Annotated in this window: 401 protein-coding genes, 4 tRNA genes, 6 pseudogenes and 1 riboswitch (2 of these 412 cut by a window edge); of the genes and pseudogenes, 226 read left to right on the forward strand and 185 right to left on the reverse strand. The window is 61.3% G+C overall.

Going from position 1 to position 457,823, the window contains the following annotated elements; all coding sequences use genetic code 11:
• The 3 genes from gabD to IF189_RS00980 form a co-directional block, all read left to right on the forward strand.
• A protein-coding gene (gene gabD, locus IF189_RS00970) for an NADP-dependent succinate-semialdehyde dehydrogenase (RefSeq protein ID WP_085712649.1) crosses the window boundary here: on the forward strand, window positions 1-513 show its 3' portion. It extends 930 nt beyond the left edge of the window; 513 of the gene's 1,443 nt are visible here — the last part of the coding sequence; its start codon lies beyond the left edge, outside the window; the stop codon is at window positions 511-513.
• Between the two features lie 186 nt (window positions 514-699).
• Window positions 700-1,977: a 4-aminobutyrate--2-oxoglutarate transaminase gene (gene gabT / locus IF189_RS00975; RefSeq protein WP_085684283.1), complete on the forward strand. Its 1,278-nt coding sequence runs from the start codon at window positions 700-702 to the stop codon at window positions 1,975-1,977.
• 141 nt (window positions 1,978-2,118) lie between these two features.
• Entirely contained in the window at window positions 2,119-3,330 is a 1,212-nt protein-coding gene (locus tag IF189_RS00980) for a response regulator (protein WP_114880967.1), read from the forward strand.
• A gap of 25 nt (window positions 3,331-3,355) precedes the next feature.
• On the opposite strand, the gene IF189_RS00985 is transcribed toward IF189_RS00980, so the two are convergent.
• On the reverse strand, window positions 3,356-4,345 hold the full coding sequence (locus IF189_RS00985; RefSeq protein WP_114880968.1) for a GGDEF domain-containing protein: 990 nt from the start codon (window positions 4,343-4,345) through the stop codon (window positions 3,356-3,358).
• Window positions 4,346-4,489: 144 nt separating this feature from the next.
• Window positions 4,490-5,674, reverse strand: a complete 1,185-nt coding sequence (gene desA, locus IF189_RS00990) for a delta-9 fatty acid desaturase DesA (protein ID WP_134825094.1) — start codon at window positions 5,672-5,674, stop codon at window positions 4,490-4,492.
• A 146-nt stretch (window positions 5,675-5,820) separates the two neighbouring features.
• On the opposite strand from desA, the gene dibA reads away from it, so the two are divergent.
• The 6 genes from dibA to IF189_RS01020 all read left to right on the forward strand — a co-directional run bounded on the left by dibA (window position 5,821) and on the right by IF189_RS01020 (window position 12,027).
• Window positions 5,821-7,740, forward strand: a complete 1,920-nt coding sequence (dibA, locus tag IF189_RS00995) for a phosphodiesterase DibA (protein ID WP_134825095.1) — start codon at window positions 5,821-5,823, stop codon at window positions 7,738-7,740.
• Between the two features lie 190 nt (window positions 7,741-7,930).
• On the forward strand, window positions 7,931-8,113 hold the full coding sequence (oscA, locus tag IF189_RS01000; protein ID WP_085712654.1) for a sulfur starvation response protein OscA: 183 nt from the start codon (window positions 7,931-7,933) through the stop codon (window positions 8,111-8,113).
• A gap of 132 nt (window positions 8,114-8,245) precedes the next feature.
• Window positions 8,246-9,259 carry a sulfate ABC transporter substrate-binding protein gene (locus IF189_RS01005; RefSeq protein WP_065257482.1) on the forward strand — a complete coding sequence of 338 codons (1,014 nt, stop codon included), beginning with the start codon at window positions 8,246-8,248 and terminating at the stop codon, window positions 9,257-9,259.
• A 70-nt stretch (window positions 9,260-9,329) separates the two neighbouring features.
• Entirely contained in the window at window positions 9,330-10,148 is an 819-nt protein-coding gene (gene cysT / locus IF189_RS01010) for a sulfate ABC transporter permease subunit CysT (RefSeq protein WP_085712655.1), read from the forward strand.
• 13 nt (window positions 10,149-10,161) lie between these two features.
• Complete coding sequence (gene cysW / locus IF189_RS01015; protein WP_007952817.1) at window positions 10,162-11,034, forward strand: sulfate ABC transporter permease subunit CysW; 873 nt, start codon at window positions 10,162-10,164, stop codon at window positions 11,032-11,034.
• 3 nt (window positions 11,035-11,037) lie between these two features.
• Window positions 11,038-12,027: a sulfate/molybdate ABC transporter ATP-binding protein gene (locus tag IF189_RS01020; protein ID WP_085733384.1), complete on the forward strand. Its 990-nt coding sequence runs from the start codon at window positions 11,038-11,040 to the stop codon at window positions 12,025-12,027.
• 95 nt (window positions 12,028-12,122) lie between these two features.
• Here the strand turns inward: IF189_RS01020 and IF189_RS01025 are convergent, their stop codons facing one another.
• Window positions 12,123-12,647 (reverse strand): DUF962 domain-containing protein, encoded by a 525-nt coding sequence (locus IF189_RS01025; RefSeq protein ID WP_134825096.1) that lies wholly within the window; start codon window positions 12,645-12,647, stop codon window positions 12,123-12,125.
• Window positions 12,648-12,732: 85 nt separating this feature from the next.
• Between IF189_RS01025 and IF189_RS01030 the strand changes: the two genes are divergently transcribed.
• A complete protein-coding gene (locus IF189_RS01030) occupies window positions 12,733-13,416 on the forward strand; it encodes a Crp/Fnr family transcriptional regulator (protein WP_192552686.1) in 684 nt (227 codons plus the stop codon).
• A 123-nt stretch (window positions 13,417-13,539) separates the two neighbouring features.
• Here IF189_RS01030 and uraH read toward each other — a convergent pair whose 3' ends face one another.
• The gene (gene uraH, locus IF189_RS01035; RefSeq protein ID WP_192552687.1) at window positions 13,540-13,950 is read right to left on the reverse strand and encodes a hydroxyisourate hydrolase; all 411 of its coding nucleotides are present in this window, start codon (window positions 13,948-13,950) and stop codon (window positions 13,540-13,542) included.
• A gap of 16 nt (window positions 13,951-13,966) precedes the next feature.
• The gene (locus tag IF189_RS01040) at window positions 13,967-14,449 is read right to left on the reverse strand and encodes a GlcG/HbpS family heme-binding protein (RefSeq protein ID WP_192552688.1); all 483 of its coding nucleotides are present in this window, start codon (window positions 14,447-14,449) and stop codon (window positions 13,967-13,969) included.
• 136 nt (window positions 14,450-14,585) lie between these two features.
• Between IF189_RS01040 and IF189_RS01045 the strand changes: the two genes are divergently transcribed.
• Genes IF189_RS01045 through IF189_RS01055 form a run of 3 tightly spaced genes read left to right on the forward strand, consistent with a single transcriptional unit; the run spans window position 14,586 to window position 17,884 of the window.
• Complete coding sequence (locus tag IF189_RS01045; RefSeq protein ID WP_192552689.1) at window positions 14,586-15,266, forward strand: heavy metal response regulator transcription factor; 681 nt, start codon at window positions 14,586-14,588, stop codon at window positions 15,264-15,266.
• Complete coding sequence (locus IF189_RS01050) at window positions 15,256-16,668, forward strand: heavy metal sensor histidine kinase (protein ID WP_192552690.1); 1,413 nt, start codon at window positions 15,256-15,258, stop codon at window positions 16,666-16,668. Before IF189_RS01045 ends, IF189_RS01050 begins: the two co-directional genes overlap by 11 nt.
• Complete coding sequence (locus tag IF189_RS01055; protein ID WP_192552691.1) at window positions 16,661-17,884, forward strand: type II toxin-antitoxin system HipA family toxin; 1,224 nt, start codon at window positions 16,661-16,663, stop codon at window positions 17,882-17,884. Before IF189_RS01050 ends, IF189_RS01055 begins: the two co-directional genes overlap by 8 nt.
• Window positions 17,885-17,899: 15 nt before the next feature.
• On the opposite strand, the gene IF189_RS01060 is transcribed toward IF189_RS01055, so the two are convergent.
• The gene (locus IF189_RS01060) at window positions 17,900-18,904 is read right to left on the reverse strand and encodes an AraC family transcriptional regulator (protein ID WP_134825103.1); all 1,005 of its coding nucleotides are present in this window, start codon (window positions 18,902-18,904) and stop codon (window positions 17,900-17,902) included.
• A gap of 100 nt (window positions 18,905-19,004) precedes the next feature.
• On the opposite strand from IF189_RS01060, the gene IF189_RS01065 reads away from it, so the two are divergent.
• Entirely contained in the window at window positions 19,005-20,078 is a 1,074-nt protein-coding gene (locus IF189_RS01065; RefSeq protein ID WP_192552692.1) for a fatty acid desaturase, read from the forward strand.
• Window positions 20,079-20,131: 53 nt separating this feature from the next.
• Here IF189_RS01065 and IF189_RS01070 read toward each other — a convergent pair whose 3' ends face one another.
• The 3 genes from IF189_RS01070 to IF189_RS01080 are packed head-to-tail and all read right to left on the reverse strand — an operon-like array spanning window position 20,132 to window position 24,167.
• On the reverse strand, window positions 20,132-21,742 hold the full coding sequence (locus IF189_RS01070; protein WP_192552693.1) for an arylsulfatase: 1,611 nt from the start codon (window positions 21,740-21,742) through the stop codon (window positions 20,132-20,134).
• A 14-nt stretch (window positions 21,743-21,756) separates the two neighbouring features.
• Window positions 21,757-22,572: an ABC transporter ATP-binding protein gene (locus tag IF189_RS01075; protein ID WP_192552694.1), complete on the reverse strand. Its 816-nt coding sequence runs from the start codon at window positions 22,570-22,572 to the stop codon at window positions 21,757-21,759.
• Window positions 22,569-24,167, reverse strand: a complete 1,599-nt coding sequence (locus IF189_RS01080) for an ABC transporter permease (protein WP_192552695.1) — start codon at window positions 24,165-24,167, stop codon at window positions 22,569-22,571. Before IF189_RS01080 ends, IF189_RS01075 begins: the two co-directional genes overlap by 4 nt.
• A gap of 304 nt (window positions 24,168-24,471) precedes the next feature.
• On the opposite strand from IF189_RS01080, the gene IF189_RS01085 reads away from it, so the two are divergent.
• Window positions 24,472-25,485 (forward strand): ABC transporter substrate-binding protein, encoded by a 1,014-nt coding sequence (locus IF189_RS01085; RefSeq protein ID WP_011331920.1) that lies wholly within the window; start codon window positions 24,472-24,474, stop codon window positions 25,483-25,485.
• A 39-nt stretch (window positions 25,486-25,524) separates the two neighbouring features.
• On the opposite strand, the gene IF189_RS01090 is transcribed toward IF189_RS01085, so the two are convergent.
• Window positions 25,525-26,445, reverse strand: coding sequence for a LysR family transcriptional regulator (locus IF189_RS01090; RefSeq protein ID WP_039764497.1), 921 nt, complete (start codon window positions 26,443-26,445; stop codon window positions 25,525-25,527).
• Between the two features lie 180 nt (window positions 26,446-26,625).
• Between IF189_RS01090 and IF189_RS01095 the strand changes: the two genes are divergently transcribed.
• A complete protein-coding gene (locus IF189_RS01095) occupies window positions 26,626-27,546 on the forward strand; it encodes a TauD/TfdA dioxygenase family protein (protein ID WP_192552696.1) in 921 nt (306 codons plus the stop codon).
• Between the two features lie 87 nt (window positions 27,547-27,633).
• Here IF189_RS01095 and IF189_RS01100 read toward each other — a convergent pair whose 3' ends face one another.
• Window positions 27,634-29,244 carry an alkaline phosphatase family protein gene (locus IF189_RS01100; protein ID WP_192552697.1) on the reverse strand — a complete coding sequence of 537 codons (1,611 nt, stop codon included), beginning with the start codon at window positions 29,242-29,244 and terminating at the stop codon, window positions 27,634-27,636.
• A gap of 101 nt (window positions 29,245-29,345) precedes the next feature.
• Window positions 29,346-30,290 carry a LysR family transcriptional regulator gene (locus IF189_RS01105; RefSeq protein WP_134825111.1) on the reverse strand — a complete coding sequence of 315 codons (945 nt, stop codon included), beginning with the start codon at window positions 30,288-30,290 and terminating at the stop codon, window positions 29,346-29,348.
• 165 nt (window positions 30,291-30,455) lie between these two features.
• Between IF189_RS01105 and IF189_RS01110 the strand changes: the two genes are divergently transcribed.
• The 13 genes from IF189_RS01110 (at window position 30,456) to IF189_RS01170 (ending at window position 43,208) form a co-directional block, all read left to right on the forward strand.
• Window positions 30,456-32,816 carry a TonB-dependent receptor gene (locus tag IF189_RS01110; protein ID WP_134825112.1) on the forward strand — a complete coding sequence of 787 codons (2,361 nt, stop codon included), beginning with the start codon at window positions 30,456-30,458 and terminating at the stop codon, window positions 32,814-32,816.
• Window positions 32,817-32,839: 23 nt separating this feature from the next.
• A complete protein-coding gene (locus IF189_RS01115; protein ID WP_192552698.1) occupies window positions 32,840-34,183 on the forward strand; it encodes an aryl-sulfate sulfotransferase in 1,344 nt (447 codons plus the stop codon).
• A 181-nt stretch (window positions 34,184-34,364) separates the two neighbouring features.
• Entirely contained in the window at window positions 34,365-34,691 is a 327-nt protein-coding gene (locus tag IF189_RS01120) for a hypothetical protein (RefSeq protein ID WP_007952780.1), read from the forward strand.
• A gap of 380 nt (window positions 34,692-35,071) precedes the next feature.
• Window positions 35,072-35,884, forward strand: a complete 813-nt coding sequence (locus tag IF189_RS01125; RefSeq protein ID WP_134825114.1) for an energy transducer TonB — start codon at window positions 35,072-35,074, stop codon at window positions 35,882-35,884.
• Between the two features lie 45 nt (window positions 35,885-35,929).
• Window positions 35,930-36,655 carry a MotA/TolQ/ExbB proton channel family protein gene (locus IF189_RS01130; RefSeq protein WP_007952775.1) on the forward strand — a complete coding sequence of 242 codons (726 nt, stop codon included), beginning with the start codon at window positions 35,930-35,932 and terminating at the stop codon, window positions 36,653-36,655.
• A 1-nt stretch (window position 36,656) separates the two neighbouring features.
• Complete coding sequence (locus tag IF189_RS01135; protein WP_003220570.1) at window positions 36,657-37,058, forward strand: ExbD/TolR family protein; 402 nt, start codon at window positions 36,657-36,659, stop codon at window positions 37,056-37,058.
• Window positions 37,059-37,226: 168 nt separating this feature from the next.
• The gene (locus IF189_RS01140; RefSeq protein ID WP_134825115.1) at window positions 37,227-37,808 is read left to right on the forward strand and encodes an alpha/beta hydrolase; all 582 of its coding nucleotides are present in this window, start codon (window positions 37,227-37,229) and stop codon (window positions 37,806-37,808) included.
• A gap of 56 nt (window positions 37,809-37,864) precedes the next feature.
• The gene (locus IF189_RS01145; RefSeq protein WP_134825116.1) at window positions 37,865-38,797 is read left to right on the forward strand and encodes a sigma 54-interacting transcriptional regulator; all 933 of its coding nucleotides are present in this window, start codon (window positions 37,865-37,867) and stop codon (window positions 38,795-38,797) included.
• Window positions 38,798-38,964: 167 nt separating this feature from the next.
• Window positions 38,965-39,762, forward strand: coding sequence for a MetQ/NlpA family ABC transporter substrate-binding protein (locus IF189_RS01150; RefSeq protein ID WP_007952772.1), 798 nt, complete (start codon window positions 38,965-38,967; stop codon window positions 39,760-39,762).
• A gap of 471 nt (window positions 39,763-40,233) precedes the next feature.
• A complete protein-coding gene (locus tag IF189_RS01155) occupies window positions 40,234-40,899 on the forward strand; it encodes an amino acid ABC transporter permease (RefSeq protein WP_007918712.1) in 666 nt (221 codons plus the stop codon).
• Entirely contained in the window at window positions 40,880-41,539 is a 660-nt protein-coding gene (locus tag IF189_RS01160) for an amino acid ABC transporter permease (RefSeq protein WP_065261360.1), read from the forward strand. Before IF189_RS01155 ends, IF189_RS01160 begins: the two co-directional genes overlap by 20 nt.
• Complete coding sequence (locus IF189_RS01165; RefSeq protein ID WP_192552699.1) at window positions 41,536-42,333, forward strand: amino acid ABC transporter ATP-binding protein; 798 nt, start codon at window positions 41,536-41,538, stop codon at window positions 42,331-42,333. Before IF189_RS01160 ends, IF189_RS01165 begins: the two co-directional genes overlap by 4 nt.
• Complete coding sequence (locus tag IF189_RS01170; RefSeq protein ID WP_192552700.1) at window positions 42,330-43,208, forward strand: transporter substrate-binding domain-containing protein; 879 nt, start codon at window positions 42,330-42,332, stop codon at window positions 43,206-43,208. Before IF189_RS01165 ends, IF189_RS01170 begins: the two co-directional genes overlap by 4 nt.
• On the opposite strand, the gene IF189_RS01175 is transcribed toward IF189_RS01170, so the two are convergent.
• Entirely contained in the window at window positions 43,205-44,365 is a 1,161-nt protein-coding gene (locus tag IF189_RS01175) for an AAA family ATPase (protein WP_134825119.1), read from the reverse strand. The two genes, IF189_RS01170 and IF189_RS01175, sit on opposite strands and share 4 nt — an antisense overlap.
• 144 nt (window positions 44,366-44,509) lie before the next feature.
• Between IF189_RS01175 and IF189_RS01180 the strand changes: the two genes are divergently transcribed.
• Genes IF189_RS01180 through IF189_RS01190 form a run of 3 tightly spaced genes read left to right on the forward strand, consistent with a single transcriptional unit; the run spans window position 44,510 to window position 49,718 of the window.
• Window positions 44,510-45,613: an efflux RND transporter periplasmic adaptor subunit gene (locus tag IF189_RS01180; protein ID WP_192552701.1), complete on the forward strand. Its 1,104-nt coding sequence runs from the start codon at window positions 44,510-44,512 to the stop codon at window positions 45,611-45,613.
• Window positions 45,610-46,674, forward strand: coding sequence for an efflux RND transporter periplasmic adaptor subunit (locus IF189_RS01185; protein WP_134825121.1), 1,065 nt, complete (start codon window positions 45,610-45,612; stop codon window positions 46,672-46,674). Before IF189_RS01180 ends, IF189_RS01185 begins: the two co-directional genes overlap by 4 nt.
• Window positions 46,671-49,718: an efflux RND transporter permease subunit gene (locus IF189_RS01190; protein ID WP_134825122.1), complete on the forward strand. Its 3,048-nt coding sequence runs from the start codon at window positions 46,671-46,673 to the stop codon at window positions 49,716-49,718. Before IF189_RS01185 ends, IF189_RS01190 begins: the two co-directional genes overlap by 4 nt.
• A 34-nt stretch (window positions 49,719-49,752) precedes the next feature.
• Here IF189_RS01190 and IF189_RS01195 read toward each other — a convergent pair whose 3' ends face one another.
• From IF189_RS01195 to IF189_RS01250, 12 genes are all read right to left on the reverse strand, one after another.
• Window positions 49,753-50,379, reverse strand: a complete 627-nt coding sequence (locus IF189_RS01195) for a class I SAM-dependent methyltransferase (protein ID WP_134825123.1) — start codon at window positions 50,377-50,379, stop codon at window positions 49,753-49,755.
• Window positions 50,380-50,427: 48 nt separating this feature from the next.
• Window positions 50,428-51,072 (reverse strand): methionine ABC transporter permease, encoded by a 645-nt coding sequence (locus IF189_RS01200; RefSeq protein ID WP_065261159.1) that lies wholly within the window; start codon window positions 51,070-51,072, stop codon window positions 50,428-50,430.
• Window positions 51,062-52,186 (reverse strand): methionine ABC transporter ATP-binding protein, encoded by a 1,125-nt coding sequence (locus tag IF189_RS01205; protein WP_134825124.1) that lies wholly within the window; start codon window positions 52,184-52,186, stop codon window positions 51,062-51,064. The genes IF189_RS01200 and IF189_RS01205 overlap by 11 nt, the downstream gene beginning before the upstream one ends.
• A gap of 2 nt (window positions 52,187-52,188) precedes the next feature.
• Window positions 52,189-52,998 (reverse strand): MetQ/NlpA family ABC transporter substrate-binding protein, encoded by an 810-nt coding sequence (locus IF189_RS01210; protein ID WP_134825125.1) that lies wholly within the window; start codon window positions 52,996-52,998, stop codon window positions 52,189-52,191.
• Between the two features lie 13 nt (window positions 52,999-53,011).
• Window positions 53,012-54,376, reverse strand: coding sequence for an LLM class flavin-dependent oxidoreductase (locus tag IF189_RS01215; protein ID WP_134825126.1), 1,365 nt, complete (start codon window positions 54,374-54,376; stop codon window positions 53,012-53,014).
• Window positions 54,376-55,569 carry an SfnB family sulfur acquisition oxidoreductase gene (locus tag IF189_RS01220; protein WP_192552702.1) on the reverse strand — a complete coding sequence of 398 codons (1,194 nt, stop codon included), beginning with the start codon at window positions 55,567-55,569 and terminating at the stop codon, window positions 54,376-54,378. The genes IF189_RS01215 and IF189_RS01220 overlap by 1 nt, the downstream gene beginning before the upstream one ends.
• Window positions 55,570-55,594: 25 nt before the next feature.
• A complete protein-coding gene (locus tag IF189_RS01225) occupies window positions 55,595-56,836 on the reverse strand; it encodes an SfnB family sulfur acquisition oxidoreductase (RefSeq protein WP_192552703.1) in 1,242 nt (413 codons plus the stop codon).
• Between the two features lie 209 nt (window positions 56,837-57,045).
• On the reverse strand, window positions 57,046-57,810 hold the full coding sequence (locus IF189_RS01230) for a hypothetical protein (RefSeq protein WP_192552704.1): 765 nt from the start codon (window positions 57,808-57,810) through the stop codon (window positions 57,046-57,048).
• 474 nt (window positions 57,811-58,284) lie between these two features.
• Window positions 58,285-59,034, reverse strand: coding sequence for an L-cystine ABC transporter ATP-binding protein TcyN (gene tcyN, locus IF189_RS01235; RefSeq protein WP_085712691.1), 750 nt, complete (start codon window positions 59,032-59,034; stop codon window positions 58,285-58,287).
• A gap of 4 nt (window positions 59,035-59,038) precedes the next feature.
• A complete protein-coding gene (tcyL, locus tag IF189_RS01240) occupies window positions 59,039-59,704 on the reverse strand; it encodes a cystine ABC transporter permease (protein ID WP_114881003.1) in 666 nt (221 codons plus the stop codon).
• Window positions 59,704-60,504 (reverse strand): cystine ABC transporter substrate-binding protein, encoded by an 801-nt coding sequence (gene tcyJ / locus IF189_RS01245; protein WP_085712693.1) that lies wholly within the window; start codon window positions 60,502-60,504, stop codon window positions 59,704-59,706. The genes tcyL and tcyJ overlap by 1 nt, the downstream gene beginning before the upstream one ends.
• Window positions 60,505-60,810: 306 nt before the next feature.
• Window positions 60,811-61,803 (reverse strand): D-cysteine desulfhydrase, encoded by a 993-nt coding sequence (locus IF189_RS01250; protein WP_134825130.1) that lies wholly within the window; start codon window positions 61,801-61,803, stop codon window positions 60,811-60,813.
• A gap of 190 nt (window positions 61,804-61,993) precedes the next feature.
• Here IF189_RS01250 and epsC point away from each other — a divergent pair, with 190 nt between their 5' ends.
• Window positions 61,994-62,920, forward strand: coding sequence for a serine O-acetyltransferase EpsC (epsC, locus tag IF189_RS01255; RefSeq protein ID WP_192552705.1), 927 nt, complete (start codon window positions 61,994-61,996; stop codon window positions 62,918-62,920).
• Between the two features lie 288 nt (window positions 62,921-63,208).
• The gene (gene betT, locus IF189_RS01260; protein WP_167443790.1) at window positions 63,209-65,170 is read left to right on the forward strand and encodes a choline transporter BetT; all 1,962 of its coding nucleotides are present in this window, start codon (window positions 63,209-63,211) and stop codon (window positions 65,168-65,170) included.
• A gap of 24 nt (window positions 65,171-65,194) precedes the next feature.
• Here betT and IF189_RS01265 read toward each other — a convergent pair whose 3' ends face one another.
• Together IF189_RS01265 and IF189_RS01270 are read right to left on the reverse strand one after the other, a co-directional pair.
• On the reverse strand, window positions 65,195-65,455 hold the full coding sequence (locus IF189_RS01265; protein WP_114881008.1) for a hypothetical protein: 261 nt from the start codon (window positions 65,453-65,455) through the stop codon (window positions 65,195-65,197).
• Between the two features lie 64 nt (window positions 65,456-65,519).
• The gene (locus IF189_RS01270) at window positions 65,520-66,557 is read right to left on the reverse strand and encodes a LacI family DNA-binding transcriptional regulator (RefSeq protein ID WP_134825131.1); all 1,038 of its coding nucleotides are present in this window, start codon (window positions 66,555-66,557) and stop codon (window positions 65,520-65,522) included.
• A 206-nt stretch (window positions 66,558-66,763) separates the two neighbouring features.
• Between IF189_RS01270 and IF189_RS01275 the strand changes: the two genes are divergently transcribed.
• From IF189_RS01275 to mgrA, 3 genes are read left to right on the forward strand one after another with little or no spacing between them, the layout of a single operon-like run.
• Complete coding sequence (locus tag IF189_RS01275) at window positions 66,764-68,989, forward strand: TonB-dependent receptor (protein ID WP_192552706.1); 2,226 nt, start codon at window positions 66,764-66,766, stop codon at window positions 68,987-68,989.
• A 1-nt stretch (window position 68,990) separates the two neighbouring features.
• The gene (locus IF189_RS01280; RefSeq protein WP_192552707.1) at window positions 68,991-70,310 is read left to right on the forward strand and encodes an LLM class flavin-dependent oxidoreductase; all 1,320 of its coding nucleotides are present in this window, start codon (window positions 68,991-68,993) and stop codon (window positions 70,308-70,310) included.
• 39 nt (window positions 70,311-70,349) lie between these two features.
• Window positions 70,350-71,387 (forward strand): L-glyceraldehyde 3-phosphate reductase, encoded by a 1,038-nt coding sequence (gene mgrA, locus IF189_RS01285; RefSeq protein WP_192552708.1) that lies wholly within the window; start codon window positions 70,350-70,352, stop codon window positions 71,385-71,387.
• A gap of 46 nt (window positions 71,388-71,433) precedes the next feature.
• On the opposite strand, the gene tauD is transcribed toward mgrA, so the two are convergent.
• The 7 genes from tauD to IF189_RS01320 all read right to left on the reverse strand — a co-directional run bounded on the left by tauD (window position 71,434) and on the right by IF189_RS01320 (window position 79,918).
• The gene (tauD, locus tag IF189_RS01290; protein ID WP_134825135.1) at window positions 71,434-72,276 is read right to left on the reverse strand and encodes a taurine dioxygenase; all 843 of its coding nucleotides are present in this window, start codon (window positions 72,274-72,276) and stop codon (window positions 71,434-71,436) included.
• Between the two features lie 57 nt (window positions 72,277-72,333).
• Complete coding sequence (gene tauC, locus IF189_RS01295; RefSeq protein WP_064382739.1) at window positions 72,334-73,173, reverse strand: taurine ABC transporter permease TauC; 840 nt, start codon at window positions 73,171-73,173, stop codon at window positions 72,334-72,336.
• A complete protein-coding gene (gene tauB, locus IF189_RS01300) occupies window positions 73,170-73,964 on the reverse strand; it encodes a taurine ABC transporter ATP-binding subunit (RefSeq protein WP_134825136.1) in 795 nt (264 codons plus the stop codon). The genes tauC and tauB overlap by 4 nt, the downstream gene beginning before the upstream one ends.
• 16 nt (window positions 73,965-73,980) lie before the next feature.
• On the reverse strand, window positions 73,981-74,958 hold the full coding sequence (gene tauA, locus IF189_RS01305) for a taurine ABC transporter substrate-binding protein (RefSeq protein ID WP_114881015.1): 978 nt from the start codon (window positions 74,956-74,958) through the stop codon (window positions 73,981-73,983).
• 351 nt (window positions 74,959-75,309) lie between these two features.
• Window positions 75,310-76,893, reverse strand: a complete 1,584-nt coding sequence (gshA, locus tag IF189_RS01310; protein ID WP_085712708.1) for a glutamate--cysteine ligase — start codon at window positions 76,891-76,893, stop codon at window positions 75,310-75,312.
• 317 nt (window positions 76,894-77,210) lie between these two features.
• Entirely contained in the window at window positions 77,211-77,594 is a 384-nt protein-coding gene (locus IF189_RS01315; protein WP_085712709.1) for a PaaI family thioesterase, read from the reverse strand.
• Complete coding sequence (locus IF189_RS01320; RefSeq protein WP_134825138.1) at window positions 77,594-79,918, reverse strand: Tex family protein; 2,325 nt, start codon at window positions 79,916-79,918, stop codon at window positions 77,594-77,596. The genes IF189_RS01315 and IF189_RS01320 overlap by 1 nt, the downstream gene beginning before the upstream one ends.
• Window positions 79,919-80,278: 360 nt before the next feature.
• Between IF189_RS01320 and ompR the strand changes: the two genes are divergently transcribed.
• Window positions 80,279-81,019: a two-component system response regulator OmpR gene (ompR, locus tag IF189_RS01325; RefSeq protein WP_007952694.1), complete on the forward strand. Its 741-nt coding sequence runs from the start codon at window positions 80,279-80,281 to the stop codon at window positions 81,017-81,019.
• A gap of 114 nt (window positions 81,020-81,133) precedes the next feature.
• A complete protein-coding gene (locus IF189_RS01330; RefSeq protein ID WP_085712711.1) occupies window positions 81,134-82,447 on the forward strand; it encodes an ATP-binding protein in 1,314 nt (437 codons plus the stop codon).
• 35 nt (window positions 82,448-82,482) lie between these two features.
• Here IF189_RS01330 and rimK read toward each other — a convergent pair whose 3' ends face one another.
• Both rimK and IF189_RS01340 read right to left on the reverse strand, forming a co-directional pair.
• Window positions 82,483-83,388: a 30S ribosomal protein S6--L-glutamate ligase gene (gene rimK / locus IF189_RS01335; RefSeq protein WP_007949201.1), complete on the reverse strand. Its 906-nt coding sequence runs from the start codon at window positions 83,386-83,388 to the stop codon at window positions 82,483-82,485.
• Window positions 83,385-83,804 carry an ATP-dependent zinc protease gene (locus IF189_RS01340; RefSeq protein ID WP_240789107.1) on the reverse strand — a complete coding sequence of 140 codons (420 nt, stop codon included), beginning with the start codon at window positions 83,802-83,804 and terminating at the stop codon, window positions 83,385-83,387. Before IF189_RS01340 ends, rimK begins: the two co-directional genes overlap by 4 nt.
• A gap of 278 nt (window positions 83,805-84,082) precedes the next feature.
• Here IF189_RS01340 and IF189_RS01345 point away from each other — a divergent pair, with 278 nt between their 5' ends.
• Entirely contained in the window at window positions 84,083-84,490 is a 408-nt protein-coding gene (locus IF189_RS01345) for an RNA-binding S4 domain-containing protein (RefSeq protein ID WP_085712712.1), read from the forward strand.
• Between the two features lie 68 nt (window positions 84,491-84,558).
• Here the strand turns inward: IF189_RS01345 and IF189_RS01350 are convergent, their stop codons facing one another.
• Window positions 84,559-85,359, reverse strand: coding sequence for a phosphatase PAP2 family protein (locus tag IF189_RS01350; RefSeq protein ID WP_134825139.1), 801 nt, complete (start codon window positions 85,357-85,359; stop codon window positions 84,559-84,561).
• Window positions 85,360-85,463: 104 nt separating this feature from the next.
• Between IF189_RS01350 and hslO the strand changes: the two genes are divergently transcribed.
• Window positions 85,464-86,366, forward strand: a complete 903-nt coding sequence (hslO, locus tag IF189_RS01355) for an Hsp33 family molecular chaperone HslO (protein WP_134825140.1) — start codon at window positions 85,464-85,466, stop codon at window positions 86,364-86,366.
• A gap of 181 nt (window positions 86,367-86,547) precedes the next feature.
• Window positions 86,548-88,089, forward strand: a complete 1,542-nt coding sequence (locus IF189_RS01360) for a phosphoenolpyruvate carboxykinase (protein ID WP_085733328.1) — start codon at window positions 86,548-86,550, stop codon at window positions 88,087-88,089.
• Window positions 88,090-88,261: 172 nt separating this feature from the next.
• On the opposite strand, the gene IF189_RS01365 is transcribed toward IF189_RS01360, so the two are convergent.
• The 5 genes from IF189_RS01365 to IF189_RS01385 all read right to left on the reverse strand — a co-directional run bounded on the left by IF189_RS01365 (window position 88,262) and on the right by IF189_RS01385 (window position 91,291).
• Window positions 88,262-88,534, reverse strand: coding sequence for a type II toxin-antitoxin system RelE/ParE family toxin (locus IF189_RS01365; protein WP_192552709.1), 273 nt, complete (start codon window positions 88,532-88,534; stop codon window positions 88,262-88,264).
• A complete protein-coding gene (locus IF189_RS01370) occupies window positions 88,534-88,977 on the reverse strand; it encodes a hypothetical protein (protein WP_134825142.1) in 444 nt (147 codons plus the stop codon). The genes IF189_RS01365 and IF189_RS01370 overlap by 1 nt, the downstream gene beginning before the upstream one ends.
• Window positions 88,978-89,136: 159 nt before the next feature.
• The gene (locus IF189_RS01375) at window positions 89,137-89,436 is read right to left on the reverse strand and encodes a hypothetical protein (protein WP_085712718.1); all 300 of its coding nucleotides are present in this window, start codon (window positions 89,434-89,436) and stop codon (window positions 89,137-89,139) included.
• A 343-nt stretch (window positions 89,437-89,779) separates the two neighbouring features.
• Complete coding sequence (locus IF189_RS01380) at window positions 89,780-90,907, reverse strand: hypothetical protein (RefSeq protein ID WP_134825143.1); 1,128 nt, start codon at window positions 90,905-90,907, stop codon at window positions 89,780-89,782.
• Window positions 90,908-91,009: 102 nt separating this feature from the next.
• Complete coding sequence (locus IF189_RS01385; RefSeq protein WP_134825144.1) at window positions 91,010-91,291, reverse strand: hypothetical protein; 282 nt, start codon at window positions 91,289-91,291, stop codon at window positions 91,010-91,012.
• Between the two features lie 303 nt (window positions 91,292-91,594).
• On the opposite strand from IF189_RS01385, the gene IF189_RS01390 reads away from it, so the two are divergent.
• From IF189_RS01390 to IF189_RS01405, 4 genes are all read left to right on the forward strand, one after another.
• A complete protein-coding gene (locus tag IF189_RS01390; RefSeq protein WP_192552710.1) occupies window positions 91,595-92,098 on the forward strand; it encodes a polysaccharide deacetylase in 504 nt (167 codons plus the stop codon).
• Between the two features lie 386 nt (window positions 92,099-92,484).
• Window positions 92,485-94,413 carry an ATP-dependent DNA helicase RecQ gene (locus IF189_RS01395; protein ID WP_192552711.1) on the forward strand — a complete coding sequence of 643 codons (1,929 nt, stop codon included), beginning with the start codon at window positions 92,485-92,487 and terminating at the stop codon, window positions 94,411-94,413.
• A gap of 108 nt (window positions 94,414-94,521) precedes the next feature.
• The gene (locus IF189_RS01400) at window positions 94,522-95,745 is read left to right on the forward strand and encodes a 3-hydroxyacyl-CoA dehydrogenase (protein ID WP_134825147.1); all 1,224 of its coding nucleotides are present in this window, start codon (window positions 94,522-94,524) and stop codon (window positions 95,743-95,745) included.
• A gap of 31 nt (window positions 95,746-95,776) precedes the next feature.
• Entirely contained in the window at window positions 95,777-96,208 is a 432-nt protein-coding gene (locus IF189_RS01405; protein WP_167748720.1) for an acyl-CoA thioesterase, read from the forward strand.
• Between the two features lie 64 nt (window positions 96,209-96,272).
• On the opposite strand, the gene IF189_RS01410 is transcribed toward IF189_RS01405, so the two are convergent.
• The 4 genes from IF189_RS01410 to IF189_RS01425 all read right to left on the reverse strand — a co-directional run bounded on the left by IF189_RS01410 (window position 96,273) and on the right by IF189_RS01425 (window position 101,127).
• The gene (locus tag IF189_RS01410; protein WP_085712724.1) at window positions 96,273-96,752 is read right to left on the reverse strand and encodes a glycine zipper domain-containing protein; all 480 of its coding nucleotides are present in this window, start codon (window positions 96,750-96,752) and stop codon (window positions 96,273-96,275) included.
• 210 nt (window positions 96,753-96,962) lie between these two features.
• Window positions 96,963-99,311 (reverse strand): FdhF/YdeP family oxidoreductase, encoded by a 2,349-nt coding sequence (locus IF189_RS01415; protein ID WP_192552712.1) that lies wholly within the window; start codon window positions 99,309-99,311, stop codon window positions 96,963-96,965.
• Complete coding sequence (fdhD, locus tag IF189_RS01420; RefSeq protein WP_192552713.1) at window positions 99,308-100,147, reverse strand: formate dehydrogenase accessory sulfurtransferase FdhD; 840 nt, start codon at window positions 100,145-100,147, stop codon at window positions 99,308-99,310. Before fdhD ends, IF189_RS01415 begins: the two co-directional genes overlap by 4 nt.
• 92 nt (window positions 100,148-100,239) lie before the next feature.
• Window positions 100,240-101,127, reverse strand: coding sequence for a LysR family transcriptional regulator (locus IF189_RS01425; protein WP_102620609.1), 888 nt, complete (start codon window positions 101,125-101,127; stop codon window positions 100,240-100,242).
• Between the two features lie 137 nt (window positions 101,128-101,264).
• Between IF189_RS01425 and lysM the strand changes: the two genes are divergently transcribed.
• Window positions 101,265-101,705, forward strand: a complete 441-nt coding sequence (gene lysM, locus IF189_RS01430; RefSeq protein WP_134825149.1) for a peptidoglycan-binding protein LysM — start codon at window positions 101,265-101,267, stop codon at window positions 101,703-101,705.
• Window positions 101,706-101,746: 41 nt separating this feature from the next.
• Here the strand turns inward: lysM and yrfG are convergent, their stop codons facing one another.
• Complete coding sequence (gene yrfG / locus IF189_RS01435; protein ID WP_085712728.1) at window positions 101,747-102,409, reverse strand: GMP/IMP nucleotidase; 663 nt, start codon at window positions 102,407-102,409, stop codon at window positions 101,747-101,749.
• Between the two features lie 88 nt (window positions 102,410-102,497).
• On the opposite strand from yrfG, the gene nudE reads away from it, so the two are divergent.
• Entirely contained in the window at window positions 102,498-103,064 is a 567-nt protein-coding gene (gene nudE / locus IF189_RS01440; protein ID WP_085712729.1) for an ADP compounds hydrolase NudE, read from the forward strand.
• Between the two features lie 5 nt (window positions 103,065-103,069).
• Window positions 103,070-103,903: a 3'(2'),5'-bisphosphate nucleotidase CysQ gene (gene cysQ / locus IF189_RS01445; RefSeq protein ID WP_192553550.1), complete on the forward strand. Its 834-nt coding sequence runs from the start codon at window positions 103,070-103,072 to the stop codon at window positions 103,901-103,903.
• 15 nt (window positions 103,904-103,918) lie between these two features.
• Here cysQ and IF189_RS01450 read toward each other — a convergent pair whose 3' ends face one another.
• From IF189_RS01450 to rfbC, 4 genes are read right to left on the reverse strand one after another with little or no spacing between them, the layout of a single operon-like run.
• Window positions 103,919-104,374 (reverse strand): thioesterase domain-containing protein, encoded by a 456-nt coding sequence (locus IF189_RS01450; RefSeq protein WP_192552714.1) that lies wholly within the window; start codon window positions 104,372-104,374, stop codon window positions 103,919-103,921.
• Entirely contained in the window at window positions 104,371-105,756 is a 1,386-nt protein-coding gene (locus tag IF189_RS01455) for a sigma-54-dependent transcriptional regulator (RefSeq protein WP_192552715.1), read from the reverse strand. The genes IF189_RS01450 and IF189_RS01455 overlap by 4 nt, the downstream gene beginning before the upstream one ends.
• Window positions 105,753-107,561, reverse strand: a complete 1,809-nt coding sequence (locus IF189_RS01460) for a sensor histidine kinase (RefSeq protein WP_134825153.1) — start codon at window positions 107,559-107,561, stop codon at window positions 105,753-105,755. The genes IF189_RS01455 and IF189_RS01460 overlap by 4 nt, the downstream gene beginning before the upstream one ends.
• A gap of 52 nt (window positions 107,562-107,613) precedes the next feature.
• Entirely contained in the window at window positions 107,614-108,159 is a 546-nt protein-coding gene (gene rfbC, locus IF189_RS01465) for a dTDP-4-dehydrorhamnose 3,5-epimerase (RefSeq protein WP_134825154.1), read from the reverse strand.
• A gap of 179 nt (window positions 108,160-108,338) precedes the next feature.
• Here rfbC and IF189_RS01470 point away from each other — a divergent pair, with 179 nt between their 5' ends.
• The 3 genes from IF189_RS01470 to IF189_RS01480 all read left to right on the forward strand — a co-directional run bounded on the left by IF189_RS01470 (window position 108,339) and on the right by IF189_RS01480 (window position 112,995).
• On the forward strand, window positions 108,339-111,251 hold the full coding sequence (locus IF189_RS01470; protein ID WP_134825155.1) for an aminotransferase: 2,913 nt from the start codon (window positions 108,339-108,341) through the stop codon (window positions 111,249-111,251).
• A gap of 179 nt (window positions 111,252-111,430) precedes the next feature.
• Window positions 111,431-112,537 (forward strand): agmatine deiminase, encoded by a 1,107-nt coding sequence (gene aguA / locus IF189_RS01475; protein ID WP_114881031.1) that lies wholly within the window; start codon window positions 111,431-111,433, stop codon window positions 112,535-112,537.
• Between the two features lie 245 nt (window positions 112,538-112,782).
• Window positions 112,783-112,995: a hypothetical protein gene (locus IF189_RS01480; protein WP_065257771.1), complete on the forward strand. Its 213-nt coding sequence runs from the start codon at window positions 112,783-112,785 to the stop codon at window positions 112,993-112,995.
• Between the two features lie 64 nt (window positions 112,996-113,059).
• Here the strand turns inward: IF189_RS01480 and IF189_RS01485 are convergent, their stop codons facing one another.
• Complete coding sequence (locus IF189_RS01485) at window positions 113,060-115,147, reverse strand: TonB-dependent receptor (protein ID WP_192552716.1); 2,088 nt, start codon at window positions 115,145-115,147, stop codon at window positions 113,060-113,062.
• Between the two features lie 244 nt (window positions 115,148-115,391).
• Here IF189_RS01485 and IF189_RS01490 point away from each other — a divergent pair.
• From IF189_RS01490 to IF189_RS01515, 6 genes and pseudogenes are all read left to right on the forward strand, one after another.
• Window positions 115,392-116,059, forward strand: a pseudogene (locus tag IF189_RS01490) (DsbA family protein).
• Between the two features lie 298 nt (window positions 116,060-116,357).
• A complete protein-coding gene (locus tag IF189_RS01495) occupies window positions 116,358-117,644 on the forward strand; it encodes an OprD family porin (protein ID WP_192552717.1) in 1,287 nt (428 codons plus the stop codon).
• A gap of 232 nt (window positions 117,645-117,876) precedes the next feature.
• Window positions 117,877-118,623, forward strand: coding sequence for a 2OG-Fe dioxygenase family protein (locus IF189_RS01500; RefSeq protein ID WP_114881035.1), 747 nt, complete (start codon window positions 117,877-117,879; stop codon window positions 118,621-118,623).
• A 79-nt stretch (window positions 118,624-118,702) separates the two neighbouring features.
• Window positions 118,703-119,080, forward strand: a complete 378-nt coding sequence (locus IF189_RS01505; RefSeq protein ID WP_007952618.1) for a GNAT family N-acetyltransferase — start codon at window positions 118,703-118,705, stop codon at window positions 119,078-119,080.
• Window positions 119,077-119,793 (forward strand): AzlC family ABC transporter permease, encoded by a 717-nt coding sequence (locus IF189_RS01510; RefSeq protein ID WP_085608636.1) that lies wholly within the window; start codon window positions 119,077-119,079, stop codon window positions 119,791-119,793. The genes IF189_RS01505 and IF189_RS01510 overlap by 4 nt, the downstream gene beginning before the upstream one ends.
• Window positions 119,772-120,089, forward strand: a complete 318-nt coding sequence (locus IF189_RS01515) for an AzlD domain-containing protein (protein WP_007952614.1) — start codon at window positions 119,772-119,774, stop codon at window positions 120,087-120,089. The genes IF189_RS01510 and IF189_RS01515 overlap by 22 nt, the downstream gene beginning before the upstream one ends.
• Here IF189_RS01515 and IF189_RS01520 read toward each other — a convergent pair.
• Window positions 120,006-120,932 carry a LysR family transcriptional regulator gene (locus IF189_RS01520; protein ID WP_085712740.1) on the reverse strand — a complete coding sequence of 309 codons (927 nt, stop codon included), beginning with the start codon at window positions 120,930-120,932 and terminating at the stop codon, window positions 120,006-120,008. The genes IF189_RS01515 and IF189_RS01520 overlap by 84 nt on opposite strands.
• A gap of 379 nt (window positions 120,933-121,311) precedes the next feature.
• Here IF189_RS01520 and IF189_RS01525 point away from each other — a divergent pair, with 379 nt between their 5' ends.
• Both IF189_RS01525 and IF189_RS01530 read left to right on the forward strand, forming a co-directional pair.
• Window positions 121,312-121,530 (forward strand): tautomerase family protein, encoded by a 219-nt coding sequence (locus IF189_RS01525; protein WP_065257763.1) that lies wholly within the window; start codon window positions 121,312-121,314, stop codon window positions 121,528-121,530.
• A gap of 49 nt (window positions 121,531-121,579) precedes the next feature.
• Window positions 121,580-122,290 carry an SDR family NAD(P)-dependent oxidoreductase gene (locus IF189_RS01530; protein WP_192552718.1) on the forward strand — a complete coding sequence of 237 codons (711 nt, stop codon included), beginning with the start codon at window positions 121,580-121,582 and terminating at the stop codon, window positions 122,288-122,290.
• 57 nt (window positions 122,291-122,347) lie between these two features.
• Here the strand turns inward: IF189_RS01530 and IF189_RS01535 are convergent, their stop codons facing one another.
• A complete protein-coding gene (locus tag IF189_RS01535; RefSeq protein ID WP_192552719.1) occupies window positions 122,348-122,614 on the reverse strand; it encodes a DUF3077 domain-containing protein in 267 nt (88 codons plus the stop codon).
• A gap of 456 nt (window positions 122,615-123,070) precedes the next feature.
• Between IF189_RS01535 and IF189_RS01540 the strand changes: the two genes are divergently transcribed.
• The 4 genes from IF189_RS01540 to IF189_RS01555 all read left to right on the forward strand — a co-directional run bounded on the left by IF189_RS01540 (window position 123,071) and on the right by IF189_RS01555 (window position 125,848).
• Complete coding sequence (locus IF189_RS01540) at window positions 123,071-123,253, forward strand: type II toxin-antitoxin system HicA family toxin (protein WP_064384144.1); 183 nt, start codon at window positions 123,071-123,073, stop codon at window positions 123,251-123,253.
• A 31-nt stretch (window positions 123,254-123,284) separates the two neighbouring features.
• The gene (locus IF189_RS01545) at window positions 123,285-123,710 is read left to right on the forward strand and encodes a type II toxin-antitoxin system HicB family antitoxin (RefSeq protein WP_041475113.1); all 426 of its coding nucleotides are present in this window, start codon (window positions 123,285-123,287) and stop codon (window positions 123,708-123,710) included.
• Window positions 123,711-123,775: 65 nt separating this feature from the next.
• On the forward strand, window positions 123,776-124,291 hold the full coding sequence (locus IF189_RS01550; RefSeq protein WP_192552720.1) for a hypothetical protein: 516 nt from the start codon (window positions 123,776-123,778) through the stop codon (window positions 124,289-124,291).
• Between the two features lie 477 nt (window positions 124,292-124,768).
• Complete coding sequence (locus tag IF189_RS01555) at window positions 124,769-125,848, forward strand: hypothetical protein (RefSeq protein WP_192552721.1); 1,080 nt, start codon at window positions 124,769-124,771, stop codon at window positions 125,846-125,848.
• Window positions 125,849-125,878: 30 nt separating this feature from the next.
• On the opposite strand, the pseudogene IF189_RS28800 reads toward IF189_RS01555, so the two are convergent.
• A pseudogene (locus tag IF189_RS28800) lies at window positions 125,879-126,082 on the reverse strand (hypothetical protein); the annotation flags it as partial.
• Between the two features lie 204 nt (window positions 126,083-126,286).
• Between IF189_RS28800 and IF189_RS01560 the strand changes: the two are divergent.
• Window positions 126,287-126,604: a transcriptional regulator gene (locus IF189_RS01560; RefSeq protein WP_192553551.1), complete on the forward strand. Its 318-nt coding sequence runs from the start codon at window positions 126,287-126,289 to the stop codon at window positions 126,602-126,604.
• Window positions 126,594-126,878: a helix-turn-helix domain-containing protein gene (locus IF189_RS01565; protein WP_007952602.1), complete on the forward strand. Its 285-nt coding sequence runs from the start codon at window positions 126,594-126,596 to the stop codon at window positions 126,876-126,878. The genes IF189_RS01560 and IF189_RS01565 overlap by 11 nt, the downstream gene beginning before the upstream one ends.
• 130 nt (window positions 126,879-127,008) lie before the next feature.
• On the opposite strand, the gene IF189_RS01570 is transcribed toward IF189_RS01565, so the two are convergent.
• Together IF189_RS01570 and IF189_RS01575 are read right to left on the reverse strand one after the other, a co-directional pair.
• A tRNA-Thr gene (locus tag IF189_RS01570) sits at window positions 127,009-127,084 on the reverse strand.
• A gap of 75 nt (window positions 127,085-127,159) precedes the next feature.
• The gene (locus IF189_RS01575; protein WP_192552722.1) at window positions 127,160-127,996 is read right to left on the reverse strand and encodes an FkbM family methyltransferase; all 837 of its coding nucleotides are present in this window, start codon (window positions 127,994-127,996) and stop codon (window positions 127,160-127,162) included.
• 78 nt (window positions 127,997-128,074) lie between these two features.
• Here IF189_RS01575 and IF189_RS01580 point away from each other — a divergent pair, with 78 nt between their 5' ends.
• Window positions 128,075-128,344 (forward strand): hypothetical protein, encoded by a 270-nt coding sequence (locus IF189_RS01580; RefSeq protein WP_192552723.1) that lies wholly within the window; start codon window positions 128,075-128,077, stop codon window positions 128,342-128,344.
• Here the strand turns inward: IF189_RS01580 and IF189_RS01585 are convergent.
• The 5 genes from IF189_RS01585 to IF189_RS01605 all read right to left on the reverse strand — a co-directional run bounded on the left by IF189_RS01585 (window position 128,341) and on the right by IF189_RS01605 (window position 132,553).
• On the reverse strand, window positions 128,341-129,576 hold the full coding sequence (locus IF189_RS01585) for a methyltransferase (protein WP_192552724.1): 1,236 nt from the start codon (window positions 129,574-129,576) through the stop codon (window positions 128,341-128,343). The two genes, IF189_RS01580 and IF189_RS01585, sit on opposite strands and share 4 nt — an antisense overlap.
• Window positions 129,557-130,246, reverse strand: a complete 690-nt coding sequence (locus tag IF189_RS01590; protein ID WP_134825167.1) for an ABC transporter permease — start codon at window positions 130,244-130,246, stop codon at window positions 129,557-129,559. The genes IF189_RS01585 and IF189_RS01590 overlap by 20 nt, the downstream gene beginning before the upstream one ends.
• Window positions 130,246-130,938 carry an ABC transporter permease gene (locus IF189_RS01595; protein ID WP_134825168.1) on the reverse strand — a complete coding sequence of 231 codons (693 nt, stop codon included), beginning with the start codon at window positions 130,936-130,938 and terminating at the stop codon, window positions 130,246-130,248. The genes IF189_RS01590 and IF189_RS01595 overlap by 1 nt, the downstream gene beginning before the upstream one ends.
• A 78-nt stretch (window positions 130,939-131,016) precedes the next feature.
• On the reverse strand, window positions 131,017-131,766 hold the full coding sequence (locus IF189_RS01600; RefSeq protein WP_085712750.1) for an ABC transporter substrate-binding protein: 750 nt from the start codon (window positions 131,764-131,766) through the stop codon (window positions 131,017-131,019).
• 13 nt (window positions 131,767-131,779) lie between these two features.
• Complete coding sequence (locus IF189_RS01605; protein WP_007897462.1) at window positions 131,780-132,553, reverse strand: ABC transporter ATP-binding protein; 774 nt, start codon at window positions 132,551-132,553, stop codon at window positions 131,780-131,782.
• A 552-nt stretch (window positions 132,554-133,105) separates the two neighbouring features.
• On the opposite strand from IF189_RS01605, the gene gabP reads away from it, so the two are divergent.
• Window positions 133,106-134,497, forward strand: a complete 1,392-nt coding sequence (gene gabP / locus IF189_RS01610) for a GABA permease (protein ID WP_134825169.1) — start codon at window positions 133,106-133,108, stop codon at window positions 134,495-134,497.
• A 69-nt stretch (window positions 134,498-134,566) separates the two neighbouring features.
• Here the strand turns inward: gabP and IF189_RS01615 are convergent, their stop codons facing one another.
• The 4 genes from IF189_RS01615 to IF189_RS01630 all read right to left on the reverse strand — a co-directional run bounded on the left by IF189_RS01615 (window position 134,567) and on the right by IF189_RS01630 (window position 137,573).
• On the reverse strand, window positions 134,567-135,019 hold the full coding sequence (locus IF189_RS01615; protein WP_134825170.1) for a hypothetical protein: 453 nt from the start codon (window positions 135,017-135,019) through the stop codon (window positions 134,567-134,569).
• A gap of 6 nt (window positions 135,020-135,025) precedes the next feature.
• Window positions 135,026-135,439: a hypothetical protein gene (locus tag IF189_RS01620; protein WP_085712753.1), complete on the reverse strand. Its 414-nt coding sequence runs from the start codon at window positions 135,437-135,439 to the stop codon at window positions 135,026-135,028.
• Between the two features lie 31 nt (window positions 135,440-135,470).
• Window positions 135,471-136,445, reverse strand: a complete 975-nt coding sequence (locus IF189_RS01625) for an alpha/beta fold hydrolase (RefSeq protein ID WP_192552725.1) — start codon at window positions 136,443-136,445, stop codon at window positions 135,471-135,473.
• Between the two features lie 69 nt (window positions 136,446-136,514).
• On the reverse strand, window positions 136,515-137,573 hold the full coding sequence (locus tag IF189_RS01630; RefSeq protein WP_192552726.1) for a PDDEXK nuclease domain-containing protein: 1,059 nt from the start codon (window positions 137,571-137,573) through the stop codon (window positions 136,515-136,517).
• Between the two features lie 260 nt (window positions 137,574-137,833).
• Between IF189_RS01630 and IF189_RS01635 the strand changes: the two genes are divergently transcribed.
• Complete coding sequence (locus tag IF189_RS01635; RefSeq protein WP_114881085.1) at window positions 137,834-138,283, forward strand: carboxypeptidase regulatory-like domain-containing protein; 450 nt, start codon at window positions 137,834-137,836, stop codon at window positions 138,281-138,283.
• Between the two features lie 42 nt (window positions 138,284-138,325).
• Here IF189_RS01635 and IF189_RS01640 read toward each other — a convergent pair whose 3' ends face one another.
• Window positions 138,326-138,637: a hypothetical protein gene (locus IF189_RS01640; protein ID WP_192552727.1), complete on the reverse strand. Its 312-nt coding sequence runs from the start codon at window positions 138,635-138,637 to the stop codon at window positions 138,326-138,328.
• Window positions 138,638-138,805: 168 nt separating this feature from the next.
• Here IF189_RS01640 and IF189_RS01645 point away from each other — a divergent pair.
• The 3 genes and pseudogenes from IF189_RS01645 to IF189_RS01655 form a co-directional block, all read left to right on the forward strand.
• Window positions 138,806-139,300, forward strand: a pseudogene (locus tag IF189_RS01645) (RNA polymerase sigma factor); the annotation flags it as partial.
• Window positions 139,301-139,343: 43 nt separating this feature from the next.
• On the forward strand, window positions 139,344-140,267 hold the full coding sequence (locus tag IF189_RS01650; RefSeq protein WP_225739937.1) for a FecR family protein: 924 nt from the start codon (window positions 139,344-139,346) through the stop codon (window positions 140,265-140,267).
• A gap of 122 nt (window positions 140,268-140,389) precedes the next feature.
• Window positions 140,390-142,840 (forward strand): TonB-dependent siderophore receptor, encoded by a 2,451-nt coding sequence (locus IF189_RS01655; RefSeq protein WP_192552730.1) that lies wholly within the window; start codon window positions 140,390-140,392, stop codon window positions 142,838-142,840.
• 141 nt (window positions 142,841-142,981) lie between these two features.
• On the opposite strand, the gene IF189_RS01660 is transcribed toward IF189_RS01655, so the two are convergent.
• From IF189_RS01660 to IF189_RS01675, 4 genes are all read right to left on the reverse strand, one after another.
• Window positions 142,982-143,057, reverse strand: a tRNA-Phe gene (locus IF189_RS01660).
• Window positions 143,058-143,160: 103 nt separating this feature from the next.
• Window positions 143,161-143,433, reverse strand: coding sequence for an oxidative damage protection protein (locus IF189_RS01665; protein ID WP_085712761.1), 273 nt, complete (start codon window positions 143,431-143,433; stop codon window positions 143,161-143,163).
• Window positions 143,430-144,497 carry an A/G-specific adenine glycosylase gene (gene mutY, locus IF189_RS01670; RefSeq protein ID WP_192552731.1) on the reverse strand — a complete coding sequence of 356 codons (1,068 nt, stop codon included), beginning with the start codon at window positions 144,495-144,497 and terminating at the stop codon, window positions 143,430-143,432. The genes IF189_RS01665 and mutY overlap by 4 nt, the downstream gene beginning before the upstream one ends.
• On the reverse strand, window positions 144,494-146,725 hold the full coding sequence (locus IF189_RS01675) for an AsmA family protein (protein ID WP_192552732.1): 2,232 nt from the start codon (window positions 146,723-146,725) through the stop codon (window positions 144,494-144,496). Before IF189_RS01675 ends, mutY begins: the two co-directional genes overlap by 4 nt.
• A 354-nt stretch (window positions 146,726-147,079) precedes the next feature.
• Here IF189_RS01675 and IF189_RS01680 point away from each other — a divergent pair, with 354 nt between their 5' ends.
• The 7 genes from IF189_RS01680 to IF189_RS01710 all read left to right on the forward strand — a co-directional run bounded on the left by IF189_RS01680 (window position 147,080) and on the right by IF189_RS01710 (window position 152,917).
• Entirely contained in the window at window positions 147,080-148,744 is a 1,665-nt protein-coding gene (locus IF189_RS01680) for an OFA family MFS transporter (protein WP_134825177.1), read from the forward strand.
• Between the two features lie 291 nt (window positions 148,745-149,035).
• Window positions 149,036-149,629 carry an imidazoleglycerol-phosphate dehydratase HisB gene (hisB, locus tag IF189_RS01685; RefSeq protein WP_039764670.1) on the forward strand — a complete coding sequence of 198 codons (594 nt, stop codon included), beginning with the start codon at window positions 149,036-149,038 and terminating at the stop codon, window positions 149,627-149,629.
• The gene (gene hisH / locus IF189_RS01690; RefSeq protein WP_085712765.1) at window positions 149,629-150,267 is read left to right on the forward strand and encodes an imidazole glycerol phosphate synthase subunit HisH; all 639 of its coding nucleotides are present in this window, start codon (window positions 149,629-149,631) and stop codon (window positions 150,265-150,267) included. Before hisB ends, hisH begins: the two co-directional genes overlap by 1 nt.
• A complete protein-coding gene (locus tag IF189_RS01695) occupies window positions 150,268-150,525 on the forward strand; it encodes a DUF2164 domain-containing protein (RefSeq protein ID WP_134825178.1) in 258 nt (85 codons plus the stop codon).
• Between the two features lie 42 nt (window positions 150,526-150,567).
• The gene (gene hisA, locus IF189_RS01700; RefSeq protein ID WP_085712767.1) at window positions 150,568-151,305 is read left to right on the forward strand and encodes a 1-(5-phosphoribosyl)-5-[(5-phosphoribosylamino)methylideneamino]imidazole-4-carboxamide isomerase; all 738 of its coding nucleotides are present in this window, start codon (window positions 150,568-150,570) and stop codon (window positions 151,303-151,305) included.
• Window positions 151,306-151,314: 9 nt separating this feature from the next.
• A complete protein-coding gene (gene hisF / locus IF189_RS01705; protein WP_007897430.1) occupies window positions 151,315-152,085 on the forward strand; it encodes an imidazole glycerol phosphate synthase subunit HisF in 771 nt (256 codons plus the stop codon).
• 76 nt (window positions 152,086-152,161) lie between these two features.
• Window positions 152,162-152,917 carry a substrate-binding periplasmic protein gene (locus IF189_RS01710; RefSeq protein ID WP_134825179.1) on the forward strand — a complete coding sequence of 252 codons (756 nt, stop codon included), beginning with the start codon at window positions 152,162-152,164 and terminating at the stop codon, window positions 152,915-152,917.
• Here the strand turns inward: IF189_RS01710 and IF189_RS01715 are convergent.
• From IF189_RS01715 to gpmI, 5 genes are all read right to left on the reverse strand, one after another.
• Complete coding sequence (locus IF189_RS01715) at window positions 152,898-154,277, reverse strand: Vps62-related protein (RefSeq protein ID WP_192552733.1); 1,380 nt, start codon at window positions 154,275-154,277, stop codon at window positions 152,898-152,900. The genes IF189_RS01710 and IF189_RS01715 overlap by 20 nt on opposite strands.
• 107 nt (window positions 154,278-154,384) lie before the next feature.
• Window positions 154,385-155,161, reverse strand: a complete 777-nt coding sequence (locus tag IF189_RS01720; RefSeq protein WP_134825181.1) for a divergent polysaccharide deacetylase family protein — start codon at window positions 155,159-155,161, stop codon at window positions 154,385-154,387.
• Window positions 155,162-155,163: 2 nt separating this feature from the next.
• Complete coding sequence (locus IF189_RS01725) at window positions 155,164-156,483, reverse strand: S41 family peptidase (protein ID WP_085712771.1); 1,320 nt, start codon at window positions 156,481-156,483, stop codon at window positions 155,164-155,166.
• A 31-nt stretch (window positions 156,484-156,514) separates the two neighbouring features.
• Complete coding sequence (locus IF189_RS01730) at window positions 156,515-157,819, reverse strand: murein hydrolase activator EnvC family protein (protein ID WP_085712772.1); 1,305 nt, start codon at window positions 157,817-157,819, stop codon at window positions 156,515-156,517.
• 137 nt (window positions 157,820-157,956) lie between these two features.
• Window positions 157,957-159,483 carry a 2,3-bisphosphoglycerate-independent phosphoglycerate mutase gene (gene gpmI, locus IF189_RS01735; protein ID WP_134825182.1) on the reverse strand — a complete coding sequence of 509 codons (1,527 nt, stop codon included), beginning with the start codon at window positions 159,481-159,483 and terminating at the stop codon, window positions 157,957-157,959.
• Window positions 159,484-159,636: 153 nt separating this feature from the next.
• Here gpmI and IF189_RS01740 point away from each other — a divergent pair, with 153 nt between their 5' ends.
• The 3 genes from IF189_RS01740 to secB are packed head-to-tail and all read left to right on the forward strand — an operon-like array spanning window position 159,637 to window position 160,845.
• Entirely contained in the window at window positions 159,637-160,050 is a 414-nt protein-coding gene (locus IF189_RS01740) for a rhodanese-like domain-containing protein (RefSeq protein WP_085712774.1), read from the forward strand.
• Window position 160,051: 1 nt separating this feature from the next.
• Complete coding sequence (gene grxC / locus IF189_RS01745) at window positions 160,052-160,306, forward strand: glutaredoxin 3 (protein ID WP_085712775.1); 255 nt, start codon at window positions 160,052-160,054, stop codon at window positions 160,304-160,306.
• A 53-nt stretch (window positions 160,307-160,359) separates the two neighbouring features.
• Window positions 160,360-160,845: a protein-export chaperone SecB gene (gene secB, locus IF189_RS01750; protein ID WP_085712776.1), complete on the forward strand. Its 486-nt coding sequence runs from the start codon at window positions 160,360-160,362 to the stop codon at window positions 160,843-160,845.
• A gap of 61 nt (window positions 160,846-160,906) precedes the next feature.
• Here secB and IF189_RS01755 read toward each other — a convergent pair whose 3' ends face one another.
• On the reverse strand, window positions 160,907-161,362 hold the full coding sequence (locus IF189_RS01755; RefSeq protein WP_083367278.1) for a tRNA (cytidine(34)-2'-O)-methyltransferase: 456 nt from the start codon (window positions 161,360-161,362) through the stop codon (window positions 160,907-160,909).
• Between IF189_RS01755 and IF189_RS01760 the strand changes: the two genes are divergently transcribed.
• Window positions 161,361-161,801 carry a hypothetical protein gene (locus IF189_RS01760; protein ID WP_134825183.1) on the forward strand — a complete coding sequence of 147 codons (441 nt, stop codon included), beginning with the start codon at window positions 161,361-161,363 and terminating at the stop codon, window positions 161,799-161,801. The genes IF189_RS01755 and IF189_RS01760 overlap by 2 nt on opposite strands.
• A 410-nt stretch (window positions 161,802-162,211) precedes the next feature.
• On the opposite strand, the gene ntrC is transcribed toward IF189_RS01760, so the two are convergent.
• From ntrC to glnA, 5 genes are all read right to left on the reverse strand, one after another.
• Window positions 162,212-163,648, reverse strand: coding sequence for a nitrogen regulation protein NR(I) (ntrC, locus tag IF189_RS01765; RefSeq protein ID WP_085712778.1), 1,437 nt, complete (start codon window positions 163,646-163,648; stop codon window positions 162,212-162,214).
• Window positions 163,645-164,730 (reverse strand): nitrogen regulation protein NR(II), encoded by a 1,086-nt coding sequence (gene glnL, locus IF189_RS01770; protein WP_085712779.1) that lies wholly within the window; start codon window positions 164,728-164,730, stop codon window positions 163,645-163,647. Before glnL ends, ntrC begins: the two co-directional genes overlap by 4 nt.
• Before the next feature lie 231 nt (window positions 164,731-164,961).
• The gene (locus IF189_RS01775) at window positions 164,962-165,585 is read right to left on the reverse strand and encodes a DUF4124 domain-containing protein (protein ID WP_085712780.1); all 624 of its coding nucleotides are present in this window, start codon (window positions 165,583-165,585) and stop codon (window positions 164,962-164,964) included.
• Window positions 165,582-166,091 carry a DUF4124 domain-containing protein gene (locus IF189_RS01780; RefSeq protein ID WP_192552734.1) on the reverse strand — a complete coding sequence of 170 codons (510 nt, stop codon included), beginning with the start codon at window positions 166,089-166,091 and terminating at the stop codon, window positions 165,582-165,584. The genes IF189_RS01775 and IF189_RS01780 overlap by 4 nt, the downstream gene beginning before the upstream one ends.
• 144 nt (window positions 166,092-166,235) lie before the next feature.
• A complete protein-coding gene (glnA, locus tag IF189_RS01785; RefSeq protein WP_085712782.1) occupies window positions 166,236-167,642 on the reverse strand; it encodes a glutamate--ammonia ligase in 1,407 nt (468 codons plus the stop codon).
• A gap of 328 nt (window positions 167,643-167,970) precedes the next feature.
• On the opposite strand from glnA, the gene thiI reads away from it, so the two are divergent.
• Both thiI and typA read left to right on the forward strand, forming a co-directional pair.
• Window positions 167,971-169,425: a tRNA uracil 4-sulfurtransferase ThiI gene (gene thiI, locus IF189_RS01790; RefSeq protein WP_085712783.1), complete on the forward strand. Its 1,455-nt coding sequence runs from the start codon at window positions 167,971-167,973 to the stop codon at window positions 169,423-169,425.
• 139 nt (window positions 169,426-169,564) lie between these two features.
• On the forward strand, window positions 169,565-171,385 hold the full coding sequence (gene typA / locus IF189_RS01795) for a translational GTPase TypA (protein ID WP_085712784.1): 1,821 nt from the start codon (window positions 169,565-169,567) through the stop codon (window positions 171,383-171,385).
• Between the two features lie 116 nt (window positions 171,386-171,501).
• On the opposite strand, the gene IF189_RS01800 is transcribed toward typA, so the two are convergent.
• Window positions 171,502-171,939, reverse strand: a complete 438-nt coding sequence (locus IF189_RS01800) for a YkgJ family cysteine cluster protein (protein WP_007961740.1) — start codon at window positions 171,937-171,939, stop codon at window positions 171,502-171,504.
• Between the two features lie 258 nt (window positions 171,940-172,197).
• Here IF189_RS01800 and IF189_RS01805 point away from each other — a divergent pair, with 258 nt between their 5' ends.
• The 5 genes from IF189_RS01805 to IF189_RS01825 all read left to right on the forward strand — a co-directional run bounded on the left by IF189_RS01805 (window position 172,198) and on the right by IF189_RS01825 (window position 181,512).
• Entirely contained in the window at window positions 172,198-174,648 is a 2,451-nt protein-coding gene (locus IF189_RS01805) for a glycogen/starch/alpha-glucan phosphorylase (protein WP_134825186.1), read from the forward strand.
• 102 nt (window positions 174,649-174,750) lie between these two features.
• Window positions 174,751-178,338 (forward strand): DUF2339 domain-containing protein, encoded by a 3,588-nt coding sequence (locus tag IF189_RS01810; protein ID WP_192552735.1) that lies wholly within the window; start codon window positions 174,751-174,753, stop codon window positions 178,336-178,338.
• Window positions 178,335-179,699: a DUF3999 domain-containing protein gene (locus IF189_RS01815; RefSeq protein WP_192552736.1), complete on the forward strand. Its 1,365-nt coding sequence runs from the start codon at window positions 178,335-178,337 to the stop codon at window positions 179,697-179,699. Before IF189_RS01810 ends, IF189_RS01815 begins: the two co-directional genes overlap by 4 nt.
• Window positions 179,700-179,895: 196 nt before the next feature.
• Window positions 179,896-180,906, forward strand: a complete 1,011-nt coding sequence (locus tag IF189_RS01820) for a class 1 fructose-bisphosphatase (RefSeq protein WP_065261556.1) — start codon at window positions 179,896-179,898, stop codon at window positions 180,904-180,906.
• Window positions 180,907-180,909: 3 nt separating this feature from the next.
• The gene (locus tag IF189_RS01825) at window positions 180,910-181,512 is read left to right on the forward strand and encodes a DUF924 family protein (protein ID WP_134825189.1); all 603 of its coding nucleotides are present in this window, start codon (window positions 180,910-180,912) and stop codon (window positions 181,510-181,512) included.
• A 62-nt stretch (window positions 181,513-181,574) separates the two neighbouring features.
• On the opposite strand, the gene IF189_RS29045 is transcribed toward IF189_RS01825, so the two are convergent.
• Together IF189_RS29045 and IF189_RS29050 are read right to left on the reverse strand one after the other, a co-directional pair.
• Complete coding sequence (locus IF189_RS29045; protein ID WP_371320915.1) at window positions 181,575-182,339, reverse strand: methyl-accepting chemotaxis protein; 765 nt, start codon at window positions 182,337-182,339, stop codon at window positions 181,575-181,577.
• 141 nt (window positions 182,340-182,480) lie between these two features.
• Window positions 182,481-183,467, reverse strand: a pseudogene (locus IF189_RS29050) (cache domain-containing protein); the annotation flags it as partial.
• A gap of 282 nt (window positions 183,468-183,749) precedes the next feature.
• Here IF189_RS29050 and IF189_RS01835 point away from each other — a divergent pair.
• Both IF189_RS01835 and IF189_RS01840 read left to right on the forward strand, forming a co-directional pair.
• On the forward strand, window positions 183,750-184,004 hold the full coding sequence (locus tag IF189_RS01835) for a hypothetical protein (protein WP_007952486.1): 255 nt from the start codon (window positions 183,750-183,752) through the stop codon (window positions 184,002-184,004).
• A gap of 31 nt (window positions 184,005-184,035) precedes the next feature.
• Window positions 184,036-184,605, forward strand: coding sequence for a lipocalin family protein (locus IF189_RS01840; RefSeq protein ID WP_134825190.1), 570 nt, complete (start codon window positions 184,036-184,038; stop codon window positions 184,603-184,605).
• Window positions 184,606-184,653: 48 nt separating this feature from the next.
• On the opposite strand, the gene IF189_RS01845 is transcribed toward IF189_RS01840, so the two are convergent.
• The gene (locus tag IF189_RS01845; RefSeq protein WP_192552737.1) at window positions 184,654-186,018 is read right to left on the reverse strand and encodes a formimidoylglutamate deiminase; all 1,365 of its coding nucleotides are present in this window, start codon (window positions 186,016-186,018) and stop codon (window positions 184,654-184,656) included.
• A 145-nt stretch (window positions 186,019-186,163) separates the two neighbouring features.
• On the opposite strand from IF189_RS01845, the gene hutC reads away from it, so the two are divergent.
• The 20 genes from hutC to IF189_RS01945 all read left to right on the forward strand — a co-directional run bounded on the left by hutC (window position 186,164) and on the right by IF189_RS01945 (window position 210,369).
• Window positions 186,164-186,874 carry a histidine utilization repressor gene (gene hutC, locus IF189_RS01850; RefSeq protein ID WP_162803449.1) on the forward strand — a complete coding sequence of 237 codons (711 nt, stop codon included), beginning with the start codon at window positions 186,164-186,166 and terminating at the stop codon, window positions 186,872-186,874.
• Window positions 186,871-187,443, forward strand: coding sequence for a HutD family protein (locus IF189_RS01855; RefSeq protein ID WP_134825192.1), 573 nt, complete (start codon window positions 186,871-186,873; stop codon window positions 187,441-187,443). The genes hutC and IF189_RS01855 overlap by 4 nt, the downstream gene beginning before the upstream one ends.
• Window positions 187,444-187,863: 420 nt before the next feature.
• A complete protein-coding gene (hutU, locus tag IF189_RS01860; RefSeq protein ID WP_192552738.1) occupies window positions 187,864-189,546 on the forward strand; it encodes a urocanate hydratase in 1,683 nt (560 codons plus the stop codon).
• An 82-nt stretch (window positions 189,547-189,628) separates the two neighbouring features.
• The gene (locus tag IF189_RS01865) at window positions 189,629-191,101 is read left to right on the forward strand and encodes a purine-cytosine permease family protein (RefSeq protein ID WP_134825194.1); all 1,473 of its coding nucleotides are present in this window, start codon (window positions 189,629-189,631) and stop codon (window positions 191,099-191,101) included.
• 71 nt (window positions 191,102-191,172) lie between these two features.
• Window positions 191,173-192,141, forward strand: coding sequence for an ABC transporter substrate-binding protein (locus tag IF189_RS01870; protein WP_096819949.1), 969 nt, complete (start codon window positions 191,173-191,175; stop codon window positions 192,139-192,141).
• Window positions 192,142-192,211: 70 nt separating this feature from the next.
• Window positions 192,212-193,063, forward strand: a complete 852-nt coding sequence (locus IF189_RS01875) for an ABC transporter permease (RefSeq protein ID WP_085711027.1) — start codon at window positions 192,212-192,214, stop codon at window positions 193,061-193,063.
• The gene (locus IF189_RS01880; protein ID WP_085711028.1) at window positions 193,060-193,890 is read left to right on the forward strand and encodes a quaternary amine ABC transporter ATP-binding protein; all 831 of its coding nucleotides are present in this window, start codon (window positions 193,060-193,062) and stop codon (window positions 193,888-193,890) included. The genes IF189_RS01875 and IF189_RS01880 overlap by 4 nt, the downstream gene beginning before the upstream one ends.
• Window positions 193,891-194,035: 145 nt before the next feature.
• A complete protein-coding gene (hutH, locus tag IF189_RS01885) occupies window positions 194,036-195,559 on the forward strand; it encodes a histidine ammonia-lyase (protein ID WP_134825195.1) in 1,524 nt (507 codons plus the stop codon).
• A gap of 117 nt (window positions 195,560-195,676) precedes the next feature.
• The gene (gene hutH, locus IF189_RS01890) at window positions 195,677-197,209 is read left to right on the forward strand and encodes a histidine ammonia-lyase (RefSeq protein WP_192552739.1); all 1,533 of its coding nucleotides are present in this window, start codon (window positions 195,677-195,679) and stop codon (window positions 197,207-197,209) included.
• Between the two features lie 100 nt (window positions 197,210-197,309).
• Window positions 197,310-198,515: an imidazolonepropionase gene (gene hutI / locus IF189_RS01895; protein WP_192552740.1), complete on the forward strand. Its 1,206-nt coding sequence runs from the start codon at window positions 197,310-197,312 to the stop codon at window positions 198,513-198,515.
• 10 nt (window positions 198,516-198,525) lie between these two features.
• Window positions 198,526-199,326, forward strand: coding sequence for an N-formylglutamate deformylase (gene hutG, locus IF189_RS01900; RefSeq protein ID WP_192552741.1), 801 nt, complete (start codon window positions 198,526-198,528; stop codon window positions 199,324-199,326).
• Between the two features lie 148 nt (window positions 199,327-199,474).
• Window positions 199,475-200,422, forward strand: coding sequence for a choline ABC transporter substrate-binding protein (locus IF189_RS01905; RefSeq protein ID WP_192552742.1), 948 nt, complete (start codon window positions 199,475-199,477; stop codon window positions 200,420-200,422).
• Window positions 200,422-201,327, forward strand: coding sequence for an alpha/beta hydrolase (locus IF189_RS01910; protein ID WP_192552743.1), 906 nt, complete (start codon window positions 200,422-200,424; stop codon window positions 201,325-201,327). Before IF189_RS01905 ends, IF189_RS01910 begins: the two co-directional genes overlap by 1 nt.
• Before the next feature lie 104 nt (window positions 201,328-201,431).
• Window positions 201,432-202,403, forward strand: a complete 972-nt coding sequence (pip, locus tag IF189_RS01915) for a prolyl aminopeptidase (protein WP_007952436.1) — start codon at window positions 201,432-201,434, stop codon at window positions 202,401-202,403.
• The gene (dtd, locus tag IF189_RS01920; protein WP_065260939.1) at window positions 202,400-202,837 is read left to right on the forward strand and encodes a D-aminoacyl-tRNA deacylase; all 438 of its coding nucleotides are present in this window, start codon (window positions 202,400-202,402) and stop codon (window positions 202,835-202,837) included. Before pip ends, dtd begins: the two co-directional genes overlap by 4 nt.
• 321 nt (window positions 202,838-203,158) lie before the next feature.
• Window positions 203,159-204,973: a glucan biosynthesis protein G gene (locus IF189_RS01925; protein WP_134825201.1), complete on the forward strand. Its 1,815-nt coding sequence runs from the start codon at window positions 203,159-203,161 to the stop codon at window positions 204,971-204,973.
• Window positions 204,966-207,536 (forward strand): glucans biosynthesis glucosyltransferase MdoH, encoded by a 2,571-nt coding sequence (mdoH, locus tag IF189_RS01930; protein ID WP_134825202.1) that lies wholly within the window; start codon window positions 204,966-204,968, stop codon window positions 207,534-207,536. The genes IF189_RS01925 and mdoH overlap by 8 nt, the downstream gene beginning before the upstream one ends.
• Window positions 207,537-207,724: 188 nt before the next feature.
• On the forward strand, window positions 207,725-208,522 hold the full coding sequence (locus tag IF189_RS01935) for a transporter substrate-binding domain-containing protein (protein WP_085711037.1): 798 nt from the start codon (window positions 207,725-207,727) through the stop codon (window positions 208,520-208,522).
• 160 nt (window positions 208,523-208,682) lie between these two features.
• Window positions 208,683-209,642, forward strand: a complete 960-nt coding sequence (locus IF189_RS01940; RefSeq protein WP_007952431.1) for an amino acid ABC transporter permease — start codon at window positions 208,683-208,685, stop codon at window positions 209,640-209,642.
• Complete coding sequence (locus IF189_RS01945; protein WP_114881121.1) at window positions 209,635-210,369, forward strand: amino acid ABC transporter ATP-binding protein; 735 nt, start codon at window positions 209,635-209,637, stop codon at window positions 210,367-210,369. Before IF189_RS01940 ends, IF189_RS01945 begins: the two co-directional genes overlap by 8 nt.
• 98 nt (window positions 210,370-210,467) lie before the next feature.
• Here the strand turns inward: IF189_RS01945 and IF189_RS29055 are convergent, their stop codons facing one another.
• The 11 genes and pseudogenes from IF189_RS29055 to ubiE form a co-directional block, all read right to left on the reverse strand.
• Window positions 210,468-211,340, reverse strand: a complete 873-nt coding sequence (locus IF189_RS29055; RefSeq protein ID WP_371856501.1) for a methyl-accepting chemotaxis protein — start codon at window positions 211,338-211,340, stop codon at window positions 210,468-210,470.
• Window positions 211,341-211,370: 30 nt separating this feature from the next.
• A pseudogene (locus IF189_RS29060) lies at window positions 211,371-212,384 on the reverse strand (methyl-accepting chemotaxis protein); the annotation flags it as partial.
• 105 nt (window positions 212,385-212,489) lie between these two features.
• Window positions 212,490-213,197: a 16S rRNA (uracil(1498)-N(3))-methyltransferase gene (locus IF189_RS01955; RefSeq protein ID WP_192552744.1), complete on the reverse strand. Its 708-nt coding sequence runs from the start codon at window positions 213,195-213,197 to the stop codon at window positions 212,490-212,492.
• On the reverse strand, window positions 213,194-213,982 hold the full coding sequence (gene tatC / locus IF189_RS01960; protein WP_065261773.1) for a twin-arginine translocase subunit TatC: 789 nt from the start codon (window positions 213,980-213,982) through the stop codon (window positions 213,194-213,196). Before tatC ends, IF189_RS01955 begins: the two co-directional genes overlap by 4 nt.
• A complete protein-coding gene (gene tatB / locus IF189_RS01965; RefSeq protein ID WP_134825205.1) occupies window positions 213,979-214,431 on the reverse strand; it encodes a Sec-independent protein translocase protein TatB in 453 nt (150 codons plus the stop codon). The genes tatC and tatB overlap by 4 nt, the downstream gene beginning before the upstream one ends.
• A 10-nt stretch (window positions 214,432-214,441) precedes the next feature.
• Window positions 214,442-214,720, reverse strand: a complete 279-nt coding sequence (locus IF189_RS01970) for a twin-arginine translocase TatA/TatE family subunit (protein WP_007952423.1) — start codon at window positions 214,718-214,720, stop codon at window positions 214,442-214,444.
• Between the two features lie 25 nt (window positions 214,721-214,745).
• Window positions 214,746-215,078, reverse strand: coding sequence for a phosphoribosyl-ATP diphosphatase (locus tag IF189_RS01975; protein WP_007952422.1), 333 nt, complete (start codon window positions 215,076-215,078; stop codon window positions 214,746-214,748).
• Entirely contained in the window at window positions 215,071-215,472 is a 402-nt protein-coding gene (gene hisI, locus IF189_RS01980; protein ID WP_025110285.1) for a phosphoribosyl-AMP cyclohydrolase, read from the reverse strand. Before hisI ends, IF189_RS01975 begins: the two co-directional genes overlap by 8 nt.
• 80 nt (window positions 215,473-215,552) lie before the next feature.
• Complete coding sequence (gene ubiB, locus IF189_RS01985; protein WP_085683997.1) at window positions 215,553-217,157, reverse strand: ubiquinone biosynthesis regulatory protein kinase UbiB; 1,605 nt, start codon at window positions 217,155-217,157, stop codon at window positions 215,553-215,555.
• Window positions 217,154-217,777 carry an SCP2 domain-containing protein gene (locus IF189_RS01990; RefSeq protein ID WP_039772453.1) on the reverse strand — a complete coding sequence of 208 codons (624 nt, stop codon included), beginning with the start codon at window positions 217,775-217,777 and terminating at the stop codon, window positions 217,154-217,156. Before IF189_RS01990 ends, ubiB begins: the two co-directional genes overlap by 4 nt.
• Window positions 217,777-218,547, reverse strand: a complete 771-nt coding sequence (gene ubiE, locus IF189_RS01995; protein WP_007952418.1) for a bifunctional demethylmenaquinone methyltransferase/2-methoxy-6-polyprenyl-1,4-benzoquinol methylase UbiE — start codon at window positions 218,545-218,547, stop codon at window positions 217,777-217,779. Before ubiE ends, IF189_RS01990 begins: the two co-directional genes overlap by 1 nt.
• Before the next feature lie 165 nt (window positions 218,548-218,712).
• Between ubiE and IF189_RS02000 the strand changes: the two genes are divergently transcribed.
• From IF189_RS02000 to IF189_RS02010, 3 genes are all read left to right on the forward strand, one after another.
• Window positions 218,713-218,988 (forward strand): polyhydroxyalkanoic acid system family protein, encoded by a 276-nt coding sequence (locus IF189_RS02000; RefSeq protein WP_085711042.1) that lies wholly within the window; start codon window positions 218,713-218,715, stop codon window positions 218,986-218,988.
• A 160-nt stretch (window positions 218,989-219,148) separates the two neighbouring features.
• Window positions 219,149-219,571: a phasin family protein gene (locus IF189_RS02005; RefSeq protein WP_085711043.1), complete on the forward strand. Its 423-nt coding sequence runs from the start codon at window positions 219,149-219,151 to the stop codon at window positions 219,569-219,571.
• Window positions 219,572-219,581: 10 nt separating this feature from the next.
• Window positions 219,582-220,424 carry a phasin family protein gene (locus IF189_RS02010; RefSeq protein WP_134825206.1) on the forward strand — a complete coding sequence of 281 codons (843 nt, stop codon included), beginning with the start codon at window positions 219,582-219,584 and terminating at the stop codon, window positions 220,422-220,424.
• A 58-nt stretch (window positions 220,425-220,482) separates the two neighbouring features.
• Here the strand turns inward: IF189_RS02010 and IF189_RS02015 are convergent, their stop codons facing one another.
• From IF189_RS02015 to IF189_RS02060, 10 genes are all read right to left on the reverse strand, one after another.
• Window positions 220,483-221,103, reverse strand: coding sequence for a TetR/AcrR family transcriptional regulator (locus IF189_RS02015; RefSeq protein ID WP_134825207.1), 621 nt, complete (start codon window positions 221,101-221,103; stop codon window positions 220,483-220,485).
• Window positions 221,104-221,133: 30 nt separating this feature from the next.
• Window positions 221,134-222,816, reverse strand: a complete 1,683-nt coding sequence (gene phaC, locus IF189_RS02020; RefSeq protein WP_134825208.1) for a class II poly(R)-hydroxyalkanoic acid synthase — start codon at window positions 222,814-222,816, stop codon at window positions 221,134-221,136.
• 150 nt (window positions 222,817-222,966) lie between these two features.
• Entirely contained in the window at window positions 222,967-223,821 is an 855-nt protein-coding gene (gene phaZ / locus IF189_RS02025) for a poly(3-hydroxyalkanoate) depolymerase (RefSeq protein WP_065259455.1), read from the reverse strand.
• A gap of 68 nt (window positions 223,822-223,889) precedes the next feature.
• Window positions 223,890-225,569, reverse strand: coding sequence for a class II poly(R)-hydroxyalkanoic acid synthase (phaC, locus tag IF189_RS02030; protein WP_085711047.1), 1,680 nt, complete (start codon window positions 225,567-225,569; stop codon window positions 223,890-223,892).
• Between the two features lie 257 nt (window positions 225,570-225,826).
• On the reverse strand, window positions 225,827-226,204 hold the full coding sequence (locus IF189_RS02035) for a gamma-butyrobetaine hydroxylase-like domain-containing protein (RefSeq protein ID WP_085711048.1): 378 nt from the start codon (window positions 226,202-226,204) through the stop codon (window positions 225,827-225,829).
• A 76-nt stretch (window positions 226,205-226,280) separates the two neighbouring features.
• Window positions 226,281-227,618: an ATP-dependent protease ATPase subunit HslU gene (gene hslU / locus IF189_RS02040; protein WP_085711049.1), complete on the reverse strand. Its 1,338-nt coding sequence runs from the start codon at window positions 227,616-227,618 to the stop codon at window positions 226,281-226,283.
• Window positions 227,619-227,672: 54 nt separating this feature from the next.
• Window positions 227,673-228,203 (reverse strand): ATP-dependent protease subunit HslV, encoded by a 531-nt coding sequence (hslV, locus tag IF189_RS02045; protein WP_007968352.1) that lies wholly within the window; start codon window positions 228,201-228,203, stop codon window positions 227,673-227,675.
• 155 nt (window positions 228,204-228,358) lie between these two features.
• Window positions 228,359-229,075, reverse strand: a complete 717-nt coding sequence (locus IF189_RS02050) for an SPOR domain-containing protein (protein ID WP_085711050.1) — start codon at window positions 229,073-229,075, stop codon at window positions 228,359-228,361.
• A gap of 1 nt (window position 229,076) precedes the next feature.
• Window positions 229,077-230,813: an arginine--tRNA ligase gene (argS, locus tag IF189_RS02055; RefSeq protein ID WP_134825209.1), complete on the reverse strand. Its 1,737-nt coding sequence runs from the start codon at window positions 230,811-230,813 to the stop codon at window positions 229,077-229,079.
• A 142-nt stretch (window positions 230,814-230,955) separates the two neighbouring features.
• On the reverse strand, window positions 230,956-233,175 hold the full coding sequence (locus IF189_RS02060; protein ID WP_134825210.1) for a primosomal protein N': 2,220 nt from the start codon (window positions 233,173-233,175) through the stop codon (window positions 230,956-230,958).
• 169 nt (window positions 233,176-233,344) lie between these two features.
• Here IF189_RS02060 and rpmE point away from each other — a divergent pair, with 169 nt between their 5' ends.
• The 3 genes from rpmE to IF189_RS02075 all read left to right on the forward strand — a co-directional run bounded on the left by rpmE (window position 233,345) and on the right by IF189_RS02075 (window position 235,840).
• Window positions 233,345-233,563 carry a 50S ribosomal protein L31 gene (gene rpmE, locus IF189_RS02065; RefSeq protein WP_007952398.1) on the forward strand — a complete coding sequence of 73 codons (219 nt, stop codon included), beginning with the start codon at window positions 233,345-233,347 and terminating at the stop codon, window positions 233,561-233,563.
• Between the two features lie 41 nt (window positions 233,564-233,604).
• Window positions 233,605-234,387 carry a thermonuclease family protein gene (locus IF189_RS02070; RefSeq protein ID WP_192552745.1) on the forward strand — a complete coding sequence of 261 codons (783 nt, stop codon included), beginning with the start codon at window positions 233,605-233,607 and terminating at the stop codon, window positions 234,385-234,387.
• Between the two features lie 184 nt (window positions 234,388-234,571).
• The gene (locus IF189_RS02075; protein ID WP_134825212.1) at window positions 234,572-235,840 is read left to right on the forward strand and encodes a malic enzyme-like NAD(P)-binding protein; all 1,269 of its coding nucleotides are present in this window, start codon (window positions 234,572-234,574) and stop codon (window positions 235,838-235,840) included.
• 162 nt (window positions 235,841-236,002) lie between these two features.
• Here IF189_RS02075 and IF189_RS02080 read toward each other — a convergent pair whose 3' ends face one another.
• Window positions 236,003-238,450, reverse strand: a complete 2,448-nt coding sequence (locus tag IF189_RS02080) for a penicillin-binding protein 1A (RefSeq protein WP_192552746.1) — start codon at window positions 238,448-238,450, stop codon at window positions 236,003-236,005.
• A gap of 216 nt (window positions 238,451-238,666) precedes the next feature.
• On the opposite strand from IF189_RS02080, the gene IF189_RS02085 reads away from it, so the two are divergent.
• The 11 genes from IF189_RS02085 (at window position 238,667) to hemE (ending at window position 254,410) form a co-directional block, all read left to right on the forward strand.
• Window positions 238,667-239,731: a pilus assembly protein PilM gene (locus IF189_RS02085; protein WP_134825214.1), complete on the forward strand. Its 1,065-nt coding sequence runs from the start codon at window positions 238,667-238,669 to the stop codon at window positions 239,729-239,731.
• A complete protein-coding gene (locus IF189_RS02090; RefSeq protein WP_192552747.1) occupies window positions 239,731-240,297 on the forward strand; it encodes a PilN domain-containing protein in 567 nt (188 codons plus the stop codon). The genes IF189_RS02085 and IF189_RS02090 overlap by 1 nt, the downstream gene beginning before the upstream one ends.
• Window positions 240,294-240,917 (forward strand): type 4a pilus biogenesis protein PilO, encoded by a 624-nt coding sequence (gene pilO / locus IF189_RS02095; RefSeq protein ID WP_085711057.1) that lies wholly within the window; start codon window positions 240,294-240,296, stop codon window positions 240,915-240,917. The genes IF189_RS02090 and pilO overlap by 4 nt, the downstream gene beginning before the upstream one ends.
• The gene (locus tag IF189_RS02100; RefSeq protein WP_134825217.1) at window positions 240,914-241,438 is read left to right on the forward strand and encodes a pilus assembly protein PilP; all 525 of its coding nucleotides are present in this window, start codon (window positions 240,914-240,916) and stop codon (window positions 241,436-241,438) included. The genes pilO and IF189_RS02100 overlap by 4 nt, the downstream gene beginning before the upstream one ends.
• Window positions 241,439-241,451: 13 nt before the next feature.
• The gene (gene pilQ, locus IF189_RS02105) at window positions 241,452-243,530 is read left to right on the forward strand and encodes a type IV pilus secretin PilQ (RefSeq protein ID WP_134825218.1); all 2,079 of its coding nucleotides are present in this window, start codon (window positions 241,452-241,454) and stop codon (window positions 243,528-243,530) included.
• 4 nt (window positions 243,531-243,534) lie between these two features.
• Window positions 243,535-244,053 (forward strand): shikimate kinase AroK, encoded by a 519-nt coding sequence (gene aroK / locus IF189_RS02110; RefSeq protein WP_011332081.1) that lies wholly within the window; start codon window positions 243,535-243,537, stop codon window positions 244,051-244,053.
• A 142-nt stretch (window positions 244,054-244,195) separates the two neighbouring features.
• Window positions 244,196-245,296 (forward strand): 3-dehydroquinate synthase, encoded by a 1,101-nt coding sequence (gene aroB / locus IF189_RS02115; RefSeq protein ID WP_119429530.1) that lies wholly within the window; start codon window positions 244,196-244,198, stop codon window positions 245,294-245,296.
• Between the two features lie 10 nt (window positions 245,297-245,306).
• Window positions 245,307-246,905 (forward strand): AAA family ATPase, encoded by a 1,599-nt coding sequence (locus tag IF189_RS02120; RefSeq protein WP_114881134.1) that lies wholly within the window; start codon window positions 245,307-245,309, stop codon window positions 246,903-246,905.
• Between the two features lie 350 nt (window positions 246,906-247,255).
• On the forward strand, window positions 247,256-251,701 hold the full coding sequence (gene gltB / locus IF189_RS02125) for a glutamate synthase large subunit (RefSeq protein ID WP_192552748.1): 4,446 nt from the start codon (window positions 247,256-247,258) through the stop codon (window positions 251,699-251,701).
• Between the two features lie 33 nt (window positions 251,702-251,734).
• Entirely contained in the window at window positions 251,735-253,153 is a 1,419-nt protein-coding gene (locus IF189_RS02130; protein ID WP_134825220.1) for an FAD-dependent oxidoreductase, read from the forward strand.
• 189 nt (window positions 253,154-253,342) lie between these two features.
• Window positions 253,343-254,410, forward strand: a complete 1,068-nt coding sequence (gene hemE, locus IF189_RS02135; RefSeq protein WP_007952372.1) for a uroporphyrinogen decarboxylase — start codon at window positions 253,343-253,345, stop codon at window positions 254,408-254,410.
• Between the two features lie 56 nt (window positions 254,411-254,466).
• Here hemE and IF189_RS02140 read toward each other — a convergent pair whose 3' ends face one another.
• Entirely contained in the window at window positions 254,467-255,741 is a 1,275-nt protein-coding gene (locus IF189_RS02140; protein ID WP_134825221.1) for an MFS transporter, read from the reverse strand.
• A 118-nt stretch (window positions 255,742-255,859) separates the two neighbouring features.
• Here IF189_RS02140 and IF189_RS02145 point away from each other — a divergent pair, with 118 nt between their 5' ends.
• On the forward strand, window positions 255,860-256,756 hold the full coding sequence (locus tag IF189_RS02145; protein WP_039766450.1) for a LysR family transcriptional regulator: 897 nt from the start codon (window positions 255,860-255,862) through the stop codon (window positions 256,754-256,756).
• Here IF189_RS02145 and IF189_RS02150 read toward each other — a convergent pair whose 3' ends face one another.
• Complete coding sequence (locus tag IF189_RS02150; protein WP_085711066.1) at window positions 256,757-257,194, reverse strand: excinuclease; 438 nt, start codon at window positions 257,192-257,194, stop codon at window positions 256,757-256,759.
• A gap of 118 nt (window positions 257,195-257,312) precedes the next feature.
• On the opposite strand from IF189_RS02150, the gene IF189_RS02155 reads away from it, so the two are divergent.
• Both IF189_RS02155 and IF189_RS02160 read left to right on the forward strand, forming a co-directional pair.
• Window positions 257,313-257,618: a type II toxin-antitoxin system RelE/ParE family toxin gene (locus IF189_RS02155; RefSeq protein ID WP_102620197.1), complete on the forward strand. Its 306-nt coding sequence runs from the start codon at window positions 257,313-257,315 to the stop codon at window positions 257,616-257,618.
• Window positions 257,615-257,902: an addiction module antidote protein gene (locus IF189_RS02160; protein ID WP_011332089.1), complete on the forward strand. Its 288-nt coding sequence runs from the start codon at window positions 257,615-257,617 to the stop codon at window positions 257,900-257,902. Before IF189_RS02155 ends, IF189_RS02160 begins: the two co-directional genes overlap by 4 nt.
• 47 nt (window positions 257,903-257,949) lie before the next feature.
• On the opposite strand, the gene IF189_RS02165 is transcribed toward IF189_RS02160, so the two are convergent.
• Genes IF189_RS02165 through IF189_RS02265 form a run of 21 tightly spaced genes read right to left on the reverse strand, consistent with a single transcriptional unit; the run spans window position 257,950 to window position 276,385 of the window.
• The gene (locus IF189_RS02165; RefSeq protein WP_119429522.1) at window positions 257,950-258,390 is read right to left on the reverse strand and encodes an excinuclease; all 441 of its coding nucleotides are present in this window, start codon (window positions 258,388-258,390) and stop codon (window positions 257,950-257,952) included.
• A 20-nt stretch (window positions 258,391-258,410) separates the two neighbouring features.
• Window positions 258,411-259,646, reverse strand: coding sequence for a beta-ketoacyl-ACP synthase (locus tag IF189_RS02170; RefSeq protein ID WP_134825223.1), 1,236 nt, complete (start codon window positions 259,644-259,646; stop codon window positions 258,411-258,413).
• On the reverse strand, window positions 259,646-260,374 hold the full coding sequence (gene fabG, locus IF189_RS02175; protein ID WP_085711069.1) for a 3-oxoacyl-ACP reductase FabG: 729 nt from the start codon (window positions 260,372-260,374) through the stop codon (window positions 259,646-259,648). Before fabG ends, IF189_RS02170 begins: the two co-directional genes overlap by 1 nt.
• Entirely contained in the window at window positions 260,367-260,831 is a 465-nt protein-coding gene (locus IF189_RS02180; protein ID WP_085711070.1) for a hotdog family protein, read from the reverse strand. The genes fabG and IF189_RS02180 overlap by 8 nt, the downstream gene beginning before the upstream one ends.
• Window positions 260,828-262,024: a beta-ketoacyl-[acyl-carrier-protein] synthase family protein gene (locus IF189_RS02185; protein WP_192552749.1), complete on the reverse strand. Its 1,197-nt coding sequence runs from the start codon at window positions 262,022-262,024 to the stop codon at window positions 260,828-260,830. Before IF189_RS02185 ends, IF189_RS02180 begins: the two co-directional genes overlap by 4 nt.
• Complete coding sequence (locus IF189_RS02190; protein WP_192552750.1) at window positions 262,021-262,503, reverse strand: hypothetical protein; 483 nt, start codon at window positions 262,501-262,503, stop codon at window positions 262,021-262,023. Before IF189_RS02190 ends, IF189_RS02185 begins: the two co-directional genes overlap by 4 nt.
• Window positions 262,503-263,228: a class I SAM-dependent methyltransferase gene (locus IF189_RS02195; RefSeq protein ID WP_192552751.1), complete on the reverse strand. Its 726-nt coding sequence runs from the start codon at window positions 263,226-263,228 to the stop codon at window positions 262,503-262,505. Before IF189_RS02195 ends, IF189_RS02190 begins: the two co-directional genes overlap by 1 nt.
• Window positions 263,225-264,472: an NAD(P)/FAD-dependent oxidoreductase gene (locus IF189_RS02200; protein ID WP_192552752.1), complete on the reverse strand. Its 1,248-nt coding sequence runs from the start codon at window positions 264,470-264,472 to the stop codon at window positions 263,225-263,227. Before IF189_RS02200 ends, IF189_RS02195 begins: the two co-directional genes overlap by 4 nt.
• A complete protein-coding gene (locus IF189_RS02205) occupies window positions 264,459-265,619 on the reverse strand; it encodes a sodium:proton antiporter (protein WP_134825228.1) in 1,161 nt (386 codons plus the stop codon). Before IF189_RS02205 ends, IF189_RS02200 begins: the two co-directional genes overlap by 14 nt.
• On the reverse strand, window positions 265,616-267,955 hold the full coding sequence (locus tag IF189_RS02210; protein WP_192552753.1) for an MMPL family transporter: 2,340 nt from the start codon (window positions 267,953-267,955) through the stop codon (window positions 265,616-265,618). The genes IF189_RS02205 and IF189_RS02210 overlap by 4 nt, the downstream gene beginning before the upstream one ends.
• Entirely contained in the window at window positions 267,939-268,541 is a 603-nt protein-coding gene (locus IF189_RS02215) for an outer membrane lipoprotein carrier protein LolA (RefSeq protein WP_134825230.1), read from the reverse strand. Before IF189_RS02215 ends, IF189_RS02210 begins: the two co-directional genes overlap by 17 nt.
• Entirely contained in the window at window positions 268,538-268,963 is a 426-nt protein-coding gene (locus IF189_RS02220) for an acyl-CoA thioesterase (RefSeq protein WP_085685400.1), read from the reverse strand. Before IF189_RS02220 ends, IF189_RS02215 begins: the two co-directional genes overlap by 4 nt.
• A complete protein-coding gene (locus tag IF189_RS02225) occupies window positions 268,956-270,500 on the reverse strand; it encodes an HAL/PAL/TAL family ammonia-lyase (protein ID WP_119429512.1) in 1,545 nt (514 codons plus the stop codon). The genes IF189_RS02220 and IF189_RS02225 overlap by 8 nt, the downstream gene beginning before the upstream one ends.
• Window positions 270,481-271,428, reverse strand: a complete 948-nt coding sequence (locus IF189_RS02230; RefSeq protein ID WP_085711078.1) for a glycosyl transferase — start codon at window positions 271,426-271,428, stop codon at window positions 270,481-270,483. The genes IF189_RS02225 and IF189_RS02230 overlap by 20 nt, the downstream gene beginning before the upstream one ends.
• Window positions 271,425-272,159, reverse strand: coding sequence for a glycosyltransferase family 2 protein (locus IF189_RS02235; RefSeq protein ID WP_119429511.1), 735 nt, complete (start codon window positions 272,157-272,159; stop codon window positions 271,425-271,427). The genes IF189_RS02230 and IF189_RS02235 overlap by 4 nt, the downstream gene beginning before the upstream one ends.
• Window positions 272,152-273,831, reverse strand: coding sequence for an acyl-CoA synthetase family protein (locus IF189_RS02240; RefSeq protein ID WP_192552754.1), 1,680 nt, complete (start codon window positions 273,829-273,831; stop codon window positions 272,152-272,154). The genes IF189_RS02235 and IF189_RS02240 overlap by 8 nt, the downstream gene beginning before the upstream one ends.
• A complete protein-coding gene (locus tag IF189_RS02245) occupies window positions 273,828-274,373 on the reverse strand; it encodes a hypothetical protein (RefSeq protein WP_085711081.1) in 546 nt (181 codons plus the stop codon). The genes IF189_RS02240 and IF189_RS02245 overlap by 4 nt, the downstream gene beginning before the upstream one ends.
• Window positions 274,370-274,624, reverse strand: a complete 255-nt coding sequence (locus tag IF189_RS02250; protein WP_007909503.1) for an acyl carrier protein — start codon at window positions 274,622-274,624, stop codon at window positions 274,370-274,372. The genes IF189_RS02245 and IF189_RS02250 overlap by 4 nt, the downstream gene beginning before the upstream one ends.
• Before the next feature lie 9 nt (window positions 274,625-274,633).
• Window positions 274,634-274,894, reverse strand: coding sequence for a phosphopantetheine-binding protein (locus IF189_RS02255; protein ID WP_085711082.1), 261 nt, complete (start codon window positions 274,892-274,894; stop codon window positions 274,634-274,636).
• Window positions 274,875-275,684, reverse strand: coding sequence for a lysophospholipid acyltransferase family protein (locus IF189_RS02260; RefSeq protein ID WP_192552755.1), 810 nt, complete (start codon window positions 275,682-275,684; stop codon window positions 274,875-274,877). The genes IF189_RS02255 and IF189_RS02260 overlap by 20 nt, the downstream gene beginning before the upstream one ends.
• Window positions 275,660-276,385, reverse strand: a complete 726-nt coding sequence (locus tag IF189_RS02265) for a beta-ketoacyl synthase chain length factor (RefSeq protein WP_192552756.1) — start codon at window positions 276,383-276,385, stop codon at window positions 275,660-275,662. The genes IF189_RS02260 and IF189_RS02265 overlap by 25 nt, the downstream gene beginning before the upstream one ends.
• 370 nt (window positions 276,386-276,755) lie before the next feature.
• Here IF189_RS02265 and IF189_RS02270 point away from each other — a divergent pair, with 370 nt between their 5' ends.
• Window positions 276,756-277,526, forward strand: coding sequence for a ParA family protein (locus tag IF189_RS02270; protein ID WP_085711085.1), 771 nt, complete (start codon window positions 276,756-276,758; stop codon window positions 277,524-277,526).
• Window positions 277,527-277,571: 45 nt separating this feature from the next.
• Here the strand turns inward: IF189_RS02270 and trxC are convergent, their stop codons facing one another.
• Window positions 277,572-278,006: a thioredoxin TrxC gene (gene trxC / locus IF189_RS02275; RefSeq protein WP_192552757.1), complete on the reverse strand. Its 435-nt coding sequence runs from the start codon at window positions 278,004-278,006 to the stop codon at window positions 277,572-277,574.
• A 194-nt stretch (window positions 278,007-278,200) separates the two neighbouring features.
• Between trxC and IF189_RS02280 the strand changes: the two genes are divergently transcribed.
• Complete coding sequence (locus IF189_RS02280; protein ID WP_134825235.1) at window positions 278,201-278,497, forward strand: type II toxin-antitoxin system HigB family toxin; 297 nt, start codon at window positions 278,201-278,203, stop codon at window positions 278,495-278,497.
• Complete coding sequence (locus IF189_RS02285; protein WP_134825236.1) at window positions 278,494-278,895, forward strand: helix-turn-helix domain-containing protein; 402 nt, start codon at window positions 278,494-278,496, stop codon at window positions 278,893-278,895. Before IF189_RS02280 ends, IF189_RS02285 begins: the two co-directional genes overlap by 4 nt.
• A 6-nt stretch (window positions 278,896-278,901) precedes the next feature.
• On the opposite strand, the gene selO is transcribed toward IF189_RS02285, so the two are convergent.
• From selO to IF189_RS29070, 5 genes and pseudogenes are all read right to left on the reverse strand, one after another.
• Window positions 278,902-280,365: a protein adenylyltransferase SelO gene (gene selO / locus IF189_RS02290; protein WP_134825237.1), complete on the reverse strand. Its 1,464-nt coding sequence runs from the start codon at window positions 280,363-280,365 to the stop codon at window positions 278,902-278,904.
• A gap of 48 nt (window positions 280,366-280,413) precedes the next feature.
• Window positions 280,414-283,767 carry a mechanosensitive channel MscK gene (mscK, locus tag IF189_RS02295; RefSeq protein ID WP_192552758.1) on the reverse strand — a complete coding sequence of 1,118 codons (3,354 nt, stop codon included), beginning with the start codon at window positions 283,765-283,767 and terminating at the stop codon, window positions 280,414-280,416.
• 34 nt (window positions 283,768-283,801) lie between these two features.
• On the reverse strand, window positions 283,802-285,544 hold the full coding sequence (locus tag IF189_RS02300; protein ID WP_085711091.1) for a potassium/proton antiporter: 1,743 nt from the start codon (window positions 285,542-285,544) through the stop codon (window positions 283,802-283,804).
• 157 nt (window positions 285,545-285,701) lie between these two features.
• Window positions 285,702-286,574: a methyl-accepting chemotaxis protein gene (locus IF189_RS29065; RefSeq protein ID WP_371850982.1), complete on the reverse strand. Its 873-nt coding sequence runs from the start codon at window positions 286,572-286,574 to the stop codon at window positions 285,702-285,704.
• Between the two features lie 30 nt (window positions 286,575-286,604).
• Window positions 286,605-287,354, reverse strand: a pseudogene (locus IF189_RS29070) (MCP four helix bundle domain-containing protein); the annotation flags it as partial.
• Window positions 287,355-287,605: 251 nt separating this feature from the next.
• Here IF189_RS29070 and IF189_RS02310 point away from each other — a divergent pair.
• The 3 genes from IF189_RS02310 to IF189_RS02320 all read left to right on the forward strand — a co-directional run bounded on the left by IF189_RS02310 (window position 287,606) and on the right by IF189_RS02320 (window position 290,173).
• Window positions 287,606-287,836 carry a hypothetical protein gene (locus IF189_RS02310; RefSeq protein ID WP_007952320.1) on the forward strand — a complete coding sequence of 77 codons (231 nt, stop codon included), beginning with the start codon at window positions 287,606-287,608 and terminating at the stop codon, window positions 287,834-287,836.
• Window positions 287,833-288,135, forward strand: a complete 303-nt coding sequence (locus tag IF189_RS02315) for a cell division protein ZapA (RefSeq protein WP_007952314.1) — start codon at window positions 287,833-287,835, stop codon at window positions 288,133-288,135. The genes IF189_RS02310 and IF189_RS02315 overlap by 4 nt, the downstream gene beginning before the upstream one ends.
• A gap of 100 nt (window positions 288,136-288,235) precedes the next feature.
• The gene (locus tag IF189_RS02320; protein WP_192552759.1) at window positions 288,236-290,173 is read left to right on the forward strand and encodes a methyl-accepting chemotaxis protein; all 1,938 of its coding nucleotides are present in this window, start codon (window positions 288,236-288,238) and stop codon (window positions 290,171-290,173) included.
• 218 nt (window positions 290,174-290,391) lie between these two features.
• Here the strand turns inward: IF189_RS02320 and IF189_RS02325 are convergent, their stop codons facing one another.
• Both IF189_RS02325 and putA read right to left on the reverse strand, forming a co-directional pair.
• A complete protein-coding gene (locus IF189_RS02325; RefSeq protein ID WP_134825241.1) occupies window positions 290,392-292,194 on the reverse strand; it encodes an acyl-CoA dehydrogenase in 1,803 nt (600 codons plus the stop codon).
• 143 nt (window positions 292,195-292,337) lie between these two features.
• The gene (putA, locus tag IF189_RS02330) at window positions 292,338-296,291 is read right to left on the reverse strand and encodes a trifunctional transcriptional regulator/proline dehydrogenase/L-glutamate gamma-semialdehyde dehydrogenase (protein ID WP_192552760.1); all 3,954 of its coding nucleotides are present in this window, start codon (window positions 296,289-296,291) and stop codon (window positions 292,338-292,340) included.
• 459 nt (window positions 296,292-296,750) lie between these two features.
• On the opposite strand from putA, the gene putP reads away from it, so the two are divergent.
• The 4 genes from putP (at window position 296,751) to IF189_RS02350 (ending at window position 301,947) form a co-directional block, all read left to right on the forward strand.
• Window positions 296,751-298,235, forward strand: coding sequence for a sodium/proline symporter PutP (putP, locus tag IF189_RS02335; RefSeq protein WP_085711096.1), 1,485 nt, complete (start codon window positions 296,751-296,753; stop codon window positions 298,233-298,235).
• Between the two features lie 348 nt (window positions 298,236-298,583).
• Entirely contained in the window at window positions 298,584-300,599 is a 2,016-nt protein-coding gene (locus tag IF189_RS02340; RefSeq protein ID WP_192552761.1) for a type VI secretion system tip protein VgrG, read from the forward strand.
• Window positions 300,544-301,296, forward strand: a complete 753-nt coding sequence (locus tag IF189_RS02345) for a DUF4123 domain-containing protein (RefSeq protein ID WP_134825244.1) — start codon at window positions 300,544-300,546, stop codon at window positions 301,294-301,296. Before IF189_RS02340 ends, IF189_RS02345 begins: the two co-directional genes overlap by 56 nt.
• 333 nt (window positions 301,297-301,629) lie before the next feature.
• Entirely contained in the window at window positions 301,630-301,947 is a 318-nt protein-coding gene (locus IF189_RS02350) for a hypothetical protein (protein ID WP_134825245.1), read from the forward strand.
• A gap of 301 nt (window positions 301,948-302,248) precedes the next feature.
• Here the strand turns inward: IF189_RS02350 and IF189_RS02355 are convergent, their stop codons facing one another.
• From IF189_RS02355 to IF189_RS02365, 3 genes are read right to left on the reverse strand one after another with little or no spacing between them, the layout of a single operon-like run.
• The gene (locus IF189_RS02355; RefSeq protein ID WP_134825246.1) at window positions 302,249-302,665 is read right to left on the reverse strand and encodes a T6SS amidase immunity protein Tai4 family protein; all 417 of its coding nucleotides are present in this window, start codon (window positions 302,663-302,665) and stop codon (window positions 302,249-302,251) included.
• Window positions 302,662-303,234, reverse strand: coding sequence for a type VI secretion system amidase effector protein Tae4 (locus tag IF189_RS02360; protein WP_127796710.1), 573 nt, complete (start codon window positions 303,232-303,234; stop codon window positions 302,662-302,664). The genes IF189_RS02355 and IF189_RS02360 overlap by 4 nt, the downstream gene beginning before the upstream one ends.
• Window positions 303,234-303,818 (reverse strand): PAAR domain-containing protein, encoded by a 585-nt coding sequence (locus IF189_RS02365; RefSeq protein WP_127796711.1) that lies wholly within the window; start codon window positions 303,816-303,818, stop codon window positions 303,234-303,236. Before IF189_RS02365 ends, IF189_RS02360 begins: the two co-directional genes overlap by 1 nt.
• A 231-nt stretch (window positions 303,819-304,049) precedes the next feature.
• Between IF189_RS02365 and IF189_RS02370 the strand changes: the two genes are divergently transcribed.
• Window positions 304,050-304,889 carry a 23S rRNA (adenine(2030)-N(6))-methyltransferase RlmJ gene (locus IF189_RS02370; protein WP_085711101.1) on the forward strand — a complete coding sequence of 280 codons (840 nt, stop codon included), beginning with the start codon at window positions 304,050-304,052 and terminating at the stop codon, window positions 304,887-304,889.
• Window positions 304,890-305,014: 125 nt separating this feature from the next.
• Here IF189_RS02370 and msrA read toward each other — a convergent pair whose 3' ends face one another.
• From msrA to aceE, 5 genes are all read right to left on the reverse strand, one after another.
• Window positions 305,015-305,680, reverse strand: a complete 666-nt coding sequence (msrA, locus tag IF189_RS02375) for a peptide-methionine (S)-S-oxide reductase MsrA (protein ID WP_085711102.1) — start codon at window positions 305,678-305,680, stop codon at window positions 305,015-305,017.
• 105 nt (window positions 305,681-305,785) lie between these two features.
• On the reverse strand, window positions 305,786-308,482 hold the full coding sequence (locus IF189_RS02380; protein WP_085711103.1) for a putative bifunctional diguanylate cyclase/phosphodiesterase: 2,697 nt from the start codon (window positions 308,480-308,482) through the stop codon (window positions 305,786-305,788).
• Window positions 308,483-308,719: 237 nt separating this feature from the next.
• Window positions 308,720-310,114: an alkaline phosphatase D family protein gene (locus IF189_RS02385; RefSeq protein WP_192552762.1), complete on the reverse strand. Its 1,395-nt coding sequence runs from the start codon at window positions 310,112-310,114 to the stop codon at window positions 308,720-308,722.
• Between the two features lie 280 nt (window positions 310,115-310,394).
• The gene (gene aceF / locus IF189_RS02390) at window positions 310,395-312,356 is read right to left on the reverse strand and encodes a dihydrolipoyllysine-residue acetyltransferase (RefSeq protein ID WP_134825248.1); all 1,962 of its coding nucleotides are present in this window, start codon (window positions 312,354-312,356) and stop codon (window positions 310,395-310,397) included.
• 11 nt (window positions 312,357-312,367) lie between these two features.
• Window positions 312,368-315,013 (reverse strand): pyruvate dehydrogenase (acetyl-transferring), homodimeric type, encoded by a 2,646-nt coding sequence (aceE, locus tag IF189_RS02395; protein ID WP_119429493.1) that lies wholly within the window; start codon window positions 315,011-315,013, stop codon window positions 312,368-312,370.
• Window positions 315,014-315,397: 384 nt separating this feature from the next.
• Between aceE and glnE the strand changes: the two genes are divergently transcribed.
• The 17 genes from glnE (at window position 315,398) to IF189_RS02480 (ending at window position 334,767) form a co-directional block, all read left to right on the forward strand.
• Window positions 315,398-318,340 carry a bifunctional [glutamate--ammonia ligase]-adenylyl-L-tyrosine phosphorylase/[glutamate--ammonia-ligase] adenylyltransferase gene (gene glnE / locus IF189_RS02400; RefSeq protein ID WP_192552763.1) on the forward strand — a complete coding sequence of 981 codons (2,943 nt, stop codon included), beginning with the start codon at window positions 315,398-315,400 and terminating at the stop codon, window positions 318,338-318,340.
• A gap of 51 nt (window positions 318,341-318,391) precedes the next feature.
• On the forward strand, window positions 318,392-319,426 hold the full coding sequence (gene waaF / locus IF189_RS02405; RefSeq protein WP_192552764.1) for a lipopolysaccharide heptosyltransferase II: 1,035 nt from the start codon (window positions 318,392-318,394) through the stop codon (window positions 319,424-319,426).
• Between the two features lies 1 nt (window position 319,427).
• Window positions 319,428-320,489 carry a lipopolysaccharide heptosyltransferase I gene (waaC, locus tag IF189_RS02410; RefSeq protein ID WP_085711109.1) on the forward strand — a complete coding sequence of 354 codons (1,062 nt, stop codon included), beginning with the start codon at window positions 319,428-319,430 and terminating at the stop codon, window positions 320,487-320,489.
• Window positions 320,489-321,610: a glycosyltransferase family 4 protein gene (locus IF189_RS02415; protein WP_134825251.1), complete on the forward strand. Its 1,122-nt coding sequence runs from the start codon at window positions 320,489-320,491 to the stop codon at window positions 321,608-321,610. The genes waaC and IF189_RS02415 overlap by 1 nt, the downstream gene beginning before the upstream one ends.
• A complete protein-coding gene (rfaP, locus tag IF189_RS02420) occupies window positions 321,611-322,417 on the forward strand; it encodes a lipopolysaccharide core heptose(I) kinase RfaP (RefSeq protein ID WP_119429490.1) in 807 nt (268 codons plus the stop codon).
• A complete protein-coding gene (locus IF189_RS02425) occupies window positions 322,417-323,151 on the forward strand; it encodes a lipopolysaccharide kinase InaA family protein (RefSeq protein WP_134825252.1) in 735 nt (244 codons plus the stop codon). Before rfaP ends, IF189_RS02425 begins: the two co-directional genes overlap by 1 nt.
• The gene (locus IF189_RS02430; protein WP_134825253.1) at window positions 323,148-323,900 is read left to right on the forward strand and encodes a lipopolysaccharide kinase InaA family protein; all 753 of its coding nucleotides are present in this window, start codon (window positions 323,148-323,150) and stop codon (window positions 323,898-323,900) included. The genes IF189_RS02425 and IF189_RS02430 overlap by 4 nt, the downstream gene beginning before the upstream one ends.
• Window positions 323,900-325,351, forward strand: coding sequence for a lipopolysaccharide kinase InaA family protein (locus IF189_RS02435; RefSeq protein ID WP_134825254.1), 1,452 nt, complete (start codon window positions 323,900-323,902; stop codon window positions 325,349-325,351). The genes IF189_RS02430 and IF189_RS02435 overlap by 1 nt, the downstream gene beginning before the upstream one ends.
• A gap of 159 nt (window positions 325,352-325,510) precedes the next feature.
• Window positions 325,511-325,846, forward strand: a complete 336-nt coding sequence (locus IF189_RS02440; protein WP_134825255.1) for a YceK/YidQ family lipoprotein — start codon at window positions 325,511-325,513, stop codon at window positions 325,844-325,846.
• Complete coding sequence (locus IF189_RS02445) at window positions 325,825-326,643, forward strand: DUF3800 domain-containing protein (protein ID WP_192552765.1); 819 nt, start codon at window positions 325,825-325,827, stop codon at window positions 326,641-326,643. The genes IF189_RS02440 and IF189_RS02445 overlap by 22 nt, the downstream gene beginning before the upstream one ends.
• Before the next feature lie 225 nt (window positions 326,644-326,868).
• The gene (locus IF189_RS02450; RefSeq protein ID WP_007952261.1) at window positions 326,869-328,626 is read left to right on the forward strand and encodes a carbamoyltransferase; all 1,758 of its coding nucleotides are present in this window, start codon (window positions 326,869-326,871) and stop codon (window positions 328,624-328,626) included.
• The gene (locus IF189_RS02455) at window positions 328,610-329,740 is read left to right on the forward strand and encodes a glycosyltransferase (protein WP_134825256.1); all 1,131 of its coding nucleotides are present in this window, start codon (window positions 328,610-328,612) and stop codon (window positions 329,738-329,740) included. Before IF189_RS02450 ends, IF189_RS02455 begins: the two co-directional genes overlap by 17 nt.
• Window positions 329,740-330,636, forward strand: a complete 897-nt coding sequence (locus IF189_RS02460; RefSeq protein WP_134825257.1) for an antimicrobial resistance protein Mig-14 — start codon at window positions 329,740-329,742, stop codon at window positions 330,634-330,636. The genes IF189_RS02455 and IF189_RS02460 overlap by 1 nt, the downstream gene beginning before the upstream one ends.
• A gap of 8 nt (window positions 330,637-330,644) precedes the next feature.
• Window positions 330,645-332,090, forward strand: coding sequence for a PIG-L deacetylase family protein (locus IF189_RS02465; RefSeq protein ID WP_134825258.1), 1,446 nt, complete (start codon window positions 330,645-330,647; stop codon window positions 332,088-332,090).
• On the forward strand, window positions 332,087-333,241 hold the full coding sequence (locus IF189_RS02470; protein ID WP_085711119.1) for a glycosyltransferase family 4 protein: 1,155 nt from the start codon (window positions 332,087-332,089) through the stop codon (window positions 333,239-333,241). Before IF189_RS02465 ends, IF189_RS02470 begins: the two co-directional genes overlap by 4 nt.
• Window positions 333,242-333,255: 14 nt before the next feature.
• Complete coding sequence (locus tag IF189_RS02475; protein ID WP_192553553.1) at window positions 333,256-334,140, forward strand: glycosyltransferase; 885 nt, start codon at window positions 333,256-333,258, stop codon at window positions 334,138-334,140.
• 3 nt (window positions 334,141-334,143) lie between these two features.
• On the forward strand, window positions 334,144-334,767 hold the full coding sequence (locus IF189_RS02480) for a CatB-related O-acetyltransferase (protein ID WP_134825259.1): 624 nt from the start codon (window positions 334,144-334,146) through the stop codon (window positions 334,765-334,767).
• A gap of 4 nt (window positions 334,768-334,771) precedes the next feature.
• Here IF189_RS02480 and IF189_RS02485 read toward each other — a convergent pair whose 3' ends face one another.
• Both IF189_RS02485 and IF189_RS02490 read right to left on the reverse strand, forming a co-directional pair.
• On the reverse strand, window positions 334,772-335,992 hold the full coding sequence (locus IF189_RS02485) for an acyltransferase family protein (RefSeq protein ID WP_134825260.1): 1,221 nt from the start codon (window positions 335,990-335,992) through the stop codon (window positions 334,772-334,774).
• Window positions 335,993-335,994: 2 nt separating this feature from the next.
• Window positions 335,995-337,860 carry a bifunctional O-antigen ligase/aminoglycoside phosphotransferase family protein gene (locus tag IF189_RS02490; protein ID WP_134825261.1) on the reverse strand — a complete coding sequence of 622 codons (1,866 nt, stop codon included), beginning with the start codon at window positions 337,858-337,860 and terminating at the stop codon, window positions 335,995-335,997.
• A gap of 154 nt (window positions 337,861-338,014) precedes the next feature.
• On the opposite strand from IF189_RS02490, the gene msbA reads away from it, so the two are divergent.
• The 4 genes from msbA (at window position 338,015) to hldE (ending at window position 342,814) form a co-directional block, all read left to right on the forward strand.
• A complete protein-coding gene (msbA, locus tag IF189_RS02495; RefSeq protein ID WP_134825262.1) occupies window positions 338,015-339,817 on the forward strand; it encodes a lipid A export permease/ATP-binding protein MsbA in 1,803 nt (600 codons plus the stop codon).
• Window positions 339,818-339,981: 164 nt separating this feature from the next.
• Window positions 339,982-340,686, forward strand: coding sequence for a sulfotransferase family 2 domain-containing protein (locus IF189_RS02500; RefSeq protein WP_134825263.1), 705 nt, complete (start codon window positions 339,982-339,984; stop codon window positions 340,684-340,686).
• Window positions 340,679-341,287: an adenylyl-sulfate kinase gene (gene cysC / locus IF189_RS02505; RefSeq protein WP_134825264.1), complete on the forward strand. Its 609-nt coding sequence runs from the start codon at window positions 340,679-340,681 to the stop codon at window positions 341,285-341,287. The genes IF189_RS02500 and cysC overlap by 8 nt, the downstream gene beginning before the upstream one ends.
• 102 nt (window positions 341,288-341,389) lie before the next feature.
• Complete coding sequence (gene hldE, locus IF189_RS02510) at window positions 341,390-342,814, forward strand: bifunctional D-glycero-beta-D-manno-heptose-7-phosphate kinase/D-glycero-beta-D-manno-heptose 1-phosphate adenylyltransferase HldE (protein ID WP_134825265.1); 1,425 nt, start codon at window positions 341,390-341,392, stop codon at window positions 342,812-342,814.
• 66 nt (window positions 342,815-342,880) lie between these two features.
• On the opposite strand, the gene IF189_RS02515 is transcribed toward hldE, so the two are convergent.
• The 4 genes from IF189_RS02515 to IF189_RS02530 form a co-directional block, all read right to left on the reverse strand.
• On the reverse strand, window positions 342,881-343,849 hold the full coding sequence (locus IF189_RS02515) for a metal ABC transporter ATPase (protein ID WP_134825266.1): 969 nt from the start codon (window positions 343,847-343,849) through the stop codon (window positions 342,881-342,883).
• Window positions 343,850-343,880: 31 nt separating this feature from the next.
• The gene (locus IF189_RS02520; RefSeq protein WP_192552766.1) at window positions 343,881-344,693 is read right to left on the reverse strand and encodes an aldo/keto reductase; all 813 of its coding nucleotides are present in this window, start codon (window positions 344,691-344,693) and stop codon (window positions 343,881-343,883) included.
• A complete protein-coding gene (locus IF189_RS02525) occupies window positions 344,690-345,865 on the reverse strand; it encodes an NAD(P)/FAD-dependent oxidoreductase (protein WP_192552767.1) in 1,176 nt (391 codons plus the stop codon). The genes IF189_RS02520 and IF189_RS02525 overlap by 4 nt, the downstream gene beginning before the upstream one ends.
• Window positions 345,866-345,993: 128 nt before the next feature.
• Window positions 345,994-346,326 (reverse strand): DMT family transporter, encoded by a 333-nt coding sequence (locus IF189_RS02530; protein WP_134825269.1) that lies wholly within the window; start codon window positions 346,324-346,326, stop codon window positions 345,994-345,996.
• Between the two features lie 102 nt (window positions 346,327-346,428).
• Between IF189_RS02530 and IF189_RS02535 the strand changes: the two genes are divergently transcribed.
• Window positions 346,429-347,331, forward strand: coding sequence for a LysR family transcriptional regulator (locus tag IF189_RS02535; protein WP_085711129.1), 903 nt, complete (start codon window positions 346,429-346,431; stop codon window positions 347,329-347,331).
• Between the two features lie 11 nt (window positions 347,332-347,342).
• Window positions 347,343-348,623, forward strand: a complete 1,281-nt coding sequence (gene waaA / locus IF189_RS02540; protein ID WP_134825270.1) for a lipid IV(A) 3-deoxy-D-manno-octulosonic acid transferase — start codon at window positions 347,343-347,345, stop codon at window positions 348,621-348,623.
• 31 nt (window positions 348,624-348,654) lie between these two features.
• On the opposite strand, the gene IF189_RS02545 is transcribed toward waaA, so the two are convergent.
• Entirely contained in the window at window positions 348,655-350,088 is a 1,434-nt protein-coding gene (locus IF189_RS02545; RefSeq protein WP_085711131.1) for a TolC family outer membrane protein, read from the reverse strand.
• A gap of 206 nt (window positions 350,089-350,294) precedes the next feature.
• Window positions 350,295-350,400, forward strand: a riboswitch (TPP riboswitch).
• A gap of 146 nt (window positions 350,401-350,546) precedes the next feature.
• On the opposite strand from IF189_RS02545, the gene thiC reads away from it, so the two are divergent.
• Complete coding sequence (thiC, locus tag IF189_RS02550) at window positions 350,547-352,436, forward strand: phosphomethylpyrimidine synthase ThiC (protein WP_085711132.1); 1,890 nt, start codon at window positions 350,547-350,549, stop codon at window positions 352,434-352,436.
• A 94-nt stretch (window positions 352,437-352,530) separates the two neighbouring features.
• Entirely contained in the window at window positions 352,531-353,823 is a 1,293-nt protein-coding gene (gene cytX, locus IF189_RS02555) for a putative hydroxymethylpyrimidine transporter CytX (protein ID WP_085711133.1), read from the forward strand.
• On the opposite strand, the gene IF189_RS02560 is transcribed toward cytX, so the two are convergent.
• Window positions 353,792-354,538, reverse strand: coding sequence for an RsiV family protein (locus IF189_RS02560; RefSeq protein ID WP_192552768.1), 747 nt, complete (start codon window positions 354,536-354,538; stop codon window positions 353,792-353,794). The two genes, cytX and IF189_RS02560, sit on opposite strands and share 32 nt — an antisense overlap.
• Before the next feature lie 230 nt (window positions 354,539-354,768).
• Between IF189_RS02560 and IF189_RS02565 the strand changes: the two genes are divergently transcribed.
• The 9 genes from IF189_RS02565 (at window position 354,769) to IF189_RS02605 (ending at window position 364,148) form a co-directional block, all read left to right on the forward strand.
• Window positions 354,769-355,386, forward strand: coding sequence for an NUDIX domain-containing protein (locus IF189_RS02565; RefSeq protein WP_134825273.1), 618 nt, complete (start codon window positions 354,769-354,771; stop codon window positions 355,384-355,386).
• A complete protein-coding gene (locus IF189_RS02570; protein ID WP_085711136.1) occupies window positions 355,377-355,829 on the forward strand; it encodes a DUF1249 domain-containing protein in 453 nt (150 codons plus the stop codon). The genes IF189_RS02565 and IF189_RS02570 overlap by 10 nt, the downstream gene beginning before the upstream one ends.
• A 116-nt stretch (window positions 355,830-355,945) precedes the next feature.
• Window positions 355,946-356,761 carry a 3',5'-cyclic-AMP phosphodiesterase gene (gene cpdA, locus IF189_RS02575; RefSeq protein WP_192552769.1) on the forward strand — a complete coding sequence of 272 codons (816 nt, stop codon included), beginning with the start codon at window positions 355,946-355,948 and terminating at the stop codon, window positions 356,759-356,761.
• Window positions 356,762-356,857: 96 nt separating this feature from the next.
• Window positions 356,858-357,466 carry a YqiA/YcfP family alpha/beta fold hydrolase gene (locus IF189_RS02580; protein WP_085711138.1) on the forward strand — a complete coding sequence of 203 codons (609 nt, stop codon included), beginning with the start codon at window positions 356,858-356,860 and terminating at the stop codon, window positions 357,464-357,466.
• A 50-nt stretch (window positions 357,467-357,516) separates the two neighbouring features.
• Entirely contained in the window at window positions 357,517-359,424 is a 1,908-nt protein-coding gene (gene parE / locus IF189_RS02585) for a DNA topoisomerase IV subunit B (protein WP_114881197.1), read from the forward strand.
• Window positions 359,424-360,413 (forward strand): esterase-like activity of phytase family protein, encoded by a 990-nt coding sequence (locus IF189_RS02590; protein WP_134825276.1) that lies wholly within the window; start codon window positions 359,424-359,426, stop codon window positions 360,411-360,413. The genes parE and IF189_RS02590 overlap by 1 nt, the downstream gene beginning before the upstream one ends.
• The gene (locus IF189_RS02595) at window positions 360,410-360,934 is read left to right on the forward strand and encodes a TIGR02281 family clan AA aspartic protease (protein ID WP_134825277.1); all 525 of its coding nucleotides are present in this window, start codon (window positions 360,410-360,412) and stop codon (window positions 360,932-360,934) included. Before IF189_RS02590 ends, IF189_RS02595 begins: the two co-directional genes overlap by 4 nt.
• 7 nt (window positions 360,935-360,941) lie before the next feature.
• The gene (gene parC, locus IF189_RS02600) at window positions 360,942-363,206 is read left to right on the forward strand and encodes a DNA topoisomerase IV subunit A (RefSeq protein WP_134825278.1); all 2,265 of its coding nucleotides are present in this window, start codon (window positions 360,942-360,944) and stop codon (window positions 363,204-363,206) included.
• 231 nt (window positions 363,207-363,437) lie between these two features.
• The gene (locus tag IF189_RS02605; protein ID WP_085711143.1) at window positions 363,438-364,148 is read left to right on the forward strand and encodes a membrane integrity-associated transporter subunit PqiC; all 711 of its coding nucleotides are present in this window, start codon (window positions 363,438-363,440) and stop codon (window positions 364,146-364,148) included.
• A 348-nt stretch (window positions 364,149-364,496) separates the two neighbouring features.
• Here IF189_RS02605 and IF189_RS02610 read toward each other — a convergent pair whose 3' ends face one another.
• Window positions 364,497-366,008 carry an AhpA/YtjB family protein gene (locus IF189_RS02610; protein ID WP_134825279.1) on the reverse strand — a complete coding sequence of 504 codons (1,512 nt, stop codon included), beginning with the start codon at window positions 366,006-366,008 and terminating at the stop codon, window positions 364,497-364,499.
• 134 nt (window positions 366,009-366,142) lie between these two features.
• On the opposite strand from IF189_RS02610, the gene serB reads away from it, so the two are divergent.
• Window positions 366,143-367,357: a phosphoserine phosphatase SerB gene (serB, locus tag IF189_RS02615; RefSeq protein ID WP_007952163.1), complete on the forward strand. Its 1,215-nt coding sequence runs from the start codon at window positions 366,143-366,145 to the stop codon at window positions 367,355-367,357.
• Window positions 367,358-367,397: 40 nt separating this feature from the next.
• Here the strand turns inward: serB and IF189_RS02620 are convergent, their stop codons facing one another.
• Window positions 367,398-369,152 carry a molecular chaperone gene (locus IF189_RS02620; protein WP_192552770.1) on the reverse strand — a complete coding sequence of 585 codons (1,755 nt, stop codon included), beginning with the start codon at window positions 369,150-369,152 and terminating at the stop codon, window positions 367,398-367,400.
• A gap of 221 nt (window positions 369,153-369,373) precedes the next feature.
• Here IF189_RS02620 and IF189_RS02625 point away from each other — a divergent pair, with 221 nt between their 5' ends.
• Window positions 369,374-369,775: a lectin OAA gene (locus IF189_RS02625; RefSeq protein ID WP_065258757.1), complete on the forward strand. Its 402-nt coding sequence runs from the start codon at window positions 369,374-369,376 to the stop codon at window positions 369,773-369,775.
• Between the two features lie 60 nt (window positions 369,776-369,835).
• Here IF189_RS02625 and asd read toward each other — a convergent pair whose 3' ends face one another.
• From asd to IF189_RS02640, 3 genes are read right to left on the reverse strand one after another with little or no spacing between them, the layout of a single operon-like run.
• Window positions 369,836-370,696, reverse strand: coding sequence for an archaetidylserine decarboxylase (gene asd, locus IF189_RS02630; RefSeq protein WP_134825281.1), 861 nt, complete (start codon window positions 370,694-370,696; stop codon window positions 369,836-369,838).
• A gap of 18 nt (window positions 370,697-370,714) precedes the next feature.
• Complete coding sequence (rhdA, locus tag IF189_RS02635) at window positions 370,715-371,530, reverse strand: thiosulfate sulfurtransferase (RefSeq protein WP_134825282.1); 816 nt, start codon at window positions 371,528-371,530, stop codon at window positions 370,715-370,717.
• Between the two features lie 39 nt (window positions 371,531-371,569).
• Window positions 371,570-373,108, reverse strand: coding sequence for an HDOD domain-containing protein (locus IF189_RS02640; RefSeq protein WP_134825283.1), 1,539 nt, complete (start codon window positions 373,106-373,108; stop codon window positions 371,570-371,572).
• 166 nt (window positions 373,109-373,274) lie between these two features.
• Between IF189_RS02640 and motA the strand changes: the two genes are divergently transcribed.
• Both motA and motB read left to right on the forward strand, forming a co-directional pair.
• Window positions 373,275-374,126: a flagellar motor stator protein MotA gene (gene motA, locus IF189_RS02645; RefSeq protein ID WP_114881205.1), complete on the forward strand. Its 852-nt coding sequence runs from the start codon at window positions 373,275-373,277 to the stop codon at window positions 374,124-374,126.
• Window positions 374,127-374,129: 3 nt separating this feature from the next.
• Window positions 374,130-375,206, forward strand: a complete 1,077-nt coding sequence (gene motB / locus IF189_RS02650) for a flagellar motor protein MotB (RefSeq protein ID WP_134825284.1) — start codon at window positions 374,130-374,132, stop codon at window positions 375,204-375,206.
• Window positions 375,207-375,253: 47 nt separating this feature from the next.
• On the opposite strand, the gene rsgA is transcribed toward motB, so the two are convergent.
• Window positions 375,254-376,285, reverse strand: coding sequence for a small ribosomal subunit biogenesis GTPase RsgA (gene rsgA, locus IF189_RS02655; protein ID WP_085711151.1), 1,032 nt, complete (start codon window positions 376,283-376,285; stop codon window positions 375,254-375,256).
• A 107-nt stretch (window positions 376,286-376,392) separates the two neighbouring features.
• Between rsgA and orn the strand changes: the two genes are divergently transcribed.
• Both orn and IF189_RS02665 read left to right on the forward strand, forming a co-directional pair.
• Window positions 376,393-376,935, forward strand: coding sequence for an oligoribonuclease (gene orn / locus IF189_RS02660; protein ID WP_065258764.1), 543 nt, complete (start codon window positions 376,393-376,395; stop codon window positions 376,933-376,935).
• A gap of 145 nt (window positions 376,936-377,080) precedes the next feature.
• Complete coding sequence (locus IF189_RS02665) at window positions 377,081-377,692, forward strand: trimeric intracellular cation channel family protein (RefSeq protein ID WP_064593093.1); 612 nt, start codon at window positions 377,081-377,083, stop codon at window positions 377,690-377,692.
• On the opposite strand, the gene queG is transcribed toward IF189_RS02665, so the two are convergent.
• On the reverse strand, window positions 377,674-378,753 hold the full coding sequence (queG, locus tag IF189_RS02670) for a tRNA epoxyqueuosine(34) reductase QueG (protein WP_134825285.1): 1,080 nt from the start codon (window positions 378,751-378,753) through the stop codon (window positions 377,674-377,676). The genes IF189_RS02665 and queG overlap by 19 nt on opposite strands.
• Before the next feature lie 63 nt (window positions 378,754-378,816).
• On the opposite strand from queG, the gene IF189_RS02675 reads away from it, so the two are divergent.
• The 12 genes from IF189_RS02675 (at window position 378,817) to IF189_RS02730 (ending at window position 393,812) form a co-directional block, all read left to right on the forward strand.
• On the forward strand, window positions 378,817-380,316 hold the full coding sequence (locus IF189_RS02675) for an NAD(P)H-hydrate dehydratase (RefSeq protein WP_192552771.1): 1,500 nt from the start codon (window positions 378,817-378,819) through the stop codon (window positions 380,314-380,316).
• Window positions 380,304-380,774 (forward strand): tRNA (adenosine(37)-N6)-threonylcarbamoyltransferase complex ATPase subunit type 1 TsaE, encoded by a 471-nt coding sequence (gene tsaE, locus IF189_RS02680; protein WP_065258770.1) that lies wholly within the window; start codon window positions 380,304-380,306, stop codon window positions 380,772-380,774. The genes IF189_RS02675 and tsaE overlap by 13 nt, the downstream gene beginning before the upstream one ends.
• 51 nt (window positions 380,775-380,825) lie before the next feature.
• On the forward strand, window positions 380,826-382,211 hold the full coding sequence (locus tag IF189_RS02685) for an N-acetylmuramoyl-L-alanine amidase (RefSeq protein ID WP_371320912.1): 1,386 nt from the start codon (window positions 380,826-380,828) through the stop codon (window positions 382,209-382,211).
• Window positions 382,208-384,115: a DNA mismatch repair endonuclease MutL gene (gene mutL, locus IF189_RS02690; RefSeq protein WP_192552772.1), complete on the forward strand. Its 1,908-nt coding sequence runs from the start codon at window positions 382,208-382,210 to the stop codon at window positions 384,113-384,115. The genes IF189_RS02685 and mutL overlap by 4 nt, the downstream gene beginning before the upstream one ends.
• On the forward strand, window positions 384,115-385,086 hold the full coding sequence (gene miaA / locus IF189_RS02695; RefSeq protein WP_085711156.1) for a tRNA (adenosine(37)-N6)-dimethylallyltransferase MiaA: 972 nt from the start codon (window positions 384,115-384,117) through the stop codon (window positions 385,084-385,086). The genes mutL and miaA overlap by 1 nt, the downstream gene beginning before the upstream one ends.
• Before the next feature lie 93 nt (window positions 385,087-385,179).
• Entirely contained in the window at window positions 385,180-385,440 is a 261-nt protein-coding gene (gene hfq, locus IF189_RS02700) for an RNA chaperone Hfq (protein WP_007902656.1), read from the forward strand.
• A 12-nt stretch (window positions 385,441-385,452) separates the two neighbouring features.
• On the forward strand, window positions 385,453-386,754 hold the full coding sequence (gene hflX, locus IF189_RS02705; protein ID WP_064379099.1) for a ribosome rescue GTPase HflX: 1,302 nt from the start codon (window positions 385,453-385,455) through the stop codon (window positions 386,752-386,754).
• 96 nt (window positions 386,755-386,850) lie between these two features.
• Window positions 386,851-388,023 (forward strand): FtsH protease activity modulator HflK, encoded by a 1,173-nt coding sequence (hflK, locus tag IF189_RS02710; RefSeq protein WP_085711157.1) that lies wholly within the window; start codon window positions 386,851-386,853, stop codon window positions 388,021-388,023.
• Entirely contained in the window at window positions 388,023-388,892 is an 870-nt protein-coding gene (gene hflC, locus IF189_RS02715) for a protease modulator HflC (RefSeq protein WP_027611416.1), read from the forward strand. The genes hflK and hflC overlap by 1 nt, the downstream gene beginning before the upstream one ends.
• Window positions 388,893-389,205: 313 nt before the next feature.
• Complete coding sequence (locus IF189_RS02720) at window positions 389,206-390,393, forward strand: ATP phosphoribosyltransferase regulatory subunit (RefSeq protein WP_192552773.1); 1,188 nt, start codon at window positions 389,206-389,208, stop codon at window positions 390,391-390,393.
• Window positions 390,394-390,447: 54 nt separating this feature from the next.
• On the forward strand, window positions 390,448-391,737 hold the full coding sequence (locus IF189_RS02725) for an adenylosuccinate synthase (protein ID WP_085711159.1): 1,290 nt from the start codon (window positions 390,448-390,450) through the stop codon (window positions 391,735-391,737).
• Window positions 391,738-391,877: 140 nt separating this feature from the next.
• Entirely contained in the window at window positions 391,878-393,812 is a 1,935-nt protein-coding gene (locus IF189_RS02730) for a methyl-accepting chemotaxis protein (RefSeq protein ID WP_134825289.1), read from the forward strand.
• A gap of 41 nt (window positions 393,813-393,853) precedes the next feature.
• Here the strand turns inward: IF189_RS02730 and IF189_RS02735 are convergent, their stop codons facing one another.
• The 4 genes from IF189_RS02735 to IF189_RS02750 form a co-directional block, all read right to left on the reverse strand.
• On the reverse strand, window positions 393,854-395,419 hold the full coding sequence (locus tag IF189_RS02735) for an ABC transporter permease (protein WP_192552774.1): 1,566 nt from the start codon (window positions 395,417-395,419) through the stop codon (window positions 393,854-393,856).
• Complete coding sequence (locus tag IF189_RS02740) at window positions 395,419-396,429, reverse strand: extracellular solute-binding protein (protein ID WP_134825291.1); 1,011 nt, start codon at window positions 396,427-396,429, stop codon at window positions 395,419-395,421. The genes IF189_RS02735 and IF189_RS02740 overlap by 1 nt, the downstream gene beginning before the upstream one ends.
• Window positions 396,430-396,616: 187 nt before the next feature.
• Window positions 396,617-396,703 (reverse strand) — tRNA-Leu (locus tag IF189_RS02745).
• A gap of 182 nt (window positions 396,704-396,885) precedes the next feature.
• A tRNA-Leu gene (locus IF189_RS02750) sits at window positions 396,886-396,972 on the reverse strand.
• Between the two features lie 225 nt (window positions 396,973-397,197).
• Here IF189_RS02750 and rnr point away from each other — a divergent pair.
• From rnr to IF189_RS02805, 11 genes are all read left to right on the forward strand, one after another.
• Complete coding sequence (rnr, locus tag IF189_RS02755) at window positions 397,198-399,828, forward strand: ribonuclease R (protein WP_192552775.1); 2,631 nt, start codon at window positions 397,198-397,200, stop codon at window positions 399,826-399,828.
• On the forward strand, window positions 399,825-400,592 hold the full coding sequence (gene rlmB / locus IF189_RS02760) for a 23S rRNA (guanosine(2251)-2'-O)-methyltransferase RlmB (RefSeq protein ID WP_007967448.1): 768 nt from the start codon (window positions 399,825-399,827) through the stop codon (window positions 400,590-400,592). The genes rnr and rlmB overlap by 4 nt, the downstream gene beginning before the upstream one ends.
• 308 nt (window positions 400,593-400,900) lie before the next feature.
• Window positions 400,901-401,329 (forward strand): 30S ribosomal protein S6, encoded by a 429-nt coding sequence (gene rpsF, locus IF189_RS02765; protein WP_007950702.1) that lies wholly within the window; start codon window positions 400,901-400,903, stop codon window positions 401,327-401,329.
• A 28-nt stretch (window positions 401,330-401,357) separates the two neighbouring features.
• Window positions 401,358-401,588 (forward strand): 30S ribosomal protein S18, encoded by a 231-nt coding sequence (gene rpsR, locus IF189_RS02770; protein WP_002551829.1) that lies wholly within the window; start codon window positions 401,358-401,360, stop codon window positions 401,586-401,588.
• A gap of 37 nt (window positions 401,589-401,625) precedes the next feature.
• Entirely contained in the window at window positions 401,626-402,516 is an 891-nt protein-coding gene (locus IF189_RS02775; RefSeq protein ID WP_192552776.1) for a hypothetical protein, read from the forward strand.
• A 19-nt stretch (window positions 402,517-402,535) separates the two neighbouring features.
• Window positions 402,536-402,982, forward strand: a complete 447-nt coding sequence (gene rplI / locus IF189_RS02780; RefSeq protein ID WP_003186385.1) for a 50S ribosomal protein L9 — start codon at window positions 402,536-402,538, stop codon at window positions 402,980-402,982.
• A gap of 120 nt (window positions 402,983-403,102) precedes the next feature.
• Window positions 403,103-404,500, forward strand: a complete 1,398-nt coding sequence (dnaB, locus tag IF189_RS02785) for a replicative DNA helicase (protein WP_085711165.1) — start codon at window positions 403,103-403,105, stop codon at window positions 404,498-404,500.
• A gap of 112 nt (window positions 404,501-404,612) precedes the next feature.
• On the forward strand, window positions 404,613-406,925 hold the full coding sequence (locus IF189_RS02790; RefSeq protein ID WP_192552777.1) for a YgiQ family radical SAM protein: 2,313 nt from the start codon (window positions 404,613-404,615) through the stop codon (window positions 406,923-406,925).
• 210 nt (window positions 406,926-407,135) lie between these two features.
• Entirely contained in the window at window positions 407,136-410,411 is a 3,276-nt protein-coding gene (locus IF189_RS02795; protein ID WP_192552778.1) for a DUF2126 domain-containing protein, read from the forward strand.
• A gap of 88 nt (window positions 410,412-410,499) precedes the next feature.
• Window positions 410,500-412,986, forward strand: coding sequence for a circularly permuted type 2 ATP-grasp protein (locus tag IF189_RS02800; RefSeq protein ID WP_192552779.1), 2,487 nt, complete (start codon window positions 410,500-410,502; stop codon window positions 412,984-412,986).
• A complete protein-coding gene (locus IF189_RS02805) occupies window positions 412,986-413,882 on the forward strand; it encodes a transglutaminase family protein (protein WP_192552780.1) in 897 nt (298 codons plus the stop codon). The genes IF189_RS02800 and IF189_RS02805 overlap by 1 nt, the downstream gene beginning before the upstream one ends.
• A gap of 66 nt (window positions 413,883-413,948) precedes the next feature.
• Here the strand turns inward: IF189_RS02805 and IF189_RS02810 are convergent, their stop codons facing one another.
• On the reverse strand, window positions 413,949-414,128 hold the full coding sequence (locus IF189_RS02810; RefSeq protein WP_085732676.1) for a hypothetical protein: 180 nt from the start codon (window positions 414,126-414,128) through the stop codon (window positions 413,949-413,951).
• 68 nt (window positions 414,129-414,196) lie between these two features.
• A complete protein-coding gene (locus IF189_RS02815) occupies window positions 414,197-414,784 on the reverse strand; it encodes a TIGR00730 family Rossman fold protein (RefSeq protein WP_192552781.1) in 588 nt (195 codons plus the stop codon).
• A gap of 339 nt (window positions 414,785-415,123) precedes the next feature.
• Between IF189_RS02815 and azu the strand changes: the two genes are divergently transcribed.
• The gene (azu, locus tag IF189_RS02820) at window positions 415,124-415,570 is read left to right on the forward strand and encodes an azurin (RefSeq protein WP_065258792.1); all 447 of its coding nucleotides are present in this window, start codon (window positions 415,124-415,126) and stop codon (window positions 415,568-415,570) included.
• Window positions 415,571-415,626: 56 nt separating this feature from the next.
• On the opposite strand, the gene nadE is transcribed toward azu, so the two are convergent.
• The 3 genes from nadE to IF189_RS02835 form a co-directional block, all read right to left on the reverse strand.
• Window positions 415,627-416,454 (reverse strand): ammonia-dependent NAD(+) synthetase, encoded by an 828-nt coding sequence (gene nadE / locus IF189_RS02825; protein WP_192552782.1) that lies wholly within the window; start codon window positions 416,452-416,454, stop codon window positions 415,627-415,629.
• 4 nt (window positions 416,455-416,458) lie between these two features.
• Window positions 416,459-417,682 carry a nicotinate phosphoribosyltransferase gene (gene pncB, locus IF189_RS02830; protein WP_085685119.1) on the reverse strand — a complete coding sequence of 408 codons (1,224 nt, stop codon included), beginning with the start codon at window positions 417,680-417,682 and terminating at the stop codon, window positions 416,459-416,461.
• A 107-nt stretch (window positions 417,683-417,789) separates the two neighbouring features.
• A complete protein-coding gene (locus tag IF189_RS02835; RefSeq protein WP_011332203.1) occupies window positions 417,790-418,695 on the reverse strand; it encodes a LysR family transcriptional regulator in 906 nt (301 codons plus the stop codon).
• Window positions 418,696-418,856: 161 nt separating this feature from the next.
• Here IF189_RS02835 and IF189_RS02840 point away from each other — a divergent pair, with 161 nt between their 5' ends.
• The 9 genes from IF189_RS02840 to IF189_RS02880 all read left to right on the forward strand — a co-directional run bounded on the left by IF189_RS02840 (window position 418,857) and on the right by IF189_RS02880 (window position 429,810).
• A complete protein-coding gene (locus IF189_RS02840; RefSeq protein WP_114881228.1) occupies window positions 418,857-420,347 on the forward strand; it encodes an aldehyde dehydrogenase family protein in 1,491 nt (496 codons plus the stop codon).
• A 93-nt stretch (window positions 420,348-420,440) separates the two neighbouring features.
• A complete protein-coding gene (locus IF189_RS02845) occupies window positions 420,441-421,724 on the forward strand; it encodes an NAD(P)/FAD-dependent oxidoreductase (RefSeq protein WP_192552783.1) in 1,284 nt (427 codons plus the stop codon).
• A 364-nt stretch (window positions 421,725-422,088) separates the two neighbouring features.
• On the forward strand, window positions 422,089-423,222 hold the full coding sequence (locus tag IF189_RS02850; protein ID WP_085711176.1) for an ABC transporter substrate-binding protein: 1,134 nt from the start codon (window positions 422,089-422,091) through the stop codon (window positions 423,220-423,222).
• A gap of 228 nt (window positions 423,223-423,450) precedes the next feature.
• Window positions 423,451-424,365 (forward strand): ABC transporter permease subunit, encoded by a 915-nt coding sequence (locus IF189_RS02855; protein ID WP_007950661.1) that lies wholly within the window; start codon window positions 423,451-423,453, stop codon window positions 424,363-424,365.
• A gap of 3 nt (window positions 424,366-424,368) precedes the next feature.
• Window positions 424,369-425,670 (forward strand): high-affinity branched-chain amino acid ABC transporter permease LivM, encoded by a 1,302-nt coding sequence (gene livM, locus IF189_RS02860; RefSeq protein ID WP_134825300.1) that lies wholly within the window; start codon window positions 424,369-424,371, stop codon window positions 425,668-425,670.
• Window positions 425,667-426,539, forward strand: a complete 873-nt coding sequence (locus tag IF189_RS02865) for an ATP-binding cassette domain-containing protein (protein ID WP_114881231.1) — start codon at window positions 425,667-425,669, stop codon at window positions 426,537-426,539. The genes livM and IF189_RS02865 overlap by 4 nt, the downstream gene beginning before the upstream one ends.
• Window positions 426,536-427,252, forward strand: a complete 717-nt coding sequence (locus tag IF189_RS02870) for an ABC transporter ATP-binding protein (protein ID WP_007950655.1) — start codon at window positions 426,536-426,538, stop codon at window positions 427,250-427,252. The genes IF189_RS02865 and IF189_RS02870 overlap by 4 nt, the downstream gene beginning before the upstream one ends.
• A 757-nt stretch (window positions 427,253-428,009) precedes the next feature.
• Window positions 428,010-428,774 (forward strand): SDR family oxidoreductase, encoded by a 765-nt coding sequence (locus tag IF189_RS02875; RefSeq protein WP_085701286.1) that lies wholly within the window; start codon window positions 428,010-428,012, stop codon window positions 428,772-428,774.
• 130 nt (window positions 428,775-428,904) lie between these two features.
• A complete protein-coding gene (locus IF189_RS02880) occupies window positions 428,905-429,810 on the forward strand; it encodes a cation diffusion facilitator family transporter (RefSeq protein ID WP_134825301.1) in 906 nt (301 codons plus the stop codon).
• A 38-nt stretch (window positions 429,811-429,848) separates the two neighbouring features.
• Here IF189_RS02880 and IF189_RS02885 read toward each other — a convergent pair whose 3' ends face one another.
• The 7 genes from IF189_RS02885 to IF189_RS02915 all read right to left on the reverse strand — a co-directional run bounded on the left by IF189_RS02885 (window position 429,849) and on the right by IF189_RS02915 (window position 434,965).
• Window positions 429,849-430,982, reverse strand: a complete 1,134-nt coding sequence (locus tag IF189_RS02885; protein WP_134825302.1) for an AGE family epimerase/isomerase — start codon at window positions 430,980-430,982, stop codon at window positions 429,849-429,851.
• 100 nt (window positions 430,983-431,082) lie between these two features.
• Window positions 431,083-431,655, reverse strand: a complete 573-nt coding sequence (locus IF189_RS02890) for a HupE/UreJ family protein (RefSeq protein WP_192552784.1) — start codon at window positions 431,653-431,655, stop codon at window positions 431,083-431,085.
• A gap of 27 nt (window positions 431,656-431,682) precedes the next feature.
• Window positions 431,683-432,297 carry an urease accessory protein UreG gene (gene ureG / locus IF189_RS02895; protein WP_007950645.1) on the reverse strand — a complete coding sequence of 205 codons (615 nt, stop codon included), beginning with the start codon at window positions 432,295-432,297 and terminating at the stop codon, window positions 431,683-431,685.
• A gap of 23 nt (window positions 432,298-432,320) precedes the next feature.
• Window positions 432,321-432,995 (reverse strand): urease accessory protein UreF, encoded by a 675-nt coding sequence (locus IF189_RS02900; RefSeq protein ID WP_192552785.1) that lies wholly within the window; start codon window positions 432,993-432,995, stop codon window positions 432,321-432,323.
• Window positions 432,992-433,492 (reverse strand): urease accessory protein UreE, encoded by a 501-nt coding sequence (ureE, locus tag IF189_RS02905; RefSeq protein ID WP_085711182.1) that lies wholly within the window; start codon window positions 433,490-433,492, stop codon window positions 432,992-432,994. Before ureE ends, IF189_RS02900 begins: the two co-directional genes overlap by 4 nt.
• 203 nt (window positions 433,493-433,695) lie before the next feature.
• Window positions 433,696-434,328 (reverse strand): TetR family transcriptional regulator, encoded by a 633-nt coding sequence (locus IF189_RS02910; protein WP_007950628.1) that lies wholly within the window; start codon window positions 434,326-434,328, stop codon window positions 433,696-433,698.
• 172 nt (window positions 434,329-434,500) lie between these two features.
• The gene (locus IF189_RS02915) at window positions 434,501-434,965 is read right to left on the reverse strand and encodes a hypothetical protein (protein ID WP_134825305.1); all 465 of its coding nucleotides are present in this window, start codon (window positions 434,963-434,965) and stop codon (window positions 434,501-434,503) included.
• Window positions 434,966-435,340: 375 nt separating this feature from the next.
• Between IF189_RS02915 and IF189_RS02920 the strand changes: the two genes are divergently transcribed.
• On the forward strand, window positions 435,341-437,416 hold the full coding sequence (locus tag IF189_RS02920) for an AsmA family protein (protein ID WP_134825306.1): 2,076 nt from the start codon (window positions 435,341-435,343) through the stop codon (window positions 437,414-437,416).
• Window positions 437,417-437,518: 102 nt separating this feature from the next.
• On the opposite strand, the gene IF189_RS02925 is transcribed toward IF189_RS02920, so the two are convergent.
• The gene (locus IF189_RS02925) at window positions 437,519-438,049 is read right to left on the reverse strand and encodes a ferritin-like domain-containing protein (RefSeq protein WP_085711185.1); all 531 of its coding nucleotides are present in this window, start codon (window positions 438,047-438,049) and stop codon (window positions 437,519-437,521) included.
• Between the two features lie 90 nt (window positions 438,050-438,139).
• Window positions 438,140-439,057: a LysR substrate-binding domain-containing protein gene (locus tag IF189_RS02930; protein WP_192552786.1), complete on the reverse strand. Its 918-nt coding sequence runs from the start codon at window positions 439,055-439,057 to the stop codon at window positions 438,140-438,142.
• 119 nt (window positions 439,058-439,176) lie between these two features.
• Here IF189_RS02930 and IF189_RS02935 point away from each other — a divergent pair, with 119 nt between their 5' ends.
• The 3 genes from IF189_RS02935 (at window position 439,177) to IF189_RS02945 (ending at window position 441,103) form a co-directional block, all read left to right on the forward strand.
• Window positions 439,177-439,815, forward strand: coding sequence for an FMN-dependent NADH-azoreductase (locus tag IF189_RS02935; protein WP_114881240.1), 639 nt, complete (start codon window positions 439,177-439,179; stop codon window positions 439,813-439,815).
• Window positions 439,816-440,121 carry a DMT family transporter gene (locus IF189_RS02940; protein WP_064379132.1) on the forward strand — a complete coding sequence of 102 codons (306 nt, stop codon included), beginning with the start codon at window positions 439,816-439,818 and terminating at the stop codon, window positions 440,119-440,121.
• Window positions 440,122-440,212: 91 nt separating this feature from the next.
• The gene (locus tag IF189_RS02945; RefSeq protein ID WP_134825308.1) at window positions 440,213-441,103 is read left to right on the forward strand and encodes an esterase/lipase family protein; all 891 of its coding nucleotides are present in this window, start codon (window positions 440,213-440,215) and stop codon (window positions 441,101-441,103) included.
• Window positions 441,104-441,223: 120 nt separating this feature from the next.
• On the opposite strand, the gene IF189_RS02950 is transcribed toward IF189_RS02945, so the two are convergent.
• The gene (locus IF189_RS02950) at window positions 441,224-442,111 is read right to left on the reverse strand and encodes a DMT family transporter (RefSeq protein WP_134825309.1); all 888 of its coding nucleotides are present in this window, start codon (window positions 442,109-442,111) and stop codon (window positions 441,224-441,226) included.
• Between the two features lie 98 nt (window positions 442,112-442,209).
• Here IF189_RS02950 and IF189_RS02955 point away from each other — a divergent pair, with 98 nt between their 5' ends.
• The 3 genes from IF189_RS02955 (at window position 442,210) to IF189_RS02965 (ending at window position 444,485) form a co-directional block, all read left to right on the forward strand.
• On the forward strand, window positions 442,210-443,004 hold the full coding sequence (locus IF189_RS02955) for an AraC family transcriptional regulator (RefSeq protein WP_134825310.1): 795 nt from the start codon (window positions 442,210-442,212) through the stop codon (window positions 443,002-443,004).
• A gap of 63 nt (window positions 443,005-443,067) precedes the next feature.
• Window positions 443,068-443,373 carry a PsiF family protein gene (locus tag IF189_RS02960; protein ID WP_065258819.1) on the forward strand — a complete coding sequence of 102 codons (306 nt, stop codon included), beginning with the start codon at window positions 443,068-443,070 and terminating at the stop codon, window positions 443,371-443,373.
• A 98-nt stretch (window positions 443,374-443,471) separates the two neighbouring features.
• A complete protein-coding gene (locus tag IF189_RS02965; RefSeq protein WP_085711192.1) occupies window positions 443,472-444,485 on the forward strand; it encodes an AI-2E family transporter in 1,014 nt (337 codons plus the stop codon).
• 61 nt (window positions 444,486-444,546) lie between these two features.
• Here the strand turns inward: IF189_RS02965 and IF189_RS02970 are convergent, their stop codons facing one another.
• The gene (locus tag IF189_RS02970) at window positions 444,547-445,821 is read right to left on the reverse strand and encodes an Hsp70 family protein (protein WP_134825311.1); all 1,275 of its coding nucleotides are present in this window, start codon (window positions 445,819-445,821) and stop codon (window positions 444,547-444,549) included.
• Window positions 445,822-446,113: 292 nt separating this feature from the next.
• Between IF189_RS02970 and IF189_RS02975 the strand changes: the two genes are divergently transcribed.
• Window positions 446,114-447,064, forward strand: coding sequence for a DnaJ C-terminal domain-containing protein (locus tag IF189_RS02975; protein WP_134825312.1), 951 nt, complete (start codon window positions 446,114-446,116; stop codon window positions 447,062-447,064).
• Between the two features lie 23 nt (window positions 447,065-447,087).
• Window positions 447,088-447,393, forward strand: a complete 306-nt coding sequence (locus tag IF189_RS02980) for a chaperone modulator CbpM (protein ID WP_119429418.1) — start codon at window positions 447,088-447,090, stop codon at window positions 447,391-447,393.
• Window positions 447,394-447,398: 5 nt separating this feature from the next.
• Here the strand turns inward: IF189_RS02980 and IF189_RS02985 are convergent, their stop codons facing one another.
• Complete coding sequence (locus tag IF189_RS02985) at window positions 447,399-448,526, reverse strand: sensor histidine kinase (RefSeq protein WP_192552787.1); 1,128 nt, start codon at window positions 448,524-448,526, stop codon at window positions 447,399-447,401.
• A gap of 178 nt (window positions 448,527-448,704) precedes the next feature.
• Here IF189_RS02985 and IF189_RS02990 point away from each other — a divergent pair, with 178 nt between their 5' ends.
• Window positions 448,705-455,745: an NEL-type E3 ubiquitin ligase domain-containing protein gene (locus IF189_RS02990; protein ID WP_192552788.1), complete on the forward strand. Its 7,041-nt coding sequence runs from the start codon at window positions 448,705-448,707 to the stop codon at window positions 455,743-455,745.
• 49 nt (window positions 455,746-455,794) lie between these two features.
• On the opposite strand, the gene ureC is transcribed toward IF189_RS02990, so the two are convergent.
• The gene (gene ureC, locus IF189_RS02995; RefSeq protein WP_192552789.1) at window positions 455,795-457,495 is read right to left on the reverse strand and encodes an urease subunit alpha; all 1,701 of its coding nucleotides are present in this window, start codon (window positions 457,493-457,495) and stop codon (window positions 455,795-455,797) included.
• A 36-nt stretch (window positions 457,496-457,531) separates the two neighbouring features.
• A protein-coding gene (locus tag IF189_RS03000) for an urease subunit beta (RefSeq protein WP_096819774.1) crosses the window boundary here: on the reverse strand, window positions 457,532-457,823 show its 3' portion. It continues 14 nt past the right edge of the window; 292 of the gene's 306 nt are visible here — the last part of the coding sequence; its start codon lies off the right edge, out of view — the gene reads right to left on this strand; its stop codon occupies window positions 457,532-457,534.

The following is a 457,823-nucleotide window of genomic DNA, read 5'->3' on the forward strand; positions in this document are numbered from 1 at the left end:
GCGGCCGTCGCCAAACTGAAGATCGGCAACGGTCTGGAAGACGGCACCACCACCGGCCCGCTGATCGACGAGAAAGCCGTGGCCAAGGTGCAAGAACACATCGCTGACGCCGTGGCCAAAGGCGCCACCGTGCTGGCTGGCGGCAAGCAGATGGAAGGCAACTTCTTCGAGCCGACCATCCTGACCAACGTGCCGAAAAACGCTGCGGTGGCCAAGGAGGAAACCTTCGGTCCGCTGGCGCCGCTGTTCCGCTTCAAAGACGAAGCTGAAGTGATCGCGATGTCGAACGACACCGAGTTCGGTCTGGCTTCGTACTTCTACGCTCGTGACCTGGGCCGTGTGTTCCGTGTGGCCGAAGCCCTGGAATACGGCATGGTCGGCGTCAACACCGGGCTGATCTCCAACGAAGTCGCGCCGTTCGGCGGCATCAAGGCCTCGGGCCTGGGCCGTGAAGGCTCCAAGTACGGCATCGAAGACTACCTGGAAATCAAATACCTCTGCCTGGGCATCTAAGCCTCGGTAGTAGATCGCTGTAAACGCAAAGGGCACGAGAGTGCTGTCCCTTTGCGTCGTTTCAAACCGGAATTTTCTCTGCGGCCGGGAACGCCGTGGCAGTCGATCATCGCATGCTGCCACCGCCGATTCCTCCCGCTTAATCCTTGAACCACGCCGCCCGATGAGCGGTGAATGAGGACTGTAATGAGCAAGACTAACGCTGACTTGATGGCCCGCCGTACCGCCGCTGTTCCACGTGGTGTTGGCCAGATTCACCCGATTTTCGCCGAGTCCGCGAAGAACGCGACCGTGACCGACGTTGAAGGTCGCGAGTTCATCGACTTCGCCGGCGGTATCGCCGTACTGAACACCGGCCACGTGCACCCGAAAATCATCGCCGCCGTGACCGAACAGCTGAACAAGCTGACTCACACCTGCTTCCAGGTACTGGCCTACGAGCCATACGTTGAGCTGTGCGAAAAAATCAACGCTCGTGTACCGGGCGACTTCGCCAAGAAAACCCTGCTGGTGACCACCGGTTCCGAAGCCGTTGAAAACGCCGTGAAGATCGCCCGTGCTGCCACTGGCCGTGCCGGCGTGATCGCTTTCACCGGCGCTTACCACGGTCGCACCATGATGACCCTGGGCCTGACCGGTAAAGTCGTGCCTTACTCGGCCGGCATGGGCCTGATGCCAGGCGGTATCTTCCGCGCGCTGTACCCGAACGAACTGCACGGCGTGAGCATCGACGACTCGATCGCTTCGATCGAGCGCATCTTCAAAAACGACGCCGAGCCGAAAGACATCGCCGCGATCATCATCGAGCCTGTACAGGGTGAAGGTGGTTTCTACGTCGCGCCGAAAGAATTCATGAAGCGTCTGCGTGCCCTGTGCGATCAGCACGGCATCCTGCTGATCGCTGACGAAGTGCAGACCGGCGCTGGCCGTACCGGCACTTTCTTCGCCATGGAACAGATGGGCGTTGCCGCCGACCTGACCACCTTCGCCAAATCCATCGCTGGCGGCTTCCCGCTGGCCGGTGTGTGCGGCAAGGCCGAGTACATGGACGCCATCGCGCCAGGTGGCCTGGGCGGCACTTACGCCGGTAGCCCGATCGCTTGCGCTGCGGCCCTGGCCGTGATGGAAGTGTTCGAAGAAGAAAAACTGCTGGATCGCTGCAAGGCTGTCGGCGAGCGTCTGGTCACCGGTCTGAAGGCCATCCAGGCCAAGTACCCGGTGATCGGCGAAGTCCGTGCCCTGGGCGCCATGATCGCGGTCGAGCTGTTCGAAAACGGCGACAGCCACAAGCCAAACCCGACTGCCGTGGCAGCGGTGGTGGCCAAGGCACGCGACAAGGGCCTGATCCTGCTGTCCTGCGGCACCTACGGCAACGTTCTGCGCGTACTGGTTCCGCTGACCTCGCCGGACGAGCAACTGGACAAAGGTCTGGCGATCATCGAAGAGTGCTTCTCGGAGCTGTAATGCCGGGCACTGTGTGATCGGATCGACAAAAAACCCGCTTCGGCGGGTTTTTTTACGCTTGCTGAAACACATACCCCGCATTCGAGCTGTATCGAAGCGCCAGCATTGGCTAAGGTTCAAGCATTGCTAGGGAGGGCGAGCATGACTGCCGTCGAATTACCCGCTGTACCCCGAGTCCTGATTGCCGAGGCCGACCCCTGGTCTCGTGACCTGCTCAAACAGGTTTTGCTCAACGTGCGCTGCGATGCGCGGCTGGATCTGTGCGCCGATGGCCAAGAGGCGATGTCTCTGCTCGGCGAAGTCCCCTATGACCTGGCGATCGTCGACTGGGAATTGCCTGGCGTCGACGGTTTGAACGTGTTGCGCAGTGTGCGCCAGCGCAAACGCAATCCGCCGCTGCCGTTCATTTTGATGAGTAGCCGCAACGACAGCGCCAGCGTGCGTGAAGCCCTGCCGCTGGCACCCACGGCCTATCTGGCCAAACCTCTGAACATGGAAAGCCTGACCGAGCGTTTGCAGGGGCTGCTGCTCAATGCCGGTCAGGAAGTCTTCTGCGAAGTGCCCGCACTGGCGCCGGGCATGACCCTGTCGGTGTTCCTCGAGCGTCGTCGCGAGCAGGCCGACGGCGCGCCGTTGATGACCGACGTGCAAGTGGCGGTCAAACGCAGCCTCCACCCCAACGGGCTGGATCTGAAGCTGCTGGAAGAGGAAATCCGCACCGACCCGCAGATCACTGCAGTGTTGATCGCAGCGGCCAACAGCGCCGCTCAGCACCACGGCGCGGCGGTGCAGACTCTAGCGCAGGCGCTGCATCGCCTGGGCACCGGGCAAAGCATGAACCTGATTCTTGGCCTGGCGCTCAAGCGCAGTGCACGACTCAGCGATCCGTGTCTGGCCGACTACGCCGAGCGCTATTGGGGCCTGTCGCTGCACACCGCCGAGTACGCGCGCACCCTGGCGCGTCTGCTCGATCTGGATCAGGAGCGCTGCTATTGCGCCGGGATGCTCCATCGTCTCGGCGATCTGGCGCTGCTGCGTTGTTTGCAGGAGTGGAAGCAGGCCGGCGGCGAGCTGGATGAACTGGAAGAAGTCGGCGATGCGCTGGCGGAATTCGGTGCGGCGTACGGTTCGGCGTTGCGTACCCGCTGGCGCCTGCCACTGGAGCTGCGCGAGCTGATTGCCTCGGTCTACCAGCTCGGTGGCGGGGTTTATTCCCGTGAGGCACTGGTGATGAACATGGCGGCGCAGATGGCGCGGCTGACCGAGCACGAGGGCGTCGAGGAGTTGGCGAAGAGCCGCACGGCGCGCCTGCTCAAGATCGGCTTGCCGGAGCTGATGCGGATGCGCAAATAGTGTTTGTCCTGCATCAGCGCGGTGTTCAGGCCGAGATGATCCGGTTCTTGCCCTGACGCTTGGCCTCGTACATCGCCGCATCGGCCCGGGCGAACAGGCTGTCGAGGCTTTCGTCTTCCGGGGTGAGGCTGGTCAGGCCCTGGCTGACGGTGATGCCGAACGTCTGTTCGCCGTGGCTGAAGCTCAAACGCTGGATTTCCTGTTGCAGCCGCTCGGCTACCTGCATCGCCATGTCCGGCGCGCAGCCCGGAAAAACCGCAGCGAACTCTTCACCGCCAATCCGTCCGAACAGGTCTCCCCGGCGCAGCGAGGCACGCCCGCATTCGGCGATCCGTTGCAGCACATTGTCGCCCTCCGGGTGACCGTAAGTGTCGTTGATCACCTTGAAGTCATCGATGTCCAGCAGCAGAAACGCCAGTGGCGCACCCTGCAGGCGGGCCTCTTCAAACTCGCGGTTGGCGCATTCGAAGAAGTGTCGACGGTTGCTGCTCTGGGTCAGCACATCGGTGGTGGCCAGGCGTTGCAGCTCGGTTTCCATCTGTTTCTTTTCGGTGATGTCCTCGGCGATGCCGACGATGATCACCGGTTGCCCCGGTTCTTCCTGGCGGTTGATGAAGCATTTGTCGCTGATCCAGCGCACCTGGCCATCGGCGTCGATGATCCGGTATTCGCGGTCTTCCACGGCGCCCTTGTGCAGCACTTCGGCGAGGCTGCGCTCGGCGTACTCGAGGTCGTCGGGGTAGATGCTGTCACGCCACTGGTTGTAGTCGGCCAGCAGCAGGGCGGCCGAGCGGCCAAAAATCCGCTCATAGGCGGGGCTGACGTACAGCACCTGACGGGTTTCCCAGTTGAAGGCCCAAAGCACGGCATTGACGCTGACCAGCAGCGAGCTGAACAACTGTTCGCGTTCGCTCAGGCGCGCGACTTCGCCCTGGGCGTGCATCAGTGCCATCAGGGTTTGTGCGGCCTCGGGCCACTGGGGAAGGGATGAGTCTTTTTGATTGTTGTTGACCATCGACACGGATCTCAAAGGGCGTGCCGGGAAGTCGACAACAGCCACGGGACAGCCCGCCGGGGTGGCGAAGTGTCTTTGAGATAAGGGATCGGGGGTGAAGTTCCGAAGGGTGCGCCCGGGAGCCGGGCGCACCGATCAACGGCATCAGACGGCGGCAGGGCGCAACGAGTAGGTCTTCAGCTGGTCGGCGAATTCGCGCAGGGACTGGATGCCACTGGCCTCGGCTTCGTGGACCCATTCCTTGATGGCGGCGAGCATGTCGTGGCCATTTGCGCTGGTCTTGACCCAGATCTGCTGCAGGGCCAGGCGTTTCTCGTAGATTACCTTCAGCGCCTGGCTGTGCTCGAGCATGCTCTGGATGCGCGCGTGGTGGCGGTCCTCCAGCAGGCTGGTTTCACGGGAAAGCAGACGCTTGGCGCGGTGGAACTGGTGGCGTACCGAATGATCGACCTTGTCCAGCTCCTGCTTCACCAGCGGCCCGATCACCAGCTTGCGGTACTGGGCCATGATCTGGAAGCGGTTGTTGAGGATCGCCATGGCGGTGTCCATGTCCAGGCTGCCCTTGCCTTCGACGCGGTGGGCGATCGGCGCAACGCGCTGCACCTTGGCCAGGCGCAGGAAGCTGAAGACCTGGATCCAGGCCCAGCCGAGGTCGAACTCCCACTTCTTGACCGACAGCTTGGCCGAGTTGGGGTAGGTGTGATGGTTGTTGTGCAGCTCTTCGCCGCCGATCAGGATGCCCCACGGCACCAGATTGGTCGCGGCATCGCGGCATTCGAAGTTGCGGTAGCCGATGGCATGGCCGAGGCCATTGACCACGCCGGCCGCCCAGACCGGGATCCACATCATCTGGATCGCCCAGATGGTGATGCCGATGGTGCCGAACAGCATCAGGTCGATGACCGCCATGATTGCGATGCCCAGCAGGCGATAGCGGCTGTAGAGGTTGCGCTCGATCCAGTCTTCCGGGCAGTTCTTGCCGTAGATGCGCAGGGTCTCGGGGTTCTGCGCTTCTTCGCGGTACAGTTCGGCACCCTTGCGCAGGACGGTGGACAGACCTTTGACGACCGGGCTGTGCGGGTCATCCTCGGTTTCGCATTTGGCGTGGTGCTTGCGGTGGATGGCGGTCCACTCGCGGGTATTCTGCGCCGTGGTCAGCCACAGCCAGAAGCGGAAGAAATGCTTAAGCCCGGCATTCAGCTCCAGGGAGCGATGGGCCGAGTAGCGGTGCAAGTAGACCGTGACGGCAACAATCGTCACGTGGGTCATCAGCAGGGTCACGGCGACCAGTGACCAGGCCGACAAGCCAAGAAAACCTTCGTACCACATAGGCTATAGGGCCCTCGATAGAGAAAAAACAGCCGTTGCATTATCACCAAGCACACAGATAAAACCAGTCGCCCTTTCAGATAAGAGATGGCTGGATGTTTCTTGACCTATAATCCCGACATTTTTGTAGGGACATGGACGGCCGAATGTCTGCCACATACCGCGATGCCTTGCGTGCAGCGCTGCTTTACCTGGTTCTTGCCGTTGTCTGGCTACAAGGCATTGGCTATTTATTGAACAGTTTCTTCGATAGCTCTGATGAGTTGTTGCGTTGGCAACTGATCAACGGCTATGCCTTTGTGGTGTTCAGCGCCGGTTTGATCTTTCTCGCCCGGGCCCGCCTGTTCGAATGCCTGGGCATCGGTGCCCGGTTGCGTGAGCGCCAGGCCGATCGCGAACGCCTGCGCCAGGCCGCTGCGGTGTTCGATTGCACCCGCGAAGGCGTGCTGGTCACGGACCGTCAGGGGCTGATCGTGCACGTCAATCGCGCGTTCATGGAAATCACCGGCTACCAGCGTGAGGAAGTCATTGGCCAGCAGCCGAGCCTGTTCAAGTCCGGGCACCATCCTCCGGGTTTCTATCAGGCGATGTTCGCCACGCTGCAGACGAAGGATGAATGGAGCGGCGAGATCTGGAACCGGCGCAAGAGCGGTGAAATTTATCCACAGTGGCAAACCATCCGGGTGATTCGCGACGAGGACGGTCGGCTCAGTCATTACGTCGCGGTGTTTTCCGACATCAGCGCGATCAAGGACTCCGAGCACGAGCTCAAGCACCTGGCCCACCACGACCCGCTGACCGACCTGCCGAATCGCCTGCTGTTCAGCGATCGCGCCGAGCAGGCGCTGGCATCGGCGCAGACCCACAAGCGCGGCTGCGCGCTGCTGATGATCGATCTGGACCACTTCAAACTGATCAACGACAGCCTCGGCCACAACATCGGTGACCGCTTGCTCAAGGCGGTCGCCGTGCGTTTGCAGGCGCTGTTCGGATCGGGCATCACTCTGGCGCGGCTGGGGGGCGATGAATTCGCGGTACTGATGGAAAGTTGTCCACAGCCAGCGCAGGCCGCAGCGCTGGCCCAACGCATTCTCGATGCACTCAAGGAGCCGTTCTGCCTCGACGGCCATGAACTGTTCATCAACGCCAGCCTCGGCATCAGTCTGTTTCCCAGCGATGCTCTGAGCGCCGAACAACTGCTGCGCAACGCCGACGCCGCGTTGTTCAAGGCCAAGAGCAGCGGCCGCAACGGCTACGCGCTGTACACCGAAGAACTCACGGCGCACGCCCAGCAACGGGTCGAGATTGCCTTCGAATTGCGTCGCGCACTGGAGCAACAAGAGCTGCGGGTCTACTACCAGCCCGTCCACGACCTGCAGACCAGCCGCCTGATCGGCGTCGAGGCCTTGGTGCGATGGGAGCACCCGCAACGGGGTCTGGTGTCGCCGGCGGAATTTATCCCGATTGCCGAGCGCACCGGGATGATCTCGGAAATCGACGCCTGGGTCATGCAGCAAGCCTGCCGCCAGATGTGCCAATGGCAGCAGGCCGGCGTGGTGCTGTCGTTTGTCGCGGTGAACGTTTCGTCGCGACTGTTCGCCCGCCGCGAGTTGTATCAACAGGTGGCGCAGGTGCTGCACGACACCGGCCTCGATCCGGCGTATCTGGAACTGGAAGTCACCGAAAGCGCGGTGATGGACGATCCAGAAGTGGCGCTGGAGCAGATGCATCGTCTGCGCGAGCTGGGGATTCGTCTGGCCATCGATGACTTTGGCACCGGCTATTCGTCGCTGCTGCGGCTCAAGCGCCTGCCGGTGCAGAAGCTGAAGATCGATCAGGGATTCGTCGCCGGCCTGCCGTGGGACGAGGACGATGCAGCCATTGTCCGGGTGATCATCGCCCTGGCCCGCAGCATGGGCATGCAGGTGCACGCCGAAGGTATCGAGCAGGCCGAGCAGGCGGCGTTCCTGCTGGAGCAGGCGTGTGATCTGGGGCAGGGCTACTGGTTCGGGCGGCCGGTGCCTGAAGCACAGATCGACTGGGCCAGAGCGCCGGCAATCGGCTGAAGGATATGCGCAGCGGGTTTGCGAACGGGCAAATCCGCCGCAAACCCTTGCTGCATCACATAATGTTTTCCAGTTATATAAACATTCTTAAATAGTCTTTTTAAGAATATCTGCGCCTCTCTTATATTGCTCCCACGCCGAACGCAGTGCCGCCCACTGCCAGGCATATCCCATACAAAGGAGCAGCACCATGAGCGCATCCCTGCGTAGCGTTGACGGTCAGGACGAAACCACCATCTTGCGTGAAATCCAGAGCGCCCTGCGCGACCTGCGTTTCGGCGCGGTGGAGATCACTGTGCACAACGCCCAAGTCGTCCAGATCGAACGCAAAGAGAAATTCCGTCTGCAGCAACCGGGCAACAAGCAGGCCTGAAGATCGCATCTGCGACAGCTCCTGCAGGGGGCAATGCGCAGGAGTTGCCGCAGGCGCGATCACTGAATGAGCAACCCGATTCCCGCAATACATAAGAAAAAGCCACCACCAAGAATTCCAGGAGCTTTCACCATGTCGTCGATTCGCCGTTACGCTCTGGCCGCCCTGGCCAGCGCTGTGTTTGCCGGTTCTGCGGTTGCCAAGGATTACGAACTGCTCAACGTTTCGTATGACCCGACCCGCGAGCTGTATCAGGATTACAACGCCGAATTCGTGAAGTACTGGCAGGCAGAGCATGCCGGCGACACCGTGAAAATCCAGCAATCCCACGGCGGCTCGGGCAAGCAGGGCCGTGCGGTGATCGATGGTCTGCGCGCCGACGTCGTGACCCTGGCGCTGGCCGGCGACATCGACGAAATCGCAAAACTCGGCAAGACCCTGCCGGCCGACTGGCAGAAGCGTCTGCCGGATGCGAGCACCCCGTACACCTCGACCATCGTGTTCCTGGTGCGCAAGGGCAACCCGAAAGGCATCAAGGACTGGGGCGATCTGATCAAGAACGACGTCTCGGTGATCACGCCGAACCCGAAAACCTCCGGCGGTGCACGCTGGAACTTCCTCGCGGCGTGGGCCTACGGCCTGAAAGCCAACGGCGGCAACGAGGCGAAAGCCAAGGAATACGTACAGACCCTGTTCAAGCACGTTCCGGTCCTGGACACCGGCGCCCGTGGCTCGACCATCACCTTCGTCAACAACGGTCAGGGCGACGTGTTGCTGGCCTGGGAAAACGAAGCCTTCCTGGCGCTGAAAGAAGACGGCGGCAAGGACAAGTTCGACATCGTCGTGCCTTCGCTGTCGATCCTCGCCGAACCTCCGGTGGCCGTGGTCGACAAGAACGCCGAGAAGAAGGGCAACGAGCAGATCGCCGAAGCCTACCTCAAGCACCTGTACAGCCCGGCCGGCCAGGAAATCGCGGCGAAGAACTTCTACCGCCCGCGTGACAAGGACGTGGCCGCCAAGTACGCCCAGCAGTTCCCGAAACTGGAGCTGGTGACCATCGACAAGGACTTCGGCGGCTGGAAAACCGCACAGCCGAAATTCTTTAACGACGGTGGCGTGTTCGACCAGATCTATCAGGCGCAGTAAGTTTTTATAGCCATAAACGAGCCCCGGATTTACCTTCGGGGCTTTGTGCGTTTCTTGACCAAGGACTTTTATGTCGCGTCGTATCTCCCCCGTCATACCCGGCTTCGGGCTGACGCTGGGCTACACCTTGGTGTACCTCAGCCTGATTGTGCTTATCCCGCTGGCGGCGATGTTCATCCACGCCTCACAGCTCACCTGGGATCAGTTCTGGACGATCATTTCCGCGCCCCGCGTTCTTGCCGCATTGAAGCTGAGCTTCGGCACCGCGCTGTGCGCCGCGATCATCAACGGCATCATCGGCACGTTGCTGGCCTGGGTGCTGGTGCGCTACACGTTCCCGGGGCGCAAGGTGATCGATGCGATGATCGATCTGCCGTTCGCCCTGCCGACCGCGGTGGCCGGTATTGCGCTGACGGCGCTTTACACGCCGACCGGGCTGGTCGGGCAATTCGCCGCCGACCTCGGTTTCAAGATCGCCTACACCCCGCTCGGGATTACCCTGGCGCTGACCTTCGTGACCCTGCCGTTCGTGGTGCGCACGGTGCAGCCGGTGCTGGCGGACATTCCCCGTGAAGTCGAAGAAGCGGCGGCGTGCCTCGGTGCCAAGCCGTTGCAGGTGTTCCGCCACATCCTGCTGCCGGCGCTGTTGCCGGCGTGGCTGACCGGTTTTGCCCTGGCATTTGCCCGGGGTGTCGGCGAGTACGGCTCGGTGATTTTCATCGCCGGCAACATGCCGATGAAAACCGAAATCCTGCCGCTGCTGATCATGGTCAAGCTCGACCAGTACGACTACACCGGCGCCACTTCCATCGGCGTGCTGATGCTGGTGGTTTCCTTCGTCCTGTTGCTGCTGATCAACTTGTTGCAGCGGCGCATCGAAACCCCATAAGGAGGCGCGAACCATGTCCCAATCGTCTATTGCGGCCGCTTCCTCGGCCAACGCCGCCCGCCGTGGCAGCGCCACTTCGCGGCGGATCCTGATCGGTCTCGGCTGGCTGATTTTCTTCCTGTTTCTGGTGCTGCCGCTGTTCATCGTGGTGTCGCAGGGATTGAAGAACGGCCTCGGCGCATTCTTCACCGCGATCTTTGAGCCAGATGCCTTGTCAGCGCTGAAACTGACCGTGATCGCCGTGCTGATTTCGGTGCCGCTGAACCTGGTGTTCGGTGTCAGCGCCGCGTGGTGCGTGAGCAAATACTCGTTCCGTGGCAAGAGCATGCTGGTGACGCTGATCGACCTGCCATTCTCGGTGTCGCCGGTGATCGCCGGCCTGGTCTACGTGTTGATGTTCGGCGCCCAGGGCCTGTTCGGGCCGTGGCTGCAGGATCACGATATCCAGATCGTCTTTGCCCTGCCGGGCATCGTGCTGGCGACGATCTTTGTCACCGTGCCGTTCGTGGCCCGTGAGCTGATCCCGCTGATGCAGGAACAAGGCACTCAGGAAGAGGAAGCCGCGCGCCTGCTCGGCGCCAATGGCTGGCAGATGTTCTGGCACGTGACCGTCCCCAACATCAAGTGGGGCCTGATCTATGGCGTGGTGCTGTGTACCGCGCGGGCCATGGGTGAGTTCGGTGCGGTGTCGGTGGTTTCCGGGCACATTCGCGGGGTGACCAACACCTTGCCGCTGCACGTCGAGATCCTCTACAACGAATACAACCACGTGGCCGCGTTCGCCGTGGCGAGCCTGTTGCTGATCCTGGCGCTCTTCATCCTGCTGCTCAAGCAGTGGAGCGAAAACCGTATCAACCGCCTGCGCGCCAGCGCCGCGGAGGAATAATTCATGTCGATCGAAGTGCGTAACGTCAGCAAGAATTTCAATGCGTTCAAGGCGCTGGACAACATCAGCCTGGACATCCACAGCGGTGAGCTGGTGGCATTGCTCGGCCCGTCCGGCTGCGGCAAGACCACTTTGCTGCGCATTATTGCCGGTCTGGAAACCCCGGATAACGGCAACATCGTGTTCCATGGCGAAGACGTGTCCGGCCATGACGTGCGGGATCGCAACGTCGGTTTCGTGTTCCAGCACTATGCCCTGTTCCGCCACATGACGGTGTTCGACAACGTCGCATTCGGCCTGCGCATGAAGCCGAAAAACCAGCGTCCGAGCGAAAGCCAGATCGCGACCAAGGTCCACGAGCTGTTGAACATGGTGCAACTGGACTGGCTGTCGGATCGTTACCCGGAGCAACTGTCCGGCGGCCAGCGTCAGCGTATCGCTTTGGCCCGCGCCCTGGCGGTAGAGCCGAAAGTGCTGCTGCTCGACGAGCCTTTCGGCGCCCTCGACGCCAAGGTGCGTAAAGAGCTGCGCCGCTGGCTGGCGCGTCTGCACGAAGACATCAACCTGACCTCAGTGTTCGTGACCCACGATCAGGAAGAAGCGATGGAAGTGGCCGACCGCATCGTGGTGATGAACAAGGGTGTGATCGAGCAGATCGGCTCACCGGGCGACGTCTACGAAAACCCGGCCAGCGATTTCGTCTATCACTTCCTCGGCGACTCGAACCGTCTGCATTTGGGGGATGACAACCACGTGCTGTTCCGCCCGCACGAAGTGTCGCTGTCGCGGCATGAGCTGGAGGATCACCACGCTGCCGAAGTCCGCGATATCCGGCCGCTGGGCGCGACCACGCGGGTGACGTTGAAGGTTGAAGGCCAGACTGACCTGATCGAGGCAGAAGTGGTGAAAGATCACGACAGCCTGACCGGGTTGGCGAAGGGTGAGACGTTGTTCTTCAAGCCGAAGGTCTGGCAGAAAGTCGCCAGCCTTTAAAATCAAAAGCTTCGTCGGATCGCCGCCCGGAGCAAGCCCGCTCCCACAATGGAATGCATTCCAAATGTGGGAGCGAGCTTGCTCGCGAAAGCGGCTTACACAGCAGCCCTGTTCGGATTGACCCGCACCACACCCGCCCGCGCCTCGATCTGCTCTTTCAGCTCATGGCGCATCCCCAGCATGAACGCCAGTTCCGCTACCACAAACAGCGGCCCGATGATCAACCCGCTCAGGTCATCGACGAACGCCGGTTTGCGCCCTTCATAGTGGTGCCCGACAAACTGGATCGCCCAGCCGATCACAAACATCGCCAGACCTGCGCTCAGCCAGACCATGGTGCTCTGCTGTGCCAGGACATGCCCAGCCCAGACCGATAGCCCCATCAACACGGTCATCAACACTCCGAGCTTCAGTTCCAGACGCAGGTAAAACCACGCCGAAGCAAGGGCGGCAATCACCGCCGGGGAAATCCACAATCCGCCCACCGACCATTCCGGCCGCGACAACAGCACGGCCACTGCCACCACAATCAGCGGAATCCCGATAAAGTGGCTGGCGATGTTGCGCGGATCACGGTGGTAAGCGGCGTATTGACTCAAATGATCGACGAGGCTTTTCATTGTTGTTCCTCCTGTAGGGTGATCGAATCATGCCCCGGGTTCACGGCTCGCTCTGTCAGGCAGGCGACAATCTTTAGGAGAACGCATGGATAAGGTCTGGCGCGAGCGCCTGCTGACCGGGCAATGGTTCAGTCATCTGCCTTCGTCCTTTCAGGATAGTCTGCTGGCGGCGGCAAAGGAGCGGCGGCTGGCGGCGGGGCAGCGGCTGTTCCAGCGCGGCGATGCGCCGTGCGGGCTGTACGCGGTGCTGGACGGCGCAGTGCGCATCGGCGCGGTCAGCGAGCAGGGCAAGGAGGCATTGCTGAGTCTGGTGGAGGCGCCGCACTGGTTCGGTGAAATCTGCCTGTTCGATGGTCAGCCACGTACCCACGATGCCTACGCGGTCGGGCCTTGTACCCTGCTGAACATTCCCCAGGCCACCCTGCTGAAACTGCTCGACGAACACCCCGTCTACTGGCGACATCTGGCTCTGTTGATGAGCCAAAAACTGCGCCTGACCTTCATCAATCTGGAACAGCTGAGCCTGCTGCCGGCCCCGGCGCGTCTGGCTCATCGTTTGCTGATGATCGCCGAAGGCTACGGTGAGCTCGATCCACCGCGCCGGGTGCTGCAACTGCCCCAGGAACAGTTGGCGTCGATGCTGTCGTTGTCGCGGCAGACCACCAACCAGATCCTCAAGGAGTTGCAGGGGCAAGGGATTATCGGGTTGGCTTACGGGGAGATCGAGATCCTTGATGCCGTACGATTGCGAGCACTCGCCTCCCTTTAATTTCCACCACTATCCCTGTGGGAGCGGGCTTGCCCGCGATTGAGGTCTGTCAGTTTTCCTCTATGTCGATTGACCCGACGCCATCGCGGGCAAGCCTGCTCCCACAAAGGAATTGTATGTGGCCTACGAACCGCGATAGGTCGAGAAGCCATACGGGCTGAGCAGCAGCGGAATGTGATAGTGCTGATCCGTCTGTTTCACTTTGAAAATCACCGGAATTTCCGGAAAAAACGTCTCGTGCTTCGCCTTCTCGAAGTACTCGCCGGTCTTGAACACCACCCGATATTCACCCGCCTCGAACGGTTTGTTCACCGGAAACAGTTCGGCGATCCGCCCCTGTTCATTAGTGGTGCCCTGCGCCAGCGGCTGCCAGTCCTGGCCAACGTGTTTCTCCAATGTCACGTTGATGCCTGGCGAAGGCAGGCCGTTTTCCAGATTGAGTACGTGTACGCTCAGCGGGTTGCCGGCGGCCAGCGCCAGGCCCGAAAAAGCGCTCAAGCCAAGCGCGGCGAACGTCATGCGCAGTGGGGTCATGGTGATGCTCCTGGGGTCAAGTACGGTTGATGGACAGGCCGACGATTTCGGCAGCCTTGATCGCGCAGTTTTCGTCCTGCTCACCGCCGCCGGAACCGGCTACGCCCATAGCGCCGACCAGTTCCTTGCCGGCGAACAGCGGGATGCCGCCGCCGAGCAACAGCAATTCATCGAGGGTGTTGAGGTTGGCGGTTTCCGGGTTGCTGCGGGCGCGCTCGGCGAACAACCGGGTCGGGGTTTTCGTCGATAGCGCGGTGTAGGCTTTGCGTTGGCTGGCGACGGTGTTGTGCGGGCCGATACCGTCGCCGCGCAAGGTCACCCACAGGTTGCCGCCACGGTCGAGCACCGACACCGTGGCGGTGCAGTGTTCCAGCGCCGTGTCGGCCAGCAGCCGTGCAGTTTTCAGATCTAGATCAGCGTGGCGTGGCAGTTCAGGCGCAGCGAATGCGGCGGTGCCGAGGCCGATTGTCAGGCTGGCAATCAAGTATTTGACGGACATGGGCAGGCTCCAAAAGCGAAGGCCGCCACCTTATCCGCCGGTCCCCGTCGAAACCTCGTCAGTCAGATTACAAGTTTGTAATGGGCAACGCCGCCGAAGGCGCCTAGCCTGTGCCTCTGATCAATCGAGGTATGCCATGCGTTTGCTGGTTGTAGAAGATGAAGCCAAAACCGCGAATTTCCTCGCCAAAGGACTGGGCGAGTCGGGTTTCGCCGTGGACGTGGCGCTCAATGGCCTCGACGGGCGCTACTTCATCGAGCAGCAGGCATATGACCTGATCATCCTCGACGTGATGCTGCCGGGCCTCAACGGCTGGCAATTGCTCCAGCTGATCCGCCAGCGCGGCGCCACGCCGGTGCTGTTCCTGACGGCGAAGGACGCCATCGAAGACCGTGTGCGCGGGCTCGAACTGGGTGCCGACGACTATTTGCTCAAGCCGTTCGCCTTCGCTGAATTGCTGGCGCGGGTACGGACGTTGTTGCGGCGCGGGCCTATACGCGAAGCCGAGTCGTACAGCATCGCCGATCTGGAAGTCGACGTGCTGCGCCGCCGGGTCAGCCGTGGCGGCCAGCGCATCGCCCTGACCAACAAGGAATTCGCCCTGCTTCATTTGCTCGCCAGCCGACAGGGTGAAGTGCTGTCGCGCACGCTGATTGCCTCGCAGGTGTGGAACCTGAATTTCGACAGCGACACCAACATGGTCGAAGTCGCGGTGCGCCGCCTGCGTTCGAAGGTCGATGATCCGTATATGCCCAAACTGATCCACACCGTGCGCGGGGTTGGTTATCAACTGGAAGCGCCTGACGATGCGCTCTAGATCCATTGCCTGGCGCCTTGCCCTGGCATTCGCTGCAGTCTGTTCCTTGGTGCTCAGCGCAATTGGCGTGTTCCTGTATCGCTCGCTGGCCTCGGAAATCGCCTGGCGCGACGACATGGCTTTACTCGGTCGTCTGGAACAGGTGCGCGCGCTGCTCGCCGACAGCGACAGCCTCGACGCCTTGCAGGCGCGGCCACGGCTGTACCAGAACATGCTTGGCAACCTCGACAGTTTGCTGCTGGTGCGCCGCGTGGACGGTTCGACTGTGATTGCGATCAACCCTCGGCAACGCGCACTGCCAGCCGTGCAGGCCATTCCCCGGGATCAACCTCCGCAACTCAGCGATGTGCTGACCTGGCAGGCGCCGGACGGTGTCGAGCTCGCCCTGTTGTCAGGTCAGGCCCAAGGCCCGAACGGCGAATCGCTGACCGTGATTGCCGGCAAGGTATTGAGCGAGCGCGAGCAGATGCTCGGCAGCTATCGCCTGCGCTTGTATCTGGCCGTCGGCGTGGGTGCCTTACTCGCTTTCACACTGGGCCTGGTGCTGCTGCGCCGAGGTTTGCGACCTCTGCGCAAGCTCAGTGAAGCGCTGCGCGGCATCGACCTGCGCAGCCTCGACCAACGGGTTCCCACCGCCGGCACGCCAGCGGAATTGCTGGAGCCGGTGCACGCGCTGAACGGCATGCTCGTGCGGCTGGACGACGGCTTCCAGCGTCTCTCACAGTTTTCCGCCGACCTCGCCCACGAAATCCGCACGCCCCTGCACACCTTGCTCGCGAGCAATGGCCAGGCACTGAATCACCCACGTAGCAGCACCGAGTATCAGGAAGTGCTGGCGTCGAACATGGAAGAGTTCGAGCGGCTCAAGCGCATGGCCGAAAACCTGATGTTTCTCGCCCGCGCAGAGCAGGCCGAGCGGGCGCTCGATCTACGCATGCTGAAGCTGCACGAAATTGGCGACGAGTTGTGCGACTACTTCGAAGCCTTGGCCGACGACCGTGGAATCCGCCTCGAAAACGCGTTCAGCGGAGAGTTGCTGGCAGATCAGCAACTGCTGCAACGCGCCTTGGGCAACCTGTTGGCCAACGCCGTACGCCATGCTGACGCCGGCTCGGTCATCAGCCTGTGCCGGCGCGAAGAGCCAGGCATGTGCTGGCTGCAAGTCCACAACCTCGGACCGGTCATCGCGGATGAGCATCTCGGCAAACTGTTCGACCGCTTCTACCGCGTCGACCCGTCCCGCGCGGAGCCGGGAGATTCCGGCGGCTTGGGACTGGCGATCGTGCAGTCGATCATGCAGTTGCATGATGGGCGGGTGCGGGTGAGTAGTGAAGTTAAGGGAACAGTTTTTGAGCTTGGTTTCCCTCTTGAGCCACCGAGGAGGGTGAATTCTCATGATTGATTTGATTCGGGGTTTGGAAATCACCGTCGCTGATAGCTCCGTAGGGACACTCGTTCGTGGGCAGTCCGGCATGGAGAGCGTGTTCAGATACTGTGAGGGCGTGAACGCTGAGAATGCTGTTTCGCTAACGATGTCAGCTCGGATGGAAAACTACGGCTGGGAGCGAGGTGTTCATCCGATTTTCGAGATGAATTTGCCAGAAGGGGCATTGCGCGATGAATTGATTCGACGCTTCGGCGAAGCAGTTCGTGACTTCGATGCTTTTGCGTTGCTGGCAATAGTGGGTTCAAGTCAGCTAGGACGGCTGGCAGTAGCCTGCGAATCGGTCACAGATCATCAGCCCGAAACGTTATTGTCCGATCTTTTGATACATGACGGCGTTCATGGCTTGTTTGACGATCTGTTGCATAAACATGGCCAGTATTCCGGTGTTTCAGGCGTGCAGCCTAAGGTGCTGGTACGCGATGGTGTGACAGCCGCTCTTTACCCGATTCACCGAGGCTCCACACATCTGGTCAAAGCTTTCCGTCCCGAAGAATTTCCTGAGCTGGCGACCAACGAGTACTTCTGTATGCGCGCCGCAGCGCTTAGCGGACTTGAAGTGCCAAAGTTTGAATTGAGTGAGCAGGGCAAGTTTCTGGTGGTCGAGCGTTTTGACCTGATTGAGCATGGCTATCTGGGTTTCGAGGACTTTTGCGTACTCAACGGCTGGCCTTCCAGAGCCAAATACGATGGTTCTTACGAAGGCGCTGCCCGACAGATCAAAGCCTTTGTTTCGCCTGCGCTGTTGAGTCAGGCGCTGGAAGCCTTTTTCAAGATCGTGGCGCTGTCAGCGGGACTGAAAAACGGCGATGCGCATCTGAAGAACTTCGGTGTGCTGTATGACCATTGCGGCGCGCAGGCCTCGATCCGGCTGGCCCCGGCCTACGACATCATCACCACATCGGTTTACATCAGGAACGACAGCCTGGCCTTGCTGTTGGGCGGGTCGAAGGCATGGCCCAAGCACAAGGCGCTCATCCGCTTCGGTCGTACGGCGTGCAATCTCACTGAAGGCCGGTGCAATGAACTACTGCAGCAGGTTGTTCATGGCATGCAGACGGCGATGGCGGAAATGCTCGATCATTGCCGAACCCATCAGTCGTTCGCCGAGGTGGGTACGGCAATGATCGAGCAGTGGAAATCCGGGATCGAGCGCAGTCTGACCAAGGGTTGAATGCCCCATGTGCGCTCAGCGCAACTGATCCCGAAACTGCCCCGGTGTCATCCCGGTCCAGCGCTTGAACGCCCGGCTGAAGCTGCTCGTATCGGCAAAACCCAGCAGATAACTGACCTCGCTCAGCGAGCATTGCGGATCACGCAGGTGCAGCAGCGCGAGGTTCTCGCGGCTTTCATTCAATAGCGTATCGAAACGACAACCCTCGTCCGCCAAATGCCGTTGCAGGCTGCGCAGGCTCAGGTGCAGGGCCTGGGCGATGCGTTCGGCGCTGGGTTCGCCTTCCGGCAGTTGTTCTTCGATCGCGTCTCGTACCTTGCGCTCCCAGGTCAGTGGCTTGAGCTGGGCGAGGGTGCGTTTGAGCACCGCTTCGTTGTGCTCGGCCAGTTCCGGGTTGGCGTCGTCGAGGTGGCTGTCGAAGTCGGTGAGGGCGAATTCGAGGCGGTCTTCTTCGGCGGAAAAATGCACCGGCGAGCGGAACACCTTGTGCCATTGATGCGCATCGGCCGGTTCCGGGCGACGCAGGTACACCGCCAGCGGCGCGTAGTCGCGGCCCAGGCGATTGCGGCAGGTGCGCACGTAGATCGCGGCGAAGGCGTCAATGGCTTCGAAGGCCGGGGCGGGATTGTCGGCCGGGATTTTCAGGCGAAACCGGTAGCGGTCTTCGCTGCGGGTCAGCTCCAGCTCCAGCGCGTCGCTGACCACCTGGTGATAACGCACGATCCGTTCGAACACTTCTCGCAGGCTGCCGCTGGCCACCAACGCATAGCCCAACGCGTGAAACGTCGTGGGGCTGACGAACCGCGACACGCGCAAACCGATTGCCGGATCGCCGCTGACCTGTACCGCGATTTCCCACAGGCGCGTGGTGGCGGACAACGGGTAGCGGGCGTTCGGGTCGTCCATCAGTTGCGGGTCGAGCCCGGCCTGCTGGCACAGGGCAGTGCTGTCCAGCCCCAGCGCGTCGAGTTGCTTGCGCAGGGCACGGGTCCAGCTGGCGAGAGAAGTCGGTTCCTTCATGCTGATTGGCGCTTCCGGTCAACAGGTTGGCGTTCTCGGCTACCGCGTCCGGACCCTGCGCGGGGCAGGATGCGAACATCAATAACCAGAGGATGGAAGCATGGACCGTACTTCTGCAAGTCCCCAGCGACACAATGCTGCCCAGCGATCAGCGCATATTCGCGAAGTGGTGCTGGCCAAAGGCGTCGAGCTGCGCGAGCGCTACCCGATCCTCAAGCATCAGGACGCCCTCGGCGCGGGGATTCTGGCGTTTGCCCTGGCCGGGATGATCGGCTCGGCGACGCTCTACGTCAGCGGGCACATGGCGTGGTGGGCGTGCCTGTTGCTGAACGCTTTTTTTGCCTCGCTGACCCATGAGCTGGAGCACGACCTGATTCACAGCATGTATTTCCGCAAACAGCGCGTGCCGCACAACCTGATGATGGGCCTGGTGTGGCTGGCGCGGCCGAGCACGATCAACCCGTGGATCCGCCGCCATCTGCACCTCAATCACCACAAGGTGTCCGGCACTGAAACGGACATGGAAGAACGGGCGATCACCAATGGCGAACCCTGGGGTTTTGCACGGTTGCTGATGGTCGGCGACAACGTGATGTCGGCGTTTATCCGCATGCTTCGGGCCAAGACCTGGGCGCACAAGTTCAGCATCATCAAGCGTTCGCTGAAGGTCTACGCGCCGCTGGCGCTGGTGCATTGGGGCGCGTGGTATGTGTTTCTCGGGTTCCATGCGGCCAACGGCATCGCTTATCTGATGGGCTCGCCGATTGAATGGTCAGCGACCACGTTGTCGGTGATGCAAGTGATCGACATCGCCGCTGTGGTCATCATCGGGCCGAACGTGTTGCGCACCTTCTGCCTGCATTTCATCAGTTCGAACATGCATTACTACGGTGATGTGGAGCCGGGGAATGTATTGCAGCAGTGCCAGGTGCTGAATCCGTGGTGGCTTTGGCCGTTGCAGGCGTTCTGCTTCAACTTCGGCAGCAGCCACGGGATTCATCATTTTGTGGTGAAGGAGCCGTTCTACATTCGCCAGCTGACCGTGCCGGTGGCGCATAAGGTGATGCGGGAGATGGGCGTTCGGTTCAATGATTTCGGGACGTTTGGGCGGGCGAACCGGTTTGTTCGCAAGGAAGAAGTCCTGCAGAAAGAAGTGCAGCCTGCTCAGGCTTGAAAGTACCCGAAGCTATCGCCGGCTAACCGGCGATAGCCCCGCATCAGCCACCCTCAATCCGGTTGAAACGGCGACTCGCTCAGAATCACCCCGGTCTCCTCCACATACCGCTGCCAATGCTCGATCAGCGCTTCAAGCCTCTGCGGCTGACTCGACGCCAGGTCATGAATCTCCCCCGGATCACTCCCCAGATCATAAAGCTGCCACGTCGCCGGCCCCACCGGCCCAGGGATCCACACCGCCTTCCACTGACCCTGACGAATCGCCCGGCGTCCGAACAATTCCCAACCGGTGACGGTGTATTCGTCATGCACCTGTGCCGTCTCGCCGGAAAGGAAGCCCAGCCACGATTTCCCGCGCAATGGCGCCACCGGTTTGCCGTGCCACTGTTTGCCCGGATGGCGCACGCCGGCCAGATCGAGGATGGTCGGCGTGATGTCCATCACCGTGCCGAAACCATGGCTGATCTGCCCCTTCAGCGGCAGTTGCGGATAGTGCAGCAGCGCCGGAACGCGAATCCCGCCCTCGGTGGTGAACGCCTTGAACAGGCGTGACGGCGCGGTCGCCACCTGCGCCCAGTTCGGCCCGTACCAGACGTAGGAATTGGCGCGGCCGATGTTGTCCAGGCTGTTGTCGTAATGCTGACTCAGGTAGGTCACCAGCTCCGGGCCGAATTTTGGGAAGGCCTCCAACAGCGCGCCTTCGGCACCGTTGTCGGACATGAACAGGATGAAGGTGTTGTCGAGCTGGCCCTGCTGGCGCAGATAGTCGACGACGCGGCCGATGTTCCAGTCCATACGCTCGACCATCGCGGCGTAGACCTCCATCGCACGGGCGGAAATCTGCTTCTGCTCATCGCTTAGCGCAGCCCATTGTGCGGTCAGCTGGATCAGTGGATGCGGCTCGACATCCGGCTCGATCAGGCCCAATTCCTTGAGTTTTTCCAGACGCTCAAGGCGCAGCACTTCCGGCCCCGCGTCGTAGCGGCCACGGTATTTTTCGACGATGTCGGCGGGCGCCTGCAACGGCCAGTGCGGTGCGGAAAACGGCAGGTAGGCGAAGAATGGCCGGCTCTGGTCGCGCTCCTTGAGGTACTGCAGCAGCTTGTCGCCGAAAGCGTCGGAGGAATAGAAATCCTTCGGCAGTTCATCGATGAACGTGTCGTCCTCGATGTACAGCGCCGGGGTGGATTTCAGCAGGCCGGGCGTGTGTTCATCGTAGGTCGGTTCGAATCCGTAGTGGTTGGCCGCGCCGGGCAATAGCGAGAACGAACGCTCGAAGCCACGGGCGTGGGGCGCCAGTTCGGCGGTCAGGCCCAGGTGCCATTTGCCGCTCATCAAGGTCTGGTAACCCGCCTCGCGCAGCAACTCCGGCAACGCGACGACACGGTCGTTGAGGTAACCCTCGTAACCCGGTTTGCCGATCAGCTCGGGGGTCAGGGTTTCGGCCATGGTGCCGATGCCGGCGATGTGGTGATCGGTGCCGGTGAGCAGCATCGAGCGGGTCGGCGAGCAGGTCGGTGCAGTGTGAAAATCGGTCAGTCGCAGGCCGTTGTTGGCCAGGGCATCGAGGTTCGGCGTGGCGATTTCGCCGCCGAAGGCACCGATGTCGGAGAAGCCGAGGTCATCGGCCAGAATCACCAGAAAGTTGGGACGTTGCGGCATCAACAGGCTCCTGTTCAGCAGGCAATGAACGACAGCGGCAGATCACGGATCTGTACCGGCACGCTCGGTTGATAATGGTCATCACTGGTCAGTTCGTGCAGCAGTTCTTCGCGCAACTGATGGAAGTCGAAACTGCTGCGCTGGCGCGGATGGGGCAGGGCGATGTCCACCACCTGTTTGATCCGGCCGGGGCGCGGTTCCATCACCACCACGCGGTCGGCGAGGAAAATCGCTTCCTCGACATCGTGAGTGACCAGAATCGTGGTGATCTTTGCCCGCTCACGGATCGCCAGCAGTTCGTCCTGCATCTGCTGGCGGGTCAGCGCGTCTAGGGCGCCGAAGGGTTCGTCGAGCAACAGGATGCGTGGGCTCGCCACCAGCCCGCGAGCAATCGCCACGCGCTGGGCCATCCCACCGGAGAGTTGATGCGGGTAGGCGCGGGTGAAGTCGCGCAGGCCCACCAGCTCAATGAAATCGTTGACGCGATTCTGCTTTTCAGCGGCGCTCAGCGGCTCGTTGACCAGGCCCAAGCCGATGTTGTCGGCCACCGTCAGCCACGGGAACAAGCGGTGTTCCTGAAACACGATGCCGCGCTCGCCGCCAATGCCGCTGACGGCTTTGCCATCGACTGTGATCTGCCCGCGAAACTGCGTGTCGAGCCCCACCAGCAAGCGCAGCAAGGTGGATTTGCCGCAGCCGCTGGAGCCGACGATGGCGACGAATTCGCCCTCGGCGATGTCGAGGTTGAATTCGCGGATTGCCTCCAGTTCGAAACCGTCGACGTCGAAGGATTTGCCTACGTGGTTGAAGCTGACAATCGGTGCGTTCATGCGTGTCTCCAGCGGGTGGCGCGGATTTCCAGGCGTTGGCCAATGAGGTTGAGCAGGGTGCCGGTGAGGCCGACCAGCAGCATCCCGGCCATGATCAGGTCCATGCGCAGCAGTTGTTGGGCGCCGATCATCTGGCTGCCGATGCCGCCGTTGGACGGCATGAAATATTCGGCGCCGATGGTGCCGAGCCAGGCGTAGATCAGGCTCAATCTGAGGCCGGCGAAAATCCCCGGCGCAGCGCCCGGCAACACCAGTCGACGCAGGCGTTGGGCGAGGCTCAGGCGCAATACCTGCGCGGCTTCGTTGAGTTGCGGCGAAAGGTTGGCAACGCTGCGTTGAGTCGCGACAAACAATGGAAAGAAAGCGGCGAGAGCGACGAACACCCACTTCGCCAGTTCGCCCAGACCGAACCACGCGGTGAGCAGCGGCACCCAGGCGAAAATCGCGATCTGCCGCAGCGCGGCGAGGGTCGGGCCGAGCACCCGTTCGCTGGTACGCGACAGCCCCAGCAGCAAGCCCAGCACGAGGCCGAGGCCGCCGCCAATCAACAGGCCGCCGAGTGTGCGGCCGAGGCTCAGGGCCATCCCCGAAATCAACGTGCCGTCGAGCAATCCGTTTTTCGTCGCCTCAAGCACCGCCAAAGGGCTGACCAGAATGTTGGCGTCGACCCACTGCTGATCGACCGCCAGTTGCCACAGCGCAAACAACCCCAACGGCAACAGCCACGGCTGCACGCGCTGCCAGCCTTCGTAGCGCGGGCCGCGACGAATTTCTGCCGTGGCCGGATGCGGCCAGTGCACCAGTTTCCTGTCCAAAAGACCGATACCGCGATCCATCGCCACACCGATCAGGCCGATCACCACGATGCACACGAACACGATATCGAGCATGAACAGCTGCCGCGCCCAGACCATCAGGTAACCGATGCCTTCGCTGGAGGCCAGCAGCTCGACGGCGAGCAATGAAGTCCAGCCCGCGGCCAGCGCCAGACGTACGCCGGCCATGAATGCCGGGAGGGCGGCGGGCAGCACCAGTCGGCGGATCAGCAGGCGTGGCGGCAGACGTAAAACAGCGGCGGCTTCGCGCAGTTTCGGTTGCGCATCGCGCACGCCGACCAGGGTGTGCAAGGTCACCGGCACTACGATGGCCTTGACCAGCACCACCAGTTTCAGCGTTTCGCCGATGCCGAAAAACACCATGAACAGCGGAATCCACGCCAGCGTCGGCACCTGGGCCAGGCCGGCGAAAGTCGGGAAGATCAGGCGTTCGAGACGACGACTGAAGCCCAGCGCCGCACCGAGTACCGCGCCAGCGGCAACGCCCGCCAACAAGCCCCAGAACAACCGTTGCAGGCTGATCCACAAGTGACTCCACAACTCGCCCTGGGACAACTCGATCGCGCTGTTCCACACCAGCGATGGCGCCGGCAGGATCTGTTCGCTCATCCATTGATTGCGCGCCGCCAGCCACCACAGGGCGAACAGTCCGAGCGGCAATATCCAGGGTAAAACGCGTTGGCTCAGACTTGGCCAGGTGCGCCGGCTTTTCAACGGCGGTGCGGCCAGTGGCAGGCTGAGCGGGGATTCACGGGCCATGGGTGACCTCCGTTGTCGGGTTGGATCGTGTCAGCGGAATTAGCGGTGAACTAATCGTTATAAGTGAATTAAAAAATAATCATTTTGGAGATAAGCAGCGCCATTTAAGGCCTCCAGCCCCGCACGCATCCAATGCATTCGAAGAATATTTTCGATGCTCTCCATGCATACAGCTCTGCATGTCGCGACTTTGCTGGCTTAGCGTGAAAAGCTATAAAAATGTGCTTTTTAAGTATTTAAGCGCTGATACGGATTGTGCCTACTTTCGGCCTCTCAATGCCCGCCGTGATCAGGAGCCGCACCCATGAACCTTCCCTTCAAACGTGTCATCAGTCTGTTTGCCGCGCCGGCGCTGGCGGGCCTGCTGGCGTTCTCTGCCCAGGCCGACGAGCTCAAGGAAATCAGGATTGCCGTGCCTGATCTGAGCGCAGGCACCCAGCACAGCGGCGGGGGCATCGTGGACGTGCTGCGCGATCAGCAGATCTTCGAAAAGGCCTTCGCCGATCAGGGCATCAAGATTCAGTGGAGCTTCTTCAAGGGCGCCGGCCCGGTGATCAACGAGGCGTTCGCCAACGGCCAGGTGGATCTGGCTTATCTGGGGGATCTGGCGGCCATTATCGGCAAGTCCAACGGGCTGGATACACGGCTGCTGAGTGCCAGCGCCCGGGGTGTGAAGCAATACCTCGGCGTGGTGCCGGGCTCCGGGATCAAGACGTTGCAGGATCTCAAAGGCAAGCGCGTGGCGATCTTCCGGGGCACCGCGACCCAGTTGTCGTTCGATGCCGCATTGGCCAGCGTGGGCCTGAGCGAGAAGGACGTGAAGGTGATCAACCTCGATTTCAACGCAGCGGTAGCGGCTCTGGCGGCGAAGCAGATCGATGCGTCGTGGGGCAGCTCCGGGCTGACAGCATTGCAGGCCAAGGGTCTGGCCGAGTTGCCACTGAACACCAAGGATCTCGGTGGTGCCGGCAGTGTGCAGTCGGTGCTGGTGGGTACCGGCAAGTTTGTCGACGGGCATCCGGAAGCGGTGGCGAAGCTTCTGAAGGCGCAACAGCAAGCGGTGGAGTGGTTGACGCAGGACAGCAACAAGGACGCCTACGTGCAGCTTGTGTCGGGGCTGGCGAGTTATCCGCCGGTGATCCTGACCCAGGATCTTAAGGATCAGAATCTGAGTGAAGTATTCCCGTCGACACTCGATCCGCTGTTCCTCGAAAACCTGCAGGGCAAGGTCGATCTGGCGGCGCAGCAGAAGCTGATTCGCAAGCCGTTCAAGGTGAACGAGTGGGTGGCGCCCGAGCTGGCGGCGGCGAAGCTCTGAGTCATGCGGTCATTCCCGCGCAGAGCGTGGGAATGACCCTCAAACCGCGACGCTGATTTCCTGTTTATCCACTGCCACCAACGTCTCGATCATCGCCCGCGCCGCCGGTGACAGCCGGAATCCCGTACGGCTCACAATCCCGCACCGCGCATTCATGCTCTCCAGGTTCTGCGGCAGATTGCGCCAGTGCAGCAGCGCCAGCGAGCCCTGGGCGATGTCCTCGACAAACGCCTCTTCAGTGCCGACGCCAATTGCATTGGATTGCAGCACCACTTTCACCAGCGCTGGGAAATGCTCGGTCTCGATGGTCGGCGAAAAATCGATCCGCCCGCTGAGGTTCGCCAGCAGTTTGCGAATGCCCGGCGGGATCAGCGTGGTCGCCAGCGGGTAGTCGAACATGTCGTTGGTCGACAGGCTTTCCTTGGCCAGCAGCGGATGCCCCGGCCGGCAGAAAAATACCCCGCGCTTGGGTGTCAGCGGCTGGGTCTGGAAGTTTGGGTCGGATTCGAAATGGCGGATGTCGGCGATAAAGAATTCGATCTCCTCGCGGCTCAGGGCGCGGCTGAGCTTTTCCCAGTTATCCACCTGAAAACAGGTGCGCACTTTCGGGTGCGCATTGATGAATTGCGCCACCGCATCCGGCACCAGTTTCACCGCCGGCGCCGGGCCGCAACCGAAGTGCAGTTCGCCGGCGTCGAGCTTGGTCATCTGCGTCACTTCGGCGCTGAGCAATGCGGCGCCCTGCACCAGCGTCAGGGCGTGTTGCAACACCACCTGGCCTTCGGGCGTCGGGCGCAGGTCCTTGTTGCCGCGATCCACCAGCACACAGCCGAACTCCTGCTCCAGCCCTTGAATGCTGCGGCTGAACGCCGGTTGAGTGATGCCCATGGCATCGGCCGCGCGGACAAAACTGCGGTGTTCGTTGAGGGCGATGAAGTAGCGCAACTGGCGAAGATCCATATGCTTTTCCGGCATCCTAAAAATAGCTCGAAGGCATTTGCGACGAGGTTGCTTGAGGTTTTAAATGCAAGCTCTTATTCCGTCAACGAAGCATGTTAATATCTATTAGATGTAAATGGAATATAGATAGAGCGTTGTTTCGCTGCCGTCCAACCGCAAGCAGTCGATGAGGGTCTACCCATGAGCAATGCCGCACTCGCTGTAAAACCCGCTGTCCACGCGCTGGACATTCATCCGGTGGCCGGTCGTATCGGCGCCGAAATCCGTGGCGTGCACCTGTCCGGTGAACTGGATGCCGCAACGGTTGAAGCCATTCAACAGGCACTGGTGCAGTACAAGGTCGTGTTTTTCCGCGAGCAGACCCAGCTCGACGATCAACGTCAGGAAGCCTTCGCCCATCTGCTCGGCGAGCCGGTGGCGCACCCGACCGTGCCGTCCCGCGAGGGCACCCGGTACCTGCTGGAACTGGACGGCGCCGAAGGGCAGCGCGCCAACTCCTGGCACACCGACGTGACCTTCGTCGATGCCTACCCGAAAGCGTCGATCTTGCGCTCGGTGGTGGCTCCGGCGTTCGGAGGCGACACGCTTTGGGCGAACACCGCGACCGCGTACAACGAACTGCCGACTGAGTTGCGTGAGCTGGCAGACAAACTGGTGGCCGTGCACAGCAACGAGTACGACTACGCCGCCGTGAAGCCGGACGTGTCGGCGGAGAAGCTCGAGCGTTATCGCAAGATCTTCACTTCGACCGTTTACGAGACCGAGCACCCGGTGGTGCGTGTGCACCCGATCAGCGGCGAAAAGAGCTTGCTGCTGGGGCATTTCGTCAAGCGCATCAAGGGTTATTCACAGGCGGATTCTGCGCACTTGTTCGGGCTGTTGCAGAGCCATGTGATCCGTCAGGAAAACACCGTGCGCTGGCGCTGGAAGGCCGGTGATGTGGCGATCTGGGATAACCGTTCGACGCAGCATTATGCGATTGATGATTACGGCACTCAGGATCGCGTGGTGCGTCGGGTGACGCTGAAAGGGGAAGTGCCGGTCGGGGCGAATGGGCAGCGTAGTCAGACCATCAAGGGCGCTGAAATCGTCGGTGTCTGATCGGGCCTCATCGCGAGCAAGCTCGCTCCCACAGGTTTGCGGTGTACACAAATCCTGTGGGAGCTGGCTTGCCAGCGATGCTTTCAATCACCAAACGCCAATCTGCACCACTTTCTCTGTCTCCGGCTCCCCATAACGAAACCGTTGCCCCCGCAAATCAATCTCCTGATGACTGATGGTCGTGCGCCGCTTCAACCCGCGCACCCACTCGAACAGATACGCCACATGCTCCTCGCGCACCGCCGCATACGCCGGGTCCGCGCCCAGATCCTGCAGCTCCTGCGGATCATTCAACAGATCGAAAAGCTGCGGCCGGAAGCCGTCGTACGCCAGGTATTTCCAGCGTTCGCTGCGCACCATGGTCATGCGGCAACGGTCGATCGGCTGGCCCAGTCGCTCCCTTGCAGGGGCCTGGAAGGCGTAGTCGTATTCGCTGATCGCATAGCGGCGCCAGTCAGGGTTTTCACCGTGCAGCAGCGGAATCAACGAGCGGCCTTCCAGTCGATGATCAGCCCCCGTCACGCCCAGCGCTTCGAGAAAGGTTGGCACGCCGTCGATGGTTTCTGCCAGTCGATCCTCCACAGTGCCCCGCGTGACATCCGCCTCCGCACGCGGGTCGCGCACGATCAACGGGACGCCCACCGCTTGCTCCAGCAAAAACTCCTTCTCGCCCAGCCAGTGATCGCCCAGAAAGTCGCCGTGATCGCTGGTGAACACGATCAGCGTGTCTTCCCAGCGTCCGTTGCTCTGCAGGAAATCGAACAGCCGCCCCAACTGATCATCGACCTGTTTGACCAGGCCCATGTACGTCGGGATCACGTTCATTCGTACCGGGTCTTTGGAGAAATTCAGGCTTTCCTCATGCTGGCAAAAGGCCTGATAGACGGGATGGTCGCTTGGAGAGGCATTACGTACCGGTTCGAGAATCGATTTCGTACTGTACAAAGTGTGGTACGGCGACGGTACGATATAGGGCCAGTGGGGTTTGATATAGGACAGGTGTAAAAACCATGGTTTTTCACCTTGCTCACCGATGAAGTCGATGGCTCGATTTGTAGTGTAGACAGTCTCTGAATGTTGCTCGGGAATTCGCGCCGGCAGATGGGCATGGCGCATTTTCCAGCCGCTGAGGATTTCGCCGTTGTCGCCTTCGGCCGCGTTGGCCCAGTCGTGCCAGGGGTTACGCCCTTCGAAACCTTGCTCGCGCAGGTAATGGATGTACGGCGCGGATTCACGTTTGTCATCGAACAGCGGATCGTCGGGGAAGATGCCGTCGTGGCGAAAGTACGGCTCGAAGCCCACTTCGTTCAGCACTTCGGCCTGGGCGCTTTCAGGGTTGATCGCCAGCCGCTGCAAGGCATCCACGTTGGCCGTGGCGTGGGTCTTGCCGACCAGCGCAGTACGAATGCCGTGGGGGCGCAGGTAATCGCCGATGGTCAGTTCTTCCAGCGGCAGCGGCACGGCGTTCCACGCCACCTGATGGCTGCTGACATAACGCCCGGTGTAGGCCGACATCCGCGACGGTCCACAGATCGTGCCCTGGGTGTAGGCGCGACTGAAGCGCACGCCGGCGGCGGCCAGGCGATCGATGTTCGGGGTGTGCAGGTGCGGGTGGCCGTAGCAGGACAGGTAATCGCGGCGCAGTTGATCGCACATGATGTACAGCACGTTGCGCACGGGGTTTTGCGGGTTGGACATGGGGTTCACCAGTCAGGAAGACAGGCGAGGTTTTTCGCTTTCGGCGAGGGTGTTCGGCAAGTGCATTCGGGGAATGCTTGTGATGCATGAAACGCATGGGCTCAGACGGCCAGGTTTGCCAGCGAGCACACCTCCTCATCCACCGCATCAATCGCCTTGATCTGCTCGATCATCGCTTCGGCCAACGGCGACAGCCGATACCCGGTGCGGCTGACAATTCCGTAACGGGTGTAAAGCTCCTCCAGATCATCCGCCAACCCTTCGATCTTCAAGCACACCAGCTCTCCGCGGGCCTGATGCAGCGCATCCGAATAGGCACCGACGATGCCGATCGCATCCGAACGTAGCACCACGCCGAGCAGGCTGGCGCTGTTCTCGCACTCCACATTCGGGACAAAATCCGGCCGGCCACTGAGGTCGACGATGACCTTGCGCAGGTTTGGCGGACGAATGCTCACGGCCAGTGGATAACTCATCAATTGCTCGGCCGTGACCCGATCCGATGCGGCCAGCGGATGCCCGGCGCGACAGCAGAAATGCCATTTGCGTGGCCGCAACCGATGGGTCAGATAATCCGGATCCGCCTCGAAATGCCGGGTGTCGGCAACGAAAAATTCAAACTCTTCGCTCAGCAGCCGCTTGCTCAGGCTCTGCCAGTCATCGACCTGGTAATACACCCGCGCTTTCGGGTATCGGCCGATGAAACTGCCAATCGCCCGCGGGATCAATCCTGCCGCCGGTGCCGGGCCGCAACCGAAGCGCAACTCCCCCGCCTCCAGCCCGTTGAACTGACTGATCTCGTTGGCCATTTGCTGTGCACCACTGACCAGCCGTCGCGCATGTTCAAGCAGCACCTGGCCCTGTTTGGTCGGCGGCAATTCCTTGCGTCCGCGATCCACCAGCTGGCAACCGACGCTGTGCTCCAGCGCCTGAATGCTGCGGCTGAATGCCGACTGCGACAGGTTCACCGCCTGTGCGCCCGCGACGAAGCTGCGCTGTTCGGCGAGGGCGATGAAGTGTCTGAGCTGGCGCAAGTCGATATGCATTTTTCACATAAAAAATATCCGGGAAATGCATTGGATATGCATTAGGTCGACTCCTTATAAAGGCAATCTCTTATGCAGTAAATCTTTGTAAAAATATAAATAAATAACTTTAAAGAATATGCAGCATGGAAGAGGTCTGCATGTTTTTTGACCAGGAGCCGCCCCATGAGTCCGTTGAACCTCGCTTCACCGCCGCCGCCACGACGGCTCAAACGTCTGCCCCTGGCCCTGTTGCTGGCGGGGAGTGCCAGCTGGAACCAGGGTTACGCCGACGAAGCCCAGACCCCTGTCTCGGCACCGGCAGGCAAGACCGCGACCGCCACGTCGCAACTGGAAACCGTGACCGTTACCACTCGCCGTCGCGAAGAAAGTTCGCAGGATGTACCGACGCCGATGAGTGTGGTCAGCGGTCAGACCCTGGAGACGCAACGGGTCTATCGCATCCAGGATCTGCAGCAACTGGTGCCCAGCGTCAACGTCGCCTACATGCATGCGCGCCAGTCCAGCGTTTCGATTCGCGGTCTGGGCAACAACCCGGCCAGCGATGGCCTGGAAGGCAGCGTCGGCCTGTACATCGACAACGTGTATCTGGGCCGTCCGGGGATGGCGGTGTTCGACCTGATGGACATCGAACAGCTGGAAGTCCTGCGCGGGCCGCAGGGGACGCTGTTCGGCAAGAACACCACCGCCGGGGTGATCAACATCAGCACCCGCGCGCCGAGTTTCACTCCGGAGCGCAGCATCGAAACCTCGGTCGGCGAGGACGGTTATTTCCAGACCAAGGGCACGCTTTCCGGGCCGCTCAACGATCAACTGGCCGGGCGCATTTCCGCCTATCGCACCCGCAGTGACGGCGACATCAAAAACGAATTCAACGGTCATGACTTGAACGGCGGCTCCCGCGACGGCTTCCGTGCGCAGCTGTTGTTCAAGCCCAACGAAAACTTCAATTTGCGCTGGATCGGTGATTACAACGAAGAGGATTCCAGTGCCGGAACCCGCGTGCTGTACAACACCGGGCCGACCATCAACGGCGTCAACCTCTATCAGTCCCGGGCCAATGCGGCCGGCGCGACACTGGTCAACGGCTCGCACCGCAAGGTCAATCTGGACAACGACCAGCACGTCACGGTGCATCAGGGCGGCACGTCGGTGGAGGCCAACTGGACGCTGCCGAGCGACTTCACCCTGACCTCGATCAGCTCCTATCGCTACTGGAACTTCACCCCGGCCAACGACGATGGCCTCAACGTTGCGGCAACCTACAACGCCGGCGTGTCGGTGGAGGACAAGCAGTACTCGCAGGAATTTCGCCTGGCGTCGCCCAAGGGCGAGTTCTTCGATTACGTGCTCGGCGCGTATTACTTCGGCTCGGATCTGGACAACAAATCGTTCGCCTATTACGGCCCCCAGGCAGACATCTGGAACGGCACGCCACGGGGTGCGTTGGCCAACGTCGGCAGCGTCGGTCGCGGCCACATCCAGACCGACAGTTTTGCGCTGTTCGCCCAAGGCACCTGGCACCTGACACCGCGTCTGGATTTCACCGCCGGGGTGCGCGGCACCTATGAAGAGAAGAACGCCTGGGTCAATCGCGATGCGCCGGTCGGTGGCGCCGCTGTCACGGGGGCCGCAGCCACTGCACGACGCGGCCGGACCGGCGCCTACGATTCCGGCGATCTGAATCAGTACAGCTCCAGTCCATCCGGATTGCTCAACCTCAGCTATCGCATCACCGATGATCTGCTCGGCTACGCCACGCTGTCCCACGGCGAGAAATCCGGAGGGGTCAACCTCGTGGTCGGCTCGGCTCCGACCGCTGGCGCCGATTCGTTGCTGATCGGCACCGAGCGCGCCAACAACGCCGAACTCGGCTTCAAGAGCACCCTGTGGGATCGCCGCCTGCAACTCAACGCCAACCTGTTCTGGACTCAGGTAAACGCCTACCAGACCAATGCCTACGACGACGTCAATCGTGTGCAATACCTGACCAACGCCGGCTCGGTGCGTTCGCGAGGTGTGGAATTCGAAAGCACCGTGATTCCGCTTCGTGGTCTGACGTTGAACTTCAACGGCTCGTTCAACGACGTCAGTTATCTCTCGTACAAGGACGCGCCGTGCCCGCCGGAAGTCAGTCTGGCGCCAGGCGCTCCGGCCTCTTGCGACCTCAGCGGTCATCAGGTCGTCGGTGCCTCGAAATGGATCGGTAACGCCAACGGCAAATACGAATGGAATCTGGCCAACGGGCTGCAACCTTACGTCACCGGCAGTTATGCATTCCGCTCCAAAGCGGTGGGTACGGTCGAGGATTCCGACTACGGCCAGATCCCGAGCTACGCGGTGGTCAATCTCTCCACCGGCCTGCGCGGCGATTTCAATCAGGGTCAGTGGGACGTTTCGCTGTGGCTGAAAAACGCCTTCGACAAAACCTACTACACGACCCTGTGGACCGGCGGCAACGGCGGCTATGAAGGCCTGCTCGGTACGCCGCGCACCCTCGGCGTCACCGGTCGCTACGACTTCTGATCGATCCCTCAAGGAGCTGCATCATGTTGCGCATCAAAACCGCTTTACCGGTGTTGTTGTCCGGCGCAGTGCTCAGTGCCGGGGCGCTCGCCGCGCCCAGCGTCTACCCCACCGGGGTCACTCGTTACGACCCGGACAAGGCCTTCAATCAATATGTAATCTTCAGCGGTGCCGACAAGCAGACGCACCTGATCGACATGAACGGCAACGAGGTCAAGAACTGGCCCCAGGCCGGATTCCCGTCGGCAATCATCGATCCGAAACTGGTCGGTGGCGAGCGCGGTCACGTCCTTCTGCAACTGAGTGAAAAGGATCCGGGCAAGCTCGGTTCCGCCGGCAACGGCCTTGGCAATCAGAGCATCGGTGAGCTGGACTGGGATGGCAAAGTCGTCTGGCAGTGGGGCGAGAAAGCGCCCGGTGGCGCGGCGCAACAGCATCACGACCAGCGTCGTCTGAGCAACGGCAACACCGTGGTGCTGGCGAACAAGGTGCACAAGGTCAAAGGCTTCAAAGTGCCCGAGGTGATCGACGATGCGATCTACGAAGTCAGCCCCACGGGCGAGGTGAAATGGCAGTGGCTGGCGTCGGATCACTTGAACGAATTCGGCTTCACCGCCGAGCAATTGAAGCTGGTTCGCGCCAGTGAAAATCCGGATTACCTGCACATCAACAACCTCAGCCTGGTCGGGCCGAACAAGTGGTTCGATGCCGGCGACAAACGCTTCCATCCGGACAACCTGCTGCTCGATTCGCGCAACGCCAATTTCATCGCGATCATCGACAAGCACAGCGGCAAAGTGGTCTGGCGCCTGGGGCCGAACCTGCCGCTGGCCAACCCGAAAACCGCGCAGCAGATTCCGCGTCCGGTGGACCAGTTCGTCGGTCAACATGACGCGCACATCATCCCGGCCGGACTGCCCGGCGCCGGCAACCTGCTGGTGTTCGACAACCAGGGTTCGGCGGGTTACCCGAACGTCACGCTGGGGCTGATTTCCGGCTCGCGGGTGCTGGAAATCGACCCGGTGAAAAACGAAATCGTCTGGCAGTACAGCGCCGCCAATTCGAAGCAGCCGGGGTGGGCGTTCTACAGCTCGTTCATCAGCAGCGCGCGGCGTTTGCCCAACGGCAACACACTGATCGACGAGGGCATGAACGGGCGGTTTTTCCAGGTGACGGCCAGCGGCGAGAACGTCTGGGAATACGTCAGCCCCTATTTGGGCAAGGCACCGGGCAGCGACGCGATCAGCAACTGGGTCTATCGGGCTCTTCCTGTGAGTTATGACTGGGTGCCGGCCGGAACGCCGCGCTCGGAGACAGCAGTGATTGCGCCGGCCATTGGTGTGCAACAGACCCATGCCAGTCGTTAGTTATCAGGACTCTTCCGAATCGAAATAAGTTATGACCGACATGAATAGTGCATATAGCAATATCGTTGAAAAGTCGCGTGGACAATAAGTAAATGTCCAACCATTCTGAGTGTCGTGAGTTTCCAGGAGGAAACTTGCTCTCATCGGAAGACACTTATCCAACGATAAAGGAAATCTCGTTATGTCGAGCATTAATGGCAACTATGTAAACGCTAACGCTGGCGCCAAACTGACGATTACCGATGGCAACGACTCCAACGGCACCTTCAGCGGCAAATTCAGCCAGAACGGCGTGAACTACGACATCGCGTACGGTCACTACCACTTCCAGAACAGTACCGGGCAGCCTACGATCATTACTTTCGCGGCTCTGAATGACGGCACTGGCTATCAGTCCTGGACCCTGTTCTCGCCGGATCACAACTACTCGAAAGTTCGTGCGGTGGGTTCGCGCACCAACTTTGACGGTGATGTAGTCGGTCTGGCCGGGGAGTTTGTGAAGCAATAAGAAATTCTGTAAGTCGAAGGCCGATGCATTAAATATGCATCGGCCTTTTTATTTGCCTCTTGAAAAGTTCGTCAACTATCACCTTGGTATTAGTTGTCACTGAATGCCGGGGCGTCGAAAACCCGATGCCTTGGATGAATACTTTTTATGCCGGGAAAGCATGTCGATTCCGGCGAATCGCTGGAAGCCTTGCGGGCCGTGGCTTTGGTGGAAATGATCGTTTCTTATATTCCATAAGCGTCTATTCATAACATGAAAGATTACTTTCGGAGATAAGCTTCCAGCCCCAATGATTGACCCATCGATCACGCCGTGGGGGATTCAACAAGCGGCGAATCGGCTACGCGAAAAAACGCAAAGAGACCGCAGGGAGTAAATCAATGGGCAATGTCCAGACCGCCGCCAGTGCACAGGAGGTGCTGTGGCGCCAGGCGCCGAGCGGCGAGTTGGTCGATCTCGGCCGCCCCCATCGCGTGCCGTTGGGGCAGCTGCGTTTGCAGCGCGCGCCCAAGGGCATTCTGAGCCGCCGCGAAACGATTCTGCTCGGCGTTCTGGCGCTGGTGGTGCATGGCGCGGTGATCTACTGGATCAACCAGCATCCGACACCGGCGCTGCCGATCGTGCCGCCGGAAATTCCACCAATGACCATCGAATTTTCGCGCCCGGCACCACCGGCACCCCCCGTGGTTGTACCGCCGCCACCGGCACCTGTGGTCGAGCCACCGCCACCGGTGGAAGACGAACTGGCAACCAAGCCGCCGCCAAAACCGAAGCCGACTCCCAAACCGAAACCGGTCGCCAAACCGGTACCGAAGCCGGCGCCCAAAGCGGTCGAGCAACCACCGGCTCCGCCACAACCGGCCGCTCCGGTCGCCGCGCCAGCGCCACCTGCACCACCGGCGCCTGCTCCGGTTACCCCGGCCTCGGCCAATGCCGCGTACCTGAAGAACCCGGCGCCGGAATACCCGTCGCTGGCCCAGCGGCGCGGTTGGGAAGGCACGGTGTTGCTGCGAGTGCACGTTTTGGCCAGCGGCAAACCGGGCGAGATCCAGATTCAGAAAAGCAGTGGCCGGCAACAGCTCGACGACGCGGCGCTGGACGCCGTGAAGCGCTGGAGCTTCGTGCCGGCCAAGCAGGGTGATGTCGCCCAGGACGGCTGGGTCAGCGTGCCCATCGATTTCAAGATTCACTAAACCGAAACCAAATTCGCGCGAAATGTTTACACGAGGGAACACATCATGACGTTACTGGCATCTCCACTGGAATCCATCGAAAGCGCGGTGATCTGGCTGCTGGTGGTTTTTTCTGTCGCCACTTGGGGTCTGGCATTGCTCAAGGCACTGCAGTTCGGTCGGTTGAAGGCGCAGGACCGCAAATTTCACAAGCGCTTCTGGGCGGCGTCGAGTCTGGACTCCGCCGCCGAGTTGAGCGAAACCCAGCCCGGCGCGGCAGCGCGGGTGGCACAGGCCGGTTATGCGGCGATTCAAGTGGGCGAGGCGCCGCAGGCCAATGACCTGAGCCAGGCGATCAACCATCAGGATCGCCTCGAACGTGCCTTGCGCCAGCAGATCGTCCGCGAGCGTCGTTCGCTGGAAACCGGTCTGGCGGTGGTCGCGAGTATTGGCAGCACCTCGCCGTTCATTGGTCTGTTCGGCACGGTGTGGGGAATCATGGAAGCGTTGAAAGGCATCAGCGCGGCGGGCTCGGCGAGCCTGGAAACGGTCGCAGGGCCCATCGGTGCAGCGCTGGTCGCCACCGGGGTGGGGATCGCGGTCGCGGTGCCGGCGGTGCTGGTTTACAACTACTTTTTGCGTCGTCTGAAACTGACGGCGGCGGACCTGGACGACTTTGCCCACGACTTCTACAGCCTGGCGCAAAAGAGTTCGTTCCGCGTGCTGATTCACCCGACCGCGCACAAGGCTGCGGCCCAGGGCAACGCAACAAAAGTGAAGGAGGCGTCCTGATATGGCCTTTTCCACGCAAGACAGCGACGAGGTGCTGAGCGAGATCAACGTGACGCCGCTGGTGGACGTGATGCTGGTGCTGCTGGTGGTGTTCATCGTCACCGCGCCGCTGTTGACCAACGCGATACCGATCAACCTGCCGAAGACCGAAGCGGTGGCGCCGGTCGAGCAGAAAGACCCGTTGGTGGTAAGCATCGACGGTGCAGGAAAACTGTTTATCAACAAGGACGAAATCCAGCCGGATCTGCTGGAGTTCAACCTCAAGTCGGCCAAGGCCAAGGACCCGGAAGTGCGCGTGCAATTGCAGGCGGACGACGGGGTGAATTACGGCGAAGTGGCGCGAGCCATGGCTTCGATTGAGCGGGCGGGCATCACCAAACTGTCGGTGATCACTGCACGATAAGGGTTTCACGTTTTTCCGGGGCCGTCTCCTTGGCAGGGTGCGGCCCCTTTTTTGTCTGAAACTTAATATTCTTTTCAGGTCTTAATAAATAGCTTCTTATTCCTTAACGAATATAAATCCCGTCCCTATACTCGTTCAGGAACAGACACGACGCAGGAGAGCTCCCCCATGCGCAACGAATCAATCCGCTATCTGATTGTGCCGGGCTGGCAAGGATCGCCAGAAGATCATTGGCAAAGCCACTGGCAGAACAGCCTGCCGAACAGCGCGCGGGTGGAGCAGGCCGACTGGCTGACGCCGCGTCGTGAAGATTGGGTCGCCGCGCTGGCCGAGGCGATTGCCGCCGACAGCACGCCGGTGATTCTCATCGCTCACAGCCTGGGTTGCATCACTGTGGCGCACTGGGCGGCTACCGCGCCGCTGCAGCATTTGCGTCAGGTACGCGGTGCGCTACTGGTCGCGCCGGCGGATGTGGAGCGTCCGGCCTGCGTGCCGGCACTGCGCAACTTTGCACCGATTCCGAGCGACCTGCTGCCGTTCCCGAGCCAGGTCGTCAGCTCCGACAACGACGCCGCCGTCAGCGCCCCGCGTGCGCTGGAACTGGCGCGCAACTGGGGCGCCGAGGCGGGAATTCTCGCGGGCGCCGGCCATATCAATGTGAAGTCCGGGCATCAACGCTGGGAGCAGGGATTCGCTTATCTGTATCGCCTGCAAAACCGCATGGAACACCACGCCCGGCGTCGCGCCTGACCATTTTTATTTTTTCAACGCCCCCGTCTCCCGGCGATTTGGGGCGGGAGTCTGCCATGAGTTTCGAAACCTTCGGTCAGCCGTTGCTGACCTTTCCCGATGCGGAAAAAAGTCCCCTGAGCATTCGCGCCAAGGCGCTGGTGTTCGTCGATCCACGCTCGCGCCAGTTGCGCGAGGAAATGGCCCGACTCGCACCGCGCTCGATCTCGGTGCTGATTCGCGGCGAGACAGGCACCGGCAAGGAATTGCTCGCCCGCCACATCCACCGCGCCAGTGATCGCAGCGGCTTGTTCGTCTCGGTCAACTGCGGGGCGATCAGCCCGACCTACGCCGATGCCGAACTGTTCGGCTACGCCGCCGGCAGTTACAGCGGTTCGGCCAGCAGTCGCGCCGGCTGGTTCGGTTCGGCCAACGGCGGCACCTTGTACCTGGACGAGATCGGCGACCTGCCGCTGCCGATCCAGATCAAGTTGCTCGCCGCGCTGGAAAACCACGAAGTCACCCGAGTCGGTGCCCATCAACCGAGCCCGGTGGATGTGCGACTGGTTGCTGCGACCAGCATCGATCTGGCGCAAGCGGTGGCGGCGGGGAAATTCCACGAGCGCCTCTATCACTATCTCAGCGAAGGGCATCTGGAACTGCCGGCGTTGCGGGCGCGGGTCGGTGACATTCTGTCGCTGGCCGAGTACTTCCTCGGTATTTACAGCCAGCGCCTGGATCTGCCGGTGCCGCTGATCAGCGAAGCGGCGCAGGAGGTGCTGGAGCAACACAGTTGGCCGGGCAACACCCGGGAGCTGGAAAACGTCATTCACTTTGCGCTGCTGGTGAGCACTGGCGATGAAATCCTGCCGGAGCACCTGAACTTGCCCGAGGTGTCTGGGTCGCTGGTTCAGATCGAACGTCAGGTGGCGAACATCAGCGCCAAAGGGACTGCCGGGGAACGTAAGGCATTGAAAGAATTACTGTTGAGCCTGAGCGAGGCTTTGTAACCATTTTGTTCAACATGAACAAAATGGAATATGAAGCTGAATAAACGTTATTGTCCGGGAATAAAAAATCCCGGTATTGTCCGACTCACGCCAGCAGTAGCACATCGCTGGCACACGTATTAATGCCGTCGTCGATGACGACCGTGATTTTCGACTAAGGACACTGCATGAAAAAGGTTCTGTTGTTTACCGCATTGGCGGCTGCTCTGACTGCTTCTCTGGCCCAGGCCGGCGAAAAACTGGTGGTCGCCGCGACCCCGGTTCCACACGCCGAGATCCTCGAGCTGATCAAGCCGACCCTCGCCAAAGAAGGCGTGGATCTGGAAATCAAGGTCTTCACCGACTACGTACAGCCGAACGTGCAGGTGGGCGAGAAGCGTCTGGACGCCAACTACTTCCAGACCCTGCCGTACCTGAACAGCTTCAACCAGGGCAAATACAAGGACGACAAGGCCAAGTACCTGGTGACCGTGCAAGGCGTTCACGTTGAACCGTTCGGTGGTTACTCGAGCAAGTACAAGACCCTGGCTGAACTGCCGGACGGCGCCACCATCGCCATTCCGAACGAAGGCAGCAACAGCGGTCGTGCCCTGATCCTGCTGCAGAAGGCTGGCCTGATCGAGTTGAAAGACCCGAAAAACGCTCTGGCTACGCCGAAAGACATCGCCAAGAACCCGCACAACTTCAAGTTCAAGGAACTGGAGTCGGCCCTGCTGCCGCGTGTTCTGAAAGAAGTCGACCTGGACATGATCAACACCAACTACGCGCTGGAAGCCAAGTTGAACCCGACCAAGGACGCTCTGGTGATCGAAGGTGCCGATTCGCCTTACGTGAACTTCCTGGTCGCCCGTGAAGACAACAAGAACAGCGACGCCATCAAGAAACTGGCCGCTGCCCTGACCAGCCCTGAAGTCAAAGCGTTCATCGAGAAGAAGTACAACGGCGCGGTATTGCCGGCGTTCTGATCTGACGCAGCAACACAACCCCTTCAGGTATGAAAACGCCGATGGCCAGTGATGGTCATCGGCGTTTTTGTGTGTGCAGGTGAGGGTGTCTTTAAGCTCAGGCTATCCCGGTCTTCAACGCCCGGCGCAACGCCACCAACAATTTCACGATTTCCTGCGGATCCAGTCGCTGCGGCACTTTTACGTCCATGTTCTCTTCCTTGTTATGGGTTCGGCCGGGGGAGTCTGGCCAAAAGCTGTTCGTCCTTGGAGGGCTTTTATGCAAAAAAGATCCGTCCTACAGCGCTGGGGACAATAGCCTTCCTCCTTCTTCCCGGCAAACCCGTCGATTAGTTTTTTGCGTGATATCAATATGCTTTAACGGTATTTAAATTCTTCTTTTTATACCTTTAAAGTCGGTGCCTGCAGGACAGCTACCCGCTGTCCATGGACTGCACCACCGTCGCTTACCGAGCGGCGTCAGGATGTTTCATGACCTTTGATTACGCATTTATCCTCAGCACGTTGCCGGCGTTTCTCAAAGCCGTGGGCGTGACGCTGCAGGTCGGTTTGATCGCCATTGGCACCTCGTTGCTGGTAGCGCTGCTGAACGCGACGATTCTGGTGTTCCGCACGCCTTACCTGCAAAAACTGGTCGGGCTGTATGTGGAGCTGGCGCGCAACACGCCGCTGCTGATCCAGCTGTTCTTCGTCTACTTCGCCTTGCCGGCCTTGGGAATCAAGGTCTCCGGTTTCACCGCTGCGATTATCACCATGACGTTTCTCGGCGGCGCCTACCTCACCGAAGTGCTGCGCGCCGGCGTCGATGCGGTGCCCCAGGCGCAGCTTGAATCGGGCCGCTCCATCGGCCTGTCTCACGGCCAGTTGCTTCGCTACGTGATCCTGCCGCAAGCGGGGATCCTCAGCCTGCCGTCGCTGTTCGCCAATTTCATTTTCCTGCTCAAGGAGACCACCGTGGTCTCGGCCGTGGCGGTGCCGGAGATTCTCTACACCACCAAGAGCTACATCGCGCTCTACTACAAAACCTACGAAATGCTCGCCGTGCTGACGCTGATCTGCGTGCTGTTGTTCCTGCCGCTGTCGCTGCTGTTGAGCCGTCTGGAAAGGAGGCTCCAGCATGGCCAGTTCGGGTCTTGAACTGCTCTGGGTGTCGTTGCCGCAATTGGCCAAAGGCGCGGGGCAAACCCTGTCGATCTCGTTCCTCAGTATTGCCATCAGCACCGTCGGCGGCGTGCTCTACGGTGTGCTGCGCACGCTCAACGTGACGTGGCTGAACGCGGTGCTGCGGATCTATCTGGAACTGTTCCGGGCGATTCCGGTGCTGGTCTGGTTGTACCTGCTGTTTTTCGGCCTGCCGATTTTCTTCGGCCTGAGCCTGCCGAGCTTCTGGTGCGCGGTGCTGGTGCTGTCGTTGTGGGGCGCCAGCGAGGTCGGCGAAGTGGCGCGTGGTGCGTTGCATTCGTTGCCGCGCGGGCAGCGTGAAGCGGGGTTGTCCATCGGCCTGAACGCGGCCCAGCTCTACGGCTACGTGCTGATTCCCCAGGCGCTGAAACGTATGACGCCACCGACCATCAACGTCTACACGCGGATCATCAAGACCAGTTCGCTGGCGGTGCTGATCGGCGTGGTGGATGTGATCAAGGTCGGCCAGCAGATCATCGAGCGCACATACGAATCGGTGCTGATCTACGGCGCGCTGTTCCTGTTTTTCTTTTTCATCTGCTACCCGCTGTCGGCCGCCTCGCGTGTGCTGGAGCGGCGCTGGACGCAAGCATGAGCGCATTGATCGAGTTTCAGGGTTTCAACAAATTCTTCGGCGAACAGCAGGTGCTCAAGGGCATCGACCTGCAAGTGAAGTCCGGCGAAGTCATCGTCATCCTCGGCCCCAGTGGCTGTGGAAAAAGCACGTTGTTGCGGTGCCTGAACGGTCTGGAAGTTGCCCACGGTGGCAGTCTGAAATTCGCCGGCCGCGAGCTGCTGGACAAGGCCACCGACTGGCGCGAAGTGCGTCAGCAGATCGGCATGGTGTTCCAGAGTTATCACCTGTTCCCGCACATGAGCGTGCTCGATAACTTGCTGCTCGGCCCGCTCAAAGTGCAGAAGCGCGAACGCCGCGAAGCACAGCAACAAGCCGAGGCGTTGCTCGAGCGCGTCGGCCTGTCGGACAAACGCGACGCCTTCCCGCGCCAGCTCTCCGGCGGCCAGCAGCAACGCATCGCCATCGTTCGCTCGTTGTGCATGAACCCGCGAGTGATGCTCTTCGACGAAGTCACCGCCGCCCTCGACCCGGAGATGGTCAAGGAAGTGCTGCAAGTGATTCAGGGCCTGGCCCGCGAAGGCATGACCCTGTTGATCGTCACCCACGAAATGGCCTTCGCCCGCGCGGTGGCCGATCGCATCGTGTTCATGGATGCCGGGCGCATCCTCGAACAGAACCCGCCCGAGCTTTTCTTTACGAACCCGCAAACCGCACGCGCGCAGCAGTTCCTGGAGAAGTTCTCCTACGTCGAAGCCTTGCCTTCAACGACTTCGCCCACAACGACTCAAACCAAGGAACCGGAACTGCCATGAAAACTGCCAAAGCCTTATTCGCATTACCGCTGATCAGCCTCGCGTTGCTGGCCGGCTGCAACAAGACCGAAGAACCGGCCAAGCCGAAAGTCGCCAGCGAAAGCACTGCGCCGGCGGGTTACCTGGACAAGATCAAGGCCCGCGACAAACTGATTGTCGGCGTGTTCACCGATAAACCGCCGTTCGGTTTCGTTAATGAAGCAGGGCGCTATGTCGGCTTCGATACCGACATCGGCCGTCAATTCGCCAAGGATCTGTTGGGCGACGAAAACAAGGTCGAGTTCGTGGCCGTGGAGCCGGCGAGCCGCATTCCGTTCCTGCAAAGCGACAAGGTCGACCTGATCCTCGCCAACATGACCGTGACCCCGGAGCGCAAGGAAGCGGTGGAGTTCACCAACCCTAACCTCAAGGTCGCGGTGCAGGCGCTGGTTCCGCAGGGCAGCGACGTGAAGAAGCTGGATGACCTGGCGACCCGCACCACCATCGTCACCACCGGCACCACCGCCGATATCTGGCTGACCAAGAACCACCCGGACTGGAAACTGCTGAAGTTCGAGAAGAACTCCGAGTCCTTGCAAGCCCTGGCCAACGGCCGTGGCGATGCCTACGCCCAGGACAATCTGGTGTTGTTCAGCTGGGCCAAGCAGAACCCGGGCTACCGCGTGCTGGAGGAAAAACTCGGCGCCGAAGCGCCGATTGCACCGGCGGTGAAGAAGGGCAACATCGAATTGCGCGATTGGGTGAATACCGAACTGGCCAAGCTTGGGGAAGAGAAATATCTGCTCAAGCTGTATGACCAATATGTGCGTAAAGAACTGAGCGATGACACCAGGCCTGAGAGTGTGATTGTCGAAGGCGGGAAGTGGCAGGGCTAATCAGGCCAGTTCCACGCCGGCTCATCCAGCACCCTCTGCCCGACAACGCCTGTCTGGCCGAGGGTCTTCTCCAGCACGATGCAATTGCATTCCTCATCTTCCTGCAACGCCGAAATCAATCGCCGTGCATGTGAAACCACCCACACCTGACACTCCTGCGAAGCACGGATGATCAAGCGCGCCAGCGCCGGCAACAGGTCCGGATGCAGACTGGTTTCCGGTTCGTTCAGCACCATCAGCGAAGGCGGGCGCGGCGTCAGCAGCGCGGCGACCAGCAGCAGATAACGTAACGTGCCATCCGACAATTCCGCTGCCGACAGCGGTCGCAACAACCCTTCCTGAAAGAACTCGATGGCAAAGCGTCCGCCGGCCAGCGGTGCGATGTTCAACCGTGCGCCGGGAAACGCGTCGCTGATCGCTACCTGCAAGGCCTCGGGGTCACCGATTTCGATGATGGTGCGCAACGCCGCCGCCAGATCGCGGCCGTCGTGATGCAGCACCGGCGTGCGCGTGCCCAGTTGCGGCTGGCGCACCGGGGCGTCGGCGTCGCTGCGAAAGTGATCGTAGAAGCGCCAGCGGCGGATGAACTCGCGCATCTGGAACACTTCCGGCGAAGTGCGCAGGCTGCCGACCTGATCGAACAGGCTGTCGAAGTTCGGCGTGTGCTGCGCCAGCACATCCCAACTGCGGCCGTCACGGCTGCGGATCATCGGCCCGTTGCGGTCCACCAGCAGGCTGGCCGGTCGATACAGCGGCCCGGCCCAGACGCATTCCTTTTTGATTTCCGGGTCGAGGGAAAAGAACGAAAGGCTCGGTTCGGGCAAGCCCAGCGCAATCGAATAACTGAAATCTTCCCCGGCAAAACCCAGCCTCAGACGTTTCACGCTCTGGCGCACGGTGGACTGGATTGGCACTTCTCCGTTGCGCATGCGCCGGCTGATGGATTCCGGCCCGGCCCAGAACGTCGATTCCAGCCCGCCTTCGCGAGCCAATGCATTGACCACGCCGCCCTGAGCGGTTTCCGCCAGCAGCCGCAGTGCCCGGTAGAGGTTGGATTTACCGCTGCCGTTGGGGCCGGTGATCAGGTTCAGCCGACCCAGTGGAATCACCAATTTATTGATCGAGCGGTAATTGGCCACCGCGAGGGTCTTGAGCATGAAAATCCTTCCTGGGTGCTCCGGAATCCGGGTCAGGATACCTGCTGCACATAAATGCATATATCGCCCGGACGAAGGTTGAACCCTGTTCTAAGCTCACAGTCGTATCGTCACTTGCACGTTCGTACACAGGAAGGAGTCTGCATGGCGAGTCCCGGATTGAAAACAGCCGCCCTGTTGGGCCTGCTCGCTTTGCTCGCCGCCTGCGGCGAAAAAAAGGCGCCCCAGGAGTATTTGCCGCGGGTCTTCGTGCAAGAGGTCAAGCCTGCGGACTTCGCGGCATCCGTGACCCTCACCGGCGACGTTCAGGCCAGAGTGCAGACCGAATTGTCGTTCCGGGTCGGCGGCAAGATCATCCAGCGCATGGTCGATGTCGGTGACCGGGTCTCGGCCAAACAAGTGCTGGCAAAACTTGATCCCAAGGATTTGCAGACCAACGTCGATTCCGCCCAGGCCCAGGTGCTGGCTGAACAGGCGCGGGTCAAACAGAGCGCCGCCGCGTTCGTCCGTCAGCAAAAACTGTTGCCCAAGGGCTACACCAGCCAGAGCGAATACGATTCCGCGCAAGCGGCATTGCGCAGCAGCCAGAGTGCGCTGAGCGCGGCTCAGGCGCAGTTGGCCAACGCCAAGGATCAGCTGAGTTACACCGCACTGATCGCCGATGCGCCGGGCATCATCACCCAGCGTCAGGCCGAGGTCGGTCAGGTGGTGCAGGCCACGGCACCGATCTTCAGCCTGGCCCGGGACGGCGACCGCGACGCGGTGTTCAACGTGTACGAATCCCTGCTGGCCGAGCGTCCGGCCGAGCGTTCGATTGTCGTCAGCCTGCTCGACAACCCCGCCATCAAGACCACCGGCACCGTGCGCGAAATCACCCCGGCGGTGTCGGCGCAGTCCGGCACGGTGCAGGTCAAGGTCACCCTCGACAGACTGCCCCAGGGCATGCAGCTCGGTTCGGTGGTCAGTGCCACCGCCAAGGGCAGCGGCAAATCGGCGGTGGAGTTGCCCTGGTCGGCGTTGACCAAAAACATCAGCGAACCTGCGGTATGGATGGTCGACGACAAGGGTGAGGCGCAACTGCACAACGTCACCGTCGGCCGCTACCTGACCGGGCACGTGATCATCAGCGAAGGCCTCAAGGGCGGCGAAAAAGTGATCGTTGCCGGTGGGCAACTGCTGCATCCGGGAATGAAAGTCGAGATCGCCGAGAACACCTACAAGGAACTGCAACCGGGAGCACAGCCATGAAGCCTTTATGGGTGATGTCTGTCGGGCTGCTGCTGGTTGCCTGTTCCAAGAGCGAGCCACCGCCTGAACCGGTGCGGCCGGTGTTGTCGATCAAGGTCCAAGCGCTGAACGAGGAAACCCTCGGTCGTTTCGCCGGCAGCATTCAGGCGCGCTACGAGAGCAACACCGGTTTCCGTGTCGGTGGTCGGATTGCCAGTCGTAACGTCGACGTGGGGGCCGAGGTGGAGAAGGGGACGTTGCTCGCCACCCTCGACCCGTCCGACCAGCAGAACCAGTTGCGTTCGGCCCAGGGTGATCTGGCGAAAGTCGAAGCACAACTGATCAACGCCCAGGCCAATGCCCGGCGTCAGCAGGCGCTGTTTGATCGCGGGGTCGGCGCCCAGGCGCAACTGGACATCGCCACCACCGATCTGAAGACCACTCAGGCGTCCCTCGATCAGGCGCGGGCGGCGGTCAATCAGAGCAAGGATCAGCTCGGCTATACCGAACTGCGCTCCGACCACAAAGCCGTAGTCACCGCGTGGAACGCCGAGGCCGGGCAAGTGGTGACGGCCGGCCAGCAAGTGGTGACGCTGGCGCAACCGGACATCAAGGAAGCGGTGATCGATCTGCCGGACACGCTGGTCGATCAGATCCCCAGCGACGTGGTGTTTCTGGTCGCCGCGCAACTCGATCCGAGTATCAACACCACCGCCGTCATCCGGGAAATCGAACCTCAGGCACAAAGCGCCACCCGAACCCGCCGCGCACGCCTGACCCTGGCCAGCACGCCACCGGGATTCCGCCTCGGCACGGCAATCAGCGTGACTCTCAGTTCGGCAATCAAGCCGCGAATCGAATTGCCTGCGACAGCCTTGCAGGAGGCCGACGGCAAAACCCGGATCTGGGTGATCGACCCGCAAAGCAAAACCGTTGCCCCGCGCGACGTCAGCGTGACCAGCCGTACCGACAGCACCGTGGTGCTGGCCGGCGGGGTCAAGTCCGGCGAGCGTGTGGTCAGCGCCGGCGTCAACAGCCTCAAACCCGGACAAGCCGTGAAACTCGACGAGGACAGTCAATGAAAGGGTCTTTCAATCTCTCCGAATGGGCCCTCAAGCATCAGTCGTTCGTCTGGTACCTGATGTTCGTCGGGCTGCTGATGGGGGTGTTCTCGTACTTCAATCTGGGGCGCGAGGAAGACCCTTCATTCACCATCAAGACCATGGTGATCCAGACCAAATGGCCGGGCGCGACCCAGGAGGAAACGCTCAAACAGGTCACCGACCGCATCGAGAAAAAACTCGAGGAACTCGACTCCCTCGACTATGTGAAAAGCTACACGCGACCCGGCGAATCCACGGTCTACGTGTACCTGCGCGACACCACCAGCGCCAAGGACATCCCGGAAATCTGGTATCAGGTGCGCAAGAAGATCGACGACATTCGCGGCCAGTTCCCCCAGGGGATTCAGGGGCCGGGATTCAACGATGAGTTTGGTGATGTGTTTGGCTCGGTCTACGCGTTTACCGCCGACGGCCTGACGATGCGACAACTGCGCGATTATGTGGAACAGGCGCGTGCCGAGATTCGCAACGTGCCGGGGCTGGGCAAGATCGAGATGGTCGGCCAGCAGGACGAAGTGATCTATCTGAACTTCTCCACCCGCAAACTGGCGGCGCTGGGCATCGATCAACGACAAGTGGTGCAAAGCCTGCAATCGCAGAACGCCGTGACCCCGGCGGGTGTGATTGAGGCCGGGCCCGAGCGGATTTCGGTGAGGACGTCCGGGCAATTTGCCTCGGAAAAGGATCTGGCCGAGGTCAATCTCAAGCTCAATGACCGCTTCTATCGACTGGCCGATATCGCTGAAATCAGCCGGGGTTACGTCGACCCAGCGACCCCGGAATTCCGCTTCGACGGCAAACCGGCCATCGGCCTGGCAATCGCCATGCAGAAGGGCGGCAACGTCCAGGCCTTCGGTAAAGCACTGCATGCGCGCATCGATCAACTCACTGCGGACTTGCCGGTAGGCGTTGGCGTACACACCGTTTCCGATCAGGCAGTGGTGGTGGAAGAAGCCGTCGGCGGCTTCACCAGCGCGCTGTTCGAAGCGGTGGTCATCGTGCTGGTGGTCAGCTTTATCAGCCTCGGTGTGAGGGCCGGGCTGGTGGTGGCGTGCTCGATCCCGTTGGTGCTGGCGATGGTGTTCGTGTACATGGAGTACAGCGGCATCACCATGCAGCGGATTTCCCTCGGAGCACTGATCATCGCCCTCGGGCTGCTGGTGGACGACGCGATGATCACCGTGGAGATGATGGTCACGCGCCTGGAAATGGGCGAGACCAAAGAGCAGGCGGCGACGTTCGCCTACACCTCCACGGCGTTCCCGATGCTCACCGGTACGCTGGTGACCGTGGCCGGTTTCGTGCCCATCGGACTCAACGCCAGCTCCGCCGGTGAGTACACCTACACACTGTTTGCGGTGATCGCGGTGGCGATGATCGTGTCGTGGATCGTGGCGGTGTTCTTCGCGCCGGTGATCGGCGTGCACATCCTCAGCACCAACGTGAAACCCCACGAAGCCGAGCCGGGGCGTATCGGGCGAGCGTTCAATCACGGGTTGTTGTGGTCAATGCGCAACCGCTGGTGGTGCATCGGCATCACCGTGCTGTGCTTCGTGCTCTCGGTGTTTTGCATGCGTTTTGTGCAGAACCAGTTCTTCCCGTCTTCCGACCGGCCGGAAATCCTGGTCGACCTGAACCTGCCGCAAAACGCCTCGATCGATGAAACCCGCAAGGCCGTCGACAAACTCGAAGCCACGCTCAAGGGCGACCCGGACATCGTGCGCTGGAGCACTTACATCGGTCAGGGTGCGATCCGTTTCTACCTGCCGCTGGATCAGCAACTGCAAAACCCGTACTACGCGCAACTGGTGATCGTCAGCAAAGACTTCAAGGCCCGGGAAGCCTTGAGTCAGCGCCTGCGAGATCGCCTGCGCCAGGACTTCGTCGGCATCGGCAGCTACGTGCAGGCCCTGGAGATGGGTCCGCCGGTGGGCCGTCCGATCCAGTACCGGGTCAGCGGCAAGGACATCGATCAGGTGCGCAAGCACGCCATCGACCTGGCCACCGAACTGGACAAGAGCCCGCACATCGGCGAGATCATTTACGACTGGAACGAGCCCGGCAAAGTCCTGCGCATCGACATCGCCCAGGACAAGGCGCGGCAGCTCGGGCTGTCCTCGGAGGATGTGGCCAACCTGATGAACAGCATCGTCAGTGGCTCGCCGCTGACCCAGGTCGATGACGATATCTACCTGGTAAATGTGGTCGGGCGGGCGGTGGATTCCGAACGCGGTACACCGGAAACCCTGCAGAACCTGCAGATCGTCACGCCCAACGGCACGTCGATTCCGCTGCTGGCCTTCGCCACCGTGCGTTATGAACTGGAGCAGCCGCTGGTGTGGCGTCGCGACCGTTTGCCGACCATCACCATCAAGGCTTCGGTGCGGGATGAAATCCAGCCGACCGATCTGGTGAAAGTCCTCAAGCCGACCATCGATGACTTCGCCGCCAAACTGCCGGTGGGTTACAAGGTCGCCACCGGCGGTACGGTCGAGGAAAGCGGCAAGGCCCAGGGGCCGATTGCCAAGGTCTTGCCGCTGATGCTGTTCCTGATGGCGACCTTCCTGATGATCCAGCTGCACAGTGTGCAGAAGCTGTTCCTGGTGGCCAGTGTCGCGCCGCTGGGGCTGATCGGCGTGGTGCTGGCGCTGGTGCCGACCGGTACGCCGATGGGCTTTGTGGCGATCCTCGGGATTCTGGCGCTGATCGGCATCATCATCCGCAACTCGGTGATCCTCGTGACGCAAATCGAGGAGTTCGAGCACAAGGGCTACTCGCCCTGGGATGCGGTGGTGGAAGCGACCGAGCACCGGCGCCGGCCGATTCTGCTGACCGCTGCGGCGGCGAGCATGGGCATGATCCCGATCGCCCGGGAAGTGTTCTGGGGGCCGATGGCCTACGCAATGATCGGCGGGATTGTGGTGGCGACACTGCTGACGCTGCTGTTCCTGCCGGCGCTGTATGTGGCCTGGTACAAGATTCGCGAGCCGAAGAAAAACTAGATCAAAAGCTTCCCTCACCCTTGGGTGAGGGGAGTCAGATCTTGCGCCAGACACTCGCCAGCCACGGCTGCTGCTCCCGCGGCAGCCCCGCCGGCCGGTAGTAATGCTCCAGCTCGACGAACCCGGCAGCGGTCAACAACCCGCGCCAGGCTTCCAGATCGTGATACGAGCCATAACGCGGCCCGTTCCAGCCTTCACGGTTGTCCCCGCGTGGATTGGAGCTGAACAGCACACCACCCGGTTTCAGTGTCCCGTGCAACTGCTTCAACACCCTTGGCAATTCCTGCAACGGCACATGGAACAGCACCGCGTTGGCGAAGATCCCGTCGAAGCGTTCTGCGGGCAGATCCAGCTTCAGAAAATCCTGGCACCACACTTCACAGCCACTGTCTTGCCGAGCCATCTGCGCGAATTTTTCCGCACCGTCGAGGCCGACGGCGATGTGACCCATCCGTGTGAAGGTCTGCAAATCCCGCCCCGGTCCACAGCCGAAGTCGAGAATGGAAAACGGCGCTTCAGCCTGAATATGCCGCAGCAGGGCGTCGATGTTCTGGCTGACATCGTGGTCGCGGGTGCCTTCACGAAAATCCTCGGCCACCGAGTTGTAGTGGCCGAGGGTGGTGGAGGTGATCTGTTCCAGATCGATAGGCGTCTGTTTCATGGTCGGACTGCGCTGGCAAAGGATGTTGCCGACTATACGCCATGCAATTCAGCGCTTGTTCAACCCTCGCGCCAGACGGTCGCCGCCCAGTTGAATCACTGCCACCAGCGCCACCAGCAGCACGATCACGGTAAGCATGATCTGGCTGTCGAAGCGTTGATAGCCGTAGCGATAGGCGATGTCGCCCAGACCGCCGGCGCCAATCGCTCCGGCCATCGCCGATGAGTTGATCATCGTCACCAGGGTGATGGTGAAACCGCCAACGATGCCCGGCAGCGCTTCGGGCAACAACACGTGCCAGACAATATGCCAGCGCCGGCAGCCCATGGCTTGCGCGGCTTCGATCAAACCGTGGTCGACTTCGCGCAGGCTCACTTCGGCAATCCGCGCAAAAAACGGCGTGGCCGCGATGGTCAACGGCACGACCGCCGCCCACACACCGTATGTGGTGCCGACGATCAGTCGGGTGAACGGAATCAGCGCAACCATCAGGATTAGAAACGGAATCGAGCGAAACAGATTCACGAACGCACCCAGAGCACGATTCAGCACCGGTGCTTCGTAGATGCCGCCCTTGTCGCTGGTGACCAGAATCACCGCCATGGGAATCCCGGCGAGCAATGCAATCAGCGACGACACGCCGACCATCAGGAACGTGTCGATGAAACCCTGCAGCAAGCGATCAAACCACATAGCCCAGCACCTCCGTGCGTTGTGCCCATTGGCTGGCACGCTGGCGCAATTCCTCGGCGTTCAGCTTCGATCCCGCCACCGCCAGCAGCAATTGCCCGAGCGCGTGGCCCTGAATCCGTTCCACGCCACCCTGGAGCAATTTCACCCGGCCACCGAGGGCGGCGAACAGTGCGGCCAGATCCGGTTCGTCCTGCTGGCTGCCGGTGAACTGCAAACGCAGCACCACGGACGTATCGGACGACGACGGTTGCGCCTGCAAACGGCTTTGCAACTCTTCGGGCAATGCGTGCTGCAACGGTGCGAGCAAGGTCTGGCTGACCTCGTGTTGCGGATTGCCGAACACTTCCCAGACCGGCCCCTGTTCGACGATGCGGCCATGTTCCAGCACGACGACGCGATCGCAGATTTCCCGGATCACCGCCATCTCGTGAGTGATCAGCACGATGGTCAGGCCCAGGCGTTTGTTGATCTCGCGCAGCAGGCCGAGGATCGACTGGGTGGTTTCCGGATCCAGCGCCGAAGTGGCTTCGTCACACAGCAGAATGTCCGGGTCGTGCACCAGCGCGCGGGCGATGCCGACGCGCTGTTTCTGCCCTCCGGACAGCTGCGCCGGATACGCCTTGTGCTTGGTTTGCAGGCCCACCAGCTCCAGCAGTTCGCGAACCTTCTTCTCCCGCTGTTCCTTCGGAACGCCGGCGACTTTCAAAGGCAGTTCGACGTTCTGCCACACCGTTTTTGCCGACATCAGGTTGAAGTGCTGGAAGATCATGCCGATCCGCCGGCGCAGGGCGACGAGGCGATCCTCGTCGTACTCGCCGATGTCCACCTGATCGATCAGCACCCGGCCCGAGGTCGGTTGTTCGAGGCGGTTGATGGTGCGGATCAGCGACGACTTGCCCGCGCCGCTGCGACCGATGATGCCGAACACTTCACCGCGCTGGATCGCCAGGTCGATGCCTTGCAGGGCGGCGACCGGGCCTTGTTTGCCGTCGTAGGTTTTGCCGAGCCCGACGAAACGCACATGGGCGCGGTTCAGTTCGGGATGCAGCTCGGTGCGCTGTGCAAACGCGGGTGGCTCCGGAAGATCCAGTCGCCGTTGAATGGCTGCCGTCATCCTCAGCTTTCCCAACCGGCCTGGTACAGCTTGCCGTGGGCCTTATCCAGCGCGGCGCGAACGGCCGGCGAATGCTGGTAGATGTCGACGAACTTGATCAGGCGCGGATCGGTTTTGCTCTTCGGCTGGATCACGAACTGGATCACGTATTCCTTGTGGTCGAGGCCGTCGAACAGCAGGGCGGAGCCGGCATCGAAAGTCTTCGCCAGACGGATGTAGGCCGGATAGCCCTGGACCAGATCGGCGTCATCGTAGGCGCGCACCAGTTGCACGGCTTCGACCTGGAGGATTTTGATCTTCTTCGGATTGGCGATGATGTCGTCTTCGGTGGCCTTGTAGCCGACGCCCGGTTTCAGGGTGATCAGACCGGCCTTGGCCAGCAGTTGCAGACCGCGTCCGCTGTTGATCGGGTCGTTGGCGATGGCGACGCTGGCGCCTTCCGGCAACTCGTCGAAGCTTTTGTATTTCTTCGAATACAGGCCGACGTTGTTGATGATGCCCGGGGCGAACGGCACCAGGTCGAAACCTGAGGCGGCCTTGGCGTTTTCCAGGAACGGGATGTGCTGGAAGTAGTTCACGTCGATGTCGCCGGCGGCAAGGCTCACGTTCGGCGCGATCCAGTCGGTGAATTCCACCAGCTCGACTTTCAGGCCTTGTTTGGAAGCCTCTTCGACGGCCGCTTCCAGCGGGATCGCGAAGGCGGCGGTGGTGCCGATTTTCAACGGCGCGTCGGCGGCGAACACCGCCGAGCTGAACAGGCCGAAGGCCAGGGCCAGTGCTTTGACTGGGTGGGACAGGAGCTTCTTGGTCATGGTGGTTTTCCAGTCAGTGCGAGGAGGAGTGTCGGTAGTGGGCGCCGGTGTGTTGCTGCGGCAGATGCGCTTCGCCGTGAAACAGTTTTTCCCGCAGGCTGCCGGTGTCGTACGCGGTCTTGTACGAGCCGCGCCGTTGCAGTTCCGGAATCACCAGATCGATGAAATCCACATAGCTTTCCGGGGTGACGATGCGGGTCAGGTTGAAGCCGTCGAGGCCGGTTTCGGCGATCCACGATTCCAGTTCATCCGCCACTTGCTGCGGCGAGCCGACCACGGTGATGTAGCGCCCGCCCAAGGCGTGCTGGTCGAGCAATTTGCGCCGGGTCCAGTCGTTGTTCTGCAGGTTTTTGGTGGCGGACTGGATCGCGTTGCTCTTCACGTACTGGATCGGTTCGTCGATTTCATACTGGGAAAAATCGATCCCGGTGGACGCCGAGAAATGCGCCACGCCCGCTTCGGCGCTGGCGTAGCTCAGGTACTCGGCGTGCTTGGCCCAGGCCGCTTCCTCGGTCTCACCGACGATCACGTTGAGGCCCATGAACACCTTGATGTCTTCGGGCTTGCGACCCGCTTCGACGGCGCTGGCGCGGACCTTGTCTACCTGAACCTTGGTCGACGGCTTGTTCTGACCGCTGATGAACACGCACTCGGCATGACGCCCGGCGAACAGCAGACCGCGCTCCGAACTGCCGGCCTGGAACAGTACCGGCGTGCGCTGCGGCGACGGCTCGCACAGGTGATAACCCTCGACCTGATAGAACTCACCCTTGTGTTCGACCTTGTGCACCTTGTCCGGCTGCGCGTAGATCCGCTGCTGCGGATCGTTGAGCACCGCGCCGTTTTCCCAGCTGCCTTCCCAGAGTTTGTAGAGCACTTCGAGGTACTCGTCGGCCTGGTCGTAACGCCGGTCATGCTCGACCTGTTCGCTCAGGCCCATGGCCTTGGCGGCGCTGTCCAGATAACCGGTGACGATGTTCCAGCCCACCCGCCCGCGGCTCAGGTGATCGAGGGTCGACATGCGCCGGGCGAACAGGTACGGCGGCTCGTAGGTGAGGTTGGCGGTCAGGCCGAAACCCAGATTTTTGGTCACGGCAGACATGGCCGACACCAGCAATAGCGGATCGTTGACCGGCAGCTGGATCGACTCTTTCAGGGTGACGTCCACCGAGTTCTGATAGACGTCGTACACGCCGACGATGTCGGCGATGAACAGCCCGTCGAACAGCCCGCGCTCCAGCAGTTGCGCCAGTTCGGTCCAGTACTCGATGGTCTTGTATCGGGTCGAGGTGTCGCGTGGATGGGTCCACAACCCGTGGTTGATGTGGCCGATGCAGTTCATGTTGAACGCATTGAGCAGGATCTTTTTCTTGCTCATCAGATGGTCCCTCGCAGCGGAGGGTTTTCATCGTTGAGGTAGTAATTGCCGACCGCGTGATATTTCCAGCGCACCGGGTCGTGCAGGGTGTGCACCCGGGCGTTGCGCCAGTGGCGGTCGAGGCCGTGCTCGATCAGGGTGGCCTGGCTGCCGGCCAGTTCAAACAGCGTACTGCCGGCGGCCAGAGAGATTTCGGTGCTGATCGCCCGCGCTTCGGCAACGGCAATCGAGGCCGCCGCAACGGTCTCGGCGTTGGTCTCGGCCTGGGCCGCATCGAGGAATTCGCCGGCGCGTTCGAGCAGGGCTTCGGTGGCGTGCAGGCGGATGCTCAAATGGCCGAAACTCTTGAGGGTCAGCGGGTCTTCAGTGGCCTTGTCATTGCCCGAATCGATCCACGGCCGGGTCTTGCTGCGCACGAAGTGCAGCGCATCTTCGTAGGCGGCGCGGGCGATGCCGGTGTCGATGGCGGCGTGAAGAATCTGCGCCAGCGGGCCGACGGTGGTCGGACGCTCGAAAGCGCTCTGGAACGGGATGACATCTTCGGCGGTGACATACACGTCTTCGAACACCACCGAGCCGCTGCCGGTGGTGCGCTGGCCGAAGCCGCTCCAGTCGTCGATCACGGTCAGGCCTTTGCTGTCACGCGGGACGAAGGCCAGTTGCTGCACGCCATCTTCATCGACCACCGAAGTCGGGATGCGCTGCGCGTAAATCGCACCGGTTGCATAGAACTTGCGGCCGTTGATGCGATAGCTGCTGCCGTCACGTTTGAGGCTGGTGACGCGGTCGTGGGCAGTCTTGGTGCCCAGTTCTGCCAAGGCGTTGCCGAAGCGCTGACCGGCGAGGACTTCGGCGTACAGACGTTGTTTTTGCTCGTGGCTGCCGTTCACCCGCAGCACTTCGAGGGCATAGAAATGGTTCTGCGGAATCTGCCCCAGCGAGCCATCGGCCCGGGCGATCAGGGCGATGACTTTGGCCAGGGTCACGTTGGACACGCCGGCGCCGCCGTACTCCTTGGGCACGCTGATGCCCCACAGGCCAGAGCGGGAAAACACGTCGAGTTCCGGCAGCGGCAGGCGGCGTTCGCGGTCGCGCAGGTTGCTGTCGCGCTGGAAATCTTCGGCCAGGTCGCTGGCGACGATCAGGGCTTGCTCGTCGCTGGTGATGACCGCGACGGGATGGGAAAAGGTCATAGGTTTTTCTCCAGATGTCTGGTCGTCAGATCCAGGAATGGCGAGCCGGCAATTTGCCGTTGAGGCGATAAGCGCCGACTGCGTGGTACTTCCAGCGCACCGGGTCGTGCAGCGTGTGCACCCGGGCATTGCGCCAGTGGCGGTCGAGATTGAATTCGGCGAGGGTGGCGCGGCTGCCGGCCAGTTCGAAGAGCTTTTCGCTGGCCAGCAGCGAGATCTCGGTGGTCAACACCTTGGCTTCGGCCACGGCAATCGAGGCACGGGCGGCGGACTCGGCGGTCAGTGGTGCGGCGTGCACCTGATCCAGCACTTGCCCGGCCTTGCGCAGCAGCGCTTCGGCGGCGTGCAGTTCGATTTTCAGTTTGCCGATGTCGGCGATCACGTAGAGGTCATCGCTGGCGCGTTCGACCTTGGCATCGATCCACGGCCGGGCGCGGGTCTTGACGAATTCGATGGCGTCATCGATGGCGCCACGGGCAATGCCGGCGTCGATCGCCGCTTGAATCAGTTGCGACACGGCGCCCTGGGTGTTGGGTTTTTCGTTGATCTTCCAGTTGTCCACCACAAGACCAGCGTCGACCCGCACGTTGTTCAGCAAGATCGTGCCGCTGGCGGTGGTGCGCTGGCCGAAACCCGACCAGTCATCGACGATGCGCAGGCCCGGAGTGCCACGACGGACAAAGGCCAGCACTTGCTTGCCGTCGTCGTTGAGTGCCTTGACCGCCACCCAGTGGGCGAAGAGGGCTCCAGTGGAATAGAACTTCTGGCCGTTGATCACGTAGTCATCGCCATCGGCGGTGATACGCGCTTTCAGTTCCAGGGTGTCCTTGGTGCCGCGCTCAGGCCCGGCGTTACCGATGCGCCAGCCTTCGAGCACACTCTGCAGCAGCTGCTGTTTCTGCTCTTCGGTGGCGCTGCCGAGGATCAGGTTGATGATGCCGAACTGGTTCTGCGGGATTTGTCCCAGCGCCGGGTCGGCCGCGGAAATGATCGCGAACACCTCGGCCAGGGTGACAAAGGAAACCTGCGGACCGCCGTACTCGCGCGGGATGGCGATGCTGCCCAGGCCGCTGCGGGTGAACTGCTCGATTTCCGCCCACGGCAGCTTGCGCTGACGGTCGCGTTTGGCGGCCTGCACGCGGGCGACTTGCGCCAGTTCATGTGCAGCCTTGATGGCTTGAGCGTCGTTGCGCAGCACTTGCGCGGGCAACAACAACGGGGCGATGTCCAGGTCACTCTGGACGTTTGCGTCTGCCAGACTGGACATCAGTGCCGCTCCTTGGCTGCACGCAATGCCCTGGCGATCTGCACTGGGGTGATTGGGTTCCGGACCATGTTACCTACCTCACATCTCATGAAAAACGCCGCAAAAGTGCGGCGAACGAAAGAATGTCCGGTGGTCCGGTTCATATACCCTAAGCGCGTATAAAATTTAAATAAACTAACTTTTAGGAATATGTATAGACGATCGAAAGCTCACTTGGCTTTGCGCTCCACAGCCATGGGAGTCCGCCTCGGCTGTGCTTTCAGATAAGGATTCACGCAGCCAATCTTCAGGGTGCGGGGCGGCGCCCAGCGCGAGTTGTTGCCGACCCGGTCGATGATGCAATAGGTCACGTCAAGCCGCAGGTCTTCACCCGCTTCGACAATGACTGCCGGTGGCACCCAGACTTGGATTCTCTGGCCGACATCGGCTTGCGTGACAGGGGGCAGATCCATTCGTGCATCACCCCAGCGCAGGGTGATTTCGTCACCCTCGGCCATGTTCAGATAAGGCTCGATGGTCAGAGGGACGCCGCGCTTGATCTGGCTCGGGTTGACCCCACGCCGGCGGATGACGTCTGGAAGGCTGACTGGCAGCAAATACTGGTTTTCCTCTGCGCTGCCTGTTGCGAACTGCCCGCCCGGGCAGTCGAGCTTCACCTGGAGCCGGGCGCCGGTCGACAGCGCCGGGTTTCTCCCGACCTGCATGACCCGATAGTGCACGCAGGGTGAACCGTTGACGATGAAGCTCTCCGGCACCCTGAGGCTGACCGTGCTTCCGATATCGCCGGCAGTCAGCACGCGGGAAGCGACATAGCAGTCATCCCAGAACAGCTCGATCAGATCGCCGCTGTCCATAGCGTCATAAGGTCCGATTTCGACCGACAGGTTGGCGGCCGCCATGAGGTTGATTCCAGTCCCGTGGGTTTGCTCCAGGGTCGGTGGTGGCAGTAGCGGGATGTTTGAAATGCAGGTCATCGTTTTCTCTCCTTGAAGCCTTGCAGCGAAGTCCGTATCTGAAAGAACGAATGGCGTGAATTAATCGGCAATAAAACTTAGGAGTTGCGTACAAGTTTGAAAGTGTCTTGTTGAACTGGCGTGCGCCGGTTGATGACTAGATAAGAGTTCGCCGGAAGAGGTGTCAAGCGAGTGGTTTAGTTAATCCGTGAATTACGGATTAATCAGAAGGTTCCTACGTTGTTGTAGCAGTCGGACTAGGCAGGGAAAGGAAAGAGGCTACAGGTTTTCGCGGTTTTCAGCGTGTTTGACTGTTCGTTCTGCTGAAGCAAGGAATCAGAGTGCGGCGAATTTTATGCGCAGGAAGTTGTTGCGGGACATATATATGTACTGCCTTTGCAAGGGGCGGGTAGTTTATGTTTTGAGAGTAATTTTTTATGTCTTGGAAAACACTACTTCCATCCATGGAAGTGAGTGAGGGTGCAGGCGAAGTTCTCAGCCGTTGTTGCGAAACTTGCTGAGAAACTGTCGTGTGCGTTCTTCTTTCGGATTGGCAAACAGCGCCTTGGCTTCGCCTTGCTCGACGATCACCCCCTTGTCGAAAAACACCACGCGGTTGGCCACGTCACGGGCGAACGCCATTTCGTGAGTCACGATAACCATGGTGCGTTTTTCTTCGGCCAGGCCGCGAATGGTCGCCAGTACTTCGCCCACCAGTTCCGGGTCGAGGGCCGACGTCGGCTCGTCGAACAGGATCACTTCCGGCTCCATCGCCAGCGCCCGGGCAATCGCCACGCGCTGTTGCTGGCCGCCGGACAGGCGCCGTGGATAGGCGTCTTCCTTGCCCGCGAGGCCGACCTTGGCCAGCAGCTTCTTGCCCAGGGCAATGGCTTCGTCGCGAGGCGTCTTCTTGACCACGATCGGGCCTTCGATGACGTTCTCCAGGGCGGTGCGGTGGGGGAACAGGTTGAAGTTCTGGAACACGAAGCCCACATGCTGGCGCAGGGTGCGCACCAGATTCTGCTGCTGGTTCAAGGGACGACCGGTATCGATTTCGATATCGCCGACCTTGATCCGGCCGCTGGTGGGTTGTTCGAGGAAGTTCAGGCAGCGCAGAAACGTGGTCTTGCCCGAGCCGCTGGGGCCGATGATTGCCACGACCTCGCCTTCTTTCACTTCAAGATCGATGCCGTTGAGCACGACTTGACCCTTGAACTGCTTTGTCAGTTTTTCCACGACAATCATGGGGTCAGGACTCCTGGTCGTGCCGATTGACCCGCTCTTCCAGCTTGTTCTGGAAGTGCGACAGCACTGTGGCCAGAATCCAGTAGATCAGCGCGGCGGCAAGATACATGGTGAAGACTTCGAAAGTCCGGGCGGTAATCAGCTGTGCCTGACGGAACAGCTCCGGCACCTGAATGGTGGCGGCCAGCGCGGTGTCCTTGACCAGTGAAATGAAGCTGTTGCCCAGCGGCGGCAACGCCGTGCGCATGGCTTGCGGCAGGATGGCCCGGCGCAGGGTCTGCGCGCGGGTCATGCCGATGCTTGCAGCCGCTTCCCACTGACCACGTTCGATGGAGCCGATCGCGGCACGCAGGATTTCACAGGCATAGGCGGCCATGTTCAGCGAGAAACCGATCAGGGCTGCCGGCAGCGGGTCGAGTTCCAGCCCCAGTTGCGGCAGGCCGTAATAGATCACGAACAGCTGCACCAGCAACGGCGTGCCGCGAAAGAACGACACGTAGATGCGGGCCAGCCAGCTGACCGATTTGAAACGCGACAGGCGCATCAGCGCCAGGCCAAAGCCCAGCAGCAGGCCGAAAAACATGCCGCCGAGGCTGAGGACTACCGTGTAGTACGCGCCCTTGAGCAGAAAGGGCGCGGAGTCCAGTGCGAGTTGGAAAGCTGCTTCCATTATTTGGTGACGTCAGCTTGGAAGTACTTTTCCGAGATCTTGGCCAGGGTCCCGTCGGCACGCAGCTCGTCGAGGGCCTTGTTCACGGCCGCCAGCAGTTCTGGCTCGCCTTTGCGCAGGGCGATACCGGATTCCTGACGGGAGAACGCCTGACCGGCCGCTACGGTTTTCGGTGCTTTCTTGGCGTACTCGAGGGCGGCCAGACGGTCGATCAGAATCGCGTCGGTACGGCCGTTGTTCAGGTCGGCGAACTTGGTCGGATCATCGTCGTAGGTACGCACGTCGGCACCCGGCACGTTGGCGCGAACCCATTGCTCGTAGTTGGTGCCCAGGCCTACGCCGACTTTCTTGCCAGACAGGTCGGCGGCGGTCTTGATGTTCAGCGCAGCTTCCTTGTCCTTCAGCACCAGCGCCTGAATCCCGGAGATGGTGTACGGCTCGGAGAAGTCATACTTCTTCTTGCGCTCGTCGGAGATGGTCACCTGGTTGACTACAACGTCCAGACGCTTGGATTCCAGCGCGGCGAGGATGCCGTCCCACTTGGTTGGCTGGATCTTGGCCTTGACGCCCAGCTTCTTGGCCAGGGCTTCGGACAGTTCGACTTCGAAGCCCGACAGCTTGCCGTCGGCATCAACGAAGCTGAACGGTGGGTAAGTGCCTTCCAGGCCGACGTTGATAACGCCTTTGTCCTTGATCTGTTGCAGTTGCTCACCGGCAACGGCGCTGCTGATCAGACCGGCGCTCAGTGCCAGGCCCAGCGAACCTACCAGCAGATTTCGACGTAGTGCGGAAAGAATCATGACAAGCCCCTGTGTTTTCTTATGGAAGACGCTTAAGGAAAGTTGGCGAATCCGGGAATTGGACGACAGCGCTATCCTGCCTTAAAGCAGCTTATGCGTCTCTCGCGATATTCGCCTGCGGCGAGACTATAAGACTGTTTTTTTAGAATGGAAAATAATGAATTTTCAATTTGTTATTCGTATGTGGAATATGAGTTTCCCGTATTCCGGTTGATCCCACCCGCTGCGCGGGAGGGCTTCAACGGACGGAAAGGGACGCGGAGCGTCCCGGCCGGCCTTCCCACGCCGAGCGTGGGAACGAGCGCATCAGAGAAAATCCTTGTAGGCAAACAACGCCGGGGCGCCGCCGGTGTGCAGGAAAATGATCGGGCCGTCGTCGAAACGCCCGCGCCCGATGCCGTCGAGCAACCCGGCCATGGCCTTGCCGGTGTAGACCGGATCGAGCAGCACCGCGTCCTGGCTGGCCAGCAGTTTCACCGCCGCCAGGGTTCCGGCATTCGGCTCGCCGTAGCGCGGGCCGAAGTATTCGTCCCACAACTCGACCTTGAAATTCTCCGGCAACGCGACACCCAACAGATCGGCGGTGCGTTCGGCCAGGCCCTGCACTTTAGGGCGTTGATCTTCTTCGCTGCGCGAAACCGTCACGCCGATCACCGGCAGTTGCGGCAGCACTTCGCTCAAGGCCAAAGCCAGGCCACTGTGTGTGCCGGCGCTGCCCGAGGCCAGGACCACGGCGGAAAATTGCAGGCCGGTGTCCTCGATCTGCTGTGCCAGTTCCAGACCGGCCCGTACATAACCCAGTGCGCCGATGGCGTTGGAGCCACCGATCGGCACCAGATACGGCTTCTTGCCGTTGCTGCGCAGGCGCACGGCGAGGGCGGCCAGTTGTTCGTCGGCGTTGTCGAGGTTGTCGACCAGCTCGACCTTGGTGTCGAACAGGTCCAGCAGCAGGCGGTTGCCGTTGCCGGTGTAGTTGGCGTCGTCGGTGCCCAGTGGATTTTCCAGCAGGGCCACGCAGCCCAGGCCCAGTTTCGCGGCCAGCGCAGCGGTCTGGCGGACGTGGTTCGATTGCAGTGCGCCAGCCGTGATCAGGGTGTCCGCGCCTTGGGCGAGGGCATCGGCGGCGAGGTATTCGAGCTTGCGTAATTTGTTGCCGCCCATGGCCAGCGGCGTCAGGTCATCGCGCTTGATGTAGACATCGCGGCCGAGCCAGGTGGACAGGCGTTCGAGTTTTTCCAGTGGGGTCGGTTGGCCGAGCAGGTCGAGGCGGTTGAAGCGGTCCAGCTGTTGTTTGATCATGAGTCCGTACTGATGCAAGGGGATGTCAGGACTATAGGCACGCCGATTTACCGGGGCAACCGCCAATCGCTTATAGCCAAATGTGCTTAGCCCAGCACTATCGGTTCTTAATTCGCCTCCGGGACGTTGCCGTAAAGTAGTGGCCGTTGACGCGGCCAGACAGTCCGGCCGCCCGTGAGGAGTCTTTACCGTGAGCGAGCGTTCCAGCCATTGGCAATTGCAGACCATCGTCAGCCAGCTGCGTACCGCGCGGGATCAGTGGCGTGCGCAAAATGGCCGCGCCAGCGGCGAGCAGGGCGGGCGCGAGTTGCCGTCCCGTGATGCGATGGCGCAGATTCTCGAAGCCCTGTGCGGCGCGTTGTTCCCGATGCGTCTGGGGCCGGTGGATCTGCGTGAAGAGAGCGAAGATTTTTACGTCGGTCACACCCTTGATGTTGCGCTGAATGCATTGCTGACCCAGGCACGACTCGAACTGCGTTACGTCGCCCGCCACAGCGCCCGGGATGACAGCGAAGTCGAGGCGCAGGCCATCCGGATCATTCAGGATTTCGCTCTGGCGCTGCCAGGCCTGCGCAGTCTGCTCGACACCGACGTGCTGGCCGCCTACCACGGCGACCCGGCGGCGCGCAGCGTCGATGAAGTGCTGCTGTGCTATCCGGGGATTCTGGCGGTGATCCACCATCGTCTCGCGCACCATTTGTATCGCGCAGGCTTGCCGCTGCTGGCGCGGATCAGTTCGGAAATCGCCCACTCGGCGACCGGCATCGATATTCACCCGGGCGCACAGATCGGCCGCAGTTTCTTCATCGACCACGGGACTGGCGTGGTGATCGGCGAGACCGCGATCATCGGCGAGCGCGTCAGGATCTACCAGGCAGTGACCTTGGGCGCCAAACGTTTCCCGGCGGACGAGGACGGCCAGTTGCAGAAGGGCCATCCGCGGCATCCGATTGTCGAGGACGATGTGGTGATTTACGCCGGGGCGACGATTCTCGGGCGGATCACCATCGGCAAGGGCTCGACCATCGGCGGCAACGTGTGGCTGACCCGCAGCGTGCCGGCCGGGTGCAACCTGACCCAGGCCAACCTGCAGCATGATGACGGGACGCAGAAGTAATTTTCCTGTCCGATCGTTCCCGCGCAAGGCGGGAACGATCACCCTCGCCACAGCGTCATATCCCTCCCTGAGCCAGCGTACGAAAGCGACCGCTGAGCCCTGCGATTAGTCCTGAGCGTGCTATCCATGTTTAACTTGAACGTTCATTCAAGTTAAACCGGTAGCTCGCTGCCCGCTCACAACAGGAGGCTTGCCTTTGCTGAGTCCGATCATTTCAGCCATTTTCCAACCCCTTGAGGTGCACCGTTCATGAGTGCATCGTCCACCCCCGCCAGCGGTCTGGTACGCATGAATCCGCCGGTGTTCTGGTTCGCCGCAACGGTGATCCTGCTGTTCGGCCTGACCGTTATCGCCATGCCGGAACAGGCCGGTGCCTGGCTGCTTGAAGCGCAAAACTGGGCGGCCAATACGGTCGGCTGGTACTACATGCTCGCGATGACCCTGTATCTGGTCTTCGTGGTGGTCACCGCGTTATCGGGCTACGGCAAGATCAAACTCGGTGCCGACCACGACGAACCCGAATTCAGTTACCTGTCCTGGGCCGGCATGCTCTTCGCCGCCGGGATCAGCATCACGCTGTTTTTCTTCTGTGTGTCCGAACCACTGACCCACATGCTCCAGCCGCCACAAGGCGAGGCCGGTACGGCGGAGGCGGCGCGTCAGGCGATGCAGATCCTGTTTTTGCACTGGGGCCTGCACGGCTGGGGCGTGTTCGCCTTTGTCGGCATGGCGCTGGCGTATTTCGCCTATCGGCACAACCTGCCGTTGGCCCTGCGTTCGGCGCTGTACCCGCTGATCGGCAAACGCATCAACGGGCCCATCGGCTACGCGGTGGATGGCTTCGGCATCATCGCCACGGTGTTCGGCCTCGGTGCGGACATGGGCTTCGGCGTGCTCCATCTCAACTCCGGTCTGGACTACCTGTTCGGCATCGCCCACACCCAGTGGATTCAGGTCGGCCTGATCACGCTGATGATGGGCGCGGCGATCATCGTCGCCGTCTCCGGTGTGGATAAGGGCGTGAGGGTCATGTCCGACATCAACATGCTGCTGGCCTGTGCGCTGCTGCTGTTCGTGTTGTTCGCCGGCCCCACCCAGCACTTGCTCAACACCCTGATCCAGAACCTCGGCGACTACCTCGGCGCCTTGCCGACGAAGAGTTTCGACCTCTACGCCTACGACAAACCGAGCGACTGGCTCGGCGGCTGGACGGTGTTCTACTGGGCCTGGTGGATTGCATGGTCGCCGTTCGTGGGCCTGTTCATCGCACGGATTTCCCGTGGCCGGACCATCCGCGAATTCGTCTTCGGCGTATTGTTGATCCCGCTTGGTTTCACCCTGGCGTGGATGTCGATTTTCGGCAACAGCGCCATCGATCAGGTACTCAACCACGGCATGTCGGCACTGGGCATGTCGGCCCTCGACAACCCGTCGATGACCCTTTACCTGCTGCTGGAAACCTACCCGTGGAGCAAGACTGTCATCGCGGTGACGGTGTTTATCAGCTTCGTGTTCTTCGTCACCTCCGCCGACTCGGGCACCGTGGTGCTCTCGACCCTGTCGGCCAAGGGCGGCAACCCGGATGAAGACGGGCCGAAATGGCTGCGGGTGTTCTGGGGCGCGATGACTGCGCTGATCACCAGTGCGCTGCTGTTCTCCGGCAGTATCGATGCGCTGAAGTCAGCGGTGGTGCTGACCTCGCTGCCGTTCTCGCTGATTCTGCTGCTGATGATGTGGGGGCTGCACAAGGCGTTCTATCTGGAATCGCAGAAGCAGATCGCGCAACTGCATTCGCTGGCGCCGGTGTCCGGCTCACGGCGTGGCAAGGGCGGCTGGCGCCAGCGCCTGAGCCAGGCTGTGCACTTCCCGTCGCGGGACGAGGTGTACCGCTTCATGGACACCACGGTGAAACCGGCCATCGAAGAAGTGACGGCGGTGTTCGTCGAAAAAGGTTTGAACGTGGTCACCCAACCGGATCCGGCCCATGACAGCGTCAGCCTGGAAATCGGTCACGGCGAGCTGCACCCGTTCATCTACCAGGTGCAGATGCGCGGTTACTTCACGCCGTCGTTCGCCCGTGGCGGCATGGGCTCGAAGCAGCTCAACAACCGCCGCTACTATCGCGCCGAAGTGCATCTGAGCGAGGGCAGTCAGGACTACGATCTGGTCGGTTACACCAAAGAGCAGATCATCAACGACATCCTCGACCAGTACGAACGGCACATGCAGTTCCTGCATCTGGTGCGTTGATCGGAGCAGGGCGCCGGGACGGTTTCAGGTCTCGGCGCTCAGCACCATGAACAACACCATCGCTGCGATCGGCACGCCAAATACGGCGCTGCCAATCGCAATCTCCGACCCCAGCGGCTGCCCGGCGTGCACCACGCCGACCGCACCATTGATCACCGTCAACGCCAGCCACAACGCCGCGAAACCGTAGGCCATGGTCTGGCGACTGAAGCCGATGCGCTCGCCGATGTAGAGCATCAGCGCCAGGAGGATCAGGCCGAAGAAGATGATGATTGCGGTGTGCATGGTCGCCCCTGCAGGATGTGCGGTATCACCTAGAGCATAGCCAACTCAGCTATTGCCGTGCTCGTCAGGTACTTTCCCGTTCAATCACCATGCACTGCAGCAGATTAAGTCGCTGCACTTCATCGCTCGGCAGCACGCCCAAACTTTCCAGCACCCGCGTCGCCGCCAGTACGCCGATCTCTAGCGCCGGCGGTTTGATGGTGCTCAGGCTCGGCAGCAGCATCTCGGCGAACGGGTAGTCGCCGAAGCCGAGGACGGCGCAGTCGTCGGGGATCTTGAGGCCGGCGCGTTGCCCGGCGAGCAGGCCGCCGGCGGCGAGGTTGTCGTTGGCGAAGAGGATGGCGTCCGGACGCGGTGAGGCGTTCATCAGTGCTTCCATTGCTTGCTTGCCGGCCTCGAACGGGGCGCGATCGGCGTCTGGTGCGAACACCCACGGTTCCAGACCCAACTCACGAACGGTCGCGGTGTAACCGTCGCGGCGCTCCAGCGCACTGAAGTCGCCGGACGCGCTGTTCTGCACAAACGCAATCCGCCGATAGCCCTTGCCGTGCAGATAACGGGCGGCGCTGACCCCCACTTCAAAGTGCGAAAAGCCGATCTGCATCGGCTCGCGATCCGGCTGGTAATCCCAGGTTTCGATCACCGGAATATCCGCTTCGGCGAGCATCTTTTCCGTGCCCGCGCTATGGAAGTGACTGGTCACCACCAGCGCTGCCGGCGACCAGCCGAGGAATGCCCGCACCGCGTTTTCTTCCTGTTCAGTGCTGAAGTAACTCGAGGCCAGAAGTAGTTGGTAGCCGTGACGGCTGAGGGTGTCGCTGAAGCCCTGAATGGTGTTGGCGAAGATCGGCCCGGAGATGTTCGGGATCACCATGCCGACGATTTTCCCCCGCGCCGAGGCGAGTCCCCCGGCCACCAGATTCGGTACATAACCCAACTCCGCGACCACCGCCGCAATCCGCTCGCGGCGTTCGGGCGAGACCTGTTCCGGCTGGTTGAAGTAGCGCGACACGGTGATCGCCGAAACACTGGCCTGGCGCGCCACTGCGTTGAGGGTCACGCGACCGGCGCCACGGCGTTTGCGGGGCTTTTCTTCGCTCAAGGCTCGATCCTTCTTAAAAACCAAAACGCATATAAAAGTAATTTTTCAGTATTGGACGCTCTATGCCGGGCTTGCCAATACTAGCGATGTTAGCGCTAACAAAGCGCATTGTCTGCTACTCGCTCGAGCGAATGCCCAAGACACGGAGACAGGCGCTGTCGTCGCAGAACGGCAGCGGTTCAGGGCAACTTTTCGAGCGGGCAAACATGCACAACATTCCTGGGGCGATACACAAACTGGCGCAATCGATCCGCGCTGCGGGCTGGCTGCTCACCGGGCTGGCCGCGCTGCCGCTGCCCGCCGCGTTCGCCGCCGACAGCAGCGAGCAGGAGCCGACACTCAAGTCCGTCACGGTCACCGCCACCCGCCGCGAAGAGTCGCTGCAAAAGGTCCCGGTGGCGGTGTCGGTGATCGACGGCGAGCAACTGGAGCGCGATAACCGCAACAGCGTGGCGAGCATCGTCCAGCAAGTGCCGTCGCTGAATTTCCGCACCGGCGCATCGAACAAGGACACCTCGTTGTTCGTGCGTGGCGTGGGGACGATTTCCACTTCGCCGGGCGTCGAGCCGACCGTTGCCACGGTGATCGATGGCGTGGTCTACGCCCGTCCCGGTCAGTCGACTCTGGATCTGCTGGATCTGGAACGCGTCGAAGTTCTGCGCGGCCCGCAAGGCACGCTGTTCGGCAAGAACGCCTCGGCCGGCGTGTTGAACATCACCAGCAAGGCACCGACCGCCGAGACCCACGGTTACATCGATCAGTCGTACTACAGCGGCAACGAAAGCCGCACCCGTTTCGGCATCGGCGGCAGCCTGATTCCGGACACACTCAAGGGCTCGATCAGCACTCTTTTCGGTCCTTACGACGGCAACGTCGACAACAAGCACAACGGCCAGGAGGTCAACGGCTACAACCATCGCGGCGTACGCGGCAAACTGGAATTCACCCCGAACGACGACGTCACTTTCACCCTGATCGCCGACTACATGCAGTCCCACGATGACGGCCCCAATGGCGTCGTCACCAAGTCGCTGACCCCGGCGTTCACCAATGCACTGAGCCCGGTCAGCGCCACCAGTCACAACCGCGATATCAACACCGACACCCGCACCCACGTCGAAGACACCAACAAGGGCCTGTCCGGCCAGCTCGACTGGCAACTCGGCGATTACACCTTGACGTCGATCACCGCGTGGCGCGGCTGGGACAACACCCAGTATCAGGACGGCGACCGTCTCGGCACGGTAACGGCGGCGTTCCCCAGCACGGCGGACAAGGGTGACCTGGCCTTCGACCAATACTCACAGGAGCTGCGTCTGGCCTCGCCGAAAGGCGGGTTCCTCGAATACGTCGGCGGCCTGTTCTACATGCACGGCAAGGATGACGAGACCTATCAGCGCACGCTGACCACCACCACGCGGACTGACCGTGGGGTCGCCGACTACAGCACCACCAGCGACAGCTACGCGGTGTTCGGCGAAAGCACGCTGAACTTCACTTCGGACTTCCGTGGCATCGCCGGCCTGCGCTACACCCACGACGATCTGGAATACGATCACCGTCGCGTTTCCACTTCCGCCACCACTGTCAGCGGCATTCAACCAGCCACCCGCAGTTCCGGTTCGGTGGACGAGGACGGCTGGTCCGGCCGGCTCGGCTTGCAGTACGACCTGAGCGATACCGTCACCACTTATCTCACCTATTCGCGCGGCTACAAAGGTCCGGCCTACAACGTGTTCTTCAACATGCAGCCGCGCGATACCGAAGCGCTGAAACCGGAAACCTCCAACACCTGGGAGGCGGGGATCAAAGCCTCGGCCTGGAACAATCGCCTGACCACCAACCTCGCGGTTTTCCACAGCGACTACGACAACTATCAGGCGAACTTTTTCGACACCGTCGCCGGCCAAGTGGTGACGCGCCTGATCAATGCCGGCAGCGTCAGCACCGAGGGCGTGGAACTTGATTACGCCCTGCAGGCGACCCAGCAACTGAAGTTCTCCGGCGCATTGGCCTACACCCGCGCCCGCATCGATCAGTTCGCCTGCCCGGCGGGCGCGGCGGCGTCGTGCAACGTCAACGGCAAGCCGCTGCCGTTCAGCCCGGACTGGAAAAGCTACGTGCGCGCCGACTACACCATCCCGCTGGAAAACGGTCTGGATATCGAACTCGGCACCGACTACAGCTGGCAGGGCGAAGTGCAGTACGACATCAGCCAGAACGCTGACACCAAACAGGGCGCCTACGGTCTCTGGAACGCCAGTGTGGCCCTGGCCGATTACACCAACGGCTGGCGCGTGGCGTTGCTGGGCAAGAACCTCACCGACAAGTCGTATTCGCCATTGCTCGCCAGCGGTGGCAACTACATCTACCGCGCCGTGCCTCGCGACGACGAGCGCTACTTCGGCGTGCAACTGCGCAAGGACTTCTGAGATGAGCAGACAGCTGAAACTCGGTGCATTCCTCATGGCCACCGGGCACCACGTCGCCGCGTGGCGTCATCCGGACGTGCCGGCCAACGCCGGGCTGGATTTCGCCCACTACAAACGTCTGGCGCAGGTTGCCGAGGCGGCGAAGTTCGATACGTTGTTTGTCGCCGACAGTGTCGCCGCACCGACTCACGACATCGCCAGCCGCATGGCCCGTTCGGATCACTTCGAACCGCTGACCTTGCTCTCGGCCTTGAGTGCCGTAACCGAACACATCGGCCTGATCGCCACCGCCACCACCAGCTACAACGAGCCGTACCACGTGGCGCGTAAATTCGCGTCCCTCGATCACCTGTCGGGCGGACGCGCGGGGTGGAATCTGGTGACCTCGGACAACGCCGCCGAAGCGCAGAATTTCGGCCGCGATGAACACATCGGCCACGCCGAACGCTACAGCCGCGCCCGGGAATTTCACCAAGTGGTGACCGGGCTCTGGGACAGTTGGCAGGACGACGCCTTCCTCCGCGACAAGGCCAGCGGCGCGTATTACGACCCGGAAAAACTGCACGTGCTGAATCACGTCGGCGAGCACTTCAAGGTCAAAGGCCCGCTGAATGTCGCGCGTTCGCCACAGGGTCAGCCGGTGATCGTGCAGGCCGGCTCGTCGGAAGCCGGGCGTGAACTGGCGGCGCAAACGGCCGAAGTAGTGTTCACCGCGCAGACCTCGCTGGCGAGCGCCCAGGCGTTCTACGCCGACCTCAAGGGCCGCTTGCCGAAGTACGGGCGCAGCGCCGATTCGCTGAAAATCATGCCCGGCGTGTTTGTCGTGGTCGGGCAGACAGAAGCCGAAGCGCAGGAAAAATATGAAACGTTTCAGCAATTGGTCGAACCCGAGGTTGGCGTCGCCCTGCTTGGGCGTATGCTGGGCAACTTCGATCTGTCGAAGTACCCGCTGGACGGGCCGCTGCCGGAATTGCCGCTGACTGAAAGCGGCCAGCAGAGCCGGCAGAAGCTGCTGACCGAACTGGCTGGCCGCGAGCATCTGACCCTGGCCGAACTGGGCCGGCGAATCGCTGGCGGTCGCGGGCATTACAGCGTTGTCGGTACGCCGGCGCAGATAGCCGATCGTTTGCAGGAATGGTTCGAGCAAGGCGCGGCGGACGGCTTCAACGTGCTGGTGCCGCACCTGCCCGGCGGGCTCGAAGACTTCGCCAATGGCGTGGTCCCGGAACTGCAGCGGCGTGGGCTGTTCAGAACCGGATACGAGGGCCGGACCTTGCGCCAGAACCTTGGCCTTGCCCGGCCCGGCAATCGCTTTGCGTAGCAATCGACACCCATTTCAAGACCGACAAGAGAGGATTCGATGACTTACACCGCTGCCGAAAACCGCTATGACTCCATTCCTTACCGCCGCGTCGGACGCAGCGGTCTGGTGTTGCCGGCGCTGTCTCTGGGCCTGTGGCACAACTTCGGCGACAGCACGCCGATCGACACTCAGCGCTCGTTGCTGCGCACCGCGTTCGACCTGGGCATCAACCACTTCGACCTGGCCAACAACTACGGCCCGCCCTACGGCAGCGCCGAGACCAATTTCGGCCGACTGCTGCGCGAAGACTTCAAGCAGTACCGTGATGAACTGATCATCTCCAGTAAGGCCGGCTGGGACATGTGGCCCGGCCCTTACGGCCAGGGCGGCGGCTCGCGCAAATACGTGCTGGCCAGCCTCGACCAGAGCCTGCAACGCCTGGGCCTGGACTATGTGGATATCTTCTATTCACACCGATTCGACCCTGACACCCCACTGGAAGAAACCGCCAGCGCCCTCGCCACTGCGGTGCAGCAGGGCAAGGCGCTGTACATCGGCATCTCGTCGTACTCCGGGGTAAAAACCCGCGAAATCGCCGCGCTGCTCAAAGAGTGGAAAGTGCCGCTGTTGATTCACCAACCGGCCTACAACCTGCTCAACCGTTGGGTGGAAAAGGACCTGCTCGACACCACCGACGAACTCGGCACCGGCGTGATTGCGTTCACCCCGCTGGCGCAGGGTCTGCTGACCGACAAATACCTCAACGGCGTGCCGGCGGATGCGCGGGTCAATCGTCCGGGCGGTGGATCGTTGCAGGCTTCGCATTTGTCCGAGGCGAACATTGCTCATGTACGAGCGCTGAACGAGATCGCCAAGCGTCGCGGGCAGAGTCTGGCGCAACTGGCATTGGCGTGGACGCTGCGGGATCCGCGAGTGACTTCGGCGCTGATCGGCGCGAGCCGGCCGGAGCAGATTGTCGAGAACGTTGGGGCGTTGGAGAATTTGAGTTTCAGTGCGGAAGAGTTGGCGGAGATTGACCGGTTTGCCCAGGAGGGCGGGATCAATCTTTGGGAGAAGCCTTCGACGGCGGAGTAGCTACACGCTGATCGTTCCCACGCAGAGCGTGGGAACGATCAGTTGTTCAACGAAAAAACGGCACATCCCCCAACACCGTAGCCCGTTGCATCACCCTCCGCGCCGGTCGGTAATCATCCACCGCGTAATGCTGCGTCACGCGGTTGTCCCAGAACGCGATGTCATCCTTCTGCCAACGCCAGCGAATGGTGAATTCCGGCCGTGTTGCGTGGGCGAACAAGAATTTCAGCACCGCTTCACTCTCGGTCTCCGACAGCTCATTGATCTTCGACGTGAAGCCTTCGTTGACGAACAGCGAACGCCGCCCGCTCACCGGGTGCGTGCGGATCACCGGGTGCGACAGCGGTGGATTCTTGCGCCGCGCCTCTTCCCACTGTGCCAGTGCCTCCGGCGTGTTGCCGTAACGCTCCAGCGGAAACGAGCGGGTGAAGTCGTGAGTCGCGGTCAGCCCTTCGAGCATCGCCTTCATCGGCGCCGACAACGCTTCATAGGCGGCAATCCCGCTGGCCCACAACGTGTCGCCACCGAACTCCGGCAACAGCTTGGCGCTGAGCACCGCCCCCATGGCCGGGGTCGGCAGGAAGGTCACGTCGGTGTGCCAGATCGCGTTGTCGCGCACGTCGGTGACGGCGGTGTCGAGGATCAGAACCTCCGGTTGCTCAGGCACATTCGGGTAGATCGGGTGAATGTGCAGGTCGCCGAAATAGTGGGCGAAGCGCGCCTGTTGCGACGGCTCGATCGGCTGATTGCGGAAGAACAGCACCTGGTATTTGAGCAGCGCCTGCTCGATGGCGTCGCGTTGTTCCAGGTTCAGCGGCTGGCTGATGTCGACGCCGCTGATCTGTGCGCCGAGGGCCGAGCTTAACGGGGTGATGTTCAGGCTGCTCATGGTGGTTCTCTTCAATTCCGGGGCCCCGAAACTGTCGGGGTAGTCAGTGCTGAAAAATCAGTGGGCCTGGCCGTGCCACGGCACCAGTTTGCGTTGCAGGGCACGCAGGCCCATTTCCATGGCGAAGGCGATCAGGGCGATGACCAGAATCCCCAGCACCACCACATCGGTGACCAGGAATTGCGCGGCCGACTGCACCATGAAGCCCAGGCCGCTGGTGGCCGCGATCAATTCGGCGGCGACCAGCGTCGACCAGCCGACACCCAGACCAATGCGCACACCGGTCAGAATGTCCGGCAGGGCGCTGGGCAAAATCACGTGGCGAATCAGTTGTGCGCGAGTCGCCCCCAGCGATTGCGCAGCGCGCAATTTGGCCGGGTCGACAGTGCGCACGCCGGTGGCGGTGGCAATCGCGATCGGGGCGAAAATCGCCAGGTAGATCAGCAGCACTTTCGACAGTTCGCCGATACCGCACCAGATCACGATCAGCGGCAGATAGGCGAGCGGCGGAATCGGCCGGTAGAACTCGATCAGCGGATCCAGCACGCCACGGGCGATGCGGTTGGCACCGATGGCGATGCCCACCGGAACGGCGGTCAGAATTGCAAAACCGAGTCCCAAGCCGATGCGGCTCAGACTCGCACCCAGGTGCTGCCACAACGTCGAATCCATGTAGCCCGTGGTCGCCAGCAACCAGCCTTTTTGCAGCACGGCGGATGGTGGCGGCAGGAACAGCGGTTCGATCAGACCGGTGGCGGTCACTGCCCACCAGATCACCAGCAACGCGAACAGAGTCAGCAGGCTGATCCAGCGGGTGCTGAGGCTGCGGCGCACGGGAATCACCACCGAGGTGGCGGCGGGTTTCACTGCGGTGGCGGAAACGTCGTAACTGCTCATGCGCGCTCCTGCCGTTGAACGGCGCTGCGTTGCGAGAACACTTTGGCGAGCACGTGTTCGCGGGTTTCGATGAAGCGCGGATCGGACTTGATCGCCCGCGCCGATTCACCGGCGGCGTAACGTTTGCCGAAATCCAGGTGTAGGCGCTCGACGATCTGCCCCGGATTCGGTGCCAGCAGAATCAGGTCGGTGGCGAGGAACACCGCTTCTTCAATGTCGTGGGTAATCAGGAACACCGGTTTGGCGGTGCGTTGCCAGACTTGCAGCAACAGCTCCTGCATCTGTTCGCGGGTGAAGGCGTCAAGGGCGCCGAAGGGCTCGTCCATCAGCAGCACGCGGGGGTCGGCTGCGAGGGCGCGGGCCAGGCCGACACGTTGCTTCTGGCCACCGGAGAGCTGCCAGATGCGACGCTTTTCAAAACCGGAGAGATCGACCAGCGCGAGCATTTCCCGGGCGATCTGTTCGCGTTTGTCCTTGGCCACACCGGCCAGTTCAAGGCCGAAGGCGACGTTGGCCAGCACATCCTGCCAGGGCAGCAGGGCGTCGTCCTGGAACACCACGCCGCGCTCGGCGCTCGGGCCTTTGACCGGCACACCGTCTAGGGTAATGCGCCCGGCGCTCGGTTCGACGAAACCGGCAATCAGGTTCAACAGCGAAGTCTTGCCACTGCCGGACGGGCCGAGGGCCACCAGCAATTGCTGAGGGCCGAGGGTCAGGGAAATGTCCGACAGTACCGGTTCCGGGCTGCCGGGATACTGTGCGCTGATGCGCTCCAGCTGTAGCAAGGCCATCGCAGTTAACTCCCGATCAGTTGGTGATGTACTTGGGGGTGACGTACGGCGCGTAGTCCGGTAGTACCGCTTCTACCTTGCCTTGCTCCTTGAGGAACGCGGCGGTGTCGGTGATGGCTTTGGTGGTCGGCGCGCCGAGGTCACTGACCTGATCCGCCGCCAGCGGGTAGACGTTGCCTTGCAGCAGCAATGGAATGTCACTGGCCTTGGCGCCGGACAGTTTCACCAGTTTGTCGACGTTGCTCTGGTTGGCGATCCAGGCTTTCGGATCCTTGCGGTAGTCGGCGTAGGCGTCGAGGGTGACCTTGGCGAACGCGGTGACGATTTCCGGGTGCTTCTCGGCGAAGTCTTTACGCACGATCCACGCATCGAAAGTCGGTGCACCGAACTTGGCCAGTTCACCGGAAGTGATCAGCACTTTGCCGTTTTCCTTGGCCACACCCAGCGCCGGATCCCAGACGTAAGTAGCATCGATGTCACCGCGTTTCCACGCAGCAATGATCGCTGGCGGGGCGAGGTTGAGAACGGTGACTTTCGAAGGATCGATGTTCCAGTGCTTCAGCGCGGCCAGCAGGCTGTAGTGACCGGTGGACACGAACGGCACGGCGATTTTCTTGCCGACCAGATCCTGCGGCGTCTTGATGCCGGAGCCGTCGCGGGCGACCAGCGCTTCGGCGGCGCCGATCTGGGTGGCGATGAGGAAGGTTTCCACCGGGACTTTGCGGGTGACGGCTGCGGTCAGCGGGCTGGAACCGAGGTAGCCGATCTGCACGTCGCCGGAAGCGATGGCCGAGATGACGTCCGCGCCGTTGTCGAACTTGCGCCAGCTGATGTCGGCCTTGGTGGCTTTTTCATAGGCGCCGTCGGCCTGGGCAACTTTTGCCGGGTCGACGGTGGTCTGGTAGGCGACGGTGAGGTCGGCGGCCTGGGCCAGGAAACTCGCAGCAGCCAGAGAGGCCACGGCCAGCAGGCGAAGCGGGACATTCAGTTTCATTGAAGAGCTCCATATCAGGCGACCGAGGATCGGCGTGAAAGGAGACTAAATGATCTAAGAAACTAAAAATAAATAACTTTTTAGACTTAGCTTATGAGCGGAAAAATTTAAGGCTCGGAGGAATTGGGGGGCGTTTGAGTTTTGGGTATGGCTTGAGATTTTTTCCCCTCACCCCAACCCTCTCACCCAGGGGGGGGGGGGCGAGGGGGAAAGGGAGCCGATTGGGGGCTTTTCAAAATCGGAGTTCGACTTGGTATTTCAGGTCGATGCAGTTCGAGAGTACAACTCGGTCAGTCCCCTCTCCCTCGGGGAGAGGGTTAGGGTGAGGGGAAAAGATCCAAAGCCGAACGATCAGTTGCTGATCGCCAGAATGCTCGCCTGATACGACCCGACAAACACATCGAAATCGCCAACTTCGTTCTGCTCCAGCTCAGCCTGTTGCGCCAGCGACGACCGCGCCAGTTCTTCAAACTTCGCTTGCTCGTCAGCCGCCAACGGTTCGCTGCGGAAGAACTCGGCGTGGGCCTGGCTCTGGCGCAGGGAGAATTGCGCGAAGCTTTCCTTGTGCTCGGCCATGGCTGCCAGCACCTGGGCCGATGGCGTCAGGGACGAATCCTTGACCTTGGCCAGTTGCGCATCGAGGGCCTTGCTGTGAGCGTCGCCGCCGTGGCTCTGATCCAGCAGCGCGGCCAGCGGAGCAATTTTTTCCAGCAGCTCCGCCGCCCATTCCTTCATGTCGACCGGTTGACCGTCGCGCTGCAATTGCAGGCCCGGGCGGCGACCTTCCTTGACCACGCTGAGGAAGTTCGACGTGGCGTTGCCGCAGCTGATGTTGGTCAGCAGCGGGCTGTCGTTCAGCGCGCAGTACAGCAGGAACGCGTCGAGGAAGCGCGATTCGGTCAGATCGATGCCCATCGGCAGGAACGGATTGATGTCCAGGCAGCGCACTTCGACATACTGGATGCCACGGGCCATCAAGGCCTGGATCGGCCGCTCGCCGGTGTAGGTCACGCGTTTCGGGCGGATGTTGGAGTAGTACTCGTTTTCGATCTGCAGGATGTTGGTGTTCAGTTGCACCCACTCGCCATCCTGGTGCGTGCCGACTTCAACGTACGGCGCGTATGGCGTGGCCACAGCCTTGCGCAGGCTGTCGGTGTAGCTCGCCAGGTCGTTGTAGCACGGCGTCAGGCCGGCCTGGGCGTTGCTCTGGTAACCGAGGTCGCTCATGCGCAGGCTGGTGGCGTAAGGCAGGTACAGCGTGTCCGGATCCAGTTGTTCCAGCTGATGCGAACGACCGCGCAGGAACCCCGCGTCCAGCGCCGGCGAAGCACCGAACAGGTACATCAGCAGCCAGCTGTAGCGACGGAAGTTGCGGATCAGCGCGATATAGGACGACGACTGGAAATCCCGGTCGGTGCCGACGAAGCCTTCGGCTTCTTTCAGCAGCGGCCAGAGTTTTTCCGGCAGGGAGAAGTTGTAGTGAATCCCGGCGATGCACTGCATGGTCTTGCCGTAACGCAGGGCCAGGCCCTTGCGGTAGACGTACTTCAGCTGACCGATGTTGGAGGTGCCGTAATAGGCGATCGGGATGTCTTCCTCGGCCGGCAACGGGCACGGCATCGATGGACTCCACAGGTACTCGTTGCCGAGCTTGCTGTAGGCGAAGCGATGAATCTTGTCCAGGCTCGCCAGCGTGTCGGCCGGATCGGGCAGGGCAGGCGTGATGAATTCCAGCAGCGACTCGGAATAGTCGGTGGTGATCTGTTCGTTGGTCAGCGCGGAACCCAGGCTTTCGGGGTGCGGCGTTTGCGCCAGTCGACCCTCGCCGGTCACACGCAGGCATTCACGTTCGATGCCGTGCAGGCACTGTTCGAGCAGAGAGAGGTTGGCGCGCTCACCGAGCAGAGCCAGGCGGCGGTTGAGAAGTTCGCTCAATTTGGATTCCTTCACGCGTCAGTCGCCCCAATATGGGGGTGGGCAGGACGGTCTACAAGGGTGAAGTTGAAACTGGCGTTTTCGCCTGGTTTTTCGGGCTCTGAAGCCCCCGTTGAAACGCCAACTTCACTCCCTGAATCTGGCCGATGCACGCGAAGATTACGCAGTCCCTGTGGGAGCGGGCTTGCCCGCGAAGGCGTCGTGTCAGGCGACCTGATGCTGCCTGACACTCCCTCTTCGCGGGCAAGCCCGCTCCCACAGAAAAGCTCGACGCTGCGATCACAGCGCCGAAATTAACTCAAATCGATGACGAGTAGCTACAGGACAGCGAACGTGCCTTGCGCTTTTGCGACCAGTTTGTCGCCCTGCATCACGTCGGCTTCGACCACCAGCGTGCGCCGGCCCGGGTGGATCACCCGCGCCGTGCACATCACCTCGCCTTCGGAGACGGCGCGGATGTAGTTGATCTTGCACTCGATGGTCGCGCTCTGCTGGTCAAAGCCGTGGGTGCTGGAGCAGGCCAGCCCCATGGCGATATCGACCAGACTGAACAGCGCGCCGCCGTGCAGCTTGCCGCCGCGGTTGCGCAGTTCCGGTTCCAGCACCAGGGCGACTTGCGCCACCCCGGTTTCCAGGCTGTGCAGGCGGCAGCCCAACAGCTTGAAAAACGCGCTCTCGACGAGCCCGGCCGGAATCTCCATCAGCGTTTCTTCAACTGCTTGGCGTTGGCGAACAGCGACGCCATCGCGTTATTGGCTGGAGCCGCCGGAGTGCTTTCCTTGCGCGGAGCCGAACCCTGCGACTGGCGTGGCGCCGAGCCCGGACGCGAGCCACGGGCGCCGTCGATTTTCTCGCCCGGAGTGTCGCTCATGCGCATCGACAGGCCGACGCGTTTGCGCGGGATGTCGACTTCCATGACCTTCACTTTCACCACATCACCGGCCTTCACCGCTTCGCGCGGATCCTTGATGAACTTCTCCGACAGCGCCGAGATGTGTACCAGACCGTCCTGGTGCACGCCGATGTCAACGAATGCGCCGAACGCGGTCACGTTGGTCACCACGCCTTCGAGGATCATCCCCAGTTGCAGGTCCTTCAGGTCTTCGACGCCTTCCTGGAACTCGGCGGTCTTGAACTCCGGACGCGGATCGCGGCCCGGCTTTTCCAGTTCCTGGAGGATGTCGGTGACGGTTGGCAGGCCGAAGGTCTCGTCGGTGAACTTCTTCGGATCCAGACGCTTGAGGAACGAGGCGTCGCCGATCAGCGAGCGGATGTCGCGGTCGGTTTCAGCGGCGATGCGCTGCACCAGCGGATAGGCTTCCGGGTGAACGGCCGAAGAGTCCAGCGGGTTGTCGCCGTTCATCACGCGCAGGAAGCCGGCGGCCTGTTCGAAGGTTTTCTCGCCCAGACGTGCGACTTTCTTCAGCGCGGCACGGGTTTTGAACGCGCCGTGCTCGTCACGGTGAGTCACGATGTTCTGCGCCAGGGTCGCGTTGAGGCCGGAGATCCGCGCCAGCAGCGCCACGGACGCGGTGTTCACGTCCACGCCCACGGCGTTCACGCAGTCCTCGACCACAGCGTCCAGACCGCGCGCCAGTTTCAGCTGCGACACGTCGTGCTGGTACTGGCCGACACCGATGGATTTCGGATCGATCTTCACCAGCTCGGCCAGTGGATCCTGCAGACGGCGGGCAATCGAGACCGCGCCACGGATCGACACGTCGAGATCCGGGAATTCCTTGGCTGCCAGTTCCGATGCCGAATACACCGATGCGCCGGCTTCGGAGACCATGACCTTGGTCATTTTCATCGCTGGATATTTTTTGATCAGTTCAATGGCCAGCTTGTCGGTTTCACGGCTGGCGGTGCCGTTGCCGATGGCGATCAGATCGACCGAGTGCTTGGCGCACAGGGCGGCCAGGATGGCGATGGTCTGATCCCACTTGTTATGCGGCACGTGCGGGTAAACCGTGGCGTGATCCAGCAGCTTGCCGGTGGAGTCGACCACCGCGACCTTGCAGCCGGTGCGCAGGCCCGGGTCGAGGCCCAGAGTGGCGCGCGGGCCGGCCGGGGCGGCCAGCAGCAGGTCGTGCAGGTTGTGGGCGAAGACGTTGATCGCTTCGGTTTCGGCGCCGTCGCGCAGCTCGCCGAGCAGGTCGGTTTCCAGGTGGGTGTAGAGCTTGACCTTCCAGGTCCAGCGCACCACTTCACCCAGCCATTTGTCGGCCGGACGGTTCTGGTTCTGGATGCCGACGTGCTGGCCGATCATGCCTTCGCACGGGTGCAGGGTGCCCGGCAGTTCTTCGCCGACTTTCAGTGCAGAGCTGAGAATGCCTTCGTTGCGGCCACGGAAAATCGCCAGCGCGCGGTGCGACGGCATGCTTTTCAGTGGTTCGTCGTGTTCGAAGTAATCGCGGAACTTGGCGCCTTCCTCTTCCTTGCCGGCGATCACGCGGGCGCTGAGGGTGGCTTCCTGCTTCAAATAGTTGCGCAGTTTGTCCAGCAGGTTGGCGTCTTCGGCGAAGCGCTCCATGAGGATGTACTTGGCGCCTTCCAGGGCAGCCTTGGCGTCGGCCACGCCTTTTTCGGCGTCGATGAAGCGTGCGGCTTCGGTTTCCGGCGCCAGCGATGGGTTGTTGAACAGACCGTCGGCCAGCTCGCCGAGGCCGGCTTCCAGGGCGATCTGGCCCTTGGTGCGGCGCTTCTGCTTGTACGGCAGGTACAAGTCTTCGAGGCGGGTCTTGGTGTCGGCGAGTTTGATTTCGCGCTCCAGCTCAGGGGTGAGTTTGCCCTGCTCCTGGATGCTGGAAAGGATGCTGATGCGCCGTTCGTCGAGTTCTCGCAGGTAGCGCAGACGCTCTTCCAGATGACGCAGCTGAGTGTCATCGAGGCTGCCGGTCACTTCTTTCCGGTAACGGGCGATGAAGGGAACGGTAGAGCCTTCATCGAGTAGCGCGACGGCCGCTTCGACCTGTTGCGGGCGTACGCCGAGTTCCTCGGCGATGCGGCTGTTGATGCTGTCCATAAAACCACCTGACAAATTGTGAAAGCAGGCTCGCAGGCGCATAAATAAGGGCCCGGAGTCTGGTGGGGCGGCCTGACGCTTGCCGCTGCCTGGGTCAAAAGGCATCCCATTGACCCGTGAAATCGAACAATTACTGCGGCGCCCATGAAAATAAAGGACGGCCACCTGCGGTAACGATTCAGACGTTGCCTGGCACAAAAGGCCGCGCATTATAACCGGCGTTCTGTCATTCGGGGGCGACACGGTCTGTAGGCTCAAGCCCCGGTTTTCTGGCAGTGAAGGAAAAATCTGCTAACAATGCACACGGTGCGTATAACGGCAGCTACGCCATAATGCGCGCCGAGCTAAAAGGAGCATCCAATGAGCAGCACTGCACAAACTGCTGAAGGCGAAAAAATTCTTATTGTTGACGACGATCCGGGGCTGAGCAGCCTGCTGGAACGCTTCTTCGTCAGCAAGGGCTACCGTGCCCGCGCCGTACCGAACACCGAGCAGATGGATCGTCTGCTGTCCCGTGAAGTGTTCAACCTGGTCGTTCTCGACCTGATGCTGCCGGGCGAAGACGGCCTGACCGCTTGCCGTCGCCTGCGTGGCGCGAACAATCAGATCCCGATCATCATGCTCACTGCCAAGGGCGACGAGCTGAGCCGGATCAAGGGCCTGGAACTGGGCGCCGACGATTACCTGGCCAAGCCGTTCAACCCGGACGAGCTGATGGCCCGCGTCAAAGCCGTGCTGCGCCGTCAGGCCGCACCGGTGCCGGGCGCGCCGGGCAGCGAAGAAGAGAACGTCACGTTCGGCGACTACGTACTGTCCCTGGCCACCCGCGAACTCAAGCGCGGCGACGAAGTGCACATGCTCACCACCGGTGAGTTTGCGGTACTCAAGGCCCTGGTGATGAACGCCCGTCAGCCGCTGACCCGCGACAAGCTGATGAACCTGGCCCGTGGCCGGGAGTGGGATGCCCTGGAGCGTTCCATCGACGTGCAGATTTCCCGTCTGCGCCGGATGATCGAACCCGATCCGTCCAAGCCGCGCTACATCCAGACTGTCTGGGGCGTGGGTTATGTGTTCGTGCCGGATGGCAACTCCACCAAGTGACGGGTGATTTGTAGGAGCGGGTCTGCGGGAAACGGTCGAAAGTGCCGGCTCCGCAGACTCGTTATCCGCAATATGCGAGCATTGCTCGCTCCTGCAAGTGCGTAGCGGTTATCCATGAAAACCCCTGTCTGGTTCCCCCAAAGCTTCTTCTCCCGCACCCTGTGGCTGGTGCTCATCGTCGTATTGTTCTCCAAGGCACTGACTCTGGTTTATCTGTTGATGAACGAGGACGTGCTGGTGGATCGTCAATACAGCCATGGCGTCGCCCTGACGCTGCGTGCCTATTGGGCCGCCGATGAAGAAAACCGCGCGAAGATCGCCGATGCCGCGACCCTGATCCGGGTCGTGGGCGCCGGTGTGCCGGAAGGCGAACAGCACTGGCCGTACAGCGAAATCTACCAGCGGCAGATGCAGGCGGAACTGGGGGCGGACACCGAGGTTCGACTGCGCATGCATTCGCCACCGGCGTTGTGGGTGCGCGCGCCGAGCCTGGGTGACGGGTGGCTGAAAGTGCCGTTGTACCCGCATCCGTTGCGCGGCCAGAAAATCTGGAACGTGCTCGGCTGGTTCCTCGCCATTGGACTGCTCTCGACCGCGTCAGCATGGATCTTTGTCAGCCAGCTCAACCAGCCGTTGAAGCGTCTGGTGTATGCCGCGCGTCAACTCGGTCAGGGTCGCAGCGTGCGCCTGCCGATCAGCGATACACCCAGCGAAATGACCGAGGTTTATCGCGCCTTCAACCAGATGGCCGAGGACGTCGAGCAGGCTGGACGTGAACGAGAACTGATGCTCGCCGGGGTTTCCCACGACCTGCGTACACCGCTGACCCGATTGCGACTGTCGCTTGAACTGATGGGCGACCGCACCGACCTGACCGACGACATGGTGCGCGACATCGAAGACATGGACGCGATTCTCGACCAGTTCCTCGCGTTCATTCGCGATGGTCGGGACGAGTCCGTGGAAGAAGTGGACCTGAGCGATCTGGTGCGAGAAGTCGCGGCACCGTACAACCAGAGTGAAGAGAAAGTGCGTTTGCGTCTGGAGCCGATCCAGCCGTTCCCGCTGCGTCGGGTGTCGATGAAACGTCTGCTGAACAACCTGATCGGCAACGCGTTGAATCATGCCGGCGGTAGCGTGGACGTGGCGGCCTATGTGTCCGGCGACACCAGCGCACCGTACGTGGTGCTGAGCGTGATGGACCGTGGGGCGGGGATTGATCCTTCCGAGCTTGAAGCGATCTTCAACCCGTTCACCCGAGGCGACCGTGCGCGGGGCGGGAAGGGTACCGGACTGGGCCTGGCGATCGTGAAACGGATTGCTTCGATGCACGGTGGCAATGTCGAACTGCGCAACCGCTCCGGTGGCGGGCTGGAGGCGCGGGTGCGCTTGCCGCTGGGATTGATGTTGCCGCGAGACGCGGTTTAAGTTTCAGGCGGCCTGGCGGCCGCCTGATTCAAGGTTCAACCCTTGCCTTTTGTGCGAGTCATGTTCGGCCCGCCATTCTTCTCAAGGTGTTCGATGATGATCCCCGCCACATTCTTGCCGGTGGTGGTCTCGATCCCTTCCAGGCCCGGTGACGAGTTCACTTCCATCACCAGCGGCCCGTGATTCGAACGCAGGATATCCACGCCCGCCACCGCCAGGCCCATGACCTTGGCGGCGCGCAATGCGGTCATGCGTTCTTCCGGGGTGATCTTGATCAGGCTGGCGCTGCCACCCCGGTGCAGGTTGGAGCGGAATTCCCCCGGCTTGGCCTGACGCTTCATCGCCGCGATCACCTTGTCGCCGACCACGAAGCAGCGAATATCCGCGCCGCCGGCCTCCTTGATGTATTCCTGCACCATGATGTTCTGCTTGAGGCCCATGAAGGCCTCGATCACCGACTCCGCCGCCGTCGCGGTTTCGCACAGCACCACGCCGATGCCCTGAGTGCCTTCCAGTACCTTGATCACCAGCGGCGCGCCGTTGACCATATCGATCAGGTCGGGAATGTCGTCCGGCGAGTGGGCGAACCCGGTCACCGGCAGGCCGATGCCCCGGCGTGACAGCAGTTGCAGCGACCGCAGCTTGTCCCGGGAGCGGGCGATGGCAACCGATTCGTTGAGCGGGAACACCCCCATCATTTCGAATTGACGCAGCACCGCGCAGCCATAGAACGTCACCGATGCGCCGATCCGCGGGATCACCGCATCGAAACCTTCCAGCGGTTTGCCGCGATAGTGGATCTGCGGCTTGTGGCTGGCGATGTTCATGTAGGCGCGCAAGGTATCGATCACTACCATTTCATGCCCGCGCTCGGTTCCGGCTTCGACCAGACGGCGGGTGGAATACAGACGCGGATTCCGCGACAGCACAGCGATCTTCATGCAACACCTGTGGAGGAGGTAGATACCGGGAACACCGGCTTGTCTTGTACATACTTGATGCCCGGATTGACCACCAGCTGGCCGTCGATCAGGGCTTTGGAACCGAGCAACAGGCGATAGCGCATGGACTTGCGGCAGGCGAGGGTGAACTCGACCGGCCAGACCCGATCACCGAGGGCCAGGGTGGTACTGATCACATAGCGCACCTGGGCCTGGCCGTTGGAACTCTTGATGGTCTTGCGGGTGACCAGCGGCGCTTCGCAACGCCGGTGGCGCAACTGCACCACCGTGCCCAGGTGCGCGGTGAAGCGCACCCACTTCTCGCCGTCCCGTTCGAACGGCTCGATGTCGGTGGCGTGCAGGCTGGAGGTGCTGGCGCCGGTGTCGATTTTCGCCCGAAGGCCCGCGACTCCCAGATCCGGGAGCGCCACCCACTCGCGCAGACCGACAACGGTCAAATGGTCAAATGTCTTCAAAAAAATGCTCAACCGGTGAAAACCGATCAGCCCGCAGGGGGCCGGATTTGCGGTATTCACGCAGAATAGTGGTTAAAAGGCGACAGATATCTACGGCCCGGATTGGCGCCATCTCAAGCACGCCCCGGAATGTGCGCATTGTAATCCGGGACGGTGCAATTCATGGCACGACAGAAACGGTAGTACAGTTCATCAATATTTCAGAATGAGGAAATTCCATGGCACAAAAAAGCGAAGAGGACGACAAGGTCCGTCTCGATAAATGGTTGTGGGCTGCGCGTTTTTTCAAAACCCGTGCCTTGGCCAAAGCCGCCATTGAAAGCGGCAAGGTGCATTGTCGGGGAGAGCGCTGCAAGCCTGGCAAAGAGCCACGCATCGGCGACGAATTCGAGATTCGCACTGGCTTCGATGAAAAGACCGTTGTGGTGCAAGCCCTGTCGATCGTGCGTCGTGGCGCGCCGGAAGCGCAGACGCTCTATGCCGAGACCGAGGCCAGTATCGCCAAACGTGAAGCGGCTGCGGCGATGCGCAAGGCTGGCGCGCTGGGCGTGACCACCGATGGCAAACCGAGCAAGAAACAGCGCCGGGATCTGTTTAAATTTCGTGGGAACAGTGGCGGAGAATAAAAAATCGCAGCCTGCCGGTCCTGACTCAAGACTCGTCAATGGCTGCGATTTTTTTCAGCGGTCGTCGATTATCGTGCGGACACGACAGTCATCCGCGAAACCACCGGCAACTTGCTCAGCAGCCCGAAGATCGGCGCGGTGACCTTCAGCCAGAAGTTCGCCGCGTGATAGGCAAACGGTGTGTAGTAACCCCAACCCAACGCCCACACCGCCAGCAGCAGGCCACCGATGTAGTCGTCCTGGCCCCAGTGCGCGCCGGCCACCAGTCGCGGCAACATGAACAGCAGCGCCAGGCCCCAGACCGTCAGGAACTGGCCGGCTGAGCGACTGAACACACCCATGAACAACGCCCAGATCAGCAGCACCGAAGCGTGGTCACCGGGAAAGCTCTGGCTGGAGCGATCCTTCAGCTCAAAGGTTTTCTCCAGATGCGGAAAATAGTCGCTCATATGGACGGCGCCTTCGAGCACCATGGAAGGGCTGTTGTGCTGCCAGCCCATGTGGTCGGCGAATTTGGAAAACAGCGCGCGGATCACCACCATCAGCAGCAGGATCGAGAAAAATCCGAAGAAGGCGCGACGTACGTCAATCGCCTTGAAGACCCAGTCGCCCTTGATCAGCAGCGTCAGCAGAATCAGTCCGACGACAACGTCGAACGGGCGCAGACTTGCAATTGCCCAGATGTGGAGCCATATGGGGTTGCTGGCCAGCGGAGTATTGAGTGAGCGGAACAGCCACTCGTCGAAAACCACACACAGCATCTGGCCTGTAGGCCATAACCAGAAAGCCAGTAGTGCCAATGGCACCGCATTGCACAGAACCAGCCGGCCGAGGTTCCACCTTGATTGGAACAAACCCGGATTGTTCATAAAATGCCTCCCGTGGCTGAACATAGGCATCAAAATGGATGCCAGAAGCGCGGGATTTTCATTCTTTGTAACCTTTTTGTCATTAAAATCAGATACCTAGACCTATGACCGATTTCCTCGATACCGATTACACCCAACGCTTCATCTTCGATGACAGCGACACGCGCGGCGAACTGGTGTCGCTGGAACGCAGCTACGCCGAAGTGCTCGCCAAGCACCCGTACCCGGAGCCGGTTGCGCAATTGCTGGGCGAATTCATGGCTGCCGCGTCGTTGCTGGTGGGCACCCTGAAATTCGATGGTTTGCTGATTCTTCAGGCACGCTCCGAAGGCCCGATTCCGCTGCTGATGATCGAGTGCTCCAGCGAGCGTGAAATCCGAGGCCTGGCCCGTTACGAGGCAGACCTGATCGCTCCTGACGCGACCCTCGCCGACCTGATGCCCAACGGCGTTCTGGCCCTGACGATCGACCCGACCGTCGGCCAGCGTTATCAGGGCATCGTCGATCTCGACGGCGAAACCCTGTCCGACTGCTTCACCAACTACTTCGTCATGTCCCAGCAGGTCGGCACCCGCTTCAAGCTGTGCGCCGATGGCCGTCGCGCCCGTGGCCTGCTGCTGCAGCAACTGCCGGCAGATCGCCTGAAAGATGAAGACGAACGGGCCGCCAGCTGGCAGCACATCACCGCGCTGGGCAATACCCTGACCGCTGATGAACTGTTGAGCCTGGACAACGAAACCGTTCTGCATCGCCTCTACCATGAAGAGCAGGTCCGACTGTTCGATGTGCAGAAATTGCGTTTCCACTGCAGCTGCTCCCGCGAGCGTTCGGGCAATGCGCTGGTCAGCCTGGGTCTGGAAGATGCGCAGCAATTGGTGGCCGAACAGGGTGGCAGCGTCGAGATCGATTGCCAGTTCTGCAACCAGCGCTACCTGTTCGATGCGGCAGATATCGCTCAATTGTTCGCTGGCGCGGGCGTCGAGACGCCGTCAGATACCCGGCACTAAAACGGTTCAGCGCAGGTAAATTCACTGCTCAACGACGGAATAACGCCGTTACGACGGGAGGGCCCTACTCTTTTTGGGCTTTTCTGGCATAATCCGGCCCACTTTTTTCGCGGTAGTAGTGCACGACTTTCTACTACAAAACGTTTGGAGCACACTCGGCCACTGGCCGACGGGGAACCTCATGACGCAAGCCAATAACGCCGTGTACACCGATCTGAGTGTTGATGATCTGGTAAAAGAAGCCCTGAAACGCGGTGAAGGCGAGCTTGCCGATACCGGCGCTCTGGTAGTTCGCACCGGTCACCGCACCGGCCGTTCGCCAGTCGACCGTTTCATCGTTGAAGAGCCTTCCACCCAGGACGCGATTGCCTGGGGCCCGATCAACCGCAAGTTCCCGGCCGACAAGTTCGACGCGCTGTGGGCTCGTGTCGAGGCGTTCAACAACGCGCAAGAGCATTTCGTTTCCCACGTGCATGTAGGCGCGGCCGAAGATCACTACCTGGCCGTGAAGATGACCACTCAGACTGCCTGGCAGAACCTGTTCGGTCGTTGCCTGTTCATCAACCCGGCCCAGTACAACCCGGCCGGTCGTGAAGAGTGGCAAGTGCTGAACGTCGCCAACTTCGAGTGCGTGCCTGAGCGTGACGGCACCAACTCCGACGGTTGCGTGATCCTCAACTTCGCCCAGAAGAAAGTGCTGATCGCCGGCATGCGTTACGCCGGTGAAATGAAGAAAGCCATGTTCTCGGTGCAGAACTTCCTGCTGCCGGCTTCCGACGTGCTGCCAATGCACTGCGCTGCCAACATCGGCGAAGCAGGCGACGTGACCCTGTTCTTCGGTCTGTCTGGCACCGGCAAGACCACCCTGTCCGCCGACGAAAGCCGTTACCTGATCGGTGACGACGAACACGGCTGGGGCGAAGGCGTTGTCTTCAACATCGAAGGCGGCTGCTACGCCAAGTGCATCGACTTGTCCGAGAAGAACGAGCCGGTCATCTGGAAAGCTATCAAGCACGGCGCCGTGCTGGAAAACGTCGTGATCGACGATGCCAAGCACGCCGACTACGCCGATGTCAGCCTGACCCAGAACAGCCGCGCAGCCTACCCGCTGGAGCACGTTGCCAAGCGTTCCGAGAAGAACCTGGGCGGCGAGCCGAACGCTGTGATCTTCCTGACCTGCGACCTGACCGGCGTACTGCCGCCAGTGTCGATCCTGAACAACGAGCAGGCGGCCTACCACTTCCTGTCCGGCTACACCGCACTGGTGGGCTCGACTGAAATGGGTTCGGGCAGCGGCATCAAGTCGACCTTCTCCACCTGCTTCGGCGCGCCGTTCTTCCCGCGTCCGGCTGGCGAATACGCTGAGCTGCTGATCAAGCGCATCAAGGGCTTCGGCTCCAAGGTCTACCTGGTCAACACCGGCTGGACCGGCGGTGGCTACGGCGTCGGCAAACGCTTCAACATCCCGACCACCCGCGCCGTGATCGCAGCGATCCAGAGCGGCGCGCTGATCGGTGCCGAAACCGAACACCTGGACACCATCAACCTGGACGTGCCACTGGCCGTACCGGGCGTCGAAACCAACCTGCTCAACCCGCGCAACACCTGGGCTGACAAGGCTGCGTACGACGAAGCTGCCAAAGCACTGGCCGGTCTGTTCATCGAGAACTTCAAGAAGTTCGATGTGAGCGACGCGATCAAGGCTGCCGGGCCTAAGTTGTAAGACTTAGTTCTGGTGAATGAAAAAGCCGCCTCTTAGGGGCGGCTTTTTTGTGGGTGATTGGTTGGGCTTCGTTGTCAGATCAACTGCCATTATTCCCGCAGAGTCCGCGCTAAACAGCCAGAATAATGCTACTTAAGGAGCCGCGAACTCCTAAGCATTTTTTCTCCAGCCATCATGGCCATTGCCGTCTGGTATGCAGCACTCGCAGCACCTCCACAACATCAACTTTGATTGCGTAGATGATGACGTAGTTTGGGGTGACGACGATTTCGCGGGTGCCTTCCGCGATACCTTTTCGGTATATGGTTGGGTGCTGGCGAGCGCTTTCTCCTTTCAGTTCGAAAACCTTATCGAGCTCAATCGCTGCAACGGGATTTTCCTGTCCGATACGCTCCATGATGTTGTCTCGGTCATCCAGCGCCTCTTGGCGCCAGACCAACCTCATCAACGTACTCGCTGACGCAGGGCGTCCCGCTTGGCGGCAAATATCCTGCGAGCGTCTTCATCGCTGACGCTCGGTCTTGGGTCATCAATGCTGATTTGTACCTGTTGTTTGACCCACTCTTCATATGCAGCGGCTTCATGAGCTTGCTTCATCGCTTCGGCGCGATCAGGGCGAGCATAGGTTTTTATTTGAAGAGGATCATAACTGGAGGCGTCCACATCGAAGTGATTGATACCCACTCCTTGCAGGTAGGTCACCAGTGTTTCGAACCGCTTGAACAGCCGCACCTGACCACTGCGTTGCGCTGCCAGTGAATACTCTTTGCTTCCTTGCTGAACTTGAATCGACCAGCCACCGGGCTTGGCGACGATATGTGCGCTACTGATCGAACCGTTCTCAAACAGTCGCGTGAGAGTGCTGTGATCAATGGTTTCAGTGGTCATGAAAGCAAGCCCTTGGTTGAACAATGGCTCCCATCGTACGCAATCAATAATAGTTTGCAAAATTCAGGTCCTTAAAGTTTTGCGCTAGAAATGTCAGCGTCAGTGTTCGAGATAGAGGCAGGCAGTTCTAGCCATGAACACGCCCGCCCGAGAAATTCGTTAGGCCGGGGCTTTCCAGCTGAGCATTTTCTGCTGGGCGACTTGCAGCAGGTCACAGCCGTCTTTGGTCAGCAGGTAGAGGGCGTGGGTGATGTGCGGGATGTCTTCGACGTCGGCGTGTTTGAAGCAGAGGCAGTAGAGGGTTTGCAGCAGGTCGCTGGAAGCACGCAGGCGCTGGACGGCGCATTCGAGGATGTCTTGCGGGTTGGCATCGGTGTCGATGACCAGGGGCTTGGTGTCGGTGAGGTTGGAGTCGAGTGGACGGTAGCGATCGGAGTGGAGCTCGTTCCATGATTTCATTTTTTCTATCTCTGTAGGCATCGATGAACCGCTGCTACCGTGACCAAGCGGTGGAGGCGGACTGTGTTCAAGTTGGTCAAACCGGCAGAGATAACCCGGTACGCCGAAGCGTCCCAAACACAGCCCGCCATATAGCGTGCCGACAGAAAGAGGTCGGCAGCATACAAGGGCATGCATCAGTTATCTCTGTTTTTCAGGTGACCAAACCTGAATCGCTGATTGGGCAGCGACAGTCACAACTATAGGTTTCGACCTAACGGCGCCGATAGAAGACAAGGCGCCGCTGCGTGTAGGAACGGGATGCAGATTCGAGCAGGCCGTTCCTACATATCAGTCACGGTTTTCAACGAATCGCCCGATACGCCTCAACATCCAGCACACTCGTCGTCAGCCCGGTCGCCGGGGTGTAGATCGTGCCTTTCACCGTCGAGAACGGGACGCCTTTGCTGCCCAGTGAAACGTAGCGTTCACCCTGATCCAGTTCGGTGAACCAGGTGTAGGAGCACTTCTCCATGGCCTTGTATTTCGCTGCCGCGTTGACGATGACAGCGGTGTGGTTTCGAAGGTCGGCGTCAGTAAGGTTGAGGTTCTTGTCGAGCACGGTGCCCCAGCGTTTCAGGCACACCTCGGCAAAGTGACGGACGATCAGGCCAGGTTCGGCCACAACCTTCGGACCACTGACGCCATCGGCCGAAGCATTGCCGACCAGGGTGGCGTGACGGCCAGGCATTGGAAAAATGCTGGTTTTGGTGCCGGTCGCGGTTTGCGGGATGACGCAACTGAAACCCTTGGAGCGTTCGTCTCGTGCATAAAAGCCCACGTACTCTTTCACGTTGTAGTTGAGCTTTACCCGGTGTTCCTGAAAGTTACCGATACCGGGCACAGGATCAATGGCAAAGATATTCACCGGAATGTTTTTCAGCGCACTGTCGTTGAACATGGCATTGGCCAGCATATGGCAACTAATGCCGCCACGGCTCCAGCCCACGAGATTGACCTTTGTTGGAATGACACCGTCCTTGCGGAAGGTTTTAATGATTTGCTCTTGTAACTTCTGTTGCGTGACGCTGCGCTCGCCATAGTTATATTTGCGCCATAGCCAGGAACCCTCGACCTTTACATCTTCAATCGGAATGCCTGCAGCTTTCAGGCGATTGTATTCCGCTTCGGTCAGTTGCTCGCGCTGCCAGTCGCATTTGCCTTTGATGATGTTCATCGCGTGCTGGACGTTTTCCTCCCAGCCCTTGCCGAACAGGGTTCCGCTGAGGCCATAGTCCTTGGATTTGGTGAACAGATCATCGGCCTGCAGGTTGCTGGTGCCGGGGCCATCGACCACGATCCATTCGGCAAACTCGCGACCGGCGTGATGGGAGGCGAGTGTGGAAACCAGCTCACCATCCCAATAGTTTTCATGGGCAATATCAAACTTTGTGGAACCTGTACCGCAAAAGAAAATAGTCAGCGTAGTCATGTTGTTGCTCTTGGTTGATGAAAGAGCAAACAGGCTAGTTCTGAGCTTTGCAGTAATGGAAGCGAAGGGTTGTTGCGAACTTTGTAAGTTTGGCGGGCGGCGTCAATTGTTTATTCGTTGTCTGGCAACTTCCAGCAAGTCACAGCCGTCCTGCGTCAATAAATAAAGCGCATTGACGATGTTGGGGATGTCTTTCACATCGGCCTGTTTGAAACACAGGCAGTAAAGAGTTTCCAGCAGGTTGTTGGCTGCACGCAGCCGTTGATCGGCGGCATCGAGGAGATCGAGGTGGCCCGCCTCCGTATCAATGACCAGCACGGGCGTTTCGCTATAGCAGGTTGTGAGTGAGCGATATCGGGTGTTGAGCGGTTTGAACATGTTCATGATCGGGTGTGTCCTTTACGAAGTTGCTGTGGCGGGCCGATACAGTGCTTTCAGTTGCGCCGGCCACTATAGAAGGACGCCCTCGAGCGGAACAAGACAGCCACGATGGACAGAATTCGTAGGGGTTTTTCCGGGGTTCGGGCATTTGCCCTACGTGTTTTTCAAGCTTTTTCACAGCCAAACCCTGATCAGCGAAATTTCCCAAGTGTTTGTCGGGCGATTCCCGTTAAACCTCTGTATGGTGCGCGCCAGAATCCGTAGGGCGTTTCCAGACGTCCGACACACGCTTAAAGGGAATTAGGTATGCAGTGGCTACGAATGGCCTCGATCATTTTGCTGTGGGCCAGTGGTTGTCGCATGGCAGTGGCCTCCGATACGGCCAACGGGCTGGCGCTTGTCAATCTGGAACGCAGTGGGTGGCCGGAAGCGCTCACCACTCAGGACAACATCGATACGGCTTCCCGCGCGCAAGTGCTGATCTTCGGCAAGGCCCTGTTGGCCAGTGAAGCGCTGGACGAAGCGGGACTCAAGCAACGACTGGGCGTGCAGCAAATGCAGCTCAAGTCGATCCGGCAAGTGCGCGACGGTCTGTGGGATCGCCTGCTCAACACCTACCGCAACGCCAGCCAGCATTGCGACGAACAAGCGTTTTGCCCACGGGTGCGCAGCGTCGCCGATCTGCGCCAGCTGGCGGCGGCATTCACCGGTGATATCAGCCCGGCCCATGCACAATGGGCAAGCAAGAGCCTGGACGTGCATGAGCGGGTACTGGATGAGCAACTGCGGGTGGCTGTCTTGCGGCCATAAAGCTGCTTTTGCGGGTGTCAGGCCGAAGAGGTTTCACCCGTTGTCACGGCGGACGCCCAGGGCGGGGGGAAGTTGTCGGGAGAGGGCGTACATCCACTCAGTAACAGGGATGCAAAGATCAGGGCGAAGGGCAGTTTCAAACGGTTCGACATGTTCACTCCTTGATAAAAATCCATGGGCATCGGCCGTCCTGGCTCGACGCGTGACGGACATTACCCTCAGGTCGATTCACACGGCGATGAACAAAGTGTTTCATTTGTTTGATCCCGTGGCGTGGCCGCCGACGCTGTATCATCCCGTATCGATTTGCCCCCCGACCTTTTCTCGATTCGCTGCGATCGCCCGCTAGGCTGTTGGCATCACAGCGGTCAACGGAGTGACAGCGAATGCACAACACCCTGGAACAGGTTTTCGGTTATCCACAGTTTCGACCCGGTCAGGAAGCGGCAATCAGCGCTGTGCTCGCTGGGCGCTCGGCGGCGGCGATCTTTCCCACCGGGTCGGGAAAATCCCTTTGCTACCAGGTGCCGGCTCTCCTGCTGCCACACCTGACGCTGGTGGTCTCGCCGTTGCTGGCGCTGATGCAGGACCAGCTCGAATTCTTGCGGCGCCACGGCATTTCGGCGGGGAGCATCGACTCGGCACAAAGTCGCGAAGACGCCAACGATGTGATGTCCCGCGCCCGTTCAGGTGAGCTGAAGATCCTGATGATTTCCGTCGAGCGCCTGAAGAACGAGCGCTTTCGCAATTTTTTACAGCAGGTGCCGATCTCGCTGCTGGTGGTGGATGAGGCGCACTGCATCTCCGAGTGGGGCCACAACTTCCGCCCCGACTACCTCAAGCTGCCGGACTACCAGCGCCAGTTCAACATCCCGCAGACCCTGCTGCTGACCGCCACGGCAACGCCGAAAGTCATCGCCGACATGCAGGCGAAATTCGCCATCGCCGCCGAAGACGTCGTGACCACCGGTTTCTATCGACCCAACCTCAATCTGCTGGTGGAGCCGGTGCGCGGTGAGGACAAGCGGCGACGGCTGGTGCAATGGATGGCCGAGCGGGCGGGCCAGCCGAGCATCGTCTACGTCACTCTGCAGAAAACCGCCGAACACATCGCCGAACATCTGGGGCGCAATGGCATTCAGGCCGAGGCTTACCATGCCGGGCTGCCCCACGAACAACGGGACGCGATCCAGAAGCGCTTCATGGGCGGGCAGTCCAATTGCATCGTCGCCACCATCGCGTTCGGCATGGGCATCGACAAGAGCGACATCCGCAACGTGGTGCATTTCGACCTGCCCAAATCCATCGAAAACTACAGCCAGGAAATCGGCCGCGCCGGGCGTGACGGGCAACCGTCCGACTGCCTGGTGCTGGCCAACCGCGACAGCCTCAATGTGCTGGAAAACTTCGTCTACGGCGACACGCCGGAGCGCGATGGCATTCGCCATGTGCTGGATGAGTTGCAGGCCGCTGCACCTGAAGGTCAGTGGGAGTTTTTGCTCGGGCCGTTGGCGGATCAGAGCAACATCCGTGCGCTGCCATTGAAGACATTGCTGGTGCAACTGGAGCTGCGAGGACTGATTGCCCCGCGCTACGCGTATTACGCCGAATACCGTTTCAAGTACCTGCTGGAACCCGAGGCGTTGCTTGAGCGTTTCGAGGGTGAGCGCAGGGATTTCGTCGCAGCGATCATCCAGACTTCGAGCCGCGCACGGACCTGGGCCACGGTGAATTTCGAGGCGATGTATTCGCAGTATTCGGCCGAGCGCAACCGCGTGGTGAAGGCGCTGGATTACTTCCAGGAAAAGGGCTGGGTCGAGCTGGAAAGCAAACAGATGACCGAGGTGTACAACGTGCTGTACAGCAACTTCGACAGCCAGGTCTTGAGTGGCGAGCTGCATGATTACTTCTCCCGCCACGAACAGACCGAAGTGGCGCGGATTCACGCGATGCTCGAATTGTTCGCCACCGAGCGCTGCCTGGGCTATCGACTGGCGGAGTATTTCGGCGATCACAATGCCCCCGAGCAGTGCGGGCATTGCTCGGTGTGTCACGGGCAGATTGCCCGGTTGCCGGCGCCTCCGGAATTGCCGGCGCTTGTGGATAAAAGCTTCCCGGCGTTGTGCGGCGACTTTATCCACAGGCACGAGCAACAGACCGGCAATGCGCCTTCAGCGGAACGGCTGACGCGTTTTCTGTGCGGGATCAGTGTGCCGCTGTTCACCAGGCTCAAGGCGCGGACCATTTCCGGGTATGCATCGCTGGAGACGTATCCCTACGCTGACGTGCGAGCGTGGGCTCAAGCGCATCTCTGAGCATCGAATCCATTTGCTGAATGTCGATCATCACGGCAATAAACTTCAAAAATGCCCGGTGGCTGACTATGGTGAAGGCTGTCTTTGGATCTCCAACAAGAGAACAACATGAGCCAGACATCCTTCGAAATCCGCCAGGCCGCCGTGATCGGCGCCGGCACCATGGGCCGCGGCATTGTCATGTGCCTGGCCAACGCCGGCGTGTCAGTGCAATGGGTCGACAACAATCCACAGATGCTCGAGCAGGCGCTGAAGGCGGTGGCCGATACCTATGCGCACAACGTGCGTCAGGGACGGATCGATCAGGCCGAGGCCGATGCGCGAATCGCCCGGGTCAGCACGGCGGCGGATTATGTGGCGATCCGCAATGTCGATCTGGTGATCGAAGCGGTGTACGAGAATCTCGAGCTCAAGCAGAAGATCTTCCGTGAGCTCGATGGCTTGCTGAAGCCGGAGGCGCTGCTGGCAAGCAATACCTCGGCGCTGGACATCGATGCAATTGCCGCCGCGACACGACGGCCGACCCAGGTGCTGGGCCTGCATTTCTTCAGTCCGGCGCACATCATGAAATTGCTGGAAATCGTCCGTGGCGCGCGAACCTCGCCGGCCGTGCTGGAAGCGGCTCTCGAACTGGGCAAGCGCATGGGCAAGGTCAGTGTGGTGTCGGGCAACTGTCACGGATTTATCGGCAACCGCATGCTTCATCCTTACGTGCTCGAGGCGCGCAAGATGCTGCTCGAAGGGGCCTGGCCACAGCAGATCGACGCGACGTTGCAGGGCTTCGGTTTTGCCATGGGGCCGTTTCGCATGTACGACGTGGTCGGCATCGATCTGGAGTGGCGAGCCCGTGAGCTCGCCGGCAAGGGCCAGGACGCGCCAGAGGTCCAGGTGGATAACCGCTTGTGCGAGCTGGGGCGGTTCGGACAGAAGTCCGGTAACGGCTACTACCACTATGAGCCCGGCAGTCGTCAGGCCGAGCATGACCCCGAGGTGGATGCGCTGGTGTTGAGCGTCAGCGAAGGTCTGGGGTTTCATCGCCGTGACATCGGGTCCGAGGAGATCCTTGAGCGTTGCCTTCTGGCGTTGGTCAACGAGGGCGCGAAAATCCTGCAGGAAGGGATTGCCGAGTCGGCCCATGACATCGATCAGGTTTATCTGAATGGCTACGGCTTCCCGGCGGAGAGAGGCGGGCCTATGGCCTGGGCGGACGATCAGGGGCTGGCAGACATTCACAAGCGGTTGCTGGCGCTGGAGACCCGGCAGGGTGATCAATGGCGGCCAGCGCAATTGATTGGCGAGCTGGCAGCGCGAGGAAAGGGTTTTTACCTTTAGACTGGGCCGATCACTCAAGGAATCGACATTGATGTCCAACCCGATGCCGCAACGCACCGATTACCCGCATTTCCAGCCGATCACCACTCGCTGGCACGACAACGATGCCTATGGCCACGTCAACAACGTCACCTACTACAGCTTTTTCGATACGGCCGTGAACACCTACCTGATTCAGGTCGGTGGCCTGGATATCCACGATGGTGAGGTGGTAGGGTTTGTGGTGAGTTCGTCCTGCGATTACTTTGCCTCGATTGCATTTCCGGACTTGATTGAAGTCGGCTTGCGGGTCGGAAAACTGGGTAACAGTTCAGTGCAGTACGAGCTGGCCGTGTTCAAGGCTGGCGAGCATGAAGCCTGCGCGGCGGGGCGCTTCGTTCATGTATTCGTTGATCGGGCGTCGAACCAGCCTGTGGCGATCCCGGCGGGTTTGCGCGGGGCGCTGGAGCGGCTGGCGATCTGACAGGCAAAAAAAATCGCAGCTCGGGCGAGCTGCGATCTGGCTGTACCGGCAACGAGGTCAGGCCTCAGTCGCGGTAGTAGCGGTGGTGCTTGCGATGGCCGTAGGCATGGCCGCGACCATGGTGGTAGTCACGGTAGTAGCGACGATCATCACGGCCGCGATCATAACGACGGTCTTCGCGATTGCTCTCGTTGCCCATGTAGTTACCCAGCGCGCCACCGGCGCCGCCACCTGCTGCGGCGCCGATCAGGCTGCCGGTGGTGCCGCCCATGCTGCGGCCGACCACGTTACCGCCGGCTGCGCCCAGCGCACCGCCAATGGCGGCTTCGCCACGGCTGTGTTTGTTGGCGCCAACCGCGCTACCACCCGCGCCGCCCAGGGCTGCGCCAATGGTTGAACCTGTGCTGCCGCCCAAAGACTGACCGACGACCGAGCCAAGAACCCCGCCCAATGCGCCGCCCACACCTGCTTCGGTGGTGCCTCCGGCAGAAGCGAAGCCACTGACCAGGCCAAGGGACAACAAGAGAATCTGGGAGAACTTCATAGAGGAGCCTCAAAGGGATGACGGCGCGATCCTGAGGCTGTGTAACAAGGCTGACAATCGAAATCCGACGAATAACACGACTTGTATACAATTATGCAAGTTACTGATTTTTGGGTGGAACTTAACCGATTTTGGCCGGTCTTTAGCTACTTCACAAAGGCCGCTTTTATGCAAAAGCGGCCTTTTTTGTGGGCGCAGAAAAGTTTTGTATCAGGCCGACCTGGCCATGATCAACCCTGACTCACTCGCCGCTTCCAACCGGATCGCGATGAACTTCGACGTCGGCGTATGGCTGCCGTCCCCGGTGCTTTCCAGCGGTACCAGCGGATTCACCTCTGGATAGTAGGCAGCTGCCTGACCTGCCGGAATATCGAACGCCAGCAGCGTGAAGCCCTTCACCCGACGCTCGCGGCCATCGTCCCACAGCGACACGATGTCGGCCTTCTGCCCCGGTTTGAAACCCAGACGAATGATGTCCGCCTCGTTGGCGAATAGCACATCACGCTGTCCTTTCACCCCGCGATAACGGTCGTCGAGACCATAAATCGTGGTGTTGTACTGATCGTGAGAACGCATCGATTGCAGGATCAGGTCCGGCAGTTTACCGGTGGCGCGGGTGCGCTCGTGAATCAGGTCCTTGGGCAGCATGTTCGGTTTGAAGTTGGCCCGGCCCGACGTGGTGTTCCACTTGCGCGCGCCGGCGCTGTTGCCGAGGTAGAAGCCGCCCGGGTTCTTGACCTTCTCGTTGAAGTCCTTGAAGCCCGGAATGGTGTCGGCGATCAGTTCGCGGATGCGCCGGTAGTCGGCCACCAGCCAGTTCCAGTCCACCGGTTTGCTTCCCAGGGTCGCAGCGGCGATGCCGGCGATGATCGACGGCTCCGAGCGCATCTGGTTCGACAGCGGCTGCAACTGACCGTTGGAGGCGTGCACCATGCTGAACGAGTCTTCCACGGTGACGGCTTGCGGGCCTTCGGTCTGGATGTCGATGTCGGTACGGCCCAGGCACGGCAGGATCAATGCGTCCTTGCCGTGGGCCAGGTGGCTGCGGTTGAGCTTGGTGCTGATCTGCACGGTCAGGTCGCAGTTGCGCAGGGCCTGGAAGGTACGTGGGCTGTCCGGCGTGGCCTGAGCGAAGTTGCCGCCCAGACCGATGAACACCTTGGCGCGACCTTCGGCCATCGCGTGAATCGCTTCGACCACGTTGTGCCCGTTGTGGCGCGGCACCTTGAACTGGAAGCGACGCTCCAGGGAATCGAGGAACGCCACCGGCGGACGCTCGTTGATGCCCATGGTGCGGTCGCCCTGCACGTTGCTGTGGCCGCGCACCGGGCACAGACCGGCGCCGGGTTTGCCGATGTTGCCGCGCAGCAGCATCAGGTTGGCGATTTCCTGGATGGTCGGCACCGAGTGGCGGTGCTGGGTGATGCCCATCGCCCAGCACATGATCACGTTCTTGCCTTTGGCGTACATGCGCGCCGCTTGCTCGATTTCCACCAGGGTCAGGCCGGACTGCTCAACGATCTGCTCCCACGGCGTGTCATCGACGACGCCGAGGTACTCCAGCACGTTGACGCTGTGTTCATTGAGGAAGTCGTGATCGAACACTGCCGGCGCACCGGCCTTCTGCGCATCCCGCTCCCATTGCAGCAGGAACTTGGCCATGCCGCGCAGTACCGCCATGTCGCCGCCGAGTGCCGGGCGGAAATAGGCGGTGTTGGTCGGTTTGTCGCCGTTGGTGAGCATTTCGATCGGGTGCTGCGGATGCTGGAAACGTTCCAGGCCGCGCTCTTTCAGCGGGTTGATGCAGACCACCTGAGCGCCGCGCTTCACCGCTTCACGCAGCGGTTCGAGCATGCGCGGATGGTTGGTGCCCGGGTTCTGGCCCCAGACGAAAATCGCATCGGCGTGTTCGAAATCGTCGAAAGTCACGGTGCCTTTGCCGACGCCGACGCTTTGCGCGAGCGCTACGCCGCTGGCCTCGTGGCACATGTTCGAGCAGTCGGGGAAGTTGTTGGTGCCGAAAGCGCGGACGAACAGCTGATACAGATACGCCGCTTCGTTGCTCGCGCGACCGGAGGTGTAGAACTCGGCCTGGTCCGGGCTCGACAACGCTTGCAGGTGTTTGCCGATCAGCGCGTAGGCATCGTCCCAGCTGATCGGTTTGTAGCGATCGGTTTCGGCGTCATACACCACCGGCTCGGTCAGGCGACCTTGATACTCGAGCCAGTAGTCGCTCTGCTCCAGCAACGCGGTGACGCTGTGCTTGGCGAAGAACTTTGCATCCACTCGACGCTTGGTCGCTTCCCAGTTCACCGCTTTGGCGCCGTTTTCGCAGAACTTGACCATGCCGCTTTCCGGCGAATCGCCCCAGGCGCAGCCCGGGCAGTCGAAGCCGCCGTTCTGGTTGGTCTTGAGCATCATGCGCAGGTTTTTCAGCGCGTTGTCGCTGGTCAACCAGGCCTGGGCCACGCTGATCAGCGCGCCCCAGCCGCCGGCTGCGCCCTTGTAGGGCTTGTAGCGCGGGACGGGTTTCTGGTCGGCTTGATGGTGTTGGCTCACGGGTGTTTCTCCATTTCTGGGCTATACACCCGCGGCGCGTTTTTCTGCGGCAGGTGGATGAGATTGAGGTTGTGGCGACGGGCCCATTGCACGGCGAGGCCGGTGGGTGCGGACAGACTGACGAGGGTCTGGATCCCGGCGCGCAGGACTTTCTGGATCAATTCAAGGCTGCAACGGCTGGTGACAATCGCCAGGCCGCCGGTTGTGGATATCTTTTGCCGGACCAGGCCCCCGATCAGTTTGTCGAGGGCGTTGTGCCGGCCGATGTCTTCACGGCCCAGCAGCAATTCACCGCTGGCATTCATGAACACCGCCGCGTGTACCGCGCCGCAATGCTGGCCCAGCGGCTGGAACGCGCCGATGCGCTGGCGCAGACCGTCGAGCCATTCGACCGGCGGCAAAGGCGCGCCGGGCAAGACCTTGAGATCGGGCAACGCCTGTTCCACCGCTTCTACGCCGCACAACCCGCAACCGCTGGTGCCGGCCAGTTGCCGACGTTGCTGCTTGAGGTTCCAGAACGCGCGATTGGCGATGGTCACCTGAGCGTACTGCGCCGAGCCTGAACCGGTCAGTTGCAGGTCATAAATGTCGGTGGCGTCTTCGATGATGCCGCTGCCCAGGCTGAAGCCGACGATGAAGTCTTCGAGGTCGGTTGGCGTCACCAGCATCACGGCCTGGCTGATGCCGTTGTAGGCAATCGCCAAGGCGACTTCCTCGGCCAGCGCGGTGCTGGCCGACTCCGCCAGGGGCAGGTCGCTGTAGCTGTAGGTCTGACTGGCGGCGGGCGCGGGCGTTTCGAGTGCAGGCGCCGCGCAGGCCGGGCGCTTGGCGTTCATGGCATCACCGACGGATTGATCAACGTTAAGACTAGGCGCGGCAACTTGTCGCGTCTAATCGCTAGTGTCGATCTATCGATAGATGCCGTCGATCAAGCGGCCGCGGGCGATTTCTGATACAGCGCGAAACAGGCCTCGGCCAGCGCCGAGCGCGGGGCACCACGGCGCATGATCAGCCCCAGTCGGGCGAGGGTCTGAGCGTTTTCGATAGGCTGCAGCCGCAAGTGATCGGTGAGGCGTTCGAGGCCGCCGTCCAGCGGCATGATCGCGCAGCAGAATCCGCCGTGCACGGCTTGTAACAATTGATGCACGGCGTCGGTCTGCAACAGCGGCTGCGGTGTCAGGCCCCGGCTGTGGAAGTTGTGGTCGATGGACTGGCGAAAGTGCATGCCGCTGGTGAGCATGCCCAGCGGCAGTTCGATCAGCGCCTGCCAGCTCAGTGGTGCTTCGCCGAAACTGAAGGAGCGCTGATCGTAGAGCAGGCCCATGCGGGTTTCGTCGAACGCCAGGGATTCGAAACGTTCGTTGTCGAGACGATCCAGATAGGACACGCCAATGTCGATCCGGTTGTCCGCCAGTTGTTCGAGGATCTGCTCGGAGCTGAGCGCCGACAGTTCGAAGCGCAGCTCCGGGTGTGCAGCGTGCAGGCGTTGCATCAGCGGCAGCGGATCGAAACTCGACAGCGGCACTACCCCCAGGCGCAGGGTGCCGATCAGGTTGCCGCGACAGGCAGCCGCTTCCGCCTGCAAGCCGTCATAGGCCGCCAGCACGGTACGGGCCCAGGCCAGCACTCGCTCGCCTGGCGCGGTAAAGCCTTCGAAGCGCTGGCCGCGATTGACCAGCGGCAGATCGAGTTCTTCTTCGAGGCTGCGCAGGCGCATCGACAGGGTCGGCTGGGTGATGTGGCAGCGGGCGGCGGCCTGGCCGAAGTGGCGGGTTTCGTCGAGGGCGATGAGGAATTTCAGCTGCTTGATGTCCATCTTCGCTCCGGGGCGCTGGCAAGGGTGGGCGATTCTACCGCTTGCACGGGGGCAGGGTCATTGGTCGGGCCGGAACCGGCGGGGTTCGGGGTGGTCTAGGCTTGGGCGTCTGGAACTTAAATCAAGGAGTGTGCGCAATGAGTCTTTTGAGCTTTGTAAAAGAGGCCGGTGAGAAGCTGATCGACCTGCTGACCCCCGGCAACGCCAATGCCAGCGAGCAGTTGAAGGAACACATCAACAAAGTCGGGTTGGGTAACCCGAATGTCCAGGCCACCGTGGACGGCGACAAGGTGACGGTCACCGGCGAAGTGGCGAGCCAGGAAGAGAAAGAGAAGATTCTGCTGGCCGTCGGCAATATCGAAGGCGTGGGCAGTGTCGATGACCAGATCACGGTCACCGGGCCGGTGGTGGCCGCCGCACGTTTTGTGGTGGTGAAAAAGGGCGACACCCTCAGCGCGATTTCCCTGGCGGTGTATGGCAACGCCAACCAGTACAACAAGATCTTCGAAGCCAACAAGCCAATGCTCAAGGATGTGAACAAGATCTATCCGGGGCAGACGCTGCGTATTCCTGATTGACAACACACCTGCAGGAGCTGCTTCGGCAGCTCCTGCAACGTTCAGAGTCCGCTGATCAAATCACGATAATCCTCGACCGCCGCAAACTCCGCCGTGTCCTTCGGCCCCTTGCGACTGTCCGGTTCCTTTACCGCCAACAGATGCGCCACCCCGAAATCCCGCGCACTGCGCAGGATCGGCAAGGTGTCGTCGATGAACAGACTGCGCGCCGGGTCAAAACCGATATCGGCCTGCAAGGCATCCCAGAACTGCGGGTTCTCCTTGGGAAATCCGTAATCGTGAGAGCTGATCAGTCGCTCGAAGTAGGGCGCCAGTTCAACCCGTTCCAGTTTCAGCGACAGTGAATCGCGGTGCGCATTGGTGATCATCACCACACGTTTGCCGGCCCGTTTGATCGCGGCCAGAAAGGTGTCGGCGTCGGGGCGCAACGCGATCAGGTGGGCGGTTTCCAGTTTCAGTTCACGCACCGACAGCTTCAGTTCCGCGCTCCAGAAATCCAGGCAATACCACTGCAATTGACCGGCATGGCGCTCGAACAACGGCTGCAATTCCATTTCCGCCATGGCCCGGCTCACGCCATGCAGTTCGGCATAGCGCTGTGGCAAGTGTTCCAGCCAGAAGTGGTTGTCGAAGTGCAGATCCAGCAACGTGCCGTCCATGTCCAGCAGAACGGTATCGATGTCGGACCACGGTAATGAAGGCATGGCAACGTCTCGAACGGTAGAAAGATATCCGACACAAACAATCGGAAAAGCCGCGTTATAGTAGCGCGTTCACGCCAAGGAGCTTTGCATGCGCCAGAAACCAACCGTACTCGCCCGGGAAATCGTCGCCACCAGCCGTCTGTTCTGCGTCGAAGAGCTGAAGCTGCGCTTTTCCAACGGCGTGGAGCGTACCTACGAGCGGCTGGTGGGCAAGGGCGCCGGTTATGGCGCGGTGATGATCGTGGCCATGCTCGATGCCGAGCACGCGGTGCTGGTCGAGGAGTACTGCGGCGGTACCGATGAATACGAACTGTCCCTGCCCAAAGGGTTGATCGAACCGGGCGAGGATGTGCTGGCGGCGGCCGAGCGTGAGCTCAAGGAAGAGGCCGGCTTTGGCGCGCGGCAGCTGGAGCACCTGACCGAGTTGTCGTTGTCCCCCGGTTACATGAGCCAGAAAATCCAGGTGGTGCTCGCCAGCGATCTGTACGAAGAACGACTGGAAGGCGATGAGCCGGAGCCGATGCGGGTGGACAAGGTCAACCTGCGGGATCTCTCTTCGTTGGCGCAAAATCCGCAATTTTCCGAAGGTCGAGCCCTGGCGGCGTTGTACCTGGCCCGCGATCTGCTGACCCAGCGCGGCGTTTTCCAGTCATGAGTGAGATGTCGATGAGTTTTCCCCATCCGATGATGGCACCGGTGGTTGAGCTGGCGCTGCAGGCCGGCGAGGCGATCCTGCCGTTCTGGCGCGCCGATGTGGCGGTCACCGCCAAGTCCGATGATTCGCCGGTGACCGCTGCGGACCTCGCCGCGCACCATGTGATCGTCGCTGGCCTGACGGCGCTGGATCCGAGCATCCCGGTGTTGTCCGAGGAGGACGCCAACATCCCGCAAAGCGTGCGCGCCGGCTGGCAGCGCTGGTGGCTGGTAGATCCGCTGGATGGCACCAAGGAATTCATCAGCGGCAGTGAAGAGTTCACCGTCAACATCGCCCTGATCGAAAATGGCCGCGTGGTGTTCGGGGTGGTTTCGATGCCCACCAACGGGCGTTTCTACGTCGGCGGTGCCGGGCTCGGTGCATGGCGTGGCGAAACGGGCGGCACGCCGATGGCGATCAAGGTGCGTGACGTGCCGGGGCCAGGCGAAGCATTCACCGTGGTCGCCAGCCGTCGTCATTCGAGCCCGGAGCAGGAGCGCTTGCTGGCCGGATTGAGCGCAAGCCTCGGAGAGTTGCAACTGGCCAACATCGGCAGTTCGTTGAAGTTCTGTCTGTTGGCCGAAGGTGCGGCGGACTGCTATCCGCGACTGGCGCCGACATCCCAATGGGACACGGCGGCGGCGCAAGGCGTGCTGGAAGGCGCGGGTGGCGAGGTGCTGGGGTTGAACGGTGAAGCCTTCTGCTACCCGGCGCGGGAATCACTGCTGAACGAGTTCTTCCTGGCGCTGCCGGCAAAAGCCGCATGGCGCGCGAAGCTGCTGGAACTGTCCCGCTCCTGAGTACCTTTCCACACCTCAGCGGTGCAGCACGTACTGCCCGCTGAAGGTCACCGCCTCCTCATCACTGCCCGCATTGACGATCCGCGTCTGCAGGGTCAATCGAGCCCGCCCGTAACGCTGATACATCGCCAGGAATTTCTTCCACACGGCCGCACTCGGCGCCGGGCAGATCGCGATGGCATCGCCGGTCACCGGCAGCGGATAACTGATCTGTCCTTCCTGAATGACGATGTGTCCGTCGTCGATGCCTTCTTCCTTCAAGCGCAGATGCAGCCAGCCCCAGCCGGCCAGCACCGCGCCGCAATACAGACTGCCGCCGAACATGGTGCTCTTGTGATTGACGTTGGCCTCCAGCGGCAAATGCAGGCGCAGTTGCTGTTCCTGCCAGTCGAGCACTTTGAGGCCCATGTCCCGGGTCAGCGGGATGTCGTGATGGAGGACGGATTCCAGATATTGGCTGTCGTGCTTCATTCGGATTCGTCTCCATGGTTGCTGCTGTCGGCGAAGTTCAGTCCGTGCTTGCGCAGTTTGTCGTGCAGGGTCTTGCGCGGAATGCCCAGGGCTTCGGCGAGGCTGCGCACCGAGCTGTGCGAGCGGGCCAGCTCGGCGGCGATCAAGGACTTCTCGAAATGTTCCACCTGTTCACTGAGGCCTCCGCTGGTGACTTCGATGGTCGCGCCGCTGCCGTCGGGCTGAGAGTTGTCCAGCGCCAGTTCCAGGCCGAGGGCGAAACGCTCCGCCGCGTTCTGCAATTCCCGCACATTGCCCGGCCATGCATGACGCAGCAGCAACGCCCGTTGCGCCGGTTGCAGCTCGTGGGGTGGCAGGCCGTGGCGAGCGCTGGCTTCATCGGCATAGTGCTGGAACAGCACCAGCGCGTCTTCGCCCCGTTCACGCAGCGGCGGGATGCGCAGCGGTGCGACGTTGAGGCGGTAATACAGGTCCGCCCGGAACCGCCCTTGATCGGCGGCCTGGCGCAGGTCTTCCTTGGTTGCGGCGATGACGCGGATGTCCAGCGGGATCAATTGATTGCCGCCGAGGCGTTCGACGACTCGCTCCTGCAGCATGCGCAGCAGTTTGACCTGCACATCCATGCTCATGCTTTCGATTTCATCGAGGAACAACGTGCCGCCATTGGCGAATTCGAACTTGCCGATCCGGCGCTTCTGCGCGCCAGTGAAGGCGCCGGGCTCATGACCGAACAACTCGCTTTCCACCACCGATTCGGCCAGCGCTCCGGCGTTGATCGCCACGAACGGACCGTTGCGCCGGCTCGACAGATCGTGCAGGGCGCGGGCGACAACTTCTTTACCAGCACCGGTTTCGCCGAGGATCAGGACGTCGGCCTTGGTCGCCGCCAGTGCGCCGATCTGCTCGCGCAGGCGTGCCATAGGGGCCGAGTGGCCGACCAGTCGGGCGCTCAGTTCGTTGCGGTCGCTCAGGGCCATGCGCAGGCTGCGGTTGTCCAGTACCAGACGGCGCAGGGCCAGTGCGCGGCGTACGCTGTCGAGGAGTGCGTCGCTGGCGAACGGTTTTTCGAGGAAGTCGTAGGCGCCGGCGCGCATGGCCTGCACGGCCAGCGGCACGTCGCCATGGCCGGTGATCAGCAGCACGGGCAGCTCGGGATCCTGAGCGTGAAGTTCATGGAGCAACTCAAGACCATCCATGCCAGGCATGCGGATGTCGCTGACCACCACCCCCGGCCAGTCACGCTCCAGTTGGGCGGCCAGGCCCTTGGCTTCGGACAGCGGAAGGATTTTCAGGCCGGCCAGATCCAGCGTCTGGCCGAGGGCCTGACGCAGGTGCGGATCGTCGTCGATCAGCACCACCTGAATGCGGTTGTCGATGGTCATGCACTTCGATCCTCGGACGGTTGCAGGCTGACCCCGGGCGCGCCGGCGCGCAGCCGCAGGGTGATCAAGGCGCCACCTTGCTTGTGGTTGGCGAACGACAGTTCACCGCCGAAGGCGCGCATCAGGGTTTCGCAAATGGCCAACCCCAGACCAAGCCCCTGGGTGCGGGTCTTGGTGGTGTAAAACGGTTCGCTGGCGCGGCCCAGGGCTTCCATGCAGAAACCCGGGCCGTTGTCACGAATGTACAGATTGACGCCCTCGCCGGTGGATTCGGCACTCAGCCACAATTTGCGCGGCGGGCCTTTCTCGGTCAGGGCATCGAGGGCGTTGGCCAGCAGGTTGCCGAGGACCTGGCGCAGACGGGTTTCCCCGGCCTCGACCCACAAGGTCGCGGCGGGCAAGTCGCGGATCAGTTCGACATCCATGCTCCTACGACGTTTGGCCAGCAGCGCCAGCGCATCGTCCAGCGCCGGTTGCAGGGCCACGCTTTCCGGGGCGTGGCGGTCGCGACGGGCGAAGGCGCGCAGGTGGGCGATGATCGAGGCCATGCGCCCGGTCAGTTCGCTGATCAACTTGAGGTTGCCGCGAGCATCTTCAGTGCGCTGATGATCAAGCAACACTTCGGCGTTTTCCGCGTAACTGCGGATCGCTGCCAGCGGTTGATTGAGTTCGTGGCTGATGCTCGCCGACATGGTGCCCAGCGCCGACAGCTTGCCGGCCTGCACCAGATCGTCCTGGGCGCGTACCAGTTCCTGCTGGGCCTGTTCGCGTTCCAGCACTTCCTGTTTCAGACGCCGGTTGAGTCCTTCCAGATCGCTGGTGCGTTCGGCGACCCGGCCTTCGAGTTCCCGTCGCGCCTTGGCTTCGAAAGCGATCCGTTCCAGGTAATGGCGGCGGCGCTGCATCATCAGACCGAGCAACAGCATCACCACCAGCAACGTCGCACCGCCGACGGCCACCACAGTGCGCACCGGACGGTCGATCAGCGTGCGCGGCGCAAGAATGCTGACGCTCCAGCCGGTTTCTTCGATGTCCCGGGTCTGGGTCAGCCAGGCGGTCGGGCTGAGGTTCAATGGACGCGGCTCGCGGGTCGGGTATGGCTGGATCGCGGTGATTGCCGAGCGTTCGTCGCCACTCAATGGGCGGGTCGAGCGAAAGCGCCATTCCGGACGCGAGGTAAGGATGACCACGCCGTTGTGATCGGTCACCAGCAGTTGCTCCGGGGTTTTGCCCCACAGACTTTCGGTGTGATCGAGGTCGACCTTGATCACCAGCACGCCGAGGATTTTTTCGCCATTGCGCACGGCCGCGGCGAAAAAGTAGCCGCGCTTGGCAGAGGTGGTGCCAAGGCCGAAGAAGCGGCCCAGGCGCCCGGCCATGGCTTCACTGAAATAAGGCCGGAACGAGAAATTGCGCCCGACGAAACTGTCGTGCTTGTCCCAGTTCGAGGCCGCCAGCGTTCGGCCGGTGGTGTCCATCAGGTACATGACTTCGGCGCCGGTCTGGGCAGCAATGTTCTTTAGCAGGCGGTTGGCATTGCCCTGGGTGACGCCGTCGTCCGGCGCACCGATGATCGCCCGCAGGGCCGGCAGATCCCCGAGGATCTGTGGCAGCACTTCGTAGCGATGCAGGGTGCCCAGCAGGTTGGCGACGTAGAGGTCGAGGGTCTGGCGGTTCTGCCCGATCAGTTCGCTGCGGTAGTAGCGCTCGGCCAGATGTTCCAGCGGCCACAGCAGCGGGGCCAGGCACAGGGCCAGCAGGGCGAGGCTGCGCCAGCGGGGGCGGCGGGGAAGGGTCGGAGTCATGAGCATCGGGCGCCTGTGGATACAGGCGCATTATGCCTAGGCTTGGGGCACTTCAGGAAAAGACGTCGGCATCCTTGAGCAAGGCCGCTGCCTGATCCTTGGCGGACAGTTTCGGTGCTTCGTCCAGTTGCCAGTCGATGCCCAGATCCGGGTCGTCCCAGCGAATGCTGCGCTCGGCCGATGGGGTGTAGTAGTCCGTGGTTTTGTAGAGGAATTCGGCGAATTCGCTCAGTACCACGAAACCATGGGCGAAACCTTCCGGTACCCACAGCTGACGGTGATTGTCGGCGGACAGACGTACGGCAACCCATTTGCCGAAGTGCGGCGAGCTGCGACGGATATCGACGGCCACGTCGAGCACTTCACCGGCCGTGACGCGGACCAGTTTGCCCTGGGTGTTTTGCAGCTGGTAATGCAAACCGCGCAGGACGCCTTTTTGCGAGCGGGAATGGTTGTCCTGAACAAATTGTGTATCCAGGCCGGTTGCGTCCTGAAAAGCCTTGGCATTGAAGCTTTCGTAAAAGAAACCGCGCTCGTCACCAAATACCTTGGGTTCGATGATCAGAACACCGGGCAGGTCGGTGGTGATTACATTCATGAAAATTTTCCAGTGACTGGTTTGGATGGCCGACATTCTTGCGCAAAGTGCCGGTGGGCGCGAGTGCAGACTTGCAAATATGCCCGCCACACAGCGCACGGGGGACGGATGGTCGGGGGTTGCTTATCGCCCGAAGCAGTGGCGATATAGGCGCCTAATAAAATTTCAGGGGTCGTTCCATGTCGTTCGCCACGTTGATTCACCGCGCCAGTCTTCCAGGCCCACAGGTCACTGCTGAGCAGGCCTTGCAGGTACTGTCGCAGCATTACGGGCTGAGCGGCACGCTGCAGGCGCTGGGCAGTCAGCAGGACCTCAACTATCGCGTGGACAGTGAGCGCGGGCGGTTCGTGCTGAAGATCTGCCGGGGCGACTATTCGCTGGTGGAGTTGCAGGCCCAGCACGCCGGCCTGAAGTATCTGGCGGAACATTGCGATGTCCATGTTCCCCGGGTCATCCCGGCCAATGACGGCCAGGACCTGTTGTCGCTGGAGATCGGCGGTGAAGCGGTGCACGTGCGGCTGCTCGATTACATCGAAGGTCAGCCGCTGACCGCGCTCGATCATCTTGGCCACGAAGTTGTCGCCGGATTCGGTCGGCTCTGCGGCGAAATGGACCTGGCCCTGGCCGGGTTCGACCATCCGGGACTTGAGCGCACCTTGCAGTGGGACGCACGCCACGCCAGCGCACTGATCGAGCATCTGCTGCCAGTGATCGAGGATCAGCAGCAGCGCGCGCTGATCGCCGAGACCGCCGAACAGGCCCGTCGCCGACTGCAACCGTTGCTGGAAAAGCTCCCGGTGCAGGCGATCCACATGGACATCACCGACGACAACGTGGTCTGGCAGCGCAATGCCCGGCGGCACTGGCAGTTGCAGGGTGTCATCGATTTCGGCGATCTGGTTCGTACCTGGCGCATCACCGATCTGTCGGTTACCTGTGCCGCGTTGCTGCATCACGCCGGGGGCGATCCGTTCGTGATCCTGCCGGCGGTGCAGGCCTATCACGCGGTCAATCCGCTGCAACCCGAAGAGTTGCAGGCGCTGTGGCCGCTGATCGTGGCGCGGGCGGCGGTGCTGGTGCTCAGTGGTGAGCAACAGGTCAGCATCGACCCGGGCAATACCTACAGCCGCGACAACCTCACCCATGAGTGGGAAATCTTCCGGGTCGCGACGTCGGTACCGCTGGCGTTGATGGAGGCGGCGATTCTCTCGGCGGTCGGGCAGGCATTGCCGGCCATCGACAGTGAAGGCTCCGTGCCGTTGTTGCCGGGGCTGGTCGGGCGCGAGTTCGCGCTGATCGATCTGGGTGTGTTGAGCGCGCATTTCGAGGCGGGTAACTGGGAACAGCCAGGCATCGATCAACGCCTGTTGAATGAAGCCGCCGAGATTCATGGTCTGGCTGCCAGTCGATACGGGCAATACCGTTTGTCACGTACCCGGCCTGACAGCGCCGATGAGCCCGAGACGTTCCCGCTGCACGTTGAATTGCGTGTGCCTCAAGGGACAGCGGTCGAAGCGCCGTTCGCCGGCGTACTGCATTTGTCGGCCGACGGTGCGCTGCGACTTGACGGCCCGCAACTGAGCCTGCGCCTATGGGGCGTGACGCCGTCGTTGCATGGCGGTGCGGCGCTGGTCAAAGGCCAGGTGCTGGGTTCGGTGGACGGTCCGTTGATTGTGCAACTGGTCCGCGATGCGCATCTGGAGGCGCCGCTGTTCTGTACGCCGACCCGCGCGCCGGCGTGGCAGGCGCTGTCCCCATCGCCGGCAGCACTGCTGGGCCTGGCCTGTGACGCCGAGCCGGAGCTGGACGCGAAAACCCTGCTGGCCCGCCGTGACGCCAGCTTCGCCCGCACTCAAAAACACTATTACGTCGACCCGCCGCGTATCGAACGCGGCTGGCGCAATCACCTGATCGACATGCAGGGCCGCTCCTACCTCGACATGCTCAACAACGTCGCGGTGCTCGGGCACGGCCATCCGCGCATGGCGGCAGTCGCGAGCCGGCAGTGGTCGTTGCTCAACACCAACTCGCGCTTCAACTATGCGGCGGTCGCGGAGTTTTCCGAACGCTTGCTGAAGCTGGCGCCGGAAGGCATGGATCGGGTGTTCCTGGTCAACAGCGGCAGCGAGGCCAACGATCTGGCAATCCGTCTGGCCTGGGCCTACAGCGGCGGGCGCGACATGCTCAGCGTGCTGGAGGCCTATCACGGCTGGACGGTCGGTGCGGACGCGGTATCGACGTCGATTGCCGATAACCCGCAAGCCCTGAGCAGCCGTCCGGACTGGGTGCACCCGGTGACTGCGCCGAACATCTATCGCGGCGAATTCCGTGGCCTCGATTCGGCACCGGACTATGTGCGCAGCGTCGAACACAACCTTGCGAAAATCGACGAGCAGAAACGGCAACTGGCCGGATTCATCTGCGAGCCGGTCTACGGCAATGCGGGCGGGATTTCGCTGCCGCCGGGCTACCTGAAAAAAGTCTATGAACTGGTGCGCGCCCGGGGAGGTGTGTGCATCGCCGACGAGGTGCAGGTCGGCTACGGTCGCATGGGTCACTTCTTCTGGGGCTTCGAAGAGCAGGGCGTGGTGCCGGACATCATCACCATGGCCAAAGGCATGGGCAACGGCCAGCCGCTGGGCGCCGTGATCACCCGTCGGGAAATCGCCGAAGCGCTGGAAGCCGAGGGCTACTTCTTCTCGTCCGCCGGCGGCAGTCCGGTGAGTTGCCAGATCGGCATGGCGGTGCTCGATGTCATGGAAGAAGAAAAGCTCTGGGAGAACGCCCAGGTCGTCGGCGGGCACTTCAAGCAGCGGCTGGAGGCGTTGATCGATAAACATCCGCTGGTCGGCGCGGTGCATGGCTCGGGGTTCTATCTGGGGGTCGAACTGATCCGCAATCGACAGACCCTTGAGCCGGCGACCGAAGAAACCACGTTGCTGTGCGATCGCCTGCGGGAGCTGGGGATTTTCATGCAGCCGACCGGCGATGACCTGAACATCCTCAAGATCAAACCGCCGATGGTCACTTCGCGTCAGAGCGTGGATTTCTTTGTCGACATGCTGTCGAAGGTGCTGGAAGAAGGCCTCTGAGCCTGTTGCAGTCCGATTAATACCGATTTCTATCGGTATTAATCGACAAAAACAAATCCCGATATTTGTTTTTAGCTTTTAAAGTCGATATTTATCGTTTATAAAGTCGCCATCGTCCGTCGTCCAAACCTGTTCGGCGCGTTGAACAACCTCGACCGTTCCCTGGAGTCCTGATCGACATGACCACCTTGAAAAGTACCCCACGCGCCGATGGCTTCTACATGCCGGCCGAATGGGCGCCGCAAACCCAGACCTGGATGATCTGGCCCGAGCGTCCGGACAACTGGCGTCTGGGCGGCAAGCCGGCGCAGGCTGCCCACGCTGCGGTGGCCAAGGCCATCGCGCGTTTCGAACCGGTGACCGTGGCGGTCTCCGCCGGCCAGTACGAAAACGCTCGCGCTCGCCTCGATGTACCGAATATCCGCGTGGTCGAGATGTCCAGCGATGACGCCTGGGTCCGCGACAGCGGTCCGACCTTCGTGATCAACAACAGCGGCGAAGTGCGCGGTGTGAACTGGGACTTCAACGCCTGGGGTGGCTTTGACGGCGGCCTGTATTCGCCGTGGAACCGTGATTCTCAGGTCGGCGGCAAGATCCTCGAAATCGAGCGCAGCCCGCGCTACCGCACCGAAGGCTTCGTGCTTGAGGGCGGTTCGATTCACGTCGACGGTGAAGGCACCTTGATCACCACCGAGGAATGCCTGCTCAACCGCAATCGCAACCCGCACCTGAACCGCGAAGAAATCGAAGCGGTGCTGCGCGACAACCTGTCGGTGGACAAGATCATCTGGCTGCCGGATGGCCTGTTCAACGACGAAACCGACGGCCATGTGGATAACTTCTGCTGCTACGTGCGTCCGGGCGAAGTGCTGCTGGCGTGGACCGACGATCCGCAGGACCCGAACTACCCGCGCTGCCAGGCTGCGATGAAAGTGCTGGAAAGCAGCACCGACGCCAAGGGCCGCCCGTTCACGGTGCACAAGATGCCGATCCCGGGGCCGCTGTTTGCCACCGAAGAGGAGTGCGCGGGCGTGGATCCGGTGGACGGCACTCAGGAGCGCAACCCGAGCGTGCGTCTGGCCGGTTCCTACGTGAACTTCCTGATCGTCAACGGCGGCATCATCGCGCCGAGCTTCGACGATCCGATGGACGCTCCGGCCCGGGAAATCCTGCAGAAACTGTTCCCGCAACACGAAGTGGTGATGGTGCCAGGCCGCGAACTGTTACTGGGGGGCGGCAACATTCACTGCCTTACCCAACAGCAACCCGCGCCGCACAAAGAGTGAGTGCGGATGTAACAGCTTGAGTTGATTGGAAAATCGACCGGGCAGTCATTTGTTGCCCGCGCTTGAAGAGAAACCCGCAGCCCGTCAGGACTGCGGGTTTCTTTATGTCCGCCGGTCGACAATTTCATTACGTTGGCATAGCTCTTGTATCGCTCATGACGCACTAGGGAGGGGGGAGAACTTCAACAGTTCTGTCATAAACCTTGGATAACGTAGCCGCTCACGAACGGGGAGAGAGCGCTGAAATGAACGCCGAAGTGAACGTAATCAGCGAGCGGACGTTGCATCCCATGGCGGTAAATAGTGAGTCGCTCCAGATTGTCGCGCACTGGTTGAAGTCCAATGGAACGCGTCAGATCAGGGAACCTGATCCGCGCCGGATGATGATCGAGCGTTACCCCGCTGGCCTGTTCAGCGAGGCCGAACTGGATGCACTTTGGGATGTGATGGAAGGATAAGAAGAACAAACAAGGATTGTAAAAAGCGCTGCCGGGATGGCAGCGCTTTTTTTATGGGCGCGAATCAGAAGCTGTAGGTGCCGGTCATGACCAGGCTGCGCGGTGCGCCCGGCTGGATCTGGAAGGCGCTGGTGGCCGAGGCGTAATACTCGCGGTCGGTGATGTTGTTCAACGCTGCGCGCAAGTCCCAGTCCTTGTGGCGGTAGCCGACCAGGGCGTCCCAGCGACCGTAGCCCGGTAACACGGTGGTGTTGGCGTTGTCGGCGTAACGCTGACCGACCATGGTCAGGCCGGTTTCGCCGTACCAGCCCATCTCCGGCTTCCAGGTCAGGAACAGGCTGCCGTTGTGCTTGGCGACGTTGTTGACGCGTTTGCCTTCCAGGCCGTTGTTGTCCTTCTCGATGGTCGCGTCCTGTACACCAACGCCGCCGCGCACGTACCAGTTGCCGACGATCTTGCCGGTGCCGGTCAGTTCGATCCCGCGTGAACGTTGCAGGCCGCTGAGTACGGTCAGAGTCGGGTCGTTTGGATCAGTGGTGCGGCGGTTGTAGAGCTCCAGCTCGTAGATCGCCAGGGTGGTGCTCAGGCGATCGTCGAGCCAGTCGCTCTTGACGCCGATTTCCTTCTGCTTGGTCAGCTCCGGGCTCAGGTCGTTGGTGTTGCCGGCCGCACCCGGGGTGATGCCGATCAGACCGCCGCCGACCGGCGAGAAGGTCTTGGTCCACGAGGCGTAGAACGAGTGATTCTGCAGCGGTGTCCAGACCACGCCGAAACGCGGGCTGGTGCTGTGGCTGTCACGGTCTTCGGAAATGTTGCGCAGCTTGTTGGTCGACTCGATGTCGAAGGTGTCGTAGCGCAGACCGGCCAGCAGTTGCCATTGATCGTTCAGGCGCAGTTGATCCTGAACGTAGATCGCACGGCTTTCGACTTCGGTGTGGCTGCTGCTCGACACCTGCATGCGCCCGATGTGGCGCTGGCTGCGATCCGGGTTGTACAGGTCCAGCGACGGCACCGGTTGGGTGCCACGGCCGGTTGCCGCGTTGTAAAGCGTCGGGTCCCGGCGCTGGCTGCCGGTTTCGATCCCGGTCAGCAGACGATGTTCGAGGCCAAAGGTATCGAATCCGCCTTCCAGCTCAACGTTGTTGTAGACGTTGCGGGTGGTCAGGTCCTGTTGCCAGTGCTGGCGGGTGACCTTGTTGGTTTTCGCGTCGAAGCCGGTGAGGTAGGTGTTGTCGAAATCGCTGTCGAGCTTGAACACACCGAGGGTGTGGCGCAGTTGCCAGTTGTCGTTGAGTTCATAGCTGAGTCGCGAGCGCAAGGATTGCGTCTTGTCGTCGATGAAGTCGTGATCGTTGCCGTAGGTCGTGTCCCGGCCGACATCCGCCGGACGTCCACCGACCCCGGGAATGCCGCGATCCGGCGTGCGGTTGTAGCGGCTGTATTCGTATTGCACCAGCCAGTTCAGGTCAGGGGTGAGCTGCCAGCTCATCGACGGCGCGAACAGTTTGCGGTTGCCGCTGACGCCGTCGCGGAAGCTGTTCTCGTCCATGTTGCCCATGTTCAGGCTCAGGCTGATGTTTTCGCTCGGGTCGGCGCTGAGATCGGCGTACAGGCTGCGCAGATCTTCGCTGCCACCCTGGGCCTCGATGGTCGAGCGGCGGCCGGCCTCGGGTGCCTTGCTGACGCGATTGACGATCCCGCCCTGGCTGCCACGGCCGTACAGTACGGCGGCCGGGCCCTTGAGCACCTCAACGCGTTCGATGTTATGCAGATCGCGTTTGTACTGGCTGTCGTCGCGAATGCCGTCCAGATAGAAGTCGTTGCTGGCATCGAAACCGCGGATGCGCAGGCTGTCGAAGCGTGTGTCGCCTCCACCGCTGACGTTGGGAATCCCGCTCAGGGCGTCTTCGATGTCATTGATGCCGTAATCCGCGACGTTGGCGGTCTTGATCGAGTCGATCGCCTGCGGCACGTAGCGCACCGGGGTGGAGGTGCGGGTCGCGGTGTTGCTGACTTTTACGCGTGGGTCGTCGGCCTGCGCTTCGGCGTTGATCGACGTGGCAGGAAGCTCGGTCGCGGAGTAAGCGAAACCGGAGGACAAAAAGGCGGAAAGCCCAAGCGTGACGGGCGTGAGACGGAACGGGGCAGGCATTGAAAAGCGCATCCGAAAGGGTGGAAGAATTCGAGCGCGCGAATGGTAATGCTTTGCATTTGCTTCCGTTAATTATTCCGGAAAAGTTCCGTGGTTTGATTGTGTCAATTTGTTTCTGGTTTGTATCTGCGCGGATAACGACTGCATTCGACCGATTGCCGAAACAGACTGAAAGCCATTCCGGCGTTTTTCTGCAACGGCCGAGGGATTAACGTGGCTGCCATCGATTTCCCGGAGTTTTCACATGACCCTTCACTACATTTACGACCCTCTGTGCGGCTGGTGCTACGGCGCCAAACCGCTGGTCCAGGCCGCACAGCAAGTGCTGCCGGTAATCGCCCACGCGGGCGGCATGATGACGGGGGCCAACCGCCAGAGCGTTTCACCGCAACTGCGCAATTATGTAATGCCTCACGACCGGCGCATTGCCGAGTACACCGGGCAGCCGTTCGGCGAGGCCTATTTCGAAGGCCTGTTGCGTGATCACACGGCGGTATTTGATTCCGCTCCGCCGATTGCCGCAGTCATGGCAGCAGAAAACATCGATGGGCGTGGACTGGAACTGCTGGGTCGTTTGCAAACCGCACACTATGTAGAAGGCCGCGAATTGCCGATGAGTCCGTCCTCGTGGAATGCGCGGTAGAGATGGGCTACGAGGCGGACACGTTCCTCAAAACCCTGAAAGCGACTGACACCGATCAACACATAAAGAACAGCCGCGCACTGTTGGCGAAACTTGGTGGCCAAGGCTTCCCGACCTTCGCGCTGGAACAGGACGGCCAGTTCACCCTGATCGATATCGGCCCGTGGCTCGGCAAACCGCAGGCGTTTGCACAATGGTTGAGCGAGTCGATTCCGTCGGCACCCGACGCGCAAGCCTTGCCGGTCTGTGGCCTCGACGGTTGTGCGTGACCGGGCATCAAATCCCTGACTACAGGCATTTCCCCGCACGAAGCTTTCGAAAAATTTACTTTTATTAGACGATTTTTGCCTATTTAAAGACGATTCTTGAAATTGACACATTGTTCAGGGCGCGGCTACGATTCGGCCCAACGCCTGTGGCTAACCGCCATGACTCAAAATCAGGAGCAGGCCCGCCATGACATTGTCTTGAGCGGGCCTTTTTGTTTCGGGGTGAATAAAAGAGTGCATCAAGCGCCGTTTCAGCCGTTCGACACAGCGCGTTTCAACCCGTAATAAGGAAAACAAAATGTTGAACAAGCGGATCAGTCTGATCGCATTGGGGATGTTGAGCGCCACTCAGGCCATGGCTAACGACCAGGCCGAGTCCAAGGGTTTTGTTGAAGACAGCAGCCTGAAAGTGCTGCTGCGCAATGCCTACATCAATCGTGACTACAAAGACGGCAACAAGGACAAATCCGAGTGGGGCCAGGCGGCCATCGGTACGTTCTCGTCCGGCTTCACCCAGGGTACTGTCGGTGTCGGCGTTGACGCCTTCGGCCTGTACGCCCTGAACCTGGAGCGCAGCGAAGATCGCAGCGGTGCCGGCGGCATCGACTTCTTCAAGAAGGGCGACAGCGGCAAACCGGCCAACGATCTGTCCAAGGGCGGCGCAGCGGTGAAATTCCGCCTGTCCAACACCACCCTGACTTACGGTGACCAGATGCCGGCCCTGCCGGTGCTGAACTACGACAACTCGCGTCTGCTGCCGGAAAGCTACACCGGTACCATGATCACTTCCAAAGAGATCAAAGGTCTGCAACTGGATGCGGGTCGTTTCACCGCCGAGTCGCGCAAGAGCGCTGAAGGCCGTGACAGCGGTGGTCTGAAGTCGATCAACGTATTGGGCGGTAGCTACCAGTTCACCGAACAATTCAAGGCTGCGCTGTACGCTTCCGACGTCGAAGACGTGCTGAAGAAGCAATACGTGAACGCCAACTACGTGTTCCCGATCGACAAGGATCAGTCCCTGACCCTGGACTTCAACGGTTACCGCACCAAGCTGGACAACTCCTATGTCCGCGAAAACGGTGTGACCGGCGACGACAACAAGATCTGGAGCCTGGCAGCGACCTTCGCCACCGGCCCGCACTCGTTCACCGTGGCGCACCAGCGCTCCACTGGCGACAGCAACCTGGGTTACGCCTACGGCGGCTACCAGAAAGGTCAGGGTCGCGTGGGTGACGGTGGCAACACCATCTACCTGGCCAACTCCTACTGGTCGGACTTCAACGCTGAAGACGAGCGCAGCTGGCAACTGGGCTACGGCCTGGACTTCGGCGCATTCGGCGTACCGGGTCTGAGCTACAACTTCGCGTACGTACGTGGCGACAACATCACCACGTCCACCAGCGAAGGCGGCACCGAGCGCGAAATCTTCAACCAGTTCAAGTACGTCGTGCAAAGTGGCCCTGCCAAAGACCTGAGCGTGAAAGTACGTAGCTCGATCCTGCGTGTTTCGCAGAAATCCAGCGAATACAACGTCAGCGGCAACGAGCTGCGTGTGTTCGTGGATTACCCGATCAACATCTTCTGATGATCGGTTGAACCCGCGAAAAGCGATAAAAAACCCCGACTGGTTCGGGGTTTTTTTTTGACGGTTTTTCTGAAAAAAACATAAAAACCCGTGTTTTTGTCATTTGAAATGCACTTTCAAGCCGTTTCAAATCGCGTTTCAAACAGGGCTTTAAATGCCTGAAATTCTTTCTCATGGACGCAAATTCTCCACCTAATAGATTAGGCCGCTCAATGCAGCGGAGAATTTGGTAATGATCGTTTTAACCAGAGAAGTGGGCGAATCGCTACGGCGCGACAAGTACGCCAATGTGCAGGGTGCTGACTTCAATCTCTACGGTCATTTCGCCGACTTCGTCAGACTGACCAAAAGTTGGGAAAACATGGAGCCTGACAGTTACTACGGTCAGGCCGAAGCCGGCATGCGTTACCGTCGTTACAGCGACTTCGAATACAACCCCAAGACGCGCGAACTGAAGCAGCTGGAACATCGCGCCTACGTGCAGTCCAAGGAGAACAACGCCTATGTGGGGGGCGTTGTGCGGCACTTCCAGGACTTCTCGGATGAAGTCATCGAATCGCCCGTGATGCGCAGTCTGATCGACACCGATTTCGAAGTGTACAAAAGCGTGTTGCCGGAAGAGCTGCACGATGAAATCTGGCAATGCCAGATCCATCAGATCCGCATCGAGATCAAACCCGGCAAACAACTGGAAATCACGCCGGAAGGCATTCACTGCGACGGTTATCCGTTCAGCGGTGTGCACTTCTGGGGTCGCAACAATGTCGAGGGCGCCGAAAGCCGCCTGTACGACATTCACGAGCAGCAACTGGCGTCGACCACCTACCAGGAAATCCTCGACACCACTTACTTCCTCGACCGCGACATGCGCCACTACGTGACACCGGCGCGCAACACCCATTCCCATGCCATGGCGTACCGGCAGATTCTGGCGATTTCCTTCTCGCGGCCCGGGACCGCTTTCGACATTGTTCGCTAATCAGATCACCCAAATAGACGGCGTCGAATGCTCGACGCCGGTGGTGCTGCGGCGCGCGACGGCCAAGGACGCGCAGCGCATGGAGCGCTTCTTCCGCCAGTTCGACGAAGTGTCGTTCTGTGAATGGCAGGACGCCAAGTGCCTGCGCGGCGTGCTGATCCAGAAAACCACCACGGCGTATCTGGCCTTCGATGTTGAAGGCGAGATCGTCGGGGCGGTGCTGGGCGGCATGCTAGGCAGTCGCGGCACCATCAACCATCTGGCGGTCAGCCTGCGCTATCGCAGCCAGGGCGTCGGCCAGCGGTTGGTAGAAGCGGCGTCGGCCGACATGAAACGGGTCGGTGTGCTGCGGATGTTCCTGTTCGTCGATGATGCTAACCTCGCGGGCAAGCGTTTCTGGACTGCCCAGGGTTTCTGCGAACCTCACGGCGAACGGACATTTGAGAGGGATCTATGAATGAAACATCCGGCAGTGCGCCGCTGATGGTCGACCGTCAGCCGTCGCGCACGTTTGCCGAAGCCAGCCCGGTGGTGGCCGGTTATTTCACCGTGTCGTTCGTGTTCGGGCTGATGGCGGTCAATGCCGGGCTGCCACTGTGGCTGCCGGTGGCCATGTGTCTGTTTGTGTATGCCGGGGCTTCGCAATTCGCGGCGCTGGCGCTGATCAGCAGCGGTGCGTCGCTGACCACCATCGTGCTGACCACGTTTCTGATCAACGCGCGGCACATGCTGATGTCGGTCTACATGGCGAAGGCCCTGCGGGCGCTGGGCCTGAGCCGCATGGAGCGCTGGTGCTACGCCGGCGGCCTGACCGATGAATCGTTCGCCTTCCACAGCGTCAAGCTGGGCACCGGGGCGCCGGTGAACATCCGTTATCTGATCGGCTTCAACCTGTTCTGCCACACCTCCTGGGTGATTGGCGGATTGCTCGGCGCCCTGTGCGCGCAGTACGCCTCGCACCTGATCAAATACCAGCTCGACTATGCGCTGACCGCGATGATGCTTTATGTGCTGGTCTCGCTGTGCAACACCCGCAACAAACTCATCGCCGCCCTGGCCGCTGTGGTCTGCATGGGCGCGCTGAGCCTGGTTGGCAGCTCGCCGTTCAACGTTTTCATCGCCACGTTTGTGGGCTGCGGAGTGGGTGTATGCCTGACCAAACGTTCCTGATTCTGGTGGTCGCGCTGATGATGGCCGTGACCTTCCTGCCACGGGCCTTGCCGTTGCAGGTCAACACCGAGCACTGGCCGCCCTTCGTCGCCCGGGCGCTGGAATACCTGCCGGTGGCGATCGTCGCTGCGATCAGCCTGACACCCTTGTTGATCAAGGATCAGCACATACAGCTCGATCGCCCGGAATTCTATGCAGCGATTCCGACGCTGTTATGTGCGTATTTCAGCAAAAACCTCTTTCTCAGTGTGGCGGTTGGGACGGCTGCGTACATTGCGCTCGGCTCGTTCATGTAGCGGCAGATCGACCACGTCGTTCAACGCCTGGCCGGACAGATCCGGGTTGTTCACCGCCAGGCGCACTTCGAGGAAATCCTCGAACCCGGGGAAAATCGTCAGGCCGTTCTTCTGCGCGGCCTCGCGAGAGACCATGCCGACGGCGTCCATCTGCGTGATGAGCGACAGGGTCAGCGTTTCGCTGCAGGAATAAATCGTCCGCTGACTGTTCTCGTGATTGCCCAGCCCGGCGTCGAGAAAACGCAAAAAGCTGTGGGAATACGGGCAATCTTCTGCAGGACGCACCTGAAACTTGTTGCCGAGCAACGTCAGCGGATCGTTCTCCTGACCGCAATGCGCGCCGACCACCTGGACCTGCACTTCCGGCAGGACAATGCTCGGCAGACCCGGACGCTGCGGGCCGATCAGCACCGCGAGGTCGAAGTCTTCGTTCTTCAGCTTGCTGAGGTTTTCCATCGACTCGGCGTAACTGAATTCCATCTGGTAGTCGGGGAACACATCGATCAGGCGTCCGATCAATCGCCGGTTGAAGTCCGGGTCCAGCGTGGTATTCAACGCCACTTTCAACGTGCGCTGTCCCGGCACCTTCAACGCCTCGACTTTCTCTTCCATCTGCCGCGTGGCTATCAGCACTCTGTCCATATAGGGCGTCAGCTCGGTGCCTTGCGGCGTCAGCGTCAAACCTTTGTTGGAACGGCGAAACAAGCGGAAACCGAACTGTTCTTCGACCTTGTTCAACTGCGCGGCCAGGGCCTGCACAGTCAGGCACGAATGCTCGGCTGCGGCCGACAAGGAGCCGGTCTGCACGATGCGCATCAGGTTGCGTAAGGTTCTGCTATCCATGGGTAATGCCCTCTGAAGTGGGCTGGGTATTGTTGTGTACGTGACGGCCTGAACGGCTCCATTTGCCGGCTATATTCCTGTACCTGAGCATAGTTGTCGCGCAATTAGTAGCGAATTGATGTCCCTGCCGATGGCTGGAGGCTGACACAGGATCGGGGTTTTTGGTGACGCGGGGGTGATTGGGGTCAAAAAAAGTGCACGGTTTGAGTGCGTTTGGGGGGCTTTTCCAAGGAATTTTGGCGAGACTTTTACAGACTATTCATTACACCACCTCACAAATGAAGTACCCCACCCCTACTTTTTCCCCTTCCGGCTCACGCCTAAATTGAGCTCCAACACCTGACCATCATCCCGAGGGCAGGTCACTGGAGTCGTCGTCATGCCATTTGTCAGCGTACGCATCACCCGCGACGGTGTTACCCGTGAGCAGAAAGCTCAGGTGATCGCCGAAATCACTGAAACCCTGGAACGCGTCCTCAACAAACGCCCGGACCTGACCCACATCGTGATCGAAGAAGTCGACACCGATAACTGGGGCTACGCCGGCATCACTACAACCGAATACCGCCGGCAACTGGCGGAGCGGAATCAGTCCTGACCGCGCTCGCTGTCTTGTCGATCACCATCAATCTGTTGAGGAATTCATCATGAGCTACTCGAAAAAAACCGTCGTCATCACTGGCGCCTCCCAAGGTCTGGGCGAAGGTATGGTCAAAGCCTTCCGTGAACTGGGCTACAACATCGTCGCCACTTCGCGCTCGATCAAACCGTCGAATGACCCGCAGATCCTGACCATCGCCGGCGACATCGGCGACTCGGCCACCGCAAAGCGCGTCATCAGCGAAGGCGTGGCACGCTTCGGCCGCATCGACACCCTGGCCAACAACGCCGGCATCTTCGTCGCCAAGCCGTTCACCGCGTACACCCCGGAAGACTACGCTGCGGTGCTGTCGGTCAACCTCAACGGCTTCTTCTACATCACCCAACTGGCCATCGCCGAAATGGAAAAACAGGGCAAGGGCCACGTGGTCAACATCACCACCAGCCTGACCGACCATGCGGTAGACGGCGTGCCCTCGGTCCTTGCGTCACTGACCAAGGGAGGCCTCAACGCCGCCACCAAGTCCTTGGCCATCGAATACGCCAAACGCGGAATCCGGGTGAACGCGGTATCACCGGGCATCATCAAGACGCCGATGCATGGCGAAGAAACCCACGCGGCACTGGGTGCGCTACATCCGGTTGGGCACATGGGTGAGATCGACGACATTGCGCAGGCGGTGGTGTATCTCGATAACGCGAATTTTGTAACAGGCGAGATTCTGCACGTGGACGGTGGGCAGAGCGCTGGGCACTGATTGATCCGGTAACACAAAGCCCTCGCGCAGATACGAGGGCTTTTTATGGGCGACGGTTTATGGATCTGGGCTCAGCACTTTGACCGCGTCATCGACCAGCGCCTTGCTCAACTCCTGCAAGTATTGCGAGGCGCAGGCATGGAGTTCCGGGTCGTTGGCGGCAGAGGTATCTGAGATAAGCAGTTTGGAAATGTGCAGCAGATGCGAAGCGTGGGATAGGGCCGTGACGACCGGGACGCCGGAGTTGGTGCGGAAGAGTGCGTGGTTGGACTGGAAGGAAAAATGGGTGAGGCCGAGGGTTTTAAGATCGTGGGGATTGGTCATGGCTTCACCTACCGTTTGCTGGTTGGTGGAAAGGGCAGACTCTGGACGGATCGATGCTAATCATTTGTGAAACTCCCTGTATCAAATGAGCGCTGCCACTTCGTTCTCAGGCGAAAGGGTGGCAGCTATGCGCAGGCTGAGAAACCGGAGATACAGGAACCCGGCAGGTCCGAGGACCTCCCACGCACAGCCGCCATTGCACGGAAATGCAAGCACAAAAAAACGCCGGCAAACGTGGGTTGGGGCGCTGGTGCGCCTGCATCTTACGCGGGTTCTCAGGCCCGGTCGCTGAATTGGCAGCGACGGGTTTGACGGTAGCGTGGGAGAGGGATGTGCGCAATCGTGGCCAGGTGGTGGCGGAGGCTGGCGATGTTCCAGATGTGCGGTGCAACAGTTATGTTGCATGCGTAACAGATATGTTGCACATTCGCTCTACCGAAACAGCGAGTGATGCACATGAAGTACAGCGAGTTTCGGCGATGGTTGAAAGCCCAAGGCGTTGAGTTCCAAACCGGCAAGGGCAGCCATTTCAAGGTTTCCTTGAATGGCAGATCAACTGTCTTTCCCGACCACGGAGCCAAGGAAATGGGCGAAGGGTTGAGAAAATCGATAATCAAACAGCTGGGACTCAAGGATTGAGGCCCAGCTGTACCCCATGAGAGGAAACGTGATGTTCGAATATGCGTTGGAAGTCCACGAAGAGCCGGGCAGTGTCTGGTTGTCCTGCGCAGAAATTCCAGAGATGCACGCCGCTGGCGACACTCTTGAGGAAGCACTCGACGGCGCCATTGATGCAATGGAGACGGCTCTGTCGATTTACGTAGATGATCGCCGGTTGATTCCGACAGGTGATGCGGGAGAGCAGGAAAGTGACGCTGTTTTGCGTCTGCCTGCACTGACTGCGGCAAAGGTTGGGCTCTGGAATACGCTTCTGGAGTCTGGGGTCAGCAAAGCTGAACTGGCGCGCCGTTTGGGGGTGCAGCGGCCCCAGGTAGATCGGTTAGTCGATTTCCTTCATCACTCCAAGATCGAGAATGTCGAGCGAGCGTTGCAGCAGCTCGGGCGGCGGATTTTGCTTTCGGTTGAGGCTGCGTAGGTTAAGCAACCGGTGGTGGTGAAGCTGAATCCGATTGCAAGTGAACAGTAGGGTGGGAGGCAACAATGGCTACGGGCATCGACTGGACAACTGTTCTTGTAGCCCTTATTACGGGCGGAGCTGCTGCGGGTGCCCCAGTTTGGATTTGGTACAAACAGGGGAGCAAAGAAAGTGAGAGCGTCCGAGCAGCTCTGTTTGCTGAGGTTGATGCGCTGATCGAAATTATTGACCTACGAGGATTTCTACCAAGTCTTCGAGAGAAGGAGTACACACTTCGAAACCGGATGTCACCTCTGCCGGAGTTTCGAGGTGAAGAAAGTATTCTTAGCTTTGAGGTCAAAATCGACAGTCAATTCAACAGGGTTTATCAAGGCAATGTTTCGAGATTAGGTGTGCTGAGCACATTGGAGGCGAAGCAAATTGTTCGATTCCATCAATTAGCTGATAGCGTCAGATTGGATGTCATTCCCGGTGGTCTGCTTGCAGAAGGAACATCGGACCCAGATAAATTCAAAGAAACCGCAGATCTGCTGGAGACTGCTTTGAGGATCGGTCGCGAGTTGACTGCTCCTAAGTCATAGTGCTAGAGAGGCTGATACGGAGGATGGGGGAAGTCGAAGTGCGGACATTTTCACGATTTGACTGTGGTAGTTAGCTTCAAACCCCGGAAACAACAAAGCCTCTGCATTTCTGCAGGGGCTTCGTTTTGTATGGTGCTGGCACCAGGAATCGAACCCGGGACCTACTGATTACAAGTAAGAGTCTTTCTGCATAAAATTCAATGAGTTGGATCAAAAAAATTTACGCGTCGAGCCCGTGGAGGGCCTGATTCGTCGAGGGCTGATGATTTGATTTACGTGCATTTCGCGCGCACTGAAAAATGCTCGCACGCGCTTCCTTAGACCTATTCTTTACTAACTGTTAAACGAGTCATTTGTCATCATCTATCGAATTCGATGGCATCACTTTGATAACATTCGCTTCTGTGATTGGAACTGTAGATTTTGCTTGGATATTTGCTAGGTGTTGTACCCCCGACACCGCTTTAGGAGAGTTCAATGGAAGCGTTTCTGGCGATTTTGAGAATCATTGGTTTGTTCATACTAACTCATATTTTAAATAGGATTCTCTCAATATTTAGATCGAGACAGCTTTACTTGTCATATCAGCACGTGATCGATTGTCACGAGGTTATTAATGATGGTTACACGACGTTAATTACTATCTATAACAAGGGAAAAGACAAGGAGAAAGGGATTGAGGTGATTTTTCCGAGCAGCTCTTTGGTTCAAATCTTGGCCAGCGATTATTCTTCGGTAAATTCAAGTGGTAACAAAATATGCATTGACCGAATTTTGCCAAAAGGAAAAATTTGTATGCATGTTTACTTGGATGGCAGTAATAAGCTATCGAAGAAAAATAAACCCTTTATCAAGTCCGAGGATGCAGATGGCAAAGCTTTTTTTGGATCACGTGTACCTGATAGCACTGGCCCTGTCCTATTGAGTTTTTCCTTCTCAATGGTAGTCTTTGCAGCATTCGCATTTTCATTGGTTACTGGTAATCCCCCTCAATACATGTACTATCAGTTACGCTACCCATCCTTAGTAAGTCAAGGAATTACGCCGGATAGTATTTCTCAAAATCGCCTGATCTCATCAATTCCTTTTACGAAAGATGATTATCCAATTGCGATGATGGATCCAAGCAAATCTAAAGATAAGATAATCACTCGTATGCAGGTGAAAAATACTTTGCAAGTTGAGATTTATGCGAGGTTTAGCAGGGGAACAAATCGTAATTATATCAATGAATCGTTAAGGACTTATCGAATAGAGGATGATGTTGCCCGAAGAACAGCTTTCGATAGTCTTCGTGAAAAATACGGTCTTGAGGAAGATGATCCGTCTTACGTAGAAGTAAGGATTGCTCCAGGCCAAACTAAAACTTTGGAACTTGAAACAACCGTTAAGAAAAATACGACACTGGAAACATTGGTCTTCAGGTTGGGAGTATCAGGAGATGACATAGATGGCGAAGAAATACGCGATGGTTATGATGTGTTTATCGCCAAACTCCCTAACTCTGGCATCTATAGAGAAAAATTAATAGAGATTAAGAGTGGGAACTACATGTAGGCAGCATATCATTGTTAATTCTCCAGTCAATTAAAGCCCCGGAAGGGGCTTTAATTTTTCCGCCGTTTTAGTCGATGATGAATTAACGATTGGTACGCTGTGGTCGTATATGTCCATCATAGCTTGGTCACGGTGACCAGATGCTTCCTGTTTATCAGCTCGCGTCCCGACGGTATCAGTGATCCCTCGGCGCTTGAAGTCGTGCATGCCGAAGCGCTGCTCAGCAATGACTGAAAGGGTGACCGACTGAAAGGGTGACAGATCTATTTTCGAATACTCATTCGACACTGGGGAAGCCTCCCGTGTGTTGAACGTGGTTTGTGCAACGTATATCGGTGCGGACAGTCGCTCAAACACCAATCCTCCCAAAACCACCAGATTCTGTATCAGACAGACGTACATTGCTCACCTATACGGCAAAGCCGTATAGTGCCGTCCATCTATACCATTATCGAAACCGAAATTTTCAAGCGCTATGCTGACGGTATCTGGGCCGATGGTGAGCGGCATGAGTTCATAACGTGGCTTGCCGCAAACCCGCTGGCCGGTGACGTCGTTCCGGGTAGCGGAGACCTGCGCAAGGTTCGCTGGTCTCGTAGCGGCATGGGCAAGCGAGGTGGTACACGTGTCATCTATTACAACACGCTTTCCGAAGGCTCAATCTGGTTGCTGATTGCCTACACCAAGGCCAAATTCGACAACCTGCCCGCAGCCTTCCTTAAGCAACTGAAGGAGGAAATCAGCGATGGTCAATGAACTGGAGCAATTCCAGCAGGACTTGCTGGACTCTGTCCGCCAAATGAAGGCGGGAAAAGCCGCTCGTGTCACAGAGGTGCCACTCTCGGCAGCCGCTGAAGCGCGGGCCAAGGTGGGCGTTTCGCAGAGCGCGTTTGCCAAGTTGATCGGTGTGAGTTTGCGGACGTTGCAGGATTGGGAGCAGGGTCGCAGGCAGCCGACAGGTGCGGCACAGACACTGTTACGTGTTGCGAGCCAGCATCCGGAAGCATTGCGGGATTTGCAGCCAGCCTGAGGTGAAATCGTCTACCGATTGTTCCGATTAAAACTGGCAACACGGTTGCTGATGATTGGAGATGTGGACGTTTTGTGGACACTCCAGAAACAACAAAGCCCCTGCATTTCTGCAGGGGCTTCGTTTTGTATGGTGCCGGCACCAGGAATCGAACCCGGGACCTACTGATTACAAGTCAGTTGCTCTACCATCTGAGCTATACCGGCGTGTGGGCGACGATTATAGCGACTGGGTTGGTTCTGTAAACCCCTGAATTCTGACTATTTTTGCGCGGGCGTCGATCAGGCTCGGCGCAGGACGTTGCGCAGTTTCTGGATGGCTCGCCAGGCGCGGTTGTTCTGAAGGGCGCGCAGTTGGGCTTCGGCGTGTTCGGCGCGTTGCGTGGCGGCGCTGATTTGCGCCAGGGCCTCGGCTTCGCCGGGGCTGACGGGGTGGGCGAAGGGGTGGCCGAGGCATAGCTGGAAGTTGTCGAGCTGGCAGGGCGGCATGTCGAAGGCGGGTTTGAGGTTCAGGTGTTCGTCGGCCAGGAAGTAGCTGTTGAGGCCGTCGAAGCAGACGTTGGTGTAGCCCGCGTCGGTGATCAGGTGTTCCCAGGTGTGGTCGCGCTCGAACGGGGTTTCGATGAGGATGATCCACGGGCGGAAGCGGTTGAAGTCCATGCCGCGCAGCACGGTTTCCTCGTGGCCTTCGACGTCGATTTTCAGGAAGTGGATTTCGCGGCCGGCGGCGTGTTCTTCGCAGATCGAGGTCAGAGTGCGGGCTTTAACAGTGAGGCTGCGCACATCGAGGCCAAGGTCGCGACGCTCCTGGGCGGTGACCGGGTCGGCGGTGGACAGGCCGGTGCCGGGAATGCCGTAGAAGGTCATTTCGCCGGGTTCATCGCTGGCGATGCATTGCAGCGTGGTGTCGCGGGGACGTTGCTGGCGCAGGGCGTCGTGGAAGTTCTGCATCGGCTCGACGTTGATGCCGCTCCAGCCGCGATCATAGAACGCCTTGGTCACCGAATCGTGGATCGGGTCGTTGGCGCCGACATCTATATAGAAGCCGTTCTCGAAGAATTTAAGGGCGCGCCACAGGCGGATGTCTTCGAAATTCTGTGCGTAAGAGATGAACGTCACGGTCGCTCCCTGTCGGTCAGGTTCTTCTTGTTCGTGCGTGCGCTGCCGGCACGGTGTGAGCCTGTATAGCAAGGGTGGTTGACCGGTGCAATTTTCCGTTCCCTGCGTCCGCGATTCGGCGGTTATGTCCTTTTGCTTGGGGGCTTATGCACAACGGGCTTTGAAGAGGGCGGGCTTAGAGGGGATTTTGTGGACGGGTTCTCATTTGATGCGCAAATCCCTGTTTTACCGGTTTTTTATTTGTGTGAACAAAAAATGACCAAGGCTGTTAATGGCTTGAAACAGGCGTGGATATTGGATCCACGAGAATTCCATCAACAGAGTTATCCACAGGCTGTAAAGATTTAAGCACGTTCCGCCAGCAGCAGGAAATTGCGCGGTGTGAGCGGTGCTTCGCAGAAGGTGCCGAGACGTACGACGTATCCCTGCTCGGTGAGGAAAAGTGCCCGATCAAGGTTCAGCCAAAGCTCCAGCGGGCGTCGGAACAGTCCGCGCAGCAATTCCAGGTTGCGAACTTCGGCCAACCGCTGCCAACCGGCGGCTTTCAGTGCTACCCAATCTGGCGAGCCGATTGTGGATAACTCTTTAAGCGCCGCCAGATCACGACAGTAATCGGCGAACGGTTTTTCCAGCCATGCGCTCGGCAGGGAAGGTGTCGGCAGGTATTCATCGATGCCGCGCACTTGCCGTTGCAACAGATCGAAAGCCAGTCGGCGGGCCATGGAAGTGTCGCGTTGACGTCGAACGCGGGCACCGGCGGTGACGGTTTCGCTCATCGGCAGGGACAGATCTTCCAGTGAGAGCTGTAGGGCTGATCGCGAACCAGCGGAGGACAATGCCTGATATTCAGTGCGACTGATCCGGTTATAGCAACACGGTGCGATGGCCAATTGTTTGCAGCCGGCGGCGCTGGCCAGTTGCATCAGCCGCACATGCAAGTCGCCGCAAGCGTGCAGTGCGACAGGCGTGTGCTCGGCATTCAGCAATAAAGCCGTGTCCGCCGCGAGCACATCCTGCTCGACATGCAGCGCATGCAGGTGATGACGCTCACTCAGCGCCTGACCGCTGGCGACCAGCGCCGGGTCATATTCCAGACAGGTGAGTTGCTGGCCAGCACCGAGCAGGCGACGCCCCAAATGGCCTTTGCCCGAGCACCAATCCAGCCAGTGCTTCGGTTGTGAGGCAAACGACAAGCGGCTGGCGAAGGCCTCGATCTGCTGCCATTTGCGACCCGGCACATCGACATTCAGGCGATGGTCGGCGGCTTCCAGCGAATGTGCAGGCAGTTCACCTACTGAACTCAACTCAAGCGACAGCGCCGCAAGTGAAGCAAACGGCTCCGGCGCATCCAGGAGTTCGGCAGGTTGGTTGTGGGTGTTTTCCGCATCTTCCAGTGAGCGCTCGCGTAGCCACGCGGACAGTTCCGGGTAGGACGCTTCCCAGGGAAGTTGCAGATGAGTAAACGGGCGGGGCTTCCACAGCGCCTGATGCGCTGTAAGAAATGTATCCAGTGCCGTGAAACGGGCGAGCAAGTCCTCGCCCGTCAGCACGCAGGAAACATCAGCGCCCTTGGCAGGCATCGACGCGCAACCATCGCTCCAGCTGCTTGAACGCCTGAACGAGCACAAACGACATCAGCAGGTAAATGACGCCTGCGGTGAAGAACATATCCACTGTCAGGTAGTTGCGGGCAATGATGGTGCGGGTGATGCCAGTGAGTTCGAGTAAGGTCACTGTGCTCGCCAGAGAACTGGCCTTCAGCATCAGAATGACTTCGTTGCTGTAGGCCGGCAGAGCGATGCGCGCGGCGCGGGGCAGGACGATATAGAACAATGCCTTGGCCTTGGACATGCCCAGTGCACGTGCGGCTTCGATCTCACCCGGCGGGATGGCTTGAATGGCGCCACGCAGGATCTCGGCGATGTAAGCGGCTGTATGCAAAGTCATCGTGGCGGTGGCACACCAGAATGGATCTCGCAGGTACTGCCACATGAAGCTGCCGCGTACGGCGTCGAACTGAGCCAGGCCGTAGTAGACCAGGAACAGTTGCACGAGCAACGGAGTGCCTCGGAAGAAAAAGATGTAAGCGTAAGGAAAAGCGCGGACAAACCAGAGTTTGGAGGAGCGAGCGATGCCCAGAGGAATCGCCAGCAGCAGCCCGAGAATAACGGCAATGCCCACCAGTTCGAGTGTCAGCAGGGCGCCCTGAAAGAACTTCGGCAGCCACTTGTAGATGACTTCCCATTCCATTACGTCGTCCTCACGAAGCCACGAGCGGCGCGTTTTTCCAGGAAGTGCATAGAGATCATCGCCAGTATGGTCAGGACCAGATACATGAAGGCTGCAACCAGATAGAAGGTGAATGGATGCTTGGCGAAGGTCACGGCGTTCTGCGCATTGCGCATGATTTCTTCCAGACCGATGACCGACACCAGCGCGGTGTCTTTCATCAGAATCATGAACAGGTTGCCAAGGCCTGGCAGGGCGATACGCCACATCTGCGGCATGATCAGCCGGGTGAAGATCCGCCATTTCGACAGGCCCAGGGCCTGGCCGGCCTCACGGTGGCCTTTGGGAATGGCCAGGATCGCACCACGAAAGACTTCCGTGGCATAGGCACCAAAGCACAGTCCGAGGGCGGTTACGCCTGCCACGAAAGGGCTCAGTGCCAGGTCGGGATTACCAAAGTATTCGCCAATGGCATTCATCGTCTTGATGGTGCCGAGGTAGATCAGCAGAACCCATAGCAGTTCCGGCACACCACGTACGAGGGTCGAGTAGGTTTCGCCAAGCCACTGCAGCGGCTTGTACGGGGAGGTTTTGGCCAGGGCGCCGAGCAGACCGAGCACCAGCCCGACGCACAGAGCGGAGAGTGCCAGTTTGACGGTCATCAGCGCGCCGGCGGCGAGCGCCGGGCCGAATCCGTAGAGGTCGATAATCATGGATTTCTTTTCAAATCGCGGCAGGCAAGGCCGGGAGCCTGCACCGTCGGATCACGGTGCAGGTCCCGCACGTCAGGATCAGTAGATGCTGAACGGGAAGTACTTGTCGTTGATCTTCTTGTAGGTACCGTCGGCGACGATTTCCTTCAATGCGGCGTTCAGCTTCTCACGCAGCGGGTCACCTTTGCGCACAGCGATGCCGATCTTGTCGCTTTCCACGACCGGGTCGCCCTTGAACTCGTAGTTCTTGCCGGCGTCGGTTTTCAGCCAGTCATAGTTGGCGTACTTGTCGGCGAGGATCGCGTCGACACGACCGGAAGTCAGGTCGAGGTAGGCGTTTTCCTGAGTGTCATAGAGTTTGACCTGGATATCGCTACCGTAAGTGTCTTCAAGCCAGGTGCCGGCCAGGGTCGCGCGCTGCGTGCCGATGATCTTGCCTTTGAGCGCGTCCTTGTCGGTTTTGAAGTCGACGTTTTTCGGCGCGATGAACTGCAGCTTGTTCGAGTAGTACGGGTCGGTGAAGTCCACCGCGCCCTTGCGCTCGTCGGTGATCGACAGCGAGGAAATCAGGAAGTCGAACTTCTTGGCGTTCAGGGCCGGGATGATGCCGTCCCAGTCGGAAGTCACGACGCTGCACTCGACTTTCATCTTGGCGCACAGGGCGTCGCCGATGTCTTTGTCGAAACCGACGACCTGGCCGCTGGCGTCTTTATTGTTGAACGGCGGGTAAGCGGCTTCGATGCCCATCTTCAGGGTCTCGGCCATGGCGCCGGCGCTGAACGCCAGGGAGACGGCGGCGGCCAGGAAGACCTTTTTGTAGTTCTGCATGCGGGTAGCTCCGTTAGCGGTTGCTGGACATGAATTGTTTGCAGCGCGCCGAAAGCGGGTTTTCGAACACCTGCTGTGGCGATCCTTGCTCTTCGACCAGGCCCTGGTGGAGGAACACCACTTCACTGGACACCTGACGGGCGAACCCCATTTCGTGGGTCACGAGCAGCATGGTGCGGCCTTCTTCCGCCAATGCACGGATGACATTAAGTACTTCCTGGACCATTTCCGGGTCAAGGGCGGAGGTGGGCTCGTCGAACAGGATCACCTTGGGTTGCATCGCCAGCGTGCGGGCAATCGCCGCGCGCTGCTGCTGACCACCGGACAGTTGCGCCGGGTAGGCGTGGCGCTTGTCGGCGATGCCGACCTTGGCCAGCAGGGCTTCGGCGACTTCGATGGCTTCGGCCTTGCTCTGGCCGAGCACGCGGCGCGGGGCTTCGATGATGTTGTCGAGCACGCTCATGTGCGGCCACAGATTAAAGTTTTGAAACACAAAACCAATCTCGGAGCGCAGGCGATTGATCTGCTTGCCATCGGCGGCAACCAGCTCGCCATTCTTGGCGGCCTTGAGCTTGAGTTCTTCACCGGCAACCAGGATCTGGCCCTGGTGCGGGTTTTCCAACAGGTTGATGCAACGCAGGAACGTGGACTTGCCGGAACCGGAGGAACCGAGGATCGAGATCACATCGCCGTCGCGGGCGGTCAGCGAGATGCCTTTGAGCACCTCAAGCTGTCCGTAGCGTTTGTGCAGGTTGCGGATTTCAAGCGCGGGCGTGGCCTCAGCCATGTGCGTTCCTCATATATGTTGCGCTCCAGCTGTTGGTTGGCCTTCCTGGCGAGGCGGCCAAGCTAGCATAGCGTTTCAATGGCAGCCAACAGCGCTACGAGCGGTAAACGGATGGCGTGTGGCAGGTTGTCGCATCAGCGCAGCAGACTGTCGCCCCGTCAACAACCGAACGGGTGTTTGAACGTTGATTCCCGTGGGTGTCGCGTAAAAAAAGGCGCGATGTTGCCACCTTTGGCGGGGTGTTGGAAGCGCTATCCGGCCGAACGTTCCTCATTCGCCCTTTTATTGTGCGTCCCGCACTTTTTCAGTGTGTTTCTGGTGCGCCCGTTCGTTTGAAAAGTGAGTCGCAGGGTAACGCTTTGGCGAAAGGCCAGTATTCTCAAGGACTTGCGATGACTGTCCGGTCGCGCTAAAAACCGCGGGCCAGAAGACTTTGAAACATTTTGGCGCAATTATTGCGTGCAGAATCTGGAACGCCCCGTTGGATTCTTTTTACGAGAAGGAACGCCAGACGGGCCGGACGCAATCGCTTTCCTCGCAAAGGTAGTTTCAATGAGCAGTACCCCAAGCTCCAATGGCCTCGAACAGGGGCTCAAACCGCGTCATGTGACCATGCTGTCGATCGCCGGTGTGATCGGTGCAGGTCTGTTCGTCGGCTCCGGCCACGCGATCGCCGCCGCCGGCCCGGCCGTGCTGCTGGCTTACGCCGCTGCCGGCATGTTGGTTGTGCTGGTCATGCGCATGCTCGGCGAAATGGCCGTTGCCTCGCCGGACACCGGCTCCTTCTCGACTTACGCCGACCGCGCCATCGGCCATTGGGCCGGTTTCACCATCGGCTGGCTCTACTGGTGGTTCTGGGTATTGGTGATCCCGCTGGAGGCCAACGCCGCCGCGACCATCCTGCACGCCTGGTTCCCGAGCGTGGAGATCTGGGCCTTTGCGCTGATCATCACCATGCTGCTGACCGTGACCAACCTGTTCAGCGTAAAAAACTACGGTGAGTTCGAATTCTGGTTCGCCCTGCTCAAAGTTGTGGCGATCATCGGTTTCATCATTCTGGGGGTGGCGGCGATTTTCGGTTTCCTGCCGAACAGTCAGGTGAGCGGCGTTTCGCACATTTTCGACACCCAAGGCTTCCTGCCAAACGGCCTGGGCGCTGTATTGGGCGCGATCCTGACCACCATGTTCTCCTTCATGGGTACCGAGATCGTGACCATCGCGGCCGCGGAATCGAAGAACCCGGGCAAGCAGATTTCCAAGGCCACCAACTCGGTGATCTGGCGGATCGGTCTGTTCTACCTCGTATCGATCTTCATCGTCGTGGCTCTGGTGCCATGGAATGATCCAGCGCTGGCCAGCCTTGGTTCCTACCAGACTGTGCTGGAGCGCATGGGTATCCCTAACGCCAAGATGATCGTCGATATCGTGGTTCTGGTTGCTGTGACCAGCTGCCTGAACTCGGCGCTGTACACCTCTTCGCGCATGCTGTTCTCCCTCGGCAAGCGTGGTGATGCTCCTGCCATGGCGACTCGCACCAACAAGAGCGGCACCCCTTACTGGGCGGTGATGCTGTCCACTGGCGCGGCGTTCCTGTGCACTTTCGCCAACTACGTGGCCCCGGCTGCGGTGTTCGAGTTCCTGCTGGCCAGCTCCGGCGCCATCGCGCTGCTGGTGTACCTGGTGATCGCGGTTTCGCAGCTGCGCATGCGTAAACAACGCATGGCTCGCGGCGAGAAAATCGTCTTCAGCATGTGGTTGTTCCCGGGCCTGACCTACGCGGTGATCGTGTTCATCGTGGCCGCCCTGACCATCATGCTGTTCCAGGAAGCCCACCGCGTGGAAATCCTCGCGACCGGCCTGCTGAGCCTGGTGGTTGTCGCGACCGGCATGCTCGTGGCGCGTCGTCGCAAGGCAGAAAACCGTGGTGCGGTGGTGTTGAACTGATCCGTATCGCGTAATGCAAAACGGCCGCTGTCAGCGATGACAAGCGGCGTTTTTGTTTGCGGGCGAGGTTTATTCGCTCTTTTCTTCCTGCACTTCGAGCGACTGGCCGTAGGTGTCCAGTGCCTTCCCGAAGTCGGTGATGAACTGCGGCTCGCTCAGCCAGGCCTGGGCCGTCTCGCGATCCATGCCATCGGCCCACATGCGATAGTCGATCAGCATGTCGGCGGCCAGGTGAGTGGCGGCCATGCCTTCGTCGTCGGCGTTTTCCATATCGAGCAGTTCGGGATGGTCGACGATGATGAACGCCAGTTCCCGCAGCAGGGTCAGCAGCATGTCGTCGCGGCTGACGGCTTCGGCGTCGCGCATTTTGCTGAACATCGCCAGGGTGTATTCCGGGATCGGTTCGGCCAGGTGACCGTGGTCATCGTCCAGGGCCAGAGGTTTGCGGCCGACCATGCGGATCTGCTTGGCTTTTGCCTTGGCGCGTTTGGCGCGTTTCTGTTGCTTGTTCAGGGATGCCATGGGAACTCAGTCTTTCTGTTGGGTTTGTGCGGCGATCGCGTCGGACGCGGCCACATAGTCTTTCTGGAAGTCCGGCGATTCGATCCACGCCAAGGCACCGGCTTCGTCGGTCTCGGTGGACCACTGGCGGTACTCGATCAGGGCGGCGAGGATGAAATCCATCGCGCCTTCTTCACCTTCCTGCTCGTACACCAGCTCCAGCAGCGGGTCCTCGAGAAACGCGGTGCACATGGCCTGCTGGCTGATCTTCTCGGCGTCGATCATTTTCTTGAACAGTTCGGTCAGGTCCACCGACTCGAAATCGATGCGGTCATCGTTCGGGTCCAGCTCGACCGGTGCCTCGGCGCGTTTGGTGCGGTTCTGCTTGGCCTTGGTCTTGGCCCGGGCGGCGCGTTTTTGCTGCTTGTTGGCGGAAGCCATGGTGTGTGTTCCGTGATGCGTTGGAGGGGACTCAACTGCGCGGCACTTGCCGCCCCGGTGTATCGGGGGCCAGTGCGCCGGTTTGCAGCCAGGTCAGCGCGATGGGCCATAGTGTGGCTTGGTATGCGCTGCGAAAAAAGGCGAAATGTCCGACTTCTTGTTCGCCGATGTCCTGCGGCTGGATTCGCAGGTGGGTCTTTTGCGCGTTGCGGAAGTAATCGAGCAGGCGTTCGGTTGCCGGAATGGTTCCGTAAGGATCGTCGCTGATGCTGATCGCCAGGGTGTTTGCACGGACGTTGCTAAAGGGTAGGTGACCAGTTTTTGCCAGCATCGCGCGACCACTCGGACGCCGTTCATACCGCGCGGCAGGCGTGCTCCAGTCGCTGACCACGCCGGCGGGCGTGTCTTCCAGCCAACCGAGACGCTTGCCGGGGAAGTAACCGCAGAACAGCGTCATCAGCGGCATCAGCAGATGCCATTTGCCGAACATGCGCCAGCGATGTTCCGGGGAGTAATCGCGCCAGTAGGCGAACTGTGCGCCGACAGTTACCAATCGTCGGATCGCTGATCCGGAAGCACCAAGTCCCGCCGCACAGCCGCCGAAGCTGTGCCCGACCACATCGATAGGCTGGCCGGGAAACTCCCGCTGAGCGCGATTGAGCATCGCCTCGAAGTCCAGTGCTCCCCAATCCGTCCACGAGGCCTGCAAATGCCTCATCGACTTCGGCCGCGACTCACCGATGCCCCGGTAGTCGAAGATGATTACATCGAAATGGTTGGCGAACAGATAAGCGGCAAAACGCGAATAGTGACGGCAACGCACCGAGGTGGCGGCGTTGATGATCACAACCGGGCGCTGTGGGTCAGGTGAAGCGTGGCGCCAGGTGAACCCGCCAAGAACATAACCGTCGGCGGCGGGCTCCCGGAAGGGTTCGTCCTGAACGTCGCTTGTGAGGGCGACTCTGTCCCGAGCATTTTCCAGTGCGTGCGTCTCTTGAAAACCCATGGCTCTCGACCTTCGCGAAGTAGCTGCCAACGATAGTCTCGGCAGCTCTCGTGAACAATCCGTCAGTGTTTACTCACTCGACTGATTGCGCAGGCGCTCTTCGAGTTGAAGCTGCTCACGATTCAATTCCGCTCGCAATTCATCTTCGCTCGGCAGCACCAGTTTGTAGCTGCTGGCGAACAGTTGCTCATTGCCCTTGAGCATCGAGTAGTGCGCAACCGATTCATTCTGTTGCGCACAGAGAATGATCCCGACTGTGGGCCCGTCGCCTTCGCTGCGTTTGAGGTCGTCGTACATGCGGATGTACATGTCCATCTGCCCGACGTCCCGAGCGCTGAGTTTGCCGCGCTTGAGGTCAATGATGACGAAACATTTGAGCAGATAGTTGTAGAACACCAGGTCGATGTAAAAATCATCGTCGCCGGCGCTGATGCGTTGCTGACGGCCGACAAAGGCGAAACCTTTACCCAGTTCGAGGAGAAAACCCTGGAGCTGATCGATCAAGGCTTGTTCCAGTTCCGACTCCTGAAGCTTGCCCGGTGAGGGCAGGCCTAGAAATTCCAGAAGGACGGGGTCGCGGATGAATTCCCGGGGATTGCTTTTCATCGCGGCGATGTTGGTCGCTGCCTCTGCATAGAGGTCGGTCCTGTCTCGGCTCATCAACAGACGTTCGTAGTAGAGCGTGTTGATCTGCCGATCCAGAGCGCGGCTTGACCAGTTTTGCGAGGCGGATTCGTTCATGTACCACTGCCGGGCTGATTCGCTTTCGACCTGCAAAATCCTGCGGTAATGGGTCCAGCTCAATTCGAGACGCAGTGCGTCTCGAATTGGAAAGAGCTGATAAAACTGCCGCATTTTTCGAAGGTTGGTTACGTCAAAGCCTTTTCCAAAGTCTGTAGTCAGCCCTTTCGCCAATGTGGCCAGCAAAAACTTTCCATACCCGGCCCGCCGGGCCCCTTGCTGTTCAAACTCGACAATATGCCGCCCGATCTGCCAGCAGGTCTGGACCTGAATCGTATCGACCGTTCGTAATACTTTCTTTCGCGCTTCACGTATCAAGTCACCGAGGTTGCCCAGCAACGAATCGAGTTTTGGATCTTGCGCTTCAGCAGGTTCAAGTTGGCTCATCAGGTCTTCCGGCTCAGGAGAAGCAGAGCCGAGAGCATGCCCATAACCACGGCTTGGCGATGCCGGCCATGTCTGGTTCAACTGAAGGAAGGGGGAGCGGGTTTTGCGGGAACTGACCGAAGACGGCATTGATTGGGGAATACAACGCGTAGTCCTTTTCGCACCCAGGGCAACTCCCAATCAATCTAAAACCAGCCCCGCATCGCAAAATCTAAACAGGAGTAACGATTGGGTTCTGCGAGAACCCGGGAGTACTCATCATGAAACGCGTCACTTCACTCATGTTGCCCGTCGCCGCTGTGGCGATTCTGATGTTCCCGCTCATGGCGCAGGCCACGAGTGCCGAGCCTATCGAAAGCGCCGGCGTGCAAGTCCAGCAGCAACAGCAGAACGGGATCAATTATCTGTCCGGCGGGATTGGGCTGGACGAGTCGCGGGCCATTCAACAGTCCGCTGGTTACAACCTGCACATGACCTTCGCGGTCGGTGCGCAAAATCTGTACACCTCGGACGTCGACCTCGTTGTGCAGAAAGCGACGGGGCAACCGGTGCTGAATCTGAACCAGATCGGGCCGCTGGTTTATGCACAGTTGCCTCCGGGCAAATACACCGTGGTTGCCACGCGCAATGGCGAGGTGCGCCGGGACGTTGCCAATGTCGGCAGTGGTGCAGCCAGCAATCTGGTGTTCCATTGGGACTGGCATCAATAGCGTCGGCAGGACGGGATTCGCCCTGAATCCCGTCCTTCGCGATCACTTGCGCACTTTCCGGTAGATCCGTAAGCCGAACAGCGCAACGCTCACCAGTATTAAGGGAATGAGGCTTTGCCACACGACTTCGAACCAGTACCTGCGCGGTTGCAGATCCCGGAGGAAAGTTGTGCGCGGGCCGCGGTTCGTCGTCGTAATCGAGCCACTGATCAGGCTGTCGATGATCAGGTAGATCGACGCGCCAATGGCGAACGTGATCAACAGTCCGACAAGCAGGGTCAGCCAGAATGAAGTCCGGCTCTGCCGATAAGGTGGCGGATGGGGCAGGGGGGCGCGGGTTCGTTTCTGGTTCATCGACGTGATGACCCTCTTCCGTAAGGGGCGGCCAAAGTAGCGCGGATCCGCGATGACCGAAACCCGTCAGCGTTGAAAACTCATCGCTCAATGATTGATACTGTTTCTCATTAACGCCCGTGAAAGGATCACATTGGCTCAGTCAAACGAACCCGGACTCGCCCCTCGATGCCGCCAGCTCCCCGCCTGCTGCTGAGTTTTCAGGAACACTATGACGACTTGCTGAATTACCTGACCCGACGCATGAGCGACCGGCAGCGGGCGGCCGACGTGGCGCAGGAAACCTATCTGAAGCTGCTGAACATCGACGAGTCGGTGGCGGTGCTCAACGACCGTGGTTTCATCTTCCGGGTGGCGGGCAATCTGGCAATCGATACCTTGCGTCGCGAGCAGCGCTTGAGCGGCAGTCTCGGTGACGATCTGGAATATTCACAAGTCATCGATCCGGCACCCGCACCGGAGGCGGCGTTTCTGGCCAAGGAGCGCCTGGGGATTCTCGACGACGCCCTGCAGCAGTTGTCGCCCAATGCGCGGCAGGCATTGCTGCTCAATCGCCTCGAAGGCTTGACCCAGGCGCAAATCGCCGTTGAACTGGGCGTCTCCGAAAGCATGGTGGCCAAGTACATCGGCCAGGCCCTGCGCCACTGTCGCGACTGGTTGAAGACCAACCATGCGTGACCTTTCTCCTTCCAGCCACGATGCCGCCATGACCGACCCTTCTCAAAGCCTTGAAGACACCGCACTCGACTGGGTGGTGCTGCTTAACTCGGGCAAGGCCACTGCGGCGGATCGGCTTGCCTATCAGCAGTGGTGTGGCGAAAGTCCGGTTCATCAAACCCTGGCCGATGAGGCGCAGATGCTGTGGTCAATGATCGGCCAGACTTCGACCGCCAGGCAGCACCCGAAAACGCACCCGGCTGCACGTCGGCGCAGGCACTGGTGGCCGGCGCTGGCTGCATCGGTGGTGCTGGCGATTGCCGGAGTGACAGGCTGGCAGCAATGGCCGGCGCTCAGCTCCGACTATCACACCAGCGTCGGCCAGCAGCAGCGCGTGACGCTGCCCGATGGCAGCCAGGTCATCCTCAACAGCGCCAGTGCGTTTTCGCTGGCCTATTCCAATGATGAGCGCACCGTGATCCTTCGCGAAGGTGAAGCGCTGTTCGAGCCCGCGTCGGATCCCCGGCCGTTTGTCGTGCGCATAGGCGATGAGCGTGTGCAGGCCAGTGGCGGAGCCTTCAGCGTGCGCCGCGACGGTGACACCGTGACACTGGTGGTCAGCACCGGTCAGGTTCAGCTCAGCGGCCAGCACCAGCCGATGCTGGTGCAAGCCAATCAGCGACTGGAGCATCAACCCGGCCAGCCACTGCTCGCCGGGCAAAAAGTCGACGCCGCAAGCCTGACGGCCTGGCAGCGCGGCAAGCTGATCTTCAACGGTCGCCCGCTGGGCGAAGTGATCGGCGAGCTGGAGCGTTATCAGCACGGCAGGATCCTGATTTCCGACCGCGAATTGGCGGCGTTGCCGGTCAGCGGTGTGTTCGAGCTCAACGACCCGCAAGGCTCGCTGCGAACGCTGGAGCAACGCTATCCGCTGAAGATCACTTACTTGCCGTGGCTAGCGGTGCTGCACTGATCTGAAACTTTTTTCATAAAGCGACTGCAAGTTCCTTCCTGCCGAATCGTCGTAGTGGGACTGAGAAGAAACTCATTCTCATTGACGCATTCATTTTGGCTGGGAAGGAAGACGTGAAAGGTATGTTCAAGCAGTCGGCACAGACGCGCAGCAACCACGGCAGAAACATCGTGCACCGGACCCTGTTGGCTCAGGCGATCATCGCCGGCCTGTTCGGTTCAACTTTGGTGCAGGCGCAAACCAAGGATGCTGTCGCGCAGGAAACTGGCGCACAACAGCGCCAGGTGACGCTCTCGTTGCCTTCCCAGTCCCTCGATCAATCCCTGACCGCGTTTGCCGATCAGGCCGGATTGCGCCTGCTCTACACCACCGCCGACGTCGAAGGCGTGCAGGCCGATGCACTGAACGGTTCGATGAGCGTCGCCCAGGCGTTGCAGACGCTGCTGGCCGGCAGCGGCATGAGCTGGGAGTTCAGCGACGCGCGAACGGTGATCCTGCGCCGTGCAAAGGCACCGGCGGACGCCATGATGCTCAAGCCGATCGAAGTCAGCGTGGCTTCGCGCACCAGCACCGCCATCAGTGAGATTCCCGGCACGGTGTGGGTGGTCGATCAGACCCAGTTGCGCGAACAGCTGCAGACCGGTGTCAGCCTCAAGGAGGCCATTGGCAAACTGGTGCCGGGCCTCGACCTGGCGCCGGAAGGGCGCACCAACTACGGCCAGAACATGCGTGGGCGCAACGTGCTGGTGATGATCGATGGTGTCAGCCAGAACAGTTCTCGCGGGTTGTCGCGCCAATTCGACAGCATCTCGCCGTTCAACGTCGAGCGGGTTGAGGTGTTGTCCGGCGCCAGTGCGATCTATGGCGGCGGCGCCACCGGCGGCATCATCAACATCGTCACCAAGAAGGCCACTCCAGGCCCGGCGCAATTCGAAACCCAGATCGGTGCCAGCAGCGGCTTCAACAACAGCGACGATCTCTCCACGCGCATCGCGCAATCGGTCAGCGGCGGCAACGACAATATCAGCGGTCGCCTCGGGATTGCCGGCGAGCAGAACAAGGCGTTCTACGACGGTGCCGGCAAGCAGATCTTCATCGACAACACCCAGACCGACCTGCAATACAACCGCACCATCGACGTCATGGGTAGCCTGGCGATGCGCTTCAACGACGAACAGACCCTCGATCTGCTGGCGCAGTATTACGACTCGGGCAACAACGGCGACACCGGCATCTACTTTCCCAACCTGAAATACCAGAAGCCGTCGAATCTGGAAGACGCCGAACTGCGCAGCGGTTACTCCACCGACCTCGATCCGCGCACCAAGCGCGTGCTGCTCAATGCCAACTACCACCACAGCGATGTGCTGGGGCAGGACTTCTATCTGCAAGCGTCGTATCGCAAGGAAGACAACAACTTTTACCCGTTTCCTTACTACAACACCGGCAAACCGGTGGGTTCCAAGGGCGTGTACTTCGCCGCTTCGCAACAGAACTTCGAGGTCAGCAGCCTCAAGGCGCTGTTCGCCAAGGAGTGGCAGTCCTTCAAGTTCACCTATGGCGTGGACCTGGACCGCGAGCGCTTCAACGCCGAGCAGAGCACCTTCGATCAGCGCGTATCTTCGGAAAGCGGCGGGCTGGATCTGGATACGTTGAGCAAGGCCCCGCGTTACCCGAGCTATCGTGTCGACGGTCTCTCCGGTTACGGCCAGCTCGACTGGTACGCCACGGACAACCTGACCGTCTCCGGCGGCATGCGTCGTCAGCAGATGGACGTGGATGTCGGCAACTTCAAAGGCATCGCCGGCGGCAGCAACGATTACGCGGTCAACCTGTACAACCTCGGCACCATCTACGACTTCAAGAACGGTCATCAGCTGTGGGTCAACTACGGCGAAGGCTTCGATCTGCCGGACCCCGCCAAGTTCTACGGCAAGCCGGGCCTGAGCGTCGCTGACAACCCGTTGGCGGGCATCAAGAGCCGTCAGGTGGAAACCGGCTGGCGTTACTCCGACAGCGACTGGGACGCTCAGGCGGCGCTGTACTACATCTGGTCGGACAAAGTCATCACCACCGACAGCGCCACCCTGACCATCGACGTGATCGACCAGAAGAGCCGCGACTACGGTTTCGAAGGTGCACTGACCCGACACTTCCAGAGTGGCTGGGAAGCGGGCAGCACCCTGCATCTGGTGCGTTCGGAAGAGGAGGGCACCAACGGCGACTGGATCAAGCGCGACGCCCGCTACGCTTCGCTGTCGAAATCCACCGCGTTCATCGGCTGGAAAGGCGACCGTACCAGCGCCCGCCTGCAAGGCAATCACGCCTTCACCCTCAAGGACGACGCCGACCACAAGATCAGCGGCTACACCACCTTCGACCTGCTTGGCAGTCGCGACACCGAATTCGGTACCTTCAGCGGCGGCATCCAGAACCTGCTGGACAAGCAATACAGCACGGTCTGGGGTCAGCGGGCGACGCTGTTCTACTCGCCGACCTACGGCCCGGCGTACCTGTATGACTATCAGGGGCGTGGGCGGACGTATACGTTGAGCTGGTCGATGGCTTATTGATCGGCTGAAAAGACCAAACCCGCGATCTCTGGAAAGGGATCGCGGGTTTTTTTTCGCGCTGCGAGATGGGCCGGATCCAGCCGCCATCAAATCGTAGGCATAAAAAAACCCTGAATCTTGCGATTCAGGGTTTTCGGTATTTGGTGCCCAGAGACGGAATCGAACCGCCGACACGGGGATTTTCAATCCCCTGCTCTACCGACTGAGCTATCTGGGCAACGGGGCGCATTAAAAGGGTTTTTCGGATTTACGTCAACGACTTTTTTAAAATTTCTTAAATTAATTCCGTCGCTTACGATCAGACCCCCGATTTCCGCTGATTATTCCGCTGGCGGAACGTAGCCTTCGGCCTGGGCGTATTCCTCGCCGGAGAAGTACTTGTCCATTTCGCCCTGCAGATATTTGCGGTCTTCGGCGTTCATCATGTTCAGGCGTTTTTCGTTGATCAACAGGGTCTGGTGTTTCTGCCAGTCGGCCCAGGCCTTGGCCGAGACGTGTTCGAAGATGTCCTGGCCCTTGGCGCCCGGGTACGGTGGGCGCTCCAGACCTTCGAGTTGTTCTTTGTACTTGCGGCACATTACGGTGCGGGTCATGTCGACTCTCCTGCATTCAAGACGGCGGCCGCGCGTTCGAGCAAGGTCTTGACCGGGGCGGCGAGGCCCAGGCGCGGCGGGGTGGCGAGGTTATACCAGAGCCAGTCGGCCTCGGCCACGTGACCGCCGGCTTCCTGTACCTGAACCAGCCAGGGTTCGATGGACAGCTGGAAGTGACTGAAGGTGTGGACAAGACTCGGCAGCGCCTGCTGCTCGCCCAGTTCCAGCGAGTGCTGCGCGGCGAGGTGTGGCAGGTCGTCGAGGTCGTCGAGTTCCGGCAGGCTCCACAAGCCGCCCCACAATCCGCTGGACGGGCGTCGATAAAGCAGAATCGCGCCGTCCTCGTTGGCCAGCAGCGGCATCAGCGTGCGTTTCTGCGGAATGGCTTTACGAGGCTTGGGAATCGGGTAACGGGTCTCCAGGCCGAGCATGTGCGCTTCGCAGCCCTTTTCCAGCGGACACAGCAGACAACTCGGTTTGCTGCGGGTGCACAGCGTGGCGCCCAGATCCATCATCGCCTGGGTGTAGGCGTTGACCCGATCCTGCGGCGTGAAGCGCTCTGCGTTGGCCCACAGTTGCTTGGCGACCTTCGGTTCGCCCGGATAGCCTTCTTGCGCAGTAAACCGCGCCAGCACCCGTTTGACGTTGCCGTCGAGGATCGGCGCCCGCAGGCCCATGCTGATGCTGGCGATGGCGCCAGCGGTGGACAGGCCGATGCCCGGCAAGTCCGTGAGCTTCTCGACATCTCGGGGAAACTCGCCGCCGTACTGGCTGACGACGATCTTCGCGGTCTTTTGCAGATTGCGCGCGCGGGTGTAGTAACCCAGACCCGTCCACAGGTGCAGCACTTCGTCCTCCGGCGCTTCGGCCAGGGCTTCGACCGTCGGCAACGCGGCCATGAAACGGTCGAAGTAATTGAGCACGGTGCTGACCTGAGTCTGCTGCAACATGATCTCGGACACCCACACCCGATACGGGGTGATGTTCTGTTGCCAGGGCAAATCATGGCGGCCGTGGCGGTCGAACCATTCCAGCACCGCCGTGGAAAACTGCTCCGCTCTCATCGCTTGAACAGCCCCTTCAATGCGTTTTTCAGTTCCGGGCTGACTTTGTCGCCCAGTTTCTCGTCGATTTTTTCGCTGAGTTTGTCGCCGGCCATTTTGGTCGCGACCTGGCCCAGGCGCTCGTTGTCCACGCGGCAGGCCTTGGCGCCCAGTTCCAGTGGGCCACGGCAACGCAGCGGCCATTCGATGCCGACGAATTTCTCGCCGACCTGACAGGCCGGATCCGGCATGGCGCTGGTGTCGCCTTCGACGATGATGCCGACGCGATAGTCCATGCCCAGCACTTTCAGGTCGATGTCGCCGTCACCGTTGACGGTCATGCCCGGGATGCGCACTTTCAGGTCCGGGTTGTTGGCTACGCCGTTGCGGAAGGTCAGGTTGCCCTTGAGTTCCTGGAACGGTGTGTCCTTACCCCGTGGCTCGCCGCTCAGGGATTTGCGGTTGAGGGTGGCGATGCCTTTGCACAGTTGCTGTTCAAGGTTGGCGTTGAGCAACACGCCGTTGTTGATCACGAAACTGGCGTTGCCGTTGAGGGTGTCGATCAGCGCCTGCTGGCTGTTGCCGCTACCGGTGACGGTGCTGGTGAGGTTCACCAGGCCTTTGACCGGCGGATTCTTGCCCTGGCTTTCGAGGATTTTTTCCACCGGCACGCGGTTGATCCGGGTTTGCAGGTTCAGCAGCGGTGCATTCGGGCGCACGTCGAGGGTGCCCTTGGCTTCGAAGTCGCCGTTGTACAACTCGCCGCGCAGGTTTTCCAGGGTCAGCAGGCCGCCCTGGCCGGTAGCTTTCAGCGCGGCGTTCTGGATCGGCAATTTATCGAGGGTCAACTGGCCGAAGGTCAGGTCGGCGTTCACGTCCAGCTTGCTCAAGCGCTCCACCGGGAACAGGCGTTCGGTGCTCCAGGCGCTCTTGCTCGGTTTGTCCGGCAGCGGAGTGCTGCCGGCGCCGGCCATGGCATCGGCTTCGGTGCTGGCGACTTCAGTCTGGCGCGCCTGGGTGGCGCTGGCGGCTTTTTCCGATTTCGGCGGCAGGTAGCGGTCAACGTTGAAGGTGTCGGCCTTGAGGATCGCCCGCAGCGATTGCTTGGCGAAGTCTTCGATGGCGATGCGGCCGCTGAAGCTGCTGTCTTCGAGTTTCAGGTTGATGTTGTCCAGCGCCAGGCTGGTCGGTGTGGCAGCAACACGGCTGACCAGCTCGACCTTGCTCAGGCTGCCTTCGGCCATGGCCGGCAGGGTCTGGCCGATGCTGTCGACGAACTTCGCCAGGTCGAACTGGGCGATGGAGATCGCGCCGGTGATTTGCGGGGTCTTGTCCAGATCGTTGGCCTTCAGTTCACCCAGTGCGCGTAACTGGTTGGCGGAGATCTTGATCCCGGTCCATTCGGCGACGTTGGCGGCCTTGTCGAGCAACATCTGCCCCTGGGCGGAGAACGTCATGGCTTTGCCTTGCAGCGGATCGCCGGTCAGTTCGCCGGACAGCTTCAGGTCCTCGAACTTGTAGCGTTGCAGGGCGCGCTCGATGCGCAGCTCGCCGTTCAGCTCGGTGCGCACTCGCAGCACGGGCTGATTGGTGCTGAGGAACGCCGTGGCTTTCAGCGGAATGTTGGTCGAATCGTGTACCGCACCGGTGCTCAGCTGGATGCTTTCGGCGCTGAACTGCTTGCCGGTCTGCTCGTCGTTGTATTCAACGCGAGCGTTGTTGACGGTCAGGCTGTCGATGTCGAGGCGGATCGGTTGTGGCGGCTTTTCCGGCTGGGCAGGCGTTTCGGCGACCGGTTCGCCGGCGGCAGCTGGCGGGGTGCTGCCCGGCGCAGGGATGGCAGTCGGCAGCTTGCCGATGTCTTCCCAGTTGCCGTGGCCGTTCTTGTCGCGGTTCAGGCGCAGGTTCAGGCCTTCTACACGCACATCGCTCATCTGCACTTCGCGGCGCAGCAGCGGCAGCACGCGTACCGACAGACCGAGCATCTGCAGATCGGCATACGGTTCGTCAGGCTTGATCAGGGTGGCGACGCTGGCCTCGTGCAGTTCCAGGCCGAGCCACGGGAACAGGCTCCAGCCGATATCGCCATTGAGCGTCAGCTCGATGTGGGCCTTGTCGCGGGCTATCTGGCGGATCTCGTTTTTGTAGTCGTTGGGATCGAAGAAGTGGGTCAGGGCGAAGCCCGCCGCCACAATGATCAGCAACAGCCCGAGAAGTACCAGACCCAGGATTTTGCCGAACGCTTTCATGGGCGAGTCCTTGTAGTTAGTCGAATTCGTAATTTAGCCGGGGAGTATAGCGCTGCCTGACCCCGTGCTGGTGCGGTGTCCTGAGGAGCCTCTTGAACCGCGGCGTGCAGCGCTTCGACAACGGTCGGCGGGAGGGTTCCCCGGTCATATGAGATCAGATGACTCGAAAAAGGTGATATCAGTTTGGTTTTTCTGTCACGTGCAGATGGTAACCTTCGCCCGTTCGTCCGTCCCTCTGCGACTTTTGGTCGCGCTTCAAGGAGCTCCACCCACCAACACGGTCATGCCTGCGTGCATAAAGGCCGGGGGTGAGCAGTGGCTGACGAACACATACTAATAATTGGGGGATACACAATGAGCACGAGCATCACGGCGGACGGCCTCAGCGCCGCCCAGCCTGCGTTCCTGTCCAAGGAACGCATCATCGCCAAGCCCGGTTTCAACCGCTGGCTGGTCCCACCGGCCGCTCTGGCCATTCACCTGTGCATCGGCATGGCCTACGGTTTTTCCGTGTTCTGGCTGCCGCTGTCCAAGGCACTGGGCATCACCGCGCCGGTGGCTTGCGCGCCGGACATGGGCTTCATCGCACAAGTCTTCTCGTCGCAATGCGACTGGCCGATCTCCATGCTCGGCTGGATCTACACCCTGTTCTTCATCTTCCTCGGCTGCTCGGCAGCGATCTGGGGCGGCTGGCTCGAACACGCCGGGCCACGCAAGGCCGGCGTTGTATCGGCTCTGTGCTGGTGCGGCGGTCTGCTGATTTCCGCGCTGGGTATTTATACCCACCAGATCTGGCTGATGTGGATCGGCTCCGGCGTGATCGGCGGTATCGGTCTGGGCCTGGGCTATATCTCGCCGGTCTCGACCCTGATCAAGTGGTTCCCGGACAAGCGCGGCATGGCGACCGGCATGGCGATCATGGGTTTCGGTGGCGGCGCGATGGTCGGCGCTCCACTGGCAACCGCACTGATGAGCCATTTCGCGTCGCCAACCGGCGTGGGCGTATGGCAGAGCTTCGTGGCCATGGCCGCGATCTACTTCGTGTTCATGATTGGTGGTGCGCTGGCTTACCGCGTGCCGCCAACCGGCTGGAAGCCTGAGGGCTGGACCGCACCGGCGAAGAAAGCCTCGAATGCGATGATCACCCACCGTCACGTTCACGTGAATGTGGCGTGGAAAACTCCGCAATTCCGTCTGGTGTGGCTGGTGCTGTGCCTGAACGTGTCGGCCGGTATCGGCATCCTCGGCATGGCTTCGCCACTGTTGCAGGAAGTGTTCGGCGGCAAGCTGCTGGGCAATGATCTGCCGTTCGGTCAACTGGATGCCGGGCAACTGGCCTCGATCGCTGCGATTGCAGCCGGTTTCACCGGTCTGCTGAGCCTGTTCAACATCGGCGGTCGGTTCTTCTGGGCGTCGTTCTCGGACTACCTGGGCCGCAAGAACACTTACTTCGTGTTCTTTGCGCTGGGTTTTGCGCTGTACGCACTGATCCCGAACCTCGGTCACCTGGGCAACGTTGCGCTGTTCGTGGCGGCGTTCTGCATCATCCTGTCGATGTACGGCGGTGGTTTTGCGACCGTTCCGGCCTATCTGGCCGACCTGTTCGGCACGCAAATGGTCGGCGCGATCCACGGTCGTCTGCTGACCGCCTGGGCCGCCGCTGGCGTGCTGGGTCCGGTGCTGGTGAACTATCTGCGTGAATATCAGTTGAGCATCGGCGTTGAACGCGCCGCGGCTTACGACATCACGCTGTACATCCTCGCCGGCCTGCTGGTGCTGGGTTTCCTGTGCAACCTGCTGGTGCGCCCGGTGGCGGACAAGTACTTCATGACCGACGCCGAACTGGCCGCCGAACAGGCGCTGGGCCACGACAAGGGTGCCGACAGCAGCACCGTGCTGGAGTGGAAAGCCGCGCCGGGCAGCAAGCCGCTGGCAATCGCTGCGTGGCTGGCGGTAGGGATTCCGTTGGCGTGGGGTGTGTGGGTGACCCTGCAGAAGACGGCGGTTCTGTTTCACTAAGTAGCCAGGCGCTGGCCTGAAAATCTTCAGGTCAGCGCCAAATCCTGTGGGAGCGAGCTTGCTCGCGATTGCGGTCTGACAGTCGACAGTGATGTTGAATGTGCGGCCCTCATCGCGAGCAAGCCCGCTCCCACAGTTGTTTCGGGCTGTCCGAAATGGCTTGTATGGACATGTCTATCCCCGACAGCACGGGCTTCTATCCGTCTGCCATATCACGTCTCGTGTTTCTGTTTCGGCCCCGCGTGCCTATAATGGCTGCCTTTTTCGCCCAATGATTTTGCGGAGCTGGTGATGGCCGAACGTAAGGCGTCTGTCGAGCGCGACACTCTGGAAACCCAGATCAAAGCCTCGATCAACCTTGATGGCACCGGAAAGGCCCGATTCGATATCGGTGTTCCTTTTCTTGAGCACATGCTGGATCAGATCGCCCGTCACGGGTTGATCGACCTGGATATCCAATGCAAGGGCGATCTGCATATCGACGACCACCATACCGTGGAAGACGTCGGTATCACCCTCGGCCAGGCCTTCGCACAAGCCATCGGCGACAAGAAAGGCATCCGTCGCTACGGCCACGCCTACGTGCCGCTCGATGAAGCGCTGTCGCGTGTGGTCATCGACTTCTCCGGCCGTCCGGGCCTGCAGATGCACGTGCCGTACACCCGTGCCACCGTTGGCGGTTTCGATGTCGACCTGTTCCAGGAATTCTTCCAGGGCTTCGTCAACCACGCGCTGGTCAGCCTGCACATCGACAACCTGCGCGGCACCAACACTCACCACCAGATCGAAACCGTGTTCAAGGCTTTCGGCCGCGCGCTGCGCATGGCCGTTGAACTGGACGAGCGCATGGCCGGCCAGATGCCTTCGACCAAGGGCGTGCTGTAATGCAGACGGTTGCAGTCATCGATTACGGCATGGGTAACCTGCACTCGGTGGCCAAGGCCCTCGAGCACGTTGGCGCCGGCAAGGTGCTGATCACCAGCGATGCGGACGTGATCCGCGAAGCCGACCGCGTGGTTTTCCCCGGCGTCGGTGCGATTCGCGATTGCATGGCGGAGATCCGTCGCCTCGGTTTCGACTCGCTGGTACGTGAAGTCAGCCAGGATCGTCCGTTCCTCGGGATCTGCGTCGGCATGCAAGCCTTGCTCGACACCAGCGAAGAAAACGACGGCGTGGACTGCATCGGTCTGTTCCCGGGCGCGGTGAAGTTCTTCGGCAAAGACCTGCATGAAGACGGCGAGCACCTGAAAGTCCCGCACATGGGCTGGAACGAAGTGAAGCAGTCGGTGGATCACCCGCTGTGGCACAACATTCCGGACCTGGCGCGTTTCTACTTCGTGCACAGCTACTACATCGCCGCCGGTAACCCGCGCCAAGTGGTCGGCAGCGGTCATTACGGTGTCGATTTCGCCGCGGCGCTGGCCGAAGGCTCGCGTTTTGCCGTGCAGTTCCACCCGGAGAAGAGCCATACCCATGGCCTGCAATTGCTGCAGAACTTCGCGGCGTGGGACGGTCGCTGGTAAATGGCCGCCAAGAAGAAACCGCGGATCCTGACCCTCACGCCCGAGCAGGAAAGCGACGCCAATCGCAAGATCCAGCGGTTCATGGAGGATCGTTTCGAACTGGACCTGGGTTCGTTCGAAGCGGCGGAAATTCTTGAGCTGTTTACCCGCGAAATTGCTCCGCACTATTACAACAGGGCGATTTTCGATGTGCAGACCCACCTCAAGGAGCGGTTTGAAAGCATCGAAAGCGACCTGTGGGCGCTCGAGAAAAACTGATTTCCGAGCCAAGCTGAACATTCAAATTTGAAGGTTTGCCAGATGCTGATTATTCCCGCTATCGATCTCAAAGACGGTGCCTGCGTACGTCTGCGCCAGGGCCGCATGGAAGATTCCACAGTGTTCTCCGATGACCCGGTGAGCATGGCTGCCAAGTGGGTGGAGGGCGGTTGCCGTCGTCTGCATCTGGTCGATCTGAACGGTGCTTTCGAAGGCCAGCCAGTGAATGGCGAAGTGGTGACCGCAATCGCCAAGCGCTACCCGACCCTGCCGATCCAGATCGGCGGCGGCATCCGTTCGCTGGAAACCATCGAGCACTACGTCAAGGCTGGCGTGAGCTACGTGATCATCGGCACCAAGGCTGTTAAAGAGCCGGCGTTCGTTGCAGAAGCCTGCCGCGCATTCCCAGGCAAAATCATCGTCGGCCTCGACGCCAAAGACGGTTTTGTCGCCACCGACGGCTGGGCTGAAATCAGCCAGGTGCAGGTCATCGACCTGGCCAAGCAGTTCGAAGCCGACGGCGTGTCCTCGATCGTTTATACCGATATCGCCAAAGACGGCATGATGCAGGGCTGCAACGTACCGTTCACCGCTGCGCTGGCTGCGGCCACCAAGATCCCGGTGATCGCATCCGGTGGCATTCACAACCTGGGTGACATCAAGTCGCTGCTCGACGCCAAGGCACCGGGCATCATCGGCGCCATCACTGGCCGGGCGATCTACGAAGGCACCCTCGACGTCGCCGAAGCGCAAGCTTTCTGCGACTCGTACCAAGGCTGAGGACTGACCATGGCGCTGGCCAAACGCATCATCCCTTGCCTGGACGTGGACAACGGCCGGGTCGTCAAAGGTGTGAAGTTCGAGAACATCCGTGACGCCGGTGACCCGGTGGAAATCGCCCGTCGCTACGACGAGCAGGGTGCCGACGAGATTACCTTTCTCGACATCACCGCCAGCGTCGATGGCCGCGATACCACGCTGCATACCGTCGAGCGCATGGCCAGCCAGGTGTTCATCCCGCTGACCGTCGGCGGTGGCGTACGTACCGTGCAGGACATCCGCAACCTGCTCAATGCCGGTGCGGACAAGGTGTCGATCAACACCGCTGCCGTGTTCAATCCGGAATTCGTCGGCGAAGCGGCGCAGCATTTCGGCTCGCAATGCATCGTCGTCGCCATCGACGCGAAGAAGGTGTCCGGCCCGGGCGAAACCCCGCGCTGGGAAATCTTCACCCACGGCGGCCGCAAGCCGACCGGCCTTGATGCGGTCGAGTGGGCAAAGAAAATGGAAGGCCTGGGTGCCGGTGAAATCCTCCTGACCAGCATGGATCAGGACGGCATGAAAAACGGCTTCGACCTCGGCGTGACCCGCGCCATCAGCGATGCGCTGGGCATTCCGGTGATCGCGTCCGGCGGTGTCGGCAACCTGCAGCATCTGGCCGATGGCATCCTCGAAGGTCACGCCAGCGCCGTACTGGCGGCGAGTATTTTCCACTTCGGCGAATACACCGTTCAGGAAGCCAAGGCTTATATGGCGCACCGCGGCATCGTAATGCGTTAAACATCCATACAGGCCAGTGGACAGCATGGCGTACCCGAGGCACTCTTGGGCACGCCATGGATTTCGGTAGCCCGACATGATCAAACGCCTGCTTCTCGCCCTCGCCAGTGCCTCCGTGTTGTTGATCAACACTGGCCACGCCGCAGAAAATCCCGACACCGATCTGGTGCTCCTCACCGAAAATTTCCCGCCGTACAACATGGCGAAGAACGGCAAGAATTTCGCCCAGGACGAAAACATCAACGGCATCGCCACGGACATCGTGCGCGAGATGTTCAAGCGTGCCGGCATCACTTACAGCCTGACCCTGCGCTTCCCTTGGGAGCGGGTCTACAAGCTGGCGCTGGAGAACCCCGGTTACGGTGCTTTCGTCATGGCGCGCCTGCCGGATCGTGAGACGCTGTTCAAGTGGGTCGGCCCCATCGGCCCGGATGACTGGGTCATGCTGGCCAAGGCTGACAGCAAGATCACCCTCGAAACCCTCAATGACGCGCGCAAATACAAGATCGGCGCCTACAAAGGCGATGCGATTGCCGAGACCCTGACCAAGCAGGGTCTGAAGCCGGTGGTGGTATTGCGCGATCAGGACAACGCGAAAAAGCTTGTCAGCGGCCAGATCGACCTGTGGGCTACCGGCGATCCTGCCGGCCGTTATCTGGCGCGGCAGGATGGCGTGACCGGGTTGAAAACCGTGCTGCGCTTCAACAGCGCCGAGCTGTATCTGGCGCTGAACAAGGAAGTGCCGGACGAAGCCGTCGCCAAACTACAGGCAGCGCTCGACCAGATGCGCAAGGACGGCGTGGTCGACGAGATCATGGGGCGGTATCTGTAGTCACCATCACTTGTTCCGTCGGCAGGACGGGGATTTCATCCTGCCCGAAAGAGGCTTCGCCCTGTTCATGACCGGATGCCATCGGCGAGGGGCAGGTGATTACGGCGTCTTTTTCGGACGGGTACTGGCTTAAGTAAAGACTTTCGTCGTCGCTATACTCGATGCCGAATGTCACTGGCGTGTTGTCCGCACGCAGCAGCCGGTACTCGCTTTGCAATTGATATACCGCAACCATCGTGTTTTTCGCTGCCAGGGCGACAACTTCCAGAGGGTAAAACTTGCTCCATCCGCCGGATGACGTTTCGGTGTGAGTGAAGGTTTTGCTCAGGTTGGCCGAAAATCGTATCGCCCAGTTATCGCCGGGTGTCCTGATCGGCCAGGCTTTGTCCAGCTCGATGGCTGTCAGACGATTGAACACCTGCAGCAAGGACGCATTTTGAGCCCGCTCTGCCGTCCATTTGACAGATCGATATTGGTCCCCCGCGTTGTGCTCGTGACCGACCAACACGTACCGATCCGCTCTTTCCAGGCGGTAGTATGGCGATGACCGCAGCTGCTCGAGCGGGTGCATATCGTCTCTGACTGCGAACCACGGAAGCCGGGTGACCTGAGTAACCGTAGCCGGCTCGATGGGGGAGGGCGATCCGAACCCCGACAACATCGGGGCTGCTGGCGCAGTGCTCGACTGCACGGTGAGCGGTACTCGCAACGCGTAGGAAGCCAGGTATGACGAAGGTCTGGAGTGGCTCTGCACGCCCGTGAATGTTCCGGGCAAAAAGCAGATTTCTCCTGCTTCCGCGATCGGTGGTTCGATACTCCAGGCGCTGAAGTTCTGCTTTGCGCCGCTGCCTTTGTCGCTCCAGATCAACGGACCGGCAGTGGCAGGCGTTACCAGATCCATGCGTACGCAACGTACCGAATTGACCGATGGTTTTTCATGGTCACTGGCGCAGACCAGACCAAGAGCGACATAGCCTTCAGGAGGAATCGGGCGCCAGATCGAAACGTAGGTTATTGCGCCCGAGCCTGAATCCTTCCAGACCAGTTCGAAGTTGTCGGGTCGACTGAGCGCTTTGCCCTTGGTGCTATCGATGCTCGGGGAGTCCGCCTCCCGTACAACAGCCGCAACGTTCGTACCGTTGATGTTGGCAAATCCGGGAATCGCAATATCGCCCAACGAGAAATAACCCGGCAGCACATCGGGGGGCGGAGCGGGGCGCCAGAAGCCGGCCGGGCTCGAGCGAAGGTTCTTGGTGTCCCACACCCGCTGAAACTCTGTGGTGAAGCTGATCAGCAGGTTGTCGAGTTTGATGGGTTCCATTGGCCGCGAGGGGGCGGCGGTGTTGTCAGTGATCGTCATGGTCAGTCCTGATAGTGAAAGGCGACTCGGGTGAGTCGCTACCGGTTGCAGGTTTCACTATCCGGAAGTGGGCGCGGGGGCTGGCGGTAATTATGTATGGGCCGGCATTACCGATAGACACCGTCTTTGCCATGAGCGGCGGTGGCGCGATTGCTGCGCACACTGATCATCTGCTTGATGTCGATCCACTCGATGCCTTGAGCTTTCAGCTTCGGCAGCTCCCGCTCCAAAACAGCAAGTGTCTGTGGATAAGGGTGACCGATCATCACCGCCGAACCCTGTTTGCGCGCCAGACTGATTGCTGTCTGCAACTGGGTGTAGATCGCCGCTTCGGTGCGCTCGTCATCGAGAAACACGTCCCGCGAAACGCTCGCCAGATCGATCTTCTGTGCCTGTTGCGCAGCGACAGTCTGGGCGCTGGTGCGGCTGTCGACGAAGAATTTGTGACGGCGCTGCAACTCACCCATCAACCACGCCATTGCCACCGGTTGTGCCGTCATGCGACTGCCCATGTGGTTGTTGATGCCGGCGGTGTAGGGGACCATTTTGAATGCGGCGTCGAGGCGTTTTTCAAGTTCTTCAATGGGCAGTTCGGGGTGCCAGGCGAACGGGCCGGTGGCCGGGTCCATCGGCATGTGCAGGATCACGATCTTGCCGGCGCGATGGGCTTCGCGGGCAAATTCGGTGGCGTGCGGGGTGTCGGGCATGATTGCCGTGGTCACCGGCCCGGGCAGCGCCAGCACGCGACGATCCCGGGGCAGGTTCTGCCCCAGGTCGTCGATGATCAGTGTCAGGTAGGCTTTTTGTGGTGTCGGTCTGGCAGGTTCTGCGTGAACAGCACCCGCCAGGCAGCACAACAGGACAAAGACGAAACGCAAAGACATCCTCAACGGCCGGACGTGATGCTCAGGCCTTTGAGCAGGCTCAGGGCCTGGGCCAACTGGTAATCGTCATCCTGTGGCATGGCCTTGGGCTTGCCGCCGGAGCCGGTCGGTTTGTCCGCGCCGCCGTTGCCGTTGCCCAGGTGACCCTGCAGGTCGGCTTCCTTGAAGTAGTCGCCGTCCGCCTCGTTGGTGATCTTGGCCTTGCGCACTTCGATATCCGGGACGATGCCCTGGGCCTGGATCGAGCGGCCGTTCGGCGTGAAGTACAACGCGGTGGTGATCTTCAGCGCACGGTCGTTGTTCAGCGGCAGCACGGTCTGCACCGAGCCCTTGCCGAAACTGGTGGTGCCCATGACCACGGCGCGTTTCTGGTCTTGCAGGGCGCCGGCGACGATTTCCGAAGCCGAGGCACTGCCACCGTTGATCAGTACAACCATTGGCACCGCTTCGCTTTCGTCCTTGCCGGTGGCGGAGAAGCGCAACTCGGAGTTGGCGATCCGGCCCTTGGTGTAAACGATCAGGCCTTTGGTGATGAAGTGGTCGACCACTTCCACCGCTGCCTGCAGCACACCGCCCGGGTTGTTGCGCAGGTCGAGGATGATGCCGTTGAGCTTCTTGCCATTGTCCTTGCGCAGCTTGGCCAGGGCCTTGGAGACTTCTTCGCCGGTCTTGACCTGGAACTGGGTGATGCGGATCAGGCCGTAACCGGATTCCAGCAGTTGCGCCTTGACGCTCTTCACCTGGATCACCGCACGGGCCAGGGTCACGTCGAACGGCGTGCCGCCGTCACGGACCAGGGTCAGGGTGATTTTCTGGCCGATCTTGCCGCGCATCTTGTCCACGGCTTCGGTCATCGTCTGGCCACGGGTCGGCGCGCCGTTGATCTTGACGATGAAGTCACCGGCCTGGATGCCGGCCTTGGAGGCTGGCGTATCGTCGATCGGCGACACGACCTTGATGAAACCGTCTTCCGAGCCGACTTCGATGCCCAGGCCGCCGAACTCACCGCTGGTGCTTTCCTGCAGCTCGGTGAAATCTTCCGGGCCGAGGTAGGCCGAGTGCGGGTCGAGGTTGCTCAGCATGCCCTTGATGGCGTTTTCCAGCAGGGTCTTGTCGTCCACTGGTTCGACATAGGCGGCCTTGATCCGGTCCATGACCTCGGCAAAGGTGCGCAGCTCTTCCAGCGGCAACGGGGCCTTGGAAGTCGCGGCAGTGCCTGCCGGAGCGACAGCCGGGGCCGGTTGAGCGGCGAACGCCAGAGGCGCGCCGATCACCAGGGCGATCGTCAGGGCCAGCGAGGTAAGGCGGGACAAATGCAGCATGTCGAACGAACTCCTGAATTAGGCGACGCGCTTATCCTTGCGCGTGACACCATTGCGCCGGATCACTCGGGTGACCCTGCTGACGAATTGCGAAATACAGCGCTGGTGTGTCCTGCCCGCCACTGTTACCGACAGTGGAGATGGACTCACCGGCTTTTACCACGTCACCAGCCGACTTCAGCAGCGTCTGGTTATGACCGTAAAGACTCAGAAAACCGTTGCCGTGATCGAGGATCACCAGCAGCCCGGCACCGCGCAACCAGTCGGCAAACACCACGCGCCCGCCGTGTACGGCATGCACCTGGCTGCCGGCGGCGGCGCTGATCATCACACCGTCCCACTTGGTGCGGGCATCGTCGCCACGGGTTTCACCGAAGCGTGCCAGCAGTCGACCATCAACCGGCCATGGAAGTTTTCCCCGAGTGGCAGCAAATGGGCCGCCGAACGTCTCGCCGCTGCTGGAAACCAGCGCGCCAGGGGTTGGTCTGGCTTTTGGGCGTGGGGCGTCGCTGGTGTCCGAGTCCGCATCGGCGCGGGCCTGGGCCTCACGTAAACGCTTTTTTTCGGCTTCCTGCTGGGCGATCAGCGCTTTCTGCCGCGCTTCTTCTGCCTCACGGGCCTGGCGGGCCAGGGTTTCTTCAATGGTTTTAAGGACTTTAGACAGGTCTGCCTGATCCTGCTCGCGGGCGGCCAGTTTCTGGTCGCGGGCTTTCACGTCGTCATTGAGCTTGGCCAGCACTTGCTGGCGCTCCTTGCGAACCTTGTCGAGGGCATCACGCTGGGTGTCGAGGTCGCTTTTCTGCACCAGCAACTGGGCTTGCTGCGAGGAAATGTCCTTTTCGACATTGGCCAGTTGGCGCAGGGTTTCGTTGAAGTTCTTCAGCTGCTCCAGGCGGGCCTGGCTCAGGTAGTCGTAATAGGTGAGGGTGCGGGCGAATTTCTCGGGATTCTGCTGGTTGAGCAGCAGCTTGAGGTATTCCTGCCGGCCGTTCTGATAGGCCGCGCGGGCCTGGATGGCGATCAGTCGCTGCTGTTCAGTGCGCGCGCTCTGGAGTTTTTTTTTCTCCGCATCGAGCCGCTGCAGCTCGGATTCGCTCTTTTTCAGCTCTTTTTGCAGGGCATCGACCTGCTTTTCGAGCTTGCCCATCTCGGTTTCGGTGCCCTTGAGCTCCTTTTGCACCCCGGATTTTTCTTCCTGGAGCTTGCCCAGCAGCTTTTTCAGCTCGGCGATGTCCTGACGCGTGGCGTCCAACTGCTGTTGGGTTTGCGCACGCTCGTCAGCGAAGGCCGGTTGGAGCAGGCATGTCAGAGCGAGGGCGATCAGGACGCGAAGCATAGGGGCGGGCGGCACCAGGGTAAGGGACGGCCTAGTATGCCCGCCCCACGCGGCAAAAAAAAACGCCTCAAAGCCAACTGCTTTGAGGCGTTCGTCATAAAAAGCCGTTTCAGGCTGATTACAGGGCGTTTTTGATATCAGACCAGAATCGAAGTGCCAGTCATTTCCGCCGGTTTTTCCAGGCCCAGCAGTTTGAGCATGGTCGGCGCCACGTCCGCCAGTACGCCGCCTTCACGGACCTTGAGGTCACGCTTGCCGACATAGATGAACGGCACCGGTTCGGTGGTGTGCGCGGTATGCGCCTGGCCGGTGGCTTCGTCGGCCATTTGCTCGACGTTGCCGTGGTCGGCGGTGATCAGGGCTTCGCCGCCAACCTTTTCCAGGGCTTCGACGATGCGGCCGACGCAGGTGTCCAGGCATTCCACGGCTTTCACCGCTGCTTCGAACACGCCGCTGTGGCCGACCATGTCGCCGTTGGCGTAGTTGACCACGATCACGTCGTAGCGCTGATTCTCGATGGCCTCGACGATGCGGTCGGTGACTTCCGGCGCGCTCATTTCCGGTTGCAGGTCGTAGGTGGCGACTTTCGGCGACGGGATCAGGATGCGCTCTTCGCCCGGGAACGGTTCTTCGCGGCCACCGGAGAAGAAGAAGGTCACGTGGGCGTATTTCTCGGTTTCGGCGATACGCAGCTGGGTCTTGCCGTTTTTCGCCAGGTAGTCGCCGAGCACGTTTTCCAGGCTGCCCGGTGCAAAGGCTGCGGGGGCCGGGATGCTGGCGGCGTACTGGGTCAGGCCGACGTACTGCACTTTTGGCTGGCGTGCACGCTCGAACTCCTTGAAACCGTCTTCGACAAACACACGGCTCAGCTCGCGGGCACGGTCGGCGCGGAAGTTCATGAACACCACGGCGTCGCCGTCTTCGACCGTCACCGGCTCACCGATGCTGGTGGCCTTGACGAACTCGTCGCTCTCGCCGCGGGCGTAGGCCGCTTCCAGGCCTTCCTGGGCGGTGGCGGCGTTGAATTCGCCTTTGCCATCAACGATCAGGTTGTAGGCCTGGGACACGCGGTCCCAACGGTTGTCGCGGTCCATGGCGTAGTAGCGGCCGATGAGGCTGGCGATACGGCCCTTGCCGAGAGCCTGGAAGGTCGCGTCGAGCAGCTCAATCGACGAAGCAGCGCTTTTCGGCGGCGTGTCGCGGCCGTCGAGGAAGGCGTGCAGGTAGATTTTTTCGGCGCCACGCTTGAAGGCCAGTTCGGCCATGGCGATCAGGTGATCCTGGTGGCTGTGAACGCCGCCGTCCGACAGCAGACCCATGAAATGCACGGCCTTGCCGGCGGCCACGGCTTTGTCCACAGCGGCGCAGATGGTCGGGTTCTCGAAGAACTCACCGTCGCGGATCGCCTTGGTCACGCGCGTGAAGTCCTGATACACCACGCGGCCGGCGCCCAGGTTCATGTGGCCGACTTCGGAGTTGCCCATCTGGCCGTCCGGCAGACCGACGTCCATGCCGCTGCCCGAGATCAGGCCGTTCGGCACGGTGGCCCACAGGCGATCCAGCACAGGCTTTTTGGCCGCGAAGACGGCGTTGGATTCGGGGCTGTCGCTGTGACCGAAGCCGTCGAGAATCATCAGGACCAAAGGTTTAGGCGTGGTAGTCATGGAATCCACTCGTGGCTAATAAAGAAGAGGGCGATGGAAAAGGGAGTTGGAGTTTAAAGCGAAGTTCCTGCGGCGTCACCGCCGGACGGGGTTTGGCCGACCATAGTGGCTGTGTATACTGGCCGACATTTTAACGCCCTGGAACCTCCTTCGATGGTTGCTCACCTGATTGAATTTGCCACTAACCACTACATTCTTGTCGGTATCTTCGTCGTACTGCTGGCTTTGCTGCTGGCGCATACGGTGCAGGGCGGCGGTAAAAGCCTGAGCACGGGCGAGCTGACCGCACTGGTCAACAAGGAAGCCGGCGTGGTGGTGGACATCCGTCCGAGCAAGGAATACGCCGCCGGTCACATCGTTGGCGCGGTGAACATTCCTCAGGACAAACTGGCTGCCCGCATCGGCGAGCTGGAAAAGCACAAGGCCAAGACCATCATTCTGGTCGACGCCCTGGGCCAGACCGCCGGCACCCACGCCCGCGAGCTGATGAAATCCGGCTTCACCGCCGCCAAGCTGTCCGGCGGGATCTCCAGCTGGAAAGGCGACAACCTGCCGCTGGTGAAGTGATATGAGCGAAGTCATCGTCTACTCCAGCGATTACTGCCCTTACTGCTCGCGCGCCAAGTACCTGCTCGCGAACAAAGGCGTGGCCTTCGAAGAGATCAAGGTCGATGGCAAGCCGCAAGTGCGCGCCGCCATGGCCCAGAAAGCCGGACGCACGTCCGTGCCGCAGATCTGGATCGGCGACACCCACGTCGGCGGATGTGACGATTTGTACGCCCTGGAGCGCGCCGGCAAGCTCGACGCGCTGCTCAAGGCCTGAACTGCTGCACCTCACCAAGAACCCAAAAGACCCAAGATCAGAAAGGATCTGAGATGACTGACCAACAGAACACTGCAGCCAGCGAAGAAGAAACCGCACCGCAATTCTCCTTGCAGCGCATCTACGTTCGCGACCTGTCCTTCGAAGCGCCGAAAAGCCCGGCGATCTTTCGCCAGCAGTGGGACCCGACCGTCGGTCTGGATCTGAACACCCGTCAGAAAGCGCTGGAAGGCGATTTCTACGAAGTCGTGCTGACCCTGTCCGTCACCGTGAAAAACGGTGAAGAAGTCGCCTTCATCGCTGAAGTGCAACAGGCCGGTATCTTCCTGATCAAGAACCTGGACGCGGCTTCGATGAGCCACACTCTGGGTGCGTTCTGCCCGAACATCCTGTTCCCGTACGCTCGCGAAACCCTGGACAGCCTGGTGACCCGTGGTTCGTTCCCGGCCCTGATGCTGGCCCCGGTGAACTTCGACGCCCTGTACGCGCAAGAGCTGCAGCGCATGCAGGAAGCCGGCGAGACTCCGACCGTTCAGTAAGCGGTCGATGCAACAACGAAAAAAGCGCCGTTACAGGCGCTTTTTTCATGGGCGGTGATCGTTACTTGAAGCCGTTCTGCCGCCACGCTTCGTACACGGCCACTGCCACGGTGTTGGACAGGTTCAGGCTGCGGCACCCTTCACGCATCGGCAGACGCAGGCGCTGTTCGGCAGGCAGGGCATCCAGCACTTCCGGCGGCAGGCCACGGCTTTCCGGGCCGAAGATGAAGGCATCGCCCGGGACGAACGCGGCATCGTGAAACGGTCGCGAACCCTTGGTGGTGAAGGCGAACAGCCGTGGGTTGCCGAGACTTTCCAGACAACTGGCCAGGTCGGCGTGGCGCTGCAGCGTGGCGTACTCGTGGTAGTCGAGACCGGCACGACGCAGGCGCTTGTCGTCCATCTCGAAGCCCAGCGGTTCGATCAAATGCAGGTGGCAGCCGCTGTTGGCGCACAGCCTGATAACGTTACCGGTGTTCGGTGGAATTTCCGGTTGAAAAAGGATGACGTGAAACATGCACGGCTCCGAAGGTAAAGATGACGCGCATTCTACGCCGCCAGCCGACCCGCGTTCGAAACTATTCCCGCGAGTCATGGGTTCGCTGGCGATTTTCGGTCTGATGGTCGGGATGATGATCGGCCGCTTGACCACCCCCGACCCCAGCGTATTGCAACAGGTCGAGGTGATCGATGGCGGTCTGGCGGTCTGGTTCAACAATGAGCCGAAGCTGCATGGCGAAATCGTCGATGGCACGCTCGCCTTGTTGTTTCAGGCCGAGGGCAAGGCACAAAAGGGCCAGTTGAAGCTCAACGGCAAGGACGTAAACTGGCGGACTCGGTTGAGTGACGGTGGTTTGCTGCTGACGGTGCTGGCGGCACGGCCGCTGCAAGGGGAGTGGGCCGGCCAGGCGGTCGATGACCGCTGGCGGCTGGAGATCCGTCTCCGGGAGCAATAAAAGAGGGAATCCCCGGCCTGCCTGTACCAAGGTTCCCGAAACGGGCGGGCTCATCGCATGGCGTGCTGAGCCGGTGTAAAGAAGGAACCCCTGACCTGCCTGTATCAAGGGCCCCAAAAGGGTGGGCTTGATGAGCCCGGTGTAAAGAGGGGAATCCCCGGCCTGCCTGTACCAAGGCCCCCGAAAGGGTGGGTGAATCGAATCACCTGAAAGGGTTATTGCAGGGGGCGTGCCAGTTTTTATCGTTTTGAAACAAAAAAGCCCGACACAATGACGAAGGCCCCGTAATACGGGGCCTTCGTCTTTTCATCGGCTGGTTTTTTCAGCGTGTTGCGACATAAGCTCAAGCCCGCGACCGTGCCCGATTACGGGTCACGGTGCCTTGCGGCGGTGCAGGCCGGCACTGAATCTCAGCCTTCATCACCCTCGTCGTCATCCCCGCCATCGACCTTCATGCCGAGCTCCTTGATCTTGCGGGTCAAGGTGTTGCGGCCCCAGCCCAGCAGCACCGCAGCGTCACGGCGACGCCCGGCAGTGTGCTTCAACGCTGTCTCGATCATGATCCGCTCGAACGCCGGCACCGCGCTGTCGAGCAGGCTCGACTGGCCACGTGCCAAGGCCTGGTCGGCCCACTGGCGCAGTGCCTGTTCCCAGTTGGTCACCGGCGCCGAATCCTGCGGCAGGCTCAGCAGCTCCGGCGGCAGGTCGCCGATGTGCACTTCACGCCCGGACGCCATCACCGTGATCCAGCGACAGGTGTTTTCCAGCTGCCGCACGTTGCCCGGCCATGGCAGGTTCTTCAGGTATTCCTCGGTCTCGCTTTTCAGCAGCTTCGGCTCCACCGCCAATTCTTGCGCGGCGCGGCTGAGGAAGTGCTTGGCCAGGGTCGGGATGTCTTCGCGGCGGTCCGAAAGGCGCGGGATGTGGATGCGGATCACGTTGAGGCGGTGGAACAAGTCCTCACGGAATTTCCCGGCGTGAACCAGGGTTTCCAGATTCTGGTGAGTCGCCGCGATGATCCGTACATCAACCTTGACCGGCACATGCCCGCCGACACGATAGAACTCGCCGTCGGCCAGCACCCGAAGCAGTCGGGTCTGGGTATCTGCCGGCATGTCACCGATTTCATCGAGGAACAGCGTGCCGCCATCGGCCTGTTCGAAACGCCCGCGACGCAGGTTGGCTGCGCCGGTGAACGCGCCTTTCTCGTGGCCGAACAGCTCGGACTCCATCAGATCCTTCGGGATCGCTGCCATGTTCAGCGCGATGAACGGTGAAGCCGCCCGCGGGCTGTGACGATGCAGGGCGTGGGCCACCAGTTCTTTACCAGTGCCGGATTCGCCGTTGATCAGCACGGTGATGTTGGAGTGGCTCAGGCGCCCGATGGCGCGAAACACTTCCTGCATCGCCGGCGCTTCGCCGATGATTTCCGGGGTGCGGGTCAGGGCCGGCACCACTTCCAGGCCTTGCTGCTCCTGGGCGTGCTGGTTGGCGCGTTTGACCAGCGACACCGCTTCGTCGACGTCGAACGGCTTGGGCAGGTATTCGAAGGCGCCGCCCTGATAGGAGGCGACAGCGCTGTCCAGATCGGAGTGAGCGGTCATGATGATGACCGGCAGTCGTGGGTGCTGCTCGCGAATCCGCGCCAGAAGATCCAGACCGCTGGCACCCGGCATGCGGATGTCGGAGATGATCACGTCCGGCTGCTGGCGGGCCAGGCGGCTCATCACGCCATCGGCACTGTCGAAGCTCTGGGTGGTCATGCCTTCCTGTTGCAGGGCTTTTTCCAGGACCCAGCGGATAGAACGGTCGTCATCGACGATCCACACGGTTTCACTACGGCTCATGTCGATGTGGCTCCTTGTTCCAGTGGCAGAAAGATCGAGAAGGTGGTGTGGCCTGGATGGCTGTCACACTCGATCAGGCCCTGGTGCTGGCTGATGATGTTCTGGGTGATGGCCAGGCCGAGTCCGGTACCGTCCGGACGTCCGCTGACCATGGGAAAGAAAATGGTTTCCTGGAGTTCCGCGGGAATCCCCGGGCCGTTGTCGATGATCTCGATCTTGGTCACCAGACGATGGCGGATATGGCCGATGGTGAACTGGCGCATGGCGCGGGTGCGCAGGCTGATGCGGCCCAGGCGCAACTCGTTCTGGCTGCTGATCGCCTGCATCGCGTTGCGCACGATGTTCAGCACGGCCTGAATCATTTGCTCGCGGTCGATCAATACGTCCGGAATGCTCGGGTCGTAATCGCGCACCAGCGTGATGCAGCCCTGGCTTTCGGCCTCGACCAGCTGGCAGACGCGCTCCAGCACTTCGTGGACGTTGCACAGGGCCAGCGACGGCAGTTTGTTCGAGCCGAGCATGCGGTCGACCAGATTGCGCAGGCGGTCGGCTTCTTCAATGATCACGTTGGTGTAGTCGCGCAGGCTGTCTTCCGGCAGCTCCCGGGCCAGCAATTGCGCGGCGCCACGGATACCGCCCAGCGGGTTCTTGATCTCGTGGGCGAGGCCGCGCACCAGCATCTTGCTGGTTTCCTGCTTCGACAACTGCGCCTCTTCCTTGGTGATCCGCAGCAAGCGATCGCGAGGGTGAACCTCCAGCAACAGCAGGGTCGCGCCGCTGCTCAGGATCGGTGTCACCGCGTAGTCGACGGTCAGGGTCTGGCCGGTGAGGGCGGTGAGCATCGCTTCGCGCTTGGTGAACGGGTGCGCCTGTTCCACCGCCTGGCGCAACGAATTGAGCGCCTCGGTGGATTCGGTGAACAGCTCGCTGATGAACTGGCCATGGCTGCGCTGACCGCTGATGGCCAGCAGCATCTCCGCCGCCGGGTTCATGTACTCGAGGCGCAATTCGGCGTCGAGCAGGATGGTGGCGGTGGTCAGGTTGTCGAGCAGCAATCGGTGGAGTGCGTCGCTTATGGTCATCAGGACCTCTTTTGGAGCAAGGCGTGCGCGAGAAACGAAGCGCCGGTGCGAGGAAAATGCAAAAACCAAACCAAGGCTCCGAAAAGAAGCGTTCATCCCCTGAAACGGGCGTTTGACGCTCGTTTGCGTGGCGATCAGCCGGCCCTGGCGGGTACTTTCGAACCAAAATGGGTTGGATTGTGAGTACGGTGCAGACTGTTGCACCAATATAGTGCGCAAAGCTGAACGGCGTTAGAAGAAACGCAGGAAGGGGTTTTTCGGTTCGACGGGTTTGTCTTTCAGCGGGCATTCCGGGCGAACGCCGTAGTCGTCGGTGGTGCAGGGTTTGACCTGGCGTTTCTGTGCCAGCGAAATGCGCTGCATATGGAATGGCTGATTGGCGGTGCGCTCGACGATGCGGTCCTGCGCATCAAGGATTTCCACCGACAGGTTATGGCTGCCGCGATCGATATTGCTCAGCGGGAATACCGGGCTCAGTCCGGGTTCGCCGGTGGGCTGGCCGTCCAGCAGCAGGCGATAGCGATGACCTTTTTGCAGGCCGGGTTCGCTGGTGATGCTGACGATCAATTCGCCGGCGCTGCTGCGAATGGTCGCGTCCGGCTCGGGAACCAGCACCCGCAGCATGTCGTAGCGGAACAGCGGTTGCTCCGGTGATTTTTTCGCCGTGGTGATGGGCGCCGCCCCGGTCGGGTTGGAAGCCATTCGATTGCTGGTGGCCAGCGGTACACGCTTGGCGTTGCCGCGTGGCTGGTCGGTGTAGACCCGATTGCCCTGGGAATCGACATAAGTGAAGACCTCGGCGGATGCGCCAAGCGCAAACAGGGCCAGACACACGGCAATCAATCCGCGAGTCATGGCTTGTGCACCCGCTGCACGGTAAAGACCACAGCCGGACTCTGCTGAATGATCGCCTCGCCATCGATCACCTGAACCGCCAGCCGATGCTCGCCACGGTCGACGTTCACCAGTTGCATGATCGGAACATTGCTCGGCTGGCCGTAAGGCGCGTCGTCCAGCAACAGACGCAATTGATGCGGCGGTTGCAGGCGCGGCTTGATCAGCACGCTGACGGTGAACGTGCCGTTGTTGGCGCGCAGGGCTTCTTCGGTGGGCAGGCCGGTCAGTTCCAGCACCTCATAGGCATTGCGCGCAGGAGCACGGCTGGCCGTGTCCGGTGACGGCGCACTCGGTGCCTGAGGCTGGACGCTGTTGAGCGGCGGCAACTCCACCGCCTGTGCCTTCACGCCGTCCGGCGAGTGATCGCTGTACACCGTATTGCCGTTGGCGTCGGTGTACTTGTAGATCTGTGCAGCGACGGGCAGGGCGATCAGCAGCAGGATGTAGAGAAAGGTGCGACCCATGAAATCGACCGGAAACGAAAACGATGGGTTGCAGCATAGGCCAGTCGGGCGGGGATGGCTCGGGCGGTAAACATCCGGGCAATAAAAAAGGCCTCCCGAAGGAGGCCTCTCTTTTGTCACGCCGCGTAGCGCAGCGCTACCGGATCAGCAGCTGTAGTACAGCTCATATTCCAGTGGGTGTACGAAGGTGCGGACCTTGATTTCTTCTTCGGATTTCAGCGCGATGTAGGCATCGATGAAGTCGTCGGAGAACACGCCGCCCTTGGTCAGGAACGCGCGGCCCTTGTCCAGCTCTTCCAGGGCTTCTTTCAGGCTGCCGCAAACTTGCGGGATCTCTTTCGCCTCTTCAGGCGGCAGGTCGTACAGGTTTTTGTCAGCAGCATCGCCTGGGTGAATCTTGTTCTGGATACCGTCCAGACCGGCCATCAGCAGTGCTGCGAAAGCCAGGTACGGGTTGGCAGCCGGATCCGGGAAACGTGCTTCGATACGACGGCCGCGTGGGCTGTTGACGTAAGGAATACGGATCGAGGCGGAACGGTTGCGAGCCGAGTAGGCCAGCATTACCGGCGCTTCGAAACCTGGCACCAGACGCTTGTAGGAGTTGGTGGCCGGGTTGGTGAAGCCGTTCAGGGCCTTACCGTGCTTGATGATACCGCCGATGAAGTACAGGGCGGTTTCGGACAGGCCGGCATAACCTTCACCAGCGAAGGTGTTCTTGCCATCTTTGGCGATGGACATGTGAACGTGCATACCCGAACCGTTATCGCCGTACAGAGGCTTCGGCATGAAGGTCGCGGTGCGGCCATAGGCATCGGCCACGTTGTGGACAACGTATTTCAGAGTCTGAACTTCGTCAGCTTTCTTCACCAGGGTGTTGAACTTGACACCAATTTCGTTTTGACCGGCAGTTGCCACTTCGTGGTGGTGAACTTCAACGGTCTGACCCATTTCTTCCAGTGCGTTGCACATGGCGGTACGGATTTCGTGGTCGTGGTCGAACGGCGGAACCGGGAAGTAGCCGCCTTTCACGCCTGGACGGTGGCCCTTGTTGCCGCCTTCCACGTCCTGGTCGGACATCCACGAGCCTTGCTCGGAGTAGATCTTGAACATCGAGCCGGAGATGTCGGACTTGAACTTCACTTCGTCGAAGATGAAGAACTCAGGCTCTGGACCTGCGAATACGGTGTCACCGATACCGGTGGTCTTCAGGTATTCCTCGGCGCGGTGGGCGATGGCGCGCGGGTCGCGATCGTAACCCTGCATGGTCGAAGGTTCGATGATGTCGCAGACCAGGATCAGGGTCGGCTCTTCGGTGAACGGGTCCAGAACGGCGGTTTCGTCGTCCGGCAGCAGGATCATGTCGGAGGCTTCGATGCCTTTCCAGCCAGCGATGGAGGAACCGTCGAACATCTTGCCAACTTCGAAGAAGTCGTCTTCCAGCGCATCGCGAGCCGGCATGGTCACGTGGTGCTGAGTGCCTTTGGTGTCCGTGAAGCGCAGATCAATCCACTTGACGTCATGATCTTTGATGAGTTGAACCGACTTCGACATAGTGTCCTCCGGGTGGCTTAGGGCTGGTAGTGGATGCCCTTAAATGTTGGTGATGCCGGCGCGAATACTCTGCCAAGGCAACCTGCCTCACAAGGGAGCAAATTGCATGCCAGTGCCCCAGCATGGGTTTTTTGCCCCAAATTCACGCTTATTAAGGTGCGAAACGCATAAAGGCTGAAAATCTCGCCCTTTAATGTAGCGCCATAAGTCGAAAATGACCCGTTTTGGTGCATGCAAAACCTTCTGCATATTAACTGGTTAAACCTTGAGCAATTTCCGCTATAATCCGCGCCCCCCTTTTTCGGCTGGCCCAGCGCGCGCTGTTTTCATGAAACTAATCGTAAAAGTCTTCCCCGAGATCACCATCAAAAGCCGACCTGTCCGGACGAAATTCATCCGCCAGCTGGCCAAGAACATCCGCACCGTGCTCCGCGACCTGGACCCGGCCGTGGTGGTGAACGGCGTGTGGGACAATCTCGAGCTGGAAACCCGCGTGACCGATCCCAAGGCCCTGAAAGAGATGGGCGAGCGCCTGACCTGCATGCCGGGCATCGCGCACTTTCTGCAGATCGACGAGTACCCGCTAGGCGACTTCGACGACATCACCGAGAAGTGCAAGCAGCACTACGGCGATGCGCTGGCCGGGAAGATTTTCTCGGTGCGCTGCAAACGTGCGGGCAAGCATGCATTCAGCTCGATGGACGTCGAAAAATACGTCGGCAGCAAGCTGCGCCGTGAGTGCGGTGCCGCCGGAATCGACCTGAAAGCGCCGGAAATCGAAGTCCGCATCGAAGTTCGCGACAAACGGTTGTTTGTCATCCACAGCCAGCACAATGGCATCGGCGGCTACCCGCTCGGTGCGCTGGAGCAGACGCTGGTATTGATGTCCGGAGGCTTTGACTCGACGGTTGCGGCCTACCAGATCATGCGTCGCGGCCTGATGGCGCACTTCTGCTTCTTCAATCTGGGCGGTCGTGCCCACGAACTGGGCGTGATGGAAGTCGCGCATTTCATCTGGAAGAAGTACGGCAGCTCGCAACGCGTGCTATTTGTCAGTGTTCCATTTGAAGAAGTCCTGGGCGAAATTCTCGGCAAGGTCGATAACAGTCATATGGGCGTCGTATTGAAGCGTATGATGTTGCGCGCGTCCTCGGCCATCGCCGAGCGCCTGCACATTGATGCGCTGGTCACCGGCGAGGCGATCTCCCAGGTGTCGAGCCAGACGCTGCCGAACCTGTCGGTGATCGACTGCGTGACCGACAAACTGGTCCTGCGTCCGCTGATCGTCGCCCACAAGCAGGACATCATCGACACGGCCAACGAAATCGGCACCGCCGATTTCGCCCGGCACATGCCGGAGTACTGCGGGGTCATTTCGGTCAATCCGAAAACCGCCGCCAAGCGTGGCCGGGTCGAACACGAAGAGCAGGAATTCGACATGGCGGTGCTCGAGCGTGCGCTCGCAAACGCCAGACTGGTGCCGATCGATCGGGTGATCGACGAATTGGGCCAGGATTTGCAAATCGAAGAAGTCAGCGAGGCACTGGCCGGCCAGATCGTCATCGACATCCGTCACCCGGATGCCGCCGAGGATGAGCCGCTGGAACTCGAGGGCATAGAAGTACAGACGATGCCGTTCTATGCAGTGAACGCACGTTTCAAGGAACTGGACCCTACTCGCCAGTACCTGCTGTATTGCGACAAAGGCGTGATGAGTCGCCTGCATGCTCACCATTTGCTCAGTGAGGGGCATGCCAATGTGCGCGTTTATCGACCGAGCTAAGTGCCCGGGGCTGTTTGCCTGTGGCCTGCGTCACCGGCCCCCCGACACCGCCGTCAAGCTGTAACGGCCATGCCGGACACTACTGCTAATCGCTGCCAAGACTTGTCAGCAAACCGAATCCTCTGATCGAGATACACAAGTGATCGAAAATCTACGCAACATCGCCATCATTGCCCACGTTGACCATGGTAAGACCACCCTGGTAGACAAACTCCTGCGTCAATCCGGCACCCTGGAGCGCAACGAGCTCAACGACGAGCGCGTGATGGACTCCAACGACCAGGAAAAAGAGCGCGGCATTACCATTCTGGCGAAAAACACCGCCATCAACTGGAACGGCTACCACATCAACATCGTGGACACCCCGGGCCACGCCGACTTCGGCGGCGAAGTTGAACGCGTTATGTCCATGGTTGACTCCGTGCTGCTGCTGGTCGACGCTCAAGACGGCCCTATGCCGCAAACCCGTTTCGTGACCAAGAAGGCTTTCGAAGCCGGCCTGCGTCCGATCGTGGTGATCAACAAGGTTGACCGTCCGGGCGCGCGTCCTGACTGGGTTCTGGACCAGATCTTCGATCTGTTCGACAACCTGGGCGCCACCGAAGAACAACTGGACTTCCAGGTTGTTTACGCTTCGGCCCTGAACGGCATCGCCGGTCTGGACCACACCGCCATGGGCGAAGACATGACCGCGCTGTACCAGGCGGTTGTCGACCACGTTCCAGCGCCTGCTGTTGACCGTGACGGTCCGTTCCAGATGCAGATCTCCGCTCTGGACTACAACAGCTTCCTGGGTGTTATCGGTGTTGGCCGTATCGCTCGTGGTCGCGTCAAGCCGAACACTCCGGTTGTCGCTATCGACGCCAACGGCAAGCGCCGCAACGGCCGTATCCTGAAGCTGATGGGTCACCACGGTCTGCACCGCGTTGACGTTGAAGAAGCAGCAGCCGGCGACATCGTCTGCATCAGCGGTTTCGACGAGCTGTTCATCTCCGACACCCTGTGCGACATCAACACCGTCGAGGCGATGAAGCCTCTGACCGTTGACGAGCCAACCGTTTCCATGACCTTCCAGGTAAACGACTCGCCATTCTGCGGTAAAGAAGGCAAGTTCGTGACTTCCCGTAACATCAAGGATCGTCTGGACAAAGAGCTGCTGTACAACGTTGCACTGCGCGTTGAAGAAGGCGACTCGGCTGACAAGTTCAAGGTATCCGGCCGTGGTGAGCTGCACCTGTCGGTACTGATCGAAACCATGCGTCGCGAAGGCTTCGAGCTGGCCCTGGGCCGTCCTGAAGTGATCATCCGTGAAGTTGACGGCGTGAAGCAGGAACCGTTCGAAAACGTGACCATCGACATCCCTGAAGAATCCCAGGGCAAGGTCATGGAAGAAATGGGTCTGCGTAAAGGCGACCTGAGCAACATGGTGCCGGATGGCAAGGGCCGTGTTCGTCTGGAGTACAACATCCCTGCTCGCGGTCTGATCGGTTTCCGTAACCAGTTCCTGACCCTGACCAACGGTGCTGGCATCCTGACCTCGATCTTCGATCGTTACGCTCCAGTGAAGTCGGGCCACATGTCCGGCCGTCAGAACGGCGTTCTGGTTTCGGTTGAAACCGGCAAGGCACTGACCTACTCCCTGGAAACCCTGCAGGCTCGTGGCAAGCTGTTCGTAGAACACGGCCAGGAGATCTACAACGGTCAGATCGTTGGTCAGAACTCCCGCGACAACGACCTGGGTGTGAACCCGACCAAAGGCAAGAAGCTCGACAACATGCGTGCTTCGGGCAAAGACGAAACCATCGCTCTGGTACCACCTGTTCGCTTCACCCTGGAACAGGCTCTGGAATACATCCAGGAAGACGAGCTGTGCGAAGTTACTCCTAAGTCCATCCGTCTTCGCAAGAAGATCCTGGACGAAAGCGAGCGTACCCGCGCTGCCAAGAAAGCCAAGGCATAAGATTTAGCCAAGGCTGAAAAAAACGCCCCCGGTCGAGAGACCGGGGGCGTTTTTGTTTGTCTGGGCTTTTTTGATATATCGTTCCCACGCAAAGCGTGGGGACGATCAAGAGCCGATCAGAACTTCTCGATCGACCGCGAATTCTGCACCCGCTCCACTTCCTTCGGCTTGTACGCACAATATCCCGGGCGCGGGCCGATCTTCGGGTGGTTGCGGCAGGTGTCCGGGCGCTTGTCATAAATGGTGCACAGCCGGCTCTTGCGATCCAGGTAGTAGCAATCGTTGTTGCTCATGCGCTGCAGGGTGAAGATCCCCGACTTCTGGTTGAAGCGCTCCACCAGACCTTCCTTTTGCAGGCGCTTGGCGATGTTCTTCGGCGGGTCGCCCAGTTCGAACTCGTCGACCACACCGATGCGCACCAGGTCCTTGATCTTGACCTCGACCGGCAGCGTGCAGCAGCTGGAAACGCACGAGCCGCACATCGGGGCCGAATATTTGGCCCAGGTATCGAGACGGTCGATCTCGGCTGCGGCGATCAGGTTGGGCTTCATCATCGGGGTTTACCAGGCGTGTGCATCAGGGCGCGCGATCATACCGGGACTGGTGGATTTTTGAACAACCTTTCGCCAGATTTTTTCTTTCTGTCATCACCGGGGCCGACAATTCGGCACGGCCCCTGCATTCATTCAGGCATTCGCCAAGGTATTGCCGAACGATCCCGCACTCTCAGGAAAAACTGCCGAACCAGAGCCCCCACCGTCGGTCAGACCGTCTAGGCTCTGACAATTCCCCGCTCGCTCGAGGTCCTATCGATGACTCAAGAACCACTAGTTCGCGAAGCAGAGGTGGCCGCATTCCGCGACGCCGTCCTGACCAAACTCACCTACGCGGTGGGCAAAGACCCGGATCACGCCTTTGACCATGACTGGTTCGAAGCCATCGCCCTGGCGGCCCGGGACCACATGGTCGAGCACTGGATGGACCACACCCGGCAGATCTACCGCAAAGGTCAGAAGCGGGTGTATTACCTCTCGCTGGAATTTCTCATCGGCCGTTTGCTGTACGACAGCCTGAGCAACCTCGGTCTGCTCGATGTCGCCCGTGAAGCATTGACCGAGCTGGGCGTGGATCTGGAGCGCATCCGCCTGCTGGAACCCGACGCCGCGCTGGGCAACGGTGGCCTCGGACGGCTGGCGGCGTGCTTCATGGAGAGCATGTCGACCCTCGGCATCGCCGGTCATGGTTATGGCATTCGCTATGAGCACGGGCTGTTCCGCCAGGCCATCGTCGACGGCTGGCAGCAGGAGCAGACCGAGCACTGGCTGGATTTCGGCAACCCGTGGGAGTTCGAGCGGCCGGAGGTCGTCTACAGCATCGGCTTCGGTGGTAGCGTCGAGACCGTCACCGATGTCAGCGGCAAGAGCAAACAGGTCTGGCACCCGGCAGAAACCGTGCGGGCGATTGCCTACGACACCCCGGTGGTCGGCTGGCGCGGGGCAAGCGTCAATACCTTGCGTCTGTGGCGCGCCCGGGCGATGGAGGACTTGCACCTGGAACGCTTCAACGCCGGTGACCACCTGGGCGCTGTGGCCGAAGTGGCCCGGGCCGAAAGTATCTCCCGCGTACTCTATCCGGCAGACAGCACCGAGGCCGGTCAGGAACTGCGCCTGCGTCAGGAATACTTCTTCGTTGCCGCCTCGCTTCAGGACTTGCTGCGCCGTCACCGCAACATGCACACCTCGGTGCTGACCCTCGGCGATCACGCGTCAATCCAGCTCAACGACACGCACCCCTCGATCGCCGTCGCCGAACTGATGCGTCTACTGGTGGACGTCTACGACGTGGCCTGGGACGCGGCGTGGCAAGTCACCGTCGATACTCTCTCGTACACCAACCACACGCTGCTGCCCGAAGCCCTGGAAACCTGGCCGGTGGGCCTGATGGAACGCATGCTGCCGCGGCACATGCAGATCATCTACCTGATCAACGCCCAGCACATCGATTCGCTGCGGGCCAAGGGCATTCACGATTTCGACGTGCTGCGCGCGGTGTCGCTGATCGAGGAAGACAACGGGCGTCGCGTGCGCATGGGCAATCTTGCGTTCCTCGGCTCCCACAGCGTCAACGGCGTATCGGGCCTGCACACGCAGTTGATGCGCAAGACCGTGTTCGCCGAACTGCACAAGCTCTATCCGGAGCGGATCAACAACAAGACCAACGGCATCACCTTCCGCCGCTGGTTGTACCAGGCCAACTCCGAACTGACCTCGATGCTGGTCGATGCCCTCGGCCCGGATGTGCTGGACAACCCCGAAGAGCGCCTGCTGGACCTTGAACCGTTCGCCGAAAAAGCGGCCTTCCGCAAGGCCTTCGCCGAACAACGCCTGCACAGCAAAAAAGCGCTGGCCTATCTGATTCATGAACGGCTGGGGATCGCGGTCAACCCGGCGGCGATGTTCGACGTGCAGGTCAAAAGGATCCACGAGTACAAACGTCAGTTGCTCAACCTGATGCACACCGTGGCCTTGTATCAGGCGATTCGTGCCCAGCCGGAAACCGACTGGGTGCCGCGAGTGAAGATCTTCGCCGGCAAAGCGGCGGCCAGTTATCACCAGGCCAAACTCATCATCAAACTGACCAACGACATCGCCCGGGTGGTGAACAACGATCCGACCGTACGCGGGTTGCTGAAGGTGGTGTTCCTGCCCAACTACAACGTCAGTCTGGCGGAGAGCATCATCCCGGCGGCGGATTTGTCGGAGCAGATCTCCACCGCCGGTTTCGAAGCGTCAGGCACCAGCAACATGAAGTTCGGCCTCAACGGCGCGCTGACCATCGGCACCCTCGACGGCGCCAACGTGGAAATGTGCGAACGCATCGGTGCCGAGCACATGTTCATTTTCGGCCTGAGCGCCCAGCAGGTCGAAGCGCGCAAGCAGAACCACGAGTTCAGCGCGGTGCCGGACATTGCGGCGTCCCATCGTCTTAACGACGTGTTGCAGGCGATCCGCAGCGGCGTGTTCTCACCGGATGACACGTCGCGCTATACCGGGCTGATCGATTCGCTGGTGGACTACGACCGCTTCCTGGTCTGCGCCGACTTCGATTCTTACTGGGAAGCGCAGATGCGCGTCGATGCGCTCTGGCACGATTCCAACAACTGGTGGCGTTCGGCGGTGCTGAACACCGCGCGGATGGGCTGGTTCTCGTCGGACCGGACGATTCGCGAGTACGCCACGGACATCTGGAAGGCGCTGGAGTAACTTTTAGCGACAAATGTGCGCCCGGCCCCACGCTTGTTGGGCCGGGCCGATATACTGAGCCCTGGTTTCGCCCCGTTCCGGGGCTGCTCAGGGATATCGACCATGCAATGGATGTTCATGTTGATCGGGCTGCTGCTCGGTTGGCTGCTCGACGAGTCGTTCAGTACCGCGCTGTTGGGCGCGCTACTGGGCCTGGTGATTGGCCAGACGATCCGGCTCGCCCGGCTCGGCTCGCAGAGTGCCGAGCACAAGACTCAACTTGAACAGGCGAAAATCGCCCTGCAGGCTGTCGAACAGCGACTGTTTCTGCTCGAAGGCGCCGGTGTGCGTGTCACGCCACCCAGTGTCGAGCCGACTACCGAAGCCGCTGTCGAGCCGGTCCTGGTCGCCGAAGAAGCCCCTGCCAATGCCCCCGAGCTGGTCTGGGAACTGCCGCCCGAACTTGAACCGATCTCCGCTGTGGCCAGCGAAACCAGTCAACCTTTGCCGGCGGATGTCTGGCAGCTCGACGCCGTGACGCCTGAACCACAACCGCCCGCCGAACCCCGTGGCCCGAACCTCATCGAGCGCGGCATCAGTGCTGCGCGCAACTGGTTGTTCGGCGGCAACACCGTGCTGCGGGTCGGCGTGGTGCTGTTGTTCTTCGGCCTGGCCTTCCTGCTGCGCTATGCCACCGAAGGCATGGTGGTGCCGATCGAAATGCGTTACGCCGGGGTCGCGGCAGCGGCGCTGGGATTGCTGGCGCTGGGCTGGTGGTTACGCCATCGCAACACGAGCTACGCCTTGATGCTGCAAGGCACCGGGATCGCCGTGTTGTACCTGACGGTGTTTGCGGCGATGCGCCTGCATCCGCTGCTCGATCCGTCCGCCGCGCTGGGATTGCTGGTGGCGGTGACGGTGTTCTCGGCCATTCTGGCCATCACCCAGGATTCCCTGGCCCTGGCCTGCGTTGCGGCATTGGGCGGTTTCGCCGCGCCGATCCTGACCTCCACCGGCGCCGGCAACCATGTCGCGCTGTTCAGTTATTTCGCGTTGCTCAACGCCGGCATTCTCGCCATCGCCTGGTTCAAGGCCTGGCGTCTGCTCAACCTGATCGGTTTCGCCGGCACCTTCGGCATCGGTTTCGCCTGGGGCCTGCGCTCATATGCGCCGGAACTGCTGTGGAGCACCGAACCGTTCCTGATTCTGTTCTTCCTGATGTACCTGGCCATCGGCCTGCTGTTCGCCCGACGCAAGTTGCAGGACATGCCGGATGCACCGGCAGAGAGCGATCGCGAGGCGTTGCTGAATTGGTCGGCGCGCAAGGGCGACTACGTCGACGGCACCATGCTGTTCGGGCCGCCGCTGGTGGGTTTCGGTCTGCAATTTGCGTTGGTGCAGCATCTGGAGTTTGCCGCCGCCTTCAGTGCACTGGCACTGGGCATGATTTACATGGCGCTCGCCCGGGTGCTGATGGGCGGTCGCGCTTTGTTGCTGGGCGAGACTTGCCTGGCGCTCGGGGTGATTTTCGCCAGCCTGGCGATTCCGCTGGGGCTGGATGCGCGCTGGACCTCCGCGGCCTGGGCGGTGGAGGGCGCGGGGATTTTCTGGCTCGGTCTGCGTCAACATCGTCCATTGGCCCGGGCGTTTGCGATGCTGCTGCAACTGGGTTCGGCGCTGGCGTTTACCAGCCACTTGCGCGCTGGCGAGGCCAGTCTGCTCGACGGTGCGCCGCTGGGCGCGTTGATGCTCGGGTTGGCGCTGCTGTTCAGTTTCTATCAATTGCGCAAGGCGTTGCCGGACCAGACTTCAGCGTGGGAGCGCGAGAGCCTGCCGGTGATGGCCAGTCTGGGCCTGGGCTTCCTCTATCTGCTGGCGCCGCTGTTTTTCTTCGTTCAGGCCACGGCCATCAGCTGGGCATTGGCCGGTCTGGTGACCTTGTTCGTCGGTTTGCGCCTGCAATCGCGCACGTTCCTGTTCTGCGCATTTGCCGTGCAACTGCTGGGCGGTGCGTTGTTCCTGTTGCGCCTGCAAGGGGCGGGCGAGGATTCGGCGGCCGTGTTCAGCGCTGGCTGGAGCGGTTTGCTCAGCGCCTCGCTGATCGGTCTGGCTCTGATCGCCGGCATGCTGCTGGCGGCGCGCGACGAGATGGTGCGCAACGATGTGCGGCTGCTGCGCGGTTTGTCGGTGGTGCTGCTGGCGGGGTTGGTGCTGATCAATCTGGCGGTGTTGTTCGTGTTGCCGTGGCAGACCGCGAGCGCGGTGTGGGCGGCCAGTGGTTTGCTGATCATCTGGCTCAGCCTGTACCTCAAGCAGCGCGTGAGTTTTGTCTTCGGTCTGTTGTTGCAGTTGATCGGCGGCGCGGCGTTCTTGCTGGCCGGTCCCGAACTGCTCGGGCCGCTGTCCAGCGAGGGTCTGCGACCGCTGGCCCATGGCGGATTCTGGACGCCACTGGTGCTTGGGCTGGCGGCAATGATCGGTGCGTGGCGCCTGCAACTGGGCAATCACGCTTCGGCGTTCGATGTGCTGAGTTTGCAGCGACTGTCCGAAGTGTTGCTGGTGTGGGGCGCCGGTTGGTGGGCGCTGGCGTGGGTCAGTGAAGTGCTACGCTTTGCGCCGCTGAATCTGCAGGCAACGCTGTTGCTGCTGGTCGCCGCGCTGAGCGTCGCGTTGTGGACGCTGTTGGCACTGCGTTTGAAATGGCCGTCTCTCGGACTGCTCTGCACCTTGCTGATACCGGCAGCCGGGCTGGTGTTGCTCGCCGCGTGGCACTCGCGTTATCACCCGGCGGCCAACTTCGGCTGGCTGGCATGGGCGGCCGTGTTCGCGGTGCATTTCTTCAGCCTGCGGCATCTGGCACCGATGCTGTCGGCGCGAGCCTTGAGCACCGCGCACGTGCTCGGTTGCTGGCTGCTGATCGGCGTGCTGGCGCTGGAGCTGCGCTACGGCCTGCTGCTGTTGTCCGAGCAATACAACGCCTGGCGCTGGCTGGGCTGGGCGATCCTGCCGAGCGTGTATCTGTTGTTGATGGCGGCACCGCGCAACTGGCCGTGGCCGGTGGCAGCGTTCCCTCGTGAATATCGCCTTTACGCAGCGGCGCCGCTGGCGGTGTTGATGTTGATCTGGTTCTGGCTGGCGAACGGAGTGAGCGACGGCAACGCCGAACCGCTGCCATACGTGCCGCTGATCAACCCGCTGGAGCTGGGCCTGTTGATCGCTTTGTTCAGCGTCTATGTCTGGTCGCGCAGCGCGGTAGCCGAGTTGTCGATCCGCAAGGATTACGCCGCTCACGCCTCGCAACTGATCGCCGGTGTTTCGCTGTTCGCCTTCTGCACCGCGCTGGTGACCCGCGCCGCACACCATTGGGCGGGGATTCCGTTCGAGCTGGACCTGTTGCTCGAATCGATGCTGGTGCAGGCCGGGTTGTCGATTGTCTGGACGCTGATGGCGCTCGGGCTGATGATCGGCGGCCACCTGCGCCATCGCCGCGAAGTGTGGCTGATCGGTGCGGCGCTGATTGCGCTGGTGGTGGCCAAACTGATTTTTGTCGAATTGAGCAACCGTGGCGGGCTGGCGCGGATCGTCTCGTTTATCGGCGTCGGCGTGTTGCTGCTGGTGGTGGGTTATTTTGCGCCACTGCCGCCCAAACGCATCGAAGCTGCACCGGCGGCGGAAAAACCGGCCCCGGAAACCGAAGGAGTGTCGTCTTGAGTCGCAAGCTTAATCTCGGGTGGCTGTTGCTGGGCGTGGCCATGACGGCCGGCGCCCAGGAAAAACCGGCGGACTTCGCCGCCCAGGTGCCGTTGTCGGTCAGCGGCGCAGGCCCGTGGTATCGCCTCGAACTGCCGCTGAGCGTGCAGTTGCAGGCCCGCCAGACCGATCTCAGCGATCTGCGGGTATTCAACGCCGCCGGTGAACCGCAGGCCTACGCGCTGGCCCGCGAATCGGCGCAGACCCGGGATGACGGCCACATGAACACGGTGAAGTGGTTCCCGCTGTACAACTCGGCGGATGCCACCGAACGCGCACCGAGCGTGCGCGTCCAGTCGACGACTACCGGCACGCTGGTGGAAGTGCAGCCCTCCAGCCAACTGGAAGCGGGCGAGGAAGTGCTGCGTGGCTGGCTGCTGGATGCCAGTGCAATCAAGGCACCGTTGCAGCAACTGATCCTCGACTGGACCAGCGAGCGCGACGGCTTTCAGCGTTTCAGCATCGAGGCCAGCGACGACCTGCAGCACTGGCAACCGTGGGGTGAAGGCCAGGTCGCGCGCCTGACTTTTTCCGATGAGCGCATCGAACAGCATGAAGTCGCGTTGCCGGGGCAATCGGCGCGTTATCTGCGCCTGCTGTGGGATTCGCCCAATGCAGCACCAACCCTGACTTCGGCGCAACTGAAAAGCAGCGATCCGCAAAACCTGCCGTTGCCGCTGGTCTGGTCGCCAGCGCTGGCCGGCAGCAGCACCAAGGCCGGGGAATACACCTGGCAGTTGCCGATGGGGCTGAATGTCGAGCGGGTCCAGGTCGAGTTGAAGCAGCCCAACAGCCTGGCACCGGTGACGCTGGCGGGACGCCGCGAAACCAGTCTGCCGTGGCAGCCGTTGAGCAGCGGCTTGCTCTATCGCCTGACCCAGAACGGCCAGGACGTGGTGCAGAACGAGTTGCAGCTTTACGGGCAGACCGTCCAGCAGTTGAAACTGACGGTCGACGAACGCGGCGGCGGCCTCGGCGAGCAGGCGCCGAGCATCAAGTACGCGGTACGTGCCACCCAGGTGATCTTCCTCGTCCGGGGTGGCGGGCCTTACAGCTTGGCGCTGGGCAATCCGACGGTGAGAACGGCGAACCTGCCGCTGACCACGCTGATCCCCGATTTCAAGCCGGAGAAACTGGCCACGCTGGGCAAGGCCACGGTGCAGGGCGATGCAGTCGCGACGCAGACAACGACGGCGACGACAGCAGCTGTCGCCGAGACCAACTGGAAGAAAATCGGATTATGGGCGGTATTGCTGTTGAGTGTGCTGTTTCTGGCCGCGATGGCCTTCAGTCTGCTGCGCAAGCCGCCGGCCAAGTCCTGAATATGACGGGTGTGGCCTCCACACCCGTCGGGTTTCCAACTACGCTGAATTCCGTGCCTGAACTCTCCCGGTTCGATCACGTCTGATAGCAGGAATTGCACCCGACGCACGTTAGCGGGCGTCATTGCTCGCTACGGTTTCAGACTCCCTGTAAACTGCGCGGGTTTTCAGCCCCCCCATTCCACCGGAGCCGTCCATGTCCCGCGTTACCCTGAGTCGCTATTTGATTGAGCAGACCCGCAGCAACAACACTCCTGCCGATCTGCGCTTCCTGATCGAAGTGGTGGCGCGTGCCTGCAAAGAGATCAGCCACGCCGTGTCCAAAGGCGCCCTGGGCGGTGTTCTGGGCAGCATGGGCACGGAAAACGTGCAAGGCGAAGTGCAGAAGAAACTCGACGTGCTGTCGAACGAAATCCTGCTCGAAGCCAACGAGTGGGGCGGTCACCTGGCCGGCATGGCGTCCGAAGAAATGGACAACGCCTACCAGATCCCGGGCAAATACCCGAAAGGCGCCTACCTGCTGGTATTCGACCCGCTGGACGGTTCGTCGAACATCGACATCAACGCCCCGGTCGGCACCATCTTCTCCGTGCTGCGTTGCCCGAACGAATACCTGAGCCAGAATGAAGCCCTGAATGAAAAGGCCTTCCTGCAGCCAGGCACCCAGCAGGTTGCAGCCGGTTACGCGATCTACGGTCCGCAGACCATGCTGATCCTGACCCTGGGCAACGGCGTGAAGGGCTTCACCCTGGACCGCGAAATGGGCAGCTTCGTCCTGACCCACGAAGACATCACCATTCCTGAAAGCACCCAGGAATTCGCCATCAACATGTCCAACCAGCGTCACTGGGAAGCCCCGGTACAGCGCTACGTTTCGGAACTGCTGGCCGGTGAAGAAGGCCCGCTGAAGAAGAACTACAACATGCGTTGGGTCGCGGCGATGGTTGCCGACGTGCACCGCATCCTGACCCGTGGCGGTCTGTTCATGTATCCGCGCGACAGCCGCGAGCCGTCCAAGCCAGGCAAACTGCGCCTGATGTACGAAGCCAACCCGATGTCGTTCCTGGTGGAACAGGCGGGCGGCGCTTCCACCGACGGTCACCAGCGCATCCTCGACATCCAGCCTGAAGGCCTGCACCAGCGCGTAGCGGTGTTCCTCGGTTCGAAAGAAGAAGTCGCCCGCGCCACGGCCTACCACAAGGAATAAACCATGACCGCGCCCTGGCAGCCGTTGCTCGATTGGTGGTTCGGTCATGCCGAGTCAGCGACTGAAGTGACGGCGCAACAGGGCAAGTTGTGGTTCGGCAAGAAAGACAGTCAGGACCTCGAAGCGCGTGAGCGTTTCGGGGTCTTTGTCGATCAGGCCCTCGCCGGCGAATTGACCGAGTGGACGCAACGTCCCGAAGGTTGGCTGGCGGTGGTGCTGCTGCTCGATCAGCTCCCGCGCATGATCTTTCGTGATACACCCAAGGCTTTTTCCGGCGATCTGCGGGCGCAGAAACTGGTTGCCCAAGGCATCGCGGCGGATTTCGACCGGCAGTTGAAGCCGATCCAGCGCCTCTTCATCTACCTCGTCTTCGAACACTGCGAAAACCTCGCGGTGCAGAATGAAGCGGTCTCGCGATTCATCGAATTGGTGGCTGAACAGCCGGAGGCGGAGCGCGGGGTGTTTGCCGACAACCTGGATTATGCCGAGCGGCATCAGAAGGTGATTGCGCGGTTTGGACGGTTTCCGCATCGCAATGCGGTGTTGGGAAGGGAGTCTACGGCGCAGGAGCTGGAGTTTCTTTCGCAGCCGGGGTCGCGGTTCTGAATCAGCATCCAGACGACTGACCTCTTCGCAGAAAGGCCCGCGAAGAGATCAGTGAGAGCGCCTTAGATCCGGAAACTACCCACCAACTGCTTGAGTCGGGCAGCCTGCTGCTCCAGATCCGCACAAGCGCGCAACGTCGCCTGCAGGTTCTCCACACCTTCCTGGTTCAGCGTGTTGATCTCGTTGATGTCGACGTTGATCGACTCGACCACCGCCGTCTGCTCTTCGGTCGCGGTCGCCACCGACTGGTTCATCCCGTCGATCTCGCCGATGCGCTGGGTCACGCTTTCCAGACGCTCGCCGGCCTGGTTGGCGATGCCGACGCTGCTTTCGCTCTCGCGCTGGCTCTCGGTCATGATGCCGACCGCCTGACGCGCGCCGACCTGTAGTTCTTCGATCATGCTCTGCACTTGTTGCGCCGAATCCTGGGTGCGGTGCGCCAGGTTGCGCACTTCGTCCGCGACCACGGCGAAACCACGACCGGCCTCACCGGCACGGGCGGCTTCGATGGCGGCGTTGAGCGCCAGCAGGTTGGTCTGCTGGGAGATGCTGGTGATCACTTCCAGAATCTGCCCGATGTTCACGGTGTTGCTGTTCAGGGTTTCGATGTTGCCGCAGGAGTCGCTGATCTTCGCCGACAGTTGCTGCATCGCGTGGATGGTTTTATCCACAACCTGCTGGCCGTCGACCGCCAGGCTGCGTGCGTCGCTGGAGTGTTGCGAGGCGAGGGCGGCGTTCTGGGCGATTTCCTGGGCGGCGGCGCCGAGCTGGTTGATCGCGGCGGCCACGCTGTTGGTGCGCGAGGCCTGCTGGTCGGAGTTGAACATCGACGAGTTGGACGCCGCGACCACGCGCAGGGCGACTTCGTTGACCTGCCCGGTGGCCGAGGACACTTCGCGGATCGAGGTGTGGATACGCTCGACGAAACGGTTGAACGACAAACCCAGCGCCCCGAACTCGTCGTGGCCATGGATCACCAGACGCTTGGTCAGATCGCCTTCGCCTTCGGCGATGTCATGCATGGCGCGGCCCATGGTCAGCAGCGGTTGCATCAGCACGCGGATCAACATGCCGAGCAGGGCGATGATGATCACCACGGCGATCACCATGGCAATCAGCGCCGAGGTGCGGAACTCGCTGAGCATCGAGAACGCGGTGTCCTTGTCCAGCACCAGGCCCACGTACCAGTCGGCCGACGGTACGCCGTTGACGCGGGTGAAGGAGATCAGTTGGGTCTTGCCGTCGAACTCGACTTCTTTCAGGCCCGGGCTGACTTTCGGCGCACCGCTTGGGTAGGCCTCGGCCAGGGTCTTGAGCACCAGTTTGCTGTCCGGGTGGATCAGGATCTTGCCGTCGGCACTGACGATGAATGCGTGGCCGTGGCCGCCGAAGTTCAGCGAGTTGATGATCGCGCTGACGCTGGTGAGGTCGATGTCGGCGCCGGCCACGCCGATCATCTGACCCTGGCGCTGTACCGGGGTGGCGACGGTGATCACCAGTTTGCCCGACGACGCGGCGATGTACGGTTCGGTGACGATGGTCTGCTGCGCGCTGTTCGCGGCCTTGTACCAGCCACGGGCGCGCGGGTCGTAGTCCGGCGCGCGGTTGCCGGCCGGGACCGAGAACATCACGCCGTCGGCGCCTCCGAAATAGCTGAGCTGGAAATTGCCGGTGTAGGCGGGCAGGTCGATGATACGTTTCAGGCTGGCCGGGGCGCTGCCGTCGGCGACAACCTGCTGCGACATCGATTGCAGCAACTGGATGCGGCTTTCCAGCCAGGTCTGGATGTTGCTGGTGGTCAGGCTGCCCAGTTCCTGCATGGACGCTTCGGTGCTGCTTTGCAGGGCTTCGCGTTGTCGATAGTCGTTGAACAAAATGAAACAGGCGAACGCTACGGCCACCACGAGGGCGGCAGCCAACAAGATCTTGTGGCTGAATTTCATGTTTCTGGTCATTAAGTGAGCTACCGCGAAGGGGCTGGTCAAGAAAGGGCGGCAATTTGCCACACTCTCGGGCTTTGCGCTGCTCTTATTTCGACCGCCGCGCGACAAAGATGAGGACGCTTTTGTTAAAGGCGACGAAATGCTCAATAGCCCTACAAAGTGTCTGATTTACCGATGAATGCCGGACGAGCGGGCCAATAAATAGCCGCCTGCCGAGGGAACCAGACAGGGGTTTTCTCTTCTAAGCTTCTGGTTGGCGCCAGGCCATCCCCCTTCCGTTCCAGGAGTTACACCATGTCGCTGCGATCTATCGCCCTTCTGTCGTTTTGCGTGCTGTTGGCCGCATGCAGCAAGGTCAATCAGGAAAACTACTCGAAGCTCTCGGCCGGCATGGCCAAGGCCGAAGTGGAGACGCTGCTCGGCAAGCCCACTGATTGCTCGGGTGCGCTCGGTATGTCCAGTTGCACCTGGGGCGACAAGAACAGCTTTATCAGCGTGCAGTACGCCGGTGACAAAGTGTTGATGTTTTCCGGCCAAGGCCTGAAGTAAACCGGGGCTACGCGCCCACGGGAGAAAAACAATGAAGCGGTTATTGCTTGTCCTTTTTGCCGGCCTGGTACTGGCCGGCTGCGCCACCACCGGTGAAGATCCGCTGGCGCCGAAGACAGTCCACAGCGTCAATCTCAAGCGTTACCAGGGCACCTGGTACGAGCTGGCGCGACTGCCGATGTATTTCCAGCGCAACTGCGCACAATCCGAAGCCCGTTACACGCTCGAATCGGACGGCAACCTGGGCGTGTTCAACCGTTGCCTGACCAAGGACTGGCAATGGGAAGAGGTCAAGGGCAAGGCTTATCCACAGGTGCCGGGCAAGACCGACAAGTTGTGGGTCGAGTTCGATACCTGGTTTTCGCGCTTGATTCCGGGATCGGCGAAGGGTCAATACTGGGTGCTGTACGTGAGTGACGACTACAAGACCGCCATCGTTGGCGATCCGAGCCGTCGTTACCTGTGGCTGTTGTCCCGCACGCCGACCGTCAATGGTGTGGTGCGCGAAGAACTGCTGAGCAAGGCGCGTCAGCAGGGTTATGACACCACGCGGTTGATCTGGCGCGCATCGGATCAGCAGATGGCCAAGACGTCCAACTGACGCGCAACAAAAAACCTGTGGAGGTTGCCCTCCACAGGTTTTTTTGTGTCAGCCCAAAAGCTCTCGCAGCACCTGGGTGAAGGCGCGATTGCTGTCCTCCTCCCCGGCATGTCGCCCGTCACGAACGACCCACTGACCGTTGACCAGTACGTCGCGCACCTGACGATCACCACCGGCAAACAGCCAGCGGTTGAGGATCCCGTCGCCGCTGGCCGTGGCCAGATACGGATCGCTGCCATCGAGCACAATCCAGTCGGCGCGCTTGCCGACCTCCAGCGCGCCAATCGGCTGGCCCAGCGCCTGAGCGCCACCGTCCAGTGCGGCGTCATACAACGTGCGGCCAACCATCGGCTGATCCGCGCCATACAAGCGATTGCGTCGTTGATCGCGCAGACGCTGGCCGTATTCCAGCCAACGCAATTCTTCCACCACGCTCAACGACACATGGCTGTCGGAACCGATGCCCATGCGTCCGCCCTGAGCGAGGAAATCCACCGCCGGGAAAATCCCGTCGCCGAGGTTGGCCTCGGTGGTCAGGCACAGGCCGGCGATGGCGCGACTCTTGGCCATCAGCGTGACTTCTTCCGGATTGGCGTGGGTCGCGTGGACCAGGCACCAGCGCTGATCGACTTCGGTGTTTTCATACAGCCATTGCAGCGGACGGCGGCCGCTCCAGCTCAGGCAATCGTCGACTTCCTTCTGCTGTTCGGCGATGTGGATGTGCACCGGGCATTGCTTGTCGCTGGCCGCCAGCACTTCGCTGATCTGTTGCGGCGTGACCGCGCGCAACGAGTGGAAACACAATCCCAGCGACTGGGCTTTCTGCTGCGCCAGCAACGGTTGCAGACGCGATTGCAGTTTCAGGTAGTTTTCGGTGCTGTTGATGAATCGGCGCTGGCCTTCGTTCGGCGTCTGGCCACCGAAACCGCTGTGGCTGTAAAGCACCGGCAACAGTGTCAGACCGATGCCGGCGGAGCTGGCGGCCTGGCTGATGCGCAACGCCAGCTCCGCCGGATCGGCGTACGGCTGACCGTTGTGATCGTGGTGGACGTAATGGAATTCGGCGACCGAGGTGTAACCGGCCTTGAGCATTTCGATGTACAGCTGACGGGCGATCACGCCGAGTTGGTCCGGGCTGATTTTTCCGACGAGCCGGTACATCAGATCGCGCCAGGTCCAGAAACTGTCATTGGGATTGCCGGCCACTTCCGCCAGCCCGGCCATCGCTCGCTGGAACGCGTGGGAGTGCAGATTCGGCATGCCCGGCAGCAGCGGACCGCTCAACCGTTCGGCGCCATCTGCGGTGGAATCGGCCTGGATTCGGGTCAATACGCCATCGGCGCTGACCTCGAGACGTACATTGTTGGCCCATCCGTTAGGCAGCAGCGCGCGTTCGGCAAAGAAGGCGGACATGGTTCAGCACCCCATCGTGTGTTATTTGTATATACATATACAGACGTTTGCCTGCCCGGTAAACTCCGGCAAGCTAGCAACCTTATCCAATGAACAGGGATCCATCGTGCCGACTCCGCCTCCAGTTTCTCCGTTGGCCGCGAACATGGGCGACAGTCCGGCGCCCTTGTACGCCCGCGTCAAACAGATGATTACCCAGCAGATCGACAGTGGTAACTGGCCGCCGCATTACCGCGTGCCGTCGGAAAGCGAGCTGGTCAGCCAGCTGGGTTTCAGCCGCATGACCATCAACCGCGCTCTGCGGGAAATGACCGCCGACGGTCTGCTGGTGCGCATGCAAGGCGTCGGCACCTTTGTCGCCGAGCCGAAGAGCCAGTCCGCGCTGTTCGAAGTGCACAACATCGCCGACGAAATCGCCTCCCGTGGCCATCGCCACACTTGCCAGGTGATCACCCTGGAAGAAGAGGCCGCCGGTTCCGAGCGCGCCCTGGCCCTGGACATGCGCGAAGGGCAGAAGGTGTTCCACTCGCTGATCGTGCATTACGAAAACGACATTCCGGTGCAGATCGAAGACCGCTTCGTCAACGCGCTGGTCGCCCCGGAATACCTCAAGCAGGACTTCACCCTGCAAACGCCATACGCCTATTTGAACCAGGTTGCGCCGCTGACCGAAGGCGAGCATGTGGTCGAAGCGATCCTCGCCGAACCGTCCGAATGCAAATTGCTGCAGATCGAAAAAGGCGAGCCTTGCCTGCTGATCCGTCGCCGTACCTGGTCGGGCCGTCAGCCGGTGACCGCCGCGCGCCTGATCCACCCCGGTTCCCGTCATCGTCTGGAAGGTCGGTTTCATAAATGAGCAGTGAAGTGAAGGTTTTACGCGCCGAAGGCTACCCGCGCATGCCGTGGAAAAACGGCGGCGGCAGCACCGAAGAAATCACCCGTGACGCCGGTGCTGGCCTCGACGGTTTCGGCTGGCGCCTGTCGATTGCCGACATCGCCGAATCAGGTGGCTTCTCGACGTTTACCGGTTATCAACGAGTGATCACGGTGTTGCAGGGCGACGGTATGACCCTGTGTGTCGACGGTGACGACACCCGGCCGCTGTTACCCCTCGACCCGTTTGCCTTCAGCGGCGAAAGCCAGGTGTCCTGCACCTTGCTCGGCGGTGCTATCCGCGATTTCAACCTGATCTACGCGCCGCAGCGTTACAGCGCGCGTTTGCAGTGGCTGGATGGCGAGCAGCGGTTTTTCAGCTCCGCCGGCACCGTTCTCGTTTTCAGTGTCAGCGAGTTACTGCAAGTGCAGGTCGGTGACAGCGCTTCGCAGCTTGGTCGACATGATTGCCTGCAACTGGACGGCAGCACCGGTCTGGTGGAAATCGCCGTCAACGCGGGCTGCTGTGTGATCGAACTGACTGCACGCTGATCCGACTCGTGAAAAACCGCCGCTTTGAACAGTGCCTGTAGGGGCTGTTGAGAGCGGCGGTTTTTTTCATCCCGACGTTCCCGAACGCGCACCAACTTGTTACCGAACGCCCCAGCGTGGCGCAAAACCACGCACATGAACTCGCCTTCCGCTTGTTCAAACCTATCTCGCGAAAAAATTCATACACGCCACAACCCTTGATACAGGCGTCCTCCAGCCGTACCCGCATTTTTATTGATCAACCCTCCAACAAGTTGGCCGCTCGATTGCATATGCTTGTATGTACAAGTAAAGACGTATGCGTATGAGTCGTCAGAGGTTCTCCGCAGCGTCCCTGATTCGCTTGTCGCGCATTGAAGCGCACAAGCCGCTTGCCCATCGCCAGGGTTGGTTTGAATTGATCGCTGAGGAGTCTTTTTCGTGACTGACGCAAAAACTACTAAATTCCGTGACGTTGAAATTCGTGCATCGCGCGGCAACAAGCTGACCGCCAAGAGCTGGCTGACCGAAGCGCCGCTGCGCATGCTGATGAACAACCTCGACCCGGAAGTGGCCGAAAACCCGAAAGAGTTGGTGGTTTACGGTGGCATCGGCCGCGCCGCGCGCAACTGGGAGTGCTACGACAAGATCGTCGAAAGCCTGACCAACCTGAACGACGACGAGACCTTGCTGGTGCAGTCCGGCAAACCGGTCGGCGTGTTCAAGACCCACAGCAACGCCCCGCGCGTGCTGATCGCCAACTCCAACCTGGTGCCGCACTGGGCGACCTGGGAACACTTCAACGAACTCGACGCCAAGGGCCTGGCCATGTACGGCCAGATGACCGCCGGCAGCTGGATCTACATCGGCAGCCAGGGCATCGTCCAGGGCACTTACGAAACCTTCGTTGAAGCCGGTCGCCAGCATTACAACTCCGACCTCAAGGGCCGCTGGGTTCTGACCGCCGGCCTCGGCGGCATGGGCGGCGCTCAGCCTCTGGCTGCAACCCTGGCCGGTGCCTGCTCGCTGAACATCGAATGCCAGCAGGTCAGCATCGATTTCCGCCTGAAAAGCCGTTACGTCGACGAGCAGGCCAAAGACCTCGACGACGCCTTGGCCCGCATCGAGAAATACACCAAGGAAGGCAAAGCGATTTCCATCGCGCTGCTGGGTAACGCCGCCGAAATCCTCCCGGAACTGGTTCGTCGCGGTGTGCGTCCGGACATGGTCACCGACCAGACCAGCGCCCACGATCCGCTCAACGGCTACCTGCCGGCCGGCTGGACCTGGGACGAATACCGCGCCCGCGCCAAGACCGAACCGGCCGCGGTGATCAAGGCTGCCAAGCAATCGATGGCCGTCCACGTCAAAGCCATGCTGGATTTCCAGAAGCAAGGCATCCCGACCTTCGACTACGGCAACAACATTCGCCAGATGGCCCAGGAAGAGGGCGTGGAAAACGCTTTCGACTTCCCGGGTTTCGTACCGGCCTACATCCGTCCGCTGTTCTGCCGTGGCATCGGTCCGTTCCGCTGGGCGGCGCTGTCGGGTGATCCGCAGGACATCTACAAGACCGACGCCAAGGTCAAAGAATTGATCCCGGACGACGCCCACCTGCACAACTGGCTGGACATGGCCCGCGAGCGCATCAGCTTCCAGGGTCTGCCGGCACGGATCTGCTGGGTCGGCCTGGGCCAGCGCGCCAAACTCGGTCTGGCGTTCAACGAAATGGTCCGTCGCGGCGAATTGTCGGCCCCGATCGTCATCGGCCGCGACCACCTCGACTCCGGCTCGGTCTCTAGCCCGAATCGTGAAACCGAATCGATGCAGGATGGTTCCGACGCCGTCTCCGACTGGCCACTGCTCAACGCCCTGCTCAACACTGCCAGCGGCGCGACCTGGGTGTCCCTGCACCACGGCGGCGGCGTCGGCATGGGCTTCTCGCAACACTCGGGCATGGTGATCGTCTGCGACGGTACGGATGAAGCAGCCGAGCGTATCGCTCGCGTGCTGCACAACGACCCGGGCACTGGCGTCATGCGTCACGCCGATGCCGGTTATCAGATCGCCATCGACTGCGCCAAGGAGCAAGGGCTGAACCTGCCGATGATCACCGGCAAATAAGAAACCGGCGGGAGCGAGCGTGCTCGCTCCTGCTCAAGCCAATACAACAACAAAACCCAGAACAATCCACAGAGGTTGAATCATGGCTGGCAACACCGATCGTGCAAGCAACAAACCGTTGATCGAAAGGCGTTCGATCGACTACATCCCGGAAGCGGAAAGACACGGTCGTCTATTCAGTCAGTTCACCCTGTGGATGGGTGCCAACCTGCAAATCACCGCGATTGTCACCGGGGCCCTGGCCGTGGTGCTGGGCGGTGATGTGTTCTGGTCGCTGATAGGTCTGTTGATCGGTCAACTGCTGGGCGGCGGCGTCATGGCTCTGCACGCGGCGCAAGGGCCGAAGCTGGGCCTGCCGCAGATGATCTCCAGCCGTGTGCAGTTCGGGGTTTATGGCGCGGCGATTCCGATCGTGCTGGTGTGCCTGATGTACCTCGGTTTCACCGCGACCGGCACCGTGCTATCGGGTCAGGCGCTGGGCCAGTTGTTCGGGGTCAGCGACACCGTCGGCATCCTGCTTTTCGCCAGCGTCATCGTGGTGGTCACGGTGCTCGGCTATCGGGTGATCCACTGGATTGGCCGAGTGGCCAGTGTGATCGGCGTGATTGCTTTCGTTTACCTGTTCAGCCGTCTGATGAGTCAGGTGGATGTCGGCGCACTCCTGCAAATCCGTCATTTCAGCTGGAGCAGTTTCCTGCTGGCGGTGTCGCTGGCTGCGTCCTGGCAGATCGCCTTCGGCCCTTACGTGGCTGACTATTCGCGTTACCTGCCGAGCAAGGTTTCCTCGGTGAAAACCTTCTTTGCTGCCGGTGCCGGTTCGGTGATCGGCGCGCAGGTGGCGATGATTCTCGGCGTGTTCGCGGCGGCTTCGGCCAACGGCCAGTTCGCCGGTCATGAAGTGGCTTACATCGTCGGTCTGGGCGGCACCGGTGCCACCGCGGCGCTGCTGTATTTCAGCATCGCGTTCGGCAAGGTGACCATCTCCACCCTGAACTCCTACGGCAGCTTCATGTGCATCGCGACCATCATCAGCGGCTTCCGTGGCCACCTGACGGTCAGCCGGATGCAGCGCCTGGTGTTCGTGCTGGTGATCGTCGGTGCCGCGACCCTGATCGCCTTGCTCGGTCAGCACTCGTTCCTCGGGGCGTTCAAATCTTTCATCCTGTTCCTGCTGGCGTTCTTCACGCCGTGGAGCGCGATCAACCTCGTGGACTACTACTGCATTACCCGTGAGCACTACGACGTGCCGGCGCTGGCCGATCCGAACGGTCGCTACGGACGCTGGAACCTCCTCGGGATCAGCGTCTATGTGTTCGGTGTGCTGGTGCAGCTGCCGTTCATCTCCACCAAGTTCTATACCGGTCCGCTGGTGGCCGCACTGGGTGATGTGGATATCTCGTGGATCATCGGTCTGGTGCTGCCCGCTGCGCTTTACTACGTGTGCGCAAAGAAATGGCACGGCAGCGTGCCCGATCACCTGATTCTGCCGGTCGAGCAGAACAGCGTTATACAACCTGAAGCAAACGGGACCGGCCGCGCTGCGGCGCAGGCCTGATCTGGACGTGGACAGGGCTGGATGCCTCTTGAACTGCCGTAAGCCAATTCATGATTAGGAGCGTCACAACAATGAAATCGAACAAGACCCTGCTGACCACATTGCTGTCCATGGGCCTGCTGGCCAGTGCCGGCGCCACCCAGGCCGCCGGCTGGTGCGAATCCGGCAAACCGGTGAAATTCGCCGGCCTGAACTGGGAAAGCGCGATGTTGCTGACCGACGTGCTGCAGGTCGTGCTGGAGAAAGGTTACGACTGCAAGACCGACAGCCTGCCAGGCAACTCCATCACCATGGAAAACGCCCTGAGCAGCAATGACATTCAAGTGTTCGCCGAAGAGTGGGTCGGCCGCAGCGAGGTCTGGAACAAGGCCGAGAAGGCCGGCAAGGTCGTCGGTGTCGGCGCGCCGGTCGTCGGTGCGATTGAAGGCTGGTACGTGCCGCGCTACGTGATCGAAGGCGATGCCAAGCGCAAGATCGAAGCCAAGGCGCCGGACCTGAAAAACATCGCTGACCTGGGCAAATACTCGGCAATCTTCAAGGATGCCGAAGAGCCGTCCAAAGGCCGTTTCTACAACTGCCCGGCCGGCTGGACCTGTGAGCTGGACAACAGCGAAATGCTGAAAAGCTATGGCCTGGAAAGCACCTACACCAACTTCCGCCCGGGCACCGGCCCGGCGCTGGATGCGGCGGTGCTGTCGAGCTACAAGCGTGGCGAGCCGATCCTGTTCTACTACTGGTCGCCAACGCCGCTGATGGGTCAGATCGACGCCGTCAAACTGGAAGAGAAACCGGGCGTCGACAAGACCGTGACCATCAAGGTCGGCCTGTCCAAGACCTTCCACGAGCAAGCGCCGGAGCTGGTGGCCGTGCTGGAAAAGGTCAACCTGCCGATCGACCTGTTGAACCAGAACCTGGGTCGCATGACCAAGGAGCGGATCGAGTCGCCGAAGCTGGCGAAAATCTTCCTCAAGGAACATCCTGAGGTCTGGCACGCATGGGTGAGCGACGACGCAGCCAAGAAAATCGACGCGGCCTTGTAGGTCGAGCTTCACCGGCTGCCGGCAACGGCAGTCGGACGCTTGATCGCAACCCCTTGATTGAGAGTCTCTTATGTTTCCCGAACGCTTTACGTTTTCCATCGCCGACTGGGTCAACGGTTGGGTCGATGCACTGGTCACCAACTACGGTGACGTGTTCCGCCATATCTCCGACACCCTGCTGTGGGCCATCGTCAACCTTGAAGGCCTGCTGCGCGCCGCACCGTGGTGGCTAATGCTGGCCATCGTCGCGGGCGTTGCCTGGCACGCCACCCGCAAGGTCGTGACCACCGCCGTGATCGTTGGTCTGCTGTTCCTGGTCGGCGCCGTCGGCCTGTGGGACAAACTGATGCAGACGCTGGCGCTGATGATGGTCGCCACAGTCATCTCGGTGCTGATCGGTGTGCCGCTGGGGATCCTCTCGGCCCGCAGCAATCGCCTGCGTTCGTTCCTGATGCCGCTGCTCGACATCATGCAGACCATGCCCAGCTTCGTGTACCTGATCCCGGTGCTGATGCTGTTCGGCCTGGGCAAGGTGCCGGCGATTTTCGCCACCGTGATCTACGCCGCACCGCCGCTGATCCGCCTGACCGACCTGGGCATCCGCCAGGTCGACGGTGAAGTGATGGAAGCCATCAACGCTTTCGGCGCCAACCGCTGGCAGCAACTGTTCGGCGTGCAACTGCCGCTGGCCCTGCCGAGCATCATGGCCGGGATCAACCAGACCACCATGATGGCCCTGTCGATGGTGGTGATCGCCTCGATGATCGGCGCCCGTGGCCTGGGTGAAGATGTGCTGGTGGGCATCCAGACCCTCAACGTCGGACGCGGCCTTGAAGCCGGTCTGGCGATCGTGATTCTCGCAGTGGTCATCGACCGCATTACCCAGGCGTATGGTCGGCCACGGCATGAGGTGAGCAAATGAGCAACGCAACCGTGAGCAAGATCGAAGTCAAAAACGTCTTCAAGATTTTCGGCAACCGTTCCAGGGACGCGCTGGCCATGGTCGGCCAGGGCAAGACCAAGGAGCAGGTGCTGAACGAGACCGGTTGCGTGGTCGGGGTCAACGATTTGTCCCTGAGCATCGGCACCGGCGAGATCTTCGTGATCATGGGGCTGTCCGGCTCCGGCAAATCCACGCTGGTGCGCCACTTCAACCGCCTGATCGACCCGACCAGCGGCGCGATCCTGGTGGACGGCGTGGACATCCTGCAATACGACATGGACGCCCTGCGCGAATTTCGCCGGCACAAGATCAGCATGGTGTTCCAGAGCTTCGGCCTGCTGCCCCACAAGACCGTGCTCGACAATGTCGCCTACGGCCTGAAAGTGCGCGGCGAGAGCAAGCAACTGTGTGCCGAACGCGCGCTGCACTGGATCAACACCGTGGGCCTCAAGGGCTACGAAAACAAATACCCGCACCAGCTCTCCGGCGGCATGCGCCAGCGTGTCGGCCTGGCCCGCGCACTGGCAGCGGACACCGACATCATCCTGATGGACGAGGCGTTCAGCGCCCTCGACCCGCTGATCCGCGCCGAGATGCAGGACCAGTTGCTGGAGCTGCAAAAGACTCTGCACAAGACCATCGTCTTCATCACCCACGACCTCGACGAGGCCGTGCGCATCGGCAACCGCATCGCGATCCTCAAGGACGGCCGCCTGATTCAGGTCGGTACGCCGAAAGAGATCCTGCATTCGCCGGCGGACGAGTATGTCGACCGCTTCGTGCAGCGGCGGGCGGCGGTGGTCTGATCTGAGTTTTGCAGTGCACAGACTGGCCTCATCGCGGGCAAGCCCGCTCCCACAGGGATTGTGTGAGCACCGGAGATCCTGTGGGAGCTGGCTTGCCAGCGATGAGGCCGGTGAAGCTGCATCAAAATTACGGTTGAGGTAAGTGATGTCCCAGGCTGAAAAAATCGTTATCGCCGACGCCCCGATGCGTTGGCAGGATGTGGTCGCGGTAGCCCGTCACGGCGCGCAGCTCGAGCTGTCGGCCCAGACCTGGGCGCGCATCGAAAATGCTCAGGGCATCGTCCAGCGCATCGTCGCCAGCGGCGAGCGCGCCTATGGCGTCAACACCGGGCTGGGCGGTCTGTCCAACGTCTCGCTGCAGGGCGAACAACTCAGCCAGTTGTCGCGCAACACTTTGCTCAGCCACGCCTGCGGCGTTGGCCCGGTACTGGCCGACGAGCAGACCCGCGCCATCATGTGCGCTGCAATCCGCAACTACAGCCACGGCAAATCCGGGATTCACCGTCAGGTGGTCGAAGCGCTGCTGGCGCTGCTCAATCGCGGCATCACCCCGCAAGTGCCGTCCCAGGGTTCGGTGGGTTACCTGACCCACATGGCTCACATCGGTATCGCGCTGCTGGGCGTCGGCAATGTCAGCTATCGCGGGCAGGTTGTCTCTGCGCAGCAAGCGCTGGCCGAAGAAGGCCTGCAACCGGTGCAACTCGGCGCGAAAGACGGTTTGTGCCTGGTCAATGGCACGCCGTGCATGACCGGTCTCGGCTGCCTGGCCATCGCCGATGCCACGCGTCTGGTGCAATGGGCCGACGTGGTCGGTGCCATGAGTTTCGAAGCGCAGCGCGGCCAGATCGCCGCGTTCGACGCAGAGATCATCGCGCTCAAGCCGCACCCGGGCATGCAACAGGTCGGCGTCAATCTGCGGGCGCTGCTCGATGGCAGTGAAGTGATCGCGAAGAGCAAAGGCATTCGCACTCAGGATGCGCTGAGCATCCGCTCGATCCCGCAGGTACACGGCGCCGCGCGCGATCAACTGCAACACGCGATCAAGCAGATTGAAACCGAACTCAACGGCTGCACCGACAACCCGTTGCTGCTGGGCACGCCGGACGACTTCCGGGTCATGTCCCAGGCCAACCCGCACGGTCAATCGGTAGCGCTGGCGGCGGATTTGCTGGCGATCGCGATGGCCGAAATCGGCTCGATTGCCGAGCGGCGTCTGGACCGTCTGATCAACCCGCATGTCAGCGGTCTGCCGGCGTTTCTGGTGGCCAATCCGGGGGTGAACTCCGGGATGATGATCGTGCAATACGTCGCCGCGTCGCTGTGCGCGGAAAACCGCCAGTTGGCGCAACCGGCGGTGCTCGACAACTACGTCACTTCGGGCCTGCAGGAAGACCACCTGAGCATGGGCACCAACGCCGCGCTGAAGCTGCACCGCGCGCTGGAAAACTGCACGCAGATCCTCGCCATCGAGTACCTGTTGGCGGCTCAGGCCTTTGAATTTCTCAAGGAACAACGCTTCGGCGCCGGCACCGATGTGGCGTGGCGACTGCTGCGCGAGAAAGTCCCGGCCTACGATCAGGACCGCTGGCTGGCGCCGGATATCGCCGCTGCCGCGAGCGTGTTGAAAGACTCGGATCTGCTGCACAACGTACTGCCGAATTTGCACTGACAATTACCCATACCAGCGTGCCAAGGCGCGGATCGTCCAAAAGACGAGAGGCGACGGATAACGGAATGCTCCGGAGCGACTGGTAGTTAATAACAATCTCTCAAAAGGAGCATTTAAATGACTGCGCTGAACCTGATTCCCGGCCAACTGAGCCTGGCCCAACTGCGTGATGTCTATCAGCAACCGGTCAAGTTGACTCTCGACAACAGCGCCTCGGCCCAGATCGAAGCCAGCGTCGCCTGCGTCGAGCAGATCCTCGCCGAGAACCGCACCGCCTACGGCATCAACACCGGTTTCGGCCTGCTGGCCTCGACCCGCATCGCCAGCGAAGACCTGGAAAACCTCCAGCGTTCGCTGGTGCTGTCCCACGCCGCCGGCGTCGGCCAGCCGATCAGCGATGAGCTGGTGCGCCTGATCATGGTGCTCAAGGTCAACAGCCTGAGCCGTGGTTTCTCCGGCATCCGTCGCGTGGTGATCGATGCGCTGATCGCCCTGATCAACGCCGAGGTTTATCCGCACATTCCGCTGAAAGGTTCGGTCGGTGCCTCCGGCGACCTCGCGCCATTGGCGCACATGTCGCTGGTGCTGCTGGGCGAGGGCAAGGCGCGCTACAAGGGCGAGTGGATGGAAGCCACCGAGGCGCTGAAAGTCGCCGGTCTGACGCCGCTGACGTTGGCTGCCAAAGAAGGCCTGGCGCTGCTCAACGGCACTCAGGTTTCCACCGCATTTGCGCTGCGTGGTCTGTTCGAAGGTGAAGACCTGTTTGCCGGCGCGCTGGCGCTGGGCGGTCTGACGGTTGAAGCGGTGCTCGGTTCGCGCTCGCCGTTCGACGCACGCATCCACGCCGCCCGTGGCCAGAAAGGCCAGATCGATACCGCTGCCGCTTACCGTGATCTGCTCGGTGAGCGCAGCGAAGTCTCCGACTCGCACCAGAACTGCGAAAAGGTCCAGGACCCGTACTCGCTGCGTTGCCAGCCGCAAGTCATGGGCGCCTGCCTGACCCAGTTCCGTCAGGCTGCCGAGGTGCTGGTGATCGAAGCCAACGCCGTGTCCGACAACCCATTGGTATTCGCGGCTGAAGGCGACGTGATTTCCGGCGGTAACTTCCACGCCGAGCCAGTGGCTATGGCCGCTGACAACATGGCGCTGGCCATCGCCGAAATCGGCTCGCTGAGCGAACGTCGTATCTCGTTGATGATGGACAAGCACATGTCGCAACTGCCGCCGTTCCTGGTGGCCAACGGCGGGGTGAACTCCGGTTTCATGATTGCTCAGGTGACTGCGGCGGCACTGGCCAGCGAGAACAAGGCACTGGCTCACCCGCATTCGGTCGACAGCCTGCCGACCTCCGCCAACCAGGAAGACCACGTCTCCATGGCCCCGGCCGCCGGCAAGCGTCTGTGGGAAATGGCCGAGAACACCCGCGGCATTCTTGCGGTGGAATGGCTGGCGGCAGTGCAGGGCCTGGATCTGCGCAACGGCCTGAAGACCTCGGCCAAACTGGAAAAGGCCCGAGGCATTCTGCGTCGCGAAGTGCCGTTCTACGAGAAGGACCGTTTCTTTGCGCCAGACATCAATGCGGCGACCGAACTGCTGGCTTCGCGCATCTTGACTGAGCTGGTTCCGGCGAAGTTGCTGCCGAGCCTGTGATGCACTCATCGCCAGCAGGCTGGCTCCCACAAGAGCACCGCGCAACCTGTGGGAGCCAGCCTGCTGGCGATTCGATTTTGAATACTGTGGAGACTAAGGGATGAAAACCCTCTGGCAACACTGCCACGTCGCAACCATGGCGCAAGGCGTCTACTCGATCATCGAGGATGCGGCCATCGTGACGTCCGGTGCACACATCGAGTGGATCGGCCCGCGCACTCAATTGCCGTCGGGCGAGTACCCGGCGGTCAACGATCTGCAAGGCGCGTGGGTCACCCCCGGCCTGATCGACTGCCACACTCACACCGTGTTCGGCGGTAACCGCAGCGGTGAGTTCGAGAAACGCCTGCAAGGTGTGAGCTACGCGGAGATCGCCGCAGCCGGCGGCGGCATCGCCAGCACCGTGCGCGCCACCCGCGAAGCCTCGGAAGACGAACTGTTCACCAGCGCCGCCAAACGCCTGAAAAGCCTGATGCGCGATGGCGTGACCACGGTCGAAATGAAGTCCGGCTACGGCCTCGATCTGGCCAGCGAACGCAAAATCCTGCGGGTCATCCGTCGCCTCGCCGACGAACTGCCGATCAGCGTACGCAGCACCTGTCTGGCCGCCCATGCGTTGCCGCCGGAGTACAAGGATCGCGCTGACGATTACATCGATCACATCTGCGCCGAGATGCTGCCCGCACTGGCCGCCGAAGGGCTGGTGGACGCGGTGGATGCCTTCTGCGAATACCTGGCGTTCTCCCCGGAGCAGGTCGAGCGTGTGTTCGTCACCGCGCAAAAACTCGGTCTGCCGGTGAAGCTGCACGCCGAGCAATTGTCGTCGTTGCACGGCTCCAGTCTGGCCGCGCGCTATCACGCGTTGTCCGCCGATCACCTGGAATTCATGGATGAAGACGACGCCATCGCCATGGCCAAGTCCGACACCGTCGCGGTATTGCTGCCGGGCGCGTTCTACTTCCTGCGTGAAACCCAATTGCCGCCGATGGAAGCCCTGCGCAAGCACAAAGTGAAGATCGCCATCGCCAGCGACCTCAACCCCGGCACTTCGCCGGCGCTGTCGTTGCGCCTGATGCTGAACATGGCCTGCACCTGTTTCCGCATGACCCCGGAAGAAGCTCTGGCCGGCGCCACCATTCATGCGGCGCAAGCCCTCGGCATGGCCGATACCCACGGTTCGCTGGAAGTCGGCAAGGTCGCGGATTTCGTCGCCTGGCAGATCGACCGGCCGGCGGATCTGGCTTACTGGCTGGGTGGTGAACTGGACAAACGCGTCGTGCGTCACGGCGTTGAATCAAGTCTGTAGGAGAGCGGTTGTGGATAAGGTTCTGAACTTCAAACAAGGTCGCGTGCCGCTGCTGATCAGCATGCCTCACGCGGGTGTGCGCCTGACGCCGGTGGTCGAGGCCGGATTGATCCCGGACGCGAAAAGCCTGCCGGACACCGACTGGCATATTCCGCAGCTCTACGATTTCGCCGCCGAACTGGGCGCCAGCACCCTGGCGGCCGAGTACTCGCGGTTCGTCATCGACCTTAACCGGCCGTCCGACGACAAACCGTTGTACGCGGGCGCCACCACCGGGCTGTACCCGGCAACGCTGTTCGATGGCATTCCGTTGTTCAAGGAAGGCAAGGAACCGTCGAAAGAAGAACGCGCCACGTACCTGGAGCAGATCTGGACGCCATACCACCGCACCCTGCAGGAAGAGCTGGCGCGGCTGAAGGCCGAGTTCGGTTACGCGTTGCTGTTCGATGCGCACTCGATCCGTTCGATCATCCCGCACCTGTTCGACGGCAAGCTGCCGGACTTCAACCTCGGCACCTTCAATGGTGCCAGTTGCGACCCACAACTGGCCACGCAACTGGAAGCAATCTGCGCACGCCACGGCGATTACAGCCACGTGCTGAACGGACGCTTCAAGGGCGGCCACATCACCCGTCACTACGGCAACCCGGCCGAAAACATCCACGCCGTGCAACTGGAGCTGGGCCAGTGCACCTACATGGAAGAGTTCGAACCGTTCCGCTACCGCGCCGATCTGGCGGAGCCGACGCGGGTGGTGCTCAAGGAGTTGCTGCAAGGGCTGCTCGCCTGGGGCGCAAAGCACTACAACTGAGTCTGTTTTGGAGAGCGCCTGTCGCCACCGTGCAAATCCCGGTCGCCACAGGTCGCTTTTCCGTCTCGCCTGCTGCGTAATGTTTCGGCCACGGTGCAAGAAGACACCGATCCGAACAATAAACCGCTGCCGCACGAGACGATCCCACATGAAAAAACTGTTCACTCGTTGTGCGTTAATCCTCACCGGCAGTGCGCTGCTCAGCGCCGGCGCCATGGCTTCCGACGATGCATCCTGCAAAACCGTGCGCATGGGCGTGGTCAACTGGACCGACGTGATCGCCACCAGCGGCATGGCCGACGTGCTGCTCAACGGCCTCGGCTACGAAAGCAAACAGACCAGCGCCGTGCAGCAAATCATCTTCGCCGGCATCCGCGACAAACGACTCGATATCTTCCTCGGCTACTGGAAACCGGCGATGGACAAGAACATCGCGCCGTTCCTGGCTGCCAATCAGGTCAAGGTCATGGACAAGCCAAGCCTGGCGGATGCCCAGGCAACCCTGGCAGTGCCGGACTACGTTGCGGCGGCGGGGCTGAAGACCTTCGGCGACGTCGCAAAATTCAAGGATCAGCTCGGCGGCAAGATCTACGGCATCGAGCCCGGCAGCGGCGCCAACACCACGATCAAGACCATGATCGAAACCAACCATTTCGGCCTGAAGGATTTCAAGATCATCGAATCCGGTGAGGCCGGAATGCTCGCTGCCGTGCAGCGGGCGGTGAACCGCAAGGAGTTCGTGGTATTCGTCGGCTGGACCCCGCACCCGATGAATATCAACATGAAAATCACCTACCTGACCGGCAGCGAAGACGTCTACGGCCCGAACGAAGGCGCCGCCACCGTTTCCACGGTCACCGCGCCGGACTACGCCGAGCGTTGCCCGAACGTTCATCGACTGCTGGAAAACCTGACCTTCACCGCCGCCCAGGAAAGCCAGTTGATGGTGCCGATCATGGAGCGCAAGACACCGCAGGAAGTGGCGAAGAACTGGTTGCGTGAACACCCGGAAGATTTGCAGCGCTGGCTGGCGGGTGTCAGCAGTTTCGACGGCAAGGATGGCGTGGCCACGGTCCAGGCCAGCCTGAAAAACTGATGGGCACTTATCCACTTTCACCGGCGATGGCGGCGTTTGTCGCCAGAACCGAAAGCTTCGCCAGCGATGACAGCAGCTTCGCCGGGTTGCGCCGTGGCTATGACGAGATGTGCCGGGCGTTTACCCCGCCGCGACCGGCAGCACTTGAGGTAGAAGATTTTCAGTTGGGCTCGGTGCCGGTTCGCGCCTATCGCCCACCTGCTGCGTCACCATCCTGCGTGGTGTACCTGCACGGTGGCGGATGGGTGGTCGGTGGGCTGGACTCCCACGACTTCATCTGCTGCGAACTGGCCATGGCGCTGGGGGCGATGGTGGTGGCGGTGGATTATCGGTTGGCACCGGAACATCCGTTTCCGGCGGGATTCGACGACTGCCTGAGTGTCTGGCGTGCCCTGCGCAGCGGATCGCTCGGCTTCGACCCCGAGCGCATGCTGGTGGCCGGCGACAGCGCCGGTGGCAATCTCGCCGCCGCGTTGTGCCTGGCCTTGCGCGATGCCGGCGAAGCGCCGCCCAAAGCCCAGGTGCTGATCTATCCCGGACTGAGCGGTGACGAGCATCTGCCGTCACGCAGCGAATGCGCCGATGCGCCGTTACTCTCCAGCAGCGACGTGGATTGTTATCACGCGCTATACCTGCGCGGCACACCACAACCGAATTCATGCGCCATGCCGTTGCTCGCCGATGACTTCAGCGGATTGCCCCCGGCCTGGATCGCCGTGGCGCAGTTCGATCCATTGCGCGACGACGGTGTGCGCTACGCCGAACGACTGTCCGCCGCCGGGGGCGAGGCCACGCTGTATTACGGCGAAGGGCTGGTGCACGGCTGCCTGCGGGCGCGGCATCAGGCCGCCGAAGTCGATCGCCTCTACGAAAACCTGCTGGGGTTCATGGCTGACAAAATGTGACAGCGCGCGGGCATGCTCATTGACGTAAATCGGGTTTATGATGCCGGACGGCAGAATAATAGAAGTCCCCCCAGGGATGACCTCGACCCCTTACGGAGCGCGCAATGCAGACTTTGTTTCCGCAGATCAAACCTCACGCACGGCACGATCTGGCCGTCGACGACACCCATACGCTGTACGTCGACGAAAGCGGTTCACCGGAAGGTTTGCCGGTGGTGTTCATCCATGGTGGCCCGGGCGCCGGGTGCGATGCCCAGAGCCGTCGCTACTTCGATCCGAACCTGTATCGCATCGTCACCTTCGACCAGCGTGGCTGCGGACGCTCCACCCCCCACGCCAGCCTGGAAAACAACACCACCTGGGATCTGGTCGAAGACCTCGAGCGCATCCGCAAACACCTGGGCATCGATAAATGGGTGCTGTTCGGCGGCTCCTGGGGTTCGACCCTGGCGCTGGCTTACGCGCAGACCCACCCGGAGCGTGTGCATGGTCTGATCCTGCGTGGGATCTTTCTCTGCCGTCCGCAGGAAATCGAATGGTTCTACCAGGCCGGGGCCAGCCGTCTGTTCCCCGATTACTGGCAGGACTACCTCGCGCCGATCCCGTTGGACGAGCGCGACGACCTGCTCAGCGCTTTCCACAAACGCCTGACCGGCAACGACCAGATCGCCCAGATGCATGCCGCCAAGGCCTGGTCGACCTGGGAAGGGCGCACCGCGACCCTGCGCCCGAACCCGCTGGTGGTCGACCGTTTCTCCGAGCCGCAGCGCGCCTTGTCGATTGCGCGGATCGAATGCCACTACTTCACCAACAACGCCTTCCTCGAACCGAACCAGCTGATTCGTGACATGGGCAAGATCGCTCATTTGCCGGGCGTAATCATCCATGGCCGTTATGACGTGATCTGCCCGCTCGACAACGCGTGGGAGCTGCATCAGGCCTGGCCGAACAGCGAGCTTCAGGTGATCCGCGATGCCGGTCACGCTGCGTCCGAACCGGGTATCACCGACGCGCTGGTGCGTGCCGCCAGCAAAATGGCCCGGCGCCTGCTCGACCTGCCGCCCGAAGAAGCATGAAGGGGCTTTTGCAGCGCGTGAAAGGCGCGCGGGTCGAAGTGGCGGGGGAGGTGGTCGGCAGCGTCGATCAGGGTTTGCTGGTGCTGGTGGCGGTCGAACCCGACGACACGCAGGCCAGCGCCGACAAACTTCTGCATAAGCTGCTTAACTATCGAGTATTCAGTGACGCCGAGGGCAAGATGAACCTGTCTTTGGCGGATGTGGGCGGCGGGCTGCTGCTGGTCTCTCAGTTCACCCTGGCTGCCGACACCAAAAGCGGGCTGCGTCCGAGTTTCTCGACCGCAGCCCCTCCGGCGCTGGGCGAGGAATTGTTCGACTATCTATTAAGCAAAGCGAAACAGATGCATGGCACTGTGGCATCAGGTAGATTCGGCGCGGATATGCAGGTGCACCTGGTCAACGATGGCCCGGTAACCTTCCTGTTACAGACATGAAAGCGCTTGAAACAAGTTTTTAAGGGCTTTTCGACTGAAAACAGGGAATTTTCGCGATAAATACTTTGTTACCCCTGATGCGTTGTCACGCGGGCTACTAGATAATCGCGCGCTACGGGGATCAGCGTTCGTTGGTCCATTTTGACTTAGGTAGAGACTTGTCCGGATCCGATTGGGGAATCATTTTGCCCCAGCGGAGTCGGAACAATGCTCGCCAACTTGGCAAGGGTGCCCTGCAAGGCCGGTATTTTTGTACCGAAAACCTCACAGGCACTTCATCTGGCCGTTGGTTTATTGATCTGTTTTCGGCGAGGGTTGCTCGTGATTGTTAGTCCCTGTAATGCAGCAAAATTGTCTGCCAAACGCTTGCGCAGCGCTCTGGTAGCGGGCTCGGCAGTACTCTGCCTGCTCAGCGCCGGCCAGCTTTGGGCATTCAATCTTGACGATGTGTCGGCCAAGGCCAAAGAGCTGGCCGGGCAAAAATTCGAAGCCCCGCGCAGCAACCTGCCGAACGAATTCCGTGACATGAAGTTCGCGGACTATCAGAAGATTCGTTTCCGCACCGAAAAAGCTGAATGGGCCGACCAGAAGAACCCGTTCAAGCTGTCCTTCTATCATCAGGGCATGCACTTCGATACGCCGGTGAAAATCAACGAAATCACCGCGAACACCGTCGAAGAAATCAAATACGATCCGAGCCGTTTCGATTTCGGCGATCTGCAGTTCGATCCAAAGGCCACCGAACAACTGGGCTATGCCGGTTTCCGTGTGCTGTACCCGATCAACAAGGCTGACAAGCAAGACGAAATCATGACCATGCTGGGCGCGAGCTACTTCCGCGTCGTCGGCAAGGGTCACACCTACGGTCTGTCGGCCCGTGGCCTGGCGATCGATACCGCTCTGCCGTCCGGCGAAGAATTCCCGCGTTTTCGCGAGTTCTGGATTCAGCAGCCGAAGCCGGGCGACAAGCACCTGGTGATCTTCGCCCTGCTGGACTCGCCGCGCGCGACCGGCGCCTACCGCCTGATCCTGCGCCCGGGCAGCGACACCATTGTCGACGTCAAAGGCCAGATGTTCCTGCGTGACAAGGTCGGCAAGCTCGGCATCGCGCCGCTGACCAGCATGTTCCTGTTCGGCGCCAACCAGCCGTCGAAAGTGCTCAACTACCGTCGCGAACTGCACGACTCCAGCGGTCTGTCGATCCATGCCGGCAACGGCGAGTGGATCTGGCGTCCTCTGAACAACCCTAAACATCTGGCTGTCAGCCAGTTCAGCGTCGACAACCCGCGCGGTTTCGGTCTGCTGCAACGTGGCCGTGACTTCAGCCACTACGAAGACCTCGACGACCGCTACGACAAGCGTCCAAGCGCCTGGATCGAGCCGAAGGGCGACTGGGGCAAAGGCACCGTCGATCTGGTCGAGATCCCGACCGCCGACGAAACCAACGACAACATCGTTGCGTTCTGGAACCCGGAAAAACTGCCGGAGCCAGGCCAGCCGCTGGACTTCGCCTACCGCATGCACTGGACCATGGACGAAGCGGCAATTCACGCGCCGGACAGCGCCTGGGTCAAGCAGACCCTGCGTTCCACCGGTGACGTCAAACAATCGAACCTGATCCGTCAGCCGGATGGCAGCGTTGCCTATCTGGTCGATTTCGAAGGCCCGTCCCTGGCGGCTCTGGCCCCGGATGCGGACGTGCGCAGCCAGGTCAGCGTCGGCGACAACGCCGAACTGGTCGAGAACAGCGTGCGCTACAACCCTGAAACCAAGGGCTGGCGCCTGACCCTGCGGATGAAGATCAAGGACGCGAGCAAGTCGACCGAGATGCGTGCCGCACTGGTGCAGAACATCGTTCCGGCCGATCTGGCCAAGACCTCGCTGCCGGCTTCCAACTCCTCGGTTGCCAAGGCCGACAAGATCGCCGCCAAGCAACAGGAAAAAGCCGACAAGGAAGCCAAGGCCGCCGAAGCCAAACAGGCCGACGCCAAGCCAGCGGCAGATGCCAAGGACAAGGCCAACAAAGACGCCAAGCAGCCAGCGGCTGCGGACGCGGCCCCAGCCACACCGGAACCGGCCTCGACTGAAGAAGTCCTGACCGAGACCTGGAGCTATCAGTTGCCTGCCGATGAGTAACTCTCAAGTACAGCCAGAGACTCTGTCCGAGTATCTGGCGCATCTGCCGATGACCGACGAGCAGCGCGCGGAACTCGCGGGCTGCCAGTCCTTCAGCGAATTGCATCAACGCCTGTCGTCCTCGACGTTCGACGCGCCGACCGAAGCCGCCCAGGCTTCGGTGGGCAAGCGCCTGACCCTGAGCACTGCCGAAGAGCTGGAAGACGCGGAAATGCTGGTGCTCGATGCCAGCGGCCGGGTCAGCCTCAAGGCCACGCCGCCGATCCGTCGGACCAAGGTCGTGCCGGAGCCGTGGCGCACCAACATCCTGGTGCGTGGCTGGCGGCGCCTGACCGGCCGGACCAATCCGCCGCAGCCGCCGAAAGACCAGAACGTGCTGCCAGCCGCCCGCTGGCGCACCGTCGGTTCGATCCGTCGCTATATCCTGCTGATCCTGATGCTCGGCCAGACCATCGTCGCCGGCTGGTACATGAAAGGCATCATGCCGTACCAGGGCTGGTCGTTCGTCGACCTGGAAGAAGTCCTGCATCAACCGCTGCTGCAAACCGCCACGCAAGTGCTGCCGTATGCGCTGCAGACCAGCATCCTGATCATGTTCGGGATTCTGTTCTGCTGGGTGTCGGCCGGTTTCTGGACCGCGCTGATGGGCTTCCTCGAGTTGCTCACCGGTCACGATAAATACCGGATCTCCGGTAAAAGTGCCGGCAACGAGCCAATTCCGAAAGACGCGCGCACCGCACTGGTGATGCCGATCTGCAACGAAGACGTGCCTCGGGTGTTCGCCGGTCTGCGTGCGACGTTCGAGTCGGTTGCGGCTACCGGTGACCTGGACCGTTTCGACTTCTTCGTCCTCAGTGACAGTAACGACACCGATATCTGCGTCGCCGAACAGCAGGCCTGGCTGGACGTCTGCCGTGAAGCCAAGGGCTTCGGCAAGATCTTCTATCGCCGTCGTCGCCGTCGCGTCAAACGCAAGAGCGGCAACCTCGACGACTTCTGCCGTCGCTGGGGCGGTGACTACAAGTACATGGTCGTGCTCGACGCCGACTCGGTGATGAGCGGCGAATGCCTGACCAGTCTGGTGCGCCTGATGGAGGCCACGCCGGACGCCGGTATCATCCAGACCGCACCACGTGCTTCGGGCATGGACACGCTGTATGCGCGCATGCAGCAGTTCGCCACTCGCGTTTACGGCCCGCTGTTCACTGCCGGCCTGCACTTCTGGCAGCTGGGTGAATCCCACTACTGGGGTCACAACGCGATCATCCGCATGAAGCCGTTCATCGACCACTGCGCCCTGGCGCCGTTGCCGGGTAAAGGCGCGTTCTCCGGTGCGATCCTCTCCCACGACTTCGTTGAAGCCGCGCTGATGCGCCGCGCCGGCTGGGGCGTGTGGATTGCCTACGACCTGCCGGGCAGCTACGAAGAACTGCCGCCGAACCTGCTCGACGAACTCAAGCGTGACCGTCGCTGGTGCCACGGCAACTTGATGAACTTCCGCCTGTTCCTGGTAAAAGGCATGCACCCGGTGCACCGCGCGGTGTTCCTGACTGGCGTGATGTCTTACCTGTCGGCGCCGTTGTGGTTCTTCTTCCTGGTGTTGTCCACTGCGCTGCTGGCGGTGAACACGCTGATGGAGCCGCAGTACTTCCTCGAACCGCGCCAGCTCTATCCGTTGTGGCCGCAATGGCACCCGGACAAGGCCATCGCGCTGTTCTCGACGACCATCGTGCTGCTGTTCCTGCCGAAGCTGTTGAGCATCATCCTGATCTGGGCCAAGGGCGCGAAAGAGTTCGGCGGCAAGTTCAAGGTGACCCTGTCGATGCTGCTGGAGATGCTGTTCTCCATGCTGCTGGCGCCGGTGCGGATGATTTTCCACACCCGTTTCGTCCTGGCCGCGTTCCTCGGCTGGGCCGCGACCTGGAACTCCCCGCAGCGTGACGACGACTCCACGCCATGGAGCGAAGCGGTCAAGCGCCACGGTCCGCAGACCCTGCTGGGCTTCTTCTGGGCGCTGCTGGTGATCTGGCTGAACCCGAGCTTCCTGTGGTGGCTGGTGCCGATCGTCGGTTCGCTGATGCTGTCGATTCCGGTGTCGGTGATTTCCAGCCGTGTGGGCCTGGGCCTCAAATCCCGTGACGAGAGCCTGTTCCTCATCCCTGAGGAATACAATCCGCCACAGGCGCTGCTGGCCACCGATCAGTACACCCACGAAAACCGCTGGCACGCCCTGAACGACGGCTTCGTCCGCGCCGTGGTCGATCCGCAGCAGAACGCCCTGGCGTGCTCGCTGGCGACCTCGCGTCACGGTCAGGCCGAGCCGATCGAATGGCTGCGTCAGGAGCGTGTGCGTCACGCGATCAAGGTCGGCCCGGCCGGGCTGAGCAACCATGATCGCCTGCAACTGCTGAGCGATCCGGTGGCCCTGGCCCGTCTGCACGAGCAGGTGTGGGCCGAAGGTCACGCCGAGTGGCTGGACGCGTGGCGGGCGTCGGTGAAAGCCGATCCTCATGCGCCATTGTTGCCGCTCAAGCCTGTGAGCTTGCAGGCGCAACCGGCCTGATGAAGAACCCCGCGAAAGCGGGGTTTTTTTTGCCTGCCGAATGCTGGCATCGGTCAGCCACTCATGAAAAAACCTTGTGCAAACGGACGAGTGCGTTAGCATCCGTCCCCGAATTGGCGCACCCGGACACTTTTGTCCATCACTGTCGGTTTTCGCGCCGCAAACGCAATGGTTTTGGGGACTTGAAGATGAAGAAGTATCTGTCGATGCTGCTGGTCGGCGTCACGGCACTGGTTGCAGTCAATGCGGCGCAGGCCGGCGCAATCGATGACGCGGTCAAGCGCGGCACGTTGAAAGTCGGCATGGACCCGACCTACATGCCGTTCGAGATGACCAACAAGCGCGGCGAGATCATCGGTTTCGAAGTCGACATCCTCAAAGCCATGTCCAAGGCCATGGGCGTCAAGCTGGAGCTGGTTTCGACCGGTTACGACGGGATCATCCCGGCGCTGATGACCGACAAGTTCGACATGATCGGCAGCGGCATGACCCTGACCCAGGAACGCAACCTGCGCCTGAACTTCAGTGAACCGTTCATCGTGGTCGGCCAGACCCTGCTGATCCGCAAGGAGCTGGAAGGCACCATCAAGTCCTACAAAGACCTGAACACCGCCGACTACCGTATCACCTCCAAGCTCGGCACCACCGGCGAAATGGTCGCCAAGAAGCTGATCGCCAAGGCCAAGTACCACGGCTACGACAACGAGCAGGAAGCCGTGCTCGACGTGGTCAACGGCAAGGCTGACGCCTTCATCTACGACGCGCCGTACAACGTGGTCGCGGTGAACAAGGTCGGCGCCGGCAAACTGGTGTTCCTCGACAAGCCGTTCACCTACGAGCCGCTGGCCTTCGGCCTGAAGAAGGGTGACTACGACAGCATCAACTTCATCAACAACTTCCTGCACCAGATCCACGAAGACGGCACCTACGATCGCATCCATGACAAGTGGTTCAAGAGCACCGAGTGGCTCAAGGACATGGAATAAGCGCTGGTCTGACTGACCTCGTAGCTCCAATCGCGGGCAAGCCCGCTCCCACAGGTCTGGTGTGAGCACAGAATATGTGCCCGCCTGAAACACTGTGGGAGCGGGCTTGCCCGCGATGAGGCCCTTCAAGGCGACACAGAATCCGGAACCTGCAAATCCAATGAAACAGAAAAAAGCCCAATGGCCCTGGCACGTCCTGACCGTGCTGGTGCTGGTCGGCCTGGCTGGCGCGCTGTATTACGCCACGTCGCTGATGTCCTACGAATGGCGCTGGAACCGCGTGCCGCAGTACTTCGCCTATCAGGCCGAGGAAACCCAGCGCGCCACCGACATCTCCACCGTCAGCGAACTGGTGCGCAAGGGCGGCAGCGCGCAAGTTACCCTGCGCAACGATGCCGGTGACGAACAGCACCTGACCGTCGACGAAAACAGCCTGCAATTCGCCCAGGGCGACGATGTGGCTGAAGGCGACGTCGTGGGTGTGACCCGGCATTGGGCGGCGGGGCCGCTGCTGTGGGGCCTGTGGACGACGCTTTGGCTGTCGGTGGTGTCCGGCGTGCTGGGGCTGCTGATCGGTCTGGCGACCGGGCTGTGCCGCTTGTCGAGCAACCCGACCCTGCGCGACCTGTCGACGATCTATGTCGAACTGGTACGCGGCACGCCGCTGCTGGTGCAGATCTTCATTTTCTACTTCTTCATCGGCACGGTGATGAACCTGTCCCGGGAGTTCGCCGGGATCGCCGCGCTGTCGCTGTTCACCGGCGCCTATGTGGCGGAAATCATCCGTTCCGGCGTGCAGTCGATTGCCCGTGGGCAGAACGAAGCGGCCCGCTCGCTGGGTCTGAGCGCTGGCCAGTCGATGCGTCATGTGGTGCTGCCGCAAGCGTTCAAACGTGTATTGCCACCGCTGGCCGGGCAGTTCATCAGTCTGGTGAAAGACACCTCGCTGGTGTCGGTGATTGCCATCACCGAGCTGCTGAAAAGCGGCCGTGAAGTCATCACCACCTCGTTTTCGCCGTTCGAAATCCTGTTCTGCGTGGCCGGCCTGTACCTGTTGATCAACCTGCCGCTGTCGAAAATCGCCAGCCGGCTTGAGCGGAGGCTCGCGCAAAGTGATTGAAGTCCGCGATCTGGTAAAAGTCTTCGACACTCGTGGCCAGGTAGTTCGCGCCGTGGATCACGTCAGCACCAACGTGGCCAAGGGCGAAGTGCTGGTGGTGCTCGGCCCGTCCGGTTCCGGCAAGTCGACCTTCCTGCGCTGCCTCAATGGCCTGGAAGAGTTCGATTCCGGTTCGGTGAGCATCGACGGTCTGCAACTGGCCGACCCGAAAACCGACGTCAACGCCTACCGCCGCGAAGTCGGCATGGTGTTCCAGCATTTCAATCTGTTCCCGCACATGACCGTGCTGGAAAACCTCTGCCTGGCGCAGAAAGTCGTGCGCAAGCGCGGCCAGAAGGAAAGCGAGGCCAAGGCCCTGGCGTTGCTGGAGAAGGTCGGGATTGCGCAGAAGGCCCGCGAATACCCTTCGCGTCTGTCCGGCGGTCAGCAGCAACGCGTGGCGATTGCCCGGGCGCTGGCGATGGACCCCAAAGTCATGCTGTTCGACGAGCCGACCTCGGCCCTCGACCCGGAAATGGTCGGTGAAGTGCTGGATGTGATGAAGAACCTGGCCGTGGAAGGCATGACCATGGTCTGCGTGACCCACGAAATGGGCTTTGCCCGGGAAGTGGCGGATCGGGTGCTGTTCTTCGATCACGGCAAACTGCTGGAAGATGCTTCGCCGACGGAATTCTTCGACGCGCCGAAGGATCCGCGAGCCCAGGCATTCCTGCGGCAAGTCCTCTAAACGCAGGGCAAAAAAAATCGCAGCCAATGGCTGCGATTTTTTTTGTCACTGATCGTCCCCACGCTCCGCGTGGGAACGATCAAACGATCAGGCATCCCTCAAACCTTAAACCGGCCCACCAGCGTTTGCAGGTGAGTGCCCAGGCGCGCCAGTTCGACGCTGGACGCCGCCGTCTCTTCGCTCGCTGCCGACGTCTGATCCGACACATCCCGCACGTTCAGCACGCTGCGGTTTATCTCTTCGGCCACGGCGCTCTGCTGCTCGGCCGCCGCTGCGATCTGCTGGTTCATCGCCTGAATCGCCGAGACGGTGCGGGTGATGCTTTCCAGCGAACCACCGGCACGGCGGGTCAGCTCGACGCTGCTGTCGGTCAGAGTGCGGCTGTTGTCCATGATCGTCGCCACTTGCTGGGTGCCGTTCTGCAGACCGACGATCAGCTCTTCGATCTCTTCGGTGGACTTCTGGGTGCGCTGGGCGAGGCTGCGGACTTCGTCGGCGACCACCGCGAAACCACGTCCGGCTTCACCGGCACGGGCCGCTTCGATGGCGGCGTTGAGGGCCAGCAGGTTGGTTTGCTGGGCCACGGATTTGATCACGTCGAGAACGCTGCCGATCTTGTCGCTTTCGCGCTTGAGCTCGCCCATGGCCTCGGTGGAGTGGCCGACTTCAGTGGCCAGACGTTCGATCTGGGCAATGGCTTCACCGACGACCTTGTCGCCTTCGCGGGCCTGCTGGTCAGCCGCGACGGCGGCTTCCGAAGCTTCCTCGGCGTTGCGCGCGACTTCCTGCACGGTGGCAGCCATTTCGTTCATGGCGGTGGCGACCTGATCGGTCTCGACCTTCTGATTGTTCACGCCGGCGCTGGTCTGCTCGGTCACGGCGGACAGTTCTTCGGCGGCGCTGGCGATCTGGGTGACGCCGTCGCTGATGCCGCCGATCAGTTCGCGCAGACCCTGGGTCATGCTCTGCATCGAGCGTTGCAGCTGGCCGAGTTCGTCGCGGCGCTGGGAGATCAGGTTGTGGGTCAGGTCGCCGGAGGCTACACGTTCGGCGACTTTCAGGGTCTGGTTCAGCGGAATGATGATCTGCCGGGTAATCGCCCAGGCGGCCAGGAGGCCGAAGGCCACGGCCAGCAGGGTGGCGATCAGCAACTGGTTCTTGGCGCTGGCGGCATCGGTGTCGCGAACGACGGTCTGGGATTCGGTGAGCTGCTTGCTGACATCAAGCAGGATGTCGCCCTGCACCGACATACGGGCCAAGGCCTTGGCGCTGGCCACCTGGGAGTCGCGGAACTGGCTGACGGCGGCGCGATAGGCCTTGAGCGAGTCGGTGGCCTGTTGCAGGTTGGCGATGTGTTGCTCAGGCAGCTTGGCCGGCAGGGTCTCGAGGTTTTTCAGGGCGTTGTCGATGGCGTCGAGGGCCGGTTGCTCGGCTTCGGTCTTGCCGCTGTAGGTGTAGCCACGGACCTGGAAGCGCGCCTGCTGGATCAGCTTGCTCAGGTCGATCACCGCGTTGAACTGGGCAACACTGTCGCCCTGCAGCATGGATTTCTCGACTTCGGCGACCTTGGCCACGGCGTTGTCGGCGGTGGCGCCGAGCTTGCTGCGGGCATCTTCGCGGTTGGCGCCGGCTTGCACCATGTCGGCGAAGGCGCGTTTGTACTCGGCGACGGCCGCCAGTTGCTGATCGACTTTCGTTGCGTCCGACGGTTGCTCGATCAGGCTGCGGGCGGTTTGCAGGCCGCTGTCGAGTTTGCCGAGCAGGTCATTGACCGCGCCCGGGCCTTGTTCGCCACGGCGCATTTCGTAGTCCAGACGTGCCAGACGCAGGTCCTTGGTCAGCTCGTTGAGGCTGGAGATGAAACCGAGTTTGTCACCGCGGCTGATGATGCCGCTCATGCCGGTCCAGCCGGTGAAGGTGATCAACAGCGTCAGCAGCAGCACCAGGCCGAAACCGATGCCCAGCTTGCGTTTGACGCTGACGTTTCCAAGATTCTCGGCTAACCAACGGTACATGCGACGACTCCCCTCGGACCACTAATTGGACTTATGGAGACTGTATCGGCTGGATGATGGCAATCTGTAACGCGATTTGTCCGGCGCCGAATGGCGCCGGCAGGTTCAGAACAGGCGGGCGAGCAGGGCGGTGACGGCGGTTTCGACCCGCAGGATGCGATCGCCCAGTTGCACCGGTTGCAGGCCGGATTTGCCCAGCAGGTCGATTTCGTAGGGAATCCAGCCACCCTCGGGGCCGATGGCCAGGGTCACCGGTTCGCTCAGGGCACGGGGACAGGGCGGGAAGTTGCCCGGATGGCCGACCAGGCCGAGGGTGCCGTCGGTGATGGCCGGTAGGCGGTCTTCAACGAACGGCTTGAAGCGCTTCTCGATGATGATTTCCGGCAGCACGGTGTCGCGGGCCTGTTCGAGGCCGAGGATCAAATTCTCGCGAATCGCTTCCGGCTCCAGGAACGGCGTCTGCCAGAAGCTTTTCTCGACGCGATAGCTGTTGACCAGAATCACCTTCGACACACCCATGGTCGCCACGGTCTGGAACACCCGACGCAGCATCTTCGGACGGGGCAGGGCGAGTACCAGGGTCAGCGGCAGTTTGGCCGGCGGTGGCTGATCGAGGGTGACCTGCAGCTCGGCTTCGCCCGTTTCCAGACGCAGCAACTCGGCCGAGCCCATCAAACCGTTGATACGCCCGACCCGCAGGCTGTCGCCGACTTCCGAGCGATGGACTTCCTGCATGTGAGTCAGGCGCCGGTCGCGCAGCACGACGCGGTCGGCCGCAATGAAATCGGCCTCTTCGAGCAGCAGCAGGTTCATGGCTGGGTCGCTGGCGGCTGGTCGTTGTGGTCGTCGACGGTCTCGTCCGGGCGCTCGCGCTTGCTGACCAGGCTGCCGAACAGGATGCCGACTTCAAACAGCATCCACATCGGTACGGCCAGCAGGGTCTGGGAGAAGATGTCCGGCGGGGTCAGGATCATGCCGACCACGAAGCAACCGATGATCACGTACGGGCGGATCTTCTTCAGGTATTTGACGTCGACCACGCCGATCCACACCAGCAGCACCACGGCCACCGGGATTTCGAACGCCACGCCGAAGGCGAAGAACAGCGTCATGACGAAGTCGAGGTAGCTGGTGATGTCGGTCATCATTTCCACGCCGGCCGGGGTGGCCGAGGCGAAGAACTTGAAGATCAGCGGGAACACGAAGAAGTAGGCGAACGCCATACCGGTGTAGAACAGCAGGATGCTGGAAATCAGCAACGGCACCGCCACACGCTTCTCGTGCTTGTACAGGCCCGGCGCGATGAAACCCCAGATCTGGTGCAGGATCACCGGGATCGCGAGGAACAGCGAGACCATCATCGTCAGCTTCAGCGGCGTCAGGAACGGCGACGACACGTCGGTGGCGATCATCGTCGCGCCGGCCGGCAGGTACTGGCGCAGCGGCGTCGAGACGAAGGTGTAGATCTGCTGGGTGAAGGCGAACAGCCCGGCGAAGATGATGAAGATCGCCGCGACGCAACGCAGCAGGCGGGTGCGCAACTCGGTGAGGTGCGATACCAGCGGCATGTGCTGGTCGTTTTCGGGGAGATCGCTCATGGGGCTCGCGGCGGCAAAGTGGTGTCTTGGGGCGCTGGTGTGGCTGGCGCGGCGGCTGGAGCAACGGGTTCGATCGGCTTCATGACCGGGGCAGTTTCAGCGGCTGCGGCAGAGACGTGTTCGACGCTCGCCGGTTGCTCCGCAACGGGGGCCGCAGGCGTCTGCTCTGCCACTGGCTGCACGGGCGTCGGCTCCTGCTGAACCGGTGGCGTGAAGATCTTCCGCGCCTCCTGCTCCAGCGACAGAATGTGTTCGTTGTGCAGTTGCCGACGGATTTCGTCGGCACCGATTTCACGTTCAACTTCCTGTTTGATCGCGTTGAAGCTGCGCTTCAGCCGCCCGACCCACAGGCCGGCGGTGCGCGCGGCACCCGGCAAACGCTCGGGGCCCAGCACCAGCAGGGCAACGAGGCCGACGAGCAGCAGTTCAGAGAAGCTGATACCAAACATTAGTCAGTGCTCACACGTCTTTGCGGATCGGCTCTTCGACTTTCTGCGCCTGCACGTCGATGGTGTGCGGCGGGTTGGCCTGAGCGGTGGCTTGCGGCTGGACCGGTGGTACCGGCTGCGCAGGCGTGACGGTCGGATCGGCCGGTTTTTCGTCGTCGTTCATGGCTTTACGGAAGCCCTTGATCGACTCGCCGACGTCGGTGCCGAGGTTTTTCAGTTTCTTGGTGCCGAACACCAACACCACGACAACCAGAATGACGATCCAGTGTTTCCAGTCAAAAATGCCCATGTTGCTGTTCCTCTCTAAAAGTTGTTCAGGCGGACGGACGCGAGGCTTTCTCGACGTGTCCGGACAGGCCGAAGCGACGATCCAGCTCGTCGAGTACAGCCTGCGGATGCTGCCCCAGCTGGGCGAGCATGACCATGCTGTGGAACCACAGGTCGGCGGTCTCGTAGATCACGTCGCTGCAGTCACCGCTGACGGCGGCGTCCTTGGCGGCGATGATCGTTTCGACCGACTCTTCGCCGACCTTCTCCAGAATCTTGTTCAGGCCCTTGTGATACAGACTAGCTACATATGAGCTGTCGGCCGCTGCGCCTTTGCGCTCTTCGAGCACTTGGGCCAGACGAGTCAGGGTGTCACTCATGTTTGTGTCCTGCGGAGTAGATTGCGTGCGGGTCTTTCAATACCGGGTCGACCGTTTTCCAGTCGCCGTTTTCGAAGACGCGGTAGAAGCAGCTCTGACGGCCGGTATGGCAAGCGATGTCGCCAATCTGTTCGACCATCAGGATGATCACGTCGGCGTCGCAGTCCAGACGCATTTCATGCAGGGTCTGCACATGGCCGGACTCTTCGCCCTTGCGCCACAGCTTGCCACGGGAACGTGACCAGTAGATGGCACGGTTTTCGGATGCGGTCAGCTCCAGGGCTTCGCGGTTCATCCAGGCCATCATCAGCACGCGTCCGGTCTTGTGATCCTGGGCAATCGCCGGCACCAGGCCATCGGCGTCCCACTTGATCTCGTCCAGCCAGTTTTTCATCTTCGACTCCGACAGCGAACCCACACTTCAATAGTCGGGTTCAGGCGTTGAAACAGTGTGCCAGCCGATCACGCAACTGGCTATCGGCGAACGACCAGATACAAGCCGACTGCCACCATGATCCCGGCGGGCCAATGCCCCAGTTCATTCAGCGGGCCACCGGCGGCGAGGATCGTGCCGCCCGCCAGATGGGCGCTGCCGAGCAGGCGCAGGAACCAGTCGTCCTTGCGCTTTTTCCACGGCGGTGGCGGGTCGTTGGCGTGGGGCTGGGACATGCGCTCGAGCAGGTCGCGGGCCATGTTGGCCAGGTGCGGCAGCTGTTCGAACTGGCTCTGCACGTTGCCGATCAAGGCTTTCGGGCTGACGCGCTCGCGCATCCAGCGTTCGAGGAACGGCTGCGCGGTGTTCCACAGGTCCAGATCCGGGTACAGCTGACGGCCCAGGCCTTCGATGTTCAGCAGGGTTTTTTGCAGCAGCACCAGTTGCGGCTGCACTTCCATGTTGAAGCGGCGCGCGGTCTGGAACAGGCGCATCAGCACCTGGCCAAATGAAATATCTTTTAACGGTTTTTCGAAGATCGGTTCGCACACGGTACGGATCGCCGCTTCGAATTCGTTGAGTTTGGTTTCCGCCGGCACCCAGCCCGAATCGATGTGCAATTGCGCCACGCGGCGGTAGTCGCGCTTGAAGAAGGCGAACAGGTTGCGCGCCAGATAGTCCTGGTCTTCCGGGGTCAGGCTGCCGACGATGCCGCAGTCGATCGCGATGTACTGCGGGCTCCACGGGTTGACGGTGCTGACGAAGATGTTGCCCGGGTGCATGTCGGCGTGGAAGAAACTGTCGCGGAACACCTGGGTGAAGAAGATCTCCACGCCGCGTTCGGCAAGCATTTTCATGTCGGTGCGCTGGTCGGCGAGGGTCGCCAGATCCGTCACCTGAATCCCGTAGATACGCTCCATCACCAGCACTTTCGGCCGGCACCAGTCCCAATAGACTTGCGGCACGTAGAGCAGCGGCGAGCCTTCGAAGTTGCGCTTCAACTGGCTGGCGTTGGCCGCCTCGCGCAGCAAATCGAGTTCGTCGTAGATGGTTTTTTCGTAGTCGCTGACCACGTCCACCGGGTGCAGCAGGCGGGCGTCGGCGGAAACCTTCTCGGCGGCGCGGGCGAGGATGAACAGCCACGCCAGATCCTGGGCGATCACCGGTTTCAGGCCCGGGCGGATCACCTTGACCACCACTTCTTCGCCGGTCTTCAGCTGTGCGGCATGCACTTGCGCCACCGAGGCCGAGGCCAGCGGTTCGACGTCGAAGCGGCTGAACACTTCGCTGATCTTCTTGCCCAGCTGTTCTTCGATCAGTTTGACCGACAGCTGCGAATCGAACGGCGGTACGCGGTCCTGCAACAGCATCAGCTCATCGGCGATGTCTTCCGGCAGCAGGTCGCGGCGGGTCGAGAGGATCTGCCCGAACTTGATGAAGATCGGCCCCAGGTCCTGCAAGGCCAGGCGCAGGCGTGCGCCACGGCTCAAGTCCAGCGGCTTGCGCGGGAACCAGCGCCACGGCAGGACATAGCGCAGCGCCAGCAGGAACCACGGCAAGGGCAGATCGAACAGCAGATCATCGAGGCGGTAGCGGATCACGACGCGCTGGATGCGCAACAGACGGCGGACGGCGAGCAGCTTCATGCGTTATCGCTTGGGTCGAGGGATCGGGAAAGGCGCTCGAAGCGCGCCTCGAGACGTTCCAGATCGAGTTTGATCCGGTCCAGTTCGCTGAAGCGGGCTTCGGCTTCGCGCTGCCCGACAAGGGTGCGCGATTCTTCGGCCAGGTATTCGGCGAGGTTCTGGTTGAGGCTGGCAAATCCTTGTTGATACCAGCGGGCGCGGCTGCGCAGGTGACCGCCGACCAGTTGCGTGGCGACCGGGCCGAGCCAGCGCGAGAGTTCGTACTCCCAGTCCAGCTCAAGGTCCTGCAGCACGCCCGCCAGTTCCAGCAGCACGCCGCTGTCGCCGTCGAGTTCGACTTCCGGTGCGTGCAGCACCGCGGTCTTGTCCTTGCTCAGGGCCAGTTTCACCAGGCTTGAAGCCGGGGCGCGCAGGGTGCAGTCGACGCCGGTTTCCCAACGGGACGCCAGCATCAGGCCTTCGTCGCTCGGCAGGATAAACAGTTGCAGCGCCGGGCTGCGGCAATCCACGGCAATCACTTTGCCGGTCAGATGCGCCAGTCGCGGCAGCGCCGTGCTGTCGAGACGCAGCACGCGGTTCAGGCCGAGTTCGACGCTGGCCAGCAGCCCGGTCAGCAGCATCAGGGCTTGATGCCGCGGTGCAGGGCGACGATGCCTGCGGTCATGTTGTGATAGGTCACGCGGTCGAAACCGGCGTCGACCATCATCGACTTCAGGGTTTCCTGATTCGGGTGCATGCGGATCGATTCGGCCAGGTAGCGATAGCTTTCCGAGTCGTTGGTGATCAGCTTGCCCATCAGCGGCATGAAGGCGAACGAGTAGGCGTCGTAGGCCTTGGACATCAGCGCGTTGGTCGGCTTGGAGAATTCCAGCACCAGCAGACGGCCGCCGGGCTTGAGCACGCGCAGCATCGAGCGCAGGGCGTCTTCCTTGTGCGTCACGTTGCGCAGGCCGAAAGCGATGGTCACACAGTCGAAATGGTTGTCCGGGAACGGCAGTTTTTCCGCGTCGGCCTGGACGAACTCGACGTTGCCCGACACGCCGACATCCAGCAGGCGGTCACGGCCGACCTTGAGCATGGATTCGTTGATGTCCGCGAGAACGACCTGACCGGTCGGGCCGACCAGGTGCGAGAACTTTTTGGTCAGGTCGCCGGTGCCGCCGGCGATGTCCAGCACGCGGTTGCCGGCGCGCACGCCCGACAGCTCGATCGCGAAGCGCTTCCACAGACGGTGCATGCCGCCCGACAGAAGGTCGTTCATCAGGTCGTACTTGGCGGCCACGGAGTGGAACACTTCAGCGACTTTTTCCGCTTTCTGGCTTTCCGGAACGTTTTTGAAGCCGAAGTGAGTGGTGGGTTCGGCATCGCTGCCTTTGCGCTGATCAGTCATATCGCTGTCACCAAAAGAGAATGCGCGACATTCTAATCCCCAAGCCATGCTTTGTCTTGGAATGGCTAAAGGTAAGATGGGCAACCTTCGGGACGATTTGCCGCAGTGGCGGTCAAGATTCGTTGCAGGCATTCACAGCCCCATTCAAAAAGCAGGAGTCATTCAATGGCCCATATCAGTGTTGAGCGTGCCCACAGCCTGGGCAAGGAAGTGGCCCGCGAGAAAGCCGACAAACTGGCGCAGAAACTGTCCGATCAATATGGCCTCGAGCCGCAGTGGGCGGGTGACACCCTGAACCTCAAGCGATCGGGCGTGAAGGGCGCGGTGCATGTGGCCGAGGACTCGATCCGGGTCGATGTGGAACTGGGCCTGATGATGTCGGCCATGAGCGGCATGATCAAAGCCGAGATCGAGAAGGCGCTGGATAAAGCGCTGGTCTGATCAGGACAAACGGGGAGCTTCGGGCTCCCCTTTCTTTTTTCGTGCCCCTGCCTTTTATGTCAGTTGTTAGGGTGCCGTTTCTAATTTTTCTCCCTACTTTGTGCCTGAGCCCGACACTCGTCAGGGCAGTTCCTCAAACCTTCTGCGCGTGAGGTGCACCATGGCCAAAGCTATTTTGAAGAAAAAAATCGACGCCTCGACTTCTGCCCTGAGCGACGTCAAATCCTATGCCCGCAAGATCTGGCTGGCAGGCCTGGGTGCCTACACCAAGGTCGGTCAGGAGGGCAGCGAGTACTTTCAGGAGTTGATCAAGGCTGGTCAAACTGTTGAAAAGAAAGGCAAAAAAGCCGTCACCGAAAAACTCGAAGCGGCCAACGCCGAGATCGACGAAGCCAGGAGCGAGGTCAGCTCTTTCAAAGGCCGCGTCGAAGTTCAGCTCGACAAGGTCGAGAAGGCGTTCGACACGCGTGTCGCCAGTGCCTTGAATCGTATCGGCATTCCGTCTAAACATGACGTTGAGGCACTCTCTGCTAAGCTCGATGAGCTGACGGCATTGCTCGAACGCGTCGCGCGTAAATCTTAAGGAGAACGGGATGGCTGGTAAAAAGAACACCGATAAAGAAGGCAGCTCGTGGATCGGAAAAGTCGAAGACTATTCCCGCAAGATCTGGCTGGCTGGTTTAGGCGTGTACTCGAAGATCGACACTGACGGCAGCAAGCTCTTCGATACATTGGTCAAAGACGGCGAGAAAGCCGAGAAGCTCACCAAGGCTGCAGTCGGCAAGAAAGTCGATGCTGCCAAGGACACCGCGAGCTCGGCCAAATCGCGCATCAGCGGCGTGAAAGATCGCGCGCTGGGCACCTGGGATCAGCTGGAAGGGGCTTTCGACAAGCGCCTGAACAGTGCGATTTCGCGCCTGGGCGTACCGAGCCGCAACGAGGTGAAGGATCTGCACAAGAAGGTCGATACCCTGACCAAGCAGATCGAGAAACTCACCGGCCTGAAAGCTCAGCCTGTCGCGGCCAAAACCGCAGCAGCCAAGCCTGCGGCCAAAACCGCTGCCAAGCCACTGGCTAAAGCCGCCGCCAAACCAGCAGCCAAAACCGCTGCGGCCAAGCCTGCAGTAAAAGCCGCAGCCAAACCGGTCGCCGCCAAGGCCGCCGCCAAACCTGCTGCAAAACCAGCGGCCAAGCCAGCAGCGAAAACCGCTGCCGCCAAACCCGCTGCCAAGCCTGCCGCCAAACCGGCTGCAGCGAAAAAACCTGCAGTGAAAAAACCGGCCGCGCCGAAAGCCGCTGCGCCGAAGCCAGCTGCACCAAAACCGGTGACTACACCGCAAGCACTGGCCAGCACGTCGAACTCCGCCTCGGCTCCAAGCCCGGCGCCTGTTTCGACTGTTGCATCGACTCCGTCGACGCCGACCAGTCAGTCCTGATATTCAGGGCACAAGAAAACGCCCGGCCTTTGAAGGTCGGGCGTTTTTGTTTGCGCGGTCACTCGTGATCTTCGAGATATTGCAAAGCCATCCGCTCCGTCGCCACCTTCACCGGCGGCAACAAGTGCGGCGCCACCAGCATCATGATCTGGTACACCACCAGCCTCACTTCCCCCTCGCGATCGAGAATCCGCTGATAGTCCAGCGAGAACAGCAGCGTCATGGTGATCTGTTCCACCAGTTGCCCCAGCGCCTGGGTATCACTGACCAGTTGTCCCGAGGCCTTTAACCGCGCCAGCAATGACGCCAGCGTGCGTTTCAGGACGTTGAGAAAATTGCGGATGCCCTTGGCCAGTTTCGGCAGGCGTCCGGCCAGGTTCGACAGGTCCTGGAACAGGAACCGGTACTGCGCCAGCCGCTCGACGATCAAATGCAGGAACAGCCAGTAATCCTCCGGTGCCAGTTCGACATCGGCGGGCGGGTCGAGCAGTGGTGCCAGCTCGTTCTGGAAACGCTCGAACAGCCCGAGAATCAGCGGCTCCTTGCCGTGGAAGTGGTAATAGAGGTTGCCCGGGCTGATCCCCATTTCATTGGCAACCTCCATGGTCGAGACGTTCGGCTCGCCCTTTTCGTTGAACAACTGCAGGGCACATTCGAGGATCCGTTCGCTTGTTTTCATCCAGTCTTCTTAAAGGGCGGTTGGGGCCGGTCAGCGCACGCGCACGTAAGTGCCGGGCGCCGCCTCCATCGGTGGATAGTTCGCGTTGCCAAGGGCCATCTGGGTTTCGCGCAGGGTGCCGGAGCGCTGCTGGACCCACTCCAGCCACTGCGGCCACCAGCTGCCGTCGACTTTTTTCGCGTCGTAGTACCAGGCGCGCGGGTCGCTGCTCATCTTGCCGTTTTCGACGTAGTTGGCCTTGGGGTTGCTCGGCGGGTTGAGAATGCTCTGGACGTGGCCGCTGTTGGACAGCACGAAGCGCCGCTCGCCGCCCAGCAGCAGGGTCGAGCGATACACCGCGTCCCAGGGCGTGATGTGGTCGTTCATGCCGGCCACGCTGAAACTGTCGACCGTGACTTTCTGCAGGTCGATCGGCGTGCCGCAGACTTCCAGGCCGCCCGAATGAATCAGCGGGTTGTGCTTGAAGAAGTCCAGCAGGTCGCCATGAAACGCGGCGGGCAGGCGGGTGCTGTCGTTGTTCCAGTAAAGGATGTCGAACGCCGGCGGCTCCTTGCCCAGCAGGTAGTTGTTGACGAAGTAGCTCCAGATCAGATCGTTGGGCCGCATCCAGGCGAACACCCTGGCCATGTCGCGACCGTCCAGCACGCCTTTCTGATAGGAGCGACGCTTGGCCGCTTCGAGAGTCTGTTCGTCGGCGAACAGCGTCGCCGGGGAGTCGATCTGACTGTCGAGCAGGCTCACCAGATAGGTCGCGCTGGAGACCCGCCGCAGCTGCCGCTTGGCCTGCAAGTGCCCCTGCAGCGCAGCGATAGTCAGCCCGCCGGCGCAGGCACCCATCAGGTTGACCTCCCGGGCGCCGGTGATCGCCCGGCAGATGTTCATCGCTTCTTCCACGGCCTCGACGTAGGTCGAAAGGCCCCATTCGCGATGACGAACGTCCGGGTTGCGCCAACTGATCATGAAGGTCTGCAAGCTGTTCTTCAGGGCGTACTGGACGAAGCTGTTGCTCGGGCTCAGGTCGAAAATGTAGTACTTGTTGATTTGCGGCGGCACCACCAGCAGCGGTTTCGAATACTGCTTTTCGCTCATCGGCTTGTACTGGATCAGCTCGAGCAGCTCGTTGCGAAACACCACCGAACCGGTGGTGGTGGCGACAGTCTTGCCGACTTCGAAAGCCTGTTTGGTCACCTGGCGCGGCAGGCCGTCGTTGTGCAGCAGGTCATCGAAAAGATGACTCAAACCGCGTACCAGACTGTGGCCGCCGGAGTTGAACAGCTCCTTGATCGCCAGCGGATTGAGCAGCGTGTTGGAGGGCGCCACGGCGTCGTTGATCAGGGAAAAAGCGAAGTGCGCACGGGCGCGGTCGTCGTCGCTCATGTTGCTTTCGTCGATCCAGCTCTTCACCTGTTTCTGCCAGCTCAGATAGGCCTGCAGGCCCCGGCGGTAAAACGGGTTGAGACTCCAGGCCGGATCGGCGAAGCGGCTGTCATTGGGGTTGGTCGGATGCAGGGTTTCACCGAGCAGCACGCGTCCGAGCGCGCCACCGAGTTTCAACGCGTGCTTCGCGCTGTGAATGGGGTTGCGCAGACCATGGGCGGCTACGCTGCGCAACGTCGAAATCAGGTCGCGGCCTCGCAGGCCGGTCATTGCACTTTGTGCATTGATGAAAACGGCGGGACTGGGCACTACGCCCGTCGCGGGTTTGTCGCGCATGACTCAACACTCCTTCGTCTTCAGGTCAAAAACAAACACACCGAACCAGAACACCATAGACGCTGTTGCGGCTTGTTGCCTGCGCGGCGTCCTGCCACGCGTGTTGGAAAAGCTCTGCAAGGAGCTGTCCAGAAAACCGGACCGGGCCGGTTATCCGCCCAGCGGTGTCGGGTGGGGGTGCATCACTGCGCGAAGACGTTCCTCCTGGAGAAATTTCATGATGATCGGCGCCACGGCTTCGGCCCGGGTGATGAGGAACAGATGCCCGTCATCGATGATGTGCAATTGCGCGTTGGGAATCCGCCAGGCGAGCAGACGCATGTTGATCAGCGGGATCAGCGGATCGTCGTCACCGGCCAGCACCAGGGTCGGCTGGTGGATCTTGTGCAGCCAGTGAATGCTGGTCCAGCCAAGGCCCGCGAACAGTTGCCAGTAGTAGCCGAGCTTGCCCGCCGAACGCACCTTGGCCGCATGGCTGGCAGCGAGGGTCGGGTCGCGACGGAACGAGCCGCCGTAGATCATCGGGGCGATGCGGATCACATGGGACGGCTGGATGTAGCGGCGCGGGCTGGCCATCATCCACAGCACCTTCGGCTTGCCCGGCACCATCACCGCGCCTGCCGCCGTGGCCGCCAGTACCAGCTTCTTGCAGCGCTCGGGATAGTCATGGGCGAATTGCTGCGCCAGCGCGCCACCCCAGGACACACCGATCACATTGACCTGGCCGTAGTCGAGGTAATCGAGCATCCGTGCCGTGAGTTTGGCCAGGCCCGGAAAGCGATACGGCCGGCTCGGCGTCGAAGAACCACCGACACCGGGCACGTCGAAGGCGATCACTTCCAGGTCCGGATCCAGCGCCGCGACAAAAGGAAACACCAGCTCCAGGTTGGCGCCGATGCCGTTGAAAATCAGCAAGGGCGTCAAGTGAGGCTTGCCGGGGCGTACGGCGGTCCGGAGGGTCTGGCCATCCAGCTCGACGGTACGGAAGATGAACGGTTGCGGCATGCTTCAGGGCCCTGTGGGTCGCAATCTCAGTGTTCACCTCACTCCCCGCAGGGAGTGAGGTGTATCGGTTACCGCTCGTGTACGTATGTGCCCGGCGAGGCTTCGCCTGCCGGGAACGCCTTGTTGCCCAGCTTCGTCGGTGCCTTTTTCAGTTCGCCCGAACGCGCCGCCTGCCAGGCCTGCCAGTGCAGCCACCAGGAGTCGGCGTGCTTGGTCGAGTTTTCCTGCCAGTCATCGGCATTGGCGGTCATTTCGTCGCTGGTCATGTAGCGCGATTTCGGGTTGCCCGGCGGGTTCAGAATGCTCTGGATATGCCCGCTGCTGGACAGCACGAATTCCACCTTGCCGCCAAACAGCTGCGCCGACTTGTAGCAGGACTTCCACGGAGTGATGTGGTCGTTGGTGCCGGCCAGCGAGAAGATGTCGGCCGTGACCTTCTTGAGGTCGATCGGCGTGCCGCACACTTCCAGTGCATCGGGGCGGGTCAGTGGGTTGTTTTTGAACATCTCGATCAGGTCGCCGTGGAACGCTGCGGGCAACCGGGTGGTGTCGTTGTTCCAGAACAGGATGTCGAACACCGGCGGCTCGTTGCCCAGCAGGTAGTTGTTGACCCAGTAGTTCCAGATCAGATCGTTGGGGCGCATCCAGGCGAAGACCTTGGCCATGTCTTTGCCTTCCAGCACGCCGGCCTGATACGAATGACGCTTGGCCATCTCCAGGGTCTGCTCGTCGACGAACAGGGCGACGTCACTGTCCAGGGTGGTGTCGAGCACGCTGACCAGCAGGGTCAGGGCATTGACCTTGTTTTCGCCGGTGGCGGCGTAGTGGCCGAGCAGGGCGGTGCAGGTGATGCCGCCGGAGCAGGCGCCCAGCATGTTGACGTCCTTGCTGCCAGTGATCGCGGTGACCACGTCGACGGCTTCCTTCAGGGCTTCGATGTAGGTCGAGAGGCCCCACTCGCGCTGTTCCTTGGTCGGGTTGCGCCAGCTGACGATAAAGGTCTGCACATTGTTGCGCAGGCAGAAGCGCGCCAGGCTCTTGTCCGGGCTCAGGTCGAATACGTAGAACTTGTTGATCTGCGGCGGCACTACCAGCAGCGGGCGCTCGTGGACTTGCTCGGTGATCGGCTTGTACTGGATCAGCTCCAGCACGTCGTTGCGAAACACCACCGCGCCCTCGCTCACGCCCAGGGTCTTGCCGACCTCGAAAGCGCCCATGTTGACCTGGCTCGGCATGCCGCCGTTGTGCACCAGATCCTTGGCCAGATGCGAGAGGCCGTCGAGCAGACTCTTGCCACCGGTCTCGAAGAAACGTTTGACCGCCGCCGGGTTGGCCGCCGTGTTGGTCGGCGCCATGGCTTCGGTCATCAGATTGATCACGAAGTGGCCGCGCGCGATGTCCTTGGGCGAGAGGCTGCTGTCGTCGATCCAGGCATGGAGTTCCTTGCGCCACGCCAGATAAGTTTGCAGGTAACGTTTGTACAGCGGGTTCTGACTCCACGCCGGGTCGACAAAGCGACGGTCATCGCCTGCCGGTTGCAGTTCTGATTTGCCGAACAGCACGTTCTTCAGTTCGATGCCGAAATGAGTGACGTGTTTGACGCTATGGATCGGTTGTTTGATGGCCTGGGTCAGCACCATTCGAGCAGAGGCCAGCAGATCCTTTCCGCGAAGCCCAACGACAGGATTCAGCCCCAGGGTGTTTTCCGAGGCTTGGTACTTCAAATCATCGTTATTCTTGTTACTCATCTACGACGCTCCATTGTCCTGAGACGAGTACCCGGTTTCTGCTGTGCAGTTCCACAGCCAATGCCAGGTACTACTGCTCGGGTGACCGTTGATTCTGCATAGCTGCTTTACAGTCGTAGAGCACTGCAGGGAACTTGCCAGCTCCATTGGTTACCCGAGTTTAATTTTTTTCGCAAGCAGCCGATCCCGGGCCGCTTCAGCGGAGCATTCAAACAGATGAATTTAGAAAATGCCCTCTAAACAGTCCGAGGTGCGGACTAGAGCATCAGCTTGACGACGGACTCGTCCGGGTCGCGGGTTTTGCCGGCGGCTTTGAGCTCGGCCAGATAATCCGCCCAGAGTGCGTCATAACGTCGCCCCAGTTCATAGAGGTAATCCCAGGTGAACAGGCCGCTGTCATGACCGTCGTCGAAGGTCAGTTTCAGTGCGTACTGACCGGCCGGTTCTACCTTGGTCAGGCCGACGTGCAGCTTGCCGAATTGCAGGATCGGTTTGCCGTGGCCCTGGACCTCGGCGGAAGGGGAATGCACGCGCAGGAATTCGGCGGGCAGGGTGTATTCCTCGCCGGACGCGTATTTGAGCGACAGGGTTTTCGAGGCTTTGTGCAGTTTGATGTCGGTGGGGAGTTGGGTCATCGCCGGCGTTCCGTCAGGTGGAAAAAATTGTGGGAGCCGATGGCTCCCACAGTTTCACGACCACTGTAAGTATGGCTTACAGGATATAACGGGACAGATCTTCGTTCTGCGCCAATTCACCCAGGTGGCTGTTGACGTACTCGGCATCGATCAGGATCGCCTTGTCGTCGTGGGCGCTGGCCAGATCGCCTGCACTGAACGACACCTCTTCCAGCAGACGCTCAAGCAGCGTGTGCAGGCGACGGGCACCGATGTTCTCGGTCTTCTCGTTGACCTGCCAGGCGATCTCGGCCAGACGCTTGATGCCTTCAGGCTGGAACTGGATGTTCAGGCCTTCGGTCTTCAGCAGTGCGCAGTACTGCTCGGTGAGCGAGGCGTGCGGTTCGCTGAGGATGCGCTCGAAGTCTTCCGGGCTCAGGGCCTTGAGTTCGACGCGGATCGGCAGACGGCCTTGCAGCTCCGGCACCAGATCGCTCGGCTTGCTCAGGTGGAACGCACCGGAGGCGATGAACAGGATGTGGTCGGTCTTGACCATGCCCAGCTTGGTGTTGACGGTGCAGCCTTCGATCAGCGGCAACAGGTCGCGTTGTACGCCTTCACGGGAGACATCGGCGCCGCCGACATTGCCGCGCTTGGCGACCTTGTCGATTTCGTCGATGAACACGATGCCGTGCTGCTCGACCGCTTCCAGGGCCTTGGCCTTCAACTCTTCTTCGTTGACCAGGCGACCGGCTTCTTCATCGCGCACCAGCTTCAGCGCTTCCTTGACCTTGAGCTTGCGGGCCTTCTTCTTGCCCTTGCCCATGTTGGCGAACAGGGACTGCAGCTGGTTGGTCATTTCTTCCATGCCCGGAGGCGTGGCGATCTCGATACCGGCCATTTCGGCGACTTCGATCTCGATTTCCTTGTCGTCCAGCTGACCTTCACGCAGGCGCTTGCGGAACAGCTGACGAGTGTTGGAATCCTGGGTCGGCGCGTCTTCGTTGCCGAAGCCCATGCGTGCCGGCGGCAGCAGGGCGTCGAGGATGCGATCCTCGGCGGCGTCTTCGGCGCGGTGGCGCACGCGGGTCATTTCCTGCTCGCGCAGCATCTTGATCGCGGCATCGGCCAGATCACGGATGATCGATTCGACGTCACGGCCGACGTAGCCGACTTCGGTGAACTTGGTCGCTTCGACCTTGATGAACGGCGCGTTGGCCAGCTTGGCCAGGCGACGGGCGATCTCGGTTTTACCGACACCGGTCGGGCCGATCATCAGGATGTTCTTCGGGGTCACTTCAACGCGCAGCTCTTCAGGCAGCTGCATGCGGCGCCAGCGGTTGCGCAGGGCAATCGCGACGGCGCGCTTGGCATCGTCCTGGCCGATGATATGGCGGTTGAGTTCGTGGACGATTTCGCGGGGAGTCATGGACATAATAATTGACGGTCCTCAAGCAGAAACAAGCCGTGGCACAGGGCCGCGTCAGGCTTATTCAGCGAGATCCTGCTCCTCAATGGTCTGGGTGTGGTTGGTGAATACACAGATGTCGCCGGCGATGCCGAGAGCAGTCTCGACGATTTCGCGGGCCGACAGGTCGGTCTTCTTCAGCAGGGCGCTGGCGGCGGCTTGCGCATAGGCGCCACCGGAACCCATGGCGATCAGGCCGTCTTCGGGTTCGACCACGTCACCGTTGCCGGTGATGATCAGGGAGGCGTCCTTGTTGGCGACCGCGAGCATCGCTTCGAGGCGGCTCAGGGAACGGTCGGTGCGCCATTCTTTGGCGAGTTCGACGGCGGCACGGATCAGGTGGCCCTGATGTTTCTCGAGCTGGCCTTCGAAACGTTCGAACAGGGTAAAGGCGTCGGCGGTGGCACCGGCAAAACCGGCGATGACCTGGCCGTGGTACAGGCGACGAACTTTCTTCGCGTTGCCTTTCATCACGGTGTTGCCGAGAGAAACCTGGCCGTCGCCGCCCATGACGACTTTGCCGTGGCGGCGGACTGAAACGATGGTGGTCAAGGGAAGAGTCTCCACACTGCGGGGCGAAAATGCCTTATGCCCATTCATATGGGGGTGGTGGAGAGGATTTCAACTGCGGGGAGGGAGAGGGGACGAGCGGTGGTGTTGCGCTGATCCTCCCCACGCAGAGCGGGGGAAGGATCATTCGCGGGGAATCAGCGGCTCTGGCGTTGTTGTAACAACAGGTTGCTGAAGCCGGCGCCCGCCAGTTGCTTCTGGGCGGTGGTCAGCTGTTCGCGGTTGCTGAACGGGCCGACCAGTACGCGGTACCAGGTTTCATCCTTCACGGTTCCGGACTCAACCGCCACCGCCTGGCCGAGCAGAATGATCTGCGCGCGGACCTTGTCGGCATCTGTCTGCTTGCGGAACGAGCCGGCCTGCAGGAAGAACTTGGTCACCGGTGCAGCCTTGGTCACCGGTGGCGCTGGCGGCGGGGTGATCCCGGCCAGCGCAGCCTGGGCCCGTGCGGTGTCGATCTTCGCCGCTTCCGCCGGGGTCACCGGCGTGGTCGGGATCGCCGGCACCTGTGGCGTCGGCAGGGTTTTCTCCGGCACGGCGTCAGGCGGCACGATCACTTCCGATTCCGGCAGCAGGGTGTAGAAGTCGTACTTCGGCTTCACCGGTTGCGTCGGGCTCGGTGGGGTCTTGTTGGCCTCGGCGATCTTGGTGGCTTTCTGTTGTTGCTGTTGTTCGACCTTCTCGCGCTTGACCGTGTCGCTGCCCTTGCCCGGCTCCAGTTTCATCAGGAACACGATGAACGCACCGACCGTCAGGCCGATGGCCATCCACAGCCAGCCCGGGATCGGTTGCTTCGCAGGAGCTTGGTAACGGCTGGCGCCACGCTTGGGTGCAGGTTTTTTCTTGGCAGCCAACTTACATACGCTCCAGGGTTTCCAGGCCGAGCAGTTCCAGGCCTTGCTTGAGGGTACGGCCGGTCAGCGCGGCAAGGCGCAGACGGCTTTGCATTTGTGCCGGGGTCTCGGCGGCGAGGATCGGGCAGTTCTCGTAGAAGCTGGAGAACAGGCCGGCCACGTCGTACAGGTAGGTGCACAGGGTGTGTGGCGTGCCCTTTTCTGCGACGTTGTTCAGCACTTCACCGAACTGCGCCAGTTTGGCCGCCAGTTCCTGTTCGTGCGCCGCTTCGAGGACGATCTGGCCGTCGACTTCGCTGAAATCCTTGCCCAGTTTGCGGAATACGCCGGCCACGCGAGTGTAGGCGTACAGCAGGTATGGCGCGGTGTTGCCTTCGAAGTTGAGCATCAGGTCGAAGTTGAAGCTGTAGTCGCTGGTGCGGTGCTTCGACAGGTCGGCGTATTTCACCGCGCCGATGCCCACGACCTTGGCGATGTTGCGCAGCTCGTCTTCGGCCAACTCCGGATTCTTGTCTTTCACCAGGGTGTAAGCGCGTTCCTGAGCTTCGGTCAGCAGATCGATCAGCTTCACGGTGCCGCCATCACGGGTCTTGAACGGACGGCCGTCGGCGCCGTTCATGGTGCCGAAGCCCATGTGCTCCATTTCCATCGGATGGGTCACGAAACCGGCCTTGCGCGCCACGGCGAACACTTGCTGGAAGTGCAGGGCCTGACGCTGGTCGACGAAGTACAGCGCACGGTCGGCCTTCAGTTTGCCGCTGCGATAGCGCACGGCGGCCAGGTCGGTGGTGGCGTACAGGTAGCCGCCGTCAGCCTTGACGATGATCACCGGCAACGGCTCGCCTTCGGCGTTCTTGAATTCGTCGAGGAACACGCACTGGGCGCCGTTGCTTTCGACCAGCATGCCGGCGGCCTTCAGATCGTTGACCACGTTGATCAGGTCGTCGTTGTAGGCGCTTTCGCCCATCACGTCGGCCATGGTCAGTTTGACGTTGAGCAGTTCGTAGATCTTCTGGCAGTGCGACAGCGAGATGTCCTTGAACTTGGTCCACAGCGCCAGGCATTCGGCATCGCCGGCCTGCAGCTTGACCACCAGCCCGCGGGCACGGTCGGCGAATTCCGGGGACTCGTCGAAGCGCTGCTTGGCGGCGCGGTAGAAGTTTTCCAGGTCCGACAGTTCGTCGCTGGTGATCGGGTTTTCCTGCAGATACGCCATCAGCATGCCGAACTGGGTGCCCCAGTCGCCGACGTGATTCTGACGGATCACGGTATCGCCGAGGAATTCGAGCACACGGGCCACGCCGTCGCCGATGATGGTCGAGCGCAAGTGGCCGACGTGCATCTCTTTGGCCAGGTTCGGCGCCGACAGGTCGACCACGGTGCGTTGCGCCGGGCCGGCCTTGCGCACGCCAACGTGAGCGTCGGCCAGGGCGGCGTCGAGGCGCGAGGCCAGCGCCTGGGTGTTCTGGAAAAAATTGATGAAGCCTGGGCCGGCGATTTCGGCCTTGGTGACGTTCTCGTCGGCCGGCAGGGCAGCGATGATTTTTTCTGCCAGGTCGCGCGGCTTCATGCCCGCAGGCTTGGCCAGCATCATGGCGATGTTGCTGGCGAAATCGCCGTGGGTCTTGTCTCGGGCGTTTTCCACCTGGATCGCCGGCGTCAGGCCTTCAGGCAACACACCTTCGTTGACGAGTTGGGTGAGGGCTTGTTGGATCAGCTGGCGAATGGTGTCTTTCATGGTCTTCTCTTTCGACCGCAAGCGCGGCGGCGCATCGATGCGCGGGTGGAAAAACTGGGCATTATCCGTTGCGAAGACGGGCTTGCCAACCTTAGCAGGCAGGATGTGGATGTGTGGTGACAATTCGAGCGGTTTTGCCCGGTCAGTACAGATCCACCGGATCGACATCCAGCGACCAGCGCACCGCCCGGCCGCTCGGCATCTGCTCCAGCACCAGCAGCCAGCTCGCCAGCAACCGGTGCAACGGCGCCCGGGCCGTGGCCTGCAAGAGTAGTTGCGCGCGGAAGCGTCCGGCCCGGCGTTCCATCGGTGCCGGCACCGGTCCCAGCAGTTCAATGCCGGTCAGATTCTGTTCGGCCAGCAAACGCTCGGCCTCGCTGCAGGCCTCATCGAGAAAACCTTCGGCCTGCCCCGGCTTGTGCGCTTCGGCGCGCAACAGTGCCAGATGGGCGAACGGCGGCAGACCGGCGGCGCGGCGTTCGCTCAAGGCCTGTTCGGCGAAGGCGAAGTAACCCTGTTCGGTCAGTTGCACCAATAAAGGATGGTCGGCCAGGTGGGTCTGGATGATCACCTTGCCCGGTTCCTCCGCTCGCCCGGCGCGCCCGGCGACCTGCACGATCAACTGCGCCATGCGTTCGCTGGCACGGAAGTCGCCGGAAAACAGCCCGCCGTCGGCATCGAGGATCGACACCAGGGTGACCCGGGGGAAGTGGTGACCCTTGGCCAACATCTGGGTGCCGACCAGGATGCACGGCTGGCCTTTCTGGATCGTGGTGAACAACTGATTCATCGCATCCTTGCGCGAGGTGCTGTCGCGGTCGACGCGCAGTACCGGATAGTCCGGGAACAGAATCGCCAGCCGTTCTTCGGCCCGCTCGGTGCCGGCGCCCACCGGCCGCAGATCGACCTTGTTGCACTTCGGGCACTGGCGCGGCACGCGCTCGACGTAACCGCAGTGGTGGCAGCGCAACTCGCCATAGCGCTGGTGCACGGTCATCCGCGCATCGCAGCGCTGGCATTCGGACATCCAGCCGCAATCGTGGCACAGCAGGGTTGGAGCAAACCCTCGGCGGTTAAGGAACACCAGTACCTGCTGCCCGGCGGCGAGGGTCTGGCCGATGGCTTGCTGCATTGGTCCGGAAATGCCGCTGTCCAGTGGGCGACTTTTCACATCCAGACGCAGGAACCGTGGCTGTTTGGCGCCGCCGGCCCGTTCATTCAGGCGCAGGAGCCCGTACCGACCGGTGTAGGCGTTGTGCAGGCTTTCCAGCGATGGCGTCGCGGAACCGAGCACGATCGGGATGTTTTCCTGCCGCGCCCGCACCAGCGCCAGATCCCGCGCGTGGTAGCGCAGGCCCTCCTGCTGTTTATAGGAGCCGTCGTGTTCTTCGTCGATGATGATCAGCCCCGGATTTTTCATCGGGGTGAACAGCGCCGAGCGGGTGCCGATAATAATGTCGGCCTCGCCATCCCGGGCAGCGAGCCAGGCATCGAGGCGATCGCGGTCATTGACCGCCGAGTGCAGCAGGGCAATGCGCGCATTGAAACGTTGTTCGAAGCGCGCCAGGGTCTGCGGGCCGAGGTTGATCTCCGGGATCAGCACCAGTGCCTGCTTGCCGGCCTCGAGGGTTTCGCGGATCAGCTGCAAATAGACTTCGGTCTTGCCGCTGCCGGTGACCCCGGCCAGCAGGAACGCGTGATAGCTGTCGAACCCGGCGCGAATCGCCTCGTACGCGGCGCGTTGCTCGCTGTTGAGCGGCAGCTCGGGCTGGGCCAGCCAGTGTTCGTGGCGCGCGCCGGGGGCATGGCGGCGCACTTCGACCTGCACCAGATCCTTGGCCAGCAGCAGATCGAGGCTGTCCTTGCTCAGCATCAGTTTGCTCAGTAACTGATGGGCGACGCCATGAGGATGCTGGGCCAGCGTCGCCAGGGCTTCGCGCTGGCGCGGGGCACGGGCGATGCGCGGGTCATCGAGGCTGGCACCGGGGGCGGCGGACCAGAAGCGTTCCTGGCGGGCTTCGGCCAGTTCGCCTTGGCGCAGCAGCACCGGCAGTGCCCAGCTCAGGGTGTCGCCGAGGCTGTGCTGATAATACTGGGCGGTCCACAGGCACAGCTTGAACAGTGCCGGCGGCAGCGGTGCGGTGGCGTCGAGCAGGGCCAGCGCCGGTTTGAGCTTCTCCACCGGTACTTCGCTGGTGTCAGTGACTTCCACCAGAATCCCGATCATCTCCCGCCGACCGAACGGCACCCGCAGGCGCATGCCCGGCTGCAACTGCGAACGCAGCACGCCGGCCGGGGCCCGATAGTCGAACAGGCGGCGCAGGGGCGAAGGCAGGGCGAGGCGCAGGATGGCGTCGGGCACGCGGGGGGATCTCAATGGGCGGGTGGGTAAAGAAGGGCCGGAGCCTAGCAGACGGTCGGTCTCAGTGACAGCTTGCGTGATCGGGATTGTCTGGTAGAATCCGCGGCCTAATTACGTGCGGTATTCAACAATCGTGTTGGATGGCGGCACGCCAGCTGAGGAAAACACCATGAAAGCCGATATCCACCCGAATTACCCAGAAGTTGCAGTAACTTGCAGCTGCGGCAACAAGTTCGAAACCCGTTCGACCTTCGGCAAAGCCCTGGCGATCGACGTTTGCAACGAGTGCCACCCGTTCTACACCGGTAAGCAGAAGACTCTGGACACCGGTGGTCGCGTTCAGAAGTTCGCCGACCGTTTCGGTGCTTTCGGCGCGAAAAAGGCCTAAGGCCCCTCATTCTGGAAAACCTCAGCGGCTTTTCCGGTCTGATGAAAAAGGCGTCCCTTGCGGGCGCCTTTTTTGTGTCCGCGATTTGGCTGTCCGGCGCCCAGGCCTTCTGCCCGACCCCGTCGGGGCTGTCGAGCGTGGTGGTGCAGCGGGTTGTCGATGGCGACACGGTGCGCCTGAGTGACGGCCGCAGCGTACGCCTGATCGGCCTCAACACGCCCGAGCTGGGCAAGCAGGGGCGCAGCGACGAGCCGTTTGCCGTGGCGGCGCGCAAACGCCTGGAAGCCTTGGTGGCAGACAGTGGCGGTCGGGTCGGTTTGCGCCTTGGTGCGCAAGAAAAAGACCATTACGGGCGTACGCTCGCCCATCTCTACAGTGTCAGCGGCGCCAGTCTCGAAGCGCAAATGCTCGCCGATGGCCTCGGATTCCAGGTCGCGGTGGCACCGAATGTCGATCTTGTCGATTGTCAGCAAGCTGCCGAACGCAGCGCGCGGCAGGCCGGGCTTGGCTTGTGGAAGCGCTCGCCTGTACTGAAAGCGGAGCAGATCGAACGCTCGGGTTTCGCCATCGTCAGCGGGCGTGTGAGCAAGGTTCAGCGCAATCGTGGCGGAATCTGGATCGAGTTGCAGGACAAGCTTGTACTGCGCGTTGCACCCAATCTGCTGGAGCGCTTCGCTGGCAGTTCCCTGCAAGCGCTGAAGGGCAGGCAGATCGAGGCCCGGGGCTGGGTGGTCGACCGTTCGCGACGGGGCGGATTGAGACCCGGTCAGGCTCGCTGGCTGTTGCCGCTGACCGATCCTTCGATGTTGCAATTGTCCCGCTGAAGAAAAAGTTGTAGACATTTTTTCTGTCGATTGTGAACAGTCTAACCCTTGTGCGCCGTGGCTCTTGGCCCAAAGTCGTAGGGCAGGGCGCTTGACAGGGGTGACCGGGCAGTCTTGTGGGGACTTTGCGAGGCGCGTATCCTCGCTGACCAGTCTGTCCAACAGTAAAAAGCGGAATGCCAAAATGTCTGATCTGAAAACTGCCGCTCTCGAATATCACGCCAATCCTCGTCCAGGAAAGCTGAGTGTCGAGCTCACCAAGGCCACTGCTACCGCCCGCGACCTGTCGCTGGCCTACAGCCCCGGCGTAGCTGAACCAGTGCGCGAGATCGCCCGCGATCCTGAACTGGCCTACAAGTACACCGGCAAGGGCAACCTGGTTGCAGTCATTTCCGATGGCACCGCGATTCTGGGCCTGGGTAACCTCGGCCCACTGGCTTCCAAGCCAGTGATGGAAGGTAAAGGCGTGCTGTTCAAGCGCTTCGCCGGCATCGACGTCTTCGACATAGAAGTCGACTCCGAAAGCCCGCAAGCCTTCATCGACACCGTAAAACGCATTTCCATCACCTTCGGTGGCATCAACCTGGAAGACATCAAGGCGCCTGAGTGCTTTGAGATCGAACGCGCTCTGATCGAGCAGTGCGACATTCCGGTATTCCACGATGACCAGCACGGCACCGCGATCGTGACCGCTGCGGGCATGATCAACGCCCTGGAAATCGCTGGCAAAACCCTCGGCGAAGCCAAGATCGTCTGCCTGGGCGCCGGCGCTGCCGCCATCTCCTGCATGAAACTGCTGGTGAGCATGGGCGCCAAGGTCGAGAACATCTTCATGATCGACCGTACCGGCGTGATCCACGCTGGCCGTGACGACCTGAACCAGTACAAGGCCGTGTTCGCCCACGCTACCGAGAAGCGCACCCTGGCTGACGCGCTGAAGGGCGCTGACGTGTTTGTCGGCCTGTCCGGCCCGAACCTGCTGGATGCTGAAGGCCTGTTGTCCATGGCGGCCAACCCGATCGTGTTCGCCTGCTCCAACCCGGATCCGGAAATCTCCCCGGAATTGGCTCACGCCACCCGCAACGACGTGATCATGGCCACCGGCCGTTCGGACTACCCGAACCAGGTCAACAACGTGCTGGGCTTCCCGTTCATCTTCCGCGGTGCCCTGGACGTTCGCGCCAAGCGCATCAACGAAGAAATGAAGATCGCTGCCGCCAACGCCCTGCGCGAACTGGCCAAGCTGCCGGTTCCTCAGGAAGTCTGCGACGCCTATGGCGGTATCTCCCTGGAATTCGGTCGTGAGTACATCATTCCGAAGCCAATGGATCAGCGCCTGATCACCGTGATCTCCGACGCCGTGGCCAAGGCTGCGATCGAGACCGGCGTAGCAACCCTGCCGTATCCGAAGAACTACCCGCTGAAAAGCGTGGATGACGTGTTCAACGGCTAAGTCGTTGTAACGCTTCAAGCGAAAGCCCCGGCTCGTGAGAGTCGGGGCTTTTTTGTGCCTGAGGGTTTTGTCTCGAGTCTGGCCGGTTCATCCGCCACAATCCTGAAGGCAATAAAAAGCCCCGCACTTCTTACGAAGGCGGGGCTTTTTAGCGGTTCAGGATCAGAACAAATCGATCGGCGCCTGTTCGTCCGCCGGCAGCGGGCTGCCCGGTGCCGTGCCGTTGCCGATCTCGTTGACCGACGGCGGCGTGTCTTCGGCCTTGAACAGTTCGAAGTAGGCGCCTGGTGTGCTCGGCGAAGCCGCGCGGCCGCTGACCGGATCCACCCGCAGACTGAGGATGCCTTCCGGCTCCGGCTGGACATGCGGCGGCTTGTCCTTGAGCGCGGCGCTCATGTAGTTCATCCAGATCGGCAGTGCCACGGTGCCGCCGAATTCCCGGCGACCGAGGCTTTCCGGCTGGTCGAAACCGGTCCAGACCGTGGTCACGTAATCGGCGTTGTAACCGGAGAACCAGGCATCCTTGGATTCGTTGGTAGTACCGGTTTTGCCCGCGATATCGCTGCGGCCCATGGCCAGTGCGCGACGACCGGTGCCGAGCTTGATCACGTCCTGCAACATGCTGTTGAGGATGTAGGTGGTGCGGCCATCGACGATGCGCTCGGCGACTGCCGGAGCTTGTGGCACCGCTGCAGCGCCCGGTGCTTCACCCGGAATCGGTGCTGCGTCGACGGTGATCGGTTGGGTCGTCGGTGCCGCGATGCCGTCGGTGGCCGCGCCACCCTGTGGCACGGTCGGCGGGTTGGCGACGAACAGCGTGTCGCCATTGCGGCTTTCGATCTTGTCGATGATGTACGGGGTGATCTTGTAACCGCCGTTGGCGAAGGTGCTCCAGCCGGTGGCGATTTCCATCGGGGTCAGGGTCGCGGTGCCCAGCGCCAGGGACAGGTTTGGCGGCAGATCCTGCTTGTTGAAACCGAAGCGGGTGATGTAGTCGATGGTCTTGCCTACGCCCATCGCCTGCAGCAGGCGGATCGAAACCAGGTTGCGTGATTTGTACAGCGCTTCGCGCAGGCGGATCGGGCCGAGGAAGGTGTTGGTGTCGTTCTTCGGACGCCAGACCTTGTCCAGATACTCGTCGACGAACACGATCGGCGCGTCGTTGACCAGCGTGGCGGCGGTGTAGCCATTATCCAGTGCGGCACTGTAGACGAATGGCTTGAAGCTCGAACCCGGCTGACGCTTGGCCTGCATGGCGCGGTTGTAGTTGCTCTGCTCGAAGGCGAAACCGCCGACCAGCGAACGGATTGCGCCGTTCTGCGGATCCAGCGACACCAGCGCGCCCTGGGCCTGCGGAATCTGGCTGAACTTCAGCGAATTGTTCGGCTGGCGCTGTACGCGCACCAGATCGCCGACCTGCGCGACATCCGATGGCTGACGCGGCGCGGCGCCCATGCTGTTGGTATTGAGGAACGGACGGGCCCATTTCATGGTGTCCCACGCCACATGCTCTTCACCGGTACGGGTCAGCACTTGCAGGCCGTTCTTGTCGACCTGGGTGACGATGGCCGGCTCGAGGCTGCTGATGGTGCGTTGCTTGGTCAGCTCGGTGGCCCAGGCTTCATGGGTCTTGCCCGGCAGGCGCGATTCAGGACCACGGTAGCCGTGACGCTGGTCGTAGGTCATCAGGCCTTCGTGCAGCGCGGTGTTGGCCATTTCCTGCAGGTTGCTCGGCACCGTGGTGGTGACGCGGAAACCTTCGGTATAGGCGTCGCTGCCGTAACGGCCGACCATTTCGGCACGGGCCATCTCGGCGATGTACGGCGCGTTCACTTCCGGGGTCGGCACGTGGTAGCTGGCGTTAAGCGGCTCGTTGATGGCGGCGGTGTAGTCGGCTTCGGTGATCTTGCCGAGCTTGTACATGCGCCCGAGGATCCAGTCGCGACGCTCCTTGCTGCGCGCCGGGTTGGCCAGCGGATTGAAGCGCGACGGGGCCTTCGGCAGGCCGGCGATCATCGCCATCTGCGCCAGGCTGACCTCGCGGATCGACTTGCCGTAATACACCTGCGCCGCCGCCTCGATGCCGTAGGCGCGGTTGCCCAGATAAATCTTGTTCACGTACAGCTCGAGGATCTCGTCCTTGGTCAGCTGGCGTTCGATCTGCAGGGCCAGGAGGATTTCCGTGGTCTTGCGCGAGAAGCTGCGTTCGCTGGTCAGGAAGAAGTTCTTCGCCACCTGCATGGTGATGGTGCTGCCGCCGGACTGGATGTGACCGCTCTTGACCAGTTGGGTCGCGGCACGCATCAGGCTGCTCGGATCGACGCCATAGTGGTTGGCGAAGTTGTCGTCTTCAGCACTTAGTAACGCATTGATGAAATTGGGGGGAATGTCGGCGAAACGGATCGGAGTACGGCGCATTTCGCCAAATTCTGCGATCAACTTGTTGTCGCTGCTGTACACCCGGAGCGGAATCTGCAACTGAATGCTTCTCAGCGCCTCCACAGATGGCAAACCCGGACTAAGGTAAAGAAACGCGCCGCTGAGAACTAAAAGCAGTCCGCAGAAAACGGCGACGATGGACCAACCGAAGAATTTCAGCAGACGAATCAAGGCTTTTGGACATCCAGGGCAAAGAATGAATTGGGCGACAGGGTTCCGGGAACACACAGAACGGCCCGCGCCGGCAGTAAAAAGCGGAAAAAATCGCTGGGCATTATAAGCACTTTTCCGCTGGGGGCGTCATTTGCGCTTCTGTCAAGACGGGGCGAGGGAACGCAATGCGCATTACAGAGTCCGTAACTCACGGAAAGTCATAGGGAATTGGTAGTGCTAGGACTCTTCAATAAAAAGACCAATACGTTGCTGGGGATCGATATCAGCTCCACTTCGGTGAAGCTGCTGGAGCTGAGCCGTCAGGGCGAGCGCTACCGGGTCGAGGCGTACGCGGTGGAGCCGTTGCCGGCCAACGCCGTGGTCGAGAAGAACATCGCCGAACTCGAGGGCGTCGGGCATGCCCTGTCCCGGGTGCTGGCCAAGGCGCGCACCGGGCTCAGGAGCGTGGCGGTGGCGGTGGCCGGCTCGGCGGTGATCACCAAGGTCATCGAAATGGACGCCGGGCTGTCCGACGACGAGCTGGAAAACCAGCTCAAGATCGAAGCCGACCAATACATTCCCTACCCGCTGGACGAAGTCGCCATCGACTTCGAAGTCCAAGGCGTTTCGCCCCGCAATCCCGAGCGGGTCAACGTGCTGCTGGCCGCCTGTCGCAAGGAAAACGTCGAAGTCCGTGAGGCGGCGCTGGCCCTTGCCGGCCTGACGGCGCGGGTGGTGGATGTCGAGGCGTATGCGCTGGAGCGCTCGTTCGGCCTGCTGGCCACGCAACTGGCGGCCTCCCAGGAGCGCCTGACGGTCGCGGTGGTCGATATCGGCGCGACCATGACCACCCTCAGCGTCCTGCACAACGGGCGGATCATCTACACCCGCGAGCAACTGTTCGGCGGGCGCCAGCTGACCGAGGAAATCCAGCGTCGTTATGGCCTGACCCTCGAGCAGGCCGGGCTGGCCAAGAAGCAGGGCGGTCTGCCGGACGATTATGTCGGCGAGGTCCTGCAGCCGTTTCGCGAGGCGCTGGTACAACAGGTGTCGCGTTCCCTGCAGTTCTTCTTTGCTTCCGGCCAGTACAACGCGGTCGATCATATTCTGCTGGCCGGCGGCACGGCCTCGGTGCCCGGGCTGGACCGGCTGATCGAAGAGCGCCTCGGCACCCCGACCCAGGTCGCCAATCCGTTTTCCGACATGGCCTTGAGCAGCAAGGTCAACGCCGGGGCTTTGGCCAGTGATGCGCCGGCCCTGATGATTGCCTGCGGGCTCGCGCTCAGGAGTTTCGACTGATGGCGCGGATCAACCTTCTCCCCTGGCGCGAGGAGCGCCGCGAAGAACGGCGCAAACGCTTTCTGCTGACCCTGACCGGTGTGGTGGTTGGCTCGGTCGGTGCGGTGTTCATTGCCGCTCAGATATTCAGCACGGCCATCGAACATCAGCAGGCGCGCAACGATTACATCGGCAAGCAGATTGCCGTGGTCGATGAGCGGATCAAGCAGATCAGCGAACTCAAGGCGCGTCGCCAGCAACTGTTGGAGCGCATGCGCATCATCCAGGACCTGCAGGGCAACCGGCAGGTCAGCGGGCGGATCTTCGATCAACTGGCGCGTACCCTGCCCGACGGCGTCTATTTCACCAGCGTGAAGATGGTCGGCAAGACCCTGTCGATCAGCGGTGCGGCGGAATCGAACAACCGGGTCTCCGACCTGATGCGCAATCTTGAGGCGTCCGACTGGTTCGATGCGCCGACCCTGAACGAGGTCAAGGCAACCACGGCGGGGCAGCTGGATCAGGCCAACGTCTTCCAGCTGACGGTTCATCAGACCCGGCCGAAAAACCTGGAGGACGATCAATGAAACCGTCCGAATGGCTGGCCAGCCTGCGCAATATCGACTTCAACGACCTGGATACCAGCAACATCGGCTCCTGGCCGCCAGCCGTGAAAGGCCTGGCCGGGGCGCTATTGATGATTCTGGTGCTGGCCCTGGGCTACAACTTTTTCGTCAGTGACATGGAGAGCGAGCTCGAAACCAAACGCACGGAAGAAGCCACACTCAAAGAGCAGTTCTCCAGCAAGGCGCACATGGCGGCCAATCTGGAGCTGTACACCCAGCAGATGAAGGAGATGGAGAACTCGTTCGGCGTGCTGTTGCGGCAATTGCCCAGTGACACCGAAGTGCCGGGATTGCTGGAGGACATCACGCGCACCGGGCTGGGCAGTGGTCTTGAGTTCGAGGAGATCAAGCTGTTGCCGGAGGTGACGCAGCAGTTCTACATCGAATTGCCGATCCAGATCACCGTCACGGGCGCCTATCACGACCTCGCCACCTTCGTCAGCGGCGTGGCCGGACTGCCGCGGATTGTCACGCTGCACGACTTCGAGCTGGCGCCGGCCAACCCGGAAGGCGGGACGAAGTTGCGCATGAGCATCCTCGCCAAGACGTACCGCTACAACGACAAGGGGCTGCAAAAATGAGCCCGATCCGTTTTCTTCTGTTGTCGGCATTGATGCTGGGGCTGAGCGGTTGCGGCGGCAACGACTTCGGTGATCTCGACGCCTACATGAATGAAGTGCGTCTGCGGCCGCCGGGCAAGATCGAGCCGACGCCGACCTTTCGTTCCTACCCCACGTTCACCTACAGCGCCGCGAATCTGCGCAGCCCGTTCTCGCGTCAGGTACGGGTCGATCTGGCCGGGCAGCAGCACGGCTCGCGCAACGTCAAGCCGGACCCGAACCGGGTCAAGCAATACCTCGAAGGTTTCAACATCGAGCAGTTCGAGATGGTCGGCACGATTTCCAATGCCTCCGGTTCATTCGCGCTGCTGCGCGGGGCGGGCGGGGTGCATCGGCTGAAAGTCGGCGATTACCTGGGGCGCAACGACGGACGCATCGTCGCGATCAGCGCCTCCCAGGTCGATGTGGTCGAAATCGTTCCCGATGGCGAAGGCGCCTGGCTGGAGCGGCCGCGCACCATTCCTTTGAAAGAGCACTCATAGTGGAAGTCGAACAATGAACAGGATTTTCTCCACCCTCGGTTTTTCGCTATGGATAGCGCTGCTTTCACCGATGGTTTACGCAGCCAACCTGAAGACGCTGGATGTGGCGGCGCTGCCGGGTGATCGCGTCGAGCTGAAACTGTCGTTCGACGGCCCGCCGCCGCAGCCCAAGGGTTACACCACCGATTCGCCGGCGCGGATCGCCCTCGATCTGCCGGGAGTGGCCAGCCAGCTCGCGACCAAGACCCGCGATCTCGGTAGCGGCAATGCCCGCTCAGCCACGGTGGTCGAGGCCAATGACCGTACCCGGTTGATCATCAACCTGACGCAACTGGCGCCGTATGACGCCCGGGTTGAGGGCAACACGCTGTTCGTGGTGGTCGGGCAGGGCACCAAGGCCAGCGCGCCGCGACCTGCCGCGAAGACACCGCGTGCCACGCCGGTGGCAGCGCCGACGCGGACTTACGCACCCGTCGCCAGGGCCATTCGTGGCGTGGACTTCCAGCGCGGCACGGCGGGTGAGGGCAATGTCGTGATCGACCTGTCCGACCCGACCATCGCACCGGACATCCAGGAACACGACGGCAAGATCATCCTCAATTTCGCCCGCACCCAGTTGCCGGAACCGCTGCGGGTGCGTCTCGACGTCAAGGATTTCGCCACCCCGGTGCAGTTCGTCAATGCCGGCGTCAGCGGGGATCGGGCGACCATCACCGTCGAGCCCGGTGGCACGTTCGACTATTCCACCTACCAGACCGACAACAAGCTGACGGTGAGTATCCGTCCGCTGACCATCGACGACCTGCAAAAGCGCAACGCCGACCGCAACAGCTACAGCGGTGAAAAGCTTTCGTTGAATTTCCAGGACATCGATGTGCGCTCGGTGCTGCAACTGATCGCCGATTTCACCAACCTCAACCTGGTGGCCAGCGACACGGTGCAGGGCGGGATCACCTTGCGCCTGCAAAACGTGCCGTGGGATCAGGCACTGGATCTGGTGCTCAAGACCAAAGGCCTGGACAAGCGCAAGGTCGGCAACGTTTTACTGGTGGCGCCGGCGGATGAAATCGCCGCCCGCGAACGGCAGGAACTGGAGTCGCAGAAGCAGATCGCCGAGCTGGCGCCGCTGCGTCGTGAGCTGTTGCAGGTGAACTACGCCAAGGCGGCAGACATCGCCAAGCTGTTCCAGTCGGTCACCAGCGCCGAGGCCAAGGTCGACGAACGGGGTTCGATCACTGTCGACGAGCGCACCAACAACATCATCGCCTACCAGACCCAGGATCGCCTCGACGAACTGCGGCGGATTGTGGCGCAACTGGATATTCCGGTGCGCCAGGTGATGATCGAGGCGCGGATCGTCGAGGCCAACGTCGATTACGACAAGAGCCTGGGTGTGCGCTGGGGCGGGTCGATCCAGAACAAGGGCAACTGGAACACTTCCGGGGTCAGCAATGGCTCGTCGACCACCATCGGCACGCCGGGCAGCACCAGTACCAACTCGCCGTTCGTCGACATGGGCACGGTCAACAATACGTCCGGGATCGGCATCGCGTTCATCACCGACAACGTCTTGCTGGACCTTGAACTGACGGCGATGGAAAAGACCGGCAACGGCGAAATCGTCTCGCAACCCAAGGTGGTCACCTCCGACAAGGAAACCGCGAAAATCCTCAAGGGCACCGAGATTCCGTATCAGGAAGCCAGCTCCAGCGGCGCTACGTCGGTGTCGTTCAAGGAGGCCTCGCTGTCGCTGGAGGTCACGCCGCAGATTACTCCGGACAACCGCATCATCATGGAGGTCAAGGTCACCAAGGACGAACCGGATTACCTGAACAAAGTGCAGGATGTACCGCCGATCAAGAAAAACGAGGTCAACGCCAAGGTGCTGGTGAACGACGGCGAGACCATCGTGATTGGCGGGGTTTTCTCAAATACTCAAAGCAAGGTCGTAGATAAGGTGCCATTTCTTGGCGATGTGCCGTATCTTGGCCGCCTTTTCCGGCGTGATGTGGTTTCGGAGAAAAAATCCGAGCTGCTGGTATTCCTCACTCCGCGTATCATGAATAACCAGGCGATTGCTGTGAGTCGTTGATTCTGTGCGAAATTTGATTCTTGTAGGACCGATGGGCGCTGGAAAAAGCACCATCGGCCGATTACTGGCCAAAGAGCTGCGCCTGCCGTTCAAGGATTCCGACAAGGAAATTGAACTGCGTACGGGCGCCAATATTCCGTGGATCTTCGACAAGGAAGGCGAGCCCGGTTTTCGTGATCGTGAGCAGGCGATGATCGCCGAGCTGTGCGCGTTCGACGGCGTAGTGCTGGCGACGGGCGGCGGCGCGGTGATGCGCGATGCCAACCGCAAGGCCCTGCACGAGGGCGGGCGGGTGGTGTATCTGCACGCCTCTGTCGAACAGCAGGTCGGCCGCACCTCCCGCGACCGCAATCGCCCGCTGCTGCGCACGGCCAATCCCGAGAAAACCCTGCGCGACCTGCTGGCGATCCGCGATCCGCTTTATCGGGAAATCGCCGATCTGGTGGTGGAAACCGACGAGCGGCCTCCACGCATGGTGGTACTCGACATTCTTGACCGTCTGGCGCAACTTCCACCCCGTTAAAGCGCCGCCCGAAATGCGCTATCCTCGGCGTCCTGTCGAGGGTTGTGGCGGATCGCACGCAAGCGGCGTCACACCTCTCAAGACCGGGGACATCCGATAATTCAAGGCAGGACGCCTGCTTCCATCTTCACTGTGGGGACACATGCAGACACTCAAGGTCGATCTAGGCGAGCGCAGCTACCCGATTCATATTGGCGAAGGACTGTTGGATCAGCCTGAATTGCTGGCTCCGCACATCCATGGACGGCAAGTGGCAATCATCTCCAACGAGACCGTTGCGCCGCTCTATCTCGAGCGTCTGACCCGCAGTCTGTCGCAGTTCTCGGTGGTTTCCGTGGTGCTCCCGGACGGCGAAGCCTTCAAGAACTGGGAAACCCTGCAACTGATCTTCGACGGCCTGCTGACCGCCCGTCATGACCGTCGCACCACGGTTATCGCCCTCGGTGGCGGTGTGATCGGCGACATGGCCGGTTTTGCAGCCGCCTGCTACCAGCGCGGCGTCGATTTCATCCAGATTCCTACCACGCTGCTGTCCCAGGTCGATTCGTCGGTGGGCGGCAAGACCGGGATCAACCATCCGCTGGGCAAGAACATGGTCGGCGCCTTCTACCAGCCGAACGTGGTGCTGATCGATACGGCGTCCCTGAAAACCCTGCCAGCGCGCGAGCTGTCGGCAGGCCTGGCGGAAGTCATCAAGTACGGCCTGATCTGCGACGAGCCGTTCCTGACCTGGCTCGAAGACAACGTCGATGCCCTGCGTGCACTGGACCAGAAAGCCCTGACCTATGCCATCGAGCGTTCCTGCGCCGCCAAGGCGGCGGTGGTCGGCGCCGATGAGAAGGAAACCGGTGTACGCGCCACGCTCAACCTCGGCCACACCTTCGGCCACGCCATCGAAACCCACATGGGCTATGGTGTCTGGTTGCACGGGGAAGCGGTCGCTGCTGGCACGGTAATGGCGATGGAAATGTCCGCGCGCCTCGGCTGGATCAGCGAGCAGGAGCGTGATCGCGGCATTCGTCTGTTCCAGCGTGCCGGCTTGCCGGTGGTTCCGCCGGAAGAAATGACCGAAGCCGATTTTCTCGAACACATGGCAATTGACAAAAAAGTGATCGACGGTCGTCTGCGCCTGGTGCTGCTGCGCCGGATGGGCGAAGCGGTAGTGACCGACGATTATCCGAAAGAGGTTCTACAGGCCACGCTGGGAGCGGATTACCGCGCTCTGGCTCAGCTTAAAGGTTAATAAGATTCCGATGACTAGTTTGCATGCCGACGAGGCGTTCCTCGGCCATTTCCAGTTAAGTCATGACCCTTTCGCTCCACGGGTCCCGGGCTTCAAATTCTTCCCGGCCCAGCGCAAACCGGTGCTGGGTCAACTGCATCACCTGGCGCGTTACAGCCAGTTGCTGCTGGTGGTCACCGGCCCTCAGGGCAGCGGCAAGACGTTGCTGCGCCAGGCGCTGGTGGCGAGCACCAACAAGCAGTCGGTTCAGAGTGTTGTCGTCTCGGCCCGTGGCGCCGGCGATGCAGCCGGTGTGCTGCGTCAGGTCGCCCAGGCGCTGAATGTGGCGCAGGCCGAAGTCGGGGCGATCCTCGATCAAGTGGTGCAACTGGCGCTGACCGGCCAGGAAGTCTACCTGCTGGTGGATGACGCCGAGCAGCTCGACGAGTCCGCCCTCGAAGCCCTGATGGCTTTGGGTGCCGGTGCGCCGGAAGGCCGTCCGCATGTGTTCCTGTTCGGTGAGTCGTCGCTGATCGCCCAGCTCGAGGCCCTGCACCTCGAAGAAGAGCGTTTCCACGTCATCGAATTGCAGCCGTACACCGAAGAAGAAACCCGCGAGTATCTCGACCAGCGGCTCGAAGGTGCCGGCCGTGGTGTCGAACTTTTCACCGCGGATCAGATCTCTGATATTCACGAAAGCTCCGAGGGTTGGCCCGGCAACATCAACCAGGTCGCTCGCGATGCACTGATCGAAGTCATGATTGCCAGCCGCTCTGCGGTGAAGCGTCCAAGTATGGGGTTCAACATGCCGAAGAAACACGTATTGGCGATTTCCGCCGTTGTCGTGGTGGCGGTCGCTGCCGCCTGGCTGATGCCCGGTCGCAACAAGGCGCCGACCACCGGCGCGCCGGCCAATGAACAGGCGCAACTGCCATTGGGCCAGGGTGGTGCGCCGAACGTCGAGTTCGCCGGTAACACCCAGCCGATGCCGTTGCCGCTGGTCGGCAATTCGCAACCGGTCATGCGCAAGCCATTGGCCGAAGCGGCCGGCGGGATCACCGAAGGTGACGACGGCGTACCGCTGGAAGGCTCGAGCAATACACCGCCGACCGTGACTACCACCGCGCCACCGGCCGGTGTGCCTGCCGGTCCTGCGCCAACGCCGGTACCGGTCCCTGCGGCCAAGCCGACGCCGGCACCGACCCAGGTTGCCACGGCCAAGCCAGCGCCTGCTCCGGCTGCGCCAGTCGCCAAACCAGCCCCGGCACCTGCCAAGCCTGTCGCTGCGGCCAAACCGGCCGAGAAAGCCGCCGAGAAGCCGGTCACCGTCGCCAAGGCCGCCGGTGGCAGCTGGTACGCAGGTCAAGCCCCGGGCAACTACGTGGTGCAGATCCTCGGCACCAGCTCCGAAGCCGCTGCGCAAAGCTTCGTCAAGGAGCAGGGCGGCGAGTACCGTTATTTCAAGAAAGTCCTCAACGGCAAGCCGCTCTACGTGATCACCTATGGCAGCTTTGCCAATCGTGATGCGGCCGTTTCTGCCATCAAGGCCTTGCCAGCGAAGGTTCAGGCTGGTAAACCTTGGCCTCGCACTGTCGCCAGCGTCCAACAGGAACTGGCAACAACTCGCTGAAGATTCGGCGGCCTTACCCAGGCCGCCTCTCCAAGCACCTCAAAATTTCTACAAGTGCGCGCCGCCCCTACGGGCCGCGTGCCTTGTGGTGTCTGCGTCACAGTAGTCTTTGAGTCGTTGCGGTCAGAATTAAAAAAGTTTTGACTAGCACAGCATATCGCTTTAAACCTTTCACAAATGCGACATAGATTTGCGACATTTCGTCGTCAAATTTGTGAGCGTCTGTGTCGCTGTGTACAATGACCACCCTTTTGCCCCCGCAAAGCCGGCGTACGTTCGGCGCGAGATGCAAGTGGTTGAATTGAAAAGAAATTTGCCTCGAAAAGAGGCAGCCTGGTGAGAAAGTGTCTATGAAAGCAGGTCTGTACCAACCAGATGAATTCAAGGATAACTGCGGTTTCGGCCTGATAGCCCATATGCAGGGCGAACCCAGTCATACCCTATTGCAAACGGCCATCGAGGCCCTGACCTGCATGACCCACCGCGGTGGGATTAATGCCGACGGCAAGACCGGTGACGGTTGCGGTCTGCTGATTCAAAAACCCGACGCCTTCCTGCGCGCCATTGCCCAGGAAACCTTCAGCGTCGAGCTGCCCAAGCAATATGCCGTGGGCATGGTCTTCTTCAACCAGGATCCGGCCAAGGCCGAAGCCGCTCGCGAGAACATGAACCGCGAGATCCTGGCCGAAGGCCTGCAACTGATCGGCTGGCGCAAAGTGCCGATCGACACCAGCGTCCTCGGCCGCCTCGCCCTTGAGCGCCTGCCGCAGATCGAGCAGGTGTACATCGGCGGCGAAGGCCTGAGCGATCAGGACATGGCAGTCAAGCTGTTCAGCGCCCGTCGTCGTTCGTCCGTGGCCAACGCCGCCGACACCGACCACTACATCTGCAGCTTTTCCCACAAGACCATCATCTATAAAGGCCTGATGATGCCGGCCGATCTGGCCGCGTTCTATCCGGACCTGGGTGATCAGCGCCTGCAAACCGCGATCTGCGTGTTCCACCAGCGCTTTTCCACCAACACCCTGCCGAAATGGCCGCTGGCCCAGCCATTCCGCTTCCTCGCCCACAACGGCGAGATCAACACCATCACCGGTAACCGCAACTGGGCCCAGGCCCGTCGCACCAAGTTCACCAACGATCTGATGGATCTGGAAGAACTCGGCCCGCTGGTGAACCGTGTCGGTTCCGACTCTTCGAGCATGGACAACATGCTCGAACTGATGGTCACCGGTGGCATCGACCTGTTCCGTGGCGTGCGGATGATCATTCCGCCAGCGTGGCAGAACGTCGAAACCATGGACCCGGATCTGCGTGCGTTCTATGAATACAACTCGATGCACATGGAGCCGTGGGACGGCCCGGCCGGCGTGGTAATGACCGACGGTCGCTACGCGGTGTGCCTGCTCGACCGTAACGGTCTGCGCCCGGCGCGCTGGGTCACCACCACCAACGGTTTCATCACTGTCGCTTCGGAAATCGGCGTCTGGAACTACCAGCCGCAGGACGTGATCGCCAAGGGCCGTGTCGGTCCTGGCCAGATCCTCGCCGTGGACACCGAAACCGGTCAGATCCTCGACACCGACGCGATCGACAACCGCCTGAAATCCCGTCATCCGTACAAGCAATGGCTGCGCAAGAATGCCCTGCGCATCCAGGCGACCATGGAAGACAACGATCACGGTTCGGCTTTCTACGACGTCGATCAGCTCAAGCAATACATGAAGATGTATCAGGTCACGTTCGAAGAGCGCGATCAGGTACTGCGTCCGCTCGGCGAACAAGGCTACGAAGCCGTTGGCTCGATGGGCGACGACACGCCGATGGCCGTGCTGTCCCAGCGCGTGCGCACGCCGTACGACTATTTCCGTCAGCAGTTCGCGCAGGTGACCAACCCGCCGATCGACCCGCTGCGTGAAGCGATCGTGATGTCGCTGGAAATCTGCCTCGGTGCCGAGCGCAACATCTTCCAGGAATCGCCGGAGCACGCGTCGCGCGTGATCCTCAGCTCGCCGGTCATTTCCCCGGCCAAGTGGCGCTCGCTGATGAACCTCGACCGCCCGGGCTTCGAGCGGCAGATCATCGACCTCAACTACGACGAAAGCGTCGGCCTCGAAGCGGCGATCCGCAACGTCGCCGATCAGGCTGAAGAAGCCGTGCGTGCCGGTCGTACCCAGATCGTCCTGAGCGACCGCCATATCGCCCCGGGCAAACTGCCGATCCACGCCTCGATGGCCACCGGCGCGGTGCACCATCGCCTGACCGAAAAAGGCCTGCGCTGCGACTCCAACATCCTGGTGGAAACCGCCACCGCACGCGATCCGCATCACTTCGCGGTGCTGATCGGTTTCGGCGCCTCGGCGGTCTATCCGTTCCTGGCCTACGAAGTGCTGGGCGACCTGATCCGTACCGGTGAAGTCCTGGGCGACCTCTACGAGGTGTTCAAGAACTACCGCAAAGGCATCACCAAAGGCCTGCTGAAGATCCTGTCGAAGATGGGCATCTCGACCATCGCGTCGTACCGTGGTGCTCAGTTGTTCGAAGCCATCGGTCTGTCCGAAGAAGTCTGCAATCTGAGCTTCCGTGGCGTGCCGAGCCGCATCAAGGGTGCGCGTTTCGTCGACATCGAAGCCGAACAGAAAGCACTGGCCACCGAAGCCTGGAGTCCGCGCAAGCCGATCCAGCAGGGCGGTCTGCTGAAGTTCGTCCACGGTGGCGAATACCACGCGTACAACCCGGATGTGGTCAACACCCTGCAAGCCGCCGTGCAGCAGGGCGACTACGCCAAGTTCAAGGAATACACCGCTCTGGTGGACAACCGTCCGGTGTCGATGATCCGCGACCTGTTCAAGGTCAAGACCCTCGACAAGCCGCTGGACATCAGTGAAGTCGAGCCGCTGGAGTCGGTGCTCAAGCGCTTCGACTCCGCCGGTATCTCGCTGGGCGCCCTGTCGCCGGAAGCTCACGAAGCCCTGGCCGAAGCCATGAACCGCCTCGGTGCGCGTTCCAACTCCGGCGAAGGCGGCGAAGACCCGGCGCGCTACGGCACCATCAAGAGTTCGAAAATCAAACAGGTCGCGACCGGCCGTTTCGGTGTGACCCCGGAATACCTGGTCAACGCCGAAGTGCTGCAGATCAAAGTCGCTCAAGGCGCGAAGCCGGGCGAGGGCGGTCAACTGCCGGGCGGCAAGGTGAACGGGCTGATCGCCAAACTGCGTTACGCAGTGCCGGGCGTGACCCTGATTTCGCCGCCGCCGCACCACGACATCTATTCCATCGAAGACTTGTCGCAGCTGATTTTCGATCTGAAACAGGTCAACCCGAAGGCGCTGGTTTCGGTGAAACTCGTGGCTGAAGCGGGCGTCGGCACCATCGCCGCCGGTGTGGCCAAGGCCTATGCGGACTTGATCACCATCTCCGGCTACGACGGTGGCACCGGTGCTTCGCCGCTGACCTCGATCAAGTACGCCGGTGCACCGTGGGAACTCGGCCTGGCCGAAACCCACCAGACCCTGCGCGGCAACGACCTGCGCGGCAAGGTCCGGGTGCAGACCGACGGCGGCCTGAAAACCGGCCTCGACGTGATCAAGGCAGCCATCCTCGGCGCCGAAAGCTTCGGCTTCGGTACTGCGCCGATGATCGCCCTGGGCTGCAAATACCTGCGTATCTGCCACCTGAACAACTGCGCCACCGGCGTTGCGACTCAGAACGAGAAGCTGCGCAAGGATCACTACATCGGTACCGTCGACATGGTGGTGAACTTCTTCACCTACGTCGCCGAAGAAACCCGTGAGTGGCTGGCCAAGCTCGGCGTGCGCTCCCTCGAAGAGCTGATCGGTCGCACCGATCTGCTGGAAGTCCTCGAAGGCCAGACCGCCAAGCAACATCATCTGGATCTGACTCCGCTGCTGGGCAGCGATCACATCCCGGCGGACAAGCCTCAGTTCTGCGGCGTCGAGCGCAACCCTCCATTCGACCAGGGTCTGCTGGCCGAGAAAATGGTCGAGATGGCGACGGCGGCGATCAACGACCTCAGCGGCGCCGAGTTCGATCTGGACATCTGCAATTGCGACCGTTCGATCGGCGCGCGGATCTCCGGCGAAATCGCGCGCAAGCACGGCAACCAGGGCATGGCCAAGGCGCCGATTACCTTCCGCTTCAAGGGCACTGCGGGTCAGAGTTTCGGCGTGTGGAACGCCGGCGGCCTGAACCTGTACCTGGAAGGCGATGCCAACGACTACGTCGGCAAAGGCATGACCGGCGGCAAACTGGTCATCGTGCCGCCGAAGGGCAGCGTTTATCAGACTCAGAACAGCGCCATCATCGGCAACACCTGCCTGTACGGCGCCACCGGCGGCAAGCTGTTCGCCGCCGGCACCGCGGGCGAGCGTTTCGCCGTGCGCAACTCCGGTGCCCACACCGTCGTGGAAGGCACCGGCGATCACTGCTGCGAGTACATGACCGGTGGTTTTGTCTGCGTCCTGGGCAAGACCGGTTACAACTTCGGCTCTGGCATGACCGGCGGTTTCGCCTACGTGCTCGACCAGGACAACACCTTCGTTGACCGGGTCAACCACGAACTGGTGGAAATCCAGCGGATCAGCGGCGAGGCGATGGAAGCCTATCGCAGCCACCTGCAGAACGTGCTGAACGAGTACGTCGCGGAAACCGACAGCGAGTGGGGTCGTGAACTCGCCGAGAACCTCGATGACTACCTGCGTCGTTTCTGGCTGGTCAAGCCGAAGGCTGCCAACCTGAAGTCGTTGCTTTCCAGCACTCGTGCCAACCCGCAGTGATATGCGCCTGAAGAGTTTGATGAGGTTTTAACAATGGCTGAACGTCTGAATAACGACTTCCAGTTCATCGATGTCGGGCGCAAGGATCCGAAGAAGAAACTGTTGCGTCAACGCAAGAAAGAGTTCGTGGAAATCTACGAACCATTCAAACCCCAGCAGTCGGCCGACCAGGCCCACCGCTGCCTGGGCTGCGGCAACCCGTATTGCGAATGGAAGTGCCCGGTGCACAACTTCATTCCGAACTGGCTGAAGCTGGTGGCCGAGGGCAACATCCTTCAGGCCGCCGAGCTGTCGCACCAGACCAATACCCTGCCGGAAGTCTGCGGCCGGGTGTGCCCGCAGGATCGTCTGTGCGAGGGTGCGTGCACCCTTAACGACGGCTTCGGCGCGGTGACCATCGGTTCGGTCGAGAAGTACATCACCGACACCGCGTTTGCCATGGGCTGGCGCCCGGACATGTCCAAGGTCAAACCGACCGGCAAGCGTGTCGCGATCATCGGCGCGGGCCCGGCGGGCCTCGGTTGTGCCGACGTGCTGGTGCGCGGCGGCGTGACCCCGGTGGTGTTCGACAAGAACCCGGAAATCGGCGGTCTGCTGACCTTCGGCATCCCCGAGTTCAAGCTCGAGAAGACCGTGCTGAGCAATCGCCGCGAAGTCTTCACCGGCATGGGCATCGAATTCCGCCTCAACACCGAGGTCGGCAAGGACGTGACCATGGAGCAACTGCTCGCCGAATACGATGCCGTGTTCATGGGCATGGGCACCTACACCTACATGAAGGGCGGTTTTGCCGGTGAGGATCTGCCGGGCGTTTATGACGCGCTGGACTTCCTGATCGCCAACGTCAATCGCAACCTGGGCTTTGAAAAGTCGCCGGAAGATTTCGTCGACATGAAGGGCAAGAAGGTTGTGGTGCTGGGCGGCGGCGACACGGCGATGGACTGCAACCGCACGTCGATCCGCCAGGGCGCCAAGTCGGTGACCTGCGCCTATCGTCGTGACGAAGCGAACATGCCCGGCTCGCGCAAAGAGGTGAAGAACGCCAAGGAAGAAGGCGTGAAATTCCTCTACAACCGTCAGCCGATCGCGATCGTCGGCGAAGACAAGGTCGAAGGCGTGAAAGTGGTCGAGACCCGTCTCGGCGAACCGGACGCCCGTGGCCGTCGCAGCCCCGAGCCAATCCCGGGTTCCGAAGAGATCATCCCGGCCGACGCCGTGGTCATCGCTTTCGGTTTCCGCCCGAGCCCGGCGCCGTGGTTCGAGCAGTTCGAAATCCAGACCGACAGCCAGGGCCGCGTCGTTGCGCCTGAGCAAGGTCAGTTCAAGCACCAGACCAGCAACCCGAAAATCTTCGCCGGTGGCGACATGGTGCGCGGTTCCGACCTGGTGGTGACGGCGATCTTCGAAGGCCGCAATGCGGCGGAAGGGATACTGGATTACCTGGGCGTCTAACCCGGTTCGAAACTGCACCGCAATACCTGTGGGAGCTGGCTTGCCAGCTCCCACATTGTTTTCAGGGTGTTGCTGAAGTCCGCGAAATCATTGCGACAAATTGACCCGATAGACAAAAGGCTGACCTGCATCCGTGCCTTTTGCGTCGCGCTCTGAGAAAATGCCCGCACTTTTTTTCCGGATGCCGACATGACTGCCCTGAAGAACGACCGTTTCCTCCGCGCCCTGCTCAAGCAACCCGTAGACGTCACCCCTGTGTGGATGATGCGCCAGGCCGGCCGCTACCTGCCGGAATACCGCGCCAGCCGCGCCCAGGCCGGTGATTTCATGAGCCTGTGCATGAATCCGGAATTCGCCTGCGAAGTCACGTTGCAACCTCTCGACCGCTATCCGCAACTGGACGCGGCAATCCTGTTCTCCGACATCCTCACCATTCCCGATGCCATGGGCCAGGGCCTGTACTTCGAGACCGGTGAAGGTCCGCGCTTCAAGAAAGTCGTCAGCACCCTGGCCGACATCGAAGCCCTGCCGATCCCGGATCCGCACAAAGACCTCGGCTACGTGATGGACGCGGTCAGCACCATCCGCCGCGAACTGAACGGCCGCGTGCCGCTGATCGGTTTCTCCGGCAGCCCATGGACCCTCGCCACTTACATGGTCGAAGGCGGCTCGTCGAAAGACTTCCGCAAGACCAAGGCAATGCTTTACGACAACCCGCAAGCCATGCACCTGCTGCTCGACAAACTGGCGCAGTCGGTGACTTCGTACCTGAACGGCCAGATCCAGGCCGGTGCGCAAGCGGTGCAGATCTTCGATACGTGGGGCGGCAACCTGTCGGCGGCGGCGTATCAGGAGTTCTCCCTGGCCTACATGAAGAAAATCGTCAGCGGCCTGATCCGCGAGCACGACGGTCGCAAGGTGCCGGTGATCCTGTTCACCAAGAACGGCGGCCTGTGGCTGGAAAGCATCGCCGACGCCGGTGCCGACGCACTGGGCCTGGACTGGACCTGCGACATCGGTAACGCCCGCGCCCGCGTTGGCGACAAGGTTGCGCTGCAAGGCAACATGGACCCGACCGTGCTCTACGCCAAGCCGGAAGCGATCCGTACTGAAGTGGGCCGCATCCTCGCCAGCTACGGCAAGGGCAGCGGCCACGTGTTCAACCTCGGACACGGCATCACGCCGGAAGTCGATCCGGAACACGCAGGCGCGTTCCTGCGTGCGGTGCACGAGTTGTCGGCGCAGTATCACGAGTGAACATGTTTCAATAAAAAACGCCCGGCTTATGCCGGGCGTTTTTTTGTGGGTTGGAATCAGGCTTTGACGCCACCCAGCGGTGGCAATTTCGCCAGCTTCAACGCCACCAACAGCGCCACCAGCAGCAACGCGCCAATGAACAGGCCAATCCCGTTCCATCCCGCCATGTGCCAGAACACCCCGCCCGCCGTCCCGGCGATGCTCGACCCGGCGTAGTAACTGAACAGGTACAACGACGAGGCCTGGCCCTTGGCCTTGAGCGCTCGGCGGCCGATCCAGCTGCTGGCCACCGAGTGGGCGCCGAAGAAGCCGAAGGTGAAGATCAGCATGCCGATGATCACCAGTGGCAGCGGGGTGAACATCGTCAGGGCGAGGCCGGCGAACATCAGGGCGATGGTGGCCCACAGCACTTTGCGGCGGCCCAGTTTGTCGGCCAGCGAACCGATCTTCGCCGAGCTGTAGATGCCCGACAGATACACCACCGAAAGCAGCCCCACAAACACCTGGTCCAGGTGATATGGCTCGGCGAGCAGGCGGTAGCCGATATAGTTGAACAACGTGACGAACGCGCCCATCAGCACGAACGCCTCAAGGAACAGCAGCGGCAGGCCGGCATCGCGAAAGTGCATGGTGAAGCCGTCGAGCAGGCTGCGCGGATGCAGCGAACGGGAGCGGAAGTTGCGCGACTCCGGCAGGATTTTCCAGAACACCGCCGCCGCGATCAGCGCCAGGCCACCAATCACCAGCATCGCCGTGTGCCAGCTGACGAAGTCGATCAACACGCCGGTGATCAATCGCCCGCTCATCCCGCCAATCGCGTTGCCGCCGATGTACAGGCCCATCGCCAGACCGATGTGCTGCGGGTGGATTTCCTCGCTCAAGTAAGTCATTGCGACCGCCGCCAGACCGCTCAACGACAACCCGATCAATGCACGCATGATCAGCACGCCGTGCCAGCTCGGCATCATCGAACTGGCGATGGTGCACAGCGCCGCGGCGAACAGCGCGGCGACCATCACAGGTTTGCGCCCGACCCGATCGGAAATCGGGCCGGTGATCAGCAGACCGAACGCCAGCATGCCGGTGGCCACCGACAGGATCAGGCTGCTCTGCGCCGCGTTGATCGAATATTCGTGGGACAGCAACGGCATCATCGGCTGCACACAGTAGAGCAGGGCGAAAGTGGCGAAGCCGCCGCTGAACAGCGCGAGCACCGTGCGCATGAACGCGGGCGTGCCTTTCTCGATGTAGATCTCTTGCAGTTCGGTCAGCACATCGTCCGCCGCAGCGGGCGGGACTTCATGGGCCAGTGGAGCGACGGCGGTTTTCACATCAGACCTCGGAGGGCGCGGGCAGGCAGGCAATGAAAAAATCATATAGCTGGCTAATGTTTCTATCCAATATATTGTTCGACCTGTTTGATAGCTTTCACGACCTAATGGGGTTTCCATGGAATTGCGTCACTTGCGCTACTTCATCGCCGTCGCCGAAGAACTGCACTTCGGCCGCGCCGCACAAGTACTGGGCATCTCCCAGCCACCGCTGAGCCAGCAGATTCAGGCGCTGGAACAGGAAGTCGGTGCACGGCTGTTCGAGCGTACCAATCGTCGGGTCGAATTGAGTGAGGCCGGGCGACTGTTTCTGGAAGAGGCGCGGCTGGTACTGGCTCAGGTCGATAAAGCGGCGGACGTGGCGCGTCGTGCACAACTCGGCGAGCTGGGGGAGCTGAAGATTGGCTTCACCTCGTCGGCGCCGTTCAACTCGACCATTCCCCAGGCGATTTTTTCCTTCCGTCAACGCTTCCCGGCCGTGCACCTGAATCTGCGCGAGATGAGCAGCACCATGGTGGCCGACGCGTTGGTGGACGAATCGATCGAGGTCGGCATCATGCGCCCGCTGGGTTTGCCGGATTCGCTGAGCGTGGTCGAGCTGATGCGCGAGCCGCTGGTGGCCGTGCTTAGTTCCAAACATCCGCTGGCGCAGGGCTCTGAAGAGGGGCTGTTCCTCTCGGCGCTGGCCCTCGAACCGTTCGTGTTCTTCCCGCGCAGCTACGGTAGCGGTCTTTACTCGCAACTGATCAGCCTGGCCCGTGACGCTGGTTTCAGCCCGCACTTCGCCCAGGAGGCGGGGGAGGCGATGACGATCATTGGTCTGGTAGCGGCGGGCCTGGGCGTGTCGGTCATGCCAGCGTCGTATCAGCGGATGCGTATCGATGGGGTGGTCTACCGACCGCTGCTCGATCCCGAGGCCGTGACGGCGGTGTGGCTGGTGCAGCGCAAGGATCAGAAATCGCCGATGGCCAAGGCGTTCGTCGAGTTGCTTACACGCAAGGTCGAAGCCGGCTGATCAAGGCAGCCGCACCAGATCGCCCTTCAATGCTACCCGCGTCACAAACACCCCGGCCCGACATTCGTAAGTGTTCAGATCCTTGCGCACATGCTGATCGTAGTAGCTGACGATATTGGTCACCGCATTGGCCCCGACGCGCTTGGCCTGGGCCTGCAGGGCAATCAGGTTCGACTGCAGCACCCACTCGCAGGAGTCGTGATCGCTCTTGTTGAAACCATTGGTCTTCAGATCGCTGACCACACCGCGCTGCAACATCCGCTGAGTCCCCTGAGGTCCATTGCCGATCAGGTAAAACTTCACACTGCCATCCAGCCGCCCGGCCCGAATCGCATCCGACAGCACGGTTTCGAACGGCATGTACATCAGGTTGGTGGCGTGGCTGGCGCTGGGGAGCAGGCTGAAAAGGGCGGCGGCGATCAGGGCTTTCGCTTGCATGGTCATCTCCTTGACGTAACGCGCAGCAAATTACGGGTATGGCGAGTGTAGACGCCGTATATCGGACAGAGAGAAGTCCATGTAGAGTGCGTGTAGCTTAGCGGCTACACTTGCGGCCATGACTGAGATACTTCGAAGCTCCACATTCTCGAGCTGGCTTGTGAAGCTGGCTGATAGTCGCGCCAGGATGCGTATTCAGGTGCGAATTGATCGCATGGCTGATGGGAATTTCGGTGATGTCAAAGCCATTGGCGAAGGGATCAGCGAAGCCCGAATTGACTATGGCCCGGGATATCGGGTCTATTTCATGCAGCAAGGTCGTCAGCTGGTCATCCTCCTTTGCGGTGGAGACAAGAGCAGTCAATCTCGAGACATCAAGCAAGCCAGGCTCATCGCGGAATCCTGGCAGGAGCAAAACCCATGACCGAACAATTCACTCGTTGGGACTCAGCCGAGTACCTCAAGACAGAAGAGGACATGGCCAACTATCTGGACGCCTGTATGGAGGAGGCGGGTGACGACCCGGCTTTTATTGCCAAGGCACTTGGCACTATCGCTCGGGCGCGTGGCATGACCCAGGTCGCGCGCGATGCAGGGCTGTCACGGGAAAGTCTTTATCGCGCACTGTCAGGCGAGGTAAATCCCGAGTTTGGAACGATCCTCAAAGTCATGAAAGCGCTGGGCCTGAAGTTGCACGCCAGCACATGATTTGAACTGAAAGGGCGCCGAAAGGCGCCCTTTGTCGTTTCCGGCGGTTACTGAACCGTCGCCAGATCACCCTTCAACGCAACGCCGGCCATGATCGCGCCCGCGTGGCATTCGTAGTTTTTCGCATCCTTGCGCTCGTTGCTCTTGTAGAAGCTGACGATATTGGTCACGGCATTGGCGCCGGCGTTTTTCGCCGCCTGGTGCAGGCTGATGATCGCCGATTGCACGACCCACTCGCAGGCTTCCTGGTCGGACTTGTTGAAGGCGTTGGTCTTCTTGTTGGTCACCGCGCCAGGGCTGACGACGCTGACTTTGCCGGCCGGGGCATTGCCCGCCAGATAGAACTTCACGCTGCCGTCGATCTTGCCGGTGCGGGTCGCTTCTGCGACCGCTTTGTCGAATGGCAGATAGACCGCCGTGTCACGGGCCTGGCTGACGGCCGGCAAGGCACAGATGAGCAGGGCGGCAGCGAGTTGGTTGAAGCGCATGGAGGTCTCCTTGACCTGGATTAATTCGGTTGCGTCCAGCGGCGGAAGATCAGCGAGGTGTTGACCCCGCCGAACGCGAAGTTGTTGTTCATCACGTAGTCGTGGTGCATCTGGCGGAACTCGCCGCGCAGGTAATCGAGTTTGCCGCAGTGCGGATCGACTTCGTCGAGGTTGAGCGTGTGCACGTACAGGTCGCGGTTGAGCATTTCGATGCTGAACCACGACTCCAGCGCGCCGCAGGCGCCCAAAGTGTGGCCGAGGAAGCTCTTCTGCGAGCTGATCGGCATGTGTTCGCCGAACAGGCTGCTGGTGGCCAGGGTCTCGGCGATATCGCCCTGCTCGGTGGCCGTGCCGTGACCGTTCACGTAACCGATGGCGTCAGGCGTGAGGCCGGCGTCTTCCAGTGCCAGCTCCATCGCACGGCGCATGGTGACCTGTTCCGGGCGGGTGGTGTGCTGGCCGTCGGCGTTGCTGCCGAAGCCGACGATTTCGGCGTGGATGCGCGCACCGCGAGCGAGGGCGTGTTCCAGTTCTTCGAGCACCAGCATGCCGCCGCCTTCACCGATCACCAGGCCGTCGCGGCCCTTGTCATACGGACGTGGCGAGGTTTGCGGTGCATCGTTTTTCAGGCTGGTGGCGTACAGCGCGTCGAACACCATGGCCTCGGTCGGGCACAGTTCTTCGGCACCGCCGGCGAGCATCAGCGGCAGGCGGCCGAACTTGATCGCCTCGTAGGCATAACCGATGCCCTGGCTGCCGCTGGTGCAGGCGCTGGAGGTCGGGATCAGGCGGCCGGTGAGGCCGAAGAAGATACTGATGTTCGCCGCCGTGGTGTGCGGCATCATCCGTACATAGGAGTTGGCGTTGAGGCCTTCGGCCACCGAGTTGAGCAGCATGTTGCCGAACGCCTTGATCTCGTCGGTGCTGCCGGTGGACGAACCGCAGGCCACGCCCATGCGTCCGTCCTTGATCGACTCATCGCCGAGCAGGCCGGCATCGGCCAGCGCTTTTTCCGCAGCGCCGACGGCCAGCCGCGAGACCCGGCCCATGCTGCGCAGTTGTTTGCGGGTCCAGTGCGCCGGCACCAGAAAATCATCGATCGGCCCGGCCAGTCGGGTGTTGAGTTCGCTGAAACGATCCCACTCGTCCATCCGGCGGATGCCGCTGCGGTTGGCCGCAAAGTTGCCGGCGATGGTGTCCCAGTCGCTTCCCAGCGAGGTGATGCCGGCCATGCCGGTGACGACAACGCGCTTCATCAGCACAAGCCTCCGTTTACCGCCAGGACCTGGCGGGTGATGTACGACGCTTCCGCCGACATCAGGAAATTCACCGCACCGGCCACCTCTTCAGGGGTGCCCATGCGTTGTGCCGGGATCATTTTCATCAGTTCTTCCACCGGCACGTTCTCGTCGAGCATGGCCGTGTCGATCAGACCCGGCGCGACACAGTTGACTGTAATTTTGCGCTTGGCCAGTTCGATCGCCAACGCCTTTGCGGCACCGATCACGCCAGCCTTCGAAGCGCTGTAGTTGACCTGGCCACGGTTGCCGATCAACCCCGAGACAGAAGTGATGCAAACGATGCGACCAGCGGCGCGGCGACGGATCATCGGCATCATCACCGGGTGCAGAACGTTGTAGAAACCGTCGAGGTTGGTGCGCAATACCACGTCCCAATCGTCATCGCTCAGGGCCGGAAACGCGCCGTCGCGGGTCAGGCCGGCGTTGAGCACCACGCCGTAGTAGGCGCCGTGAGTTTCGACGTCGGCTTCGAGGATGGCTTTGCAGGTATCGCGGTCAGCCACGTCGAATTGCAGGATGCGCGCGTTGCGGCCGAGCGCTTCGACTTCGGCTTTCACCGCTTGCGCTTCGGCCACGCCGCTGCGGCAATGCAGGACGATATCGTGGCCGGCCTTGGCCAGGCGCAGTGCGATGGCGCGGCCGATGCCACGGCTGGAGCCGGTGACCAGTACGAATTCAGTCATCGTTCGACTCCTTCAATTGTTCAAGATATTGCGCCGCGTGCGGCGGGCGGAACACGTTCAGCCGGGCGCTGGCTTCGATGCCGGGCGCATTGATATGGCATTCGAACACGCCCATGCCGTTGTCGTCTTCCAGCGAGCGGATGCCATGGATGGTCAGTTCACAGCCGACCGGAAACGCCTCGACATTGCATTCGAACTTGCGGGTGCCGAGCAGGAAACCCAGCTCCACCGGGTTGCCTTTCTGCCGGGCATGGCAGCCAGCGAAAGCGGCAACACTCTGCGCCATCAGCTCGACGCCGACCCACGCCGGCAGACTTCCGTCGGGCAGACTGAACAGGCCGTCGGGTTTGACCGTCAGGGTGGTGTGGATCTGCTCGTCGTCGAAGCTGAGGATCCGGTCGATCAGAATCATGTCGCCAGCGTGGGGCAGCAGTTCGGCGAGCGGCCAGTCAGTCATGGGGCGTCTCCGATAATCAGGCTGACGTTATTGCCACCGAAGGCAAACGAATTGCTCATCAGGTAGCGGGGTGCAATGGACGCCAGGCGCTCGCTCGTGGTCACCCACTTCAGCGCTGGCAGGTCCGGATCGGCCTGGCCGTCCCAGACGTGCGGCGGCAATGCGTGGTCGGGGTTGTCGGCACTCAGGCTCAGCCAGCAGAACGCGGCTTCCAGTGCGCCGGCAGCACCGAGGGTATGGCCGGTCATGGGTTTGGTCGAGGAACAGGCCACGCCCTGCGGAAACAGGGTGGCAACGGCCAGGCTTTCCATGGCGTCGTTGTGTTGGGTGGCGGTGCCGTGCAGGTTCAGGTAACTGATTTGCGCGGCTTGCAGCTGTGCGCGATCCAGCGCCTGTTGCATCGCTTGCAGCGCGCCCCGGCCGGACGGTTCCGGTGCGGAAATATGGTGGGCATCGGAGCTGGCGCCTGCGCCCAGCAGGGCAATGGCCGGGCCGTCGCCGCGCTGTTTGCTCATGACGAACAGCACCGCTGCCTCGCCGATGTTGATGCCGTTGCGGTTGACCGAGAACGGGTTGCAGCGCTCCCCGGAAACAGCTTCCAGCGACGAAAAACCATTGAGCGTCAGTTTGCACAGACTGTCGACGCCGCCGCACAGCACCGCATCGCACAGCCCCAGATCGAGCAGGCGTTTGGCGCTCATCAGGGCCCGGGCGCTGGAGGTGCACGCCGTAGAAATCACGTAGGTCGGGCCGCTCAGTTGCAGCCAGTCGGCGAGGAAGGTCGCCGGGGCGCCGAGCTCCTGTTGCCGGTAGTCGTAATCGTCCGGGAACTGCTGGTTGCGTATGTAATGCGCCAGACCCTGGCTGGCCTCGTCGATACCCGAGGTGCTGGTGCCGAGCACCACACCGATACGATCCGGGCCGTAGGCCTGAATGGCAGCGTCGATGTCTTCGCGAATCTGCAACGCGGCTTCCAGCAGCAACTGATTATTGCGGCTCTTGTGCGCGGCCATCTGTGGCGGAATGGGCGTCAGATCACCGCGTACGGCGGCCACCGGCAACTCGCGTTCCGGCACCCAGCCAGCCTCATGGCGCATGCCCGAGCAATCGCCGGCGAACAGGTGGCGGGCGACTTCTTGCTTGTCACGGCCCAGGGCGCAGATCACGCCGAGGGCATTGAGGTAGGCGGTCATGGCGTCGATTCACCTAGGGGAGACACGCGATAGTGCGGGCCTTGGGGCAGATTCAATTCGAAGCTCGACGGTTGTGAATATCGGATGTTCCAGCGTGTCGGCAGGGTGCGTTGCTCGTCGAGTTGCTGCGCGGTGGGGTAATTGCGCGCCAGTTCGCCGGCAGGCGTCAGGGCGAACAGCAGTGCCGCGAACAACTCCCGGGCTTCCGGATTCGGCGGCAGCAGGCCGTCGGCCTGCCAGCGTCCGTCGATCAGTTGCTGACGGGCCTGGGGAATGCCCAGCGGATCCATCATCGACCAGCGGATGCCCGGGCCCTCACGCTGGATCACCAGCAACCAGTCCTGACGCTGTCCTGCTTGCTGGCGCTCAATGTGCAATTGCAGCGGCAAGGGCAGCGTCGGGTTACCCGCAGGCAACGGCGCCTGGCTCGCGCAAGCGGTCAGCAGCAGGGCACAGGCGAGCAGCAGAACACGCAGCATCAGACAGCCTCTTCCAGCGGTTTGCGCGCCACGACGTTGACCAGGGTTTCTTCACGCTGGCCAAACGGCTTCGGCTTGCGCAGGCCAAAGCGCTCAAGCAGGCCGAAATCCTTCGCCCGGCTCCACCACAGGTACGGGTAGGAAACATTCCGTTCGCCGAACTCGAATCCCTGCTGGCGAATCATTTCCAGATACTGCGCAGCACTCTTTTGCACGTGCATCGGATGACGGAACAGCCAGCGAATCACCCACGTATCAATGTAAGCCTCGGTGGACTCGGCGAACAGCAGATAACCGCCCGGCTTGAGCACCCGGTAGAACTCGGCCAGGGCTTTTTCCTGCTCCACCAGATGATGGAAGGTCTGGTGGCAGAACAGCAGATCGACGCTCGCATCCGGCACATTGAGTGTCGCGCAGTCGCTGCCGATCAGCTCGACGGCGAAGCCCTGGCGCGCCGCCTCTTCAGCGCTCAGTTCCAGGCTGTGCGGATCCGCATCGACACCGATCAAGCGCTGTGGCGCGAAGGTCTGGCGCAGGTGTCCGAAGGACTTGCCCTGGCCGCACCCTGCATCCAGCAGCACCGGATTGGCCGGCAGCGACTCGCTGAACAGTCCGCGCAAATCGTTGATCGCCACGCGCAGCACATGGTGCTGCCAGGTGTGGCTGCGCAGGAACCAGAAGCCGAAACGGGTTTCCTCGACGTAGCTGTCGCTCAAGTAATTCATGGGGCGTCCTTTGCACAGAATTCGGAAATCGTCTTCAGCCGGCGGCGTGCTTCGCTGACAAACGGATTGCGTTCGTCCCAGGCGTAACCGGCGAGAATCGAACAGATCATGCGACGGATGTCCGGGGAGGCCTGCTCATGGAAAATCACGTCCTGGAAAGTACCGGCGTACCAGCCCTCGACGTAGGCGCGGAAGGTGTCGACGCCGCGTTTCAAGGGTTCGGCGAACTCGCTTTGCCAGTTCACGGTTTCGCCCTGCAACTGCCGGTGCAATACGCCGGCGGCCATGCTCGCCGAGCGCATGGCGATGGTCACGCCGGAAGAGAACACCGGATCGAGAAACTCGGCGGCGTTGCCCAGCAGAGCAAAACCCGGACCGTGCAGGGTTTTGACGTTGGCCGCATAGCCGCCGAGGGTGCGTGCCGGGGTGTCCCACACGGCGTTGTTCAGCACCTTCGCCAGGCTCGGGGTTTCAGCGATGAAACCGCGCAGGCAGGCATCGAGATCGGCGTCGCGACCATTGAAATGTTCAGCCGCGGCCACCACACCCACCGAGCAGCGACCGTTGCTGAACGGAATCGTCCAGAACCAGATGTCGCGATGCTGCGGATGGGTGGTGACGAGGATTTTTTCGCGGTCGAAGGCCGGGTGGGCGATGTGATCTTCGACGTGGGTGAACACGGCCTGACGCACCGGGAAATTCGACGGCGCTTCCAGATCGAGCAAGCGAGACAGCACCCGGCCATAGCCACTGGCATCGAGGACGAAACCGGCCTCGACACGGTACTCGCTGCCGTCTTCGCGACGCACATCGAGTTGCGGACGCGGGCGGTCGAAATCGATGCTGACGATGGCATCGCCATAACGGATTTCCACACCTTGCAGCGCGGCTTGATCAGCCAGCAGTTTGTCGAAGTCGGCGCGTTGTACCTGGAAAGTGGTCGGTTTGCCGCCGGTGAACGTATCGCCGAAATCGAACGCGCTGTAGCGCTCGCCCCACGCAAATGCGGCGCCGGTCTTGCGCTGGAATCCGGCGGCGTTCACGGCGTCGAGCATGCCCGCTTCTTCGACGAAATCCAGGCAATGACTGAGCAGGCTTTCGCCGATGGAAAATCGCGGGAAATGCTGGCGCTCGATGACCAGCACGTCGTGCCCCTTGCGCTTGAGCAACGCAGCGGCGATGGCGCCGGAGGGGCCGGCGCCGATGATCACGACCTGACGGGATTCCATTTCAACGATTGGCACGCGAGCTCCTGGGTACGGCAATAGGGTTCAGAGACGCACGGTGCAGGCCGATGAAGGCCGGCAACAGCGTCGCGATCAGCCCCATCAGCATCAGCGCAAAGTACAGCGCCGGGCTGATGAGTTGTTGTTGCAACAGCAGGTTGAGAAAAACGATTTCACTCAAGCCGCGAATATTCAGCAGCACGCTTTCGCGCCAGCGGCTGGCGCCTTCGAACGAGGCACCGGCCCAGCCGAGGCCGAGCCAGTTGCCCACGATTTTGCTGGCGACCGGCAACAGCAGCAGCGCTGCCCATTGCACAGCGCCGAGGCTGGCGAGGGCGCTGTGCACATCGATCTGCACGATGCCGAAAGTGAGGATCAGCGGAATCGCGATCCACGTTTGCAAACGGTTCATCCAGCGCGCCGGCAGCGGCAGCACCAGCGGCACTTTCAGCACGGCCATGCACAGCAGGTAGCCGATGCCGAAAATCAGCGCATTGAGCTTGTAGTGTTCGGCCAGCACCAGCAGCGCAAAGAAACCCAGGCTGTAAGTCAGCGGCCGGCGGATGCCGAACACCCGCAACAGCAACGGCACGCAGGCCAGCCCCAGCGGCAGCAACAGACTGCTCAGGTGCAGACTGCCCTGGGCGAGGCCGAACAGGGTCCAGCAGGTCAGGTCGATCAGGATCGCGGTCTGCACCAGACGCCGGGTCGCGGCGGGCGGATAGTCGATGTGGCGCAGGTACAGATACAGCACCGGGATCGCGGTGATGGCGAACACCAGACCGATGGCCAGCGAATTGATCCACGGTTGCGCCGGCAGCAGCCAGTACGCCGTCGCCAGCCCGCAGGCGAACGGCACGGCGAAACTCGGAAGGGCGATTTTCACGCTCTGGCGATCCAGACGCAGGTCGATCACATCGCTGAGAATGTGCCCGAGCAGCAGCGCGAAGCTCAGGCTGTAGAGGTTTTTCAGCCAGTCCGGCGCAATCAGATCGGCGCCACTGAGCTGCCAGCCCGGTTCGATCCAGAAATACATCAACAGCGGCAGGACGAAGCTGGCCAGCAGCAACTGGCTGACAATCGGAATCAACCCGAAATGCCGGCCGACGCGGGTGGCCACGGCAAACAGCGCCAGGGCCATGACCCAGAAGACTGCGACCATCATGTTGCCGGCTCCGCGACTGTCGTGGCGTGGGCATGACGCCCGGCCCACGGCGCGAGCATGAAGCTGAAGGCCAGCCCGAGGCTTACCGACAGACCGAAATTGCTCACCGCCGGTGTACTCGACACCGCCAGCAGACCGAACGACAGCCAGGTCGTCAGCGCCGCCAGCAACGTGCCTAGCAAGCTCACGGCTGCGCCGCCGACCTGTTCGCGCATGAGAATCGCGTAATCGACGCTGATCGCCGTCACCAGCAGCAGGCCGAACAGGCTGAACAGGGTCAGCGGCTGACCGAGCCAGCCGAGGCTGGCCAGACTGCACAGCGCCGCGAGCAGCGGCAGGGAAACGATACGCAACGCGCCGCCGAAGCCGAACGGCAGGATCAGCACCAGCACGATCAGCACGCAGGAGGCGAGTTTGAGTTCGGCGGCGCTGATCTGGGTTTCGGCAAACACCCGGTTCAGGTCACCGAGGCGATCCACCAGTTCCACGCCGGGCAGGTCCAGTGCCTGCACCCGCAGCAGCGACGGGTTGTTCAGGCCTTGCAGGCTGACCATCGCCGCCACGCCGCCCTCGACCGGTCCGAGCCACAAGGTGCGGTAAGGCTCACCGAGCGGACCGCTGAGCGCGGTGTCGATGTCTTCGGCGGGCAGTGACTGCAACTGTGCCAGTTCGGCTTGCAAGGCTGCTGGCGGAACGCCGACTTCAAGCAGTGGCTGCCAGAACTGCGGCAATTTGTTCAGCGCTTCGCGAACCTGCTGTTGCTGGCTCGGCGGGCTGACCAGTTGGTTGAGCGCCAGAAAACCCTGCAACTTGTCGAGGTTGACCAGTTGCTCCAGGCGTTCACTCAACGCGGCCTGACGTTCCAGCAGTTGCTCCTGGTTTTCTGCGCGTACCAGAAAGAACTGGCTGGTCGGTTGGTAACCGGTGATGCGGGCGATGGTCTGCGCCTCATCGGTCAGATGCTGCGGCGCGCCGACCCATTGGCGGATGTCGTTCTTGCTTTGCAGTTGCACCAGACCGCCGATGCAGAAAGCGATCAGCAGGGCGAACAGAATCGGTGTGCGCACATGCTGCAGCAAGGTTTCCCGAAGGTTGACCATGCGCTCGGCCAGACGCAACGGCCACTGCGCCGGGCGCAATTCGACGTTGCTCAACAGCGCTGGCAACAGGCACACCGCCGACAGGTAAGCCCCGATCAGCCCGGCGGCGGAGAACACGGCGATCTGGGTCAGGGCCGGGAACGGTGTCCAGGCCAGCGCCAGATAGCCGATGGCGCTGGTGATCAGGCTCAGGGTCAGGCCCGAGACGGTCAACCGCAGCGCCGGCCAGCTGCGCCAGGGTTTGAGGCTCCAGCTCTTGGACAGGTAGTGCAGCGGGTAGTCCACCGCGACACCGATCAGGCTAGAGCCGAGCACCAGCGTCATCACATGCAGATGCCCGAACAGCGCCACGCAGGCCACCGCGCCGAACAGCATGCCCACCAGCACCGGAATGAACGCCAGCAACACCCGCCAGCGGCGGAAGGCGAGCAACAGCAGCAACAGAATGCCGAGGGTCGCGCCGCCGCCGACCCAGGAAATTTCCCGGGTCGCTTGCTGCTGACCGCTGGCCGCGTAGAGCAGTCCGCTGGCGGCCAGCAGTTGCACATCGGATTTCGCCGCTTGCTCGCGGCTGTGTTGCAACAGCGCCGCGACTTGCAGCGGCAGGTTCATGTCGAAGGCGTTGCCAGTGGTGCGTGCGCGCAGCAGCACCCAGCTCTTGCCGTCGGCATCGGCGATCAGCGCTCCGCTGCCGATATCCAGTTGCACCGTGCCGTGCTGTGGCTGGCTGTTCTGGATGCGTCCGGTCAGGCCCAGCCAGTCGTCCTGGCTCGGCACCAGACTGAAACCGGTGAACGGATCGAACAGCGCCTGCACCCGCTGCTGGATAAAGGCATCAGGGTGTTCGATCAGCAGTTGCCGATCATCCGCCGAGAGCATCGCCAGTCGCCCTTGCAGCAATTGCGTGCGCAGGGCGGGCAGGTCGGCTTGCAGATTCCACTGCACTTTTTCGAACAGCCCGCTGGACTGCCATTGCTCGCCCAGAGTCTGGGCCATGGCGACGGCTTGCTGGCGATCGGCGTGGCCGACCAGCACCAGCATTTCCCGGTTGAGCGGTTCCTGCATGCGTTGTTCGGCACGTTGCTCGACCGCGTCCGGATGGGTGCCGGGCACCAGTTCCATCAAGTTCGCCGACAACGGTGCGCCGTCGCGCCACTGCCAGGCGCCCAGTGCGACGACGGCCAGCAGCAGGATCAGGAACAGCCAGGGCAGCCTGCGTTCACTCGGCAAAGTCATGTTGCTCCGCGTCGCTCAACGGTTGGCCGGCGGTGCTGTCCTGCATGCGCAGCACAGTGCTGTCACCCTGGGTTTCGAGCAGTTCGATGGTGTTCACCAACGTGCCGCCGGCGATGTTGATCTGGTTGAAAACCTGCTTGAGCAGCACGGAGCGCGGGGTCAGTGTCAGATGCCATTGCTGCGCGTCGCCGCTCAGGGTCAGTTCGAAATCCCGTTGCAGGCCACTGCTGTCACCTTGCAGCACGGCGAGGAACAGACGGTTCTGTTCGGCGCCGGCGCTCTTGCCCGGCAACAGTTGCCAACCGCTGACGTCACGACGGGCGATGCCTTTTGCGTTGATACGGTAGTCCTGCTGCAGCGGGGTTTTCAGCAGCCAGAGCAGACCGTAATGCTTGGCGAGGACAAAGTTGCCCTTGCTGATCAGCGGCTGGGGCAGGGCGCGCAGGTGTTTTTCCTGGATGAACTGGCCGTGGATCACGTCCGGCTTCGCCAACTGCTCGCTCAACTGTTGCAGGTCGAAGGCATTGGCCAGCGACGACAGTGTCAGCAGTGCCAGGGCTCCAAGGGATTTCACAAACACATTCATCGCAGCATCCTTTCCACGGCATCGGTGAAGACTTTCGGCGACGCCAGTTGCATCTCGCGGCTGCTCACCTCGACAGCGACCTGCACGGAGCTGGCTCGGGTCAGGCGCTCGCCGGTCTCGGCGTCGGTGATCAGGTAGTGAATCTTCAGGCGGTTTTCCCATTCCACCAGGCTGGCGCGCACGTTCAGCCGCTGACCGAACACCGCGCCGCGCACGTAGCGCAGTTGCAGGTCGATCACCGGCCAGGCATAGCCCGAATCGACCATCTGGTTGTAGTTGTGGCCGATCTTGTCGAGCAGCGCGCAGCGCGCCACTTCCAGGTATTTCACGTAATGGCCGTGCCAGACGACATGCATGGTGTCGACGTCAAAGAACGGCACGAGGATTTCCGTATCGGCGTGAAGCACTCCGGCGCTACGCATGCAGCCTCCAGTGTTGCTCGGCGATGCGTTTCAGGCACAGGCGCAGTTCGCCTTCCAGGGCACGGTCTTCGATCACCGGCGGGAAGTCTTTGGCCAGCGCTTCGTGCATCGCGGCCAGGGACGGCGGCAGTGGTCGTGCGTCTTCATCACGGCCACGCAGCCACACGCCCTGATTGGCCGCGAGCAGTGTGGCGGCGGCTACCTGTTCGGTCAGCTCCAGCACGCGAATGGCGTCGCGGGCGGCGATGGTGCCCATGCTCACCTTGTCCTGGTTGTGGCATTCGGTGGAGCGCGAGAAGACGCTGGCCGGCATAGTGTTTTTCAACGCTTCGGCGGTCCAGGCGCTGGCACCGATCTGCACAGCCTTGAAGCCGTGGTTGAGCATCGCCCGATCAGCGCTGGCGCCGGACAGGTTGCTCGGCAAACCGTGGTTGTAGCGCTCGTCCACCAGCAGCGCGAGTTGCCGGTCGAGCAGGTCGGCGACGTTGGCCACGAGGTTTTTCAGGCTATCCATGGCGAACGCGATATGCCCGCCGTAGAAGTGCCCGCCGTGCAGCACGCGCTCGGCTTCGGCGTCGATGATCGGGTTGTCGTTGGCGCTGTTGAGTTCGGTCTCGATGAACGAACGCAGCCAGTTGAGGCTGTCGGCCAATACGCCGAGCACGTGCGGCGCGCAACGCAGCGAGTAGCGATCCTGCAGGCGATGCAGCGGCGCGGTCGGCGCGTCGATCGCCAGATCCTTGCGCAGCCACGCGGCGACCTGCATCTGCCCCGGATGCGGCTTGGCGGCGAACAGGCGCTCGTCGAAGTGTTCCGGATTGCCTTGCAGCGCCACCACGTTCAGCGCGGTGATACGGGTGGCCAGTTGCAGCAGGTAATCGGCGCGGGCGTAAGCCAGGCAGGCCAGACCGGTCATCACGGCGGTGCCGTTCATCAGTGCCAGCGCTTCTTTCGGGCGCAGCACCAGCGGGGTCCAGCCCAGTTCACGGTGCACATCGGCGGACTGGCGGCGTTCGCCACGGAACATCACTTCACGTTCGCCGGACAGGGTCGCGGCGACGTAGGACAGCGGCGTCAGATCGCCGCTGGCGCCCACCGAACCCTCTTCGGGGATCAGCGGCAGGATGTCGTGTTCGAGGAAGGCATGCAGACGTTCCAGCAGCTCGATGCGCACCCCGGACACGCCGTGGCACAGCGACTGCAGACGCGCCGCCAGCACCGCGCGGGTGGCCTGGGCGTCGAGCAGTTTGCCCAGCCCGCAACCGTGGAAGGTGTAGAGATGCTGCGGCAGCGCCTCGACGTGATGCAGCGGCACCGCGACCACGCAGGAGTCGCCGTAACCGGTGGTCACGCCGTAGATCACGCCTTCCTTGTCCAGCAGCGAATCGAGGAACCGCGCGCCTTTGGCGATGCGTTCGCGGTAGTCGGCGTCGCTCTGCAACTGCACGGGCGCCTGACGGTTGGCCAGGGCCAGCACGTCTTCGATGCGCAAAGGGCGTTCGCCGAAGGTTACCGGCTCATGGGTTGGCGTCGTCATCGGTCTTCCAGAAAGGGTAAAAGTTGAACCATTGCTTGGGGGCTTCGAGGCAATAGTGACTCAGGCGTTCGGCGTAGCGGGTCGCCCACTGATGAATGACCTGTTCGCGGTCGCGGCGAGTCCAGGTCACGGCCTCGGTGAACGGCTCGAGGGTCAGGCGATAGTGGCCGTCAGGTTGCTTGAGGCACATCAGCAGATTGACCGGGCATTTCAGCAGGCCGGCCAGCAGCCACGGACCTTGCGGGAACCGCGCCGGATGACCGAGGAAATCCACGGTCACACTGCGGCCGCCATGCAGCGGTACGCGATCACCGGCAATCGCCAGCCATTCGCCGCGCTCCAGGCGTTCGTTCAGCTGCAGCATGACCCCCGGGTCCAGCTCGCTGACCTGGATCAGCCGTAGATTGGTCGCCCCGGCTTCGCCCAGCAGGCGGTTGAATTGTTCGGCGTGCTTGGTGTGCACCAGCACGTTCATGGTGACCTTTTCGCCAATCTCCGCCAGCGCCCGGCACACTTCGAGGTTGCCCAGATGCGCACCCACCAGCATTTGCCCGCGACTGCCGCGCAACTGATTGCGCAGCAACGCCGGGTCGATGATTTCGATCTGCTCGATGCTCAGCTTGCGGTTCCACACGTCGAGCTTGTCGAGCAGCGAATCGGCGAACGCCATGAACTGGCCGAACACGCGCCACAGGCTCGGGCGCAATTCATGGCGACCGCTCCAGTCGGCGAGGCGCTGCTGATACTGCCAGGCACTGCGCCGGGCCGTGCGGCCGAACAGGAAGAAGTACAGGACGATACCGTACAGCAACGGGCTCAGTAGGCGTCGGCCAAGGACCTTGGCGGCGAACGCGGTGAATTTCATCAGCAGGAAACTGCCGCGCTCTTCGCGGTCGGCCCAGTGCTTCTTGTCGGTTTCGACCGTCATGCGCGCCACCGTCGCCAGAGGATCGCGGGCGAGCGCAGCAACATGCCGAAGAACAGGCGCGTGTGCATGCTCGAAATCAGCACGTTGTCGTGGAACATCCGAAAGTGCGACACACCGTCCAGCGGGTAGTGCACGCTGGTTTGCAGCCAGCGCATCGGCTGGTTGCGCCAGGACAGGCGCACGAGGATGTCCGAGTCGAAATCCATGCGCTTGCCGATCCGCGCCGAGTCGATCACTGCCAGTGTCGGCTCCAGCGGATACACCCGGAAGCCACACATCGAATCGCGGATCTGCAGCGACAGGGTGTTGATCCACACCATCACGTGCGTCAGGTAACGGGCGTACAGGCGACCCTTGGGCACGCTGGCGTCGTACAGCGGATAACCGCAGATCAGCGCTCGCGGATGGGCACGGGATTCTTCGACGAACCGCGCGACGTCCTGCAAGTCGTGCTGACCGTCGGCATCGACCTGCAAGGCGTGGCTGAAGCCCAGTCGCGCCGCTTCACGCAAGCCGGTCATCACCGCGCCGCCCTTGCCCTGATTGGTGGTGAGGCGCACCAGATACACCCGCTCGCGTTCGGCCAGCACATCCAGCACGGCTGCGCAGGATTTGCTGCTGGCGTCGTCCACCAGAATGCACGGCAAGCCTTGGGCGAGCAGGGCATCGACCACGGTGGCGATCGCGGTTTCGTGGTTGTAGACCGGGATGACTGCGCAAGGGTTATGCATTGCCAGTCCCCAGCAGAATCCGCCCGCTGGAGCAGGTGGCGGTGTCGTTGCGGTAGGCGAAATACAGCTTGCCGCGTTCAGGGTCGAAGCGCAGGTGCAGCTGGATTTCATCGCCGGGGCGCACCAGTTGCTGGAATTTCAGAACTTCCATACCGGCGAATGCGCCGGACAGGTTCAACAGTTGGCGACCAAGGTTCAGCGCCCACTCGACCTGCACCACGCCGGGTAATACCGGGGCCTTGGGGAAGTGACCGCTGAAGTAAGCAAGGTCTGGCGGCACGCTCAGTTGCAGGCTCCACTCGCCATCGGTTTCGGTCTGTTCCAGAACCTCCGGTGCCTTCGGACGCGGCGCCAGCAGCAAGGCTTCGACATCTGCCTGGGGCAGCTTGCCCTGAGGGTTCAGCGGCAGTTGTCGCAGCAAGCGCCAGCGTCGGGGCAGGGCGAGGGCTTCGCAATGTTCGCCGAGGTGACGGCGCAGGGTTTCGGTGAGGCTGCGACGGCCGTGTTCGCGCAAGGCAAACAGGCCGGATTCGCTGAGCACCAGCAAGGCGCCGAGGGATGCGCGGTTTTCCTGCACCACGCCCAAGCGCGCTTCGGCGACCCAGTCATGGGCGACCAGAGCTTGTTCCAGCATCGGCAGGGAGATGCGTTTTTCTTCCAGCTTGACGATCCGGTCCAGCCGCCCGAGCAGTTCGAAGCGACCATCGGCTTCGATGCGTGCGGCATCGGCGGTATGTTCGACATGCCCGGCGGGCAGGTACGGCGAGGCGATCAACAGGGCGCCGTCGCCGTCCTGGCTCAGCTCGACACCGGCGAACGGCTGCCACAGCTGTTGGCCCTGACGCCAGGCGATGCCGCCGGTCTCCGAGCTGCCGAGGATTTCCGTCGGCCACTGCTGCAAGCGCTGGTGCAGGCTCTGCGCAGCATCTGCCGGCAGCGCGCCGCCGGAGGAAAACACCCGGCGCACGGCGCTCAGGGCCGGCCAGTCGAGGTTGTCGCCCATGCGCTTGAGCAACGCCGGGCTGGCCACCCAGGCGAAGGCCGGGTGTTCGCGGCTGGCGCGCTGCATGTCTTCAGGAAAGGCCAGTTGTTTGCGCAGAAACATGCGCCCGGCACACAGCGGCCACAACACACGGAACAACAGACCGTAAATGTGTTGGGTGGCGACGCTACCGATGATGCAGGCCTCACCGAGATCCGCGCCCCACAGTTGCTCGAGGGCTTCGACTTCGTTGGCCAGTTGCCGCAGGGATTTGTCGATGCGCTTGGGCTCGCCGCTGGAGCCGGAGGTGCACAGGCTCAGGCGACACTGGTCGAGATCCAGTTCGGCACCCGTCAGTGCGGTGCCCTGCAAGTCGCTCAGGTGCACGTCGTCTGCGTGATCGGTCAGCCACAGGTCGACTTCGTTCGACCAGCGCTGGCGGGTCTGCGCTTGCAGATCCGCAGGCAGCAGGACGCTGACGTCGGCGCGCCAGGCGCCGAGCAGGGCAATCGCCAGTTCTGCGGCATCTTCCAGGTGCACGGCCAGACGTCGTACGCCCCTGGCTTGCAGGCCGGCGGCCAGGCTCAGGGCCTGTTCGCGCAGGTGTGCGTGATCGAGTGCCGGCGCGACGGTGACGGCGCGCTGCGGCAGATCCTTGAGCAACAGCTGCTCAAGTTTTATCCAGTTCATGGGCGACCTCTTACCCGTTGTCGTATCAGCCATTCAATGGCAAACATCAGGCCGATCAATCCGTAGGAGATCAGGCCGGTGTACAACATCCACCAGTGCAGCGGCGCCCAAAGGGTCAGCAGGGCGGCGCACAAGCCGTTACAGAAAAAAAACACACTCCAGGCCACGGTGACCTGACGGGTGTAGCGGATCGCTTCGGGCGGCAATTGCGGCTCGCGAATGCGCGCCAGACGTTCGACCATCGGCGGGCCGTATTTCAGGCTCAGGCTGAACAGCACCAGCATGAAGCCGCTGATCAGCACCGGATACCAGCGCAGCAACAGCGGGCTGTCGAACAGCGCCAGCAGCAGGCAGAACACGATGGCCACACAGGCCATCCACAGACTGCCGGGCTTGCGCTCGCCGGTCAGGGCGCGGGCCAGCCACAGGCTGCCCAGCAGCAGGCCGAACTGCCACGGCGCAAAGTGCTCCATGCCGAAATACACCGCAAAGGGATACAACAGGCCCGCCAGCAGCAGGCCGAGGCCGATCAATCGGCTCATGCGGCCGGTTGAACCAGACGGTAGACCGCCTCGACCACGTCGCCGACGGTACGCACCGACTTGAATTCCTCGGCGGCGATTTTCTTGCCGGTCTGGCGTTTGATGTGGTCGATCAGGTCGACGGCGTCGATGCTGTCGATTTCCAGGTCCTGATACAGGTTCGATTCCAGGCTCACACGGGCCGGGTCCAGTTCGAACAGCTCGACCAGGGCATCGCGCAGGGTGTTGAAGATGTCGTCACGAGTTTGCATGGTCCGGTCTCAAGCTGCCTGTTTTGCCGTGACGAACGCCGCGAGGCTCGCCACGTTGGTGAAATGGTTGCGGGTGTCCTTGGCGTCGGCGTCGATCTTGATGCCGTACTTTTTCTGGATCGCCAGGCCGAGTTCCAGAGCGTCTACGGAATCCAGGCCCAGGCCCTCGCCGAACAGCGTCTGGTCGTCGCCAATATCGTCGACGCTGATGTCTTCGAGGCCCAGGGCGTCGATGATCAGCAGTTTTATCTCACGGTGCAGATCGCTCATCTTCGGCGAGCTCCTTGATAAAAAAATGGTGCAGAAAGTCGTTGAGCTTGCGCGAGGCCTGCGGTGCAGGGCCTTGTGCGGCAAAGGTCTGTGGGTCTATATCGGCCCCGACGCGAAAACTGAAGTGAACACGGCGGCTCGGGATGCGATACCACGGCTCGGCCTTGGTCAAAGTGGTCGGGCTGACCTTGATGATGACCGGAGTCAGGATTTTCGCACCGCGCAGCGCGATGGCCGCGGCCCCCCGATGAAAGGCCGGGGCCTGACCGGGTTGGGTGCGCGTGCCTTCCGGGAAAATGATCAGGGTCTGGCCATCCTGCAATGCGCCGGCGGCGGCATCGAGCATGTCCATGCTGCCGTCGTTGCTGATGTATTCGGTGCTGCGCAGCGGGCCACGGGTGAAAGGGTTTTCCCACAGCGTTTTCTTCACCACGCAATTGGCGTGGCGTACCAGGCCGATCAGGAACACCACATCGATCAGCGACGGGTGGTTGGCGATGATCATCTGCCCCGGCCGACCGAGGCGTTCGGCACCCTGGATGTCATAGGTCAACACGCCGGTACGGGCCATGAACCGGACGAAAAACCAGAACAGCCGACTGACGGTCTGCCGCGCCCGCTCGCGATGGGTCAGCGCGTCGCCCGGCAGGCAGCCCAGCAGCGGAAACACCAGCAAACGCAGGCACAGCCCGCCAAGCCCGAACAGGGCGAAGCTGAGGGCGGTGGCCAGCAGGCGCCAGTAGTAGGCGTCGCGGTTTTTTTCGGTCACGGGTTGCGTTGCCAGGTCCATACACGATTTTTCCAGGCATGTTGGCAAAGGGTTTGCTGGCCGAGCAGGGCTTGCAGCAGATTCAGTGCATGGGGCCATTGCGCTTTGGACAGTGCTTCGGGGGCGCTGTTCAGGGTCAGCCGCCAGTCGGTACCGGGGGTCAGCAGCAAGCCCACCGCGTACGGAAACGGCACATCATCGATCCACGCCGAATAGGCTTCGGGCGGCTGTTCTTCGGTGATCACCAGCAGTACGGCGGGCGCGCCTTCGTCCAGCAGGGCGGCGGCTTCCAGCACGCCGTGCTCAAGGCCGTCGCCAGCGGCGGCGAGGGCCGTCATCTCGCTGGTTTCGCCGCGCATGATCGACCACAGGCCAATGATCGCGTTGTGCACGGAGAGGCTGAACTGGGTCGGTGAAAGCGGTTGTTCGTTGGCCAGGTCACTGAGGATGTCGAAGGTGCGCGGCGTTTCGCCGTGACGGGAAACGAACACCAACGGCAGGTTTTCCCGACCGTCGGCCAGTGGCCAGCCGACACTGAAGGTCATCCGCGCAAGGCGACTGAGACGGCGGCGCTGCATGGCGGGAAGGAACGACACATCGGGCGCGGCATCGCTGCTCGGGAGCACGACCGGCTGTCGGCTCCAGGCTTGCCAGGCGTCCACGCTGTCGAGCCCGGGAGCCCAGGCGCGCCATTGGGCGATGTTGAAGTTGATCACGGACATTCATCCCGCCCCTGCGGGCTAAATTTGACGCTGTTTTGCCAGCGCCGCAGACGCGCTGACCTTGCCGGAAGTGGCGTGGCGCTTGGCCCCGGGTGGCGCGCATTATCCCGGTGCGACGAGTGTGTAGCAAATGCTGGTTACATTTTGCGCTCTGAAATGGACCGAAGGGTACATTGCAAAAAATATCACTTGGCCATTATCCGGATTGTGAAGGGATTGTCTGTCGGGCATATCGGCGGTCGAAGGCAGCATTTGCGCCGTGACTATTGAGATATTTGCGCCTGACCCTGTAGTCCGTGTCCGCGAAGGTAGCGAAGCGGGGCCGGGCACCACTACACTCGGTCATTCTTTGATACACGGAGGTTTTGTCATGCGGCGCGTGGTGTTCAATCAGAAAGGTGGCGTGGGCAAATCCAGCATCGCCTGCAATCTGGCGGCGGTCAGCGCCAGCGAGGGTTATCGCACGCTGTTGGTGGACCTTGATGCCCAGGCCAACTCCACTCAGTACCTGACCGGGCTCACCGGTAATGACATTCCGATGGGCATCGCCGACTTCTTCAAGCAGACCCTGTCTTCGGGCCCGTTCTCCAAGAAGAACAAGGCCGATATCTACGAAACCCCGTTCGACAACCTGCACATCATCACCGCCACGGCGGAGCTGGCCGACCTGCAGCCCAAGCTCGAGGCCAAGCACAAGATCAACAAGCTGCGTAAGTTGCTGGAAGAGCTGGACGGCGAATACGACCGCATCTACCTCGATACCCCGCCAGCCTTGAATTTCTATGCCGTTTCGGCGCTGATTGCCGCTGATCGTGTGCTGATTCCCTTCGATTGCGACAGCTTTTCCCGTCAGGCGCTGTACGGGCTGATGTCGGAGATCGAAGAGTTGAAGGATGACCACAACGAAGGTCTGGAAGTCGAGGGCATCGTGGTCAATCAGTTCCAGGCCCGGGCGAGCCTGCCGCAGCAGATGCTCGACGAATTGATCGCCGAAGGGTTGCCGGTGTTGCCGGTTTACCTCGCCAGCTCAGTGCGCATGCGCGAATCGCACCAGGCCAGCACACCGCTGATCCATCTCGATCCGCGGCACAAGCTGACACAGCAGTTTGTCGAACTGCACAACCTGCTCGAAGACGCCTGAAAAAAGCCAGCGTGGGAGCAAGCTCCCACGATGGCTGGTGTTGTGTCAGATGCCCTGACTGCGCAACCACGCCATCAGTTGCGGCAGCGGAAACGCTCCGCTTTGCCGCGCCACCTCACGGCCATTCCTGAACAGAATCAGGCTCGGAATCGAACGAATCCCCAACTGCGCCGACAACTGCTGATTGGCCTCGCTGTCCAGCTTGGCCAGCCGGCACTTGCCTGCTAGCTGCGCCGCCGCCTGTTCGAACACCGGCGCAAATGACTTGCACGGTCCGCACCAGTCCGCCCACACATCCACCAGCAACGGCAGATCGCCCTTGATCTGGCTGGCGTAATCGCCTTGCTTGAGGTCGAACGGCTTGTTCAACAGCACCTCGGATTTGCAGCGCCCGCATTTCGGGTGGTCGCTGAGGCGTTCGGCGGGAATGCGGTTGAGGCCGTTGCAGGAGGGGCAGGGGATGAGGAGCGGGTCGGTCATGTTCGAGATCCATAGGGGAGCTGATAACTTCTAGTTGGAGACGTTTGCTCATATTTTCAATCGTGCAGTGTTCAGTACCGAGCCTAGGCTGAGAGATGCTGGCTGAGTCCGTTGGTCTGTCTGGCAGTATCGCAACTTGCGATATTTTTGATCTGTGATTAACTCCCCATAGCAGAATGCGATAAGGATGTTGCATGCATGTGTTTAGCGAAAAACCAATTCGAGAGGCCAAGGAAATGTGGCCACAGGCAGCAAGTGCATTGGCACAGTGGTTTCGTTTGGCAAAAAGAAGTAATCCCTGCGATTTCGCGGCGATGAAGTCAATTTTTCCTGCGACTGACAAGGTCGGTGAATTTCATGTTTTCGATATTGGAGGCAACAAACTGAGGTTGATCGCTTTCGTCAGTTATCGATCTCGGACGCTCTACATAAAACATGTGCTTGATCACCGCGAATACGAGCGCGGTAAATGGAAGGAGGGAAAGGTATGAGCATTCTGATCAAGACGGTGGCCGAGCACTGGGAGTTTGTCTCGCCTTTGCTTCGAAAACCGAAAAGTGAAGAGGACTACGACATGCTGGTGCGGGCTGTCGAAGAAATACTCGACATAACCGATGATGATGAATCGCATCCATTGATGAGTCTGGTCGACATCATTGGTGACTGGATTGCGGAATGGGATCGCACACATCACCCCATGGCCGAGGCGAGCGGCGAAGAAGTCCTCGGCTATATGATGCGCGAGCACGGCCTGACGCAAAGCGACCTGCCGGGTGTCGGGACTCAATCGGTTGTTTCGGAAGTCTTGAGTGGCAAGCGCAAGCTCAACCTGCGCCAAATCCGCTGGTTGGCCGAGCGCTTCAATGTACCGATCGACGTGTTTACCTGACCTTGCTCAGGACGAACAACTGATCTCCAAATGCTTGCCCCATTCCGGCGGCCGTTCCGCATAGCTCTCCATTCCAGGTTGTTCCTCGAATGGATTGCTCAACACCGCATGCAGTCGGCGCACTTCTGAATAGTCACCCTGCTCGGCAGCATCAATCGCCTTCTGCGCCAGATAGTTGCGCAGGATGTACAGCGGATTCACCGCATGCATCCGCGCGCGGCGCTGTTCCTGATCGCTTGCACCATCGCGTGCGACTCGGGCGACATAGCGTTCACCCCAGGCATCGAAACCTTTGATATCGACGAAGTCATCGCGCAGGCGAGCGACGGCCTGTTCGGCTGACTCTTCGCCCAGACGCCGGAAGAACAGCGTGTAGTCGACGCCGCTGTTCTGCATCAGTTGCAGCAATTGTTCCAGCAGTTGCTGGTCGTCGTCCTCGGCCGTGGTGAAGCCGAAACGGCGGCGCATCAGGTCGAGGTAGTGCGCCTGGAACAGCGGCAGGTAAAGGCCAAGAGTCTCGCGCAGGGCTTCGACGCTGATGAACGGTGTCAGGGCCTGGGCCAGGGCGCTGAGGTTCCACTGGCCGACGGGGACCTGATTGCTGAAGGAGTAGCGGCCCTGGTCGTCGGAGTGGTTGCAGATAAAGTTCGCGTCGAAGTCGTCGAGGAAGGCGAACGGGCCGAAGTCGAAGGTGATGCCGAGGATCGACATGTTGTCGGTGTTCATCACCCCGTGGCAGAAGCCGTAGGCTTGCCACTTGGCGATCAGTTCGGCGTTGCGCTCGACGATTTCGCGAAACATCGCCAGATACGGCTCCGGCTGTTCCAGACACTCGGGGAAGTGCATCGCCAGCACGTGCTCGCCGAGCTGCTTATGCTGCTCGGGACGCTTGGTGTAATAGAAGTATTCGAAATGCCCGAAGCGCACATGACTTGGTGCCAGACGCAGCACCATCGCGGCGCGTTCCTGTTTCTCACGCCAGACCGGAGTGTCGGAACCGATCACACACGCGGCGCGTGAAGACGGGATGTTCAGCGCATACAGCGCTTCGGATGCGAGAAACTCACGGATCGACGAGCGCAGCACCGCGCGGCCATCGCCCATGCGCGAAAACGGTGTCTGCCCGGCGCCCTTGAGGTGCAAGTCCCAGTGTTCACCGGCTTCGTTGTAGACCTCGCCCAGCAACAACCCGCGACCATCGCCCAGTTGCGGCGTGTACCCGCCGAACTGATGCCCGGAATAGACCATCGCCCGTGGCTCGGCATCGGCCCATAACTTGTGGCCGCCGAACAGTTCGGCGAATTCCTGGGTGTCAGCCGCCGCCGGTTGCAGATCCAGCAGCGCCAGGGCCGCAGGGCTGGCGACCACCAGTCGCGGATTGTCGATCGGTTCGGGCAGCACATGGGCCGAGAACGCGTCGCCCAGGCGGGCGAAGCGGTTGTCGAAGGTCAGTTCGTCGAGGGCTTTCAAGGGCCGGCTCCAGCAGAATGTCCGAGCATTCTGCTGGGATTAGCCGGGTTAGTCGAGTTTGGCGGGCGGCGGCTCTTGCAGCGGTTTTTGCTCGCCGCTGACGGGCACGATGGTTTTGCTGTCGTCTTCGACCGGAACCAGTTTGTACTCCTGACCGTGAAGGTTCTTCAGGTAAACCTCCATCTGCCGGAACGAGATGTTGATGTGCTGCTTCTTGAACTCGCGGTTGATGAAGCGGTTGACCTCGTCGATCACCGGATTGCGGTCACCGAGGTCGCGCACATGCATGCGCAGCTCGTGGTCGAGGGTGCTTTCGCCGAAGTTGAGGAAGTACACGTGCGGCTCGGGTTCCTTGAGCACGCGTGGGTTTTCCCGGGCGGCCTTGAGCAGCAGTTCCTTGACCAGATCCAGATCGGAACCGTAATCGACGCCGAGTTTCAGCGTCACCCGTGTAATGGTGTCGGTCAGCGACCAGTTGATCAGTTGCCCGGTGATGAACGTCTTGTTCGGGACAATGATGTCCTTGCGGTCGAAGTCGGTGATGGTCGTGGCACGGATGCGGATCTTGCTCACGGTGCCCGACAGGTTGCCGATGGTGATGGTGTCGCCGATCCGCACCGGGCGTTCGAACAGGATCATGATGCCGGAGATGAAGTTCGCGAAGATCTCCTGCATACCGAAGCCGAGACCCACCGACAGCGCCGCCACCAGCCATTGCAGCTTGTCCCAGCTCACGCCGAGGGTCGACAGGGTCGAGACGAAACCGACCCCGGCGATCACGTAGGACAGCAGCGTCGTGGTCGCGTAGGCACTGCCCTGAGCCAGATTGAGTTTCGACAGCACGAACACTTCCAGCAGGCCCGGCAAGTTGCGTGCGAGCGCAAAGGTAATGCCGATGATGATCAGCGCGCCGAGCATGTCGCCGATGCTGATCGGCACCATGCTCATGTTGGCGCCGGTGCCGCTGGTGTATTCGTAGAGGGTGATGTTGTCGAGGTACGAGAACACGGTGATCAGGTCGGCCCAGACCCAGTACAGCGCGGCGATGAAACCGCCGAGCAGGGCCAGACGGATCAGGCGCAGGGACTGTTCGTTGACCTTCTCGATGTCGAGGGTCGGTTCTTCGATCACCGCTTCGCCGTCGCCGGCTTCTTTGGCTGCCTGACGTTTGGCCAGGGCGCGCTGGTAGGCCAGGCGCCGAGCGGCAACTGCCAGACCACGGACGAAAGTCGCCTCGATCACCAGCCAGAACATCAGCAGGTACAGGGTATTGATCAAACGGTCGCTGAGTTTCAGCGCGGTGTAGTAGTAGCCGAAGCACACCGCGACGAACAGTGCGATGGGCAGCAGGGTGAACATGATCCCCACGGCCTTGCGGAACAGCGAGGCGTTTTCGTGGGTCGGGCTGCTGATCAGCAGGCGACTGAGCAGCCATGCCATCAGGGCGTAGCAAGTCAGCACCACCGGCATGCCGATGACGTCATCGGCCAGCGCCGCCGGTTGCAGTTCGGCGACCGCTACCACTGCCACAAGCGCCATCACTACCAGACCGAGACGCCGTACCCAGCCCTGAAGGAATTCAACCTGCGGCTTCTCCCAGCGGAAGTGCAGTTCAGCCACACCGCCCGGCGCAAGGATCCGGTAAGCGGTGTAGAACACCAGCCACGCCTGGCCCATTTGCAGCAGGGCCGCGCCCATGTTGGCGTTCTGGCCACGGGCGTCGATCTGCAGTGCCAGCCCGCACAGCGCAAGACCGAGCGCCACCGGCATCGCCAGCAAGATGTTGATCAGGATCGCCTGCGGCGTGTGCCACTGGCTGTCGCGCTTGAAGTGGCCGATGTCCTGGTGAACCTTGTTCAGGCGTGCATACAGCTGCTTGCGGCGCCATAACAATGCGCCGATCAGCAGTGCCAGCGGCAGGAACAACAACGGGCGCTGGGTCAGGCCGTCGGTCAGTTCGCTGAGACTGGAGGCCAGCGGCAGGGTGTCGATCTGGCGTTTCAGGCGCTCCGGCACACCGCGCAACCACTCGGAGTCCAGCGGCTTGTTGCTGGGAATCCAGAACATCTGCTCGTCGAGGGTTGCGCGCAGGCTTTGCGCGGTGCTCAGCAGTTGCTTCTGGTTCAGTTGCAGGGTGATCGACTCGTTGAGCATCGCGCTCAGTTCGCGACTCAGCCGCTCCAGCAGATCGACGCGAGTGTTGGCCAGATCCAGCAGGTTTTTGCGAAGTTGCGGTGTGACTTGCTCTGGCGGCTGGGTGGACAGCAGGGTGTCGACATAAGTCGCCGGATTGCTCAGTTGTTCGCGCTGCTGATTGATTTCGAACTGGTACAGGCGAATGTCGGCGATCTGGTCCGCCAGGTCGCGGTCGACCTTGAGGCGCGGCAGCGCCTGCTTCTGTTTATAGAGAATCTTCGACAGCAGCAGACTGCCCTTGAGCACGTTGATCTGCTCGTCGAGAGCCGAATCGCTCTGGGTCACACTGTCCAGCTGCTGCTTGGTCTGCAGGTTCTGCTGGGTCAGTTCGTTGAGGCGGTCGGTGCTTTTGAGCAGGTAGTCGGAGAGCTTGAGGTTGGCCGCGCTTTCAGTGGCGAGCAGGGTGCTGCTGCCGGACTTCTGAGCCTCGATCGACTGCTGCGTCACGGTTTCCTGAGACAGGGTCAGACGCTTCTGGTTGATCAGGGTCTGCAGTTCCTGGATCTCGTGGTCCAGACGGTCGGATTTTTCCGTGATCAGGTCATGCTGGCTGTTGCCCAGATCCTGCAACTGGTTGTTGCCGGCCAGTTCCTGGCGGCGCAACGGGATCATTGCATTGAGCGCTGACAGCTCGGCGTTGAGCAGGTCGCGTTGCTCGGCACTCAGGGTCTTGCCGCTGTCCTTGCCGGTCTTGAGGATGCTGTTGATCTGCTGGATGCGCGTCTGGCTGCTGGCGATTTCTGCCTGGGCGCGCTCCGGACGAGTCTGCGCGGTGATGATCAGGCTGTTGGCATCGGCCAGGGCTTTTTGCAGGTCGCTTTGCTGGGTCGAGCGCTCGGTGAGGATCTGTTCCAGTTGCTGGATGTTCTCTTTGGTGAAGCGCTGCGCTACCGGTACCACGGCAGTGGCCTTGAGGCGTGCCAGTTCGCGGGTGTTCTCGATGGTCTGTTTCGGCGCGGTGGCCAGTTGTTGCTTGAGGTCGATCAGCTTCTGATCGTAGTCACGCCGGTTGTTGAGCTGGTTCAGCGTGTTTTGCAGGAGCGTTTGCAGGGCCTTTTTGTCGGCCTCGGGCAGTTTGCTGTCGGTGAGCTTGTCCAGGTTCGCCTGCACGGCTTCGCTGGACGGCGGTTCTGCGGCCTGCAGCGGGCCGACAGTAAGACTCAGGCCCAGCAGGGCCGCGAGGAAAAAGGAGCGCAGGGTAGGCATAGAGACCGGTCAAGCAAGTGAGAGTGGAGGCAGTTTAGAGGAAGAGCCCGGGGCCCGGGCGACTTCCTTCGGGGAATCTGACGCCCACTTTGGCGATCTTGTTCCCGTCCATGACCGCCACCGTCCAGTGGGTGTTGTTCCATTCCACCTGGTCGCCAACGATCGGTGCACCGCCGACTTTCTGCGCGATGAAGTGGCCCAGAGTCATGTCCGGATCGATGCCTTCGGCCGACAGGCCATAAAGGGCCGCAACCGCTTTGAGCTGGGCGTCTCCTTCGAGTACGAAGTCGCCGAAGAAGCGCAGATCGAGTCCTCGTTGCGGTGCCTGGCTGAACAGTTTTCCAAGGGCCGGCAAGTTGTGTTCATGGCCGATAACACACAGCAAATCATCGACTTCCAGCACCGTACTACCCGACGGATGGAGCAGTTGCTGGCCGCGAAACAGGGCGGCGATACGGGTGCCTTCGGGCATTTTCAGCTCGCGCAGGGGGGAACCGATGCACCATTTCTCCGCACCGAGCTTGTAAACGAACAGCTCCCACTCGCTGGTGATGTGCACTTCGAGGGCCGAACGGGAGATCGGTGCAGGTTCCGGCGGTACCGTCACCTTGAGCAGTCTGGCCACCCACGGCAGGCTCGTGCCCTGCACCAGCAGCGACACCAGCACGATGAAGAACGCGAGGTTGAAGTACAGCTGCGCATTCGGCAGCCCGGCCATCAGCGGGAACACCGCCAGAATGATCGGTACCGCGCCACGCAGGCCGACCCAGGAAATGAAGGCCTTTTCGCGACCGTGGAAGGCCTTGAACGGCAGCAAGCCGACCACCACCGACAAAGGCCGCGCGAACAGAATCATCCACAGCGCCAGACCCAGGGCCGGCAACGCGATCGGCAGCAAGTCATGCGGCGTAACCAGCAAGCCCAGCACCAGGAACATGCCGATCTGCGCCAGCCACGCCATGCCGTCGAGCATGTGCAGGATGCCGTGGCGGCTGCGCACCGGACGGTTGCCGATCACCAGACCGCACAGGTAAACGGCGAGGAAGCCGCTGCCGTGCAGGGCGTTGGTCAGGGCAAACACCACCAGACCGCCGGCGATTACCAGGATCGGATAGAGGCCGGTGGCGAGGTTGATCCGGTTGACCAGTTGCAGCATCAGCCAGCCGCCGCCGAGGCCGATCACGCCACCGATGCCGAACTCGCGGATCAGGTGGGTCAGCAGGCTCCAGTGCAGGCCGGTCTGGCCGCTGGCGAGCATGTCGATCAGGGTCACGGTGAGGAACACCGCCATCGGGTCGTTGCTGCCGGATTCGATTTCCAGACTGGCGGTCACCCGTTCGTTCAGGCCCTTGCCGCCGAGCAGCGAGAATACCGCCGCGGCGTCCGTGGAACCGACGATGGCGCCGATCAGCAGACCCTGAATCAGATTCAGGTCGAACAGCCACGCGGCGGCCATGCCGGTGAGACCGGTGGTTATCAGCACACCGACCGTGGCCAGCGACAAGGCCGGCCACAAGGCCACGCGGAAACTGGATACCCGGGTGCGCAAGCCGCCGTCGAGGAGGATCACCGCCAGTGCGAGGTTGCCGACCAGATAGGCCGTCGGGTAGTTATCGAAAATGATGCCGCCGCCATCGACCCCGGCGGTCATGCCGACGGCGAGGATGATTACCAGAATCGGGATGCCGAGACGCGACGAAAGGGAACTGACAAGAATGCTCGCACCTACCAGCAACGCGCCGATCAAGAACAGGCTGTTGATGGTCGTCGCATTCAAAGGCAGTACTCCAGAAGCGGAAAGACGGGCACAAACTGACCATGCAGTCTGCGTGCCAGCGATTCTAACCTGTTGAAATGTGATGCTGTCAAAAAGGTTTTTCGGCGAGGTGAAAGATCGTCCCCACGTGCGTGGGAACGATCAGTCTTGCGCAGGGTTAGAGGCTGAACCGCCCAACCATATTGTTCAGATCCAGCGCCAGGCGTGACAGCTCGTTGCTCGCCGCACTGGTCTGATTCGCGCCGGTCGCCGATTGCACCGACAGATCGCGGATGTTCACCAGGTTGCGGTCCACTTCCCGCGCCACCTGCGCCTGCTCTTCGGCAGCGCTGGCGATTACCAGGTTGCGCTCGTTGATCTCGACGATCGCGGTGTTGATGGTGTCCAGCGACAGGCCGGCGCCACGGGCGATGTTCAGGGTCGATTCGGCGCGCTCGGTGCTGTTGCGCATCGAATCCACGGCGTGTTCGGTGCCGCTCTGGATGCTGCCGATCATGCGCTCGATTTCGCTGGTCGACTGCTGGGTGCGGTGCGCCAGGGCACGGACTTCGTCGGCCACCACGGCAAAACCACGACCGGCTTCACCGGCACGGGCCGCTTCGATGGCGGCGTTGAGTGCCAGCAAGTTGGTCTGGTCAGCCAGGCCACGAATCACGTCCAGCACCTTGCCGATGTCGCGGGATTCGTTGGCCAGATCACCGATCAGGGTCGCGGTGCTCTGCACGTCGGCGCTCATGCGTTCGATGGCGCTGACGGTTTCCTGCACCAGATCACGACCGTCGCCGGCGGAGGTGGTGGCGTTCTTCGAGGCTTCCGAGGTGCTGACCGCGTTGCGTGCAACTTCTTCCACCGCGCTGGTCATCTCGTTGACCGCCGTGGCGGCCTGCTCGATTTCGTTGTTCTGCTGGGTCAGGCCACGGGCGCTTTCGTCGGTGACGCTGTTCAGCTCTTCAGCAGCGGACGCCAGTTGCGTCGCAGAGCCGGAAATTCGCTGCAAGGTGTCGCGCAGCTTCGATTGCATCTTGGCCATGGCCGCCAGCAGGCGCCCGGCTTCGTCGGTGCCGTCAACGTGGATCGGCTGGGTCAGGTTGCCTTCGGCGATGGTTTCCGCCGCATCCAGTGCTTTGGAAATCGGCTTGGTGATGCTCAGGGTCAGCAGCCACGCAAAGAGGAAGGTCAGGCCGGTGGCGATCACCAGCAGCGTCACCACCAGACTGAAGGCCGAAGAAAACTGCTCGGCGGCTTGCTGGTTGGTCTGGCTGATCTGCTCGCCGTTGATTTGCATCAGGCGGTTGAGCACGGTGTTCATTGCTTCGGAGTTGTTCAGCAATTCGGTGTTCAGCAGATTGCGCAGCTCATCCACCTGATTGTTGCGCGACAGGGTTTTCATCCGGTCTTCAATCTGGCGGTACTGGCCCAGCAACTGCACGTATTGGTCATAGGCCGCACGCTCGGCCGGGCTGCCGATCAATGGCTCGTAATCGGTCTGGGCCTTGCGGATCTGCTGGTTGCGCATTTCCAGCAGTTCGACAGTCTTCTGCTGGACGTCCGGCTCGCGGTTCACCAGCAAGCGGTACGACAGCACCCGCAGACGCAGGGTCAGCTGGGTGAACTCGTCGAGGTTTTTGATGCTCGGCACGCTGGTGGTGGTGATGTTTTCGGCGGCGCCGCGGATCTTGCTCATCTGGTTCAGGGCGAACACGCCGAGAATCAGCATCAGGCCGCCGATCAGGGCGAAGCCGGTGAACGCCCGGGGGGCGATATTCATATTGCGAAGGGACATGGTGCGATTACCAGGGAAGGGCCGCATCCATGCGGGCTGAGACTGCTGTTGGATGACTTATCGGTCATACGACTAAAGTCTTGAGGCGGTGCGCGTATTTGTCGCATAAGGGGTCAGGCGACGAAGTGCAGGAACCAGATCGGCAGATCACAGTCTCTAACACTCGCAGGAATGGTCGACTGCCAGGAAAATCAAGGCTTTGCGCCGGTTTAACCCTGGCATCCACGACGACTTTTCTTTATCGTACGCGCCCTTTGAAAAAGCCCTGGAATATCAAAATGTTGGAAGCATCCCTCAGCCAATTGGAACAGCTCGTCAGCGACCTGGTGCAACAGAACCAGACCCTGTCGGAAACCAACCAGACCCTGTCCACGGAACTGGCCCAGGCCAAGGATGAAAACGAGAGCCTGCAACTGAGCCTGATGGAACAGGAAGAAAAGCACGGCGCCACCGCCGCACGCATCCAGGCCCTGGTTGATCGCGTCAACGCAGGTCCTGTCAGCGCATGAACCACGGCACAGCAGGGGTAAAAGTCATCTCCATCATGGGGGAGGACTATTCGATCAAGGCACCGGCCGGGGAAGAACAGACCCTGCTGGACGCTGCATTGATGCTCAAGGCTGCGCTGGCCGACACCAAGCGCAAATACCCGACCCTGATCGGTGACCGCCTGCTGGTGCTGGCGGCGATGAATCTGTGTTCGCAGCAGATTGAAATGAAGAAGCAGCATCAGGAAGAACTCGAGCGTTACCAAGAGCAAGTCAGCGCCACGGTCGAGACCATCGCCAAGACCATCAATCAGGGTTGATGGGGTTGCGCACAACCAAGGAATAAGATTGTCGATTGCGTTGTATACAATCGGCACGGCTGTTGCAGTGTTTCAGCCTCTTATTCTTTGGGGGTGCTCCATGCAGTTCTGGCGTCGCAGTATTCAATGGCAGTTGATCCTCGGCATGGGCACCGCTCTGCTGGTCAGCATCCTGATCGTGGTTGGCATTTATACCCTGGTGGTCAACCGCCTCGCCCAGAGCTATCTGGTCGAACAGGCGTTGCCGTCGAGCATCGAAGCGACGCGCAACGACATCGAGCGAATCCTCGTTCAACCCCTCACCGCCGCCAAGGACATCGCCAGCAACACCATGGTCCGCGACTGGCTGGCCACTGGTGAAGACTCCGGCAAAACGGCGGGCTTTGCGCAGTATCTGGAAGGTATCCGCGCCGAACACAAGGCTTTCACGGCGCTGATCATCGGCACCGAATCCAATCACTACATCACCGAAAAAGGCCTGGATCGCACCCTCAGTCGATCCAAGCCGGCCGATGCCTGGTTCTACTCTTTCCTCGACAGTAATCAGCCACGCACCCTGAACATCGACAACGATGGGGCCACCGGAGAACTGGCGCTGTTCATCGATTTGAAGGTCGAACAGGCCGGCAAAGTGGTCGGTGTCGCGGGGCTCGGATTGAGCATGAAGGAGCTGTCGGAGCTGATCCACAACTTCAGCTTTGGCGAGCGCGGCAAGGTCTATCTCGTGCGTTCCGACGGTCTGATCCAGGTCCATCCAGAGGCGCAGTTCAGCGGCAAACGCACCCTCACGGAGCAGATCGGCGCCAACGCGGCGCAAGCGGTCATGGGCCACAAAGTGGCGACCAACAGCAGCTTCCAGCGCGACGGTGAAGACTTCCTCGCCTTCAGCCTGCCTTTGCGTGACCTCGGCTGGACCTTGGTGGCCGAAGTGCCGCAGTCGCAGATCTACGCCGAAGCCCGGCGGGCGATGTGGATGAGCAGCGGTATCGGTCTGGCGGTGGCACTGGTTTGCCTGGCACTGGTGATCTGGCTGGCCCAGGGATTGGTGCGACCGATTCGTCAGGTAACAGCTGCGCTGGTAGCAATTGGTAGCGGTGGTGGAGATTTGACCCATCGGTTAGATTCCAGTCGCGCCGATGAACTGGGCGACCTCGCCCGGGGCTTCAACCGTTTCCTCGACAGCCAGCGCGGGATGATCGGCGAAGTGCTGACCACCAGCGAGCGTCTGCGTGTCGCCGTCGGCCAGGTGGCCAGGGTTGTGGATAACACCGCCGAGCGCTCCGGCCGTCAGCAGGAAATGACCGACATGGTCGCCACCGCCGTTCATGAAATGGGCCTCACCGTGCAGGAAATCGCCCAGAACGCCGGCAATGCCGCGCTCGCCTCGCAAACCGCTCGCGATGAAGCGATGCAGGCGCGGGAAGTGGTCGGCGGCTCGATTCGCCATATAGAAAGCATGTCCGATGAAATCGGCGTTGCTGCCGGTGCGGTGGGGGAGCTGGCGCATCAGGTCGCCTCGATCGATCAGGTGCTGGCGGTGATTCGCGGTGTTTCCGAACAGACCAATCTGTTGGCATTGAATGCGGCTATTGAAGCGGCGCGGGCCGGGGACATGGGGCGTGGTTTTGCGGTAGTGGCGGATGAAGTGCGGACGCTGGCGCGCAGGACCCAGGCGTCTACTGACGAGATCCAGCAGATGATCGGCAGCCTCAAGCAGGGGGCAGAGAATGCCGTATCTTCAATGCGCACGGGACAGGCGGCAACCGGCACCGGCGTAGAGTCGAGCCAGCGTACGGGGGCGTCTTTGACCGCGATTACCGGGCAGGTCGAGCGCATCAGCGACATGAACCATCAGGTGGCGACGGCGACGGAGGAGCAGTCGGCGGTGACCGAAGAGATCAACCGCAACGTGCAGGGGATTTCCGATCTGGCCCGGGCGACGGCGGGGGAGGTTCGGGCTTGTCGTGAGGATTGTCAGATGTTGCAGCGCTTGGCGGATGATCTGGCGCGGCAGATGGGTGGGTTCAAACTCACTTGATGCATTGAACGCCAAGAGTCCCCTCACCCTAACCCTCTCCCAAGGGGAGAGGGGACCGATCGGGAAATATTGAAGAGGTTCACCGACTTGAAAGATCGGCGTTGAATCCATAATCGACTCGGTCGTTTAGGTCGATGTATAGCGCAAGACAACTCGGCCGGCCCCCTCTCCCTCCGGGAGAGGGCTGGGGTGAGGGCCGGGTTTCACTCGGTCAATGATCAGAACCACTCATCCTGCATCACCAGACACGTATCATCCCGCGCCTCAAGCAACGCCAGCTCATGCTGGCAACCCGGCACTTCCCACGTCAGGAAATACCGCGCCGCCTGCAACTTGCCCTTATAGAAGTCGGCATCCGCCGCATTCCCCTTGGCCAGGCCTTCTTCGGCCCGAATCGCCTGTTCCAGCCAGCGCCAGCCAATCACCGCGTGCCCGAACACCTTCAGGTACAGAGCCGAATTCGCCAGGCTGCTGTTGACCTTGCCCTGGGCCAGATCGGTCAGCAGACCGATGGTCACGCTCTGCAGGCGCGCCACCAGTTTCTCCAGCGGCTCACGCAGTGCGGTCAACGATTCGTACGCCACCGCGCGTTCGGCGGTATCGGCAATCAGGCGGATCAGTTGCTTGAGCCCGGCGCCACCGTTCTGCGCCAGTTTGCGTCCCAGCAAGTCCAGCGACTGAATGCCGTGGGTGCCTTCGTGGATCGGGTTCAGGCGGTTGTCGCGGTAGTACTGCTCCACCGGGTATTCGCGGGTGTAACCGTGGCCGCCGAGAATCTGGATCGCCAGTTCGTTGGCTTTCAGGCAGAACTCCGATGGCCAGGACTTGACGATCGGTGTCAGCAAATCCAGTAGCTCATGAGCCTGTTTACGCTCGGCTTCGGTTTCCAGCGTGGTGGTGTCATCGAACAGTCGCGCCGCGTATAACCCGAGATCGAACGCACCTTCGACGTAGGATTTCTGCGTCAGCAGCATGCGTCTGACATCCGCGTGCTGAATGATCGCCACCGGCGCCGTCGTCGGATCCTTGCTGTCCGGGACCCGTCCCTGCGGCCGTTCGCGGGCGTATTCCAGCGAATACAGGTAACCGGCGTAACCGAGCATCACCGCGCCCATGCCGACGCCGATCCGCGCCTCGTTCATCATCTGGAACATGTAGCTCAAACCGTGATGCGGCTTGCCCACCAGATAGCCGACACACTCACCGTTATCGCCGAAGTTCAGCGCCGTGGACGTCGTTCCGCGCCAGCCCATCTTGTGGAACAGCCCGGCCAGCAGTACGTCGTTGCGCTTGCCCAGACTGCCGTCATCGTTGACCAGAAACTTGGGCACGATGAACAGCGAAATCCCCTTCACCCCGGCCGGTGCGTCGGGCAACTTGGCCAGCACCATGTGCACGATGTTCTCCGAAAGCGGGTGATCGCCGCCGGAGATGAAGATCTTGTTGCCCTTCAGGCGATAAGTGCCGTCGGACGCTGGTTCGGCGCGGGTACGAATATCCGACAGCGACGAACCTGCATGGGGTTCGGTCAGGGCCATGGTGCCGAAGAAGCGCCCATCGATCATCGGTTGCAGGAAGCGCTGCTTCTGCTCTTCGGTACCGAAGCTTTCGATCAGGTTGGCCGCGCCCATGGTCAGGAACGGGTACGAGGTCGACGCCGCGTTGGCCGACTGAAAGTGGGCGAAGCAGGCCTGGGACAGCAGCGTAGGAAGTTGCATGCCGCCAGCGTCGAAACTGCGCGCGGCGTTGAGGAATCCGGCTTCGAGGAAGGCATCCACCGCCGGTTTCACTTCGGGAATCAGAATCGCCTGACCGTTCTCGTAGCGCGGTTCGTTCTCGTCGCCCTTGCGGTTGTGCGGTGCGAAGTACTTCTCGGCGATGTTGCGTGCCGTGCCGATGGCGGCATCGAAGGTTTCGCGGTTGTGCTCGGCAAACCGCTCGCGCCGGGTCAGGCCCTCGGCATCGAGGACTTCGTACAGCTCGAAAGCCAGATTGCGGGAACTGAGCAGCGTCTCGGACATGGCGGCCTACCTTTTTTTGGAATGGACCGAGTCTAGGCGTGCGAATAAAGGCTGAACAGGAAGATTGATAACGGTGATGGAGAGGCCAAAAAAATGGGCGCCGGTGAGGGCGCCCATTTTTATGTGGCTGGCAGAGTCGCTGATTAACCGATGGTCATCAGGCTGGCGTTACCGCCCGCTGCTGCGGTGTTGACGCTCAGTGCGCGCTCAATCACCAGACGCTCCAGCGCAATGTTGGTTTCGCCCTGGGACAAGCCCTGAACCCCAACGATGGCGCCGACACGCTTGGCGATCTGCTGGCAGACCGCACGCAACTGGTCGGAATGGCCGTGATGCAGAACCGCATCGAACACCACGTCGTCCTTGCTCCAGTCGGAAACCAGTTTGATCCGCGCCTGAATCTCCTTCGGCAGGCGTGCGAACAATGCCTTGCTGGTGTCGGATTCCGGCCAGACCGCCGAACCGCCCACCGCCAGTACTGCAGCGAGCTGGGTCAGCAGATCACCTTCGATGTCCGCCAGGCACAGCACGTGCTCGCGCGGCAGGATCGCGTAGCTGTTTTTCTCGCCGGTCGGGCCGGCCAGTACGCGGGTAATACCGCTTTGCGACTGCGCTGCATACTGCACACACAGGGTGCTCAGGTCGGCGAACTTGTTGCTGTCGGCCCAGGCTTTCAGGGCAACCAGCGGTTTGCTCAGGGCATCACGCAGACGAACGTCCGGTGCCACGGCAGCATCACCGCGAGCGAAGGATTGTTCGATGGCATCGGCAGGACGTGTCGACAGCAGGCGGTACAGGTACAGCGGGCCACCGGCCTTCGGACCGGTACCCGACAGGCCTTCGCCACCGAACGGCTGAACGCCGACCACGGCACCCACGATGTTGCGGTTGACGTAGACGTTACCGGCGTTGACGTTGTCGATCACCTTGGCGATGGTCTCGTCGATGCGAGTGTGCACGCCGAGGGTCAGGCCGTAACCGGAGGCGTTGATCTGGGCGATCAACTGGTCGATCTCTTTGCGCTTGTAGCGCACCACGTGCAGCACCGGGCCGAAGATCTCGCGTTGCAGCTCGTCGAAGCTTTCCAGTTCGATCAGGGTCGGCATGACGAAGGTGCCGCGTTTGACTTCCTCGGCATCGGCGATGGCCACCTGGTACACGTTGCGACCTTTGTCGCGCATGCCCTGTATGTGTTTCTCGATGCCGGCCTTGGCTTCGGCGTCGATCACCGGGCCGATGTCCACGGACAGACGCTCCGGGTTGCCGAGACGGCTTTCAGCCATCGCGCCCTTGAGCATTTCGATGACGCGATCGGCGGAATCTTCCTGCAGGCACAGGACGCGCAGGGCAGAGCAGCGCTGGCCGGCGCTGTCGAAGGCCGACGACACCACATCGATCACTACTTGTTCGGTCAGTGCCGAAGAGTCGACGATCATCGCATTCTGGCCGCCGGTTTCGGCGATCAGCGGAATCGGACGGCCCTGGTTGTCGAGACGACCGGCGATGTTGCGCTGCAGCAGACGCGCAACTTCGGTGGAACCGGTGAACATCACGCCTTTGACGCGCTCGTCACCCACCAGACCGGCACCGACGGTTTCACCGCGACCCGGCAACAGTTGCAGCACGCCTTCCGGAATCCCGGCTTCGAGCAGCAGGCGCACGGCTTGTGCGGCGACCAGCGGAGTCTGTTCGGCCGGTTTGGCCAGCACCGGGTTACCGGCGGCCAGTGCGGCGGCAACCTGACCGCTGAAGATGGCCAGCGGGAAGTTCCACGGGCTGATGCAGACCACCGGACCCAACGGGCGGTGGGCGTCGTTGCTGAAATCGTTGCGAGCCTGCACCGCGTAATAACGCAGGAAATCGACCGCTTCGCGGACTTCGGCGATGGCGTTGGCGAAGGTCTTGCCGGCTTCGCGGGCCAGCAGGCCCATCAGCGGCTGGATCTCGCCTTCCATCAGGTCGGCGGCGCGTTCCAGAATCGCGGCACGTTCGGCCGGCGGAGTGGCCTGCCAGATCGGTGCGGCGTTCAGGGCGCATTGAATGGCGTTGTCGACGTCTTCAACGGTAGCTTCCTGCACATGGCCGACCACGTCACGCAGATCGGACGGGTTCAGCACCGGTGCCGGCGCTTCGTTGCTGGAGGCGCAGCCGAGCATCGGCGCGGCTTTCCAGTTGTTGTGCGCGGTCGCCAGCAGGGCGCAGGACAGCGAAGCCAGACGATGTTCGTTGGCCATGTCGATGCCGCTGGAGTTGGCGCGCTCGGAACCGTACAGGTCACGCGGCAGCGGAATGCGCGGGTGCGGCAGGCCGAAACCGCCTTCTACGGTTGCCATCTGCTCGATCTGCGCAACGGGATCGGCCACCAGTTCCTGAATCGAAATCGACTGGTCGGCGATGCGGTTGACGAACGAGGTGTTGGCGCCGTTTTCCAGCAGGCGACGTACGAGGTATGCCAGCAGGGTTTCGTGGGTGCCGACCGGGGCGTACACGCGGCACGGACGGTTCAGCTTGCCTTCGGAAACCTTGCCTACAACCTGCTCGTACAAAGGTTCGCCCATGCCGTGCAGGCACTGGAATTCGTACTGGCCCGGGTAATAGTTCTGACCGGCAATGTGATAAATCGCCGACAGGGTGTGGGCGTTGTGCGTGGCGAATTGCGGGTAGATGACTTCCGGTACCGAGAGCAGTTTGCGTGCGCAGGCGATGTAGGAAACGTCGGTGTACACCTTGCGGGTGTAGACCGGATAGCCTTCCAGGCCTTCGACCTGGGCGCGCTTGATTTCGCTGTCCCAGTACGCGCCTTTCACCAGACGGATCATCAGGCGATGACGGCTGCGGCGAGCCAGGTCGATCACGTAATCGATCACGTACGGGCAACGCTTCTGGTAAGCCTGGATCACGAAACCGATGCCGTTCCAGCCCGTCAGTTGCGGCTCGAAGCAAAGACGCTCGAGCAGATCCAGCGATAGCTCCAGGCGGTCGGCTTCTTCGGCGTCGATGTTCAGGCCGATGTCGTATTGCTTGGCCAGCAGGGTCAGCGACAGCAGGCGCGGGTACAGCTCGTCCATCACGCGCTCGTACTGGGCGCGGCTGTAGCGCGGGTGCAGGGCCGACAGCTTGATCGAGATGCCCGGGCCTTCATAAATCCCACGGCCGTGGGACGCTTTGCCGATCGAGTGAATGGCTTGTTCGTACGAGGCCAGGTACTTCTGGGCGTCGTGTTCGGTCAGTGCCGCTTCACCGAGCATGTCGTAGGAATAACGGAAGCCCTTGGCTTCGAACTTGCTCGCGTTGGCCAGGGCTTCGGCGATGGTTTCGCCGGTCACGAACTGCTCGCCCATCAGGCGCATGGCCATGTCGACGCCCTTGCGGATCATCGGCTCGCCGCTCTTGCCGATGATGCGGCTCAGGGACGAAGTCAGGCCGGCTTCGTTGTGAGTCGACACCAGTTTGCCGGTCAGCAGCAGGCCCCAGGTCGCTGCGTTGACGAACAGCGACGGGCTGTTGCCCAGGTGCGGCTGCCAGTTGCCGGTGCTGATCTTGTCGCGGATCAGTGCATCGCGAGTGCCCTTGTCCGGGATACGCAGCAGCGCTTCGGCCAGGCACATCAGCGCCACGCCTTCCTGGGACGACAGGGAAAATTCCTGCAACAGGCCCTGAACAATGCCTGCACGACCGCCGGCACTCTTCTGGTTACGCAGTTTTTCCGCGATGTTGGCTGCAAGTTTGTTGGTGGCTTCGGCCATCGGTGCTGGCAGGCGAGCCTGCTCGATCAGCATCGGCACCACTTCCGGCTCAGGGCGGCGGTAAGCGGCGGTGATTGAGGCGCGCAGCACCGATTGCGGCAGGATGCTTTCGGCGAATTCAAGGAAACATTGGTGAGCGTGATCGGTGTGGACTTCGCCCGCGTCGTCGGCGTCCTTGGCGGTCAAACCGTTCAGCTCGGTCAGGGTTGCACCACCCTCGAGTTTTTCCAGGTAATTGAAAATTGCCTGCTTGATCAGCCAGTGCGGCGTGCGATCAATCGAGGTTGCGGCGGCCTTCAGGCGCTCGCGGGTCGGGTCGTCAAGTTTGACCCCAAGGGTGGTGGTAGCCATATTTTTATCCTCATAGGTGCCGCAGTTGCGCGACAACAGCTGGCGGCAAGATTAGCCGCGAGCTGGAAGAGGTGCAACCGGGTGCAACCCTTTTTTTGTCGGAATATTCGGCAACTTGTCAGGAATAAATTTCAGCTTCGCGATGATCGCTCTAGATAGGTGCTTTCAAGGCACATGGCGGGATGTGACTGCGCCGCAACGGTGCAAAAACGGCGGTTTGTGGTCGAAAAAACGACGTAGGTGCAACTAATTCTCAAGAAACTGGTTGCACCTGTTTTGCTTTGTTGCATAGGATTCGCGCCCAAGGTGCAACCGGGACAACCCGGTTTACCGGCCAATGGCTTTCCTGGGGAAACATTGGTCATAAATGCGCGGCCGTGTGAATCGTCTGTCAGACGTCAGTCTGCAAACGGTGCAACCGCCGCCGCTACATAAAAACAAAGCCAGGGCACGTACGTAATGAGCGCAAGCAATCCAACCCTGATCACGTTCGTGATCTACATCGCAGCAATGGTGCTGATCGGCTTCATGGCCTATCGCTCCACCAACAACCTTTCCGATTACATTCTGGGCGGCCGCAGCCTGGGCAGCGTGGTGACCGCATTGTCCGCCGGCGCTTCCGACATGAGCGGCTGGTTGCTGATGGGCCTGCCGGGCGCCATCTACATGTCCGGCCTGTCCGAAAGCTGGATCGCCATCGGCCTGATCGTCGGTGCCTACCTGAACTGGCTGTTCGTCGCCGGCCGTCTGCGTGTTCAAACCGAGCACAACGGCGATGCCCTGACTCTGCCGGACTACTTCGCCAGCCGTTTCGAAGACAAAAGCGGCCTGCTGCGGATCATTTCGGCAGTAGTGATTCTGGTGTTCTTCACCATCTACTGCGCTTCTGGCATCGTGGCCGGCGCCCGTCTGTTCGAAAGCACCTTCGGCATGTCCTACGAGACTGCGCTGTGGGCCGGTGCTGCAGCGACGATTGCCTACACCTTCGTCGGCGGTTTCCTCGCGGTGAGCTGGACCGACACCGTACAAGCCACCCTGATGATCTTCGCCCTGATCCTGACGCCGATTATCGTGCTGCTGGCTACCGGTGGCGTGGACACCACGTTCCTGGCCATCGAAGCCAATGATCCGAGCAACTTCGACATGCTCAAGGGCACCACTTTCATCGGCATCATCTCGCTGATGGGTTGGGGCCTGGGTTACTTCGGCCAGCCGCACATCCTGGCGCGCTTCATGGCCGCTGACTCGGTGAAATCCATCGCCAACGCCCGTCGCATCTCCATGACCTGGATGATCCTGTGCCTGGGCGGCACCGTGGCCGTGGGCTTCTTCGGTATCGCTTACTTCTCGGCCAACCCGGACGTGGCAATGCCCGTGACCGAGAACCACGAACGTGTGTTCATCGAGCTGGCGAAAATCCTCTTCAACCCGTGGATTGCCGGTGTCCTGCTGTCGGCCATCCTGGCTGCCGTGATGAGTACCCTGAGCTGCCAGTTGCTGGTGTGCTCGAGCGCCCTGACCGAAGACTTCTACAAGACCTTCCTGCGTAAATCCGCCTCGCAAGTCGAGCTGGTGTGGGTCGGTCGTGCCATGGTGCTGCTGGTTGCACTGATCGCCATCGCGATGGCTGCCAACCCGGACAACCGCGTGCTGGGTCTGGTGTCCTACGCCTGGGCCGGTTTCGGCGCAGCCTTCGGTCCGGTCGTGCTGATCTCGGTGATCTGGAAAAAGATGACCCGTGACGGCGCACTGGCCGGCATCCTGGTCGGCGCGATCACCGTGATCGTGTGGAAGCACTTTGAAGTGCTGGGCCTGTACGAAATCATCCCGGGCTTCATCTTCGCCAGCCTGGCCATCTACTTCGTCAGCCTGATGGGCCAGCCGAGCACTGGCATGGTTCAGCGCTTTGAAGCGGCCGAGAAGGATTTCCATCTGAACAAGTGATGGAAATGAGCTGAGGCTCACAAAAGAACGGCCCGTTTCCTACAGGAAGCGGGCCTTTTTTGTGCCTGCAATTTCTCAAGAGTATTGGAGAACCCTGTGGGAGCTGGCTTGCCAGCGATGGCGGCGTGTCAGTCAGCGAACAGTCGAATATGCCGACCTCATCGCTGGCAAGCCAGCTCCCACAGGTTCAGCGATGTATTTGAGGGATATGTCTGTAGTCGAATGCGCCGATTGTTGAAGGGGAGATCGAAGTTTCAAGTAGGGAAAATCTGATTTTCCGGTCACCCAACCTGCACCCCTTGCCCCTCATGCAGAATCGCCCGCCCTCATACTGCAGAGAGACATCGGATGTTCGCGCCTGCCAATCAACCGCGTTTCACGTTGACCGTCGAAGGCGCCCAATTTGACCTCAAAGTCCTTGAGTTCACGGGCAAGGAAGCCATCAGCCAACCCTTTCGCTTTGACCTGGAGCTGGTCAGCGAGCGACCGGATCTGGATCTCGAAAGCCTGCTGCACTGTCAGGCATTTCTGAGTTTTGATGAAGGCGGTTCCGGTATCCACGGTCAGATCTATCGGGTCGGGCAGGGGGATTCCGGCAAGCGTCTGACCCGCTACCACGTCAGTCTTGTTCCACGTCTGGCCTATCTCGGCCACCGGATCAATCAGCGGATTTTCCAGCATCAAAGCGTGCCGCAGATCGTGACGCAGATCCTCAAGGATCACGCGATCCTGCGCGATGCCTTCGAGTTTCGCCTCGGCAGCGATTACCCGCCCCGTGAATATTGTGTGCAGTACGCGGAGAGCGATCTGGCGTTCATCCAGCGCTTATGTGCCGAGGTCGGCATTCATTTCCACTTTCAGCACAGTCCGGACGGGCATCTGTTGGTGTTCGGCGACGATCAAACGGTGTTTCCGCGTCTGGCCGAGCCGACGATGTACCTGCCGGGCAGCGGCATGGCTGCGGCGGCCCCGGCGATCAAGCGTTTCACCGTCCGTGTGGAAACCCGTACCAGCGTGGTCACCCGCCGTGATTACGACTTCACCAAACCACGCCTGCCGTTGCAGAGTCGGGTGGAAAGCGAACAGCGCCCGGTGCTGGAGGATTATCACTTTCCCGGCCAGTTCACCGAGCGCGAAACCGGCAAGCAACTGGCCCGGCGCACCCTTGAGCGACATGTCGCCGATTACCGTCAGGCCGAGGGGCGCAGCGATCAATCTGCCTTGGTCAGCGGACATTTTCTGCAACTGTCCGAGCATCCACGACAGGATTTGAATGACCTATGGCTGCTGACCGCTATCGAGCACCATGGCCGGCAGCCGCAAGTGCTGGAGGAATCGGTCACCAGCGATGGCGACGAATTCCAGGGTTACCGTAATACCTTTCTTGCGACGCTGTGGGACGTATTCTTCCGTCCTCCGATGGGGCCGGAAAAACCACGGATGCTCGGTTATCAACCGGCCGTGGTCACCGGCCCGAAAGACAGTGAAATCCATTGCGACGAGTACGGCCGGGTCAAGGTGCAACTGGCCTGGGATCGCGACGGCGAACTCAACGAGCATTCCAGCTGCTGGCTGCGGGTCGCCAGCGGCTGGGCTCATGACCGTTATGGCAGCGTGCTGATTCCACGGGTCGGCATGGAAGTGTTGGTGGGGTTCATCGATTCCGACGCCGACAAACCACTGGTCATGGGTTGCCTGCCGAACGCCGCCACGCCGGTGCCGCTGGATCTGCCGGCCGACAAGACCCGCAGTATTTTCCGCAGTCAGAGTAGTCCGGGCGGCGGCGGTTACAACGAATTGCGCATCGAGGATCGCAAAGGCGCCGAGGAAATCTACCTGCGCGCCCAGCGAAACTGGACGCAGCATGTATTGAATGATCAGCAGCTTCAGGTGGATAACCAGCGCAGCGTTGTCGTGACGGGGCTGGCGAAACATGAACTGAAAGCCGATGAGCAGCGCATCACCCACGGCCAGCGCCAGACCGAAGTGAAGCAGGACGACCACCTCACGGTGACCGGCGACAGGCATATTCGGGTGAGCAGTCAGGCGATCAACGCCAGTGCGCAATTCCACGTCAGCGCCGGCCAGCAGGTGGTGATCGACGGCGGGGCGAGCGCGACGATCCAGGCGGGCGGGCAGTGGATCAATATCGGCCCCGGCGGGATCTTCAGCAGCGTGCCGATCGTTGTGGGTGGCGCGCCGATGGCGGCGATGAGCGCCGCGCCGACCGTGCCGGGGTTGCCGGAAAAGCTGGTGGCGGCACCGGCTGCGATTCTGACGGCTGCGCAAATCATGAGTCTTAAAGGAGATGCGCCGTTCTGCGAAGAATGCGAGCGCTGCAAGGAGGGTGTCTGTGCGGCCTGATCAATGGTTGAAGAGTGAGCCGCTGAAACCGTCGGAGCAGTTGTTCGCGATTTTCAGTAGCGCGAGTGCGGTGGAACCGCTGAAAGCCTGGCCTTCGAATGCGCAGATGCTGAAACCAGTCTGGGCGGAAACGATTTATGCCGAGTGGGATGCGGTGATGCCCTATGTGGGAATCGTCGACGCAGGCAGTGAGTTTCTGGATTGGGTGTCGACCACGGAGTCTCGGGACTGGGGCTGGCTGGCGGTTTCTTCGGCCAGTTTTGAGGCAGTGGTCGAGCACTTTCGCAGTTTGACCCAGGTGCTGATGCCGGACGGGAAAGCGGTGTTCTTCCGGTTCTGGGATGGGCGGTTTTTGTTGCCGATCCTTGAGTCGCCCGAGGTGGATGCCGGGCAATTGCTGCCGGTCCTTACGCGAGGGTTGATCAACGGTCAGACCGTGGAGATCGGGGGCAGGGCGCGGGTCTCGGGGCGGGAGTTTCCTTGGTGGTCGGTGCCGGAAAAGCTGCTGGCGCAATTCGGCGATGAAGCCCGGATCAGCAACGCCTTGCAGTGGTTGAGCGAGGAGCAACCGGCGTTGTTCGAAGCATTCCCTGCCGATGTCTTGCGCTGCAAGGTTGTCAGGTTTTTTGCAGTTTCGGCGTCGGACGAATCGTCGGCTTCGGCATTGCTGGACTACTTGCGGGACGAGTCAGAGTGAAATTTCCGGGCAAAGGCTTCGGACGTTTCCTGCGAGTTGCGGCGGTTTGCGTGAACTGGTGGGCGCGGTGGTGCGGGGATAGTCTTTTGGCTGTCACTGCGAGAGTGGTGACAGGGTGTAGGAACCCTTGGAAAACTCACCGTGTATTCGCTCTGCTCTTTGATTGCGGTACTTGAACGTGCCCATGACACTGTTCGCGGCGGCTGTGCGCGGGAACGCTTCGGCGTAGCTGAGTTTGGTGGGTTCCTCAGTTTCCTACTCTCGCGTACAGCTGCCACCCAAACCTGTAGGAAGGTCGTTGGCAGCTTCACTTAACCTGCCGAGGTGCAAAAAATGTCGACGTTAAAACCCGATCCACCCTACGAACCCTTCATCCCTCACCCCAACAACCGCCTCATGGCGCTGACCAGCAACTGCAACGATATGCCCACCCTGTTCATCGACACCCACGCCCCGCTCGATGTCCTGATGGACGCCGCCAACTACCGCATCCGCGCCGTAATCCAGGTCCTGGAAAACATGTGCATGCGCGGCTCGGTCGAATGCGACTCGATCATCCTCAGCGACTTCGCCCAGCTCTGTGTGATTCCGTTGCGTGACGGTTGTGATGTCTTGGATGTGATTGGCCGCAGGTTGCGTGACCGGCCTTAGATCTCTTCCCCTCACCCTAACCCTCTCCCAGGGGTAGAGGGGACCGACCGAGGTGAATTAGTGATCTACGCCGACCTGCTACTTCAGGGGTGAACTTCGCTTGGCCAAGCGGAGGTCGCGGTGATTTTTCAGGTCGATGCAAGCCGAAAGATCACCACCGTCAGTCCCCTCTCCCGCGGGGAGAGGGCTAGGGTGAGGGGCTTCTGAAGGATGTACCCGACAGCCAGACCACCCACTCAGTTCTTTCCAAAGATCTTTCCAGCATCGGTTTGGAAGGATCATTTAGTCAGGCGAGAAGATTTCAGTTTTGCAGATACTGATCCTGCGACTTTATGAAAGCGTCAAATTCCGGGGAGTTATAAATTTCCAGGCAAGAATAAAACACTATGTTTTTACCATTCTGTTTGCTGGTAGAGGACGTTTTGAGGTAGGCGCTTGCCATGTATTTCTCAGTCTCAGCATACGGATCATGCGTGACCTCCAGCGTATCTTCATTCTGCAGTATCACGTGTTGCCCCTTGCCCATGGCCGAGTAGGCGCCAATCGCGAGTCCAAGATCCGATTTTATGTCGGACTCAGACTTGAATTGACTCGATATGCAGTTAGCGAGGCCATAATTCTTCAGTGAGATTCTTGCACTGTTTATTTCGGCCTCACCTGAAAGGGCACTTCCGGAAATACCCAGAATGCCTAGTGCGACGAGTAACTGGAACTTCATCCCTTTAACTCCCAGAAGTTGATTTTTTCCAGCTTTACGTCTGGCCGGTCATAGGTATGGCTATCGGGACGATGGTAGTCGCTGTTATCTCCGGTGGCGCTACCATTCCATAAAGTCGCATGGCCCGTCGCATCGCTCCATCCCGTGATCTCCATGATAATGACGCCCTTCTTGCCATTGATGAAGTCTGCGTTGCTCAGCGTCAACTCGTGATCGGGAGCCCCCCAATTGTGTTTGAGGAAAGCCAGAAAGTCCGCGACTTTCATGATGTAGGGGAGCTGATCAGCGCCGGCCAGACGATAGATGGATTTGCTGGGAATGATCGTTCCTTTGGGGATTTTGTAACCGCCGTAGTTGAATCCTCTGCTTATCCTCAGAGCGCAGGCGTTTGCATAGGCGTCCGGTTTTTCTGCTCTGGCAGCCTCGACATTGCCCCCGACAAGCGCATAAACATCTATTGAGCTTTTAAGGCCGACCTCTGCGTAGGCAGTCCACAGCGTGCTGAATTTTGGCCTTTTGACGACGATGTTGGAGCTCACGCCGCCTGAACTGATATTGACCTGGGCCATTAGATCTCTCCTTCCATATCAAATGCTTCCCCTTGAAAAGCATTCGGGATGATCGCGATTCCTTTCGCTCCGACAGTGCCCGACAACGTCTTTTCTGTCGCACCACTGATCGTGACAGTTACCGTTTCACCGGGTGAATAGCCGGATGTTTTTACATGAATATTCAGGTCGGTATAGAAACGCGACACCGAATCCACGGGAGTTTGGCTTTCCCCGTACGAGAAGGTTATCCGTTGTATCGTTTTGGGCTTTGGAATAAGGCTGCTTATCGCAGAGAAGCTCGCAGCACTATGTTCACCGCCACCATAAACAGACGATTGACCGAACAACAGCGTGTTGGATTTTGGTGGACACCCGCAGGCGATGTAATCACCTTCGAGTGCAACTGGTCCGGCGGGTAATGTAACTGTTCGAGGGCCCACTGCCACGATAGGGCCTTTGCCTGCACTGCATGCCGGACAGCTGGCCATGTGGCCGATGGAGGATGTGCTTACGGCGTAATCAATGTTGATTCCGGCGTTCCCTTCCAGGACTGCGCCACCGGTTGAGGTCGGAGCGCCGATTCCGATCACCTTTCTTCCCATGTAAATGTCCCTCTTTACAGGTTTTAAGTGCGACCGATCTTCGCATTCCCTTTCTTCAAGGGACGAAGAGTATCTATGGCGAGTTGTTTCTTGATGTTGCTTTGCCTTCGATCCCATCTACCTCAGCGGGCTCTCAAGGATGTACCCGACAGCAAGACCACCCACTCAGCCCCCAACCCCTGACTTGCCGCCCGGTAAAAGGTAAACTTCACGGCCCTCGCAGGAGCAGCCATGAATTATCGTCACGCCTTCCATGCCGGCAATCACGCCGATGTGTTCAAACACCTGACCTTGACCCGCCTCATCGCCCTGATGTCGCGCAAGGAGCAGCCGTTTGCCTATCTCGACAGCCATGCCGGCATTGGTCTGTATGACCTGCAGGGCGATCAGGCCAACCGTACCGGCGAGTACCTGGAAGGCATCGCGCGGTTGTGGGACCAGCCGGATCTGCCGGCGCTGACCGCGGACTACATGAACGTGCTGCACGAGATGAACCCGGACGGCCAGTTGCGCTATTACCCGGGTTCGCCGGAGCTGGCGCGGCGTCTGACCCGTTCCCAGGATCGGGTGTTGCTCAACGAGAAGCACCCGGAAGACGGCGTGCTGCTCAAGGACAACATGAAGGGCGACCGTCGTGTGGCGGTGCATCTGGGGGAGGGCTGGCATGTGGCGCGGGCATTGCTGCCGGTGGCCGAGAAGCGTGCGGTGATGCTGATCGACCCGCCGTTCGAGAAACTCGACGAGATGCAGCGTTGCGCGGCGTCCTTGAAAGAGGCGATCTCGCGCATGCGCCAGACCGTGGCGGCCATCTGGTACCCGGTGAAGGACCAGCGCGCATTGCGTCGTTTCTATCAGGATCTGGCCGGCACCGGTGCGCCGAAGTTGCTGCGGGTCGAGCTGCTGGTGCATCCGCTGGACACGCCGAACAGCCTGAACGGCTCTGGCCTGGCGATTGCCAATCCGCCGTGGGGGCTGGAGGAAGAATTGCGCGAGCTGTTGCCGTGGCTGTCCAAGAAACTTGGGCAAACCCAGGGTGGGTGGCAGATGGATTGGTTGATCGCCGAGAGCTGATCAGTTGGTTTAACGGTGTCTGATCAGACGCCTTCGCGGGCAAGCCCGCTCCCACAGGGTTCGCGCAGATTCCGGAATCGCGCACGACCTTGTGGGAGCGGGCTTGCCCGCGATGCTTTTAGGGTTTAGTTACCTGCCAGACTCGGTGGCATGCAAACGCCGGTGCCGCCAATCCCGCAGTAGCCTTCCGGATTTTTCGCCAGGTACTGCTGGTGATAAGTCTCGGCGAAGTAAACGGTCGGTGCCTGTTCAATCTCGGTGCTGATTTCACCCAGACCCGCCTTCGACAGCTCAGCCTGATAAACAGCCTTGCTCTTCAGCGCCGCATCCAGTTGCTCCGGGTGGGTCGCGTAGATCACCGAACGGTACTGGGTGCCGATGTCGTTGCCCTGACGCATGCCCTGGGTCGGGTTGTGCAATTCCCAGAACATCGCCAGCAGCTCTTCGTAGCTGACCTTGGCCTTGTCATACACCACCAAAACGACTTCAGCATGGCCGGTCAGGCCCGAGCAGACTTCTTCGTAGGTCGGGTTCGGCGTGAAACCGCCGGCATAGCCGACCACGGTGCTGACCACGCCTTCACGCTGCCAGAAGCGGCGTTCCGCACCCCAGAAGCAACCCAGGCCGAAAATCGCGAAGTCGACGTCCTGAAAGAACGGGCCCAGCAACGGCGTTTCGGTGAAAACAAAGTGTTTTTCAGGCAGGGCCATCGGGGTTTCGCGGCCGGGCAGAGCTTGTTCTTTAGTCGGTAGCACGTTTTTGTTCACCAGAATTTCCGAGCGCAGAACCATGATCGTTCCTCTCAGTCAGGATGGGATGTAAATAAGCAGACCACCAGTGTGCCCAATGATGCCAAGTTAATCACCAGGCAAAGTGTGCGGATAGTGCCCGGTGGGTTACAGGCAGAGCGGGCCGCGCGGGTAGCGCTTGAGTGCCTGGATCAGTTCGCCGCCCGGAATCGGCCGATCGAACAGGTAGCCCTGGCCGACGTCGCAGCGGTGCCGGCGCAGGAACGCCAGCTGCTCGGCGGTCTCGATGCCTTCGGCCACGACCTTGAGTTTCAGGTTGTGGGCCATGGCGATCACGGCGGAGGTGATTTCCATGTCGTCCTGGTTGTCCGGGATTTCGTGGATGAAGCTGCGGTCGATCTTGATGATGTCGATCGGGAATTTCTTCAGGTAGCTGAGCGACGAGTAACCGGTGCCGAAGTCGTCCATGGCCAGGGTCAGGCCCAGGCGCTTGAGCTGGTCGAGCTGCAAGTGGGTGTCTTCGGTGGCTTCCAGCAGCAGGCCTTCGGTCAGCTCCAGCTCCAGTAGATTGGCCGGCAGGGCTTCTTCCTTGAGGATGTTGGCGATCGAGGCCACCAGGTCCGGGTCGGAGAACTGCTTGGGCGACAGGTTGATCGCCACTTGCAGGTTGCCCATGCCGGCGGCGGTCAGCGCTTTGCTCATGCGGCAGGCCTGGCGGGCGATCCACTTGCCGATCGGAATGATCAGGCCGGTTTCCTCGGCGACGCTGATGAACTGGTCCGGGCGGATCATGCCGCGTTCCGGGTGGTTCCAGCGCAGCAGCGCTTCCATGCCGAGCAGACGACCGCTGCGCAGGCACAGCTTCGGCTGATAGAACACGTCCAGCTCGTTCTGGGTCAGAGCCCGGCGCAGGTTGTTCTCGACGAACAGTTTGTAACTGGCCTCGGCGTTCAGCGCTTCGGTGAACACCTGCACCTGGTGTTTGCCGTTGGCCTTGGCCTTGTGCAGGGCGAGGCCGGCGTTACGCATCAGGGTCTGCGGGTCGCGGCCGTGCAGCGGCGCGCAGGCCAGGCCCACGGAGCCGGTGACGCTGATCAACTGGTTGTCGACGAACATCGGTTTGTCGAGCGTCATCAGCAGCTGGCTGGCGATCTGTTGGCCGGCCTCTAGGTCAGTGTTGTCGAGCAACACCGCGAATTCGTTACTGGCGAACCGCGCCAGGCTACCGCTCGGGCTCAGGCTGTTGCGCAGGCGCCGGGCCAGGCTGATCAGCAACTTGTCGCCGGTCTGGTGACCGAGGCTGTCGTTGATCCGCTTGAAGTTGTCGATATCCACCAGCAGCAGGCTGATCGGGGTATCGCTGTCTCGGGCGAAGCGTTCGTCCAGATTGCGGATAAATGCAGGCCGGTTACCGAGGTTGGTCAGGTTGTCGGTGTACGCCAGGCGCTCGATGCGCTGCTGCGCCAGTTTGGTCTGGGTGATGTCTTCGTAGATGCCGATGTAGTGCGTCAGCTCACGATTGTCGCCATAGACCTTGGAGATCGACAACTGGCCCCAGTAGGGTTCGAGATTCTTGCGGCGGCTCTTGAATTCGCCCTGCCAGCTGTTGCTCTTGGCCAGCGCGGAGGGGGCGTCGAACAGCAGCTCGCTGAGGTTTTCCAGGGCCGGCAGCTCTGACAGGCGCTGGCCGTGGACTTCCTCGGTGGTGTACTGGGTGATCGCGGTGAAGCTCGGGTTGACGTACTCGACCACGCCGTCGCAGTTGACCAGCAAAAAGGCGTTGGCGCTTTGCTCGACCGCACGCTGGAACAGGTGCAGGGCGCTGGTGGCGGTGCGGCGGTTGTGATTGTTGATGACCTGGGCGAACTGGTCGGCCAGCTCACCGGCAAAGGCGATTTCGTCGGACTGCCAGGCGCGGGTGACGCCGGTCTGCTCCAGGCACAGCACGCCGACCACCTGGCCATCGACGCGGATGCTGGCGTCGAGCATGGCGTTGACGTCACGGGGGCGCAGCGCTTCGGCCATCTCCCGGGTACGCGGGTCGCGCATCGCGTTGTGTGCGTCGATGGCGCGGCTGCCGTGCAGCGCCTCCATGTAATCGGGAAAGCCGCTGACGTCGATCACGTCCGGCAGGATGTATTCCTGGGTGGCGCGGTGATAGGCCGAGATCGGCACCAGTTTCTGACCTTCGAGGTTCCACAGGCTGGCGCAGTCGATTTCGTAGATATCGCAGGCGCAACGGGTAATCAGCTCGGCGGCTTCCTGCAGGGAGTTCTGGCTGCTGTAGCGCTGGCGGGCCAGCAACAGGATCAGGTCCTGTTGGGCGCGCACCCGCTCCAGATGTTGCAGCTGTTCCTGCTGGGCGCGCTGGTTGAGCTCAAGGGCGATTTGCAGGCGGGAGTTCTGGGTTTCCAGGTCGACCGACGGCAGCGTTGGTGCTTCGTCGAATACATCGTCGACCGCCAGCAGATAACCGCGCAACAAGTGGCGGTTGTGCTGTTTGTAGGCTTCACCGAGTTCGAGAATGCTCAGGGCGCCGGCGGCGGTGTGCAGGGTGTAGCGCACCAGATAATGCGGGCTCTGGCCGAGTTGCTGCTGGATCGCATCGTGCAACTGATAGCGCGCTTCGGGCTCCATCAGGCTGGCGTAGGGCGAACCGACCAGGGCGCAGAGTTCGACGGCCGGCTGGCCGAACTGACGTTCGCAGTTGGGATCGAGAAACAGCATCGCCCAGCTGGCTTCATTCAGGCGCTCGAAACGCAGCATGCCGAGCCGCGAGGGCACAGGCAACTGCGTCACTACCTCGGCCGCCATACGGCTGGCGGCATCGGGTTGGCTCTTCATGAAGGGAACTCGCTTGGAAATTTGCTGAACGCGCCGGGCTCTCGCCCTCTTTACTGTTGCCTGCGGCAAGGTTGCATCATTGCGGCACCGACTGACAAGAGACATGAAGGCCAAGTGCTATAAGAATATGTCGGCTGCGCCGGGCATTTCTCCAGCGGGTGGCGGAAAGTAATGCGCGATCGCCGGGAAAGTACCGTTCCAGAGCCATCGGCAGCCGGAACGGTAAAGCCGCCGGGCTTAGCGAAGTGGAATGTTGATCGTTTGCAGGCGCTTGCCATCGCGGTCGTGGTAGTTGACCAGGATGTGCCCGGCCTCGACCACCATGTGGGCAAAGTTGTCTTGGCTGACGACCTCGCTGGTCAGCGTGTGCCGGTATTCTCCCGCGTCGGTACGGGCCAGCGGCTGATCTAGAATGAACGTCGAGGCCGTGGCATAGGGCAACAGTTTGCTGTTGCTCAACGGCGAGGACACGATGGTGTGCACTTCGAAATCAGGATCGTCGCTGTGGGTCAGGCGGGAGGTCAGCGAACCGTGAACATCGCCGGAAATAAACACCACGTTTCTTATCCGATGCCGGCGGATGGTTTCCAGCAGGCGCAGGCGCTGTTCGGGGAAGCCCATCCAGGCATCCTCGCCGTTCATTTTGCGATCCGGGTAGAACATGACGCTGGTAACCACGAATTTGATCCGCGCGGGGCTTTCGATCAACCACTTGCACAGGGCCTGTTCCTGTTCTTCATCCAGGATGCGGCGGTTCTCTCTGGACAAGTTGCGACGGGTTCGGCTATCGGTCACAAACCATTCGATATCGCCATCGCTGAATTGATACCAATAGTGCTTCGGCGAAGTATTCACCTGGCCGTTAGTTGTCAGCGAACAGGCGGGGCTGTGACTGGCCTGATAGATTTCGTAAGCCGCCATTGCATTGTGAAACAGTGCCTCATCAGAGGTGTCGGCATTTGCTGGCCAGTTATCTTCTATTTCATGGTCATCGAGAATCATATAAGTAGAAGTGCCCGACATTAGTCTGCTGATGTTGGGCTGAGAGAAAGCTGCACGATATTTGGCAATGATCTCGTTATATTCGCGGTCCGGTGCAATCAGGTTCAAATCATCGGCGTAGATCTGGTCACCGCTCATCATGATCGCGCTGACCGGGGGGTGTGTGCCTTCTATCAATTGGCTGATCGAGGCAAAGATCCGGTCGCCCAGCTGCGGGAGCACGGGCAGGCCGGCGGTCAGTCGCAGGTAGCGGCAGGAGCCGAGGATGTAGGCCCGTGGTTGCAGAGGCTGGCCGCTGCGGGTGCGAAAGCGCCAGGTTTCGCGGGGCCATTGCAGCGGGAGCTCCGCCACGCTTTCAACCGTGTGGGTCGGGCTCATCGGGGTGAACCAGCCGGTCTGGTATTCGTAATCGGTGTCGGGGTTCAAGTTGTCGACAACCAGGACGCCAGATTGATCACGGCTGGCATCAAGTTTGACAAACAGTCCCTTCGACCACTGTTTTGAATCAGTGATTCGGTAACGGATGCCGGCAAATGCCGTCGCGCCATTTTGAAAGTCGCCGCGAATGAATATTCTTGTCTGATGAGTTGTGGTGTGGCCAATAATCGGGCCGACAACAGGCTTTAGCATGTTCGAATCCATTCGAATTAAAAATTGATGAGTAATGAAGTTGTCGATTTTTTATCGGTTAACTTTTGTGCGCCAAGATTAGTTGCCTGCTGCTGAAAAATATCGACAGGAAGTGGACTCGGGTCGTGGCTGATGTCAGCGCAAGTTGTGGGAAAAGTACAGGCATGCGTTATTTCAGGCAAAAAAAAGCCCCGCCAAACTGACGGGGTTGAGGTACGAGCGTGTGGCGCTCGAAAACGTGGAACGCAGTCGGCCCTCCGTTGCCGGAGGGCCGAGCGCTTTACAGCAGGATGGTGCGGATGTCCGCCAGCAGATCGCTCAGACGCTTGGTGAAGCGTGCAGCAGCGGCGCCGTTGATCACACGGTGATCGTAGGACAGCGACAGTGGCAGCATCAGTTTCGGCTGGAAGGCTTTGCCGTCCCAGACTGGCTGGATGGTTGCCTTGGAAACACCGAGGATCGCCACTTCCGGCGCGTTGACGATCGGCGTGAAGCCGGTGCCGCCAATGTGGCCGAGACTGGAAATGGTGAAGCAGGCGCCTTGCATCTCGTCCGACGAGAGCTTCTTGGTCCGGGCCTTTTCAGCCAGGGAAGCGGCCTCGGCGGCCAGTTGCAGCAGGCTCTTCTGGTCGACGTTCTTGATGACCGGTACCAGCAGGCCATCCGGGGTGTCGACGGCGAAGCCGATGTTCACGTATTTCTTGCGGATGATCGCCTTGCCGCTTGGAGCCAGCGAGCTGTTGAAGTCCGGCAGTTCCTTGAGCAGGTGTGCGCAGGACTTGAGCAGCAGCGGCAGAATGGTCAGCTTGACACCGGCCTTCTCTGCGACAGCTTTCTGTGCGTTGCGGAACGCTTCCAGCTCGGTGATATCCGCCGAGTCGAATTGCGTCACGTGCGGCACGTTCAGCCAGCTGCGGTGCAGGTTGGCGGCGCCGACCTGCATCAGGCGGGTCATCGGCACTTCTTCGATTTCGCCGAAGCGGCTGAAGTCGACGACCGGAATCGGCGGGATGCCCGCGCCACCGGTTGCGCCAGCAGCAGCGGCCGGTGCTTCCTTGGCCTTCTGCATCATGGCTTTGACGTAGGTCTGCACGTCTTCTTTCAGGATGCGACCGTGCGGACCGCTGGCGCCGACAGCGCTCAGCTCGACGCCGAACTCGCGAGCCAGTTGACGCACGGCAGGACCGGCGTGAACTTTCGCACCAGGCTTGGCTGGAGCGGCAACCGGAGCGGCAGCAGCAGGTGCAGCGGCGGCCGGAGCAGCAGCGGCTGGCGCCGGAGCACTCGGAGCAGCAGCGGCAGCTGGAGCCGGGGCAGCAGCCGGAGCGGCGCCTTTGACTTTCAGCTTGAGGATCAGATCGCCGGTGCCGACTTCGTCGTCCAGCTTGATGGAAATGCTTTCCACCACGCCAGCGGCAGGCGACGGGATTTCCATGCTCGCCTTGTCGGATTCCAGGGTGATCAGCGACTGGTCGGCTTCAACGCTGTCGCCAGCCTTGACCAGCACTTCGATGATCTTGGCCTTGCCGGCCGAGCCGATGTCCGGAACGTGGATGTCCTGAACGCTGTCGGCAACCGGTGCAGCAGGCGCGGCGGCCGGAGCCGGCGCAGCAGCGGCTGGAGCAGCAGCCTGGGCCGGAGCGGCAGCCGCAGGGGCCGCAGCACCCGCCACTTCCAGATCCAGAATCAGGTCGCCGGTGCCGACTTCGTCGTTCAACTTGACGCTGATGGCCTTGACCACGCCAGCGGCAGGCGACGGGATTTCCATGCTCGCCTTGTCGGATTCCAGGGTGATCAGCGACTGATCAGCCTCGACCTTGTCGCCGACCTTGACCTGGATCTCGATGATCTGGGCCTTGCCCGACGAACCGATGTCCGGCACGTGCACTTGCTGAACCGAAGCGGCAGCAGGGGCAGCGGCTGGCGCGGCAGCAGCAGGAGCGGCAGCCGGTGCAGCTTCAGCCTTGGCGGCAGGAGCAGCAGCCGGAGCAGGGGCCGCTTGCGCGGCGCCCTCGACTTCCAGCTCCAGCAGTTCGTCGCCTTCTTTCAGACGGTCGCCCAGCTTCACTTTCAGGCTCTTGATGACGCCGGCTTTCGGGGCCGGCACTTCCATGCTGGCCTTGTCCGATTCCAGGGTCAGGATGCTCTGGTCGGCTTCGATACGGTCGCCGACCTTCACAAACAGTTCGATTACTTCACCTTCACCGCTGCCGATGTCAGGTACGCGAATGAGTTCGCTCACAGAGTTTCTCCTCAGCAGTCCAGTGGGTTGCGTTTTTCCGGGTCGATGCCGAACCTGGTAATGGCCTCGGCCACGACTTTAGGTTCGATATCGCCACGGTCAGCCAGTGCTTCCAGGGCTGCCAACACCACGAAATGACGGTCGACTTCGAAGAAATGACGCAGTTTCTTGCGGCTGTCGCTGCGGCCGAAACCGTCGGTGCCCAGGACTTTGAATTCCTTGGACGGTACCCACTGACGGATCTGCTCGGCGAACAGTTTCATGTAGTCGGTAGAGGCGATGACCGGACCTTTACGGCCGCTCAGGCACTCTTCGACGTAGCTGCGCTTAGGCTTCTGGCCTGGTTTCAGACGGTTGCTGCGCTCTACGGCCAGGCCGTCGCGACGCAGTTCGTTGAAGCTGGTGACGCTCCACACATCGGCGCCGATGTTGAACTCTTCACGCAGGATCTTCGCCGCTTCACGGACTTCACGCAGGATGGTGCCGGAGCCCATCAGCTGAACATGGTGCGCCGCGTCGCGGGTGTCTTCTTCGAGCAGGTACATGCCTTTCTTGATGCCTTCTTCGGCACCGGCCGGCATGGCTGGCTGCTGGTACGACTCGTTCATCACGGTGATGTAATAGAAGATGTCCTGTTGCTCTTCGGTCATCTTCTTCATGCCGTCCTGAATGATCACCGCCAGCTCGTAGCCGTAGGTCGGATCGTAGGTGCGGCAGTTCGGGATGGTGGCAGCCAGCAGGTGGCTGTGACCGTCTTCGTGCTGCAGGCCTTCACCGTTCAGGGTGGTACGGCCGGCGGTGCCGCCGATCAGGAAGCCACGGGTACGGCTGTCGCCGGCAGCCCAGGCCAGGTCGCCGATACGCTGGAAGCCGAACATCGAGTAGAAGATGTAGAACGGCAGCATTGGCTGGTTGTGGCTGGAGTACGAAGTACCGGCGGCGATGAAGGAGCTCATGGCGCCCGCTTCGTTGATGCCTTCTTCAAGGATCTGACCTTTCTGGTCTTCCTTGTAGAACATCACCTGGTCTTTATCGACTGGCTCGTAGAGCTGGCCGACGGACGAGTAGATGCCCAGCTGACGGAACATGCCTTCCATACCGAAGGTACGGGCTTCGTCCGGGATGATCGGAACGATGCGCGGGCCGATTTCCTTGTCCTTGACCAGTTGCGCGAGGATCCGCACGAAGGCCATGGTGGTGGAAATTTCACGGTCGCCGGAACCGTCGAGGATCGCCTTGAGGGTATCCAGATCCGGAGTCGGTACGCTGAAGCTCTGTGCGCGGCGTTGAGGCACGAAACCGCCCAGTGCGGCGCGGCGCTCGGCCAGGTAACGGGCTTCAGCGCTGTTTGGCTCAGGCTTGAAGAACGGCAGGTTTTCCAGCTCTTCGTCTTTCACCGGGATGTCGAAGCGGTCGCGGAACAGCTTCAGGCTGTCGACGTCGACTTTCTTGGTGTTGTGCGCGGTGTTCTTCGCTTCGCCCGCACCGGTACCGTAACCCTTGATGGTCTTGGCCAGGATGACGGTCGGCTGTTCTTTGTGGTTGACCGCTTCGTGGTACGCCGCGTAGACCTTGTACGGGTCGTGGCCGCCACGGTTGAGCTTCCAGATCTCGTCGTCGGACAGGTCTGCAACCATCGCCTTGAGTTCTGGCGTGTTGAAGAAGTGTTCACGCACGAACGCGCCGTCTTTGGCCTTGTAGTTCTGGTATTCGCCGTCGATGACTTCGTCCATGCGACGTTGCAGGATGCCGTCGACGTCCTTGGCCAGCAGTGGGTCCCAGAAACGGCCCCAGATGACTTTGGTCACGTTCCACTGAGCACCGCGGAACACGCCTTCGAGTTCCTGGATGATCTTGCCGTTGCCGCGAACCGGGCCGTCGAGGCGCTGCAGGTTGCAGTTGATGACGAAGATCAGGTTGTCCAGCTTCTCGCGGCCGGCCAGGGAGATTGCACCCAGCGATTCCGGCTCGTCGCACTCGCCGTCGCCCAGGAAGCACCAGACTTTCTGTTTGCCCGGCTGGATGAAGCCGCGGTGTTCCAGGTACTTCATGAAGCGCGCCTGGTAGATCGCCTGGATCGGGCCCAGACCCATGGATACGGTCGGGAACTGCCAGAAGTCAGGCATCAGCCAAGGGTGCGGGTAGGACGACAGGCCCTGACCATCGACTTCCTGGCGGAAGTTGTTCATCTGGTCTTCGGAAATGCGGCCTTCCATGAACGCACGGGCGTAGACGCCTGGCGAGGTGTGACCCTGGAAGTAGATCAGGTCGCCGCCGTGTTCGTCGGTCGGAGCCTGGAAGAAGTAGTTGAAACCGATGTCGTACAGGGTCGCGCTGGAGGCGAAGCTGGAGATGTGACCGCCCAGGTCAGAATCTTTCAGGTTCGTACGCATTACCATGGCCATCGCGTTCCAGCGTACCAGCGAGCGAATGCGGCGTTCCATGAACAGGTCGCCAGGCATGCGTGCTTCGTGGGTAACCGGGATGGTGTTGCGGTAAGGCGTGGTGATGGCGTAAGGCAGTTGCGAGCCGCTGCGGGTCGCGAGTTCGCCCATACGGGTCATCAGATAGTGAGCACGGTCTTCGCCTTCTTTGTCGAGAACCGATTCCAGGGCGTCCAGCCATTCCTGGGTTTCGACGGGATCGAGGTCTTGCATGGCTTGCTCCAGGGCGGAAAGGCTTCCAGAATCGGTTGCCTGAGTTTGCGACTGGCCTTGTGGGCAGACGATTTAAAATTCTTGGATTGCCGACAGGTTGTTCCGGCGGCGTGTAGTTTTACTACAAATCATCCGGCATTTCAGCCTTTCGAATGTATAGACGAGTAGTAAAACTACAGATGAAAGGCTTGTGGCCTCCGACTGCGTTGTGAGAATAATCGTTAAGGTTGGTCTTTAGCCATCCGAAAAAGGTGAAAGTTTGATGTTGGCTGCCAAAGAAAAAGAAATTTCAGCTATTTCTCACTTTTGTTCGACAGTCCTTCGCGTAGCGGTTTTTCAATCATCACTACAAGCGGCCATTTACACGCCGATCAAGGATAGACCATGACCCTGCCCGCGCTTGCCGAACTGCCCGCCATTCTCCTGCCGTTGGTCAGCCGATCCGAGCAGTCGTTCCGTACGGCCGTCGCCGGATTGACCGAAGGCGATCACGGCTTCTCCACCTGGACTCCGGAGCGCTGGGCGCAGTTCGCCCGCGTCACTGGCGCCAGCGATTTCGTGATTGAACAGAGTGTTCGTGACCCTTTGATGTTGCTGTCACTGGTGCAGTCCGGCGAACTCGACCGACCGTTCGCCCCCGGCGAGTTGTGCGGGCAGATCGCCGCTGCGGTGAACACTGCACAAACAGAAGACGAGCTGGGCCGCGTCCTGCGTCGCCAGCGTGCCCGGCATCAGGTGCGGATCATCTGGCGCGACCTGACCCGTCAGGCCGACCTGGTGCAGACCTGCCGCGACCTTTCCGACATGGCCGACGCCAGCATCGACCAGGCCTATCAATGGCTGTACAGCCGCCATTGCCAGCAATTCGGCACGCCGACCGGCCGGCGCAGCGGCGAACCGCAGCAAATGGTCATCCTCGGCATGGGCAAGCTCGGCGCGGTGGAACTGAACCTGTCTTCGGACATCGACCTGATCTTCGCCTACCCCGAGGGTGGCGAAACCGTCGGCGTGAAGCGCGCGCTGGATAACCAGGAATTTTTCATCCGTCTCGGCCAACGCCTGATCAAGGCCCTCGACCCGATGACCGTCGACGGCTTCGTGTTCCGCGTCGACATGCGCCTGCGCCCGTACGGCTCGTCCGGCGCGCTGGTGCTGAGCTTCAATGCGCTGGAGCAGTATTACCAGGATCAGGGGCGCGACTGGGAACGCTACGCGATGATCAAGGCGCGGGTCGTCGCCGGTGATCAGGTGGCGGGCGCGCAGTTGCTCGACATGCTGCGACCGTTCGTTTACCGGCGCTATCTGGACTTCTCGGCGATCGAAGCGCTGCGCACCATGAAGCAGTTGATCCAGCAGGAAGTCCGGCGCAAGGGCATGGCCGACAATATCAAGCTGGGCTCCGGCGGCATCCGCGAAGTCGAGTTCATCGCCCAGGCTTTCCAGTTGATCCACGGCGGGCGTGATCTGAGCCTGCAACAACGTCCTCTATTAAAGGTGCTGGGCACGCTGGAAGGGCAGGGTTATCTGCCGCCGGCGGTGATCAGCGAGTTGCGCGAAGGTTACGAATTCCTGCGCTACACCGAGCACGCGATCCAGGCGATTGCCGACCGTCAGACCCAGATGCTGCCGGACACTGCGCAGGATCAGGCGCGCATCGCCTTCATGCTCGGTTTCGCCGACTGGGACGCCTTCCATGAAAAGCTGATGTTCTGGCGTGGCCGGGTGGCCTGGCACTTTGCACAAGTGATTGCTGACCCCGATGAAGAAGAGGGCGCCGATTGCGAAGTGGTGGTCGGCGGGGAATGGCTGCCACTGTGGGAAGAGGCTCAGGACGAAGAAGCCGCCTGCCGCCAACTGGAAGAGGGCGGTTTCGCCGACGCCACCAAAGCCTTGAAGGCGCTGGCCGGTCTGCGCAGCAGTCCGCAGCTGCGGGCGATGCAGCGTCTCGGGCGCGAACGCCTCGACGCCTTTATTCCGCGCCTGCTCGCTCAGGCAGTGGAGCACGACAACCCGGATCTGGTGCTCGAGCGGGTCCTGCCGCTGGTCGAAGCGGTGGCCCGGCGCTCGGCTTATTTAGTGTTGCTGACGGAAAATCCGGGCGCGCTGCGGCGCTTGCTGACCCTGTGCGCCGCGAGTCCGTGGATCGCCGAGCAGATCACTCGTTTTCCGTTGCTGCTCGACGAGTTGCTCAACGAAGGCCGCCTGTTCAAGCCGCCGCTGGCACCGGAACTGGCTGCCGAACTGCGCGAGCGCCTGACCCGCATTCCGGAAGACGACCTCGAACAGCAGATGGAAGCCCTGCGCCATTTCAAACTGGCGCACCGCTTGCGCGTCGCCGCCTCGGAAATCGCCGGCAGCCTGCCGCTGATGAAAGTCAGCGACTACCTGACCTGGCTCGCCGAAGCGATTCTGGAACAAGTGCTGGCCCTGGCCTGGCGCCAGACCGTGGCCAAGTACGGCACGCCGCTGCGCACCGACGGCACGCTTTGCGATCCCGGCTTTATCATTGTCGGTTATGGGAAAGTCGGCGGGATCGAGTTGGGGCATGGTTCGGACCTGGACCTGGTGTTTATCCACGACGGTGATCCGCAAGCGGAAACCGACGGGGCGAAACCGATTGATGGTGCGCAGTTCTTTACCCGGCTCGGTCAGCGGATCATTCACTTGCTGACGGCGCAGACCAACTCCGGCCAGTTGTATGAAGTGGACATGCGTCTGCGACCGTCCGGTGCGTCGGGGCTGTTGGTCAGTTCGCTGGGGGCATTTGCCCGCTATCAAGAAAATGAAGCCTGGACATGGGAACATCAGGCGTTGGTGCGGGCGCGGGTGTTGGTCGGTAGTCAGGATGTCGGCCAGGCGTTCGAGAAAGTGCGTGCTCAGGTACTGGGCAAGGCGCGGGATCTGGCGAAGCTTCAGCAGGAAGTGAGCGAGATGCGCGCGAAGATGCGCGACAACCTCGGGAGCAAGAGCACCGCCGCCGGTACCGGGGCGAATGCCTTCGACGCCACGGCGCCGTTCGACCTCAAGCAGGACGCCGGAGGTATCGTCGATATTGAATTTATGGTGCAATACGCGGCCCTGGCGTGGTCGCAAAGCCACCCGCCGCTGCTGCGCTGGACGGACAATATCCGCATTCTGGAAGAGCTGGAACACGAAGGGCTGATGCCCGTCGAAGACGCCAGCCTGTTGCGCGAGGCCTACAAGGCCTATCGTTCCGCCGCCCACCGGCAGGCCTTGCAGAAGGACGCCGGCGTGATACCGGGCGACCAGTTCGCGGACGAACGGCGGCAGGTGATGCGGATCTGGCGAGAGCTGGGGCTAAGCTGATTCTCGAGACGGGGAGGCGTAAGGCCTCCCCGGTTCGTTTATGGAAACCACATGAATATTCTGATCGTTGGGCCCAGTTGGGTCGGTGACATGGTGATGGCGCAGACACTGTTTCAGTGTCTCAAACTGCGCCACCCGCAGTGCGAAATCGACGTGCTGGCCCCCGAGTGGAGCCGGCCGATCCTTGAGCGCATGCCCGAAGTGCGCAAGGCCTTGAGCTTCCCGCTCGGCCACGGCGCGCTGGAGCTGGCGACCCGCCGGCGGATCGGCAAATCCCTGGCCGGCCAATACGACCAGGCGATCCTGCTGCCGAACTCGCTGAAGTCGGCGCTGGTGCCGTTCTTCGCCGGCATCCCGAAACGCACCGGCTGGCGTGGCGAATTCCGCTACGGTCTGCTCAATGATGTGCGCACGCTGGATAAAGAACGTTATCCGCTGATGATCGAGCGTTTCATGGCGCTGGCCTATGAGCCGAACGCCGAGCTGCCGAAACCCTATCCGCGCCCGAGCTTGCAGATCGACGCGGTCACCCGCGAGACGGCGCTGGCCAAGTTCGGTCTGACCCTCGACCGCCCGGTACTGGTGCTGTGTCCCGGCGCGGAATTCGGTGAAGCCAAGCGTTGGCCGTCGGAGCATTACGCCAAGGTTGCCGAAGCGCGGATTCGCGAAGGCTGGCAGGTCTGGCTGTTCGGCTCGAAAAACGATCACGCGGTGGGCGAAGACATCCGCGCGCGCCTGATTCCGGGCTTGCGCGAAGAGTCCGTGAACCTCAGCGGCGGCACTTCGCTGGCCGAAGCCATCGACCTGATGTCCTGCGCAGATTCTGTGGTCTCCAACGACTCCGGTCTGATGCACGTCGCAGCGGCGCTGAACCGTCCGTTGGTGGCGGTCTACGGTTCGACTTCGCCGGGTTTCACCCCGCCGTTGGCTGAACATGTGGAAATCGTCCGTCTGGGCCTCGATTGCAGCCCGTGCTTCGACCGCACCTGCCGTTTCGGCCATTACAACTGCCTGCGCCAGCTGATGCCGGACGCGGTCAACGATGCCTTGCAGCGTTTGCAGGGCTCCGTGGTCGAGGTTCATTAAGTTGCGGGTATTGCTGATCAAGACCTCATCGCTGGGCGACGTGATTCACGCGTTGCCGGCGCTGACCGACGCGGCCCGGGCGATTCCCGGGATCAAGTTCGACTGGGTGGTGGAAGAAGGCTTCGCCGAAATCCCGACCTGGCACCCGGCCGTGGGCAAGGTGATTCCGGTGGCGATCCGCCGCTGGCGCAAGAACCTCTGGAAAACAATTACCAGCGGCGAGTGGAAACGCTTCAAGCAATCCGTTAGGGCGAACAAATATGACCTGGTGATCGACGCTCAAGGCCTGCTGAAAAGCGCCTGGCTGACTCGCTACGTCAAAGCCCCGGTGGCCGGTCTCGACAAGGGCTCGGCCCGCGAACCGATCGCCGCGCGTTTTTATGACCGCAAACTGGCGGTGGCCCGTGGTCAGCACGCTGTCGAGCGTGTGCGTCAGTTGTTCGCTATCGCCCTGGGTTACGACTTGCCCAAAGGCCTGGGCGATTACGGCCTCAATGTCGAGCGTCTGGTCGAACTGCCGCGCAAGAATGCTTACGTGGTGTTCCTGCATGGCACCACCTGGGACACCAAGCACTGGCCGGAAAGCTATTGGCGCGAGCTGACCGAGCGGGTCGGCTACCTCGGCGTCGGGATCAAGCTGCCGTGGGGCAACCCGCTGGAGAAGGCCCGGGCCGAGCGCATCGCCGCCGGTTTCAAGCACGCTGAAGTGTTGCCGAAACTGAACCTGGCCGGGGTCGGCAAAGTACTGGCCGGGGCCCAGGCCTGCGTTGCGGTGGACACCGGTCTCGGTCATCTCGCTGCGGCGCTGGACGTGCCGACGATTTCGCTGTTCGGCCCGACCAATCCGGGCCTGACCGGCGCCTACGGCAAGCTGCAGATTCACCTCGGCAGCGACTTCCCGTGCGCGCCGTGCCTGCAAAAGAAATGTACGTATCAACCGACCGCGCAGGATGCCCGTCAGTTTGACCTGAAACGCGAGTTGCCTCTGTGCTTCACGCGTCTGAATCCCGAGCGTGTCGCCAGCCGACTGAGCACGTTGTTGATGGCTGAGGAGCTGCGTTGATGCAATTGGCATTTGTCCTTTACAAGTATTTCCCGTTCGGTGGCTTGCAGCGCGACTTCATGCGCATCGCACTCGAATGCCAGAAGCGTGGCCACAAGATCCGCGTCTACACCCTGATCTGGGAAGGCGACGTGCCGCCCGGTTTCGAAGTGCTGGTGGCGCCGGTCAAGGCGTTCTTCAATCACCGCCGCAACGAAAAACTCAGCGCGTGGATGGAAGCGGACCTGGCCAAGCGCCCGGTGGATCGCCTGATCGGCTTCAACAAGATGCCGGGGCTGGACGTCTATTACGCCGCCGACGGCTGCTTCGAAGACAAGGCGCAGAACCTGCGCCATTCGCTGTATCGCCGCTGGGGTCGCTACCGCCACTTCGCCGAATACGAGCGCGCAGTGTTTGCCAAAGACGCGAAGACCGAAGTGCTGATGATTTCCGAAGTGCAGCAACCGCTGTTCATCAAGCATTACGACACGCCGCTCGAACGCTTCCACCTGCTGCCGCCGGGCATCGCCCAGGACCGTCGCCGCCCGAAGGATGCCGACGAAATTCGCGCCGGTTTCCGCGCTGAGTTCAACCTCAAGGACGACGAACTGTTGCTGGTGCAGATCGGCTCCGGGTTCAAGACCAAGGGTGTCGATCGCAGCCTGAAAGCGCTGGCTGCTCTGCCCGCCGAACTGAAGAAGCGTACCCGGCTGTTTGTAATCGGCCAGGATGACCCCAAATTGTTCCAGATGCAGAGTGCAACTTTGGGTCTGGGCGACAACGTGACGTTCCTCAAGGGGCGCAGCGATATTCCGCGCTTCCTGCTTGGTGCCGATCTGTTGATTCACCCGGCGTACAACGAAAACACCGGTACGGTGCTGCTTGAAGCGTTGGTCGCCGGGTTGCCGGTGCTGGTCAGCGCGGTCTGCGGTTACGCCCATTACATTGCCGAGGCCGACGCCGGGCGAGTGCTGGACGAACCGTTCGATCAGGCGCAGCTGACGCAATACCTGACCGACATGTTGAACGACGACGCTGCACGGGCGGCCTGGAGCCGCAACGGTCTGGCTTTCGCCGAGACGGCCGACCTCTACAGCATGCCGCAGCACGCGGCCGATGTGATTCTGGCGGAGCACGCATAAATGAAGTTGATGCTGGCTGAACCGTTCAAGAGCCTCTGGGCCGGCCGCGATGCGTTCGCGGAAGTCGAGGGCTTGCAGGGCGAGGTGTACCGCGAGCTGGAAGCCCGCAGGACTTTGCGCACGGAAGTCGACGGCAACGGATTTTTCGTCAAGATCCACCGTGGCATCGGCTGGGGCGAGATTTTCAAGAACCTGCTGACCGCCAAGCTGCCGGTGCTCGGCGCGGGTCAGGAGTGGAAGGCCATCCAGCGTCTGCAGGAGGTCGGCGTTCCGACAATGACCGCCGTTGCGTACGGCGAGAAGGGCAGCAACCCGGCGGATCAGCATTCGTTCATCGTCACCGAAGAGCTGGCGCCGACCATCAGCCTCGAAGACTTCAGCATCGACTGGGTCAAGCAACCGCCGCAGCCAAAGCTCAAGCGTGCATTGATCGCCGAAGTCGCGCGCATGACTGGCATGATGCATCGCGCCGGGGTCAATCACCGCGACTGCTACATCTGCCACTTCCTGCTGCACACCGACAAACCGGTGACCCCGGAAGATTTCAAACTCTCGGTGATCGACCTGCACCGTGCCCAGACCCGCCCGGCGATCACCCGGCGCTGGCGCGACAAGGACTTGGCGGCGCTGTATTTTTCCGCGCTGGACATCGGCCTCACTCGCCGTGACAAGCTGCGCTTCCTCAAGGGCTACTTTCAGCAACCGCTGCGCCAGATCCTGGCTGAAGAAGCGTCGTTGCTGAGCTGGCTCGAAGGCAAGGCCAACAAGCTCTACGCGCGCAAGCAGCGATACGGGGATGCGCTCTGATGGCGGGTTGGAACCTTGAACCCGGATACAGCGACCTCGCAGCGGATTTTGGCAGTCTTGAAGCGGTATTCGCGCTGGAAGGCGAGCGCCTGACCCGCGATCCGCTGTCCGAAGTCATTCGTGTGCAGCGCAACGGCGTCAACTATTACGTCAAACGCTACTCCGGCGCCGGCAAGGGCTTGCGCCGGTATCTCGGCAAGCCGCGGGTGAAAATGGAGTGGCAGAACCTCAAGCGTTTCGCCAAGTGGGGCATTCCCACTGCCGAAGTGGTGGCCTGGGGCCTGGAGCGCAACGGCATGGCCTACGACCGCGGGGCGATGATTACCCGTGAGCTGCCGCGCACCGAGGACCTCTCGGCGCTGGCCGAACGCAGTGATCCCAAGCTGCGCAATCACAGCTGGGTCGACGCCATCAGTCGGCAACTGGCCGTCTATACCCGGACGATGCACGATCATCGCTTTACCCATAACGATCTGAAATGGCGCAACCTGCTGATCGACGATCAGGCGCAGCTGTTTCTCATCGACTGCCCGAACGGCGATTTCTGGCGCGGTTTCTGGCTCAAGTACCGGATCACCAAAGATCTGGCCTGTCTCGACAAGGTTGCCAAATATCACCTGTCGAACACCCAGCGCCTGCGCTTCTACCTGCAATACCGCCAGCGTGACCGGCTCAATGCCGCCGACAAAAAACGGATTCGTCACGTGGTGAGATTTTTCGAGGGACGCGAATGACTGATTTTCTCGCCGCTGAAGACCGTGCGCTGCTGGAGCGTCACGGTCTCGGCACGTTCGACGCGCTATGGGCCAAGCAGCTCGAAGCGGTGGATGAGCCGAACACCGACGGTGGCGGCTGGAGCAGTGTGTTTCGCCTCGAGCTCGAAGGCCACGGCTATTACCTCAAGCGTCAAAGCAATTACCTGACCCGCACCTTGCACGCGCCGCTTGGCGAGCCGACGTTTGCCCGGGAGTTTCGCAACATCAGTCGCTACAACCAGCTCGGCATTCCGGCGCTGCAAGCGGCGTTTTTCGGCCAGCGCAAAGTCAATGGCGAAGTGCGCGCGATCCTGCTGACCCGCGCCCTCGACGGTTGGGATGATCTGGATTCGCTGTTGCAGCGCTGGTCGGACCTTGATGCATCGCAGCAGTCGGCGATTCTCAAGGCCTGCGGTCAACTGGCGCGGCTCCTGCACGGCGTGCGTCAGGTCCATGGTTGCTTCTATCCGAAGCATATTTTCCTGCGTGCCGAAGGCGCCGGTTATCAGGCGCAACTGATCGATCTGGAAAAGACTCGCCCTCTGCTGTTCGGTCAGCGGGATCGGGTCAAGGATCTGGAGCCGCTGCTGCGTCGTGCTCCGGAATGGAGTGATGCCCAGTTGCGCGAGTTGCTGGCGGCGTATCTCGATCAGTCGGTCGACAGTTCGCTGGTCGACAGCTGGGTCACGCGGCTGACCGCGCGGCGCAGTCGCAAGGAGACCCGCTGATGCAGCTGTCCGACCTGAAAAACGCCGGACGCACGCCGAGCCTGCCGCTGACCGTTTCGCTGGCCGATGCGGCCGGGCCGGCCGATCTGCAATTGCTCAGCCTGTTGCGGGTGTTGCCGGGGCAGCGTTATGTCGGTGCCGGGGTTTGGCGCGGGCGTCCGGTGCTGGCCAAATTGCTGGTCGGCAGCAAGGCGGCGCGGCATTTTCAGCGTGAGCTGGAGGGCGTGAAGCTGCTCGCCGCCCAGGGCATGACCACGCCGTTGCTGCTGGCTGACGGCCTGAAGGACGGCGAGGGTGGCTGGCTGCTGTTCGAGTTCCTCGAAGGCGCCGAAAGCCTGGGCGATGCCTGGAGCAAGGTCGAGTCCTTGCCAGTGCTGGCAGATGAACAATCGGCAGTGCTGGCCGAAGCGCTCGGTGCCATTGGCCAGTTGCACGGCAAGGGCCTGTGGCAGGAAGACCTGCATCTGGACAACCTGCTGCGTCACGGTGGTCAGTTGTACCTGATCGATGGCGCCGGCATCTGTGTGGAAACCGCCGGTCAGCCGTTGTCCCGACAGAAAGTGCTGGAAAATCTCGGGGTGTTTTTCGCCCAGTTGCCCAAGTCGCTGGAACCGTTCACCGAAGAATTGCTGGTGTATTACCTGCTGAGTAACAGCGAGCACGCACTGCCGCTGGAAGCGCTGCAGAAGCAGATCGACAAGGTGCGCGCCTGGCGGCTGAAGGATTTCCTGATCAAGGTCGGTCGCGAATGCACGCTGTTCAGCGTGCGGCGCGGGGCCTTTGGTCTGCGGTCGATCCGTCGCGAGGAAGAACCCGCGATGCTGCCGGTGCTGGAGCAGGCCGATGCCTTGCTCGATCAGGGCCACCTGTACAAGACCGGTGGCGCGGCCAGCGTCGGCAAGGTCGACGTTGCCGGACGGCCGCTGGTGATCAAGCGCTACAACATCAAGAATTTTGCCCATTGGCTCAAGCGCTTCTGGCGCCCGAGCCGTGCCTGGCATTCCTGGCGCGAAGGCAATCGCCTCGCGTTCCTCGGTATCGCCACGCCCAAACCGCTGGCGGTGCTGGAAACGCGGTTTTTCTGGCTGCGCAGCAAGGCGTACCTGATCACCGAATACCTGGCCGGGCCGGACATCATCGAGCGTTTTGCGCCGTATGTTGAAAGCGGTGAAGCGCCGGAAGCCGAGTTGCAGGCGCTGGATCAGCTGTTTGCACGGTTGATTGCCGAGCGCATCAGTCATGGCGATTTCAAGGGCCACAATCTGTTCTGGCATGAGGATCGCTGGGCGTTGATCGACTTGGATTCGATGTGTCAGCACGGTTCGGCGGGCAGTTTTGCTCCGGCCTATGCCCGGGATCGCGCGCGCTTCATGCGCAACTGGCCCGAGAGCAGTGCGCTGTATCAGGTGATTGATCAGCGTTTGCCCAAGGATGCATCGGGCGCTGCGTGATTTCTTTCGCAAGCCGGTAAGACGATTCCGCAATAAAAATCGGGTAAGGCAAGTGGCGACAAATCCTTGTGATTTGTCCTACGGCCTTCCCGGAACCCATGAACTGCCCCCCGCTAAGTCCCGATGCTAGTTTGCCCCGACGTTCCCGGAGGGCAAACCTTGAGCATCAAAACGGCTTTCACCATCGGCGCATTTTCTCTGGCCCTAACCGGCTGCGGCACCGCCGTCACCGTGTTGCAGGATGATGAAGACGCCACGCGTGGTCTGCGCAAACAGAAGACCTACTGCCAGTCCATTCCGCGTATCTATAGCGGGCTCGCCCACGACTTCTGCCTGTTGCACGCGCCGCCGGATCCCACCGGGATTCTGGTGCCGGTGGTCCTACTTGACCTGACCCTGTCCGGCGTCTTCGACACGGCGTTTTTGCCGTATACGATCTATCGCCAGGCGGTGGACGGGAATCTCAGTGTTTATTGGCGGCCAAGTCGTGGGTAATTACTTTGCCCCCAACCAGTGAATACAGCGATGTCATCGTTTATGTCGATGAGAGCGGTGATCATGGAATGCAGACACTGGATCCCAACTATCCAGTCTTCGTGCTCGCGTTTTGTGCCTTTCATAAGAGGCATTACTGCGAGAATGTCATTCCTGCCCTACAGAAATTCAAGTTTGCCCATATGGGACATGATCTGATCGGGCTGCATGAACTCGAAATTCGTAAAGAAAAAGGAGCGTTTTCTGGCCTCTTCATGTCCAGAGAGCACAAGAATGCCTTTTTGGAGGAGCTGACTTGCATCATTGAGGCCAGCAACTTCGTTCTGATCAGTTGCGTGGTAGACAAGGCCTCTCTTCGCGAGAAACACGGCTCGGGACATAATCCTTATCACCTCGCGCTCGGCTTTTGTCTGGAAACGCTCTATGAGTTTTTGCAGGAGAAGAATCAACAAGGGGCACTGACGCACGTGATTTTCGAGCGCCGAGGAAAGCGAGAGGATAACGAGCTTGAATTGGAGTTTCGCAGGATGTGTGGTGGGGCGAATCGATGGAGCGTTCAACTGCCGTTTGACATCGTTTTTGCAACTAAGCAGGCGAACTCTACCGGCCTGCAGTTAGCCGATCTTGTTGCGAGGCCCATTGGCATGAGCGTTTTGAGGGCGGGTCAGGGAAACCGTGCTTTTGACGTGCTCAAGCGCAAGTTCTATTGCAGTGGAGGGCGGAGCAAGGTTGGAGAGGGTTTCGAGAATTGGGGGTTGAAGCTTTTCCCATCCCCAGAAAGCGAAAAGCCCCGATGATCTCACCGAGGCATTAGCGCCGACCGGGATCTCCCAGTCCATTTGTGCTGGAGTCTATGGCGATGCTCCCAAGGTGTCAACGCGTTGGCCGGCCAGTTCCGCTAGAGGTTTGTCGGCACTTTTAAGCTATAATCCCGCCCTTTAGCTGTCTCTCGCCCGATGCGAGGGCACATCATTTTTCAAGGCGCATCGCGCCTGAATGCAGACTAAAGAGGCTAGACCCCTGTGGCATTGACGATTCTTGGCCTGTCCGGCGCCCTTAGCCATGATCCTTCAGCAGCCTTGTACATTGACGGCAAGCTGGTCGCGGCGGCTGAGGAAGAGCGCTTCGTACGCGATAAACATGCAAAGAACCGCATGCCCTACGAATCGGCGAAGTTCTGCCTGGAGCAGGCTGGCATCAAGCCGTCCGACGTTGACGTGGTGGCGATTCCGTTCGCCCCGATCAGCATTTTCGGCAAGGCCCGCTGGCAGTACGCCAAGCGTTACTGGTACGCCCCGGACCGTGCACTCGACGCGATCCTGATGGGCAACCGTCGCTACAAGCGCTATCGCAACAAGATCGTCTGGTGCCTGGAGCAGCTGGGCTTCGATCCGAAGAAAATCAAGATCGAGCCGGTCGAACACCACCTGGCCCACGCCTCCAGCGCCTACCACTGCTCGGGTTTCAAAGAGAAAACCGCGATCCTCGGCATCGACGGCAAGGGCGAGTACGCCACGACCTTCTTCGGTTATGGCGAAAACGGCAAGATCCACAAGATCAAGGAATTCTTCGATCCGGACTCCCTCGGCGGCCTGTACGGCGCGATCACCGAGTTCCTCGGTTTCGACATGCTCGACGGTGAGTTCAAGGTCATGGGCATGGCGCCGTACGGCGACGCCAGTAAATACGACTTCTCGCGCCTGGCCTCGTTTGAAAACGGCGAGCTGGTGATCAACACCGACTACGCCAACGTGATCGGCCTGCGTCGCTACAAAGAGAAGGGCAAGGGTTACTACTTCTCGCCGAAGCTGATCGAGTGGCTGGGTCCGAAGCGCGAAGGCGACATCGCCGACGAGCCGTACATCCACTACGCCGCCAGCATTCAAGCGCTGTTCGAAAAAATCGCGCTGCAGATGATCGACTACTACCTGGGCGACGTGCTCAAGGAAACCGGCAAACTGGCCTACGCCGGTGGCTGTGCGTTGAACGTCAAGCTCAACCAGAAAATCATCGCCCGCGACGACGTCAAGGAACTGTTCGTCCAGCCTGCCTCCGGCGATGCCGGCACCGCAGTCGGTGCAGCGGCCTATGTGTCGAACGCTCGTGGCGTGCCGGTCGAGAAGATGGAACACGTCTACCTCGGCCCGTCGTACAGCAACGAAGACGTGATCGCCGCGTGCGCCCGTCACGAGAACAAGCCGACCTGGCGCAAGCTCGACAACATGCCGGAGCAGATCGCCAAGATCATGGTCGATGGCAACCCGGTGGCCTGGTTCCAGGGCCGCATGGAGTTCGGTCCACGTGCACTGGGCGGTCGTTCGATCATCGGTTGCCCGAGCGTGGCTGGCGTGGCTGACCGCATCAACCACCAGATCAAGTTCCGCGAGCGCTGGAGGCCTTTCTGCCCGTCGATGCTCGACACCGTTGCGCCACAGATGATCAAGATCGATCACCCGGCGCCGTTCATGACCTTCACCTTCGAAGTGGCTGAAGAGTGGAAGACCCGCGTGCCGGAAGTCGTCCACGAAGACGGCACGTCCCGGGCCCAGGTGCTCAAGCGCGAATACAACCCGCGCTACTACGACATGATGAAGGCGCTGGAAGTGCTGACCGGCAACGGTGTGTCCCTGAACACCTCGCTCAACCGCCGTGGTGAACCGATGATCTGCTCGCCGACCGACGCCCTGAACATGTTCTTCGGCTCCGATCTGCAGTACCTGATCATGGAAGACATCCTGGTGGTCAAAGAAGGCGCAAACGCTTATGACACGCTCGGCTGAACGCCATGTGCTGCAGTTCTGTCACGGCTATGACGGGCCGTTCCTCGACTGCGCGCGGCAGTACGCCAGCCTGTTCGCGGGCACCGGTTATCGGGTCACCACGGTCTTTCTGACCGGGGCGGCCGATAGCGAGGTGGCCGCGGCCTGCGCCTCCGACGAAGTGTTGTTCATGGAATACAGCTCCAAGGCCATTCGTGGCCTGAAGCTGGGCGCCATCGGCGATCTACGCAAGATCGCCGCTTCACGCAATTTCAGTTTCTGCATCGCCCATCGCTTCAAGCCGATCTATATCGCCTTGCTCGGCACTTCGTTGCCGGTGATTGGCGTGCACCATGCTTTTGACGATTACAAACGCGGCACGCGCAAGCTGTTCGCGCACATTTTCCGCAAGCGTCTGAGCCTGCTCGGCGTGTCCGACGCAGTGCGGGACGACATGCGCCGCTGCCTGCCGAAATGGCCGGCGACGCGCATCCAGACTCTCTACAACCGCATCGACGTTTCGGCGTTGCAGATGAGTCAGGTGTCCGCCCGTGAAGCCCGCGAGACCCTGGGGCTGTCTGCAGACGCATTCATCGTCGGTAACGTCGGTCGCCTGCACCCGGACAAGGATCAGGCCACGTTGCTGCACGGTTTTGCCGCGGCGCTGCCCGGTCTGCCGGCCAACAGCCAACTGGTGATTCTCGGCAAGGGTCGTCTTGAAGATGATCTGAAGGCGCTGGCCCGCGAACTGGGTGTCGGTGATCGCGTGCTGTTTCTCGGTCAGGTGCCGGACGCGCGCAATTACTTCCGCGCATTCGATGTGTTTGCCCTGAGTTCCGACCACGAACCGTTCGGCATGGTGCTGCTGGAGGCCATGGCCGCCGGCGTGCCGTTGCTGGCCACGGCGTGCGGCGGGGCGAAGGAAGTGGTCGAAGGCGTCGGGATTCTGTTCCCGCTGGGTGACGCCGAACATCTGGCCCAGGGTCTGAAACATCTGGCCGGCATGGACGAGCAGCAACGTCGTCAATGCGCCGAGATGATGTTCGATCGCCTGCGCGAGCGCTTCTCCGACCGCGCCGTACGCGACACCTTCTGGCATTTGCCGCAAGTTACCGATCTGGCACCGAGGGGCTGATGCTCAACCGATTTCAAGGCTGGCGCGAACGTGGCTGGTCGCCCGTTGACGCCTCAACTTATGCACAGGCCTGGCAGCGATTTGGCGGCAGCGTCGCGACTCATCCGCTGGTTGTCGAGCGTCTGGCGGACCTGGCCGGCATTCCGGTGCGTTATCTGGCCTGGGAGCAGCAGGGCGAAGTCAAAGCGGCAATCCCGACCTGGGGCCGCGATCTGGCCTTGTCCAAGGACGTGCTCAAGCGCAATGGCAAGAAAGGCCTGTTCGATCTCGGCAACGCTGAACTGATCCTGCCGGCCGCCGTCGATGCCCAAGCCCCGCTGCGTCATCGCGGACGCTACCTGTCGGCGCTCAACGAAAACCGCTTTAGCGGCCTCAAGTTGCAGACCGAGCAACTGGCCATGGCCCGCACTCCGGAAGAACTGTCGAAAAAGTTTCGCTACAACCAGCGCCGCGAGCTGCGTTTGCTGGAAGAGGCGGGCGGGGTGGTGCGGCCGGTCGCCGAGTTCTCCAGTGCCGAACTGGCCGCGATCTACTGCGACCTGTTCCAGCGCCGCTGGGGTTTTCCGGCTACTGGCGCGGCACGTATGGCCGAGGTCATCGAACTGCTGCGCGAGCTGTTGATCGGTTCGGTGATCTTCCTCAACGATGCGCCGATCGCGATTCAGCTGGTGTATCGCGTCGAAGCGCCGGAGTGGATCAGCGTCGAGTACATCAACGGTGGCGTCGACCCTGAAACCCGCGAATTCAGCCCCGGCAGCGTCCTGAGTTTCATCAATACGCAAAGTGCCTGGGAGCATGCGCGGGCCCTGAACAAGCCGCTGCGTTTCTCCTTCGGTCGTGCCGACCGTGAATACAAGGATCGCTGGTGCAATCCTGTGCCGGTCTTCACCGTATGAGTCAGCCCATGAGCCGCAAACAGCAATTGCTCAAGCGTCACCGGCGCAATAAACGAATCGGCCTGTTGATCGCACTGATCGTGTTGATCGCCCTCGGCGTGCTGGTGGCCTGGGGGTTGCCGCTGGTGCTGGCGGTGATTGGCTGGATCGCTCACGAAGCGTGGTTCGCCGATCACTTGTTCTATTCGCCGAAAGACGATTACCAATACAGCTTTCCGCCGTTCACCCCGCAACCAAAAGTGCATTTGCACGGTGAGCAATTGCGCCTCGACGAGGGCGTCATGCTGGTGGACGACGCTACGCTGATCCTCGCCGTGAAGATCAAAAGCAGCTTTCTGGGACGCTTCTTCGATCCTCGGGTCGAGTTGGTGGGTGGAACAAGTCGCGATGCCCAGACCTTCGAACGTGGCGTCAACGGCCTGCGTTATCTGAACCTCAGCGGTCAGGCGCAAGCCTTGTCGCAAGGCCTGCTGCGTTTGCGCGGGCGCTTTTGCCGGGTGTCCGGCGAGCCAGTGTTGTGGGCGCTGGAACAACCGGACTACCGCCAGCAGCGGGTAATGGTCATCGCTCCCCACGCCGACGATGCCGAACTGGCCGCCTTCGGTCTGTACAGTCAGGCCAAAGAAGCCTGGATTGTCACCCTGACCGCCGGCGAGATCGAAGCCGAACACTATCAGCAGATGGGCCTGAACAAGGTCGAGGCATCGCGACTCAAGGGTCGCTTGCGTGCCTGGGACAGCCTCGCCGTGCCGCGCTGGGCCGGCGTTCCGCAGGAACACTGCGTGCAGCTCGGTTACTTCTGCCTGCAACTGGCGGCGATGCAGGCTGCGCCTGATCAACCGATTGGATCGCGGGAAGCCGATCTGAACGACACGCGAATCTTTCGTCAGCTGAATCCGTTTGCCTTGCCCGGCGATGCTGACGGCGCACCGACCTGGAACAATCTGCTGGCCGATCTGCGTGACGTCCTGTCCCGTGCCCGTCCGGATGTGATCGTGTTGCCACACCCGACGCTGGATCCGCATCCCGACCATATCTGTGCCCAGGAAGCCGTGCTGGAAGCCTTGCGCGGTCTTGACTGGCAACCGACCCTGCTCGGCTACGCCAACCATTTGCACGACAACGACCGCTGGCCGATGGGCGACAGCGGGCAGGGCATTGCCTTGCCGCCGACGTTCGATGCGAACGTGGCGATGCAGCCGCTCTGCATGCCGCTGTCGATCGAATTGCAACGGGACAAGGCCATGGCACTGGGCATGATGCATGACCTGCAGCCGCCGGCACCGTTCAAGCGGCGCCTGCGTCGGTTGTTTCAGCGACTGCTGGCCGGTCGGGCGCCGTCGGTCTATGGCGAGAACGAATTTTTCCGCAAAGCGGTCAGGCGCCAGGAGCTGTTCTGGGTGCTGAAGCAAAGCGAAACAGGCGCGACGGGATCGCACCGGGGAGAGTCATGAGTCAACGCGCAAAGGTGCTGCAGCTGCAGCCCGACTACAACGTCAAATCCCATGATTTCGCCGACCTCGCCGAACAGATCGTCAAGGCCCTGCCGACGGACCGTTATGAGGTGACGGCGGCATTCCTGCGCGGCAAGCCCGGGCCGGGTGAAGCCGTCAGCCGGGCCGACCGTTCGGTGTATTTCGAGTTTTCCGACAAGTCCCTCAAAGGCATGCGCCTGCGGGCGATGTGGCAGCTGTACAAGTTCTGCCGCCGGGAAAAGTTCGATGTGGTGATCTGCAACCGCTTCAAACCGGTGAACATGATGCTGACCCTCAACCGCTGGTTGAAGGTGCCGTTGTGCATCGGCATTTCCCACGGTTTCGGCGAGTACGACCGCTTCTATCGCCGTCGTCAGACTCAACGTCTGATCGACCGGCACTGGCGTTTTGTCGGCGTGTCGCCGGCGGTCAAGCAGTACCTGCTGGACTGCGATTGCGGTTTCACCGACCAGAATACGTACGCAATCACCAACGCCATCGACATCGAACAGGCCGAAGGCTTGCAGCACAGCCGCGAGCGTGCCCGCGAACTGCTGGGCATCGACCCGAATGTGCGCCTGATCGGTGCGCTGGGGCGGCTGGTGTCGGTCAAGGGCCACACTTATCTGTTGCAGGCTTTCGCCCAACTGAAAGACAAGTACCCGAACACCCAACTGGCAATCATCGGTGCCGGACGCCTGCAAGCACCGCTGGCCGCCGAAATCGAGCAGTTGGGCCTGAGCGGTCGCGCCCACCTGCTGGGCTTCAAGGAAAACGCCCTGCAATACGTGCGTGCGTTCGATATCTGGACCATGCCGTCGCTGGCCGAAGGCCTGGGACTGGCTTTGCTGGAAGGCATGAGCGGACACTTGCCGGTGATCGCGTCGAACGTACCGGCCATGTTGCCGCTGATCGAAGGGGCCGGTGGCCTGGCGATCACACCCAAGGATGTGTCGAGCCTGGTCGCGGCGCTGGACACCTACCTCGGGCTGTCGGATGACGAGCTCAAGGCCAAGGGTGAACAGGCTTATCGTTATTTGCAGGAACAGCACGACATCGAAGTCTTCCGCCAGGAATACCTGAACCTGATCGACTCCGGCCTGGCGCAGGCCCGCAAGGAACAGCCATGAGCGAAGAAAGAGCCATGAGCGATGCGCAACCCCTCGTCACCGTCATCATCGCGTCCTACAACCACGGGCCTTACATCGAGGAAAGCATCCTCAGCGTCATCAACCAGAGCTACAAGAACATCGAGCTGCTGGTGGTCGACGACGGCTCGAAGGATGACAGTGTCGAGCGCATCAAGGCCTTGCAGGAAAAGCACGGCTTCGATTTCCGGGTGCAGCAGAACCAGGGCCTGACCAACACGCTCAACGGCGCCATCGCACGGGCGAAAGGCAGCCTGATCGTGCCGTTCGGCTCCGACGACATCATGTACCCGGACCGCATCGCCACCCAGGTCGCGTACATGGACGGCAAGCCGGAAGTGGGTATCTGCGCCGGCAACATCGAGTTGATGGACGCCGACGGCAACCTCTACCCGGAAAAGCGTCAGCGCCGGGACGTGCCGTTCCGTCGCCTTGATTTCGATGACATGTTCCTGGAGCGCAAGCCGTATCCGCCGGCGCCGACCCTGATGATCCGCCGCGAGGCACTGGACAAGGTGGGCGGGTTCGATCCGACGATTCGTCTTGAAGACCTGTACATCGAGCTGAAAATCACTCGCGCCGGTTACTTCATCGATGGTCTGAACGTAGTGATGGCGCGCTATCGCAAGCACGCCACCAACTCCTACAAGAACCACCGTTTCATGATCGAAAACATCCTGCGTACCTACGCGCTGTTCAGCGATCATCCGCTGTACGACGAGGTGCGCTACAAGTCACTCAATTCGATGTTCCTGAAAACCGCCAACCGCGACCGCAAGCTGGCGCGAGAGCTGCTGGCACAGATTCCGTTCAAGGCATGGAACAAGAAAACCTGGCGCGGTCTGGGCCGGTTGCTGTTTTCGCCGCTGGAAAAGGACTGAACCATGGGCTGGCTTCAGCGCTGGCGTGAGCGCCGCGCCAAACGGGCGATTCGCAAGTTGCCGAAGATCGAACGCGGTGCTGCACGGTTCGCCCAGGCTTATCCTGACTACGCCTTTGGCCGGGGCAGTTATGGTCTGCCGATCGTTCATGACTGGAAGGAAGGCTCGACGCTGAAGGTCGGTGCCTACTGTTCGATTGCCGAAGGCGTGCAGATCTTTCTTGGCGGGCATCACCGGGCGGACTGGGTGACCACGTTTCCGTTCCCGGCGATGCTGCCGCAGGCCGCGCACATTCGCGATTACAGCGGCACTCACGGGGACGTGACGATCGGCAACGATGTCTGGTTGTGCTCCGACTGCACGATCCTTTCGGGCGTGACGATCGGCAGTGGCGCGATCATCGCTGCCGGTGCACTGGTCACGCGGGATGTCGAACCCTACGCGGTCATGGGCGGCAATCCGGCGAAGTTCCTGCGCTGGCGCTTTCCCGAGGAGCAGCGCCAGCAGTTGTTGCAGAGTGCCTGGTGGGACTGGCCGGAAACCGAACTGCACGGTCTGGCGCAAACGCTGTGCAGTGACGACATCGAGGGATTCCTCACTTACGCCCGCCAGCGCCGGCCCTCATAGCCGCTCAACGGTCCCGGGCGGCTTCCTCGGCCAGTTTTTTCGGGCGCTGCTTCTGGCGTAGCCAGTGCAGGAATGTCTTTCCGGCTTCGATTCCAGGCTTCTCGATGTACAGGAATGTCAGGCTGGCAATGACGATCAGCAGACAACTGCAGACGACCATCAACAGCAGATAGAGAACCGGGCTCTGCGGGTTGAAGGACATCAGGTGTGGCAGCTGCTGCACCATGATCCAGAGCACATAGCCGTGCAGCAGATAAGTGCTGTAGCTGATCTCTCCCAGCCAGCGGACACTGCGCAGGCGCAGAGCCCCCCAAAGCGGATTGCCCGACGCCACGATGACGAAGAATGTGCTCAGCAGCAGAAGCGGCAGCAAGCTGAAGGCGCGTTTGAACAGTGTCATCGTCAGAATCAGGGCCAGCAGGGCAACTGCTGTGGCTACGTGGGTCTGGCCCCATGCAACCAGGTGCGGGCGTCGTACCCAATAAGCCGCCGCGATGCCGCCCAGAAAGCTCGCCAGAAAATGCTTCTTCAGCGAATGCTCCCAACCGACGACCTGGTACAGGGCGTAGATCCCGATCAGGCACAGTACGACTTGCAGCCAGTGCCCGCGGTAGATGAACACCAGTCCCAGCAGTGGCAGTGCCAGATAGAAGAACACCTCATAAGCCAGTGTCCAGGTGACGTTGGAGATCAACATGCCACTCTGGTGGTGCTGATTGATATCCGGCCGATCGAATGTCAGCCAGCCCAATACCTGCCCGGCCACTTCTGCGGGTGAGTCCTTCAGTTCCCAGTCCTGCAGGTTGAACACGGTAAAAAACACAATCAGCATCAGTGGCAGGTAAAGGGGATAAAGCCGAAATACCCGTGATACCGCAAATGCCAGCCAGTCGTGCTGGCGCCCCTGTTTGAGCAGACGGCTCCAGAACAGAAACCCGGTGATCATGAAAAACAGCGCAACACTGGCCTGGCCCAACTGCGAGTAGAAGTTGCTCGGCGGAAAGTCGATCACGCCGGTGTGCAGGTAGAACCAGGTAATGATGGCGTGATGTATGAATACGCCAAAGGCCAGATAACCGCGCAGACCGTCGATGGTGCTGTAGCGGCTTTCGCCATTGTGCTGCAGGTGCAGGGCGGCTTTGGGAACCAGGCGCAGGAACATTATCGAAGTCGCGATAGCGAGCAAATACGCTACCGCGGCGAAGAGAGGATTGGTGTCCATCATATTCAATGGGCCCGGGCAGGGCGGCCTCCCTGTTGCACTTGCCTGTGCAGATTATCGACCGCCGCTCGGGAGGCCGTCGTCGAATAACCCTGAAGCAGGGCATCGAAGTGGTCCTCGAACAGCCAGCGCTTGTCTTCCGTGTAGCGCTGCATGTGGCGCAGGTTGCGTTGACGCAATGAAAGGCTCAGTGGGGACGGGTAAATGCGCAGGTCGGCCAGGTCGATCAATCCGAATTCACCGTCCTCCAGTACCAGCACGTTGCCCAGATGGAGCGAGCGGAAGTACACGCCCTGTTCATGCAGGCGGGCCATGAATTTGCCGAAACGCTCGACCAGGGCCTGCCGCACGGCCGGTGCGGTGATGCCCTGAAGTACCTGGCGCAAGGTGTGGCCCGGCAGTGGCGCGTAATGCACTGCACTGCTGCCATCGTCGAGGCGGTACAGGTTCAGCACCTGTGGGGTCGGGATTCCCATACGGCGCAATTGTTCGCTATTGATGGCGAAGCGTTCGGAGTAAGGGTTGAAGTTGCCCGAGGTGTACCAGCGACGGCGGCGGAACAGCTTGAGGAAGCTGCCATCGGTCAGGCGCAGCACTTTGGGGCCGAGGCCGTCTTCTTCGATCACCTGGGCATCGGCCGCCAATGGCTGCAGGCCGGTGGCTGACAGTTTCTGTACCGGAACGGTCAGCAGGCGGCGGGCTCGCTGGTTGATGCTCAAGGCCGCGATCAGCGCCAGAGGAATCCACAGCAGGAACCAGTGTTCCTTGGGGCGTGAAATGATGCCACCGCCTTCGGTCAATCCGGCACCGATGCCGAATACCAGCCAGGTGGAAGCAATGATCAGCAACGGCTGAACCCGCTGACGCCAGCTGCTCAGCAAGCCCCATGCCTGGAAAAACAGCCATGGCAACAAGCCGAGGATTCCGACGTAGTAAAGGACGCCCAGGAAGAAACTGTGGGGTTCCTGAAAGTTGTAGCCAACGCCCGGATCAATCGCCAGATCGGCGTTGTAGCCATGACCGATCCACGGGTGCTCGGAAATCTTTTGCAGGGCGATCTGCCAGATTTCAAAACGGTAAGAGTCGCCACGCTCGGTGATCATCTTCGAAAACAGGCAGACCACGCTGATGCCCATGGTGGCCAGGGCCCCCAGCATCACCAGCGAGCGACGGTTCCAGCAGATGAAGCTCAGCCACAGCGCCGCCATGGTCAGTGCGACCAGTGGCGTTCTTGAGCCGGTGGCGATCACGGCGGCAAACATGATCAGCATCGCCGGCAGGCTGAGCCAGAGCAGGCGGCCATGCCTGCACGACATGCTGATGCTCATCCAATAGGCACAGAAGAAGCCGAACAGGTGGGAGCTGAGCAAGGGATTGTCGAAAGCGCCACCGCCGACGAGACGCGCGCCGGGCTCGTAATGAAGGGTGAACGGGACCAGAAAGCAGGTGGTGGCGACCAGTGCGACCATGGCCGCGACAAATAACATCGGTGCAAGAATGTCACTGCGATATCGCACCAGCAGGTAACAGCCGACGAACAGCAGCAAGGTGTGCAGCGGTGGCTTGAACATGCCACCGAACGACTCGCCGTCGACTGGCCCCCAGCTCAGGCTGAGCATCGCCCAGGCGACGAACACCAGCAAAGCTACAATCATCGGTTCGCGCAGCAGTTCCTTGAACCCCTGCGGTCGCAGGCACAGCGCAATCAGCGCCGGAATGCTGAACAGGCCATAAAACAGCTTGTGGTGCAGGCTTCGGCCAGGCAGGAAGAACAGCGCGCACAGGAGCAGGAAGTAGCCGACGGGAAGTATCCACAGGCTGATGAAATCGAAGACTCGACTGGACGTACTGCTGAAGCCGCGAAGTTGCATGCTGTGAGATTCAATCCTGAAGTTGATCGGCCATTTCGTTGATGGCTATTTGATGCTGAAAAAGACGCATAACAATAACAGCCTTTGGCCGATTGCCAGAACCCTTAAGAAGCTGTGCTAAAGTCAGCGTCCTTTTTATCGACTTTCGCGTGATATGACCGACTCCAGTCCCGCCGCAAGCCCTTCGAGCTTGAAAATCTACTTCCGCCTGCTCGGCTACGTCCGGCCGTATATCAGTCTGTTCCTGATCAGCATCGTCGGTTTTCTGATTTTCGCATCGACCCAGCCGATGCTCGGTTACATTCTCAAGTATTTCGTCGACGGTCTGTCCAATCCCGAGGCAGTGCTGTTTCCCACCGTGCCTTACCTGCGCGACCTGCAGCTTTTGCAGGCCGTACCGCTGCTGATCATCCTGATCGCCGCGTGGCAGGGCCTGGGTTCCTATCTGGGCAACTACTTCCTGGCCAAGGTTTCCCTGGGTCTGGTCCACGATCTGCGGGTGCAACTGTTCAACAACCTGCTGGTGCTGCCGAACCGGTATTTCGACAAGCATAACTCCGGTCACCTGATTTCACGCATCACCTTCAACGTCACCATGGTCACGGGGGCGGCAACAGATGCGATCAAGGTCGTAATCCGTGAAGGGATGACGGTCATCTTCCTGTTCGCCTCCCTGCTGTTCATGAACTGGAAACTCACACTGGTGATGGTTGCGATCCTGCCGTTGATCGCCGTGATGGTGCGCACCGCCAGCAAGAAATTCCGCAAGCAGAGCAAGAAAATTCAGCTGGCCATGGGCGACGTGACCCATGTGGCGTCGGAAACCATCCAGGGTTATCGCGTCGTACGCAGCTTCGGCGGCGAAGCCTACGAAGAGAAACGCTTCCTCAATGCCAGCCAGAGCAATACCGACAAACAACTGCGCATGACCCGTACCGGCGCCATCTACACACCGATGCTGCAACTGGTGATCTACACCGCCATGGCTGTGCTGATGTTCCTGGTGCTGTTCCTGCGCGGTGACGCTTCGGCGGGTGACATGGTGGCTTACATCACCCTGGCTGGCCTGCTGCCCAAGCCGATTCGCCAGTTGTCCGAAGTCAGCTCGACCATTCAGAAAGGCGTGGCCGGTGCCGAAAGCATTTTCGAGCAGCTGGACGTCGAGCCGGAAGTCGATACCGGCACGGTCGAGCGCGATGCGGTCAGCGGTCGTCTCGATGTGCGCAATCTGAGCTTCACCTATCCGGGAACCGAGCGTCAGGTGCTCGACAACATCAGCTTCTCGGCCGAGCCCGGGCAGATGGTGGCGCTGGTCGGCCGCTCCGGCAGCGGCAAGTCGACCCTGGCCAACCTGATCCCGCGCTTCTACCACCACGACAAGGGCGAGATCCTGATCGACGGTGTGGAAGTCGAGCAATACAAACTGCTCAACCTGCGCCGCCACATCGCTCAGGTCACCCAGCACGTCACGCTGTTCAGCGACACCGTGGCCAACAACATTGCCTACGGCGATCTGGCCGGGGCACCGCGTGAGGACATCGAGAAGGCAGCGCGTGATGCCTATGCGATGGACTTCATCGCGCAGTTGCCTGAAGGCCTGGATACCCAGGTCGGCGAGAACGGCGTGCTGCTTTCCGGTGGCCAGCGCCAGCGCCTGGCGATCGCCCGTGCCTTGCTCAAGAACGCGCCACTGCTGATTCTCGACGAGGCCACTTCGGCCCTCGATACCGAATCCGAGCGGCACATTCAGGCAGCACTGGACCAGGTGATGAAGGGCCGCACCACGCTGGTCATTGCCCACCGTCTGTCGACCATCGAGAAGGCCGACCTGATTCTGGTGATGGATCAGGGCCGGATCGTCGAGCGTGGTACTCACGGCGAACTGCTGGCGCAAAATGGCTACTACGCGCGGCTGAACGCCATGGGCCTCGACGCACCGGCCGAAGACATCGCCTGATCCCGCCTTGTGAACGCCGGGCGCGCAATGCGCCCGGTGATTTGTATCGAAATACTTACCCTTCTTGACCAAACCTGCATAAAACCTGACACCGCGCTTGCTAAGGTTCCCGGACGAACTCTGACTTCCATCGAAGGGGCCATCCCCGTCGCGCGGGTACTTTCATGTTGCAACGCTATCTGTGGAAGCTGCTGCCCAAGCCGCAGCGGGCTTTTCTGCTGGGGCGCCTGTCGGTGGTCGATCGACAGGCAGTGAACAAGTCAATGTCGGCCTGCCTGCGCTTTCCCGAAGCCTTCGAGCAACGTTCCTGTCTGTTCATTCACGTCCCCAAATGCGCCGGCAGCAGTGTCTGCGAGTCGATGTTCGACGGCTGGCGTCCCGGTCACTTGCCGTTGTACTGGTATGAAGAGCAGTTTCCCGCGCAGTTCGCCGCCGCCTTCAAATTCACTTTCGTGCGTGATCCGCTGGAGCGTGCCTATTCGGCCTATGCCTTCCTGCATGGCAACGAACTGGGCGGGCGTGATCAGGCCGCGCAGCAACTGGTCAGGCACTACCGCGACTTCGATGACTTCGTTGCACGCTGGCTACATGCCGACACCATCGGGCGACAATTGCACTTTGCCGCGCAAACCGATTTTCTCACCGATTCACTGGGGCGCCTTGCCCTGGACTTCGTCGGCTATCAGGAACATCTGGAACGGGATTTTCGCCTCGTGTGCGAGCGCCTGGGTCTGACCAGCCAGTTGCAACGCATCAACACTTCCCGGCAGAGACGCCCACAGCCGGCCCGTGACTTCTGTACGCAACGCACCCGACGCCTGGTGCGGCGAGTCTATGCACGTGATTACGAGATGCTCGGTTATGAGTGAGGCACTGTCAGTTTCGCCGCCACCGGTGATCCGTCCCTATGCGCTGTCTCTTCCCGCCGAGGCGCGCGCCGCGCAAAAGGTGCAGCGCCCGCGTTGCCTGTGGCTGACAGGTCTGTCCGGCGCCGGAAAGTCGACCCTGGCCAATGCGCTGGAGCTGCATCTGCATCAGTTCGGGCTGCACACCTTCCTGCTCGATGGCGACAATCTGCGCAGCGGTCTGTGTCGTGATCTGGGCATGAGTGAAGCCTGCCGGCGCGAGAACATCCGGCGCACCGCCGAAGTGGCGCGGTTGATGGTGGACGCCGGGTTGATCGTGATCGTGGCTGCCATTTCACCGTTTCGTGCCGAGCGGGATTCGGCACGCCGGCTGTTTGCCGAAGGTGATTTCATTGAAGTGCATGTCAGCACCTCGCTGGAAGTCTGCGCCCGACGCGATCCGAAAGGGTTGTACCGGGCGGCGCGAGAAGGGCGGATCAAGGACTTCACCGGGATCGACAGCCCGTACGAGGCGCCGCTGGCGGCCGAGTGCCGGATCGATACGGACGAGGTCGAGCTGGCCGATGCCTGCCATCGACTGGCGGCGTTCCTGTGCAAAAAATGAGCAAAAAAGCCTGTCGTTTCATCCTGTTGCAGCCGCCGCACAAGCCTTCGCCAACCCTGTGTTAATATCGCGCCCCTGTTCATTTTGTATGTGGGTTGCTCCATGAAGTTGTCCATGCCGCGATTCGATCAAGCCCCTGTCTTGGTGGTCGGCGATGTCATGCTCGACCGTTACTGGCATGGTGGTACCTCACGGATTTCCCCTGAGGCGCCGGTTCCGGTTGTAAAGGTCGAGCAAATCGAAGACCGCCCGGGCGGTGCCGCCAACGTTGCCTTGAACATTGCCGCGCTGGGTGCGCCGGCGTCGCTGGTCGGTGTGACCGGTGACGACGAGGCTGCCGACAGCCTGAGCAACAGCCTCAAGGGGGCGGGCGTGCGCGCCTTGTTCCAGCGCATCGCGCACCAGCCGACCATCGTCAAGCTGCGGGTCATGAGCCGGCACCAGCAATTGCTGCGTATCGACTTCGAAGAACCGTTCGCCACTGACGCCCTGGCCCTTGCTTCCCAGGTCGACGACCTGCTGGAAGGCATCAAGGTGCTGGTGCTGTCCGACTACGGCAAAGGCGCACTGAAAAACCATCAGGCGCTGATCCAGGCCGCCCGGGCCAAAGGCATTCCGGTGCTGGCTGACCCGAAGGGCAAGGATTTCTCCATCTACCGTGGCGCGAGCCTGATCACCCCGAACCTCAGCGAGTTCGAAGCCATCGTCGGCGGTTGCGTCGATGAGCACGAACTGGTGAGCAAGGGTGCGAAACTGATGCACGACCTCGAGCTCGGCGCACTGCTGGTGACTCGCGGCGAGCACGGCATGACCCTGCTGCGTCCGGATCATCCGGCGCTGCACCTGCCGGCCAGGGCCCGTGAAGTGTTCGACGTGACCGGTGCCGGCGACACGGTGATTTCCACCCTGGCGGCCGCGATTGCCGCAGGCGAAGAACTGCCGCACGCGGTGGCGCTGGCCAACCTGGCGGCTGGCATCGTGGTCGGCAAACTGGGTACGGCGGCGATCAGCGCTCCGGAACTGCGCCGCGCGATTCAGCGCGAGGAAGGTTCCGAGCGGGGTGTGCTGGGTCTGGAACAACTGCTGCTGGCGGTTGCCGATGCCCGGGCGCACAACGAGCGGATCGTGTTCACCAACGGCTGTTTCGACATCCTCCATGCCGGCCACGTGACCTACCTCGAGCAGGCACGGGCCCAGGGCGATCGTCTGATCGTGGCGATCAACGACGACGCTTCGGTCAGCCGTCTGAAAGGGCCGGGCCGACCGATCAACAGTGTCGACCGGCGCATGGCGGTTCTTGCTGGTCTCGGCGCGGTGGACTGGGTCATCAGCTTCCCTGAAGGCACCCCGGAAAACCTGCTGCGCGAGGTCAAGCCGGACGTGCTGGTGAAGGGCGGCGACTATGGCATCGACCAGGTTGTCGGCGCCGATATCGTCAAGGCCTACGGCGGCACCGTGAAGGTGTTGGGGCTGGTGGAAAACAGCTCGACCACGGCGATTGTGGAAAAAATCCGCAAGTCCGAGTGATGCAAACATGAAGACCGCGCCTGCGATGACTCTCTGGAGTCACTCGCAGGCGCGGTCTTTTGCCGTTCAGGAATTCACTTTCTTGCGCGGCACGATCTTCTTCAGCAGTTGCTTCGCCTTGCCGCGCAGTCGCGCCAGCCCCGTGTCCTTGGCCGGTGGCGTCAGACCTTGCTGGCGCAGCCAGTCTTTCCAGCGAATCCGCTCATCGCGCACCAGCCAGCCGTCCTGCCGGGCGAAACTCTCCGCCAGATACAGGCCGCGAGTGCCTGCCGGGAATAACTGACCTTTCTTCAGCGTATACAGCTCGGGCAGCGGTTCGCCGTCCTGCAATGGCATCAAGTACAGATCGGGGCGCTTGCGGTCGAGCCGGGCGACCAGTTGATCGCCTTCCAGTCGTTCATCGACATGGAACAGGCTGAGGTTCTTGGCTTCTTTCGGCACGTCCAGTCGCAAGTCGTAGATCAATTGCAGTGAAGCAGTCGGCAAGTGCACGTAGGCCCGTGGCCGTTCGAGCAATTGCAGATTGGCGCAGCGCACTGGCCGGGCCGAACCGGACAACGGCGTCAGGCGAAAGGGCAGGGCCTCGCGATAATGCAGCGCCGACGCGTACGGCGCCGGCAGCCAGGTGTCGTTGAAGCGCCCGCCGAGCCAGCCTTCCGGGGTTTCCAGCAGGCATTCTTCAGCGATCTCCTGAATGGCTGTGTGCAACGGGATATTCAATTCGTGCGCCGGCACGTAGCCGGAAATCAGTTTGAGCACGACATCGCCGCGATCCTGGCGACGCTGGCGCACCAGCACCCAGTAATCGCGATTCTGCCAGTGCAGGGTCAGGCGCACCGAGACGCCGAGGTTGGCCAGCTCCAGCGCAAAGCGCTCGGCATCCGCCACGCTGACCGGTTTGCGCCGTTGCAGGGTCTGGGCGAAATTCAGCGGCATGCCGACGCTCTGGTAGCTCAGGCCTTCCGGCGTGGCTTCGACGAACAGCGGCAGCGTCTTGAAGTTGCTCGGGTTCTTTCTGATGAGCGTACGCGGCATGTCGGCTCCTGCTTAAGGCCGCGGGGCGGCGTCAGTGACCACGAAGGACCTGGGCAACGGTCGCAACGTTATGGGCGAGGTGCAGCGGATTGATTGTCCCGACGATGGCACTGGCCACGCCGGGCCGGGCGAACAGCAACTCGAAGCTGGCGCGCACCGGATCCACGCCGGGACTCAGGCACACGTGACCGCTGGCCAGGGCCTTCTTCACCAGAATGGCTTTGCCGTGGGCAGCAGCATAGTCAATGACAGCCTTCTCGTTTTGTTCGTTCAGATTGTAGGTGACCATCGCGCAGTCGCCTTGATCCAGTGCTTTCAGGCCACCGTCGACGGTTTTGCCGGAGAAACCGAAGCCGCGAATCTTGCCCTCGGCCTTCAGCGCCGCGAGGGTTGCGTAGACGTCACTGTCGTTGAGGATCGCCAGGTCGTTGCCGTCCGAATGCACCAGCACCAGGTCGATAAAATCCGTTTCCAGACGTTGCAGGCTACGCTCCACCGACATTCGCGTGTGGGCGGCGCTGAAATCGTGGGTCGACTGGCCATCGGTAAATTCTTCGCCGACCTTGCTGACGATCACCCAATCATTGCGCTCACCCCGCAGCAGCGGACCGAGGCGCTCTTCACTGCGACCATAGGCTGGCGCGGTGTCGATCAGGTTGATGCCCAGCTCCCGCGCCTGTTTGAGCAGCATGCGCGCGGCGTCGTCGTCGGGGATCTGGAAGCCGTTGGGGTATTTCACGCCCTGATCGCGGCCGAGTTTGACGGTGCCCAGGCCCAACGGCGAAACCAGCAGGCCGGTGCTGCCCAGCGGGCGATGCAGATCGTGCAGGGTCGGCAGGCTCATGGCAGCAGTTGCTCCCAGGCCGGAATGCCCATCGGTGGTTTCGGCAATTCCGGCAACGGGGCCGGGTGGCTCGGCTGGATGCCGTCGCGTTCAAGGGAGGCGATCACCCGGTCTGCGAAGTCCGGCGCCAGGGCGAGTTTGGTTGGCCAGCCGACCAACAGGCGACCTTCTTCGGCGAGGAACGCGTTGTCCGGGCGGGTCAGGCCGGTTTGCAGCGGCTCGGCGCGGTCGACCCGCAGGGTCGCCCATTGCACGTTGCTCAGGTCGATCCACGGCAACAACTGTGCGATTTCCCTTTGCGCAGTGGCGATCTGCTCGGCGGGCTCACGAGCCACGCCTTCGGACTCGGCAATATCGCCACCCATGTACCAGACCCACTGGCCGTCGGCGGCCGGGTGGGTGGTCACGGTGATGCGCGGCTTGGTGCCGCCACCCAGGCAATGGGCGTACAGCGGCTTCAGGCCCGGGCCCTTGGCGATGATCATGTGCAGCGGCCGGCGTTGCATGGACGGTCGGGTCAGGCCGAGGGATTCCAGCAGCGCCGCAGTACCGGCACCGGCGCTGAGGACGATGCGCTGAGCGCGGATCTCGCGGCCGTCGACCTTCAGGCCGACCAGCACGCCGCTTTCCAGCAGCGGCTCGATGTTCTGGCCGGCCAGCAAGCCGTCACCGGCGAGGTCGGCCAGGCGCTGGATCACGCTCGGTACGTCGACCACCAGTTCGGCGAGGCGGTAGACCTTGCCCTTGAAGCGTTTGTCCTGCAGCGCTGGCGGCAACTGATCGCCCTTGACCTGATCGACCCGGCCGCGCACTGCTTTGCTGGCGAAGAAACTGGTGAGGTTGCCGGCCAGGGTGCCCGGCGACCACAGGTAATGGGCTTCGGACAGCAGGCGCACGCCGCTCAGGTCCAGCTCACCGTTGCCGGCCAGGGCTTCGCGCCAGCGGCGCGGCATGTCGGCGATGGCTTCCGAGGCGCCGGTCAGTGCACCGTGCAGCGCATACTTGGCGCCGCCGTGGATGATGCCCTGGGACTTCACGCTCTGTCCGCCACCGAGGCTGGCGCTTTCCACCAGCACGGTCGAAAAACCCTGGCGGCGCAGGCGCGCGTTCAACCAGAGACCGGCGACACCCGCGCCGACAATCAGCACGTCGGTGGAAATTGGAGATGGCATGCAACGACCTCAGTGTTCAAGACGAGGGCGCAGTATACAGACTCGGGGAAAAGGGGATTTGTCGATGATCAACAGAGGGCAGGCATGAGCCCTGCAGGCGCGAGTGCCTGAAAGGGCTCATGTCAGAATCAGTGGCCTGCAGTTTTCGAGAACAGCTGAATCACCACCACACCGAGCACGATCAGCGCCATCCCGAGCATTGCCGGCACGTCCAGCTTCTGCCCGTAGATGAACAGCGCCGCGATGCTGACCATCACGATGCCCATGCCGGCCCACACCGCGTAGGCCACGCCTACCGGCACGCTGCGCACTACCAGCGTCAGCATCCAGAACGCGATGCCGTAGCCGACGATGACCAGCACCAATGGCAAAGGCGTGCTGAAACCTTTGACGGCTTTCATCGAAACGGTCGCGATCACTTCGGCGCAAATGGCGATGGCCAGGTAGACGTAAGCGTTCATGTTCAAATCCTCGTGTGAAGCGTTGCTTTCTGAGGCGGCATTCTAGTGACTCCCCAGATGGGGTAAAGTCATTACCTATCTGTTTACAAGATGGGTTGGTCGATGAGCATGCAGTGGAATCTGGATCAGTTACGTGTGTTCGTCGCGGTCGCCGAACAGCGTTCGTTCTCCGCCGTGGCTCGCCAGCAGCGCAAGGCGCAGTCGGCGATCAGCAGCGCGATTGCCATGCTGGAAGACGATCTCGGTGTCAGTCTGTTCGAGCGTAGCAGCGGTCGCCAGCCGAGTCTTACCGAAGCGGGCGAAGCCTTGCTCGAAGAGGCGCGGGAAGTGCTGCGTCAATGTGAGCGCCTGAACGGTCGGGCCATGGCGATGGTGCGTGGCCAGGAAGCGCAGCTGCGCGTGGCTCAGGATGAGGCGATGCCGTATCAGGCGCTAGTAGAAAGCTTCGGTGCGCTGGCTGAGCAGTTTCCGAGCCTGGAGGTGCAACTGACCAGCGCCGCCCAGGGCGAGGTATCGCGCAAACTGGTGGAGCGTCGGGCCGATCTCGGGCTGCTGTTCTATCACGATGAAATACCTGAAGCGCTGGAGCGCCGGGTGCTGGGCAGCGTGGAAATGGTCACGGTCTGTGGCGTCAATCATCCGCTGGCGGCGCAATCCCGGGTCAATTGCCAGCAACTGGCGCAACATCGGCAACTGCTGATGTCGACCCAGACTAGCGTCTACCCCGGCAGCGAACCGGCCAGTCCGCAGGTCTGGCGCGCCGACAGTTTCTACGTCATGGCCGAATGGCTGGTGCGCGACCTCGGCTGGGCCTGGCTGCCGCGCCATGTGGTGCAGTACTCGGCCTATCAGGGCCTGATGGTGGAACTGGACAGCGAATGGACGCCCCCGGCGCTGGTGGTGGAGCTGGTCTGGCGTCGTGACGAACCGCTGGGGCCGGCCGCCCGCTGGCTGGCGGAGCGATTTGCCATACACCTGCGGGCGATCGGCGGCAAAAGCCGATAAACTCCGCCGCCATGAATAGAACTCTCTACACCGCGCTGTTTTACCTGGGGCTGCCATTGGTGGCGATTCGGCTATGGCTGCGTTCGCGCAAGGCGCCGGCGTATGCCAAGCGGATTGGCGAACGATTCTCCTACGGCATGCCGACATTGCAACCCGGTGGTATCTGGGTTCACGCCGTGTCAGTCGGCGAAAGCATCGCGGCTGCGCCGATGATCCGTGCACTGCTGCAACGTTATCCACAGCTGCCGATCACCGTGACCTGCATGACCCCGACCGGGTCGGAGCGCATTCACGCGCTGTTTGCCAACGAGCCGCGCATCCAGCATTGCTACCTGCCTTACGATTTGCCCTGCGCGGCGGCGCGTTTTCTCGATCGCGTGCAGCCGAAGCTGGCGGTGATCATGGAAACCGAACTCTGGCCGAACCACATTCATCAATGCGCCAAACGCGGGATTCCGGTGGCACTGGCCAACGGTCGATTGTCCGAGCGTTCGGCCAAAGGCTACGGCCGGTTCAGCAAACTGACCGCGCCGATGCTGGCCGAGATGAGCCTGTTCGCCGTGCAGACCGAAGCCGAAGCCCGGCGCTTCCGTGATTTGGGTGCACGCCCGGAGACGGTCGAAGTCACCGGCTCGATCAAGTTCGACCTGACCATCGACCCGCAATTGCTGCAACGCGCCGCTGAACTGCGCGGCCAATGGCAGGCGCAGGAGCGCCCGGTGTGGATCGCCGCCAGCACCCATGAAGGCGAAGACGAGGTGGTGCTCAATGCCCATCGCCGTTTGCTGGCCAACCATCCTGATGCGCTGCTGATTCTGGTGCCGCGTCATCCGGAGCGTTTCAACTCGGTGTTCGAACTGTGCCAGCACGAAGGGTTTGCCACGGTGCGTCGTTCGACCGGCGCTAACGTCGATGCAGCAACCTCGGTGCTGCTCGGCGACACCATGGGCGAGTTGCTGTTTCTCTACGCCCTGGCCGACAGCGCGTTTGTCGGCGGCAGCCTGGTGCCCAACGGCGGGCACAACCTGCTGGAACCGGCAGCCCTGGCGAAACCGGTGATCAGCGGCCCGCACTTGTTCAACTTCCTCGACATCGCCGCGCAACTGCGCAGCGCCGGGGCGTTGGCCGAAGTGGATGACGCCGAAGGTCTGGCGACGGAAGTGCAGCGGTTGTTCGAATTGCCCCGCGATGCACAGCGCATGGCCGAAGCCGGATTGAGCGTGATGCGCCGCAATCAGGGCGCGTTGCAGCGATTGCTCGATGGCCTGGGAAGGTTGATCGACCGCCCATAAAAAAACGCAGCCTCAGGGCTGCGTTTTTTGTTTAAGGCCGGGCCTTGAGCTGTGCTTCCGCAGCCTTGGCCAGATCCGGCGGCAGGAAATCCTTGTCCGGGTTGTAGTCGGCTTTCAGATAACGGGTCAGGTCCTGCAGGTCACCCGGGTTCAACGTCCCCGCCGCCTGCTTCAGGCGCAGGTTGTCGAGAATGTAGTCGTAGCGGGTGTTGTTGTAGTTGCGCACCGAGGTGTAGAGCTGACGCTGGGCGTCGAGCACGTCGACGATGTTGCGCGTCCCCACCTGATAACCGATTTCCGTGGCTTCCACCGCGCTCTGGTTGGAGATGATCGACTGGCGGCGCGCCTGCACCTGCTCGACGTCGGTGTTCACCGCGCGATGCAGGTTGCGGGTGTTTTCCACGATCTGCCGGCGCAGGCTTTCGCGCTGCTGCTCGCTCTGATCCAGTTGTGCATAAGACTGGCGCACCTGAGAGCTGGTCAGCCCGCCGCTGTAGATCGGGATGTTCAGTTGCAGACCCACGGTGCTCTGCTCGACGTTGCCGTGATACGGCGTGCCGAAGGCGCTCGGGTTGGAGAAGCCGAGAGCGTCGTTGTCGCCCTTTTCGTATTTGGCCACGGCGTCCAGCGTCGGCAGGTGGCCGGCCTTGCGCTGCTTCAAGGTCTGTTCGGCGGAGCTAACCGCATAGTTGCTGGCCAGCAGATTGAGGTTCTGTTTGGCGGCGGTGTCGACCCAGGCCTTGGCGTCGTTCGGCGCCGGCGGCAGGATCGGCAGGGTGTGGACAATGCCCTGAATCGAGTTGTACTGACGGTTGGTCAGGGTGATCAGTGCTTCGAACGCATCATCGACCTGACGCTGGGCAACGATCCGGTTGGCCCGGGCGGTGTCATAACTGGCTTGGGATTGCAGCACGTCGGTCTTGTCCGACAGGCCCACGTCGAAGCGCTCGTTGGACTGGTCGAGCTGGCGCTTGAACGCCGCTTCTTCAGCCTTGGTCGAGGCCAGGTTGTCCTGGCTGCGCAGCACGTTGAAATAGCTTTCGGCCGATTGCAGGATCAGGTTCTGCTCGGTGGCCGACAATTGCAGCGCGGCCTGCTCGTTGACGTCCTTGGCGGCCTGGTACTGGAACCAGCGATCGGCGCGGAACAGCGGCTGCGCGAGGGTCGCCTGATAGGAGTGCGCGCTGCGGTTGGCGATGGCCGAAGGCTGGTCGATCGAGGTGCGCACGCTGGCGGTTTCGGCGCCGCCGGAGAGGTTCGGCAGCAGCCCGGCGCGGGCCTGGGGCACCACTTCTTTCTGGGCGCCGTACTGGGCGCGGGCGGCGGCCAGATCGGCGTTGTTGTCGACCGCTTCCTGATAGACGCTGACCAGATCGGTCCTGGTCGACAAGGGCGCTTCTGCTGCCCAGACCATTGCGTTGGACGCACAAGACACGGCAACAGCCAGTGAGAGTTTGCGCAGCATGAGGCGATCCCTAGCATGAATATTATGGAAATAATCCGGGCGCCAAAGGTAAGGCGCGGGCCGCATAGCGTCAAGGCGCAGCAGGGCAAGGCGAGTGTAGTAGCGCATTGAGGCGCTCACAATCCTGTCGGCCGCCGCAATTGCGCCATTCATCATGGTGTTTGCTGCGGTGTTGGCGTTCTTTGCCGGTTGTGTCTAGACTGGCCGGGTTCTTGTCGGGGTGCCTTGCTATGAGGCTGAGATCGAATAATTTCGGATCCCGTTGAACCTGATCAGGTTAGCGCCTGCGTAGGGAACAAGATTTCTCGTCACCCGGCGAGTCCTCTTGTGCTTCGTCCGGGAAATTGTTCGACAATCGAACGCTCGACGACGATGCACAGCACCAGTCCTGGTGCGTCCGTGCCTTTCAGGTTCTGCTCCGACAATCCACTGCCTGGATGCTGTCTGGAGAGCCCGTGATGACTACAAAATCTAAAAACGCGATCAACCTGAGTGACTCGGCCAAGGTCGACGAGCAGTCGGTTCAACCTTTCACCCGTTCGCAAAAAGTCTACGTTCAGGGCTCCCGCCCGGACATCCGCGTGCCGATGCGCGAAATCACCCTCGATGTGACCCCGACCGACTTCGGCGGCGAAATCAACGCACCCGTTACCGTCTACGACACCTCCGGCCCGTACACCGATCCGAACGTGGTGATCGATGTGCGCAAAGGTCTGGGCGATGTGCGTTCGGCGTGGATCGACGACCGTGGCGACACCGAACGCCTGCCAGGCCTGAGCTCGAATTTCGGTCAGGAACGCCTGGCCGATCCGGAGCTGACCAAGCTGCGTTTCGCCCACGTCAATAACCCGCGCCGTGCCAAGGCCGGGGCCAACGTCAGCCAGATGCACTACGCGCGCAAAGGCATCATCACCGCCGAGATGGAATACGTCGCCATCCGCGAAAACATGAAGCTGCAAGAGGCCCGCGCCGCCGGCCTGCTGAACCAGCAACACGCCGGCCACAGCTTCGGCGCGAGCATCCCGAAAGAAATCACCCCTGAGTTCGTCCGTGAAGAAATCGCCCGTGGCCGCGCGATCATTCCGGCCAACATCAACCACGTCGAACTGGAACCGATGATCATCGGCCGTAACTTCCTGGTGAAGATCAACGGCAACATCGGCAACAGCGCGCTGGGTTCGTCCATCGAAGAAGAAGTGGCGAAACTGACCTGGGGCATTCGCTGGGGTTCGGACACCGTCATGGACTTGTCCACCGGCAAACACATCCACGAAACCCGTGAGTGGATCATCCGCAACTCGCCGGTTCCGATCGGCACCGTGCCGATCTACCAAGCGCTGGAAAAAGTTAACGGCGTCGCCGAAGACCTGACCTGGGAGCTGTTCCGCGACACGCTGATCGAGCAGGCGGAGCAGGGCGTCGACTACTTCACCATCCACGCCGGCGTGCTGTTGCGCTATGTGCCGCTGACCGCCAAGCGCGTGACCGGCATCGTCTCCCGTGGCGGTTCGATCATGGCCAAGTGGTGCCTGGCGCACCACAAAGAGAACTTCCTCTACACCCACTTCGACGAAATCTGCGAAATCATGAAGGCCTACGACGTCAGCTTCTCGCTGGGCGACGGCCTGCGTCCGGGCTCGATTGCCGATGCCAACGACGAAGCGCAATTCGGCGAACTGGAGACCCTCGGCGAGCTGACCAAGATCGCCTGGAAGCACGACGTGCAATGCATGATCGAAGGCCCGGGCCACGTGCCGATGCAGTTGATCAAGGAGAACATGGACAAGCAGCTGGAGTGCTGCGACGAGGCGCCGTTCTACACCCTCGGCCCGCTGACCACCGACATTGCACCGGGTTATGACCACATCACCTCGGGTATCGGTGCGGCGATGATCGGCTGGTTCGGTTGCGCGATGCTCTGCTACGTGACGCCGAAGGAGCACTTGGGCCTGCCGAACAAGGATGACGTGAAGACCGGGATCATCACCTACAAGATCGCGGCCCACGCAGCGGACCTGGCCAAAGGACATCCGGGCGCGCAGATCCGTGACAACGCCTTGAGCAAGGCGCGGTTCGAGTTCCGTTGGGAAGACCAGTTCAACCTCGGTCTGGACCCGGACACCGCCCGTTCGTATCACGATGAAACCCTGCCGAAGGATTCGGCGAAGGTCGCGCATTTCTGTTCGATGTGCGGGCCGAAATTCTGCTCGATGAAGATCACCCAGGAAGTCCGCGAATACGCGGCCAACCAGCGGATCGACGCGGTCGACGTGGACGTCGCCCAGGGCCTGGCGGAGCAGGCCGAGCGGTTCAAGAAGGAAGGCAGTCAGCTGTACAAGAAGGTTTGATCTGACCTGAAAGGGTGGGGCCTGTGCAGGCCCCATCGCCAGCTTGCTGGCGATTGATCGACACAACAACAAATGTCCCTCTGAGATAACACCCTTGAGCATCCAACCCGGAACCTATTCCCCCGATCTCGCCGTGCCCGCCGACAAGCGTGTGTTCGGCGGTCGCGATCTGTTTTCCCTGTGGTTTTCCCTCGGCATCGGCCTGATGGTCTTGCAGACCGGTGCACTGTTGGCGCCGGGGCTGGGCCTGTCGGGATCGCTGCTGGCGATCTTCCTCGGCACCCTGGTCGGTGTCCTGCTGCTGGCCGCCGTCGGCGTGATCGGCAGCGACACCGGCCTGTCGTCGATGGCCGCGCTGAAACTCAGCCTTGGCAGCAAAGGCGCGAGCCTGCCGGCGCTGCTCAACCTGCTGCAACTGATCGGTTGGGGTTCGTTCGAAATCATCGTCATGCGTGATGCGGCAAGCCTGCTCGGCACCCGTGCGTTCAGCGAAGGTTCGCTGTGGGCCAGCCCGATGTTGTGGACGTTGTGTTTCGGTGCACTGGCGACATTGCTCGCCGTCAGCGGGCCGCTGACGTTCGTGCGCAAGATCCTGCGCAAATGGGGCATCTGGCTGATCCTGGCCGCGTGCATCTGGCTGACCTGGAACCTGTTCGCCAAGGCCGATCTGGGTGCCTTGTGGGCACAGGCCGGGGATGGTTCGATGCCGCTCGCCGTGGGCTTCGACATTGCCATCGCGATGCCGCTGTCGTGGCTGCCGCTGATTGCCGACTACTCGCGTTTCGGCAAAAAGGCGAAGAATGTGTTCGGCGGTACGGCGATCGGTTTCTTCATCGGCAACTTCTGGCTGATGAGCCTGGGCGTCGCCTACACCCTGGCCTTTGCGCCGAGCGGTGAAGTCAACGCGCTGCTGCTGGCACTGGCCGGTGCAGGCCTCGGGATTCCGCTGTTGCTGATTCTGCTGGACGAGTCGGAAAATGCTTTTGCCGACATTCACTCGGCGGCGGTGTCCAGCGGGATTCTGCTACGTCTGAAAGTCGAGCATCTGGCCTTGGCCATCGGTGTGATCTGCACCCTGATCGCCTTGCTCGCGCCGCTGGCGCAGTACCAGAATTTCCTGCTGCTGATCGGCTCGGTATTTGCGCCGCTGTTCGGCGTGGTGCTGGTGGATCACTTCATTCTGCGCAAGCGCAGTGGCCAGGTGGCTTCGGCCGCGTTGCGCTGGCCGGCGCTGTTGGCCTGGCTGGGTGGCATCAGCACCTATCACCTGCTGGCCAATCTGTATCCGGATGTCGGCGCAACCCTGCCGGCGCTGGTCCTGGCAGGGCTGCTGCAACTCGTGCTGGGCCGGGCCTTCAGTTACGGCCGGGAAACAGCTCGGGCTTGATGATGCCGTTCAGGCGCGGGTAAGGGATCTTCAGTTCGACGTGGCCCAGCGCGTAAGGCGCGATGGTGCTCACGTCGTACTTGAGGATCACGCCGCCGTAAGTCAGGGCCACGTGCGGGGTTTTGACGAACGGCCAGTTCTTCACGTACTCCGGTTCCTGATCGAGCTTGGTGCTGATCAGCCAGCTGTTATGCGCCACTTGCGCAGCCTTCCAGAAGGCTTCTTCCTGACCCGGCACCAACATGTCCGACAGGCTCAACACCTTGTGCTGCTGGCGCGAATAGTTGATGAAACCGCGGCCCGGGGTGCCATGGGCGCCGCCGGTGTCCAGGTAGCTCGACACTTCGACAATCACCAGACCGTCATGCTGCTCGCGTACTTTCGCCTGCAAATAGCTGCTGTTGCGCGGGCCGGCCGTGCGCAGGAACTGCTCGCGATAGGCCGCCAGGGTCGGCGCCACCGGTGCGTTCGGCTCGGTGCGGGTGAATTGCAGCAGGCGTTTTTCGATGATGCCGTCCAGCGCAGGCTCGGCCGGGAAGTGCAGCGTGTCGATGTTCACCAGCGGGCAGTCCGGGTTGGAACAGCCGGGTTTCAGGGTTTCCGAGGCGTCGCGGGTGGTTTCCAGCGGCGTGCGGTAGTTGGGCTGGAACAGGCTGGCACAGGCGCCCAGGGTCAGGGCGATGGCCGCCACGGAGGCGATTTTGAAAAGCGACATGGGCGTCCTTTCTGAAACAGGGGAAGGCAAAAAGTTACCGCTTCGACTCTCTGTGAAGCGGTCAGTTCGCCACTAAGCTAATTAGAGTGGGTTTCGCCTCCACCGTCCATCCCGCTGACGGTAAAGGGGCTGCATCAAACATCGCGGGCGCGTTAGGATGGCGCGAAGTCGAGGTTGCCCGTCACAAAAAACGCAGCCTCGTATTGGAATTGCAGTAAACGAGGATGCCCATGACCGATCTTGCCAAAGCCACTCCCGCCGCCATCGATATCGTGCGGCGCGAACAATGCTACAAGGGCTTCTACAAGCTCGACCGTGTGCATTTGCGTCACGAACTGTTCGCCGGCGGCATGAGCCGCGAGATCAATCGTGAAGTGTTCGTGCGACACGACGCCGTGTGCCTGCTGCCCTACGATCCGCAGCGCGATGAAGTGGTGCTGATCGAGCAGTTTCGCGTCGGTGCCATGGGCAAGACTGCCAACCCGTGGCTGGTGGAACTGGTCGCCGGTCTGATCGACAAGGAAGAAGTGCCGGAAGAAGTTGCTCGCCGCGAAGCGCAGGAGGAAGCTGGACTCGACATCAAGGCGTTGTGGCCGATGATGCAATATTTCCCGTCGCCGGGGGGCAGCAACGAATTCGTGCATCTGTTTCTGGGGCGCTGCAGCACCGAAGGCGTTGGCGGCCTGCATGGGCTGGAGGAAGAAGCAGAAGATATCCGCGTCACGGTCTGGGCATTCGAGGATGCGCTGCAGGCAGTACGCGACGGCCGGATTGCCAATGCGGCGAGCATCATCGCCTTGCAGTGGCTGGCGCTCAATCGCGCCGAAGTGAGGGGGTTATGGTCGTAAACAAACTGCGCGATCGCTATCGTGTCGACCTCGTGGGCCTGCAAGCCGCCTGCGAGGCCAACTACGCGCGCCTGATGCGACTGTTGCCGGACATGCGCCGCGAACCTGAAGCGCGGCGCATCGCCGTGACCCAGGGCGACCAGATGCTCGGCGTGCTGGCCATCGAAGTGTTGCAGACCTGCCCGTACACCACGACCCTGCAAGTGCGTCAGGAACACAGCCTGCCGTGGCTGCCGGTACCGCAGCTGGAAGTGCAGGTCTATCACGACGCGCGCATGGCCGAAGTCATCAGCGCCGAACATGCGCGGCGCTTTCGCGGCGTCTATCCTTACCCCAATGCGGCCATGCATCAGCCGGACGAAAAGGCCCAGCTCAATCTGTTCCTCGGAGAGTGGCTGAGTCATTGCCTGGCCTGCGGTCACGAGTACGCCGCCGTTCGATAGCGTTTATAACAGCGGCAAGTTGTGAACTGTGTCCGGTTCGGCGGTTTCTTCCCGGGGCCTTCCCCCAGCATAATTGCGAACCTTTCCGACCCGGCGTCCAGCCCTGGGAGAACGCCTTGCCGAGCGTATCGACTCTGACCACTGCCGATGCGGCGTTGCTGGTGCAACTGTCCGACAGTCATCTGTTCGCCGAGGCGGACGGCGCGCTGCTGGGCATGAAGACTCGCGAGAGCCTGCAAAAGGTCATCGAGCTGGTGCTCGAACAACAGCCGCAAATCGACCTGATGATTGCCACGGGCGACCTGTCCCAGGACGGCACGCTGGAGTCCTACCAGCAGTTTCGTCAGCTGACGGCGCAGATCGATGCACCCGCCCGCTGGATTCCCGGCAACCACGACGAACCGCAGATCATGCAATTGGCCGCGGTGCAAAGTGCGCTGCTGGAGCCAGTAGTGGATGTCGGCAACTGGCGCGTGACCCTGCTCGATTCGGCGGTGCCGGGTTCGGTGCCGGGATACTTGCAGGATGACCAGTTGCAACTGCTGGCCCGTGCCCTGAGCGAAGCGCCGGAGCGGCATCATCTGGTGTGCTTCCATCATCACCCGGTGTCGATCGATTGTGCCTGGATGGAGCCGATCGGCTTGCGCAATCCCGAAGCCTTTTTCGACGTGCTCGACCGTTTCCCGCAGGCCCGGGCCGTGTTGTGGGGGCATGTGCATCAGGAGATCGACCGCGAGCGCAACGGCGTGCGGCTGATCGCCTCACCGTCGACCTGCATTCAGTTCGAGCCGCGCAGTGTCGACTTCAAGGTCGGCGAGCAGGCGCCGGGCTATCGCTGGTTGCGATTGCTGCCGGACGGGCGGATCGAGACGGGTGTGGAGCGTGTCACCGATTTCCGGTTCACGGTGGATTACGGCTCCAACGGTTACTGATTCAGGGACTCAGCGCTGATTTCCTCGGGTGCTGGCCCAACGACCCTCGACTCCCTGTAAACTCCGCTTTCTTTAGCCGACACCCAGGGAGCTCAAATGTCCGGTTCGATCCTCTATATCCACGGTTTCAACAGCGCGCCGGCCTCGAAGAAGGCCTGTCAGCTGGTCGAGGTGATGGAGCGTCTGGGTTTGAGCGATCAACTGCGTGTACCGGCGTTGCATCACCACCCCCGTGAAGCCATCGGTCAGCTGGAACAGGCAATTGCCGAGCTGGGCCGGCCGTTACTGGTGGGAAGCTCGCTCGGCGGCTACTATGCGACTCATCTGGCCGAACGCCATGGCCTCAAAGCCCTGCTGGTCAACCCTGCCGTCAGTCCGCACCGGATGTTCGACGGATACCTGGGGACGCAAAAAAACCTGTACACCGACGAAACCTGGGAATTGACCCACGACCACGTGACGGCCCTGGCCGAGCTGGAAGTGCCGGCGCCGCAGGATTCGCAGCGGTATCAGGTGTGGTTGCAGACCGGGGACGAAACCCTGGACTATCGCCACGCCCAGCAGTATTACCGGGCCTGTGCCTTGCGCATTCAGGCCGGCGGCGACCACAGTTTCCAAGGGTTTGCCGGGCAGTTGCCGGCGTTGCTGAGTTTTGCCGGCATTGGCGCCGATTTGTTTCAGGCAATCGATTTCACCGCGCTGTGAGCGGTTGCCCCATTAATTCCTTATTCACCGAACACTGACGACGAGACCTTATGGCCACTCCCAGCGCTAGCTCCTATAACGCCGACGCCATCGAAGTCCTCTCGGGCCTCGACCCGGTGCGCAAACGCCCCGGCATGTACACCGACACCAGTCGGCCGAACCACCTCGCCCAGGAAGTCATCGACAACAGCGTCGACGAAGCCCTGGCCGGCCACGCCAAATCGATCCAGGTCATCCTCCACGCCGACCACTCGCTGGAAGTCTGCGACGACGGCCGTGGCATGCCGGTCGACATCCACCCGGAAGAGGGCGTGTCGGGCGTTGAGCTGATCCTCACCAAGCTCCATGCGGGCGGCAAGTTTTCCAACAAGAACTACCAGTTCTCCGGCGGTCTGCACGGGGTGGGTATTTCCGTGGTCAACGCCTTGTCGACCCAGGTGCGGGTACGGGTCAAGCGTGACGGCAACGAATACGAGATGACCTTCGCCGACGGCTTCAAGGCCACCGATCTGCAAGTGATCGGCACCGTCGGCAAGCGCAATACCGGGACCAGCGTGTTCTTTGCGCCGGACCCGAAATACTTCGATTCGCCGAAATTCTCCATCAGCCGCCTCAAGCACGTGCTCAAGGCCAAGGCCGTTTTGTGCCCGGGGTTGCTGATCAGCTTCGAAGACAAAGGCACCGGCGAAAAGGTCGAGTGGCATTACGAAGACGGCCTGCGCTCCTATCTGGTAGACGCGGTCAGCGAATTCGAACGTCTGCCGGACGCGCCGTTCTGCGGCAATCTGGCCGGCACCAAGGAAGCGGTCGAGTGGGCGCTGCTGTGGCTGCCGGAAGGCGGCACCTCGGTCACCGAAAGCTACGTCAACCTGATCCCGACGGAGCAGGGCGGCACTCACGTCAACGGTCTGCGTCAGGGCCTGCTCGATGCAATGCGCGAGTTCTGCGAATTCCGCAGCCTGTTGCCGCGCGGCGTGAAGCTGGCGCCGGAAGACGTCTGGGAACGCATCGCCTTCGTCCTGTCGATGAAGATGCAGGAGCCGCAATTCTCCGGCCAGACCAAGGAGCGTCTGTCGTCCCGTGAAGCGGCGGCGTTCGTCTCCGGTGTGGTCAAGGACGCGTTCAGCCTGTGGCTCAACGCCAACCCGGAAACCGGTCTGGCGCTGGCGGAACTGGCGATCAGCAATGCTGGCCGTCGCCTGAAAGCGAGCAAGAAGGTCGAGCGCAAGCGCATCACCCAGGGGCCGGCGTTGCCGGGCAAACTGGCGGACTGCGCCGGGCAGGACCCGATGCGTTCCGAACTGTTCCTGGTGGAAGGTGACTCTGCCGGCGGTTCGGCCAAGCAGGCGCGGGACAAGGAGTTCCAGGCGATCCTGCCGTTGCGCGGCAAGATCCTCAACACCTGGGAAGTCGACGGCAGCGAAGTGCTGGCCAGTCAGGAAGTGCACAACATCGCGGTAGCCATCGGTGTCGATCCGGGCGCCGAGGACATGAGCCAGCTGCGCTACGGCAAGATCTGCATCCTCGCCGACGCCGACTCCGACGGTCTGCACATTGCCACCTTGCTCTGCGCCTTGTTCGTCCAGCATTTCCGCCCGCTGGTGGATGCCGGACACGTCTACGTGGCGATGCCGCCGCTGTATCGCATCGACCTGGGCAAAGAGATCTACTACGCCCTCGACGAAGCCGAGCGAGACGGGATCCTCGACCGTCTGGTGGCCGAGAAGAAACGCGGCAAACCGCAGGTCACCCGATTCAAAGGCCTGGGTGAAATGAACCCGCCGCAGCTGCGTGAAACCACCATGGACCCGAACACCCGGCGTCTGGTGCAGTTGACCCTCGGCGAAGACTTCGCCCAGACCTCGGAAATGATGGACATGCTGCTGGCGAAGAAACGCGCCGGCGACCGCAAGTCCTGGCTCGAATCCAAGGGCAACCTGGCTGAGGTCCTGGCCTGATGCGCTTTGGCTGGGCCCTGGCGGGTGCGTTGCTGCTGGGCTCGATGACGGTGTCGGCCGAGCCCGTGCAGGAACTGCGCGTGCTCTCCGAACATCCGGTCGAAGGCATGCGCGGCGGCAACCTCTCGGGGCTGGCAATGTGCGGCAACGAGCTGTGGACCGTCTCGGACCGCGACGATGATCAGATGTATCGTCTCGATACCCGCGATCCGGTCTGGCAGGCCACGGCCGTGCGCATCGATCCGCCGCCGGTGCCCGACAGCGGCTTGCCGTGGGGCATCAAATCGCGGACCTGGGCGGCGTCGTTCGTCCGGGGCGGCGATCTGGATTTCGAAGGGATCACCTGCGACAGCGCCGGCAATCGCTACATTGTCAGCGAAGGCCACGCCGCCGTATTGCAAGTGCCGCCGCAGGGGCCGTCATCGTGGCTGAAAATCTCGCCGATGATGGTTCGCGAGGCGCGGGCCAGCGGCATGCTGCTGCAATTCAATGCGATCTTCGAAGGCCTGGCGATCAATCCGGCAGGCGATCAGATGTGGTTGGCAGCCGAACGGCAAAACCGTGGCTTGCTGCTGATCAAGCGTCAGCAGACGGTCTGGGACTGTGACGGTCGCTGCGTATTGCTCAGCGAGGGCGGCATGGAAATGCAGCCGCCGCAGTTTCCAAAAGCCAGACCGGTCAACCGGGACTTTTCCGACCTGTCATTGTTCAACGGCAAGCTGTTCACCCTTGAGCGCAACGCCTACCAGATCTGTCGTCGCGATCCGCAGACGGCAAAGGTCGAGCGCTGCTGGTCGTATGCCGACGAACTGTTGCAGGGCAACCGTCGCTACGCCCAGAACTTCGGGCTCGAAGAGGCGTTGGTGATTGATGCCGACGGTGCCTGGATCGGCGTCGACAACAACTTCGGTCCTCGCGCCGATGGTGAAGTCCGTCCGATCGTCTGGCGTTTCGCCGCACCCGAGGGTGGCTGGAGTGCCAAGCCTTGAGCCAGCAGCCACCGGGCAAACGCGCCGGTCGGGTGTTGATGATTCTGGCCTGGTGCGCGGCGCTGTTTCTGGCCACGCGGTTTTTCGGCCAGTGGGAAGAGCGCCAGCGTAATCCCAACGTGGTGGTCAGTTCGGAGCAGGTGGGCGGCGTGATCGAAGTGAAACTGGCGGGTAACGCCCAGGGACATTTCGTCGCCAGCGGACTGATCAACGGCCGGCCGGTAGAGTTCATGCTCGACACCGGCGCGACCGACGTGGCAATCCCGGCCGAGGTGGCGAAAGACCTGCGGCTGGAAGAAGGTTTCGGTGTGACCCTGAGCACGGCCAATGGCCTGAGCCAGGGCTATCGCACCCGTATCGACCGCCTGCAACTGGGCGACATCGTGCTGCGGGACGTCCGCGCACTGGTGGCGCCAGGGCTGCATGGCGATCAGGTGCTACTCGGTATGAGCGCCCTGAACAAACTTGAATTTACCCAGCGCGGTGGCACCATGCTGCTGCGCCAGACAACGAACCGATGAGGCCCGCATGAGCGACTCCCTTGATCTCAGCCTGGACGGTGTAGAACGCCGGTCGCTGGCTGACTTCACCGAAAATGCCTACCTCAACTACTCCATGTACGTGATCATGGACCGTGCCCTGCCGCATATCGGCGACGGTCTGAAACCGGTACAGCGGCGTATCGTCTACGCCATGAGCGAGCTGGGGCTGGACGCCGATTCCAAGCACAAGAAGTCGGCGCGTACCGTCGGCGACGTGCTCGGCAAGTTCCACCCCCACGGCGACTCGGCGTGCTACGAAGCGATGGTGCTGATGGCCCAGCCGTTCAGCTATCGCTACACGCTGGTGGATGGCCAGGGTAACTGGGGTGCGCCGGACGATCCGAAATCCTTCGCCGCCATGCGTTACACCGAAGCGCGCCTGTCGCGTTATTCCGAAGTGCTGCTCAGCGAGCTGGGCCAGGGCACTGCGGACTGGGGCCCGAACTTCGACGGCACCTTGCAGGAGCCGCTGGTTCTCCCTGCGCGCCTTCCGAACATCCTGCTCAACGGCACCACCGGTATCGCCGTGGGCATGGCCACCGACGTGCCGCCGCACAACCTGCGCGAAGTCGCCACCGCCTGCGTGCGCCTGCTCGATGAGCCGAAAGCCACGGTCGAACAGCTCTGCGAACACATTCAGGGCCCGGACTATCCGACCGAAGCGGAAATCATCACCCCGCGCGCCGACCTGCTGAAAATGTACGAAACCGGCAAGGGCTCGGTGCGCATGCGCGCCGTGTACCACGTCGAGGACGGCGACATCATCGTCACCGCGCTGCCGCACCAGGTCTCCGGGGCCAAGGTGCTGGAGCAGATCGCTGCGCTGATGCAGGCCAAGCCGTCGAAAGCGCCGCAGATCGCTGACCTGCGTGACGAGTCCGACCACGAAAACCCGTGCCGCATCGTGATCATCCCGGTCAACAGCCGCGTCGATCACGAAGCGCTGATGCAGCACCTGTTCGCCAGCACCGAGCTGGAGTCGACCTACCGGGTCAACGTCAACATCATCGGTCTGGACGGCAAGCCGCAGCTGAAAAACCTCCGGGCGCTGCTGGTGGAGTGGCTGGAATTCCGCGTGTTGACCGTGCGTCGCCGCCTGCAATTCCGCCTCGACAAGGTCGAGCGTCGCCTGCACCTGTTGGACGGTTTGCTGATCGCTTACCTCAACCTGGATGAAGTGATCCACATCATCCGCACCGAGGATCAGCCGAAAGCCAGACTGATCGAGCGCTTCGCCCTCAGCGAGATCCAGGCCGACTACATCCTCGACACCCGTCTGCGTCAGTTGGCGCGACTGGAAGAGATGAAGCTGCGTGATGAACAGGACGAACTGCTCAAGGAACAGGCCAAGCTGCAAGCGCTGCTGAGCAGTGAAGCGAAGCTGAAGAAGCTGGTTCGCAGCGAGCTGTTGAAAGACGCTGAAACCTACGGCGACGACCGTCGGTCGCCAATCGTCGAGCGCGCCGAAGCCAAGGCACTGACCGAGCACGATCTGCTGCCTAACGAGAAAGTGACCGTCGTGCTGTCGGAAAAAGGCTGGATTCGTTCGGCCAAAGGCCACGAGATCGACGCCACCGGCCTGTCGTATAAGGCTGGCGACGGCTTCAAGACGTCGGCGGCGGGGCGTTCCAACCAGTCAGCCGTGGTCATCGACTCCACGGGCCGCAGTTACTCGGTGGCCGCCCATACCTTGCCTTCTGCACGGGGCCAGGGCGAGCCGCTGACCGGCCGTCTGACGCCGCCGCCCGGCGCTACGTTCGAATGCGTGCTGATGCCGGAGGACGACGCGCTGTACGTGATCGCCTCTGATGCCGGTTACGGTTTTGTGGTGAAAGGTGAAGACCTGCAAGCCAAGAACAAGGCCGGCAAGGCCCTGTTGAGCCTGCCGAACAACGCCAAGGTGATCGCGCCGCGTCCGGTGGCCGACCGCGAGCAGAACTGGCTGGCTTCGGTCACGACCGAGGGTCGCCTGCTGATCTTCAAAATCAGCGATCTGCCACAATTAGGGAAGGGCAAAGGCAACAAGATCATCGGTATTTCCGGTGAACGTGTGGCCAGTCGCGAAGAATATGTCACGGACATCGCCGTTCTGCCGGAAGGCGCCACACTGGTGCTACAGGCCGGAAAACGTACCCTGTCGCTGAAAGCCGACGACCTCGAACACTACAAGGGTGAGCGTGGTCGTCGTGGCAATAAACTGCCACGGGGCTTCCAGCGAGTGGACGCGCTGCTCGTCGAAAACCTCAATTAAGCGGCCAGGGGGCATTCGCACTGATTTCTCCGGCGGAGAAAATGAGTGAGAACGCCTCTCTAGAGCGCCCGATCTTCGATTTAACCCGTAGATCGGCGCTTTGGCGCTGGAGTCGGAACGCATATTCACGGATGATATGGCCTTTCCAAGCGCCGGCGTGGCCGAGCGTTCTTCATATTTTTTGAGTATTTTCACTGTGGTCAGCCTTGTGGCGGCCACCTGGACGGGATGATGACTTCTCTGCGCCCCCTTATTTTCCTGCTCGCCGGCGTTCTTGGCCTGGCGGGTTGCAGCGTTCACCAGCCGGTGTCGCTGTATCAGCTGGACAGCGGAAGTCCGGCTCAGCCTGCGCAAAGCGCGGGCATGGCAGTTTTGCTGGGCCCTGTGACCGTTGCCGATTACCTGCAACGTGAAACCCTGTTGCAGCGTCAGCCGGATGGCAGCCTGCAGGCTGCGGTCGATGGCCGCTGGGCCGGCAGCCTTTCGTCGGATATCGATCAGTTGCTGCTGCGTCAGGTTGCCGGTCATCTGGACAGTCAACGTGTAGTGCTGGCACCGGCCACCACCGGGTTCACCCCGGATGTGCAGGTGCTGTTGACCATCACGCGTCTGGATTCCGGTGCCAAGCAACCGGCGATTCTCGACGCGCAGTGGCGTCTGATCGACCGTCGTGGCCAGGTGCGGGACAACCGCATCGTTCACCTGCAAGAACTGCACAGTGGCGGCACGGCTTCGCAGGTTCAGGCCCAGGGCATCCTGTTGCAGCGCCTGGCCGAGCAACTGTCGGTCGCGCTCAAGCCGTTGGCCAACCAGCCACCGGTTGCCGAAGCACCGCGTAAACCGGCACCAAAACCGGCCGCCCCGGCGGCGGAAGCCGAGAAACAGCCGAAGATCCCGATGGCCTCGCCGATTCGTACGGATATGGAAGTGTTCCGCTTCTAAGGCTGGAACGAGTCAGGACAGAGCCCGCCTAGTGCGGGCTTTGTTGTTTCTGGGGTTCCGTGAAAGATCAAGAGCCCCCTCACCCTAGCCCTCTCCCGGGGGGAGAGGGGACTGACCGAGGGGTCTGGCGTCATACATCGACCTGGAAGATCTTGGCGATTATGGATTCAAAGCTGGGCGTTCAAGTCGCTGTAGCTCTTCAATATTCCCGGATCGGTTCCCTCTCCCTCGGGGAGAGGGCTAGGGTGAGGGGGCTCCAAAGCCGGGCGAGATCACGAAACCACCACACACAAAAAAGCCCGCAGACAATCACTCATCTGCAGGCTTCTTCACATCAAGGACAAGGCCTCAGGCCCGGCGCTCATGCATCCGCGCCAGTTGCCGCTCGAGCATCGACGGATAAGGCTCCATCAAGCGCTCCACGCAGCACGCCCCCTCAGGGCTGGCAATCGGCCGGATCCGCGCACGCTGGCGGATCAGCGCGTCGTCACCGATCTTGCGTTCCACCAGTAGCAGGTTGCGGCTGTGTTGCGACAGGGCCAGGGCGTCCTGGGCGGAATCGGTCAGCAGCAGGTCGATCTGGCTCAGCCCGAACAGCTCATCACCGAGAGTCAGACCCAGCTGCAATTGCAGGGTGATGCCGCTGTCGGCGACTTCGATCTGCAACTGGTGACCCAGGGCTCGCAGCAGTTCGCCGCAGCAGATGGCGTTGGTCAGGTAATCGTCGCCGCTGTCTTCGGTGTGGAACAGCATCAGCGTGCTGCCGTCGTTCAGGGTTTCGATTTCACCCTGATACAGCGAAGCGGCCTGTTCCAGGCAGTCGCGATAGCGCTCCTGCAACTCTTCCAGGCGTGCCCGTGGCAAACGGCGCAATTGTTCTTGCGAACCCAGTTGCACGGCCAGCACCGCAGTGTGTTGCGGCACGCTCGGGGTTGGCTGGCGAACGGCAGGTGGTGCGGTTTCGTTCAGCGATTCGTCACGCAGATCGGCAAACGGGTCTTCGTCATCGTCGTCTTCAACGGTGCTGACGACATGGCGTGGCGCAGGTTTCTGCGCGGCCATCGGGCGGGTTTCGTCAAAGCTCGGATCACGCAGGTTGCGCACTTCGAATTCCGGCTCGACGTCATCGTCCTCGAATTCGGGTTCCGGTTCAGGTTTGGGGGCCGGCTCCGGGGCAAAGTTGGCGTGCAGTTGACGGGCAAGATCGCCGATCTCGTCCTGACGCTCGGTCCCCGGCGTGTATTCGTCGATCCGGCGCAGCCAGACCCGCAGTTGCAGCAGCGGCGTGGAGATGTGCCGGCCAAGACGCAAACTCAGGGCAAGCGACAGTGCCAGCAGGATCGCGCTCAGAATGCCCATGCTCTGCAGGCTGATGGTCATCGGCTGCTGGAACTGGTCCATGTCCAGGCTGATGCGCAGTTGCCCGGCGGTCACGTCCTGGAAGGTGATCTTGCTCTCGTACATGCCTTCGGCTTCGCCCAGCAGGCTGTGCTTGGGGCGCTGACCGGACTCGGCGAGGATGCGGTTGTCCACGCTGTAGATGGCGGCGTGGGCCACCAGCTTGTTCTTGGTCAGGTTGTTGAGCAGCACGTTGAGGCTGAGGATGTCGTTGGACACCAGCAGCTCGGTCGCGGAAGTGGCGGTCTGCGTGGTCAGGCTTTCGCCCAGCGCATCGGCCTGCTCGTGCATGGCCTGCTTGAACTGCAAGCCCATCACGCAGGCATAGATCACCAGGGCCAGGGCGACCAGGATCACGTTATGGCTGGCAATGCGCAATGCAATCGGTACACGGCGGTGGCGCAGTGCACGGAAGATCAGCAGGAAGAAGTTATCGGTTTTAACTGGCGTGGGCCGGTTCACTGAGCTCGGCTCTTTTGTCCGTGAAGTTGACGCGCAGTATAGCGACAGGCCCTAGACCGGCAAAGCGCTGGCGGTGCCCGATGGTCACTGAAAGTGGGTAGAATGCGGTTTTTTTCCAGTTGCGGGGGTGCGCGTTGCGCGAAATCGTCCTGATTAACATCACGGGAGTCGACCGTCCGGGTCTGACGGCGGCCATTACCGGTGTTCTGGCCCAGGGTGGTGTGAATATCCTCGACATCGGTCAGGCGGTGATCCATGACATGCTGTCGTTCGGCATCCTCGTGGAAATCCCCGACTCCGAGCAAGGCAAGTCGGTGCTCAAGGACATCCTGTTCAAGGGCTACGAGCTCGACCAGCAGGTGCGTTTCACCCCGGTGTCCGAAGAGGATTACCAGCAATGGGTGGGCAATCAGGGCAAGAAACGCCACATCGTCACCCTGCTGACCCGCAAGGTCACCGCCGGCCAGTTGCAGGCCGTGAGCTCGATCACCGCCAAATATGGCCTGAACATCGACCATATCGACCGTCTGTCGGGTCGCATGCCGCTGGACACGCCGGCCGACAAGGGCAAGGGCTGCATCGAGTTCTCCGTACGTGGCGAAGCGGCCGATCCGCAGGCCCTGCGCGCCGAATTCCTCAGCGTGGCCCAGGAACTGAATGTCGACATCGCCTTCCAGGAAGACTCGCTGTTCCGTCGCAACCGTCGCCTGGCGGTGTTCGACATGGACTCGACCCTGATCGAAGCCGAAGTCATCGACGAACTGGCTAAGGCCGCCGGTGTGGGCGACCAGGTGTCGGAAATCACCGAGCGGGCAATGGCCGGCGAGCTGGATTTCCGCGCCAGCTTCAAGGAGCGTCTGGCATTGCTCAAGGGCCTGGATGTCAGCGTGCTGGATTCGATCGGCGCCTCCCTGCGCCTGACCGAAGGCGCCGAAACCTTGTTCGCCGAGCTCAAGCGGCTGGGCTACAAGACCGCCATCCTGTCCGGCGGCTTCACTTACTTCGCCAAGCAACTGCAGGCCAAACTAGGCATCGACTACGTGTTCGCCAACGAACTGGAAGTGGTCGACGGCAAGTGCACTGGCGTGGCGATCGAGCCGATCGTCGATGCCCAGCGCAAGGCCGATCTGCTGAAACAACTGGCTGAAAAAGAAGGTTTGCGTCTGGAGCAGACTATTGCTGTGGGCGACGGCGCCAACGATTTGCCGATGCTGGCGATTGCCGGTCTGGGCGTGGCGTTCCGTGCCAAGCCGCTGGTCAAGCAGTCGGCGAAGCAGGCCATTTCCACCCTGGGGCTGGATGGCGTGCTGTATCTGCTGGGCTTCCGGGATCGCGACGGGCAGCTCTGAACCCTCGTACAGGATCGCAGCCTTGGGCTGCGATCCTTGTTCAAAGGGATTTCCACAACGAGTCGAAATCCTCCTCGCTCCCGCCATTCTGTGCGGTTTCCAGCGAACGATAGGCAAACTGATTGAAACTGTGTGTGCTTGCCACCCGCCGATCCAGCCCGGCGCGGTGCTCTTCGCCCTGGGTGTTGATCAGCACTTTGTTGCCTTCCTGAAATGGCAGTCGTGGCGCCAATAGCGTCGCGGGCAAGTCGATGGCGCTGATTTCCGGCAACAGTAAACCTCGCAGGTAATGGCTGTGATCGTCCCGGGTGCGCACCAGCTGCAGGCCGCAGGGCTGGGCGTGGGGCGCTACCAGCTCGATACCCATTTGTGTCCCGGCACCGCGCACCTGGCGGATCCAGCGCACCACGGCAATGCTCCAGCCCTGATTCGTGGTGTCCTGGATGCCGACCATTTCCCCGGTCTGCAATTCGGCAGGCACTTCTTTTGGCCACGCCAGGCAGTAACCGCCCGGGCTGTGGTTAATGACCGGCAAGGCATAGGTCGGATAATGCGGCGGGCTGTCTGCGTCGCCTTCGTCGTCGGCCATTGGTTCGTAGCGGATTTCCTCGTAGGGCAGGAATTCGTCAGTTTTGCTTTGCGGAGCGGCGTCGAAGGCCTGGCTCCAGCTGTCCTTTTCGCCTTGGACCACTGCGCGGCTGAAGTTTGCGGCGCGTGAACCGGGATGCTTGAGCAATTCGCTAAACGTGCGTTCGCCACCCAGATAGAAGTGCAGGGCGCTCATGCCGACGCACACGGTCAGGTTGCCCTGGCCGACGGTGCGCTGAAAACTGCGCTCGGCGGCCTCGCCCCAGGTGGCGTGCAGATGTTGCAGGGTGTCGAGGGTCAGGCCGGACGGCACCGGCAGCGGTGTCGATGTGTCCTGATGCAGCAGGTGAGCCTCGATGGCATTCACCAGCGGTTGCGGATCGAAGCCGAGCAGGCCGGGCTGCTGTTCGCTGCGAAATTTGCTGCGATAACGCGGGCCGGCGTCGATCTCCGCAGAAATCCCGAACAGTCCTTCGCCCGAGGCGCCGGGATGCAGTTTCAGCCAGGCGCTCCAGGGTTCAAGCACCTGCGCGAGTTGGGCGATCGGATTCTGCCGCAACTGATTGCAGCGGGCGCTGCCCAGCAGCAGGGCGGCGATATAGGTCTGTTCGACACTCAGTTCGCCGGCGAGGCTGGCCAGATCGTCACGGACCCGACGGTGTTGCAACTGCAAGTCGCAGGCACAGCGAAACAACTGATGCAGCTCAAACCACAACTGTTCCGGCGCGGGGCTGTACAACTGCGTGGCGCGCACCAGTTGTCCTTTCAGTGCATGAACGGCGCGTTGCAGCGCTTCGCTCAGCAAGGCGGCCCGGTCTTTTGAGTATTTGGGGGCGATGCGCAGAACGATCTGTTTGTAGCCGATGGCCAAATGACTTTGCAGGGCCTGACAGAGGTTGCTGATCTTGCGCGAGCGCTCGTCGAGCATGATCGCCTGATGCAAAAAGTGCCGCTCAAGGTGTTGGCAGACGAAGTACACCTCGGGCCGCAGCAGCTCCAGCAGATGCAGGCGATTGTCGCTGGGCGTCAGCAATTGATTGAGTTCGCCGAGGCCCTGATAGAGCTGGCGCGCGGTTTCGCCGATGTTGGCTTTCGGCAGGCCGGCGATCCAGCGTTTGAGATCGCGCGGGGTCGCTTCACAGAAAGACAGGCGCAACTGCGTTGGCGTCGGTGCGCTCAGTTGTGGTTGGAATCGAGGCTCACTCATGCCGTGACCAGCTCCGGCGGCGAATAGGGCAATGCCAAAACTCTAGCAGTTGTGGTCCGTTTCGCAGGCGCTTGTCGGGCTTTTTTACCGTTGGTCTGCTGGCCTGGTGCCATTTCGGCAGGCGCTACTAGGCTCTCTGGCGTGCGATCGGAAACGCACGGTTGCACGGCTTGCCGCCAACGTCGGGCAGGTCTCTGAAAAACTTCAAGGAGATGAGGTTCATGTCTAAATACGCAGTGGCAAACCAATGGGGCGGTAGTTCGGCACCTTGGCATCCGGGTGGAACCTGGGTTCTTGGGGCGCGGGACAACCAGAAAGTCGTCGCCATCGACATCAAGTCCGGCGACGGCGGCAAAACCTTCACCGGCACCATGACCTACGCCGGCGAAGGCCCTATTGGCTTCAAGGCTCAGCGCACTGGTCAGAACCAGTACAACGTCGAGAACCAGTGGGGTGGCAACGATGCCCCATGGCATCCGGGTGGCAAATGGGTGATCGGCGGTCGGGATAACCAGAACGTTATCGCGTTGAATGTCACCTCGAGTGACGGCGGGAAAAACCTCAGCGGCACCAATACCTACGCCAACGAAGGGCCGATCGGCTTCCGTGGGCAGATAGAGTAACGGCGCCGTTCAGGTCGTGTCCGCCCCTTCGCAGACGTGCGCAGGGGCGGATCAGCAGGTTCAGGCGTTCGACAGTGCCAGGGCCTGACCCATCTGTACCGGCGAGCCGGCTTTCAGTTCTTCAACCCACTTCACCTGATCCGGCCCGAACAGCACGATCGCGGTCGAACCCAGCTTGAAGCGACCCAGTTCCGCACCTTTTTCCAGGTGGATCGGCGCACGGGCGGCTTCGTCGTAGCGGAAGGTTTTCAGCTCACGCTTCGGCGGCGTGACCAGACCGGCCCACACGGTTTCGATCGAAGCCACGATCATCGCGCCCACCAGCACCACGGCCATCGGCCCGCGCTCGGTGTCGAAAATGCACGCCACACGCTCGTTGCGGGCGAACAGCTCAGGGACGTTTTCCGCAGTGGTCTGGTTGACCGAGAAGATCCGGCCCGGGATGTAGACCATTTCGCGCAGGGTGCCGGCCAGCGGCATGTGTACGCGGTGGTAATCCTTCGGCGACAGGTAAACGGTGGCGAACTCGCCGCCCATGAACGGCGCGGCATTGGCTGCATCGCCGCCCAGCAGTTCCAGCACGCTGAAGCTGTGGCCCTTGGCCTGGAAGATGCGGCCGTGCTCGATCGGGCCAAGCTGGCTGATCGCACCGTCGGCCGGGCTGAGGATCGAGCCCGGGGTCTGATCCAGTGGACGTGCACCGTCTTTCAGCGCGCGGGTGAAGAAGGCATTGAAGTGCTCGTAAGCGGTGACGTCTTCAACCAGCGCCTGGGACATGTCCACCTGATAACGCTTGGCGAACCAGGTGGTGAAGGCATTCTTGAACCAGCGCACGCGGCACTCGGCGATGCAGCCGGCCAGGCGCGACAGCAAGTGGTGGGGCAGCAGGTATTGGCTGATGATAAACAAACGCTCTTTCATGACTGTCCTTAAAAATCCTTAAAGCTCGACGGGGGTGTCGGGGTGGTTGCCCCATTCGCCCCAGGAACCGGCGTAGCCCTTGACCCGCGGATAACCGAGAGCCTTGGCCACCAGATAAGTGAAACCGGACCGGTGATGGGTCTGGCAGTGAGTGATGATTTCTTTGTCCTTGGTGATCCCGAGGTTTTCGAGGATCTGCGGCATGTCGGTACGGATGCGCAACTGGCGCGCCTGATCCATGCCTGCCGTCCATTCGAAATTGACTGCGCCGGGGATGTGTCCACCCTTGGCCGCCAGCACTTTCTCGCCGGAATATTCCAGTGGCCCGCGAGCATCCCAGATCGCCAGATCAGCGGCACCGAGGCGGCTTTGCAGGTATTCGCGGGTGGCGGTCGGTTCGTCGTGCAGGGTCAGGGCTACCGGGCCGCCGACCGCAGGAGGAACCTGGATCGACATCGGCGATCCTTCCGCCAGCCACGCCGGCAGACCGCCGTCGAGGTAGTGGTACTTGTCGTGACCGATCACGTCGAGCAGCCAGATGAAACGCCCGGCCCAACCGCCGCCTTCGTCGTCATAGACCACGTAGACCGCGTCCTTGTTGTGGCCCAGCTCGCCGAACAGTTCTTCGAGTTTTTCCTTTGTCGGCAGCAGACCCGGAGCCGGTGCCTGGCCCAGCTGGGTGCGCTTCGGATCGACGAAGCGTGCGCCGGGAATATGACCCTCGGCATAGCGGGCGGCGCTGGTCAGATCCACCAGAATCAGATTGCGGGCGTCGAGGCGCGGGAGCAGGTCGCTCGGCTCGATCACCAGCGCCAGGCCAGAGAAGTCAGACATGTGAGGTCTCCAGAGCACAAAGGGGAAGGATTGTAGCTGTCATTGGCCGCGCTGGCTAAAGCTGTGCAGGGCTTTCTCGATGCACTGCGCGGTTTTGCCGAAGGCTTGCACGGTAATGTCGGCGAACGGTCCGCCACCCTGGTCGGCGACCACGATCATGATCACCCGGCCGTTATGGACCAGCGAGCGCAGGAACAGATGTTCGCCACGAAACAGCGTTCGCAGGGACGGCGGCAGCAGGGCGGAGAACTGGGCGTTGTTCTCCGGAGTGATCCGCACCTGTGCCTGCTGCGCGAGCAGGCGTTGCAGCACGGTGCTCTGGCTGACGACGAAATTGAGCGCAGCGGCTTCCTTCGGCAACCCGGAAATCTGATGCACACGCAGACTGGACTGGGTGCGGTCGGCCATCAGGATCATCACCCGGCGCATGCCGCTGGCCACCAGCGCGTCGCGGGCCGCAATGGTCAAGTGCATGGCGTTGGTGAAACGGCTCGGTTCGGCCAGCAGTTCGGCGCATTGCCGGCGCCATTTGGCCAGGTCTTCGGTATTCGGCGCGGCGGCGGGCAGCATGCCGGCCGGCAAACGACGGTTGTCCCATGGCCACAGCAGCGAAACCGCTGGGTGCCACAGATCCGGCATCGAATGCCGGCGCGCACTGTTGGCGGCCTGCTGGTGCAGCTGCTGCTGCACTTCGTCCATCGGGATTTGCAGATAGAGGCTGGTCAGGTACTGCCAGCGCTCACTGTGCGGACTGTCCCAGGCCTGCTGCGCCGACAGCGCCAGACCATTGGCCAGCAGCACGGTATTGGCCGGCTGATTGAGCCAGTTGCGCAGGGTCGGGTCGTCATCCAGACGATTCTGCTGACGCAACGGATGATCGACGTCGCGGGCGATGCGCAGAACCTTGACCAGTTCGCGCTGCTCGGTGAGCAGCAATCGATACCCCTGCTGCACCCAGATCGGCAGGCGCCAGGCTTCGACCAGTGCAGCACCGATCTTCAGCAGGCGCACGCCGAACAATTGTTTTTCCACGTCGCGGGCCGATTCGCCCTTGTGGATGACCCGTACTTCCCACTCTTCGAGCAGTTTGGGAAAGGTCAGCGCCAGCGGCCACAGCGGCGACAGAAACAGCAGGCTGCCCCAGTGAATGTCCTGCCACAGCCGCGCCAGGCGACTGGCAAAAAAACCGTTGGCCTGCTGCGTGGCGTGCTGGCTGATCATCTGTATCTGGCGCAGGGCCTGGGGAATTTGCGCCTGTGGCTCGGCGGGCAGGCGTGCCAGCAGTTCTTCGGTGCGGGCGAGCCCCAGGCGATTGATCGCCACCTCAAGGTTTTCCGCCGGTGCGGTCAGGCTGCCCTGGGTATGGCGGTTGGCTTCGCGGATGATGCTCAGGGCCAGCGCCGGGCTGTCCTGCATCAGGTCGGCAATGTCGCGCAGCGAGCTGCGATTGTCGCGGATCGCCCGGCAGACCTTGTCATGGGCCTCTTGCGGCACCGGCAGGCGCACGCCGTCGAGCAGCTTCACCCAGCCATCGAGTGTGGTCGGTCTTGCGTGTGGGACGTTCGTTTCATTAGCCATGTCTGGACGGGATCTTGATCTGCTGTAGACGCGCCCGGCACGGGCTAAATTGGCTTTTCGCCTGAACTGGCTATAGTCTGGCGCAGTTTTGCCGATAAGTAGAAGAAGAGATTTTTTAACTTCCGAATATGACCTTGAACCCGACTTAAGTAAGTACTTTCTACCTATGGCTAAAATTATCGGCATCATCGTCGTATTCGCGAGCGTGCTCGGCGGATACGTGCTCTCCCACGGCAAGATTGCCGCCCTGATCCAGCCCTTCGAGGTGATGATCATCGGCGGTGCGGCACTCGGAGCATTCCTCCAGGCCAACCCCGGTTACATGACCATGCACGTGCTCAAGAAATCCCTGGGCATGTTCAGCTCGCGTTTCAGCCACACGTTCTATCTGGAAGTGCTCGGCCTGATCTACGAAATCCTCAACAAGAGCCGCCGTGAAGGCATGATGGCCATCGAAGGCGACATCGAAGATGCCGCTGCGAGCCCGATCTTCGCCAAGTACCCGGCGGTGCTGAAAGACGAACGCATGACCGCGTTCATCTGCGATTACCTGCGCATCATGTCGTCCGGCAACATGGCGCCGCACGAACTCGAAGGCCTGTTCGACATGGAGCTGTACAGCCTCAAGGAAGAACTGGAGCATCCTTCCCACGCGGTCAACGGCATTGCCGACGGCATGCCCGGTTTCGGTATCGTCGCGGCGGTACTGGGTATCGTGGTGACCATGGCGTCGCTGGGCGAGGGCGACCAGAAGTCCATCGGTCTGCACGTAGGTGCGGCACTGGTCGGTACCTTCTTCGGTATCTTGGCGGCCTACGGCTTCTTCGGCCCGCTGGCGCACTCCCTGGCTCACGATGCCAAGGAAGAACTCAACGTTTATGAAGCCATCAAGGCTTCGCTGGTGGCTTCGGCTTCCGGCATGCCGCCGTCGCTGGCCGTGGAATTCGGGCGCAAGGTTCTGTACCCGGCTCACCGTCCTAGCTTCGCCGAGCTGGAACAAGCGGTTCGCGGTCGCTAAGTCATGGAAAATAACCAGCCGATAATCATCAAGCGCGTCAAGCGCTACGGTGGCGGGCATCACGGCGGAGCGTGGAAGATCGCCTTCGCCGACTTCGCGACGGCGATGATGGCGTTCTTCCTGGTGCTGTGGCTGCTGTCCACCGCAACGCCGGAACAGAAGATCGCCATTGCCGGCTACTTCAAGGACCCGGTCGGCTTCTCCGAGAGCGGTACGCCGTACATCATCGACCTGGGCGGTACGCCGACCCTGGCGCCGGAAAACACCCTCAACCCTGAAGTGAAGTCTCAGCCGCAACCGGACAAGGTCACGGTCGACACCGATCAGGTTGAAGGCATGGCCGAGCAGGTCGAGAAGGAACGTCTGGAACTGTTGCTGCAGGAACTGCAGAACAAGGTCGACGAGAACCCGCAACTGCAGAAATTCAAGGACCAGATCCTGTTCGAGATCACGCCGAATGGCTTGCGCATCCAGATCATGGACGCCGAGAACCGGCCGATGTTCGACTCAGGTTCTGCACGCCTGAAGCCGTACTTCGAAGACATCCTGCTGGCCATGGCCGACACCATCAAAGCGGTGCCGAACAAGATCAGCATCAGCGGTCACACCGATGCCAAGCCGTACACCGGCACCGGCGACTTCGGTAACTGGGAGCTTTCGGCCAACCGTGCCAACGCCGCCCGGCGTGCGCTGGTGGCGGGCAGCTATCCGGACGGCCAAGTGGCTCGTGTGGTGGGTTACGCCTCGTCGGCACTGTTCGACAAGGAGAACCCGTTCAACCCGGTCAACCGCCGTATCGACATCGTGGTGCTGACCAAGAAGGCCCAGGCCGCCATCGAAGGTTCGCAAGGTGCTGAGCCGGCGAAACCGGCCGAAGGGCAGAACGGCGCCGATCCGGCCAAACCGGTCGACCCGAACGCCTTGCCGGCGGATCAGCAGCCAGTGCCTGCGCACGAGCTGCGTGAACGGTTGAATCTGTTCGACGACCCGCTGCCGAAACCGGCCGAGCCGGGCAGCGCGGCGCCAGCCCCGGCGCCTGCTGCACCGGCCCCTGCACCGGCTCCCGCGCCGAAGCAGTGACCCACAAAAAAGCCGACAGTGATGTCGGCTTTTTTGTGTCTGGCTGCTTAGTAGCCGTTTTCGGGAAGGCTGGCGATGATCGAGCGGTAGCTGTTCATCCGCTGTTGCTGGATGCGTCCGTCTTCCAGAGCTTTGAGCAGGGCGCAACCCGGTTCGCGGTCGTGCTTGCAGTCGCGGAAGCGGCAGGTGCCGAGCAGGTCGTCGAACTCGATGAAACCGGCCTCGACATCGGCACGGCTGACGTGGCCCAGGCCGAATTCGCGGATGCCCGGGGAGTCGATCAGTTCACCGCCGCCGGGGAAGTGGAACAGCCGCGCAGTGGTCGTGGTGTGAGTGCCCTGGCCGGACCATTCGGACAGCGGGCCGACACGGGTTTCGACGTCCGGCAGCAGGCTGTTGACCAGCGACGACTTGCCGACACCGGACTGACCGACGAATACGCTGATGCGTCCGTCGAGCAGCGTTTGCAATTGCTCCATGCCGTTGCCGTGGTGCGCCGACACTTCCAGCACCGGATAGCCCAAAGTGCGGTATACCGCCAGCAACGCGTTCAGCGCCGGGGCGTTCTGTTCGTCGATCAGGTCGAATTTGTTCAGCAGCAGCAACGGACGGATGCCTGCGTGCTCGGCCGCGACCAGATAGCGGTCGATCAGGTTCGCATGGGGCTCGGGCAGCGGGGCGAAGACGATGACGATCATGTCGACGTTGGCGGCCACCGGTTTGAGCTGGCCTCGGCTGTCCGGGCGGCACAGTTCTGTGGTACGCGGCAGTTGTGCGACGATCACGCCGATGCCCTGGTTGCCGGCGCGCCAGACCACACGGTCACCGGTCACCAGCGCTGGCAGGTTGGCCCGCAAGTGGCAACGGAAGACCTGGCCGGCCAGTTCGCCGTCAACGGCCTCGACCTCGACCTGCACACCGAAGTGGGCGATCACCAGGCCGTGCTGTTCCGGGCCCAGGTCGCCGCCTTCGAGCGCCTCGACAGCCGAGGACTCACGTTTGGCGGCGCGGGCGGCGCGCTCGCCCTGAATCTTTTCGATGCGCCAGTTTTGACGACGATTGAGTTGGCGTTTGGCCATGGGTGTTCCGTCTGAAGAATGCAGCGATTAGGTAAAACGGCCGCGAGTTTAGCACGCCCGGGCACCGCCCTAGGCTAAACTGCGCAGCATTGCCTAGGAGCCGAAATATGCAAAACCCGCAGAACCTGATCTGGATCGACCTGGAAATGACCGGTCTGGATCCGGAAAACGACGTCATCATCGAAATGGCCACCATCGTCACCGACAGTGACCTGAACACCCTGGCCGAAGGCCCGGTGATCGCCATCCACCACAGCGACGAAGTGCTCGCCCGCATGGACGAGTGGAACACTCGCACCCACGGCAACTCCGGCCTGACCCAGCGTGTGCGCGAAAGCCGCGTGAGCATGGCCGAAGCTGAAGCCGAAACCATCGCTTTCCTCGAGAAGTGGGTACCGAAGGGCAAGTCGCCGATCTGCGGCAACAGCATCTGCCAGGATCGCCGCTTCCTTTATACCCACATGAAGTCGCTGGAAAGCTACTTCCACTACCGCAACCTCGACGTTTCCACCCTCAAGGAGCTGGCCGCGCGCTGGGCGCCGGACGTGCGCGACAGCTTCAAGAAGGGCAGTACTCACCTGGCACTGGACGACATCCGCGAGTCCATCGCCGAGCTGCAGCACTACCGCAAGCATTTCATCAAGTTCTGAGATCGGCGACCTTTGTGGCGAGGGCGCTTGCTCCCGCCTGGCTGCGCAGCAGCCAGATCCCCTCGTCACAGACGTTCAGCAAAACGCACTTCTGGTGCCGCCCTGAAATGGCTAGACTGCGCGCCTTCCTGCCAGGATCGCCACCATGTTGTTGATGCTCTACCTCGTCGCCATTACTGCCGAAGCCATGACCGGCGCCCTGTCTGCGGGCCGTCGCGGCATGGACTGGTTCGGCGTGGTGCTGATCGCCTGCGTCACGGCATTGGGCGGCGGTTCGGTGCGCGACGTGCTGCTTGGGCACTACCCGCTGACCTGGGTCAAACACCCGGAATACTTGGTGCTGACCACGGTCGCGGCGATGATCACCGTGTTCACCGCCCGCTGGATGCGCCATCTGCGCTCGCTGTTTCTGGTGCTCGATGCCGTCGGTCTGGTGGCGTTCACCCTGATCGGCTGCATGACCGCCCTGGAAATGGGCCACGGCATGCTGGTGGCTTCGGTCAGCGGCGTGATCACCGGGGTGTTCGGCGGCATCCTGCGCGACATCTTCTGCAACGACATCCCGCTGATCTTCCGCCGTGAACTCTACGCCAGCGTCTCGTTCGCCGCAGCGTGGTGTTACATGCTGTGCCTGTTCCTCAACGTGCCGAGCGAGCAGGCGATTCTGATCACGCTGTTCGGTGGCTTTCTATTGCGGCTGTTGGCGATTCGCTTCCATTGGGAAATGCCGAAGTTCGTTTATAACGACGAACATTGACGGTCGGCGTGCTGTTTCAGCGCCCATTCCACATGCTCGCGCACCAGCTCTGACGGGTATTCGCGCCGTGCCTTGAGCGCTTCCAGTACCGGGATGCTCGATGGTGCATTACCCAATCCCACCGCCAGATTGCGCAGCCAGCGCTCATAGCCGGCGCGGCGCAGTGGCGAGCCTTCGGTGCTGCTGAGGAATTTGTCTTCATCCCACAGAAACAGCTCGGCCAGCTCGGCGTTATCCAGACTGTGCCGTGGCTTGAAATCGCTTTCGCCGGACGGGCGGGCGAAGCGGTTCCACGGGCAGCAGATCTGGCAATCGTCGCAGCCGAACACCCGGTTGCCGATCAGCGGTCGCAGGTCTTCGGGGATGGCGTTCTTCAGTTCGATGGTCAGGTAGGAAATGCAGCGTCGCGCATCCAGCACATACGGGCCGACGAAGGCGTTGGTCGGGCAGATGTCGAGGCACGCGGTGCAGCGCCCGCAGTGTTCGGTGCTGTGGGGTTCATCCACCGGCAACGGCAAGTCGACGAACAGTTCGCTGAGAAAGAAATAACTGCCGGCCTTGCGGTTCAGCACCAGGGTGTTTTTGCCGATCCAGCCCAGGCCCGCCTGCTCGGCGATGGCTTTTTCCAGCACCGGGGCGCTGTCGACGAAGGCGCGGAAGCCGAACGGGCCGATTTCGGATTGAATCTTGTCCGCCAGTTGTTGCACGCGTTTACGGATCAACTTGTGATAATCGCGGCCCAAGGCATAACGCGAGATGTAGGCTTTTTCCGGTTTTGCCAGCAATTGCGCCATTTGCGTATCGCCCGGCAGGTAGTCCATGCGCAGGGACACCACGCGCAAGGTGCCCGGCACCAGTTCTTCCGGGTGCGAGCGTTTGCTGCCGTGGGCGCCCATGTAATCCATTTCGCCGTGGTAGCCGGCCTCGAGCCAGCGTTGCAGGTGCTGCTCGTGCTCGGCCAGGTCCAGACCGCTGATGCCGACTTGCTGGAAGCCCAGTTCGCGGCCCCAGTCCTTGATGGATTGGGCGAGGGCGGGAAGATCTGTGGTGATGGCGGACATGAGGCGAGAGAAACCGGAGCTGAGGTGCGTATAATTCTGCCAGACATCGGAGCCCGAAGACGCATGCCGCACACTAAAGATCAATTACCCGACGCGCTGTACCGCGCCGCGCAGGTGCGGGCACTCGACGCACGGCTGATTGCCGCCGGTACGCCGGGCTTCGAATTGATGCAGCGTGCCGCCCATGCCACCTGGCGCGCACTGGTACGCCAATGGCCTTCGGCGAACGAACTGACGGTGCTGGCCGGCCACGGCAACAACGCCGGCGATGGTTATCTGATCGCTGCTCTGGCCCGTCGAGCAGGTTGGGCGGTGCAGGTGCTGGCCGTCGGCGATCCGCAACGACTGCAGGGTGATGCGGCCCTGGCGCATGCCGAGGCGGTGGCCGAAGGCGTTGCGATTGCTGCGTGGACTGCTTCTGGTGAGTTGCGCGGGATTCTTGTCGACGCACTGCTCGGCACCGGTCTGAGTGGTGAGGTGCGCGAGCCGTACTTGTCTGCGATCGAGGCAATCAATGCCAGCGACCTGCCGGTGGTGGCGGTCGATATCCCTTCCGGCCTGTGTGCCGACACCGGCCATGCGCTGGGCCGGGCGGTGTGTGCCGATCTCACGGTGACCTTCATCGGTCTCAAGCTTGGCCTGTTTACCGGGGACGCGGCGGATCACGTCGGCGACCTGCTGTTCAACGATCTGCAAGCGCCGGCGGAAACTTACAGTGACATTGCCGTCGCCGCCCGCCGGCTCAACGCCGCTAATCTGCCGCGTCTGTCGGCCCGGGCGCCGGCTGCGCACAAGGGGCGTTTTGGCCATGTCCTGTTGATCGGTGGCGATCACGGCTTTGGCGGGGCGATTCTGCTCAGTACCGAAAGCGCCTTGCGCAGTGGGGCCGGGATGGTGTCGCTGGCGACCCGTCCGGAACATGTCCCGGCGGCATTGAGCCGGGTGCCGGAAGCCATGGCGCTGGGTACTTCGTCGGCGAATCAGTTGATGGGACTGTTGGAAAAGGTTTCCGTGCTGGTGGTCGGCCCGGGGCTGGGACAGGCGAGTTGGGGCCGGGCGCTGCTGTCGGCCGCCGCCAATGCGCCGCTGCCGCAGGTGTGGGATGCCGACGCATTGAACCTGCTGGCCTCCGGTTTCGTCAGTTTGCCCAAGGATTGTGTGATCACGCCGCATCCGGGGGAGGCCGCGCGATTGTTGGGGATCAGCACCGCCGAGGTACAGGCTGATCGGCCGGGCGCCGCATTGGCATTGAGCAAAAAATACACAGCGGTGGTGGTACTCAAGGGCGCCGGCAGTCTGATCGCCCATCCCGACGGGCGTCTGGCGTTGTGTCATCAAGGCCATCCGGCGATGGCTACTGCGGGCCTCGGCGATGTGCTGGCCGGGCTGGTCGGTGCATTGCTGGCTCAGGGAATGAATGCGTTCGATGCAGCGTGCCTGGCGGTCTGGCTGCACGCCAACGCCGGGGCGCAACAAGGTAAATTCGGCCGTGGGCTGGCGGCCAGTGATCTGATTCCAGCCATTCGTCAGTTGTTGGAGGAGCATGCACCGTGTCTGAAGTAACCCTGTACCTGGCCGATGAACAGGCGATGAGCGACTTTGGCGCACGAATCGCCCGGGTGACCGGCGGCCATGGTCTGATTTTTCTCGAGGGCAACCTCGGCATGGGCAAAACCACGCTGTCGCGGGGCATCATTCGCGGGCTGGGGCACGTCGGTGCGGTGAAAAGCCCGACCTTCACGTTGGTCGAGCCCTACGAGATCGGTGACATTCGGGCCTTCCACTTTGATCTGTATCGTCTGGTCGATCCGGAAGAGCTGGAGTTTCTCGGCATTCGCGACTATTTCGAAGACGACGCCCTGTGCCTGATCGAGTGGCCCGATAAAGGTGCAGGCTTTTTGCCAAAGCCTGACCTGACCATTACCATTAGCCCGCAAGACAGCGGGCGTTCGCTGACTATTTTGTCCCAGGGCTCGCGTGGCGAGGCCTGGTGTGCCGCTTTGGCGTTGGAATCCAAATAAATGATGGGGTTAGGTATGCGCTTTCGCGCGTTGGTGGCTGCCGCTGGACTGATGTTGATGGCAGTAACCGTCAACGCTGTGGCCGAGACGAAGGTCAACAGCGTGCGCCTGTGGCGGGCGCCGGACAACACGCGCCTGGTGTTCGACCTGACCGGCCCGGTGCAACACAGCGTCTTCACCCTTACGGCACCGGACCGACTGGTGATCGACATCAATGGCGCAACCCTTGGCGCGCCGTTGAAAGTCTCCACCGCCAACACACCGATTACCGCCATGCGCTCGGCCCAGCGTACGCCGACCGACCTGCGGGTGGTCATCGACCTGAAGAAAGCCGTTACCCCGAAAAGCTTCTCGCTGGCGCCGAACGCGCAGTATGGCAACCGTCTGGTGGTCGACCTGTTCGATAACCCGGCCGATGCCGCCCCGCCGCCAACACCGGCTCCGGCACCGACGGTCGCCACTGTTCCGGCCGTTCCGGTAACCCCGGCCGAGCCTGCGATCAAACTGCCTCCGGCCCCGGCCGGCAAACGCGACATCATTGTGGTGATCGACGCCGGCCACGGCGGCGAAGACCCGGGTGCGTCCGGCTCACGCGGTCAGCGCGAGAAAGACGTGGTGCTGCAGATCGCTCGTGAATTGCAACGTCAGGTCAACGGCATGAAAGGCTTCCGCGCCGAACTGACCCGTACCGGCGACTACTTCATCCCGCTGCGCGGCCGTACCGAAATCGCCCGCAAGAAAGGCGCCGACCTGTTCGTCTCGATCCACGCCGACGCCGCGCCGTCTGCGGCCGCGTTCGGTGCGTCGGTGTTTGCCCTGTCCGACCGTGGCGCAACGTCGGAGACCGCCCGTTGGCTGGCCGACAGCGAAAACCGTTCCGACCTGATCGGTGGTGCCGGCAACGTCAGCCTCGATGACAAGGACCGCATGCTCGCCGGCGTTCTGCTCGACCTGTCGATGACTGCCTCGCTGACTTCCAGCCTCAACGTCGGCCAGAAGGTCCTGACCAACATCGGCCGCGTCACGCCGCTGCACAAGCAACGTGTGGAACAGGCCGGGTTCATGGTGCTGAAGTCGCCGGACATCCCGTCGATTCTGGTGGAAACCGGCTTCATCTCCAACGCCAACGAAGCGAACAAACTTTCGGCCTCGAGCCACCAGCAGGCGCTGGCGCGTTCGATCAGCAGCGGCGTGCGTCAGTTCTTCCAGCAGAACCCGCCACCGGGCACTTACATTGCGTGGCTGCGTGATTCGGGCAAGATCGCTCAGGGGCCACGTGATCACCGGGTCAGCCCCGGCGAAACCCTGGCGATGATCGCGGTGCGTTATCAGGTGTCGGCCGCCACGTTGCGCAGTGCCAACAACCTCAGCAGCGATGAGCTGAAAGTCGGTCAGCACCTGACCATTCCGGGCACTGAACTGGCGTCCAAAGAATGAATCAGGTTCTGAACGCAGCCCGCATCGAACTGCTCAGCCCACGGCTGGCGAACCAGATCGCCGCCGGCGAGGTGGTCGAGCGTCCGGCTTCGGTGATCAAGGAGTTGCTGGAAAACAGCCTCGACTCCGGCGCCAGACGAATCGACGTCGATGTCGAGCAGGGCGGCGTCAAGCTGCTGCGGGTGCGCGATGACGGCAGCGGCATTTCCGCCGATGACCTGCCGCTGGCGCTGGCCCGTCACGCCACCAGCAAAATCCGCAACCTTGAAGACCTCGAACAGGTGATGAGCCTGGGCTTCCGGGGCGAGGCACTGGCGTCGATCAGCTCCGTGGCGCGTCTGACCCTGACTTCCCGCACGCGCGACGCCGATCAGGCCTGGCAGGTCGAAACCGAAGGCCGGGACATGGCGCCCCGGGTGCAGCCGGCGGCGCACCCGGTCGGCACCTCGGTGGAAGTTCGCGACCTGTTTTTCAACACCCCGGCACGGCGCAAATTCCTCAAGACCGAAAAAACCGAATTCGATCACCTGCAGGAAGTGATCAAGCGTCTGGCGCTGGCGCGTTTCGACGTGGCGTTTCATTTGCGTCACAACGGCAAGACCATCCTCAGTCTGCACGAGGCCCACGATGATGCAGCCCGCGCCCGGCGTGTGGCGGCGATCTGCGGTTCGGGCTTCCTGGAGCAGGCGCTGCCGATCGAGATCGAACGCAACGGCCTGCACCTGTGGGGCTGGGTCGGTCTGCCGACCTTCAACCGCAGCCAGGCGGACTTGCAGTATTTCTTCGTCAACGGCCGTGCCGTGCGCGACAAACTGGTGGCCCACGCGGTGCGCCAGGCTTATCGCGATGTGTTGTTCAACGGCCGGCATCCGACGTTCGCACTGTTTTTCGAAGTCGATCCGGCAGCGGTCGATGTCAACGTGCACCCGACCAAGCACGAAGTGCGCTTCCGTGACGGACGCATGGTGCATGACTTCCTTTATGGCACGCTGCATCGTGCGCTGGGCGATGTACGACCGGAAGATCAGCTTGCAGGTTCGGTCACCACTGCGGTCGTGCGGCCAACCGGTCTCGAGGCTGGCGAGTTCGGCCCGCAGGGTGAAATGCGTCTGGCCGCCAATGCGCTGCTGGAGCAGCCGCAGGCACAACCGGCGTTCAATACCTCGTCGGGTGCCAGTGCTGGCGGCGCTTATCAGTATCAATACACGCCGCGTCCACAACCTGCCGTCCCGGCCGCCGAGGCCCAGGCTGCGTATCGCGAGTTTTTCGCGCCGCTGCCGGAGGCAAATGCCAACGCGCTGCCGGCCGGTCAGGAAGACATTCCGCCGCTGGGGTACGCACTGGCGCAGCTCAAGGGCATCTACATTCTGTCCGAGAACGCCCATGGCCTGGTTTTGGTGGACATGCATGCCGCTCACGAACGGATCATGTATGAGCGTCTGAAGATCGCCATGGCCAGCGAAGGTTTGAGCGGCCAGCCGTTGCTGGTGCCGGAGTCGCTGGCGGTGAGTCAGCGCGAGGCCGATTGTGCCGAAGAGCATGCGGCTTGGTTCCAGCGTCTCGGTTTCGAGTTGCAGCGTCTGGGCCCGGAAACCCTGGCGATCCGGCAGATTCCGGCCCTGCTCAAACAGGCCGAGGCCAACCGTCTGGTGGGCGACGTGCTGTCGGACCTGATGGAGTACGGCACCAGCGACCGGATCCAGGCGCACCTGAACGAACTGCTCGGCACCATGGCCTGCCACGGCGCGATCCGCGCCAATCGCCGCCTGGCCTTGCCGGAAATGAACGGCCTATTGCGCGACATGGAAAACACCGAGCGCAGCGGTCAATGCAACCATGGCCGACCGACCTGGACCCAACTGGGCCTGGACGATCTGGACAAACTGTTCCTGCGCGGTCGTTGATGAGCCAGCTTCCTCCAGCGATTTTCCTGATGGGCCCGACCGCTGCGGGCAAGACCGACCTGGCCATCGAGCTGACCAAGGTGCTGCCGTGCGAGCTGATCAGTGTCGATTCGGCGCTGGTTTATCGCGGCATGGACATCGGCACGGCCAAGCCATCGAAAGAACTACTGGCCGAGTATCCGCACCGCCTGATCGACATTCTCGACCCGGCCGAGGCTTATTCGGCTGCGGATTTCCGCCGCGATGCCCTGCAAGCCATGGCCGAAATCACCGCGCGCGGAAAAATTCCGCTGCTGGTGGGCGGCACGATGCTCTATTACAAGGCTTTGGTCGAAGGTCTGGCGGACATGCCAGCGGCGGATCCCGAGGTTCGTGCGCAGATCGAAGAAGAGGCTGCACGCCTTGGCTGGCAAGCCCTGCACGAACAACTGGCAGTGATCGACCCGGAATCGGCGGCGCGTATTCACCCGAACGATCCGCAACGCCTGAGTCGTGCGCTGGAAGTTTATCGGGTCAGCGGTCAGAGCATGACTGAACTGCGGCTGAAACAATCTGTACAAAGTACCGAAGCGGCGGCATCGGGACGGCAACAATTGCCCTATACTGTCGCGAACTTGGCCATTGCTCCGGCAAATCGTCAGGTACTGCATGACCGCATTAAACAAAGATTCACAAATATGCTGGAACAGGGATTCATCGACGAGGTCGTAGCCCTGCGTAATAGAAGTGACCTGCATGCCGGGTTGCCGTCTATACGTGCGGTAGGCTACCGCCAAGTCTGGGATTACCTGGATGGCAAGCTGACGGCGGCCGAAATGCAGGAGCGAGGCATCATCGCCACGCGCCAATTGGCCAAACGCCAGTTTACCTGGCTGCGCAGCTGGGACGATTTGCACTGGCTCGACAGTCTGGATTGCGACAATCTGCCACGCACCTTGAAATACCTTGGGACCATCTCCATATTGAGCTGAGTCCTTGCAATTGCCGTCTATCCTTGGGGGTGTGGCGGCAAAAGCCATCTGATTACCTATTTTTTATATTGAATCCTTAAAGGAGTGCGGCACATGTCAAAAGGGCATTCGCTACAAGACCCTTACTTGAATACTTTACGTAAAGAGAAAGTTGGGGTTTCCATCTACCTGGTCAACGGTATCAAACTGCAAGGCACGATCGAATCGTTCGACCAGTTCGTTATCCTGCTGAAGAACACCGTCAGCCAGATGGTTTACAAACACGCTATCTCTACAGTCGTGCCGGTTCGTCCAATTCGTCTGCCAAGCGCAACCGAATCCGAAGCAGGTGACGCTGAGCCAGGTAACGCCTGATAGGAGTCTCCTTTGTTCTTTGAGCGCCACGGTGGTGGTGAGCGAGTCATCCTCGTTCACTTGGATGGACAGGACCCTGAGGCGCGCGAAGATCCGCAGGAGTTTCAGGAACTGGCAAATTCGGCAGGCGCCGAGACCGTTGCGTTTTTCAACGTACCGCGTCATCGGCCAACCGCCAAATACCTGATCGGCAGCGGCAAGGTCGAGGAACTTCGCGACCTGGTACACGCCGAAGAAGCCGATCTGGTGATCTTCAATCACACCCTTACGCCGAGTCAGGAACGTAACCTCGAACGTGTGTTCGAGTGTCGCGTGATCGACCGTACCGGTCTGATTCTCGATATTTTCGCCCAGCGCGCCCGTACCCATGAGGGCAAGCTCCAGGTCGAACTGGCCCAGCTTGACCACATGAGCACCCGGCTGGTCCGCGGCTGGACTCACCTTGAGCGTCAGGGTGGCGGTATCGGCATGCGCGGCCCGGGTGAAACCCAGCTGGAAACCGACCGACGCCTGTTGCGGGTTCGCCTGCGCCAGATCAAAGGGCGGCTGGAAAAAGTGCGCAGTCAGCGCGAACAGTCGCGTCGCGGCCGTTCACGTGCGGATATCCCTACCGTGTCTCTGGTGGGATACACCAACGCCGGCAAATCCACGCTGTTCAATAACGTGACGAAATCCGAGGTCTACGCGGCCGACCAGCTGTTCGCCACGCTGGACCCGACCCTTCGCCGTCTGGAACTGGACGACCTGGGGCCGATCGTTCTGGCCGACACCGTGGGTTTCATTCGTCATTTGCCGCACAAGCTGGTCGAGGCATTTCGGTCTACGCTCGAAGAGTCGAGCAATTCCGACCTGCTGTTGCACGTGATCGATGCGGCCGAACCGGATCGCATGTTGCAGATCGAGCAGGTGATGGTGGTGCTGGGCGAGATTGGTGCCCAGGACTTGCCGATCCTCGAGGTCTATAACAAACTCGATTTGCTTGAAGGCGTTGAGCCACAAATCCAGCGCGACGAAAACGGCAAGCCTCAACGGGTCTGGTTGTCGGCGCGTGATGGCACTGGTCTGGAATTGCTTGAGCAAGCCATTGCCGAATTGCTGGGCAGTGATTTGTTTGTCGGAACCTTGCGTCTGCCCCAGCGGTTTGCGCGTCTGCGTGCTCAGTTCTTCGAGCTGGGCGCGGTACAGAAAGAAGAATACGACGAAGAAGGTGTCAGCTTGCTGGCCATTCGATTGCCGCGCTCGGAGCTCAATCGACTGGTCAGTCGTGAAGGCGTTGTGCCGACGGAGTTCATCGAGCAACACACTTTGCAATAAAAGCCTGAAAAAGCGGTTGTGCCGCAACGGCAGGCATTCTGTAGCATTGGTCGGCGCGCCGTGGGTGCGTCTTTGCTTTATCAGATGGAGAGCGCTATGGCTTGGAATGAGCCGGGTGGCAACTCGAACAATCAGGATCCTTGGGGTGGCAAGCGCCGCAATAACGGCGACCGCAAGGGACCACCAGATCTCGACGAGGCCTTCCGAAAGCTGCAGGAAAGCCTGAACGGGTTGTTCGGTGGTGGAAAGAAACGGGGTGGTGATGACGGTGGCGGTTCGGGCAAGAGTGGCGGCTTCGGCGGCCTGCTCGGCATCGGCCTCGTCGTGCTGGCGGCCGTGTGGCTGTACAGCGCGGTATACGTGGTGGACGAGCAGGAGCAGGCCGTGGTGCTGCGCTTCGGCAAGTACTACGAGACTGTCGGCCCGGGCCTGAACATCTACTTCCCGCCGATCGACAAGAAGTACATGGAAAACGTCACGCGCGAGCGTGCCTACACCAAGCAGGGCCAGATGCTGACCGAAGACGAGAACATCGTCGAAGTGCCGCTGACCGTGCAGTACAAGATCAGCAACCTGCAGGACTTCGTGCTGAACGTCGACCAGCCGGAAATCAGCCTGCAACATGCGACCGACAGCGCGCTGCGCCATGTGGTGGGTTCCACCGCGATGGACCAGGTGCTGACCGAAGGTCGTGAACTGATGGCCAGCGAGATCAAGGAGCGTCTGCAACGTTTCCTCGATACCTATCGCACCGGTATCACCGTCACCCAGGTCAACGTACAGAGCGCAGCTGCACCGCGTGAAGTGCAGGAAGCCTTCGATGACGTGATCCGCGCCCGTGAAGACGAGCAGCGTTCGCGCAACCAGGCTGAAACCTACGCCAACGGCGTGGTGCCGGAAGCCCGTGGTCAGGCCCAGCGCATCCTCGAAGATGCCAACGGTTACCGTGACGAAACGGTCTCCCGTGCCAAGGGTGAGGCCGATCGCTTCACCAAGCTGGTTGCCGAGTATCGCAAGGCGCCCGAGGTCACTCGTCAGCGTCTGTACCTGGACACCATGCAGGAAGTCTTCAGCAGCACCAGCAAGGTTCTCGTGACCGGCAACAAGAACGGCCAGAGCAACCTGCTTTACCTGCCGCTGGACAAGATGATTCAGAACAGTTCGGGCAGCAGTGCACCGGTCACCGGTTCAGCCGCCGCCAGCAACAACACGGATGTCGTGCCGCATGTCACTGACCTGCCGCAGACACGTACAAGGGAGACCCGCTGATGAGCAATAAATCGCTGATCGCCCTGATCGTTGGCGTTGTTGTGGTACTGGTCGGCTGGAACTGCTTCTACATCGTGGCTCAGACCGAGCGCGCGGTGCTGCTGCAGTTCGGTCGCGTGGTCCAGGCCGATGTCCAGCCGGGTCTGCATGTGAAGGTGCCTTACGTTAACCAGGTGCGTAAATTCGACGCACGTCTGATGACGCTGGATGCTCCGACACAACGCTTCCTGACCCTGGAAAAGAAAGCCGTGATGGTCGATGCCTACGCCAAGTGGCGCGTGAAAGATGCCGAGCGCTTCTACACCGCGACTTCCGGCCTCAAGCAGATCGCCGACGAGCGTCTGTCCCGTCGTCTGGAATCGGGCCTGCGTGACCAGTTCGGTAAACGTACCCTGCACGAAGTGGTGTCCGGTGAGCGCGATGCGCTGATGGCCGACATCACGGCGTCGCTGAACAAGATGGCGGAAAAAGAGCTGGGTATCGAAGTCGTCGATGTCCGGGTCAAGGCCATCGACCTGCCGAAGGAAGTGAACCGCAGCGTGTTCGAACGTATGAGCACCGAGCGTGAGCGTGAAGCTCGCGAGCACCGCGCCAAGGGTAACGAGCTGGCCGAAGGCATCCGTGCCGACGCCGATCGTCAACGCCGCGTGCTGCTGGCTGAAGCCTATCGTGAATCCGAAGAGATTCGCGGTGACGGTGACGCCCAGGCCGCTGCGATCTACTCCAAGGCCTACGGTCAGGATCAGGAGTTCTACGGTTTCTACCGCAGCCTGCGTGCCTACCGTGAAAGCTTCGCGAACAAATCCGACGTCATGGTCCTCGACCCAAGCAGCGACTTCTTCCGTTACCTGGAAAAGTCCAAGCCTTGATACGACGTTGACCTGAATCATTCCGCCCGGCGGCTAAAACCTCGGGCGGGGTGATCCTTTCGGAAAACGTGTGTATGATGCGGCAGCCGGGAAATTCCCGGCTTTTTTGCGTCTGCACGTTTGATTGCTGTTTTTGTTGCAGAAGATCGGGTTGAATGGCCCGACAGTTTTTCGAGGAAAGTGATGGGCGAAGCCGGTAACAGGCCTTTCGCCGCGTCGTTCATGCGCGTGCGTTTTGAACGGGCCGGTCATTTTCTGCTTCACTCAAGGCTCGCCCTCGGGCTGGCCGCCCGGATCTAAGGGGAATGGCGTAATGGCAACGGTAGACCGCTGGCTGCTGCCAGATGGCATCGAAGAAGTACTGCCACCGGAAGCGGCGCGCATTGAAGTCGCGCGTCGTCAGGTGTTGGATCTGTTCCAGAGCTGGGGTTACGAGTTTGTCGTGACTCCCCATATCGAGTACCTGGAATCCCTGCTGACCGGCGCGGGCCAGGACCTGGATCTGCGTACCTTCAAGGTCATCGACCCGCAATCGGGCCGGCAGATGGGTTTCCGTGCCGACATCACGCCGCAAGTGGCGCGCATCGATGCGCACACCCTGCGTCGCGAAGGCCCGAGCCGTCTCTGCTACGCCGGCAGCGTGCTGCATGCCCAGCCGCGTGCCTTGTCGTCCTCGCGCAGCCCGATCCAGTTGGGCGCCGAGTTGTACGGCGATGCGAGCCCGAGCAGCGACGTTGAAGTCATCAGCCTGATGCTGGCCATGCTGCAACTGGCTGATGTGCCGGATGTGCACATGGACCTGGGTCACGTTGGCATCTACCGCGGTCTGGCCCAGGCGGCCGGCCTGTCGGGTGAGGTCGAGCAACAGCTGTTCGATGCATTGCAACGCAAGGCCATCGACGAGGTCATTACCCTGACCGAAGGCCTGCCGGCTGATCTGTCCGGCATGCTGCGTGCACTGGTCGACCTGTGCGGCGGCCGTGAAGTGTTGAGCGCTGCCCGTGGGCGTCTGGCCAATGCGCCGGCGCCGGTACTGGCGGCGCTGGAAGATTTGCTCGCGATTGCCGAGCGACTGTCGGCGCGCTTCCCGGAGCTGCCGCTGTACTTCGATCTGGGCGAGCTGCGCGGTTACCACTACCACACCGGTGTAGTGTTCGCGGTGTTCGTGCCGGGTGTCGGCCAGTCCATCGCTCAGGGCGGTCGCTATGACGACATCGGCGCCGACTTCGGTCGTGCCCGTCCGGCAACCGGCTTTTCCACCGATTTGAAAACCCTGGTGACCCTGGGGCGTGCTGAGGTCGAGCTACCGTCTGGCGGTATCTGGATGCCTGACAGTACGGATGCGGCACTCTGGCAGCAGGTTTGCCAGTTGCGCAGTGAGGGTCAGCGTGTCGTTCAGGCATTGCCTGGACAACCTTTGGCCGCCGCCCGTGATGCGGACTGCGACCGGCAATTGATCCAGCAGAACGGGCTTTGGCAAGTATCGCCACTGGCTTCTTGAGTTTTCCTGCCGGCCAACGCCGGCACCAAGTTTGCGCGAATGAGGACAAGTGTTATGGGTAAGAATGTCGTAGTCCTGGGCACCCAGTGGGGTGATGAGGGCAAAGGCAAGATCGTTGATCTGCTGACCGAACATGCTGCCGCCGTAGTGCGCTACCAAGGTGGCCACAACGCTGGCCACACACTGGTGATCGACGGTGAAAAAACCGTCCTGCACCTGATCCCGTCGGGCGTGCTGCGCGAAGGCGTGCAGTGCCTGATCGGCAACGGCGTGGTGGTTGCACCTGACGCCCTGCTGCGCGAGATCACCAAGCTGGAAGAGAAAGGCGTACCGGTGCGTGAGCGCCTGCGTATCAGCCCGTCCTGCCCGCTGATCCTGTCCTTCCACGTGGCGCTGGACCAGGCCCGTGAAAAGGCCCGTGGCGAGCTGAAGATCGGCACCACCGGTCGCGGCATCGGCCCGGCTTACGAAGACAAGGTTGCACGTCGTGGCCTGCGTGTCGGCGACCTGCTCAACATGCCGCGCTTCGAAGACAAGCTGCGTGAGCTGGTGGACTACCACAACTTCATGCTGGTCGGTTACTACAAAGAGCCGGCCATCGAGTTCGAAAAGACCCTGGCCGAGTGCAAGGAATACGCTGAGCTGCTCAAGCCGCTGATGCTGGACGTCACTGCCGAGCTGCACGACCTGCGTCGCGCCGGCAAAGACATCATGTTCGAAGGCGCCCAGGGTTCGTTGCTCGACATCGACCACGGTACCTACCCGTACGTGACCAGCTCCAACACCACCGCCGGTGGCGTGGCGACCGGTTCGGGTGTTGGCCCGATGTTCCTGGACTACATCCTGGGTATCACCAAGGCTTACACCACTCGCGTAGGTTCGGGCCCGTTCCCGACCGAGCTGTTCGACGAAGTGGGCGCGCACCTGGCCAAACAGGGTCACGAGTTCGGTGCGACCACCGGCCGTGCTCGTCGTTGCGGTTGGTTCGACGCCGTTATCCTGCGTCGCGCTATCGATGTGAACAGCATCTCGGGCATCTGCCTGACCAAGCTGGACGTACTCGACGGCCTGGAAACCATCAACATCTGCACCGGCTACAAAGATGCGCAAGGCAACGCCGTAGCGCCGACTGACGCTGACAGCTACGTAGGCCTGCAGCCTGTGTACGAAGAAGTGCCGGGCTGGACCGAATCGACCGTGGGTGCCAAGACCCTGGAAGAACTGCCGGCCAACGCTCGCGCCTACATCAAACGCGTTGAAGAGTTGATCGGCGCGCCGATCGACATTATTTCGACGGGTCCGGACCGCAACGAAACCATCGTTCTGCGTCATCCGTTCGCTTGATAAGTCGTTGATGTAAAAACACAAAGGCCCCTTCATCGGGGCCTTTGTCGTTTATGCCTGTTGGACGGCATGACCTTTGCTGTGAATCTGTCTACAAGAGTGCCATCAAATTAATGGCGTCAGAAGTAGAGGGATTCACAGTGTCGGCCGTTCTCTCACTGTTACAAAGCCGTTTGTTGCGGCCCGTATTCGTTACCCTTGGTATCGCCCTTTTGGTGCAGGTGCTGGTGGCCGTTGCCCTGACGCGGAGCACCGTCACGGCGCTGGAAGCTGACCTGGGCACTCGCCTGGGCGCCGACAGCCAGAAGCTCTCCGGTGAGCTGGAGCAGGCCGGGCGTGAAGTCACCTCGAGCCTCGATACCTTGTCCACCAATACTCGCCAGCGTTTGACTGCCGGCCTGTCCTCGCGTCTGAAAGAGGAGCAGGCACAACTGCGTACGACCCTGGAAAAAGACCTGAAGGACTCGGCCAACGACATGGCCCAGTTGCTCGCCTCCGTAGCGCCTCGCGCCATGTGGGACAGCGATGTGCCGACCCTGTCCGAGTTTGCCCGACGTGCCCAGCGCAATCCCAACGTGCTGTTCGTGGTCTATGACGACGCCACCGGCCAGCATCTGACCCGCTATCTCAACCGCGAAAACCCGATCAACAAGGCCCTTCTGGAAAAAGGCCAGGGCGAGCGGGCGCTGGATAAGGTGCTGGATGCGGCGAAGCATGATCCGTCGGTCTACTACCTTGAAGCGTCGATCAATCCCAACGGCGTGGAGATCGGCAAGGTGCTGATGGGTGTTTCGACGGCCTCGGTGGACACCGATCTGGCGGCACTCGATCAGCGCTTCTCGGCGCTGATCGCCAGCAGTGATCAACTGGTCGGCGACAGCCTCAAGGGCGCCGCCGCCGACAGCGCCACGGCCATGCGCGCGCGCCTGCAGTCGGCGCAATCCACCGCCGCCGAGATGAAAGCCAACACGACCAACACCGTACAGGACGCCGCAGCCACGCTGCGCTGGCGTATCGGTATGGGACTGGCGCTGGTCGGCGCCGGCGTGCTGTTGCTGCTGGCGGTGGTGCTCGGCCATCGTGTGGTCAATCGCTTGAAGATGCTCAACGCCGCCATGGATGACCTGGCAGCAGGCGAGGGCGACCTGACCAAGCGGGTGCAGATCAACAGCAAGGACGAAATCGGTGACATGGCTTCGGCAGTCAACCGCTTTGTGGATAAGTTGCAGCCGATCGTGCGCGAGGCCGGGGATGTGGCCCAGCGCACCGGTGTGGAAATCGGCGCGATGACCCTGCGCAATGCTGGCGCCGATGCGGCGGCGGGGATGCAGCGCGATGAGGTCGCCGAAAGCCTGCGGGCACTCTCGCAGATGGCTGATGAGGCGCAGTCGGAAAGCCATGCGATGCAAGCGGCGCTGAAGCAGGTGGTGGATATTCGTCAGGCCACCGACGAGAACACCCGCACGTCGGCCAAGGTCGGCAGCCTGATCGAGGCTTTGGCGGGGCAGGTCGATACCGGGGCGAAAGTCATCGAACGCCTGGCGCAGCAAAGCGAGCAGATCGAAGTGGTGCTGACCGTGATTCACGGCATCGCCGAACAGACCAATCTTCTGGCGCTCAACGCCGCCATCGAGGCGGCCCGGGCCGGTGAGACCGGTCGCGGTTTTGCGGTGGTGGCGGACGAAGTCCGGGCGCTGGCGAGCAAGACTCAAAGCTCCACTGGTGACATCCAGGCGCACATCGTTGCCTTGCAGCAGGGCGCCCGTGAGGCGGTTGAGGCGATTGGTCAGGCCGGGCGTCAGGCCAGCGAAGGTTTGCTGGTGTTGCGTGACAGTGCGCGGTTGCAGCAGTCGGTGCAGGCCTCGGTCGAGCAGGTGCATGCGGCGATTGGTCTGGCGACTCAGGCGGCGGCGCATCAGGCTCAGGGTGCGCAGGCCGTGCGCGGTCGGGTCGAGACGATTCATGCCCAGGCGGAGAAAGCCGCTCAGGCGGTGGTCGAGACCACGGCCAGCGGCAAGGTGCTGGATGGTCTGGCGGCGCAGCTCAAGGCCAGCCTGGGGCAGTTCCGGGCCTGATAGTGCGGGCAAAAAAAATCGCAGCTTCGGCTGCGATTTTTTTATCGGCTCAAATACATCCGGGTTGTCAGCAGGTAGACGGGCAACCCCGAGACCACAATCAACAACGCCGCATAAGGTGCTGCGGCTGCGAACTCGACATTCGCGGTGTGTGCCCAGACTTCGGTCGCCAAGGTGTTGAGCCCGGTCGGACTCAGCAGCAGCGTCGCCGTCAGTTCCTTCATGGCATCCAGAAACACCAGCGCGAACGCCGCGCCCAGTGCGGGGAAGATGATCGGCAGGGTCACTCGGCAGAACGCCGTGAACGACGACGCGCCCAGTGTGCGGGCGGCTTCTTCCAGTTGTGGTGCGGCCTTGTTCAGCGCTGTGCGGATCGGCGCCTGGGCCAGTGGCAGGAACAGCAGCGCATAGGCGATCAGCAACAACAGGGAAGTCTGATACAGCGCCGGCACGTAATGCAGGGCGAAATACACCAGCGTCAGTGCGATCACCAGCCCCGGCAGCGCGTGCAGCAGATAGGGCAGACGCTCGGCCCAGATCGCCAGTTGGCCCTTGTAGCGCACCACCAGCAATCCAACCGGCACCGCCAGTAGCAGACACAATCCCGCGCCACCCAGCGACAGCGCAAGCGACGACAGCAGTGCTTCGGTGATTGCCGCCACCGGGAAGGCTGCTGACGAGCCGACCGCTAGCCAGTACGCCAGCATCCCAAGTGGAATGCCGCTGCCGACAATCGCCAGCATCAGGCAATACAGTTGACCGGCAATTGCCCAGGGTCCGAGTTGCACTTGCTCGGCCCGGCGCGCCGCACCCTGGCCGGTTCGCACGTGACGTCCCTTGCCACGCACCCGCAGTTCCAGCCACAGCAGCATCAGACACAGCGCCAGCAGCACCGCCGACAACATCGCTGCGTTGGCGTTGCTGAATTCCAGCTCGAATTGCTGATAGATCGCTGTGGTGAAGGTTTGCAGGCCAATGATCGACAGTGCGCCGAATTCCACCAGCATGTGCAACGCAATCAGCAGCGAGCCGGCCAGCAGCGAAGGCCACAGCAGGGGCAGGGTGACGCGGAAAAACACGCCCCAGCGATTCTGTCCCAGTGTCCTTGCCGACTCTTCAAGGGACGGGTCGAGATTGCGCAGAGTGGCTGCCACCGGAAGAAAGATCAGCGGATATTTCGAGAGGCTCATCACCAGGATCGCCCCGCCAAGCCCTTCGAACTGCGCGCTGAGCGATACCCAGGTAAAGCTGCTGACGAATGCCGGTACCGCAAACGGCAGGCAAAGTATTACGCCCCACAAACGCCTGCCCGGCAGATTGCTGCGCTCCAGCAACCACGCCAGCGACAGGCCGATCACGCCGCAAGTCACGGTTACGCCGACCATCAGTGCCAGTGTGTTGCGCAGCAGGCCGAACACGTAAGGGCGCCACAGCAAATGCAGCGCCTCGGACCAGCCCGCCTGCCAGGCTTTGAGGCCGACATAGGCCAGCGGCAAGAGGCTCATCACCACCAGCAGCAACACCGGCAGCACCAGCCAGATCGACGGCCGCTTGCGCCGTGGCACGTAACCCCCGCGCGTGGAGGGGGCGGATAACGAGGCGCTCATCAGTTCAAGCCAACTTCGCGTTCCAGATCCAGTGCTTCCTCGGCATTGCCCAGATCGGCCGGGGTAACGTCCGGTGCTTCCAGCTCACTGAAAGGTTTGAGGCCACGATCCGATTCCATACCGTTGTGCAACGGATACTCGGCGGTGGTCTGGGTGATCACGCGCTGGCCTTCCTCGCTGGCCATGTAGGCGAGAAACTGCTGGGCTTCTTTGGGATGTTTGCTGGACTTCAGCACCGCAGCGCTGGAGACAGTGATCAAGCCGCCCACGTCGCCGCCGGTGAAGTAGTGCAGTTTGGAGTCGAGCTTGCCTTTCTCCCGTTGCAGGGCGAACCAGTAGTAATTGTTCACCAGCACGGTGGCGACTTCGCCGTTTTCCACAGCCTTGAGGGCGACCATGTTGTTGCTGTAGGTCTTGCCGAAGGCGCGCAGGCCGGTCAGCCATTCTTCGGCGGCTTCACGACCGTGTTTTTTGATGATGGCGACGGCCTGTTCCTGGAAGGCGCCGCTGGTGGGTACGAAACCGACCTTGCCTTGCCACTGCGGATCGGCGAAATCCAGCACCGACTTGGGCAGGTCTTTTTCATCGACCAGTTTCGGGTTGAACGCAACTACGCGAACCCGTGCGGTGACGCCGATCCAGGTGCCATTGCCGGCGACGTATTTTTTCGGCAGGACTGCCAGAGTGGCATCGTCGGACTTGGCCAGCAGGCCGAGTTCGCCGAGGTTGTTCAGTGGCGGGGATTCTTCGGTGTAGATCACGTCGGCGGGGGAGCGGTCGCCTTCTTCGATAATCTGGCTGGCGAGCTGGTTGCTGCTGCCTTTGCGCACATTGACGTGAATACCGGTCTTGGCTTCGAAGGCCTTGGCGATCGCGTCGCCGACTTCCTTGTGTTGACCGTTGTAGAGAGTCAGGGAAACCGTATCGGCAGCCTGGGTGAGGGGAGTGGCGAGTGCCAGGCCGAGCAGGGTGAAGGTCAAGCCGCGGCGCAGGGTATTTCGAAACATCATTCGCAGGGTTCCTCACTGTCGCATTGCAAAAACTTGCAACAATGATAAACGATATCGTTTCTCAAATGCTCCTTGCGAGCAGGATAAGGGTTTGGTAGGGCGGCCTGAGTTTTCAGGAAGCCAGAAACGCAAAAACCCGCTTTCGCGGGTTTTTGTGAGATTCAAGATCGTGACCTTGAATTTGAATTGGTGCCCAGAAGAAGACTCGAACTTCCACGACCGTAAGGTCACCAGCACCTGAAGCTGGCGTGTCTACCAATTTCACCATCTGGGCTTCATCTTCAGCGTTGCCGCTGTTGATGTGGCGCACTATACGGAGCGCCTTTTGATCTGTAAACCCCTGATTTGATTTTAATAAATCAATTTCAGAAAAAAGTCGGGACGCAGAATGCAAAAAACCCGCTTTCGCGGGTTTTTGTGTGAGTCTTGAAACTGTTCTAGTCTCAAACTCGAAATTGGTGCCCAGGAGAAGACTCGAACTTCCACGACCGTAAGGTCACCAGCACCTGAAGCTGGCGTGTCTACCAATTTCACCACCTGGGCATCTCGACAGCGTCTGTACGTCGTCGATGGCGCGCACTATACGGAGCGTCTTTTTAACTGTAAACCCCTGCCAGCAAAAAAAATGGTTTTTTTTACCAGCGGTGTTCAAAACGCCTTTCAGACGTCGATACAAGGCTCCAGACGCGCCTTATAGAGTCGGAAATTTCCCGTTTGATGGCGCCTATGCCAAACTAACCCGCATATAGACAAGGTGAAAACTCTCTAATGGCCGATTGGCAGTCCCTCGATCCCGAGGCCGCTCGTGAAGCGGAAAAATATGAAAACCCTATTCCCAGCCGCGAACTGATCCTTCAGCACCTTGCTGATCGGGGTTCGCCTGCTGCCCGCGAGCAACTGGTCGAAGAGTTTGGTCTGACCACAGAAGACCAGATCGAAGCCCTGCGCCGCCGCCTGCGCGCCATGGAGCGCGACGCTCAACTGATCTACACCCGCCGTGGCACTTATGCGCCGGTGGACAAGCTCGACCTGATCCTCGGCCGCATCAGCGGTCACCGCGACGGCTTCGGCTTCCTGGTGCCGGACGACGGCTCCGACGACCTGTTCATGAGCCCGGCGCAGATGCGTCTGGTGTTCGACGGCGACCGGGCCCTGGCCCGTGTGTCCGGCCTGGACCGTCGCGGTCGCCGCGAAGGCGTGATCGTCGAAGTGGTGTCCCGTGCCCACGAAAGCATCGTCGGCCGCTACTTCGAAGAGGGCGGTATCGGCTTTGTGGTCGCGGACAACCCGAAGATCCAGCAGGAAGTGCTGGTGACCCCGGGGCGCAACGCCAATGCCCAGATCGGTCAGTTCGTCGAGGTGAAAATCACTCACTGGCCGACTCCGCGCTTCCAGCCGCAAGGCGATGTGATCGAAGTCGTCGGCAACTACATGGCACCGGGCATGGAAATCGATGTCGCCCTGCGCACCTACGACATTCCGCACGTCTGGCCTGAAGCCGTTCTGAAGGAAGCCGGCAAGCTCAAGCCGGAAGTCGAAGAGAAAGACAAAGAGAAGCGCGTCGATCTGCGCCATCTGCCGTTCGTCACCATCGACGGTGAAGATGCCCGCGACTTCGACGACGCCGTCTACTGCGAATCCAAGCCAGGCAAGTTGCGCCTGTTCTCCGGCGGCTGGAAGTTGTACGTGGCGATTGCCGACGTTTCCAGCTACGTGAAGATCGGCTCGGCCCTGGACAACGAAGCCCAGGTGCGCGGCAACTCGGTGTACTTCCCCGAGCGCGTGGTGCCGATGCTGCCGGAGCAGCTCTCCAACGGCCTGTGCTCGCTGAACCCGCACGTCGATCGTCTGGCTATGGTCTGCGAGATGACCATCTCCAAATCCGGCGAAATGACCGACTACTGCTTCTATGAAGCGGTGATCCACTCCCACGCCCGTCTGACCTACAACAAGGTCAGCGCGATGCTGGAAACGCCGAAAGCCACCGAAGCACGCAAGCTTCGCGGCGAATACACCGACGTTCTGCCGCACCTGAAGCAGCTCTACGCGCTGTACAAAGTGTTGCTGGCTGCCCGTCACGTGCGTGGCGCGATCGATTTCGAAACGCAGGAAACCCGGATTATCTTCGGTTCCGAGCGCAAGATTGCCGAAATCCGTCCGACCACCCGTAACGACGCGCACAAGCTGATCGAGGAATGCATGCTGGCGGCCAACGTGGCCACTGCCGAGTTCCTGAAAAAGCACGAAATCCCTGCACTGTACCGCGTCCACGACGGCCCGCCGCCGGAGCGTCTGGAAAAGCTGCGCGCGTTCCTCGGCGAGCTCGGCCTGTCCCTGCACAAAGGCAAGGACGGCCCGACGCCGAAGGACTATCAGGCCCTGTTGGCCAGCATCAAGGACCGTCCGGATTTCCACCTGATCCAGACCGTGATGCTGCGCTCCCTGAGCCAGGCGGTGTACAGCGCCCAGAACGAAGGCCACTTCGGTCTGAATTACGAAGCCTATACCCACTTCACCTCGCCGATCCGACGTTACCCGGACCTGCTCACGCACCGGGCGATCCGCAGCGTGATCCATTCGAAACAGGACACCCCGCACGTTCGCCGTGCCGGCGCGATGACCATTCCGAAGGCGCGCATCTATCCGTACGACGAAGCGGCGCTGGAGCAACTCGGCGAGCAGTGCTCGATGAGCGAGCGCCGTGCCGACGAAGCGACCCGCGACGTGGTGAACTGGCTCAAGTGCGAGTTCATGAAAGACCGCGTGGGCGAATCGTTCCCGGGCGTGATCACTGCCGTGACCGGTTTCGGCCTGTTCGTCGAGCTGACCGATATTTACGTCGAAGGTCTGGTGCACGTCACCGCACTGCCGGGCGATTACTACCACTTCGACCCTGTGCATCACCGCCTGGCGGGCGAGCGCACCGGTCGCAGCTTCCGTCTTGGCGATACCGTTGAAGTGCGCGTCATGCGCGTCGATCTCGACGAGCGCAAGATCGACTTCGAGATGGCGGAAAAAACCATCAGCGCACCAATCGGCCGCAAGAAGCGTGGCACCGAAACCGCTGCTCCAGCGGCCAAGGCTGTGGAAGAAAAAGCTCCGGCCAAAACCGCCAGCCGCCGTCCGGCCAAGGAAAAGGTGGCCGAGGCTTATCGCCCGAGCGATGCCGTGGCGAAAAACGCCGAGCTGCGCAAAAGCCGTGAGATGAAGAAGGCCTTGCTGGCCGACGCCAAAAACGGTGGTAAAGCGGCGTCCGGGGGAAAGACCGGACGGTCGGCGCCTGAAAAGGCCTCCGGCAGCAAGCCAGGCAAACCGAGCAAACACCGCAAGGGCCCGCCAAAAGCGGGTTCCGCTCCAGCCAAAAGCGGCGGGGCACGTAAACCGAAGGCGAAGTCATGAGTCAGTTGGAAAAAATCTACGGCGTTCACGCGGTAGAAGCGTTGCTGCGTCACCACCCTAAACGCGTCAAGCAGATCTGGCTGGCTGAAAGCCGTAACGATCCGCGGGTGCAGACACTGATCGAGCTGGCCAACGAAAACCGGGTCCAGATCGGTCAGGCCGAGCGCCGCGAAATGGACGCATGGGTCGAGGGCGTGCACCAGGGCGTGGTGGCGGACGTCAGTCCGAGCCAGGTCTGGGGCGAAGCGATGCTCGACGAACTGCTCGACCGCACCGAAGGCGCGCCGTTGCTGCTGGTGCTCGACGGCGTGACCGATCCGCACAACCTCGGCGCCTGCCTGCGTTCGGCGGACGCTGCCGGTGCGCTGGCGGTCATCGTGCCGAAAGACAAGTCGGCCACGTTGACGCCGGTCGTGCGGAAAGTGGCCTGCGGCGCGGCGGAAGTGATTCCGCTGGTGGCTGTGACCAACCTCGCGCGCACCCTCGAAAAGCTTCAGCAACGTGGTCTGTGGGTTGTCGGCACGGCGGGAGAGGCCGAGGTCAGCATCTATGACCAGGACCTGACCGGCCCGACCATCCTGATCATGGGCGCCGAAGGCAAAGGCATGCGTCGCCTGACCCGTGAACATTGCGACTACCTGGTGAACCTGCCGATGGCCGGTAGCGTCAGCAGTCTCAACGTGTCGGTTGCGACCGGCGTGTGCCTGTTCGAGGCCCAGCGCCAGCGCGGGGCCAAGGCCAAGGCGGCTGCCAAAAAGGCTTAAGCCTCGCGCAGTCCAAAATGTGGGAGCGAGCCTGCTCGCGATAGCGGAGTTACATTCAGCATTAATGTTGGATGTTGAGCCGCCATCGCGAGCAGGCTCGCTCCCACAGTGCTTTGTGGTGTGGCCCGGATTGGTGGCTGTTCAAATAATCACCAATTGCCTTGCACCTCTTCTGTCCCTTCTCTACAATTGCGCCCCTTGCTGTGACGGCAGGCACCCATGTGCCCCGCGCCGGCAAGTCCATAAGTGTCATTCACTCCTTGTCTGACCGTTTTTGAGCGGCAGGCTACAACCCGTAAGGAGCATTCATGCGTCATTACGAAATCATCTTTCTGGTCCACCCTGACCAGAGCGAGCAAGTCGGCGGCATGGTTGAGCGTTACACCAAGCTGATCGAAGAAGACGGCGGCAAAATCCACCGTCTGGAAGACTGGGGCCGTCGTCAACTGGCCTACGCAATCAACAATGTTCACAAGGCTCACTACGTGATGCTGAACGTTGAGTGCACCGGCAAGGCCCTGGCCGAGCTGGAAGACAACTTCCGCTACAACGATGCTGTGATCCGTAACCTGGTCATCCGTCGCGACGAAGCCGTTACCGGCCAGTCCGAGATGCTCAAGGCTGAAGAAAACCGCAGTGAGCGCCGTGAGCGTCGCGAACGTCCTGAGCACGATGGCAGCGCCGATGGCGATGACAGCGATAGCGACAGCGACAACAGCGATAACGCTGACGAGTAATCCACGGACCTTTTAAGGAGCCTATCAAATGGCACGTTTCTTCCGTCGTCGTAAATTCTGCCGCTTCACCGCTGAAGACGTGAAGGAGATCGACTACAAAGATCTCAACACTCTGAAAGCCTACGTATCCGAGACCGGCAAAATCGTTCCAAGCCGCATCACCGGTACCAAAGCTCGTTATCAGCGTCAGCTGGCCACCGCTATCAAGCGCGCCCGCTTCCTGGCCCTGCTGGCCTACACCGACAGCCACGGCCGCTGAGACCGGGTAGTCGACAAGTAAGTAAGGGATCGAATGCATGCGTGCCTTGGCTGAATTCATCATGCGGGGGCGTATGCAGGCCACGCTGGTCGTGGCCGGATCTGCGGCATTGCCGCTGTTGTTCTGGTTGAGTGCCGCTGCAGGTTGCCTTGTGCTCCTGCGGCGCGGTTCGGACGCCTTGAGCGTCCTGGGTGTGGGAGTGTTGTCAGCGTTGGTGAGCTGGCACTACCTCAAAGACCCGACGGCACTGATTGTGCTGCTCGGGGCTTGCGGTCTGGCGCTGGTTTTACGCGCCGAACACACCTGGAATCGCGTGCTGCTGGTCAGCGTGGCCGTGGGATTGTTGATTGCCGTGAGCCTGGGGACCGTTTTCGGTTCCTTCACCGAAGCGCTGGCGCAGACGTTTGAACAAGTCTTGCCGCTGGCGATGGGTGAGGTCTACGAGAAATTCTCGGCAGACCAGAAGGCGATTCTCACGGGATTGGCGGTTCCACTGTCGATCATTTCGACAGCGGTGTCGTTGCAGGTCTTTAGCGTGCTGTGCCTGATTCTTGGGCGCTACTGGCAGGCGTTGTTGTATAACCCCGGCGGTTTCGGTCGCGAGTTTCGCGCCATCCGACTGCCGAAAGGCGTTGCGCTGTCGCTTCTGGCCGTCATGTGTGTGGCACCGTTCTTCGGTCTGCACGCACTGGTTCTGTTGCCGTTGTGCAGCGTGCCGCTGTTCTTCGCCGGTCTGGCCCTGGTTCACGGGCTGGTGGCGCAGAAACGGCTGGCCGGTTTCTGGCTGGTGGGGATATACGTCACGCTCGTGCCTTTCATGCACTTGCTCGGTCCGTTGCTTGTGGTCTTGGCCATTGTCGACAGCCTGATTGATTTTCGCGGTCGTCACGCGTCGAAAGACGCCGATAACGCGAACGGTGAAGGTTAAAAGTTAAGAGGATTTCCACATGCAACTGATCCTTCTGGAAAAAATCGCCAACCTGGGCAACCTGGGCGACAAAGTAAACGTTAAGGCCGGTTACGGCCGTAACTACCTGCTGCCTTTCGGCAAAGCCACCGCTGCGACCGCTGCCAACCTGGCTGCGTTCGAAGAGCGTCGTGCTGAGCTGGAAAAAGCCGCTGCCGACCGTAAAGCATCGGCTGAAAGCCGTGCTGCCCAACTGGCCGAGCTGGAAGTGACCATCACTGCCACCGCTGGCGACGAAGGCAAGCTGTTCGGTTCGATCGGTACTCACGACATCGCTGACGCACTGACCGCCTCCGGCGTTGAAGTGGCGAAAAGCGAAGTTCGTCTGCCGAACGGCACCATCCGCAACGTAGGTGAATTCGACGTGGCTGTGCACCTGCACGCCGAAGTTGAAGCCACCGTACGCGTTGTCGTGGTAGCAGCTTAAGCAACACCCTGATCGACTGGCGGCTTGTACGCCAGGCGGTTAACATCGGGCACGATCCTGTCTTCAGGTCGTGCCCTTTGTCTTTCTGCAATCCCTGCTTTTCCTGAATAAAAAGTGGCCATGAACGAAATCTCCGCTCCCGAGCAATACGATCTGCAAACCGCCGCGCTGAAGGTGCCGCCGCATTCCATCGAGGCCGAACAGGCCGTGCTCGGTGGTCTGATGCTGGACAACAACGCCTGGGAACGCGTGCTCGATCAAGTCTCCGACGGCGATTTCTACCGACATGACCACCGTCTGATTTTCCGCGCGATCGCCAAACTGGCCGATCAGAACTCGCCGATCGACGTCGTGACCCTTGCCGAGCAACTGGACAAGGAAGGTCAGACATCCCAGGTCGGCGGCCTCGGATACCTCGGTGAACTGGCGAAAAACACGCCGTCCGTCGCCAACATCAAGGCCTATGCGCAGATCGTCCGCCAGCGTGCGACGTTGCGTCAGTTGATCGGCATCAGCACCGAAATTGCCGACAGCGCCTTCAACCCTGAAGGTCGCACCGCCGAGGAAATCCTCGACGAAGCCGAACGGCAGATCTTCGCGATTGCCGAGGCCCGGCCAAAAACCGGCGGCCCGGTGGGTGTGAATGACCTGTTGACCAAAGCCATCGACCGCATCGACACCTTGTTCAACACCGCCGACTCGATCACCGGCCTGTCCACCGGCTATACCGACCTCGACGAGAAGACCAGCGGCCTGCAACCGGCCGACCTGATCATCGTCGCCGGTCGTCCGTCCATGGGTAAGACGACTTTCGCGATGAACCTGGTGGAAAACGCCGTGTTGCGCAGCGACAAGGTGGTGCTGGTGTACTCCCTCGAGATGCCAGGCGAATCGCTGATCATGCGTATGCTGTCGTCCCTCGGCCGCATCGACCAGACCAAGGTGCGTTCCGGTCAGCTCGAAGACGACGACTGGCCACGCCTGACCTCGGCGGTCAACCTGCTCAACGACCGCAAACTGTTCATCGATGACACCGCCGGCATCAGTCCGTCGGAAATGCGTGCCCGGACCCGACGTCTGGTGCGCGAGCACGGCGATATCGGCCTGATCATGATCGACTACCTGCAGTTGATGCAGATCCCGGGCTCCAGCGGTGACAACCGGACCAACGAGATTTCCGAGATCTCCCGGTCCCTGAAAGCCCTGGCCAAGGAATTCAACTGCCCGGTGGTGGCTTTGTCGCAGCTCAACCGCTCCCTGGAACAACGTCCCAACAAGCGCCCGGTGAACTCCGACTTGCGGGAATCCGGAGCGATCGAGCAGGACGCCGACGTCATCATGTTCGTGTACCGGGACGAGGTGTATCACCCGGAAACCGAGCACAAAGGCATCGCCGAAATCATCATCGGCAAACAGCGGAACGGCCCGATCGGCTTCATCCGCCTGGCCTTCATCGGCAAGTACACGCGCTTCGAAAACCTCGCGCCGGGCAGCTATAACTTCGACGACGACGAGTAAGTCCGTCCTCGTCTGACTGCCCCTGATATTTCCGACCACAGCCGTCGGAATTGGTCATTTTTTGTGCTATATTCCGCGCCCGCGATTTTGCACCTCAACACCGGTCATCGACATGCAAGCAGCCAAGCCGTTATTTGACTATCCAAAATACTGGGCCGAATGTTTCGGACCAGCCCCGTTCCTGCCGATGAGCAGGGAGGAGATGGATCAGCTCGGCTGGGATTCCTGCGACATCATCATTGTCACGGGTGATGCCTACGTCGATCACCCGTCGTTCGGCATGGCGATCATCGGCCGGCTGCTGGAGTCCCAGGGCTTCCGCGTCGGGATCATTGCCCAGCCGAACTGGCAGTCCAAAGACGACTTCATGAAGCTCGGCGAGCCGAACCTGTTCTTCGGCGTCGCGGCCGGCAACATGGACTCGATGATCAATCGCTACACCGCGGACAAGAAAATCCGTTCCGACGACGCCTATACCCCGGGCGGCATGGCCGGCAAGCGTCCGGATCGCGCGAGCCTGGTCTATAGCCAGCGCTGCAAGGAAGCCTACAAGCACGTGCCGATCGTGCTCGGCGGCATCGAAGCCTCCCTGCGCCGCATCGCCCACTACGACTACTGGCAGGATCGTGTGCGCAACTCGATCCTGATCGACGCCAGCGCCGACATCCTGCTGTACGGCAACGCCGAACGCGCGATCGTCGAAGTCGCCCAGCGTCTGTCCTACGGTCACAAGATCGAAGACATTACCGATGTGCGCGGCACCGCGTTCATCCGTCGTGACACGCCGGCGGGCTGGTACGAAGTCGATTCCACGCGCATCGACCGCCCGGGCAAGATCGACAAGATCATCAACCCGTACGTCAACACCCAGGACACTCAGGCTTGCGCAATTGAGCAGGAGAAGGGCCCGGTTGATGATCCGGAAGAAGCCAAGGTCGTGCAGATCCTGGCCAGCCCGAAAATGACCCGCGACAAGACCGTGATCCGCCTGCCGTCGATGGAAAAGGTGCGTAACGACCCGGTCCTGTACGCCCACGCCAACCGCGTGCTGCACCTGGAAACCAACCCGGGCAACGCCCGTGCGCTGGTGCAGAAGCATGGCGAGATCGACGTCTGGTTCAACCCGCCGCCGATTCCGATGACCACTGAAGAAATGGACTACGTGTTCGGCATGCCTTACGCACGTGTTCCGCATCCTGCGTACGGCAAGGAAAAGATCCCGGCCTACGACATGATCCGCTTCTCGGTGAACATCATGCGTGGCTGCTTCGGCGGCTGCACCTTCTGTTCGATCACCGAGCACGAAGGCCGGATCATCCAGAACCGTTCCGAAGAGTCGATCATTCGCGAAATCGAAGAGATCCGCGACAAGGTGCCGGGTTTCACCGGTGTCATTTCCGACCTCGGCGGCCCGACCGCGAACATGTACCGCATCGCCTGCAAGAGCCCGGAAATCGAATCCGCGTGCCGCAAGCCGTCCTGCGTGTTCCCGGGCATCTGCCCGAACCTGAACACCGACCACTCGTCGCTGATTCAGCTGTATCGCAGCGCCCGTGCCTTGCCGGGTGTGAAGAAGATCCTGATCGCCTCCGGCCTGCGTTACGACCTCGCGGTCGAGTCGCCGGAGTACGTCAAGGAGCTGGTGACCCACCACGTCGGCGGTTACCTGAAGATCGCCCCGGAACACACCGAGGAAGGTCCGCTCAACCAGATGATGAAGCCGGGGATCGGCACGTACGATCGCTTCAAGCGCATGTTCGAGAAGTACACCAAGGAAGCCGGGAAAGAGCAGTACCTGATTCCGTACTTCATCGCCGCGCACCCGGGCACCACCGACGAAGACATGATGAACCTGGCCCTGTGGCTCAAGGGCAACGGCTTCCGTGCCGACCAGGTGCAGGCGTTCTATCCGTCGCCGATGGCCACCGCCACCGCGATGTACCACTCGGGCAAGAACCCGCTGCGCAAGGTCACTTACAAGAGCGACGGCGTGACCATCGTCAAGAGCGAGGAGCAGCGTCGTCTGCACAAGGCGTTCCTGCGTTACCACGACCCGAAAGGCTGGCCGATGCTGCGTGAAGCGCTGATCCGCATGGGTCGCGCCGACCTGATCGGGCCGGGCAAGCACCAGTTGATCCCGACGCATCAGCCGGCCACCGACAGCTACCAGAGTGCCCGTCGCAAGAACTCGACGCCGGCTGGCAGCTATAAAGTGGCGAAGGACGTGAAAGAGAAAACCACCAAGATCCTCACCCAGCACAACGGTCTGCCACCGCGCGCCAGCGACGGCGGCAATCCGTGGGACAAGCGTGAACAGGCCAAGGCCGCGGCATTCGCCCGCAACCAGCAGGCCGCCAAGGAGCGCAAGGAAGCGGCGAAAGGCAAAGGGCCGAAGCCGGCTCGCAAGCCGGTCGTACCGCGCTGAATCGCACTTGAGTGAACAGAACGCCAACCTTCGGGTTGGCGTTTTGCGTTGTGCCTCGCAACATTTGCGTGCAACTGTGCCAAAGCATTTCACCGCGTCGCCCGATTTTGGTGCTGTACTGCCCTGAGCATTCCGGGAAAGCGCCCAGGCCTCTGCATGGCATAAGTCTTGCGCGCTTTCGAATACGCTTGGGCTCGCAGGAGGCACGCCGTGTCGATTCATGTCGCATTGCATCACGTCACGCATTACCGCTACGACCGCGCTGTCGAACTCGGCCCGCAGATCGTGCGCCTGCGCCCGGCTGCCCACAGCCGCACGCGGATTCTGTCTTATTCGCTGAAAGTCTCGCCCGAGCAGCACTTCATCAACTGGCAGCAGGATCCCCAGGGCAACTACCTCGCCCGACTGGTGTTTCCCGAGAAAACCGCCGAACTGCGGATCGAGGTCGACCTGCTGGCCGAGATGGCGGTGTTCAACCCGTTCGACTTTTTCCTCGAGCCCTACGCCGAGAAAATCCCCTTCGCCTACGCCGCCGATGAACGCAAGGAACTGGCGCCGTACCTCGAAACCCTGCCGCTGACGCCGAAATTCCAGGCCTATCTGGACGCCATCGACCGCTCGCCGCTGCCGGCAGTGGACTTCCTGGTGGCGCTCAACCAGCGCCTGAGCGAGGACATCAATTACCTGATTCGCATGGAGCCGGGCGTACAGACCCCGGAACACACCCTCGAACACGCGTCCGGCTCCTGCCGCGATTCGGCGTGGCTGCTGGTGCAACTGCTGCGTAACCTCGGACTGGCGGCGCGTTTCGTCTCCGGTTACCTGATTCAGCTCACCGCCGACGTGAAAAGCCTCGACGGCCCCTCCGGCACCGAAGTGGACTTCACCGATCTGCACGCGTGGTGCGAGGTTTATCTGCCCGGTGCCGGCTGGATCGGTCTCGATGCGACTTCCGGACTGTTCGCCGGGGAAGGGCATATCCCGTTGGCCTGCAGTCCCGACCCGTCCTCGGCGGCGCCGATCAGTGGTCTGGTGGAGCCTTGCGAATGCGAATTCAGCCACGAGATGTCGGTGGAGCGGATCTGGGAAGCTCCACGGGTCACCAAGCCCTACACCGATGAGCAATGGCTGGCGATTCAGACGCTGGGCCGGCAGATCGACGCCGACCTGCTGGAAGGTGACGTGCGCCTGACCATGGGCGGCGAACCGACCTTCGTGTCCATTGATGACCCGGATGGCGCCGAATGGAACACCGCCGCGCTCGGCCCGGACAAGCGCCGGCTCTCCGCCGAGCTGTTCCAGCGCATGCGCAAGCACTACGCGCCCAAGGGACTGGTGCATTTCGGCCAGGGCAAGTGGTATCCGGGCGAGCAACTGCCACGCTGGTCGCTGAACTGCTACTGGCGCCGCGACGGTGTGCCGATCTGGCACAACAACGCATTGATCGCCGACGAGCAGCAGGATTACGGCGCCGATGGCGCATTGGCCGGGCGCTTTCTGGCGAGTGTCGCCGAGCGTCTGAAACTGCCGGCACGCTTTGTGTTCCCGGCCTACGAGGACAATTTCTACTACCTCTGGCGCGAGGGTGCATTGCCAAGCAACGTCAGCGCTGAAGACTCGCGTCTGGAAGAGCCGCTGGAACGTGCGCGGCTGCGCAAGGTGTTCAGTCAGGGGCTGGACAAGGTTATCGGTCAGGTGCTGCCACTGGCGCGCACCGCCAAGGGCGATCAATGGCAGAGCGGGCGCTGGTATCTGCGCGATGAACATTGCCGGCTGGTGCCGGGAGACTCACCGCTGGGCTATCGCTTGCCATTGGGTTCGCAGCCCTGGGTGAAGGCGGCGGAGTATCCGTTCATTCATCCGAACGATCCGAATCAGGACTTCCCCGAGCTACCCGATACCGATCAACTCAATCGACACGACGCGCCGGCTGCGGCGGACGAACGGGTGCCGAAGATCGACGAGTCCGCCGACTGGCTGACCCGCACCGCGTTCTGTGCCGAGGCACGGGAAGGCCGCTTGTATCTGTTCATGCCGCCGCTGGAACGGGTCGAGGACTATCTAGAGCTGGTGGCCGCCATCGAAGCCACTGCCGAAGAATTTCACTGTCCGGTGCTGCTGGAAGGTTACGAGCCGCCGAGCGATCCGCGTCTGAGCAACTTCCGCATCACCCCGGATCCCGGCGTGATCGAGGTCAACGTCCAGCCTTCCGCGACCTGGGATGAGTTGGTCGAGCGCACGGAGTTCCTGTACGAAGAGGCGCGCCAGACCCGACTGTCCACCGAGAAGTTCATGATCGACGGGCGCCACACCGGCACTGGTGGCGGTAACCATTTCGTGCTCGGCGGGGCGACGCCGGCGGACTCCCCGTTCCTGCGCCGCCCGGATCTGCTGCGCAGCCTGATCAGCTACTGGCACAACCATCCTTCGCTGTCCTACCTGTTTTCCGGTTTGTTCATCGGCCCGACTTCTCAGGCACCGCGAGTCGATGAAGCGCGCAACGATGCGCTGTACGAGCTGGAAATCGCCTTCGCGCAAATGCCGGCGCCGGGAGAAGAATGCCCGCCATGGCGAGTGGACCGGCTGCTGCGCAATCTGCTGATCGATGTCACCGGCAACACTCATCGCGCCGAGTTCTGCATCGACAAGTTGTATTCACCGGACGGCGCCACCGGGCGTCTCGGCCTGCTGGAGTTGCGTGCGTTCGAAATGCCGCCCCATGCGCGCATGAGCCTGGCGCAGCAGTTGTTGTTGCGGGCACTGGTGGCGCGATTCTGGCGCGAGCCTTATGCGCCGCCGAAACTGGCGCGCTGGGGCACCGAACTGCATGACCGTTTCCTGCTGCCGCACTTCATCGAACAGGATTTTGCCGACGTCATCGTCGAACTCAACAATGCCGGTTATCCGCTGCGTGCCGAATGGTTTGCGGCGCATCTGGAGTTTCGCTTTCCCAAGGTTGGCGATTACGCCGTCAATGGCATCGAACTGGAATTGCGTCAGGCCCTTGAACCCTGGCATGTGCTGGGCGAGGAGGGCGCGGCGGGCGGCACGGTGCGTTACGTCGACTCCTCGCTTGAGCGTTTGCAGGTCAAACTCACAGGGTTGCCGCCGCAGCGTTACCTGCTGACCTGCAACGGCATCCCGGTGCCGCTGCAACCGACCGGGCGGGTGGGCGAGTCTGTCGCTGGCGTACGTTTCCGAGCGTGGCAACCGGCCAACTGCCTGCAACCGACGATCCCGGTGCACGCGCCGCTGGTGTTCGACCTGCTCGACACCTGGATGCAGCGCTCGCTGGGCGGCTGCCAGTACCACGTCGCCCATCCGGGCGGGCGCAATTACGAGACGTTGCCGGTCAACGCCAACGAAGCGGAGAGCCGGCGCATGGCGCGTTTCTTCCGCATCGGACACACGCCGGGGAAACTTCCTATACCGAACCTGACTATCTCCGACGAGTTTCCGATGACACTCGATTTACGACGCTTTTGATTCGTACACGACCCCCGGATTTTTCGTATATCCGGGCGTCATGTGCCTGCGTTAGTCTGACCGAACCTTGCTGGCTGCCGAGCTTTCCATGCCTGACCTGCTTGACCGCTACCCGCTGACGGCGGGCACTTACCACGAACTGCTCGACGCCGGCGGGGCGGTGCGTCCGCACTGGCAGCGACTGTTCGACCAATTGCAGCGCAGCACCCCGGCGCAACTGGTGCAGCGTCAGGCGCTGCTGACCCGGCAGATTCAGGAAAACGGCGTCACCTACAACGTCTATGCCGATCCCAAGGGTGCGGATCGTCCGTGGGAGCTGGATCTGCTGCCCCATGTGATCGCTGACGATGAGTGGCAACAACTGTCGGCCGGAATCGCCCAGCGCGCGCGTCTGCTCAATGCGGTGCTGGCAGACCTGTATGGCCCGCAGCAGTTGATCAGCGAAGGGCTGCTGCCGGCGGAGCTGGTGTTCGGTCACAACAACTTCCTCTGGCCCTGTCAGGGCATTGCGCCCCCGGACGGGGCCTTTCTGCATCTGTATGCCGTGGATCTGGCGCGCACGCCGGACGGCCGCTGGTGGGTGACGGCGGATCGTACCCAGGCGCCGTCGGGCGCCGGTTATGCGTTGGAAAACCGCACCATCGTGTCCCGGGCCTTCCCCGAGCTGTACCGGGACTTGAAAGTGCAGCACCTGGCCGGATTCTTCCGCACCTTGCAGGAAACCTTGGCCCGTCAGGCTCCCTGCGATGATGACGCGCCGCTGGTGGTGCTGCTGACCCCGGGGCGTTTCAACGAAAGCTACTTCGAACATCTTTATCTCGCGCGCCAGCTCGGTTATCCGCTGGTGGAGGGCGGCGACCTGACGGTGCGTGATGCCACGGTCTACCTGAAAACCCTCAGCGGCCTGCGCCGGGTCCACGCGATCATGCGCCGGCTCGACGATGACTTCTGCGATCCCCTTGAACTGCGCACGGATTCGGCGCTGGGCGTCCCCGGATTGCTTGAGGCTGTGCGTCAGGGCCGGGTGCTGGTGGCCAATGCGCTGGGCAGCGGCGTGCTGGAGTCGCCGGGGCTGTTGGGCTTCTTGCCGAAGATCAATCAGTACCTGTTCGGTGAAGAGCTGATCCTGCCTTCCATCGCTACCTGGTGGTGCGGAGAGGCGCCGGTGCTGGCCCAGGCGTTGGAGAAGTTGCCGGAGCTGCTGATCAAACCGGCCTTTCCGTCCCAGAGTTTCGCTCCGGTTTTCGGGCGTGATCTGAGCGAAGAACAGCGCCAAAACCTCGCCGAGCGCATGCAGGCCCGGCCTTACGCCTATGTCGCGCAAGAACTCGCGCAACTGTCCCATGCGCCGATCTGGCAGCCCGAGGACGGCCAGTTGCAACCGCGAGCCATCGGCATGCGCATGTATGCGGTGGCCAGTCATGACGGTTATCGGGTGTTGCCCGGCGGCCTGACCCGCGTGGCGGCCGAGGCCGATGCCGAAGTGGTGTCGATGCAGCGCGGTGGCGCGAGCAAGGACACCTGGGTGCTGGGCGACCGGCCGCCAAGCGGCGAGCAATGGAAGACCCAGCGCAATATCGGCGTGCACGATCTGGTACGCCGCGATCCGTACCTGCCGTCGCGGGTGGTGGAAAACCTGTTCTGGTTCGGCCGTTACTGTGAGCGCTGTGACGACAGCGCGCGGCTGTTGCGGATCATGCTGGCGCGCTACGTCGACGGTGATGATCCGCAGGCCCTGCAGGCGGCCGTGGCGCTCGGCGAGCGGCTGATGCTGCTGCCGGACGAAGGCGAGCTGCCGGAGCGCTTGCTCGCAGCGTTGCTCGGCGAGGACTGGTCGTTCAGTCTGCGCTCCAACCTGCAACGCTTGCAGTGGGCGGCGTCGCAGGTGCGCGGCAAGCTCTCGCGGGAGAACTGGCAGGCGCTGGTGGAGTTGCAGCGCGAGGCGACGGAGCTGGACACCGACGAGCCGGACTTCGGCGAGTTGCTGGATTTTCTCAACCGGCTGGTGATGTCGCTGGCGGCGCTGTCCGGGTTTGCCCTCGACGACATGACCCGCGACGAAGGCTGGCGTTTTCTGATGATCGGCCGGCGCATCGAACGCCTGCAGTTTCTCAGCAGCAGTCTTGCGGGTTTCCTGCGGGGCGCCGGGGCATTCGATCAAGCGGGGCTGGAGTGGTTGCTGGAGCTGGGCAACAGCAGCATCACCTATCGCTCGCGTTATCTGGCGGTAGCGCAGTTGATCCCGGTGCTCGACCTGTTGCTGCTCGACGAACAGAACCCCCATGCGGTGCTGTTCCAGTTGAAACTGGTGACGCGCACCCTCAAGCGTCTGAACGATGATTTCGGTGTGCCACGGGAAGCCGGGTTGCCAGAACTGGTTGAGCGTCTGGCGCGCTTCGATCTGGGGTGCCTGGAAAATCCCCTGTTCGGCGAATCCAGCGTGCGCGCCGCGCTCGACGGACTGGCGGATCTGCTGCAAGACATCGCCGACGCCAGCGGCCAGGTCTCCGATCGTCTGGCCCTGCGCCATTTTGCCCATGTCGATGATGTCAGCCAGCGCACGGTGTCCGTCTGATGAATGCCCATTACCAGATCCTTCACGACACCTGCTATCACTACGACAGCCCGGTCTCGCTGGCGCAGCAACTGGCGCATCTGTGGCCTCGCGAATGCGCCTGGCAGCGCTGCACCGAGCAGCAATTGCTGATCAGCCCGGAGCCGACCGCACGTCGTGACGAACAGGACGTGTTCGGCAATCCGCTGACGCGCCTGGCGTTTGAACGGCCTCACGATGAATTGCAGGTCAACGCACGGCTGACGGTCGAGGTGCTGGCGCGGCCGGCGCTGGATTTCAATCTGTCCCCGGCCTGGGAATTGACCCGCAATGCGCTGACCTACAGTAGTCAGCCGTTGTCCGCCGAATTGCTGGAGGCTTGCCGTTACCGGTTTCAGTCACCCTATGTCCACTTGAAGCGAAGCTTCGTCGAGTTCTCCGAAAGCTGTTTTCCACTCGGGCGACCGTTGCTGCTGGGCGTGCAGGCGTTGATGGAAAAAATCTTCGACGAATTCACCTTCGATGCCGAGGCGACGCAAGTCGCGACGCCGCTGGTCGAGGTGCTGGAGCGGCGGCGCGGGGTCTGTCAGGACTTCGCTCACCTGATGCTGGCCTGCGTGCGTTCCCGGGGATTGGCGGCGCGCTACATCAGCGGTTATCTGCTGACACGGCCACCACCGGGGCAACCGCGACTGATCGGCGCCGATGCGTCCCATGCCTGGGTTTCGGTGTTTTGTCCGGTGCTTGGATGGGTGGATTTCGATCCGACCAACAATGTGCAACCGGCACTGGAGCACATCACCCTGGCCTGGGGCCGGGATTTTTCCGATGTGTCGCCGTTGCGCGGGGTAATTCTGGGAGGGGGGAACCATGATCCCGAGGTCCGGGTCACGGTGATGCCACTGAATGAGTCATGAAGCACACTGCAGGAGCGGGCGAGCCCGATCCTGCAGGTTTTGCGTTCAGTGGTCCTGCGGTGTTGCTCAGGCGTCGGGCGCCGGGTCTTTCGGTGCATCAACATCATCATCGGTCGCCACTTCACCGTCAGGGTTCAGTGCCGCTTCTTCAGCCATCTGTTTCTTGCGCTGAAGCTTTTCCTCTTTCTTCTGTTCCTTGGCCAGGTCACGTTGACGCTTGGCGAAGGAGTAATTGGGTTTGGCCATGGGCGATCCTCTTGGGTCGAAGGTGAGGTTGAGCGGCGCGTATTCTGCCCTGTATCGGTGCCCGGGGGTTAACCGGGTTTCTGGTCGACCCACTTTGGCGTGACGGTCGGCTGCCACTGATCGAGGGCATCGAGCAGCGTTTGCGGCGATTCGCTCACTTGCAGCATGTCACGGTGCGGTGCGCGAACGAAGCCTTCGCCGACGATGTGATCGAGAAATGCCGTGAGTTTGCTGTAGAAACCATTCACTTCCAGCAGGCCCAGCGGCTTGCCGTGGTAACCGAGCTGGCCCCAGGTCCAGACTTCGAACAGCTCTTCAAGCGTGCCGAGGCCGCCGGGCAGGGCGATGAACGCATCGCTGAGTTCGGCCATGCGGGCCTTGCGTGCGTGCATGCCGTCGACCACTTCCAGGCGCGTCAGATTCTTGTGACCGATTTCCTTGTCCATCAGGCTCTGCGGAATGATGCCGATCACTTCACCGCCGGCGGCCAGTGCGGCGTCCGCGACAATCCCCATCAAACCCACGGCGCCACCGCCGTAGACCAGCTTCAGCTTGCGCTCGGCAATGGCGGTGCCGAGGGCGATGGCGGCTTCGGTGTACGCCGGGGTGGTGCCGGCGTTGGCACCGCAAAATACACAAACGGATGTGAGAGACATGCCTTTCTCCTGGGTCAATCCGTCACAGGGTAATGGCTGGCACGCCTCGATCCAAGGGCTAGACTTCGCGTTTCGGGGTTTCACAGGTGCCGCTGGCCCCACAGGCGTAGGCGGCGAGCAGACTGCACAACAGGCTGTTGAAGGACATGACTGATGCTCCAGTTGAGTTGAGCCCTGAAGATACGTCCCGGCCAAACGTCTGGCTGTTAGATTGTTTCGATGAGTGTCATAGCCTGAAAGTTGTATACAATTTTTGACTCAAGTCATAGGAACTTGCGAAGATTTCAGGCAGTCTTTCCACCATTCGTGTTTTTGTTAACCCTGCCTTGGAGATTCACCATGTTTTCCAAAGTTGTTGCGGTATCCCTGCTGGCGCTGGCCAGCAGCCAATTGATGGCTGCCGAGTGCAAAACCACCGTTGACTCCACCGACCAGATGTCCTTCAACACCAAGGAGATCGTGATCGACAAGAGCTGCAAGACCTTCACCGTCGAACTGACCCACTCCGGCAGCCTGCCGAAGAACGTCATGGGCCACAACCTGGTGGTCAGCAAGACCGCTGACATGCAGCCGATCGCCACCGACGGCCTGGCCGCCGGCATCGACAAGAACTACCTGAAGGACGGTGACGAGCGCGTCATCGCCCACACCAAGATCATCGGCGCCGGCGAAAAAGACTCGCTGACCATCGATGTATCGAAACTGGCTGCCGGCACCGATTACGGCTTCTTCTGCTCGTTCCCTGGCCACATCTCGATGATGAAAGGCACAGTGGTTGTGAAGTAAGAAAACCGCAGTCCAAAAAAAAGCGTCCCGAGGGACGCTTTTTTCATGCCTGAAATTCAAGGTGCAAACGGCATGACCCGTTTGTGATGGGTCTTTTTGTAGGTGTTGACGATGATGTCGAACGCTTCCTGACGCACCGGCTCGCCATGCAGGAAGGCATCGATCTCGGCGTAAGTCACGCCGTGGGACGCTTCATCCGGCTTGCCCGGCGACAGGTCTTCCAGATCCGCCGTCGGCACTTTTTCCACCAGCGATTCCGGTGCACCGAGGCTGCGGGCGATGGCCCGGACCTGGTTTTTCACCAGACCGCTCAGTGGCGCCAGGTCGCAGGCGCCGTCACCGAACTTGGTGAAGAAACCCATCACCGCTTCCGCCGCGTGGTCGGTGCCGATCACCAGGCCGTGGGCCGCGCCGGCGATGGTGTACTGGGCGACCATGCGCATCCGCGCCTTGGTGTTGCCGAGCACGAAATCCACCGACACCGCGTGCTTGCCTTCGAAGGCTGCGACTTCGCTGGCCAGGGATTTCACTGCCGGGCCGATGTTGACGGTGTGACGCTCGTCCGGGGCGATGAAGTCCACCGAGGCCTGGGCGTCGTGTTCATCGAACTGCACGTCGTACGGCAGGCGCACGGCGATGAACTTGTAGGCCTCGTCACCGGTGCGCTCGCGCAGTTCACGCATGGCGCGCTGGGCCAAAAGGCCTGCGGTCAGCGAGTCGACACCGCCGCTGATGCCCAGCACCAGGGTCTTGAGCCCGGAACTGGTCAGGCAATCCTGGATGAAGGTGATGCGTCGGGCGACTTCCGCTTCGAGGGCCTGGTAATCGGCGAACGGCGGCTGAACGTTGAGCTGTTCAGCAATCTCACGCTGTACGGCTTGCATGAATTCACTCCTTGCTAGAAAGGCTGGAAACGGCAGGAACCTGGAAAACGTGTCGCAAATAGGCGACGAAATTCGGGTCTTTGCAGTGGGTCTTGCCCGGCTCGTCGGAGATCTTCGCCACCGGTTGGCCGTTGCAGGCGGTCATTTTAAGCACGATGCTCATCGGTTCGACACCCGGAATGTCACAGGTGAGGTTGGTGCCGATACCGAAGCTGACATTGATCCTACCGCGCAGCGCGCGGAAGATCTCCAGCGACTTGGGCAGCGTCAGGCTGTCGGAGAACACCAGGGTCTTGCTCATCGGGTCGATGCCGAGCTTGTGATAGTGAGCGATGCATTTTTCGCCCCACTGCACCGGATCCCCGGAGTCGTGACGCAAGCCGTCGAACAGCTTGGCGAAGAACAGATCGAAATCGCCGAGGAACGCGTCGGTTGTGATGCAGTCGGTCAGGGCGATCCCCAGCAAGCCGCGGTACTCGCGAACCCAGCAATCGAGGGCGGCAATCTGACTGTCGATCAACCGTGGGCCGAGTTGCTGGTGGGCCATGATCCACTCGTGGGCCATGGTGCCCAGGGGCTTCATGTCCAGTTCACGGGACAGGTGCACGTTGCTGGTGCCGACGAAGCGCCCGGGGAAATCGTGCTTGAGCACATTCACCACTTCTTCCTGCACCCGGTAGGAAAACCTGCGGCGCGTGCCGAAATCGGCGACCTGCAACTGCGACAACTCTTCGGCCGAGGCGTTGGCGGTCAGCCAGTCGAACTTGCGGTACAGCTGCTCGCGGGCCTGTTCCAGCACGGTTTCGCGGTAGCGATAGCGGTTGCGCACTTCGCTGACGATCGCCAGCAGCGGCACTTCGAACAGAATCACATGCAGCCACGGCCCGCGCAGGCGGATGAACAGCTCGCCGTTCTCGATGCCGGTGTGCAGGTAACGCAGGTTGAAGCGGAACAGACCGAGGAACCGCAGGAAATCCGGCTTGAGGAATGAGATGCGCTCGAGAAAACTCAACTGATCGGCGCTCAGGCTCAACTCGGCCAGACGCTCGACCTGGAAGCGGATCTCCGCCAGATACGGGCGCAGATCTTCACTGTTACGGCAACGGAACTCCCATTCGACTTCGACGTTGGGGTAGTTGTGCAGCACCGCCTGCATCATCGTCAGTTTGTAGAAGTCGGTGTCGAGCAGGTTCTGCACGATGCGATCGGCAAACACACTCTCGCTCATAACGGGGTCTCCAGGCGGGCCGCGCGTTGGCGCGGTATCAATCAATGGCGCTAGTGGCGCATATCCGGGGTGTGGATTGCCAGCGATTTTTATCCCGGCGCCGCCCCTCAGACCGCGTCAGGACTGTCGATCTGCTCCAGCATCCACTTCACGAAATCCCGCACCTTGGGCACTTCCGCCGCGTGTTCCGGGTAGGCCAGGTAATACGCGTCAGTACTTGGCATTGCATGCTGCCAGGGAATGACCAGTTTGCCGTCGGCCAATTCCTCTTCCACCAGGAACCTCGGCAACAGGGCGACGCCGCAGCCGACCTGCGCCGCGCGGATACACATATAAAAGGTTTCGAAACGCGGGCCGTGGTAGCTGTGTTCGGTCTGGTAGCCCTGGCTGTCGAACCAGTCGTGCCACGCTTGCGGGCGCGAAGCATTCTGCAGCAGCACCAGATCGGTGAGTTGCGTTGGATCAGTCAACGGCGTGTCCGGCAGGCTGCCGGGTGCGCAGACGGGCACCAGCTCTTCGCCGAACAGCTTCAGGCATTCGGTGCCGGGGCGTGAGCCCTGGCCGAAATAGAACGCCAGGTCGCTGCGCCCTTGCAGCAAGTCATCGGCTTCCTGTTCGTTGCACAGGTCCAGATGAATCGACGGATGACGCAGGCGCCAGCCCTTGAGGCGCGGCACCAGCCAGCGAGCGCCGAAGGTCGAGGGTGTCGAGACCCGCAGGACTTCGGTTTCGCCGCCGTAGGAACGCAGGTAATGGGTCGACATCTCGACCTGGGTCAGGATTTTTCTGACTTCCACCAGGTACAGATCACCGGCCGGGGTCATCTGCAAACGGCGGCGCACCCGGCGGAACAACAGGTGCTGCAGCAATTCTTCGAGCTGCGCCACCTGCTTGCTGACGGCGCTCTGGGTCAGGTTCAGTTCCTCGGCAGCCCGGGTGAAACTCAGGTGCCGGGTCACGGCCTCGAAGCACTGCAGCGCGGTGATCGACGGCAAGTGGCGTTTGTTCAGCATAGGCGATCCTTTTCTTGTCTTTCTGCGCAGCATGAATAAACGGAATGATATCTCGCGTAAAGGTCGTTTGTTGCATGGCCTTCCTGAAGCTACAACTAAAGGCCTGCCCGGTCGTGAAAACGCGACCGCACACATTCAGTTTTTTGCTTGAGGAGTGACCCATGGTTGCCGCATTGCTTGATCGTCTTGGTGTGAACCCGGCCCTGTACCAGAACGGCAAAGTGCCGGTGCATTCGCCCATCGACGGCAGCCGCATCGGCGCCGTGAACTGGGAAGGCCCGGCCGAAGTCGAGCAGCACATCAGTCGCGCAGATCATGCGTTCGAACAATGGCGCAAGGTGCCGGCCCCGCGTCGCGGCGAGCTGGTGCGTCAGTTCGGCGAAGTCCTGCGTGAATACAAGGCCGATCTCGGTGAGCTGGTGTCGTGGGAAGCGGGCAAGATCACTCAGGAAGGCCTCGGTGAAGTGCAGGAGATGATCGACATCTGCGACTTCGCCGTTGGCCTGTCCCGCCAGTTGTACGGTTTGACCATCGCTTCCGAGCGCCCGGGCCACCACATGCGTGAAACCTGGCACCCGCTGGGCGTGGTCGGCGTGATCAGTGCGTTCAACTTCCCGGTCGCGGTGTGGGCGTGGAACACCACGCTGGCGCTGGTCTGCGGCAACCCGGTGGTATGGAAACCATCGGAAAAGACTCCGCTGACCGCACTGGCTTGTCAGGCGCTGTTCGAGCGCGTACTGAAGAATTTCAGCGATGCCCCGGCGCATCTGAGCCAAGTGATCATCGGCGGCCGCGATGCCGGCGAAGCGCTGGTGGATGACCCGCGTGTCGCACTGATCAGCGCCACCGGCAGCACCCGCATGGGCCGCGAAGTGGCGCCGAAAGTCGCCGCACGCTTCGCTCGCAGCATTCTCGAACTGGGCGGCAACAACGCCATGATCCTCGGCCCGAGCGCCGATCTGGACATGGCCGTGCGCGCCATTCTGTTCAGCGCCGTCGGCACTGCCGGTCAGCGTTGCACCACGTTGCGTCGCCTGATCGCCCATGAGTCGGTGAAAGAAGAAATCGTCACCCGCCTCAAGGCTGCCTATTCCAAGGTCCGTATCGGTCACCCGCTGGAAGGCAACCTGATCGGCCCGCTGATCGACAAACACAGCTTCGAAAACATGCAGGACGCCCTGGAACAGGCGCTGAGCGAGGGCGGCCGGGTGTTCGGCGGCAAGCGCCAACTGGAAGACCAGTTCCCCAACGCCTACTACGTGTCGCCGGCCATCGTTGAAATGCCGGAGCAGAGCGACGTGGTGTGCAGCGAAACCTTCGCACCAATCCTGTACGTGGTCGGCTACAGCGATTTTGATGAGGCGCTGCGCCTGAACAATGCCGTGCCGCAAGGCCTGTCGTCGTGCATCTTCACCACTGATGTGCGCGAGGCCGAGAAATTCATGTCGGCGGTCGGTAGTGACTGCGGCATCGCCAACGTCAACATCGGTCCGAGTGGCGCGGAAATCGGCGGCGCGTTTGGTGGTGAAAAAGAAACCGGTGGCGGTCGCGAGTCGGGCTCTGATGCGTGGCGCGCTTACATGCGCCGGCAGACCAACACCGTGAACTACTCGCTGGAGTTGCCGCTGGCGCAGGGCATCACATTCGACTGATTCCTTCGGTCAAGTGGAGATCCCCTTGTGGGAGCAGGCTCGCTCCCACATTGTTGAACTGTGTGTTTGTTAGGTTTCTGTTGGAGTCTGGCAATGCCGTTACGCGAAGAATGTCTGTGGGAAAAACTCACGCCGCAACGACCGGATAACACGGCGCTCAGGGGCGAGGTCAAAGTCGATGTCTGCGTGATCGGCGCCGGGTTTACCGGATTGTCGGCCGCGCTGCATCTGTTGGAGAAAGGCAAAAGCGTTTGCGTGCTCGAAGCCCATCGCGCCGGGCAGGGCGGGTCCGGGCGCAACGTCGGGCTGGTCAACGCCGGGATGTGGATTCCGCCGGACGAGATCGAGGCCGGCTTCGGCGAGGCGGTCGGCAGCCAGCTCAACCGCATGCTCGGTGCGGCGCCGGCGCTGGTGTTCAGCCTTGTGGATAAATACAACATCGATTGCCAGTTGCGCCGCGAAGGCACCCTGCACATGGCGCACAACGCCAAGGGCGAGGCGGATCTGCGCAGTCGTGAAGAACAGTGGAAACGCCGCGGTGCGCCGGTCGAACTGCTGACCGGCAAGGCCTGTGAACAGGCGACCGGCACGCAGAAGATTGCCGCCGCGCTGCTGGACCGGCGCGCCGGCACGCTCAATCCGATGGCGTATGTCACCGGGCTGGCGAAAGCCGTGGCGGGGCTCGGCGGGCAGATGTTCGATCATTCCCCGGTCACCCGCCTTGAGCGTCAGGGCCAGCAATGGTCGGTGCAGACCGCTCAGGGTTCGGTGCAAGCCGAACAAGTGGTGATCGCCTCCAACGCCTACACCGAAGGCGACTGGACCGAACTCAAGCGCAATTTCTTCCCCGGTTACTACTATCAGGTCGCTTCGGTGCCGCTCACCGAAGACGCTGCCCATGAAATCCTCCCGGGCGGACAGGGCTCGTGGGATACCCGCCAGGTGTTGAGCAGCATCCGCCGCGACAAGGACGGGCGACTGTTGCTGGGCAGCCTCGGTAATGGCAATCAGAAACCGACCTGGTTCCTCAAGGCCTGGGCCGACCGGGTGCAGCAGCATTATTTCCCCAACCTCAAACCCGTGGAGTGGGAATGCACCTGGACCGGGCGCATTGCCTTCACTCCCGATCACCTGATGCGCCTGTTCGAGCCGGCGCCGGGACTGGTGGCCGTCACCGGTTACAACGGCCGTGGCGTGACCACCGGCACCGTGGTTGGCAAGGCCTTCGCCGACTACCTGTGTAACGGAAATCCTCAGGCGTTGCCGATTCCCTTCGCACCGATGCAGCCCCTGGCGGGGGTGGGCTTGCGCAGTTGCCTGTACGAGGCCGGGTTCTCGCTGTATCACGCGGGCCAGTGCCTGCGCATCGTCATCTGAGTGTTGAAATATGTTGCCGGAAGCGGCGCTTTTCGATGTAGCGACTAGCCTGTAATGGTGCGGGTTGTAGCAGTCCCGCACCAGCAGTGTGCAGTTCGGTGACGCGGGCTGTTACAGGCTGGTTGCACGTCGTTTGGCGCCGCGGTTGCAATGATGGCGCGTGCGGGTTGCGCCTGAAAAAACAAATGGTTTCACCTTCCGCGGTTTAGACGGTTGCACGCCCAATGAAAATGGGAACGAAACAGTCGAAATAACAAGAAAGCAGCGACTTTTTGAAGAATAAAAAACCGATGGCACGGCCCTTGCTCTGAGCATTCCAGTGAAGTCGCAGTGCCAACTAAAAAAAACCTTGGAGCACCACCTCATGTCCCAGACGTTTTACAAGAAAGGCTTTCTGGCCCTCGCAGTGGCTACTGCGCTGGGTGTTTCTGCGTTTGCACAAGCTGATGTGAAAATCGGTGTGGCGGGCCCCATGACTGGCGCCAACGCGGCATTTGGCGAGCAGTACATGAAGGGGGCACAAGCGGCGGCCGATGCGGTCAACGCGGCGGGCGGCGTCAACGGGGAGAAAATCGTCCTGGTCAAAGGCGATGACGCCTGCGAACCGAAACAGGCGGTGACGGTCGCCAAGGACCTCACCAACCAGAAAGTCGCCGGTGTGGTCGGCCACTTCTGCTCGTCCTCCACCATTCCTGCGTCGGAGATCTATGACGAAGCCGGCATCATCGCGATCACCCCGGGGTCCACCAACCCGCAAGTGACCGAGCGCGGCCTGAGCGCCATGTTCCGTATGTGCGGGCGTGACGACCAGCAAGGCATCGTCGCCGGCGACTACATCGTCGACGTGCTCAAGGGCAAGAAAGTGGCCGTGCTGCACGACAAGGACACCTACGGTCAGGGCCTGGCCGATGCGACCAAGGCACAGCTGGAAAAACGCGGCGTGAAGCCGGTGCTGTACGAAGGCCTGACCCGTGGCGAGAAAGACTTCAGCGCCGTGGTCACCAAGATCCGCGCGGCCGGTGCCGACGTGGTCTACTTCGGTGGCCTGCACCCGGAAGCCGGTCCACTGGTCAAGCAACTGCGTACCGAAGGCCTGAAGGACGTGAAGTTCATGTCTGACGACGGCATCGTGACCGACGAACTGGTGACCACCGCCGGCGGCCCGCAATACGTCGACGGCGTGCTGATGACCTTCGGCGCCGACCCGCGCCTGCTGCCGGAAAGCAAGACTGTCGTGGATGCCTTCCGCAAGGCCGGCACCGAGCCTGAAGGCTACACCCTGTACGCCTACGCCTCGATCCAGGCCCTGGCCGCCGGCTTCAACGGTGCCAAGTCCAACAAGGGCGAAGACGCTGCCAAATGGCTGAAAGCCAACCCTGTGAAAACCGTGATGGGCGAGAAGACCTGGGACGCCAAGGGCGACCTGAAAGTCTCCGACTACGTGGTCTACCAGTGGGACGCGACCGGCAAATATCACCAGCTGGAAAAACAGAAATAACGGCACCTGATCAACCGGACGCCACATTCCCTGTGGGAGCGGGCTTGCCCGCGATGACGGTCTGACAGTCGACAACTTTGTTGAATGCTCTACCGCTATCGCTGGCAAGCCAGCTCCCACAAGGGGCTGCGGTGGCCTGTCTGACACTGCTCCGACGTAAATCTGTATTTTTCCTAGAAGAACCGCGTGCCCCCGGGTGTGCAGGTTCTCACTGCGTGAGATTGCGTTATGGATGGTATTTTCCTGCAGCAACTGGTCAACGGCCTGACCCTCGGGTCGGTCTATGGCCTGATCGCCATCGGCTACACAATGGTCTACGGCATCATCGGCATGATCAACTTCGCCCACGGCGAGGTTTACATGATTTCCGCTTACCTCGCGGCAATCAGTCTGGCTCTGCTGGCTTACTTCGGTATCGAATCCTTCCCGCTGCTGATGCTCGGCACACTGGTCTTCACCATCGTCGTCACGGGGGTGTATGGCTGGGTCATCGAACGCATCGCCTACAAACCACTGCGCAACTCCACCCGACTGGCTCCGCTGATCAGCGCCATCGGTATCTCCCTGATCCTGCAAAACTATGCCCAGATCAGCCAGGGCGCCCGTCAACAGGGTGTTCCGACGCTGCTCACCGGTGCCTGGCGCATCGACGTCGGCTCGGGCTTCGTCCAGCTGACCTACACCAAGATCTTCATTCTCGTCGCGGCGTTCGTCGGGATGGGCCTGCTGACCTACGTGATCAAGTACACCAAGCTCGGCCGCATGTGCCGCGCCACCCAGCAAGACCGCAAGATGGCCTCGATCCTGGGGATCAACACCGACCGGGTGATTTCCTATGTGTTCATCATCGGTGCAGCGATGGCGGCCCTGGCCGGCGTGCTGATCACCATGAACTACGGCACGTTCGACTTCTACGCAGGCTTCGTCATCGGCATCAAGGCGTTCACCGCCGCGGTGCTCGGCGGGATCGGCTCGCTGCCTGGCGCCATGTTGGGCGGGATCATCCTCGGGATCTCCGAGTCGCTGTTCTCGGGCCTGGTCAACTCCGACTACAAAGACGTGTTCAGCTTCTCGCTGCTCGTACTTGTTCTGGTCTTCCGGCCTCAGGGCCTGCTGGGCCGTCCTCTTGTGTCGAAGGTGTAAGCGATGTCTTCAACCACTGCAAAATCCATTGATGTCAAAAAAAGCCTGGTTGAGGCGATTCTCGCCGGTCTGATCGCCCTGATCGTGTTCGGGCCGATTGTCGGCGTGGTACTCGACGGCTACAGCTTCAACCTCGAACCGACCCGCGTGGCGTGGATCATTGCCATCGTCATGGCCGGCCGCTTTGCCCTCAGCCTGTTCCTGCAGACCCCCAAGGGCCTGAAAATCCTCGAAGGATTCGAGAGCACCGGTTCCGGCGTGCATGTGTTGCCCGCCGATCACAAATCCAGGCTGCGCTGGATCATCCCGCTGCTGATCGTGCTGGCGGTGATCGTGCCATTCGTTTCCAACTCCTACCTGCTGGGCGTGGTCATCCTCGGATTGATTTACGTGCTGCTGGGGCTGGGGCTGAACATCGTGGTCGGTCTGGCCGGCCTGCTCGACCTGGGTTACGTGGCGTTCTACGCCATCGGCGCCTACGGTCTGGCGCTCGGTTATCAGTACCTCGGCCTGGGCTTCTGGACCGTGCTGCCGCTGGCGGCGATCACTGCTGGCCTTGCCGGTTGCATCCTCGGTTTCCCGGTGCTGCGCCTGCACGGTGACTACCTGGCGATCGTGACCCTCGGTTTCGGTGAAATCATCCGTCTGATCCTCAACAACTGGCTGTCCCTGACCGGCGGCCCGAACGGCATGCCGGCACCTCTGCCGACGTTCTTCGGACTGGAATTCGGCAAGCGGGCGAAGGATGGCGGGGTGCCGTTCCACGAGTTCTTCGGCATCGCCTACAACCCGGACGTGAAGTATTACTTCATCTATGCGGTGCTGTTCCTGGTGGTGCTGGCCGTGCTGTACATCAAGCACCGTCTGGTGAAGATGCCGGTCGGCCGCGCCTGGGAAGCCCTGCGCGAAGACGAGATCGCCTGCCGCTCGATGGGCCTCAACCACGTGCTGGTCAAGCTCTCGGCGTTCACCATCGGTGCGTCCACGGCGGGTCTGGCGGGTGTGTTCTTCGCCACCTATCAAGGCTTCGTCAACCCGACGTCGTTCACCTTCTTCGAATCGGCGTTGATCCTCGCCATCGTCGTGCTCGGCGGCATGGGCTCGACCATCGGCGTGGTGATCGCAGCGTTCGTGCTGACGGTTGCCCCGGAACTGCTGCGCGGCTTCGCCGAATACCGCGTGCTGCTGTTCGGGATCCTGATGGTGTTGATGATGATCTGGCGACCGCGCGGGCTGATCCGCATCAGCCGTACCGGGGTCACTCCACGCAAAGGTGCCATTCACTATGAGAGGACTGCGCCATGAGTGAAGTCGTACTCTCTGTTGAAAAACTGATGATGCACTTCGGTGGCATCAAGGCCTTGAGCGACGTCAGCCTGAAGGTCAAACGCAACTCGATCTTCGCCCTGATCGGCCCCAACGGCGCCGGCAAGACCACGGTGTTCAACTGCCTGACCGGGTTCTACAAGGCCTCCGGCGGCAAGATCGAACTCAACGTGCGCGGCCAGCAGACCAACGTCATCAAGCTGCTGGGCGAGTCGTTCAAGCCGACCGACTTCGTCTCGCCGAAAAGCTTCGCCAGTCGCCTCTACTACAAGATGTTTGGCGGCACCCATCTGGTGAACCGCGCGGGCCTGGCCCGGACGTTCCAGAACATTCGCCTGTTCAAGGAAATGTCGGTGCTGGAAAACCTGCTGGTGGCCCAGCACATGTGGGTCAACCGCAACATGCTGGCCGGTATCCTCAACACCAAGGGTTACCGCAAGGCCGAAAGCGATGCGCTGGACTGCGCGTTCTACTGGCTGGAAGTGGTGGACCTGGTGGACTGCGCCAACCGTCTGGCCGGTGAACTGTCCTACGGCCAGCAGCGCCGTCTGGAAATCGCCCGGGCCATGTGCACGCGGCCGCAGATCATCTGCCTCGACGAACCGGCCGCCGGCCTCAACCCTCAGGAAACCGAAGCGCTGAGCGCGATGATCCGGCTGCTGCGCGACGAGCACGATCTGACCGTGGTGCTGATCGAACACGACATGGGCATGGTAATGAGCATTTCCGATCACATCGTGGTGCTGGACCACGGCATCGTCATCGCCGAGGGCGGTCCGGACGATATCCGCCACGATCCGAAGGTGATTGCGGCTTACCTGGGCGCCGACGAAGAGGAAGTCGTATGACGCAACCCATCCTCGAACTCAAGGATCTGGACGTGTTCTACGGCCCGATCCAGGCCCTCAAAGGCGTCTCGCTGCAGATCAACGAAGGGGAAACCGTCAGCCTGATCGGCTCCAACGGTGCCGGCAAGTCGACGCTGCTGATGTCGATCTTCGGCCAGCCACGGGCGGCGGGCGGGCAGATCCTCTATCAAGGCGTGGACATTACCCACAAGTCATCGCACTACATCGCCTCCAACGGCATCGCGCAGTCGCCGGAAGGACGGCGGGTGTTCCCCGACATGACCGTCGAGGAAAACCTGCTGATGGGCACCATCCCGATTGGCGACAAGTACGCCAAGGAAGATATGCAGCGCATGTTCGAGCTGTTCCCGCGGCTCGAAGAGCGTCGCACCCAGCGGGCGATGACCATGTCCGGCGGTGAACAGCAGATGCTCGCCATCGCCCGGGCCCTGATGAGCCGTCCCAAGCTGTTGCTGCTGGATGAGCCGAGTCTGGGGCTGGCGCCGATCGTGGTGAAACAGATCTTCGCCACCCTGCGGGAACTGGCGAAAACCGGCATGACCATTTTCCTTGTCGAGCAGAACGCCAACCACGCGTTGAAACTGTCCGACCGGGCCTACGTGATGGTCAACGGCGAGATCCGCCTGACGGGCACCGGCAAGGAATTGCTGGTGAACGAGGAGGTGCGTAACGCCTATCTTGGCGGGCACTGAGTTCTCAGGTTTTCCACAGCTATAAAGAGCCCCGAGACGCCAGTCCCGGGGCTTTTTTGTATCCAGAATCGATCACGATCCACGCCATTCCCGAAATTGTGGAAAACAAAATCCCCAACCTGCCAAAGCGCGACATATAGACGCTGCAAATCGCTGTTTTTCCACAGTTTTGACTTGTCCCCGTTTGCTGTGGAACTGGCTGTGAATAACGTGGGAGTAGCTGGCTGATAGCCTTTAAATCCGTGGCTTGCAGGCATGTGGTTGTTTTTTGATCAGGGGTTTTCCCGGTTGCTGGAGACCCGTTTGTCAACCTTTTTATGGCCATGGCAAAACAGGCGAATGCATGTGGGCAAGCCTGTGGATAAGTCTGTGATTAAACTCTGGAAAGACTGCGCTGAGGGCCGTGATTACTGGCCCTGCGCAATCACGGCGGTGACCGGCCGGTCGTGCAGAATGCCTTGCCCGGCACAATCGGCGGATCAGGGTCAAGCGAAAAACTTTGCTTTTGCGGCGCAAAGCCTTGTGTGGCGCGGCTTTGCGCATTTCCACTTGCCCCCGGAAACTGTGGAAGGGACTGTGGATAACGTGCGCGCATGTGGCTACAGGCCACGCCGCTCAAGGCGTTGCGAGCATTGATCAATTTATGAGCAGAAACGCACGCCAGCCGGTGGTTGCTCGTGAATGCCGGGCCGGGCATGCTGCCTGCTGATTTTCTATTCCAATGGCTGCCCCGGGTGGCCGAAGCAAGGAGAACACGATGTCCAACACCCTGTTTATCACCGGCGCGACGTCCGGTTTTGGTGAAGCCTGTGCCCGTCGTTTTGCCGAGGCCGGCTGGAAACTGGTGCTGACCGGTCGTCGTGAAGAACGCCTCAATGCGCTGTGCGCCGAGCTGTCGAAGCAGACCGAAGTGCATGGCCTGGTGCTGGACGTGCGTGATCGCAAGGCGATGGAGGAGGCGATTGCCAACCTGCCGCCATCCTTCGCCAAACTGCGCGGCCTGATCAACAACGCAGGTCTCGCGCTGGGCGTGGACCCTGCACCGAAGTGCGACCTCGACGATTGGGACACCATGGTCGACACCAACGTCAAAGGCCTGATGTACAGCACTCGCCTGTTGCTGCCACGCCTGATCGCCCACGGTCGTGGCGCCGGCATCGTCAACCTCGGTTCCATCGCCGGTAACTATCCGTACCCGGGCAGCCACGTTTATGGCGCGACCAAGGCGTTCGTCAAACAGTTCTCGCTGAACCTGCGTTGCGACTTGCAGGGCACCGGCGTGCGGGTCAGCAACATCGAGCCGGGCCTGTGCGAGAGCGAGTTCTCGCTGGTGCGTTTCGGCGGCGATCAGGCGCGTTACGACGCGACCTACGCCGGTGCCGAGCCGATCCAGCCGCAGGACATCGCCGAGACGATCTTCTGGGTGCTGAATGCGCCGGCGCACATCAACATCAACAGCCTGGAACTGATGCCGGTGAGCCAGACCTGGGCGGGTTTTGCCATCGAGCGTAACAAGGCCTGATACGGTTATGCCCTCTTCGCCAGCCTGCTGGCGAAGAGGGCAAATCGGCCAGAATCTGGCAGTAAGGTAGACTCATCCCTCAACAACCCAACCGCACCCTGCGGTTATCAAGGTTTTTCGAGGAGTCAAAGTGAGTAACCGAGGTGAGCAGTCGCTGCTCAAACAATCGACCCTTCTGATGTTCGCCGTGTCGATCGCCGGGATCGCCACCGGTTTTATTTCGGGTTCCCAGTCCATCCTGTTCGATGGCTTTTTTTCGCTGATTGCAACCTTCATCAAAGTGCTGATGCTGATCACGGCGAAGCTGATCGCCAAGCAAAGCAACCAGCGCTTCCAGTTCGGTTTCTGGCACCTTGAGCCGATGGTGTTGTTGATCGAGGGCAGCTTCCTGCTGCTGATTGCGATCTACGCGTTTCTCAACGGCGTGTTCGGCATCATCAATGGCGGTCGTGAGATCGAGCTGGGCCTGGTGATCATCTACGCGGCGGTGTTCACCGTCGTCGAGTTCGCCTACTTCTTCTACGTGCGCCACCGCAATCGCAAGCTCAAATCGAGCCTGATCCAGTTCGACAACATCAGCTGGCTGGTGGACGCGATGCTCTCCGTGGGCCTGTTGATAAGTTTCCTCGCGGCGCTGCTGCTCAAGTCTCAGGGCTATGGCGAATGGGCGAAGTTCGTCGACCCGCTGATCCTGATCGTGCTGGCCCTGACCATGTTGCCGCCGGCGTTCAAGATCCTCGGCCCGGCGCTGCGTGACGTGCTCGGCATTGCGCCGGACACGCTGGATGAGCAGGTGCGCGAGGTGATGGAGGCGGCGAAGGTCGAGCATGGTTTCGACGATTACGTGTCCTACGTGCAGAAGCACGGGCGGGCGCGATTTATCGAGATTCATGTGGTGTTGCCGGCGGATTATCGACTGCAGAGCGTCGGTCAGCTGGATGGGCTGCGTGAGCAGATTTCCGCGAAGCTGGGCAAACCGGACGCGGCGCGCTGGCTGACCATCAGCTTTACCGGCGACAGGAAGTGGATTGCCTGATGTTGTGTGGCGAGGGAGTTGCTCCCTCGCCACTGCGGTCAGCTCAGATAGTCGGCGAGACCGCGATAGCAGGTCGCCAGGTGATACGGCGTGGTCGACGGCATGTCCTTGCGGCTGACCTCGCCCTGTTCGTCGCGGCATTCATGCCAGCCACCCGCATGCAGGAAGCGCTGCTGCAACGCCTGCAACTGGCGCAGCACGGCGGCTTCGCTGTCCGGACGCAAGGTCAGGGCGCGCAGGTATTCGGCCTGGGCCCAGATGCGCTGGGTCGAATCTTTCGGCCTCCCGTCCATATCCAGATCGAGCATGGCCCGCACCGCACCGGACGATTGCACCACGCCATACTGCTCGGTGAAGGCAAAGGCCCGGTCCAGCGCGGCATGCAGTTTCGAACCGCGCAGTAGCGGCGAGGACTCCAGCAGGAAATACCACTCGAACTGATGGCCCGGCTCATACCAGTTATCCACAGCCCCCAGCGGTTTCTCCATCAGCACACCGGCCTGCGGATCGACGAAGTGCTTGTGCATGGCTGTGCATAACTCGCTCAGCGCCTGCTTGACCTGCGCATCTTCACGCACGGCCAAGGTGGCCAGGAAAGCCTCGGCCAGGTGCATCAGCGGGTTTTGCAGCGGGCCGGTTTGCAGCGTGATCCAGTCGCGGTCGAGGCAGGCTTCGTAGAGGCCGTCACCGGTGGCGAACCGCCGGCCGATGACCTCCAGCGCAGCGTTCAGGGTCGATTCCACCAACGGTTCGCGAGACTTGTCCCAATAGTGGGCGCAGGCGAACAGGATGAAGGCGTGGGTGTAGAGATCCTTGCGCTGATCCAGCGGTTTGCCTTGGGGATCGATGCTGTAGAACCAGCCGCCATGCTCGGCATCGTGGAAGTGCCGTTGCAGGGAGCGAAACAGCGCAGCCGCGCGCGCTTCGGCGTTATCCACAACCCCGATCAGGCTGGAAAACAGGTACAGCTGCCGTGCACAGGCCATGGCCCGGTAGCGCTGCGGTGGCAGCGGCTGATGCGCGGCGTCGAGCGCCTCGTAAGGCAACGCCATGTCGGCGTTCCAGCCCGGTCCTTGCCAGAGGGGCACGATCACGTCCAGAAAGTGCTGTTGCACTTCACCGAACAGGGTGGTCAATTCAGGCAGGGAGGCGGAGCGGGAAGCGTGGGGCATGGGCGGACGTCGTCACGGCAGGGGCGATTGCGCGACATGGTAGCAGAGAGTGGCGATCGATCGTTCCCGCGCCATGCCCGGGAACGATCAGAGGTACAAATCAGCCGGCCAGCAACCACGCGCCAGTCACGGCCGAAGCGGCTCCGGCCAGTCGCACCAGCGGCGCAGCAGCTTGGGGCAGAAAACGCACGACCGCATAACCCGCCGCGTGCAACGCAGCCGTCGCTACCACGAAACCGGCGGCATACGCCCACGGGCTCGACATGTCCGGCAACTCCAGACCGTGGGCCACGCCATGGAACAGCGCAAACAACGCCGTCGCCGCCACTGCCATCACCAGCGGCGGACGCACCGCCAGCGCCACCGCCAGACCCAGCGCCAGCACCGAAGCGGCAATCCCGCTTTCCAGCGCCGGCAACTCAAGTCCTTCAAACCCGAGCAGGCCGCCGATCAGCATGGTGCCAACGAACGTGCACGGCAGCGCCCAGCGCGCCGCGCCTTGCTGCTGCGCCGCCCACAAACCAACGGCCACCATCGCCAGCAAATGGTCGAGGCCGCCGATCGGGTGGCTGATACCGGCCACCAGACCGGAGTCGCCGTGGCCAGGGTGAGCGAAGGCCAGTGCCGGTGTCAGCAGGAGTGCGACGGCGCCAAGAGTGCGTTTGAGTGTCATGGAGAAGCTTCCTTGTTGATCAGTGAATCAGGCTGCGGTCAGCAGGCCCTGGCGTTCGATGAAGGCGATGATGTCTTCCAGGCCCTGACCGGTTTTCTGGTTGCTGAACACGAACGGCTTGCCGTTGCGCATGCGTTGGGTGTCGCTGTTCATCATCTCCAGCGAGGCGCCGACCAGCGGCGCGAGGTCGATCTTGTTGATCACCAGCAGGTCGGATTTGCAGATGCCGGGCCCGCCCTTGCGCGGCAGCTTGTCGCCAGCCGAAACGTCGATCACGTAAATGGTCAGGTCGGACAGTTCCGGGCTGAAGGTTGCGGAAAGGTTGTCGCCACCGGACTCCACCAGAATCAGGTCCAGCCCCGGAAAACGCCGGTTCAGTTGATCCACCGCTTCGAGGTTGATCGACGCGTCTTCGCGGATTGCCGTGTGCGGGCAGCCGCCGGTTTCCACGCCGATGATGCGTTCCGGTGCCAGGGCTTCGTTGCGCACCAGGAAGTCGGCGTCTTCGCGGGTGTAGATGTCGTTGGTCACCACGGCCAGGTTGTAGCGCTCGCGCAGCGCCAGGCACAGGGCCAGGGTCAACGCGGTCTTGCCGGAACCGACCGGGCCGCCGATGCCGACGCGCAGGGGTTGTGTGTTCATGTGATTCTCCAGACTGAAAGGCCCTAGGAACGGAACAGGCGGCTGTACTGGCGCTCGTGGGCCATGCACGCCAGGGACAGACCGAACGCGGCGCTGCCGAGGTGTTCGGGATTGATTCGGGTGGCGTCCTGCTGGGCCTGTTGCAACAGCGGCAGCAGTTCGCTGGTCAGGCGCTGGGCGGCTTGCTGGCCCAGCGGCAGGGTTTTCATCAGCACCGCAAGCTGGTTTTCCAGCCAGCTCCACAGCCAGGCGGCTAGGGCGTCCTGCGGAGTTATCTGCCAGGCGCGGGCCGCCAGTGCCCAGCACAGGGCAAGATGCGGTTCGTCGCAGTGTTCGAGAAAGTCCCGCGCGGCCTGATCGAGTTCGGGCAAGCCGTTGAGCAATTGCTGCAACGAGTAGCCCATCTGCCGGCTCTCCAGATGCAGCTCGCGGGTTTCGCGGCTGGCGCGGTGGCTTTCGCAGAGCTTGCGCAATTCGTCCCAGCGTTCGTCCGCTGCCGCCTGGCAATGGGCGAGCAGCAGCGGCGCTTCGAATCGTGCGAGATTGAGCAGCAATTGATCGCTGATCCAGCGCCCGGCGCTGTCCGGGCTGTCGACGCGGCCGTTATCCACAGCCATCTCCAGGCCCTGGGAATAGCTGTAGCCGCCAATCGGCAGTTGCGGACTGGCCAGGCGCAGCAGCGCCCAGGCCGGGTTCACAAACGGACGCCGAACTGGTGGAGTTTCGGCGCGTAGTTGAAGTCTTCTTCACCGTGCCGCGAATGGTGATGGCCGCCACCGTAGGCGCCGTGTTCCGGCTGGAACGGGGCTTCGATGGATTCCACCTGCGCACCCAGTTGCTCAAGCATGGCTTTGAGTACGTAATCGTCGAGCAGACGCAACCAGCCGTCACCGACTTGCAGCGCGACGTGGCGATTGCCCAGGTGATAGGCCGCGCGGGTCAGTTCGAAGGCGTTGGCGCAGGTGACGTGCAACAGTTGTTCGGGGCGGGCGCAGACCCGGACGATCCGGCCATCTTCAGCCTGCAGGCATTCGCCGTCATGCAGCGGCGGCTGGCCGCGCTCCAGAAACAGTCCGACGTCTTCGCCGTCGGCACTGAAACAGCGCAGGCGGCTTTTGCTCCTGGCTTCGAAAGTCAGGTGCAACTCGGCGGCCCAGACGGGTTGGGGGTCGATTCTGCGATGAATCACCAGCATCGGAAAGCTTCCTGCTAAGAACAATGCTCAGGCTAGAGCAAGGGGCTTGCCAATCGGACGATACGTAGGAAAACCCTGTCGGAGACTAGCGGATGTTTCAAGATGTTGCAGGATTGTGAGGTGTTTTGGTGCATGAAGTTTTTTACATGCACCAATTTGCGGCGCAAAAAAAATCGCAGCCTTGGCTGCGATTTTTTGCTGACTCACTCGGTACTGCCGAGCCCTTGCCAGTGCTTCAACCCGATGAAGATGAAGCGCAACTGCTGGGTGATCTTCGCCTGGGGCGTCAGATGTTCGGGCAGGGCTTCGGCCGGCGGGTCGATGATGTCCGGCAGGGTGGCGAACACCGATTTGACGATCAGGTCGGCCATCACGCTCAGTCCCTCGCGATTGAGGTGCTGGAGTTTGGGCATCAAGGCCAGGTCCGCTGCCAGGTCGGAACTGATGTCCTCCCGCAAACGGCCAATCGCCTGACGCACCGGCAGCGATCCACCGTACTGCTCGCGGGCCAGGAACAGAAACTGCGAACGGTTGGCACTGACCACGTCGAGGAAGATCCGCACCGAGGCATCGATGATCCCGCCCATGACGAATTCGTTGTGGCGCACCAGGCGGATGGTTTCGCGGAAGGTCTGGCCGACTTCGCTGACCAGTACCAGACCGAGTTCGTCCATGTCGGCGAAATGCCGGTAGAAACCGGTGGGCACGATGCCGGCGGTTTTCGTCACTTCACGCAGGCTCAGGCTGCCGAATCCTCGGCCGCTTTCCATCAAGTGGCGGGCAGCGTCCATCAGGGCGTTGCGGGTCTGTTGTTTCTGTTCGGCGCGGGGCAGCATCGCAAGGGTGTGTTCTTAGGCAAGACAAGCGCCGCACTCTAGCAAATCGGCTTTGTCGGCGTCGAACGGCAGCGGGGGAGGGAACAGGGAAATCTCGACTTCTTTATACAGGCTGCTGAAAAGTCAAAAGCCCAATCCGGGGATTGGGCTTTTTTTCCAGGCCGCCACGGGCTTAGCTCAAAGCGCTGTTGCGTTCGATCACGCGGTCACCACCACCTTCGGCCAGGGTTTGGCCTTGTGGGGTTTTGTCGTAGCCGTCAGCAGCCAGGGTCTGGCCTTGTGGGGTCTTGTCGTAGCCGTCAGCAGCGAGGGTTTGACCTTGTGGAGTCTTGTCATAACCGTCTTGAACCAGACCTTTCTCTTCCAGACGATCACGGCCGCCTTCAGCTAAGGTTTGGCCTTGTGGGGTCTTGTCATAGCCATCCTGAACCAGACCTTTTTCTTCCAGACGGTTGCGACCGTTTTCAGCCAGGGTCTGGCCTTGTGGAGTGCGGTCCGAACCGTCAGCAGCGACAGTCTGGCTGAATACCGAGTGGCTGGATTTCACTTGCGGGGTAGCCTGATCGGCAGCTGGCAGAGCGAAAGCGGTGCTGGCCAGCATCGAGAGGGTAAGACTGAACAGAAGTTGGCGTTTCATGATGGGTTGCTCCTTGGGAGGGCGATAAAGTGGGTACGAAGCCAATGCTACTCTCGATAAGTCGATATAAAAGTTCATAAACACAATGGTAATAATCAACAGAATTGATTGTTCGCTTGGGAGGCTCTAGCTCGGGCGTTTCAGGCGGGCGGTTTTGCACTGCGGTGGGTATTTTCCACCCACTTGCGCCCCGCAAAAGTGCGGGGCCGGTAACGCCGATTCGACCGATCGGTCAGAATGGCCACCGTTTTTTGGCCCCGATGGGGCTTTCGATTAAACCTGCGGGCGGTTTGTCAGTCGTAGACTTCATGAGGGCCCTGCAAGGCCCGTTGTATCAGCGGCGTCGATCCGCAGTCGTTTTCAGGAGTTTTGTGCATGACGCGCACCCGTAAAATCTTCGCTTGGACCTTCGCCACCCTCGTGCTGTTGCTGGCGGTGCTGGTCCTGATCATCGTGTTCTTCGACTGGAACCGGATCAAACCGCCGCTCAATGCCAAAGTTTCGGAAGAGTTGCATCGACCGTTCGCCATCAACGGCAACCTGTCAGTGGTCTGGCGGCGCGAACTCGACGAGGGCGGCTGGCGCGCCTGGGTGCCGTGGCCCCATGTGGTGGCCGAAGACCTGACCCTGGGTAACCCGGACTGGTCCAAGCAGCCGCAGATGGTCACCCTCAAAAAAGTCGAGTTGCGCATTTCGCCGCTGGCCTTGCTGGCGCAACGGGTGACGATTCCGCGCATCGACCTGACCGAACCCAACGCCCAATTGCAGCGTCTGGCCGATGGCCGCGCCAACTGGACGTTCAAATTCGATCCCAAGGACCCGAATGCCGAGCCCTCGAACTGGGTGGTGGACATCGGCGCCATCGGTTTCGACAAGGGTCACGTCACCCTGGACGACCAGACTCTCAAGACCAACCTCGACCTGTTGATCGACCCGCTGGGCAAGCCGATTCCCTTCAGCGAAATCGTCGGCGACAAAGCGGCGAAAACCGCGCTGGAAAAGGGCGGCGCGCCGCAGGATTACGCTTTTGCACTGAAAGTCACCGGCCAGTACCACGGTCAGAAACTCACCGGCCAGGGCAAGGTCGGCGGCCTGCTGGCCCTGCAGGATGCAGCCAAACCGTTCCCGCTGCAGGCCCAGGCGAAAATCGGCGACACCAGCATCGAACTCGCCGGCACCCTGACCGATCCGCTCAACCTCGGCGCCCTCGACCTGCGCCTGAAACTGGCGGGCGCCAGCCTTGGCAATCTCTATCCGCTGACCGGCGTGACCCTGCCGGACACACCGCCGTATTCCACCGACGGTCATCTGATCGCCAAACTGCATGAGCCGGACGGCGCGCAGTTCCGCTACGAGCAGTTCAACGGCAAGATCGGCGGCAGCGACATTCATGGCGACCTGGCCTACGTTGCCAGCCAGCCACGGCCCAAACTCAGCGGGGCGTTGCTGTCCAATCAACTGCTGTTCGCCGACCTCGCGCCGCTGATTGGCGCTGATTCCAACGACAAGCAAAAGGCCCGTGGTGGCGAGAGCAAGCAACCGGCGGACAAGGTGCTGCCGGTGGAGGAGTTCAAGACCGATCGTTGGCGGGCGATGGACGCCGACGTCGAATTCACCGGCAAACGCATCGTCCACAGCGAGAAGCTGCCGTTCACCGACCTCTATACCCACCTCAAACTCAACGACGGCGAACTGAGCCTGGAGCCGCTGCGCTTCGGCGTGGCCGGCGGCAACCTTGATGCGCAGATCCGCCTCAACGGCCGTGCTGAACCGCTGGAAGGCCGGGCGAAACTGACCGCACGCAAGTTCAAGCTCAAGCAGCTGTTCCCGACCTTCGAACCGATGAAGACCAGTTTCGGCGAGCTCAACGGCGATGCCGACATCAGCGGTCGCGGCAACTCGGTGTCCAAGCTGCTGGGCGGCGCCAACGGCAACCTGAAGATGCTGATCAACGACGGCGCCATCAGTCGTGAACTGATGGAACTGGCGGGACTTAACGTCGGCAACTACGTGGTCGGCAAGGTCTTTGGCGACAAGGAAGTGAAGATCAATTGCGCGGCGGCAGACTTCGACATCAAGACCGGTCTGGCAACCACGCGGCTGTTCGTGTTCGATACCGAGAACGCGATCATCTACATCGACGGCACGGCGAACATGGCCACCGAGCAACTGGACCTGACCGTGACGCCGGAATCCAAGGGCTGGCGTCTGATTTCCCTGCGTTCGCCGCTGTACGTGCGCGGCAAGTTCATCAAGCCGGATGCCGGGGTCAAAGCGGTGCCGCTGATGCTGCGAGGGGCCGGGATGGTGGCGCTAGGTGTGATCGCTGCACCGGCGGCGGGGCTGTTGGCGCTGGTGGCGCCGAGCGGTGGCGAGCCGAACCAGTGCGCGCCGTTGCTGGAGCAGATGAAGGCGGGCAAGGCACCCGTGACCGTCAAACCCACTAAATGATTCTTTAGCGTTTATCAGAAAGCTATCGCGGGCAAGCCCGCTCCCACAGGTTCAGTGAAAACCCTGTGGGAGCGGGCTTGCCCGCGATTGGATCTGGAGGAATCAGAGGTCTTTCAGGATGTCCGCCATGTCATCGGCATGCTCTTCTTCCTGAGCCAGGATGTCTTCGAAGATCCGGCGCGTGGTCGGATCCTTTTCGCCGATGTACTGGATGATCTCGCGATAGCTGTCGATGGCGATCCGTTCGGCCACCAGGTCTTCGTAGACCATTTCCTTCAGGGTTTTGCCCGCCACGTATTGCGCGTGGGACATTTTCGACAACAAGTCCGGGTTGAACTCCGGCTCGCCGCCCAGTTGCACGATGCGCTCGGCGAGGCGGTCGGCGTGAGCCGCTTCCTGAGTGGCGTGCTCGAGAAACTCGTCAGCAGCAACATTGGCCTTCAGGCCGTTGGCCATGAAGTAGTGGCGCTTGTAGCGCAAGACGCAGACCAGTTCCGTGGCCAGCGATTCATTGAGCAGACGCAGCACTTCTTCTCGATTGGCGCTGTAGCTTTCGGTCACTGCGCCGTTTTCGACGTGCTGGCGTGCGCGCTCGCGCAGGGTTTGAACATCAGACAAATGCAGGTCACTCATTTCAGTCTCCTGGAGGCTAATCCGATTGGCGCCACGTTCTGCCGACGTGATCGCTACCCAGGTTGTGAGTGATGCGCGCTGCAAAAAGTTTTATGTATTTTTCGGCGATCTCGGCGACAGTCCGGACAACTGCGCTTCTTCCTGCAGCCAAGCGAAGAATGCGCGCACCGGCGGGTGCCGCTCGCGCCCCGGCACGCACAGTGCGCTATAACCCGCGCCATCGACCTGCACCTCGCCCTTGTACGGCACCAGCAAGCCGCTGGCGACGCTTTCCGACACCAGAATATTGCTCGCCAGCACCAGCCCTTGCCCGGCGATCGCGGCTTGCAGGGCGTAGTGTTCTTCGTCGTATTCGCGGATCACCGGATGCTGGTTCATCCAGTTCTCCCCGGACTTGCCGCACCAGGCTTCCCAGCCATGGGCATACAGCTTCGAGTTGTGCCAGTGCACGCTGATCAACGATGGCGTGCGACGGGCGGCCAGCGCTACTTGTTCCGGCGAGCCGTACACGCCGAACGATTCGTCGAACAGGCACAACCCGTAGAGGTTCGGGTAATCGTCGAGGCTGTAGCGCAGCACCAGATCGACGCTGGCGTCCTGGTGCAGGTCGATCACTTCGCAATGGGTGTCCAGCCGCACATTGATGTTCGGGTGTTTCGCATAAAACCGCCCCAGTCGCGGCACCAGCCACAGCGCGGCGAAGGCGGCGGTGGTCGACAGCGTCAGGCTGCTGCCGCTGCGTTGCGGGCGCAGGGTGTCGACGCTTTGCGCCACCTCCAGAAACGCCCCGTGCAGGCTGCGAAACAGCCGCTCGCCGCCTTCGGTCAGACGCACCTGACGTGGCAGGCGTTCGAACAGCGCCACGCCGAGCCAGTCTTCCAGCGAGCGTATCTGATGGGAAATCGCCGTCGGCGTCACCGCCAGTTCTTCGGCGGCCGCCTTGAAGCTCAATAGCCGTGAGGCGGATTCAAAGGCGCGCAGGGCGGTCAGCGGCAGTGAAGCGAACATGAAAACTCCATGGATGAAATCAATTCATCCAGACTGATTTTTGCTCATTTGAGGCGATGACTGAATGGCAGCAATCTGGCGCCACACAGTCACTCAAGTCTAGTCCCAAGGAGTTTCAGATGAGCAAGATTCTTGCGATTCATGCCAGCCCACGCGGTGAGCGTTCCCATTCGCGGCGCCTGGCGGAAAGTTTTCTCAGCGCCTGGCAAGTCCGTCATCCGCAGGCGCAAGTCACTCGCCGCGAGGTTGGGCGTGCGCTGATCCCGGCGGTCAACGAGGCATTTGTCGCGGCGGCGTTTTATCCGGAGCCCGAAGCGCGGCCGTTGTCGATGCAGGCAGATCTGGCCCTCAGCGATCAACTGGTGGGGGAGTTGTTCGATCACGACCTGCTGCTGATTTCCACGCCGATGTACAACTTCAACGTGCCCAGCGGCCTCAAGGCCTGGGTCGATCAGATCGTGCGGTTGGGCCTGACGTTCGACCACACCCTGGACAACGGCGTCGCCCAGTACACGCCGCTGCTGAAGGGCAAGAGAGCGCTGATCGTCACCAGTCGCGGCGGATTCGGTTTTGGCCCGGGTGGTGAACTGGAGGCGCTGAACCACGCCGATCCATGGCTGCGCACGGCGCTGGGTTTCATCGGCATCAACGACGTCACGGTGGTCGCGGCCGAGGGCGAGGAATCCGCCGAACGCACCTTCGCGGTGTCGGTGGCCGAGGCCGAGCAGCGCTTGCTCGACCTGGCCCGGGAGTTCTAGGTGGCCTGGCTGTTTCTGCTGATCGCCGCCGGGTTCGAAGTGACCTTCGCCATGGGCATGAAATACGCCGAAGGTTTCACCCGGCTGTGGCCATCGCTGATTACCGTGATCGCGGCGGTGGGCGGGGTTTATTTCCTGACCCTGGCCATGCGCGAGCTGCCGGTGAGCATCGCCTACCCGATCTGGACGGCCATCGGCTCGCTCGGCACGGTGTTTCTCGGTTTCGCGCTGCTGGGCGAGAGCCTGACGCTGGTGAAATTGTTGTCGGTAGGGCTGATTGTGGCGGGGGTGGTGGGGCTGAAGTAGGCTGGTCGTGGACTTGTCATCATCGAGGAGGATGCTTGGCGGGCGTTTTGCACGTCATGCATCCACCCACCGACCACAGGGATGTCTGCCCATGTCGCAGGAATCGGCCACACGTTATCCACTGGTGCTGGTGCCGGGAATGCTCGGTTTCATCCGTCTGGTGCTGTACCCGTACTGGTACGGGATCATCAAAGCGTTGCGCCGGGGTGGGGCGACGGTGATTGCGGTGCAGGTGTCGCCGCTCAATTCCACCGAGGTGCGTGGCGAGCAATTGCTGGCGCGCATCGATGAAATCCTGCGCGAGACCGGTGCGGCCAAGGTCAATCTGTTCGGCCATAGTCAGGGTTCGCTGACGGCGCGTTACGCGGCGGCCAAGCGTCCGGATCTGGTGGCGTCGGTGACGTCGGTGGCCGGGCCCAATCACGGTTCGGAACTGGCCGACTATCTGGCGAAACACTATCCGGCAGTCAGCGCTCGGGGTCGCATCCTCGAGGCATTGTTGCGTTTTGTCGGCTGGCTGATGGCGCTGCTGGAAACCGGTTATCACGGGCCGAAACTGCCGGTGGATATCCACGCCTCGCACCATTCCCTGACCACCGAAGGCGTGGCGCTGTTCAATCAGCGTTATCCACAGGGCCTGCCGCAAACCTGGGGCGGGCACGGGCCGGAGGAGGTCAACGGGGTGCGTTATTACTCATGGTCCGGCACCTTGCAGCCGGGCAAGACCGACCGTGGCGGCAACCTGTTCGACGGCACCAACCGCAGTTGCCGGTTGTTCGCTAAAACCTTCGTTCGCGAGCCGGGGCAGTGCGACGGCATGGTCGGACGCTACAGCTCGCACCTCGGTACGGTCATCGGTGATGACTACCCGATGGATCACTTCGACATCGTCAACCAGTCACTGGGACTGGTTGGCAAAGGCGCGGACCCGGTGCGGCTGTTCGTCGAGCACGCGGCGCGCCTCAAGGCTGCCGGGGTCTAACAGTCAGACCACGTTATCGTTCATCGCTGGCAAGCCAGCTCCCACAGTGATTCGGGCGTCCACAAGTTGTATGTTCGACCCCAGTCCTGTGGGAGCTGGCTTGCCAGCGAAGGCGCCCGATCAGGCAACGCTGACTCGGCGGCCGAGCACGGTGGTCCAACGCTCCGAAAGAATCACCCCGCCCAGTGTCAGCAAGCCACCGACCAGGTGATACATCGCCAGTTGTTCCTTCAGCACCACCGCTGCAATCAGCGCAGTGATCAACGGCAGCAGGTTGAAGAACAGCGTGGTCCGGCTCGGCCCCAAGCGCTGCACGGCCTGCATCCACGCCAGTGGCGCAAGCATCGAGGCCAGCAGGCACGCGTACAGCACCAGCGGAATGTTCTGCAGGGTCAGGCCGGTTTTCGGCGACGCGGCGTACAGCGGAAACAGCACCACCACCGCCACCAGCACCTGCAAATACAGCAACACCAGCGGCGGCAGGCGCAGCTGCCATTTTTTCAGCAGGGTGCTGTAGATCGCGTAGGCGAGGGTGGCAATCAGCATCATCGCGTCACCCAGGTTCACCCCGTGTTGCAGCAGCGCGCCGAGGCTGCCGGACGACACCACCACCAGCACGCCGGCGAATGACAGCACCGCACCGACCAGAGCACCGGCGGTCAGGCGCTGGCCGAGGCTGATGATTGCCATGGCCAGCGACATCAACGGCATCAGCGACAGGATGATGCCCATGTTGGTGGCGCTGGTCATGGTCGCCGCGAAGTAGGCCAGGCTCTGATAGACCGCCATGCCCAGCACGCCGAGGATGAAAATCTTGCCCAGGTTCGGGCGAATCTGCGGCCAGTGCTCAATTACTTTTTTGAGCATGAACGGGGTAAACAGCAGCCCGGCGAGCAGCCAGCGGTAGAAGCCGATTTCGGCGGGGAAGATCGCACCGACGGCCAGCTTGTTGATCACGGTGTTGCCGGCCCAGATGAAAATCGCCAGCAGGGGAAACGCGTATTGCATGGGAGGAGAAACCAGTACGTTGATGAACGGTGATTATCCCCTGTCTGGATGCAGGTCTATACTGCGAACCGGACAACCCGCCCCTGATTCCGGACAGCATGAACAGTAAACACATCGATCTGCTGGATTTCAGCGAACTGCCGTCGGCGGTGTATTTCCGCTATGCCGACTTCAACGCCCACGAATACGCCGCGCCGCACCGCCACCCGTGGGGCACGCTGGAATACGCGGCCCACGGCGTGCTGCACATGGATGTCGACGGCAGCCGCTTCATGTCGCCGCCGCAATACGCGGTGTGGGTGCCGCCGCAGGTCGAGCACAGTTTCTACAGCCATCAGCCGGTGAATTACCGGGCGGTGTGCCTGGCGCCCGAGGTCTGCGCGGATTTGCCGGCGCAGGTTTGCACGCTGGCGATCAGCGATATTCTCAAGGCGATCCTCAAGGACTTCGCCGCCCGGGATGTGAAGATCCCCGCGTTCGACGCCGACCAGCGCCTGGCCCAGGTGCTGGTGGATCAATTGCGCCAGGCGCCGGTTCATCAGTGTTATCTGCCCTATGCCAGCAGCCCCGGTTTGCTGACCATCCTCGAAACCCTGCAGGCCGAGCCCGGCAACAACGAGCCGCTGGCGCACTGGGCGGCGCAGGTGCATGTCAGCGAGCGCACTCTGGCCCGGCAGTTTGTGCGGGAGTTGGGGATGAGTTTCGGCGAGTGGCGTCAGCGCTTGCGCTATCTCGCCGCCATCGAGGCCTTGGAGAGTTCGCGCAGCGTGCAGGAAATCGCCTTCGATCTCGGTTACAGCAGCGGCTCGGCGTTCATCGCCATGTTCGCCCGTCAGGCCGGGTGTACGCCGGAACAGTACCGGCGCAGTCACCTGGAGAGCAGGAAGGTGTAACAAGCTTTGACTACACTCAGCCGGAGGCCGTATCCATCGATGCGGCGACAAGGAGAAAACTCCATGAAGATGCTGCGTGTCCCTTTGTTGATGATCGGTCTGCTGCTGTGCTCCCAGGGTTTCGCCGCCACGGCGCAACAGAACAAGATGACCACCTGCAACGCCGACGCCACGGCCAAGAGCCTGAAGGGCGACGAGCGCAAGGCCTTCATGAGTACTTGCCTGAAGGCAGCACCGGCGGCCAATGACGCCAAGACCCTGACCCCGCAGCAGGAAAAGATGAAGACCTGCAATGCCGACGCCAAGACCAAGGCGCTGACGGGTGATGCGCGCAAGGCGTTCATGAGCGATTGCCTGAAGAAAAAATAAGATCGACAGATCGCAGCGAGCGGCAGGGCATCCGCTCGCTTCGGCGCCGGATCGCTGGCAGACTGCCAATCCTTTTACGCCGTTCGTTTTGAGGCTGTATGCCAACGTTTTCTGAGCGTCATGTTGTGTTCTGGGTCAGTTGCATCATCATTTTCGGCGGTTTGCTGCTGGTACTGCCGCTGCGTTTGTTGCCCAGTCTGCTGGCCGGTCTGCTGGTGTTCGAGCTGGTCAACATGCTCACTCCGCAACTGCAACGGCTGATCGAAGGCCGCCGTGCGCGCTGGCTGGCGGTGGCTTTGCTGGGCACGCTGGTGGTGAGTGTGCTGGCGCTGATCTTTGCCGGGGCGATCAGTTTCCTTCTGCACGAGGCGGAAAATCCCGGGGCTTCCCTCGACAAATTCATGGGTGTGGTTGACCGTGCGCGCGGGCAACTGCCGCCGTTCCTGGACAGCTACCTGCCCGCCAGCGCCGCCGAGTTCCGTGTGGCCATCGGTGAATGGGCGAGCAAGCATCTGTCCGAGCTGCAACTGGTGGGCAAGGACGCGGCGCACATGTTCGTGACCCTGCTGATCGGCATGGTGCTCGGCGCGATCATCGCCCTTCAGCGCGTGCCGGATGTCACCAAGCGCAAGCCGCTGGCGGCCGCACTGTTCGACCGTCTGCACCTGCTGGTTCAGGCGTTCCGCAACATTGTCTTCGCGCAGATCAAGATTTCCCTGCTCAACACCTTCTTCACCGGGATCTTCCTGGCGGTGATCCTGCCGCTGTTCGGGATCAAGCTGCCGCTGACCAAGACCCTGATCGTGCTGACATTCCTGCTCGGGCTGTTGCCGGTGATTGGCAATCTGATGTCGAACACGCTGATCACTATCGTCGGCCTGTCGCTGTCGATCTGGGTGGCGGTTGCCGCGCTGGGCTACCTGATCTTTATCCACAAGCTCGAATACTTCCTCAACGCGCGCATCGTCGGCGGGCAGATCAGTGCCAAGTCCTGGGAGTTGCTGCTGGCGATGCTGGTGTTCGAGGCCGCGTTCGGCCTGCCGGGGGTGGTGGCGGGACCGATTTATTACGCGTATCTGAAGAGTGAGTTGAAGCTGGGCGGGATGGTTTAAGGACAGCGAAGATCCTTGTCAGATCGTTCCCACGCAGAGCGTGGGAACCCTCAGCGTGGTGTCAGTTCATCGAGCCATAACGCTTCATGGCCTCAATCGCCAGACCGCTGCCGATGCTGCCAAAGATATTCCCTTCCACATGCCGCGCGTTCGGCAGCATCGCCGAAACGCTGTTGCGCAGTGCCGGAATACCGCTGGAACCGCCGGTGAAGAACACCGTATCGACCTGACCCACCGCCACATTGGCGTCCGCCAGCAATTGCGTGACGCTGCCACGCACGCGCTCAAGCTGCGAATCGATGGCCGATTCGAACAGGGCGCGGGTCAACTCGACGTTCAGCCCGGACTCGATCCGGTCCAGCGGCACGTGACGGCTGTCGTTGTGGGTCAGATGAATCTTGGTTTCTTCCACTTCCATCGCCAACCAGTGCCCGGCTCGCTGTTCGATCAGCTTGAACAGACGGTCGATGCCGCCGGTGTCCTCGATGTCGTAGCGCATGCTGCCCAGGGCCAGGGTCGACTTCTGCGAGTACACCGAGTTGATGGTGTGCCAGGTCGCCAGGTTCATGTGGTGGCTGGTCGGCATAAATGCGCCGCTCTTCATGCGGCTGCCGTAGCCGAACAGCGGCATCAGGCCTTGTAGGCTCAGTTGCTTGTCGAAGTCGGTCCCGCCGATGTGCACGCCGCCGGTGGCGAGTATGTCGTCGTGACGGTTATCCATGCCCCGGCGCTCAGGCGACAGGCGCACCAGCGAGAAGTCCGATGTACCACCGCCGATGTCGACGATCAGTACCAGCTCTTCCTTTTCGATGGTCGACTCGTAGTCGAAGGCCGCAGCGATCGGCTCGTACTGGAACGAAACGTCCTTGAAACCGAGCTTGCGCGCCACTTCCACCAGGGTGTCTTCGGCTTCCTGGTCGGCCAGCGGGTCGTCGTCGACGAAAAACACCGGACGGCCCAGCACCACCTGCTCGAACTCACGACCGGCGGCGGCTTCGGCACGGCTCTTGAGCTGGCCGATGAACAGCCCGAGCAAGTCCTTGAACGGCATCGCGGTGCCGAGGACGCTGGTGTCGTGCTTGATCAGTTTGGAACCGAGCAGGCTCTTGAGCGAGCGCATCAGCCGGCCTTCGTAGCCTTCCAGGTATTCGTGCAGCGCCAGGCGACCGTAGACCGGGCGGCGTTCTTCGATGTTGAAGAAGACCACCGACGGCAGGGTGATCTTGTCGTCTTCCAGCGCGATCATCGTTTCCATGCCGGGGCGCAGCCAGCCGACGGTGGAGTTGGACGTGCCAAAGTCGATGCCGCAGGCACGGGCTGGAGAGGCGTCTTTCATGTCTTTCGGTTCCGGTCAAAAAAACGGCCGCGCAGTGTATGTCAGTGCGCGACAGATTCGAAGGCCGGTCATCCGCTATTTCGCGTCTAAGCTTGCTTGAAAGTCGGCGCTTTGCCCCAAACTTGCTGGCATGGGCCGGCAGACACACCGGCGGTCGCAAGAACCGCCGTCCACTGCCGATAAACTTCTGCTGCGCCACCCGGTCACAACCTTGAGATCGGTCAACCGGCCTTGCGCGAATCGGCGCATGCTGGCAACGGCGCGAAATCGATAACGGATGGTGATTCCTTCGATGGACTTCAAAGACTATTACAAGATACTCGGCGTGGAGCCGACGGCTGACGACAAGGCAATCAAGGCTGCCTATCGCAAGCTCGCGCGCAAATACCACCCCGATGTCAGCAAGGAAAAAGACGCCGAGGCCAAGTTCAAGGATGCCTCGGAAGCCTATGAAGCGCTGAAAAGCGCCGACAAGCGCGCCGAATACGACGACCTGCGTCGCTACGGCCAGCACGGTCAGCCGTTCCAGGGCCCGCCGGGCTGGCAGAGCCGTGGCGGCTTCGGTGGCGGTGGTGGCGAAACGGGTGATTTCTCGGACTTCTTCAGTTCGATCTTTGGCAATCGCGGCCCCGGTTTCGGTGGCGGCGCTGGCCGGCAATCCCGCAGCGCCGGGCGCCGAGGGCAAGACGTGGAACTGGAACTGCCGATTTTTCTGGAAGAAACCCTGTCGAACGAATCGAAAAAAATCAGCTTCCAGGTGCCGCAATACAACGCCAGCGGCCAGCACGTCAGCAACACCAGCAAGAGCCTGAACGTGAAGATCCCGGCGGGCGTGACCGACGGCGAGCGCATCCGCCTCAAGGGCCAGGGCGCACCGGGCATTGGTGGCGGCGCCAATGGCGATCTGTACCTGACGATTCGTTTCGCGCCGCACCCGAAATTCGATGTCGAAGGCGAAAACCTGATCATCACTTTGCCGCTGGCCCCGTGGGAACTGGCGCTGGGCGCCGAAGTGGCCGTGCCGACCCTGACCGGCAAGATCAACCTCAAGGTGCCGGCCGGCAGCCAGAACGGCCAGCGCATGCGCGCCAAGGGGCACGGTCTGCAGAACAAGGCCGGCGAGCGCGGTTATCTGTTCGTCCAGCTCAAGGCCGTGATGCCGAAGGCCGCCAGCGATGACGTCAAGGCGCTGTGGCAGGAACTGGCGAAAAAGGCCGCCTTCAATCCGCGAGAGAACTTCTGATACTGACGACGGAGTAGCCCATCATGAGCAGCCCCCTGATCGTTCAACTGGACATGGCAGAATTCTGTGAGGCGGCCGATCTGTCGGACGTCTACGTGATCGAAATCGTCGAACACGGCATCCTCGAACCTCAGGGCGCACAGCCCCGGGAATGGCGCTTCACCGACTACGAACTGGCACTGGCCAAACGCGCCGCCAAGCTGCGGCGCGACCTGGAGCTGGAGTGGGAAGGCGTCGCCCTGGCGCTGGATCTGCTGGAAGAAGTGCAGGAACTGCGGGCCGAGAACCGCATGCTCCGTCAGCGGTTGGGGCGGCTGGTGGTCGAGTGACTGCTTCAGCTCTTCCTTGGCAGCATTACGCTGAACAGCGTCCCTTCGGTTTCGCTTGAGCTGACTTCGATCGTCCCGCCGTGGGCGGTCACCACTTCCTTGACGATGAACAGCCCCAGGCCAAGGCTGGTGGACGGCTGGCCAAGTTCTTCGTCGGCGCTGCGTACCAGCGGATCGAAAATAGTGCCGATGGCTTCATCCGGGATCGGTTCGCCATCGTTGTGCACCGACAGATGCACCGCGTCGTTCTCGCCGCGCAGGGTCACGATCAATTCCCGCGGATTCGAACCATGTTGCAGGGCGTTGCCGATCAGATTCTGCAGCAACTGATCCAGCCGCCCGGCATCCCAGACACCTCGGGTATCGCCGTCGATCTTCAGGGTCGGATCGCATTCGGGATTGCCGGCGCAGGCTTCGGCGATGGCCGCTCGCACCGTGTCGGCCATGTCCATCGGCGCCGGTTCGATGGGCAGGCTCTTGCCCAGGCGACTGCGTACCAGTTCCAGCAGATCGCTGACCATGGCCGCCATGTGTCGCGCGCCGTGTTTGATATTCAATGCGCAGGTCAGCGCATCGCCTTCCAGAGTGGTTTTACGCATCAGCAACTCGGTCGACATGCTGACCGCTTGCAGCGGTGCGCGCAGGTCGTGGCCGAGGATCGCGAGGAAAATATCGCGTGAGCGATTGACCTGTTCGGCGTAGGCCGCCGTCGATTCGGCCAGGGCTTCATCGATGGCTTCGTTGAAACGGATCATGTCCTGGAAGTACGCCATGTCCGGCGACTGCAACATGCCGACCCACAAGCGGATCACGCAGGCGCGCAGGTGGCGGAATTCCGAAGTCATCTGCACCAGATCGAAGCCTACGGTGTGGCGCAACTCACCGTGGCTGGCGCCGGCCTCGTCCAGGCTCGGGGTTTTCTCCGGCCCTTCGCCCTTGGCCTTGGCAATTTGCTCGCTGGCGGTCTGTGCGGTGTCCATATCACGTGCTGCGGCCAGCAGTATCGCCCTGGCATGGTCGCGCAGCGCCGCCTGGTCCAGGGTCTCGGCCGCCGGAGTGATGGTCCTGGCGAACTGTTCCCACTCCTCGACGATGTGATCCGCGTGTTGCCGGATGAATTCGGATAAACGCATGTCCGGGTTCCTGGAAATTCAAGGCGGGGCGTTCGAATATTAGCCCCTTTGTGCGGGAATGAAAGCGCCGCTCGGGCCGGAAATTTGCGCTGACAAGATGCCGTGCGACAAGACATATGTACCTCAGCCACGGCGGTTCTCCATGGTCTGCTTTCGCTCCATTTCAAGGAGTGAACCCATGTCCGAAATCCCTGCCGCTTTATCTTCTGCGGACAACGTTGCGCCGCCGGGGCCGGTGGTGACACAAAGCCTGCACGCTGACTGGCTTCAGCAGTCCAGCCCCGAGTGGCTGGTCAATGCACCAATGCGCCAGCGCGAGGCATTGAAGAATGCCGACTCCGCCCCGCCGGACTGGTACAGGAGCGCATCCCGCGAGCAACGCAAGGCCGTCGGTGATGCTGCGGCCGACAGCCTCGCCGCCCGGTCGCGCCTGGACAAGGCCATGTCGACCTTCCAGGACATCGACAGCTTCGCAGCGCCATTGCTGACCCAGGCGCTCAAGGGCCGTTTCAACGTGACGCTGGATGTCAACAAGACCTGGCTGGTACTGAACAAACCGGTGGAGATGGGAATTTTTGCCTTCGAAATCGATTTTTTCGAAGTCCTGAAGCTGCCCTTGCTACAGGCAGCCCTGCATAACTTCGAAGCCCGTGAATGTAAAAACGGGGTCTTTCATCGCACATCGGGATTTCGCCTCGAAACCTCGACACCAGGAACCCTGGAGCCGTTGAGTACCCGTTTGACGGTCGAACAGTTCACCGGCCTGTGCCGTTCGCTGGACATCGGGGCGAAGTATCAGGCGTATCTCAAGGATTTCCTGCATCCCAAAGATGCGGTGGCCGAACATGGGTTGCGCGACAAATTCATCGACGCGCACAAGAGCGCTCTGCGTGCGGCCGCCGAGCTGGCCCTGGTCAAGGGCGATATCGGGCGCGAGGACTACGCTTCGATTCGCTCGATCCTCAATGGCGAGCTGGCGCCGCGTCAGGGCAAACGGCAGATCTGGTTCTGCGATCTGAGCCTGATGGGCCGACGCATGACCGGCTGCGTACTGTTCACGATCTGCGAAAAATACCGCTACAGCGACGACTCGATCCTGTATATCCCGGGCGATCCTTTCCACCCGCTCAAGCGCTACAAGGGCCGGGAAATGGAAGCGATGTTCAGGCAGCGCTTCACCACGCGAGACGTCAGTCAGGCACATCCCGCAGAGCCGAATGCCTACCAGCGCTTTTTCAGCCAATTCGTCGCCTATGCTGACCGGCCACGCTTTTTCAGTCAGTTCACCAACGACACGCCCGACCGGACATTCGCACAAAGACTGGAGCCCTACGCTCCGCTATTCAATGAGATTTTCAAGGCCCTCAACCCGATCAGCGGGGCGTTGACCGGGATTCGCGAATTGCCTCCGGCGTCACCCGTCGCGCAGGTGCCGAATGCGGATCCGTATCTGAATCCGGTGGACCTGTCCCGCAAGGGCCAAGGGATCTGGGCGGATAATGTCGATCTGTGGAGCTACCTGTTCGACCAGCATCGCGAGCGCCTGATTGCCGATGCTCGCAGCCATGCGGTGCCCACGGCGGATGTCGATGCCAGAGTGCGCTCGGAAAAGCTCGCCGCGCTGCTGAACATCGGCATGCTGGTGCTGACCGGCATTTCGATGTTCGTGCCGGTATTGGGCGAAGTGATGATGGTGGCGATGGCCGGGCAACTGCTCGAAGAAACCTTTGAAGGCGCCATCGAGTGGAGTGAGGGGGATCGCAAGGCTGCAAAGGCACACCTGATCGATGTCGCGCAGAATCTCGCGTTGATTGCTTTGATGGCGGGGGCCGGCAAGGGGCTTGCCCGGCTGACTGCTGCCAGATCGACACCGGTCATCGAAAACCTGCAGCAGGTACAGATGCCAGACGGCAGGATCCGATTGTGGAAACCTGACCTGAACGGTTACGAGAGCCCGGTCACGCTGGACTCGCGTGCGGTGCCGAACGCGCTGGGGCAGTACCGGGTCGGACAAGACCACTACATTCGGCTTGATGGCAAGACGTACCGACAGACTTACGACGAGTCGCTCAATGCATGGCGAATCAATCACCCGGACGATCCGCAGGCTTATCAACCGCCGCTGGCCCACAACGGTGCCGGCGCCTGGCGACATACGCTTGAGCGTCCGCAGGAGTGGGACCGGCTGACACTCCTGCGGCGCATCGGCCACAGCACTGATGTTTTCGCCGACGAGCAGTTGCTGACCCTTGCCGATATGGCCGGTGTCAGCGATGACGCCCTGCGCAAGATGCACCTGGACAATACCTTGCCCCCCCCGGAGCTGGCGGATGCCATGCGCCTGTTCAACGCCGAGCGGGATGCCGGACTGATCGTCGAACAGATTGCAGGCCGACAACCCATTGATGATCGCTATCTGCAGGTGCTGCCGCTGCTGCCCGATATGCCGCGCTGGCCGTGGGGGCGGCAGTTGAAGGTCTACGAGTCTTCCGATTTTTCGGGCACGGCACTCAGCTACGGTAAAAGGCGCGGGGGCAAGGCGCCGATCCGGATCAGCCGGGCTGAAGTACTGCGGGGGGCGTTGCCAGCGCGAATACTCGCGGCACTGAATGAAGTCGAGACGGTTCGTCTGTTGGGCGGCGAGCCTGCACGCGTTCGGGCTGCACGGGCACAGGAACTCGCCGGACAGATTGCCGATTTTGCCAGCGCCCGTCAGCCTGCGTTGTTCGACAGCCTGCTCAAAGTTACTGCGCCGGTGGCGCCCAGGACGGCCAGGCTGCAACGGATCATCCCCGGCCTGACCGAGCGAGGGGCATACGCCGCCCTGAGCCAGGCGAATGCCGAAGAACTGGCGAGGCTGGACAGAACGGCGAAGGTTCCGTTGCATTTGCAGGAACTCGGTCGCTGGTATGGCCAGACGGGGCGCCTGACCCGGGCTCTGGCCGGGTTGCGCAGTGAAACCATGGCTTCTGCCGACAGCCGCCATCTCGCGTTGCAGACGTTGGGACGACTGCCAGGCTGGTCCAGTGACGTGCGTCTGGAAATCCGTGAGGGCAGCATCAACGGCCCGATGCTGGACGCCATCGGCAGCGAAACCGCCTCGACTCGCAAGTATCTGGTCAAGTACGGAGATGCCTATCAGGCTGTCAATGAACGTGACGAGCCGCTCAACAGTATCCCGCACAAAGGCGACAATTTTTACGCTTCGTTGATGCATGCCCTGCCCGATGAGGCACGTCATGGGCTGGGCCTGCCGAATGTCTGGCAGAGCAACGACCTGCAACGCACGATCATCGAACGGGCGCTCGCCGAACGCAGCCAGTCGGCGCGGATTCTGCGGGCAGGCACCATCGACAAACCATGGTTCAAACCCCCGCAACGCATCGCACCCGGAGTGCTCGGTTATCCCGCCAGTGGCGACGGGCCGGGGCCGAGCCAGGCGTTGACGGTCCACGTGCAGAACGTCTATCCGGGGTTGAGCGACGTTCAGGCCCGGGGTTTCATACTTGAGCAATGGCGATTGGGCAGGAGCGATCAACAGATTTTTCATCTGCTCAATAACCGGTTGAGCGAGTGGCGGGAGCTGGAGGCAACACTCGATCAATGGTTGATGTCGCAGAACCTGCGTTTGCGCAGCACTCGTGACGAGTTCGTCAGCGTGGTGCAAAGCATCAAGGACTGCTGGCGCAATGCACCACTGGCCGATCACCTGCCGCACGCGGCCCGCCTGACCCTGATCAGTGACGCACCTCTGCCGTCATTGACGGCGGACTTCACCCACGTTCGTGAACTGACGCTGCGCACCCCGGTGGTTGGCGATACGCTTGCAGCGTTTCCCAATGTCGAGAAACTCGCCTTGCACGCGAGCGTGGCGGAGTTCGACAAAGTGCTCGCGACATTGAAAACATTGCGACACATGACCCGCCTGAAACTCTCCACGCCGATTACCGGCCAGGTGGCGTCGCGACTGCGGGAGCTGACCCGGCTGGAAGAGCTGGAGCTGCGTTGTACCGCAGGCGGAGTGAATCCGGTGGTGCCCATGACGCTCGATGTCGGGGGCATGCGGCAGTTGCGCAGGCTCGTCGTCGGCAGTCCGCAGATGCACCAATGGCCTCATGGGGTTCTCGATCTGCCGCGACTGGAACGTTTGAATCTGCGATCGACCGCGATCAATACCCTGCCGATGGAAATCTATGAAGGCCATCAACGGCTGTTGTCCGGTCTGTCACTGGACTGGTCGAAATTTCCGCGACGGGTGTTCAAGCCGATCTATGAGTTTGTCCGGAGTCAGCCTCGTCATCTGCTCGATCTGGATGAAATGGTTGCGGACTATTGTCGTGGTGAACTCAAGCGTTTTGTCGGCATGGAACCGAGCCTGTTCGATGTCTTGAGTACGGGGTTCAAGGCGCAGTGGACGGACGTCGGCAGTCGTTTCGCCGCGATCGAAACCTTGAGTGAGCAATTCAGTGAGCTGAACCGGCTTCAGGAATGGGTCGGATCCGAGCCGACAGTGTTCAATGGCGGTGCAGCACGCTCGGCGGTGGCCGAGGCGTTGAGAAACAGTTGGCGCAGCGGATTGTTCCAACGCTATGGCGCGCGCACTGAAAGCCTTTTCTACAACCTGTATGTGAGCCTGCCCAATGAGGCCTCGGTGCTGGATATTCTCGGCTCGCCGGTGGAGAGCCTGCCGACCTTGTCCGCTGAAGGTTTCACCCACGTCAGAAGCCTGCACCTGGCAGGATTGCAGGCACCGGTTGATCAACTGCGCGGGTTCATCCGAACGTTTCGCAATGTCGATACCCTGGACCTGAGCCATTGCGGTCTGTCCGCGCTGCCGCTGGAGTCCGGAGATCTGCCGGCGCTTGAAACGCTGAATCTGCATGACAACCCGTTGAACATGATCGACGTGCGCGGGATGAATCGCCTGATGGCGCTGGACTTGAGTGCCACGTCCCTGCGTGAATGGCCAACCGGTGCCGAGGAACTGCCGGAACTGACCTGGCTGGACCTCAGTGACAGCCAGTTGACCTCGCTGCCGGATGCGCTGCTGGCGCGTGATGCATTGCTGCTTGATACCAGCCTGACCGGCACTCCGTTGAACCCGCAAGCCAAAGCGGCTCTTGCCACTGCACGGCAGAGGATTGAAGAGAACCGAGGTCTGGTTCCCGGTTCGCTGCAGCGTTTTGCGGTGGAAGAGCCGCGCCATCGTACACCGCCCGCCGAAAGTGGCTCGGTCATCGCACGGCGATTGCTGCCGTTACCGCCGCCGCTTGCAGTCGAGGGTCCGGCGGGCTGGGTCGCCCGTGTCCGGCGTCTGCGCCCGCAGTACGACAACACCCGGGCGCAACAGGCCATCGAGCGGATGCAGGACGCGGGACTGAGCGAGGTGCAGATCGCTGAGCAAATCGACGCATGGGACCGCGACTTCGAGTCCCTGACGCGGCGTCTGAACGATTGGCTGTTCACCCATGAAACCCGGGGCATGGATTGGGTCGTGTCATCGCGCACACGCCAGCTCGCCGCGCAGCGCATCATTGAATGCTGGCGCGTAGGCACGGTCGACTGGAATGGTGTTGCGGATCGCGAGCTGGACCTCAACGGTCTGCAGGTGGGCAACCTGCCCGAGCCGGGCGCAACGTTCGCGGCGGTGAATAGTCTGAATCTCGGGGGCGTCAAACTTACTTCGCAAGGCTCCAGCGGTTTTCTCAGGGCATTCCCTCACGTGCGCCGGCTCAACCTCAGCGGTAATCACTTGGCGGTGGTACCCGAACCGGTGACACATATGCTTCAGCTGGAGCGGCTGGAACTGTCGCTTACCGGCCTCGCGGACTCCGCTGCTGCGGGTCAGGCGCTGGAGAGCCTTACACAGTTGAAGTGGCTGGATCTGAGCCATAACAGCCTGCGTTCCTTCAGTGTCTCGGGGTTCGGGCAACTGGAGCGGCTGGATCTGCGCGATAACCTGCTTACCGCCTGGCCGGAAGGCGTATTGCAAGCCCCACGCTTGCAAACGATCGACTTGAGCAGCAATGAAATCGCATCGATCCCCACCGCGTTGTATGACGGCAGCCATGCGGCGTTATTAACGGGCAGCAACCTGGCGGAGAACTACGAGATATCGCAACAAAGTCTGCTCGGGCTGCGTGAATATGCCGATGCTCATGGACGGCGTGACGTGCTGGGCCTGACGTATGCCGACATCGACCGGATGATCGATGACATGGACAGCACCACTGAAAGCGATGTCGAAGAGCTGGAGATCGAAAGTGAACCCGATGAGGTCCTTCCGCCACTGGCCGAAACGGTCCTTGAGCAGCAAGTGACGCCATGGATTGAAAACATCCCCGAGGAGGACGCCGGGCGATTTCGGGCGATGTGGCAGCGGTTGGTGGCTGAACCCGACAACGAGGCCTTCTTCCATCTGCTTTCCCGGATGCCGGACACCGAAGAGTTCCGGGTTTATCGCGCCGACCTGACCCGACGGGTCTGGGAAATCGTCGAGGCGGCCGATGGCAGTCAGGAGCTTCGCGACACACTGTTCTCCATGGCGACCACGCACACGACCTGCGTCGACGGGCGAACCCTGGCGCTCAGCGAAATCGAAGTCAAAGTGTTTGAGTACAACGCCTTGCGCCATTTGCAGCCCGGTCTTGCGGACAAGGGGCGCGCGTTGCTCGACCTGTCGCGGCAACTGTTTCGCCTGGGGCAGGTGGAAAAACTCGCGGCCAGCAGCATGGGCCGTCACGCCGATCCGGCGGAAGTGCGTCTGCAGTATCGAATCGGTCTGACGTCGGGTTGGGACGACGGTCTGCAACTGCCGGGGCAACCCAGCCACATGCGCTTTGCCCGGCCGCTCAGGGGCGATGATCTGGTAGCCGCCCGTGCGGCGGTCATGCGAGCCGAAACGAGTGAGCAGTTTTATGAAGAACTGATCAGCCGTGATTACTGGGTGCAGTACCTGACCGAGAAATACCCGACTGAGCTTGACGCGCTCAAGCGCGGCGCAGAAGAAAAGCTGCAACGACTCGAGGATGAGTACGAAGACGTGACCAGCACGGCGTACCAGGAGGCGGTGCAGATGCTCGAGGTTGAACGCACCATTGAGCGCAACCAGCAACTGATTGCTCTGTCACACCTGGAAACAGGCGAGCCGGTGCTGATCGGGCCCGAAGAGGAACAGCCCGGCCCTTCACGTTATTTGATGGATACCTCGACCCGCTGAAGCGTAGTCAGCCCCGGTCACCGAAAACCTCGACGACCGGGGCTTTTTCTCAGAACAGAAAGTAACGCTGGGCCATCGGCAGGGTTTCGGCCGGTTCACACCAGAGCAGCACGCCGTCGGCCTTGACCTGATAGGTCTGCGGGTCGACGTCGATCTGCGGCAGGTAATCGTTGTGGATCAGGTCGGTTTTCTGCACGTCGCGGCAGCCTTTGACCACGGCGATTTTCTTCTTCAGGCCCAAGGCTTCGGGCAGCCCGGATTCCTGCGCCGCCTGGCTGATGAAGGTCAGGCTGGTGGCATGCAGCGAGCCACCGTAACTGGCGAACATCGAGCGGTAGTGCACCGGTTGCGGGGTCGGGATCGAAGCGTTGGCGTCGCCCATCAGGCTCGCGGCAATGGCGCCGCCCTTGAGGATCAGCGTCGGTTTCACGCCGAAGAAGGCCGGGCGCCACAGCACCAGGTCCGCCCACTTGCCGACTTCCACCGAACCTACCTCGTGGCTGATGCCATGGGTGATCGCCGGGTTGATCGTGTACTTGGCGATGTAGCGTTTGGCGCGGAAGTTGTCGTTGCCTTCGCCGTCCTTAGGCAACGGGCCGCGCTGCTTCTTCATCTTGTCGGCGGTCTGCCAGGTGCGCGTGATGACTTCGCCGACGCGGCCCATGGCCTGGCTGTCGGAGCTGATCATCGAGAACGCGCCGAGGTCGTGGAGGATGTCTTCGGCGGCAATGGTTTCGCGGCGGATGCGGCTCTCGGCGAACGCCACGTCTTCGGCGATGCTCGGGTCGAGGTGGTGGCAGACCATCAGCATGTCGAGGTGTTCGTCGATGGTGTTGCGGGTGAACGGCCGGGTCGGGTTGGTCGAGCTCGGCAGCACGTTGGCGAAACCGCAGGCCTTGATGATGTCCGGCGCGTGGCCGCCACCGGCCCCTTCGGTGTGGTAGGTGTGGATGGTCCGGCCCTTGAATGCGCCGAGGGTGGTCTCGACGAAACCGGATTCGTTGAGGGTGTCGGTGTGGATTGCCACCTGCACGTCGTACTGGTCGGCGACGCTCAGGCAGTTGTCGATGCTCGCCGGGGTGGTGCCCCAGTCTTCGTGCAGCTTGAGGCCGATGGCGCCGGCCTTGACCTGCTCGATCAGCGGCTCCGGCAGGCTGGCGTTGCCCTTGCCGGTGAGGCCGATGTTCATCGGGAACGCATCGGCTGCCTGAAGCATCCGCGCCAGATGCCACGGCCCGGAAGTGCAGGTCGTTGCATTGGTGCCGGTGGCCGGTCCCGTGCCGCCACCGATCATGGTGGTGACGCCGCTCATCAGCGCTTCTTCGATCTGCTGCGGGCAGATGAAGTGGATGTGGGTGTCGATACCGCCGGCGGTGAGGATCATGCCTTCGCCGGCGATCACTTCGGTGCTGGCGCCGATGGCGATGGTCACGCCGGGTTGCACGTCCGGATTGCCGGCCTTGCCGATGGCGGCGATGCGGCCGTCCTTGAGGCCGACGTCGGCCTTGACGATACCCCAGTGGTCGATGATCAGCGCGTTGGTGATCAGCGTGTCGACCACTTCGGCGGCCAGCAACTGGCTCTGGCCCTGGCCGTCGCGGATCACTTTGCCGCCGCCGAATTTCACTTCTTCGCCGTAGGTGGTGAAGTCCTGTTCGACTTCGATCCACAGCTCGGTGTCGGCCAGGCGCACCTTGTCGCCGACGGTGGGGCCGAACATGTCGGCGTAGGCTTGTCTGGAAATCTTCATCTAGCGTCCTTCAGAGAAATAACGGCACACACGGACTCAGAGGTCACCCATGACCCGCCCGGCAAAACCGAACACCCGCCGGTGCCCGGCGTAATCCACCAGTTCCACCTCGCGGCTTTGTCCCGGCTCGAAGCGCACCGCCGTGCCCGCCGGGATGTTCAGGCGCATGCCACGGCTGGCGGCGCGGTCGAAGGTCAGGGCGTCGTTGGTTTCGAAAAAGTGGTAGTGCGAGCCGACCTGGATCGGCCGGTCGCCGCTGTTCGCCACTTTCAGGCTGATCGTGCGGCGACCGACGTTGAGTTCGATATCGCCGGGCTGGATCCGGTAT

It is taken from the genome of Pseudomonas sp. IzPS59 (genome assembly GCF_014863505.1).
Lineage (GTDB): Bacteria > Pseudomonadota > Gammaproteobacteria > Pseudomonadales > Pseudomonadaceae > Aquipseudomonas > Aquipseudomonas kribbensis.

Excerpts from the sequence above, each read along its gene's own strand:
- IF189_RS01100 (WP_192552697.1), bottom strand. The coding sequence starts at position 29,244 with ATGTCCAACCCGCAAAACCCCGTGCGCAACGTGCTGTACATCATGTGC.
- IF189_RS01095 (WP_192552696.1), top strand. The coding sequence starts at position 26,626 with ATGAGCAATGCCGCACTCGCTGTAAAACCCGCTGTCCACGCGCTGGAC.
- IF189_RS02320 (WP_192552759.1), top strand. The coding sequence starts at position 288,236 with ATGCAGTTCTGGCGTCGCAGTATTCAATGGCAGTTGATCCTCGGCATG.
- IF189_RS02805 (WP_192552780.1), top strand. The coding sequence starts at position 412,986 with ATGAATGCCCATTACCAGATCCTTCACGACACCTGCTATCACTACGAC.
- IF189_RS01470 (WP_134825155.1), top strand. The coding sequence starts at position 108,339 with ATGTCGTTCGCCACGTTGATTCACCGCGCCAGTCTTCCAGGCCCACAG.
- rplI (WP_003186385.1), top strand. The coding sequence starts at position 402,536 with ATGCAACTGATCCTTCTGGAAAAAATCGCCAACCTGGGCAACCTGGGC.
- hutC (WP_162803449.1), top strand. The coding sequence starts at position 186,164 with ATGGGCGACAGTCCGGCGCCCTTGTACGCCCGCGTCAAACAGATGATT.
- mutY (WP_192552731.1), bottom strand. The coding sequence starts at position 144,497 with ATGAGAGCGGAGCAGTTTTCCACGGCGGTGCTGGAATGGTTCGACCGC.
- IF189_RS01160 (WP_065261360.1), top strand. The coding sequence starts at position 40,880 with ATGGCCAGTTCGGGTCTTGAACTGCTCTGGGTGTCGTTGCCGCAATTG.
- IF189_RS02360 (WP_127796710.1), bottom strand. The coding sequence starts at position 303,234 with ATGGCCCAGGTCAATATCAGTTCAGGCGGCGTGAGCTCCAACATCGTC.
- IF189_RS02010 (WP_134825206.1), top strand. The coding sequence starts at position 219,582 with ATGGCTGGTAAAAAGAACACCGATAAAGAAGGCAGCTCGTGGATCGGA.
- IF189_RS02380 (WP_085711103.1), bottom strand. The coding sequence starts at position 308,482 with ATGAAGAGCCAACCCGATGCCGCCAGCCGTATGGCGGCCGAGGTAGTG.
- IF189_RS01520 (WP_085712740.1), bottom strand. The coding sequence starts at position 120,932 with ATGGATAGCAGAACCTTACGCAACCTGATGCGCATCGTGCAGACCGGC.
- IF189_RS01040 (WP_192552688.1), bottom strand. The coding sequence starts at position 14,449 with ATGTCCGTCAAATACTTGATTGCCAGCCTGACAATCGGCCTCGGCACC.
- IF189_RS02345 (WP_134825244.1), top strand. The coding sequence starts at position 300,544 with ATGCGCCGTTCTGCGAAGAATGCGAGCGCTGCAAGGAGGGTGTCTGTG.
- IF189_RS01740 (WP_085712774.1), top strand. The coding sequence starts at position 159,637 with ATGGTTGCTCACCTGATTGAATTTGCCACTAACCACTACATTCTTGTC.
- rhdA (WP_134825282.1), bottom strand. The coding sequence starts at position 371,530 with ATGTCTGACTTCTCTGGCCTGGCGCTGGTGATCGAGCCGAGCGACCTG.
- IF189_RS02590 (WP_134825276.1), top strand. The coding sequence starts at position 359,424 with ATGCGCTTTGGCTGGGCCCTGGCGGGTGCGTTGCTGCTGGGCTCGATG.
- fdhD (WP_192552713.1), bottom strand. The coding sequence starts at position 100,147 with ATGAACGCCAAGCGCCCGGCCTGCGCGGCGCCTGCACTCGAAACGCCC.
- queG (WP_134825285.1), bottom strand. The coding sequence starts at position 378,753 with ATGTCCGCCATCACCACAGATCTTCCCGCCCTCGCCCAATCCATCAAG.
- orn (WP_065258764.1), top strand. The coding sequence starts at position 376,393 with ATGCAAAACCCGCAGAACCTGATCTGGATCGACCTGGAAATGACCGGT.
- IF189_RS02460 (WP_134825257.1), top strand. The coding sequence starts at position 329,740 with ATGCTCAACCGATTTCAAGGCTGGCGCGAACGTGGCTGGTCGCCCGTT.
- IF189_RS00985 (WP_114880968.1), bottom strand. The coding sequence starts at position 4,345 with ATGGTCAACAACAATCAAAAAGACTCATCCCTTCCCCAGTGGCCCGAG.
- IF189_RS01780 (WP_192552734.1), bottom strand. The coding sequence starts at position 166,091 with ATGGGTCGCACCTTTCTCTACATCCTGCTGCTGATCGCCCTGCCCGTC.
- IF189_RS02190 (WP_192552750.1), bottom strand. The coding sequence starts at position 262,503 with ATGCTGCGTGTTCTGCTGCTCGCCTGTGCCCTGCTGCTGACCGCTTGC.
- IF189_RS02170 (WP_134825223.1), bottom strand. The coding sequence starts at position 259,646 with ATGAAGCGCGTTGTCGTCACCGGCATGGCCGGCATCACCTCGCTGGGA.
- secB (WP_085712776.1), top strand. The coding sequence starts at position 160,360 with ATGACTGACCAACAGAACACTGCAGCCAGCGAAGAAGAAACCGCACCG.
- IF189_RS01080 (WP_192552695.1), bottom strand. The coding sequence starts at position 24,167 with ATGGCCCGTGAATCCCCGCTCAGCCTGCCACTGGCCGCACCGCCGTTG.
- IF189_RS01370 (WP_134825142.1), bottom strand. The coding sequence starts at position 88,977 with ATGACCACTGAAACCATTGATCACAGCACTCTCACGCGACTGTTTGAG.
- IF189_RS01390 (WP_192552710.1), top strand. The coding sequence starts at position 91,595 with ATGCAGTGGCTACGAATGGCCTCGATCATTTTGCTGTGGGCCAGTGGT.
- IF189_RS02605 (WP_085711143.1), top strand. The coding sequence starts at position 363,438 with ATGACTTCTCTGCGCCCCCTTATTTTCCTGCTCGCCGGCGTTCTTGGC.
- IF189_RS02545 (WP_085711131.1), bottom strand. The coding sequence starts at position 350,088 with ATGCTGCGCAAACTCTCACTGGCTGTTGCCGTGTCTTGTGCGTCCAAC.
- IF189_RS01825 (WP_134825189.1), top strand. The coding sequence starts at position 180,910 with ATGACCGCGCCCTGGCAGCCGTTGCTCGATTGGTGGTTCGGTCATGCC.
- rpmE (WP_007952398.1), top strand. The coding sequence starts at position 233,345 with ATGAAAGCCGATATCCACCCGAATTACCCAGAAGTTGCAGTAACTTGC.
- lysM (WP_134825149.1), top strand. The coding sequence starts at position 101,265 with ATGAGTCTTTTGAGCTTTGTAAAAGAGGCCGGTGAGAAGCTGATCGAC.
- IF189_RS01115 (WP_192552698.1), top strand. The coding sequence starts at position 32,840 with ATGTTGCGCATCAAAACCGCTTTACCGGTGTTGTTGTCCGGCGCAGTG.
- ubiE (WP_007952418.1), bottom strand. The coding sequence starts at position 218,547 with ATGACTGATCAGCGCAAAGGCAGCGATGCCGAACCCACCACTCACTTC.
- thiC (WP_085711132.1), top strand. The coding sequence starts at position 350,547 with ATGACTACAAAATCTAAAAACGCGATCAACCTGAGTGACTCGGCCAAG.
- putP (WP_085711096.1), top strand. The coding sequence starts at position 296,751 with ATGAGCGCAAGCAATCCAACCCTGATCACGTTCGTGATCTACATCGCA.
- IF189_RS01990 (WP_039772453.1), bottom strand. The coding sequence starts at position 217,777 with ATGCTGCTGACCGGGCTGCTGGCCAGCGTCGAACTCGGCCTGAACCGC.
- IF189_RS02845 (WP_192552783.1), top strand. The coding sequence starts at position 420,441 with ATGCCGTTACGCGAAGAATGTCTGTGGGAAAAACTCACGCCGCAACGA.
- IF189_RS01225 (WP_192552703.1), bottom strand. The coding sequence starts at position 56,836 with ATGTCCAGTCTGGCAGACGCAAACGTCCAGAGTGACCTGGACATCGCC.
- mutL (WP_192552772.1), top strand. The coding sequence starts at position 382,208 with ATGAATCAGGTTCTGAACGCAGCCCGCATCGAACTGCTCAGCCCACGG.
- IF189_RS02865 (WP_114881231.1), top strand. The coding sequence starts at position 425,667 with ATGAGTGAAGTCGTACTCTCTGTTGAAAAACTGATGATGCACTTCGGT.
- argS (WP_134825209.1), bottom strand. The coding sequence starts at position 230,813 with ATGAAAGACACCATTCGCCAGCTGATCCAACAAGCCCTCACCCAACTC.
- IF189_RS02210 (WP_192552753.1), bottom strand. The coding sequence starts at position 267,955 with ATGACTTTGCCGAGTGAACGCAGGCTGCCCTGGCTGTTCCTGATCCTG.
- azu (WP_065258792.1), top strand. The coding sequence starts at position 415,124 with ATGTTTTCCAAAGTTGTTGCGGTATCCCTGCTGGCGCTGGCCAGCAGC.
- IF189_RS01760 (WP_134825183.1), top strand. The coding sequence starts at position 161,361 with ATGCACGGCTCCGAAGGTAAAGATGACGCGCATTCTACGCCGCCAGCC.
- IF189_RS02385 (WP_192552762.1), bottom strand. The coding sequence starts at position 310,114 with ATGCTAAAGCCTGTTGTCGGCCCGATTATTGGCCACACCACAACTCAT.
- tatB (WP_134825205.1), bottom strand. The coding sequence starts at position 214,431 with ATGTTTGGTATCAGCTTCTCTGAACTGCTGCTCGTCGGCCTCGTTGCC.
- IF189_RS01515 (WP_007952614.1), top strand. The coding sequence starts at position 119,772 with ATGCCTGACCAAACGTTCCTGATTCTGGTGGTCGCGCTGATGATGGCC.
- cysQ (WP_192553550.1), top strand. The coding sequence starts at position 103,070 with ATGTCGATGAGTTTTCCCCATCCGATGATGGCACCGGTGGTTGAGCTG.
- IF189_RS02435 (WP_134825254.1), top strand. The coding sequence starts at position 323,900 with ATGCAGCTGTCCGACCTGAAAAACGCCGGACGCACGCCGAGCCTGCCG.
- rpsF (WP_007950702.1), top strand. The coding sequence starts at position 400,901 with ATGCGTCATTACGAAATCATCTTTCTGGTCCACCCTGACCAGAGCGAG.
- pilQ (WP_134825218.1), top strand. The coding sequence starts at position 241,452 with ATGAACAGGATTTTCTCCACCCTCGGTTTTTCGCTATGGATAGCGCTG.
- IF189_RS02005 (WP_085711043.1), top strand. The coding sequence starts at position 219,149 with ATGGCCAAAGCTATTTTGAAGAAAAAAATCGACGCCTCGACTTCTGCC.
- IF189_RS02035 (WP_085711048.1), bottom strand. The coding sequence starts at position 226,204 with ATGACCCAACTCCCCACCGACATCAAACTGCACAAAGCCTCGAAAACC.
- gabT (WP_085684283.1), top strand. The coding sequence starts at position 700 with ATGAGCAAGACTAACGCTGACTTGATGGCCCGCCGTACCGCCGCTGTT.
- IF189_RS01105 (WP_134825111.1), bottom strand. The coding sequence starts at position 30,290 with ATGCATATCGACTTGCGCCAGCTCAGACACTTCATCGCCCTCGCCGAA.
- IF189_RS01545 (WP_041475113.1), top strand. The coding sequence starts at position 123,285 with ATGTTCGAATATGCGTTGGAAGTCCACGAAGAGCCGGGCAGTGTCTGG.
- tauA (WP_114881015.1), bottom strand. The coding sequence starts at position 74,958 with ATGAAACTGAATGTCCCGCTTCGCCTGCTGGCCGTGGCCTCTCTGGCT.
- IF189_RS02415 (WP_134825251.1), top strand. The coding sequence starts at position 320,489 with ATGCAATTGGCATTTGTCCTTTACAAGTATTTCCCGTTCGGTGGCTTG.
- IF189_RS02675 (WP_192552771.1), top strand. The coding sequence starts at position 378,817 with ATGCCGCACACTAAAGATCAATTACCCGACGCGCTGTACCGCGCCGCG.
- pncB (WP_085685119.1), bottom strand. The coding sequence starts at position 417,682 with ATGAGCGAGAGTGTGTTTGCCGATCGCATCGTGCAGAACCTGCTCGAC.
- IF189_RS02890 (WP_192552784.1), bottom strand. The coding sequence starts at position 431,655 with ATGACACTCAAACGCACTCTTGGCGCCGTCGCACTCCTGCTGACACCG.
- IF189_RS01565 (WP_007952602.1), top strand. The coding sequence starts at position 126,594 with ATGGTCAATGAACTGGAGCAATTCCAGCAGGACTTGCTGGACTCTGTC.
- IF189_RS02815 (WP_192552781.1), bottom strand. The coding sequence starts at position 414,784 with ATGTCTCTCACATCCGTTTGTGTATTTTGCGGTGCCAACGCCGGCACC.
- IF189_RS02250 (WP_007909503.1), bottom strand. The coding sequence starts at position 274,624 with ATGCAAACTCGTGACGACATCTTCAACACCCTGCGCGATGCCCTGGTC.
- IF189_RS01525 (WP_065257763.1), top strand. The coding sequence starts at position 121,312 with ATGCCATTTGTCAGCGTACGCATCACCCGCGACGGTGTTACCCGTGAG.
- IF189_RS02195 (WP_192552751.1), bottom strand. The coding sequence starts at position 263,228 with ATGAATTACTTGAGCGACAGCTACGTCGAGGAAACCCGTTTCGGCTTC.
- hfq (WP_007902656.1), top strand. The coding sequence starts at position 385,180 with ATGTCAAAAGGGCATTCGCTACAAGACCCTTACTTGAATACTTTACGT.
- IF189_RS02465 (WP_134825258.1), top strand. The coding sequence starts at position 330,645 with ATGAGCCGCAAACAGCAATTGCTCAAGCGTCACCGGCGCAATAAACGA.
- phaC (WP_134825208.1), bottom strand. The coding sequence starts at position 222,816 with ATGCGCGACAAACCCGCGACGGGCGTAGTGCCCAGTCCCGCCGTTTTC.
- IF189_RS02945 (WP_134825308.1), top strand. The coding sequence starts at position 440,213 with ATGTCGCAGGAATCGGCCACACGTTATCCACTGGTGCTGGTGCCGGGA.
- mscK (WP_192552758.1), bottom strand. The coding sequence starts at position 283,767 with ATGCCTACCCTGCGCTCCTTTTTCCTCGCGGCCCTGCTGGGCCTGAGT.
- IF189_RS01710 (WP_134825179.1), top strand. The coding sequence starts at position 152,162 with ATGATCAAACGCCTGCTTCTCGCCCTCGCCAGTGCCTCCGTGTTGTTG.
- IF189_RS01540 (WP_064384144.1), top strand. The coding sequence starts at position 123,071 with ATGAAGTACAGCGAGTTTCGGCGATGGTTGAAAGCCCAAGGCGTTGAG.
- IF189_RS01585 (WP_192552724.1), bottom strand. The coding sequence starts at position 129,576 with ATGCCTGCCAAGGGCGCTGATGTTTCCTGCGTGCTGACGGGCGAGGAC.
- IF189_RS01595 (WP_134825168.1), bottom strand. The coding sequence starts at position 130,938 with ATGATTATCGACCTCTACGGATTCGGCCCGGCGCTCGCCGCCGGCGCG.
- IF189_RS01045 (WP_192552689.1), top strand. The coding sequence starts at position 14,586 with ATGCGTTTGCTGGTTGTAGAAGATGAAGCCAAAACCGCGAATTTCCTC.
- IF189_RS02580 (WP_085711138.1), top strand. The coding sequence starts at position 356,858 with ATGTCCGGTTCGATCCTCTATATCCACGGTTTCAACAGCGCGCCGGCC.
- IF189_RS02160 (WP_011332089.1), top strand. The coding sequence starts at position 257,615 with ATGACCGAACAATTCACTCGTTGGGACTCAGCCGAGTACCTCAAGACA.
- aguA (WP_114881031.1), top strand. The coding sequence starts at position 111,431 with ATGACCACCTTGAAAAGTACCCCACGCGCCGATGGCTTCTACATGCCG.
- IF189_RS01215 (WP_134825126.1), bottom strand. The coding sequence starts at position 54,376 with ATGAGCAAGAAAAAGATCCTGCTCAATGCGTTCAACATGAACTGCATC.
- IF189_RS01485 (WP_192552716.1), bottom strand. The coding sequence starts at position 115,147 with ATGCCTGCCCCGTTCCGTCTCACGCCCGTCACGCTTGGGCTTTCCGCC.
- IF189_RS01385 (WP_134825144.1), bottom strand. The coding sequence starts at position 91,291 with ATGAACATGTTCAAACCGCTCAACACCCGATATCGCTCACTCACAACC.
- IF189_RS01345 (WP_085712712.1), top strand. The coding sequence starts at position 84,083 with ATGGCACAAAAAAGCGAAGAGGACGACAAGGTCCGTCTCGATAAATGG.
- IF189_RS02985 (WP_192552787.1), bottom strand. The coding sequence starts at position 448,526 with ATGCGTTTATCCGAATTCATCCGGCAACACGCGGATCACATCGTCGAG.
- IF189_RS02120 (WP_114881134.1), top strand. The coding sequence starts at position 245,307 with ATGACTAGTTTGCATGCCGACGAGGCGTTCCTCGGCCATTTCCAGTTA.
- IF189_RS02230 (WP_085711078.1), bottom strand. The coding sequence starts at position 271,428 with ATGACGGTCGAAACCGACAAGAAGCACTGGGCCGACCGCGAAGAGCGC.
- IF189_RS02185 (WP_192552749.1), bottom strand. The coding sequence starts at position 262,024 with ATGACCGCCTACCTCAATGCCCTCGGCGTGATCTGCGCCCTGGGCCGT.
- IF189_RS02130 (WP_134825220.1), top strand. The coding sequence starts at position 251,735 with ATGGCTGAACGTCTGAATAACGACTTCCAGTTCATCGATGTCGGGCGC.
- IF189_RS01555 (WP_192552721.1), top strand. The coding sequence starts at position 124,769 with ATGGAAGCGTTTCTGGCGATTTTGAGAATCATTGGTTTGTTCATACTA.
- dnaB (WP_085711165.1), top strand. The coding sequence starts at position 403,103 with ATGAACGAAATCTCCGCTCCCGAGCAATACGATCTGCAAACCGCCGCG.
- IF189_RS02935 (WP_114881240.1), top strand. The coding sequence starts at position 439,177 with ATGAGCAAGATTCTTGCGATTCATGCCAGCCCACGCGGTGAGCGTTCC.
- hisH (WP_085712765.1), top strand. The coding sequence starts at position 149,629 with ATGCAGACGGTTGCAGTCATCGATTACGGCATGGGTAACCTGCACTCG.
- IF189_RS02225 (WP_119429512.1), bottom strand. The coding sequence starts at position 270,500 with ATGACGACGCCAACCCATGAGCCGGTAACCTTCGGCGAACGCCCTTTG.
- IF189_RS02775 (WP_192552776.1), top strand. The coding sequence starts at position 401,626 with ATGCGTGCCTTGGCTGAATTCATCATGCGGGGGCGTATGCAGGCCACG.
- phaC (WP_085711047.1), bottom strand. The coding sequence starts at position 225,569 with ATGAGTAACAAGAATAACGATGATTTGAAGTACCAAGCCTCGGAAAAC.
- IF189_RS01975 (WP_007952422.1), bottom strand. The coding sequence starts at position 215,078 with ATGAGTGACACCCTGACTCGTCTGGCCCAAGTGCTCGAAGAGCGCAAA.
- mgrA (WP_192552708.1), top strand. The coding sequence starts at position 70,350 with ATGACTTACACCGCTGCCGAAAACCGCTATGACTCCATTCCTTACCGC.
- IF189_RS01275 (WP_192552706.1), top strand. The coding sequence starts at position 66,764 with ATGCACAACATTCCTGGGGCGATACACAAACTGGCGCAATCGATCCGC.
- parC (WP_134825278.1), top strand. The coding sequence starts at position 360,942 with ATGAGCGACTCCCTTGATCTCAGCCTGGACGGTGTAGAACGCCGGTCG.
- parE (WP_114881197.1), top strand. The coding sequence starts at position 357,517 with ATGGCCACTCCCAGCGCTAGCTCCTATAACGCCGACGCCATCGAAGTC.
- IF189_RS01620 (WP_085712753.1), bottom strand. The coding sequence starts at position 135,439 with ATGGCTTCCGCCAACAAGCAGCAAAAACGCGCCGCCCGGGCCAAGACC.
- IF189_RS01655 (WP_192552730.1), top strand. The coding sequence starts at position 140,390 with ATGTTCAAGCAGTCGGCACAGACGCGCAGCAACCACGGCAGAAACATC.
- thiI (WP_085712783.1), top strand. The coding sequence starts at position 167,971 with ATGAAACTAATCGTAAAAGTCTTCCCCGAGATCACCATCAAAAGCCGA.
- IF189_RS01120 (WP_007952780.1), top strand. The coding sequence starts at position 34,365 with ATGTCGAGCATTAATGGCAACTATGTAAACGCTAACGCTGGCGCCAAA.
- IF189_RS01820 (WP_065261556.1), top strand. The coding sequence starts at position 179,896 with ATGTCCCGCGTTACCCTGAGTCGCTATTTGATTGAGCAGACCCGCAGC.
- IF189_RS02980 (WP_119429418.1), top strand. The coding sequence starts at position 447,088 with ATGAGCAGCCCCCTGATCGTTCAACTGGACATGGCAGAATTCTGTGAG.
- IF189_RS01875 (WP_085711027.1), top strand. The coding sequence starts at position 192,212 with ATGTTTCCCGAACGCTTTACGTTTTCCATCGCCGACTGGGTCAACGGT.
- IF189_RS01510 (WP_085608636.1), top strand. The coding sequence starts at position 119,077 with ATGAATGAAACATCCGGCAGTGCGCCGCTGATGGTCGACCGTCAGCCG.
- IF189_RS01380 (WP_134825143.1), bottom strand. The coding sequence starts at position 90,907 with ATGACTACGCTGACTATTTTCTTTTGCGGTACAGGTTCCACAAAGTTT.
- hslO (WP_134825140.1), top strand. The coding sequence starts at position 85,464 with ATGACCGATTTCCTCGATACCGATTACACCCAACGCTTCATCTTCGAT.
- IF189_RS02455 (WP_134825256.1), top strand. The coding sequence starts at position 328,610 with ATGACACGCTCGGCTGAACGCCATGTGCTGCAGTTCTGTCACGGCTAT.
- IF189_RS01730 (WP_085712772.1), bottom strand. The coding sequence starts at position 157,819 with ATGCTTCGCGTCCTGATCGCCCTCGCTCTGACATGCCTGCTCCAACCG.
- IF189_RS02720 (WP_192552773.1), top strand. The coding sequence starts at position 389,206 with ATGGCAACGGTAGACCGCTGGCTGCTGCCAGATGGCATCGAAGAAGTA.
- cysC (WP_134825264.1), top strand. The coding sequence starts at position 340,679 with ATGAGTGAGGCACTGTCAGTTTCGCCGCCACCGGTGATCCGTCCCTAT.
- IF189_RS02475 (WP_192553553.1), top strand. The coding sequence starts at position 333,256 with ATGAGCGATGCGCAACCCCTCGTCACCGTCATCATCGCGTCCTACAAC.
- IF189_RS00980 (WP_114880967.1), top strand. The coding sequence starts at position 2,119 with ATGACTGCCGTCGAATTACCCGCTGTACCCCGAGTCCTGATTGCCGAG.
- grxC (WP_085712775.1), top strand. The coding sequence starts at position 160,052 with ATGAGCGAAGTCATCGTCTACTCCAGCGATTACTGCCCTTACTGCTCG.
- IF189_RS01320 (WP_134825138.1), bottom strand. The coding sequence starts at position 79,918 with ATGGACAGCATCAACAGCCGCATCGCCGAGGAACTCGGCGTACGCCCG.
- IF189_RS02245 (WP_085711081.1), bottom strand. The coding sequence starts at position 274,373 with ATGAGCCGATTGATCGGCCTCGGCCTGCTGCTGGCGGGCCTGTTGTAT.
- IF189_RS02365 (WP_127796711.1), bottom strand. The coding sequence starts at position 303,818 with ATGGGAAGAAAGGTGATCGGAATCGGCGCTCCGACCTCAACCGGTGGC.
- IF189_RS01955 (WP_192552744.1), bottom strand. The coding sequence starts at position 213,197 with ATGAACCTGCTGCTGCTCGAAGAGGCCGATTTCATTGCGGCCGACCGC.
- rnr (WP_192552775.1), top strand. The coding sequence starts at position 397,198 with ATGGCCGATTGGCAGTCCCTCGATCCCGAGGCCGCTCGTGAAGCGGAA.
- IF189_RS01535 (WP_192552719.1), bottom strand. The coding sequence starts at position 122,614 with ATGACCAATCCCCACGATCTTAAAACCCTCGGCCTCACCCATTTTTCC.
- pilO (WP_085711057.1), top strand. The coding sequence starts at position 240,294 with ATGAAACCGTCCGAATGGCTGGCCAGCCTGCGCAATATCGACTTCAAC.
- hflC (WP_027611416.1), top strand. The coding sequence starts at position 388,023 with ATGAGCAATAAATCGCTGATCGCCCTGATCGTTGGCGTTGTTGTGGTA.
- cysW (WP_007952817.1), top strand. The coding sequence starts at position 10,162 with ATGTCCCAATCGTCTATTGCGGCCGCTTCCTCGGCCAACGCCGCCCGC.
- IF189_RS02265 (WP_192552756.1), bottom strand. The coding sequence starts at position 276,385 with ATGTCCGTGATCAACTTCAACATCGCCCAATGGCGCGCCTGGGCTCCC.
- hldE (WP_134825265.1), top strand. The coding sequence starts at position 341,390 with ATGAAGTTGTCCATGCCGCGATTCGATCAAGCCCCTGTCTTGGTGGTC.
- IF189_RS01865 (WP_134825194.1), top strand. The coding sequence starts at position 189,629 with ATGGCTGGCAACACCGATCGTGCAAGCAACAAACCGTTGATCGAAAGG.
- IF189_RS01185 (WP_134825121.1), top strand. The coding sequence starts at position 45,610 with ATGAAGCCTTTATGGGTGATGTCTGTCGGGCTGCTGCTGGTTGCCTGT.
- miaA (WP_085711156.1), top strand. The coding sequence starts at position 384,115 with ATGAGCCAGCTTCCTCCAGCGATTTTCCTGATGGGCCCGACCGCTGCG.
- IF189_RS02280 (WP_134825235.1), top strand. The coding sequence starts at position 278,201 with ATGCATGTGTTTAGCGAAAAACCAATTCGAGAGGCCAAGGAAATGTGG.
- IF189_RS02965 (WP_085711192.1), top strand. The coding sequence starts at position 443,472 with ATGCCAACGTTTTCTGAGCGTCATGTTGTGTTCTGGGTCAGTTGCATC.
- IF189_RS02220 (WP_085685400.1), bottom strand. The coding sequence starts at position 268,963 with ATGCGTAGCGCCGGAGTGCTTCACGCCGATACGGAAATCCTCGTGCCG.
- IF189_RS01450 (WP_192552714.1), bottom strand. The coding sequence starts at position 104,374 with ATGAAGCACGACAGCCAATATCTGGAATCCGTCCTCCATCACGACATC.
- IF189_RS02850 (WP_085711176.1), top strand. The coding sequence starts at position 422,089 with ATGTCCCAGACGTTTTACAAGAAAGGCTTTCTGGCCCTCGCAGTGGCT.
- IF189_RS02810 (WP_085732676.1), bottom strand. The coding sequence starts at position 414,128 with ATGGCCAAACCCAATTACTCCTTCGCCAAGCGTCAACGTGACCTGGCC.
- IF189_RS01195 (WP_134825123.1), bottom strand. The coding sequence starts at position 50,379 with ATGAAACAGACGCCTATCGATCTGGAACAGATCACCTCCACCACCCTC.
- IF189_RS01205 (WP_134825124.1), bottom strand. The coding sequence starts at position 52,186 with ATGACGGCAGCCATTCAACGGCGACTGGATCTTCCGGAGCCACCCGCG.
- dibA (WP_134825095.1), top strand. The coding sequence starts at position 5,821 with ATGTCTGCCACATACCGCGATGCCTTGCGTGCAGCGCTGCTTTACCTG.
- IF189_RS01460 (WP_134825153.1), bottom strand. The coding sequence starts at position 107,561 with ATGACTCCGACCCTTCCCCGCCGCCCCCGCTGGCGCAGCCTCGCCCTG.
- IF189_RS02950 (WP_134825309.1), bottom strand. The coding sequence starts at position 442,111 with ATGCAATACGCGTTTCCCCTGCTGGCGATTTTCATCTGGGCCGGCAAC.
- IF189_RS02260 (WP_192552755.1), bottom strand. The coding sequence starts at position 275,684 with ATGGACCTGGCAACGCAACCCGTGACCGAAAAAAACCGCGACGCCTAC.
- IF189_RS02310 (WP_007952320.1), top strand. The coding sequence starts at position 287,606 with ATGTTGGAAGCATCCCTCAGCCAATTGGAACAGCTCGTCAGCGACCTG.
- IF189_RS01615 (WP_134825170.1), bottom strand. The coding sequence starts at position 135,019 with ATGGCATCCCTGAACAAGCAACAGAAACGCGCCAAACGCGCCAAGGCA.
- aceE (WP_119429493.1), bottom strand. The coding sequence starts at position 315,013 with ATGCAAGACCTCGATCCCGTCGAAACCCAGGAATGGCTGGACGCCCTG.
- IF189_RS01055 (WP_192552691.1), top strand. The coding sequence starts at position 16,661 with ATGATTGATTTGATTCGGGGTTTGGAAATCACCGTCGCTGATAGCTCC.
- IF189_RS01425 (WP_102620609.1), bottom strand. The coding sequence starts at position 101,127 with ATGGACATCAAGCAGCTGAAATTCCTCATCGCCCTCGACGAAACCCGC.
- IF189_RS01635 (WP_114881085.1), top strand. The coding sequence starts at position 137,834 with ATGAAACGCGTCACTTCACTCATGTTGCCCGTCGCCGCTGTGGCGATT.
- IF189_RS01180 (WP_192552701.1), top strand. The coding sequence starts at position 44,510 with ATGGCGAGTCCCGGATTGAAAACAGCCGCCCTGTTGGGCCTGCTCGCT.
- IF189_RS02960 (WP_065258819.1), top strand. The coding sequence starts at position 443,068 with ATGAAGATGCTGCGTGTCCCTTTGTTGATGATCGGTCTGCTGCTGTGC.
- IF189_RS01210 (WP_134825125.1), bottom strand. The coding sequence starts at position 52,998 with ATGACCAAGAAGCTCCTGTCCCACCCAGTCAAAGCACTGGCCCTGGCC.
- hisF (WP_007897430.1), top strand. The coding sequence starts at position 151,315 with ATGGCGCTGGCCAAACGCATCATCCCTTGCCTGGACGTGGACAACGGC.
- IF189_RS01695 (WP_134825178.1), top strand. The coding sequence starts at position 150,268 with ATGGCCGCCAAGAAGAAACCGCGGATCCTGACCCTCACGCCCGAGCAG.
- waaF (WP_192552764.1), top strand. The coding sequence starts at position 318,392 with ATGAATATTCTGATCGTTGGGCCCAGTTGGGTCGGTGACATGGTGATG.
- IF189_RS01550 (WP_192552720.1), top strand. The coding sequence starts at position 123,776 with ATGGCTACGGGCATCGACTGGACAACTGTTCTTGTAGCCCTTATTACG.
- IF189_RS02685 (WP_371320912.1), top strand. The coding sequence starts at position 380,826 with ATGTTGATGGCAGTAACCGTCAACGCTGTGGCCGAGACGAAGGTCAAC.
- ureG (WP_007950645.1), bottom strand. The coding sequence starts at position 432,297 with ATGAACACACAACCCCTGCGCGTCGGCATCGGCGGCCCGGTCGGTTCC.
- IF189_RS01715 (WP_192552733.1), bottom strand. The coding sequence starts at position 154,277 with ATGACGATCACTGACAACACCGCCGCCCCCTCGCGGCCAATGGAACCC.
- tcyJ (WP_085712693.1), bottom strand. The coding sequence starts at position 60,504 with ATGATTCTTTCCGCACTACGTCGAAATCTGCTGGTAGGTTCGCTGGGC.
- nudE (WP_085712729.1), top strand. The coding sequence starts at position 102,498 with ATGCGCCAGAAACCAACCGTACTCGCCCGGGAAATCGTCGCCACCAGC.
- IF189_RS01855 (WP_134825192.1), top strand. The coding sequence starts at position 186,871 with ATGAGCAGTGAAGTGAAGGTTTTACGCGCCGAAGGCTACCCGCGCATG.
- IF189_RS02255 (WP_085711082.1), bottom strand. The coding sequence starts at position 274,894 with ATGAGCGATCTGCACCGTGAGATAAAACTGCTGATCATCGACGCCCTG.
- IF189_RS01070 (WP_192552693.1), bottom strand. The coding sequence starts at position 21,742 with ATGCCGCAACGTCCCAACTTTCTGGTGATTCTGGCCGATGACCTCGGC.
- IF189_RS01800 (WP_007961740.1), bottom strand. The coding sequence starts at position 171,939 with ATGATGAAGCCCAACCTGATCGCCGCAGCCGAGATCGACCGTCTCGAT.
- IF189_RS02640 (WP_134825283.1), bottom strand. The coding sequence starts at position 373,108 with ATGGCTAATGAAACGAACGTCCCACACGCAAGACCGACCACACTCGAT.
- betT (WP_167443790.1), top strand. The coding sequence starts at position 63,209 with ATGAATCCGCCGGTGTTCTGGTTCGCCGCAACGGTGATCCTGCTGTTC.
- ureC (WP_192552789.1), bottom strand. The coding sequence starts at position 457,495 with ATGAAGATTTCCAGACAAGCCTACGCCGACATGTTCGGCCCCACCGTC.
- IF189_RS01025 (WP_134825096.1), bottom strand. The coding sequence starts at position 12,647 with ATGAAAAGCCTCGTCGATCATTTGAGTCAATACGCCGCTTACCACCGT.
- IF189_RS01125 (WP_134825114.1), top strand. The coding sequence starts at position 35,072 with ATGGGCAATGTCCAGACCGCCGCCAGTGCACAGGAGGTGCTGTGGCGC.
- gltB (WP_192552748.1), top strand. The coding sequence starts at position 247,256 with ATGAAAGCAGGTCTGTACCAACCAGATGAATTCAAGGATAACTGCGGT.
- cysT (WP_085712655.1), top strand. The coding sequence starts at position 9,330 with ATGTCGCGTCGTATCTCCCCCGTCATACCCGGCTTCGGGCTGACGCTG.
- IF189_RS01330 (WP_085712711.1), top strand. The coding sequence starts at position 81,134 with ATGAAAACCCCTGTCTGGTTCCCCCAAAGCTTCTTCTCCCGCACCCTG.
- IF189_RS01630 (WP_192552726.1), bottom strand. The coding sequence starts at position 137,573 with ATGAGCCAACTTGAACCTGCTGAAGCGCAAGATCCAAAACTCGATTCG.
- gpmI (WP_134825182.1), bottom strand. The coding sequence starts at position 159,483 with ATGACTACCACGCCTAAACCTTTGGTCCTGATGATTCTCGACGGCTTC.
- IF189_RS01835 (WP_007952486.1), top strand. The coding sequence starts at position 183,750 with ATGTCGCTGCGATCTATCGCCCTTCTGTCGTTTTGCGTGCTGTTGGCC.
- IF189_RS02430 (WP_134825253.1), top strand. The coding sequence starts at position 323,148 with ATGACTGATTTTCTCGCCGCTGAAGACCGTGCGCTGCTGGAGCGTCAC.
- IF189_RS02515 (WP_134825266.1), bottom strand. The coding sequence starts at position 343,849 with ATGCCGCGTACGCTCATCAGAAAGAACCCGAGCAACTTCAAGACGCTG.
- hisI (WP_025110285.1), bottom strand. The coding sequence starts at position 215,472 with ATGAAAAACTGGCTGGACGAGATCAAGTGGGACGCCGATGGCCTGGTG.
- yrfG (WP_085712728.1), bottom strand. The coding sequence starts at position 102,409 with ATGCCTTCATTACCGTGGTCCGACATCGATACCGTTCTGCTGGACATG.
- IF189_RS02165 (WP_119429522.1), bottom strand. The coding sequence starts at position 258,390 with ATGCGCTTCAACCAACTCGCTGCCGCCCTGCTCATCTGTGCCTTGCCG.
- IF189_RS02480 (WP_134825259.1), top strand. The coding sequence starts at position 334,144 with ATGGGCTGGCTTCAGCGCTGGCGTGAGCGCCGCGCCAAACGGGCGATT.
- IF189_RS01845 (WP_192552737.1), bottom strand. The coding sequence starts at position 186,018 with ATGTCCGCCTTCTTTGCCGAACGCGCGCTGCTGCCTAACGGATGGGCC.
- aroB (WP_119429530.1), top strand. The coding sequence starts at position 244,196 with ATGCAGACACTCAAGGTCGATCTAGGCGAGCGCAGCTACCCGATTCAT.
- tcyN (WP_085712691.1), bottom strand. The coding sequence starts at position 59,034 with ATGATTGTCGTGGAAAAACTGACAAAGCAGTTCAAGGGTCAAGTCGTG.
- IF189_RS01230 (WP_192552704.1), bottom strand. The coding sequence starts at position 57,810 with ATGACCTGCATTTCAAACATCCCGCTACTGCCACCACCGACCCTGGAG.
- IF189_RS02270 (WP_085711085.1), top strand. The coding sequence starts at position 276,756 with ATGCGGCGCGTGGTGTTCAATCAGAAAGGTGGCGTGGGCAAATCCAGC.
- IF189_RS01650 (WP_225739937.1), top strand. The coding sequence starts at position 139,344 with ATGACCGACCCTTCTCAAAGCCTTGAAGACACCGCACTCGACTGGGTG.
- IF189_RS01905 (WP_192552742.1), top strand. The coding sequence starts at position 199,475 with ATGAAAAAACTGTTCACTCGTTGTGCGTTAATCCTCACCGGCAGTGCG.
- IF189_RS29065 (WP_371850982.1), bottom strand. The coding sequence starts at position 286,574 with ATGGCCAAGATGCAATCGAAGCTGCGCGACACCTTGCAGCGAATTTCC.
- IF189_RS02930 (WP_192552786.1), bottom strand. The coding sequence starts at position 439,057 with ATGTTCGCTTCACTGCCGCTGACCGCCCTGCGCGCCTTTGAATCCGCC.
- IF189_RS01910 (WP_192552743.1), top strand. The coding sequence starts at position 200,422 with ATGGGCACTTATCCACTTTCACCGGCGATGGCGGCGTTTGTCGCCAGA.
- asd (WP_134825281.1), bottom strand. The coding sequence starts at position 370,696 with ATGAAAGAGCGTTTGTTTATCATCAGCCAATACCTGCTGCCCCACCAC.
- IF189_RS02855 (WP_007950661.1), top strand. The coding sequence starts at position 423,451 with ATGGATGGTATTTTCCTGCAGCAACTGGTCAACGGCCTGACCCTCGGG.
- IF189_RS02740 (WP_134825291.1), bottom strand. The coding sequence starts at position 396,429 with ATGATGTTTCGAAATACCCTGCGCCGCGGCTTGACCTTCACCCTGCTC.
- IF189_RS02835 (WP_011332203.1), bottom strand. The coding sequence starts at position 418,695 with ATGCTGAACAAACGCCACTTGCCGTCGATCACCGCGCTGCAGTGCTTC.
- IF189_RS02145 (WP_039766450.1), top strand. The coding sequence starts at position 255,860 with ATGGAATTGCGTCACTTGCGCTACTTCATCGCCGTCGCCGAAGAACTG.
- oscA (WP_085712654.1), top strand. The coding sequence starts at position 7,931 with ATGAGCGCATCCCTGCGTAGCGTTGACGGTCAGGACGAAACCACCATC.
- IF189_RS02350 (WP_134825245.1), top strand. The coding sequence starts at position 301,630 with ATGTCGACGTTAAAACCCGATCCACCCTACGAACCCTTCATCCCTCAC.
- IF189_RS01030 (WP_192552686.1), top strand. The coding sequence starts at position 12,733 with ATGGATAAGGTCTGGCGCGAGCGCCTGCTGACCGGGCAATGGTTCAGT.
- IF189_RS01135 (WP_003220570.1), top strand. The coding sequence starts at position 36,657 with ATGGCCTTTTCCACGCAAGACAGCGACGAGGTGCTGAGCGAGATCAAC.
- IF189_RS02955 (WP_134825310.1), top strand. The coding sequence starts at position 442,210 with ATGAACAGTAAACACATCGATCTGCTGGATTTCAGCGAACTGCCGTCG.
- dtd (WP_065260939.1), top strand. The coding sequence starts at position 202,400 with ATGAAGGGGCTTTTGCAGCGCGTGAAAGGCGCGCGGGTCGAAGTGGCG.
- desA (WP_134825094.1), bottom strand. The coding sequence starts at position 5,674 with ATGTGGTACGAAGGTTTTCTTGGCTTGTCGGCCTGGTCACTGGTCGCC.
- IF189_RS01170 (WP_192552700.1), top strand. The coding sequence starts at position 42,330 with ATGAAAACTGCCAAAGCCTTATTCGCATTACCGCTGATCAGCCTCGCG.
- glnE (WP_192552763.1), top strand. The coding sequence starts at position 315,398 with ATGACCCTGCCCGCGCTTGCCGAACTGCCCGCCATTCTCCTGCCGTTG.
- tatC (WP_065261773.1), bottom strand. The coding sequence starts at position 213,982 with ATGAGCGATCTCCCCGAAAACGACCAGCACATGCCGCTGGTATCGCAC.
- putA (WP_192552760.1), bottom strand. The coding sequence starts at position 296,291 with ATGGCTACCACCACCCTTGGGGTCAAACTTGACGACCCGACCCGCGAG.
- IF189_RS01810 (WP_192552735.1), top strand. The coding sequence starts at position 174,751 with ATGCAATGGATGTTCATGTTGATCGGGCTGCTGCTCGGTTGGCTGCTC.
- IF189_RS02885 (WP_134825302.1), bottom strand. The coding sequence starts at position 430,982 with ATGCCCCACGCTTCCCGCTCCGCCTCCCTGCCTGAATTGACCACCCTG.
- IF189_RS01755 (WP_083367278.1), bottom strand. The coding sequence starts at position 161,362 with ATGTTTCACGTCATCCTTTTTCAACCGGAAATTCCACCGAACACCGGT.
- IF189_RS02665 (WP_064593093.1), top strand. The coding sequence starts at position 377,081 with ATGTTGTTGATGCTCTACCTCGTCGCCATTACTGCCGAAGCCATGACC.
- IF189_RS01590 (WP_134825167.1), bottom strand. The coding sequence starts at position 130,246 with ATGGAATGGGAAGTCATCTACAAGTGGCTGCCGAAGTTCTTTCAGGGC.
- IF189_RS01110 (WP_134825112.1), top strand. The coding sequence starts at position 30,456 with ATGAGTCCGTTGAACCTCGCTTCACCGCCGCCGCCACGACGGCTCAAA.
- IF189_RS01280 (WP_192552707.1), top strand. The coding sequence starts at position 68,991 with ATGAGCAGACAGCTGAAACTCGGTGCATTCCTCATGGCCACCGGGCAC.
- motB (WP_134825284.1), top strand. The coding sequence starts at position 374,130 with ATGGAAAATAACCAGCCGATAATCATCAAGCGCGTCAAGCGCTACGGT.
- gabP (WP_134825169.1), top strand. The coding sequence starts at position 133,106 with ATGAGCAGTACCCCAAGCTCCAATGGCCTCGAACAGGGGCTCAAACCG.
- IF189_RS02315 (WP_007952314.1), top strand. The coding sequence starts at position 287,833 with ATGAACCACGGCACAGCAGGGGTAAAAGTCATCTCCATCATGGGGGAG.
- IF189_RS01315 (WP_085712709.1), bottom strand. The coding sequence starts at position 77,594 with ATGGAGATTCCGGCCGGGCTCGTCGAGAGCGCGTTTTTCAAGCTGTTG.
- IF189_RS01360 (WP_085733328.1), top strand. The coding sequence starts at position 86,548 with ATGACGCAAGCCAATAACGCCGTGTACACCGATCTGAGTGTTGATGAT.
- phaZ (WP_065259455.1), bottom strand. The coding sequence starts at position 223,821 with ATGCCGCAACCGTTCATCTTCCGTACCGTCGAGCTGGATGGCCAGACC.
- IF189_RS01405 (WP_167748720.1), top strand. The coding sequence starts at position 95,777 with ATGTCCAACCCGATGCCGCAACGCACCGATTACCCGCATTTCCAGCCG.
- rpsR (WP_002551829.1), top strand. The coding sequence starts at position 401,358 with ATGGCACGTTTCTTCCGTCGTCGTAAATTCTGCCGCTTCACCGCTGAA.
- IF189_RS02530 (WP_134825269.1), bottom strand. The coding sequence starts at position 346,326 with ATGAACGCTTACGTCTACCTGGCCATCGCCATTTGCGCCGAAGTGATC.
- IF189_RS01400 (WP_134825147.1), top strand. The coding sequence starts at position 94,522 with ATGAGCCAGACATCCTTCGAAATCCGCCAGGCCGCCGTGATCGGCGCC.
- IF189_RS02485 (WP_134825260.1), bottom strand. The coding sequence starts at position 335,992 with ATGATGGACACCAATCCTCTCTTCGCCGCGGTAGCGTATTTGCTCGCT.
- IF189_RS02100 (WP_134825217.1), top strand. The coding sequence starts at position 240,914 with ATGAGCCCGATCCGTTTTCTTCTGTTGTCGGCATTGATGCTGGGGCTG.
- fabG (WP_085711069.1), bottom strand. The coding sequence starts at position 260,374 with ATGACTGAATTCGTACTGGTCACCGGCTCCAGCCGTGGCATCGGCCGC.
- ntrC (WP_085712778.1), bottom strand. The coding sequence starts at position 163,648 with ATGAGCCGTAGTGAAACCGTGTGGATCGTCGATGACGACCGTTCTATC.
- IF189_RS01625 (WP_192552725.1), bottom strand. The coding sequence starts at position 136,445 with ATGGGTTTTCAAGAGACGCACGCACTGGAAAATGCTCGGGACAGAGTC.
- waaA (WP_134825270.1), top strand. The coding sequence starts at position 347,343 with ATGAATAGAACTCTCTACACCGCGCTGTTTTACCTGGGGCTGCCATTG.
- hemE (WP_007952372.1), top strand. The coding sequence starts at position 253,343 with ATGACTGCCCTGAAGAACGACCGTTTCCTCCGCGCCCTGCTCAAGCAA.
- IF189_RS02735 (WP_192552774.1), bottom strand. The coding sequence starts at position 395,419 with ATGAGCGCCTCGTTATCCGCCCCCTCCACGCGCGGGGGTTACGTGCCA.
- IF189_RS01600 (WP_085712750.1), bottom strand. The coding sequence starts at position 131,766 with ATGCAGAACTACAAAAAGGTCTTCCTGGCCGCCGCCGTCTCCCTGGCG.
- IF189_RS02075 (WP_134825212.1), top strand. The coding sequence starts at position 234,572 with ATGTCTGATCTGAAAACTGCCGCTCTCGAATATCACGCCAATCCTCGT.
- IF189_RS02925 (WP_085711185.1), bottom strand. The coding sequence starts at position 438,049 with ATGAGTGACCTGCATTTGTCTGATGTTCAAACCCTGCGCGAGCGCGCA.
- IF189_RS02470 (WP_085711119.1), top strand. The coding sequence starts at position 332,087 with ATGAGTCAACGCGCAAAGGTGCTGCAGCTGCAGCCCGACTACAACGTC.
- IF189_RS02970 (WP_134825311.1), bottom strand. The coding sequence starts at position 445,821 with ATGAAAGACGCCTCTCCAGCCCGTGCCTGCGGCATCGACTTTGGCACG.
- IF189_RS01140 (WP_134825115.1), top strand. The coding sequence starts at position 37,227 with ATGCGCAACGAATCAATCCGCTATCTGATTGTGCCGGGCTGGCAAGGA.
- IF189_RS01050 (WP_192552690.1), top strand. The coding sequence starts at position 15,256 with ATGCGCTCTAGATCCATTGCCTGGCGCCTTGCCCTGGCATTCGCTGCA.
- ureE (WP_085711182.1), bottom strand. The coding sequence starts at position 433,492 with ATGCTGGTGATTCATCGCAGAATCGACCCCCAACCCGTCTGGGCCGCC.
- hutH (WP_134825195.1), top strand. The coding sequence starts at position 194,036 with ATGTCCCAGGCTGAAAAAATCGTTATCGCCGACGCCCCGATGCGTTGG.
- tauB (WP_134825136.1), bottom strand. The coding sequence starts at position 73,964 with ATGGCCTTGCTACAGCTGGAGCGCATCAGCGCACAGTATCCCGGCAGC.
- hisB (WP_039764670.1), top strand. The coding sequence starts at position 149,036 with ATGGCCGAACGTAAGGCGTCTGTCGAGCGCGACACTCTGGAAACCCAG.
- mdoH (WP_134825202.1), top strand. The coding sequence starts at position 204,966 with ATGAGTAACTCTCAAGTACAGCCAGAGACTCTGTCCGAGTATCTGGCG.
- IF189_RS01175 (WP_134825119.1), bottom strand. The coding sequence starts at position 44,365 with ATGCTCAAGACCCTCGCGGTGGCCAATTACCGCTCGATCAATAAATTG.
- IF189_RS02790 (WP_192552777.1), top strand. The coding sequence starts at position 404,613 with ATGCAAGCAGCCAAGCCGTTATTTGACTATCCAAAATACTGGGCCGAA.
- uraH (WP_192552687.1), bottom strand. The coding sequence starts at position 13,950 with ATGACCCCACTGCGCATGACGTTCGCCGCGCTTGGCTTGAGCGCTTTT.
- IF189_RS01605 (WP_007897462.1), bottom strand. The coding sequence starts at position 132,553 with ATGGCTGAGGCCACGCCCGCGCTTGAAATCCGCAACCTGCACAAACGC.
- IF189_RS01130 (WP_007952775.1), top strand. The coding sequence starts at position 35,930 with ATGACGTTACTGGCATCTCCACTGGAATCCATCGAAAGCGCGGTGATC.
- trxC (WP_192552757.1), bottom strand. The coding sequence starts at position 278,006 with ATGACCGACCCGCTCCTCATCCCCTGCCCCTCCTGCAACGGCCTCAAC.
- IF189_RS02340 (WP_192552761.1), top strand. The coding sequence starts at position 298,584 with ATGTTCGCGCCTGCCAATCAACCGCGTTTCACGTTGACCGTCGAAGGC.
- IF189_RS02150 (WP_085711066.1), bottom strand. The coding sequence starts at position 257,194 with ATGCAAGCGAAAGCCCTGATCGCCGCCGCCCTTTTCAGCCTGCTCCCC.
- IF189_RS01940 (WP_007952431.1), top strand. The coding sequence starts at position 208,683 with ATGAAACAGAAAAAAGCCCAATGGCCCTGGCACGTCCTGACCGTGCTG.
- IF189_RS02570 (WP_085711136.1), top strand. The coding sequence starts at position 355,377 with ATGGTCGTAAACAAACTGCGCGATCGCTATCGTGTCGACCTCGTGGGC.
- IF189_RS02425 (WP_134825252.1), top strand. The coding sequence starts at position 322,417 with ATGGCGGGTTGGAACCTTGAACCCGGATACAGCGACCTCGCAGCGGAT.
- tauD (WP_134825135.1), bottom strand. The coding sequence starts at position 72,276 with ATGAGCAGCCTGAACATCACCCCGTTAAGCTCGGCCCTCGGCGCACAG.
- IF189_RS01375 (WP_085712718.1), bottom strand. The coding sequence starts at position 89,436 with ATGAAATCATGGAACGAGCTCCACTCCGATCGCTACCGTCCACTCGAC.
- IF189_RS02725 (WP_085711159.1), top strand. The coding sequence starts at position 390,448 with ATGGGTAAGAATGTCGTAGTCCTGGGCACCCAGTGGGGTGATGAGGGC.
- IF189_RS02355 (WP_134825246.1), bottom strand. The coding sequence starts at position 302,665 with ATGAAGTTCCAGTTACTCGTCGCACTAGGCATTCTGGGTATTTCCGGA.
- IF189_RS02000 (WP_085711042.1), top strand. The coding sequence starts at position 218,713 with ATGGCCCATATCAGTGTTGAGCGTGCCCACAGCCTGGGCAAGGAAGTG.
- IF189_RS01060 (WP_134825103.1), bottom strand. The coding sequence starts at position 18,904 with ATGAAGGAACCGACTTCTCTCGCCAGCTGGACCCGTGCCCTGCGCAAG.
- hflK (WP_085711157.1), top strand. The coding sequence starts at position 386,851 with ATGGCTTGGAATGAGCCGGGTGGCAACTCGAACAATCAGGATCCTTGG.
- IF189_RS02155 (WP_102620197.1), top strand. The coding sequence starts at position 257,313 with ATGACTGAGATACTTCGAAGCTCCACATTCTCGAGCTGGCTTGTGAAG.
- IF189_RS01505 (WP_007952618.1), top strand. The coding sequence starts at position 118,703 with ATGGAGCGCTTCTTCCGCCAGTTCGACGAAGTGTCGTTCTGTGAATGG.
- rfbC (WP_134825154.1), bottom strand. The coding sequence starts at position 108,159 with ATGAATGTAATCACCACCGACCTGCCCGGTGTTCTGATCATCGAACCC.
- IF189_RS01480 (WP_065257771.1), top strand. The coding sequence starts at position 112,783 with ATGAACGCCGAAGTGAACGTAATCAGCGAGCGGACGTTGCATCCCATG.
- rimK (WP_007949201.1), bottom strand. The coding sequence starts at position 83,388 with ATGAAGATCGCTGTGCTGTCGCGGAATCCGCGTCTGTATTCCACCCGC.
- IF189_RS02070 (WP_192552745.1), top strand. The coding sequence starts at position 233,605 with ATGAAAAAGGCGTCCCTTGCGGGCGCCTTTTTTGTGTCCGCGATTTGG.
- IF189_RS02490 (WP_134825261.1), bottom strand. The coding sequence starts at position 337,860 with ATGCAACTTCGCGGCTTCAGCAGTACGTCCAGTCGAGTCTTCGATTTC.
- motA (WP_114881205.1), top strand. The coding sequence starts at position 373,275 with ATGGCTAAAATTATCGGCATCATCGTCGTATTCGCGAGCGTGCTCGGC.
- IF189_RS02870 (WP_007950655.1), top strand. The coding sequence starts at position 426,536 with ATGACGCAACCCATCCTCGAACTCAAGGATCTGGACGTGTTCTACGGC.
- IF189_RS01165 (WP_192552699.1), top strand. The coding sequence starts at position 41,536 with ATGAGCGCATTGATCGAGTTTCAGGGTTTCAACAAATTCTTCGGCGAA.
- nadE (WP_192552782.1), bottom strand. The coding sequence starts at position 416,454 with ATGCAAGCCGTACAGCGTGAGATTGCTGAACAGCTCAACGTTCAGCCG.
- ompR (WP_007952694.1), top strand. The coding sequence starts at position 80,279 with ATGAGCAGCACTGCACAAACTGCTGAAGGCGAAAAAATTCTTATTGTT.
- IF189_RS01075 (WP_192552694.1), bottom strand. The coding sequence starts at position 22,572 with ATGAACGCACCGATTGTCAGCTTCAACCACGTAGGCAAATCCTTCGAC.
- IF189_RS02800 (WP_192552779.1), top strand. The coding sequence starts at position 410,500 with ATGCCTGACCTGCTTGACCGCTACCCGCTGACGGCGGGCACTTACCAC.
- hutH (WP_192552739.1), top strand. The coding sequence starts at position 195,677 with ATGACTGCGCTGAACCTGATTCCCGGCCAACTGAGCCTGGCCCAACTG.
- tcyL (WP_114881003.1), bottom strand. The coding sequence starts at position 59,704 with ATGGAAGCAGCTTTCCAACTCGCACTGGACTCCGCGCCCTTTCTGCTC.
- IF189_RS02535 (WP_085711129.1), top strand. The coding sequence starts at position 346,429 with ATGAGCATGCAGTGGAATCTGGATCAGTTACGTGTGTTCGTCGCGGTC.
- IF189_RS01675 (WP_192552732.1), bottom strand. The coding sequence starts at position 146,725 with ATGAAAGCGTTCGGCAAAATCCTGGGTCTGGTACTTCTCGGGCTGTTG.
- IF189_RS02500 (WP_134825263.1), top strand. The coding sequence starts at position 339,982 with ATGTTGCAACGCTATCTGTGGAAGCTGCTGCCCAAGCCGCAGCGGGCT.
- msbA (WP_134825262.1), top strand. The coding sequence starts at position 338,015 with ATGACCGACTCCAGTCCCGCCGCAAGCCCTTCGAGCTTGAAAATCTAC.
- pip (WP_007952436.1), top strand. The coding sequence starts at position 201,432 with ATGCAGACTTTGTTTCCGCAGATCAAACCTCACGCACGGCACGATCTG.
- msrA (WP_085711102.1), bottom strand. The coding sequence starts at position 305,680 with ATGGTTCTGCGCTCGGAAATTCTGGTGAACAAAAACGTGCTACCGACT.
- IF189_RS02205 (WP_134825228.1), bottom strand. The coding sequence starts at position 265,619 with ATGATGGTCGCAGTCTTCTGGGTCATGGCCCTGGCGCTGTTTGCCGTG.
- IF189_RS01250 (WP_134825130.1), bottom strand. The coding sequence starts at position 61,803 with ATGATCAAACAACAGCTGGACCGCTTCAACCGCCTCGACCTGCTCGGC.
- IF189_RS02235 (WP_119429511.1), bottom strand. The coding sequence starts at position 272,159 with ATGCATAACCCTTGCGCAGTCATCCCGGTCTACAACCACGAAACCGCG.
- hslU (WP_085711049.1), bottom strand. The coding sequence starts at position 227,618 with ATGTCCATGACTCCCCGCGAAATCGTCCACGAACTCAACCGCCATATC.
- IF189_RS02620 (WP_192552770.1), bottom strand. The coding sequence starts at position 369,152 with ATGAGTGAGCCTCGATTCCAACCACAACTGAGCGCACCGACGCCAACG.
- IF189_RS01455 (WP_192552715.1), bottom strand. The coding sequence starts at position 105,756 with ATGACCATCGACAACCGCATTCAGGTGGTGCTGATCGACGACGATCCG.
- IF189_RS01775 (WP_085712780.1), bottom strand. The coding sequence starts at position 165,585 with ATGACTCGCGGATTGATTGCCGTGTGTCTGGCCCTGTTTGCGCTTGGC.
- IF189_RS29045 (WP_371320915.1), bottom strand. The coding sequence starts at position 182,339 with ATGTTCAACTCCGACCAGCAGGCCTCGCGCACCAACAGCGTGGCCGCC.
- IF189_RS01410 (WP_085712724.1), bottom strand. The coding sequence starts at position 96,752 with ATGAAGTTCTCCCAGATTCTCTTGTTGTCCCTTGGCCTGGTCAGTGGC.
- IF189_RS01065 (WP_192552692.1), top strand. The coding sequence starts at position 19,005 with ATGGACCGTACTTCTGCAAGTCCCCAGCGACACAATGCTGCCCAGCGA.
- IF189_RS01500 (WP_114881035.1), top strand. The coding sequence starts at position 117,877 with ATGATCGTTTTAACCAGAGAAGTGGGCGAATCGCTACGGCGCGACAAG.
- IF189_RS01265 (WP_114881008.1), bottom strand. The coding sequence starts at position 65,455 with ATGCACACCGCAATCATCATCTTCTTCGGCCTGATCCTCCTGGCGCTG.
- livM (WP_134825300.1), top strand. The coding sequence starts at position 424,369 with ATGTCTTCAACCACTGCAAAATCCATTGATGTCAAAAAAAGCCTGGTT.
- IF189_RS01870 (WP_096819949.1), top strand. The coding sequence starts at position 191,173 with ATGAAATCGAACAAGACCCTGCTGACCACATTGCTGTCCATGGGCCTG.
- IF189_RS01880 (WP_085711028.1), top strand. The coding sequence starts at position 193,060 with ATGAGCAACGCAACCGTGAGCAAGATCGAAGTCAAAAACGTCTTCAAG.
- IF189_RS01530 (WP_192552718.1), top strand. The coding sequence starts at position 121,580 with ATGAGCTACTCGAAAAAAACCGTCGTCATCACTGGCGCCTCCCAAGGT.
- IF189_RS01395 (WP_192552711.1), top strand. The coding sequence starts at position 92,485 with ATGCACAACACCCTGGAACAGGTTTTCGGTTATCCACAGTTTCGACCC.
- IF189_RS01720 (WP_134825181.1), bottom strand. The coding sequence starts at position 155,161 with ATGTCTTTGCGTTTCGTCTTTGTCCTGTTGTGCTGCCTGGCGGGTGCT.
- IF189_RS02990 (WP_192552788.1), top strand. The coding sequence starts at position 448,705 with ATGTCCGAAATCCCTGCCGCTTTATCTTCTGCGGACAACGTTGCGCCG.
- glnA (WP_085712782.1), bottom strand. The coding sequence starts at position 167,642 with ATGTCGAAGTCGGTTCAACTCATCAAAGATCATGACGTCAAGTGGATT.
- IF189_RS02325 (WP_134825241.1), bottom strand. The coding sequence starts at position 292,194 with ATGTCCGAGACGCTGCTCAGTTCCCGCAATCTGGCTTTCGAGCTGTAC.
- IF189_RS02015 (WP_134825207.1), bottom strand. The coding sequence starts at position 221,103 with ATGAAAACAAGCGAACGGATCCTCGAATGTGCCCTGCAGTTGTTCAAC.
- IF189_RS01640 (WP_192552727.1), bottom strand. The coding sequence starts at position 138,637 with ATGAACCAGAAACGAACCCGCGCCCCCCTGCCCCATCCGCCACCTTAT.
- IF189_RS01190 (WP_134825122.1), top strand. The coding sequence starts at position 46,671 with ATGAAAGGGTCTTTCAATCTCTCCGAATGGGCCCTCAAGCATCAGTCG.
- IF189_RS02180 (WP_085711070.1), bottom strand. The coding sequence starts at position 260,831 with ATGACTGACTGGCCGCTCGCCGAACTGCTGCCCCACGCTGGCGACATG.
- IF189_RS01805 (WP_134825186.1), top strand. The coding sequence starts at position 172,198 with ATGACTCAAGAACCACTAGTTCGCGAAGCAGAGGTGGCCGCATTCCGC.
- IF189_RS02240 (WP_192552754.1), bottom strand. The coding sequence starts at position 273,831 with ATGAACTGGATAAAACTTGAGCAGCTGTTGCTCAAGGATCTGCCGCAG.
- IF189_RS29055 (WP_371856501.1), bottom strand. The coding sequence starts at position 211,340 with ATGCAGAGCATGACCCAGGGTCTGCGCGAACTGATCGGCGGCATCAGC.
- IF189_RS02840 (WP_114881228.1), top strand. The coding sequence starts at position 418,857 with ATGGTTGCCGCATTGCTTGATCGTCTTGGTGTGAACCCGGCCCTGTAC.
- IF189_RS02625 (WP_065258757.1), top strand. The coding sequence starts at position 369,374 with ATGTCTAAATACGCAGTGGCAAACCAATGGGGCGGTAGTTCGGCACCT.
- IF189_RS02975 (WP_134825312.1), top strand. The coding sequence starts at position 446,114 with ATGGACTTCAAAGACTATTACAAGATACTCGGCGTGGAGCCGACGGCT.
- IF189_RS01005 (WP_065257482.1), top strand. The coding sequence starts at position 8,246 with ATGTCGTCGATTCGCCGTTACGCTCTGGCCGCCCTGGCCAGCGCTGTG.
- IF189_RS01665 (WP_085712761.1), bottom strand. The coding sequence starts at position 143,433 with ATGACCCGCACCGTAATGTGCCGCAAGTACAAAGAACAACTCGAAGGT.
- IF189_RS02520 (WP_192552766.1), bottom strand. The coding sequence starts at position 344,693 with ATGAGCCTGCCGACCCTGCACGATCTGCATCGCCCGCTGGGCAGCACC.
- IF189_RS02565 (WP_134825273.1), top strand. The coding sequence starts at position 354,769 with ATGACCGATCTTGCCAAAGCCACTCCCGCCGCCATCGATATCGTGCGG.
- rlmB (WP_007967448.1), top strand. The coding sequence starts at position 399,825 with ATGAGTCAGTTGGAAAAAATCTACGGCGTTCACGCGGTAGAAGCGTTG.
- IF189_RS02525 (WP_192552767.1), bottom strand. The coding sequence starts at position 345,865 with ATGCCATCTCCAATTTCCACCGACGTGCTGATTGTCGGCGCGGGTGTC.
- IF189_RS01020 (WP_085733384.1), top strand. The coding sequence starts at position 11,038 with ATGTCGATCGAAGTGCGTAACGTCAGCAAGAATTTCAATGCGTTCAAG.
- IF189_RS01935 (WP_085711037.1), top strand. The coding sequence starts at position 207,725 with ATGAAGAAGTATCTGTCGATGCTGCTGGTCGGCGTCACGGCACTGGTT.
- rfaP (WP_119429490.1), top strand. The coding sequence starts at position 321,611 with ATGAAGTTGATGCTGGCTGAACCGTTCAAGAGCCTCTGGGCCGGCCGC.
- IF189_RS01150 (WP_007952772.1), top strand. The coding sequence starts at position 38,965 with ATGAAAAAGGTTCTGTTGTTTACCGCATTGGCGGCTGCTCTGACTGCT.
- glnL (WP_085712779.1), bottom strand. The coding sequence starts at position 164,730 with ATGACCATAAGCGACGCACTCCACCGATTGCTGCTCGACAACCTGACC.
- IF189_RS02910 (WP_007950628.1), bottom strand. The coding sequence starts at position 434,328 with ATGCTGCCCCGCGCCGAACAGAAACAACAGACCCGCAACGCCCTGATG.
- hutI (WP_192552740.1), top strand. The coding sequence starts at position 197,310 with ATGAAAACCCTCTGGCAACACTGCCACGTCGCAACCATGGCGCAAGGC.
- rsgA (WP_085711151.1), bottom strand. The coding sequence starts at position 376,285 with ATGGCCAAACGCCAACTCAATCGTCGTCAAAACTGGCGCATCGAAAAG.
- IF189_RS01725 (WP_085712771.1), bottom strand. The coding sequence starts at position 156,483 with ATGCTGCATTTGTCCCGCCTTACCTCGCTGGCCCTGACGATCGCCCTG.
- IF189_RS01155 (WP_007918712.1), top strand. The coding sequence starts at position 40,234 with ATGACCTTTGATTACGCATTTATCCTCAGCACGTTGCCGGCGTTTCTC.
- IF189_RS01145 (WP_134825116.1), top strand. The coding sequence starts at position 37,865 with ATGAGTTTCGAAACCTTCGGTCAGCCGTTGCTGACCTTTCCCGATGCG.
- IF189_RS01365 (WP_192552709.1), bottom strand. The coding sequence starts at position 88,534 with ATGAGGTTGGTCTGGCGCCAAGAGGCGCTGGATGACCGAGACAACATC.
- IF189_RS02560 (WP_192552768.1), bottom strand. The coding sequence starts at position 354,538 with ATGTCGCTTTTCAAAATCGCCTCCGTGGCGGCCATCGCCCTGACCCTG.
- IF189_RS01090 (WP_039764497.1), bottom strand. The coding sequence starts at position 26,445 with ATGGATCTTCGCCAGTTGCGCTACTTCATCGCCCTCAACGAACACCGC.
- IF189_RS02915 (WP_134825305.1), bottom strand. The coding sequence starts at position 434,965 with ATGAAACGCCAACTTCTGTTCAGTCTTACCCTCTCGATGCTGGCCAGC.
- IF189_RS02215 (WP_134825230.1), bottom strand. The coding sequence starts at position 268,541 with ATGAATGTGTTTGTGAAATCCCTTGGAGCCCTGGCACTGCTGACACTG.
- IF189_RS01840 (WP_134825190.1), top strand. The coding sequence starts at position 184,036 with ATGAAGCGGTTATTGCTTGTCCTTTTTGCCGGCCTGGTACTGGCCGGC.
- hisA (WP_085712767.1), top strand. The coding sequence starts at position 150,568 with ATGCTGATTATTCCCGCTATCGATCTCAAAGACGGTGCCTGCGTACGT.
- IF189_RS01085 (WP_011331920.1), top strand. The coding sequence starts at position 24,472 with ATGAACCTTCCCTTCAAACGTGTCATCAGTCTGTTTGCCGCGCCGGCG.
- IF189_RS02370 (WP_085711101.1), top strand. The coding sequence starts at position 304,050 with ATGAATTATCGTCACGCCTTCCATGCCGGCAATCACGCCGATGTGTTC.
- IF189_RS02920 (WP_134825306.1), top strand. The coding sequence starts at position 435,341 with ATGACGCGCACCCGTAAAATCTTCGCTTGGACCTTCGCCACCCTCGTG.
- IF189_RS01350 (WP_134825139.1), bottom strand. The coding sequence starts at position 85,359 with ATGAACAATCCGGGTTTGTTCCAATCAAGGTGGAACCTCGGCCGGCTG.
- IF189_RS01220 (WP_192552702.1), bottom strand. The coding sequence starts at position 55,569 with ATGACCTTTTCCCATCCCGTCGCGGTCATCACCAGCGACGAGCAAGCC.
- IF189_RS02875 (WP_085701286.1), top strand. The coding sequence starts at position 428,010 with ATGTCCAACACCCTGTTTATCACCGGCGCGACGTCCGGTTTTGGTGAA.
- IF189_RS01495 (WP_192552717.1), top strand. The coding sequence starts at position 116,358 with ATGTTGAACAAGCGGATCAGTCTGATCGCATTGGGGATGTTGAGCGCC.
- tauC (WP_064382739.1), bottom strand. The coding sequence starts at position 73,173 with ATGAGCAGTTACGACGTTTCCGCCACCGCAGTGAAACCCGCCGCCACC.
- IF189_RS02090 (WP_192552747.1), top strand. The coding sequence starts at position 239,731 with ATGGCGCGGATCAACCTTCTCCCCTGGCGCGAGGAGCGCCGCGAAGAA.
- IF189_RS02285 (WP_134825236.1), top strand. The coding sequence starts at position 278,494 with ATGAGCATTCTGATCAAGACGGTGGCCGAGCACTGGGAGTTTGTCTCG.
- ubiB (WP_085683997.1), bottom strand. The coding sequence starts at position 217,157 with ATGAAGCTGCTCGCCGTCCGCCGTCTGTTGCGCATCCAGCGCGTCGTG.
- IF189_RS01970 (WP_007952423.1), bottom strand. The coding sequence starts at position 214,720 with ATGGGCATTTTTGACTGGAAACACTGGATCGTCATTCTGGTTGTCGTG.
- IF189_RS01200 (WP_065261159.1), bottom strand. The coding sequence starts at position 51,072 with ATGTGGTTTGATCGCTTGCTGCAGGGTTTCATCGACACGTTCCTGATG.
- IF189_RS01680 (WP_134825177.1), top strand. The coding sequence starts at position 147,080 with ATGAGCACGAGCATCACGGCGGACGGCCTCAGCGCCGCCCAGCCTGCG.